The organism is Pseudomonas mandelii (assembly GCF_006438925.1).
GTDB classification, from domain to species: Bacteria; Pseudomonadota; Gammaproteobacteria; order Pseudomonadales; family Pseudomonadaceae; genus Aquipseudomonas; species Aquipseudomonas mandelii_C.
This window is the reverse complement of the sequence record NZ_RCZA01000003.1, coordinates 169,871-620,655: the sequence shown is the minus strand read 5'-3', so window position 1 is coordinate 620,655 and position 450,785 is coordinate 169,871. Positions and strand designations below refer to the sequence as shown.

The 450,785-nt window shown below is 59.2% G+C and carries 413 protein-coding genes, 5 tRNA genes, 2 rRNA genes, 1 other RNA gene, 4 pseudogenes and 1 riboswitch (1 of these 426 cut by a window edge); of the genes and pseudogenes, 240 read left to right on the top strand and 185 right to left on the bottom strand.

The window, feature by feature from the left end:
- The 5 genes from EAH74_RS10010 to EAH74_RS09990 all read left to right on the top strand — a co-directional run.
- Window positions 1-261 (top strand): 23S ribosomal RNA (locus tag EAH74_RS10010); the annotation flags it as partial.
- Between the two features lie 156 nt (window positions 262-417).
- A 5S ribosomal RNA gene (rrf, locus tag EAH74_RS10005) occupies window positions 418-533 on the top strand.
- Window positions 534-681: 148 nt separating this feature from the next.
- Window positions 682-1,341 (top strand): paraquat-inducible protein A, encoded by a 660-nt coding sequence (locus EAH74_RS10000; protein ID WP_140677944.1) that lies wholly within the window; start codon window positions 682-684, stop codon window positions 1,339-1,341.
- Window positions 1,328-1,951 carry a paraquat-inducible protein A gene (locus EAH74_RS09995; RefSeq protein ID WP_123365609.1) on the top strand — a complete coding sequence of 208 codons (624 nt, stop codon included), beginning with the start codon at window positions 1,328-1,330 and terminating at the stop codon, window positions 1,949-1,951. The genes EAH74_RS10000 and EAH74_RS09995 overlap by 14 nt, the downstream gene beginning before the upstream one ends.
- Entirely contained in the window at window positions 1,944-4,247 is a 2,304-nt protein-coding gene (locus EAH74_RS09990) for an intermembrane transport protein PqiB (protein ID WP_140677942.1), read from the top strand. The genes EAH74_RS09995 and EAH74_RS09990 overlap by 8 nt, the downstream gene beginning before the upstream one ends.
- A 213-nt stretch (window positions 4,248-4,460) precedes the next feature.
- Here the strand turns inward: EAH74_RS09990 and mksF are convergent, their stop codons facing one another.
- From mksF to mksB, 3 genes are read right to left on the bottom strand one after another with little or no spacing between them, the layout of a single operon-like run.
- Complete coding sequence (gene mksF, locus EAH74_RS09985; RefSeq protein WP_140677940.1) at window positions 4,461-7,301, bottom strand: Mks condensin complex protein MksF; 2,841 nt, start codon at window positions 7,299-7,301, stop codon at window positions 4,461-4,463.
- A complete protein-coding gene (gene mksE, locus EAH74_RS09980; protein ID WP_140677938.1) occupies window positions 7,298-7,999 on the bottom strand; it encodes an Mks condensin complex protein MksE in 702 nt (233 codons plus the stop codon). The genes mksF and mksE overlap by 4 nt, the downstream gene beginning before the upstream one ends.
- Window positions 7,989-9,278 carry an Mks condensin complex protein MksB gene (mksB, locus tag EAH74_RS09975; protein WP_161990823.1) on the bottom strand — a complete coding sequence of 430 codons (1,290 nt, stop codon included), beginning with the start codon at window positions 9,276-9,278 and terminating at the stop codon, window positions 7,989-7,991. Before mksB ends, mksE begins: the two co-directional genes overlap by 11 nt.
- A gap of 206 nt (window positions 9,279-9,484) precedes the next feature.
- On the opposite strand from mksB, the gene EAH74_RS09970 reads away from it, so the two are divergent.
- Both EAH74_RS09970 and rimI read left to right on the top strand, forming a co-directional pair.
- Window positions 9,485-10,234, top strand: a complete 750-nt coding sequence (locus EAH74_RS09970; RefSeq protein ID WP_140677964.1) for an energy transducer TonB — start codon at window positions 9,485-9,487, stop codon at window positions 10,232-10,234.
- The gene (rimI, locus tag EAH74_RS09965; protein ID WP_140677936.1) at window positions 10,227-10,679 is read left to right on the top strand and encodes a ribosomal protein S18-alanine N-acetyltransferase; all 453 of its coding nucleotides are present in this window, start codon (window positions 10,227-10,229) and stop codon (window positions 10,677-10,679) included. The genes EAH74_RS09970 and rimI overlap by 8 nt, the downstream gene beginning before the upstream one ends.
- A 123-nt stretch (window positions 10,680-10,802) precedes the next feature.
- On the opposite strand, the gene EAH74_RS09960 is transcribed toward rimI, so the two are convergent.
- Entirely contained in the window at window positions 10,803-11,207 is a 405-nt protein-coding gene (locus EAH74_RS09960) for a serine kinase/phosphatase (protein ID WP_140677935.1), read from the bottom strand.
- A gap of 152 nt (window positions 11,208-11,359) precedes the next feature.
- On the opposite strand from EAH74_RS09960, the gene can reads away from it, so the two are divergent.
- Entirely contained in the window at window positions 11,360-12,004 is a 645-nt protein-coding gene (can, locus tag EAH74_RS09955; RefSeq protein WP_008145531.1) for a carbonate dehydratase, read from the top strand.
- Window positions 12,005-12,010: 6 nt separating this feature from the next.
- On the opposite strand, the gene EAH74_RS09950 is transcribed toward can, so the two are convergent.
- The 4 genes from EAH74_RS09950 to EAH74_RS09935 all read right to left on the bottom strand — a co-directional run bounded on the left by EAH74_RS09950 (window position 12,011) and on the right by EAH74_RS09935 (window position 15,990).
- Window positions 12,011-12,535, bottom strand: a complete 525-nt coding sequence (locus tag EAH74_RS09950; RefSeq protein ID WP_140677934.1) for an SET domain-containing protein-lysine N-methyltransferase — start codon at window positions 12,533-12,535, stop codon at window positions 12,011-12,013.
- 144 nt (window positions 12,536-12,679) lie between these two features.
- Window positions 12,680-13,852 carry a hypothetical protein gene (locus tag EAH74_RS09945; RefSeq protein ID WP_140677932.1) on the bottom strand — a complete coding sequence of 391 codons (1,173 nt, stop codon included), beginning with the start codon at window positions 13,850-13,852 and terminating at the stop codon, window positions 12,680-12,682.
- A 184-nt stretch (window positions 13,853-14,036) separates the two neighbouring features.
- Complete coding sequence (locus EAH74_RS09940) at window positions 14,037-14,357, bottom strand: hypothetical protein (RefSeq protein ID WP_008153466.1); 321 nt, start codon at window positions 14,355-14,357, stop codon at window positions 14,037-14,039.
- A gap of 214 nt (window positions 14,358-14,571) precedes the next feature.
- On the bottom strand, window positions 14,572-15,990 hold the full coding sequence (locus EAH74_RS09935) for a short-chain fatty acid transporter (RefSeq protein WP_033061219.1): 1,419 nt from the start codon (window positions 15,988-15,990) through the stop codon (window positions 14,572-14,574).
- 201 nt (window positions 15,991-16,191) lie between these two features.
- Between EAH74_RS09935 and EAH74_RS09930 the strand changes: the two genes are divergently transcribed.
- The 5 genes and pseudogenes from EAH74_RS09930 (at window position 16,192) to EAH74_RS09915 (ending at window position 20,215) form a co-directional block, all read left to right on the top strand.
- Window positions 16,192-17,505: an MFS transporter gene (locus EAH74_RS09930; RefSeq protein ID WP_140677930.1), complete on the top strand. Its 1,314-nt coding sequence runs from the start codon at window positions 16,192-16,194 to the stop codon at window positions 17,503-17,505.
- 59 nt (window positions 17,506-17,564) lie between these two features.
- The gene (gene pseH, locus EAH74_RS09925; protein WP_140677928.1) at window positions 17,565-18,119 is read left to right on the top strand and encodes a UDP-4-amino-4,6-dideoxy-N-acetyl-beta-L-altrosamine N-acetyltransferase; all 555 of its coding nucleotides are present in this window, start codon (window positions 17,565-17,567) and stop codon (window positions 18,117-18,119) included.
- Window positions 18,120-18,241: 122 nt separating this feature from the next.
- Window positions 18,242-18,970 (top strand): annotated as a pseudogene (locus EAH74_RS33810) (PAS domain-containing protein); the annotation flags it as partial.
- The gene (locus EAH74_RS33805) at window positions 18,950-19,558 is read left to right on the top strand and encodes a methyl-accepting chemotaxis protein (RefSeq protein ID WP_240050489.1); all 609 of its coding nucleotides are present in this window, start codon (window positions 18,950-18,952) and stop codon (window positions 19,556-19,558) included. The pseudogene EAH74_RS33810 and the gene EAH74_RS33805, both read left to right, overlap by 21 nt.
- A 57-nt stretch (window positions 19,559-19,615) precedes the next feature.
- Window positions 19,616-20,215 (top strand): flavin reductase family protein, encoded by a 600-nt coding sequence (locus EAH74_RS09915; protein WP_140677925.1) that lies wholly within the window; start codon window positions 19,616-19,618, stop codon window positions 20,213-20,215.
- Window positions 20,216-20,227: 12 nt separating this feature from the next.
- Here the strand turns inward: EAH74_RS09915 and EAH74_RS09910 are convergent, their stop codons facing one another.
- Window positions 20,228-20,596, bottom strand: coding sequence for a cupin domain-containing protein (locus EAH74_RS09910; RefSeq protein WP_123365622.1), 369 nt, complete (start codon window positions 20,594-20,596; stop codon window positions 20,228-20,230).
- Between the two features lie 76 nt (window positions 20,597-20,672).
- On the bottom strand, window positions 20,673-21,482 hold the full coding sequence (locus tag EAH74_RS09905; protein WP_140677924.1) for an AraC family transcriptional regulator: 810 nt from the start codon (window positions 21,480-21,482) through the stop codon (window positions 20,673-20,675).
- 164 nt (window positions 21,483-21,646) lie between these two features.
- Here EAH74_RS09905 and EAH74_RS09900 point away from each other — a divergent pair, with 164 nt between their 5' ends.
- The 4 genes from EAH74_RS09900 to EAH74_RS09885 all read left to right on the top strand — a co-directional run bounded on the left by EAH74_RS09900 (window position 21,647) and on the right by EAH74_RS09885 (window position 24,114).
- Window positions 21,647-22,207: a DUF2975 domain-containing protein gene (locus EAH74_RS09900; RefSeq protein ID WP_140677923.1), complete on the top strand. Its 561-nt coding sequence runs from the start codon at window positions 21,647-21,649 to the stop codon at window positions 22,205-22,207.
- A 7-nt stretch (window positions 22,208-22,214) separates the two neighbouring features.
- Window positions 22,215-22,427, top strand: coding sequence for a helix-turn-helix domain-containing protein (locus tag EAH74_RS09895; protein ID WP_123365625.1), 213 nt, complete (start codon window positions 22,215-22,217; stop codon window positions 22,425-22,427).
- 127 nt (window positions 22,428-22,554) lie between these two features.
- Window positions 22,555-23,649: a D-alanine--D-alanine ligase gene (gene ddlA, locus EAH74_RS09890; protein ID WP_140677922.1), complete on the top strand. Its 1,095-nt coding sequence runs from the start codon at window positions 22,555-22,557 to the stop codon at window positions 23,647-23,649.
- A gap of 36 nt (window positions 23,650-23,685) precedes the next feature.
- Window positions 23,686-24,114, top strand: a complete 429-nt coding sequence (locus EAH74_RS09885) for a TOBE domain-containing protein (RefSeq protein ID WP_134102615.1) — start codon at window positions 23,686-23,688, stop codon at window positions 24,112-24,114.
- 2 nt (window positions 24,115-24,116) lie between these two features.
- Here the strand turns inward: EAH74_RS09885 and EAH74_RS09880 are convergent, their stop codons facing one another.
- The 3 genes from EAH74_RS09880 to ggt form a co-directional block, all read right to left on the bottom strand.
- Window positions 24,117-24,509 carry a helix-turn-helix domain-containing protein gene (locus tag EAH74_RS09880; RefSeq protein WP_140677921.1) on the bottom strand — a complete coding sequence of 131 codons (393 nt, stop codon included), beginning with the start codon at window positions 24,507-24,509 and terminating at the stop codon, window positions 24,117-24,119.
- A 3-nt stretch (window positions 24,510-24,512) separates the two neighbouring features.
- Window positions 24,513-24,815, bottom strand: a complete 303-nt coding sequence (locus EAH74_RS09875; protein ID WP_140677919.1) for a type II toxin-antitoxin system HigB family toxin — start codon at window positions 24,813-24,815, stop codon at window positions 24,513-24,515.
- Window positions 24,816-25,090: 275 nt separating this feature from the next.
- On the bottom strand, window positions 25,091-26,923 hold the full coding sequence (gene ggt / locus EAH74_RS09870) for a gamma-glutamyltransferase (RefSeq protein WP_140677918.1): 1,833 nt from the start codon (window positions 26,921-26,923) through the stop codon (window positions 25,091-25,093).
- 163 nt (window positions 26,924-27,086) lie between these two features.
- Here ggt and EAH74_RS09865 point away from each other — a divergent pair, with 163 nt between their 5' ends.
- Window positions 27,087-28,196: a DUF2817 domain-containing protein gene (locus tag EAH74_RS09865; protein ID WP_140677916.1), complete on the top strand. Its 1,110-nt coding sequence runs from the start codon at window positions 27,087-27,089 to the stop codon at window positions 28,194-28,196.
- 144 nt (window positions 28,197-28,340) lie between these two features.
- Here EAH74_RS09865 and EAH74_RS09860 read toward each other — a convergent pair.
- Both EAH74_RS09860 and EAH74_RS09855 read right to left on the bottom strand, forming a co-directional pair.
- Window positions 28,341-28,417: transfer RNA gene (locus EAH74_RS09860), tRNA-Met, on the bottom strand.
- A 116-nt stretch (window positions 28,418-28,533) separates the two neighbouring features.
- The gene (locus EAH74_RS09855) at window positions 28,534-30,591 is read right to left on the bottom strand and encodes a methyl-accepting chemotaxis protein (protein ID WP_140677914.1); all 2,058 of its coding nucleotides are present in this window, start codon (window positions 30,589-30,591) and stop codon (window positions 28,534-28,536) included.
- A gap of 331 nt (window positions 30,592-30,922) precedes the next feature.
- Here EAH74_RS09855 and EAH74_RS09850 point away from each other — a divergent pair, with 331 nt between their 5' ends.
- Window positions 30,923-32,140: an MFS transporter gene (locus tag EAH74_RS09850; RefSeq protein WP_140677912.1), complete on the top strand. Its 1,218-nt coding sequence runs from the start codon at window positions 30,923-30,925 to the stop codon at window positions 32,138-32,140.
- Between the two features lie 200 nt (window positions 32,141-32,340).
- Here EAH74_RS09850 and ychF read toward each other — a convergent pair whose 3' ends face one another.
- The 8 genes from ychF to EAH74_RS09810 all read right to left on the bottom strand — a co-directional run bounded on the left by ychF (window position 32,341) and on the right by EAH74_RS09810 (window position 39,264).
- The gene (gene ychF / locus EAH74_RS09845) at window positions 32,341-33,441 is read right to left on the bottom strand and encodes a redox-regulated ATPase YchF (protein WP_134419017.1); all 1,101 of its coding nucleotides are present in this window, start codon (window positions 33,439-33,441) and stop codon (window positions 32,341-32,343) included.
- 22 nt (window positions 33,442-33,463) lie between these two features.
- Window positions 33,464-34,048 (bottom strand): aminoacyl-tRNA hydrolase, encoded by a 585-nt coding sequence (gene pth, locus EAH74_RS09840; RefSeq protein ID WP_046030136.1) that lies wholly within the window; start codon window positions 34,046-34,048, stop codon window positions 33,464-33,466.
- A gap of 169 nt (window positions 34,049-34,217) precedes the next feature.
- Window positions 34,218-34,823, bottom strand: a complete 606-nt coding sequence (locus EAH74_RS09835) for a 50S ribosomal protein L25/general stress protein Ctc (protein WP_056740789.1) — start codon at window positions 34,821-34,823, stop codon at window positions 34,218-34,220.
- A 141-nt stretch (window positions 34,824-34,964) separates the two neighbouring features.
- Window positions 34,965-35,906, bottom strand: a complete 942-nt coding sequence (locus EAH74_RS09830) for a ribose-phosphate pyrophosphokinase (RefSeq protein ID WP_003208392.1) — start codon at window positions 35,904-35,906, stop codon at window positions 34,965-34,967.
- A 45-nt stretch (window positions 35,907-35,951) separates the two neighbouring features.
- A tRNA-Gln gene (locus tag EAH74_RS09825) sits at window positions 35,952-36,026 on the bottom strand.
- Window positions 36,027-36,063: 37 nt separating this feature from the next.
- On the bottom strand, window positions 36,064-36,915 hold the full coding sequence (gene ispE, locus EAH74_RS09820; protein ID WP_140677962.1) for a 4-(cytidine 5'-diphospho)-2-C-methyl-D-erythritol kinase: 852 nt from the start codon (window positions 36,913-36,915) through the stop codon (window positions 36,064-36,066).
- A gap of 2 nt (window positions 36,916-36,917) precedes the next feature.
- Window positions 36,918-37,535 (bottom strand): lipoprotein insertase outer membrane protein LolB, encoded by a 618-nt coding sequence (gene lolB, locus EAH74_RS09815; RefSeq protein ID WP_140677910.1) that lies wholly within the window; start codon window positions 37,533-37,535, stop codon window positions 36,918-36,920.
- A 4-nt stretch (window positions 37,536-37,539) separates the two neighbouring features.
- Window positions 37,540-39,264, bottom strand: a complete 1,725-nt coding sequence (locus EAH74_RS09810) for a tetratricopeptide repeat protein (RefSeq protein ID WP_140677908.1) — start codon at window positions 39,262-39,264, stop codon at window positions 37,540-37,542.
- Between the two features lie 282 nt (window positions 39,265-39,546).
- Between EAH74_RS09810 and hemA the strand changes: the two genes are divergently transcribed.
- The 6 genes from hemA (at window position 39,547) to EAH74_RS09780 (ending at window position 44,909) form a co-directional block, all read left to right on the top strand.
- Window positions 39,547-40,836, top strand: a complete 1,290-nt coding sequence (gene hemA, locus EAH74_RS09805) for a glutamyl-tRNA reductase (protein WP_123365637.1) — start codon at window positions 39,547-39,549, stop codon at window positions 40,834-40,836.
- The gene (gene prfA, locus EAH74_RS09800; RefSeq protein WP_046048306.1) at window positions 40,833-41,915 is read left to right on the top strand and encodes a peptide chain release factor 1; all 1,083 of its coding nucleotides are present in this window, start codon (window positions 40,833-40,835) and stop codon (window positions 41,913-41,915) included. Before hemA ends, prfA begins: the two co-directional genes overlap by 4 nt.
- Window positions 41,916-42,746: a peptide chain release factor N(5)-glutamine methyltransferase gene (gene prmC / locus EAH74_RS09795; RefSeq protein WP_140677906.1), complete on the top strand. Its 831-nt coding sequence runs from the start codon at window positions 41,916-41,918 to the stop codon at window positions 42,744-42,746. It abuts the gene before it with no gap.
- A complete protein-coding gene (locus EAH74_RS09790; protein WP_140677905.1) occupies window positions 42,740-43,495 on the top strand; it encodes a molybdopterin-synthase adenylyltransferase MoeB in 756 nt (251 codons plus the stop codon). The genes prmC and EAH74_RS09790 overlap by 7 nt, the downstream gene beginning before the upstream one ends.
- Window positions 43,488-44,279, top strand: coding sequence for a glutamate racemase (gene murI / locus EAH74_RS09785; RefSeq protein ID WP_140677904.1), 792 nt, complete (start codon window positions 43,488-43,490; stop codon window positions 44,277-44,279). The genes EAH74_RS09790 and murI overlap by 8 nt, the downstream gene beginning before the upstream one ends.
- Window positions 44,280-44,390: 111 nt before the next feature.
- Window positions 44,391-44,909, top strand: coding sequence for an acyloxyacyl hydrolase (locus EAH74_RS09780; protein ID WP_140677903.1), 519 nt, complete (start codon window positions 44,391-44,393; stop codon window positions 44,907-44,909).
- 118 nt (window positions 44,910-45,027) lie between these two features.
- Here the strand turns inward: EAH74_RS09780 and EAH74_RS09775 are convergent, their stop codons facing one another.
- The 6 genes from EAH74_RS09775 to EAH74_RS09750 all read right to left on the bottom strand — a co-directional run bounded on the left by EAH74_RS09775 (window position 45,028) and on the right by EAH74_RS09750 (window position 50,783).
- Window positions 45,028-45,333, bottom strand: a complete 306-nt coding sequence (locus EAH74_RS09775; RefSeq protein WP_123365642.1) for a YkgJ family cysteine cluster protein — start codon at window positions 45,331-45,333, stop codon at window positions 45,028-45,030.
- Between the two features lie 134 nt (window positions 45,334-45,467).
- On the bottom strand, window positions 45,468-46,247 hold the full coding sequence (locus tag EAH74_RS09770; protein ID WP_140677901.1) for an SDR family NAD(P)-dependent oxidoreductase: 780 nt from the start codon (window positions 46,245-46,247) through the stop codon (window positions 45,468-45,470).
- 13 nt (window positions 46,248-46,260) lie between these two features.
- Complete coding sequence (phrB, locus tag EAH74_RS09765; RefSeq protein ID WP_140677960.1) at window positions 46,261-47,706, bottom strand: deoxyribodipyrimidine photo-lyase; 1,446 nt, start codon at window positions 47,704-47,706, stop codon at window positions 46,261-46,263.
- 34 nt (window positions 47,707-47,740) lie between these two features.
- Window positions 47,741-48,682 (bottom strand): MerR family transcriptional regulator, encoded by a 942-nt coding sequence (locus EAH74_RS09760; protein ID WP_140677899.1) that lies wholly within the window; start codon window positions 48,680-48,682, stop codon window positions 47,741-47,743.
- A complete protein-coding gene (locus tag EAH74_RS09755; protein WP_140677897.1) occupies window positions 48,682-49,641 on the bottom strand; it encodes a YbgA family protein in 960 nt (319 codons plus the stop codon). The genes EAH74_RS09760 and EAH74_RS09755 overlap by 1 nt, the downstream gene beginning before the upstream one ends.
- A 155-nt stretch (window positions 49,642-49,796) precedes the next feature.
- Entirely contained in the window at window positions 49,797-50,783 is a 987-nt protein-coding gene (locus tag EAH74_RS09750) for an NAD(P)/FAD-dependent oxidoreductase (RefSeq protein ID WP_123365646.1), read from the bottom strand.
- A gap of 196 nt (window positions 50,784-50,979) precedes the next feature.
- On the opposite strand from EAH74_RS09750, the gene EAH74_RS09745 reads away from it, so the two are divergent.
- Together EAH74_RS09745 and hemH are read left to right on the top strand one after the other, a co-directional pair.
- On the top strand, window positions 50,980-51,882 hold the full coding sequence (locus EAH74_RS09745; protein ID WP_140677896.1) for a TIGR01777 family oxidoreductase: 903 nt from the start codon (window positions 50,980-50,982) through the stop codon (window positions 51,880-51,882).
- A gap of 13 nt (window positions 51,883-51,895) precedes the next feature.
- On the top strand, window positions 51,896-52,921 hold the full coding sequence (hemH, locus tag EAH74_RS09740) for a ferrochelatase (RefSeq protein ID WP_140677894.1): 1,026 nt from the start codon (window positions 51,896-51,898) through the stop codon (window positions 52,919-52,921).
- 126 nt (window positions 52,922-53,047) lie between these two features.
- On the opposite strand, the gene EAH74_RS09735 is transcribed toward hemH, so the two are convergent.
- Window positions 53,048-54,322 (bottom strand): uracil-xanthine permease family protein, encoded by a 1,275-nt coding sequence (locus EAH74_RS09735; RefSeq protein ID WP_140677893.1) that lies wholly within the window; start codon window positions 54,320-54,322, stop codon window positions 53,048-53,050.
- Window positions 54,323-54,324: 2 nt separating this feature from the next.
- The gene (gene upp, locus EAH74_RS09730) at window positions 54,325-54,963 is read right to left on the bottom strand and encodes a uracil phosphoribosyltransferase (protein WP_008025893.1); all 639 of its coding nucleotides are present in this window, start codon (window positions 54,961-54,963) and stop codon (window positions 54,325-54,327) included.
- Between the two features lie 164 nt (window positions 54,964-55,127).
- Between upp and EAH74_RS09725 the strand changes: the two genes are divergently transcribed.
- Both EAH74_RS09725 and EAH74_RS09720 read left to right on the top strand, forming a co-directional pair.
- Window positions 55,128-55,685: a hypoxanthine-guanine phosphoribosyltransferase gene (locus tag EAH74_RS09725; RefSeq protein ID WP_008153401.1), complete on the top strand. Its 558-nt coding sequence runs from the start codon at window positions 55,128-55,130 to the stop codon at window positions 55,683-55,685.
- Between the two features lie 4 nt (window positions 55,686-55,689).
- A complete protein-coding gene (locus EAH74_RS09720; RefSeq protein ID WP_140677891.1) occupies window positions 55,690-56,163 on the top strand; it encodes a WbuC family cupin fold metalloprotein in 474 nt (157 codons plus the stop codon).
- A gap of 9 nt (window positions 56,164-56,172) precedes the next feature.
- Here the strand turns inward: EAH74_RS09720 and dauA are convergent, their stop codons facing one another.
- Window positions 56,173-57,894, bottom strand: a complete 1,722-nt coding sequence (gene dauA, locus EAH74_RS09715) for a C4-dicarboxylic acid transporter DauA (RefSeq protein ID WP_140677889.1) — start codon at window positions 57,892-57,894, stop codon at window positions 56,173-56,175.
- A 151-nt stretch (window positions 57,895-58,045) separates the two neighbouring features.
- Between dauA and EAH74_RS09710 the strand changes: the two genes are divergently transcribed.
- Both EAH74_RS09710 and EAH74_RS09705 read left to right on the top strand, forming a co-directional pair.
- Window positions 58,046-58,531, top strand: a complete 486-nt coding sequence (locus tag EAH74_RS09710; protein WP_123365651.1) for a hypothetical protein — start codon at window positions 58,046-58,048, stop codon at window positions 58,529-58,531.
- A 62-nt stretch (window positions 58,532-58,593) separates the two neighbouring features.
- Window positions 58,594-58,881 carry a PA4642 family protein gene (locus EAH74_RS09705; RefSeq protein ID WP_140677887.1) on the top strand — a complete coding sequence of 96 codons (288 nt, stop codon included), beginning with the start codon at window positions 58,594-58,596 and terminating at the stop codon, window positions 58,879-58,881.
- 157 nt (window positions 58,882-59,038) lie between these two features.
- On the opposite strand, the gene mqo is transcribed toward EAH74_RS09705, so the two are convergent.
- Complete coding sequence (gene mqo, locus EAH74_RS09700; RefSeq protein ID WP_140677885.1) at window positions 59,039-60,547, bottom strand: malate dehydrogenase (quinone); 1,509 nt, start codon at window positions 60,545-60,547, stop codon at window positions 59,039-59,041.
- Window positions 60,548-61,283: 736 nt separating this feature from the next.
- Window positions 61,284-61,517, bottom strand: a complete 234-nt coding sequence (locus tag EAH74_RS09695; protein ID WP_123365653.1) for a hypothetical protein — start codon at window positions 61,515-61,517, stop codon at window positions 61,284-61,286.
- A 206-nt stretch (window positions 61,518-61,723) separates the two neighbouring features.
- Here EAH74_RS09695 and EAH74_RS09690 point away from each other — a divergent pair, with 206 nt between their 5' ends.
- Window positions 61,724-62,308, top strand: coding sequence for a YajG family lipoprotein (locus EAH74_RS09690; protein ID WP_033061281.1), 585 nt, complete (start codon window positions 61,724-61,726; stop codon window positions 62,306-62,308).
- 194 nt (window positions 62,309-62,502) lie between these two features.
- On the opposite strand, the gene EAH74_RS09680 is transcribed toward EAH74_RS09690, so the two are convergent.
- On the bottom strand, window positions 62,503-62,709 hold the full coding sequence (locus EAH74_RS09680) for a hypothetical protein (RefSeq protein ID WP_140677882.1): 207 nt from the start codon (window positions 62,707-62,709) through the stop codon (window positions 62,503-62,505).
- Window positions 62,710-62,899: 190 nt separating this feature from the next.
- Here EAH74_RS09680 and EAH74_RS09675 point away from each other — a divergent pair, with 190 nt between their 5' ends.
- Window positions 62,900-63,184, top strand: a complete 285-nt coding sequence (locus EAH74_RS09675; protein ID WP_140677880.1) for a hypothetical protein — start codon at window positions 62,900-62,902, stop codon at window positions 63,182-63,184.
- Window positions 63,185-63,310: 126 nt separating this feature from the next.
- On the opposite strand, the gene EAH74_RS09670 is transcribed toward EAH74_RS09675, so the two are convergent.
- Entirely contained in the window at window positions 63,311-64,474 is a 1,164-nt protein-coding gene (locus EAH74_RS09670) for a 1-acyl-sn-glycerol-3-phosphate acyltransferase (RefSeq protein WP_193560123.1), read from the bottom strand.
- 142 nt (window positions 64,475-64,616) lie between these two features.
- Between EAH74_RS09670 and EAH74_RS09665 the strand changes: the two genes are divergently transcribed.
- The 3 genes from EAH74_RS09665 to EAH74_RS09655 are packed head-to-tail and all read left to right on the top strand — an operon-like array spanning window position 64,617 to window position 65,728.
- Window positions 64,617-64,799 (top strand): CPXCG motif-containing cysteine-rich protein, encoded by a 183-nt coding sequence (locus tag EAH74_RS09665; RefSeq protein ID WP_123365657.1) that lies wholly within the window; start codon window positions 64,617-64,619, stop codon window positions 64,797-64,799.
- A gap of 9 nt (window positions 64,800-64,808) precedes the next feature.
- The gene (locus EAH74_RS09660; RefSeq protein WP_140677877.1) at window positions 64,809-65,069 is read left to right on the top strand and encodes a putative signal transducing protein; all 261 of its coding nucleotides are present in this window, start codon (window positions 64,809-64,811) and stop codon (window positions 65,067-65,069) included.
- 35 nt (window positions 65,070-65,104) lie between these two features.
- Complete coding sequence (locus EAH74_RS09655; protein WP_046048287.1) at window positions 65,105-65,728, top strand: SOS response-associated peptidase; 624 nt, start codon at window positions 65,105-65,107, stop codon at window positions 65,726-65,728.
- 188 nt (window positions 65,729-65,916) lie between these two features.
- Here EAH74_RS09655 and EAH74_RS33800 read toward each other — a convergent pair whose 3' ends face one another.
- Window positions 65,917-66,660 (bottom strand): methyl-accepting chemotaxis protein, encoded by a 744-nt coding sequence (locus tag EAH74_RS33800; protein ID WP_413696193.1) that lies wholly within the window; start codon window positions 66,658-66,660, stop codon window positions 65,917-65,919.
- 114 nt (window positions 66,661-66,774) lie between these two features.
- Window positions 66,775-66,969, bottom strand: a pseudogene (locus EAH74_RS33795) (HAMP domain-containing protein); the annotation flags it as partial.
- Between the two features lie 1,361 nt (window positions 66,970-68,330).
- Here EAH74_RS33795 and EAH74_RS09645 point away from each other — a divergent pair.
- Complete coding sequence (locus EAH74_RS09645) at window positions 68,331-69,149, top strand: M48 family metallopeptidase (protein ID WP_140677873.1); 819 nt, start codon at window positions 68,331-68,333, stop codon at window positions 69,147-69,149.
- Window positions 69,150-69,282: 133 nt separating this feature from the next.
- On the opposite strand, the gene EAH74_RS09640 is transcribed toward EAH74_RS09645, so the two are convergent.
- From EAH74_RS09640 to EAH74_RS09630, 3 genes are all read right to left on the bottom strand, one after another.
- On the bottom strand, window positions 69,283-69,867 hold the full coding sequence (locus tag EAH74_RS09640) for a TMEM165/GDT1 family protein (protein ID WP_008155932.1): 585 nt from the start codon (window positions 69,865-69,867) through the stop codon (window positions 69,283-69,285).
- An 88-nt stretch (window positions 69,868-69,955) separates the two neighbouring features.
- A riboswitch (yybP-ykoY riboswitch) is annotated at window positions 69,956-70,080 on the bottom strand.
- 40 nt (window positions 70,081-70,120) lie between these two features.
- Window positions 70,121-71,119, bottom strand: a complete 999-nt coding sequence (locus EAH74_RS09635) for a class I SAM-dependent methyltransferase (protein WP_140677871.1) — start codon at window positions 71,117-71,119, stop codon at window positions 70,121-70,123.
- 33 nt (window positions 71,120-71,152) lie between these two features.
- Entirely contained in the window at window positions 71,153-72,118 is a 966-nt protein-coding gene (locus EAH74_RS09630; protein WP_140677869.1) for a 2-hydroxyacid dehydrogenase, read from the bottom strand.
- A 91-nt stretch (window positions 72,119-72,209) separates the two neighbouring features.
- Between EAH74_RS09630 and EAH74_RS09625 the strand changes: the two genes are divergently transcribed.
- Window positions 72,210-72,839: a LysE family translocator gene (locus EAH74_RS09625; protein WP_123365664.1), complete on the top strand. Its 630-nt coding sequence runs from the start codon at window positions 72,210-72,212 to the stop codon at window positions 72,837-72,839.
- Between the two features lie 15 nt (window positions 72,840-72,854).
- On the opposite strand, the gene EAH74_RS09620 is transcribed toward EAH74_RS09625, so the two are convergent.
- Window positions 72,855-73,748: a glycosyltransferase family 2 protein gene (locus EAH74_RS09620; RefSeq protein ID WP_140677867.1), complete on the bottom strand. Its 894-nt coding sequence runs from the start codon at window positions 73,746-73,748 to the stop codon at window positions 72,855-72,857.
- Window positions 73,749-74,092: 344 nt separating this feature from the next.
- Between EAH74_RS09620 and EAH74_RS09615 the strand changes: the two genes are divergently transcribed.
- From EAH74_RS09615 to EAH74_RS09590, 6 genes are all read left to right on the top strand, one after another.
- Window positions 74,093-75,775: a fatty acid--CoA ligase gene (locus EAH74_RS09615; protein WP_140677866.1), complete on the top strand. Its 1,683-nt coding sequence runs from the start codon at window positions 74,093-74,095 to the stop codon at window positions 75,773-75,775.
- A 337-nt stretch (window positions 75,776-76,112) separates the two neighbouring features.
- A complete protein-coding gene (locus tag EAH74_RS09610) occupies window positions 76,113-78,050 on the top strand; it encodes a DUF1302 domain-containing protein (RefSeq protein WP_056740851.1) in 1,938 nt (645 codons plus the stop codon).
- Window positions 78,051-78,078: 28 nt separating this feature from the next.
- A complete protein-coding gene (locus tag EAH74_RS09605; RefSeq protein ID WP_140677864.1) occupies window positions 78,079-79,443 on the top strand; it encodes a DUF1329 domain-containing protein in 1,365 nt (454 codons plus the stop codon).
- A 352-nt stretch (window positions 79,444-79,795) separates the two neighbouring features.
- Window positions 79,796-82,534, top strand: a complete 2,739-nt coding sequence (locus tag EAH74_RS09600) for a LuxR C-terminal-related transcriptional regulator (RefSeq protein ID WP_140677862.1) — start codon at window positions 79,796-79,798, stop codon at window positions 82,532-82,534.
- 85 nt (window positions 82,535-82,619) lie between these two features.
- The gene (locus EAH74_RS09595; protein ID WP_123365669.1) at window positions 82,620-83,261 is read left to right on the top strand and encodes an MBL fold metallo-hydrolase; all 642 of its coding nucleotides are present in this window, start codon (window positions 82,620-82,622) and stop codon (window positions 83,259-83,261) included.
- A 101-nt stretch (window positions 83,262-83,362) separates the two neighbouring features.
- Entirely contained in the window at window positions 83,363-84,082 is a 720-nt protein-coding gene (locus EAH74_RS09590) for an OmpA family protein (RefSeq protein WP_140677860.1), read from the top strand.
- Window positions 84,083-84,343: 261 nt separating this feature from the next.
- Here EAH74_RS09590 and EAH74_RS09585 read toward each other — a convergent pair whose 3' ends face one another.
- The gene (locus EAH74_RS09585) at window positions 84,344-84,778 is read right to left on the bottom strand and encodes a YhcB family protein (RefSeq protein ID WP_123365671.1); all 435 of its coding nucleotides are present in this window, start codon (window positions 84,776-84,778) and stop codon (window positions 84,344-84,346) included.
- A gap of 144 nt (window positions 84,779-84,922) precedes the next feature.
- Here EAH74_RS09585 and EAH74_RS09580 point away from each other — a divergent pair, with 144 nt between their 5' ends.
- From EAH74_RS09580 to zapE, 3 genes are all read left to right on the top strand, one after another.
- Window positions 84,923-85,552 (top strand): alpha/beta hydrolase, encoded by a 630-nt coding sequence (locus EAH74_RS09580; RefSeq protein ID WP_140677858.1) that lies wholly within the window; start codon window positions 84,923-84,925, stop codon window positions 85,550-85,552.
- Window positions 85,553-85,576: 24 nt separating this feature from the next.
- The gene (locus EAH74_RS09575; protein ID WP_140677856.1) at window positions 85,577-86,932 is read left to right on the top strand and encodes a tryptophan--tRNA ligase; all 1,356 of its coding nucleotides are present in this window, start codon (window positions 85,577-85,579) and stop codon (window positions 86,930-86,932) included.
- 91 nt (window positions 86,933-87,023) lie between these two features.
- Entirely contained in the window at window positions 87,024-88,118 is a 1,095-nt protein-coding gene (gene zapE, locus EAH74_RS09570; RefSeq protein ID WP_123365674.1) for a cell division protein ZapE, read from the top strand.
- 182 nt (window positions 88,119-88,300) lie between these two features.
- On the opposite strand, the gene EAH74_RS09565 is transcribed toward zapE, so the two are convergent.
- Window positions 88,301-89,197 carry a GlxA family transcriptional regulator gene (locus tag EAH74_RS09565; protein WP_173860460.1) on the bottom strand — a complete coding sequence of 299 codons (897 nt, stop codon included), beginning with the start codon at window positions 89,195-89,197 and terminating at the stop codon, window positions 88,301-88,303.
- A 244-nt stretch (window positions 89,198-89,441) separates the two neighbouring features.
- On the opposite strand from EAH74_RS09565, the gene EAH74_RS09560 reads away from it, so the two are divergent.
- Window positions 89,442-90,578 (top strand): acyl-CoA dehydrogenase family protein, encoded by a 1,137-nt coding sequence (locus EAH74_RS09560; RefSeq protein ID WP_123365675.1) that lies wholly within the window; start codon window positions 89,442-89,444, stop codon window positions 90,576-90,578.
- Window positions 90,579-90,681: 103 nt separating this feature from the next.
- Here EAH74_RS09560 and EAH74_RS09555 read toward each other — a convergent pair whose 3' ends face one another.
- A complete protein-coding gene (locus EAH74_RS09555) occupies window positions 90,682-91,722 on the bottom strand; it encodes an NADP(H)-dependent aldo-keto reductase (protein ID WP_140677854.1) in 1,041 nt (346 codons plus the stop codon).
- A 245-nt stretch (window positions 91,723-91,967) separates the two neighbouring features.
- On the opposite strand from EAH74_RS09555, the gene rplM reads away from it, so the two are divergent.
- From rplM to EAH74_RS09520, 7 genes are all read left to right on the top strand, one after another.
- Window positions 91,968-92,396, top strand: a complete 429-nt coding sequence (gene rplM, locus EAH74_RS09550) for a 50S ribosomal protein L13 (RefSeq protein ID WP_007905295.1) — start codon at window positions 91,968-91,970, stop codon at window positions 92,394-92,396.
- 14 nt (window positions 92,397-92,410) lie between these two features.
- A complete protein-coding gene (gene rpsI / locus EAH74_RS09545; protein ID WP_003216038.1) occupies window positions 92,411-92,803 on the top strand; it encodes a 30S ribosomal protein S9 in 393 nt (130 codons plus the stop codon).
- Between the two features lie 267 nt (window positions 92,804-93,070).
- A complete protein-coding gene (gene petA, locus EAH74_RS09540) occupies window positions 93,071-93,664 on the top strand; it encodes a ubiquinol-cytochrome c reductase iron-sulfur subunit (protein ID WP_123365677.1) in 594 nt (197 codons plus the stop codon).
- Window positions 93,664-94,875 (top strand): cytochrome b, encoded by a 1,212-nt coding sequence (locus tag EAH74_RS09535; protein WP_140677852.1) that lies wholly within the window; start codon window positions 93,664-93,666, stop codon window positions 94,873-94,875. Before petA ends, EAH74_RS09535 begins: the two co-directional genes overlap by 1 nt.
- Window positions 94,875-95,657: a cytochrome c1 gene (locus tag EAH74_RS09530; protein ID WP_123365678.1), complete on the top strand. Its 783-nt coding sequence runs from the start codon at window positions 94,875-94,877 to the stop codon at window positions 95,655-95,657. Before EAH74_RS09535 ends, EAH74_RS09530 begins: the two co-directional genes overlap by 1 nt.
- Window positions 95,658-95,805: 148 nt before the next feature.
- On the top strand, window positions 95,806-96,423 hold the full coding sequence (locus tag EAH74_RS09525; RefSeq protein WP_008155978.1) for a glutathione S-transferase N-terminal domain-containing protein: 618 nt from the start codon (window positions 95,806-95,808) through the stop codon (window positions 96,421-96,423).
- A gap of 16 nt (window positions 96,424-96,439) precedes the next feature.
- Window positions 96,440-96,853, top strand: a complete 414-nt coding sequence (locus tag EAH74_RS09520; RefSeq protein ID WP_008155980.1) for a ClpXP protease specificity-enhancing factor — start codon at window positions 96,440-96,442, stop codon at window positions 96,851-96,853.
- A 163-nt stretch (window positions 96,854-97,016) separates the two neighbouring features.
- On the opposite strand, the gene EAH74_RS09515 is transcribed toward EAH74_RS09520, so the two are convergent.
- The 4 genes from EAH74_RS09515 to EAH74_RS09500 form a co-directional block, all read right to left on the bottom strand.
- Window positions 97,017-97,595, bottom strand: a complete 579-nt coding sequence (locus EAH74_RS09515; RefSeq protein WP_056740902.1) for a BON domain-containing protein — start codon at window positions 97,593-97,595, stop codon at window positions 97,017-97,019.
- Window positions 97,592-98,185, bottom strand: a complete 594-nt coding sequence (locus EAH74_RS09510) for a phosphoheptose isomerase (protein ID WP_123365680.1) — start codon at window positions 98,183-98,185, stop codon at window positions 97,592-97,594. Before EAH74_RS09510 ends, EAH74_RS09515 begins: the two co-directional genes overlap by 4 nt.
- Before the next feature lie 104 nt (window positions 98,186-98,289).
- Window positions 98,290-98,652, bottom strand: a complete 363-nt coding sequence (locus tag EAH74_RS09505) for a YraN family protein (RefSeq protein ID WP_140677850.1) — start codon at window positions 98,650-98,652, stop codon at window positions 98,290-98,292.
- Window positions 98,652-100,463 carry a penicillin-binding protein activator gene (locus EAH74_RS09500; RefSeq protein WP_140677848.1) on the bottom strand — a complete coding sequence of 604 codons (1,812 nt, stop codon included), beginning with the start codon at window positions 100,461-100,463 and terminating at the stop codon, window positions 98,652-98,654. Before EAH74_RS09500 ends, EAH74_RS09505 begins: the two co-directional genes overlap by 1 nt.
- 176 nt (window positions 100,464-100,639) lie before the next feature.
- On the opposite strand from EAH74_RS09500, the gene rsmI reads away from it, so the two are divergent.
- From rsmI to lpxC, 18 genes are all read left to right on the top strand, one after another.
- Entirely contained in the window at window positions 100,640-101,545 is a 906-nt protein-coding gene (gene rsmI / locus EAH74_RS09495) for a 16S rRNA (cytidine(1402)-2'-O)-methyltransferase (protein WP_161990822.1), read from the top strand.
- A gap of 75 nt (window positions 101,546-101,620) precedes the next feature.
- Window positions 101,621-101,974: RNase P RNA component class A (gene rnpB, locus EAH74_RS09490), an RNA gene on the top strand.
- Between the two features lie 356 nt (window positions 101,975-102,330).
- Window positions 102,331-102,786 (top strand): division/cell wall cluster transcriptional repressor MraZ, encoded by a 456-nt coding sequence (mraZ, locus tag EAH74_RS09485; protein ID WP_008147486.1) that lies wholly within the window; start codon window positions 102,331-102,333, stop codon window positions 102,784-102,786.
- Complete coding sequence (rsmH, locus tag EAH74_RS09480) at window positions 102,783-103,730, top strand: 16S rRNA (cytosine(1402)-N(4))-methyltransferase RsmH (RefSeq protein WP_170206617.1); 948 nt, start codon at window positions 102,783-102,785, stop codon at window positions 103,728-103,730. The genes mraZ and rsmH overlap by 4 nt, the downstream gene beginning before the upstream one ends.
- Window positions 103,727-104,020, top strand: a complete 294-nt coding sequence (gene ftsL / locus EAH74_RS09475; RefSeq protein WP_033053422.1) for a cell division protein FtsL — start codon at window positions 103,727-103,729, stop codon at window positions 104,018-104,020. The genes rsmH and ftsL overlap by 4 nt, the downstream gene beginning before the upstream one ends.
- Window positions 104,020-105,759: a peptidoglycan D,D-transpeptidase FtsI family protein gene (locus EAH74_RS09470; protein WP_185049251.1), complete on the top strand. Its 1,740-nt coding sequence runs from the start codon at window positions 104,020-104,022 to the stop codon at window positions 105,757-105,759. The genes ftsL and EAH74_RS09470 overlap by 1 nt, the downstream gene beginning before the upstream one ends.
- Window positions 105,759-107,222, top strand: a complete 1,464-nt coding sequence (locus EAH74_RS09465; RefSeq protein ID WP_140677846.1) for a UDP-N-acetylmuramoyl-L-alanyl-D-glutamate--2,6-diaminopimelate ligase — start codon at window positions 105,759-105,761, stop codon at window positions 107,220-107,222. Before EAH74_RS09470 ends, EAH74_RS09465 begins: the two co-directional genes overlap by 1 nt.
- The gene (locus EAH74_RS09460) at window positions 107,215-108,582 is read left to right on the top strand and encodes a UDP-N-acetylmuramoyl-tripeptide--D-alanyl-D-alanine ligase (RefSeq protein ID WP_140677844.1); all 1,368 of its coding nucleotides are present in this window, start codon (window positions 107,215-107,217) and stop codon (window positions 108,580-108,582) included. The genes EAH74_RS09465 and EAH74_RS09460 overlap by 8 nt, the downstream gene beginning before the upstream one ends.
- Window positions 108,582-109,664, top strand: coding sequence for a phospho-N-acetylmuramoyl-pentapeptide-transferase (gene mraY / locus EAH74_RS09455; protein ID WP_123365686.1), 1,083 nt, complete (start codon window positions 108,582-108,584; stop codon window positions 109,662-109,664). Before EAH74_RS09460 ends, mraY begins: the two co-directional genes overlap by 1 nt.
- Before the next feature lie 5 nt (window positions 109,665-109,669).
- Window positions 109,670-111,016 (top strand): UDP-N-acetylmuramoyl-L-alanine--D-glutamate ligase, encoded by a 1,347-nt coding sequence (murD, locus tag EAH74_RS09450; protein WP_140677842.1) that lies wholly within the window; start codon window positions 109,670-109,672, stop codon window positions 111,014-111,016.
- Complete coding sequence (gene ftsW / locus EAH74_RS09445; protein WP_111451317.1) at window positions 111,013-112,230, top strand: putative lipid II flippase FtsW; 1,218 nt, start codon at window positions 111,013-111,015, stop codon at window positions 112,228-112,230. Before murD ends, ftsW begins: the two co-directional genes overlap by 4 nt.
- Entirely contained in the window at window positions 112,220-113,290 is a 1,071-nt protein-coding gene (gene murG, locus EAH74_RS09440) for an undecaprenyldiphospho-muramoylpentapeptide beta-N-acetylglucosaminyltransferase (protein ID WP_046048250.1), read from the top strand. Before ftsW ends, murG begins: the two co-directional genes overlap by 11 nt.
- Entirely contained in the window at window positions 113,283-114,743 is a 1,461-nt protein-coding gene (murC, locus tag EAH74_RS09435) for a UDP-N-acetylmuramate--L-alanine ligase (RefSeq protein ID WP_123365690.1), read from the top strand. The genes murG and murC overlap by 8 nt, the downstream gene beginning before the upstream one ends.
- Entirely contained in the window at window positions 114,740-115,696 is a 957-nt protein-coding gene (locus EAH74_RS09430; protein WP_140677840.1) for a D-alanine--D-alanine ligase, read from the top strand. The genes murC and EAH74_RS09430 overlap by 4 nt, the downstream gene beginning before the upstream one ends.
- Window positions 115,697-115,700: 4 nt before the next feature.
- Window positions 115,701-116,570 carry a cell division protein FtsQ/DivIB gene (locus tag EAH74_RS09425; RefSeq protein WP_123365692.1) on the top strand — a complete coding sequence of 290 codons (870 nt, stop codon included), beginning with the start codon at window positions 115,701-115,703 and terminating at the stop codon, window positions 116,568-116,570.
- Between the two features lie 14 nt (window positions 116,571-116,584).
- Complete coding sequence (gene ftsA / locus EAH74_RS09420) at window positions 116,585-117,844, top strand: cell division protein FtsA (protein ID WP_008147519.1); 1,260 nt, start codon at window positions 116,585-116,587, stop codon at window positions 117,842-117,844.
- 75 nt (window positions 117,845-117,919) lie between these two features.
- Window positions 117,920-119,113 (top strand): cell division protein FtsZ, encoded by a 1,194-nt coding sequence (gene ftsZ, locus EAH74_RS09415; RefSeq protein WP_033061342.1) that lies wholly within the window; start codon window positions 117,920-117,922, stop codon window positions 119,111-119,113.
- 112 nt (window positions 119,114-119,225) lie between these two features.
- Window positions 119,226-120,137 carry a UDP-3-O-acyl-N-acetylglucosamine deacetylase gene (gene lpxC, locus EAH74_RS09410; protein WP_095130494.1) on the top strand — a complete coding sequence of 304 codons (912 nt, stop codon included), beginning with the start codon at window positions 119,226-119,228 and terminating at the stop codon, window positions 120,135-120,137.
- 68 nt (window positions 120,138-120,205) lie between these two features.
- On the opposite strand, the gene EAH74_RS09405 is transcribed toward lpxC, so the two are convergent.
- The 7 genes from EAH74_RS09405 to EAH74_RS09375 all read right to left on the bottom strand — a co-directional run bounded on the left by EAH74_RS09405 (window position 120,206) and on the right by EAH74_RS09375 (window position 130,187).
- Window positions 120,206-121,702, bottom strand: coding sequence for a sensor domain-containing diguanylate cyclase (locus EAH74_RS09405; protein ID WP_140677839.1), 1,497 nt, complete (start codon window positions 121,700-121,702; stop codon window positions 120,206-120,208).
- A gap of 147 nt (window positions 121,703-121,849) precedes the next feature.
- The gene (locus EAH74_RS09400; RefSeq protein WP_140677838.1) at window positions 121,850-123,169 is read right to left on the bottom strand and encodes an OprD family porin; all 1,320 of its coding nucleotides are present in this window, start codon (window positions 123,167-123,169) and stop codon (window positions 121,850-121,852) included.
- Between the two features lie 195 nt (window positions 123,170-123,364).
- Window positions 123,365-123,589 carry a hypothetical protein gene (locus EAH74_RS09395; protein WP_140677836.1) on the bottom strand — a complete coding sequence of 75 codons (225 nt, stop codon included), beginning with the start codon at window positions 123,587-123,589 and terminating at the stop codon, window positions 123,365-123,367.
- 298 nt (window positions 123,590-123,887) lie between these two features.
- On the bottom strand, window positions 123,888-125,252 hold the full coding sequence (locus tag EAH74_RS09390; RefSeq protein WP_140677835.1) for a heavy metal sensor histidine kinase: 1,365 nt from the start codon (window positions 125,250-125,252) through the stop codon (window positions 123,888-123,890).
- A complete protein-coding gene (locus EAH74_RS09385; RefSeq protein WP_123365697.1) occupies window positions 125,242-125,919 on the bottom strand; it encodes a heavy metal response regulator transcription factor in 678 nt (225 codons plus the stop codon). The genes EAH74_RS09390 and EAH74_RS09385 overlap by 11 nt, the downstream gene beginning before the upstream one ends.
- A gap of 9 nt (window positions 125,920-125,928) precedes the next feature.
- A complete protein-coding gene (locus EAH74_RS09380) occupies window positions 125,929-129,030 on the bottom strand; it encodes a multidrug efflux RND transporter permease subunit (protein ID WP_140677833.1) in 3,102 nt (1,033 codons plus the stop codon).
- Window positions 129,027-130,187, bottom strand: coding sequence for an efflux RND transporter periplasmic adaptor subunit (locus EAH74_RS09375; RefSeq protein WP_140677831.1), 1,161 nt, complete (start codon window positions 130,185-130,187; stop codon window positions 129,027-129,029). The genes EAH74_RS09380 and EAH74_RS09375 overlap by 4 nt, the downstream gene beginning before the upstream one ends.
- A gap of 730 nt (window positions 130,188-130,917) precedes the next feature.
- Between EAH74_RS09375 and EAH74_RS09365 the strand changes: the two genes are divergently transcribed.
- Both EAH74_RS09365 and EAH74_RS09360 read left to right on the top strand, forming a co-directional pair.
- Window positions 130,918-131,175 (top strand): hypothetical protein, encoded by a 258-nt coding sequence (locus EAH74_RS09365; RefSeq protein WP_140677829.1) that lies wholly within the window; start codon window positions 130,918-130,920, stop codon window positions 131,173-131,175.
- Between the two features lie 142 nt (window positions 131,176-131,317).
- Window positions 131,318-132,457, top strand: a complete 1,140-nt coding sequence (locus EAH74_RS09360; protein WP_140677827.1) for a transporter substrate-binding domain-containing protein — start codon at window positions 131,318-131,320, stop codon at window positions 132,455-132,457.
- Between the two features lie 60 nt (window positions 132,458-132,517).
- Here EAH74_RS09360 and EAH74_RS09355 read toward each other — a convergent pair whose 3' ends face one another.
- The 5 genes from EAH74_RS09355 to norR form a co-directional block, all read right to left on the bottom strand.
- Window positions 132,518-133,267 (bottom strand): YkgJ family cysteine cluster protein, encoded by a 750-nt coding sequence (locus EAH74_RS09355; protein WP_140677825.1) that lies wholly within the window; start codon window positions 133,265-133,267, stop codon window positions 132,518-132,520.
- A gap of 83 nt (window positions 133,268-133,350) precedes the next feature.
- Complete coding sequence (locus tag EAH74_RS09350) at window positions 133,351-133,677, bottom strand: hypothetical protein (RefSeq protein WP_140677823.1); 327 nt, start codon at window positions 133,675-133,677, stop codon at window positions 133,351-133,353.
- 179 nt (window positions 133,678-133,856) lie between these two features.
- A complete protein-coding gene (locus EAH74_RS09345; protein ID WP_140677821.1) occupies window positions 133,857-134,315 on the bottom strand; it encodes a GNAT family N-acetyltransferase in 459 nt (152 codons plus the stop codon).
- 27 nt (window positions 134,316-134,342) lie between these two features.
- Complete coding sequence (locus tag EAH74_RS09340; protein WP_008147551.1) at window positions 134,343-135,245, bottom strand: chemotaxis protein CheV; 903 nt, start codon at window positions 135,243-135,245, stop codon at window positions 134,343-134,345.
- A 317-nt stretch (window positions 135,246-135,562) separates the two neighbouring features.
- Complete coding sequence (norR, locus tag EAH74_RS09335; RefSeq protein ID WP_140677819.1) at window positions 135,563-137,116, bottom strand: nitric oxide reductase transcriptional regulator NorR; 1,554 nt, start codon at window positions 137,114-137,116, stop codon at window positions 135,563-135,565.
- 156 nt (window positions 137,117-137,272) lie between these two features.
- Here norR and hmpA point away from each other — a divergent pair, with 156 nt between their 5' ends.
- Window positions 137,273-138,454, top strand: coding sequence for an NO-inducible flavohemoprotein (hmpA, locus tag EAH74_RS09330; protein ID WP_140677817.1), 1,182 nt, complete (start codon window positions 137,273-137,275; stop codon window positions 138,452-138,454).
- Between the two features lie 52 nt (window positions 138,455-138,506).
- Here hmpA and EAH74_RS09325 read toward each other — a convergent pair whose 3' ends face one another.
- The 5 genes from EAH74_RS09325 to EAH74_RS09305 all read right to left on the bottom strand — a co-directional run bounded on the left by EAH74_RS09325 (window position 138,507) and on the right by EAH74_RS09305 (window position 143,871).
- Window positions 138,507-139,163 (bottom strand): helix-turn-helix transcriptional regulator, encoded by a 657-nt coding sequence (locus EAH74_RS09325; protein WP_095130521.1) that lies wholly within the window; start codon window positions 139,161-139,163, stop codon window positions 138,507-138,509.
- Window positions 139,164-139,256: 93 nt separating this feature from the next.
- Entirely contained in the window at window positions 139,257-140,384 is a 1,128-nt protein-coding gene (locus EAH74_RS09320; RefSeq protein WP_140677815.1) for an NAD(P)/FAD-dependent oxidoreductase, read from the bottom strand.
- A 157-nt stretch (window positions 140,385-140,541) separates the two neighbouring features.
- The gene (locus tag EAH74_RS09315) at window positions 140,542-141,489 is read right to left on the bottom strand and encodes an ornithine cyclodeaminase family protein (RefSeq protein ID WP_193560122.1); all 948 of its coding nucleotides are present in this window, start codon (window positions 141,487-141,489) and stop codon (window positions 140,542-140,544) included.
- A gap of 139 nt (window positions 141,490-141,628) precedes the next feature.
- Window positions 141,629-143,116: an ATP-dependent RNA helicase RhlB gene (rhlB, locus tag EAH74_RS09310; protein WP_140677811.1), complete on the bottom strand. Its 1,488-nt coding sequence runs from the start codon at window positions 143,114-143,116 to the stop codon at window positions 141,629-141,631.
- A gap of 98 nt (window positions 143,117-143,214) precedes the next feature.
- Window positions 143,215-143,871: an alpha/beta hydrolase gene (locus EAH74_RS09305; protein WP_008147566.1), complete on the bottom strand. Its 657-nt coding sequence runs from the start codon at window positions 143,869-143,871 to the stop codon at window positions 143,215-143,217.
- A 467-nt stretch (window positions 143,872-144,338) separates the two neighbouring features.
- On the opposite strand from EAH74_RS09305, the gene EAH74_RS09300 reads away from it, so the two are divergent.
- From EAH74_RS09300 to EAH74_RS09285, 4 genes are all read left to right on the top strand, one after another.
- Window positions 144,339-145,367: an amino acid ABC transporter substrate-binding protein gene (locus EAH74_RS09300; protein WP_123365710.1), complete on the top strand. Its 1,029-nt coding sequence runs from the start codon at window positions 144,339-144,341 to the stop codon at window positions 145,365-145,367.
- A 65-nt stretch (window positions 145,368-145,432) separates the two neighbouring features.
- Window positions 145,433-146,614 (top strand): amino acid ABC transporter permease, encoded by a 1,182-nt coding sequence (locus EAH74_RS09295; RefSeq protein WP_140677809.1) that lies wholly within the window; start codon window positions 145,433-145,435, stop codon window positions 146,612-146,614.
- A gap of 10 nt (window positions 146,615-146,624) precedes the next feature.
- Entirely contained in the window at window positions 146,625-147,722 is a 1,098-nt protein-coding gene (locus EAH74_RS09290; RefSeq protein ID WP_140677807.1) for an amino acid ABC transporter permease, read from the top strand.
- A 10-nt stretch (window positions 147,723-147,732) separates the two neighbouring features.
- Window positions 147,733-148,497, top strand: coding sequence for an amino acid ABC transporter ATP-binding protein (locus EAH74_RS09285; RefSeq protein ID WP_008147575.1), 765 nt, complete (start codon window positions 147,733-147,735; stop codon window positions 148,495-148,497).
- 64 nt (window positions 148,498-148,561) lie between these two features.
- Here EAH74_RS09285 and EAH74_RS09280 read toward each other — a convergent pair whose 3' ends face one another.
- Both EAH74_RS09280 and EAH74_RS09275 read right to left on the bottom strand, forming a co-directional pair.
- A complete protein-coding gene (locus EAH74_RS09280; RefSeq protein ID WP_140677805.1) occupies window positions 148,562-149,050 on the bottom strand; it encodes a type II toxin-antitoxin system MqsA family antitoxin in 489 nt (162 codons plus the stop codon).
- Window positions 149,047-149,358 carry a type II toxin-antitoxin system MqsR family toxin gene (locus EAH74_RS09275; RefSeq protein ID WP_140677803.1) on the bottom strand — a complete coding sequence of 104 codons (312 nt, stop codon included), beginning with the start codon at window positions 149,356-149,358 and terminating at the stop codon, window positions 149,047-149,049. The genes EAH74_RS09280 and EAH74_RS09275 overlap by 4 nt, the downstream gene beginning before the upstream one ends.
- Window positions 149,359-149,525: 167 nt before the next feature.
- Here EAH74_RS09275 and EAH74_RS09270 point away from each other — a divergent pair, with 167 nt between their 5' ends.
- The 5 genes from EAH74_RS09270 (at window position 149,526) to EAH74_RS09250 (ending at window position 153,474) form a co-directional block, all read left to right on the top strand.
- A complete protein-coding gene (locus EAH74_RS09270) occupies window positions 149,526-150,185 on the top strand; it encodes a FadR/GntR family transcriptional regulator (RefSeq protein WP_140677801.1) in 660 nt (219 codons plus the stop codon).
- Window positions 150,175-151,491 carry a CynX/NimT family MFS transporter gene (locus tag EAH74_RS09265; RefSeq protein ID WP_140677799.1) on the top strand — a complete coding sequence of 439 codons (1,317 nt, stop codon included), beginning with the start codon at window positions 150,175-150,177 and terminating at the stop codon, window positions 151,489-151,491. The genes EAH74_RS09270 and EAH74_RS09265 overlap by 11 nt, the downstream gene beginning before the upstream one ends.
- Window positions 151,492-151,618: 127 nt before the next feature.
- Window positions 151,619-152,089 carry a nuclear transport factor 2 family protein gene (locus EAH74_RS09260; protein WP_140677797.1) on the top strand — a complete coding sequence of 157 codons (471 nt, stop codon included), beginning with the start codon at window positions 151,619-151,621 and terminating at the stop codon, window positions 152,087-152,089.
- A 40-nt stretch (window positions 152,090-152,129) separates the two neighbouring features.
- Window positions 152,130-152,450, top strand: a complete 321-nt coding sequence (locus EAH74_RS09255) for a GIY-YIG nuclease family protein (RefSeq protein ID WP_140677796.1) — start codon at window positions 152,130-152,132, stop codon at window positions 152,448-152,450.
- Window positions 152,451-152,538: 88 nt separating this feature from the next.
- Complete coding sequence (locus EAH74_RS09250; RefSeq protein WP_140677795.1) at window positions 152,539-153,474, top strand: glutathione S-transferase family protein; 936 nt, start codon at window positions 152,539-152,541, stop codon at window positions 153,472-153,474.
- 48 nt (window positions 153,475-153,522) lie between these two features.
- On the opposite strand, the gene EAH74_RS09245 is transcribed toward EAH74_RS09250, so the two are convergent.
- The gene (locus EAH74_RS09245; RefSeq protein ID WP_140677793.1) at window positions 153,523-153,873 is read right to left on the bottom strand and encodes a glutaredoxin family protein; all 351 of its coding nucleotides are present in this window, start codon (window positions 153,871-153,873) and stop codon (window positions 153,523-153,525) included.
- Window positions 153,873-154,877: a nucleoid-associated protein YejK gene (yejK, locus tag EAH74_RS09240; protein WP_008147593.1), complete on the bottom strand. Its 1,005-nt coding sequence runs from the start codon at window positions 154,875-154,877 to the stop codon at window positions 153,873-153,875. Before yejK ends, EAH74_RS09245 begins: the two co-directional genes overlap by 1 nt.
- 395 nt (window positions 154,878-155,272) lie before the next feature.
- On the opposite strand from yejK, the gene EAH74_RS09235 reads away from it, so the two are divergent.
- Window positions 155,273-155,554, top strand: coding sequence for an HU family DNA-binding protein (locus tag EAH74_RS09235; RefSeq protein WP_007905514.1), 282 nt, complete (start codon window positions 155,273-155,275; stop codon window positions 155,552-155,554).
- 198 nt (window positions 155,555-155,752) lie between these two features.
- On the opposite strand, the gene rlmF is transcribed toward EAH74_RS09235, so the two are convergent.
- From rlmF to EAH74_RS09210, 5 genes are all read right to left on the bottom strand, one after another.
- Window positions 155,753-156,775, bottom strand: a complete 1,023-nt coding sequence (gene rlmF, locus EAH74_RS09230) for a 23S rRNA (adenine(1618)-N(6))-methyltransferase RlmF (protein WP_033056419.1) — start codon at window positions 156,773-156,775, stop codon at window positions 155,753-155,755.
- A 264-nt stretch (window positions 156,776-157,039) separates the two neighbouring features.
- Window positions 157,040-159,886 (bottom strand): valine--tRNA ligase, encoded by a 2,847-nt coding sequence (locus tag EAH74_RS09225; RefSeq protein WP_140677791.1) that lies wholly within the window; start codon window positions 159,884-159,886, stop codon window positions 157,040-157,042.
- 215 nt (window positions 159,887-160,101) lie between these two features.
- Window positions 160,102-160,497, bottom strand: a complete 396-nt coding sequence (locus tag EAH74_RS09220; protein ID WP_140677789.1) for a DNA polymerase III subunit chi — start codon at window positions 160,495-160,497, stop codon at window positions 160,102-160,104.
- 8 nt (window positions 160,498-160,505) lie between these two features.
- On the bottom strand, window positions 160,506-160,934 hold the full coding sequence (locus EAH74_RS09215; protein ID WP_140677787.1) for a DNA polymerase III subunit chi: 429 nt from the start codon (window positions 160,932-160,934) through the stop codon (window positions 160,506-160,508).
- Between the two features lie 60 nt (window positions 160,935-160,994).
- Window positions 160,995-162,485 (bottom strand): leucyl aminopeptidase, encoded by a 1,491-nt coding sequence (locus EAH74_RS09210; protein ID WP_140677786.1) that lies wholly within the window; start codon window positions 162,483-162,485, stop codon window positions 160,995-160,997.
- Between the two features lie 306 nt (window positions 162,486-162,791).
- Between EAH74_RS09210 and lptF the strand changes: the two genes are divergently transcribed.
- From lptF to pdxJ, 8 genes are all read left to right on the top strand, one after another.
- The gene (gene lptF, locus EAH74_RS09205; protein WP_140677784.1) at window positions 162,792-163,910 is read left to right on the top strand and encodes an LPS export ABC transporter permease LptF; all 1,119 of its coding nucleotides are present in this window, start codon (window positions 162,792-162,794) and stop codon (window positions 163,908-163,910) included.
- Complete coding sequence (gene lptG / locus EAH74_RS09200; protein ID WP_140677782.1) at window positions 163,903-164,964, top strand: LPS export ABC transporter permease LptG; 1,062 nt, start codon at window positions 163,903-163,905, stop codon at window positions 164,962-164,964. Before lptF ends, lptG begins: the two co-directional genes overlap by 8 nt.
- A 171-nt stretch (window positions 164,965-165,135) precedes the next feature.
- Window positions 165,136-166,935 carry a translation elongation factor 4 gene (gene lepA, locus EAH74_RS09195; RefSeq protein ID WP_008151572.1) on the top strand — a complete coding sequence of 600 codons (1,800 nt, stop codon included), beginning with the start codon at window positions 165,136-165,138 and terminating at the stop codon, window positions 166,933-166,935.
- A gap of 5 nt (window positions 166,936-166,940) precedes the next feature.
- Complete coding sequence (lepB, locus tag EAH74_RS09190) at window positions 166,941-167,795, top strand: signal peptidase I (protein WP_140677781.1); 855 nt, start codon at window positions 166,941-166,943, stop codon at window positions 167,793-167,795.
- Window positions 167,796-167,979: 184 nt separating this feature from the next.
- Window positions 167,980-168,669, top strand: coding sequence for a ribonuclease III (gene rnc, locus EAH74_RS09185; RefSeq protein WP_033053426.1), 690 nt, complete (start codon window positions 167,980-167,982; stop codon window positions 168,667-168,669).
- The gene (gene era, locus EAH74_RS09180; protein ID WP_008151577.1) at window positions 168,662-169,564 is read left to right on the top strand and encodes a GTPase Era; all 903 of its coding nucleotides are present in this window, start codon (window positions 168,662-168,664) and stop codon (window positions 169,562-169,564) included. Before rnc ends, era begins: the two co-directional genes overlap by 8 nt.
- A gap of 164 nt (window positions 169,565-169,728) precedes the next feature.
- Entirely contained in the window at window positions 169,729-170,412 is a 684-nt protein-coding gene (recO, locus tag EAH74_RS09170; RefSeq protein WP_140677777.1) for a DNA repair protein RecO, read from the top strand.
- Between the two features lie 209 nt (window positions 170,413-170,621).
- Entirely contained in the window at window positions 170,622-171,368 is a 747-nt protein-coding gene (pdxJ, locus tag EAH74_RS09165; protein WP_008004962.1) for a pyridoxine 5'-phosphate synthase, read from the top strand.
- Window positions 171,369-171,467: 99 nt separating this feature from the next.
- Here the strand turns inward: pdxJ and mltF are convergent, their stop codons facing one another.
- Entirely contained in the window at window positions 171,468-172,928 is a 1,461-nt protein-coding gene (mltF, locus tag EAH74_RS09160; protein WP_140677775.1) for a membrane-bound lytic murein transglycosylase MltF, read from the bottom strand.
- Between the two features lie 274 nt (window positions 172,929-173,202).
- Between mltF and purL the strand changes: the two genes are divergently transcribed.
- Both purL and EAH74_RS09150 read left to right on the top strand, forming a co-directional pair.
- Entirely contained in the window at window positions 173,203-177,099 is a 3,897-nt protein-coding gene (gene purL, locus EAH74_RS09155; RefSeq protein ID WP_140677773.1) for a phosphoribosylformylglycinamidine synthase, read from the top strand.
- A gap of 20 nt (window positions 177,100-177,119) precedes the next feature.
- Complete coding sequence (locus EAH74_RS09150; protein WP_140677771.1) at window positions 177,120-177,431, top strand: YqfO family protein; 312 nt, start codon at window positions 177,120-177,122, stop codon at window positions 177,429-177,431.
- 194 nt (window positions 177,432-177,625) lie between these two features.
- Here the strand turns inward: EAH74_RS09150 and nagE are convergent, their stop codons facing one another.
- The 7 genes from nagE to EAH74_RS09115 form a co-directional block, all read right to left on the bottom strand.
- Window positions 177,626-179,341, bottom strand: coding sequence for an N-acetylglucosamine-specific PTS transporter subunit IIBC (nagE, locus tag EAH74_RS09145; protein ID WP_140677769.1), 1,716 nt, complete (start codon window positions 179,339-179,341; stop codon window positions 177,626-177,628).
- Between the two features lie 28 nt (window positions 179,342-179,369).
- On the bottom strand, window positions 179,370-181,886 hold the full coding sequence (ptsP, locus tag EAH74_RS09140; protein ID WP_140677768.1) for a phosphoenolpyruvate--protein phosphotransferase: 2,517 nt from the start codon (window positions 181,884-181,886) through the stop codon (window positions 179,370-179,372).
- Between the two features lie 165 nt (window positions 181,887-182,051).
- A complete protein-coding gene (locus EAH74_RS09135) occupies window positions 182,052-183,074 on the bottom strand; it encodes an SIS domain-containing protein (RefSeq protein ID WP_140677766.1) in 1,023 nt (340 codons plus the stop codon).
- Entirely contained in the window at window positions 183,055-184,161 is a 1,107-nt protein-coding gene (gene nagA / locus EAH74_RS09130) for an N-acetylglucosamine-6-phosphate deacetylase (protein ID WP_140677764.1), read from the bottom strand. The genes EAH74_RS09135 and nagA overlap by 20 nt, the downstream gene beginning before the upstream one ends.
- A 50-nt stretch (window positions 184,162-184,211) precedes the next feature.
- Complete coding sequence (locus EAH74_RS09125) at window positions 184,212-184,943, bottom strand: GntR family transcriptional regulator (protein ID WP_140677762.1); 732 nt, start codon at window positions 184,941-184,943, stop codon at window positions 184,212-184,214.
- Between the two features lie 294 nt (window positions 184,944-185,237).
- The gene (locus EAH74_RS09120) at window positions 185,238-185,741 is read right to left on the bottom strand and encodes a L,D-transpeptidase family protein (protein ID WP_140677760.1); all 504 of its coding nucleotides are present in this window, start codon (window positions 185,739-185,741) and stop codon (window positions 185,238-185,240) included.
- Window positions 185,742-185,853: 112 nt separating this feature from the next.
- Window positions 185,854-186,405: an NUDIX hydrolase gene (locus tag EAH74_RS09115; protein WP_140677758.1), complete on the bottom strand. Its 552-nt coding sequence runs from the start codon at window positions 186,403-186,405 to the stop codon at window positions 185,854-185,856.
- Between the two features lie 146 nt (window positions 186,406-186,551).
- Between EAH74_RS09115 and EAH74_RS09110 the strand changes: the two genes are divergently transcribed.
- The 5 genes from EAH74_RS09110 to purT all read left to right on the top strand — a co-directional run bounded on the left by EAH74_RS09110 (window position 186,552) and on the right by purT (window position 189,838).
- Window positions 186,552-187,151 carry a CoA pyrophosphatase gene (locus EAH74_RS09110; protein ID WP_140677756.1) on the top strand — a complete coding sequence of 200 codons (600 nt, stop codon included), beginning with the start codon at window positions 186,552-186,554 and terminating at the stop codon, window positions 187,149-187,151.
- Between the two features lie 67 nt (window positions 187,152-187,218).
- Window positions 187,219-187,743, top strand: coding sequence for a gamma carbonic anhydrase family protein (locus EAH74_RS09105; protein ID WP_007954617.1), 525 nt, complete (start codon window positions 187,219-187,221; stop codon window positions 187,741-187,743).
- Window positions 187,740-187,955: a DUF1289 domain-containing protein gene (locus EAH74_RS09100; RefSeq protein ID WP_046048197.1), complete on the top strand. Its 216-nt coding sequence runs from the start codon at window positions 187,740-187,742 to the stop codon at window positions 187,953-187,955. Before EAH74_RS09105 ends, EAH74_RS09100 begins: the two co-directional genes overlap by 4 nt.
- A 134-nt stretch (window positions 187,956-188,089) precedes the next feature.
- Complete coding sequence (locus EAH74_RS09095; RefSeq protein ID WP_140677754.1) at window positions 188,090-188,557, top strand: preQ0 transporter; 468 nt, start codon at window positions 188,090-188,092, stop codon at window positions 188,555-188,557.
- Between the two features lie 99 nt (window positions 188,558-188,656).
- Complete coding sequence (gene purT / locus EAH74_RS09090) at window positions 188,657-189,838, top strand: formate-dependent phosphoribosylglycinamide formyltransferase (protein ID WP_140677752.1); 1,182 nt, start codon at window positions 188,657-188,659, stop codon at window positions 189,836-189,838.
- A 110-nt stretch (window positions 189,839-189,948) separates the two neighbouring features.
- Here the strand turns inward: purT and EAH74_RS09085 are convergent, their stop codons facing one another.
- From EAH74_RS09085 to EAH74_RS09075, 3 genes are all read right to left on the bottom strand, one after another.
- The gene (locus EAH74_RS09085) at window positions 189,949-191,265 is read right to left on the bottom strand and encodes an MFS transporter (RefSeq protein WP_033056397.1); all 1,317 of its coding nucleotides are present in this window, start codon (window positions 191,263-191,265) and stop codon (window positions 189,949-189,951) included.
- 342 nt (window positions 191,266-191,607) lie between these two features.
- Entirely contained in the window at window positions 191,608-192,852 is a 1,245-nt protein-coding gene (locus tag EAH74_RS09080) for a transporter associated domain-containing protein (RefSeq protein WP_140677751.1), read from the bottom strand.
- Window positions 192,853-192,864: 12 nt separating this feature from the next.
- Window positions 192,865-193,677 (bottom strand): cytochrome C assembly family protein, encoded by an 813-nt coding sequence (locus EAH74_RS09075; RefSeq protein ID WP_140677750.1) that lies wholly within the window; start codon window positions 193,675-193,677, stop codon window positions 192,865-192,867.
- A gap of 210 nt (window positions 193,678-193,887) precedes the next feature.
- On the opposite strand from EAH74_RS09075, the gene ffh reads away from it, so the two are divergent.
- The 5 genes from ffh to rplS all read left to right on the top strand — a co-directional run bounded on the left by ffh (window position 193,888) and on the right by rplS (window position 197,458).
- Complete coding sequence (gene ffh / locus EAH74_RS09070) at window positions 193,888-195,264, top strand: signal recognition particle protein (protein ID WP_074879887.1); 1,377 nt, start codon at window positions 193,888-193,890, stop codon at window positions 195,262-195,264.
- Between the two features lie 249 nt (window positions 195,265-195,513).
- Complete coding sequence (gene rpsP, locus EAH74_RS09065; protein ID WP_007944872.1) at window positions 195,514-195,765, top strand: 30S ribosomal protein S16; 252 nt, start codon at window positions 195,514-195,516, stop codon at window positions 195,763-195,765.
- 5 nt (window positions 195,766-195,770) lie between these two features.
- On the top strand, window positions 195,771-196,307 hold the full coding sequence (gene rimM, locus EAH74_RS09060; RefSeq protein WP_140677748.1) for a ribosome maturation factor RimM: 537 nt from the start codon (window positions 195,771-195,773) through the stop codon (window positions 196,305-196,307).
- Entirely contained in the window at window positions 196,289-197,062 is a 774-nt protein-coding gene (gene trmD / locus EAH74_RS09055) for a tRNA (guanosine(37)-N1)-methyltransferase TrmD (protein WP_154503229.1), read from the top strand. Before rimM ends, trmD begins: the two co-directional genes overlap by 19 nt.
- A gap of 45 nt (window positions 197,063-197,107) precedes the next feature.
- A complete protein-coding gene (rplS, locus tag EAH74_RS09050) occupies window positions 197,108-197,458 on the top strand; it encodes a 50S ribosomal protein L19 (protein ID WP_003175895.1) in 351 nt (116 codons plus the stop codon).
- A gap of 442 nt (window positions 197,459-197,900) precedes the next feature.
- Here the strand turns inward: rplS and EAH74_RS09045 are convergent, their stop codons facing one another.
- Window positions 197,901-198,857 carry a hypothetical protein gene (locus EAH74_RS09045; protein WP_140677747.1) on the bottom strand — a complete coding sequence of 319 codons (957 nt, stop codon included), beginning with the start codon at window positions 198,855-198,857 and terminating at the stop codon, window positions 197,901-197,903.
- A gap of 455 nt (window positions 198,858-199,312) precedes the next feature.
- Between EAH74_RS09045 and xerD the strand changes: the two genes are divergently transcribed.
- The 6 genes from xerD (at window position 199,313) to EAH74_RS09015 (ending at window position 205,981) form a co-directional block, all read left to right on the top strand.
- Entirely contained in the window at window positions 199,313-200,209 is an 897-nt protein-coding gene (gene xerD / locus EAH74_RS09040) for a site-specific tyrosine recombinase XerD (protein WP_140677745.1), read from the top strand.
- A gap of 194 nt (window positions 200,210-200,403) precedes the next feature.
- Window positions 200,404-201,135 (top strand): bifunctional protein-disulfide isomerase/oxidoreductase DsbC, encoded by a 732-nt coding sequence (gene dsbC / locus EAH74_RS09035; RefSeq protein ID WP_123365749.1) that lies wholly within the window; start codon window positions 200,404-200,406, stop codon window positions 201,133-201,135.
- Window positions 201,136-201,269: 134 nt separating this feature from the next.
- Window positions 201,270-202,574 carry a homoserine dehydrogenase gene (locus tag EAH74_RS09030; protein WP_046053481.1) on the top strand — a complete coding sequence of 435 codons (1,305 nt, stop codon included), beginning with the start codon at window positions 201,270-201,272 and terminating at the stop codon, window positions 202,572-202,574.
- 66 nt (window positions 202,575-202,640) lie between these two features.
- A complete protein-coding gene (gene thrC / locus EAH74_RS09025; protein ID WP_076029878.1) occupies window positions 202,641-204,050 on the top strand; it encodes a threonine synthase in 1,410 nt (469 codons plus the stop codon).
- A 122-nt stretch (window positions 204,051-204,172) separates the two neighbouring features.
- Window positions 204,173-205,531 (top strand): transporter substrate-binding domain-containing protein, encoded by a 1,359-nt coding sequence (locus EAH74_RS09020; protein ID WP_140677744.1) that lies wholly within the window; start codon window positions 204,173-204,175, stop codon window positions 205,529-205,531.
- Between the two features lie 162 nt (window positions 205,532-205,693).
- Window positions 205,694-205,981: a DUF3509 domain-containing protein gene (locus EAH74_RS09015; RefSeq protein ID WP_140677742.1), complete on the top strand. Its 288-nt coding sequence runs from the start codon at window positions 205,694-205,696 to the stop codon at window positions 205,979-205,981.
- Window positions 205,982-206,151: 170 nt separating this feature from the next.
- Here EAH74_RS09015 and EAH74_RS09010 read toward each other — a convergent pair whose 3' ends face one another.
- Window positions 206,152-207,078 carry a TIGR02285 family protein gene (locus tag EAH74_RS09010; RefSeq protein WP_140677740.1) on the bottom strand — a complete coding sequence of 309 codons (927 nt, stop codon included), beginning with the start codon at window positions 207,076-207,078 and terminating at the stop codon, window positions 206,152-206,154.
- The gene (locus tag EAH74_RS09005) at window positions 207,059-208,258 is read right to left on the bottom strand and encodes a CaiB/BaiF CoA transferase family protein (protein WP_140677738.1); all 1,200 of its coding nucleotides are present in this window, start codon (window positions 208,256-208,258) and stop codon (window positions 207,059-207,061) included. Before EAH74_RS09005 ends, EAH74_RS09010 begins: the two co-directional genes overlap by 20 nt.
- Before the next feature lie 147 nt (window positions 208,259-208,405).
- Here EAH74_RS09005 and EAH74_RS09000 point away from each other — a divergent pair, with 147 nt between their 5' ends.
- The 3 genes from EAH74_RS09000 to EAH74_RS08990 all read left to right on the top strand — a co-directional run bounded on the left by EAH74_RS09000 (window position 208,406) and on the right by EAH74_RS08990 (window position 212,099).
- Window positions 208,406-208,948, top strand: coding sequence for a YaeQ family protein (locus tag EAH74_RS09000; protein ID WP_007897614.1), 543 nt, complete (start codon window positions 208,406-208,408; stop codon window positions 208,946-208,948).
- Window positions 208,949-209,014: 66 nt separating this feature from the next.
- A complete protein-coding gene (gene recJ, locus EAH74_RS08995; RefSeq protein WP_134101866.1) occupies window positions 209,015-210,724 on the top strand; it encodes a single-stranded-DNA-specific exonuclease RecJ in 1,710 nt (569 codons plus the stop codon).
- Window positions 210,725-210,992: 268 nt separating this feature from the next.
- Complete coding sequence (locus EAH74_RS08990; protein WP_140677737.1) at window positions 210,993-212,099, top strand: NADH:flavin oxidoreductase/NADH oxidase; 1,107 nt, start codon at window positions 210,993-210,995, stop codon at window positions 212,097-212,099.
- Between the two features lie 208 nt (window positions 212,100-212,307).
- Here EAH74_RS08990 and EAH74_RS08985 read toward each other — a convergent pair whose 3' ends face one another.
- A complete protein-coding gene (locus tag EAH74_RS08985) occupies window positions 212,308-213,933 on the bottom strand; it encodes a glucan biosynthesis protein D (RefSeq protein WP_140677735.1) in 1,626 nt (541 codons plus the stop codon).
- Between the two features lie 391 nt (window positions 213,934-214,324).
- Here EAH74_RS08985 and EAH74_RS08980 point away from each other — a divergent pair, with 391 nt between their 5' ends.
- From EAH74_RS08980 to EAH74_RS08970, 3 genes are all read left to right on the top strand, one after another.
- Entirely contained in the window at window positions 214,325-214,510 is a 186-nt protein-coding gene (locus tag EAH74_RS08980; protein ID WP_008151642.1) for a hypothetical protein, read from the top strand.
- Window positions 214,511-214,652: 142 nt separating this feature from the next.
- Window positions 214,653-214,898: an AbrB/MazE/SpoVT family DNA-binding domain-containing protein gene (locus EAH74_RS08975; RefSeq protein ID WP_140677733.1), complete on the top strand. Its 246-nt coding sequence runs from the start codon at window positions 214,653-214,655 to the stop codon at window positions 214,896-214,898.
- Complete coding sequence (locus tag EAH74_RS08970; RefSeq protein ID WP_140677731.1) at window positions 214,898-215,299, top strand: type II toxin-antitoxin system VapC family toxin; 402 nt, start codon at window positions 214,898-214,900, stop codon at window positions 215,297-215,299. The genes EAH74_RS08975 and EAH74_RS08970 overlap by 1 nt, the downstream gene beginning before the upstream one ends.
- Window positions 215,300-215,419: 120 nt before the next feature.
- Here EAH74_RS08970 and EAH74_RS08965 read toward each other — a convergent pair whose 3' ends face one another.
- Window positions 215,420-215,932 (bottom strand): BRO-N domain-containing protein, encoded by a 513-nt coding sequence (locus tag EAH74_RS08965; RefSeq protein WP_140677729.1) that lies wholly within the window; start codon window positions 215,930-215,932, stop codon window positions 215,420-215,422.
- Between the two features lie 286 nt (window positions 215,933-216,218).
- Here EAH74_RS08965 and EAH74_RS08960 point away from each other — a divergent pair, with 286 nt between their 5' ends.
- Window positions 216,219-217,472 carry an AAA family ATPase gene (locus EAH74_RS08960; RefSeq protein WP_140677727.1) on the top strand — a complete coding sequence of 418 codons (1,254 nt, stop codon included), beginning with the start codon at window positions 216,219-216,221 and terminating at the stop codon, window positions 217,470-217,472.
- A 2-nt stretch (window positions 217,473-217,474) separates the two neighbouring features.
- A pseudogene (locus tag EAH74_RS08955) lies at window positions 217,475-218,100 on the top strand (RloB family protein).
- Between the two features lie 44 nt (window positions 218,101-218,144).
- Here EAH74_RS08955 and EAH74_RS08950 read toward each other — a convergent pair.
- From EAH74_RS08950 to EAH74_RS08915, 8 genes are all read right to left on the bottom strand, one after another.
- Window positions 218,145-219,629 carry an APC family permease gene (locus EAH74_RS08950; RefSeq protein WP_140677725.1) on the bottom strand — a complete coding sequence of 495 codons (1,485 nt, stop codon included), beginning with the start codon at window positions 219,627-219,629 and terminating at the stop codon, window positions 218,145-218,147.
- Window positions 219,630-219,883: 254 nt separating this feature from the next.
- On the bottom strand, window positions 219,884-221,308 hold the full coding sequence (locus tag EAH74_RS08945) for a gamma-aminobutyraldehyde dehydrogenase (protein ID WP_140677723.1): 1,425 nt from the start codon (window positions 221,306-221,308) through the stop codon (window positions 219,884-219,886).
- A gap of 169 nt (window positions 221,309-221,477) precedes the next feature.
- Entirely contained in the window at window positions 221,478-222,314 is an 837-nt protein-coding gene (locus EAH74_RS08940) for an ABC transporter permease (RefSeq protein ID WP_129441525.1), read from the bottom strand.
- On the bottom strand, window positions 222,304-223,251 hold the full coding sequence (locus EAH74_RS08935) for an ABC transporter permease (protein WP_140677721.1): 948 nt from the start codon (window positions 223,249-223,251) through the stop codon (window positions 222,304-222,306). Before EAH74_RS08935 ends, EAH74_RS08940 begins: the two co-directional genes overlap by 11 nt.
- Window position 223,252: 1 nt before the next feature.
- Complete coding sequence (locus EAH74_RS08930; protein WP_140677720.1) at window positions 223,253-224,290, bottom strand: ABC transporter ATP-binding protein; 1,038 nt, start codon at window positions 224,288-224,290, stop codon at window positions 223,253-223,255.
- Between the two features lie 259 nt (window positions 224,291-224,549).
- On the bottom strand, window positions 224,550-225,701 hold the full coding sequence (gene ydcS, locus EAH74_RS08925; protein WP_123365764.1) for a putative ABC transporter substrate-binding protein YdcS: 1,152 nt from the start codon (window positions 225,699-225,701) through the stop codon (window positions 224,550-224,552).
- An 82-nt stretch (window positions 225,702-225,783) separates the two neighbouring features.
- Entirely contained in the window at window positions 225,784-227,271 is a 1,488-nt protein-coding gene (locus EAH74_RS08920; protein WP_140677719.1) for a gamma-aminobutyraldehyde dehydrogenase, read from the bottom strand.
- 100 nt (window positions 227,272-227,371) lie between these two features.
- Window positions 227,372-228,286, bottom strand: coding sequence for a LysR family transcriptional regulator (locus EAH74_RS08915; protein WP_008072897.1), 915 nt, complete (start codon window positions 228,284-228,286; stop codon window positions 227,372-227,374).
- Between the two features lie 187 nt (window positions 228,287-228,473).
- Between EAH74_RS08915 and EAH74_RS08910 the strand changes: the two genes are divergently transcribed.
- The 15 genes from EAH74_RS08910 to EAH74_RS08835 all read left to right on the top strand — a co-directional run bounded on the left by EAH74_RS08910 (window position 228,474) and on the right by EAH74_RS08835 (window position 245,147).
- Window positions 228,474-229,196: a tellurite resistance TerB family protein gene (locus EAH74_RS08910; RefSeq protein ID WP_140677717.1), complete on the top strand. Its 723-nt coding sequence runs from the start codon at window positions 228,474-228,476 to the stop codon at window positions 229,194-229,196.
- A 310-nt stretch (window positions 229,197-229,506) separates the two neighbouring features.
- On the top strand, window positions 229,507-231,129 hold the full coding sequence (locus EAH74_RS08905) for a methyl-accepting chemotaxis protein (protein WP_140677716.1): 1,623 nt from the start codon (window positions 229,507-229,509) through the stop codon (window positions 231,127-231,129).
- Window positions 231,129-231,665 (top strand): chemotaxis protein CheW, encoded by a 537-nt coding sequence (locus tag EAH74_RS08900; RefSeq protein ID WP_140677714.1) that lies wholly within the window; start codon window positions 231,129-231,131, stop codon window positions 231,663-231,665. Before EAH74_RS08905 ends, EAH74_RS08900 begins: the two co-directional genes overlap by 1 nt.
- Window positions 231,662-232,933: a CheR family methyltransferase gene (locus tag EAH74_RS08895; protein ID WP_140677712.1), complete on the top strand. Its 1,272-nt coding sequence runs from the start codon at window positions 231,662-231,664 to the stop codon at window positions 232,931-232,933. The genes EAH74_RS08900 and EAH74_RS08895 overlap by 4 nt, the downstream gene beginning before the upstream one ends.
- Window positions 232,930-233,613 carry a chemotaxis protein CheW gene (locus EAH74_RS08890; protein ID WP_140677710.1) on the top strand — a complete coding sequence of 228 codons (684 nt, stop codon included), beginning with the start codon at window positions 232,930-232,932 and terminating at the stop codon, window positions 233,611-233,613. Before EAH74_RS08895 ends, EAH74_RS08890 begins: the two co-directional genes overlap by 4 nt.
- Window positions 233,610-235,898 (top strand): hybrid sensor histidine kinase/response regulator, encoded by a 2,289-nt coding sequence (locus EAH74_RS08885; RefSeq protein WP_140677708.1) that lies wholly within the window; start codon window positions 233,610-233,612, stop codon window positions 235,896-235,898. Before EAH74_RS08890 ends, EAH74_RS08885 begins: the two co-directional genes overlap by 4 nt.
- Window positions 235,895-236,905, top strand: a complete 1,011-nt coding sequence (locus EAH74_RS08880; protein ID WP_140677706.1) for a chemotaxis response regulator protein-glutamate methylesterase — start codon at window positions 235,895-235,897, stop codon at window positions 236,903-236,905. Before EAH74_RS08885 ends, EAH74_RS08880 begins: the two co-directional genes overlap by 4 nt.
- Before the next feature lie 48 nt (window positions 236,906-236,953).
- Entirely contained in the window at window positions 236,954-237,955 is a 1,002-nt protein-coding gene (locus tag EAH74_RS08875) for a response regulator (protein ID WP_140677705.1), read from the top strand.
- Between the two features lie 315 nt (window positions 237,956-238,270).
- A protein-coding gene (gene prfB, locus EAH74_RS08870) for a peptide chain release factor 2 (protein WP_140677704.1) occupies window positions 238,271-239,366 on the top strand; the annotation gives its coding sequence in 2 pieces (ribosomal slippage) (window positions 238,271-238,342 and window positions 238,344-239,366; 1,095 coding nt in all).
- A 71-nt stretch (window positions 239,367-239,437) separates the two neighbouring features.
- Complete coding sequence (lysS, locus tag EAH74_RS08865; protein WP_140677702.1) at window positions 239,438-240,940, top strand: lysine--tRNA ligase; 1,503 nt, start codon at window positions 239,438-239,440, stop codon at window positions 240,938-240,940.
- Between the two features lie 102 nt (window positions 240,941-241,042).
- On the top strand, window positions 241,043-241,759 hold the full coding sequence (locus tag EAH74_RS08860) for a TetR/AcrR family transcriptional regulator (protein ID WP_123365774.1): 717 nt from the start codon (window positions 241,043-241,045) through the stop codon (window positions 241,757-241,759).
- 129 nt (window positions 241,760-241,888) lie between these two features.
- Window positions 241,889-242,443 (top strand): hypothetical protein, encoded by a 555-nt coding sequence (locus EAH74_RS08855; protein ID WP_140677700.1) that lies wholly within the window; start codon window positions 241,889-241,891, stop codon window positions 242,441-242,443.
- A 37-nt stretch (window positions 242,444-242,480) separates the two neighbouring features.
- Window positions 242,481-243,758 (top strand): flavohemoglobin expression-modulating QEGLA motif protein, encoded by a 1,278-nt coding sequence (locus EAH74_RS08850; RefSeq protein WP_140677698.1) that lies wholly within the window; start codon window positions 242,481-242,483, stop codon window positions 243,756-243,758.
- Window positions 243,759-243,906: 148 nt separating this feature from the next.
- The gene (locus EAH74_RS08840; protein WP_140677696.1) at window positions 243,907-244,821 is read left to right on the top strand and encodes an alpha/beta hydrolase; all 915 of its coding nucleotides are present in this window, start codon (window positions 243,907-243,909) and stop codon (window positions 244,819-244,821) included.
- Window positions 244,818-245,147, top strand: coding sequence for a hypothetical protein (locus EAH74_RS08835; RefSeq protein WP_033056344.1), 330 nt, complete (start codon window positions 244,818-244,820; stop codon window positions 245,145-245,147). The genes EAH74_RS08840 and EAH74_RS08835 overlap by 4 nt, the downstream gene beginning before the upstream one ends.
- A gap of 166 nt (window positions 245,148-245,313) precedes the next feature.
- On the opposite strand, the gene EAH74_RS08830 is transcribed toward EAH74_RS08835, so the two are convergent.
- The 3 genes from EAH74_RS08830 to EAH74_RS08820 all read right to left on the bottom strand — a co-directional run bounded on the left by EAH74_RS08830 (window position 245,314) and on the right by EAH74_RS08820 (window position 247,185).
- A complete protein-coding gene (locus EAH74_RS08830) occupies window positions 245,314-246,102 on the bottom strand; it encodes an OmpA family protein (RefSeq protein WP_140677694.1) in 789 nt (262 codons plus the stop codon).
- A gap of 49 nt (window positions 246,103-246,151) precedes the next feature.
- Complete coding sequence (locus EAH74_RS08825; protein WP_140677693.1) at window positions 246,152-246,565, bottom strand: DUF4398 domain-containing protein; 414 nt, start codon at window positions 246,563-246,565, stop codon at window positions 246,152-246,154.
- Window positions 246,566-246,840: 275 nt separating this feature from the next.
- The gene (locus tag EAH74_RS08820; RefSeq protein ID WP_046048158.1) at window positions 246,841-247,185 is read right to left on the bottom strand and encodes a hypothetical protein; all 345 of its coding nucleotides are present in this window, start codon (window positions 247,183-247,185) and stop codon (window positions 246,841-246,843) included.
- 984 nt (window positions 247,186-248,169) lie between these two features.
- Between EAH74_RS08820 and ppc the strand changes: the two genes are divergently transcribed.
- The 7 genes from ppc (at window position 248,170) to EAH74_RS08780 (ending at window position 255,451) form a co-directional block, all read left to right on the top strand.
- Window positions 248,170-250,800: a phosphoenolpyruvate carboxylase gene (ppc, locus tag EAH74_RS08810; protein ID WP_140677689.1), complete on the top strand. Its 2,631-nt coding sequence runs from the start codon at window positions 248,170-248,172 to the stop codon at window positions 250,798-250,800.
- Window positions 250,801-251,089: 289 nt separating this feature from the next.
- Window positions 251,090-251,737, top strand: coding sequence for an adenylate kinase (gene adk / locus EAH74_RS08805; protein ID WP_027924949.1), 648 nt, complete (start codon window positions 251,090-251,092; stop codon window positions 251,735-251,737).
- A gap of 87 nt (window positions 251,738-251,824) precedes the next feature.
- Window positions 251,825-252,499 carry a tRNA (adenosine(37)-N6)-threonylcarbamoyltransferase complex dimerization subunit type 1 TsaB gene (gene tsaB, locus EAH74_RS08800; RefSeq protein WP_140677687.1) on the top strand — a complete coding sequence of 225 codons (675 nt, stop codon included), beginning with the start codon at window positions 251,825-251,827 and terminating at the stop codon, window positions 252,497-252,499.
- A 233-nt stretch (window positions 252,500-252,732) separates the two neighbouring features.
- A complete protein-coding gene (locus EAH74_RS08795) occupies window positions 252,733-253,038 on the top strand; it encodes a hypothetical protein (RefSeq protein WP_095128122.1) in 306 nt (101 codons plus the stop codon).
- Window positions 253,038-253,898: a DUF72 domain-containing protein gene (locus EAH74_RS08790; protein ID WP_140677685.1), complete on the top strand. Its 861-nt coding sequence runs from the start codon at window positions 253,038-253,040 to the stop codon at window positions 253,896-253,898. The genes EAH74_RS08795 and EAH74_RS08790 overlap by 1 nt, the downstream gene beginning before the upstream one ends.
- Window positions 253,899-253,931: 33 nt before the next feature.
- Entirely contained in the window at window positions 253,932-254,753 is an 822-nt protein-coding gene (locus EAH74_RS08785; protein ID WP_123365785.1) for an isocitrate lyase/PEP mutase family protein, read from the top strand.
- A 2-nt stretch (window positions 254,754-254,755) separates the two neighbouring features.
- The gene (locus EAH74_RS08780; RefSeq protein WP_140677683.1) at window positions 254,756-255,451 is read left to right on the top strand and encodes an extensin family protein; all 696 of its coding nucleotides are present in this window, start codon (window positions 254,756-254,758) and stop codon (window positions 255,449-255,451) included.
- 17 nt (window positions 255,452-255,468) lie between these two features.
- Here EAH74_RS08780 and EAH74_RS08775 read toward each other — a convergent pair whose 3' ends face one another.
- A complete protein-coding gene (locus tag EAH74_RS08775) occupies window positions 255,469-256,089 on the bottom strand; it encodes an energy transducer TonB (RefSeq protein ID WP_123365787.1) in 621 nt (206 codons plus the stop codon).
- Window positions 256,090-256,182: 93 nt separating this feature from the next.
- Between EAH74_RS08775 and EAH74_RS08770 the strand changes: the two genes are divergently transcribed.
- On the top strand, window positions 256,183-256,965 hold the full coding sequence (locus tag EAH74_RS08770; protein ID WP_140677681.1) for a class I SAM-dependent methyltransferase: 783 nt from the start codon (window positions 256,183-256,185) through the stop codon (window positions 256,963-256,965).
- A gap of 118 nt (window positions 256,966-257,083) precedes the next feature.
- On the opposite strand, the gene EAH74_RS08765 is transcribed toward EAH74_RS08770, so the two are convergent.
- On the bottom strand, window positions 257,084-257,728 hold the full coding sequence (locus EAH74_RS08765) for a TetR/AcrR family transcriptional regulator (protein ID WP_140677679.1): 645 nt from the start codon (window positions 257,726-257,728) through the stop codon (window positions 257,084-257,086).
- Window positions 257,729-257,821: 93 nt separating this feature from the next.
- Here EAH74_RS08765 and EAH74_RS08760 point away from each other — a divergent pair, with 93 nt between their 5' ends.
- Both EAH74_RS08760 and EAH74_RS08755 read left to right on the top strand, forming a co-directional pair.
- Window positions 257,822-258,922 carry an efflux RND transporter periplasmic adaptor subunit gene (locus EAH74_RS08760; RefSeq protein ID WP_140677677.1) on the top strand — a complete coding sequence of 367 codons (1,101 nt, stop codon included), beginning with the start codon at window positions 257,822-257,824 and terminating at the stop codon, window positions 258,920-258,922.
- A 6-nt stretch (window positions 258,923-258,928) separates the two neighbouring features.
- Complete coding sequence (locus tag EAH74_RS08755; protein WP_140677675.1) at window positions 258,929-262,000, top strand: efflux RND transporter permease subunit; 3,072 nt, start codon at window positions 258,929-258,931, stop codon at window positions 261,998-262,000.
- A gap of 1,803 nt (window positions 262,001-263,803) precedes the next feature.
- On the opposite strand, the gene EAH74_RS08745 is transcribed toward EAH74_RS08755, so the two are convergent.
- The 3 genes from EAH74_RS08745 to plsB all read right to left on the bottom strand — a co-directional run bounded on the left by EAH74_RS08745 (window position 263,804) and on the right by plsB (window position 267,540).
- Window positions 263,804-264,493, bottom strand: coding sequence for a DUF4197 domain-containing protein (locus tag EAH74_RS08745; protein WP_140677673.1), 690 nt, complete (start codon window positions 264,491-264,493; stop codon window positions 263,804-263,806).
- Between the two features lie 30 nt (window positions 264,494-264,523).
- On the bottom strand, window positions 264,524-264,922 hold the full coding sequence (locus EAH74_RS08740) for a YbaY family lipoprotein (RefSeq protein ID WP_140677671.1): 399 nt from the start codon (window positions 264,920-264,922) through the stop codon (window positions 264,524-264,526).
- Between the two features lie 116 nt (window positions 264,923-265,038).
- Window positions 265,039-267,540, bottom strand: a complete 2,502-nt coding sequence (gene plsB, locus EAH74_RS08735; RefSeq protein ID WP_140677669.1) for a glycerol-3-phosphate 1-O-acyltransferase PlsB — start codon at window positions 267,538-267,540, stop codon at window positions 265,039-265,041.
- Between the two features lie 163 nt (window positions 267,541-267,703).
- Here plsB and EAH74_RS08730 point away from each other — a divergent pair, with 163 nt between their 5' ends.
- Window positions 267,704-267,913 carry a cold-shock protein gene (locus tag EAH74_RS08730; RefSeq protein WP_008146705.1) on the top strand — a complete coding sequence of 70 codons (210 nt, stop codon included), beginning with the start codon at window positions 267,704-267,706 and terminating at the stop codon, window positions 267,911-267,913.
- A gap of 166 nt (window positions 267,914-268,079) precedes the next feature.
- Here the strand turns inward: EAH74_RS08730 and EAH74_RS08725 are convergent, their stop codons facing one another.
- From EAH74_RS08725 to EAH74_RS08710, 4 genes are all read right to left on the bottom strand, one after another.
- Entirely contained in the window at window positions 268,080-268,457 is a 378-nt protein-coding gene (locus tag EAH74_RS08725) for a hypothetical protein (RefSeq protein WP_074879738.1), read from the bottom strand.
- Window positions 268,458-268,540: 83 nt separating this feature from the next.
- A complete protein-coding gene (locus EAH74_RS08720) occupies window positions 268,541-269,350 on the bottom strand; it encodes a putative RNA methyltransferase (protein WP_140677667.1) in 810 nt (269 codons plus the stop codon).
- Window positions 269,350-270,501, bottom strand: coding sequence for a succinyl-diaminopimelate desuccinylase (gene dapE, locus EAH74_RS08715; protein WP_123365795.1), 1,152 nt, complete (start codon window positions 270,499-270,501; stop codon window positions 269,350-269,352). Before dapE ends, EAH74_RS08720 begins: the two co-directional genes overlap by 1 nt.
- A 234-nt stretch (window positions 270,502-270,735) precedes the next feature.
- Entirely contained in the window at window positions 270,736-273,327 is a 2,592-nt protein-coding gene (locus EAH74_RS08710) for a glycosyltransferase (protein ID WP_140677664.1), read from the bottom strand.
- Between the two features lie 282 nt (window positions 273,328-273,609).
- Here EAH74_RS08710 and tcdA point away from each other — a divergent pair, with 282 nt between their 5' ends.
- Entirely contained in the window at window positions 273,610-274,434 is an 825-nt protein-coding gene (gene tcdA / locus EAH74_RS08705) for a tRNA cyclic N6-threonylcarbamoyladenosine(37) synthase TcdA (RefSeq protein ID WP_140677662.1), read from the top strand.
- Window positions 274,435-274,526: 92 nt separating this feature from the next.
- Here the strand turns inward: tcdA and EAH74_RS08700 are convergent, their stop codons facing one another.
- The 8 genes from EAH74_RS08700 to map form a co-directional block, all read right to left on the bottom strand.
- A complete protein-coding gene (locus EAH74_RS08700) occupies window positions 274,527-274,934 on the bottom strand; it encodes a SufE family protein (RefSeq protein ID WP_140677661.1) in 408 nt (135 codons plus the stop codon).
- On the bottom strand, window positions 274,931-276,136 hold the full coding sequence (locus tag EAH74_RS08695) for an aminotransferase class V-fold PLP-dependent enzyme (RefSeq protein WP_140677659.1): 1,206 nt from the start codon (window positions 276,134-276,136) through the stop codon (window positions 274,931-274,933). Before EAH74_RS08695 ends, EAH74_RS08700 begins: the two co-directional genes overlap by 4 nt.
- Before the next feature lie 92 nt (window positions 276,137-276,228).
- Window positions 276,229-277,263, bottom strand: coding sequence for a 2,3,4,5-tetrahydropyridine-2,6-dicarboxylate N-succinyltransferase (gene dapD, locus EAH74_RS08690; RefSeq protein WP_123365799.1), 1,035 nt, complete (start codon window positions 277,261-277,263; stop codon window positions 276,229-276,231).
- A gap of 32 nt (window positions 277,264-277,295) precedes the next feature.
- Complete coding sequence (locus EAH74_RS08685) at window positions 277,296-277,658, bottom strand: ArsC family reductase (protein ID WP_207203057.1); 363 nt, start codon at window positions 277,656-277,658, stop codon at window positions 277,296-277,298.
- 272 nt (window positions 277,659-277,930) lie between these two features.
- Complete coding sequence (locus tag EAH74_RS08680; protein WP_140677655.1) at window positions 277,931-278,668, bottom strand: M12 family metallopeptidase; 738 nt, start codon at window positions 278,666-278,668, stop codon at window positions 277,931-277,933.
- Window positions 278,669-278,826: 158 nt separating this feature from the next.
- The gene (gene dapC, locus EAH74_RS08675; RefSeq protein WP_140677653.1) at window positions 278,827-280,026 is read right to left on the bottom strand and encodes a succinyldiaminopimelate transaminase; all 1,200 of its coding nucleotides are present in this window, start codon (window positions 280,024-280,026) and stop codon (window positions 278,827-278,829) included.
- Window positions 280,027-280,069: 43 nt separating this feature from the next.
- Complete coding sequence (locus EAH74_RS08670; protein ID WP_123365850.1) at window positions 280,070-282,772, bottom strand: [protein-PII] uridylyltransferase; 2,703 nt, start codon at window positions 282,770-282,772, stop codon at window positions 280,070-280,072.
- 45 nt (window positions 282,773-282,817) lie between these two features.
- Entirely contained in the window at window positions 282,818-283,600 is a 783-nt protein-coding gene (map, locus tag EAH74_RS08665; protein WP_123365851.1) for a type I methionyl aminopeptidase, read from the bottom strand.
- Between the two features lie 373 nt (window positions 283,601-283,973).
- Here map and rpsB point away from each other — a divergent pair, with 373 nt between their 5' ends.
- The 23 genes from rpsB (at window position 283,974) to ispD (ending at window position 310,276) form a co-directional block, all read left to right on the top strand.
- The gene (gene rpsB, locus EAH74_RS08660) at window positions 283,974-284,711 is read left to right on the top strand and encodes a 30S ribosomal protein S2 (protein WP_049709669.1); all 738 of its coding nucleotides are present in this window, start codon (window positions 283,974-283,976) and stop codon (window positions 284,709-284,711) included.
- A gap of 192 nt (window positions 284,712-284,903) precedes the next feature.
- Window positions 284,904-285,767: a translation elongation factor Ts gene (tsf, locus tag EAH74_RS08655; RefSeq protein ID WP_033056302.1), complete on the top strand. Its 864-nt coding sequence runs from the start codon at window positions 284,904-284,906 to the stop codon at window positions 285,765-285,767.
- Between the two features lie 209 nt (window positions 285,768-285,976).
- On the top strand, window positions 285,977-286,720 hold the full coding sequence (gene pyrH / locus EAH74_RS08650) for a UMP kinase (protein WP_003172271.1): 744 nt from the start codon (window positions 285,977-285,979) through the stop codon (window positions 286,718-286,720).
- Window positions 286,717-287,274, top strand: a complete 558-nt coding sequence (frr, locus tag EAH74_RS08645) for a ribosome recycling factor (RefSeq protein WP_008028968.1) — start codon at window positions 286,717-286,719, stop codon at window positions 287,272-287,274. Before pyrH ends, frr begins: the two co-directional genes overlap by 4 nt.
- Before the next feature lie 13 nt (window positions 287,275-287,287).
- The gene (gene uppS / locus EAH74_RS08640; protein WP_123365853.1) at window positions 287,288-288,043 is read left to right on the top strand and encodes a polyprenyl diphosphate synthase; all 756 of its coding nucleotides are present in this window, start codon (window positions 287,288-287,290) and stop codon (window positions 288,041-288,043) included.
- Complete coding sequence (locus tag EAH74_RS08635; RefSeq protein ID WP_140677650.1) at window positions 288,043-288,849, top strand: phosphatidate cytidylyltransferase; 807 nt, start codon at window positions 288,043-288,045, stop codon at window positions 288,847-288,849. Before uppS ends, EAH74_RS08635 begins: the two co-directional genes overlap by 1 nt.
- Complete coding sequence (gene ispC / locus EAH74_RS08630; protein ID WP_140677648.1) at window positions 288,846-290,036, top strand: 1-deoxy-D-xylulose-5-phosphate reductoisomerase; 1,191 nt, start codon at window positions 288,846-288,848, stop codon at window positions 290,034-290,036. Before EAH74_RS08635 ends, ispC begins: the two co-directional genes overlap by 4 nt.
- A gap of 53 nt (window positions 290,037-290,089) precedes the next feature.
- On the top strand, window positions 290,090-291,442 hold the full coding sequence (rseP, locus tag EAH74_RS08625) for a sigma E protease regulator RseP (RefSeq protein ID WP_140677646.1): 1,353 nt from the start codon (window positions 290,090-290,092) through the stop codon (window positions 291,440-291,442).
- Between the two features lie 74 nt (window positions 291,443-291,516).
- Complete coding sequence (gene bamA, locus EAH74_RS08620) at window positions 291,517-293,895, top strand: outer membrane protein assembly factor BamA (protein ID WP_123365856.1); 2,379 nt, start codon at window positions 291,517-291,519, stop codon at window positions 293,893-293,895.
- Window positions 293,896-293,940: 45 nt separating this feature from the next.
- A complete protein-coding gene (locus tag EAH74_RS08615) occupies window positions 293,941-294,444 on the top strand; it encodes an OmpH family outer membrane protein (RefSeq protein ID WP_123365857.1) in 504 nt (167 codons plus the stop codon).
- 2 nt (window positions 294,445-294,446) lie between these two features.
- Window positions 294,447-295,502 carry a UDP-3-O-(3-hydroxymyristoyl)glucosamine N-acyltransferase gene (gene lpxD, locus EAH74_RS08610; RefSeq protein WP_140677645.1) on the top strand — a complete coding sequence of 352 codons (1,056 nt, stop codon included), beginning with the start codon at window positions 294,447-294,449 and terminating at the stop codon, window positions 295,500-295,502.
- 107 nt (window positions 295,503-295,609) lie between these two features.
- The gene (fabZ, locus tag EAH74_RS08605) at window positions 295,610-296,050 is read left to right on the top strand and encodes a 3-hydroxyacyl-ACP dehydratase FabZ (protein WP_008154051.1); all 441 of its coding nucleotides are present in this window, start codon (window positions 295,610-295,612) and stop codon (window positions 296,048-296,050) included.
- A complete protein-coding gene (gene lpxA / locus EAH74_RS08600; protein ID WP_140677643.1) occupies window positions 296,047-296,823 on the top strand; it encodes an acyl-ACP--UDP-N-acetylglucosamine O-acyltransferase in 777 nt (258 codons plus the stop codon). Before fabZ ends, lpxA begins: the two co-directional genes overlap by 4 nt.
- 2 nt (window positions 296,824-296,825) lie before the next feature.
- Window positions 296,826-297,956, top strand: a complete 1,131-nt coding sequence (gene lpxB, locus EAH74_RS08595) for a lipid-A-disaccharide synthase (RefSeq protein WP_140677641.1) — start codon at window positions 296,826-296,828, stop codon at window positions 297,954-297,956.
- Window positions 297,957-297,967: 11 nt separating this feature from the next.
- Window positions 297,968-298,594 carry a ribonuclease HII gene (rnhB, locus tag EAH74_RS08590; RefSeq protein ID WP_161990825.1) on the top strand — a complete coding sequence of 209 codons (627 nt, stop codon included), beginning with the start codon at window positions 297,968-297,970 and terminating at the stop codon, window positions 298,592-298,594.
- Between the two features lie 83 nt (window positions 298,595-298,677).
- Complete coding sequence (dnaE, locus tag EAH74_RS08585; protein WP_140677639.1) at window positions 298,678-302,199, top strand: DNA polymerase III subunit alpha; 3,522 nt, start codon at window positions 298,678-298,680, stop codon at window positions 302,197-302,199.
- Window positions 302,200-302,348: 149 nt separating this feature from the next.
- Window positions 302,349-303,296 (top strand): acetyl-CoA carboxylase carboxyltransferase subunit alpha, encoded by a 948-nt coding sequence (locus EAH74_RS08580; RefSeq protein WP_140677637.1) that lies wholly within the window; start codon window positions 302,349-302,351, stop codon window positions 303,294-303,296.
- A 135-nt stretch (window positions 303,297-303,431) separates the two neighbouring features.
- The gene (gene tilS / locus EAH74_RS08570; protein WP_140677633.1) at window positions 303,432-304,760 is read left to right on the top strand and encodes a tRNA lysidine(34) synthetase TilS; all 1,329 of its coding nucleotides are present in this window, start codon (window positions 303,432-303,434) and stop codon (window positions 304,758-304,760) included.
- A gap of 274 nt (window positions 304,761-305,034) precedes the next feature.
- Window positions 305,035-306,666: a CTP synthase gene (locus EAH74_RS08565; RefSeq protein ID WP_140677631.1), complete on the top strand. Its 1,632-nt coding sequence runs from the start codon at window positions 305,035-305,037 to the stop codon at window positions 306,664-306,666.
- 5 nt (window positions 306,667-306,671) lie between these two features.
- Entirely contained in the window at window positions 306,672-307,517 is an 846-nt protein-coding gene (kdsA, locus tag EAH74_RS08560) for a 3-deoxy-8-phosphooctulonate synthase (protein ID WP_046054578.1), read from the top strand.
- Window positions 307,518-307,673: 156 nt separating this feature from the next.
- Window positions 307,674-308,963 carry a phosphopyruvate hydratase gene (gene eno, locus EAH74_RS08555; RefSeq protein ID WP_008154033.1) on the top strand — a complete coding sequence of 430 codons (1,290 nt, stop codon included), beginning with the start codon at window positions 307,674-307,676 and terminating at the stop codon, window positions 308,961-308,963.
- 330 nt (window positions 308,964-309,293) lie between these two features.
- Window positions 309,294-309,572 (top strand): cell division protein FtsB, encoded by a 279-nt coding sequence (gene ftsB / locus EAH74_RS08550; protein WP_008028992.1) that lies wholly within the window; start codon window positions 309,294-309,296, stop codon window positions 309,570-309,572.
- Complete coding sequence (gene ispD, locus EAH74_RS08545) at window positions 309,569-310,276, top strand: 2-C-methyl-D-erythritol 4-phosphate cytidylyltransferase (protein WP_140677629.1); 708 nt, start codon at window positions 309,569-309,571, stop codon at window positions 310,274-310,276. Before ftsB ends, ispD begins: the two co-directional genes overlap by 4 nt.
- 78 nt (window positions 310,277-310,354) lie before the next feature.
- Here ispD and EAH74_RS08540 read toward each other — a convergent pair whose 3' ends face one another.
- Window positions 310,355-311,251 carry a LysR substrate-binding domain-containing protein gene (locus tag EAH74_RS08540; RefSeq protein WP_140677627.1) on the bottom strand — a complete coding sequence of 299 codons (897 nt, stop codon included), beginning with the start codon at window positions 311,249-311,251 and terminating at the stop codon, window positions 310,355-310,357.
- 107 nt (window positions 311,252-311,358) lie between these two features.
- Here EAH74_RS08540 and EAH74_RS08535 point away from each other — a divergent pair, with 107 nt between their 5' ends.
- The 8 genes from EAH74_RS08535 (at window position 311,359) to rpoS (ending at window position 318,493) form a co-directional block, all read left to right on the top strand.
- On the top strand, window positions 311,359-312,471 hold the full coding sequence (locus tag EAH74_RS08535; protein ID WP_033059912.1) for an S-(hydroxymethyl)glutathione dehydrogenase/class III alcohol dehydrogenase: 1,113 nt from the start codon (window positions 311,359-311,361) through the stop codon (window positions 312,469-312,471).
- An 8-nt stretch (window positions 312,472-312,479) separates the two neighbouring features.
- Window positions 312,480-313,325 (top strand): S-formylglutathione hydrolase, encoded by an 846-nt coding sequence (fghA, locus tag EAH74_RS08530; RefSeq protein WP_074879658.1) that lies wholly within the window; start codon window positions 312,480-312,482, stop codon window positions 313,323-313,325.
- Window positions 313,326-313,368: 43 nt separating this feature from the next.
- The gene (gene ispF, locus EAH74_RS08525; RefSeq protein ID WP_140677625.1) at window positions 313,369-313,842 is read left to right on the top strand and encodes a 2-C-methyl-D-erythritol 2,4-cyclodiphosphate synthase; all 474 of its coding nucleotides are present in this window, start codon (window positions 313,369-313,371) and stop codon (window positions 313,840-313,842) included.
- Entirely contained in the window at window positions 313,839-314,897 is a 1,059-nt protein-coding gene (truD, locus tag EAH74_RS08520; RefSeq protein WP_140677623.1) for a tRNA pseudouridine(13) synthase TruD, read from the top strand. The genes ispF and truD overlap by 4 nt, the downstream gene beginning before the upstream one ends.
- Window positions 314,885-315,634, top strand: coding sequence for a 5'/3'-nucleotidase SurE (gene surE, locus EAH74_RS08515; protein WP_123365867.1), 750 nt, complete (start codon window positions 314,885-314,887; stop codon window positions 315,632-315,634). The genes truD and surE overlap by 13 nt, the downstream gene beginning before the upstream one ends.
- 41 nt (window positions 315,635-315,675) lie before the next feature.
- Window positions 315,676-316,311, top strand: a complete 636-nt coding sequence (locus tag EAH74_RS08510; protein ID WP_177327881.1) for a protein-L-isoaspartate(D-aspartate) O-methyltransferase — start codon at window positions 315,676-315,678, stop codon at window positions 316,309-316,311.
- A 211-nt stretch (window positions 316,312-316,522) separates the two neighbouring features.
- A complete protein-coding gene (locus EAH74_RS08505; protein ID WP_140677621.1) occupies window positions 316,523-317,380 on the top strand; it encodes a peptidoglycan DD-metalloendopeptidase family protein in 858 nt (285 codons plus the stop codon).
- A gap of 105 nt (window positions 317,381-317,485) precedes the next feature.
- Window positions 317,486-318,493, top strand: coding sequence for an RNA polymerase sigma factor RpoS (gene rpoS / locus EAH74_RS08500; RefSeq protein ID WP_008154012.1), 1,008 nt, complete (start codon window positions 317,486-317,488; stop codon window positions 318,491-318,493).
- A 482-nt stretch (window positions 318,494-318,975) separates the two neighbouring features.
- On the opposite strand, the gene fdxA is transcribed toward rpoS, so the two are convergent.
- Window positions 318,976-319,299 (bottom strand): ferredoxin FdxA, encoded by a 324-nt coding sequence (gene fdxA / locus EAH74_RS08495; RefSeq protein WP_008154011.1) that lies wholly within the window; start codon window positions 319,297-319,299, stop codon window positions 318,976-318,978.
- Between the two features lie 142 nt (window positions 319,300-319,441).
- Window positions 319,442-322,021, bottom strand: a complete 2,580-nt coding sequence (gene mutS / locus EAH74_RS08490; RefSeq protein WP_140677619.1) for a DNA mismatch repair protein MutS — start codon at window positions 322,019-322,021, stop codon at window positions 319,442-319,444.
- A 211-nt stretch (window positions 322,022-322,232) separates the two neighbouring features.
- Between mutS and EAH74_RS08485 the strand changes: the two genes are divergently transcribed.
- Together EAH74_RS08485 and EAH74_RS08480 are read left to right on the top strand one after the other, a co-directional pair.
- A complete protein-coding gene (locus EAH74_RS08485; RefSeq protein WP_033053549.1) occupies window positions 322,233-322,967 on the top strand; it encodes a LexA family transcriptional regulator in 735 nt (244 codons plus the stop codon).
- Between the two features lie 516 nt (window positions 322,968-323,483).
- Window positions 323,484-323,831, top strand: a complete 348-nt coding sequence (locus EAH74_RS08480; protein WP_140677617.1) for a phage holin family protein — start codon at window positions 323,484-323,486, stop codon at window positions 323,829-323,831.
- Window positions 323,832-323,972: 141 nt separating this feature from the next.
- Here the strand turns inward: EAH74_RS08480 and EAH74_RS32970 are convergent, their stop codons facing one another.
- The gene (locus EAH74_RS32970) at window positions 323,973-324,128 is read right to left on the bottom strand and encodes a hypothetical protein (RefSeq protein WP_161600322.1); all 156 of its coding nucleotides are present in this window, start codon (window positions 324,126-324,128) and stop codon (window positions 323,973-323,975) included.
- A gap of 216 nt (window positions 324,129-324,344) precedes the next feature.
- Here EAH74_RS32970 and EAH74_RS08470 point away from each other — a divergent pair, with 216 nt between their 5' ends.
- The 7 genes from EAH74_RS08470 (at window position 324,345) to recX (ending at window position 329,456) form a co-directional block, all read left to right on the top strand.
- The gene (locus EAH74_RS08470) at window positions 324,345-324,950 is read left to right on the top strand and encodes a tail fiber assembly protein (RefSeq protein ID WP_240050486.1); all 606 of its coding nucleotides are present in this window, start codon (window positions 324,345-324,347) and stop codon (window positions 324,948-324,950) included.
- 513 nt (window positions 324,951-325,463) lie between these two features.
- Complete coding sequence (locus EAH74_RS33790; RefSeq protein ID WP_430539760.1) at window positions 325,464-325,700, top strand: gp53-like domain-containing protein; 237 nt, start codon at window positions 325,464-325,466, stop codon at window positions 325,698-325,700.
- A gap of 481 nt (window positions 325,701-326,181) precedes the next feature.
- Window positions 326,182-326,745 (top strand): glycoside hydrolase family 19 protein, encoded by a 564-nt coding sequence (locus EAH74_RS08455; RefSeq protein ID WP_140677615.1) that lies wholly within the window; start codon window positions 326,182-326,184, stop codon window positions 326,743-326,745.
- Window positions 326,727-327,263: a lysis system i-spanin subunit Rz gene (locus EAH74_RS08450; RefSeq protein ID WP_140677613.1), complete on the top strand. Its 537-nt coding sequence runs from the start codon at window positions 326,727-326,729 to the stop codon at window positions 327,261-327,263. The genes EAH74_RS08455 and EAH74_RS08450 overlap by 19 nt, the downstream gene beginning before the upstream one ends.
- 80 nt (window positions 327,264-327,343) lie before the next feature.
- Complete coding sequence (locus EAH74_RS08445; RefSeq protein WP_140677611.1) at window positions 327,344-327,844, top strand: CinA family protein; 501 nt, start codon at window positions 327,344-327,346, stop codon at window positions 327,842-327,844.
- A gap of 83 nt (window positions 327,845-327,927) precedes the next feature.
- Window positions 327,928-328,980 carry a recombinase RecA gene (gene recA, locus EAH74_RS08440; RefSeq protein WP_007907270.1) on the top strand — a complete coding sequence of 351 codons (1,053 nt, stop codon included), beginning with the start codon at window positions 327,928-327,930 and terminating at the stop codon, window positions 328,978-328,980.
- Between the two features lie 8 nt (window positions 328,981-328,988).
- Window positions 328,989-329,456, top strand: coding sequence for a recombination regulator RecX (recX, locus tag EAH74_RS08435; protein WP_140677609.1), 468 nt, complete (start codon window positions 328,989-328,991; stop codon window positions 329,454-329,456).
- A gap of 41 nt (window positions 329,457-329,497) precedes the next feature.
- On the opposite strand, the gene EAH74_RS08430 is transcribed toward recX, so the two are convergent.
- Complete coding sequence (locus EAH74_RS08430) at window positions 329,498-330,616, bottom strand: TIGR00730 family Rossman fold protein (RefSeq protein ID WP_140677607.1); 1,119 nt, start codon at window positions 330,614-330,616, stop codon at window positions 329,498-329,500.
- 374 nt (window positions 330,617-330,990) lie between these two features.
- Here EAH74_RS08430 and EAH74_RS08425 point away from each other — a divergent pair, with 374 nt between their 5' ends.
- Entirely contained in the window at window positions 330,991-331,185 is a 195-nt protein-coding gene (locus EAH74_RS08425) for a hypothetical protein (protein WP_095128071.1), read from the top strand.
- Here EAH74_RS08425 and EAH74_RS08420 read toward each other — a convergent pair whose 3' ends face one another.
- Window positions 331,186-331,611 (bottom strand): PA3611 family quorum-sensing-regulated virulence factor, encoded by a 426-nt coding sequence (locus tag EAH74_RS08420; RefSeq protein ID WP_008153984.1) that lies wholly within the window; start codon window positions 331,609-331,611, stop codon window positions 331,186-331,188.
- A 189-nt stretch (window positions 331,612-331,800) separates the two neighbouring features.
- Here EAH74_RS08420 and EAH74_RS08415 point away from each other — a divergent pair, with 189 nt between their 5' ends.
- The 3 genes from EAH74_RS08415 to EAH74_RS08405 all read left to right on the top strand — a co-directional run bounded on the left by EAH74_RS08415 (window position 331,801) and on the right by EAH74_RS08405 (window position 333,860).
- Entirely contained in the window at window positions 331,801-332,559 is a 759-nt protein-coding gene (locus EAH74_RS08415; RefSeq protein WP_140677605.1) for a tRNA-uridine aminocarboxypropyltransferase, read from the top strand.
- A 210-nt stretch (window positions 332,560-332,769) separates the two neighbouring features.
- Complete coding sequence (erdR, locus tag EAH74_RS08410) at window positions 332,770-333,417, top strand: response regulator transcription factor ErdR (protein ID WP_046046272.1); 648 nt, start codon at window positions 332,770-332,772, stop codon at window positions 333,415-333,417.
- A gap of 80 nt (window positions 333,418-333,497) precedes the next feature.
- Window positions 333,498-333,860 (top strand): diacylglycerol kinase, encoded by a 363-nt coding sequence (locus EAH74_RS08405; RefSeq protein ID WP_008010143.1) that lies wholly within the window; start codon window positions 333,498-333,500, stop codon window positions 333,858-333,860.
- Here the strand turns inward: EAH74_RS08405 and EAH74_RS08400 are convergent.
- Window positions 333,857-334,783, bottom strand: a complete 927-nt coding sequence (locus tag EAH74_RS08400; protein ID WP_008153977.1) for a LysR family transcriptional regulator — start codon at window positions 334,781-334,783, stop codon at window positions 333,857-333,859. The two genes, EAH74_RS08405 and EAH74_RS08400, sit on opposite strands and share 4 nt — an antisense overlap.
- Before the next feature lie 150 nt (window positions 334,784-334,933).
- Here EAH74_RS08400 and fpr point away from each other — a divergent pair, with 150 nt between their 5' ends.
- Window positions 334,934-335,713: a ferredoxin-NADP reductase gene (gene fpr / locus EAH74_RS08395; RefSeq protein ID WP_003443014.1), complete on the top strand. Its 780-nt coding sequence runs from the start codon at window positions 334,934-334,936 to the stop codon at window positions 335,711-335,713.
- A 53-nt stretch (window positions 335,714-335,766) separates the two neighbouring features.
- On the opposite strand, the gene tsaA is transcribed toward fpr, so the two are convergent.
- The 6 genes from tsaA to rimO all read right to left on the bottom strand — a co-directional run bounded on the left by tsaA (window position 335,767) and on the right by rimO (window position 341,020).
- Window positions 335,767-336,477, bottom strand: coding sequence for a tRNA (N6-threonylcarbamoyladenosine(37)-N6)-methyltransferase TrmO (gene tsaA, locus EAH74_RS08390; RefSeq protein ID WP_140677955.1), 711 nt, complete (start codon window positions 336,475-336,477; stop codon window positions 335,767-335,769).
- A gap of 185 nt (window positions 336,478-336,662) precedes the next feature.
- Window positions 336,663-337,433, bottom strand: a complete 771-nt coding sequence (locus EAH74_RS08385) for an SDR family oxidoreductase (RefSeq protein ID WP_140677603.1) — start codon at window positions 337,431-337,433, stop codon at window positions 336,663-336,665.
- 216 nt (window positions 337,434-337,649) lie between these two features.
- Window positions 337,650-338,120 (bottom strand): DUF1456 family protein, encoded by a 471-nt coding sequence (locus tag EAH74_RS08380; RefSeq protein WP_056739223.1) that lies wholly within the window; start codon window positions 338,118-338,120, stop codon window positions 337,650-337,652.
- Between the two features lie 75 nt (window positions 338,121-338,195).
- Window positions 338,196-338,906, bottom strand: a complete 711-nt coding sequence (locus EAH74_RS08375) for an rRNA pseudouridine synthase (RefSeq protein ID WP_140677601.1) — start codon at window positions 338,904-338,906, stop codon at window positions 338,196-338,198.
- Window positions 338,907-339,096: 190 nt separating this feature from the next.
- Window positions 339,097-339,570: a GNAT family N-acetyltransferase gene (locus EAH74_RS08370; protein ID WP_140677599.1), complete on the bottom strand. Its 474-nt coding sequence runs from the start codon at window positions 339,568-339,570 to the stop codon at window positions 339,097-339,099.
- A 112-nt stretch (window positions 339,571-339,682) separates the two neighbouring features.
- A complete protein-coding gene (gene rimO, locus EAH74_RS08365; protein WP_010462684.1) occupies window positions 339,683-341,020 on the bottom strand; it encodes a 30S ribosomal protein S12 methylthiotransferase RimO in 1,338 nt (445 codons plus the stop codon).
- Between the two features lie 289 nt (window positions 341,021-341,309).
- On the opposite strand from rimO, the gene EAH74_RS08360 reads away from it, so the two are divergent.
- On the top strand, window positions 341,310-343,211 hold the full coding sequence (locus EAH74_RS08360) for a potassium transporter Kup (protein ID WP_140677597.1): 1,902 nt from the start codon (window positions 341,310-341,312) through the stop codon (window positions 343,209-343,211).
- 63 nt (window positions 343,212-343,274) lie between these two features.
- Here the strand turns inward: EAH74_RS08360 and EAH74_RS08355 are convergent, their stop codons facing one another.
- From EAH74_RS08355 to EAH74_RS08335, 5 genes are all read right to left on the bottom strand, one after another.
- Complete coding sequence (locus EAH74_RS08355) at window positions 343,275-344,570, bottom strand: virulence factor family protein (protein ID WP_140677595.1); 1,296 nt, start codon at window positions 344,568-344,570, stop codon at window positions 343,275-343,277.
- Window positions 344,570-347,212, bottom strand: coding sequence for a bifunctional lysylphosphatidylglycerol flippase/synthetase MprF (gene mprF / locus EAH74_RS08350; RefSeq protein ID WP_140677593.1), 2,643 nt, complete (start codon window positions 347,210-347,212; stop codon window positions 344,570-344,572). The genes EAH74_RS08355 and mprF overlap by 1 nt, the downstream gene beginning before the upstream one ends.
- Window positions 347,213-347,490: 278 nt before the next feature.
- Window positions 347,491-347,567, bottom strand: a tRNA-Met gene (locus EAH74_RS08345).
- A gap of 231 nt (window positions 347,568-347,798) precedes the next feature.
- Window positions 347,799-347,875 (bottom strand) — tRNA-Met (locus EAH74_RS08340).
- A gap of 231 nt (window positions 347,876-348,106) precedes the next feature.
- Window positions 348,107-348,183: transfer RNA gene (locus tag EAH74_RS08335), tRNA-Met, on the bottom strand.
- Between the two features lie 300 nt (window positions 348,184-348,483).
- Between EAH74_RS08335 and dinB the strand changes: the two genes are divergently transcribed.
- Window positions 348,484-349,545 carry a DNA polymerase IV gene (gene dinB / locus EAH74_RS08330; protein ID WP_140677591.1) on the top strand — a complete coding sequence of 354 codons (1,062 nt, stop codon included), beginning with the start codon at window positions 348,484-348,486 and terminating at the stop codon, window positions 349,543-349,545.
- 94 nt (window positions 349,546-349,639) lie between these two features.
- Here dinB and EAH74_RS08325 read toward each other — a convergent pair whose 3' ends face one another.
- From EAH74_RS08325 to EAH74_RS08310, 4 genes are all read right to left on the bottom strand, one after another.
- A complete protein-coding gene (locus EAH74_RS08325) occupies window positions 349,640-350,593 on the bottom strand; it encodes a hypothetical protein (RefSeq protein ID WP_123365892.1) in 954 nt (317 codons plus the stop codon).
- Window positions 350,594-350,610: 17 nt separating this feature from the next.
- Window positions 350,611-352,326 carry a proline--tRNA ligase gene (locus EAH74_RS08320; protein ID WP_123365893.1) on the bottom strand — a complete coding sequence of 572 codons (1,716 nt, stop codon included), beginning with the start codon at window positions 352,324-352,326 and terminating at the stop codon, window positions 350,611-350,613.
- Window positions 352,327-352,470: 144 nt separating this feature from the next.
- The gene (locus EAH74_RS08315) at window positions 352,471-354,042 is read right to left on the bottom strand and encodes an AmpG family muropeptide MFS transporter (protein ID WP_140677589.1); all 1,572 of its coding nucleotides are present in this window, start codon (window positions 354,040-354,042) and stop codon (window positions 352,471-352,473) included.
- 44 nt (window positions 354,043-354,086) lie between these two features.
- Window positions 354,087-354,440 carry an MGMT family protein gene (locus EAH74_RS08310; protein WP_123365895.1) on the bottom strand — a complete coding sequence of 118 codons (354 nt, stop codon included), beginning with the start codon at window positions 354,438-354,440 and terminating at the stop codon, window positions 354,087-354,089.
- Between the two features lie 163 nt (window positions 354,441-354,603).
- Here EAH74_RS08310 and EAH74_RS08305 point away from each other — a divergent pair, with 163 nt between their 5' ends.
- Entirely contained in the window at window positions 354,604-355,611 is a 1,008-nt protein-coding gene (locus EAH74_RS08305; RefSeq protein ID WP_140677587.1) for a DUF481 domain-containing protein, read from the top strand.
- 170 nt (window positions 355,612-355,781) lie between these two features.
- On the opposite strand, the gene EAH74_RS08300 is transcribed toward EAH74_RS08305, so the two are convergent.
- A complete protein-coding gene (locus tag EAH74_RS08300; protein WP_002554837.1) occupies window positions 355,782-355,991 on the bottom strand; it encodes a cold-shock protein in 210 nt (69 codons plus the stop codon).
- Between the two features lie 354 nt (window positions 355,992-356,345).
- Here EAH74_RS08300 and dcd point away from each other — a divergent pair, with 354 nt between their 5' ends.
- Both dcd and EAH74_RS08290 read left to right on the top strand, forming a co-directional pair.
- A complete protein-coding gene (dcd, locus tag EAH74_RS08295; protein WP_074874089.1) occupies window positions 356,346-356,912 on the top strand; it encodes a dCTP deaminase in 567 nt (188 codons plus the stop codon).
- Between the two features lie 106 nt (window positions 356,913-357,018).
- Entirely contained in the window at window positions 357,019-357,228 is a 210-nt protein-coding gene (locus tag EAH74_RS08290) for a hypothetical protein (RefSeq protein WP_017336784.1), read from the top strand.
- Between the two features lie 157 nt (window positions 357,229-357,385).
- On the opposite strand, the gene EAH74_RS08285 is transcribed toward EAH74_RS08290, so the two are convergent.
- The 9 genes from EAH74_RS08285 to EAH74_RS08240 all read right to left on the bottom strand — a co-directional run bounded on the left by EAH74_RS08285 (window position 357,386) and on the right by EAH74_RS08240 (window position 368,186).
- A complete protein-coding gene (locus EAH74_RS08285) occupies window positions 357,386-358,150 on the bottom strand; it encodes an ABC transporter ATP-binding protein (RefSeq protein WP_123365897.1) in 765 nt (254 codons plus the stop codon).
- A gap of 13 nt (window positions 358,151-358,163) precedes the next feature.
- Window positions 358,164-359,282 (bottom strand): succinylglutamate desuccinylase/aspartoacylase family protein, encoded by a 1,119-nt coding sequence (locus EAH74_RS08280; RefSeq protein ID WP_140677585.1) that lies wholly within the window; start codon window positions 359,280-359,282, stop codon window positions 358,164-358,166.
- Between the two features lie 24 nt (window positions 359,283-359,306).
- The gene (locus EAH74_RS08275; RefSeq protein ID WP_140677584.1) at window positions 359,307-360,017 is read right to left on the bottom strand and encodes an ABC transporter permease; all 711 of its coding nucleotides are present in this window, start codon (window positions 360,015-360,017) and stop codon (window positions 359,307-359,309) included.
- Entirely contained in the window at window positions 360,014-360,742 is a 729-nt protein-coding gene (locus tag EAH74_RS08270; RefSeq protein WP_140677583.1) for an ABC transporter permease, read from the bottom strand. The genes EAH74_RS08275 and EAH74_RS08270 overlap by 4 nt, the downstream gene beginning before the upstream one ends.
- Before the next feature lie 56 nt (window positions 360,743-360,798).
- Window positions 360,799-361,581: a transporter substrate-binding domain-containing protein gene (locus EAH74_RS08265; RefSeq protein WP_140677582.1), complete on the bottom strand. Its 783-nt coding sequence runs from the start codon at window positions 361,579-361,581 to the stop codon at window positions 360,799-360,801.
- A gap of 245 nt (window positions 361,582-361,826) precedes the next feature.
- Window positions 361,827-363,515: an ATP-dependent DNA ligase gene (locus tag EAH74_RS08260; RefSeq protein ID WP_140677580.1), complete on the bottom strand. Its 1,689-nt coding sequence runs from the start codon at window positions 363,513-363,515 to the stop codon at window positions 361,827-361,829.
- The gene (locus tag EAH74_RS08255; RefSeq protein WP_140677578.1) at window positions 363,512-364,546 is read right to left on the bottom strand and encodes a ligase-associated DNA damage response exonuclease; all 1,035 of its coding nucleotides are present in this window, start codon (window positions 364,544-364,546) and stop codon (window positions 363,512-363,514) included. Before EAH74_RS08255 ends, EAH74_RS08260 begins: the two co-directional genes overlap by 4 nt.
- A 178-nt stretch (window positions 364,547-364,724) precedes the next feature.
- A complete protein-coding gene (locus tag EAH74_RS08250) occupies window positions 364,725-367,175 on the bottom strand; it encodes a penicillin acylase family protein (RefSeq protein WP_140677576.1) in 2,451 nt (816 codons plus the stop codon).
- A gap of 366 nt (window positions 367,176-367,541) precedes the next feature.
- Window positions 367,542-368,186 (bottom strand): glutathione binding-like protein, encoded by a 645-nt coding sequence (locus EAH74_RS08240; protein WP_140677573.1) that lies wholly within the window; start codon window positions 368,184-368,186, stop codon window positions 367,542-367,544.
- 146 nt (window positions 368,187-368,332) lie between these two features.
- On the opposite strand from EAH74_RS08240, the gene EAH74_RS08235 reads away from it, so the two are divergent.
- Complete coding sequence (locus tag EAH74_RS08235; RefSeq protein WP_140677953.1) at window positions 368,333-368,890, top strand: cysteine hydrolase family protein; 558 nt, start codon at window positions 368,333-368,335, stop codon at window positions 368,888-368,890.
- Window positions 368,891-369,005: 115 nt separating this feature from the next.
- Here the strand turns inward: EAH74_RS08235 and EAH74_RS08230 are convergent, their stop codons facing one another.
- The 4 genes from EAH74_RS08230 to EAH74_RS08215 are packed head-to-tail and all read right to left on the bottom strand — an operon-like array spanning window position 369,006 to window position 370,738.
- The gene (locus EAH74_RS08230; RefSeq protein ID WP_140677571.1) at window positions 369,006-369,224 is read right to left on the bottom strand and encodes an SEC-C metal-binding domain-containing protein; all 219 of its coding nucleotides are present in this window, start codon (window positions 369,222-369,224) and stop codon (window positions 369,006-369,008) included.
- Complete coding sequence (locus tag EAH74_RS08225; RefSeq protein ID WP_140677569.1) at window positions 369,221-369,715, bottom strand: LEA type 2 family protein; 495 nt, start codon at window positions 369,713-369,715, stop codon at window positions 369,221-369,223. Before EAH74_RS08225 ends, EAH74_RS08230 begins: the two co-directional genes overlap by 4 nt.
- Before the next feature lie 44 nt (window positions 369,716-369,759).
- Window positions 369,760-370,236, bottom strand: a complete 477-nt coding sequence (locus EAH74_RS08220; protein WP_140677568.1) for a YchJ family protein — start codon at window positions 370,234-370,236, stop codon at window positions 369,760-369,762.
- A gap of 4 nt (window positions 370,237-370,240) precedes the next feature.
- Window positions 370,241-370,738 carry a DUF6231 family protein gene (locus EAH74_RS08215; protein ID WP_140677566.1) on the bottom strand — a complete coding sequence of 166 codons (498 nt, stop codon included), beginning with the start codon at window positions 370,736-370,738 and terminating at the stop codon, window positions 370,241-370,243.
- Between the two features lie 190 nt (window positions 370,739-370,928).
- On the opposite strand from EAH74_RS08215, the gene EAH74_RS08210 reads away from it, so the two are divergent.
- The 4 genes from EAH74_RS08210 (at window position 370,929) to EAH74_RS08195 (ending at window position 373,609) form a co-directional block, all read left to right on the top strand.
- Window positions 370,929-371,624: an OmpA family protein gene (locus EAH74_RS08210; protein WP_129441754.1), complete on the top strand. Its 696-nt coding sequence runs from the start codon at window positions 370,929-370,931 to the stop codon at window positions 371,622-371,624.
- A 90-nt stretch (window positions 371,625-371,714) separates the two neighbouring features.
- A complete protein-coding gene (locus tag EAH74_RS08205; RefSeq protein WP_140677564.1) occupies window positions 371,715-372,431 on the top strand; it encodes an OmpA family protein in 717 nt (238 codons plus the stop codon).
- A gap of 148 nt (window positions 372,432-372,579) precedes the next feature.
- Complete coding sequence (locus tag EAH74_RS08200; RefSeq protein ID WP_140677562.1) at window positions 372,580-372,858, top strand: DUF1145 domain-containing protein; 279 nt, start codon at window positions 372,580-372,582, stop codon at window positions 372,856-372,858.
- The gene (locus EAH74_RS08195) at window positions 372,851-373,609 is read left to right on the top strand and encodes a collagen-like protein (RefSeq protein ID WP_140677560.1); all 759 of its coding nucleotides are present in this window, start codon (window positions 372,851-372,853) and stop codon (window positions 373,607-373,609) included. Before EAH74_RS08200 ends, EAH74_RS08195 begins: the two co-directional genes overlap by 8 nt.
- Window positions 373,610-373,719: 110 nt before the next feature.
- On the opposite strand, the gene EAH74_RS08190 is transcribed toward EAH74_RS08195, so the two are convergent.
- Window positions 373,720-374,178 (bottom strand): CopD family protein, encoded by a 459-nt coding sequence (locus EAH74_RS08190; RefSeq protein WP_140677559.1) that lies wholly within the window; start codon window positions 374,176-374,178, stop codon window positions 373,720-373,722.
- Between the two features lie 98 nt (window positions 374,179-374,276).
- Between EAH74_RS08190 and dinG the strand changes: the two genes are divergently transcribed.
- The 5 genes from dinG (at window position 374,277) to pdxH (ending at window position 382,319) form a co-directional block, all read left to right on the top strand.
- Entirely contained in the window at window positions 374,277-376,421 is a 2,145-nt protein-coding gene (dinG, locus tag EAH74_RS08185) for an ATP-dependent DNA helicase DinG (protein ID WP_140677557.1), read from the top strand.
- Window positions 376,422-376,516: 95 nt separating this feature from the next.
- Window positions 376,517-379,033, top strand: coding sequence for a beta-galactosidase (locus tag EAH74_RS08180; RefSeq protein ID WP_140677555.1), 2,517 nt, complete (start codon window positions 376,517-376,519; stop codon window positions 379,031-379,033).
- 243 nt (window positions 379,034-379,276) lie between these two features.
- Window positions 379,277-380,422, top strand: a complete 1,146-nt coding sequence (locus tag EAH74_RS08175) for a serine hydrolase domain-containing protein (protein WP_140677553.1) — start codon at window positions 379,277-379,279, stop codon at window positions 380,420-380,422.
- A 112-nt stretch (window positions 380,423-380,534) separates the two neighbouring features.
- Window positions 380,535-381,647 (top strand): OmpA family protein, encoded by a 1,113-nt coding sequence (locus EAH74_RS08170; RefSeq protein WP_140677552.1) that lies wholly within the window; start codon window positions 380,535-380,537, stop codon window positions 381,645-381,647.
- 24 nt (window positions 381,648-381,671) lie between these two features.
- Window positions 381,672-382,319 (top strand): pyridoxamine 5'-phosphate oxidase, encoded by a 648-nt coding sequence (pdxH, locus tag EAH74_RS08165; RefSeq protein WP_140677550.1) that lies wholly within the window; start codon window positions 381,672-381,674, stop codon window positions 382,317-382,319.
- 5 nt (window positions 382,320-382,324) lie between these two features.
- Here pdxH and EAH74_RS08160 read toward each other — a convergent pair whose 3' ends face one another.
- Window positions 382,325-382,561 carry a hypothetical protein gene (locus tag EAH74_RS08160; protein ID WP_140677549.1) on the bottom strand — a complete coding sequence of 79 codons (237 nt, stop codon included), beginning with the start codon at window positions 382,559-382,561 and terminating at the stop codon, window positions 382,325-382,327.
- 168 nt (window positions 382,562-382,729) lie between these two features.
- Here EAH74_RS08160 and EAH74_RS08155 point away from each other — a divergent pair, with 168 nt between their 5' ends.
- Window positions 382,730-383,194 carry a glycine zipper 2TM domain-containing protein gene (locus EAH74_RS08155; protein WP_140677547.1) on the top strand — a complete coding sequence of 155 codons (465 nt, stop codon included), beginning with the start codon at window positions 382,730-382,732 and terminating at the stop codon, window positions 383,192-383,194.
- Window positions 383,195-383,261: 67 nt separating this feature from the next.
- On the opposite strand, the gene EAH74_RS08150 is transcribed toward EAH74_RS08155, so the two are convergent.
- From EAH74_RS08150 to nhaA, 3 genes are all read right to left on the bottom strand, one after another.
- On the bottom strand, window positions 383,262-383,513 hold the full coding sequence (locus tag EAH74_RS08150) for a pyocin S6 family toxin immunity protein (RefSeq protein ID WP_140677546.1): 252 nt from the start codon (window positions 383,511-383,513) through the stop codon (window positions 383,262-383,264).
- 11 nt (window positions 383,514-383,524) lie between these two features.
- Window positions 383,525-384,715 (bottom strand): S-type pyocin domain-containing protein, encoded by a 1,191-nt coding sequence (locus tag EAH74_RS08145; RefSeq protein WP_140677544.1) that lies wholly within the window; start codon window positions 384,713-384,715, stop codon window positions 383,525-383,527.
- 121 nt (window positions 384,716-384,836) lie between these two features.
- Window positions 384,837-386,024, bottom strand: a complete 1,188-nt coding sequence (gene nhaA, locus EAH74_RS08140) for a Na+/H+ antiporter NhaA (RefSeq protein WP_140677543.1) — start codon at window positions 386,022-386,024, stop codon at window positions 384,837-384,839.
- 239 nt (window positions 386,025-386,263) lie between these two features.
- Between nhaA and EAH74_RS08135 the strand changes: the two genes are divergently transcribed.
- The gene (locus EAH74_RS08135; RefSeq protein ID WP_140677541.1) at window positions 386,264-387,358 is read left to right on the top strand and encodes a PLP-dependent cysteine synthase family protein; all 1,095 of its coding nucleotides are present in this window, start codon (window positions 386,264-386,266) and stop codon (window positions 387,356-387,358) included.
- Between the two features lie 96 nt (window positions 387,359-387,454).
- Here the strand turns inward: EAH74_RS08135 and EAH74_RS08130 are convergent, their stop codons facing one another.
- The 3 genes from EAH74_RS08130 to EAH74_RS08120 all read right to left on the bottom strand — a co-directional run bounded on the left by EAH74_RS08130 (window position 387,455) and on the right by EAH74_RS08120 (window position 390,476).
- Window positions 387,455-389,068: an NAD(P)/FAD-dependent oxidoreductase gene (locus EAH74_RS08130; RefSeq protein WP_140677540.1), complete on the bottom strand. Its 1,614-nt coding sequence runs from the start codon at window positions 389,066-389,068 to the stop codon at window positions 387,455-387,457.
- A gap of 95 nt (window positions 389,069-389,163) precedes the next feature.
- Complete coding sequence (locus tag EAH74_RS08125; protein ID WP_123366885.1) at window positions 389,164-389,817, bottom strand: COG3650 family protein; 654 nt, start codon at window positions 389,815-389,817, stop codon at window positions 389,164-389,166.
- A gap of 59 nt (window positions 389,818-389,876) precedes the next feature.
- Entirely contained in the window at window positions 389,877-390,476 is a 600-nt protein-coding gene (locus EAH74_RS08120; protein ID WP_140677538.1) for a short chain dehydrogenase, read from the bottom strand.
- A gap of 105 nt (window positions 390,477-390,581) precedes the next feature.
- On the opposite strand from EAH74_RS08120, the gene EAH74_RS08115 reads away from it, so the two are divergent.
- Complete coding sequence (locus EAH74_RS08115) at window positions 390,582-391,586, top strand: LysR family transcriptional regulator (RefSeq protein ID WP_140677536.1); 1,005 nt, start codon at window positions 390,582-390,584, stop codon at window positions 391,584-391,586.
- A 110-nt stretch (window positions 391,587-391,696) separates the two neighbouring features.
- On the opposite strand, the gene EAH74_RS08110 is transcribed toward EAH74_RS08115, so the two are convergent.
- From EAH74_RS08110 to EAH74_RS08085, 6 genes are all read right to left on the bottom strand, one after another.
- The gene (locus EAH74_RS08110) at window positions 391,697-391,948 is read right to left on the bottom strand and encodes a DUF6124 family protein (RefSeq protein ID WP_140677534.1); all 252 of its coding nucleotides are present in this window, start codon (window positions 391,946-391,948) and stop codon (window positions 391,697-391,699) included.
- A gap of 535 nt (window positions 391,949-392,483) precedes the next feature.
- Window positions 392,484-393,185, bottom strand: a complete 702-nt coding sequence (locus EAH74_RS08105) for an ABC transporter ATP-binding protein (protein ID WP_046046223.1) — start codon at window positions 393,183-393,185, stop codon at window positions 392,484-392,486.
- On the bottom strand, window positions 393,186-393,953 hold the full coding sequence (livG, locus tag EAH74_RS08100) for a high-affinity branched-chain amino acid ABC transporter ATP-binding protein LivG (RefSeq protein ID WP_140677532.1): 768 nt from the start codon (window positions 393,951-393,953) through the stop codon (window positions 393,186-393,188).
- Window positions 393,950-395,206: a high-affinity branched-chain amino acid ABC transporter permease LivM gene (locus EAH74_RS08095; RefSeq protein ID WP_123366880.1), complete on the bottom strand. Its 1,257-nt coding sequence runs from the start codon at window positions 395,204-395,206 to the stop codon at window positions 393,950-393,952. The genes livG and EAH74_RS08095 overlap by 4 nt, the downstream gene beginning before the upstream one ends.
- Window positions 395,203-396,126, bottom strand: coding sequence for a high-affinity branched-chain amino acid ABC transporter permease LivH (livH, locus tag EAH74_RS08090; RefSeq protein WP_123366879.1), 924 nt, complete (start codon window positions 396,124-396,126; stop codon window positions 395,203-395,205). Before livH ends, EAH74_RS08095 begins: the two co-directional genes overlap by 4 nt.
- Window positions 396,127-396,358: 232 nt before the next feature.
- On the bottom strand, window positions 396,359-397,486 hold the full coding sequence (locus EAH74_RS08085; RefSeq protein WP_123366878.1) for a branched-chain amino acid ABC transporter substrate-binding protein: 1,128 nt from the start codon (window positions 397,484-397,486) through the stop codon (window positions 396,359-396,361).
- A gap of 338 nt (window positions 397,487-397,824) precedes the next feature.
- On the opposite strand from EAH74_RS08085, the gene EAH74_RS08080 reads away from it, so the two are divergent.
- On the top strand, window positions 397,825-398,130 hold the full coding sequence (locus tag EAH74_RS08080; RefSeq protein ID WP_046056389.1) for a DUF2288 domain-containing protein: 306 nt from the start codon (window positions 397,825-397,827) through the stop codon (window positions 398,128-398,130).
- A 290-nt stretch (window positions 398,131-398,420) separates the two neighbouring features.
- Here the strand turns inward: EAH74_RS08080 and EAH74_RS08075 are convergent, their stop codons facing one another.
- The gene (locus EAH74_RS08075) at window positions 398,421-400,616 is read right to left on the bottom strand and encodes a hypothetical protein (RefSeq protein ID WP_140677530.1); all 2,196 of its coding nucleotides are present in this window, start codon (window positions 400,614-400,616) and stop codon (window positions 398,421-398,423) included.
- 197 nt (window positions 400,617-400,813) lie between these two features.
- Between EAH74_RS08075 and EAH74_RS08070 the strand changes: the two are divergent.
- Window positions 400,814-401,709, top strand: a pseudogene (locus tag EAH74_RS08070) (NAD(P)-dependent oxidoreductase).
- Here the strand turns inward: EAH74_RS08070 and EAH74_RS08065 are convergent.
- Window positions 401,600-403,882 (bottom strand): putative bifunctional diguanylate cyclase/phosphodiesterase, encoded by a 2,283-nt coding sequence (locus tag EAH74_RS08065; protein ID WP_140677528.1) that lies wholly within the window; start codon window positions 403,880-403,882, stop codon window positions 401,600-401,602. The pseudogene EAH74_RS08070 and the gene EAH74_RS08065 overlap by 110 nt on opposite strands.
- A 291-nt stretch (window positions 403,883-404,173) precedes the next feature.
- On the opposite strand from EAH74_RS08065, the gene EAH74_RS08060 reads away from it, so the two are divergent.
- A complete protein-coding gene (locus EAH74_RS08060; RefSeq protein WP_140677527.1) occupies window positions 404,174-405,523 on the top strand; it encodes a spinster family MFS transporter in 1,350 nt (449 codons plus the stop codon).
- A gap of 172 nt (window positions 405,524-405,695) precedes the next feature.
- Here EAH74_RS08060 and rapA read toward each other — a convergent pair whose 3' ends face one another.
- Window positions 405,696-408,542 (bottom strand): RNA polymerase-associated protein RapA, encoded by a 2,847-nt coding sequence (rapA, locus tag EAH74_RS08055; RefSeq protein WP_140677525.1) that lies wholly within the window; start codon window positions 408,540-408,542, stop codon window positions 405,696-405,698.
- A gap of 252 nt (window positions 408,543-408,794) precedes the next feature.
- On the opposite strand from rapA, the gene EAH74_RS08050 reads away from it, so the two are divergent.
- The 3 genes from EAH74_RS08050 to ccoM all read left to right on the top strand — a co-directional run bounded on the left by EAH74_RS08050 (window position 408,795) and on the right by ccoM (window position 409,656).
- Entirely contained in the window at window positions 408,795-409,136 is a 342-nt protein-coding gene (locus EAH74_RS08050; RefSeq protein ID WP_095128015.1) for an aspartate-semialdehyde dehydrogenase, read from the top strand.
- Window positions 409,137-409,236: 100 nt separating this feature from the next.
- Window positions 409,237-409,398, top strand: coding sequence for a hypothetical protein (locus tag EAH74_RS33055; protein WP_170206616.1), 162 nt, complete (start codon window positions 409,237-409,239; stop codon window positions 409,396-409,398).
- Window positions 409,399-409,542: 144 nt separating this feature from the next.
- Complete coding sequence (gene ccoM / locus EAH74_RS33670) at window positions 409,543-409,656, top strand: cytochrome c oxidase subunit CcoM (RefSeq protein WP_010462558.1); 114 nt, start codon at window positions 409,543-409,545, stop codon at window positions 409,654-409,656.
- Between the two features lie 171 nt (window positions 409,657-409,827).
- On the opposite strand, the gene EAH74_RS08045 is transcribed toward ccoM, so the two are convergent.
- From EAH74_RS08045 to EAH74_RS33585, 3 genes are all read right to left on the bottom strand, one after another.
- Window positions 409,828-411,303 (bottom strand): inorganic phosphate transporter, encoded by a 1,476-nt coding sequence (locus EAH74_RS08045; RefSeq protein WP_123366871.1) that lies wholly within the window; start codon window positions 411,301-411,303, stop codon window positions 409,828-409,830.
- 376 nt (window positions 411,304-411,679) lie between these two features.
- Window positions 411,680-411,880 carry a hypothetical protein gene (locus EAH74_RS08040; protein WP_007935837.1) on the bottom strand — a complete coding sequence of 67 codons (201 nt, stop codon included), beginning with the start codon at window positions 411,878-411,880 and terminating at the stop codon, window positions 411,680-411,682.
- Window positions 411,881-411,927: 47 nt separating this feature from the next.
- Window positions 411,928-412,056, bottom strand: a complete 129-nt coding sequence (locus tag EAH74_RS33585) for a hypothetical protein (protein WP_259696353.1) — start codon at window positions 412,054-412,056, stop codon at window positions 411,928-411,930.
- A 493-nt stretch (window positions 412,057-412,549) separates the two neighbouring features.
- Between EAH74_RS33585 and pcaR the strand changes: the two genes are divergently transcribed.
- From pcaR to pcaC, 11 genes are all read left to right on the top strand, one after another.
- Complete coding sequence (gene pcaR, locus EAH74_RS08035; RefSeq protein WP_008147316.1) at window positions 412,550-413,392, top strand: pca regulon transcriptional regulator PcaR; 843 nt, start codon at window positions 412,550-412,552, stop codon at window positions 413,390-413,392.
- 289 nt (window positions 413,393-413,681) lie between these two features.
- Window positions 413,682-415,028, top strand: a complete 1,347-nt coding sequence (locus EAH74_RS08030; RefSeq protein ID WP_140677523.1) for an MFS transporter — start codon at window positions 413,682-413,684, stop codon at window positions 415,026-415,028.
- Window positions 415,029-415,297: 269 nt separating this feature from the next.
- Window positions 415,298-416,155: a CoA transferase subunit A gene (locus EAH74_RS08025; protein ID WP_007947285.1), complete on the top strand. Its 858-nt coding sequence runs from the start codon at window positions 415,298-415,300 to the stop codon at window positions 416,153-416,155.
- Window positions 416,155-416,934, top strand: a complete 780-nt coding sequence (locus tag EAH74_RS08020; RefSeq protein ID WP_140677521.1) for a CoA-transferase subunit beta — start codon at window positions 416,155-416,157, stop codon at window positions 416,932-416,934. The genes EAH74_RS08025 and EAH74_RS08020 overlap by 1 nt, the downstream gene beginning before the upstream one ends.
- Window positions 416,931-418,136, top strand: a complete 1,206-nt coding sequence (gene pcaF / locus EAH74_RS08015) for a 3-oxoadipyl-CoA thiolase (protein ID WP_193560124.1) — start codon at window positions 416,931-416,933, stop codon at window positions 418,134-418,136. Before EAH74_RS08020 ends, pcaF begins: the two co-directional genes overlap by 4 nt.
- A 37-nt stretch (window positions 418,137-418,173) precedes the next feature.
- Window positions 418,174-418,878, top strand: coding sequence for a protocatechuate 3,4-dioxygenase subunit beta (pcaH, locus tag EAH74_RS08010; RefSeq protein WP_140677517.1), 705 nt, complete (start codon window positions 418,174-418,176; stop codon window positions 418,876-418,878).
- A 1-nt stretch (window position 418,879) separates the two neighbouring features.
- Window positions 418,880-419,446: a protocatechuate 3,4-dioxygenase subunit alpha gene (gene pcaG, locus EAH74_RS08005; RefSeq protein ID WP_140677515.1), complete on the top strand. Its 567-nt coding sequence runs from the start codon at window positions 418,880-418,882 to the stop codon at window positions 419,444-419,446.
- A 198-nt stretch (window positions 419,447-419,644) separates the two neighbouring features.
- On the top strand, window positions 419,645-420,949 hold the full coding sequence (locus EAH74_RS07995; RefSeq protein ID WP_140677512.1) for an MFS family transporter: 1,305 nt from the start codon (window positions 419,645-419,647) through the stop codon (window positions 420,947-420,949).
- 45 nt (window positions 420,950-420,994) lie between these two features.
- A complete protein-coding gene (locus EAH74_RS07990) occupies window positions 420,995-422,359 on the top strand; it encodes a 3-carboxy-cis,cis-muconate cycloisomerase (protein WP_140677511.1) in 1,365 nt (454 codons plus the stop codon).
- Window positions 422,360-422,370: 11 nt separating this feature from the next.
- The gene (gene pcaD / locus EAH74_RS07985; RefSeq protein ID WP_140677509.1) at window positions 422,371-423,177 is read left to right on the top strand and encodes a 3-oxoadipate enol-lactonase; all 807 of its coding nucleotides are present in this window, start codon (window positions 422,371-422,373) and stop codon (window positions 423,175-423,177) included.
- Window positions 423,178-423,187: 10 nt separating this feature from the next.
- A complete protein-coding gene (pcaC, locus tag EAH74_RS07980) occupies window positions 423,188-423,580 on the top strand; it encodes a 4-carboxymuconolactone decarboxylase (RefSeq protein WP_033060940.1) in 393 nt (130 codons plus the stop codon).
- A gap of 151 nt (window positions 423,581-423,731) precedes the next feature.
- Here pcaC and EAH74_RS07975 read toward each other — a convergent pair whose 3' ends face one another.
- The 4 genes from EAH74_RS07975 to EAH74_RS07955 form a co-directional block, all read right to left on the bottom strand.
- On the bottom strand, window positions 423,732-424,991 hold the full coding sequence (locus EAH74_RS07975; protein ID WP_140677507.1) for an OprD family porin: 1,260 nt from the start codon (window positions 424,989-424,991) through the stop codon (window positions 423,732-423,734).
- A 440-nt stretch (window positions 424,992-425,431) separates the two neighbouring features.
- Entirely contained in the window at window positions 425,432-426,892 is a 1,461-nt protein-coding gene (gene emhC / locus EAH74_RS07965; protein ID WP_140677505.1) for an efflux RND transporter outer membrane subunit EmhC, read from the bottom strand.
- Window positions 426,889-430,053: an efflux RND transporter permease subunit EmhB gene (gene emhB / locus EAH74_RS07960; protein ID WP_140677503.1), complete on the bottom strand. Its 3,165-nt coding sequence runs from the start codon at window positions 430,051-430,053 to the stop codon at window positions 426,889-426,891. The genes emhC and emhB overlap by 4 nt, the downstream gene beginning before the upstream one ends.
- 3 nt (window positions 430,054-430,056) lie before the next feature.
- A complete protein-coding gene (locus EAH74_RS07955; RefSeq protein WP_140677501.1) occupies window positions 430,057-431,214 on the bottom strand; it encodes an efflux RND transporter periplasmic adaptor subunit in 1,158 nt (385 codons plus the stop codon).
- A gap of 265 nt (window positions 431,215-431,479) precedes the next feature.
- On the opposite strand from EAH74_RS07955, the gene emhR reads away from it, so the two are divergent.
- Window positions 431,480-432,112: an efflux system transcriptional repressor EmhR gene (gene emhR / locus EAH74_RS07950; protein WP_140677499.1), complete on the top strand. Its 633-nt coding sequence runs from the start codon at window positions 431,480-431,482 to the stop codon at window positions 432,110-432,112.
- A 218-nt stretch (window positions 432,113-432,330) separates the two neighbouring features.
- On the opposite strand, the gene EAH74_RS07945 is transcribed toward emhR, so the two are convergent.
- The 3 genes from EAH74_RS07945 to EAH74_RS07935 are packed head-to-tail and all read right to left on the bottom strand — an operon-like array spanning window position 432,331 to window position 434,904.
- Window positions 432,331-433,380, bottom strand: a complete 1,050-nt coding sequence (locus tag EAH74_RS07945) for an alkene reductase (protein ID WP_123366857.1) — start codon at window positions 433,378-433,380, stop codon at window positions 432,331-432,333.
- Between the two features lie 20 nt (window positions 433,381-433,400).
- Window positions 433,401-434,567 carry an MFS transporter gene (locus tag EAH74_RS07940; protein ID WP_123366856.1) on the bottom strand — a complete coding sequence of 389 codons (1,167 nt, stop codon included), beginning with the start codon at window positions 434,565-434,567 and terminating at the stop codon, window positions 433,401-433,403.
- 34 nt (window positions 434,568-434,601) lie between these two features.
- Window positions 434,602-434,904 carry an ArsR/SmtB family transcription factor gene (locus EAH74_RS07935; protein ID WP_007983055.1) on the bottom strand — a complete coding sequence of 101 codons (303 nt, stop codon included), beginning with the start codon at window positions 434,902-434,904 and terminating at the stop codon, window positions 434,602-434,604.
- A 171-nt stretch (window positions 434,905-435,075) separates the two neighbouring features.
- On the opposite strand from EAH74_RS07935, the gene EAH74_RS07930 reads away from it, so the two are divergent.
- Window positions 435,076-435,648 (top strand): ACP phosphodiesterase, encoded by a 573-nt coding sequence (locus EAH74_RS07930; protein ID WP_140677497.1) that lies wholly within the window; start codon window positions 435,076-435,078, stop codon window positions 435,646-435,648.
- An 80-nt stretch (window positions 435,649-435,728) separates the two neighbouring features.
- Here the strand turns inward: EAH74_RS07930 and EAH74_RS07925 are convergent, their stop codons facing one another.
- Both EAH74_RS07925 and olsB read right to left on the bottom strand, forming a co-directional pair.
- Window positions 435,729-436,523: a lysophospholipid acyltransferase family protein gene (locus EAH74_RS07925; RefSeq protein WP_140677495.1), complete on the bottom strand. Its 795-nt coding sequence runs from the start codon at window positions 436,521-436,523 to the stop codon at window positions 435,729-435,731.
- Complete coding sequence (gene olsB, locus EAH74_RS07920; RefSeq protein ID WP_140677493.1) at window positions 436,523-437,278, bottom strand: L-ornithine N(alpha)-acyltransferase; 756 nt, start codon at window positions 437,276-437,278, stop codon at window positions 436,523-436,525. Before olsB ends, EAH74_RS07925 begins: the two co-directional genes overlap by 1 nt.
- A gap of 154 nt (window positions 437,279-437,432) precedes the next feature.
- On the opposite strand from olsB, the gene EAH74_RS07915 reads away from it, so the two are divergent.
- The 9 genes from EAH74_RS07915 (at window position 437,433) to EAH74_RS07875 (ending at window position 447,005) form a co-directional block, all read left to right on the top strand.
- Window positions 437,433-438,320: an acyl-CoA dehydrogenase family protein gene (locus EAH74_RS07915; RefSeq protein WP_140677491.1), complete on the top strand. Its 888-nt coding sequence runs from the start codon at window positions 437,433-437,435 to the stop codon at window positions 438,318-438,320.
- Between the two features lie 155 nt (window positions 438,321-438,475).
- Window positions 438,476-439,570 (top strand): serine hydrolase domain-containing protein, encoded by a 1,095-nt coding sequence (locus tag EAH74_RS07910; RefSeq protein ID WP_140677489.1) that lies wholly within the window; start codon window positions 438,476-438,478, stop codon window positions 439,568-439,570.
- Window positions 439,567-439,896 (top strand): amidase, encoded by a 330-nt coding sequence (locus tag EAH74_RS07905; protein WP_140677487.1) that lies wholly within the window; start codon window positions 439,567-439,569, stop codon window positions 439,894-439,896. The genes EAH74_RS07910 and EAH74_RS07905 overlap by 4 nt, the downstream gene beginning before the upstream one ends.
- A gap of 306 nt (window positions 439,897-440,202) precedes the next feature.
- Window positions 440,203-441,378, top strand: a complete 1,176-nt coding sequence (locus tag EAH74_RS07900) for a M20 aminoacylase family protein (protein WP_140677486.1) — start codon at window positions 440,203-440,205, stop codon at window positions 441,376-441,378.
- 81 nt (window positions 441,379-441,459) lie between these two features.
- Window positions 441,460-442,770, top strand: coding sequence for a citrate-proton symporter (locus tag EAH74_RS07895; protein ID WP_056739368.1), 1,311 nt, complete (start codon window positions 441,460-441,462; stop codon window positions 442,768-442,770).
- Entirely contained in the window at window positions 442,767-444,215 is a 1,449-nt protein-coding gene (locus tag EAH74_RS07890; protein ID WP_275671791.1) for an amidase, read from the top strand. Before EAH74_RS07895 ends, EAH74_RS07890 begins: the two co-directional genes overlap by 4 nt.
- 83 nt (window positions 444,216-444,298) lie before the next feature.
- Window positions 444,299-445,069: an IclR family transcriptional regulator gene (locus EAH74_RS07885; protein ID WP_140677485.1), complete on the top strand. Its 771-nt coding sequence runs from the start codon at window positions 444,299-444,301 to the stop codon at window positions 445,067-445,069.
- A 186-nt stretch (window positions 445,070-445,255) separates the two neighbouring features.
- A complete protein-coding gene (locus EAH74_RS07880; protein ID WP_140677483.1) occupies window positions 445,256-445,846 on the top strand; it encodes a YceI family protein in 591 nt (196 codons plus the stop codon).
- Between the two features lies 1 nt (window position 445,847).
- Window positions 445,848-447,005, top strand: a complete 1,158-nt coding sequence (locus EAH74_RS07875; protein WP_140677482.1) for a phospholipase D-like domain-containing protein — start codon at window positions 445,848-445,850, stop codon at window positions 447,003-447,005.
- Between the two features lie 131 nt (window positions 447,006-447,136).
- Here EAH74_RS07875 and bglX read toward each other — a convergent pair whose 3' ends face one another.
- Complete coding sequence (gene bglX, locus EAH74_RS07870) at window positions 447,137-449,428, bottom strand: beta-glucosidase BglX (RefSeq protein ID WP_140677480.1); 2,292 nt, start codon at window positions 449,426-449,428, stop codon at window positions 447,137-447,139.
- Between the two features lie 238 nt (window positions 449,429-449,666).
- Here bglX and EAH74_RS07865 point away from each other — a divergent pair, with 238 nt between their 5' ends.
- A complete protein-coding gene (locus EAH74_RS07865; protein ID WP_140677479.1) occupies window positions 449,667-450,278 on the top strand; it encodes a LemA family protein in 612 nt (203 codons plus the stop codon).
- A gap of 43 nt (window positions 450,279-450,321) precedes the next feature.
- A protein-coding gene (locus EAH74_RS07860) for a TPM domain-containing protein (RefSeq protein ID WP_140677477.1) crosses the window boundary here: on the top strand, window positions 450,322-450,785 show its 5' portion. Its footprint extends 289 nt past the window's final position; 464 of the gene's 753 nt are visible here — the first part of the coding sequence; the start codon lies at window positions 450,322-450,324; the stop codon falls past the right edge of the window.

The following is a 450,785-nucleotide window of genomic DNA, read 5'->3' as shown; positions in this document are numbered from 1 at the left end:
GGCTGCTCCTAGTACGAGAGGACCGGAGTGGACGAACCTCTGGTGTTCCGGTTGTCACGCCAGTGGCATTGCCGGGTAGCTATGTTCGGAATAGATAACCGCTGAAAGCATCTAAGCGGGAAACTAGCCTCAAGATGAGATCTCACTGGGACCTTGAGTCCCCTGAAGGGCCGTCGAAGACTACGACGTTGATAGGTTGGGTGTGTAAGCGCTGTGAGGCGTTGAGCTAACCAATACTAATTGCCCGTGAGGCTTGACCATATAACACCCAAGCAATTTGCTGACCTGAAAAGGCACCGGATTGCGGTGTGTGAAGACGACATAAGTCGAAAATTCGAAACGAAACACACAAATCTATCGCATACCCATTCGCTGGAGCGTGAACCTGAAAAGGCCCACGACCTGGCTACCGAATTTCTTGACGACCATAGAGCATTGGAACCACCTGATCCCATCCCGAACTCAGCAGTGAAACGATGCATCGCCGATGGTAGTGTGGGGTTTCCCCATGTGAGAGTAGGTCATCGTCAAGATTAAATTCCGAAACCCCTATCTGCGTATGCAGGTAGGGGTTTTGTTTTGTCCGCAGGAAAGTGGCTTTCAGTTAAAGCACAAATTTGCACAGTTATTTTCGATCCATGACACTAGAATAGGTCCAACTTTTTCGGAGCCAGAGCCTTTATGCCAGATCCGGTTGACGCCCCAGGGCTGTCAGAATTACCGCTGGACGACTTGGTAGCGTGTCATGAGTGCGACTTGCTGATGCGCAAGCCCGAACTCGCCCATGGCGAGAAAGCCCTCTGTCCGCGTTGCGGCTACGAGCTCTACGCCCATCGCCATAACGTCGTACAGCGCAGTCTCGCGTTGGTTCTCGCCGCACTGTTGTTGTATATCCCGGCGAACTTTTTACCCATCATGCAGCTCCATCTACTCGGGCAGTCGTCGGATGACACTGTCTGGACTGGCGTTGTTGGCCTGTTCGATACCGGAATGCAGGGTGTAGCAGTCGTGGTGTTTCTCTGCAGCATGGGAATCCCGCTGCTCAAGTTGCTTTGCCAACTGGTTGTGCTGCTGAGTATTCGTTTTGATATCGGACGCAGTTACGGCTTGTTGCTCTACCGCATTTATCACCATTTACGCGATTGGGGGATGCTCGAGGTCTACCTCATGGGCGTACTGGTGGCGATCGTCAAACTGGCAGATATGGCAGCAATTAACGTCGGTCTTGGTTTGGCGTGCTTTATCGGTTTGTTGTTGGTCCAGGTCTGGTTGGAGGTTGTGATGTCGCCCCATCAGATCTGGCAGGCTTTATCAGGAGAAGATGCCCATGCGAGCGATTGATGCAGGCATTCTGATTTGCGCCGAATGCCATGAATTGAACAAGCAGGAAGCCGACACCGATGAGCAGGTCTGCACCCGTTGCGGTGCGCTGGTTCACGCCCGTCGTCCGAACAGTGTGATGCGTACCTGGGCGCTGCTGGTGACCGCCGCGGTTCTCTACATCCCGGCCAACGTGTTGCCGATCATGACCGTCAGTTCACTGGGGCAGGGCGATCCCAGCACGATCATGTCCGGTGTGATCCAACTGGTTCAACACGGCATGATTCCAATCGCCGCCGTGGTTTTTATCGCCAGTATTCTGGTACCAACGTTCAAATTGGTGGGCATCGGACTGCTGCTGTTTTCTGTGCAGCGCCGCCAGCCACTGTCGGCTCGCCAACGCATTTGGATGTACCGCTTTATTGAGTTCATTGGCCGCTGGTCAATGCTCGATATTTTTGTGATCGCCATCCTGGTGGCGGTTGTGAATTTTGGACGGCTTGCCAGCGTCGAAGCCAATCTTGGCGCCATCGCTTTCGCCAGTGTGGTGATTCTGACAATGCTTGCCGCAGTAACTTTCGATCCCCGACTGATTTGGGATAACACGGAGTCGGACGACGACCATGACTGATTTGCCTACAGCGAAAACCCGACCGGCCTCGAACTGGTCTGCTATCTGGGTACTGCCCCTGATCGCCCTGATCATCGGCGGCTGGCTTGGCTGGCGTGCCTACAACGAGACCGGCATCGAAATTCAGGTGCGTTTCGAAAGTGGTGAAGGCATTCAGGCCAACAAGACCGAAGTCGTCTACAAAGGCATGTCGGTGGGTAAGGTGAAGACCCTCAAGCTCGATGATGAAGGCAACTCTAAAGGCGTGATCGCCACCGTCGAGATGAATAAGGACGTGGAGCCATACCTGCGAACCAGCACCCGTTTCTGGCTGGTCAAGCCGAGCGTGACGCTGGCCGGCATCACGGGCCTGGAGACGCTGGTCTCGGGTAATTACGTGGCGATAAGCCCGGGCGAGGGTGAGCCGACTCGCAAGTTCAAAGCCTTGGCCGAAGAGCCGCCGCTGTCGGACGCCCAGCCCGGTCTACACCTGACCATCAAGGCAGATCGTCTCGGTTCACTCAATCGCGGTAGCCCGGTGTTCTATAAGCAGATCAAGGTCGGCCAGATCAAAAGTTATCTGCTGTCAGAAGACCAAAGCACCGTCGAACTGAAAGTTTTCATCGAGCCCACCTACGCCAAACTGGTGCGCAAACACACGCGTTTCTGGAACGCCAGCGGCATCAGCATCGACGCCAACCTGTCGGGTGTGAAAGTGCGCAGCGAGTCCCTGGCCAGCATCGTCGCTGGCGGTATCGCGTTCGCCACGCCGGAGAACCGCAAGGACAGCCCACCCACCGACCCGAGTCTGCCGTTTCGTCTCTACGAAGATTTCGATGCAGCCGCCGCCGGTATTCGGGTCAAGGTCAAGCTCAGCGACTTCGAAGGAATGCAGGCGGGTCGCACACCGGTTATGTACAAAGGCATCCAGGTCGGCAATCTGAAAGCGCTCAAGATCGATCCAGATCTATCCAGTGCCACCGCCGAATTGACCCTCGATCCTCTGGCTGAAGATTACCTGGTCGAAGGCACCCAGTTCTGGGTGGTCAAGCCGTCGATCTCGCTTGCCGGTATCACCGGGCTCGAAGCGTTGGTCAAAGGTAACTACATCGCCGTGCGTCCGGGAGACAAAGGCGCCGCACCGCAGCGCGAGTTTGTCGCACGGCCGAAGGCACCGCCGCTCGACTTGCGTGCGCCAGGATTGCACCTGGTGCTGTTCACTGAAAACCTCGGTTCACTGGAGGTCGGCAGCCCGATTCTCTACAAACAGGTCAAGGTTGGTTCGGTCCAGAGCTATCAGTTCTCACGCACCAAAAAGCAGTTGGTGATTGGTGTTCACATCGAGAAGGAATACGAAGGTCTGGTCAACGCCTCGACACGGTTCTGGAATGCCAGCGGCATTACGCTCACGGGTGGACTGACGGGAGGAATCCAGGTCAAAAGTGAGTCGCTACAAAGCCTGATGGCCGGCGGCATTGCCTTCGAAACCCCGGAAGCCAAGGCTCCGTTGCAGAAGCGGATTCCGCGTTTCCGTTTGTTCGCCAGTCATGATGACGCGACGCAAAAAGGTGCCGTGGTAACGATCAGGGTTGATCGCGCCGATGGCTTGCGCAGCGGCACGCCGATTCGATTCAAAGGCCTGGATGTCGGCAAGATTGAAGACGTCGACCTCAGCGATGACCTGCAATCGGTGCTGCTGACTGCACGAATCACAGAAGTGCCGGAGCGTATCGCTCGGGTCGGCAGTCAATTCTGGGTCGTCAAACCTGAACTGGGTCTGATCAAGACGTCCAACCTCGAAACGCTGGTCACTGGTCAATACATCGAAGTGCAACCGGCCGCGAAAAACCTCGGCCCGCAGAAAAACTTCGTGGCCCTGACCAATCCGCCGGAAACCGCTAAACAAGAAGCCGGTTTGAGTCTGGTGTTGAGCGCTGCCCGCCGTGGTTCGCTGAAAACAGGTGTGCCGGTCACCTATCGCGAAATCACCGTGGGCAAGGTGACAGGCTATGAACTCGGCCAGACGGCGGATCGTGTGTTGGTGCACATCCTGATCGAGCCGAAGTACGCACCGTTGGTGCGCAGCGGCACGCGTTTCTGGAACTCCAGTGGTTTTGGCTTTGATTACGGCTTGTTCAAAGGTGCGACGATGCGAACCGAATCGCTTGAGACGCTGATTCAGGGCGGCATCGCTTTCGCCACGCCGGAGGGCGAGCGCATGGGCAGTCCGGCGCGAGCTGAGCAAACGTTCCCGCTGTTCGATAAGTTTGAAGACGAATGGCTGACCTGGGCGCCGAAGATCTCAATCGGTAAATAGCGGGAAATTATTTGGGTGTCTGTGATGGCGCTTTCGCGAGCAGGCTCGCTCCCACAGGGATGTGCTGTGAACGCAGAATGTGTGTCTGGCACTTATCCAATGTGGGAGCGAGCCTGCTCGCGAAGAGGCCCTCAAATTCACTGAAAGGCACCCATGAAAAAGGCCGCGATCCATTGGGTCGCGGCCTTTTTTATGGCTGTCGATTAACGCAGATCAGACCGCATCCAGCTCCGGTTCATCTGCGGCAACGGTAACGGCAGCCTTCACTTCGTCGTGACGACGGATGTACTTCCAGTCCGCCTCGTCGATGTAGATCCCGTTCGGCCCGCTGCCACCTTCCAGGTCGATGGCGACACTGGCGCAGACCTGCGGCTTCACACTCGCCAGGATCGGTACGAAGCCCAGTTGCAGACTGGTTTCCAGCAACGCTGCCTGGTTCTTCTCGTCGATGTCCGCTGCCTCGTCGAGGTAGTACGGCAGGCGCACGCGACCGGCCTGGTCACGGTCCATCAAGTGCAGCAACAAGTACATGTTGGTCAGCGCCTTGATGGTCATGGTGGTGCCGTTGGACGCCGCGCCGTCGATGTCGGTGTGAATCACCGGCTGGCCGTTGACCTTGGTGATCTCGAACGCCAACTCGAACAAGTCCTTGAGGCCGAGCTGGTTGTGGTTCGCCGCCACCAGACGCGCCAGGTATTCCTTGGCTTCTTCGTTCTTGTTGTCCTGATCGGCGCTTTGGCTCAGGTCGAACACGGAGAGGGTTTCACCTTCTTCGTACTGACCGGCGCTGTGGATGATCTGGTCGATGTGCTTGAGCGCTTCCTTGTTCGGTGCCAGCACAATGCGGAAGCTTTGCAGGTTGGAGACCTGACGTTTGTTGATCTCGCGGTTGAACAGCGCCAGTTGATGCTCAAGGCTGTCGTAGTCGCTGCGGATGTTGCGCAGGGTCCGGGCGATGTCGGTAACGGCCGCACGACGCGCCTTGCCAAGGGTCAGGGCTTCGTCGGTGCGGTGTGCGTACGCGTTGATCAGCAGTTGCAGGCGACGCTCCATGTCGTCTTCGCTGTCGAACTTGGCCACACCCTTGAGGCGCACCTGCGCATACAGCGCCTCGATCTGACCGTCGCTGCGCTGCAAACCCTGCCAGCTGTCCTGATAGTCATTGAGCAGCGGCAGCAGGTTGTCCATGGAATCGTCGATCGGGTCCATGAACGGCGTACCGAACGGCAGGTCTGCGGGCAACAGCTGACGGCGACGCAGGGCGTCGTCGAGGGTGCGTTGCTTGGCTTCCATGTCGCCGATCTGCCGGCCGACCAGTTGCAGCTTGGCCGACAGTTGCTGGACGCGTTCAGTGAAAGCGTCGCTGGAGCGCTTCAACTCGTCCTGCGCCGCTTCCATCTGCGCCAGTTGTTCCAGCTTGTCGCCTTCCTCGGCGCTCAGGGTTTGCGCGCGGCGGAAATCTTCCAGCGCTTTCTGCGCATCCAGCACTTGCTGGTACAGCGCTTCGGTCTGGGTCTTGCTCGCGGCGCGGTCGGCGGCCACGGCTTGTTGGGTTTTCAGTTGCTTGAGTTCTTTGTCCAGACGCTCTTTCTGATCGCGCAATGCCGCGCGGTCAGCCAGGGCTTGCAGGGCCGGCGGCTCGATGTGCGAGATGTCGATGGACAGGCCCGGCACTTCGAAGCGCTCACCCTTGAAGCCGTCGAGAATCAGTTCCATGGATTTGACCCACTGACCGTCCTCGTCCAGCGTAATGCCGTGTTCACCCAGCGGCAGGCTGAACAATGCGCTGTTGAACAAACGCATCAGGCGCTCGACATCCTGTTGCGAGAATTCCTCGCGCAGACGGGCGTAGCTGTTGTTGTCGGCGTGATCGAGTTGCTGCTTCACCGACTTCAGGCGTTTTTCCAGATCCCGCAGACGCTCTTCCAGATCTTCGGCGCTGAACTGCCGCGACTGCGCCAGCGCACCGGCCAGTTCATCGTGCGCGTCCTTGGCTGCGAGCAGTTGTTGCTCAAGGACTTTGACGTCATTGACCAACGCGAAGCGATGCTTGAGCACCGACAATTCGCCGAGCCAGCGCTGGATGCCAGTGATTTCCCGCTCCAGACGCATCAGCTCTTGAGTGCCGCCACGCTGATCGTTTTGCAGCGCGTCCTGTTCGTTGCGGTAGTGCTCGGCCTGAATCGTCAGCTCTTCCTTGCGCGCACTGGCGTAGTCCGACCAGGTGCCGAGCAGGGAATCGAGCAGCGGCGAGATCCGGTGCAGTTTGCCGCGCAGGATATTGCGCTGAGTCACGCCTGCCGCAAGGGCTTCGACCAATGGGCCGGCAGTGACCAGCGAGTTGTAGTCCTGCTCCATGCGTCGTACATCGCGGAACGCTTCTTCGCACGCGGCGATGTAGTCGACGCTACCGGAGCGCAGGCTGTGTTCGAAGGCATCGAGGAACAATTGCTTGAGCTTGGCTGCGGTGATTTCGCGCATGTGCAGCAGGTTGATGAACAGTGCGCGGAAGGTCTTCAGGCTCTGCTCGCTGGTGGAACGCAGCGGGATCAGCGTCAGGTCCAGCGGAATCGACGTGTGACCGCCCACCAGCAAACGACGCAGTTCATCCGGCTTGAGTTCGTAGGCTTTCAGGCCTTCACGCTCAAGGTTGGTGAACAATTCTTTCTGCCGCAGGCAGGTGTCGTTTTTCTGGTAATGGGCCAGATCCAGTTTGCCGGCGTAGGCAAAGAACTGGTGACCGAAACCACCGCCCGGGCCGCGACCGACCACACCAATCACATGTGGACCGTGAGGCAGCGAGACTTCGACCAGGATGTAACTGGTGTCCGAGGCGAAGTAGAAACGACGGGATTGTTCCAGGCTGTACTTGCCGAAACTCATGTCCGACATGCGCGCCAGGATCGGGAACTGCAAGGCGTTAATCGAGGCGGATTTACCGAGGTTGTTCGCGCCGTAAACCGACAGCGGTTCTTCCAGCGGGAACAGGCCGAGGCTATACCCGGCGGTGTTCAAAAGGGCAAAGCGGCGAATGCCGTAGCGTTCCTTGCTCATGCGTCGGTCTCCTGTTCTTCGGCAATGGCGCGGGCCATGGCGTCTTCTTCGCTTTCTTCAGCGAAGTCGCTGAGATCGAGCGGGTCATCGGTTTCCAAAAGCTTTTCGTCGCTGTCGTCGTCGATCAGCACCGGAACCGGCAGCGGCAAGACGCTGTGCAGGCTGGCGGCCAGATCACGGTCTTGCTGGACCGACAGGCAGACATCGAGGAAGCGGTGCATCGGCGGCAGGAAACGGTAGATGCCGTTTTCTTCGCCGGCGAAACCGAGTTGGGTCATGCGGCGCATGATTTTTTCTTCGAGTTCTTCGACGGTCTGCACTTCGGCCTGGATAAACAGGTCGCGGTATTTCTCCAGCAGCGATGGCAACTCGTCGCGGCCGAGGCTGCCACCGTCGAGTACGGCGACCGGGTCACGGCCCTGATCGGCCAGATGCTCGACGAGGATGAAGGTGAACAGCGCCAGACGTTGCGCGGTCTTGTTCACCGCCGCAGCAGCGAGGTCCGGGACGAAGTAGTAGAAACCACGGGTGTCGCAGACCAGTTCAAAGCCCAACGCCTTGAACAGCGTGCGGTACTGGTCCTGGAAGTTCGACAGTTGCGCGTACAGCTCCGGGTCGCGGCGGCTGACGTGGTAGCCCTTGAACAGCTCGCGAAAGATCGGCGCCAGCTGGGACAGTTCGTTTAGATCAAGTTGCATGTGGAGTACTTGCATAGAGGGTGCTCGCAGAATCCTCGGCGGCGTCGCGGGCCGAGAGCAGGGCGAAGGAGCGCAGGCTGACCTGGTGCTCGTGAGTGTGGTAGTCGCGGCGTTCCAGACGCTCGCGTGTGAAACGCTTTTCCCGCGACAGGCGCGAGAACCAATAAAGCAATTCGTCGGTAGCGCCGTCCGGTTCCTGCTCCAGCAGCCAGGTCATCAGGTCCGGCATCGGCAGGGCGTCTTCGCAACGTTCGAGCATTTCCCGAACCGTGCGTGGCGCGCGCGGGGCTTCGCCTTTCTGCGTTTTGTGGGCTTTGGGGAAGCGCGCCGGTTTCGGCTCGAAACGGGCCAACGCGTAAACGTAGGCTTCGACCTGACTGGCACTGCCGAGGAAGGTGCTTTGCGGCCGGGTGAACATCGGCATCGCCGCTTGTGGCACCGCATCGATGCCTTTGCGACGAATGGCCGACAGGGCCAGCGCAGCGCCACGGGTCACGGCGTTGTGACGACGGGCTTCTTCACGCAGCGGCAACAGCAGTTCGCGGGCATGGCGCAGCGTCAGCTGGGCGCTGGTCTGCATTTCGAGGATGCGCGCGTGGGTGCGCAGCAGCATGTCGTCGTCGACCAGATGGCCGAGGCGCTGCTGCTCGGTAAGCATTTTCAGCAGCACGTTCTCGACCTTGCGCACGCCTTGTTCGAAGGCGCCGTCGGCGTTCACCAGCTGAATCATTGGCTCTACGTATTCGTCCCAGGTCGCCAGCACTTCAGCGTAACGCTGACGCAGTGGAATCTGCCGGTCGCTGGTTTTGGCGCGCTCGGCGACGGCCACCAAGGCCTGTTCGTCGTTGGCGAGTTTCTTCAATACGTCCCGTACGCGCATATCGAGCAGGCGCAACTGGCGCGCCAGGTCGTGGCCGTCGCGGATGTCGAAGGCGTCCTGGATATAACCGGCCAGGCGTTCGAGGTGGCGCAAATAGGCTTCGATCTCCAGGCACAGGCCCAGACGGTGCTCACGGCGCAGGTAGGCGAGGAAGTCGTGGATCTGCGCATTGAGCTCGAAACGGTTCGGGCTTTTCGCCACGGGAACCAGAATGTCGAGGCGGATCCACACGTCCAGCAGGCTGGTGATGTCCTGCGGCGTACTGTCGAGTTGCTGGGCGGCCAACTGTGAACGCAATTCGTTGAGGCTCAAGGTGCCTTGGTCGAAGTGCTCGCACAGTGGCTCCAGAAGTGCCCAGTGTTCAGCGAGGGCGCGCAAGACGCGCTTGGGTTCGATCATCGGAATGGCCGGCTGGTTGGCGATTAAAAGTCGCGATTGTACTGCATCACGCCCGTTGCGATTCACTCTCGGGACGGACAGTTGGCTTTCTATCGATCAAGCGTGGGCGATCTTGAGCGAAGGGCGGTAGAATCACCGCACTTTAGTTATCCACAAGTGGCCGACCTTTGCTTATCGAGTCCCGTCGTCGCGCTTATTTGACCGCCATGCAGGTGGTCAACTGGCTGCCGCGCACCGAATTGCCCTTTGCTGCGCCCTCGCGCCCTGAGTTGCTGGAGATGCCCGAGCCGTTGGTCGTCGCGCCGGTTGCTCCGGTTGCGCCCGCGCCTGAGGCTGATTCGCCCGTGGAACCACTGGTCAAACCGGCCGAACGGGTGAAAATCGAGGTGCCACGGCCATCGCTGGCCAGCACGCGCACGAATGCCAAGGTTGAGGAAGAGGCCGCGCCGGTCGTCGCCAAGGCTGTGCAAGTGCCGCCACCGCGTTTTTCCCTGCAATTGCTGCGCGCCGGTCGTTGCCTGCTGTTGGTGGAGTTACCCACAGGCGAATCGTTCCAGACCCGCGACCCTGCCTATCTATTGCTCAAAGACATGCTGCGCGCCGCCGGTCTGCCTGACGCTCCGCAGATCATTGGCGAGCCGGTGCGCTGGCCGCTGTTGTCTCGGGGCACCATGGATCAAGGCCCTGAAGCCGCTCGCGACTTTGTGCAAGGTTTTCTCTCGGCCCGTCTGGAAGACGCACCGTGCGTTTGCGTGTGGCTGATCGGCCTGCCGGCGGTGCGTTTCGCCGGTGAGGCGAACGCCGAATCCTTCAACCGTGAACTCCAGGTCGAAGGCCTGGGCTCGGTCTGGGCCCTGCCGGGTCTGGAATTATTAATGGAAGAGCCACAGCGTAAGGCTGATGTCTGGCAAGCCATGCGTCGGCTGATGGCGCGCTGGAAAGAATCGAATGAGTGACGCTGTATCGTTCCGCCTGATGACCGAGGCGGACCTGGACGCTGTACTGAAAATCGAATACGCGGCTTATAGCCATCCCTGGACTCGCGGGATTTTTCTCGATGGGCTGGGTAAATATCAGATATGGCTGATGTTTGAAGGCCAGCAGCAGGTCGGCCACGGGGTGGTGCAGATCATCCTTGATGAAGCGCATCTGCTGAACATTACCGTCAAACCGGAGAACCAGGGCCGTGGCCTGGGTTTGACGTTGCTGGAGCATTTGATGTCCCGGGCATATGACGCCAAGGCGCGCGAGTGTTTCCTTGAAGTGCGCGACAGCAACCGTGGCGCGTTCAAGTTGTATGAGCGTTATGGGTTTAACGAGATTGGTCGGCGGCGCGATTACTACCCAGCGGTGGGTGGGCGTGAAGATGCCGTTGTAATGGCCTGCACCCTGGTCGACTGAAATACCTGTAGGAGCTGCCGAAGGCTGCGATCTTTTGATCTTTTATAAGCAGCGCACCATCGCAGGATCAAAAGATCGCAGCCTTCGGCAGCTCCTACACTGGAATCAGGTCAGGCCTTTAGATCAACGATTACCGTCCATCGGATCCCGCCGCGCCAGTTCCTCTTCATCCAGCCCATTGCCCCCGCCGATGTCGTCTTCATCGACAATGCTCAAATCCCAATCGGCCTGGCCACCTTCGCCCGCTTCGTGGCCGTCCCGTGCGCCGTCTTCATGGATCAGGGTTTCCGGGCTCATGTCGTCGTCGGTGGACTCATGGTCATCGGTCGAGGCCCCGGTCATGCCGGCTTCACGTACGCGTTCCCGAGGCATCAGGCGTTCACGTTCCGTTTGCGGCAGCTCGTCGCCGATTTTACCGCTGGGTGTTTCCTCGTCAAAATCCAGCTCATGCATCGAGCCCATGCGGTCTTCGTTGTCATCGATGGGCTCGGGTTGAGTCGCATCGAACGGACGTCGTGAATCAGTCATGGCAATTCCTCATACTGTAGGCCTTACTAGGGTGGACCCCCTGGGCTGCTGAGAATTCCTCCGGCATGGAAAACCGGGTATCTGCATCTGGCGCGTGACCTCGACAGATGGTTGTCTGTCATAGAAGCGCATCATTCTCGAGGCTTCATTGCATGAACGAATTACAAGATCTGATTGATAACAACGAGCGCTGGGCTGACGCGATCACCAAAGAAGATCCTGATTTCTTCGCCAAGTTGGCCCGTCAGCAAACCCCGGAATACCTGTGGATCGGTTGCTCCGACGCCCGGGTGCCGGCGAACGAGATCGTCGGCATGCTGCCCGGCGATCTGTTTGTACACCGTAATGTGGCCAACGTAGTCCTGCACACCGACCTCAACTGCCTGTCGGTGATTCAGTACGCGGTCGACGTGCTGAAGGTCAAACACATCCTCGTTACCGGCCACTATGGCTGCGGCGGCGTCCGCGCCTCAATGCAGGACCGTCAGCTGGGCCTGATCGACGGCTGGCTGCGCTCGATTCGCGATCTCTATTATGAAAAACGCGAAGAGCTCGCCAAATTGCCCACTGAAGAAGAGCGGGTCGACCGCCTCTGCGAATACAACGTGATCCAGCAAGTGGCCAACGTCGGGCACACCAGCATTGTGCAAAACGCCTGGCACCGCGGGCAGAGCCTGTCTGTTCATGGCTGCATCTATGGCATCAAGGACGGTCGCTGGAAAAGCCTGAACGCCACCATCAGCGGTTTCGAGCAATTGCCGCCGCAATACCGTCTGCGTCCGGTCGAGGCGTTGTAACGCCCTTCAGCATAGACTTCGCCGACGCCAGTGCTGCAGAAACAACTGGCCGTCGGCGTTCGGCGATTCATCGTAGCCGGTGATCCAGCCACGGCAGTCGAACGAGCCACACTGGCAGGCGAACTGACGCATGAGTTTGTCTTCGGTGGTGGCGTAGTCCATCGTCAGTCGGTCGCCTTTATTGATGTCCTTCAGCGCCCACAACCACAGCTCGCTCATGTCGAGAAATACGTTTGGGTCGCAGGAGTGTCGCAGCAGCCCGCAGAAGCGCGGGTCGTAGACATGGATGCCACGGGCCAGTTGCCGGGTATGCCGACACCGATAAGGCAGCAGATGCCCCGAAGCCCGACAAATTCGGCTGATACGAGGGAAGTCCCGAAGTGCGGCGACGGCTGCCGCCGATCCGTTGGTGTTGTCGATAATCTCGAAGTCGGCCCTGGAGGGGAATCCAAGTCGAACGGGCAGCTCCGCAAATGGATAAATCCCATCGGGAGGTTGTGCAAGCGTCTCGTGCAGGGCGTGGGTTTTCATAACGATCCTTGTTGGCTGGGTGCTGCGACCTCCATCAGCTGACGATCCTGTCAGCTCTGCAGCACATGGGTACGGTTCAAGCCTCTCGCAAATGAAACGGCGGGTCTACTGTCATAATTGACAGTAGACCCGCCGTTCATCGTTTTACAGGGCCGGGGCAGGGATCGCGGTCGCGGGTACCGGGGCTTTCAGCTGTTTGAGCTGAGATTTGATCGGTGCCGTCGCGCACTTGGCCACGGCTTTTTCGGGCGTCAGGTTGCGAATTGAGGTGTAGAACAGCTCGCAGGTTTTTTCTGCCTGGGCCACTTGCCAGGTTTGGGTGCAGCTTCTCAGTTCAATGTCGGGATTACTGTCCGGTTGGCGGCCCATGGCGGCCTGCCAGCACGCGGCACTCAAATCCTGGCCCATGACTTTAAGGCCCGCCGCGTCGGCCTTGGCCTGGGCATCGTTGCCGGTATAGCTTTCCGGGTCGGCGGCGTACCAAATGTAGCTTGGGTGATTGGAACCCAGCACTGGCACTTTCACTCCGTCGCTCGGACTGATGCTGACCAGGCCCAGCACGTTCACGGTCGGCCCGTATTGCTGCTTGATCCAGTTACGCACTGGCGCGCCGAAGGCGACCATCGGCAACGCCGCACCACTGGCGTTCTGGCTGAGTTGCTTGACCATGGTGGTCTGGTAGTCCTTGAAGTAGTCGTAGACGCCTTCCAGATCCTTGCCAGCGTTGGACGGTGCGGCAATCGGTGCAATGTCGATGATGGTCTGGTAGCCCGGCGTCTGGTCGGCCGGAATTCCGTTGTCAGTCAGCAGTGTGGCCCAGCGATCGGTGGTGGCGGATCGCAGGTAATCCTGAGCCTGGGTCAACGAATAGTCGGGTGGGAAGTGCAACAGTTCAACGCTTTTGCGGTTCTCCAGGGCCATGCCCAGTGGCAGGAACAGATACCAGCTGTAAGCCCACTTGCCGTCGGCATTCAGCTTGCTGGCGCCGGTGTAGGCCAGATCACCGGCATCGAGCAATGCCGCCAACGGTTTCTCATAGCCACGGGGTACGCCGCTGATTTCGGCGTAGAGCTGATTGTTATCGGTTTTGACCCGTACCTTCGCCGCGCTGTAACCATCGCGTTGCACGCTCTGGGACAGGTAATGCTCGACCGTTTGCTCCAGCGTCCAGTTGCGAAAGCAGATCACGTTGCAGTTATTGGGGTAAGCGAACAGGCGGGTGACGCGTTCGGTACTGCCCAGCTTCAGGTCGGTATCGGCATGGGCGGCGGCACTCAGGGTGAGGGCCGCGAGGGTGAGTCCTGCGAATTTGAACATGCTCAGATCCTTTTCAGCGTGATCCCGTTGATTGGGTACGCGCCATACTGGATCAGCGGCGTTACACAGAATAGTGTTTGCGTGTAGTTTTTTTGCGTAGAGCCTGCGGTGTGTATGCCAGGAACTCTCGGTTATGGAGTCCGGCCCGGGCTTAATGTCTATGGGCCGGACGGAGGTTGAAGCGTTACAACAGCTTTAGTGCCAGATGAGTACCGGCGCGCAAGTACTCGACCTGTGCAAATACGGCATCCTTGACGATGGCCTCTCCTGTATCGGTCAGTTTGGCTTTTTTGGCATCAATGATGGACGTTTGCGTTAATTGCATGACTACATCCATCGCTTTTTGAAGGGCGGTCAAATTGTTGTGCTGGCCGAACTCGCGGACGACAGCGTCCATACGGCGATCCGCGTCATCACGCAGCTTTTTATATTCAACGACTGAAACCCTACCGTCCTGGTAAATCTCGTTAATCATCTCTTCCAGCGTTTTCGATATTAAAGACATGTGCTTGTTCATCCTTGGTCAGTGCTGTCTTGCTTTAAAAAGTTTGTGAGCTGTCGCAGTTTACTCAGCGATTTATAGGTTGGAGATAAGAACTCTCCGGGTTTCATGTCAGGCGCAATCGAGCCTGTTTGTAGGATAAATCTAGGCGTTTGTTTCATGCTCAAGCAGGGTGAACTGATTGCACCTGCCCGCAGCAGGTGCAATCACATACGTGTTACGGCATGACCGGTGCCGTATACGTCAGCGTCGTCCCCAGCGCCCACAGCAGAAACAGTACCAGCGGCGTGTGCACCAGCAGTTGCACGAACGAAAACCCGATCAAGTCCCGCGCCTTCAACCCGAGCACACCCAGCAGCGGCAGCATGTAGAACGGGTTGATCAGGTTCGGCAGGGCTTCGGCGGCGTTGTAGATCTGCACGGCCCAGCCCAGGTGGTAGTTCAGGTCGGTGGCCACTTGCATAACGTACGGCGCTTCGATGATCCATTTGCCGCCACCGGACGGGATGAAGAAACCGAGGATCGCCGAGTACACGCCCATCAGCAGCGCGTAGGTGTCGTGGGACGCGATTTGTACGAAAAAGGTCGAGATGTGGTGAGCCAGCGTCTGAGCGTCAGTCCCTTTGACGGTGGTCATCAGCGCGGCAATCGAGCCGTACAGTGGGAACTGAATCAGTACGCCCGTGGTGGTCGGTACCGCGCGGGACACCGCGTCAAGGAAGCTGCGCGGGCGCCAGTGCAGCAGGGCTCCGAGCATGATGAACAGGAAGTTGTAGGTGTTCAGCCCGGAAATCGCACTGATCGCCGGTTTGGTCGAGAACTCGTGGAACAGCCATCCGGCCGCCAGCAGCACCAGCAAAATCGTCAGCAGCGGGCTGTGCTCCAGCCATTCGCCGGGTCGGGTGCGCGGTTGCAACGGCGGCAGGTTAAAGCTCGGATCGATGCCGCAGGCTTTGGCATCACGGGCCGAGTTCGGGCCGGGTGCAGTGGCGTAGGCAATGATCAGCGAGATCACGATCAGCGCCAGCAACATCACGCCGGACTGCCAGAGAAAGATCGTTTGCGTGAAAGGAATCACCCCGGTGATCGACAGAATCGATGGCGGCAGGCTGGCCGGGTTGGCCTGTAATTGCGCGGCGGACGAGGACAGGCCCAAGGCCCACACCGCGCCGAGACCCAGATAGGCGGCAGCACCGGCGGCACGGTAGTCCATTTTCAGATCGGTACGGCGGGCGAGGGCGCGCACCAGCAAACCGCCAAACACCAGCGACAGCCCCCAGTTCAGCAGCGAAGCGACCATGGAGATCAACGCAACCCAGGCCACGGCCGAGCGGCCGTTTTTCGGAATCCGCGCCAGCCGGTCGATCAACTTCACTGCCGGTGGCGAGCTGGCGACGACATAACCGCCGATCACCACGAAAGCCATCTGCATGGTGAACGGGATCAGGCTCCAGAAGCCGTCACCGAAGGCCATGGCGGCGTCGGTGGGTTTGGCGCCCATGAACAGGGTGGCCACGGCGACGATAATCACTGCCAGCGCGGCAAACACCCAGGAGTCGGGGAACCAGCGTTCGGCAAAGCTTGAGCAGCGCAGGGCAAAGCGGGCAGAGCGGGTATCTTCGATATCAGCGGCCACGGGTGTACCTCGAATTTTTATGTTTGTTGTGGTCTTTGGGGCCGCAAAGGCCCGTCCAGACAGGTGCCAACAGTAAAACAATCGGTACTATTTTGTGACGAAGTTTTACGCGTCTAGGACTTTGGTCTAACGGGTTGTCCGCTGGCGCGTTTGCGTAGACCATGGGCGCCTTGGTTTTTTGCCTATGCCAGAGTGCTTTTCATGACCGCCAACACCCACTCGCGCCCGGCGCCGTTCACCCGCTCGGATTACAAGACCCTCGGCCTTGCGGCTCTTGGCGGCGCGCTGGAAATCTACGATTTCATCATTTTCGTATTTTTTGCCCTGACCCTCAGCCAGCTGTTCTTCCCGCCGGAAATGCCCGAGTGGCTGCGACTGCTGCAAAGCTTCGGGATCTTCGCCACTGGTTATCTGGCGCGGCCGTTGGGCGGGATTCTGATGGCGCATTTCGCCGACAAATTGGGGCGCAAGAAGGTCTTCAGCCTGAGCATCCTGATGATGGCGCTGCCGTGCCTGCTGATCGGCATCATGCCGACCTACGCCCAAATCGGTTATTTCGCCCCCCTGCTGCTGTTGGCCTTGCGAATCCTCCAGGGCGCGGCGGTGGGCGGTGAGGTGCCGAGCGCCTGGGTATTCGTCGCCGAGCATGCACCGGCCGGGCATCGCGGTTATGCCCTCGGTTTCCTGCAGGCCGGGTTGACATTTGGTTACCTGATCGGTGCACTGACGGCGACGTTTCTGGCACAGGCGTTCACCCCGGCAGAAATCCTTGATTACGCCTGGCGTTACCCGTTCCTGCTGGGCGGCGTGTTCGGCGTAATCGGCGTCTGGCTACGCCGCTGGCTCAGCGAAACCCCAGTGTTCATGGCCATGCAGGCTCAACGTGATGCGGCCGTCGAACTGCCGCTGCGCACGGTATTGCGTGAGCATCGCCTGGCCATGCTGCCGGCGATGATCCTCACCTGCGTACTGACCTCGGCAGTGGTGGTGTTCGTGGTGATCACCCCGACCATGATGCAGAAAACCTTCGGTATGACCGCTAGCCACACCTTCGCCCTGAGTGCCTTGGGCATTGTCTTTCTGAATATTGGCTGCGTACTCGCCGGGCTGCTGGTCGACCGCATTGGCGCCTGGCGTACGGTGATGCTCTATAGCCTGCTGCTGCCATTGGGCATCGGCGTGCTCTATACCTGCCTGATCATTGGTGGCAACTGGATCGGTCTGGCGTATGCGGTGGCCGGTCTTGGTTGCGGGGTGGTCGGCGCGGTGCCGTCGGTGATGGTCAGCCTGTTCCCGGCGCGGATTCGTGTCTCGGGGATTTCCTTCACCTACAACATTGCCTACGCCGTCTGGGCGAGTATCACACCGTTGTTGCTGATCGGTCTGATGCCGTGGAGCCCATGGATCTGCGTGATCTTCTGCGCGGTGATGGGGGCTGTAGGGGTCAGCAGCGCAGCATATTTCGGCGCGCGCTTGCCCAGCGTCGGGAGCCGCAGCGTGGCTCCCTGCGTTTAGTGACTGTCAGCGGGTTCCTGCGATGTACAGGAGCAACACAATGCAAAGGAGCAGCACAAGTGCAATTGGTACCCATCCTTGAAGTGTCCTGTCAGGTTCAGTCGCGTGTGCGGGATTTGCGCAATCAGCCTGATGTTCGCCAATACATGTACACCGATCATGAGATATCCGAGGCCGAGCACACGGCCTGGCTCGGCTCGTTAACGGACAATCCGCGTCAATCCGTGTTCGTACTCATGCTCGACAGCGCAGCCCGTGGCGTGGTGTCGCTGAACGCGATCAGCACGTTGCACAAAACGGCTGACTGGGCTTTTTATCTCGACAGTGATCTGCAAGGACAAGGGCTGGGCAGTCGGTTGGAGTTCTGGCTTCTGGACCACGCGTTTGGTGTGGCAGGTCTGGAAAAGCTCAACTGTGAGGTGTTGCAGAGCAACCCGGCGGTGATCAGGCTGCACCAGAAGTTCGGCTTTTCCGTTGAGGGCGTGCGACGGCAGAACATCATCAAGGACAACGTCAGAGTCGATGTGGTGATGCTGGGTATTACTCGACAGGAATGGGCCGCGCGGCGGCCGAAGATGGAAGACGTGATGGCACGGCTAAACCGTGTCAGCTGATCAGGTGGGCGCACCGCAACTATTTTTGTAGGACAACCCTGAAACACTCTTCAGAAAATATCCCCAAGGCCGATGGCTAGGCTGCATGCCGCTTTTTATCCCTGTCCATCGGTGTATCCCCCATGTTCAACAAACGCTTGAAGCAGGAGCTGTCGGCTCTTCGCGAAGAACTCTCCAGCCTTCAGCAAGTGAAGGAAAGTCTGGAAAGCGAGATGCTGGTCCTGACCCTCGATGCCGATGGGCGGATTCAATCGGTCAACCAGAACTTCATCGGTGAGATGCTCTACAAAAGCAGCGACCTGATAGGGCGACACATCGAAGACATCGTCCCGGCCCATGTGAAGTCGGACGAATTCCACCGCCGCTTCAAGACCGCGCTGACCCGTGGCGAGCACTTCGCAGGCACGGTCCGTTTATTGCGCGGCAATGGCCAGGAAGCCTGGCTGCGTTCGATCGTGCAGCCGGTTCGGTCCGCGGATGGCCAGATCAAACACTTCTCGATTTACTCCAGTGACCTGACCCGCACCATCGAGGCATCTCGTGAGCATGAGAACCTGATTGGCGCCCTCGTGCGCTCCACGGCGGTGATCGAGTTTGACCTCAATGGCAACGTGCTGGCGGCCAACGACCGGTTCCTCAGCGGCATGGGTTACAGCCTGGCGCAGATCAAGGGCAAACATCACCGCACTTTCTGCGAACCCGAGGAATACAACAGCGCCGGGTATCAGGACTTCTGGCGCCGCTTGAATGCAGGCGAGTTCGTCGCCGGGCGTTTCAAACGCATCGACAGCCACGGTCGCGTGGTCTGGCTGGAGGCTTCCTATAACCCGGTGGTCGACGCCAACAACAAGCTCTACAAAGTGGTGAAGTTCGCCACGGTGATTACCGATCAGGTCAATCAGGAGCAAGCCGTCGCCGAAGCGGCCAACATTGCCTACAGCACCTCGCAGCAAACCGACAGCAGCGCGCAGCGCGGTAACTCCGTGGTGACTCAGGCGGTCAACGTGATGCGTGACCTTGCCAAGCACATGCAGACCGCCGGCGAAGGCATCGAAGCGCTGAACGAGCAGTCGCTGGTGATCGGCACCATCGTCAAAACCATTAGCGGGATTGCCGAACAGACCAACCTGCTGGCGCTCAACGCCGCCATCGAAGCGGCTCGGGCCGGGGAACAGGGGCGGGGGTTTGCGGTAGTGGCGGATGAGGTCCGGCAATTGGCTTCGCGCACCAGCCAGGCAACCGATGAGATTGTCGGCGTAGTGCGTCAGAACCAGGACATGGCACGCAACGCCGTGGCGCTGATGACCGAGGGCAAACTCCAGGCTGAACAAGGGCTGGCGCTGGCGGCAGAGGCGGGGACGGTGATTGTCGAGATTCAGGACGGCGCACAGAAAGTGGTGAACGCGGTCGGCCAGTTTGCCAATCAGTTGGCGACTTGATGCCTGCCATCGCGGCGTAAATCGCTACAATCGGCGTTTTCCCCAGGAGTCGCCATCATGAGCGTTTCTCACCGCCGTCCGGTTCCCTTGGCCAAGGCTTATCGTCTGCTCAATCACGGCCCGACCGTGTTGGTCAGCGCGGCCCATGACGGCCAGCGCAACATCATGGCGGCGGCCTGGGCCATGCCGCTGGATTTCGAGCCGCCGAAAATTGCCGTGGTGCTGGACAAGTCCACCTGGACCCGGCAATTGCTGGAGGCTTCGGGCACGTTTGTGCTCAATGTTCCCTGCGCCGCCCAGGCCGATATCGTCCAGACCGTGGGTTCGACGTCCGGCCTGGAGTTGACCCGGGACCAGGGCCGGGACAAGTTCCAGGTCTATGGCTTGTCCACCTTCAGCGCTGAATTGATCGATGCACCGATGCTCGAAGGCTGCGTCGCCTGGCTGGAATGCCGACTGCTGCCGGAGCCCGGCAATCACCAGCAGTACGATCTGTTCCTGGCCGAAGTGATTGCCGCTCAGGCAGACGAGCGAGTGTTCAGTGAGGGACGCTGGCACTTCGAAGGGCACGACGCGTTGCGCACCTTGCACCATGTGGCGGGCGGGCATTTCCTGAAAATCGGCGATCCAGTGGACGGCAAAACCTTGCAGCCGTAAGCAGCCGGCCTTTCACACCCAGACGTCATTCTGCGCCGTGCGCTCGCCACCTTCGTTACCCGTGTTCAGCACACCCTTGGGTTCGATCAGCAGGAGTTTCACCTCCTGCTCGGCGAACGGTTTGTGCTCGACACCTTTTGACACCACATACATTTCACCGGCGTTCACCAGCACGTGGCCGTCGCGAAAATCGATGCGCAATTGCCCTTCGAGGACGATGAAGGTTTCGTCGGTATCCAGGTGATCGTGCCAGATGAAATCCCCCAGCAGTTTCACCACTTTGAACTGGTAGTCGTTCATTTCGGCGATGACCCGAGGCGTCCAGTACGAGCCGATCCTGGAGATTTTTTCAGCGAAGTTCAGGCTTTCGTAAGCTTTCATGAAGCAGCTCTCGTGGTTGATCGTAAATCCACGATAGCCCACGCATCAGTGTGCTTCTTGAACGATTGTGCGTGGCTCAGCGGCGGTGCATTTTCATCCAGCGGGCCGGCGACAAGCCGTAGGTTTTGCTGAACTGCCGGGTCATGTGGCTCTGATCGGTGAAGCCGGCGATCAGCGCGGCGCTGACCAGTGACTGGCCCTGGATCAGCAACGAGCGGACCAGGTCCAGGCGGCGCATGGTCAGGTATCGATAAGGGCTGGTGCCGAACAACAGGCGGAAATCCCGCGACAGACTCCAGCGATCGCGACCACTGTGTTGCGCCAGCTCTTCCAGCGTCACGGTGCGATCCAGGGCGCTGTGGATGAATTCCCGCGCGCGTTCGGCGGCCACGTAGTCGAAGCTCTGGCGGGTGTCAGGCACTCCGGAAACGCTGTTCAAGGCTTGGGCCAGGTCGAACAGCGCATCCTGCTCTTCCAGAGGATCGAGGGGACAATCGAGGCTTCGCAGCAGCACGGCGGTAGCGGCGAACAAACCTGGATCGGCTGACAGGCCGGTCTTGATAAACGGCAACGGCTGGCCGCCGAGCATCTGCTGGATCAGTGCCGGTTCGATGTACATCATTCGGTACTGGAACCCGATCTCGGTACCGGCTTCGCCATCGTGAACTTCGTCCGGGTGCAGCACCATGGTCCCGCCCGGCAGACTGTGGCGCCAGCCTCCGCGGTACTGAAAACTCTGCACACCGGCCAGAGTATGGCCGATGGCATAGGTGTCGTGGCGGTGAAGGTCGTAGCCGTGGCCTGCAAAAAACGCTTCGAAACGCTGAAGCCCGCCGACGTCGGGCGCGCGGTGGAACCAGTCGTGGTGAATGATTTTTTTGCCCATCCGAGGATGCTCGATCGCCTTGAAGCTGTGAGTGGAACATTACCCTAAGGGGGATTTAATGTGTACGGAAGCGTTTATATATATGTATTACAGTAATAAATTATTGTTTTGCGATAATTTGTAGTTTAGCGTTTGCTCACATTTATTCCCTGTGAGGTATTGCCGTGACTTCCAATCGTCTTGCTCAATTGAGCCAACGCATGGCCGCTGTGACTCTTTTTCTTATCATCGCAATGCTGGTGATCAATGTTGTGCTTTGGCTCTTTCCTTTCCTGGCTGCGAAGGATGGATGGGGGCTCGGTTTTGCGCTTACCGATCGCCAACTTTCGCATATCACCGATAAAGCAATGTTGTTCCCGTGGTGGCAAATACTGGGCGGTATTCTGTTGTCGAGCGTGCCTTTGCTGGCGCTGGCATACGGGTTGGGGAATTTGCGTCGACTGTTCCAGAACTATTCGCGCGGCGAGTATTTCTCCAGTGAGTCGGCTGTTCATTTAGGTCTGGTCGGAAGGGCCGTGGCGCTCTGGGTATTACTCGATTTCCTGTGTGAGCCAGTGCTCAGTTTCTGGGTGACGATGAATGCGCCGATCGGTGAACGGCTGATTACCCTCAGTATCACGGCTCCCACCTTTGTCGCGTTGTTCCTGGCTGCGTGTATATCGATCATTGCGCGTATTCTCAGGCAGGCCAGTGAAGTGGACTCTGAATACCGCACCTTTGTTTGAGATTTTTATGTCAATTGTCATTCAGCTGGACGTGATGCTCGCACTACGTAAAGTCAAATCCAAAGACCTCGCCGCCGCTATCGGCATTACCGAAGCGAACCTGTCGCTGTTGAAGCAGGGCAAGGTCAAGGGGCTGCGCCTGGCGACGCTGGACGCGATTTGCAAACATTTGAATTGTCAGCCGGGTGACCTGTTGATCCATGTGCCTGACGTCGAGTAAAAGTAAGCGCTCCATTGCGCCTGCTTGTTGTACTGCGTCCACATTTTAACGCCTCGGCGGTGTGTTGCTGGCAGCGGCTAACGACTGTTCGGCACGCATCTGGTGGCCAATCGTTGAGGAGTTCTGAATGAGCAAACTGCGGGTAGGCATTATTTTTGGCGGTCGTTCGGCTGAACACGAAGTGTCGCTGCAATCGGCGAAAAACATCGTCGATGCATTGGATCGGTCGCGCTTCGAACCGGTGCTGATCGGCATCGACAAGCAAGGCCACTGGCATCTGAACGACCCTTCGAATTTCCTGCTCAACCAGGAAAACCCGGCGCTGATTGCCCTTAACCAGTCCAACCGTGAACTGGCCGTCGTGCCGGGCAAGGCCAGTCAGCAATTGGTGGAAACCTCCAGTCGGGAAATGCTGGCGCACGTCGATGTGATCTTTCCGATCGTCCACGGCACCCTGGGCGAAGACGGTTGCCTGCAAGGCTTGCTGCGCATGGCCGATCTGCCGTTTGTCGGCTCCGATGTACTCGGTTCGGCCGTCTGCATGGACAAAGACATCAGCAAGCGCCTGCTGCGTGACGCCGGGTTGGCGGTTACGCCGTTCGTCACCCTGACCCGCGCCACCGCAGCGCGCACCGGATTCGCCGAGGTGCAAGGCAAGCTCGGTCTGCCGCTGTTCGTCAAACCGGCAAACCAGGGATCTTCCGTGGGCGTAAGCAAGGTGAATGATGAAGCCGAGTACGCGGCAGCAGTGGAACTGGCCCTGGGTTTCGATGAGAAAGTCCTGGTCGAGTCCGCCGTCAGCGGCCGCGAGATTGAATGCGCGGTGCTCGGCAACGAAGACGCCATTGCCAGCGGTTGTGGCGAGATCGTGGTGCGCAGCGGGTTCTATTCCTACGACAGCAAATACATCGACGCTCAAGCGGCTGAAGTGGTGGTGCCGGCAAACATCAGCCTCGAGGCCAGTGAACGCATCCGTGCCCTGGCCGTCGAGGCGTTTCAGGTGCTGGGCTGTTCCGGGCTGGCGCGGGTCGATGTGTTCCTGACCGAGAGTGGCGAAGTGCTGATCAATGAGATCAACTCGTTGCCCGGCTTCACCCGCATCAGCATGTACCCCAAGTTATGGCAGGCCACAGGTATGACGTACAGCGAGCTGGTCAGTCGTTTGATCGAGCTGGCGCTGGAGAAGCATCAGGCGCGACAGGCGCTGAAGATCTCTCGCTAGGCTGAATACAACAATAATTGTTCGAGGAGACACGTCATGAAAGTCAGCGCACGTAACGTCTTCAAAGGCACCATCAGTCAATTGCAACCCGGAGCGGTAAACGCCGAAGTCTCACTGAAACTGTCGGGCGGCAATGAACTGGTGGCTGTGGTGACCATGGAAAGTGTGAAGAACCTCGGCCTGGCGGTCGGCAAGGAAGCGATCGCGCTGGTGAAGGCGCCGTGGGTCATGTTGATGACCGAATCCAGCGACATTCGCCTCTCGGCGCGCAATTGCCTGGAAGGCAAGGTCACCAGTGTCATCGATGGCGCCGTGAACTCCGAAGTGGTCATCCAGCTCGACGGCGGCACCGAGGTCTATTCGATCGTGACACGCCAGGCTGTGGCAGAACTGGGCCTGGCGCCGGGCGTGAGTGCGACGGCGGTGATCAAGGCGTCGCATATCATTTTGGGTGTGCCGGCCTGATTTCAAGAGTCGGCTGGCACCTGATCAGCCTGCTTTACCGGCTTGATCAGGCTCTGCGCGGGTATCCCGAATAAATCGTGAAGTTTCCAGATCATCGGAAGTGTCAACGCACGTTTGCCATTGAGCACTTCATACACTCGGTTTGTGCGACCAATGGCGGGTGCGAGGTCGGCAGCAGACAGGCCGGACTGCTCCATACGAAACTTGATTGCATCGATCGGATTGGGCAAGTCCACCGGGAACTGCTTCGATTCATAGGCTTCGATCAGCGTGATCATAATGTCGAAGTAATCACCCTCAGGGGTGCCAGGCTCTGGTTCGTTGTCGAACAGCGCTGACACGTTCTTGAGGGCTGCACGGTAGTCCTCGTCGGTGTGAATGGGGCGAATGTTCATGGGTTACTCCATCTCGACGGTATTAGCGTCGACCGTGTCGTACTGCTTGTGAGTGCTGACAAATTTTATGTATACGGCGCCGAAGCGATAGGCCACAGCGACTACCAACCGAAAGTCATTGCCCTTGATGTTGAACACGACTCTGCGGCTTTTGAGAATACTGGCGGTAGCAAAGTGCGCCTTTATGTCCGTTGGCGCTTTCCATTCAGCATTTTTTGCCTCATCAATCCAGGCCAGAAAGGATTGTTCCGAGTCTGGGTATTTCTCCCAAAACCTTTTCAGTTGACTGATAGCGATGATTCTCATGGAATGATCCTAGTCCCGTGGTGGGACTGATGCAAGTCTGTGGAGGCGCATCCGATGTGCGGAGAGGCAAGTTCGACTTCTGTAATCAGCACTGCCGACAGCTGATTTGATGAGCTGAGGCAGACGCGGAATTGGGGAAAACTGATCTTCAAACTCTATCCAAGAAGCAGTCATTTGCGGGTAGGAAAAGGCTGCGCGAAATTACCGATCAGTATTCATTAGCTATAAAAAAGGGCCTACCTCCCGGTAAGCCCTTGCTCATTCCCGTGTACGACTCAATCCCCCAGCGCCGCCCCCTCTCGCCGCGGATCAGCCCCACCCGCCAACGACGTTTTCCCTTGCGCATCCTTCACCCGGACAATTGCCTGGGTCCCGCTGGTCATGTCGATCTCGTTCACACTGTGCCCTTTGTCCTTCAGCGCTTGAATCAGCGCCGGGCTGAACTGCCCCTGTTCCAGTTCCGTCGGGCCGTTGCGGCTGCCAAAGTTGGGCAGGCTGATGGCGGCTTGCGGGTCGAGGTTCCAGTCGAGCAGGCCGATGGTGGATTTGGCGACGTACTCGATGATCTGCGAGCCGCCGGGGGAGCCGATGGTGGCGAGGAATTCGCCGCTCTGACGGTCGAAAATCAGGGTCGGTGCCATGGACGAGCGTGGGCGTTTGCCGGGTTCGACCCGGTTGGCAACCTTCTGGCCATTCTCTTCGGGGATGAACGAGAAGTCGGTCATCTGGTTATTCAGCAGGAAACCCTGAACCATCAGGTGCGAGCCAAACGCGGACTCTACGGTGGTGGTCATGGACACGGCGCCGCCTTCGTCATCCACCGCCACCACTTGCGAGGTGGAGATGCGCAGCGGCGAACGGTCCGGTGCGTAGGCGACCTGAATGCCCGGCGGGGTGCCGGGTTTGGCCATGCCCATGCTGCGATCGCCGATCAGGGCCGCGCGGCCGGCCAGATACCCAGGGTCCACCAGACCTTTGACGGGCACGGGCACGAAGTCTGCGTCGGCCACGTACAGCGCGCGGTCGGCGTAGGCCAAGCGTTCGGCTTCGGAGATCAAGTGCACGGCTTCAGGTGTCGGTTCGATGCCCGCAGGTTTGTTTGTCTTGACCGGTTTGAGCGGCGCCAGGGCAAAACGCGGGTCACGGGTTTCCAGGGCCTGCAAGGTGCCGAGGATCTGTGCCACGGCGATCCCGCCTGACGACGGTGGCGGCATGCCGCAGACCTGCCAGCGTTTGTAGTCGGTGCACAGCGGCGCTCGCTCCTTGGCGCTGTAGCCGTTGAGGTCGTTCAGCGACAGGCTGCCGGGGTTGGCGTGGCCCTGAACTTTGGCGACGATCTCCTGTGCGACGGGGCCTTTGTACAGCGCATCCGGTCCTTCCTTGGCAATACGTTTGAACACGGCTGCCAGCGCCGGATTTTTCAAGGGCGTACCGACGGCTTTCGGGCTGCCATCGGCATTCAGGAAGTAAGCCACCATGTCCGGTGAGCTTTGTATGGATGAGTCCGAGGCGATCAACTGATGAAGGCGTGGCGAGATGGCGAAGCCTTGTTCCGCGAGTTTGATCGCCGGTTCGAACAGCTGCGCCCACGGCAGACGACCGTGTTTCTGATGGGCCAATTCAAGCGCTCGTAACACGCCCGGTGTCCCCACTGAACGGCCGCCGATCTGCGCCTGGGTGAACGGCATCGGTTTGCCGTCGGCTTGCAGGAACAGTTTCTCGGTGGCGCCGGCCGGAGCGGTTTCGCGACCGTCATAAGTACGTACAGCCTTGCCATCCCAGAGCACGATCAACGCGCCACCGCCAATGCCCGAGGATTGCGGCTCAACCAGGGTCAGCACGGCCTGCATCGCAATCGCGGCATCGATTGCGGAACCACCCCGACGCAACATCTCCCGCCCGGCCTCGGCCGCCAGCGGATTGGCCGCGGCCGCCATGTGTTTTGAGGCGTGTTGGGTTTGCAGGTCTGCGCGATAACCCGAGGCGACTTCCGGTGCAATCGGCAATGTCGACGAGGTCGGGGCGCTACAGGCTGCCAGGGTTAAAGCAGCGGCGATCAGCGAAAAGGCTGACAGGCGATAGTGGCTCAAGTGGAAGGTTGAGAACACGCGGGGGCACTCCGTCCGTGGGAAAGATCAGGGGACTTTATCGGCGGACAGGGAGTGACGCAAACCAAGGCTCATAGCAAGATGTTTTTGTCCTTCATGAGTCGACGGATTTTCTGTAGGGTCGAGGGCAACAGACTGGCCAGAAGATCAACAAGAGGCAGACATGCAGAACGAATTCCCGACCCAACCCAGTTACCGCACCCAGCGTGATCAATTCCTGGCCGCGGCGACTGTGGCCGGTGCGACGCTGACCGAGTACCCGCACCCACTCAAAGGGCCGTTCGGTGAGCCGTTGAGCACCGATGTGGCCGTGCTGGGTGACCCGGGCGCGAAGCGGCTGCTGATTGCACTCAGCGGTACCCATGGGGTCGAGGGCTTCTATGGTTCGGGATGTCAGATCAAGTGGTTGCAGGAGCTGGGCAAGCGTTCGCTGCCGGCCGATGTCGCGGTGGTGATGATCCACCTGATCAACCCGTGGGGCACTGCGTGGCTGCGTCGGGTCAACGAAGACAACATCGACTTGAACCGCAATCACCTTAACTTCGGGCGTCCACTGCCAGATAATCAGGCCTACGAAGCGCTGCATGAAATCTATGCCTGCACGCAGTTGCAGGGCCCGGAGCGTGATCGCGCCGATGCCTTGCTCGAGGCGCAGATCAGCGAGCACGGTTGGCCAGCGGTGATGTCGATTGTCGAGGGTGGTCAGCACCGTCATCCCGATGGTTTGTTCTACGGCGGACTGGCACCGAGCTGGTCGAACCGCACGTTGCATCAGATCATTCAAAAGCATGTTTCCCATGCCGAAGTGGCCATGTGTTTCGACTTGCACACCGGCGCGGGGGAATACGGTCATCCGATGTTGTTGACCATTACCGAATCGGCGTATCCAGCACTGGCGGATGCACAGGCCATCTATGGTCCCTGGCTCTATACCTTGCACACGGGCGCCGACACGCTGAGCGAAACCGGCGTTGCCGCCACCGCCACCGGCTACACCTCGCAGGCGTTGATCAATGCGTTGCCGCACGTACGGTTGATGCCGTTTGTGATCGAGTGTGGGACGTATCCCGGCGCCGAAGTTCATCGTCACCTGCGCGATGATCACTGGTTGCACCTGCACGGCAATCCGAGTGATGCCGTGGGGCGCGGGATCAAACTGAATCTGGTTGAGCAGTTCTATCCGGCCGACAGCGATTGGCAGGCGATGGTCTGGCTGCGCACCTGGCAGATTTGGGAACGGGCGCTGTCGGCGTTGCCAGCGATTCGTTTCTGACGCGACCTGGGGGAAGTGGGTTCTTGTTGCCCGAACGTATGCGGTTCAACTCGTCTTGCAACCGCAGCAGGCTTTCTTCGTCGTAGGCACTTTTCTCGAGGCATAAAAAAACGGCCTACCTTTCGGTAAGCCGTTTTTAGTACTTGGTGGCTACACAGGGACTTGAACCCCGGACCCCAGCATTATGAATGCTATGCTCTAACCAACTGAGCTATGTAGCCAAGTGGCGCGCATTATTGGCTCGTAACAGAGATGTGTCAAGCGTAAATCTAAAATATTTCTCTACGCTTTCAACCGCTTATCCGCCTGACCCGAAAAAACGGGCCAGGGGAGGGCGTCAACTGAGCTGAAATCTCCCGGTATTGGCACTCAAGGCCTTGCTGCCCTGGCTCAAGGTGTCCGCTGCCAGGTTCACCGCCCGCGCGCCTTCGAGCAAGCGTACCGCCGCCTGATCGACTTGCTGGATATTGCCGCTGACCTCGTCGGCGGTGGTCGCTTGCTCGTCGACCGCTGTGGCGATCTGCGCCAGGGTGTCGGAGACGCTCTGCACGGCACTGGCAATTTCCCCCAGGCGTTCGCCGAGGCCGGTGACGGCCTGGGCGTCGGACTGAGCCTGGCCGCAAGCGGCTTCCATCAGGCTCACCGCTTCGTTCACGGTACTGCGCAGGCTGTCGACAGTGCCGGCAATCTGCGCAGTGGAGGATTGGGTGCGTTGCGACAGGCTGCGCACTTCATCGGCCACTACCGCAAAGCCACGACCTTGCTCTCCCGCGCGAGCGGCCTCGATGGCGGCATTAAGTGCCAACAGATTCGTCTGCTCGGCAACCCCGCGAATGGTGTCCACCACCAACTGAATCTGCTGCCCTTGCTCACTGACCCGGCCCAGTGCCGCAGCGGTGTCGTTCAAGCGCTGATTGAGTTGCTGAATGCTCGCCGTCGTGCGCTGGCTGTCACGGCTACTGTCGGCGGCGATGCGCTGGGTGTGCTGAGCGCTGCCGGAGGCCTGTTCGCAACTCTGGGCGACCCCTTGCGAGGTCGCGGCCAATTGCGTGGCCGCCGCGGCGATCTGGCTGATCTGCAACTGCTGAGCTTCGACTTCCCCAAGAGCACCACTGGAGTGATGGTTGAGGGTGCGCACCGCGTTGCTCAGCTGCAAGGTTTCATGATCGACCCCCAGCAGGCTGTTGCGCAGTTGCACCACCGCGACGTTGAGGGCGGTGCTGATAGCGGCCAGTTCGTCGCGGCCTTCCACAGGTACTTGCAAGCTAAGATTGCCGTCGCGCAAGGCTTCGGCCAGCAAGGTGATGCCGCTGGCGCTACGACGGATCGAGGCCTGCAAGCAGATGAACAAATACAGCGCGGCCAAGAGCAGGCAACCAAAAATGGTCGCTACCAGGATGAACTGGCGGATTGCTGAACCGTGGTAATAGTCCAGACGTTGATCCAGCGACACCAACGACTGCTGGCGCAGCGAAGCGAGGTCGGAGAGCAGGGTGTCGAGGCTGCGTTCGAACTCTTCCGGCTTGAGCTTGATGCTGCCGCCGAACACGCCGTCATCAAGGACTTTCAACTCGGCGTCCAGGTGCTTGAGGCTGTCATGGTATTGCCCGGCCCAGGCTTGCAACGCGCTGGGCAGTCGCGCTTCCAGCAGGCTCGCTGTTTTGACCAACTGCTCCCGGGCATCGCCGATGCGGCTGCGCAAGTCGCGCAGTTGCAGACGGCTTTGCAGGGTGAACTGCCCGGACACTACCGATGCCTGGCCAACGCTGGCGAGACGGCCGACTCGTTCAATCAGGTCTGGCGCGTGCTGCGTGGAGATCTGCGTCAGCAGATAGGTTTCCAGCCACGGCGCCAGCGTCAGGCGATTGTCCATGGCGATCTGCTCGCGCAAGGCTTGCAGGGCACTCAAAGCATTGGTGAAACGGTCGTAACCGTCCGGCCACCAACCGACACTGCTCAGGCTTTTCGAGTCCAGGCCATTGAGGGCGGTTTGCAGGGCTTGATAACGGGCCAGGGTTTCGCCCTCGGCGCCTTCTATTTGCAGTGCGTTGCCGAGGTCCGAGGTGGCTTGGGCGACGGCTGGCTGAACCGTATCGAAAGCAGCCATCGCCGCGATCGTCGCGGGTGTCGGCTGGCGATTGGTTTCCGTGGCGCGCCAGCGAGCCGCGCGGTCACGCTGGGCGGCGAGCAGGTTATCGAGAGCATCCAGGGCGAGCAGTTGCCGAACCCCGGCACGTTCGCCGGAGATCAGGTTCAGTTTGTCGCGATAGTCCTGACTGATCATCCACAGACTGCCCGTCAGCGGCAGGATAAACAGCAGAAACAACAGCTGAAATTTGCGTGCGAAGCCAAAACGCCCCAGCAACCCGATCCCCGGTGATAAAAAAGCCTGCATGCCCCATGACTCCTCTGGACACCACGCGCCATTGGCGTGCGTCGCAACCGTTGCGGTCGCGACCTGTGCCCTTTTAAAAGGCCTCGAAAGTTCACCTTCGTCAGCTCTGTAGGCCGACTCTGTGGTGAAACTTCCCATTCTCGGTCCCCTTTGTAAGGGGCCGCGTTGAAGCGGATTACCAAGGCAAGATTCAGACCATGGCGTTGCGCTATCACCTTTTCAGCGATGAAATCGAGGTCGTTAGCAGGCTAAGGGGATGGCGCTGCTGCACCGAAAAATGGCACATTGACGCACCTGCCTGTGTGCACCCATCTGTTGTACGGAAACTCTTATGGCTATCAGCAATGTCCAGACCGGCGCGCAGCCGGCATCCGCGACTTCACAAAGCAGCCCTTTGGTCATGCGCATCATCGGCGCCGTGGCGCTGGCGCATTTGATCAACGACTTGATCCAGTCGGTGCTGCCGTCGATCTATCCGATGCTCAAGGCCAACTATGGCCTGACCTTTACCCAGGTGGGCTTGATCACTTTGACGTTCCAGCTGACGGCTTCGCTGTTGCAGCCGTGGGTCGGTTACTACACTGATCGGCACCCCAAACCCTGGCTGCTACCCGCCGGGACGGTTTGCACATTGATCGGTATTTTGATGATGTCGGTGGTCGGCAGTTTTCCGATGATTTTGCTGGCAGCAGGATTGATCGGTATCGGCTCCTCGACCTTTCACCCGGAAGCTTCTCGCGTGGCGCGACTGGCCTCGGGCGGGCGATTTGGCCTGGCGCAATCGACCTTTCAGGTGGGTGGTAATGCGGGCTCGGCCTTTGGGCCGTTACTGGCAGCGGCGATCATCATTCCATACGGTCAGGGCCATGTAGCCTGGTTCGGATTGTTCGCGGTGTTTGCGCTGTTCGTGCTCTATCGGATCAGCCGCTGGTACGCCAACCACTTGAGCCTGTTCAAACTCAAGCAAGGCCAGGCGGCGACGCATGGCTTGTCGAAGAACCGGGTGATCAGTGCACTGGTGGTACTCGGGCTGCTGGTGTTCTCCAAGTATTTCTACATGGCCAGCTTCACCAGTTACTTCACCTTTTACCTGATCGAGAAATTCGACCTGTCGGTGGCCAGTTCACAGTTGCATCTGTTCCTGTTTCTCGGGGCGGTAGCGGCGGGGACCTTCTTCGGTGGGCCGATCGGCGACAAGATCGGGCGTAAGGCGGTGATCTGGTTCTCAATCCTCGGCGTAGCGCCGTTCACCCTGATCCTGCCTCATGTCGACCTGTTCTGGACCAGCATCCTCAGCGTCGTGATCGGCTTCATCCTGGCGTCAGCTTTCTCGGCGATCGTGGTGTATGCCCAGGAACTCGTGCCGGGCAATGTCGGGATGATTGCCGGGGTGTTCTTCGGATTGATGTTTGGCTTTGGCGGGATTGGTGCGGCGTTGCTTGGGCATCTGGCGGATGTTCACGGTATCGAATACGTGTACTTGCTGTGTTCGTTCTTGCCGTTGTTCGGTGTGCTGGCGATCTTCCTGCCAAGAACCAAAAAGGCCTGACCCAACACATTCCCCCCTGTGGGAGCGAGCTGCTCGCGAAGGCGTCGGCACATCCAACATCAATGTGCCTGACACATCGCTTTCGCGAGCAGGCTCGCTCCCACATTGGTTTTGTGGTGTGTAGATGATTATTACAGGCACAAAAAAGCCGCGTATCAAACGCGGCTTTTTCTTGGGCGGGTGCTTCGTTCTGAATAAAGTTACACGTTGAAACGGAAGTGCATCACATCGCCGTCTTTAACAATGTAGTCCTTGCCTTCCAAACGCCATTTACCGGCTTCTTTAGTGCCGGCTTCGCCCTTGTACTGGATGAAGTCATCGTAGGCGATGACTTCGGCGCGGATGAAGCCTTTTTCGAAGTCGGTGTGGATCACACCAGCGGCTTGCGGTGCGGTAGCACCGACGCGGACGGTCCAGGCGCGGACTTCTTCGACACCGGCGGTGAAGTAGGTCTGCAGGTGCAGCATTTCGTAGCCGGCGCGGATTACGCGGTTCAGGCCAGGTTCTTCGAGGCCCAGGGCTTCGAGGAACATGTCTTTCTCTTCGCCGTCATCCAGCTCGGCGATTTCGGCTTCGATTTTGTTGCAGACCGGAACCACCATGGCGCCTTCTTCTTCGGCGATGGCTTTGACGATGTCCAGCAGCGGGTTGTTCTCGAAACCGTCTTCAGCGACGTTGGCGATGTACATGACCGGCTTGGTGGTCAGCAGGTGGAAGCCACGAATCACCGCTTTGTCGTCGGCGCCCATGGTCTTCATCAGCGTACGAGCAGGTTTGCCGAGGGTGAAGTGAGCGATCAATTGCTCCAGCAGGCCTTTCTGGACCACTGCGTCCTTGTCACCACCCTTGGCGTTGCGGGCAACTTTCTGCAGTTGCTTCTCGCAGCTGTCGAGGTCGGCGAAGATCAGTTCCAGGTCGATGATTTCGATGTCGCGTTTCGGGTCGACGCTGTTGGAGACGTGAATCACGTTCTCGTCTTCGAAGCAGCGGACTACGTGCGCGATGGCATCGGTCTCGCGGATGTTGGCGAGGAACTTGTTGCCCAGGCCTTCACCTTTCGAGGCGCCGGCTACCAGGCCTGCGATGTCGACGAATTCCATGGTGGTCGGCAAGATGCGCTTTGGATTGACGATGGCCGCCAGGGCTTCCAGACGCGAATCCGGCATCGGCACGATACCGGTGTTCGGTTCGATGGTGCAGAAGGGGAAGTTCTCGGCCGCGATCCCGGATTTGGTCAGGGCGTTGAATAGGGTGGACTTGCCGACGTTAGGCAGGCCGACGATGCCGCAATTGAATCCCATGGTGTTTTCCCCGAGGAGTGAGTCAGGCCTTCTGGCTGTGCAGGTTTTTCATCGCGCGGTTCCATTCCCCGGCGAGGATATCCGGCAGCACGCCGAGGGCAAAGTCGATGCTGGCATCGAGTTTTTCCTGTTCGGCGCGTGGCGCACGACCCAGGACGAAATTTGAAACCATACTGGCAACGCCCGGGTGGCCAATGCCAAGCCGCAAGCGGTGAAAGGTATTCTGATTGCCCAGTTGCGCGATGATGTCGCGCAACCCGTTGTGACCGCCATGGCCGCCGCCCTGTTTGAGCTTGGCAACGCCCGGTGGCAGGTCGAGCTCGTCATGCGCCACCAGGATTTCTTCAGGCTTGATGCGGAAGAAGCCGGCAAGTGCCGCGACGGCCTGGCCGCTGCGGTTCATGTAGGTGGTGGGAATCAGCAGGCGAACATCCTGACCCTGATGCGAATAGCGCCCGGTCAGGCCGAAATATTTGCGATCCGCCACAAGGTTTACGCCTTGTGCGTTCGCGATGCGCTCAACAAAAAGGGCCCCTGCGTTATGCCGGGTCTGTTCGTATTCAGCGCCTGGATTTCCCAGGCCAACGATCAGTTTGATGGCAGTCACGATAGGGGCCCTTCCTTGGAGTGGTGGATAACATCGCCGCCTTCAGGGAGTGCGGCGAAAGTGGACGACAAGTGCTCATTTACCATTATGTAAACTCCGCGTTCTCGCCCGCTTTCTCGCTACGCTCTAGTCCGCGATGTTTCCGGTCACTCCGGCGAACAGAGTGAAATTACTCTGCTGCGCCTTCTTCAGTAGTAGCTTCTGGAGCAACACGTGGAGCGTGGACGTTGGCAACAGCCTTGTCATCACCGTGTGCCAGAGCAACAAACTCAACGCCTTTAGGGGCTTTGAGGTCAGACAGGTGAATGATCGAACCGATTTCGGCGTTAGCCAGGTCGACTTCGATGAATTCAGGCAGGTCTTTCGGCAGGCACGAAACTTCGATTTCAGCGACAACGTGCGAAACTTCGCCGCCTTTCTTGATCGGCGCTTCTTCACCAACAAAGTGTACAGGCACGATAGCGGTCAGTTTCTGGCCAGCTACAACGCGTACGAAGTCAGCGTGCAACACGTGGCCTTTGGCCGGGTGACGCTGCAGAGCTTTGATGATTACGTTTTGCTTGGTGCCGCCAACGTTCAGCTCGATGATGTGGCTGTAAGCCGCTTCGTTTTCGAGCAGTTTGGCAACTTCTTTAGCCAGCATGCTGATGGATTCAGGGGCTTTTTCGCCACCGTAAACTACAGCAGGTACCAGGCTTGCGAGACGACGCAGGCGGCGGCTCGCACCTTTCCCCAGGTCGGAACGCACTTCAGCATTCAGAGTAAATTCGTTCATGTTGTATCTCCAAAATAACCACATTCGCCCCAGCGTTTGCGACCAGCGCTAAAGGCGATATGGGCAAAAAAGCCCCGCCCCGACAGGAATGCCGGGGCGGGGCGCTTTTCGTCAACGAGATATTCGAGAAGGGCAGGGCCCTTAACGGAACATCGCGCTGATCGATTCTTCGTTGCTGATGCGGCGAACCGCTTCGGCAACTACCGGCGCGATATCCAGTTGACGGATACGCGAGCAGGCTTGAGCAGCAGCGGACAACGGGATGGTGTTAGTCACCACCAGTTCGTCCAGCATGGAATTTTCGATGTTTTCGATCGCCCGACCGGACAGCACTGGGTGTGTGCAGTAGGCGAAAACCTTGGCAGCGCCATGCTCTTTCAGGGCCTTGGCCGCGTGGCACAGAGTGCCGGCGGTATCGACCATGTCATCGACCAGAATACAGGTACGCCCTTCGACATCACCGATGATATGCATCACTTCAGAGTGATTGGCTTTCTCACGGCGTTTGTCGATGATCCCGAGATCCACGCCCAGGGATTTGGCAACAGCACGTGCACGCACGACGCCGCCAATGTCCGGGGACACGATCATCAGGTTTTCGAAGCGCTGATCTTCAATGTCATCCACCAGTACCGGGGAGCCGTAGATGTTATCTACCGGAATATCGAAGAAACCCTGGATTTGGTCAGCATGCAGATCAACCGTGAGAACACGGTCGATGCCGACTACGGTAAGCATGTCAGCAACGACTTTCGCGCTGATAGCCACACGTGCGGAACGCGGACGGCGATCCTGACGGGCATAACCAAAGTAAGGAATAACAGCAGTGATACGAGTAGCCGAGGAGCGGCGGAAGGCATCAGCCATCACTACCAGTTCCATCAGGTTATCGTTGGTCGGAGCGCAAGTCGGCTGAATAATGAAGACATCTTTACCGCGGACGTTTTCATTGATCTCGGCAGTAATTTCGCCGTCGGAGAACTTACCGACAGAGATGTCACCGAGAGGGATATGCAGCTGACGTACAACACGCCGAGCCAGATCGGGGTTAGCGTTCCCCGTAAAGACCATCATCTTGGACACGCGCAGTACCTAGAGGCTGAGGGTAACCTGGATGAGTATAGAAAATGGCAGGGGCGGCTGGATTCGAACCAACGCATGGCAGGATCAAAACCTGCTGCCTTACCGCTTGGCGACGCCCCTGTATCTGTTGCAACGAGTACCCAGTACTCGGTTCCTTTTAGAGCAGACTTTGCAGCTTGCGATGCAACATCGAAATGTTGCTTCCCTTTGCTACAAACCCTGTAAGGGTCTCTGTAAGAAGGGCCGAGACTTTATCAGCTTCAGCTTTGCTTGGGAAGCCCCCAAACACACAACTTCCAGTTCCGGTGAGTTTTGCTTCGGTAAATTTACCTAACAAATTCAATGCGTTACGTACATCTGGGTAACGCCTTGCTACCACCGGTAAGCAGTCATTTCGACTGTTTCCCTTGGGAACGGGGCGCACTTTAATGGGAGAAGAGTTACGTGTCAACAACGGATCTGAAAAAATTTCTGCTGTACTTACAGAGACTTGCGGCACAAGCACGAGATACCACGGTTCTTCGGGGTCTACAGGGGTCAGTTTCTCCCCCACGCCTTCGGCAAAAGCCGCGTGCCCACGCACGAAAACCGGGACGTCCGCGCCAAGCGTCAGGCCCAGCACGGCCAGTCGATCCTCATCCCAACCCAGTTGCCAGAGATGATTGAGGCCCAACAAAGTGGTCGCGGCATTTGAGCTGCCACCACCGATGCCACCGCCCATGGGCAGAATTTTTTCGATCCAGATGTCGATACCGAGCGAACAACCGGATTGCTCCTGAAGTTTTTTTGCAGCTCGAACAATCAGATTGCTGTCGTGAGGAACGCCACCGAATTCGGTGTGCAATCGAATCACACCGTCATCACGAACAGCGAACGTGATTTCATCGCCGTAATCGAGAAACTGAAAAATAGTCTGCAACTCGTGATAACCGTCTTCACGGCGACCGAGGATGTGCAGCATCAGATTGAGTTTGGCCGGGGAGGGCAGCGTCAAGCGCGGAACGGTCATGTTCACTGCCCCAGTTTGCGTGGTTGCCATTCCTTGATCACCAGCGTGACGTCAAGGTCGGTGCCGTGCAGTTTGATCCGCTCGGGCAGCCAAAAGCCGTTTTGCTCGGCATAGCTGAGGTATTCGATCTGCCAGCCATCCTGCTCAAGATTGGAAAGGCGGCTGTCGGCATCCAGCGTCAGACGGCTTTTGCTGTCCGGGGCCGGGAGCCCGCGAACCCACCAGGCCAGATTCGACACCGGTAACTTCCAGCCCAGCTGTTCTTCAACCAGTACTTCAGGCGTCGGCGCTTCATAGCGGCCCTGGTTGGCGACTTCCAGCGAGACTTTGCCGGGGCGGCCGGTCAGGCGTGCTGCGCCGCGACCCAAGGGGCCGGAGAGGCGAATGTCGTAGTAATCCTGTCGCTGCAGCCAGAACAACGTGCCGCTGCCCGAGTCTTTCGGGGCGCGAATGCCGATCTTGCCGTTGATCTGCCAGCCGTCGAGGCTGGTCAGTTGCTGTTTGTAAACGCGCCATTGGGCCGGGTTGCCTTGACCCTGGACTGATTCGCGGGCACCGAAGCCCGCGCAACCGGCGAGCAGGGCGATGAAACTGAAAACAATGAGGTGGCGCAAAAACATAATCTTAAAGAGTCTCTGATCCGGTCACGCGCTTGATGGTGCTGCGCAGGAGGGGGCTGTCGGGCTGTTCCTTGAGGAATTTGCTCCAGATTTTTTTGGCTTCCCGTTGCTTGCCATTGGCCCACAGGACTTCGCCCAGGTGCGCGGCGACTTCCTGATCGGGGAAGCGCTCCAGCGCTTGGCGCAGCAGGCGTTCGGCTTCGTCGAGATTGCCCATGCGGAAGTTCACCCAGCCGAGACTGTCGAGTACCGCCGGGTCTTCCGGATTGATTCGGTGCGCCTGTTCGATCAAGGCCTTGGCTTCGGCGTAGCGCGTCGTACGGTCGGACAGGGTGTAGCCGAGGGCGTTCAACGCCATTGCGTTGTCCGGGTCGCGCTTGATGATCAGTCGCAGGTCTTTTTCCATCTGCGCCAGGTCATTGCGTTTTTCCGCCAGCATGGCACGGGTGTACAGCAGATTCAGATCGTCCGGGTATTGCTGCAAGGCTTGCTGCAATACCTTCCAGGCCTGGTCGGGCTTCTTATTGGCGGACAAGGTTTCGGCTTCGATCAAATACAACTGAATCGCGTAATCGGGCTGCTCGTCGCGCTCCGCCGCCAGACGGCTTTGGGCTTCGGCAGTCTTGCCGTTGTTCATCAGGATATCAGCCTGGCGCAATTGCGCCGGCAGGTAATCGTTGCCCGGACCGACCTGGGCGTACTCGATCAGCGCGCCTTGCGGGTCGTTGCGCTCTTCTGCGATACGACCGAGGTTCAAGTGCGCCGAATCGACGTGGCTTTCCCGGGCGATCAAGCCTTCCAGATAGCCCTTGGCCTCATTCCAGGCCTTGGCTTCCAGGCAGACCAGCGCGAGGGAGTAACGCAGCTCGTCGTCTTCCGGGTATTGCTGAACCAGGCTCGAAAACTCGACTTTGGCATCGTCCATGCGGTTCTGTTCAACCAGCATGCGCGCGTAAGTCAGGCGCAGGCGTTTGTCGTCCGGGTATTTCTTGATGCTTTTTTGCAGCAGCGGCAACGCTTCATCGCCACGACTGAGGGTTTGCAGCAGGCGCGCGCGCAGCAGGATGGGCGCTATTTCGCCTTCGTCCGGAGGATTGTCTTCCAGCAGGCCCAGCGCACCCTTGGCGTCACCGTCCTGTTGCAGCAGCAAGGCTTTGCCGAAAATCAGCTGACTGTTGTTCGGGTGGCGCTGCAATAAACGGTCAAAACTTTTCATCAAGCCGTTGCGCGTGTCCTGGTCGGTATCGGCCGCAGACAGGGCGAGGAAGTCGAAATGTGTGTCGCCCTTGCCTTGCAGGACTTTCTCCATATAGACCATGGAGTCGTCATAACGCCCGGCACGAGCCAGTTGCACGGCAGCGGCCCGTTGCGCCTCAAGGTCTTGAGGGGCGTTTTTCGCCCAGATCAAAGCGGTGTCCAGGGCCGCTTGATCGGCGCCCAGGTATTCGGCGATACGGAATGCCCGCTCGGAGATGCCCGGATCCTGAGTATTGATCGCCTGGGTCACGTAGTTGTCCAGGGCAATGTCGAAACGATTGCGCTGGCCAGCCAGTTCGGCGCTCAACAGACTGAAGATGGTTTCTTCACTGAATGAGCTGTAAACCTTGGGCTTTTCAGGGGCCGGAGTGCTGTCTTCGACCGGCGGCGTACCGTCCGACGGAACGGGTGCCAAGGCCTGGCAGCCGCTGAGGAAGACAAAAGCGAGGAGCAACGCGGAAGATCTATTCATATAGGAAGAGGACGACTAACCTGCGGTCGGATCATCATGACACAAGCCTTCGGCCAAACATAACCGAGTCTCAATTGGCACCTTTATAGAGGCAGGTCATTGGGACAATCGTAGGAGCTGCCGCAGGCTGCGATCTTTTGATCTTGCCTGTGCGGCACCTTTGAAACCTGAAAAGATCGCAGCCTTCGGCAGCTCCTACAGGGGCGATAGATATCGAATAGTTGTTCTGGCTCTGTCGAAGTAGGACAATTGCCGGCTTCACGTCACTATCAGCGACCTTGAATGGCCTTCCTTGCACTCGGTATTAACCACAAGACTGCGTCAGTAGACGTCCGCGAGCGCGTGGCCTTTACCCCTGAGCAGCTGGTGGAGGCCTTGCAGCAGCTCTGCCGACTCACCGACAGCCGCGAAGCTGCGATCCTCTCCACCTGCAATCGCAGTGAACTCTATATAGAACAGGATCACCTTTCGGCTGACGTTATCTTGCGCTGGCTGGCCGATTATCACCATTTGAGCCTCGAAGAGCTGCGCGCGAGTGCTTATGTGCACGAAGATGATGCGGCAGTTCGTCACATGATGCGGGTGGCCTCCGGGCTCGATTCGCTGGTGTTGGGCGAACCGCAGATTCTCGGTCAGATGAAATCGGCCTACGCCGTGGCCCGCGAGGCCGGCACCATCGGTCCGTTGCTCGGGCGGCTGTTCCAGGCCACCTTCAATGCGGCCAAACAGGTGCGCACCGACACCGCCATTGGCGAGAACCCGGTGTCCGTGGCGTTTGCCGCGGTCAGTCTGGCGAAACAGATTTTCAGCGACCTGCAACGTAGCCAGGCCTTGCTGATCGGTGCCGGCGAGACCATCACTCTGGTCGCCCGCCATCTGCACGAATTGGGTGTAAAGCGCATCGTCGTCGCCAACCGCACCCTGGAACGCGCGAGCATTCTGGCCGAGCAGTTCGGCGCCCATGCAGTGTTGCTTTCGGACATCCCGGCGGAACTGGTGCGCAGCGACATCGTTATCAGTTCCACCGCCAGCCAGTTGCCGATCCTGGGCAAGGGCGCGGTGGAAAGCGCCTTGAAACTGCGCAAGCACAAGCCGATCTTCATGGTAGACATCGCCGTCCCTCGGGATATCGAGCCGGAAGTCGGCGAACTGGACGACGTTTACCTGTATAGCGTCGATGATCTCCACGAAGTGGTCGCCGAGAACCTCAAGAGCCGCCAGGGCGCAGCCCAGGCGGCGGAAGAGATGGTCTCGGTCGGTGCCGAAGATTTCATGGTCCGCCTGCGTGAACTGGCGGCGGTGGATGTGCTCAAGGCCTATCGCCAACAAAGCGAGCGCATGCGCGACGAAGAATTGCAGAAGGCCCAGCGCATGCTGGCCAACGGCAGCAGCGCCGAAGACGTGCTGGTGCAACTGGCGCGGGGCCTGACCAACAAACTCTTGCACGCACCGAGCGTGCAGTTGAAAAAGCTCTCTGCCGAAGGCCGCCTCGATGCGCTGGCCATGGCCCAGGAACTCTTTGCCCTGAATGAGGGCTCATCGGATAGCTTTTCGGATAAAAAACCGCAATGAAAGCGTCACTGCTCAATAAGCTGGACATCCTCCAGGACCGTTTCGAGGAATTGACCGCCTTGCTTGGCGACGGCGAAGTCATTTCCGATCAGAACAAATTCCGCACCTATTCCAAGGAATACGCGGAAGTCGAACCGATTGTCGAAACCTATAAACAGTTGCTCAAGGTACAAAGCGATCTCGAGGGTGCTCAGGCGCTGCTCAAGGACAGCGACCCGGACATGCGCGAAATGGCCGTGGAAGAAGTCCGCGAAGCCAAAGAGCAATTGATCGACATCGAAGCCAGTCTGCAACGCATGCTGCTGCCCAAGGATCCGAACGATGGGCGTAACGTGTTCCTCGAAATCCGCGCCGGCACAGGCGGTGATGAGGCGGCGATTTTCTCCGGCGACCTGTTCCGCATGTATTCACGTTACGCCGAGCGTCGTGGCTGGCGGGTGGAAATCCTGTCCGAGAACATTGGTGAGCACGGCGGCTTTAAAGAAGTCATCGCCCGCGTCGAAGGCGACAACGTCTACGGCAAGCTGAAATTCGAATCCGGTGCCCACCGCGTACAACGGGTTCCCGCTACCGAATCCCAGGGTCGCATCCACACCTCGGCTTGCACCGTAGCCGTGTTGCCCGAGCCGGACGAGCAGGAAGCGATCGAGATCAACCCCTCGGATTTGCGCATCGATACCTACAAATCCTCCGGTGCCGGTGGTCAGCACGTTAACAAAACGGACTCGGCGATCCGCATCACGCACTTGCCGTCCGGTATTGTCGTTGAGTGCCAGGAAGAGCGTTCCCAGCACAAGAACCGCGCCCGGGCGATGTCCTGGCTGTCGGCCAAGCTCAACGATCAGCAGACCAGCGCCGCCGCGAACGCTATCGCTAGCGAGCGTAAATTGCTGGTCGGTTCGGGCGATCGCTCGGAGCGGATCCGCACGTATAACTTTGCCCAGGGGCGGGTCACCGACCACCGGGTCAACCTGACGCTGTATTCCCTCGACGAAATCCTCGCGGGTGGCGTCGATGCGGTGATCGAGCCGTTGCTGGCCGAATACCAGGCCGACCAATTGGCAGCGATAGGTGAGTAAATGACGATCATTGCCAGTTTGTTACGCGCCGCCGACCTGCCAGATTCGCCCACCGCGCGCCTGGATGCCGAATTGTTGCTGGCCGCGGCGTTGGGCAAGTCCCGCAGTTTTCTGCACACCTGGCCCGAGCGCATCGTTCCGAGCGAAGCGGCGCTTAAATTTGCCGAGTATTTGCAGCGCCGCCGTGGCGGTGAGCCAGTGGCTTACATCCTCGGTCAGCAAGGTTTCTGGAAGCTTGATCTGGAAGTGGCGCCGCATACGCTGATCCCGCGCCCGGACACCGAGCTATTGGTGGAAGCGGCGCTTGAACTCCTGCCAGCCACACCTGCCAAGGTCCTCGATCTCGGCACCGGCAGTGGCGCCATTGCGTTGGCCTTGGCCAGCGAGCGTCCGGCCTGGAAGGTTTCCGCGGTGGATCGCGTGCTCGAAGCCGTGGCCCTGGCCGAGCGCAATCGCCAGCGACTTCACCTGAATAACGCCACCGTGCTGAGCAGTCATTGGTTCAGTGCGCTGGAAGGTCAGCGTTTTCAGCTGATCATCAGCAACCCGCCTTACATCGCCTCCGCCGACCCGCATCTGGTAGAAGGTGATGTGCGCTTCGAACCGGCCAGTGCCTTGGTGGCCGGCGTCGACGGGCTCGACGATCTGCGTCTGATCGTCGCCCAGGCGCCGGATTATCTGGAGGCGGGCGGCTGGTTGATGCTTGAACACGGTTACGATCAAGCCACTGCGGTACGCGATTTGCTGCTGACCCGCGGCTTTGAAGAAGTCCACAGCCGCACCGATCTGGGCGGTCACGAACGTATCAGCCTGGGGCGCCTGCCGTGCTGAATGATCAGGAATTATTGCGCTACAGTCGGCAGATTCTGTTGCAACACGTCGACATCGACGGCCAGTTGCGACTGAAAGAAAGCCGCGTGTTGATCGTCGGTCTTGGCGGTCTCGGCTCGCCGGTTGCGCTGTATCTGGCCGCCGCCGGCGTCGGTGAGTTGCATCTGGCGGACTTCGACACTGTCGACCTGACCAACCTGCAACGCCAGATTGTCCACGACACCGACAGCGTCGGCCTGAGCAAGGTCGATTCGGCTATACGCCGACTAAGTGCGATCAATCCCGAGATTCAGTTAATCGCCCATCGCACCGCGCTGGACGAAGACTCCCTGGCTGCCGCCGTGGCTGCGGTGGATCTGGTGCTGGACTGTTCTGACAATTTCTCCACCCGCGAAGCGGTCAACGCTGCGTGTGTCGCCGCCTGCAAACCGCTGGTCAGTGGCGCTGCGATTCGGCTGGAAGGGCAGTTGTCGGTGTTCGACCCGCGTCGCCCGGAGAGTCCGTGCTATCACTGTTTATATGGTCACGGCAGCGAAGCCGAACTGACCTGCAGCGAAGCCGGCGTCGTGGGGCCTTTGGTTGGCCTGGTGGGCAGTCTTCAGGCGCTGGAAGCCATGAAGTTGCTGGTGGGCTTCGGCGAGCCGATGGTGGGGCGCCTGTTGTTGATCGATGCCTTGGGCTCGCGCTTTCGCGAATTGCGGGTCAAGCGTGATCCGGGCTGCAGCGTCTGTGGTTCGAAGCATGCGTGAAGCGCCGATTGGCGTGTTCGACTCCGGCGTCGGTGGGCTTTCGGTGCTGGCCGAGATCCAGCGTTTGCTGCCCAACGAGTCACTGTTGTACGTCGCCGATTGCGGGAATATTCCCTACGGCGAGAAAACCCCGGAATTCATTCGTCATCGCTGCAGCGTGATGGCCGGTTTTTTTCAACAGCAGGGCGCCAAGGCCTTGGTGCTGGCCTGCAACACGGCGACGGTCGCTGGCGTTGCCGACTTGCGACGCGATTATCCCGAGTGGCCCATCGTCGGCATGGAGCCTGCGGTCAAACCGGCCGCTGCCGCTACCCGCAGCGGTGTGGTCGGTGTGCTCGCCACCACCGGGACCTTGCAGAGTGCCAGGTTCGCCGCGTTACTCGACCGTTTCGCCACCGATGTGCAAGTCATCACCCAGCCGTGCCCCGGCCTGGTGGAGTTGATTGAAAACGGTGATCTGCACAGTCCGGCGCTGCGCCAGTTGCTGGCCAGGTATGTCGAACCGCTGCTCGGTGCCGGGTGCGACACGATAATTCTTGGCTGCACGCATTATCCCTTTCTAAAGCCGTTGCTTAAGCAGATGATCCCCGATGACATCAGCTTGATCGACACCGGCGCCGCTGTAGCGCGGCAACTTCAGCGTCTGTTGGCCGAGCGTGAATTGCTCGCCGAGGGGCCTGTTCGTTCTGCACAGTTCTGGACGAGTGCCGATCCGGAGCATTTCAGAAATATCTTGCCGATACTATGGAATACCGCTGGTGTTGTGCGAAGCTTCAAGGAGTAAACAAAACTCGGGGCAAGCGAATAATTGGGGTGAACTTCTGATTAATCGTCGACTTCTATAGCGTTAAGCAAAAAAAAACCATACGAAATCGTTCGGAAAAGGATGTTTCTAATGAAGCGACTATTCTGCTTGGCCGCGATTGCGGCCGCACTGATGGGGCACAGTTTTACCGCACAGGCGGCAGGCGTGGAGTTCGCGGTCGGCCAGACCAGCGAGTCGACCATGACCTATCGACTGGGTATGCAATTCGATTGGGACAAGAGCTGGTTGCAGAGTGATATCGGTCGTTTGACCGGTTACTGGAGCGGTGCCTACACCTACTGGGAAGGCGACAAGACCTCCAGCAACCACAGCCTGTCGTTCTCGCCAGTGTTTGTTTACGAGTTTGCCGGTCAGAACGTCAAACCGTACCTGGAGGCCGGGATTGGCGTGGCGTTGTTCTCTCATACCGAACTTGAAAACAACAACCTCGGTGGTGCTTTTCAGTTCGAAGACCGATTCGGCTTTGGTCTGCGCTTTGCGGGCGGACATGAAGTCGGGATTCGTGCGACGCACTACTCCAATGCCGGTCTTAACAGTTACAACGACGGTGTAGAAAGCTTTTCGCTGCATTACACGATGCCGTTGTAAGCGCTTTTAATGTGGGAGCGAGTCTGCTCGCGAATGCGGGCTGTCAGTCAACATCAGTGTTGAATGTTAAATCGCCTTCGCGAGCAGGCTCGCTCCCACATTAGATCCTCATTCAGATTCATCGATACGCCGTGGTAATCCCTTGGCGTTCGTCGATGCATTCCGGTGCGCCCATCTCGAACTCCCGGCAGATCAACGGGCGTTTTTCGTAGATGGTGCACATCATCGTGTTGCGATCCAGCGCGGCGCACCAGCCGTCATCCAGACGCAGCATGACTTCCCCGCCCCAGTCATCGGTATCGATAAAACGTTCGGGCACGCCCGTGTCCGTGATCAGCATGACTTCGAGCTGACAGCAGCAAGCTGCGCAGGTCGAGCATGTGACCGCAGGCTCGTCGATTTGCGTGTGGGGAATGGTTTTCATGGCGCCCAGTGTAAGGCAGTGGGCCGGTGCTGTGTGAAAGGCCTGACGGACGCTTGGTCGATGGGTTCGAACAGGGTGATCTCATGGCTGCGATCCAGCAGCCAGGTGCGATCAGCCCCGAGATGCGGGTGATTTTACAGCTGATCCTTGATCGGCGGATTGCTGCGTACCATGCGTTTGCCGATCGCGAGTTTCCCCCGGTTGGGTATTTTCGACAATGGCCAGAGTTCGGCCATGAACAACGCTGGAAAGGCCATCTCCAGCGGACGATTCTTGAGTTCGGCGAAGATGTAGCGTGCGGACTTGTCCACCGGCCAGCTGAGTGGCATGGGGGCGTTTTCCGTCGGCAGCGGCGTCTCGACAAACCCCGGGCTGACCACGGTGACTTCGATGCCTTCCGGTGCAAGATCAATGCGCAGCGATTCAAACAGGTAACGCAGCCCGGGCTTTGAGGCACCATGAGCCTCGGACCGCGGCAGCGGCAGGTAGGTGACCGAGCTGGCGACGCCCACCAGATGCGGCGCGGTGCCGACGCGCAAGAGTGGCAGGGCGGCTTCGATGCAATAGCTGCTGGCAAGCAGGTTGGTGCGCACTACGTGCTCGACGATCGACGAATCGAACTGCTGAACGTCGACGTATTCGCAAGTACCGGCGTTGAGGATGACCGTGTCCAGAGCTCCCCACTCCCCGGCAATCTGCTCGCCGATTTCTCGCACGGTCTGGCTGTTGGTCAGGTCACCGGCCACCACCAGCACTTGCCCCGGATAGCGCTGGGACAAGACTTTGAGTGGCGCCACCGAGCGAGCGCTCACCGCGAGGTGAGCTCCGGTTTTCAGTATTTCTTCGGCCAGCGAGGCACCAATGCCGTTGCTGGCACCTGTCAGCCAGTAGCGTCGTGGAGGTGTAAAACGCATCCCATTCTCCTTTTTAACCAGGCAATCGCCCGTCATTTTGTCGTGATGGCAGGTTCTTGAATGCGGCCAGCGCCCGTTGGCGAGAGCTGCTCAGATTGACGATCGGCGACGGATAATCCGCCACACCGAACAGGCCGCCGAGGTTCGCCGGGTTGTGCACATCTTTCTTGTTCAGTCTGGCCAGTTCCGGCAGCCAGTGCTTGATGAACAGCCCCTCGCTGTCGAATTTCTCCGACTGGCTCAGCGGGTTGAAAATCCGGAAGTAGGGCGCCGAATCGGTGCCAGTGGACGAGCTCCACTGCCAGCCACCGTTGTTCGCCGCCAAGTCGCCATCAATCAGATGCCGCATGAAAAAACGTTCGCCTTCACGCCAGTCGATCAGCAGGTTCTTGGTCAGGAACATCGCCACCACCATGCGCAGGCGGTTGTGCATCCAGCCGGTTTCAAGCAACTGGCGCATGGCCGCGTCGATGATCGGCAGGCCGGTACGGGCCTCTTGCCAGGCCAGGAGTTCATCGGGGGCATCGCGCCAGGCGAGGGCTTCGGTTTCCGGGCGGAAGGCGCGATGACGCGAGACCCGTGGGTAGCCCACCAGAATGTGCTTGTAGAATTCGCGCCACAGCAATTCGTTGATCCAGGTGACGGCGCCGACCTTGCCACTTTCGAACTCGCCCTGATTGCTTTGCAGCGCGGCGTGCAGGCACTGACGGGGGGAAACTACCCCGGCGGCGAGATAGGCCGACAGCTGACTGGTGCCCGGTTTGGCCGGGAAATCGCGTTCGTTTTTGTAGTCGTCGATCTGGGCATCGGCGAAGGTGTCGAGGCGGCGGTGGGCGCAGGCTTCACCGGCAGGCCAAAGACTGCGCAAGCTGTCGCTGGGCGTTGCAAAGCCTTCAACGGTTGATGGGATCTTGTCGCTGCTGATTGCCAGCGGCGCCTGTACGGCGGGTGCTGAGACCCGCTTCGGTAACGACCCGCGCAGGCGGTCGTAACACGCCTTGCGGAATTGGCTGAACACCTGAAAGTAAGTGCCTGTTTTGGTCAGTACGGTGCCCGGTTTTAACAACAGTTGATCAAGGTAACTATAAAAGCCGATGGCATTGGCTTTCAGTGTTTCGGCCACCGCTGCATCACGACGGCTTTCATGAATGCCGTACTCCTCGTTGACGTGCACCGCATCGATTTCCAACTGTTTGCAAAGATCGAGCAGGACCTTGGGCGCGTCCTCCCAGCGAGATGCCTTGCGGATCAACAAGGGAATGTTCAGCTCACCCAACGCGCTGCGTAACTCGCTCAGGTTGCGCAGCCAGAAATCCACTTTGCACGGCGCGTCATCGTGCTCCAGCCATTGCTCCGGGCTCAGCAGATACACCGCCACAGCCGGGCCTCGGGCTGCGGCGGCCGAGAGGGCGGTGTTGTCATGGAGGCGCAAGTCGCTGCGCAACCAGATCAATTGCAGAGAGGTGTCCGCACGATTCATTAAAAATTCGCCATTAAATGAGCCCACGTTGAGCCAGGCCCTGATGCGCTGCTAACGGATCTTCAGCCAGGAACAAATCAGTGATCTTGTACGTTCGTGCGGACAACTCGGCGTGGTGGATGCACACCGTGGGTCCGGCAATCATTTTTGGGCAACTGACACCATTCAAAAGTTTCGGTAGCTGCGAAAGGTTTATGGCTTTGCTGGAATACAGCAGTACGCCGCGGGCTTGCAGGTGATCGATCGCCAGTGCGAGTTCGCCGGCGGGGAGTGGCCAGTCGAACACTTCCACCGGGCAATCGGCGCTGCTGATCAACCAGGCGGTCAGCCACAGGTGAGGTTCCAGTGGCAGGTCCGAGTGATTGATCAACAACAGTGGCGCGGTGCGTAGCTGACGGTTGTTATGGTAGATGCGTGCGCCAAATTTGCTGCGTAACCAGGAGTAAAAAAACACTCGCTCCATCTGCGCGCCGAACTGGCCTTGCCAGTGTTGCTCCAGTTCAGCCAGCAACGGCATCAGCAGTTGTGCGCACAAGGTCCGTGGTGGATACAGCGCCATGGCCTGATTGACAGTGTCATCGACGGTGCGTTCGTTCAGTTGAGTGACCGCTTGCAGCAGCGTATGGCGCATCACTTGCCAATCGTTTTCGACGGATTGGGTAAAGGCCTGCGGGGTGTCGAGCAGTGGCTTGACCTGGCTGACGGCCACGCCGCGGTTGAGCCAGGTGAGGATCGTCAGGATGCGTTGAACGTGTTCGGCAGAGAAAAGCCGATGACCCTTGGGCGTGCGTTGCGGCACGATCAGGCCATAACGCCGCTCCCAGGCCCGCAGGGTGACGGCGTTGACGCCGGTCTGCCGCGCGACCTCGCGGATCGGCAGCCAGCCTTCGTCGAGGGCTTTCTTGAAGTCGGCGCCCAGGTCTTCGCTGGCGCTGGTGTCGAGTGGGCTTTTCATTAGATCGCGTTTCGCAGGCTGAGATTTTCCGGATGCGGTTGCAGGTAAACCTGTTGCGCAATGTATGGATCCGGGTGTTGACGGAAGTAGTGTTTGAGCAGCGTCAACGGCACCACCAACGGCACGATGCCGTGGCGGTACTGACCGATGACGTGCTGCACTTCCTGTTTGTCTTCAGCGCTGATGGCCTGTTTGAGATAGCCACTGATGTGTTGCAGGACGTTGGTGTGGGTGCGGCGTGTGGCGCATTTTTTCAAGGCCGCCATCAGCTCGCTGAAATAGCGTGGACCGAGTTCATTCGGATGGGTCTGGCCCATGCTACCCAGCAGGTTACCCAAGGTTTTGTATTGCACCGGATTGTGGGCCATCAGCAGGTATTTGTAGCGCGAGTGAAAGTCCGTGAGGCCACGGCGAGTGAGGCCTTCGCGCAGCAATTGCTGCCAGGCGCTATAGGCGAATACGCGGGTGAGGAAGTTTTCTCGCAGCACCGGGTCGTTGAGTCGGCCGTCTTCTTCCACCGGTAAATCCGGATGCCGCGCGCAGAACGCCTGGGCATAGATGCCACGACCGCCACCGTCCACCGGCGCACCGTTGGCGTGGTAGACCTTGACCCGATCCAGGCCGCATGACGGGGATTTCTGCATGAAGATGTAGCCGCAGATGTCGCCCAGTTCCGCGGCCATTTTCTGACCGTACTCGGCGAGCGGCCGGGTGACATTGAGTGTTGGGTTAACGGTACCGATGGCTTCTGGACGCTGTGGATCGCCCACCAGACGAATCGGTTCACGGGGAATGCCGAGACCGATGGCGACTTCGGGGCAAACCGGGACAAAATCGAAATAGTCAGTGAGAGTGCGACTGCACAGCTGCGACGCCTTGTGCCCGCCGTTAAAACGCACTTCTGCGCCCATCAGACAGGCGCTGATGGCGATCTTTGGTTTCATGGTGACGTGGGGCATCGGAGCACCTCGAATCTAAACCTGTACAGACTGTTCGATCTGTACAACATAACTTCATCATAGATTCAAAGGTGTACAAGTCAAATTGTTTGTATAGGTTTTACGATCGCTCCCTTAGGAGCAGCCTTCGGCAGCTCCTACCTGATTGAGGCGATTCACTGCAGATGCGCATGCAAGCGGCGGGCGGCTTCCTGGCCGCTTAGCCAAGCACCTTCGACACGACCGGACAAGCACCAGTCGCCACACACATACAGACCCAGATCGGCATCGGCCAGGGCGCCCCATTCATGGCTGCTGGCGGGTCGGGCGTAAAGCCAGCGGTGGGCGAGGCTGAAGGTCGGGGCGGGCATGGCGCTGTGCAGCAGCTCGGCAAATGCGCCGTGCAATTGCTCAATCACCGCTTCCTTGGACAGGTCGATATGTTGCCGGCTCCAGGCACTGGTCGCATGCAGCACCCACGTATCGAGGGTGTTATCGCGCCCGGGTTTGCTGCGGTTGCGAGCCAGCCAGTCGAGTGGACTGTCCTGTACGAAGCAGCCTTCCATGGGCGTATCCAGCGGTGTCTCGAACGCCAGCGCGACAGCCCAGGTCGGGTCCATTTTCACCCCCGCGGCGGCACCGGCGAGTTTCGGCGCGGAGGCCAGCAGTGCAGTCGCCTGAGGCGCCGGCGTGGCGATAATCACATGACTGAACGGGCCGTGGGTAAAGCCTTCGGCGTCCTGCAGATGCCAGTGCTCCTCGCCGCGATAGACCTCGGTAATGCGGCAGGCGAAATGCACTTCCAGGTCGCCGAGCAGGCCACGGGTGATGGCGCTCATGCGCGGCGTGCCGACCCAGCGCGTCTGTTCGTCCGGCGACAGGTTGAGCTGGCCGCCATGGTAGGTGTAGAGCTGCGGCATCCATTCAGCGACCCAGCCGTTGCCTTGCCAGCGCTGGACTTCAGTGACGAAGCGGCGATCGCGGGCGGTGAAATATTGCGCGCCCATGTCCAGAGCACCCGCATCGCTGCGCTTGCTTGACATGCGTCCGCCACTGCCGCGGCTTTTATCGAAAAGTTGAACGACATGCCCGACCTCTGTCAGGGCCTGAGCGGCGGAGAGCCCGGCGATGCCGGTGCCGATGATTGCGATAGGTACAGTCATAGGGGCCTCGTTTACCTTTCTGTACAGACTACGCCGTGGATGAAACCTGTACAATATTGTTTTTTGGTATAACTTTTAGCGTTCTCGTTCTGACAGCTTGGCCTATTGTTAAACACAGAGCCTGCCCGATACCAAAGATCCCTGCTTATAAAAATAGACTAGTGATCAAGGTAAAACGCCACGCGAGGAAGAAGTCATGCACATATTGCTGACCGGCGGTACTGGTTTGATAGGACGTCAGCTCTGCGCACGCTGGTTGAGTCAGGGACATCGCCTGACGGTCTGGAGTCGCAAGCCTGAAAAAGTCGCGAAAATATGCGGTGCCCAAGTGCACGGAGTGGCCCGTCTCGAGGACATCGGGCAGGAACCGGTGGATGCGATTATCAACCTCGCGGGTGCACCGATTGCCGATCGACCTTGGACAACTCGACGCAAAGCGCTGTTGTGGAGCAGCCGCATCACCCTGACCGAAACCCTGCTGGCCTGGCTCGAAACCTGTGAACAAAAACCGCAGGTGTTGATTTCAGGGTCTGCGGTCGGTTGGTATGGTGATGGGGGCGAACGGGAATTGACCGAGAAGTCTCCACCGGTCATCGATGATTTCGCCAGCCAATTGTGCATCGCCTGGGAAGAAACCGCCCAGCGTGCCGAAGGCTTGGGCATTCGTGTGATCTTCATTCGTACCGGATTGGTGTTGTCGGCCGAGGGCGGCTTTTTGTCGCGGCTGTTGCTGCCGTTCAAAGTGGGGTTGGGCGGGCCTATCGGCAGTGGTCGGCAGTGGATGCCGTGGATTCATATCAACGATCAAATCGCCCTGATTGATTTTCTTCTGCGCCAGGAAGACGCCAGTGGTCCTTATAATGCCTGCGCACCCAAGCCGGTGCGCAACCGCGAGTTTGCCAAGACGTTGGGCAGCGTGCTGCACCGCCCGACGTTCATGCCCATGCCGGCCTTGGCGTTGAAGGTGTGTCTGGGCGAATTGTCATTCCTGTTGCTGGGCGGCCAGAAGGCCGTACCGGCTCGCTTGCTGGAAGCGGGTTTCACTTTCCAGTTCACTGATTTGCGCGCGGCTCTGGACAACCTTTCCAGCCGCCTTTGAAATAGGACGTTGCATGACCGATCACGCATTGCTTCTGGTCAATCTGGGCTCACCGGCCTCCACTTCGGTGGCGGATGTGCGCAGTTACCTCAATCAATTTCTGATGGACCCGTATGTGATCGACCTGCCATGGCCGGTGCGACGTTTGCTGGTGTCGCTGATCCTGTTCAAGCGCCCGGAGCAGTCTGCCCACGCCTACGCCTCGATCTGGTGGGAGGAGGGCTCGCCGTTGGTGGTGCTCAGCCGTCGCCTGCAACAGGCCATGACGGCCCAGTGGACCCACGGTCCGGTGGAACTGGCGATGCGTTATGGCGAACCGTCAATTGAATCGATGTTGGTGCGCCTGGCGGCCCAGGGTCACAAGAGGGTCACGCTCGCGCCGCTCTATCCACAGTTCGCCGACAGCACCGTGACCACGGTGATCGAGGAGGCCAAGCGGGTGGTGCGGGAGAAGCAGCTGGATGTGCAGTTTTCGATTCTCCAGCCGTTCTACGATCAACCGGAATACCTCAATGCGTTGGTGGCCAGCGCCAAGCCGTATTTGCTGCAGGATTACGATCACCTGCTGCTGAGCTTCCACGGTTTGCCGGAGCGGCACCTGACGAAGATCGACCCTACCGGTCACCATTGCTTTAAAAGCGACAATTGCTGCCTGAACGCCTCGCCAGAAGTATTGGCGACCTGCTACCGCGCCCAATGCCTGCGTACCGCCTCCGAGTTTGCCAAGCGGCTGGGGCTGCCGGACGGCAAGTGGTCGGTGTCGTTCCAGTCGCGTTTGGGTCGAGCAAAATGGATCGAACCCTACACCGAAGCGCGCCTCGATGAATTGGCCGGAATGGGCGTGAAGAAGGTACTGGTGATGTGCCCGGCGTTTGTTGCCGATTGCATCGAGACCCTGGAAGAGATCGGTGATCGCGGCAAAGAACTGTTCCGCGAGGCGGGGGGAGAGGAGTTGGTGCTAGTGCCGTGTCTTAACGACGATCCGCAGTGGGCGCGGGCGTTGAGCACCTTGTGCGAAAGAGCGCCTCTGGCGCTTTAAAAGCTTCGTCGGATCGCCGCCCGGAGCCGGCTCGCTCCCACATTGGATAGGTGTCGTTCACAAATCACCTGTAGGAGCGGGCCTGCTCGCGAAAGCTATTTCACTGACAACCAAGACCTCAAGCCATTACAGCAGCGATTCATTCGCCTTCTTGTGCTTCCAGCTGTCATTGCCCGGCAGCAACAGGTTCAGCGCAATCGCCGTCACCGCGCACAGCGCAATGCCTTTGAGGCCGAAGTCGTCCGGCCCTGTGCCGGTGCCGACCAGTACGCCGCCGATCCCGAACACCAGGGTCACCGAGACAATCACCAGATTGCGCGCTTCGCTCAGGTCGATCTTGTGGCGAATCAACGTGTTCATGCCCACCGCCGCGATCGAACCGAACAACACGCACAGAATCCCGCCCATCACCGGCACTGGAATGCTTTGCAGCAGCGCGCCGAACTTGCCGACGAACGCCAGGCTGATGGCGAATATCGCTGCCCAGGTCATGATCTTCGGGTTGTAGTTCTTGGTCAGCATCACCGCGCCCGTCACTTCGGCATAGGTGGTGTTGGGTGGACCGCCAAACAGGCCGGCTGCGGTAGTGGCAATGCCATCGCCGAGCAGGGTGCGGTGCAGGCCGGGTTTCTTCAGGTAATCGCGACCGGTCACGCTACCGACAGCGATCACGCCGCCGATGTGCTCGATGGCCGGAGCCAGGGCCACCGGAACGATGAACAGAATCGCCTGCCAGTTGAATTCCGGCGCGGTGAAGTGCGGGATCGCAAACCACGGTGCAGCAGCAATTTTCGCGGTATCAACGACGCCGAAATAAAACGCCATCGCAAAACCCACCAGCACGCCAGAAATGATCGGTACCAGGCGGAAAATGCCTTTGCCGAACACCGCGACGATCAGGGTGGTCAGCAGCGCCGGCATCGAGATCAGCATTGCCGTCTGATAATGAATCAGCTCGGTGCCGTCGCCAGCCTTGCCCATCGCCATGTTGGCGGCGATCGGCGCCATGGCCAGGCCGATGGAGATGATCACCGGACCAATCACCACCGGTGGCAGCAAACGGTCAATGAAACCGGTGCCTTTGATCTTCACCGCGAGGCCGAGGAAGGTGTAGACGAAACCGGCCGCCATCACGCCGCCCATGGTCGCCGCGAGGCCGAACTGGCCCTTGGCGAGAATGATCGGGGTGATGAAGGCAAAGCTCGACGCCAGGAACACCGGCACCTGACGCCCGGTGACGATCTGGAACAGAATCGTCCCCAGGCCTGCGGTGAACAGCGCCACGTTCGGGTCGAGGCCGGTAATCAGCGGCATCAACACCAGAGCGCCGAAGGCCACGAACAGCATCTGCGCACCCGACAGCACTGTGCGCCAGAGCGGATCGTTGAACTCTTGCTGCATGCTCAAGCGTCCTTCTGCTTGGTGCCGAAGATCTTGTCACCGGCATCGCCCAGGCCTGGGATGATGTAACCGTGTTCGTTCAGCTTCTCGTCAATGGAAGCGGTGTAGATGGTCACGTCCGGGTGAGCTTTCTCTACGGCGGCAATACCTTCAGGGGCAGCCACCAGCACCATCGCGCGGATATCCCGGCAACCGGCCTTTTTCAGCAGGTCGATAGTCGCGACCATGGAGCTGCCGGTAGCGAGCATCGGGTCGATGATCATCGCCAGGCGTTCGTTGATTTCCGGAACCAGTTTTTCCAGGTAGGTGTGGGCCTGCAGGGTTTGTTCGTTGCGGGCCACGCCGACGGCGCTGACTTTAGCGCCAGGGATCAGGCTCAGCACGCCTTCGAGCATACCGATGCCAGCGCGCAGGATCGGTACTACAGTAATTTTCTTGCCGGCGATTTTCTCGACCGACACCGTGCCGCACCAGCCTTCGATGTCGTAGCTTTCCAGCGGCAGGTCTTTGGTGGCTTCATAGGTCAGCAGGGCACCGACTTCCTGAGCGAGCTCACGGAAATTCTTCGTGCTGATGTCGGCGCGGCGCATAAGGCCGAGTTTATGGCGGATCAGCGGATGGCGGATCTCGAGGATGGGCATGGGGAAAGGCTCCGGCGGCGGGCAAAAAAACCGGCCTAGATTAATCTATCCGAGGGTGTTGTCCTATAGACATACAGAACGTTAGTCCACAAACGCTTGATCTGGCCTCGCTTGATGCGTACCTTTGCCCGCTTTTCCTGAACCGCCACCCCCTGGAGAACGCCATGTCCGCTGATCTCGAGCATATCCGTCAAATCATGCGAGAGGCTGACTGCCTGTACACCGAAGCTGAAGTCGAGGCGGCCATCGCCCGCGTCGGTGCACAAATCAACGACCAGCTGGCTGAAAGCAATCCGGTGGTGTTCTGCGTGATGAATGGCGGGCTGATTTTCTCCGGCAAGCTGCTGACCCATCTGAACTTCCCGCTGGAAGCGTCCTACCTGCATGCCACTCGTTATCGCAACGAAACCAGCGGCGGCGATCTGTTCTGGAAAGCCAAGCCGGAAGTCTCGTTCCTCGACCGCGATGTGCTGATCATCGACGACATCCTCGATGAAGGTCACACCCTGGGCGCGATCATCGACTACTGCAAACATGCTGGCGCCCGCGCTGTGCACACCGCCGTGCTGATCGACAAGGACCACGACCGCAAGGCTCGCCCGGACCTGAAAGCCGATTTCGTCGGCCTGCCATGCATCGACCGTTACATCTTCGGTTACGGCATGGACTACAAAGGCTACTGGCGTAACGCCAACGGGATTTTTGCCGTTAAAGGCATGTAAGAAGATGACCGCGCCGAGCTTTCTCGATCAAACCCTGTTCGCTGAATTGGCCGAGAAAGCCGCAGCCAATCCTCGTGGGCGTCAGCACCACAACTTTCATCAGATGGAAGACGCCTGTCATCGCATGGTGGTTGGCTTGCAGCCCGACACCTATGTCCCGCCTCACCGGCACTTGGGGGAGAATAAGGCTGAAACCTTGTTGGTCCTCAAAGGGCGACTGGGTGTGTTGATCTTCGATGAATCTGGCGGGGTGCTGAGCAAACAAATCCTGCAGGCCGGTGGCGACTGTCTTGGTGTGGACCTGCCAGCCGGTGTGTTCCATAGCCTGGTGGTACTCGAAGCGGACAGCCTGATGTTCGAGTGCAAGGCCGGCCCCTATCGCCCGGTCGGTGACGGAGAGCTTGCTCACTGGGCGCCGCGTGAAGGTGAGGCGGGTGTGGCTGAGTATCAGGCGTGGATGCGTGCGCAGTTCACCTGAACGGCGCACTCAGTTCCCCCCGGCCAGCCAGCGTTCACTTTTGAGGCGAGCCTGTTCCAGGCTGTTCACGTAGGCCAATTGGCGCTGTTCCCGATGGATGCCCGCGCGCCTGAGCTTCAGGCGCACGCGTGGTGCGGTCGCCACCAGAATCAAGCCAATGCCGTCCTTGCGGTAATCCCTCAGGATATTGTCGAAGGCTGCCAGCGCGGTCATGTCCAGCATGGGCACGGCGCTCATCTCGACGATCACCACTTTGACCTCTGGACTGAATTTGCGTAGCACCCCCAGGGCTTTTTCGGCAGCCCCGAAGAACAACGGCCCGCGTATCGCATAGCAACGAACATGCTCCGGCATGTCCTTCAAGGCTTGATGGAAGCCGCGGGGCAGTTCGGCGGTGTCTGTCAGATCGCTCATGCGCTTGATAAACAACCCGGCGGCCAACAGCAGGCCGACGGCGACGGCCATCACCATGTCGAACAACACCGTCAGGCTCAGGCAGGTCAGCAAGACCAGCACATCGCTGCGGGGCGCGATGCGCAAGGTATGCAGCACGTGCCGGGCCTCGCTCATGTTCCACGCCACCATGACCAGCAACGCGGCCAGTGCCGCCATCGGCAAGTAGCTGAAAAGCGGTGCGAGAACGAGTATCGCCATCAGCACTACTGCGCTGTGAATAATCGCGGCCAATGGCGAAAAGGCTCCGCTGCGTACGTTGGTGGCACTACGGGCAATCGCCGCCGTGGCGGTAATGCCGCCGAACAACGGTGCGATCAGATTACCCAGGCCCTGGCCCAGCAGTTCTGCGTTGGGGTCGTGTTTGCTGCCGGTCATGCCATCCGCCACCACCGCACACAACAAGGATTCGATGGCGCCTAGCATGGCAATGGCGAACGCCGGCGCCATTAATTGACGGATCAAGTCGTAAGACAGGTGCAGCGGCTGGCCGTCGGGACCGGGTAGATTCCACGGCCAGTCGAAGCTTGGCAGGAACGGCGGAATGCCGGGATGGCTGACGCCCTCGACCATATAGCTGAAACGCTCACCCAATGTCGCCACCGACAGTCCGCCGTGCTCCAGCGCCAACCCCAGGAGCGCGCCGATGGTCAGCGCCACCAGATGCCCCGGAATCCTCGGCACCCACCGTGGCCAGACAATCAGAACAGCCAGGCATGTGATGCCGATGATCCCGTCCCCTAGCCGGGCGCTGGGCAGCGCCAGAATCAGTACGCCCAGCTGTTCGATGTAGTGTTCTGCCTGGCCGGCGGTGTTCAGGCCCAGCAAATCCTTCAATTGCAGGGTGGCAATGACAATGCCGATCCCGGCGGTAAAGCCCAGGGTGACCGGATACGGAATGTACTGAATCAACCGCCCGGCTCGAATCAGCCCCAGGGCAATGAGGATGACGCCGGCAAGCATGGTGCAGAGCAGCAGGCCGCCCAGGCCGTATTGTTGGGTGATGGGCAGCAGAATGACCACGAACGCAGCGGTCGGCCCACTGACATTGAAACGCGAGCCTCCTGTCAGGGCGATCAGGGGCGCGGCGATCAGTACCGTATACAACCCTTGCTGGGGCGGTACACCCACGGCAATCGCCAGGGCCATGGCCAGCGGGATGGCGATAATCCCTACGGTCACCCCGGCACTGATGTCGCCGCGTAAGCGTTTGAGGGTGTAGCCGGCGCGCCAGGTCTGACGCCAGGCGGCGAACAACGGGGGAACGGAGAACGACATGAGCACTCCACGGTAGACGGCGCACCGTTGAACGACGGCTGAAAGCTCTTCCAGTATGGCCAGCCTGGTACTGCGAAGTATTGACCCATATCGCTAATTCGCGCGGTTGATCCTCATGCTAGAGTGCTCGGCTTCGCCCTGGGAGCCCGTCATGAGCCTTTTGATCCGCAGCTGCGCCACCCTGTTGCTGACCGTCAGCCTGCCTCTGGCTGCCGCCCCGGCGCCGATGCACGCCCAGTTCCTGCCCCCGGATGACCTGACCCTGCGTGACGCGGAGCCCGAGCAGCAACAGCTGTTGCAGGTCACTGAGTATTCGGTGGTGATCGGCAGCCAGCGCCAGTCCAACCAGCAGCCAATTCCGGTGACCTCACCGTTGCTGATCCGTCTCAAGGGCAAATCCTTGAACAAGGGCGCGACCATCAACCAGGTGCTGGTCAACTTCGATGGCGAAAGCAAAAGCCTGAAAAAGCCGATCTACGACGACAAAAGCAAAACCCTGACGCTGTTTTACCCGATGGCCCAGTACCGGGTGGTGATCGACTTGTTGCGCAACGACACGGTGTATTGCCAGTTCCTCAGCTACGCCAACGGCCATATCTGGGCCGATCTGCACACAGGCAGCGTTCGTCCGCGTTGAGCCCTGTGCCCGGGGAGGGGTAAACTGCCCGCCCGTGAAATGTCTGCGAGCTGGAGTCGGCAATGCGTAAAGATAAGAAGCAAGTGATTGGTGACGAGATCGGCGATGAGCAGATCAAGCTGTTCCTCGATTTCGAACCGGTCGACGCCACGTCGCCGTCGCTGCACAAACTGATCAAGGCCTATCGCGGCCTGCGCATCGATGACTTCGGGCGCTTTCTGACTTTCTTCGTCGAAGCCGGTCTGGATCTGGACGGCAAGGATGAGCACGGCAATGACTTCGTCGCCCTGATCAAGGATCAGCGCAACGCGGCCGAGTACATTGAGTTGATCGCCAAGGCGCGCGTTTAAGATCAAAAGATCGCAGCCTCGCTACGCTCGACAGCTCCTACAAATGGTTCGCTCATACCTGTAGGAGCTGTCGAGCGTAGCGAGGCTGCGATCTTTTAAAGGCCATAAAAAAACGCCCCGCTCTCAATGAGAACGGGGCGTTTTTTATGCGGCCGAATCAAGCGTAGCTTTCGGTCTCGTTGCTGGCTTCAACCAGTTCCAGCGCGACGTTGTTCTGCACATTGATCTTGCGATACAGCGCAGCGTCGGTTTCCAGAACCTTTTCCCGAGCCGGGAAGATTTCCGCGAGCTTGGCAGCCCATTCACCAGAAGTTTTGTTCGGGAAGCATTTCTCGATCAGCTCAAGCATGATCGAAACGGTCACCGACGCGCCTGGCGAAGCGCCGAGCAGGGCAGCAAGCGTACCGTCCTTGGACGCGACCAGTTCGGTACCGAACTGCAGAACGCCGCCCTTTTTCGGGTCTTTCTTGATGATCTGCACCCGTTGGCCGGCCACTTCCAGGCGCCAGTCTTCGGCTTTCGCTTCTGGGTAGAAGCGACGCAGCGAGTCCAGGCGCTGCTCCATCGACTGCATCACTTCGCTGACCAGGTACTTGGTCAGGTCCATGTTGTTTTTGGCCACCGCCAGCATCGGGCCGATGTTGCCGGCGCGAACCGACATCGGCAGGTCCATGAAGGAGCCGTGCTTGAGGAACTTGGTGGTGAAACCGGCGTAAGGTCCGAACAGCAGGGACTTCTTGCCATCGACTACGCGGGTGTCCAGGTGCGGCACCGACATCGGCGGCGAACCCACGGCCGCCTGGCTGTAAACCTTGGCCTGGTGGTGTTTGACCACTTCCGGGTTGTCGCAACGCAGCCACTGGCCACTGATCGGGAAGCCGCCGAAGCCTTTGCTTTCTTCGATGCCCGACGCTTGCAGCAGCGGCAGTGCCGCGCCACCGGCGCCGAGGAACACGAATTTCGCGTCGACTTCACGGGAGTTGCCGCTGTTGACGTCCTTGATGCTGACGGTCCAGCCGCTGCCGTTACGCTTGAGGCCAGTCACGCGCTTGCAGTACTTGACCTGGGCATCGGGTGCACTGGTCAGGTGCTTGAGCAGTTGATTGGTCAGGGCGCCGAAGTTGACGTCGGTGCCGTTCATGACGCGGGTGGCGGCGACGACTTCGTCAGCCGGCCGGCCAGGCATCATCAACGGCATCCACTCGGCCATGGTGGCCTTGTCTTCGGTGTATTCCATGTCCGAGAAGGCGTGGTGCTTGCTCAGCGTCTTGAAGCGTTCCTTGAGGAAGGAAACGCCATCGTCGTTCTGGACGAAGCTCAGGTGCGGCACCGGGCTGATGAACGTCTTGCACGAGCCGAAGGTGCTTTTCTTGGTCAGGTAGGACCAGAACTGCTTCGACACCTCGAACTGGGTGTTGATGTGCACGGCTTTCTTGATGTCGACGGTGCCGTCGGCGGCCTGCGGCGTGTAGTTGAGCTCACACAGCCCGGCGTGACCGGTACCGGCGTTGTTCCACGGGTTCGAACTCTCCGCGGCACCGGAATCCATCAGCTCGACGACTTCCAGCTTGATCGCGGGGTCGAGTTCTTTGAGCAGTACAGCGAGGGTGGCACTCATGATGCCGGCCCCAACCAGTACTACGTCGACTGCTTCGTTATGCGCCATTTAACGCGTCTCCAAAATCTGCAGCACCAAATTGTCGGCATGGCTGCCAGGCGTTCAGGGGCGTGTCAGTGATGCCCCAGGTACCCATGGCAGTATCGCCATGTCCGAATCTTCGCAATTTTTCGCAACTTCGACGGACGCTAGCCGGGTCTAAAAGAGTTACATGAACTCACTTCAACGCGCGGCTGGCAATTCGACTTATGGTCGATACATCCGTTTGTGCAACCAAATCCGTAGAGGACAGGCTTCAGGCTCCGGTGTTCGAGGCGTACTCGGTCCTGTGTCGTTGGGCTGTTTCAGACGCTAATGGTGCATATTCAGACGCAAAACTATTCATTTGCTCGCCACACTCTTGTGAAGTTGTGAAAACCCGTTTTTTTCACGCTCTTTTGAAGACGTGAACCTCAAAAAAGGGCTGCCCCAGCCTGGCACCGTGCCCGGATGGATTGCCGCCATGGGATACATGACAGTCAAAACGGGCAAACAGCTCAGTGACCGAGCGTAATGACAGCTCTGCAGATTCGCGAAAAGTGGGGGTTTTGCTCAAGGAACAGCAAGCGCGCCAGCTTCACTCGATCTGTGTGGGCGGCTCTCTGTGGGCGGTGCGGGGTGTCAATACAAGCGCATTGACGATGCTGCGAGGCCCGATCAGGAGACGTCCTTATAATCGGGGGGAGATTGTAGCGAAGAAACGCAGGGAAATGGTCGTGTTTAATGACTTTTATTAGGTGTTCGGTCAGGTGGTCAACAGGTGTTGAGCCCGCGCACGTGGTTGGCGCTGGCTGACACGGGCGCTGGGGGGCAGGGGATGGTGTAACCAGTTGAGACGGATTTCTTCGATTTCGACCCAGCCATCACCCATCGGCTGGAGGCTGCACTGTTTGAATGCCTGGCAGTGGCCGTTGCGGTCGAGCAGGGCGAAGCAGCGATGCAGAGGGCGTGGGTTGAACAGCGAGATGAGATAGCGCATGGCGAAGTACCTTGTGGGGTGACTGCTGTGAAGGTTGCCAGTGAGCCGTGACGAGCAAGTGTATGGGCGGTGACATATCTGTGACAGGAACCGCAGTCTGGAGGGTTTGTCAGAGATTTCAGTATTCACTGTGAGGTGCTAGTTACCCACAGTGGCCCACCGCTATACTGCGGGCCTTGTTTGTGCCTGATTCTGGAGAGAAGAGCATGTTGCAACGCCTGTTGTTCGGTTTGATCACTGTGACCAGTTTGACCCTGGTTGGCTGCGCCCACAGCCCGCAACAACTGAATCCGGAACCCAAGCTGACGACTCAGCTGGCACCGGTCGGCCATGGTCAACCGGTGGTGGTGCGTGTGGTAGACGGTCGTCCGTCGCCAACGCTGGGCACCCGTGGTGGCCTGTACCCTGAGACCAGCGCGATCACCGTGCAGGGCGCGCAGATTCTGCCGAAATTGCAGGCTCAGGCCGAAGCGGCCGTGCGGTTGTTGGGCTTCACCCCAACCTCCAATGCGCTGAATGCTCCGCAGTTGACCGTGACGCTGGCCGAACTGAAGTATCAGTCGCCTAAAGAAGGCATGTATGTAACTGAGGCCACCATTGGCGCGACGTTCCGCTCCGATGTGCAGAATGCCAATCGTCGCTACAGCGGTCGTTATGGTGCGTCCCTGGATCAGCGTTTTGGTATGGCGCCGAATCAGGAAACCAACACCAAGCTGGTCAGCGATGTGTTGAGCGATGCGTTGACGCGTCTGTTCAAGGATCCGACGATTGGTCAGATTCTCGGCGAGTAAGCGTTCGCTGGATTCAAAAAAGCCCGGTGCCAGCAATGGTCCCGGGCTTTTTCATGCCTGTCGATTTCCCACTGACATGCACTCAACACCTGTGGGAGCGAGCCTGCTCGCGAAGGCATTCTGACATCCGGCATTAAAGGTGCCTGACACAGCGCTTTCGCGAGCAGGCTCGCTCCCACAAGGGATCTGCGGTGTCAGGCGGCCTGCGAATAAAAATCCAGCACACTCACGCCCGTCAGCAAATCCGTCTCTGGCAAATCCGCATGTTGATGCCCACTCAGCGCGCAATACACCAACCAGTGGCGGTCCTGGACGTTGAAGGCGAGGCTGCCGACAAGGTTTTGTTGTTCGTCGCATTGGGCGATGAGGTAGAGGCGATCCTGGTTTTCGGCGTGCAACATGACGGTTTCCGTGTCGGTTTTGAGGGGCGCCAGACTGGCGTATTCAGATGACGGCGCCGTGACACAGGACAGGAATCGGTCAAATGGTTCGTTATTTGTCGGAAAGCAAGGGCAGGTGGCGAGGCTTTCGGTAGAATTCGCGCCGCGGTCGTCGGTTCGGCGCCTGCCACCTGTTTTGCTGAGGTCCGTGATGTCGTTGCATTTGATTTCGCTGTTTACCAACCATCCCGCCAAGTTGATCAACCTGTTGGCCTTGTTGTTTGCCTTTCCGGGCGGCTGGTTGCTGCATGCCACTCGTCGCCGCGAACAGCGCGCGCAGGCCATTCTCGAAGCGCAAAGCCAGAGCCGTCGTATCAATGAGCCGACGTTGATGCTGGATGGGGCTACCTTGCGCATGAACCGGTTTTTCTATCGATTCGGTTTTGCCTGCCTGGGGTTGGCGCTGCTGGTGTCGTGGATCAGCACGCGCGTCTGAATTGATAAACAGCAAAAGATCGCAGCCTCGTTTCACTCGACAGCTCCTACAGAGGATAGCGTTCGCCCTGTAGGAGCTGTCGAGTGAAACGAGGCTGCGATCTTTTGATCTTGCTTTAAAAAAATCCTACAGCGGCAAACCTGCTTTCACACGGTACTGATTGCGCACCGGCGTCGCGTATTGCAGGACCATGAACGGACGATGCTCCTCAGGGCAAGCGTCCAGACGCTGTTGCCATTGCTCCTGAGCCTTGGCCAATTCGTCGGCCGCAAACACCTCAGCGGCTTTCGGCACCTGCAATTGCGTGTCGGCGTCTTTCCACTGGGCGTAGGCCAGGTAGTGCACCGGGAACAGGCGGTAGCCGCCGAGGATCTGCCGGTCTATCTCGACCGCCAATTGCTTGGTGTCGTCGAACAGCTCGGTGATCGGCGAGGCGAAGTTCACATGCACCCGGCCCTTGTAGCCGGTGATGCCCTTGGCGATGCTCACATCGTCCTCGCCCGGTACTTTGGTGTAGCTGCCGGTGGTGGCGCGGATGAACAGCTCGCGAGCCTTGGCTTGATCGCACGGGTCGTATTCATAGCTGATCGACACCGGCGTGAGGTTCAACGACTGAATGACTTCGCCGAACGGCTCGTCCTTGCGGCTCATGTGGAACATCTTGAGGATGGCTGACTCGGTACGGTCATCGCCGTCCTTGGCCCGGCCTTCGGCCTGGGCGATCCAGATCGAAGCGCAATCGTTGCGGATCGAGTGGTTGATGTAGGCCGACAGCAGCTGATACGCCGCCATCTTCTCGCGTCGACCGGTGATCGAACGGTGCACGATAAAGCTCTTGTTCAGGCGCATCAGATCGCTGACGAAGGGCTTTTGCAGCAGATTGTCGCCGATCGCGATGCGCGGTGTAGGCAGGCCGGCGTGGTACACGGCGTAATTGACGAAGGCCGGGTCCATCACGATGTCGCGGTGGTTGGCGATGAACAGGTAGGCGCTGCCGGACTTGAACTGCTCGACGCCGGTGTACGTCACACCGTCCGTGGCTCGCTCGATGGTGTGGTCGACGTACATCTCGACTTTATCCTGCAACGTGGCCACCGACGTAACATCAGCGAACTCACGGCGCAACCGATGAGCTATAAGAGGTTTGAGCATCCAGCCGAAGGCACCGGCAAAACGCGGGAAGCGGAAATGGATGAGGATATCTAGAAACGCCTTGTCGCCCAGCAGTCGGTCCAGCACCGCCGGGACTTCGCTGTCGTTGTAAGGTCGGATGGCATCGAATTCGCCCATCATGCTCTCTTGTTAGAAACGGCTAGGGTAAGTAAAGGTTTTGATCGAAAACCAACGGGGCACGGTCTGAAAAGTTAGCCAGACAAAAATAGCCCTGCAAATAGACCGGCGATTATACGCACAAGTCACCTGGGAGACCGCGATGCTGGAAACTGCGCTGTACGAATGTCCGTATTGTGGTGAAGAGGTTGAGACGTCTGTGGATCTGTCCGGGGGCGATCAGACCTATATCGAGGACTGTCAGGTGTGCTGTCGACCGATAACGTTTGTGTTGCAGGTTGATGGAGAGGAATGGCATCTCGAAGTGTTCAGCGAAAACGAGTAAGGGGCGTCTATGCAGCGAATCTACGAGCCGGAAAACCTGATGGAAGGTGAGTTGCTGCAAGGCATGCTGGCCAGCGAGGGCATCAAGGCGCATCTGGTGGGGCGCGATTTGCTCGGTGGCAGTGGCGAATTGCCGGTCTTTGGCCTGCTGGGCCTGTCGGTCGATAACGACGAGGCCGAGTACGCCCGGGAGTTGATCACCGCGTACAATGCCGCGCTGCCACTGCCCGGCGATGAACCGGACAGTTTTCCCGGCACGCTGGTCTGTTAGGCTGACGTTCGTTTTATCAAGAGTCGTGTTGCCCCATGTGTGGACGTTATGCCCTGTTTCGCTGGAACCCCGCCTTCGCGGCCCTGCCTGGCTTCCCCGCCGATCAGCAGGCCCAGTGGAATATTTCTCCCAACGATTCGGTGTTGATGCTGCGCGCGGGCGTTGACGGTCAGCGTGAGTTGGCCCGCGCGCGTTGGGGTTTGACGCCGCCATGGTTGACCGATCTGTCTCGCACTCCAGCCCATGCCCGGGCCGAAACCGTTGCCGAACAACCGATGTTTCGCCAGGCCCTGCGCGAACGCCGTTGCCTGCTGCCGGCCAATGGTTTTTACGAATGGCGCGGCACCACACGCAAGCGTCCGTATTGGCTGACTCCAGGGGAGGGCTCGACGCTGTTCTTTGCGGCGATTTGGGAAGCGTATCCGGTGCAGGAGCAGGTGTGGCTGAGCACGGCGGTGATCACGCAACCGGCGGCGAGTCAGCGTCGGCCGTTGATTCTCGATGCGGCGGGGCAGGAGGCGTGGCTCAATCCAGAGACTCCGTTGCATGCGTTGCAGGCGTTACTCGCCAGTGAACCCGCAGCGTTACGCGAGCGGGTGTTGGCGAATCTGGTGAATGATCCGAAGCTGAATGGGCCGGAGTGTCTTACTCCGGGTTGAGATCTTGGTGTTGTTTAAAAGCCACCCCTCACCCCAGCCCTCTCCCAAGAGGGGAGAGGGGGAAAGGGAGCCGATCTTTTTCGCTTTCAAAACTTGAATTCGACTCGATATTTCAGGTCGATGGATAGCGCGATACGCCTCGGTCAGTCCCCTCTCCCTCCGGGAGAGGGTTAGGGTGAGGGGGCTCTTCAGACCTTGAACTGATTGATCAACCGCCGCTGCTGCTCAGCCAACTTGGTCAGATCCGCACTCGCCGCACTCGATTCATCCGCCCCGCCCGCCACTTCATTGGCCACTTGTCCGATGTTGATCACGTTACGGTTGATGTCGTCAGCCACCGCACTCTGTTCCTCAGCCGCACTGGCAATCTGGGTGTTCATGTCGTTGATCACCGACACGGCCTGAGTAATCGTCTCCAGCGCCTCGGCCGCTTTCGCCGCATGCTGCACGCTTTCATCGGTGCGGCTCTGACTGTCCTCCATCACCCGCACCACATCGCGCGTGCCTTGTTGCAGTTGCTGAATCATGGTCTGAATTTCTTCAGTGGCTTTCTGAGTTTTCTGCGCCAGGTTGCGCACTTCATCGGCTACCACCGCAAAACCGCGTCCCTGTTCGCCAGCCCGTGCCGCTTCGATGGCGGCGTTCAAGGCCAGCAGGTTGGTTTGTTCGGCGATCCCGCGAATGGCCGTCAGGATCGCATTGATGTTCTCGCTGTCCTTGGCCAAGGTTTGCACCACGCCGACAGCCTTGCCGATTTCTATCGCCAGCACGCCAATCGAGTTCGACGTATCGCGCACGATTTGCATGCCCTGCGCCGCGGCCTGATCGGCATGGCTGGCGGCTTGCGCAGCCTGGGTCGCGTTGCGCGCCACGTCCTGAGCGGTCGCTGTCATTTCATGCACCGCCGTGGCCACCTGATCAATCTCGGCCATTTGCTTGTGCACGCCGATGTTGGTGCGGATGGCGATGTCGGCGGTGTGTTCCGACGAATCACTGACGCTCTGCACCGAAGTCACCACTTGGGTGATCATCACCTGCAACTTGGCCAGGAAGGTGTTGAAGCCTTTGGCGATCGAGCCTAGTTCGTCGGCGCGGTCGCTGGTCAGGCGGCGAGTCAGGTCACCTTCGCCCTGAGCGATGTCGTCGAGCATGGCAACCATCTGCTTCAGCGGCCGGGCAATGCCGTGGCCCACCAGCCAGATCACCAGCAAACCGATACCGGCAATCAACAAGCCGACCATGGCCATGCCGAAGGTGTCGGACTTGCGCTGGGCGTCCAGATCGCCCTGAAGTTTTTGCAGATCGGCCATCACCGCGTTCAGTGGCAGTTGCAGCATGAGGGTCCAGCGAGCGTCGGTCTGGCCGATGCCGAACGGCAAGTACAACTCGATCCGGCCCTGGGCCTTGTCGACGGTGTAGGTGACTTCGCCGCGCTTGAGATTGGCCATGTTGGCGATCTGCTGGCTGTCGAGGATGTCGCTGACCTTCTCGCCGAATTTGCTCGGGTCCTTGGTGTAGGCAACGATCCGGCTGTTGCCGCCAATCAGGGCCATTTCACCAGCGCCGCTGTACAACTTCTGATTCGCGCCGAGGAGCATTTCCTGGATGAAGTTCACCGAGAGGTCAGCGCCGACGATGCCCTGGAAGGCCCCGTTGAGCATGATCGGTTCTATAAAGGAGGCGAGCATGACGATCTTGTCGCCGACCTTGTAGGGTGCCGGATCGATCACGCAGGATTTTTTGGTTTCTTTCGAGCACAGGTAGTACTCGCTGGCGCGTACGCCGGTGGACAGGGTTTTCTGGTCGTCGACGTCCACCAGTTTGTCCAGGCCCAGACTGCCGTCTTCGTTGCGGAACCACCACGGCAGGAAACGCCCGTTGCTGGCGTCGATGCCAACCACTTTGGTGTCGACGTAGGCCGCATCGTTGTGATCGAGGGCGTTTTTTTCCCAACCGATGTAGGTACCGAGAATTTTCGGGTTCTTGGTGACGTTTTCCTTGATCAGGCTGATCAATTGCTCACGGCTCAGGTTCAACTGTGGCTGGCCATCGGCGCCCGGGGTGCCGATCAATGCGTTGACTCGCACCAGTCCGCCGGCAATCAGCAGTGGCGCTTCGAGCTCGCGCTGGATCTGGCTGACCTGGGTTTGCGCCAGTGACGTCAGGCGCTGTTCGATGACTTGCTCGAATTGTGCCTGGGTCCGCTGCTGGACCATGTCTTGTGTCCGTGCGCCGGAAAACAGGGCGTACAGCACCAGGGCGGCCACGACACTAAGAACGATGGCGCCGGCGAGGGCCGCCACGGAAAACTGGATCGACTTGAATTTCATGGGTGCTCCGCACGCAAGAGGACGTCTGCGGTGCTGTATCGGCAGGGGGCTGGATGACCATGAGCGGGCGGTGGCGAATTGGCTGTTTTGAAGCGGTTGGTGTCGCAAATGAATCATTACGGGACGGCACCGGCCGTGGCGGGTGAGGTTATGTGAGTTTTTTCCTGCGGCGACGGGAGCTTTGTCCGAAATGTGCGTCTGAATGTCTGATGTATCTGGCGTCGATACAACTCACCGCCTAGGATACGCCGCATGTTTCAGGGAGATTTTTGATGAGCAAGACATTGGTTGTGTGTGCACTGAGCGCAGGTTTGCTGCTCGCCGGTTGTCAGTCGGTCAATACCACCAGCGGTGGCGCGGTGGGCGTTGAGCGCAAGCAGTACATGTTCAGCATGTTGTCGACCGACGAGGTCAACCAGATGTACGCCCAGTCTTATCAAAAGACTGTCGGAGAGGCGAACACCAAAGGCGTGCTGGACAAGACCAGTAACGAGGCCAAACGTGTCCAGGCGATTGCCGACCGGCTGATTGCCCAGGCGCCGGTTTTCCGTCCGGATTCGGCCCAATGGAAATGGGAAGTCAACCTGATCAAGAGCGACGAGCTCAACGCCAACTGCGGGCCTGGCGGCAAGATCATTTTCTACACGGGGCTGATCGACAGCCTGCAACTGACCGACGATGAGATCGCCGCGATCATGGGCCACGAAATCGCCCACGCCCTGCGCGAGCATGGTCGTGAAGCGATGTCCAAGGCTTATGGCATTGAAATGGCCAAACAGGGCGCCGGTGCTTTGTTCGGTCTGGGCCAGGACAGCCTGGCGCTGGCGGATACTGTGGCCAACTACGGCATGACCTTGCCCAACAGTCGCGCCAATGAAAACGAGGCGGACCTGATCGGCCTGGAACTGGCCGCTCGCGCCGGTTACAACCCGAACGCCGCGATCACCCTGTGGAACAAGATGACCAAGGCCTCGGAAGGTTCGCCGCCGGAGTTCATGAGTACTCACCCGGCGTCGTCGAGTCGTATTGCTTCCTTGCAGGCGGCGATCCCGAAAGTCATGCCGCTGTACGAGAAAGCCAAGAAGTCCTGATAGGCACGTGGCGCGGCTGCTGACGCCTTCGCGAGCAAGCTCGCTCCCACATTGGTTTTGTGATCGACACTGACCCCTGTGGGAGCGAGCTTGCTCGCGAAGAACGATGACGCGGTGTGACTGACCTACCGAGTTACACCCAACCGCTGCTCTGCATCGCCTTGTACACCGCGACAATGGCGAGGATGAAGAATGCCGACGCCGCCAGGCGACGAATTAACGTCAACGGCAATTTATCCGCGGCAAAGTTACCCGCCAAAACCACCGGCACGTTGGCAATCAACATCCCGGCGGTGGTGCCGATGATCACCAGCCACAGTTCCGGGTATTGCGCAGCGAGCATCACCGTGGCGACTTGAGTCTTGTCACCCATCTCCGCAAGGAAAAACGCGATCAGCGTGGTCAGGAACGGTCCGAACTTGCGGGCGGTGCTGGCTTCGTCGTCATCCATCTTGTCCGGTACCAGCGTCCACAGCGCAGTCGCGGTGAAGCTCGCGGCGAGGATCCAGTGCAGCGTCGCATTCGAGAAGAAACTACCGACCCAGGCGCCTACCGCACCGGCTGCTGCGTGGTTGGCCAGGGTTGCAGCGACGATACCGGCGATGATCGGCCAGGGTTTACGAAAGCGAGCGGCGAGAATGAGCGCGAGCAGTTGCGTCTTGTCGCCGATTTCGGCCAAGGCAACGATTGCGGTGGGAACGAGAAGTGAATCCAGCATCAGGGTTTTCCTAAGGGGCGGGTCGACACGGCTATGACACGTACAGCCTTCCCGCCCCGGGTAAGGTGTTCGTGTCATAGGTCTTGTCAAACCCTGCGATCCGTCTGATGCGGACGCTTGGGTCGCATACGCCATGGTCTGTTGACCAAGTATGTTGACGTATGCCGGACGAGCATGGCGCTCGTGGGAGACTACTCCCCTAGGACGGAGCGGATTCTGCCTAGGCAGAATCTATTCGGCAAGCACTAATTTTTTACCCGCGTTTAGCCCGATAGATTCTGAAACCCTGTCCTTCAGCCTTGATCGCACAGATGCCCAGATGCTCTTCGATCAGTGGCTGGTACTTCAGGAAGCTGTTGGCTACCAAGCGCAGTTCGCCGCCGTTTTTCAGATGTTTGGCCGCTTTTCGCAGCAAGTTCTCGGTAGCGAAGTAGTCGGTGTGAACGCCGACATGGAACGGCGGGTTGCTCAAAATCGCACTCAAGCCCATCGGTGCTGCGTCGATACCGTCACCGGTAATCACGTCAGCTTCCAGACCGTTGGCAGCCAATGTCAGGCGACTACTGGCAGCCGCAAACGCATCCACATCAAGCAAGGTGACCTGGTTGTGTGGATAGCGACGTTTCACGGCTGCTCCCAACACACCGGCACCACAACCGAAGTCCAGCAAATGGCCGCTCGGCAATTTGTCCAGATGCTCCAGCAACAGCGCGCTGCCGCGATCCAGCCGACCGTGGCTGAACACGCCCGGCAGGCTAATGACTTTTAGCGGACCTTCGGCCAGCGGCAACTCATAAGTCTGGGCCAGGCTTTCCAGCGACTTGGCTTGCGGCGCAGTGGCCACGGTAACCTGCCACAGCTGGCAATGCCGCGCGCTGTCGAGCTTGCGCGGTTTGCCGAAGGGGTTCAGTTGCTTGGCCGCGCCTTCGATGCCGCTGCGTTTTTCACCCACCAGATACAGTTCACAACCGGCCAGTCTGGAGGCGAGGGCGTTGAGGATGTAGTCGGTCAGGTCCTTGGACTTGGGCAGAAACACCACGGCGGTGTCGAACGCACGCTCCGTTACAGTCACACCAAAATGGCTGCGCTCGGCGAAACGGGCGTCCAGCGCTGCTTGATCGCCGGCATGCCAGCACCAGCCATGAGCGTCGGGCAAACGGCCCAGCAGGTCATCGGCGGGCAAACCGGCCAGCAGCACCGAACCCTGGAATAACTCGGCCTGACGAAGCAGTACTTCACTGCGCGGATCCATACTCTGCTCCTGTGAAAAAAGTGCCGCAGTCTATCAACTGACGACCCGCAGCGCTTTACCACTGAAGTATCCCTGAGCGTTTTCGGTCAACTGGCCCACGATTCGCTGGCGTGCCTCGCGACTGCCCCAAGCATTGTGCGGGGTGACAATCAACCGTGGAATGTCAGGGGCCAGCAGCGGATTGCCGGCGGTCGGTGGCTCGACGCTCAACACGTCGGTAGCCGCGCCACCCAGGTGACCGTTGCGCAAGGCATCGGCCAGGGCCTGTTCGTCGATCAGGCCGCCGCGTGCGGTGTTGACCACGAACGCACCGGGTTTCATCGAGGCCAGCTCACGGGCTCCGATGAAGTGGCGGGTGTGTTCGTTGAGTGGACAGTGCAGGGTCAGCGCGTCGATCTGCGGCAGCAGCTCATCCAGTGGCAAACGATCCGGCCGGGCAGGGCGCCCGGGAATCTGACCGAGCAGTACACGCATGCCAAAGGCTTCGGCCAGTCGTGCAACCGCGCCGCCCAGTTCGCCGTGACCGAGCAGGCCGAGGGTTTTGCCTTCCAGTTCGACAATCGGGTAATCCAGCAGGCAGAACTGTTTCGCCTGCTGCCAGCGACCTTCGCCGACAGCCTTTTGATAATCGGCCAGGCGCGTTGCCAGATTGAGTAGCAACATGATCGTGTGCTGCGCCACCGACGGCGTGCCGTAACCCTGGCAGTTGCAGACGGTAATTCCGTGGGCGCGGGCGGCGGCGAGGTCAACGTTGTTGGTGCCGGTGGCGGTGATCAGAATCAGCTTCAGCTCGGGGCTGGCAGCGATGGCGGCGGCGTCGATCAGGATTTTGTTGGTGATGGCAACGGTGGCGCCCTTGAGGCGTTCGATCACTTGGTCCTGCGTGGTCTGGGCGAAAAGCTGTAAATCGCTGAAACACTCTTGCAGCGGGCTGAGGTCGAGGTCACCCAGGTCCAGGGACGGGTGGTCGAGGAAAACGGCGCGGTGAGTGTTCGTCATCAACTGTACCTTTTGTGCAATGAACTGAAGGCGTAATCTGCCGAGCCTACCAGATGAAACAAACAGTTACGCTTGGCGAAAAGGATCCCCCATGTACTGGACAGAGTTTTTGACCGTTGCCCTGATTCACTTGCTGGCCGTGGCCAGCCCCGGCCCGGACTTTGCCGTGGTGGTGCGTGAGAGCGTGACCCATGGTCGTCGCGCCGGCACCTGGACGGCGCTGGGCGTCGGCACGGCGATTTTCCTGCACGTCGGCTATTCGTTGCTCGGCATTGGCCTGATCGTGTCCCAATCGATCGTGTTGTTTAATGCCCTGAAATGGGCGGCCGCCGCGTACTTGCTGTACATCGGCTTCAAGGCCTTGCGCGCGCAGCCGGCCCAACCGGCGGCTGACGATCTGCACAAGGAAGCGGGCGAGCGCACCGCTCGTGGCGCCTTCACTTCGGGTTTCGTGACCAACGGTCTGAACCCGAAAGCGACGCTGTTTTTCCTCTCGCTGTTCACCGTGGTGATCAATCCGCAAACGCCGCTGGCGGTACAGGCGGGCTACGGCATCTACCTCGCGGTGGCCACCGCAGTGTGGTTCTGCCTGGTGGCGATGCTGTTCAGCCAGCAGCGCGTACGCGCAGGTTTTGCCCGGATGGGCCACTGGTTCGATCGGACGATGGGCGCCGTGCTGATTGCCATCGGTGTGAAACTCGCGTTTACCGAGATGCACTGAGGCCTTGTGAGGCGGCTAGCGATGTAATACCAGCCGCTTGAAGCGTTTGAAGCTGGTTCGATTGAGGTGTCGCCAGGGGATCGAGCGCAACAGCTGCCAGGCTTCTTGCTTGTCTTCAACCACCGCATATTTGAGGGCCTTGTTCACCAGTTTGGTGCGGGCGCTCTGGTAGCCGGGATGGTTCACGTACGGCGCGATCGCCTCAAGGTCCGCCTGGAGCAGCATCCGGTATTTTCTCGACAGGTTGTTGGCATGGCGGCGATAGCGGGTCATGCAGATCGGCAATTCATGGATCTCATAACCCAGCCGGGCAATCCGCAACGTCATCTGGAAGTCCTGAACCCGCAGCTTCGGCGCGTAGAAGTCGGCACTTCGCATCGCTTTCATGCGATAGAGCGCAACAGGGGCGCCGACCACGACGGCACCTCTGAGGACCTGATCGAAGTTGTAGGTGTGTATCCGGTCGCGTTGTTGCTGCTTGATGGTGTTGCCATCGCTGTCCATGTAGCTGATCAGCGCACCTACGCAGCCGACATTCGGGTGCTTGCCCAGGTATTCGGCGCGAATGCGCACGGACTCCGGCAACATGATGTCATCCAGGTCCGGCGTCGACACATAGACGCCTTTGGCGTATCGCAAGCCGTGGTTGAGTGCCGCGCTCACGCCCCGGTTCGGTTGCGAATACAGCTGGAAGTCATAGGTGTGTTGTAAGCGCTTGAGTATGGCGAGGCTGTCGTCGCTGGACCCATCGTCCACGATGATGACTTCGAAGTTCGGGTAGTCCTGGGCGAAGATGCTCTTGATGGCGACTTCCAGGTACTTTTTCGCGTTGAAACAGGGCGCCACGATGGAAACCAGAGGCGCTTGTGTCGATGGTGAGTTCTCGGGGGCGGTCAGTTCAATACTCATTGTTGTATGGGATACCGATGGCGTGTGACCAGACAGGTCTAGTGACAAGATCCTTCTCTTGAAGATGAGGTGGAGGGTTGGGCGACCTGGACAACTGTTTGGCTGCCAACCGATCCGCTCATCGTGTCCGTATCGTACGTAGTGTCACAGACAAGTATTGCGCGCATGCGTTTCAACGTTTTACAGCGCAGATCCCGAATTCCCGATGAAACACGCCAGGTAGTGGCGCAAAGCTAGCATTTGTCCGGTTCTGCAAATCATTCCTTTGGCTGATTTGGCTGGCGTCCAAGGGCACTAAAGTGCTTACTTTCAGCCACGACCGTGCAGTCAGAAAAGGGACTCTTATGTTGCAGACTCGCGTTATTCCTCCAGCCGAAGGCGCTTACCAGTATCCGCTGCTGATTAAACGGCTGCTGATGTCCGGCGCTCGTTATGAAAAAACCCGCGAGATCATTTACCGCGACCAGTTGCGCTACAGCTATCCGACCCTGATCGAACGGGTCGCCAGGCTGGCCAACGTGCTGACGGCGGCCGGCGTCAAGGCCGGGGATACCGTGGCGGTGATGGACTGGGACAGCCATCGTTATCTGGAATGCATGTTCGCCATCCCGATGATCGGCGCGGTGATCCACACCATTAACGTGCGCCTGTCACCGGAACAAATCCTCTACACCATGAACCACGCCGAGGACCGCTTTGTGCTGGTCAACAGCGAGTTCGTCGGGTTGTACCAGGCCATTGCCGGGCACCTGACCACCGTGGAGAAAACCCTGCTGCTGACCGATCTGCCGGAAAAAACCGCCGATTTGCCGAACCTCATCGGCGAGTACGAGCAGTTGCTGGCCGCGGCGAGCACGCAGTACGACTTCCAGGATTTCGACGAAAACTCGGTCGCAACCACGTTCTACACCACCGGCACCACCGGTAATCCCAAAGGCGTGTACTTCACCCATCGGCAACTGGTGCTGCACACCATGGGTGTGTCGACCATCATGGGCGCCATCGACAGCGTGCGGTTGCTGGGCACCAACGACGTGTACATGCCGATCACCCCGATGTTCCATGTGCACGCCTGGGGCCTGCCGTATGTGGCGACCATGCTTGGGCTCAAGCAGGTCTATCCCGGTCGCTATGACCCTGAGTACCTGGTGGAGCTGTGGCGCAAGGAGAAGGTCACCTTTTCCCATTGCGTGCCGACCATCCTGCAAATGGTCCTCAATTCCAAAGCGGCGCAAGGCACGGATTTCGGTGGCTGGAAAATCGTCATCGGCGGCAGTGCGCTGAACCGTGCGCTATACGACGCGGCCAAGGCCAAGGGCATTCAACTGACCGCCGCTTACGGCATGTCGGAAACCGGGCCGTTGGTGTCGTGTGCTCACCTCAACGATGAGTTGATGGCCGGCACCGAAGACGAACGCACCACGTACCGGATCAAGGCCGGTGTACCGGGGCCATTGGTGGAGGCGGCGATCGTCGACACCGACGGCAACTTCCTGCCCGCCGATGGCGAGACCCAAGGCGAACTGGTGCTGCGTGCGCCATGGCTCACCGAGGGCTATTTCAACGAACCGCAAAAGGGCGCCGAGCTCTGGGCCGGGGGCTGGCTGCACACCGGTGACGTAGCGACCCTGGACAGCATGGGTGTGATCGACATTCGCGACCGCATCAAGGATGTGATCAAGACCGGCGGCGAGTGGATCTCCTCCCTGGACCTTGAAGACTTGATCAGCCGCCACCCTGCGGTACGCGAAGTAGCAGTTGTGGGCATCGCCGATCCGCAGTGGGGCGAACGTCCGTTCGCACTGCTGGTGATCCGCGAAGGCCATGTGATCGGGGCTAAAGAACTGAAGGAACACCTCAAGCCATTCGTGGAGCAGGGGCATTTGAGCAAATGGGCCATCCCGAGTCAGATCGCCCTTGTTACTGAAATTCCCAAGACCAGTGTCGGCAAACTCGACAAGAAGCGTATTCGCGTCGACATCACCGAATGGCAAGCCAACAACAGCACCTTCCTCTCGACGCTTTAAGCGTCACCTGGCGTGCCCAAAAGGGCACGCCAGCCCCACCAAGCAAGCGCTTGGCTTGTCAAATCCGAATTTTCAGCCATCCTAGACGGGCCGACGGGCGTCGGCTTGGCAAAGGACTGTTCCAGAGTGGCTGGCGGCTGCAAATCACACTTTAGAGGGATCAAGCAGTACTACCTGCTGGCTATAGTCCGCTCAAGGATTTTTAAGAACGGAGCAAACGCACAAAACCGGGGCGATGCAACTTTGGAATGACTTAGGGACACCTTGGCTCCCAGTCATCCACAGCGTTTTTAGAAGTGCTCACTGCCATAACAATAATGCACATGGAGTAGCGTCGATGACATCAGTAAACCAGTTCTGGCGCCGGGCAAAACTGCCCCTGGCGGTCAGTCTTGCCTCTACGCTCGCCGGGCCAGCATTCGGCGTCAGTTTCAACGTTGGAGAAATCGAAGGTCAGTTCGACTCGTCCCTGTCGGTCGGTGCCAGTTGGTCTACTGAAAATGCCAACAAGAACCTCATCGGCGTCAACAACGGCGGCCGCGGCTTGTCCCAGACTTCCGACGACGGTCACCTGAACTTCAAGAGCGGCGAAACGTTCTCCAAAATCTTCAAGGGCATCCATGACCTTGAATTGAAATATGGCGATACCGGCGTTTTCGTCCGTGGCAAATACTGGTACGACTTTGAACTCAAGGACGAAAGCCGTCCGTTCAAGGACATCAGCGACAGCAACCGCAAGGAAGGCGCCAAGTCCTCCGGCGGCCAGATCCTCGACGCGTTCGTCTACCACAACTACTCCGTTGCCGATCAGCCGGGCTCCGTGCGTCTGGGCAAGCAAGTAGTGAGTTGGGGTGAAAGTACCTTCATCGGCGGCGGTATCAACTCGATCAACCCGATCGACGTGTCCGCGTTCCGTCGTCCCGGTGCCGAGATCAAGGAAGGCCTGATCCCGGTCAACATGTTCTACGTGTCCCAGAGCCTCACCGAGAACCTCTCGACTGAAGCCTTCTACCAGCTCGAATGGGACCAGACCGTTGTCGACAACTGCGGCACCTTCTTCTCGCAACCGGACGTGATTGCGGATGGCTGCGACAACAACCTGGCCGTACTGCGCACCCGTAACGGACTCAACAGCGCATTGACAGCTGCGGGGCTGCCGGCTTCGCTGCGTAATGCCAGCATCAACACCCTGGCTGCCAAAGGCGTGACCTGGGGCAACCCGGATGAAGGTGTAATCGTTCGTCGCGGTCCGGACCGCGATGCCCGTGACAGCGGTCAATTCGGCGTGTCCTTCAAATACATGTTCGATCCGCTGGACACCGAGTTCGGCGCCTACTTCATGAACTACCACAGCCGTGCGCCGATTTTCAGCGGCAAAGGTGCTCCGGCGAGCGCTTACAGCGCGGCGGGCCTGGTGGGTTCACTGAGGGCTGCGGGTGTTCCGGCCGGTGTCGCGGCAGGCCTGGCCCCGACCTTGCTGCCGTTGGTGGTGGCGGGTAACTCCAGCTACTACGTCGAGTACCCTGAAGATATTCGTCTGTATGGCTTGAGCTTCTCCACCACGTTACCTACAGGTACTGCGTGGAGTGGTGAAGTCAGCTACCGGCCGAATGCTCCGGTTCAGCTCAACACCACCGACATTCTATTTTCCGGTCTGACGCCTCTGAACCCTAACGTTTCCGTGCTCCAGGGGACGCCAGGGCAGGATCAGCAAGGTTATCGCCGCAAGGAAGTGACCCAGCTCCAGACGACCCTTACTCACTTCTTCGACCAGGTGATGGGCGCTGAGCGACTGACCCTGGTGGGCGAGGTCGGCTTTACTCACGTTGGCGGTCTGGAAAGCTCTTCCAAAGCGCGTTACGGCCGTGACCCGAGCTACGGCCCTGGTCCATTGCCAAGTGGTCAGTGCGTGGCATTGAACACCTCTACCCTGGCAGGCGGACCGCAAAACAACGTCAGTCGCTACTGTGAAAACGACGGGTTCACCACCGCAAACTCCTGGGGCTACCGTGGTCGTGCCATCTGGGAATACAACGACGTATTCGCCGGTGTGAACCTCAAGCCGAACGTGGCCTGGTCGCATGACGTGGAAGGCTACTCGCCTGGCCCTGGCGGCAACTTCGAGGAAGGGCGCAAAGCGGTGAGCCTGGGCGTCGATGCCGAGTACCAGAACACCTACACCGCGAGCCTGGCTTACACCAACTTCTTTGATGGCAAGTACACCACCGTCGATGACCGCGATTTCGTTGCGCTCAGCTTCGGCGTGAACTTCTAAGCACTGCATTATCAGGACGAACACACCTATGAAAATAACAAAGAGTCTGTTCCACGTCGGTGTTCTGGGGCTTTCGCTGCTGGCGACCGGCGTCATGGCAGCGGTCCCTGCGGCCGAAGCGGACAAACTGGGCAAGAGCCTGACCCCGATGGGCGCCGAGATGGCGGGCAACGCTGACGGATCGATCCCGGCCTGGAAACCGATGGCGAAAAACGCCGGCACCGCGGACAGCAAAGGTTTCCTGTCCGACCCGTACGCCAGTGAAAAACCGCTGTTCACCATCACGGCGCAGAACGTCGACCAGTACAAGGACAAACTCGCACCGGGCCAGTACGCGATGTTCAAGCGCTACCCGGAAACCTTCAAGATGCCGGTCTACCCGTCCCATCGCGGCGCGACCGTGCCGGATGCCGTGTTTGCCTCCATCAAGAAAAACGCCACCAGCACTAACCTGGTGTCCGGCGGCAACGGTCTGGAGAACTTCGAAGCCGCAGTTCCATTCCCGATTCCGAAGACCGGCGTCGAAGTCATCTGGAACCACATCACCCGCTATCGCGGTGGCAGCGTGACCCGTCTGGTGACCCAGGCCACGCCGCAGCCGAACGGCTCGTACAGCCTGGTGTACTTCCAGGACCAGTTCGTGTTCCGCGACAAGATGAAGGATTACGATCCGGCGAACCCGGGCAACATCCTGTTCTACTTCAAGCAGAAAGTGACCGCGCCGGCACGTCTGGCCGGTGGTGTGCTGCTGGTGCACGAAACCCTCGACCAAGTGAAAGAGCCACGTTCGGCTTGGGTCTACAACGCCGGTCAGCGTCGTGTGCGTCGCGCACCACAAGTGTCCTATGACGGGCCGGGTACCGCAGCCGACGGCCTGCGTACCTCCGACAACCTGGACATGTACAACGGTGCACCGGATCGTTACGACTGGAAGCTCGAAGGCAAGAAAGAGATGTACATCGCCTCCGACAGCTACAAACTCGACTCGCCGCAACTCAAGTACGACGACATCATCAAGGCCGGTCACATCAATCAGGACCTAGCTCGTTACGAGCTGCGCCGGGTCTGGCATGTGGTGGCTACCTTGAAGGAAGGTCAGCGCCACATCTATGCCAAGCGTGACTTCTACATCGACGAAGACACCTGGCAAGCGGCCGTGATCGACCACTACGACGGTCGTAATCAACTGTGGCGTGTGGCGGAAGCTCACTCCCAGAATTACTACAACGTTCAAGTGCCGTGGTACACCCTGGAAACCTTGTACGACCTGCAATCGGGTCGCTACCTGGCGCTGGGCATGAAGAACGAAGAGAAGTCGGCGTATGACTTCGGCTTCACCGCCACCACCAGCGACTTCACTCCGGCCGCTCTGCGCCAGGATGGTGTTCGCTAAGCTGTCCTGAACAGAGGCCGCATCCTCGAGAAACGCCCCGACTGGTTCGGGGCGTTTTTTTTGCCCGAAAAATCTTCGGCGCCTGTGATGACCTCTTCGCGAGCAGGCTCGCTCCCACACTGGATCTGCATTGCTGACAGATTTTATGTCCGCCGAAGATCAAATGTGGGAGCGGGCTCGCTCGCGAAGGGGGCGGCACGGTCTGTCAGGAAAACTTCATCTGCGGCCCGGCAACTTTGGGTTGTATTCTTTTTGTAGCCATTTGTAGCAATAACCTTCATTCCCTCTTCGTTTACCGCTAGGCTGCGGACATCTGCAACGCCGCCAACCGCCATTCAAACAAGAGCCGGCCATGACTGATCTGTCCCCACACCCGGGCCCTGCAAGCGTTGCCGTCGCGGCACTGGACGGGCGTTTTTTTCGGCCTCCGTTGCCCGACGGCCATGTGCTGCGGCCTCGTCTGTGCGAGCGCCTGAGTGCGGGTCTCGGTGGCAGGTTGCTGCTGGTCAGCGCACCGGCGGGGTTTGGCAAGAGTTCGTTGGCGGTGGAGTTCTGTCAGGGCTTGCCGGCTCACTGGCAAAGTCTGTGGCTGGGGTTGAGTCCGCGAGACAGCGATCCCGGACGTTTTCTTGAGCGGTTGCTCGAGGGCCTCCAGGACTTTTTTCCGCAACTGGGCAGCCAGTCCCTGGGCCTGCTGAAAATGCGGCAGCGGCATCAACCGTTTGCTTTTGAAGAATGGCTGGACGGTTTGCTCGATGAGTTGGCCGTGCACCTGTCTGCGAGTACGCCTCTGCTGTTGGTGCTTGATGACTACCATCTGGCGCAGGGCCCGGTTCTCGATCGCTGCCTGCAATTTTTCCTCAATCACCTGCCTGACGGTTTGCTGGTCATGGTCACCAGTCGGCAGCGGCCGGACTGGCATCTGGCGCGCCTGCGGCTGTCGCGGCAACTGCTCGAGTTGAATGAACAGGACTTGCGCCTGACTCACGATGAAGCCTTGACCCTGCTTGATCGGCACAGCAGCTCATTGCGCGGCGAAGCGCTGGAGAGCCTCATCCAGCGCAGCGAAGGTTGGGTTGCCGGGCTGCGTTTCTGGCTGCTGGCGGCGTCTGAAGCGGGCTCCCAGGGTGCTTTGCCGCAGGCCTTGCATGGCGGGGAAGGGCTTATCCGCGATTATCTGCTGGAAGAAGTCATCGATTGTCTGCCCGCCGAGGTGCAGTCATTCCTTTACGACACAGCCCCTCAGGAACGCTTTTGCAGCGAACTGTGCGACGCCGTTCGCGAAGCCCATGACAGTGCCGAGATCCTGCGTTTTCTGCTGGCCCACCAGGTGTTCCTGGTGCCACTGGATGAAAACGGACACTGGTATCGCTACCACCATTTGTTTTCCGACCTGTTGCGCACCCGGCCTACGGCTCAGGCGATGGTCCCGGCGGCCAGCCTGCACCTGCGCGCCTGTCGCTGGTTCAATGCCCAGGGGCTGCTCGATGAAGCGGTGGAGCAGGCATTGCGCGCCGGGCACCTGGACGTCGCGGCGAACCTGGTGCAGAACCTGTCCGAAGAACAACTGCTGGCCGAACAGAACGTCGGCATGTTGCTGCGCTGGAAAATGGACTTGCCCGACAGCCTGCTGATCAGCACACCACGGCTGATCGTGCTGTACAGCTGGGCGTTGGGGCTCGCCTGTCAGCTGGACGCCGCCGAGGAGCTGGCCAGTCATTTGAGCCGCTTCCTGCCGGCCCCGTCCGCCACTGCGCAGAAATCCATGCTGGCGCAATGGCTGGCCCTGAGCGGGATCATCGCCCGCGGGCGCGGCAATCGCGAGCTGACGCTGCTCTATTGCACCGAAGCGCAGGAGAGCCTGCCCGCCAAACGCTACGGGCAGCGCCTGATGTGCCTCTCGACCCTGTCCAACCTGGCCATTGCCGACGGCGACTTGTGGCGTGCCCGCGGGTTGAACCGTGAATCTCTGGAGTTGGCGCAACGGGTCGACAACCCGCTGTTCGAAGCGCTGGCCCACTACGACCGCGCTCGCGTGCTGCAAGCACGAGGGGAAATCCTGCGTTCGCTGGATGAAGTGCGCCAGGGGCTGCAACGCCTGCAACGGTTATCCCCGCAACGGCTCTATGCAGTGCGCGCCCGACTGATTTTGTACGAAGGTTTTTTGCTAGCCCTGCGCTTGCAGCCCCAAGCCGCACGGGCACGCTTGCAAGCCGGCTTGAATGAAGCACGCGCCTGTCGTGATATCAGCGTATTGATCGGTCACTGCGTGATCGCCCGGCTTGAGGGCAGCAGCGGCGAATTCGCCAAAGCCTTCGCCGAACTCGCCGAAGCCGAGCGCCTGATGCACATCTGGGACGTGCCACCGATCTACTACCTGGCAATGATCACCCTGGTCAAATGCGAACTTTGGCTGTCTCAGGGGCGTACCGACCTGGCCGAAGCCTGGCTCGCTCGCTTGGGCCAGACCTACAACGGCGAACACGCGGCAGCCCCTCCGGAGTTCCATCCGCAACTGCCGCTGCATATCGAGTTGCAGCAGGCCTTGCTGGAGGTCATTCAAGGGCAGCCGATGCGGGCCGAAGGACGATTGAATGCGTTGCTAGAGCATGGGCAGCAAACCGGCAGGCAGCTGCTCAGCGTGATGGCATTGACGCAGAAAGTGACGTTATTGCTGGGGTGCGGACGCGAACCCGAAGCCCGCAAGGCCCTTGGTCAGGCGCTGGAAGCGGCGGCCGGTGGAGTACTGCAACCGTTCGACAGGTTGTTGGTGGAACATCCGGACTGGCTGCGTAACCAACTTCAACTCGGTGCGCCGACGCCCGTTTCACAGAGCCTTTCAGAACAACTTCCGACAGTGGCGGCCCGTCCCGCCGCGGAGTCATCCGCCGCGGCGGAACAACTCAGTACGCGGGAAATGGCTGTCTTGCGGCTGATCGCCCAGGGCTGCTCGAATCAGGAAATCAGCGATCAGCTGTTTATTTCGCTGCACACGGTGAAAACCCATGCCAGCCATATCAACAGCAAGCTTGGGGTGGAGCGGCGCACGCAGGCGGTGGCGCGGGCGATGGAGCTGGGCGTATTGGCCTAGCGTATTTTTTGATGTGCATGACCGCAAATGACTCGATGCAAATGTGTGCGAAAATTGCCCGTCCCCGTTTCTCGAGCATGCCCCGATGTCCCAGCAGGTCAACCTCATCCGCGAAACCTTCCCCGTCGGCCCGTTGCAGTGCAACTGCACGATCATCGGCGATCCGATCACCAAAAAGGCCATCGTGGTCGATCCGGGCGGTAATCACGAACTGATCCTCGCGCGGCTCGACGCACTGGGCCTGAAAGTGGTCAGCATCATTCACACCCACGCGCACCTCGATCACTTTCTTGCTTCCGGTCAGTTGAAGGAAAAAACCGGCGCAACCCTGCACCTGCATAAAGAAGATCAATTTCTGTGGGACAACCTGGAGATGCAGTGCCAGATGTTCGGCGTCCCTTACACGCCGGTGCCGCCGCCGGATCGCTGGTTGGCCGATGATGAAGAGCTGGCCTGCGGCTGCGGCGTGGCGTTGCACACACCGGGTCATACGCCGGGTTCCATGAGCTTTTGGTTTTCAGAGGCTAAGCTGCTGATTGCCGGCGATACGCTGTTCCGTCGCGGAGTAGGGCGCACGGATTTGTGGGGTGGCGATCAGGCGACCATCGTGCGGTCGATCAAGCAGCGGCTGTACACCCTCGACGAAGAGGCGACGGTGGTGACCGGGCATGGTCCGGACACACGTCTGGGCGATGAAATGCGCGAGAACCCTTTTGTGCGGGCTTAATTGTTACAGACGGAATTTTTGTCCGCCGAAACGATCCAACACCCGCGAAGGCTGATGCCTTGTCCGTTGCACCACAGAATGCAAAAAAGTAGGAGCTCTTCATGTTCACCAAGCAGCGTTTGATTATTGTCGCTACGGCTGTGGCCTTGCTGTCTGGCTGCGCCTCGCCTAACCCTTACGACAACCAGGGCCAGGCCGACGGTGGTTCCACGGGCATGAGCAAAACCGCTAAATACGGTGGCCTCGGCGCTCTGGCCGGTGCTTTGGCCGGTGCCGCCATCAGTCACGATAACCGTGGCAAGGGCGCGCTGATTGGCGCAGCGGTGGTGGGTGCTTCCGCTGCCGGTTACGGTTATTACGCCGACCAGCAAGAGAAAAAACTGCGGGCCAGCATGGCCAACACCGGGGTGGAAGTGCAGCGCCAGGGTGATCAGATCAAACTGATCATGCCGGGTAACATCACCTTCGCTACCGATTCGGCGAACATCGCGTCGGGTTTCTATCAGCCGTTGAATAATCTGGCGGGCTCGCTCAAGGAGTTCAGCCAGAACCAGATCGAGATCGTCGGCTACACCGACAGCACCGGCAGCCGCCAGCACAACATGGACCTGTCCCAGCGTCGGGCCCAGAGCGTGGCGACTTACCTGACTTCACAAGGTGTGAGCGGCACCAACTTGAGCGCCCGTGGCGCTGGGCCGGATAACCCGATTGCCAGCAACGGTGACGTCAATGGTCGGGCGCAGAACCGTCGGGTCGAGGTCAACCTGAAGGCGATTCCGGGTCAGCAGTATGGTGGCCAGCAGCCAGGCGAGGTTCAGTAGTATCCATAATCGTCTGACTGAACCCCAGGCGTAAAAAAGCCCGCCAGATTCTGAACAGATCGGCGGGCTTTTTTTTGTGTCGCCAGTTGTGGCCCCTTCGCGAGCAGGCTCGCTCCCACAGGGGGGGGGGCGCATTTCAACTGTGGGAGCGGGCTTGCTCGCGAAGAGGTCAGGACAGACACCGAAGATATTGGGTCAGCAACAAAAAAGCCCTCGAACAATCACTTGTCCGAGGGCTTTTTCATGTTGCGCGAAACCTGATTACTTCTTCAGGCCGTAATGCTCATCAAGCATGCCCGGCGCGTTCGGGGCTTTTGGGGCGTAGTCGCGTGGCGGCTCCTGATTGCGCGGCGGCGTCAGGCGTTCCCGTGGGGCGGCTGCTGCATCGGCGTGCAGCGAGGCCAGCAAGCGTTGACGAGTCTGCTCGTCCAGGGCCAGGCGGTTGGCACCCTCGGCGAGATGATCCTGCACTTCCTGATAGCTCTGAGTCAGTTTCTTGACCAGTGTTGCAGTGCTGTTGAAGTGGGTGACCACCTCGTTCTGATAACTGTCGAAACGTTCCTGAACGTCATCCAGCTGACGTTGCGTGCTGCTCGGCGCAGCATTCGGCACCAGGCGAGCGATCAGGAAACCAATGGCGACACCCACAACCAGGGCAAGAGTCGGCAACAACCAAACTAAGAGCGAGTGTTCCACGAGTCCTTCCTCTATAAACGGCTTTGCTTTACGTTAACGGCTCGAACCTGCGCTGTATACCGCGATTCACTCGCAATAGATTGGCACAGACAATTTGCTAGACGAGTCGACCCGATTCGAGGTCACGGAGTTCCTTCCTTGCTTATGCGCGAAACCCCTGTAGTGATTGATGGTCCGGTCGGCCAACTGGAAGCCCTCTACCTGGACAATGAGCAGCCACGCGGCATTGCGCTGATCTGCCATCCGAACCCGGTGCAGGGCGGCACCATGCTCAACAAAGTCGTCTCGACGTTGCAGCGTACTGCTCGCGATGCCGGTTTGATTACCTTGCGTTTCAATTACCGTGGCGTCGGTGCCAGCGAAGGCACCCACGATATGGGCACGGGCGAAGTCGACGATGCTCAAGCGGTCGCCCAATGGCTGCGGGCCAAACACCCAGACCTGCTGCTGACCCTGTTCGGTTTCTCCTTTGGCGGTTTTGTTGCAGCCAGTCTCGGCGGACGCCTGGAAGCCAAGGGCGAACAACTGAAGCATTTGTTCATGGTCGCGCCTGCGGTCATGCGCCTCGGTGATCAGGACCAGCTGCCGCAACACGGCGAGCTGACCCTGATCCAGCCGGAAACCGACGAAGTCATCGATCCGCAACTTGTCTACGACTGGTCCGAACAACTCCAGCGTCCCCATGAGCTGCTGAAAGTGGCAGAATGCGGACACTTTTTTCATGGCAAGCTGACCGATCTCAAGGATCTGATCCTGCCGCGTCTTTCGAATTGATTGCAGTCTGACAAGCGATTACCCATGACGACTCGTACCCGTATTCTCACCGGCATCACCACCACCGGCACGCCGCACCTGGGCAACTACGCCGGCGCCATCCGCCCGGCGATCATCGCCAGCCGTGACAGCAATGCCGATTCGTTCTACTTCCTGGCCGACTACCACGCCCTGATCAAATGCGATGACCCGCTGCGCATCCAGCGCTCGCGTCTGGAAATCGCCGCGACCTGGCTGGCCGGTGGCCTGGATGTGGACCGCGTAACCTTCTATCGCCAGTCCGACATCCCGGAAATCCCAGAGCTGACCTGGCTGCTGACCTGCGTTGCTGCCAAGGGCCTGCTCAACCGCGCCCACGCCTACAAGGCATCGGTGGACAAGAATGTCGAAACCGGCGAAGACCCGGACGCCGGCATCACCATGGGCTTGTACAGCTACCCGGTGCTGATGGCCGCAGACATTCTGATGTTCAACGCCCACAAGGTGCCGGTCGGTCGTGACCAGATCCAGCACGTGGAAATGGCCCGTGACATCGGTCAGCGCTTCAACCATCTGTTCGGTCAGGGCAAAGAATTCTTCACCATGCCCGAGGCGCTGATCGAAGAAAGCGTCGCCACGCTGCCAGGCCTCGACGGTCGCAAGATGTCGAAGAGCTACGACAACACCATTCCGTTGTTCAGCAGCGCCAAGGAAATGAAGGATGCGATTTCGCGGATCGTCACCGACTCCCGCGCCCCGGGTGAAGCCAAGGATCCGGACAATTCGCACCTGTTCACTTTGTTCCAGGCCTTCGCCACCCCGGCGCAGTCCGACGAGTTCCGCAGCGAACTGTTGCAGGGCCTGGGTTGGGGCGAGGCGAAGAATCGTCTGTTCCAGCTGCTGGACAACGAGTTGGGCGAGTCCCGCGAGCGCTATCACCAGCTGATCGAACGCCCGGCGGACCTGGAAGACATGCTGCAGCTCGGCGCCAAAAAGGCCCGTTCGGTGGCGACACCGTTCCTTCATGAACTGCGTGAAGCGGTTGGCCTGCGTTCTTTCGTCGCTCAGACCCAGGTCGCGACCACCACCAAGAAGAAAGCCGCGAAAGCCGCGCGTTTTGTCAGTTTCCGCGAAGAAGACAGCAGCTTCCGTTTCCGTCTGCTGGCGGCCGATGGCGAGCAGCTACTGTTGTCGCGCAACTTCGCCGACGGCAAAACCGCAGGTCAAGTGACCAAACAGTTGCAATCGGGGCAGCCGTTGGATGTGCGTAGTGAAGACCGGAGTTTCAGTGTATGGCTGGAAGGCGAGTGCGTGGCCGATAGCCCGACTTTTGCTGACAACGCCGCTCGCGACGTCGCCATCGACACCTTGCGGGTTGCTCTGACGCCGGTTCAGGAATAAATCAGCGGCTCGGCCCGACCAAGGGCCGATTGCCATTCCCACGGGCCGTCGCTACAGTGACGGCCCGTTTTTGTTGCCTTGCTAACGAATTATGACGCCCCTAGAACGATATCAAGCTGATCTGAAACGCCCGGAATTCTTCCATGACGCCGCGCAGGAAACTGCAGTGCGCCACTTGCAGCGCCTGTACGACGATCTGGTCGCGGCCTCGCACAGTAAACCGGGTCTGTTCGGCAAACTGTTTGGCAAGAAAGACGCGGCACCGGTCAAGGGTCTGTACTTCTGGGGTGGCGTCGGTCGCGGCAAGACCTATCTGGTCGACACCTTCTTCGAAGCGCTGCCGTTCAAGGAAAAGGTCCGCACTCACTTCCACCGCTTCATGAAGCGCGTGCACGAAGAGATGAAGACCCTGGGCGGCGAGAAAAACCCGCTGACCATCATCGCCAAGCGCTTCTCCGACGAAGCCCGGGTGATTTGTTTCGATGAGTTCTTCGTGTCCGACATCACCGACGCGATGATCCTCGGCACGCTGATGGAAGAGCTGTTCAAGAACGGCGTGACTCTGGTCGCGACCTCGAACATCGTGCCGGACGGTCTGTACAAGGACGGCCTGCAACGTGCGCGCTTCCTGCCTGCGATTGCGCTGATCAAGCAGAACACCGAGATCGTCAACGTCGACAGCGGCGTCGATTATCGTCTGCGTCACCTCGAACAAGCTGAACTGTTCCACTTCCCGCTCGACGCAGAGTCCCACGAAAGCCTGCGCAAGAGCTTCCGCGCGCTGACGCCGGAATGCACGGCAGCCATCGAGAACGATGTGCTGATGATCGAGAACCGCGAAATCCGTGCCTTGCGCACCTGTGATGACGTGGCCTGGTTCGACTTCCGCGAACTCTGCGACGGCCCGCGCAGCCAGAACGACTACATCGAACTGGGCAAAATCTTCCACGCCGTGTTGCTCAGCGGTGTCGAGCAAATGAGCGTCACCACCGACGACATCGCTCGACGCTTTATCAACATGGTCGACGAGTTCTACGACCGCAACGTGAAGCTGATCATTTCTGCTGAAGTCGAGCTCAAAGACCTCTACACCGGCGGTCGCCTGAACTTCGAGTTCCAGCGCACCTTGAGTCGTCTGCTGGAAATGCAGTCTCACGAATTCCTGTCCCGGGCGCATAAGCCGTAGGACATTTCGGAAAATAAAAAAGGCCTGCATTGCAGGCCTTTTTTGTGCGCGCTGTTAGGCTCACCACAACTCCTGTGGGAGCGAGCCTGCTCGCGAAAGCGGTAGTTCAGTCAACTTCAATGTTGAATGTCAGTCCCCGTTCGCGAGCAGGCTCGCTCCCACATTGGATTCGTGTCTAGCCCTTAAGCTGCCTGCTGGAACTGCTGCCGATACTGGTTCGGCGACAGTTCAGTGTGCTGACGGAACAGCCGAGCGAAGAAACTCGCATCGTCGTAACCGACTTCATAGCTGATGGTCTTGATGCTCTTGCGGCTGCCGGACAGCAGGCCCTTGGCGGTTTCGATGCGCAGTCGTTGCAGGTAATGCAGCGGTTTGTCGCCGGTGGCGGTCTGGAAACGCCGCATGAAGTTGCGGATGCTCATGCCGTGTTCGCGAGCCACGTCTTCGAAGCGGAATTTGTCGGCGAAGTGTTCTTCGAGCCAGTGCTGGATCTGCAGGATGATCACATCCTGGTGCAGCTTCTGACCGCCGAAACCGATTCGTCCTGGCGAGTAGCTGCGCTGCACTTCATAAAGAATGTCCCGCGCCACGGCCTGGGACACGTTGGCGCCGCAGAAGCGTTCGATCAGGTAAATGTAAAGGTCGCAGGCCGAGGTGGTGCCGCCAGCGCAGTACAGATTGTCGGCGTCGGTCAGGTGCTTGTCCTGATTGAGCTGAACCCGTGGGAAGCGTTCGGCAAACGCATTAAAGAAACGCCAGTAAGTGGTCGCTTCCTTGCCGTCGAGCAGCCCGGCCTCGGCCAGCCAGAACACCCCGGTGGCTTCGCCGCAGAGCACTGCACCGCGAGCATGTTGCTGACGCAGCCAGGGCAGGACCTGTGGGTAACGTTGGCAAAGGGTGTCGAAATCGTCCCAGAAGGCTGGAAGGACAATGATGTCGGCGTTTTCCAGGCCGCCATCCACTGGCATGATCACATCGCTGAAGCTGTTCACCGGTTTGCCGTCGGGGCTGACCAGGCGGGTTTCGAACGCTGGCGTCAGGCCTTGGCCCAGTTGTTTGCCGTAACGCAGGCTGGCCAGGTGGAAGAAATCCTTGGCTTGCATGAGGGTGGAAGCGAAAACCCGGTCGATGGCCAGGATGCTGACGCGCCGCAAGGGCGTGGAGACTTGGTTAGACATAATTCAACTTTATTCTTATAGGGGAAAGTGGTCACCAGACGGCTGGATCGTCTTATTTTTTGTCTGATGTGTCCAGTGTCCTGTGTCGGATGCGAGGCATATTCTCTGAGGGTCAATTCCGGCTAACAATAACGACAGGTGCCGCATGATCCCCAGAACCTTGTTCAGTTCCGAGCACGAACTTTTTCGCGACAGCGTGCGAACGTTCCTCGAAAAAGAGGCCGTGCCGCTCCATGGGCAATGGGAAAAACAAGGCTATATCGACCGCAAACTCTGGAACAAGGCAGGGGAGGCGGGGATGCTGTGTTCGCATCTGCCGGAAGAGTACGGCGGCCTGGGGGCGGACTTTCTCTACAGCGCGGTGGTGATCGAAGAGATCGGTCGTCTCGGTCTGACCGGTATCGGTTTTTCCCTGCATTCGGACATCGTCGCGCCTTACATCCTGCATTACGGTAGTGAAGCGCTGAAACACAAATACCTGCCGAAACTGGTGTCTGGCGAGATGGTCACGGCGATTGCGATGACCGAGCCGGGTGCCGGTTCCGACCTGCAAGGGGTGAAAACCACCGCGGTGCTTGATGGCGACGAGTATGTGATCAACGGTTCGAAGACGTTCATTACCAACGGCTTTCTCGCTGACCTGGTGATTGTCGTGGCCAAGACCGATCCGAAGGCTGGCGCGAAAGGCACCAGCCTGTTTCTGGTGGAAGCCGACACCCCAGGCTTCGCCAAGGGCAAACGCCTGGAAAAAGTCGGCATGAAGGCTCAGGACACCTCGGAACTGTTCTTCCAGGACGTTCGGGTGCCCAAGGAAAACCTGTTGGGGCAGGCCGGGATGGGCTTCGCGTACCTGATGCAGGAATTGCCGCAGGAGCGTCTTACCGTTGCCATCGGCGGGCTTGCTTCGGCTGAAGCTGCGTTGCAATGGACGCTGGATTACACCCGCGAGCGCAAGGCATTCGGCAAGGCGATCGCCGACTTCCAGAACACCCGTTTCAAACTGGCGGAGATGGCGACCGAGATTCAGATCGGTCGGGTCTTCGTCGATCGCTGTCTGGAACTGCACCTGCAAGGCAAGCTCGACGTGCCGACCGCGGCGATGGCCAAGTACTGGGGTACTGACCTGCAATGCAAGGTGCTCGACGAGTGCGTGCAGTTGCATGGCGGTTACGGTTTCATGTGGGAATACCCGATCGCCCGGGCGTGGGCGGATGCGCGGGTGCAGCGGATTTATGCGGGGACCAATGAAATCATGAAGGAGATTATTGCGCGGTCGCTGTAATGCCGTGTGATTGCTAGACCGCCTTCGCGAGCAGGCTCGCTCCCACAGGTAACAGTGATCTCCTGTGGGAGCGAGCCTGCTCGCGAATAGATCTAAAGATTGATCAAGGTGCCGGGTTCGGATGATCCTTGTGGATCGCCTCAATCCCTTCCAGCACTTCATCCGACAACTTCAAATCGAAGCTCGCTAAATTGCTTTCAAGCTGCTCCATAGTGGTCGCGCCAATGATGTTGCTGGTCACAAATGGCTGCTGAGTGACAAATGCCAACGCCATTTGCGCCGGATCCAGGCCGTGTTCACGCGCCAGAGCCACATAACGACTGCACGCTGCTTCCGACTGCGGGTTGAAATAGCGGCTGAAGCGGCTGTAGAGGCTCAGGCGACCTTTAGGCGGACGCGCGCCACCTTCGTACTTGCCCGACAGGAAACCGAACGCCAGCGGCGAATAGGCGAGCAACCCGCACTGTTCGCGGATAGCGATTTCCGCCAGACCGACTTCGAAGCTGCGATTGAGCAGGTTGTACGGGTTCTGGATCGACACGGCACGAGGCCAGCCCCGGGCTTCGGCCAGGGCGAGGAAGCGCATGGTGCCCCATGGCGTTTCATTGGACAGGCCGATGTGGCGGATCTTGCCGGCCTTTACCTGCTCGTCCAGGGCTTCGAGGGTGTCCTCCAGTGGCGTGAGGTTGGCTTCGGTCTGGTGTTTGTAACCGAGCTGGCCGAAGAAATTGGTGCTGCGCTCCGGCCAATGCAGCTGGTAGAGGTCGATGTAGTCGGTCTGCAAGCGCTTGAGGCTGGCGTCCACGGCTTCGGTGATGTGCTGACGGTTGTGTCGCAGGTTTTTGTCGCGGATGTAGTCGATGGTGTTGCCGGGGCCGGCGATCTTGCTGGCCAGGATCCAGTCGGCGCGATCACCGCGGCTTTTGAAGTAATTGCCGATGTAACGCTCGGTGGTGGCGTAGGTTTCGGCCTTGGGCGGCACCGGGTACATCTCGGCAGTATCGATGAAATTGATCCCGGCGCTCTTGGCCCGTTCAATTTGGGCGAAGGCTTCAGCCTCGCTGTTTTGCTCGCCCCAGGTCATGGTGCCGAGGCAGATTGCACTCACGTTCAGATTGGTTCGGCCTAGCTGGCGATAGTCCATCGGGTGCTCCTTGGGCAAAACAATCATAAAAGCAGGTTGAATTATTTTTCGCAATCTGCATAATTGCGCACCTCTTTCTGCAGTGGAAGTGATGCGCCGCCGCCGAAGAATCTTGCCGTTGAACGGACGCGCCGACCCGAGCCCCCGAAAGCGTCTGTATCCGGCTGCCTTTGACTTGTCAAAGTACGCACTATTCAGTAAGATCCGCCGTCTAATTTACAGGGCGGCCCCTGAGGCTATAAAGAATGAAAACTTTTACTGCTAAACCGGAAACAGTACAGCGCGACTGGTTTGTCGTCGACGCTGCAGGTCAGACCCTGGGTCGTCTGGCCACCGAAATCGCGAGCCGTCTGCGTGGCAAGCATAAAGCTGAGTACACTCCTCACGTTGACACCGGCGATTACATCGTCGTTATCAATGCCGAGCAGATTCGTGTAACCGGTGCTAAAACCACCGACAAAATCTACTACTCCCACTCCGGTTTCCCGGGCGGCATCAAGTCGATCAACTTCGAAAAGCTGATCGCTAAAGCCCCTGAGCGCGTGATCGAGACCGCGGTCAAAGGCATGCTGCCTAAGAACCCGCTGGGTCGCGACATGTATCGTAAGCTGAAAGTCTATGCGGGCGCTGTACACCCTCATACTGCTCAGCAGCCCCAAGAACTGAAGTTTTAACGGAATAGTTCATTATGTCGGCGACTCAAAATTACGGCACTGGCCGTCGCAAGACCGCAACCGCACGCGTTTTCCTGCGTCCGGGTACTGGTAACATCTCCATCAACAACCGCACCCTGGAAAATTTCTTCGGCCGCGAAACTGCCCGCATGGTAGTTCGTCAGCCGCTGGAACTGACTGAGACTGTCGAGAAATTCGACATCTACGTCACCGTGATCGGTGGTGGTGTAAGTGGTCAAGCTGGCGCAATCCGCCACGGTATCACTCGCGCACTGATGCAGTACGACGAAACCCTGCGTGGCGCTCTGCGCAAAGCTGGCTTCGTTACTCGCGATGCACGTGAAGTTGAACGTAAGAAAGTTGGTCTGCGTAAAGCGCGTAAGCGTCCGCAGTACTCGAAGCGTTAATTCGCTTTTACGTTCAAAAAGAACGCCCAGTTTCCTCGCGAAGCTGGGCGTTTTTTTATGGGCGCGATTTATCAAAGAATTGCTCTGTGACAACTTGCCACAGCCGTAGAAGCCCTATACTGCAAGGCTTGGCAGTGGAGCCCCTCGGTAATTACCTTGTCAGAATTGGGGCTTTTCATTACCATTCGGCAAAATTTTTATAAGTTCAGATTTTTACTTAGTAGACGCCTGATTTAACAGGCCACAAAGCTGATGGGAGAGGACTGAATGAGCAATGACGGCGTGAATGCAGGCCGGCGTCGCTTCTTGGTAGCAGCCACATCCGTGGTGGGTGCTGCAGGAGCGGTGGGGGCTGCGGTCCCGTTCGTGGGGTCATGGTTTCCCAGTGCCAAGGCGAAAGCCGCAGGTGCACCGGTGAAGGTGAATGTCAGCAAAATCGAGCCAGGCCAGCAGATGATTGCTGAGTGGCGCGGCCAGCCAGTATTCATTGTTCGCCGAACCGCGGAAATCCTGGGGAATCTGAAAAAGATCGAGGGCCAGTTGTCTGACCCGACCTCCAAGAACTCGACACAACCGACCTACGTCGATCCAGAAACGCGTTCGATCAAGCCAGAGGTCCTGCTGCTGATCGGTATCTGCACGCACCTGGGTTGCTCGCCGACCTTCCGCCCCGAAGTGGCACCTGCTGATCTGGGCAAGGACTGGGTAGGTGGTTATTTCTGCCCTTGCCACGGTTCCCACTACGATCTGGCTGGCCGCGTCTACAAGTCGCAACCTGCGCCTTTGAACCTGCCAGTTCCCCCGCATTCCTATGAGACCGATGACATCATTGTCGTTGGCGTCGATACGGAGAAAGCGTGATGAGCAAGTTCATGGATTGGGTTGATGCGCGCTTTCCCGCGACCAAAATGTGGGAAGACCATCTCAGCAAGTACTACGCCCCGAAGAACTTCAACTTCTTCTATTTCTTTGGTTCCCTCGCACTGCTCGTTCTGGTCAACCAGATCGTTACCGGTGTCTGGCTGACCATGAGCTACACCCCGTCGGCGGAAGAGGCGTTTGCTTCCGTCGAATACATCATGCGCGACGTCGAGTACGGCTCGATCCTGCGTCTGCTGCACTCCACCGGCGCCTCGGCGTTCTTCATCGTGGTCTATCTGCACATGTTCCGTGGCTTGCTCTACGGTTCGTACCAGAAGCCGCGTGAGCTGGTGTGGGTCTTCGGCATGCTGATCTATCTGGCGCTGATGGCTGAAGCCTTCATGGGTTACCTGCTGCCGTGGGGCCAGATGTCCTACTGGGGTGCCCAGGTGATCATCTCGCTGTTCGGTGCGATCCCGGTCATCGGCAACGACCTGACTCAGTGGATCCGTGGTGACTACCTGATTTCCGGTATCACCCTGAACCGCTTCTTCGCCCTGCACGTTGTTGCCTTGCCGATCGTGATCCTCGGTCTGGTGGTGCTGCACGTTCTGGCGCTGCACGAAGTCGGTTCGAACAACCCGGACGGCGTGGACATCAAGAAATTCAAAGACGAAAACGGCGTACCGCTGGACGGCATTGCCTTCCACCCGTACTACACCGTGAAAGATATCGTCGGCGTGGTGGTGTTCCTGTTCATCTTCTGTTCGATCGTGTTCTTCTTCCCGGAAATGGGTGGTTATTTCCTCGAGAAGCCGAACTTTGAAGTGGCGAACGCCTTCAAGACGCCAGAGCACATTGCTCCAGTTTGGTACTTCACGCCGTTCTACGCGATTCTGCGGGCGATTCCAGACAAGCTCCTGGGCGTTATCGCCATGGGTGCGGCCATCGCTGTGCTATTCGTCCTGCCATGGCTCGATCGTAGTCCGGTCAAGTCGATGCGCTACAAAGGATGGATGAGCAAGATCTGGCTCTGGGTGTTCTGCATCTCGTTCGTGATCCTGGGCGTGCTGGGCGTACTGGCCCCAACCCCTGAGCGGACGTTGCTGTCGCAGATATGTACCTTCCTGTACTTCGCCTACTTCATTCTGATGCCGTTCTACACCAGGCTCGAGAAGACCAAACCGGTTCCGGAAAGGGTGACTGGCTGATGAAAAAGCTATTTGCTGTACTGATTCTTGCTGCTTTGCCTGTGCTGTCCTTCGCGGCCGAACATGGTGGTCCTGAGCTCGAAAAGGTCAACATCGACGTTTCCGACAAGGCTGCCATGCAGGATGGCGCGCGTACATTCGCCAACTACTGCATGGGCTGTCACAGCGCCAAGTTCCAGCGTTACGAGCGTGTTGCCGATGACTTGGGCATTCCGCACGACCTGATGCTCTCGAAGCTGATGTTCACCGGCGCCAAGATCGGCGACCACATGAGCATCGGCATGCAGCCGGCTGACGCCAAGACCTGGTTCGGTGCGGCGCCGCCCGACCTGACCCTGGTCGCCCGCGTTCGTGGCACTGACTGGCTCTACGGTTACCTGAAATCTTTCTACGAAGACCCGTCGCGTCCTTGGGGCGTGAACAACAAGGTATTCCCGAACGTCGGGATGCCTAACGTTCTGGTCGGCCTGCAGGGTCGTCAGGTGGTAGGCTGTAAACAAGTTCAAATCGTCGAAGACGGCAAGAAGCAATACGATCCGCTGACCGGCACGGCTTTGACGCATGAAGCCTGCGACCAGCTGACCATACTGCCGAAAACCGGCACGCTGAACGAAGAGCAGTTCGACGAGAAGGTCAAGAATCTGGTGACCTTCCTGGCCTACTCGGCCAACCCGGTGAAGCTGCAGCATCAGCGCATCGGTACCTATGTGTTGCTGTACCTGGCGTTCTTCTTCGTATTCGCATACTTGCTCAAACGTGAATACTGGAAAGACGTCCATTGATAATGCTGTAAAATTGCTGTCAATCGCGCGCGCCCAAGGGCGTCTCTGAAGGTGTAACGAGCCTGGTGATCCAGGCGTTACGGGAGGCGCCCTCTGGGCGCGTGCGTTTTTCCGTTTCCGATAATTTCAACAAGCGAGGAGGACCGCCATGGGCGTGACCAATCGGTTGGCCTGTTACTCCGACCCCGCCGACCACTATTCCCACCGAGTGCGTATCGTACTTGCAGAGAAGGGTGTCAGCGCCGAGATCATTTACGTGGAAGCTGGTCGCCAGCCGCCTAAACTGATTGAGGTGAACCCTTACGGAAGTCTGCCCACCCTGGTCGATCGTGACCTGGCGTTGTGGGAGTCGACCGTGGTGATGGAATATCTGGATGAGCGTTACCCGCACCCGCCTCTACTGCCGGTTTATCCAGTGGCGCGTGCCAACAGCCGTCTGCTGATTCATCGTATTCAGCGTGACTGGTGTGGCCTGGTGGATCTGATTCTGGATTCCCGGTCCAAGGAAGCAGCCCGTGTCGTGGCTCGTAAGGAGCTGCGCGAAAGCCTGACTGGCGTGTCGCCGTTGTTCGCCGACAAGCCGTTTTTCCTCAGTGAGGAACAAAGTCTGGTGGATTGCTGCCTATTGCCAATACTCTGGCGATTGCCGATTTTGGGTATTGAACTGCCGCGGCCTGCCAAGCCGCTGCTTGATTACATGGAGCGCTCGTTTGCGCGTGAGGCTTTCCAGGCGAGTCTGTCTGGTGTCGAACGCGATATGCGCTAAGGCTTAAGGAGCCGCTATGAACTCCAGTCGACCTTATCTGGTCCGCGCGCTCTACGAGTGGATTGTGGACAACGATTGCACCCCGCACATGCTGGTCAACTCCGAGTATCCGTCGGTGCAGGTGCCTCAGGGTTTTGCCAGTGACGGACAGATTGTCCTGAACGTATCGCCGGCAGCTGTGCGTCATCTGCACATGGACAACGAAGCGGTCAGCTTCGAAGGGCGCTTCGGTGGCGTGCCGCACACCCTGTACGTGCCTATCGCATCGATCCTGGGCATTTACGCCCGGGAGAACGGTCAGGGCATGGTGTTCGATCTGGAATCGCCTATGGAAGACGAGGAAGAGATCGAGCCGGATGACGATATTCCGCCACCCGACAGTGAGCCGCCGCGTCCCAGCGGTCGACCCAGTTTGAAAGTGGTGAAGTAATAAAAAAGGCGATCCGGATGGATCGCCTTTTTTATTACGTAGGAGCTGCCGAAGGCTGCGATCTTTTGATGTTGCTTTTAAAGATCAAAAGATCGCAGCCTCGTTTCACTCGGCAGCTCCTACAGGTCGATGGCGATCCAAGGATGCCACCAGTAAGCAAGTATCAGTCGATGTACTCAAACAGCTTCACGATTTTCTGCACGCCGGAAACGCCCTGCACCAAATTGGTGGCTTGGGTAGCTTCCTGCTTGGTCAGCAGGCCCAGCAGGTAGACGATACCGTTCTCGGTGACGACCTTGATGCGCGAGCCCGGAATGTTCGGGTCGGTGAGCATCTGGGTCTTGATCTTGGAGGTCAGCCAGGTGTCGTTCTGGCGGGCAAGGAAGCCGGAAGGTGGCAGGACTTGCAGTTCGTTGTGGACTGTCTTCACGCGCTGAACAGCCGCAGCAGCCTGTTCGGCCTTGGCCTTGAGGTCTGCGCGCGGGGTTTGCCCGGCAAGCAGCACGACGCCATTGAAGCTGGTGACGACGATGTGCGAGTCGTTATCCAGGGCTGGATCGGCCTTGGCAATGTTCACGCCGACCTTGGTGTCGATCAGAGAGTCGTCGATCTTACTGCCGAAGGTGCGGGTGCCGCGGTCATCTTCAATCGGTGCTTCACGGCTGGCGTTAACCACCGAGGTGCAGCCGCTGATGCCGAGGCACAGGGTCAAGGCCAGAAGGCCTAGGCGATTAGGGGTCATTCTTCACTCCCGAACAGTTGGCTGTCGATCAAATCGCAAAGGCAATGGATCGTCAGCAGGTGGACTTCCTGAATACGTGCGGTGACGTTGGCCGGTACGCGAATCTCGACGTCCTCGGGCAATAGCAACGACGCCATGCCGCCGCCATCGCGACCGGTCAATGCTACGACAATCATTTCGCGATCATGTGCGGCCTGGATCGCTTGAATAATGTTCGCCGAGTTGCCGCTGGTGGAAATCGCCAGCAATACGTCACCCGGCTGGCCGAGGGCGCGAATCTGTTTGGAGAAGATTTCGTTGTAGCTGTAGTCGTTGGCGATCGAGGTGATCGTCGAGCTGTCGGTGGTCAGCGCAATCGCTGGCAGGCTTGGACGTTCGCGCTCGAAACGGTTGAGCAGCTCGGACGAGAAGTGCTGGGCATCACCGGCAGAGCCGCCGTTGCCGCAGGACAGCATTTTGCCTTCGTTGAGCAGGGCGTTGACCATCACCTGGCTGGCTTGCTCGATGTGCGGTGCAAGTACGTCCATCGCCATTTGCTTGGTATCGATACTGGCCTGAAAAAGCTGGCGAATTCGGGATTGCATGTCCATCTGTGTGACCTTAATTAGCGCGGCTACTCGGCACATGAATGTGCAGCCCGCAAAGCAAAGAGCAAAAGTGTTGGGTGAAAGTGTCCGGTTCGGGGCGCACGCGATCAGCTGTCGAAGGCATTCTGCAACCAGTTCAACTGATCGAGGTTGCTGTCGATGGCAACCACGTCGAAACGGCAAGGGGAATTGGCCCAACGCGACTCGCGCTGAAGAAAATACTGCGCGGCAACTATCAGTTTCTGCCGTTTGCGCTCATCGATGCTACCGAGCGCGCCACCCCATTGAGTGTTTTTTCTGTAGCGGACTTCAACGAATACTACTGTATCGCCATCAAGCATGACCAGATCAAGCTCGCCGCGTTTACACAACCAGTTCTGCGCCAGCAGGCGCAGACCCTGTTGTTGAAGATGCTCGAGCGCATGGCGCTCGGCATCTTTACCGCTTTGCTGGCGTGATCTGTCGGGCATCAGCGCGGGGTGTCCGGCAGGCGTTGAACCTGACCGCTGACGAACTGTGCCCACGGCAACTGGCGGACCACACGTTGGTTCTGAGTCATGCCCAGGCTGCCCGATTGACCTTCGATGCGGCTGTCCGGCAGAGCCTTGAGTTGCCCCAGGCGTGGTGCCAGGCGATAGGCATCAACACCCATCGCGTACAGACGGCCCAGGCTGCCAGCAGCTTGCGGCCACTGAGCGGTCACTTGTTTGCGCAGTGGATCGTTGGCCTCCAGCAACCATGGGGTTTCGCAGAAGCGAATGCCGTTCATGTCGTTGTACTGGTTCACATCGCCGCTGGCGCTGAACACGTGGGAGGTGGCATAAACCGGCACGTCGCCGGCGTACTGGAAGTTCAGGGTCGGCTTGATCTGCTGGGCTTGCTGAGGCGTTGCAGCCAGGAAGATGAACTCGATGTCCTGACGACGCGAAGGCTGGGCGGCTACCTGTCCGCCAACGGTGCTTTGCAGGCTCTTGGCGCGACCTTCACTCTGACGCAGCTGGAACATGTCGGCAATCTGCTGGGCCAGTTGGACCGGTTGGTCGACGCGTTCGGTGGCGACGATGCTGCCACCGTTAGCCTGCCAATCCTGGCTGAATGCTCTCAAGACGCGATCGCCCCATTCGCCTTTCGGCACCATGATGGCTGCGCGATGCAGGCCATCGGCGCGAGCGCGGCGGGACACTTCGCGAGCTTCGTCTTCAGCGGCAAGGCCGAACTGGAACAGTTGGGCCGGACCTTGTTCGCCTTCGCTGTAATTCAGCGCCAGGGTAGTGATCGGCAGTTGCGGGCGAGCACTGAGCTGTTTGACCAGCGGTTTTTCCAGCGGACCGACGACCAGTTGCACGCCATCGGCCTGCGCCTTGCGGTAGAACTCGTCCATCGAGGTCAGTTTCGAGCTGTCATAGAACTCGATGGCTGGCGGCTTCTGCCCGGCTTGTTGGGCCTGGTAGTGAGCAGCCATGAAACCTTCGCGCAGTGCTTTTCCGACCGACGCCAGCGGGCCGTCTTGTGGCAGCAGCAGGGCGATTTTGCTCAGGGGCTGGCTGGCCAGTTCCTTGAGCTTGGTCAGTGGCAGCGGCAATTGAATGGCGGCCGGGTGCTTTGGATTCTGTGCGCGCCAGTTGTCGATCGCGGCTTGCTGCTGTTCCAGGGTGCCGGCAGTTTTCACCGCCTGTGCCAGGCCCATCCAGCCGCCGAGGTCATCGGAGGTATTTGGCTGCAACTGGTCGGTCGGCAGCGAGGCGATCAGGGTCCAAATCGCTTCGTGGTTTTTGCTCGCGGCTTCACCTTCAAGCATTGGCGCGATGAAGATACGCTCCCGTGCGGCGGCCAGCGTCTGGCCATCGGCTTCAAGGGCGCGGGCATGAACAGTGCCGGTGCGAACCTGTTGCTCAACCGGCAGTTCACTCAGGCGTTGCAGGCTCGGATGACTCAAGGCTGTCAGCGCCGCTTTGGGCTGATTGCGAACCATGGCCAGTTCAGCCGCCAGGGTACTGGCGAAAACCTGTTGGCCAGGCTTGAGTGTTTCGACTGGGACTTGTTGCAGTATTTGCGCGGACTGGCCGGCGTTCCCCTGACGATAGGCCAGATCCGCCGCGCTCAGGCGCAACAGGGAGGCTTTTTCCGGGTCTTTGCTTTGAGCGGCCTGTGCGAGCAACTGCTCGATACTGGCATCCGGGGTCCGTGGAAGTTCGCCAAGGCTGGAGGAGGGCGAGCTGGCGCAAGCCGCCAGCAAGGCAGCAAGGCAGAGGGCAGTGAACAGCCGCAGGCAAGCGATCATGTAGTGTTCCTGATACTCGATCAAATTAGCGTGGAATTGTACCCAAGCACTGGCCGGGGCGCGATGTTACTGGTGTGAATCGATCAATTTAGCTCGTGCAAATGTTGCGGCACTGCACAAAAGGCTGCAAAACCGAGGGTTGCTTGCGCGTATCGCGAACGTCACGACGCGCTACAATGGCGGCTTTTACCGATCATGAGGTGTGCGCTTTGACTGCTCCAGGTGCTTTGAATTCCGCTGCTGGCTCGCTTTATGTGGTGGCGACGCCCATCGGCAACCTGGACGACATCAGTGCGCGTGCGCTGAAGATCCTGCGCGAGGTCGCCCTGATCGCCGCCGAAGATACCCGTCACTCCCAGCGATTGATGCAGCATTTCGGCATTCCTACACCGCTGGCGGCCTGTCATGAACACAATGAGCGGGATGAAGGTAGCCGTTTTATCACCCGCTTGCTTGCTGGCGACGATGTGGCGCTGATTTCAGATGCCGGCACGCCGTTGATTTCCGATCCTGGTTATCACCTCGTGCGTCAGGCTCGTGCTGCGGGTATCAATGTGGTGCCGGTTCCGGGCGCCTGCGCGTTGATCGCAGCGTTGTCGGCGGCGGGGTTGCCGTCGGACCGTTTCATCTTCGAAGGCTTCCTGCCGGCTAAGGCTGTCGGTCGGCGCGCCCGTCTTGAGTTGGTAAAGGAAGAACCGCGCACGCTGATTTTTTATGAAGCCCCGCACCGGATCCTTGAGTGCCTTCAAGACATGGAGTTGGTGTTTGGTGGTGAACGCCCAGCGTTGCTGGCGCGCGAGCTGACCAAGACTTTCGAAACTCTTAAAGGCTTGCCACTGGCTGAGTTGCGCGAGTTCGTCGAGTCAGACAGTAATCAGCAGCGCGGCGAGTGCGTGGTGTTGGTGGCAGGTTGGTCTGCCCCCGAGACCGAGGACGCCGTCAGCAGTGAAGCGATGCGCATTCTGAATCTATTGCTTGAAGAAATGCCGCTCAAGCGAGCCGCAGCGTTGGCGGCGCAAATTACCGGCGAGCGCAAGAATGTGCTCTATCAGGTCGCGCTGGATAAACAGAAGGGCGAGTAAAAACCGACGTGCAGGCGTAGCCCAAGGCGTTTAGCGCTTGTCCTTCGGACGCTCTGCCGTTAATCTTCGCGGCGGAGAGTCGATCGGACAGTCGCTGCCCTCTATGAAAATTAGGGGGGGGAGGAAAGTCCGGGCTCCATAGGGCGAAGTGCCAGGTAATGCCTGGGAGGCGTGAGCCTACGGAAAGTGCCACAGAAAATAACCGCCTAAGCGCTTCGGCGCCGGTAAGGGTGAAAAGGTGCGGTAAGAGCGCACCGCACGTCTGGCAACAGTTCGTGGCTAGGTAAACCCCACTTGGAGCAAGACCAAATAGGGTCCCAAGGCGTGGCCCGCGCTGGGACCGGGTAGGTTGCTAAAGATGTCCAGTGATGGCCATCGTAGACGAATGACTGTTCAAGACAGAACCCGGCTTACAGATCGACTCTCCACCTTTTTCCCCTTCCCTGCTTTAATCATTGAGCAGGGCGCCTGTAGTAGCCATTTCCCTCCTTACAGAATCAACAGCAGAAGCCCTTTCCTAATACCGAAAAAATCTTACTCTTAACAAATTACTTTAACTTTCGAGCGCAGCCTTCAGTGCTGGTTCAAGTTATTGAGCAGGGCGGCACGTCAGATTCTCGCTACCCCTCCTTTTGCACTCCTAAATCTCAGTTCTGTAAGGCTTTTCCTTTAATCCGCGCCTTGACGGTGCGGTGGCCGCATTCCTATAGTGTGCGCAAGTGGCGGAAAGTGGCATGAAGTGGGTTTTTTGAGCTCAAAACGCTAATATTTGGAGAAACGCTGACGTGTTTCGCGGAGCTAACGCTATCAGTCTCGACGCAAAGGGCCGTCTCGCTATGCCGAGCCGGTACCGTGACGAGCTCGTTTCGCGTAGTTCCGGTCAGTTAATCGTCACAATTGATGCCGTTGATCCATGTTTGTGTGTTTACCCCCTCGATGAGTGGGAAATTATTGAAACCAAACTGCGCGCACTGCCTTCGCTTCGCGAAGAGAACCGCCGCCTGCAACGTTTACTGATTGGTAATGCCGTCGACCTCGAGCTCGATGGCAGTGGTCGTTTTCTGGTTCCGCCGCGTCTTCGTGAATATGCCAAGTTGGATAAGCGCGCGATGTTGGTAGGCCAACTGAACAAGTTCCAATTATGGGACGAGGATGCCTGGGATGCGGTTTCTGCCGCTGACCTGGCTGCTATTCAACAACCGGGCGCGATGCCTGATGAACTGCGTGATTTGATCCTGTGACTATTGATAGCGGCTTTAACCACATCACCGTACTGCTTGACGAAGCCGTAGAGGCTCTCGCCGTACGTCCTGATGGCTGCTATCTGGACGGTACGTTCGGGCGCGGCGGGCACAGTCGGTTGATCTTGAGCCAGCTAGGCCCGGATGGTCGGGTGCTCGGATTCGATAAAGATCCTCAAGCGATTGCCACCGGGCAAACGCTAGCGGCCGAAGACGGCCGCTTTGTCGTTGTACAGCGCAGCTTTGCCGAGCTCGGTTCGGAAGTCGCCGAACGTGGTCTGGCCGGCAAGGTCAGCGGCGTTTTGCTCGACTTGGGCGTGTCTTCGCCGCAGCTCGACGACCCTGAACGCGGCTTCAGTTTCCTCAATGATGGCCCGCTGGACATGCGCATGGACCCGTCTCGCGGGATCAGTGCTGCCGAATTCGTCAACACCGCCCCGGTGGAAGAAATCGCCCGGGTGTTCAAGCAATACGGCGAAGAACGTTTCTCCGGCCGGATGGCCCGTGCCGTGGCCGAGCGTCGCGAGATCAAACCGTTCGAACGCACTGCCGATCTGGCTGAAGTCCTGAAAGTCGCCAACCCTGCATGGGAAAAGGGCAAAAACCCGGCGACCCGTGCGTTCCAGGGCTTGCGAATTCACGTCAACAACGAACTGGGTGATCTGGAAGCCGGCCTCGAAGCCGCACTGGAATGCCTGGAAGTCGGTGGCCGCCTGGTGGTCATCAGTTTCCACTCGCTGGAAGACCGCATCGTCAAACTGTTCATGCGCAAACTGGTGAAAGGCGAAGCCGACAACTTGCCGCGCAACCTGCCGGTACGTCACGTCGCCTTCGAACCAATAATCAAAATCCATGGCAAAGCACAGTCCGCCTCCGAGGCCGAACTAAAAGCCAACCCACGTTCCCGTAGCGCCGTCATGCGCGTCGCGGAGAAGCTGCGGTGAGCAAGCTTTTCGCCAAGCCACTTCCCGGCGGAAGCTTTTTCATGTTTCTGCTGTTTATTGGCGTGCTCGTGTCGGCCATCGGCGTTTCCTACAGCGCCCATTGGAACCGTCAACTGCTGAACTCCCTGTACAACGAGTTGAGCGTGCGCGACAAGGCGCAAGCGGAGTGGGGCCGTTTGATTCTCGAACAGAGCACCTGGACCGCCCACAGCCGTATCGAAGTCCTGGCGACCGAGCAACTGAAGATGCGCATTCCTGGCGCAGCTGAAGTGCAGATGGTGGCGCCATGATGAAACTCGAGGGCGCACTCTTTCCATGGCGGTTCCGCCTGGTGCTGGGTTTGCTCGGCGTCATGGTCGTGGCTATTTGCTGGCGCATCATCGACCTGCAAGTCGTCGACCGTGCCTTTCTTAAAGGTCAGGGCGATGCGCGCAGCGTTCGTCATATCCCGATTCCGGCTCACCGTGGTCTGATCACCGACCGTAACGGCGAGCCTTTGGCCGTGAGTACCCCAGTCACCACCCTTTGGGCCAATGCCAAGGAAATGCAAACGGCGAAAGAGAAGTGGCCTGCACTGGCGGCTGCCTTGGGGCAGGACCCGAAAGCCCTGGCCGAACGTCTCGAGGCTCAAGCCAATAAAGAATTCATCTACCTGGTGCGTGGGCTGACCCCCGAGCAGGGCCAGTCCGTGCTCGATCTGAAAGTGCCGGGCGTTTATGGCATCGAAGAATTTCGGCGTTTCTACCCGGCCGGTGAAGTCACTGCCCATATGGTCGGTTTTACCGACATCGATGACCACGGTCGTGAAGGCGTCGAGCTGGCCTACGACGAATGGCTGGCCGGGGTCCCCGGCAAGCGACAGGTGATCAAGGATCGGCGTGGCCGACTTATCAAGGATGTTCAGGTCACCAAAAACGCCAAGGCCGGGAAGCCCTTGGCGTTGTCCATTGACCTGCGTCTGCAATACCTGGCCAACCGTGAACTGCGTAACGCGATCATCGAGAACGGCGCCAAGGCCGGCAGCCTGGTGATCATGGACGTGAAGAGCGGCGAGATCCTCGCCATGGTCAACCAGCCGACCTACAACCCGAACAACCGTCGCAACCTGCAACCGGCGATGATGCGTAACCGCGCGATGATCGACGTGTTCGAGCCTGGCTCGACGATGAAAGCGATCTCGATGAGCGCTGCGATTGAAACCGGGCGCTGGAAGCCGAGCGATACCGTCGAGGTGTACCCGGGCACCTTGCAGATTGGTAAATACACGATCAAGGACGTCTCCAAGTCTGAGGGGCCGGTGCTCGACCTGACCGGCATTCTGATCAACTCCAGTAACGTCGGCATGAGTAAGGTCGCTTTCGATATCGGCGGCGAAACGATTTTCCGTCTGGCACAGAAAGTCGGCCTCGGCCAGGACACCGGCCTGGGCTTCCCGGGCGAGCGCGTCGGCAACCTGCCGAACTACCGCGAATGGCGCAAGGCTGAAACCGCAACGCTGTCCTACGGCTACGGTATTTCCGTGACTGCGATCCAGTTGGTCCACGCCTTCTCGGCCCTGGCCAACAACGGTCGCCTCGCGCCGCTGACCTTGATCAAAACCGACAAGCCAGCGCAAACCACACAGGTATTGCCGGAAGCGGTCGCGAAAACCATGCAAGGCATGCTCACACAAGTGATCGAAGCCCCACGCGGTGTATTCCGCGCGCAGGTGCCGGCGTATCACGTGGCAGGCAAGTCGGGTACGGCGCGCAAGACGTCGGTGGGCGCCAAAGGCTACGCCGAGAATTCCTACCGCTCGCTGTTCGCCGGCTTCGGCCCGATGAACGATCCGCGCTACGCAATCGTGGTGGTGATCGATGAGCCGACCAAAGCCGGTTACTTCGGCGGTCTGGTTTCGGCCCCGGTGTTCAGCAAAGTGATGTCCGGGACCTTGCGCCTGATGAACATCACCCCGGACAACCTGCCACCTACTCAACAAGCGAACGCAGCACCGGTCGTTCCGCTGAAAGCCAATGGAGGGCGCGGCTGATGTCTCTGAGTCTGAACAAGATTTTCGCCCACGCCGGCCGCGATCTGTTGATCCGCGAACTGACCCTGGACAGCCGCAACGTGCGGGCTGGCGATCTGTTTCTCGCCGTCCCTGGCGGCAAGTTCGACGGCCGCGCGCACATTGCCGACGCCTTGCAGCGCGGTGCTGCCGCCGTGGCGTATGAAGTCGAAGGCGCCACCGTATTGCCGATTACCGATGTTCCGCTGATTCCAGTCAAAGGCCTGGCGGCGCAGCTGTCGGACATCGCCGGGCGTTTTTACGGTGACCCTAGTCGTCACCTGAACCTGATCGGCGTGACCGGCACCAACGGCAAAACCAGCGTGACGCAGTTGGTTGCGCAAGCCTTGGATTTGCTCGGCCAGCACTGCGGCATCGTCGGCACGTTGGGCACCGGTTTTTACGGCGCGCTCGAAAGCGGCTTGCACACCACGCCGAACCCGATCGCCGTGCAAGCAACCCTCGCCGACCTGAAAAAGGCGGGCGCCAAAGCCGTCGCCATGGAAGTTTCTTCCCACGGTCTGGATCAGGGCCGCGTGACCGCACTGGCGTTCGATGTGGCGGTGATGACCAACCTGTCCCGCGATCACCTGGATTACCACGGCACCATGCAAGCCTACGGTGAAGCCAAGGCCAAGCTGTTTGCCTGGAATGATTTGAAGTGCCGGGTGGTCAACCTCGACGATGATTTCGGCCGCCAACTGGCTGCGGACAAACGTGAATCGCGCCTGATTACCTACAGCCTCGAAGACGCCAGCGCCTACCTGTTTTGCCGTGAAGCGCAGTTCGATGACGAAGGCGTGCGCGCCACATTAGTCACGCCGCAGGGTGAGCATCACTTGCGCAGCACCTTGCTCGGTCGTTTCAACCTGAGCAACGTGCTGGCCGCAGTCGGCGCCTTGCTCGGTCTGGACTACGCGCTGGACGAAATTCTCAAGGTCTTGCCGAAACTCGAAGGTCCGGCCGGACGCATGCAGCGACTCGGCGGCGGTACTCAGCCGCTGGTGGTGGTCGATTACGCCCACACACCGGATGCGCTGGAAAAAGTCTTGATGGCCCTGCGTCCTCACGCCAAAGGCCGTTTGCTGTGCCTGTTCGGTTGCGGTGGTGATCGCGATCGCGGCAAGCGTCCGCTCATGGCTGAGGTGGTCGAGCGTCTGGCTGACGGCGTGCTGGTGACCGATGACAACCCGCGCACCGAAGACCCGGCAGTGATCTTCGACGACATCCGCGCCGGTTTTACCGCTGTGGATAAAGTCACCTTCGTCGCTGGCCGTGGCCAGGCGATTGCCCAATTGATCGCCAGCGCTTCGGCGGATGACGTGATTGTCCTGGCCGGTAAAGGTCACGAGGACTATCAGGAAATCAACGGCCAGCGTCACGCCTTCTCCGATCTGGTCGAGGCCGATCACGCCTTGACCGCGTGGGAGGTGGCCCATGCTTAAAGCCCTGAAACTGAGCGAACTGACCGGCGCGCTGAATGCCCGCTTGGTCACTGCCGATGCCAGCTTCGACGGCGTCAGCATCGACAGCCGCGCGATCAAACCAGGCCAACTCTTTATCGCCCTGACCGGCCCGCGTTTCGATGGTCACGACTATCTCAATGACGTAGCGGCAAAAGGCGCCGTAGCGGCGTTGGTCGAGCGCGAAGTCGCCGACAGCACACTGCCGCAGTTGCTGGTGAAAGATACTCGTCAGGCGCTGGGGCAACTCGGCGCGTTGAACCGTGCGGCTTACACCCATCCCGTTGCGGCCATCACCGGTTCCAGCGGCAAGACCACGGTCAAGGAAATGCTCGCCAGCATCCTGCGCACGCGCGGTCCGGTGTTGGCGACCCGTGGCAACCTGAACAATGACCTCGGCGTTCCGCTGACCCTGCTCGAGCTCGCACCGGAACATACCGCCGCGGTGATCGAACTGGGTGCTTCGCGTCTCGGCGAAATTGCCTACACCGTCGACATGACCAAGCCTCATGTGGCCGTGCTCAACAACGCCGGGACCGCCCACGTCGGCGAGTTCGGCGGGCCGGAAAAAATCGTTGAAGCCAAGGGCGAGATTATTGAAGGGCTGGATGCCGATGGCGTCGCCGTTCTCAATCTTGACGACAAGGCGTTCGACATCTGGAAGACCCGCGCTGCCGGTCGCAAAGTGCTGACCTTCGCCTTGAGCAATGTCAGTGCCGATTTCTACGCCAGCGATCTGGACCGTGACGCTCGCGGTTGCCCGGCGTTCAACCTGCACAGTCCTGAAGGTGTGGAGCGCGTTCAACTGAACCTGCTCGGCACCCATAACGTTGCCAATGCCATGGCCGCCGCCGCCGCCGCCCATGCGCTGGGCGTGTCGCTGTTCGGCATCGCCACCGGTCTGGGCGCGGTGCAACCGGTCAAGGGCCGCACCGTCGCACAACTGGCCAGCAATGGCATGCGCGTGATCGATGACACGTACAACGCGAACCCCACCTCCATGTGCGCCGCCGTTGATATACTCGCCGGCTTTTCCGGCCGCACCGTTCTGGTGCTCGGGGATATCGGCGAGTTGGGCGATTGGGCGGAGCAGGGGCACCGCGATGTGGGCGAGTACGCCCGCGGCAAGGTTTCCGCGCTTTACGCTGTCGGGCCAATGATGGCTCACGCCGTAAACGCTTTCGGTCCACAGGCCTTTCACTTCAGCACTCAGGCTGAACTGATCAAGGCCCTGGGCGCCGAGCAAGACACAAACACCACCATTTTGATCAAGGGCTCACGCAGCGCTGCGATGGAAAACATCGTCGCCGCTTTGTGCGGGACCAGCCTGGAGAAACATTAATGCTGCTGCTGCTAGCGGAGTATCTGCAACAGTTCTACAAAGGCTTCGCGGTCTTTCAGTACCTGACCCTGCGCGGGATTCTCGGTGTGCTGACCGCGTTGGTTTTGTCGCTGTGCTATGGCCCGTGGATGATCCGCACTTTACAGAACCGTCAGATCGGTCAATCCGTTCGCAACGACGGTCCACAATCGCACCTGTCCAAGTCCGGCACCCCGACCATGGGCGGCGCGCTGATTCTGTCGTCCATCGGCGTCAGCACTTTGCTTTGGGCTGACCTGACCAACCGTTACGTGTGGACCGTGCTGCTGGTGACTTTGCTGTTCGGCGCGATCGGCTGGGTCGACGATTACCGCAAAGTGATCGAGAAGAACTCTCGTGGCTTGCCGAGTCGCTGGAAATACTTCTGGCAATCGGTGTTCGGCCTCGGTGCAGCGATCTTCCTTTATAAGACCGCAGCGACGCCGGTGGAAACCACCCTGATCCTGCCGATGCTCAAGGACCACAGCATTGCGCTGGGTGCAGGTTTCATCGTCCTGACTTACTTCGTGATCGTCGGCTCGAGCAACGCGGTCAACCTGACTGACGGCCTCGACGGTCTGGCGATCATGCCCACCGTAATGGTCGGCGGCGGGTTGGGCATTTTCTGCTACCTGTCGGGTAACGTGAAATTCGCTGAATACCTGCTGATTCCGTATGTGCCGGGCGCAGGCGAGTTGATTGTGTTCTGCGGCGCCTTGATCGGCGCGGGCCTCGGGTTTCTCTGGTTCAACACGTATCCGGCTCAGGTGTTCATGGGCGACGTCGGCGCACTGGCGCTGGGCGCGGCACTGGGCACCATCGCGGTGATTGTCCGTCAGGAAATCGTCCTGTTCATCATGGGCGGCGTGTTCGTGATGGAGACCCTGTCAGTCGTCATTCAGGTTGCCTCCTTTAAGCTCACCGGTCGCCGTGTGTTCCGCATGGCACCGATTCACCACCACTTTGAACTCAAGGGCTGGCCCGAGCCACGCGTGATCGTCCGTTTCTGGATCATCACCGTGATTCTCGTGCTGGTTGGCCTTGCCACCCTGAAGCTGAGGTAGAACGAGTGTCTCTGATCGCTTCTGACCACTTCCGCATCGTTGTCGGCCTCGGCAAGAGCGGCATGTCCCTGGTTCGCTTCCTGGCGAACCGGGGCACGTCGTTTGCTGTTGCCGATACGCGGGAAAATCCACCGGAACTGGCCACGCTCAAGCGTGACTATCCGCACGTGGAAGTGCGTTGTGGCGAGCTGGACGTCGAATTCCTGTGCCGCGCCGACGAGCTCTACGTGAGCCCCGGCCTGGCGTTGGCGACCCCGGCCCTGCAGGCTGCCGCCGCCCGTGGCGTGAAATTGTCCGGTGACATCGAGCTGTTCGCGCGTAACGCGAAGGCGCCGATCGTTGCCATCAGCGGTTCCAATGCGAAAAGCACCGTCACCACGCTGGTGGGCGAGATGGCTGCAGCGGCCGGCAAGCGTGTCGCTGTCGGTGGCAACCTCGGTACGCCGGCGCTGGATTTGCTCAGCGACGACGTCGAGCTGTACGTGATGGAACTGTCGAGCTTCCAGCTCGAAACCACCGATCAACTCAACGCCGAAGTGGCGACCGTGCTCAACGTCAGCGAAGACCACATGGACCGCTACAGCGGTCTGCCGGCTTATCACCTGGCCAAGCACCGGATCTTCCGGGGTGCCAAGCAGTTTGTGGTCAACCGTCAGGATGCCCTCAGCCGTCCGCTGATTGGCGAGGGTCAGCCATGCTGGACCTTCGGTTTGAGCAAACCTGATTTCAAGGCATTCGGTATCCGTGAAGAAGACGGCGAGAAGTACCTGGCCTTCGAATTCCAGAACCTGATGCCGGTGCGCGAGTTGAAAATTCGCGGCGCCCACAACCAGTCCAATGCCTTGGCGGCATTGGCCCTGGGCCACGCTGTCGGCCTGCCATTTGATGCCATGCTGTCGAGCCTGCGCACCTTCGCCGGGCTTGAGCATCGCTGCCAGTGGGTCCGTGACCTGAATGGTGTGAGCTACTACAACGATTCCAAAGCCACCAACGTCGGCGCCGCACTGGCTGCCATCGAAGGCCTGGGCGCGGACATCGACGGCAAGCTCGTGCTGATCGCCGGTGGCGACGGCAAAGGTGCCGAGTTCAAGGACCTGCGTGATCCGGTGGCGGCCAACTGCCGCGCCGTGGTGCTGATGGGCCGCGACGCCGAGCTGATCGCTCAGGCCATTGGCGATGCCGTGCCGCTGATTCGCGTGAACTCGCTGATCGAAGCGGTCGAACAATGCCGCGCCATCGCAGAAAAGGGCGATGCCGTGCTGCTGTCCCCGGCCTGCGCCAGTTTCGACATGTTCAAGAATTACGAAGACCGTGGTCACCAGTTCGTCCGCGCTGTGGAGGATCTGGTATGAGCCTGAGAAACATCATCAAGCCGTACCCGTCGCCGATCATCACCGGGCGCGGCATCGACCTCGACTTCCCGATGCTCGCCGGCTGCCTGGCATTGATCGGTCTCGGGCTGGTCATGATTGCATCGGCCTCGACCGAAGTGGCGGCTGTGCAATCGGGCAGCGCCCTGTATTACATGATTCGCCACCTTATCTACATCGTGCTGGGCCTGGGTGCCTGCGTCGTCACCATGATGATTCCGATCGCCACCTGGCAACGCCTGGGCTGGCTGATGCTGATTGGTGCGTTCGGTTTGCTGGTGATGGTGATCATCCCGGGGATCGGCCGTGAAGTGAACGGTTCGATGCGCTGGATCGGCTTCAGTTTCTTCAACGTTCAGCCTTCCGAGATCGCCAAGGTGTTCGTGGTGATCTACCTCGCCGGTTACCTGGTGCGTCGTCAGAAAGAAGTGCGTGAAAGCTGGATGGGCTTCTTCAAGCCGTTCATCGTTCTGCTGCCAATGGCGGGTCTGTTGCTGATGGAGCCGGACTTCGGTGCCACCGTCGTGATGATGGGGGCTGCAGCTGCGATGCTGTTCCTCGGCGGGGTCGGGCTGTTCCGTTTTTCCCTGATGGTTGTCCTGGCGGTCGCGGCGGTGGTGTTGTTGATTCAAGTGCAGCCGTATCGAATGGCGCGCCTGACCAACTTTGCGGACCCGTGGGCCGACCAGTTCGGTGCCGGCTATCAGTTGTCTCAAGCGTTGATCGCTTTTGGTCGCGGCGAATGGCTGGGCGTTGGCCTGGGCAACAGCGTGCAGAAACAGTTCTACCTGCCCGAAGCCCACACCGACTTCGTGTTCTCGGTCCTGGCTGAAGAACTGGGTGCCGTGGGTTCTTTGTGCACGGTAGCGCTGTTCGTCTTTGTCTGTATTCGTGGCATGTACATCGGTTATTGGGCCGAGAAGGCCAAGCAGTTTTTCGCCGCCTACATCGCGTACGGCTTGTCGTTCCTGTGGATTGGTCAGTTCCTGATCAACATCGGGGTGAACGTCGGTTTGTTGCCAACCAAAGGTCTGACCCTGCCGTTCCTCAGTTATGGCGGCAGTTCGTTGGTGATCTGCTGTGCCTGTCTCGGTTTGTTGCTGCGCATTGAATGGGAAAGTCGAACCCACTTGGGCAGCGAAGAGATGGAGTTCCATGAGAGCGACTTCGCCGAGGAGCCGACCCATGGGCGCTAACGTATTGATCATGGCGGGCGGCACCGGTGGCCACGTGTTTCCGGCGCTGGCGTGTGCCCGCGAATTCCAGGCCCGTGGTTACACCGTGCATTGGCTCGGGACACCGCGTGGCATCGAGAACGATCTGGTCCCGGTGGCCGGCATCGAACTGCATCGGATCAATGCCAGCGGATTGCGTGGCAAGGGCAAATTGTCCCTGCTCAAGGCGCCGTTCATGTTGCTCAAGTCGATCTGGCAGGCACGGGCGATCATTCGCCAGCTGCGGCCGGTGTGTGTCGTCGGCTTCGGTGGTTATGTGACCGGTCCTGGTGGCGTTGCAGCCAAACTGGCCGGCGTGCCGGTGATCGTTCATGAACAGAACGCCGTCGCCGGTACCGCCAATCGGTTGCTGGTGCCGTTGGCCGCCCGAGTCTGTGAAGCGTTCCCCGACACCTTTACCCTGTCGGGCAGCCGTCGGACCACCGGTAACCCGGTGCGCACCGAGCTGTTCCTCGAAACACCGCGACAGGCTCTGGCCGGTCGCAAGGCGCGTTTGCTGATCCTGGGCGGAAGCCTGGGCGCAGAACCGTTGAACAAGTTGCTGCCTGAAGCCCTGTCGCAAGTCGCCCCCGACCTGCGCCCGGAAGTGTTTCATCAGGCTGGCAAAAACCACGATGAAGTGACTGCAGAGCGCTATCGCGCGGCTGGCGTCGAGGCGCAAGTGCAGCCTTTCATCAAAGACATGGCCCAAGCCTATGGCTGGGCCGACCTGGTGGTGTGCCGCGCAGGCGCGTTGACCATCAGTGAACTGGCCGCCGCCGGTCTGCCCTCGATGCTGGTGCCTTTGCCCCACGCGATCGACGATCACCAGACCCGCAACGCCGATTATTTGGCCCGTGAAGGCGCTGCCTTCCTGATGCCGCAAAGAACGACTGGCGCAGCGGATCTTGCCGCACGCCTGACAGAGGTCCTGATGCAACCACAACGACTCACCGACATGGCCACCGCGGCACGCCGCCTGGCCAAACCCGATGCAACCCGTAACGTGGTCGATACCTGCCTGGAGGTGGCCCATGGTTGAGAATCAGAAAGCCATGCCGCAACCGGAAATGCGCCGCATCCGTCGCATCCACTTCGTCGGCATCGGCGGCGTGGGCATGTGCGGCATTGCCGAAGTGTTGTTGAACCTGGGCTATGAAGTGTCCGGTTCCGACCTGAAAGCTTCGCCGGTGACCGAGCGTCTCGAGTCCTTCGGCGCCCACATTTACATCGGTCACCGTGCCGAGAACGCTGCGAACGCTGACGTATTGGTCACCTCCAGTGCCGTGAACACGTCCAACCCGGAAGTCGCCACTGCCCTGGAACGCCGCATTCCGGTGGTGCCTCGCGCTGAAATGCTGGCTGAGCTGATGCGTTACCGCCACGGCATCGCCGTCGCCGGTACCCATGGCAAAACCACCACCACCAGCCTGATCGCTTCGGTGTTTGCCGCCGGTGGCCTGGACCCGACATTCGTGATCGGTGGCCGTCTGAATGCCGCGGGCACCAATGCCCAGCTTGGCACCAGCCGTTACCTGATCGCTGAAGCTGACGAAAGCGACGCCAGCTTCCTGCACTTGCAGCCGCTGGTGGCTGTGGTCACCAACATCGACGCCGACCACATGGCGACCTACGACGGTGACTTCAACAAACTGAAGAAAACCTTCGTCGAGTTCCTCCACAACCTGCCGTTCTACGGTCTGGCGGTGGTGTGCCTGGACGATCCGGTGGTGCGTGAAATCCTGCCGCTAGTGAAACGTCCGACCGTCACTTATGGCTTCGGCGACGACTGCGACGTGCGCGCGATCAATGTGCGTCAACAGGGCATGCAGACCTTCTTCACCGTGCTGCGTCCTGATCGCGATCCGCTGGATGTCTCGGTGAACATGCCGGGCAACCACAACGTGTTGAACGCACTGGCAACCATCTGCATCGCCACCGATGAAGGCGTCAGCGATGAAGCCATCGTCCAGGGCCTGTCCGGGTTCCAGGGTGTCGGCCGACGCTTCCAGGTCTACGGCGAGCTGCCGGTAGAGGGTGGCAGCGTGATGCTGGTCGACGACTACGGTCACCACCCGACCGAAGTCGCCGCGGTCATCAAAGCCGTGCGCGGTGGCTGGCCGGAGCGCCGTCTGGTGATGGTCTACCAGCCGCACCGTTACAGCCGGACTCGCGACCTGTACGACGATTTCGTCAATGTATTGGCCGACGCCAACGTCCTGCTGCTGATGGAAGTCTACCCGGCCGGTGAAGAACCGATCCCGGGCGCCGACAGCCGCAAGTTGTGCAACAGCATTCGTCAGCGCGGTCAGCTCGACCCGATCTACATCGAGCGAGGTGTCGACCTCGCGCCGATCGTCAAGCCGCTGCTGCGTGCTGGCGACATCCTGCTGTGCCAGGGCGCCGGTGACATCGGTGGTCTTGCACCGAAACTGTTGAAAAGTCCGTTGTTCGCAGGCGCCGTTGCTGCGCCGAGTGTGGGGAAGTTGAAATGACTGCTGCTTACGCCAACCTCGTCTCCACTATTGCGCCGAAAGATTTCGGCCGCGTCGCCGTGCTCTTCGGCGGCAAGAGTGCCGAGCGTGAGGTTTCTCTCAAGTCGGGCAACGCGGTTCTCGACGCGCTGCTAAGCGCCGGTGTGGACGCGTTTGGTCTCGACGTGGGCGATGATCTTTTGCAGCGTCTGCTGAACGAAAAAATCGATCGCGCCTTCATCATTCTCCACGGTCGTGGCGGTGAAGACGGCAGCATGCAGGGCCTGCTGGAATGCCTGGGTATTCCGTACACCGGCAGCGGCATTCTGGCCTCGGCACTGGCCATGGACAAACTGCGGACCAAACAGATCTGGCACAGCCTCGGTATTCCGACGCCACGCCATGCCGTACTGAGTTCTGAGGCCGATTGTATTTCGGCGGCGACGGAACTGGGCTTCCCTTTGATCGTCAAACCGGCCCATGAAGGTTCAAGTATCGGGATGGCCAAAGTGACCTCCGCGTCGGAGTTGATCGACGCGTGGAAAGCGGCCAGTACCTACGATTCGCAAGTGTTGGTCGAGCAATGGATTCAAGGTCCGGAGTTCACCATCGCCACCCTGCGTGACCAGGTGTTGCCACCGATTGCCCTGGGCACGACGCACAGCTTCTACGACTACGACGCCAAGTACGTGGCTTCCGATACTCAGTACCGGATTCCGTGTGGCCTGGACAGCAGCAAAGAAAAAGAACTGATGGACCTCACGGCGAAAGCCTGTGAGGCGCTGGGTATCGCCGGTTGGGGCAGGGCTGACGTGATGCAGGATGCCGACGGGCAGTTCTGGTTCCTGGAAGTCAATACCGCACCGGGCATGACCGATCACAGTCTGGTGCCGATGGCGGCTCGTGCTGCCGGTCTGGATTTCCAGCAACTGGTTCTGGCGATTCTGGCCGCAAGTATCGAGCCGCGAGGTTAAGACCATGCAAGGCGCACAGCTGAGACATCAGCCCTCCGCACCACCCGGCCGCAAGCCGGTACCGCGGGGTGCCAGCCGAATGGTGGCCAAAGAGCCGATGTCTGCGCGCCTGCCGAAAGCCAATTTTGGTTTTCTGAAAAGCCTGTTCTGGCCCGTGCTGTTGGTCGCACTGGGTTTCGGTACTTACGAAGGCGCACAGCGATTGCTGCCGTACGCCGACCGGCCGATCACCAAGATCAACGTGCAGGGCGACTTGAGTTACATCAGCCAGCAAGCGGTGCAGCAGCGGATCGCCCCGTACGTGGCGTCGAGCTTCTTCACCATCGACCTGGAGAGCATGCGCACCGAGCTTGAAACGATGCCATGGATTGCCCACGCCGAAGTGCGTCGGGTGTGGCCGGATCAAGTGGTGATCCGACTGGAAGAACAACTGCCGGTAGCCCGTTGGGGCGATGAGTCGCTGTTGAACAACCAGGGTCAGGCGTTCACCCCGCGAGAGCTGGCGAACTACGAACACTTGCCACAGCTGTTCGGCCCACAACGGGCCCAACAGCAAGTGATGCAGCAATACCAGGTGCTGAGCCAGATGCTCAGGCCGTTGGGCTTCTCGATTGCGCGCCTGGAGTTGCGTGACCGAGGCAGCTGGTTCCTGACCACCGGCGCCGGCAGCGCAGGCCCGGGAATCGAACTGTTGCTGGGACGCGGCAACCTGCTGGAAAAGATGCGCCGCTTCATTGCCATCTATGACAAGACGCTTAAAGAACAGATTACGAACATTGCGCGCATCGATCTGCGCTACGCCAACGGCCTCGCTGTTGGCTGGCGGGAACCTGTAGCGCCCACGGCAGCCCAACCCGCTGTCGCGAAGAATTAAGAAGAGGCAGGACCATGGCAAACGTGCAAAGCGGCAAAATGATCGTCGGTCTCGATATCGGCACCTCCAAGGTGGTGGCGCTGGTCGGCGAGGTCTCGGACGACGGCACGCTGGAAATCGTCGGGATCGGTACCCATCCGTCCCGTGGCCTGAAGAAAGGCGTGGTGGTGAACATCGAGTCCACCGTGCAATCGATCCAGCGCGCGATCGAAGAGGCGCAGTTGATGGCTGGTTGCCGCATTCACTCGGCGTTCGTCGGCGTGGCTGGCAATCATATCCGCAGCCTGAACTCTCACGGCATCGTGGCGATTCGTGATCGCGAAGTCAGCTCCGCCGACCTCGAGCGAGTTCTCGACGCCGCCCAGGCCGTGGCAATCCCGGCTGACCAGCGCGTGCTGCACACCCTGCCGCAGGATTACGTGATCGATAACCAGGAAGGTGTTCGTGAGCCTCTGGGCATGTCGGGCGTACGTCTGGAAGCCAAGGTTCACGTGGTTACCTGCGCCGTCAACGCCGCACAGAACATTGAAAAATGCGTGCGTCGATGCGGCCTGGAAATCGACGACATCATTCTCGAGCAACTGGCTTCGGCCTACTCGGTCCTGACCGACGACGAGAAAGAGCTGGGCGTGTGCCTGGTGGACATCGGTGGCGGCACCACCGACATCGCAATCTTCACCGAAGGCGCGATCCGTCACACCGCGGTCATCCCGATTGCGGGCGATCAGGTGACCAACGACATCGCCATGGCGTTGCGCACCCCGACCCAGTACGCCGAAGAAATCAAGATTCGCTACGCCTGCGCCCTGGCCAAACTGGCCGGTGCCGGTGAAACCATCAAGGTCCCAAGCGTCGGCGACCGTCCGCCGCGCGAGCTGTCCCGTCAGGCTCTGGCCGAAGTGGTCGAGCCGCGTTACGACGAACTGTTCACCCTGATCCAGGCCGAACTGCGTCGCAGTGGCTACGAAGACCTGATCCCGGCCGGCATCGTGCTGACCGGTGGTACGTCGAAGATGGAAGGCGCAGTCGAATTGGCCGAAGAAATCTTTCACATGCCGGTCCGCCTGGGCGTGCCGCATGGCGTCAAGGGCCTGGACGATGTGGTCCGTAACCCGATTTATTCCACCGGCGTTGGCCTGCTGATGTACGGCCTGCAGAAGCAGTCCGACGGGATTTCGTTCTCGGGCATCAGCAGCCGCGACAGCTACAGCAATGAAGAACCGAAAGCCGCCTTGCTCGATCGCATCAAGAGCTGGGTACAAGGCAACTTCTAAAGATTTACCGCAGCACCGCAAGACCGCAGCAAAAAGCAGTAGGCGAAAAAACTAGAGAATGTAAGGAGAGGGAAAATGTTCGAACTCGTAGACAACATCCCCGCAAGCCCGGTTATTAAAGTTATCGGTGTTGGCGGAGGCGGCGGCAACGCTGTCAACCACATGGTCAAGAGCAACATTGAAGGCGTTGAATTCATCTGCGCCAACACTGATGCCCAAGCGCTGAAAAGCATCGGCGCGCGGACCATCCTGCAACTGGGCACCGGCGTGACCAAAGGTCTCGGCGCTGGCGCCAACCCTGAAGTAGGTCGTCAGGCCGCTCTCGAAGATCGTGAGCGCATTGCCGAAGTCCTGCAGGGCACCAATATGGTGTTCATCACCACTGGCATGGGCGGTGGTACCGGTACCGGTGCTGCGCCGATCATTGCTGAAGTGGCCAAGGAAATGGGGATTCTCACCGTTGCGGTGGTGACCCGTCCGTTCCCGTTCGAAGGCCGCAAGCGTATGCAGATCGCAGACGAAGGCATCCGTCTGCTGTCGGAAAGCGTCGACTCGTTGATCACCATTCCCAACGAGAAGCTGCTGACCATCCTTGGCAAGGACGCTAGCCTGCTGTCCGCATTCGCCAAGGCCGACGATGTACTGGCCGGTGCCGTTCGCGGTATCTCCGACATCATCAAGCGTCCGGGCATGATCAACGTCGACTTTGCCGACGTACGGACCGTGATGAGCGAAATGGGCATGGCAATGATGGGCACTGGCTGCGCCAGCGGTCCGAACCGTGCACGTGAGGCCACCGAAGCGGCCATTCGCAACCCACTGCTGGAAGACGTGAACCTGCAAGGTGCACGCGGCATTTTGGTGAATATCACCGCCGGTCCTGACCTGTCTCTGGGTGAGTACTCCGACGTGGGTAGCATCATCGAAGCTTTCGCTTCCGAGCACGCGATGGTCAAGGTCGGTACCGTTATCGATCCGGACATGCGCGATGAGCTGCACGTAACAGTAGTAGCCACTGGTTTGGGCGCGAAAATCGAGAAGCCTGTGAAGGTTATCGACAACACCATGCATACGTCCGTGGCATCGCAGCCGCAGCAACAAGCGCCTTCCCGTCAGGAAGCGCCTGCTGTGAACTACCGTGACCTGGACCGTCCGACCGTCATGCGCAACCAGGCTCAGGCCGGTGCTGCGACTGCCGCGAAGATGAATCCGCAAGATGATCTGGACTACCTGGACATCCCGGCATTCCTGCGTCGTCAGGCTGATTGATGGAATGTATCAGGGCGATGAAGGTGATTGGTGTTCAGCAAAGGTCTGGTCTGCTATCATCGCCAGCCTTTGTTGATACCAGTTCGCAATTTGCGCTGAAGCGGCCCAAGCCATGATTAAACAACGCACACTGAAAAATATTATCCGTGCTACAGGTGTAGGCCTGCACTCCGGGGAGAAGGTATACCTGACCCTCAAGCCCGCACCTATCGACACCGGCATTGTGTTTGTTCGTGCCGATCTCGACCCTGTGGTGCAGATTCCTGCCCGCGCGGAAAACGTTGGTGAAACCACGATGTCGACCACATTGGTCAGTGGTGACACCAAAGTGGATACGGTGGAGCACTTGCTCTCGGCCATGGCTGGCCTGGGCATCGATAACGCCTACGTCGAGCTCTCCGCGTCTGAAGTGCCGATCATGGATGGTAGCGCTGGACCTTTCGTATTCCTGATCCAATCGGCCGGCCTGGAAGAACAGGACGCCGCCAAGAAGTTCATCCGGATCCTGCGGGAAGTGACAGTGGAAGACGGCGACAAGCGCGCCACTTTCGTCCCTTTCGAAGGTTTCAAAGTGAGCTTCGAGATCGATTTCGATCACCCGGTTTTCCGTGACCGCACACAAAGTGCAAGCGTGGATTTTTCCAGCACTTCGTTTGTAAAAGAAGTCAGCCGCGCCCGTACCTTTGGTTTCATGAGTGATATCGAGTACCTGCGCAAGCACAACCTCGCACTCGGCGGCAGCGTTGAAAACGCTATTGTGGTCGACGCGGATGGTGTACTGAACGAAGACGGCCTTCGCTATGAAGACGAATTCGTGAAGCACAAGATCCTCGATGCAATTGGTGACCTCTACCTGCTGGGCAATAGCCTGATTGGTGAGTTCAAGGGCTTCAAGTCCGGACATGCATTGAACAACCAGCTGCTGCGCAAGTTGATTGAGCAGACAGATGCTTGGGAAGTCGTGACTTTCGAAGACGCCAGCACTGCACCGATCTCTTACATGCGTCCAGTTGCGGCCGTGTAAGTAAAAAACCTCTCTAGTTTTTAAAGGCTACCTTCGGGTGGCCTTTTTTTATGCCTGCGGGAAAGGTCTCAATCCGCAGCGACCACCCGGTTACGCCCACTTTCCTTGGCTTGATACAGCGCCTTGTCCGCTGCAAACAATAGTTGTTCCAGGCTGATATCGGCGGAGGTGGTCCAGGTACTGATACCGATACTGACAGTAATCGGCGACTCGGCACCTGGCACCAGCGGCAATTGCTCCACTGTCGCTCGGATGTGTTCGGCAATCTGTTGCGCACCCTGGCTGTCGGTTTCCGCGAGAATTACCGAAAACTCTTCGCCGCCGTAACGGGCGACCAGATCCGCTGGTCGCCTCACATTGGCGGAGATCACCTTGGCCAACGAGCGCAAGGCATCATCGCCACCCTGATGCCCATGGCGATCGTTGAAGGCCTTGAAGTGGTCGGCATCAATCATCAGCAGCGATAACGGCTGGCCGGAACGTTGAGCGCGGAACCACTCATGACGCAGGACCTGATCCAGCGTTCGGCGGTTGGCCAGGCCGGTCAAGGCATCGGTGGCCGCCAGTTGCGCCAGTTCCTGTTCTGCGTTGTGGCGCAGGCGCAGTTCCCGGCTGAGCAGCCAAGTCAGCCAGAGCAAGCTGATGCACAGCGCAATAGTCGCAACGCTAACCACTACCGTCGTGCGCTTCCACGACGCAAACACTTCATCGCTGGACAGTGCAACGATGACGATCAACGGCAAGTTGCCCACCTTGGAGAAGGTGTACAGGCGTTTGTCCGGGTAGCGGCTTGAAACACTGGTGAAGCTGCCGTTGCCTTCTTTAACGATGCGCTGGAAGTTGGGACGGTTGCTGAAGTCCTTGCCAATCAGCTCTTCGGCCAGGCGGGGCTCCTGGGCCAGAAGAATCCCGTCCGAGCTGATCAGGTTGACCGAGCTGTCACGACCGATGTTCAAGCTGTTGAACAACTGATCGAAATAACTCAAGCGCATGGCGGCTTCGGCCACGCCAAGAAATTCGCCCTGTGAGCCGCTGACCCGGCGGCTGAAGCTGATTCGCCATTCATGTTCAGGCTGTCTGGAACGGAAGGGACGGCTGATGAGCATGCTCGGGTCGCGATTGTTCACGTGCGACTGAAAGTACTCGCGGTCGGCAAAATTGCCCTTTCTGGGCTCTACCGAGGACGAGTCGGCGATCACGTCGCCCTTGTTGTCCAGCAACAAAATGTCGCCCTTGTACGGCGCGGCAGTGGCACGGTCAAACAAGGCCAGATGGCGGATGGCAGGGGAAACGCTCTTGAGGTCTTCACGCTGCGAGGCAGCGATCAAGCCGAGCAAAGACAGGTCATAGAGTTCGACATTGCGCAGCACGTCGGCGTCGATCAGTTGCACGATGTTGGCCACTGCGCGAGTGGCAGACTGTTCAGCATTGGCGCGTTCGCGAATGAGCAGGAACGCCACGATGCTCAGAATTGCAATCACCAGCAGCAAACTGCCGAGAACCAGAAGCCGCTCCGATCGCGTCGACCGGATCGGGTGGTGAGATGTTGCACTGCTCACACTCATGGTTCTGGCTTCTGCTAATGAGGCGTTATGAAAGTGTTTTGCAAGACTCAGGCAGAATCCCAGAAACCGTTTGCGTTCGGAGCGCCTGTATAAATCCCGGATAAAAAAAAGGCCAGCAAAACATGCTGGCCTTTTACTTATTGAAGCTTAGAAGACATTGAGCGGGTAGTCGACGATCACCCGGTATTCATCGGTGTCCTGATCCAGCGCGCCGTAGCCGTTGCCTCCACGGTTGGTCGCCCTTTGCAGACGCAGCGCCAGGTTTTTGGCCTTGCCGCCCTGAACCACGTACTTGAGATCAATGTCGCGTTCCCAGTGCTTGGCGTTTTTGCCGTCAGCGCTGTACCACGAGGCATAGCCGGGGCTGTCCGGATCGACCTTGGTCAGGTCCAGTTCACCTCGGGAGTAAGACACTGCGGAGGTCAGGCCAGGCAGACCAAACCCGACAAAGTCGTAGGCGTACTTGAGTTTCCATGAGCGTTCGTTCGGGCCGTTGAAGTCCGAATACTGCTGGGAATTGTCGAGATAGACGCTGTCGCCCTGGCTAATGTAGTCGAACGGCGTGTTGCCATTAACCCGCTGATAAGCGGCGGTAACGCTGTGATTGCCCACACCGACGGTGAAATGCAGGCTGTAGGTGTTGTTGTCGATGTGGCCCAGCAGCGCATCGCCGGTGTCTTGCGTGTGATAGGCATGCAGACCCGGGTTGAGGCTGATCAGATCATTCAGCGCGTAGGTGTAGTCCAGATCGTAGTAATACTGGTTCCAGATGTCCTTGAGTTCGGAGGCATAGAGGCTGCTGCTCAACCCCGGCAGGCCGCTCCAGGCCACGCCGGCCCAATTCAGGTGCTTACTTTCGTCACCGTCGGCCAGGCTGCCGTAGGACGTGCCGATTCGGGTGTGTCCGCTCTGGTTGTAAGGCTTGGTGAAACTTGCCTGGCCACCTTCAATCATCCAGCCGTCGAAACTGTGATTGGTCAGGCTGACGCCGCGAAAGGTCTGGGGCAGCATGCGGGTTTCGCCGCCGGCGATCACCGGGTTAGTGAGAAACAAGTCACCGGCCTTCAGTTCAGTATCGAAGGCACGCATTTTCAGCGTGCCACCCGCCGTCGAGAACGAGCCCGGCGCTTTGCCGTTGCCATCGCTGACCGGCAAGATACTCGACCCGTCGGTACCGCCACCGCCGTCGAGCTTGAGCCCGAGCATGGCGTGGGCATCAACACCGAAACCGACGGTGCCCTGAGTGTAACCGGATTCGAAGAGGCCGAGGAAACCCTGGCCCCATTCAATGTTGTCGTCTGCCTGCTGCAGGCGATTGCGGTTCATGTAGTAGTTACGGGCGTTGAGGTTGAGGCTCGATCCTTCAATGAAACCTTCGGCGTTTGAGTCGTCTGCGGCGTGAGCAACTGGCGCCACCGTTGCAGCGATTGCAATGAATAACGGGCTGAATCTAAGAGGGAAACGCACTAGCGGTAAAGCTCCTTGGGTCAACTAATAGCCTCATTGTTTTGAGGCTCAGGATGTTTCTTGTTAGGGAAAACGAACTAAAGCTGTTTAAAACCACCACGAAAAAAAGCCGCTGATAGCAGCGGCTTTGAAGACAACTTTTCAAAGGGAAGAGCCGATGAAAAGTGTCGAGGGAAACAGAGCGATACTTAATAATCAGCTGTCTTTCTCAACCAGTGGCTGGGCTTGAGTGCTCGACGCTTGAGGGGTTTGCGCAGCTTCCTGAGCCTTGGCCGTCGTTTCGCTCTGATACTGTTCGAACGCAGCAGCGCGTGCGGAATTTTGCGCGACGAACGTCTGCGACTCTTCAGCGATGGCGAACGGAGACAGAAACAAAGAGGACAAAACGAAAGCGCTGGCAATACCCATGGTGTTGGACATCTTTAAAACCTTCTTGCTTGGCAAGTGCTGTTTGGTGCGGCAAAGATAAGGGGGATTGGAGAGGGGAAAAAGAGCGGATTCATGAAAGGACTGTTGCGCTTAAGGCAACAGTAGGTAGGCCGGCGTCCGAACCTGTAGCAGCTGGCGAAGCCTGCGTCCGGCTGCGAAGCAGTCGCGAGATCAGGCGCTGCGGTCTGTCAGACAGACCGCGTGTGTAGGGTTTACGACTGCTTCGCAGCCGGACGCAGGCTTCGCCAGCTGCTACAGGACCGGGTGCGGTCCGGGCATCGCGTTGGGGTTAAACCGGGAGGTGAATGCCGAACGTATTCATCCCATGATCACTGCGCACAAACACATCCCCGCCGTGCATCAGTGCAATCGCCTTGACGATCGCCAACCCCAACCCATGGTTGTTGCCACTGTTGCTGCGAGACGCATCGACCCGATAAAAACGCTCAAACAACCGCGGCAAATGCTCGCTGGCAATCGGCGACCCTGGGTTCGCAACCCCGATGCTGACCTGATGCTCCTCAACCTCGATCCGTACCTCAATCACCTGCCCAGGCTCGGTGTGTTGCACCGCATTGCTCAGCAGGTTGATCAACGCCCGGCGCAGATGAGCAATCTCGATCCGCACTTGGGCATCACCACTGACCTGCACCTGAACCTGCGCGTCTTCAAGGATGAAATCCAGATACTCCAGGGTCGTGGCGACTTCATCGGCCAGCGAGGTGGCGGTCAGTTTGGTGGCTTTGCTGCCTTGGTCTGCGCTGGCGAGGAACAGCATGTCATTGATGATCGAGCGCAGCCGCTCAAGCTCTTCAAGGTTCGATTGCAGCACTTCAAAATAGTGTTCGGCGGATCGCCCGCGTGTCAGCGCAACTTGGGTCTGGCCGATCAGGTTGGTCAGGGGCGAGCGCAGTTCATGGGCCACGTCCGCGTTGAACGACTCAAGGCGCGAGTAAGCCTGTTCGACCCGCTCCAGTGTCGAGTTGAACGAATTGACGAACTGATTCAGTTCCGGCGGTAGCGGCGACAATTGCAGGCGACCGGACAACAACGGCGGTGCCAGTCGCTGGGCTTCCTGGGACAACTTGATCAGCGGCTTGAGGCCGATCCGCGCCACCCAATAGCCGAGGGCCGATGCCAGCAACACGCCGATGATCGCCAGGCTGATCAGGGCAATCAGCAAATGGTGCTGAGTCTGCAAAAACGTCTCGGTGTCGATGCCGATCATGAAGCGCAACGGTGGGCGTTGATCCTTGGCCGGGAACTGACTGACCAGCACTTTCAGCGGATAAGGCTGATCCGGAAGATTCAAGTCGCGCATGCCCAGCGGCCCTTCGGCAAAGGCGCGGATCTGCGGCGTCAGGTTGCCGTACTCGTAGTGCGGATCACCGCTGATGATCCAGAAGCTGATGCGTTTGTCTTCTTCGCCGAGCAGCTTGAGCTTGTTGTTGATCTTCACCCAATGCTCGGGTGTGCCGTAACGCCCGACCGTGGATTCAAGCACGCTGTAGCGCGCGTCCAGTTCAGCCTCGGGCAACAAACCCAGACCTTTATCGACCTGCTGATACAGTGCCCAGCCGATCAACAGAAACACCAAAAGCGCCACCAGCGTGAACATCCCACTGAGGCGCAGTGCTATGGAATTACTGGACACCACGGCTCTCCAGCACATAACCCATGCCGCGAATTGTGTGCAGCAGTTTCTCTTCGAACGGCCCGTCGAGCTTGGCGCGCAAGCGTTTGATCGCGACTTCGACGACGTTGGCATCGCTGTCGAAATTGATGTCCCAGACCATTTCGGCGATGGCGGTTTTCGACAGAATTTCACCCTGACGGCGGGCCAGTACGCTCAGCAGCGAGAACTCCTTGGCGGTCAGGTCCAGACGCGTGCCGGCGCGGGTAGCTTTGCGGCTGATCAAATCTATCCACAGGTCGGCGATGCTCACCTGCACCGGTTCATGGCCACCGCTGCGGCGGGTCAGCGCTTGCAGGCGCGCCACCAGTTCCAGAAAGGAAAACGGTTTGCCAAGGTAATCGTCGGCACCGTCGCGCAGGCCTTTGATCCGGTCTTCCACACGCTCGCGAGCGGTGAGCATGATCACCGGGGTTTGCTTGCGCGCACGCAACGCGCGCAGTACGCCGAAGCCGTCGAGGCCCGGCAGCATGACGTCGAGGACGATCACCGCGTAGTCGCTTTCCAGCGCCAGGTGCAGGCCTTCAATGCCATCGCGCGCCAGGTCCACGGTGTAACCCTGTTCCGTCAGGCCGCGGTGCAGATAATCCGCGGTTTTTTCTTCGTCTTCGATAATCAGAACGCGCATGACCCCGCCTCAGTCTATGGTCGCCAGCGCCGGCGTCGGAGCTGGTTTTGGCCGATGGAACAGCCGCTCAAGCCACAAGTATATGACCGGAGTGGTGAACAACGTCAGCGCCTGGCTCACCAGCAAGCCGCCAACGACCGCGATCCCCAAGGGCTGGCGCAGTTCGGCGCCGGTGCCGTAACCGAGCATCAATGGCAGCGCGCCGAGCAGGGCGGCGAGGGTGGTCATGATGATTGGCCGGAATCGAGTGATACAGGCCTGGTAGATCGCTTCTTCCGGCGGCAGGCCGCCCTTGCGTTGCGCTTCGAGGGCGAAGTCGATCATCAGGATGCCGTTCTTCTTCACGATCCCGATCAGCAACACCAGCCCGATCAGCGCCATGATCGAAAAGTCCTGCCCGCAAATCCACAACATGATCACCGCGCCGAGCCCCGCCGACGGCAGCGTCGAGATGATGGTCAGCGGATGCACGAAGCTCTCGTAAAGCACGCCGAGAATGATGTACACCGCCACCAGCGCCGCCAGGATCAGCCATGGCTGACTGGCCAGCGAACTCTGGAACGCCTGGGCCGCACCCTGGAAGTTGCCGCTCATGGCGGCCGGCATACCGATTTCGGTCTTGGCCTGGTTGAGCATGATCACCGCATCGCCCAGTGCCACACCGGGCGCCAGGTTGAACGACAGGTTGGCGGCCGGGAACATGCCGTCATGGGCGATGGACAGTGGACCGACCGTTGGCGCATCGAATTTCGCCAGGGCCGACAGCGGCACCATTTCCCCGCTGAGGGGCGAGCGCAGGTAGAAATAGTTGAGGCTTTCGGCCTTGCCGCGCTGTTTGGTGTCCAGCTCCAGAATCACGTTGTACTGGTTGATCTGAGTCTGGAATTCATTGATCTGCCGCTGACCGAAGGCGTCGTACAGCGCTTCATCGACATCACTGGCGGTCAGGCCGAAACGCGCGGCGGCGCTGCGGTCAATGCTGATGTGGGTGATGCTGCCACCCAGTTGCAGGTCGTTGGAAATGTCACGGAACGCCGGGTTACTGCGCAGTTTTTCCGTCAGGCGCTGGGTCCAGGTGCTGAGGACTGCACCGTCGTTGCTCTTGAGCACGTATTGGTACTGGGCGCGGCTCGGGCCGGAGCTGAGGTTGATGTCTTGGCCGGCTCGCAGGTACAGCACGATGCCCGGGACTTTCATCAGTTGCGGACGAATCCGGTCAATGAACTGGCTGGCGGAAACGTCGCGGTCGCCGCGTTTTTTCAGGGAGATCCAGAAGCGACCGTTGGCGATGGTCTGGTTGCTGCCCGAAACGCCGACCGAATGGGAAAACGCCGCGACCGCCGGATCCGCCGCGACGATTTCGGCCATCGCCAGGTGTTTTTTCACCATGTCGCCGTAGGAAATGTCGGCGGCCGCTTCGGTAGTGCCGAGGACGAAACCGGTGTCCTGCACCGGGAAGAAGCCCTTGGGGATAAAGATGTAACCGACAATCGCCAGGCCCAGAGACAGGCAGAACACCCCGATCATCAGCTTCTGGTGGGCGAGGGCGCGGCGCAAAAGTTTTTCATAGCCTGCCAGCAAGCGTTCGCCAAACGTAGGTTTGCTGTGGGCGTGATGCACCGGCGCACGCATGAACAGCGCGGCAAGCGTTGGCGCCAAGGTCAGGGACACCACCACCGAAACCATGATCGTCGAAGTGGCGGTCAGGGCGAATTCCTTGAACAGCCGCCCGACCACGCCGCCCATGAACAGCAACGGAATAAACGCCGCCACCAGCGAAAAGCTGATGGAGACCACGGTGAAACCAATCTCGCCGGCACCTTTGATCGCCGCCTCGCGCATGCCTTCGCCAGCCTCGAGGTGACGGTGAATGTTCTCCACCACCACGATGGCATCGTCGACCACAAACCCCACGGCCACCACGATCGCCACCAGCGTCAGGTTGTTCAGGCTGAAACCCATGATGTACATCAGGGCGAAACTGGCGGTCAGCGAAACCCCCAGCACTGCCGACACAATCATCGTCGCCGACCATTGGCGCAGGAACAGCGCCATCACCGCCACCACCAGCATGATCGCGATCAGCAGGGTGACTTCCACCTCATGCAGCGAAGCACGGATGGTCTGGGTGCGGTCGACCAGCACCTTGACCTGCACCGAAGCCGGCAGCATGGCTTCGAGGTCGGGCAGCGCGGCCTGAATGCGATCCACGGTTTCGACGATGTTGGCGCCCGGTTGCCGGGAAATCACCAGATTCACCCCAGGCTTATCACCGGCCCAGGCTTGCACGTAGGCATTTTCCGAGCCGTTGACGACTTTGGCCACATCCTTGAGATGAACCGGAGCACCGTCCTTGTAGGAAACGATGAGTTGGCTGTATTCCTCAGGGTGGAACAACTGGTCGTTGGCCGACAGCGTCGAGATGCTCGACTCGCCGTACAACGCGCCTTTAGCCAGGTTGAGGCTGGTGTTCTGGATCGCCAGACGAATGTCCGCCAGCGTCAGGCCGATGGCCGCGAGCTTGTCGGCCGAGGCCTGCACGCGGATCGCCGGACGTTGCTGGCCGGTGATGTTGATTTGTCCTACGCCGTCGATCTGACTGATCTGACGGGCGAGCAGGGTTTCCACCAAGTCGCTGAGTTCGGTGCCGGGCATTTGTGTCGAGTTGACACTGAGGATCAGCACCGGGCTGTCGGCCGGGTTGACCTTGCGCCACGTCGGCAAGGTCGGCATGTCTTTGGGCAGTTTGCCGGCAGCGGTGTTGATGGCTGCCTGAACTTCCTGAGCGGCGGTGTCGATACTTTTGTCGAGGGTGAATTGCAGGGTCAGGTTGGTCGAGCCCAGTGCGCTGCTCGAGGTCATTTGGGTCACACCCGGAATGGCGCTGAATTGCACTTCAAGTGGCGTGGCCACCGACGACGCCATGGTTTCCGGACTGGCACCGGGCAATTGCGCGGCGACCTGGATGGTGGGGAATTCGGCTTCCGGCAATGGCGCGATGGGCAGGCGCGGGAAAGCGATGACACCGAGCAGCACCAACGCAAAGGTCAGCAGGATCGTCGCCACCGGATGGTCGATGCACCAGGCAGAGATTGAGCCATGACCCTTCATGGTTTCGGCTCCGATTGGACCACTTGCGGCGGGTCAGTCACGACGTGCACCGTCGAGCCGGGCTTGAGCCGCGACTGGCCGTCGCTGACCAGCACGTCGCCCGGTTTCACGCCTTTGATGATGTCCTGACCGCTGCCTTGATAGACCATTTGTACGGTGACGGTTTCGACCTTGTCGCCGTTGACCCGATACACGAAATGTTGATCGAGGCCGCGTTGTACGACAGTGGGCGGCACCACCAGCGCATTTTTATCCAGCGCTGTCTGGATTTTTACCGTCACCAGCAGGCCCGGCCAGAGTTTCTGCCCGGGGTTGTTGAATTCAGCTTTGGCCCGAATGGTCCCGGTGTTGGCATTGATCTGGTTGTCGATCAGGGTCAAATGACCTTCGCCCAGCAGATTGCCGGTTTCGCCGTCAGTGTCGGCGCCGATGTAGGCCTTCACCTGAGCATGTTCCGGATCGTTGATCAGCCCCTGCAGGGTCGGCAGCATTTGCTGTGGCAGGGAGAACTCCACGGCGATCGGGTCGATCTGGGTCACCGTGAACAGGCCTTGTGCGTCGGTCATGCGCAGGAAGTTGCCTTCATCCACCGTGCGAATACCGACGCGACCGGTCACCGGGGAGCGAATCTGTGTGTAGGAGAGCTGCACTTGAGCGGCGTCGATCGAGGCCTGGTTACCTTGGGCGGTGGCTTTGAGTTGGTTGACCAACGCCTGTTGCTGGTCATAAGTCTGTTTGGATACGCCGTCGTCCACGCTCAGTAGCTTGTAGCGTTTGAGGTTGACCAGCGCGACTTGCAGCTGCGCCTGGCTTTCGCCGAGTTGGGCCCGTGCCTGATCGAGGCTGGCGCGGATCGAGCGGTCGTCGATGGTGGCGAGCAGGTCGCCTTTGTTCACCAGTTGGCCTTCCTTGACCAACAATTTGGTGAGGATGCCGTCAATTTGCGGGCGCACCACAACGCTATGCAGGGACAGCACCGAGCCGATGCCGCTGACGTAGCGGGGGACGTCTTTTTCGGTGACGTTCACGACCCGAACGGGGATCGCAGAGGGCGCGGTCAGTTTGGTGGTAGCGGGCTTGATGGCGTACCACAGGCCCAGCGCTGCCAGAACGATCAGAAGGGCTGCGAGCAAGGCGGGTTTTTTCTGAATTCGCATGCGAGTGGGGCGCCGAGGCTGGGTGGTCGGAATTTTTTCAGGTTTATACCTTCCTTTATAAACCTGTTCTCCCGTCAGGAAGGTGACTGCTAACTGACGGCGCTGTCAGTTTGGACCTCTGCGGATCGACGCCGGCCCCCCTGTAGGAGCTGCCGGAGGCTGCGATCTTTTGATCTTGGCGGCCAGGTAGCCGACCAAGCTCTTGTGGATCGAGTACATATCCATTCCTGCGGTAACGGCCACTTAGGGTTTCGCCCTTACGGCGACTCACTTTTTTTACAAGCGCCTAAAAAAAGTAAGCAAAAAAACGCTCGCCCCAAGCGTCCGGCCCTCGCCTAGGCTCGGCGTTCCTTCGTTCCGGTATCCATCCGGGGACACTGCCCTCCGGTCTGCTTCGCGACGACCTACATGCAGCGTGTTCGACTGCGTCGAACGGCGCTGCGCGCCACTCCCCGGATGCACACCTCCACTCAGCCTTCCGAAGGGGCGGGTGGATCAAGATCAAAAGCTTCAGGCGAGCTAACGCTCGGCCTGTTGAGTGGTGAGGTGCGAAAGGCGTGCGCCGATTCCCCGTGGGAGCTGGCCTGCTCGCGAAGGCGTCAGGTCAGTCAATGCAAAACCCGACGGACTCGCTTGCTGCTTGAAGCTTGCGGCTCCCGACACAGGTATACTGCCGCCTTTCGCGGCTCGCTGACCGGGCCCGACTCTATGTGCATCACCCGGAGCTTTCATGACTTCCCCGACACAACCGCCGGTTGCCGACGCTTTGAGCGACGACCAGGCAAACCTGCCAGACAGCGTCGACTCCAGCGCAGACAGCGAAACCAAGGCCGCGATCCCGGCGTTCAAGTTCCCTTTCAAACCGGGTGAGTTGGCTGGTGCGAAGAACGCCAGCCAGCCCTGGTACAAGAACGGCGCCAAGAATGGCCACACCAAGACGCCGGGGGCGGCGCCTCCTGGCACTCGTCGCTCCATGGGTAAACGGTGACTGTCAGGCGTTTTGTTGACCGGTAATTGTTCTTCCTGTCATTGAGACAGTTCCCACAAGGATGAGCGATTCGTCCTCTGGGAAAGTCGGCGGCCTCTCGTCGAAGATTCATGCCCGTGAATTTTTGATGTAGGCCGCCAAAATGTCTCTGGTAAAAACCCTCTCTCTACTGTCGCTGGTGGCCCTGACCACTGGCTGCATGTCGCCTGCGCCCGATCCGCAGATCCGTTTCGGTGTCGAAGCGCTGGTTCCGCCGTTCGAGAGCCGTAACGACAAGGGTGAGCTGGTCGGATTGAATATCGAGTTGGGCAATGCACTGTGTGCCGAACTCAAATCCCGCTGTGTCTGGGTTGATCAGGATTACGCGACCAACATTCATGCCCTTGAAGCCAACCGTTTCGACGTGATCATGCCGATGACGGCAACATCGGCGCGTCGAGAACGGGTCGATTTCACCGATAATCTTTACCCCCTGAGCAGCCGTCTGGTGGCGCGCAAAGGGGCGAATCTTCAACCGGATGTGCAATCGCTCAAGGGCAAGCGTGTCGGCGTCCTGGCAGGCACCAGCCGCGAAGCGTTCGCCAAGTCCCGTTGGGCCCCGGCCGGGGTGACGGTGCGCAGTTTCAATTTCAACAATCAATTGGTCGCCAGCCTGCTGGCGGGTGAGCTCGACGCGACTCTGCAAGACTCGATTGAAATCACTCAGGCGTTTTTAAGTCAGCCTCAGGGGCAAGGTTTCGATTTTGTCGGTCCGGCGCTCAAGGACCCCATGCTGGGCAGTGGCGTGGCCATGGCTGTACGAAAAACCGACACCCTGCTGCGCGATAACCTGAATGCGGCGCTTGAGCGTCTTAAGCAAAATGGCCAGTACCAGGCGATTACCCAGCGTTATTTGCCACCCGCAGCACCAGACTCACCACGCTACTTTCCGAATGAAGAAGGTCTGCCATTCTCCGATGCGGTACAGATAGGCGAGACCATTTACTTTTCCGGCATGCTCGGCCTCGGGGCTGATGGCGAACTGGTGAAGGGCGGCATCGGCCCGCAGACGACCCAGGCCATGGAGAACTTGCGTACCGCGCTGCAACGCAACGGTTCGTCCCTGGCTCAAGTGGCCAAATGCACGGTCATTCTTGCCGACATAAGGGATTTTTCCGCCATGAGTGCTGTGTATCGAAGTTTCTTTGCGGCGGATCGTTTGCCAGCACGTACGACGTTTGCCGGCAAGTTGGTCGAGAACGCGCGAGTAGAAGTGGAATGTCTGGCGGTGACGGCCAGCTAACCCTCTTGACGACGAATCACTGCGCAACGGGATTGCGCAGTGGTTCTGAAGACTGGCGACTCAGGCCGCCCGCAACGAAATAAACGCATAGTTCACTGGCGTATCTGTCGCCACTTGCGCACCCGCCGTCTGCACTTGCCCGGCAATGTCCTCGCCCGACACATGAAACAACCAGTCAGTGCCTGACTCAGCCAATGGCTGCGCCGCAACCTGATCGATGGCCCTCGCAAACGCCGTCATGTCCGGCAGATAAGCAGTAAAGCCATCGCCCTTCAGTGCTGTAGTCCGAATCCCCAGCAACGCGCAAATCGCATCTTTGGTCCGAATGTCATTGCGATCCGCCTGGCGGGAGCGCTGGATCAATCCGGCCAGTTCCTGATCGACCAATTCACCCCCCACAATCAGATCCGGTCCCTTTTCCCACGACTCGGGCGGACATTCCTTTACTGCAGTGTTCAGGAGAATGTGCGGATTAATCTCCATCGGGTAGATGCGGCACACCAGCGGCCGGCGTTCATAGATGCGGCAGAGGTTATCTTCGTCAAGATTCCGGCAAGGACCGACGTTGTAGGCGGCAAAGGTGATGGCTATGTACGCCTCGGATACTCCGCTTCGGACTTTCACTGAACGGCGTTCGGCGTGTTCGCGTTGCTGCACTGGCAGGCCCAGGCCATTGCCCAGGAAACCTTCCACCAGCACGATCACCTGACCGCCATCGGCCGCCCACATCCGGACTTCGGGCAGGGTCAGGGGCACGTGGTGGTCGTTGCAGCATTTGCCACAGCCTACGCAGGAAAACGTCGTATTCATTGAACAGCCAGTCGCATAAAAGGACATGAAACGGCGACAGAATGTCGCCGCAAAGGCCACTGTCGAAGCAAGTTATGCGCCAGTCACTGCGCCTTGGCGGTGGGGCGGATGGAGTCCCATTCGGTGACGTAAGCGGTTTTGCTTTTCTTGTTATAGAGACACAGTTCGGTGCCTTGCTGGCCTTTCATGTGTTTTTGCGGGTATTGGCCTTGCAACAGAAGGGCGGTGTAGCCAACCCGGTCATCGAACTGGGCGGCGTTGCCGACAGGTTTGGCATTCTTCAGGCCGCTGGCCTGGGTGCAACTGGCGAGCACGGCTTTGTCGTAAGTGGCCCAGGCGTCGGGGCTGGAAGCGTGAGCCTGGGAGGCGAGGGCGGTGAGGCAGAGGAAGGTCAGGCTTGCTGCTTTCATGAGGGCGGGCATCCTTGGGGGTGTTTTGGCCAAGGTTGGAGTATGCCTGATGGTTTCAGGTTGAATGTGTCGGCCCCTTCGCGAGCAGGCTCGCTCCCACATTTGCTCTGCATAGGACACAGATTTTGTGTACGACGAAGATCCATTGTGGGAGCGAGCCTGCTCGCGAAGGCGGTGTGTCAGGCCGGAACTGGTTCCCGGCGGATCACACGCATTCCGGCGTTTTCATACAAACGCTGCGCCCGAAGGTTGTCTTCCAGCACCTTCAAGTCCACAAAACCTTCGCGTCGTTGCTGAAATATGTTGAAAGCATGTAGCAGCAACGCGCGTCCTAATCCTTGGCCCTGAGCCCGTGGATGCACCACCAGGTTCTTGATATAGGCGCTGGTCCAGCACTGGCACACGCCGACGATACCTTCGGTGTCCAGAGCGATGAAGCACAGGCTCGGATCATATTCAGGATCGGTTTCAAAACGCTGTTGCCAAACGTCCAGTGCCGGCACGCGACCGCCACCTTCCTGATAGCCCAATTCCATCAAACGATGAACGGCTTCAGCCAGATCGGGGCGGTATTCGCTGAGGACGATTCCCTGAGGCCAAGTGATCGCAGGCACACCTTCAGCGAGGTTGCGCCGCATCAGAAAGCAAAAGTCCTTGGCCAAGACTCAATGACCTTGTTCAGCGACAGCCTTGGCTGCTTCGATCAGGCACTTGGTCAGTTCTGGCGAGGAGAACTTGGTCAATACCGCGTTCGCGCCGGCAAGACGGGCCTTTTCGCTGTTCATCGCGCTGTCCAAAGAAGTGTGGAGCAGCACATAGAGGTGCGAGAAGTCCGGGGTTTCACGCAAGGTACGGGTGAAGGCGTAGCCGTCCATTTCGGACATTTCGATGTCCGAGACGATCAGGTTGATCTGCTGGGCCGTGCCTTGCAGGTCCAGCAGGCAGTCGATGGCTTCCTTGGCACTGCGAGCGGTGTGGCATTGCAGGCCGAGGTTGCGCAAGGTGTGAACCGATTGCTGCAACGCCACCTGGCTGTCATCGACCACCAGAATCCGCGCGTTGCCGAGTACTTCGGCGTCTTCCATGCTCAGTTCGGTCGGGGCCGTTTCGATCTGCGCCGGGGCGATGCCATGGATCACTTTTTCGATGTCCAGCACCTGTACCAACGTGCCGTCGACCGAGGTCACGCCAGTGATGTACGAACGCACGCCGCCAGAGCCAAAGGGCGGCGGACGGATGTCGGTAGTCAGGCAGTGGACAATCTTGCTAACCGCTTGAACGTGCAAACCCTGCTTGGAGCGGCTGACATCGGTGACGATCAGGCAGCCACCGTTCGGGTCTTCCAGCGGTCGTTCGCCGATGGCACGACTGAGGTCGATCACCGACAACGATGCGCCGCGCAGGGTGGCGATGCCTTTGACGTGGGGATGCGACTCCGGCAGCTTGGTCAGCGGCGGGCAGGGAATGATTTCACTGACTTTCAGCAGGTTGATCGCCATCAGCTTGCCGCTGCGCAAGGTAAACAGCAGAAGCGAAAGTGAATCTGCGCGGGCTTTGTTTGAAGACATAAAAACCTTCTGTAGAAAAAGGTGATGGGCAATCGCGAGGATCGCCAACAGCTATCGATGCCGGGTTATCGACCTGAACGGGGTGGGCTTTAGGGGCGTTATGGGTTGGTGGTCGGATCCACCCCTCACCCCAGCCCTCTCCCCAGCGGGTAGAGGGGGCCGATCGGGGATGATGCGGGATTTGCTTCGACCTGAGAAACCACGGTGAATCCAATTCGGTTTCTCAGGTCGACGTCATTTCCCATTCAGCTCGGTCGGCTCCCTCTACCCTCTGGGGAGAGGGCTGGGGTGAGGGGTGGATTCAGAAACCGCCACACTTAATCCTTTATCCCCAACCGCTTCGCCATCCTTCCAAGATTCGCCCGATCCAAGCCTAGCTCACGCGCCGCACTCGCCCAATTGTTATGGTGCCGTTCCAGACAGGCGTTGATCAGTCGACGCTGATAATCCTCGGTTGCGGCCCGCAAGTCTCCCGAGACCAAAGCAGCAGGGCTGACAGGGGCTGGCTCGGTTGCAAGCTCAACGCTGCCAGTGGGCAAATCCAGATCCGCCGCACTCAAGCTGAGAATCTTCGGCCGCTCCTTGCAGTTACCCAGCGCCTTCAAGGCGCTGCGGCCAATCAAGTGCTCCAGTTCCCGCACATTGCCCGGCCATGCATACGCCAGCAATGCAGCCTGCGCATCGCTGTTCAGACGCAGGCTGTTGAGGCCCATGCGAGAGCGGTTTTGCTCCAGAAAATAGCCGCTGAGCAGCAACACATCCCGCCCACGATCACGCAGTGCTGGCACCAGCAACGGATAAACGCTCAGGCGGTGATAGAAGTCGGCACGGTAGCGGCCGCTGCGCACTTCCTCGGCCAGGTCGCGATTGGTCGCGGCGATCAGCCGTACGTCCACCTGATGTTCTTTATCCGACCCCAATCGCTGCAGCTGACCGCTTTGCAGGACTCGCAGCAATTTGGCCTGGACGGTCAGGGACAGCTCACCCACTTCATCGAGAAACAGCGTGCCGCCATTGGCCAGTTCGAACTTGCCGCGCCGATCGTTCATTGCGCCGGTGAAGGCGCCGCGGACATGGCCGAACAATTCACTCTCCACCAGCGTTTCCGGCAGCGCGGCGCAGTTGAGGCTGATGATTGGCTTATCGGCCCGGGGCGATGCGGCGTGGATGGCTTGGGCGACCAGTTCCTTACCAACCCCGGTTTCGCCGGTGATCAGCACGGTAAGATCGCTGCCGCCCACCAGATTGATTTCTTCCACCAGCCGTTTGTGGGCCTTGCTCTGGCCAATCATCTCGCGGTTCTGCTGGCCGCTGGCTTGTCGGTAAACCTCGGCACGCTGATGTTCGTCTTCGACACGATTGGCCAGGCGTTCGATGCGCTCGGCGGCGTTGACCGTGGCGGCGGCGAGGCTGGCGAAAGCTTCCAGAGCGTCCAGTTCGATCGGTTCGAAGCGCTCCGGATCGAGTGCGTCGAGGGTCAGCAACCCCCATGGACGCTCGTCGATAAACAGCGGGCAACCCATGCAGTCGTGGACTTCCAGATGCTCATCGAGGCCATCGACCAGTCCGTCGTAAGGGTCGGGCAAGTCGCTGTCGGCGGCGAAACGGGTCGGGCCGTGGCTGCTGAGCAGCGCTTCGAAACGCGGGTGTTCGCTGACTTTGAAGCGTCGGCCGAGAGTGTCGATGCTCAACCCGTCGACGGCCAGTGGCACCAGCCATTCGCCATCAAGTCGCAGCAGGGCGGCAGCATCGCACGGGAGCAAGGCGCGCATGGCTTCGAGCAAGCGCCGATAGCGCTCGCCTTCGGGAAGTTCGCGGGACAGGTCGGAGACCAGTGGCAGCAGGGCGGTCAGCAGGGATTTTGCAGTCATAGTGACTCCATGTAGTCGGTATGACTATAAGTCAGTGTGTGTCGATATGACTATGAAGAATTTAACATATTGATTTTTAAGGTTTTATTTTCTGGCACGAAAACTGATAAGTACAAGGCAGTCAGTTAGCAATCCAAGTAGATCAGGAGTCGCCTTATGCTTAGCGTTCAAGACCGTGCAATCGTCAAATCCACTGTGCCCTTGCTGGAAAGTGGTGGCGAAGCATTGATCACTCATTTCTACCGCATGATGCTGTCCGAGTACCCGGAAGTCCGCCCGCTGTTCAACCAGGCCCACCAGGCCAGCGGTGATCAGCCGCGTGCCCTGGCGAACGGTGTCTTGATGTATGCGCGGCACATCGACCAGCTCGACCAGTTGGGTGACCTGGTGGCCAAGATCATCAACAAGCACGTGGCCCTGCAAATCCTCCCGGAACACTACCCGATTGTCGGCGCCTGCCTGCTGCGAGCCATCTCTGAAGTGCTGGGCGACGAAATCGCCACTCCTGAAGTGATGGCCGCCTGGGGGGCTGCTTACGGTCAATTGGCCGACATCCTGATCGGCGCCGAAACCAGCATCTACGACCAAAAGGAACAGGCTCCAGGCGGCTGGCGCGGGGCGCGGGAATTCATCGTGGTGGCCAAGGTCGAGGAGAGCGCGGAAATTATCTCGTTCTACTTCGAACCAGCGGACAAAGGCCCGATTCTGGCGGCAGAGCCAGGTCAGTACATCGGCATGAAACTGATCCTCGATGGCGAAGAGATTCGTCGTAACTATTCGCTGTCGGCCTTGGCCAACAAGGGCCAGTACCGGATCAGCGTCAAACGTGAAACCGGTGGCCGCGCCTCCAACCACCTGCACGATCAACTGCATGTTGGCGCAAAAATTCAGTTGTTCCCGCCATCGGGCGAATTCACCCTGACCGACAGCGACAAACCGTTGGTGCTGATCAGCGGCGGCGTCGGCATCACTCCGACTCTGGCGATGCTCGAAGCGGCGCTGGCGACCGAACGGCCGGTGCACTTTATCCACTGTGCACGCAACGGTAGCGTTCACGCCTTCCGCGACTGGATTGATGGCTTGGCCGAGCGTCATCCGCAACTCAAACGCTTCTATTGCTACGACGAAGATGATGGCGTAAGCCCGGCGGCGGACAAGGTTGGGTTGTTGAGCCAGGAGCAACTGGGTGAGTGGTTGCCGCAGCAGCGCGATCTGGACGCGTACTTCCTCGGTCCTAAAGGCTTCATGGCGGCGGTCAAGCGTCACCTGAAAGCGCTGGGTGTACCGGAGAAGCAAAGCCGTTACGAGTTCTTCGGGCCGGCTTCGGCGCTGGAGTAACGCTTACGCCGGGTACTCTGTGGCGAGGGAGCGTGCTCCCTCGCCACAGGTTTCAGCCTTTCAGTTCTTTCAAATGTTTGTACACCGTTGCCCGCCCCATGTTCAGCACGTTCGCCACATAGTTGGAGGCGCTTTTACCTTTGAAGGCGCCTTCGGCGTGCAGTGCCAGCACCAGTTCGCGCTTATGGTCACGGGTCAGCAGGTTCAGGCTCAGCTGACGTTCGCGCAGCCAGGCGTGGAGGAAGGTGTTGATCCGCTCCTGCCAGTCATCGCGAAACAGTGAATCGGGCTGCGGAATCAACTTGCTCGGTGACAGGAACAGATCCAGAGCGGCTTTGGCATTTTCGAACAACGAAATATTCAGATTAATGCACAGCACCGCCAGCGGATGACCTTCGCTGTCGCGCAGCACGCTGCTCAGGCTGCGAATCTTCTGGCCATCCCAATTGAGCTTTTCGTACGGTCCGATGTTTCGTTCGCTGATCTCTTCGCTGAGCATGTCCTCCAGCGCCGAGTCGTCACCGATTTCCCGTTTGGACAGGTTGTTGGCGATGTAGTCGACCTTCTGGGTACGCAGATCGTGCAGCACCACCTCGGCGTGCGGAAAGAACAACGTGGCGATGGCGTCGGCGATCGCGCGGAAATTGTCCAGCGGTGAGCTCTTCAATGCAGAGTCATCACCGGCCGGTTCTTGTTCTTGGGCGTTCATAAAGTGGAGCTCCAGACAGCATCAGCGCCCCGTCAAAAAAGGGCGCTGGAAGTTTGCCGCAATCGTGTCGACACGTCACCTGACGTCTGAACGTCAGCCCAGTCGGGTGGGGGAGAGCATCCCGGGGTTCAGACCAAAGCGAGTCAGTTGCTCGGGCAACGCTTCACCGCGCACCAGTGCCGCGCTGGCCTGGCCCATGGCCGGCGAGGTCTGGATGCCATAACCGCCTTGTGCCGCCACCCAGAATAGCCCCGGCACCTGCGGATCGAAACCGGACAGCAAATCCCCGTCGCTCACGAAACTGCGCAAGCCGGCCCAGGTGCGGGTCGGACGGCGGATGGTCAGGGTGGTGGCTTCTTCGATCTGGTAGATGCCCATTGCGATGTCCAGCTCTTCGGGCTGCACGTCGTGCGGCTCCACCGGGTCGGCGTTGGCGGGCGAGCCGAGGAACATGCCGGCGTCGGGCTTCATGTAGAAGGATTCGTCGAGGCTGACAAGCATGGGCCAATGGTGGATGTCCACGCCCTCGGGGCCGGCGAAGATGAAAGCCGCACGGCGCTTGGGTTGCAGGCCCAGTGGCTTGGCACCGGCCAGCTCACCGATTTTGTCTGCCCAGGCGCCAGCCGCGTTGATGATGATCGGGGCGCTGAAGGTCTGGCCGTTGGTTTGCACGTGCCACACACCTTCGTCGTCCCGGGTCAGGCTCGTGACTTCACTGTCGGTATGAACTTCGCCCTTGTTGCGTCGGATACCGCGCAGGTAGCCCTGGTGCAAGGCATCGGTGTCGATGTCGCTGGCGGTCGGGTCGTAAATCGCACCATGGACTTTTTCCCGACGCAGGATCGGCAGGCGCGCGAAGGCTTCGTCGGCGCTGAGCAGCTGCATTTCCGGCACTGTGGCTTTGGCGCTCAGGTATTGATTGTTCAGCTCGTCCGGGTCACCGGTGAAGTCCACGGTCATCTCGCCACGCGGAGTCAGCAGCGGGTGTTCGCAGAAACCGGCCGGCGGCGCGTCGAAGAAGTCGCGGCTGGCCTGGGTCAGCGCCCTAACCTGCGGTGTGCCGTATGCGGCGGTGAACAGTGCAGCTGAACGTCCGGTGGAGTGGTAAGCCGGATGGGATTCGCGTTCGAGCACGATCACTCGGGCGTGCTGCGACAACCAGAAACCGGTGGAAGCGCCGGCAATCCCGCCGCCGATGATGATGAAATCTGCCTGGCTCATGAACGTCTCCTGATGGGCGCAAAGGCCAAATTTGTAGTGATCCTTTGTAGGAGCTGACGAGTGGAACGAGGCTGCGATCTTTTAACTTTGCTTTTAAAGGCAAGATCAAAAGATCGCAGCCTCGTTCCACTCGTCAGCTCCTACAGGGTCTGTGGTGTTAGTGCTGTAGGCGGTAGATGGCATTGGCCAGCGCGATGTCTTCCAGGCCCAGACCAATGGAGCGGAAGAACACATGACGGTCGTAGCCAGGGCGCTGCACTTTTTCGCTGAGCAGATCGGGCAGGTCGCCGATGATCGCGTTTTTGTCCCAGCCATGTTGTTCACCGGCAATCAGCATCTCGCCGGCCGAGCCCGGGGTGGTCAGACGATAGTCGCAGAACACTTGCATGTCGTTGAGGCTCTGCGGCGGTACTTCATGGGCACGCGGTGCGTTGGTGCTGATGGAGGTGATCAGCGCCGGTTTGCTCAAGCTTGACGGGTCGATCACCGGGCCTGCGGACGAGGTGCAGAGCATGATCACGTCGGCGTCTTGAACCGCTGCTTCACGACTGTCGACGATGGTCAGCCGTGGATCGAGGCTTTTGAGCTGTGCCAATACTTCGGGATTCTTGTCGCTCAGGCTCGGCGAGTAGAGGCTGATGCTCTGCCAGTCGCGCAAGCCTTTGACGTAGTGCAAGTGCGCCTGGGCGACCTTGCCGCTGCCGATGATTGCCAAGCGTCGGGCCTTCGGCGGGGCGAGGGCGTCGACCGCCACGGCAGTTGTTGCAGCGGTGCGCGCCGTGGTCAGTTCACCGGCATCACAGAGCAACAGCGGCTGGCCGGTCTGCATCGACATCAGCAGCGTCCAGGCGGTCACCAGCGGACCTTGTTCGCGCACGATGTACGGCGAGGTCTTGACCCCGTAAACGCCGTCTTCGGCCAGCACGCCCAGGTAGTTGATGAAGTCGCCAGCGCCCTGTGGAAACTCCACCAGCTGCTGCGCCGGTTGCACAGCTTGCCCGGCGGCCAGGTCGCGGAACAATTTGCGCAGGATCTGCGGCACGTCGACCTGCGCCAGTAGCTCACGGGCCTGAGGTTGGGTGATCACATAAGGCGTACTGGACATGGTCGGCTCCGGGAGCTGGAAGTAAACTAATTTGTCCATTATGGACTTTTAGTTATCGCGAGCAAGCTCCTGTTAAAAAAAACGGACGAAAAAAAAGCGCAGTCCGTTTCCGGCTGCGCCTCTTTTGGTGCGACCCGCGTTACGGGCGCTTGCGCTCAACCGCCCGCAGCAGATGCGTCGGTGGCGTTTCGCAGCTGATCTTGCGACCCAGCAGCGCCTCGATGGACGGTAGCTGGTAGGAATCGTCTTCACCGGCAAAACTGATGGACACACCATCGGCGCCGGCACGACCGGTACGGCCGATGCGGTGCACATAGTCGTCCGGGACTTCCGGCAGGGTGAAGTTGATCACGTGGCTGATACCGTCGATGTGAATGCCGCGACCGGCCACATCAGTGGCGACCAGGACGCGGATCTTGCCTTCGCGGAAACCTTCCAGAGTCTTGATGCGCTTGTGCTGCGGCACGTCGCCGGACAGCTGCGCGGCATTGACGCCATCGCGCACCAGGCGTTCTTCGATGCGCCGCACTTCATCCTTGCGGTTGGCAAACACCATCACCCGCTCCCAACCGTTGTCGTTGACCAGGTTGTAGAGCAGTTTGTATTTGTCGGCACCGGCGACGGCATAGATGTGTTGCTCGACATTTTCGCTGGCCACGTTCTGCGACTCGATCTCGACGATCGACGGGTCGGTGGTCCATTGCTTGGCCAGGTTCATCACGTCTTCGGTGAAGGTCGCGGAGAACAGCAGCGTCTGACGCTCGTTCTTCGGCGGAGTCTGGCGAATGATCTGACGCACTTGTGGGATGAAACCCATGTCGAGCATCCGGTCGGCTTCGTCCAGGACCATGACTTCGACCATGTCCAGGTGCACGTCGCCGCGCTGGTTGAAATCCAGCAGACGACCCGGGGTGGCCACGAGGATGTCGCAATGACGGGCTTCGAGGTGCTTGAGCTGCTTGTCGAAGTCCATGCCGCCGACGAACGTCATGACGTTGAGGCCGGTGTATTTGGTCAGGTCGGCCGCGTCCTTGGCGATCTGCACCACCAGTTCACGGGTCGGCGCAATGATCAGCGCCCGCGGCTCGCCCATGTAGCGCTCTTTCGGCGGTGGGGTTTCCAGCAACTGAGTGATGATCGAAATCAGGAACGCTGCGGTTTTGCCGGTGCCGGTCTGGGCGCGGCCAATTGCATCTTTGCCGGCCAGGGTGAAGCCGAGGACTTGTGCCTGGATCGGCGTGCAATACGGGAAGCCCAGGTCCTGGATGGCGTGCATCAGTTCGGGGGCGAGTTTGAAATCGTGGAAACGGGTTTTGCCTTCCAGGGGGGCGACGGCAAAGTCTTCGAGTTTCCAAGGGATAACCGGTGCTTTTGGCTTCGGTTCGCGACGCGGTCGGGCAGGTTTTGCAGCTTCGCTGCTTGGTTCTTCAGAGGCTTGAGCCTCAACGGGTTGGACGGCCGGTGTGGTCATCGGCTCGTGCTTCGGTACCGCTACGGTTGCGGTCCGACCAGACTGATTACCGTCGGTGCGGTGGCTGGGATGGTGAGACGGAGCGCTGGAGACTGGCGCGAGCTGCTCAGTCTCGCTTTTACCGAACATTTTCTTGAGTGCTTTGAGCACGGTCATCTCATCAATTGATTAAGGAATATACGCCGGCCAGTGTAATGCAAGAATCGGGCGCGGCGTAGGGGGATGGATCAATGGGCTGCTTTTCACATAAACCGTTAACGCAAGCGCTCGGCGAGCCAGACCCCAATGTCGCGAATCTCCTCGGGTAACACTTCGTGACCCATTGGGTATTCCTGCCATGTCACGGTGACACCATGCTGCTTTAAATACTCGTAAGCGGTGCGGCCCATGGAGTTTTGAACGACGTCATCGTACTGTCCGTGTAAAGACAGCACGGGAATGCGCTGCTGGCTGGCGGAAAGCTCCAGTTCATCGCTGAAGGTCGGTGCATAGGTCGAGAGGGCAAGTACGCCACCCAGCGGTCCCTGCCATTTCAGAAACGCGGTGTGTAATGCCACCGCGCCACCTTGGGAAAAACCTGCCAAAAATATCCGCGAGGCGTCTATTCCGATGGCTCGCTCCACTTCGATCAAATTGACGATCCTCTGCGCCGACTCTTCCAGCTGCTCGCGGTTGATCGCGCGCGCCGGGCTCATGGCCAATATGTCGTACCAGCTCGGCATCTCGTAACCACCGTTGATGGTCACGGCGCAGGTCGGTGCCTGAGGGAGAACGAAGCGGGTAGTCAGCAGGGTTTCCTGCAGCGCCTCGGCCACCGGCAGGAAGTCGTAGCGGTCGGCGCCCAGGCCGTGCAGCCAGATAACGCAGGCGTCTGCGGGCTTGACGGGTTGAAGAATCAAGGGCTCGGTCATGGTTGCTCCAATGTTGTGCAGGCGCTCTCATTGGGTGCGAGATCTGAGTGCGCGCCTGGTTGATCAGTTAAGAAGATGTCGCAAGGCTACAAGTTTTGCTATTGACCTGTCGCGCAATCGCTTCGGCGAGCGGTCTGGTACGGGCTTTGCTATGGGGAAACGGTGCAACCCATCTCGCGCCTTGCGGTAACACTATCAGTGTACTGCTGGCGGTGGGATAGCAAAGAATCCGGTGATGGATGTTCGCCAGTGGCCGCTACGGGCTTCGCGAACGTGAAAGGGCTACAGCCCGTTCGGCCGATTGGTGAGAAGTGAGTTGTCCATGATGTGGATTTTCTCCTACTAGACTCATAGCGCAGGTCCTACGTCGGTTGACCCTAAAAAAAGCCAACACGGGTCGACTACGCCTCATAAGGGTGCGACAGGACTCAAGCTCCGACACAACAAGAGCAAAACTGGAGGTTTGAATGAAGATGTTGAAATCCACCCTGGCTATCGTGACTGCAGCCGCAGTACTCGGTGTCAGTGGGTTCGCTCAGGCGGGTGCAACCCTGGATGCAGTGCAGAAGAAAGGTTTCGTACAGTGCGGCGTCAGTGACGGTCTGCCGGGCTTCTCGGTACCGGATTCGACTGGCAAGATCATCGGTATCGATGCCGACGTCTGCCGCGCTGTGGCCGCTGCCGTATTCGGCGACGCGACCAAGGTCAAATTCAGCCAGTTGAACGCCAAAGAGCGTTTCACCGCGCTGCAGTCCGGCGAAATCGACGTGCTGTCGCGTAACACCACCTGGACCAGCTCCCGCGATTCGGGCATGGGTCTGGTGTTTGCTGGCGTGACGTACTACGACGGCATCGGCTTCCTGGTGAACAACAAGCTGGGCGTGAAGAGCGCGAAAGAGCTCGACGGCGCCACCATCTGCATTCAAGCCGGTACCACGACCGAGCTGAACGTTTCCGACTACTTCCGTGGCAATGGTCTGAAATACACCCCGATCACCTTCGACACCTCCGATGAAAGCGCCAAGTCGCTGGAATCCGGTCGTTGCGACGTACTGACCTCCGACAAATCCCAGCTCTACGCACAACGCAGCAAGCTGGCGACCCCGACCGACTATGTCGTTCTGCCGGAAACCATCTCCAAGGAGCCTCTGGGCCCGGTCGTGCGTAAAGGCGACGAAGAGTGGTTCAGCATCGTCAAGTGGACCCTGTTCGCGATGCTCAACGCTGAAGAAATGGGTATCACCCAGAAAAACGTCGAAGCTGAAGCCAAAGCCACCAAGAACCCGGACGTTGCTCGTCTGCTGGGCGCTGACGGTGAATACGGCAAAGACCTGAAAGTGAAGAAAGACTGGGTCGTGCAGATCGTCAAGCAAGTGGGTAACTACGGTGAAGTGTTCGAGAAAAACCTCGGCAAAGGCACTCCACTGGCCATCGACCGCGGGCTGAACGCTCTGTGGAACAACGGCGGCATTCAATACGCACCACCAGTGCGCTGATGGTTCTATCACCCGGTGGGCCAACCACCGGGTGATGTTCTGTTCCATTATTTGCGGGGCACTTCATGCAAAATTCAATCGGCGCACCAAAGCAGAGGCTCAGCCTCAGCGATCCAAAAGTGCGTGCGTGGCTATTTCAGATCATCACCATTGTGGCGGTGGTCTCGATGGGCTGGTATCTGTTCGACAACACGCAGACCAACCTTCAACACCGGGGCATTACCTCCGGCTTCAGCTTTCTGGAGCGCAGTGCCGGTTTCGGCATCGCTCAACACCTGATCGACTACACCGAATCGGACAGCTATGCCCGGGTGTTTGTCATCGGCCTGCTCAACACGCTGCTGGTGACCTTCATCGGCGTGATCCTGGCGACGATCCTCGGGTTCATCGTTGGTGTGTCACGGCTGTCGAAGAACTGGATCATCAGCAAGCTGGCGACTGTTTATGTGGAAGTCTTCCGCAACATTCCGCCGCTGCTGCAAATCCTGTTCTGGTACTTCGCGGTGTTCCTGACCATGCCGGGGCCACGCAACAGCCATAACTTCGGCGATACCTTCTTTGTCAGCAGTCGCGGCCTGAACATGCCGGCCGCGTTGACGGCGGATGGTTTCTGGCCGTTTGTGGTCAGCGTCGTCGTGGCCATTGTCGCCATCGTGCTGATGAGCCGCTGGGCGACCAAACGCTTCGAAGCGACCGGCGTACCGTTCCACAAGTTCTGGGTGGGGCTGGCGCTGTTCCTGGTGATCCCTGCGCTGTGCGCATTGATCTTCGGCGCGCCGCTGCACTGGGAAATGCCGAAGCTGCAAGGCTTCAACTTCGTCGGTGGCTGGGTGCTGATCCCGGAGCTGCTGGCGCTGACCCTGGCCCTGACGGTGTACACCGCGGCGTTCATCGCCGAGATCGTACGTTCGGGCATCAAGTCGGTCAGCCACGGCCAGACGGAAGCGGCGCACTCGCTGGGATTGCGCAACGGTCCGACCCTGCGCAAGGTGATCATCCCGCAAGCCCTGCGCGTGATCATTCCACCGCTGACCAGCCAATACCTGAACCTGGCGAAGAACTCCTCGCTGGCGGCCGGTATCGGTTATCCGGAGATGGTGTCGTTGTTTGCCGGTACGGTGCTGAACCAGACCGGACAGGCGATCGAGGTGATTGCTATCACCATGAGCGTGTACCTGGCGATCAGTATCAGCATTTCCCTGCTGATGAACTGGTACAACAAGCGCATTGCGCTGATCGAGCGGTAAGGAAAAGCGCATGACGACTCATACTTTCAAACCTGACATGCCGCCCCCGAACCGCAGTATCGGTGTCGTGGCGTGGATGCGCGCCAACATGTTCTCCAGCTGGCTCAATACCCTGCTGACCCTGTTCGCGTTCTACCTGATCTACCTGGTGGTGCCGCCGATCCTGAGCTGGGCGATCCTCGATGCCAACTGGGTTGGCACCACGCGCGCCGACTGCACGAAGGAGGGCGCCTGCTGGGTGTTCATCCACCAGCGCTTCGGCCAGTTCATGTACGGCTACTACCCGACAGACCTGCGCTGGCGCGTGGACCTGACCGTGTGGCTGGCGGTCATCGGCGTGGCACCGTTGTTTATCTCGCGCTTTCACCGTAAAGCGGTATACGGGCTGAGCTTCCTGGTGCTGTACCCGATCATTGCCTACTTCCTGTTGCAGGGCGGCCTCTTCGGTCTGAGCACCGTGGCGACCAGCCAATGGGGCGGCTTGATGCTGACCCTGGTGATCGCCACCGTCGGTATTGCCGGTGCATTGCCGCTGGGTATTGTCCTGGCACTGGGCCGTCGTTCGAACATGCCGGCGATTCGGGTGGTCTGCGTGACCTTCATCGAATTCTGGCGCGGCGTACCGTTGATCACGGTGCTGTTCATGTCCTCGGTGATGCTGCCGCTGTTCCTGCCTGAAGGCATGAACTTCGACAAATTGCTGCGGGCACTGATCGGCGTGATCCTGTTCCAGTCGGCGTACGTCGCCGAAGTGGTGCGCGGTGGTCTGCAAGCGATTCCCAAAGGTCAGTACGAAGCGGCTGCAGCGATGGGCCTCGGCTACTGGCGCAGCATGGGCCTGGTGATTCTGCCGCAAGCCCTGAAGCTGGTGATCCCCGGCATCGTCAACACCTTCATTGCGCTGTTCAAGGACACGAGCCTGGTGATCATCATCGGTTTGTTCGATCTGCTCAACAGCGTCAAACAAGCCGCCGCCGACCCGAAATGGTTGGGCATGGCCACCGAAGGCTATGTGTTCGCGGCCCTGGTGTTCTGGATTTTCTGTTTTGGTATGTCGCGCTATTCCATGCATCTGGAACGCAAGCTCGACACTGGCCACAAGCGTTAGGAGTTCTGTAATGAGCGAAGCAATCAAAAAGCCTGTGAGCCCTGAAGGCATTATTCAGATGCAGGGCGTGAACAAGTGGTACGGCCAGTTCCACGTGTTGAAAGACATCAACCTGAACGTTAAGCAGGGCGAACGTATCGTCCTGTGCGGCCCGTCGGGTTCCGGCAAATCCACCACCATTCGTTGCCTCAACCGTCTGGAAGAACACCAGCAGGGTCGCATCGTGGTCGATGGCGTGGAGCTGACCAACGACCTCAAGCAGATCGAATCGGTACGCCGTGAAGTCGGCATGGTGTTCCAGCACTTCAACCTGTTCCCGCACCTGACCATCCTGCAGAACTGCACGCTGGCACCGATGTGGGTGCGCAAGATGCCCAAGCGCAAGGCCGAAGAAATCGCCATGCACTACCTGGAGCGCGTACGTATTCCGGAGCAGGCGCATAAATTCCCTGGGCAACTGTCCGGCGGGCAGCAGCAGCGTGTGGCGATTGCCCGGGCCTTGTGCATGAAACCGAAAATCATGCTGTTCGACGAACCGACCTCGGCACTCGACCCGGAGATGGTGAAAGAGGTTCTCGACACCATGATCGGCCTGGCTGAAGACGGCATGACCATGCTCTGCGTGACCCACGAAATGGGCTTCGCCCGCACCGTGGCCAACCGCGTGATCTTCATGGACAAGGGTGAAATCGTCGAACAGGCTGCGCCGAACGACTTCTTCGATAACCCGCAGAATGAGCGGACCAAGCTATTCTTGAGCCAGATTCTGCATTGATCCTGCGCAGGCGTTGAAATGAACCCGGACTTGATCCGGGTTTATTTTTGTCTGGGGTTTGAGGTCAGGAGGTTAGTGCCGCTTCCAGTTCCGGATGGCGGGCGGCCAATAGCTGTTTGAGGGCGCCACCTTCGTTCAACACCTGAATTTCCGCCAGCAAATAGGGATGACGATCCAATAGCTGCATAAGTGTTAATAACGGTTTGGGCGCAGGCAGCTCTCCACGCTCATACCGCGAAAAGGCATTGTTCCCACCGCCGGACAGCAACTGCACTGCGTTTTTTTGCGTGAGGTGGAGTTTGCGGCGGATACGCTTTATCTCGGAGCCAATCAGTTGCAGGCAGTCCTTGAGCAATTGATCGCCGGCATCCGAATAGCGGTCGGCGCTGTCGGTGTCATGATCGAATTCGATTTCACCGCAAACCCTGCACTCCCAACCTGCAAGATCGCAAACAAGTCGCGACATCTGTTTGTAATTGACGGAGAGGGTACGTCCTTCGAAGTGTCCCATTCCATCGTGAGTGCCGCAGTTGACGCATTGCTGCGTTTTCATAGGTTTTTCTCCTTGAAGGAGACTACCGGATGTCCACCGCCGGGGCGGTAAGACACTTTGATGTAAATCTCCATTCCATGAAATGTTGCGTGATAAACGTCTTGCCAGACCCGGTGGTCGACATAGGAGGTCATGGATTTGAAGAGCATTCGGCGCTCCAGTGCACTGATGGCCTGGATCATTTGCCAGAGGTTCAACCCCATGTCATTGCCCGATTCCAGAGCCCGTCGGGTGAACGCCTTTTTGCCTAACCTGACAACTTCTGACTTGACCACCGCCAAGTCGTAATGGGGTGTGCTCTTTTCCATAAGAAACCAAAAACCCTGTCCCTAAAATTACCCTTAAAGGGTAATTTTGACTAATCGAAAATCCCGCTCCATTTCCCTCTCCCTGACCGTAGGCGGTTGCCGTCCTGCATGTAGCTGACTAACATGTCAGAAAATTCATCCTATGATTGGATGAAAGGGCGAATTCCATGTCAGACATTTCTCCATTAGTTAAACGATCTTTGGTCGACCAAGCGTTGGACCAATTACGCCTGCGCATCACAGAAGGCATCTGGACGGTCGGCCAGCGTTTACCCACCGAACCCGAGCTGTCCGCCGAGTTGGGCATCAGCCGCAACACCGTGCGTGAAGCCATGCGCGTATTGGCGTTTTCCGGGTTGATCGAAATCCGTCAGGGCGACGGCAGCTATCTGCGGGCAGTGGTCGATCCTCTCGACACCATGAAAGCCTTATCCCGCTGCTCCCATGAGCAAGCCCGGGAAACACGGCACATTCTGGAAGTCGAGGCCATCGGTCTCGCCGCGTTGCGTCGTACCGACGAAGACCTGGTGGCATTGCGCGAGGCGTTAGGCGTCAGCGGCAGTCACTACCACGGCGATCTCGACACGTATATCGCCTGCGATCTGGTGTTCCACCGCCGCTTGGTTGATGCCGCACACAACCCGACCCTCAGCGAGCTGTATCGCTATTTTTCCAGCGTCATTGGTGCGCAGTTGCGCGAGACCCTGAACATTTCCCCCCGACGCCAAGAGGTGTTCGACCTCCATATCGAACTGCTTGATGCCGTCGAGCAACGCGACCCGGAACGGGCCAAAGCCCTGTCGAGGCAGTTGATCAATGAACCTTGAAACCGAGAACCCCATGTCCAGCCAGCAGGTCAACAAAAGCAGCATCCCCCAAGCCAAGCGCACGGCGGAGCTCGAAGAGCTGCTGATCGATGCCGAGGCGGATGACGAACAGGTCCAGCAAAGTCACCCGATCCTGCGGCGGCCGTGGCTGCTGTTGCTGGGCCTGATTCTGGTGGCGCTGAACCTGCGCCCGGCGCTATCGAGCATGGCGCCGATGCTCAGCGAGGTGTCGAAAACACTCGGTCTGTCGGCAGCCCAGGCCGGTTTGCTGACGACGTTGCCGGTGCTGTGCCTCGGCTTGTTTGCACCGCTGGCGCCCGTGCTGGCCCGACGTTTCGGCGCCGAGCGAGTGGTGCTGGGCATTCTCTTGATGTTGGCCGGCGGGATCATCCTGCGCAGTTCGTTCGGTGAGATCGGCCTGTTTGCCGGCAGTGTGCTGGCCGGCGCGAGCATCGGCGTGATCGGCGTGTTGCTGCCCGGCATCGTTAAACGCGACTTTGCGAAACACGCGGGCACCATGACCGGCGTCTACACCATGGCCTTGTGCCTGGGGGCGGCGATGGCGGCGGGCGCGACCGTGCCGTTGAGCGAGCATTTCGACAAGAGCTGGGCCTTGGGCCTCGGCTTCTGGGTGGTTCCGGCATTGGTCGCGGCGATTTTCTGGTTGCCACAAGTCGGGCAGAAACACGGCGCGCACAACGTCGCGTATCGGGTTCGCGGCCTGTTGCGTGATCCACTGGCCTGGCAAGTGACGCTCTACATGGGGCTGCAATCTTCTCTGGCCTACATTGTGTTCGGCTGGTTGCCGTCGATCCTGATCGGTCGCGGCCTGACGCCGACCCAGGCGGGTCTGGTGCTGTCAGGGTCGGTCATTGTTCAGTTGGCGAGTTCACTGGCGGCGCCATGGCTGGCGACGCGTGGCAAGGATCAGCGTCTGGCGATCGTCATCGTCATGCTGCTGACCCTTGGCGGCCTGTTTGGTTGTCTTTACGCACCGATCGAAGGCTTGTGGGGCTGGGCGATCCTGCTGGGTCTGGGGCAGGGCGGTGCGTTCAGTCTGGCGTTGACCCTGATCGTGCTGCGTTCGCGGGACGCTCATGTCGCGGCGAACCTGTCGAGCATGGCCCAAGGCTTCGGTTACACCCTGGCGTCCATGGGGCCGTTCGCGGTCGGCATCGTGCATGACTGGACCGGCGGCTGGAACGCCTTGGGCTGGATTTTCGGCATCATCGGCCTCGGGGCGATCATCGCCGGCCTGGGCGCTGGGCGTTCGCTGTACGTCCAGGTCGAAAGCGAAAAGGTCTGACACCCGCACACTGTCGATATTCGGCTCACGAATGCCGATAGTGTTTCGCGCCTTTGTTGACTATCGTGCAGGCAATCTTTCGACACCACTTTGCGCATCTATTTGCACATCCTGAGGGAGCCTGCCCATGAGTGATGCCCACAACGCATTGATCACCCAGTTCTACCAAGCCTTCCAGCGGCTGGATGCCGAGGCCATGAGTGCCTGCTATACCGACGACGTGGTGTTCAGTGATCCTGCGTTCGGCGAATTGCACGGCCGCGATGCAGGCGACATGTGGCGGATGCTCACCACTCGGGCCAAGGATTTTTCCCTGACGTTCGATAACGTGCGCAGCGATGAGCGCACGGGTGGCGCCCATTGGGTGGCGACGTACCTGTTCAGCCAGACCGGCAACACCGTGGTCAACGACATTCAGGCACGCTTCGTTTTTCGCGACGGCAAGATTTGCGAACATCACGACAGCTTCGATCTGTGGGCCTGGTCCCGACAGGCGCTGGGTTTCAAAGGGTTGTTGTTGGGCTGGACGCCGGCGGTGAGAAACGCCGTACGCGCTCAAGCCTTGAAGGGGCTGAAGGCATTCCAGGCCAGTCGCTGATAAGATCGCGGCTTGTTTCCTTTCAAGCCTTGATCGTCACGTGAACACCGCCAGCGAATCTTCCGTCATTGCCGCCGAACCATCGCTGCCTGTCAGCAAACCCTGGTTCGTCTACCTCGTTCGCGCGGCCAATGGTTCGCTCTACTGCGGGATCAGCGATGATCCCGTGCGCCGCTTCGCCACCCACCAGAGTGGCAAGGGTGCGCGCTTTTTTCTCTCCAGCCCTGCCGTGGCATTGGTCTACACCGAAGCCTGCCGCGATAAAAGCGAAGCGCTGCGTCAGGAACGGCTGATCAAAAAACTCAAAAAAAGTGCCAAGGAATGCTTGGTGGCGAGTGCCGCTGCGGGCTTATCAATCTGACTGATAAGTGCCCATCAGGCAGATCGGTGGGCTGCACATGGAATGCGCGCTAAGCTGCGGATTCCCTATCCGTGCGCCGGAGCCGAGCATGTCCGAATTGATTCTTCATCATTACCCGACGTCCCCTTTTTCTGAAAAGGCCCGCTTGCTGCTGGGCTTCAAGGGGCTGTCCTGGCGCTCGGTGAAGATCTCGCCGGTGATGCCAAAACCCGATCTGACCGCGCTGACCGGCGGCTACCGCAAGACACCGGTGTTGCAGATTGGCGCGGACATCTATTGCGACACGTCGCTGATCGCCCGCCGTCTGGAACAGGAAAAAGCCTTGCCGGCGTTCTTCCCGGAAGGTCAGGAAATGATCGCCGCGACCTTCGCCGCATGGGCGGATTCGGTGGTGTTCCAGCACGCGGTCAGCCTGGTGTTTCAACCGGAATCGATCGCCGTGCGCTTCGGCAATATGCCGCCGGAAGCGATCAAGGCATTCATTGCCGATCGCGCGGAGTTGTTCAGCGGTGGCAGCGCCACACGGTTGTCGGCTGAACAAGCCCGGCATCAATGGCCGACTATCATGACGCGACTGGAACAACAGCTTCAGCGCGAACAGGGCGATTTCCTGTTCGGCGAGCCGTCGATTGCCGACTTCGCCCTGGCCCATCCGCTGTGGTTCCTCAAGGCTACGCCCGTCACTTCACCGTTGGTCGATGCTTATCCAGCGGTTTCGGCATGGCTGGGGCGCGTGTTGGGCTTCGGGCATGGCGCGTTCAGCGAGATGACCTCCGAGGAGGCGCTGGAGGTTGCGCGCAATGCCACACCGACCGCATTGCCAGATGAGCAATTCGACGAGCCGAATGGTTTTGAGGCTGGCCAGCAGGTGGCCATTGCCGCCATCGATTACGGCGTTGACCCGGTGGCGGGTGAGTTGCTGTTTGCGGGCAGTGAAGAATTGATTTTGCGTCGTGAAGACGAGCGGGGCGGCGTGGTGCATGTGCACTTTCCGCGGTTCGGGTTTCGCATTGAAGCCCTATAAATGCTGAACAAAAAACGCCCGGCAAAGCCGGGCGTTTTCATGTCTGGGTTATTTCAACGCGGCGAGAATGGTGTCCGGGTCATACCCACGAATCAATGTCCCATTCACATCGATGATCGGAATCCCGCCGCCACCCAGCGCCTCGTAGGCCTTGCGCGCCTTGGCATCCTTCTCAATATCGAACTCCTTGTACGGAATGCCCTTCTGATCGAGAAAGCGCCGGGTCAGTTTGCAGTAACCGCACCATTCGGTGGCATAGAGCACGACGTTGGCCTTGGCCTGAGTCTGCTCGGACACCACTTGCGTCGGATGGAACACCCGCTCGATCTTGCCCCAGTTCTGGTAGACCACGACCACCAGCAGGATCAGCAGGAATTTTTTCAGTACGCCGCCGAGCATCAGTTACGTCGCTTGAGCTGATCGGTGAGCTGGGTCGGCAGACCTTTGATGATGAGCGTGCCGGCTTCTTCGTCATATTCGATCTTCGAGCCCAGCAGGTGCGCTTCGAAGCTGATGGACAGGCCTTCGGCGCGACCGGTGAAGCGGCGGAACTGGTTGAGGGTCCGTTTATCGGCCGGGATCTCCGGCGACAGGCCGTAGTCTTTGTTGCGGATGTGATCGTAAAAGGCTTTCGGGCGCTCTTCGTCGATCAACTCCGAGAGTTCTTCCAGGCCCATGGGTTCACCCAATTTTGCCTGGCTGCTGGCGTAATCCACCAGGGTCTTGGTCTTCTCGCGGGCGGACTCTTCCGGCAGGTCTTCGCTTTCGACGAAGTCACTGAAGGCCTTGAGCAGGGTGCGGGTTTCGCCGGGGCCGTCGACGCCTTCCTGGCAGCCGATGAAGTCGCGGAAATATTCCGAAACCTTTTTGCCGTTCTTGCCTTTGATGAACGAAATGTACTGCTTGGACTGCTTGTTGTTCTGCCACTCCGAAACGTTGATCCGTGCTGCCAGATGCAGTTGGCCCAGGTCCAGGTGCCGGGACGGGGTCACGTCCAGCTGATCGGTCACTGCAACGCCTTCACTGTGGTGTAGCAGGGCGATCGCCAGGTAGTCGGTCATGCCTTGCTGATAATGGGCAAACAGCACGTGGCCGCCCACAGAGAGGTTCGATTCCTCCATCAGCTTTTGCAAGTGTTCCACCGCCACTCGGCTGAACGCTGTGAAATCCTTGCCGCCATCGAGGTATTCCTTCAGCCAGCCGCTGAACGGATGCGCCCCGGACTCGGCATGGAAGAAACCCCAGGCCTTGCCTTGTTTGGCGTTGTAGCTCTCATTGAGGTCGGCAAGCATGTACTCGATGGCGCTCGACTCGGCCAGTTCGGAATCGCGAGCGTGGAGAACTGCAGGTGTGCCGTCGGGTTTTTTGTCGATCAGGTGGACGATGCAATGACGGATCGGCATGGGCTTCTCGGCTGATTGAAGAGAGGAGGGCGTGCTCCCCCAAAAAGTGCCAAGTGTACCGCAACCACTGGTTTTGGCGCTGCACGAAGGGCAATTCGCAGGTGTCCGATGGCGCTTATGCTGTTTTTTACAGTTTTAGAGCAATAAAGCTGACCAAATGGGTAGCTAGAGGCGGATATTTCCCCGTCTCTGTGCTAGTTTTGCCCGGTCTTACGCGAAGTCACTGCGTTAAGCGTGCATTCAGCATTTGTCAGGTCGAACCAAACCCTGATTTCGGTATCTATAACCCCGACTCGTCGCGGTTATGGCCGAGGGTGCCAGATCCAGAAGATCGGGCTCGATGGCTGACACTGCACTCTGCAATCCATATGAATTTGATAGGGAAGGAACACTACATGGCTCTTACTAAAGACCAACTGATCGCCGACATCGCTGAAGCTATCGACGCGCCAAAAACCACCGCGCGTAACGCTCTGGACCAACTGGGCCAAATCGTTGCCGATCAGCTGGAAAACGGCGGCGAAATCACTCTGCCAGGTATCGGCAAACTGAAAGTGACTGAGCGTCCTGCCCGTACCGGCCGCAACCCTTCGACTGGCGCTGCCATCGAAATCGCTGCCAAGAAAGTTATCAAGCTGGTTGTGGCCAAAGGCCTGACCGACGCTGTTAACAAGTAAGACGCAGTAAAAAAAAGCCGTGCTCCGGAGTAATCCGGGCACGGCTTTTTTGTGTCTGCGATTTACCACATACACCGCTAAACCAATGTGGGAGCGAGCCTGCTCGCGAAAGCTATCTAACAGTCAATATTGATGTGACTGATAAATCGCCTTCGCGAGCAGGCTCGCTCCCACAGTTGATCTGCGTCGGTCAGTTACTCAGCTTTTCTTTACCCAGCGCTCACGCCAGACCTGCTGCTCGGATTTGGTCTGGAAGGTCCAGGCGACGAAGCGGCTTTGCTTCTGCCCCTGAGACATTTCCACGACCTGGCTTTCCAGTACGCCAGCCTTTTTCAGCGCCGTCTGGATTGCCGGCAGGTTGGAGGCTTTCGAGACCAAGGTGCTGAACCAAAGCACTTTGTGTTGGAAATGCGCGCTCTCGGCGATCAGTTGCGTCACAAACCGTGCTTCGCCACCTTCACACCACAATTCTGCCGATTGACCGCCAAAGTTCAGTACTGGCAGTTTGCGTTTTGGATCGGCACGGCCCAGCGCGCGCCATTTACGCTCACTGCCCTTGGTCGCTTCGTCCATCGAGGCGTGGAACGGCGGGTTGCACATGGTCAGGTCAAAGCGTTCGCCGGGTTCGAGCAGGCCCAGCAGGATGTGCTTGGGGTTGCTTTGTTGGCGTAACTGGATGGCTTTGTTCAGTCCGTTGGACTGGACGATGGCTTTGGCGGCGGCCACGGCCGTCGGGTCGATTTCCGAGCCAAGGAAGTGCCAGCGGTAGTCGCTGTAGCCGATCAACGGATAAACGCAGTTGGCGCCCATGCCGATATCGAGCACCTTGACCGGCGCGCCGCGGGGGATCTCGCCGTCGTTGACGCTGGCCAGCAGGTCGGCCAGGAAGTGCACGTAATCGGCACGCCCCGGAACTGGAGGGCAGAGGTAATCGGCCGGGATGTCCCAATGGGCGACGCCGTAGAACGACTTGAGCAACGCACGGTTGAACACCCGCACTGCGTCCGGGCTGGCGAAGTCGATACTTTCCTTGCCGTACGGATTGATGATCACGAACTTCGCCAGTTCCGGCGTGGTTTTGATCAGCGCCGGGAAGTCGTAACGACCCTGATGGCGGTTGCGCGGATGCAGGCTGGCCTTCTCGCGGGGCTCCACGGCTTTGGCCGGGGTGGCGGAATCAGGCTTTTTGCGCGCAGGGCGGGGTGTGCGGGGGGCGTTCATGGGCGTGGTCGATTCGGGTATGGCTGAAAGTGGGGGGCATTGTCCCACATCCAGCCGTTGTGAACCCAATTGTGACAAACAGCACAATCCCTCTGTGGGAGCGAGCCTGCTCGCGATGGCGGCGAAACAGGCGACATCAATGTTGAATGTTATGGCCTCATCGCGAGCAGGCTCGCTCCCACAAGGGATTTGTGGTGTAGGGGGAAAGTGATGGGCACAAAAAAGGAGGCCGTTTCGGGCCCCCCTTTTCATTGCGATTTGCCGTTACAGGCTGGCAATCCGCGCATGTTGCTCGGCCAACTTGCCCAAAGCCTGCTCAGCTTCAGCCAGTTTGGCGCGTTCCTTCTCGATGACTTCGGCCGGGGCCTTGTCGACGAAACCGGCGTTAGACAGCTTGCCGCCCACGCGCTGAACTTCGCCCTGCAGACGCAGGATTTCCTTGTCCAGACGCGCCAGCTCAGCATCTTTGTCGATCAGGCCGGCCATCGGCACCAGCACTTCCATCTCGCCAACCAGTGCGGTGGCGGACAGCGGTGCTTCTTCGCCAGCAGACAATACGGTGATCGATTCGAGGCGAGCCAGCTTCTTCAGCAGGGCTTCGTTCTCTGTGAGACGACGCTGATCTTCGGCGCTGACGTTTTTCAGGAACAGGTTCAGCGGCTTGCCCGGACCAATGTTCATTTCGCCACGGATGTTACGCGTGCCGAGCATCAGGCCTTTAAGCCACTCGATGTCGTTCTCGGCAGCCGGATCGATGCGCTCTTCATTGGCCACTGGCCACGGTTGCAGCATGATCGTCTTGCCTTCGATACCAGCCAGCGGCGCGATGCGCTGCCAGATTTCTTCGGTGATGAACGGCATGAACGGATGCGCCAGACGCAGCGCGACTTCCAATACTCGAACCAGCGTGCGGCGGGTGCCGCGCTGACGTTCGACCGGTGCATTTTCGTCCCACAGCACAGGCTTGGAGAGTTCCAGGTACCAGTCGCAATACTGGTTCCAGATGAACTCGTACAAGGCTTGTGCAGCCAGGTCGAAGCGGAACTGATCGAGTTGACGGGTCACTTCGGCTTCGGTGCGTTGCAGCTGCGAAATGATCCAGCGATCCGCCAGCGACAGCTCGTAAGCTTCGCCGTTCTGACCGCAGTCTTCGCCCTTGTCCAGTACGTAGCGCGCGGCGTTCCAGATCTTGTTGCAGAAGTTGCGATAGCCCTCGACGCGGCCCATGTCGAACTTGATGTCGCGACCGGTGGACGCCAGCGAGCAGAAGGTGAAGCGCAGGGCGTCGGTGCCGTAGCTGGCGATGCCGTCGGCGAACTCGTCGCGGGTCTGCTTCTCGATCTTCTTCGCCAGTTTCGGCTGCATCATGCCGGAGGTGCGTTTCTGCACCAGGTCTTCGAGCTCGATGCCGTCGATGATGTCCAGCGGGTCCAGGACGTTGCCCTTGGACTTGGACATCTTCTGGCCCTGGCCATCACGCACCAGGCCGTGAACATAAACAGTCTTGAACGGAACCTGCGGTGTGCCGTCTTCGTTCTTCACCAGGTGCATGGTGAGCATGATCATCCGGGCAACCCAGAAGAAAATGATGTCGAAACCGGTCACCAGCACGTCGGTGGAGTGGAATTTCTTCAGGAACTCGGTCTGCTCAGGCCAGCCGAGCGTGGAGAAGGTCCACAGACCCGAACTGAACCAGGTGTCGAGAACGTCATTGTCCTGTTGCAGCGCAACGTCCGGGCCGAGGTTGTGCTTGGCACGTACTTCGGCTTCGTCGCGACCGACGTAGACTTTGCCTGACTCGTCGTACCAGGCCGGAATCCGGTGGCCCCACCACAGCTGACGGCTGATGCACCAGTCCTGGATGTCGCGCATCCACGAGAAGTACATGTTTTCGTACTGTTTCGGCACGAACGCGATGCGGCCGTCTTCAACGGCTGCGATGGCTGGCTCGGCCAATGGCTTGGTCGACACGTACCACTGGTCGGTCAGCCACGGCTCGATAATGGTGCCGGAACGGTCACCTTTCGGCACTTTCAGCGCGTGATCGTTGACGCTGACCAAGAGGCCGGCAGCATCAAACGCAGCAACGATTTGCTTACGTGCTTCGAAGCGGTCCAGACCGGCGTACTCGGCCGGAATCTTGCCATCGATGCTTTCGTTGAGCGTGCCATCGAGGTTGAACACCTGACAGGCCGACAATACAGCGGCGTTCTTGTCGAAGATGTTCAGCAGCGGCAGGTTGTGGCGCTTGCCGACTTCGTAGTCGTTGAAATCGTGAGCCGGGGTGATTTTCACGCAGCCGGTGCCGAATTCAGGGTCGCAATAATCGTCGGCGATGATCGGAATGCGGCGGCCGACCAGCGGCAGCTCGACGAATTTGCCGATCAGGGCTTGGTAGCGTTCATCGTTCGGGTTAACCGCTACGGCGGCGTCGCCAAGCATGGTTTCCGGGCGAGTGGTCGCGACGATCAGGTAATCGTTGCCTTCTGCGGTCTTGGCGCCATCGGCCAGTGGGTATTTCAGGTTCCACAGGAAACCTTTCTCGTCGTGGTTTTCCACTTCGAGGTCGGAAATCGCCGTGTGCAACTTGGTGTCCCAGTTGACCAGGCGCTTGCCGCGGTAGATCAGGCCGTCTTCGTGCAGGCGCACAAAGGCTTCTTTCACGGCTTCCGAGAGGCCGTCGTCCATGGTGAAGCGCTCGCGGCCCCAGTCCACGGACGAGCCGAGACGGCGGATCTGACGGCTGATGTTGCCGCCGGACTGATCCTTCCATTCCCAGACTTTCTCGAGGAATTTCTCACGGCCCAGATCGTGACGATTCTGGCCCTGGGCTTCGAGTTGACGCTCCACCAGCATTTGCGTGGCGATCCCGGCGTGGTCGGTACCCGGCTGCCACAGAGTGTTACGACCCTGCATGCGGCGGAAACGGATCAGGGCGTCCATGATCGCGTTGTTGAAGCCGTGACCCATGTGCAGGCTGCCGGTGACGTTCGGCGGCGGGATCATGATGGTGTAGGACTCGCCCGCGCCTTGCGGGGCGAAGTAATTCTCTGACTCCCAGGTGTTGTACCAGGAAGTTTCAATGGCGTGCGGCTGGTAGGTCTTATCCATGCGCGGCGGGACCCTATTGGCATTTATTCAGGAAAAGCCGGCAAGTATAGCGGGGCATGGGGCGTAGGGCGAGCGGGTGCAGACAGGGCGCAGACTCAATAACGGCGCGAATCAAATGTGGGAGCGAGCCTGCTCGCGATGCAGGCGCCGCGGTCTATCAGGAAACCGAGGTGATGCTATCGCGAGCAGGCTCGCTCCCACAGGGGATTGGTGTTTTATTCGTACTGACTTAGCAACCGTTCCATTCGCGCAGCCAGGCGGCGTTTGATTTCGGTTTCGATGTGCGGGGCGAAGTCGTCGATCACGTCTTGCATGATCAATTGCGCGGCGGCGCGCAGTTCGCCATCCAGGTGCAGCAGGTCGTCGGGGCCCTTGCTGGCGGCGGGTGCCGGTTGGGCAGCAGGGGCTGCAGGGGCGGGTGGCGCCGGTTCGAGAATTGGCGGGCTGGCGCCGACCGTATCGAACAGCATCGGAATCTGTTCCTGATCACCTTCCTCGACCGTGTCAGTGAGCAAGGGTGGTTGCAGGTTGTCATCGCCGAGCAATTGACGGATCGACTCAAGGTCATCCAGCAGGTGCGCGGACTTTTGCAGCGGTTTTGGAGTGTCCATCGGAATGCTCAGAGTCGCTGTAAACGGTGATCTTGCAGAGAATAGCCCTGTTCGCGGTAGAAACGGAAACTCTCCCGCGCAGCCGTACGAATGGTCGGATCTTCCACCACCACTTCCGCCACACGGGCGAACTTGTTGGCGAATGCCGGGACTTTCAGGGCGAGATTGACCAGCAGGTCCTGATGCGGACCGCAGTCATCGCCAAGGCCCAACACAATCAAACCGTCCGGCTCATTTTCAGCGGGGTCGTGGGGCACGAAGCTTTCGCCCTTGAAGGTCCACAAACGCGCATCGAGATCGTCACGCTGGGCAGCATCGCTGCAATGCAGATAGATGCGGTGGCCCATGCGCCAGGCTTTCTCGGTGAGCTTGCAGGCAAAATCCAGCCGCGCTGAAGGATCGGCGCTGGGCAGGATATAGAAGTCGACTTTGGTCATTGCGGTTCCTGAGCCTTGAACGGCGTCACCGGAAAGTGACGCCGCCCAGGTTCATCGGTTTCAGGCTTTGGCGCGGTCCAGCAGGTATTGGGTCAGCAATGGAACCGGACGGCCAGTGGCGCCCTTATCCTTGCCGCCGCTGGTCCAGGCCGTGCCGGCGATGTCCAGGTGCGCCCAGTTGAGGTTCTTGGTGAAGCGCGACAGGAAGCAGGCCGCGGTGATGGTGCCTGCTTTCGGACCACCGATGTTGGCGATGTCGGCGAACGGGCTGTCCAGCTGTTCCTGGTACTCATCGAACAACGGCAGTTGCCAGGCGCGGTCGTCAGCCGATTGGCCAGCGCTCAGCAGTTGGTCAATCAGTTCGTCGTTGTTGCCCAGCAGGCCCGACGTGTGGGAACCCAGCGCAACGACGCAAGCGCCGGTCAGGGTGGCGATGTCGATCACTGCTTGCGGCTTGAAGCGCTCGGAGTAGGTCAGGGCGTCGCACAGCACCAGACGGCCTTCGGCGTCGGTGTTGAGGATTTCCACGGTCTGGCCGCTCATGGTGGTGACGATGTCGCCAGGACGCGAAGCGTTGCCGCTCGGCATGTTCTCGGCGCAGGCCAGGATGCACACCAGGTTGATCGGCAGTTTCAGCTCGAGCACGGCGCGCAGGGTGCCGAATACACTGGCAGCGCCGCCCATGTCGTACTTCATTTCATCCATGCCGGCGCCCGGTTTCAGGCTGATGCCGCCCGTGTCAAAGGTGATGCCTTTGCCGACCAGTGCATACGGCTTCTCGGATTTCTTGCCGCCGTTGTATTGCATGACGATCAGGCGCGGTGGCTGGGCGCTGCCCTGGCCCACGGCGTAGAACGAGCCCATGCCCAGGTCCTTGATCTTCTTCTCATCAAGGACTTCGACTTTCAGGCTTTTGAATTCTTTGCCCAGGTTCTTCGCTTGCTCACCGAGGAACGTCGGGTGGCAGATGTTCGGCGGCAGGTTGCCCAGGTTGCGGGTAAACGCCATGCCGTTGGCGATAGCGGTGGCGTGGGCCACGGCGCGCTCGACTTCAGCCTGTGCAGCCTTGATGGTCACCAGGGTGACTTTCTTCAGGTTGCGAGGCTCGGCTTTCTGGCTTTTGAACTGGTCGAACGTGTATTCGCCGTCCACCAGGGTTTCGGCCAGCAGGCGGGTCTTGCCGTAGCTGTCACGGCCTTTGACCACGACTTCGTCCAGGGCCAGCACTGCGTCGCTGCCGCCCAGGCCTTTAAGGGTGTTGAGGATGCCGGCAATGATCTTGCGGAACGGGCGGTCGCCCAGCTCTTCGTCTTTGCCCACGCCCACCAGCAGCACGCGTTCGGCCTTGAGGTTCGGCAGGCTGTGCAGCAACAGACTCTGGCCGACTTTGCCAACCAGGTCGCCGCGCTTGAGCACAGCGCTGATGGCGCCACCGCTCAGTTCGTCGAGTTGTTTGGCGACGGCGCCGAGCTTGCGGCCTTCGCCGATGGCGACCACCAGAGTGGCGGTTTTCAACGTTTCTGGGCTAACGCTTTTTACAACCAGTTCCATGTCCGGGTCCCTGAATTAATGGTCAACACGCAAGAGCTCGACGGCATTCATTCGAGCTTGCTTATAAGTAGAAAGACGCAGGTCACGGCCCGCGACAAAGGCCGCAGTTTGAACCTCGTGCCCCGAGCCTGACAACCCTCGGTCGTACGATCTTCAGTGCTTTAACCGCTTGCTTGAGCATGCGCAGTGACAGGCGCACCCAATCACAGGATAATGCGCCATCTTTTTCGGCGGCTCTGCCCTGCGGGCTGTCTGATACGTTTGCTTGTTTGGCCGCCTTAGCCTGACAACCCTGGAGTGTCTGGTTTGATCGTCTTCCGTTATCTATCCCGCGAAGTCCTGTTGACCTTGAGCGCCGTCAGCGCTGTGCTGCTGGTCATCATCATGAGCGGTCGCTTCATCAAGTACCTCGCCCAGGCAGCCTCTGGCCTCCTGGATCCGGGTTCGCTGTTCCTGATCATGGGCTTTCGTCTACCGGGTTTCCTGCAGTTGATTTTGCCTCTGGGCCTGTTTCTCGGCATCCTGCTGGCCTACGGCCGCCTGTACCTCGAAAGCGAAATGACGGTGCTGTCTGCCACCGGCATGAGCCAGCAGCGTCTGTTTGCCATGACCCTTTTTCCAGCCACCCTGGTTGCACTGGTGGTGGCGTGGCTGAGCCTGAGCCTGGCGCCACAAGGCGCCAATCAGTTCCAGTTGCTGCTGAACAAGCAGGATGCCCTGACCGAGTTCGACACCCTCGAGCCAGGTCGCTTCCAGGCCCTGCGTGACGGGACACGGGTGACCTACACCGAAACGCTGTCGGACGACCGCATCAACCTCGGCGGTGTGTTCATTTCTCAGAAAAACGACAATTCCGATAACAAGGATCGCGGGATTTCCGTGCTGGTGGCCGAGAAGGGCCGTCAGGAAATTCGGCCCGACGGTAACCGTTACCTGATTCTCGACAACGGCTATCGCTATGACGGCAATCCAGGGCAGGCCGACTACCGGGCGATCAAGTACGAGGAGTACGGCGTATTGCTGCCCAAGCCGGACGTCAGTGACGAAGTGACCGACCGCGACGCAATGACCACCAGATTCTTGCTGGACAGTGACGACATCCGTTTGCGTACCGAGCTGCAATGGCGTCTGTCCTTGCCGTTGCTGGTCTTCATCGTGACCTTGATGGCGGTGCCGTTGTCGCGGGTCAATCCGCGTCAGGGCCGTTTCCTCAAGCTGTTGCCGGCGATTCTTCTATATATGGCTTACCTGTCCATCCTGATTGCCGCTCGCGGCGCCCTTGAAAAGGGCAAAATCCCGCCAACTCTGGGGTTGTGGTGGGTGCATGCAATCTTCCTGGTCATCGGCCTGGGCTTGCTCTATTGGGAACCCTTGCAGTTGAAGCGGGCGAGTCGTCGCAGCGCGCTGGAGGTGGCTCGTGGATAAGCTCGATCGCTACATTGGTAGCAGCGTGTTCGTGGCTATTCTGGCGGTACTGGGGATCATTCTCGGTCTGGCGACGCTGTTTGCGTTCATCGATGAAATGAGTGAGGTCAGCGATACCTACACCTTGGTCGACGTGTTGAGTTATGTCCTGCTGACCGCGCCACGTCGTCTTTACGACATGTTGCCGATGGCTGCGCTGATCGGTTGCCTGATCGGCCTCGGCAGTCTGGCCAGTCACAGCGAGCTGACCATCATGCGCGCTGCGGGCGTGTCGATCGGGCGCATCGTCTGGGCGGTCATGAAGCCAATGCTGATCCTGATGGTGGTAGGTGTGCTGATCGGCGAATACGTTGCGCCGGCCACCGAAGTCACCGCTCAGGCCAATCGCTCCCTGGCCCAGGGCAGCGGCGACGCGCAAAGCGCCAAGCATGGCCTGTGGCACCGTCAGGGGGACGAGTTCATTCACGTCAACTCCGTGCAGCCAAACGGTGTGCTGTATGGCGTGACCCGTTATCGCTTCGACGATCAGCGCCACATGCTGTCCTCGAGCTTCGCCAAGCGCGCCGAATTCGACAAGGATCACTGGCAGCTCAGCGATGTCACGACCACGTTATTCCATGACAAGAACACCGAAGTGGTGACCGCTCCGGTCGAGCGCTGGAACGTGGCGCTGAGCCCGCAACTGCTGGATACCGTGGTGATGTCGCCCGATTCGCTGTCGATCAGTGGTCTGTGGGGGTACATCCACTACCTGGCTGACCAGGGCTTGAGCAATGGTCGTTACTGGCTGGCGTTTTGGGTCAAGGTGTTGCAACCGCTGGTCACCGCCGCTCTGGTACTGATGGCGATTTCCTTCATCTTCGGTCCATTACGCTCGGTGACCCTCGGTCAGCGGGTGTTCACTGGCGTGCTGGTGGGCTTCACCTTCCGTATCGTTCAGGATTTGCTCGGTCCTTCGAGCCTGGTCTTCGGTTTCTCGCCACTGTTTGCGGTGCTTATTCCGGCGGGTTTTTGTGCCTTGTCCGGGGTCTGGTTGTTGCGCCGGGCCGGTTGATCCAGGGTTTCTCCTGACCTTGCAGGTCACTCAAAACGCCCCTGTCGCAAGACCGGGGCGTTTTTGTAGGCGCCGTCTGACCTGCGAACGTGACGCTTGCGCCGTGGATCAGGTACAATTCCCGGCTATTTTTCGGCGGGCTATGCCTGCAGCCTTTTTGAGTGTTGATCCGTGAGTGATTTGAGTCATATCCGCAATTTCTCCATCATCGCCCACATTGACCATGGCAAGTCGACGCTGGCCGATCGCTTCATCCAGATGTGTGGCGGCCTTGCCGAGCGCGAAATGGAAGCCCAGGTTCTGGACTCCATGGACCTGGAACGTGAACGCGGGATCACCATCAAGGCCCACAGTGTCACCCTGTATTACACCGCTCGCGATGGCATCAAGTACCAGCTGAACTTCATTGACACCCCGGGCCACGTTGACTTCACCTACGAAGTCAGCCGGTCGCTGGCGGCCTGTGAAGGCGCGTTGCTGGTGGTCGATGCCGGTCAGGGCGTTGAAGCGCAGTCGGTAGCCAACTGCTACACCGCGATTGAGCAGGGCCTGGAAGTGATGCCGGTCCTGAACAAGATCGACCTGCCTCAGGCCGATCCGGACCGCGTGAAAGAAGAAATCGAAAAAATCATCGGCATCGATGCCACCGATGCGGTCGAGTGCAGTGCCAAGACCGGTCTGGGCGTCGACGAAGTACTCGAGCGTCTGGTCAAGACCATTCCTGCGCCGACCGGCAACTATGAAGATCCGCTGCAAGCGCTGATCATCGACTCCTGGTTCGACAACTACCTGGGCGTTGTTTCCCTGGTTCGCGTGCGCCACGGTCGTGTGAAGAAGGGCGACAAGATCCTGGTCAAGTCCACCGGCAAGATCCACCTCGTGGACAGCGTCGGTGTCTTCAACCCGAAACACACCGCCACCGTTGACCTGAAGGCCGGCGAAGTGGGCTTCATCATCGCCGGCATCAAGGACATTCACGGTGCACCGGTCGGTGACACCCTGACCTTGAGCTCCACGCCGGACGTCGACGTGCTGCCAGGCTTCAAACGCATTCAGCCGCAGGTTTACGCCGGCCTGTTCCCGGTCAGCTCCGACGACTTCGAAGATTTCCGTGAAGCCCTGCAAAAGCTCACGCTTAACGACTCGTCCCTGCAATACACCCCGGAAAGCTCCGACGCCCTGGGCTTCGGCTTCCGTTGCGGGTTCCTCGGCATGCTGCACATGGAAATCATCCAGGAGCGCCTGGAGCGCGAGTACGACCTGGACCTGATCACCACGGCGCCGACGGTAATTTTCGAGCTGCTGCTGAAAACCGGTGAAACGATTTACGTCGACAACCCGTCGAAGCTGCCAGACCTGTCCTCGATCGAAGACATGCGCGAACCGATCGTGCGGGCCAATATTCTTGTGCCGCAAGAGCACCTGGGCAACGTCATTACCTTGTGCATCGAGAAGCGTGGCGTACAGCACGACATGCTGTTCCTCGGTACCCAGGTTCAAGTGACCTACGATTTGCCGATGAACGAAGTGGTCCTTGACTTCTTCGACCGTCTGAAATCCACCAGCCGTGGCTATGCTTCGCTGGATTACCATTTCGATCGTTATCAATCGGCTAATCTGGTGAAACTGGATGTGCTGATCAACGGTGACAAGGTCGACGCCCTGGCGTTGATCGTGCACAAGGATAACGCGCACTACAAAGGTCGCCAGCTGACCGAGAAGATGAAAGAACTGATTCCACGCCAGATGTTCGACGTCGCGATCCAGGCCGCCATTGGCGGGCAGATCATTGCGCGGACCTCTGTCAAGGCGCTCAGAAAGAACGTATTGGCCAAATGCTACGGCGGTGACGTTAGCCGTAAGAAAAAACTGCTGGAAAAGCAAAAGGCCGGTAAGAAACGCATGAAGCAAGTCGGTAACGTGGAAATTCCACAAGAAGCCTTCCTTGCAGTGCTCAGGTTGGATAGTTAGGTCCTATGTCACTAAATTTCCCGCTGTTGCTGGTCATCGCCGTGTTCGTCTGCGGCCTGTTGGCGTTGCTCGATCTGGTTTTCCTGGCGCCGCGTCGGCGTGCCGCCATTGCCTCCTATCAGGGCAGCGTCAGCCAGCCTGACGGGGTGGTGGTCGAGAAACTGAACAAAGAGCCGCTGCTGGTCGAATACGGCAAGTCGTTCTTCCCGGTGTTGTTCATCGTGCTGGTACTGCGTTCGTTCCTGGTGGAACCGTTCCAGATTCCTTCCGGCTCGATGAAACCGACGCTGGACGTTGGCGACTTCATTCTGGTGAACAAGTTTTCTTACGGGATCCGCTTGCCGGTGATCGACAAGAAAGTCATCGAAGTCGGTGATCCACAGCGCGGCGATGTGATGGTGTTCCGCTACCCGAGCGATCCGAACGTCAACTACATTAAACGTGTGGTGGGCCTGCCGGGTGACCAGATTCGTTACACCGCCGACAAGCGTCTGTTCGTCAACGGTGAGTCGATTGCCGAACAACTGGTCGGCTCCGAGCCGGGCACGTTGGGCAGCGCCGAGCTCTACAAGGAAAAACTCGGCGTCGCCGAGCACCTGATCCGCAAGGAAATGAGCCGTTACCGCGCAACGCCGGACCATTCGTGGACCGTGCCTGCCGGGCACTACTTCATGATGGGTGACAACCGCGACAACTCGAATGACAGTCGCTACTGGGATGATCCGAGCATTCCCAAGGATCTGCTGGGCATGGTTCCCGACAAGAATATCGTCGGCAAGGCCTTCGCAGTCTGGATGAGCTGGCCAGAACCTAAACTCAGTCACCTGCCGAATTTCTCGCGGGTTGGCCTGATCAAGTAATCACACACGGCGCTGTTGAACACAGCGCCGAATGCATTTCTGGAGTCGGCATAATCGGCGACAGAAGCATGAAAACAACGATATTCAGGACGTTATTTTTGAACACAGCGTTAATTGTCCCAAGCCTGCGCCGCATCACGGCGATGGCGGTGGAACCCAACCACGAACTCAGCGTGGGTAAACCGTGAGCGTCTCCTTAAGCCGTCTCGAGCGTCAGCTCGGCTACACCTTCAAGGATCAGGAACTGATGGTCCTGGCCCTGACTCACCGCAGCTTTGCCGGGCGTAACAACGAACGCCTGGAGTTCCTCGGTGATGCCATCCTTAACTTTGTCGCTGGCGAGGCGCTGTTCGATCGCTTCCCGCTGGCCCGCGAAGGTCAGTTGTCGCGCTTGCGCGCACGCCTGGTGAAAGGCGAGACCCTGGCCGTACTGGCTCGCGGTTTCGATCTGGGCGAATACCTGCGCCTGGGTTCCGGCGAATTGAAAAGCGGCGGGTTCCGTCGCGAGTCGATTCTGGCCGATGCCCTTGAAGCGCTGATTGGTGCGATCTACCTGGATGCCGGCATGGACATGGCACGCGAACGCGTGCTGGCCTGGCTGGCCGGAGAGTTCGAAGGCCTGACGCTGGTCGACACCAACAAAGATCCAAAAACCCGCCTGCAAGAGTTTCTGCAGTCGCGGGGTTGTGAACTGCCGCGTTACGAAGTGGTGGATATCCAGGGTGAGCCGCATTGCCGGACGTTCTTCGTCGAATGTGAAATCACCTTACTGAATGAAAAAAGCCGAGGTCAGGGTGTGAGCCGTCGTATTGCCGAACAGGTAGCGGCCGCTGCAGCACTGATTGCCCTGGGCGTGGAGAATGGCCATGACTGATTCAACTGCAACTCGCTGTGGCTATGTCGCCATCGTCGGCCGTCCCAACGTGGGCAAGTCCACGCTGCTGAACCACATCCTCGGTCAGAAGCTGGCGATCACCTCGCGCAAGCCTCAGACCACTCGCCACAACATGCTCGGCATCAAGACCGAAGGCGCCGTGCAGGCGATCTACGTCGACACCCCCGGCATGCACAAAGGTGGCGAGAAAGCCCTGAACCGCTACATGAACAAGACCGCTTCGGCAGCGTTGAAAGACGTCGACGTGGTGATCTTCGTGGTTGACCGCACCAAGTGGACCGACGAAGACCAGATGGTCCTCGAGCGCGTTCAATACGTGACCGGCCCGCTGATCGTGGCGCTGAACAAGACTGACCGCATCGAAGATAAAGCCGAGCTGATGCCGCACCTGACCTGGTTGCAGGAACAGTTGCCGAACGCGCAGATCATGCCGATCTCGGCCCAGCACGGGCATAACCTCGAAACGCTGGAGCGCGTGATTGCCGGTTACCTGCCGGAAAACGATCACTTCTTCCCGGAAGACCAGATCACCGACCGCAGCAGCCGCTTCCTCGCCGCTGAACTGGTACGCGAGAAAATCATGCGCCAGATGGGCGCCGAGCTGCCGTACCAGATCACCGTCGAAATCGAAGAGTTCAAGCAACAGGGCAAAACCCTGCACATCCATGCCTTGATCCTCGTTGAGCGCGACGGCCAGAAGAAAATCATCATTGGCGACAAGGGCGAGCGGATCAAGCGCATCGGCACCGAGGCACGCAAGGACATGGAGTTGCTGTTCGACTCCAAGATCATGCTCAACCTCTGGGTCAAGGTGAAAGGCGGTTGGTCCGACGATGAACGTGCCTTGCGTTCGCTGGGTTACGGCGACCTGTAACACCGTTCCTGATACACCGAAGAACCCTGTGGGAGCGAGCTTGCTCGCGATAGCGGTCTGCCAGTCAACATCAGTGTTGAATGTCAGGTCCTCATCGCGAGCAAGCTCGCTCCCACATTGGGTTTGGGTTGTTTGTAAAACTGCGTTCCGTCATTGAGAACTCCATGTCCCAACCCATCGGCCAACCCGCCTTCGTGCTCCACTCCCGCGCTTACCGCGAGAACAGCGCATTGGTGGACTTCCTCACGCCGCAAGGTCGGCTGCGGGCGGTGTTGCGCAGTGCACGAGGCAAGGCCGGGACGTTGGCACGGCCGTTCGTGCCGCTGGAAGTCGAGTTCCGTGGGCGTGGTGAATTGAAGAACGTCGGTCGCATGGAAAGCGCTGGCGTCTCCACCTGGCTCAATGGTGAGGCGCTGTTCAGCGGGCTCTACCTCAATGAGCTGTTGATTCGGCTGTTGCCGTCCGAAGACCCGCATCCCGCTGTGTTTGACCACTACGCCGCGACCCTGCTTGCGCTGGCCGAAGGTCGTCCGCTGGAACCGTTGTTGCGTTCCTTCGAGTGGCGGCTGCTCGATGATCTTGGTTACGGCTTCGCCTTGACCACCGACATCCATGGCGATCCCATCGCGCCGGACGGTCTCTACCGTCTGCAAGTGGATGCGGGGCTCGAACGGGTCTACCTGCTGCAACCCGGTCTGTTCAACGGCACCGAGCTGTTGGCCATGGCCGATGCAGATTGGTCTGCCCCTGGCGCGCTATCGGCAGCCAAGCGATTGATGCGCCAGGCACTGGCCGTTCATCTGGGCGGTCGTCCCTTGGTGAGTCGCGAGTTGTTTCGCAAGCCGTAGGGTCTGTTGATGCTTGGCAGCGGCCGCGACGGGCGCCCACTTGGCGCAGGGCTGCGTTGCTCGGAACTTATTTGGAACAACCAAACTGCGTTCCTCGCGCCTTGCCCTGCACCAAGTGGTCATCCGTCGCGGCCGCTGCCAAACATCAACAGACCCTATCTCCCCGTGTATGCTGTGCGCCGAACTTTTCCATTTTCAGGAGCGCTTCCGTGACCACCAGCAATCGCATTCTTCTTGGCGTGAACATCGACCATGTTGCCACCCTGCGTCAGGCCCGGGGCACGCGCTATCCGGATCCGGTCAAGGCAGCACTGGACGCGGAAGAGGCGGGCGCTGACGGCATTACCGTGCACCTGCGCGAAGACCGTCGGCACATTCAGGAACGCGACGTGTTGCTGCTCAAGGATGTGCTGCAAACCCGCATGAACTTCGAAATGGGCGTCACCGAAGAGATGATGGCGTTCGCCGAGCGCATTCGTCCGGCGCACATTTGCCTGGTGCCGGAAACCCGTCAGGAGCTGACGACCGAGGGTGGTCTGGACGTGGCGGGGCAGGAAGCGCGGATCAAGGCGGCGGTGGATCGCCTGGCGAAAATCGGCTGTGAAGTGTCGCTGTTCATTGATGCTGACGAGCGGCAGATCGAAGCGTCCCGTCGTGTCGGCGCGCCCGCCATCGAGCTGCATACCGGCCGTTATGCCGATGCCGAGACGCCAACCGAAGTGGCTGAAGAGCTCAAGCGTGTGGCGGATGGCGTGGCTTTTGGTCTGGCTCAAGGTTTGATCGTCAATGCCGGTCACGGCCTGCACTATCACAACGTTGAAGCTGTAGCGGCGATCAAAGGCATCAACGAACTGAACATCGGTCACGCGCTGGTGGCTCATGCGTTGTTCGTCGGGTTCAAGTCGGCTGTTTCGGAGATGAAGGCGCTGATTCTGGCTGCTGCGTTGAAAGGCTAAGATCAAAAGATCGCAGGCTTCGCCAGCTCCTACAGGTGTACACATAACCTCGTAGGAGCTGCCGAAGGCTGCGATCTTTTTTGCACAGGCCCCGCGGTATCAGAGCGGTGGGGTTTCCAGGTTCGGCTTGGTCTTGTCGACCCCCGGCACATGCAGGTTGCCCTCGGCGACCTGATTGCCTTCCAGCTGCGGCTGCGTCACCCACGTCAGGATGTCGTAGTAGCGGCGGATGTTCGCCACGAAGTGAACGGGTTCGCCGCCACGGGCGTAGCCGTAACGGGTTTTGCTGAACCACTTCTTCTCGGACAGCCGTGGCAGGATCTTTTTCACGTCCAGCCACTTGTCCGGGTTCAGTCCTTCCTTAGCCGCCAGTTTGCGCGCGTCATCCAGGTGACCGCTGCCAACGTTGTAGGCCGCCAGTGCAAACCATGTGCGATCCGGCTCCTGGATCGACTCATCCAGCTGATCCTTCATGTAGGCCAGGTACTTGGCGCCACCCATGATGCTTTGCTTGGGGTCCAGTCGGTTGGAGACTCCCATGGCCTGCGCAGTGTTCTGGGTCAGCATCATCAGGCCGCGCACACCAGTCTTCGACGTGACGGCCGGTTGCCACAGGGATTCCTGATAGCCGACTGCGGCCAACAGGCGCCAATCGACTTTCTCTTTCTTGGCGTACGCCTTGAAGTGCTGTTCGTATTTGGGCAGGCGTTGCTGCAAGTGTTGGGCGAAGGTGGTGGCGCCCATGTAACCCAGTACGTCGACGTGCCCGTAATAGCGGTCTTTTAGGCGTTGCAAGGTGCCGTTTTTCTTCACCTTGTCGAGGTAGTCGTTGATCTCGTTGAGCAAGCTGTTGTCGTCGCCAGCGGCCACCGCCCAGCTCTGGTTGCTGGCATCACCGAGGTCGAAGGCCACTTGTATGTTGGGGAAGTAGACCTGGTTCATCGCGACTTCGTTTGAATCGACCAGGGTCAGATCGATCTGGCCTTCATCGACCATCCGCAGCAAGTCGACGACTTCAACGGCGTCGGACTCTTCGTATTCAATGCCGGGGAATTTCTTTTTCAGCTCCGCCAATTGCTCGGCGTGGGTGCTGCCCTTGAGCACCATGATCTTCTTGCCCACCAGATCCTTCGCGTCGGTCGGCCGCGATTGGCCGTTGCGATAGATGATCTGCGGGGTGACTTCGAGGTAAGAGTGGGAAAACCGCACCTGCTGTTTGCGTTTGTCGCTGCTGACCAGGCCGGCAGCAGCGATCACCGGACCGTTGGGTTTGCCCACCTGATTAAACAGGTCGTCGAGGTTGTCGGCGGTTTCGATTTTGAGTTCCACCCCTAGATCGTCGGCGAAGCGCTTCACCAGCTCGTATTCGAAGCCGGTTTCACCGTTGCGATCCTGAAAGTAGGTGGCGGGGCTGTTTCGGGTAACCACCCGCAGCACGCCATCCTCCTTTACGCGCTCCAGCGTGTTGGGTTTATCAACACAGCCACTGAGCACCAGGAAGAGTCCGGTTGCGATTAGCCATTTGGCAAACCGCGGACGCAAAGCCGTTGGGGAAAACATCTGCGCAGTATACGCAAAGGACCACGAGCGCCATATCTCGACAGCGAAGGGCTTGTCTGCTAGGCAACTGAAAACCGCTCCGGAGCCCGCAGGAATGGGCCCGCGCAGCATTTTGTGACAGAAAAAATAACGCTCAGTGTGCGCCTGTTTAATGTCCGGACACCCGGCCCGACGCTCGGGTGCAGCCGCCCGTACCGTTTCGGGTGATGTCGCGGCCCGTTTAGGCTAGAATGCACGGCCTCAAAGCACACCCCTTCCCGAGGCTGTCCCGAAGATGTTGATCCTGCGCGGCGCTCCTGCCCTTTCTGCCTTTCGCCACAGCAAACTCCTTGAGCAACTGAGCCAGAAAGTTCCGGCTGTCAGTGGCTTGTATGCTGAATTCGCTCACTTCGCCGAAGTTACCGGCGTCCTGACCGGCGACGAACAGCAGGTGCTCGCGCGCCTTCTGAAGTACGGCCCAAGTGTTCCGGTACAAGAGCCGACCGGTCGTCTGTTCCTGGTGTTGCCGCGTTTCGGCACCATCTCGCCATGGTCCAGTAAAGCCAGCGACATCGCTCGCAACTGCGGCCTGAGCAAAATCCAGCGCCTGGAGCGCGGCATCGCGTTCTACGTCGCCGGCCAGTTCAGCGACGCCGAAGCGCAGCTGATCTCAGGCGCACTGCACGACCGCATGACCCAGATCGTCCTCGGCAACCTTGAACAAGCCGCCGGCCTGTTTAGCCACGCCGAACCGAAGCCGCTGACCGCGATCGACGTGTTGGGTGGCGGCCGCGCCGCGCTGGAAAAAGCCAACACCGAGCTGGGCCTGGCCCTGGCCGAAGACGAAATCGACTACCTGGTCGACGCCTTCGTCGGCTTGAAGCGCAACCCGCACGACATCGAACTGATGATGTTCGCCCAGGCGAACTCCGAGCACTGCCGTCACAAGATCTTCAACGCCAGTTGGGACATCGACGGTCAGAGCCAGGAAAAAAGCCTGTTCGGCATGATCAAGAACACCTACGTGATGCACAGCGAAGGCGTTTTGTCGGCTTATAAGGACAACGCTTCGGTGATCGTCGGTAACGTCGCCGGTCGTTTCTTCCCGGACCCTGAAACCCGCCAGTACGGCGCGGTGCAGGAACCGGTGCACATCCTGATGAAAGTCGAAACGCACAACCACCCGACCGCGATTGCCCCGTTCCCGGGCGCGTCCACCGGTTCCGGTGGCGAGATTCGCGACGAAGGTGCCACCGGTCGCGGTGCCAAGCCAAAGGCTGGCCTGACCGGTTTTACCGTGTCCAACCTGCAAATCCCGGGCTTCGAACAGCCGTGGGAAGTGCCGTACGGCAAGCCTGAGCGCATCGTTACCGCGCTGGACATCATGATCGAAGGCCCACTGGGTGGCGCCGCGTTCAACAACGAATTCGGTCGTCCGGCCCTGACCGGTTACTTCCGTACCTTCGAACAGTCGATCACCACCCCGCGTGGCGACGAAGTTCGCGGCTACCACAAGCCGATCATGCTGGCTGGCGGTATGGGTAATATCCGTGCCGAACACGTACAGAAAGGCGAGATCACCGTCGGCTCCAAGCTGATCGTCCTCGGCGGCCCGGCCATGCTCATCGGCCTGGGCGGCGGCGCGGCTTCCTCCATGGCCACCGGCACCAGCTCGGCAGACCTGGACTTCGCTTCCGTACAGCGCGAAAACCCGGAAATGGAACGTCGCTGCCAGGAAGTCATCGACCGTTGCTGGCAGTTGGGTGAGCACAACCCGATCAGCTTCATCCACGACGTCGGCGCGGGCGGTCTGTCCAACGCCTTCCCGGAACTGGTCAACGATGGCGACCGTGGCGGTCGCTTCGAACTGCGCAACATTCCAAACGACGAGCCGGGCATGGCCCCGCACGAAATCTGGAGTAACGAATCCCAGGAACGCTACGTTCTGGCGGTCGGTCCGGCTGACTTCGAACGCTTCCAGGCGATCTGCGAACGCGAGCGTTGCCCGTTTGCCGTCGTCGGCGAAGCCACTGCCGAGCCGCAACTGACGGTCACCGACAGTCACTTCGGCAACAGCCCGGTGGACATGCCACTCGAAGTGCTGCTGGGCAAAGCCCCGCGCATGCACCGTTCGGCCGTTCGCGAAAACGAAATGGGCGACGATTTCGATCCGTCGACCCTGGAGATCGCAGACTGCGTCGAACGCGTTCTGCATCACCCGGCCGTGGCCAGCAAAAGCTTCCTGATCACCATCGGCGACCGCACCATCACCGGCCTCGTGGCCCGTGATCAGATGGTCGGCCCATGGCAGGTTCCGGTAGCCGACGTTGCCGTCACCGCCACCAGCTTCGATGTGTACACCGGTGAAGCCATGGCCATGGGCGAGCGCACTCCGCTGGCTCTGCTGGACGCTCCGGCGTCGGGCCGCATGGCCATCGGCGAAACCCTGACCAACATCGCGGCTTCGCGCATCAACAAGATCTCCGACATCAAACTGTCGGCCAACTGGATGTCCGCTGCCGGTCACCCGGGCGAAGACGCGCGTCTGTACGACACCGTGAAAGCGGTCGGCATGGAACTGTGCCCGGACCTGGGCATTACCATTCCGGTGGGCAAGGACTCCATGTCCATGGCCACCCGCTGGAACGACGAAGGCGTCGACAAGACCGTGACCTCGCCGATGTCCCTGATCGTGACCGGTTTCGCGCCTGTGGCTGACATCCGTCAGACCCTGACGCCGGAACTGCGCATGAACAAAGGCACCACCGACCTGATCCTGATCGATCTGGGCCGTGGCCAGAACCGCATGGGCGCCTCGATCCTGGCCCAGGTTCACGGCAAGCTCGGCTCGCAAGCGCCGGACGTCGACGATGCCGAAGATCTCAAAGCCTTCTTCGCCGTGATCCAGGGCCTCAACGCCGACGGTCACCTGCTGGCTTACCACGACCGTTCCGACGGTGGTCTGTTGACCAGCGTTGTGGAAATGGCCTTCGCCGGTCACTGCGGACTGAGCCTGAACCTCGACGGTCTGGCAGAAACCTCCGCCGACATCCCCGCAATCCTGTTCAACGAAGAACTGGGCGCCGTGATCCAGGTTCGCCAGGACGCTACTCCAGACATCCTCGCGCAGTTCAGCGCTGCTGGCCTGGGCGAGTGCGTGTCGGTGATCGGTCAGCCGATGAACAACGGCCAGATCAACATCACCTTCAACGGCGAAACCGTGTTCGAAGGTCAGCGTCGTCTGCTGCAGCGTACATGGGCTGAAACCAGCTACCAGATCCAGCGTCTGCGTGATAACGCCGACTGCGCCGAACAAGAGTTCGACGTGCTGCTGCAAGAAGACAACCCGGGCCTGAGCGTCAAGCTGAGCTACGACGTCAACCAGGACGTCGCCGCGCCTTACATCAAGAAAGGCATCCGCCCACAGGTTGCCGTACTGCGTGAGCAGGGCGTCAACGGTCAGGTGGAAATGGCGGCCGCGTTCGACCGCGCCGGTTTCAACGCGATCGACGTGCACATGAGCGACATTCTGGCCGGCCGTGTCGACCTGAACGAGTTCAAAGGTCTGGTCGCTTGCGGTGGTTTCTCCTACGGCGACGTACTGGGTGCCGGCGAAGGCTGGGCCAAGTCTGCGCTGTTCAACAGCCGTGCACGCGATGCGTTCCAGGGCTTCTTCGAACGTAACGACAGCTTCACCCTCGGCGTGTGCAACGGTTGCCAGATGATGTCCAACCTGCACGAGCTGATTCCGGGCAGCGAGTTCTGGCCGCACTTTGTGCGTAACCGTTCCGAGCAGTTCGAAGCGCGCGTGGCGATGGTTCAGGTCCAGGAGTCGAACTCGATCTTCCTGCAAGGCATGGCCGGTTCGCGTATGCCGATCGCCATTGCTCACGGTGAAGGTCATGCCGAGTTCGCCAGCGAAGAAGCGTTGCTGGAAGCCGATCTGTCGGGTTGTGTGGCGATGCGTTTCGTCGACAACCACGGCAAGGTCACCGAAAACTACCCGGCCAACCCGAACGGCTCGCCGCGCGGGATCACCGGTTTGACCAGCCGCGACGGTCGCGTGACGATCATGATGCCTCACCCGGAGCGTGTGTTCCGCGCGGTGCAGAACTCGTGGCGTTCGGAAGACTGGAACGAAGACGCACCCTGGATGCGTATGTTCCGTAATGCTCGGGTCTGGGTAAACTAAAAGCGGGTTAACTAAGCGCTGTGTATAAGCTCAGTTTTTTTGTTCCGGCCAGTCATGTGGAACAGGTCAAAAGTGCCGTATTCGCCGCCGGTGGCGGACGGATCGGCGCGTACGACCATTGCGCCTGGCAAGTGCTCGGCCTCGGCCAGTTTCGCCCGTTGGACGGCAGTCAGCCGTTCATTGGGGAAGCGGGGCAGGTCGAGCAGGTTGAGGAATGGAAGGTTGAGCTTGTGGTCAGTAACGAGTTGATTCGTTCTGTGGTGATGGCTCTGAAGCAGAGTCATCCCTATGAGACGCCGGCTTACGAAGTGTGGCGGTTGGAAGATTTCTGATCTGCCTGCCGCTGAAATGAGAAACCCGCTGAAGTGAATCCAGCGGGTTTTTTATTGCCTGAACAATCAATGAATGCACACACCCCTTGTAGGAGCTGTCGAGTGAAACGAGGCTGCGATCTTTTGATTTTGATTTTTCAAGATCAAAAGATCGCAGCCTCGTTTCACTCGACAGCTCCTACAGAGGGCGTGGGTTAAACCTTGGCACTCACCTCACTGCGATTCACCAACGCCTCCAGTGCATCATTCAAACTCGATGCCTTGTCGCCAATCAGCAGATGCCAAACTCCACCCTCCAACTGACTGACACCCTGGCACCCCAGCGCCTTCAGATCACACTCCGACAACGCCTTGCCATCCGCCAGTTGCAATCGAATCCGGGTCATGGCGATGCAATCCATCTGCAATACGTTCTCGCTACCGCCCAACGCATTCAACCATTGCTGTGCTTCTGAATTCGCCACCGCCGCTGGTTGCGGCGCATCGATCACTGCAGCGGGGGAGGAAATGATCGCGCGCCCCAACGCAGGCATCGCCAAGCGAATCTCATCGGCAATGCTGTCGGCCATCGGCCCGACCACTACCTGCAAACTCCCACCCTTGCCCGGACGCACAACCGCCATCGCACCCAGCGCTTTCAACTCCGCATCGTTTGCCTTGTTGCGATCCACCATGTCCAGCCGCAACCGAGTGGTGCACGCACCCACGGTGATCAAATTCTGCGCACCACCCAGCGCCTTGATGTAAGCCCCGGCCCGTTCATTCTCGGCGACGACTACTTTGTCGCCATTCAGAACATCTTCTCGCCCCGGCGTTTTCAAGTTGAACCGACGAATGCAGAAATCAAACACCACGTAGTAGATCACCGCATAGGCCAGGCCGACCGGTACCATCAACCAGCCGTTGGTGGATTTTCCCCAGCCGAGAATCATGTCGATCAAACCACCGGAAAACGTAAACCCGAGATGGATATTCAACAGGTTGGTGATCGCCATCGACAGCCCGGTCAGCAACGCATGCACGAGATAAAGCAGTGGCGCGAGGAACATGAAGGCGAATTCGATCGGCTCAGTTACCCCCGTCAAAAATGACGTCAGGGCCATCGACAGAAAGATCCCGCCCATGACCTTGCGGCGTTCCGGCAACGCATTGCGGTACATCGCCAGGCACGCGGCGGGCAGGCCGAAGATCATCATCGGGAACATGCCGGTCATGAACTGGCCGCCTTTGGGGTCACCCGCGAAGTAGCGCGACAGGTCGCCGGTGACAATGGCGCCTGTGGTCTGGTCGGTAAAGTTACCGAAGACGAACCACGCCATGTTGTTGAGGATGTGGTGCAGCCCGGTGACGATCAGCAGGCGGTTGAAAACGCCAAAGACGAACGCGCCGAAGCTGCCGCTTTCCATCATCAACGTGCCGAAGCTGTTGATCCCGTGTTGGATGGGCGGCCAGATCAAGCCAAAGATGACACCCAGGCCGACGGCGGCGAACCCGGTGACAATTGGCACGAAGCGCCGGCCGCCAAAGAATGCCAGGTACTCCGGCAGTTTGATGTCCTTGAAACGGTTGTACAGCGCGCCCGCCATCAAGCCGCTGACGATCCCGGCGAGCATGCCCATGTTGATGCTCGCGTCGAGCACCTTGAGGGTGGAGATCATCACCAGGTAGCCAATCACCCCGGCCAACCCGGCGGTGCCGTTGTTGTCCTTGGCGAAACCGACTGCGATGCCGATGGCGAAGATCATCGCCAGGTTGGCGAAGATGACTTGGCCGGCGTCGTGGATGATCGCGATGTTCAGCAGGTCGGTGTCGCCCAGGCGCAGCAACAGGCCGGCGATCGGCAGGATCGCGATCGGCAGCATCAGCGCGCGGCCGAGGCGTTGCAGGCCTTCGATGAAGTAGTGGTACATGGCGGATCTCCGTGGATTCTTGTTGTTTTCAGCTCAGAGGCCATTGCTGGTGACAGGCGTGACGCACAGCCGCGGCGCTGCTCAAACTGAGCAGGCCCTGGCAGAGGCGTCGGCATTCGCTCGCGTCGAGGTGGCGGACGCGGTCCTTGATTTCACCGATCTGCACCGGGCTGACCGACAACTCGCTGACGCCCAGGCCGATCAGTACCGGCGTGGCCAGTGGATCGGAGGCAAGCGCGCCGCAGACACCGACCCAACGGTTATGCACCGCAGCACCGGCGCAGGTATGGGCGATCAATCGCAGCAATGCCGGGTGCATGGCGTCGACCCGCGAAGCGAGGCCAGCGTGGTCGCGGTCCATGGCCAGGGTGTATTGCGACAAGTCGTTGGTGCCGATCGACAGGAAGTCCGCGTGTTCGGCCAGTTGCTTGGCCAGCAGTGCGGCGGCGGGGACTTCGATCATCACGCCCAGCTCCGGACGCTCAAGCACACCGAGTTCAGAGCACAACGCGTCGAGGCGTTGGCGGATGTGCAGCAACTCATCGACTTCGGTCACCATCGGCAACAGGATCCGGCAACGCGAAAGCGGGCTGACATGCAGCAAGGCGCGCAGTTGCTGATCGAGGATTTCCGGACGGACCTGAGCCAGGCGAATGCCGCGCAGGCCAAGCACGGGATTGGCCTCAGCCGGCAGCGGCAAATAGTCGAGTTGTTTGTCGCCGCCAACGTCGATGGTGCGAATGATCACCGACTTGTCGCCCATGGCGTCGAGCACGGCTTGATAAGCAACGCGCTGTTCCTCTTCGTCCGGTGCGGTGTTGCGATCCACAAACAAAAACTCGGTACGCAGCAAACCGACGCCGTCGGCGCCATTGGCCAAGGCATCAGCCGCTTCAGCGCTGGAGGCCACATTGGCGGCGACTTCAATCTGCAAACCGTCGAGCGTCAGCGCCGGGGTGTGAGCCTGAGCCTGTTGCTCGGCGCGGCGCTGTTGATGATCGAGTTGCGCCTGATGCACGTCGGCCAATCGTTCGGCACTTGGCATCAGTTCGAGGCGACCGCCATCGGCATCCAGCACGACCGCTTGGCCTTGCTGCTGATCCAGCAGGGTCGGGCCCAGTGCAACCATGCATGGCAAGCCTTTGCCACGCGCGAGAATCGCCACGTGGGAAGTCGCGCCGCCCTCGGCCATGCACAACCCGGCGACGCCTTGCTGACTGAGTTGCAGCAGATCGGACGGCGTCAGTTCATGCGCGGCGACGATGGCGCCGGCCGGCACGTCGTAGTGCCAGGTTTCGCCGAGCAGGGCACGCAGCACGCGTTGTTTGAGGTCGCGCAGATCGTTGGCACGTTCGGCCAACAGCGGGCTGCCGAGTTGCTGGAGAACCTCGCACTGCACGTCGATCGATTGGCTCCAGGCGTGGGTTGCGGCCATGCCCTGGTCGATGGAAGTGTTCGCAGCGTTCAGCAGCGCCGGGTCTTCGAGCAAGGCGAGGTGCGCGGCGAAGATCGCTTCTTCGTCGGTGTTTTTATGTTTCCTGGCTTGGGCCAGCGTGTGGTCGATTTCGCTGCGCACAACGGTCAGCGCGGTGTCGAGGGTTTGCAGTTGTTGCTCGGGATCATGGTTGCCGGCGTCCACCGGCAGGCTGATTGCGGTCAAGCGGAACAACGGCCCGCCAACCAAACCCGGGGCTGCACAAACACCGTGCAGTACGCCCGCTTCGGCAGCTCGAGTGCGTCGGGCAATCGGTGTCGGCGTGGCGGCGTGGCTGTCTTCAGCCAGCGCTGTGGATAACGCGATCAGCAACGCTTGCAACGCGGCTTCGGCGTCCGGCCCCTGGCAGCTGACCTGAACCTCGTCCTGCTCGCCGACGGCCAAACCCATCAGCCCGATCAAGCTGTCACAGGTCGCCGATTTGCCGGCGAAATGCAGCTGCGATTTGCTCTTGAAACCTTGCGCTGTCTGACGGATCAGCGCTGCCGGACGAGCATGCAGCCCGCCGCGATGGGCGATGCGAACGTAGCCATGAATTGCTTCCCCGGAGAGCTCCGCTTCAGCCTGCGCACCCGACGCGTGCCGACGAATGATGTGCAGCAATGGCTCGCCAACTTTCACCGACTTCAGCGTGATCGGCCGCGCCTGAAAGTCTTGGCTATTGGTCAGGATCATCAAGCTGACCAGGCTTTTGCACTGTTGCGCGACCTTGTCCAGGTCGTAGCGCAACAGCGGCTGGCCGTTGCTGACCCGCGCACCTTCCTTGACCAGCATCGAGAAGCCTTCGCCCTGCAACTCGACCGTGTCGAGGCCCAGGTGCAGCAGCAATTCGGCGCCGTTGTCGGCGCGCAAGGTAACGGCGTGGCCGGTGCGCGCGACGTGCACCACGACGCCGGCGCACGGGGCGTGGAGGGTGTCGTTCAGCGGGTCGATGGCGATCCCGTCGCCCATGGCGCCGCTGGCGAACACCGGGTCCGGGACTTTGGCAAGCGTGAGCACCGGGCCGCTGAGCGGGGCGCTGAGGGTCAGCTCTTTATTATTGTTGTGCATGGCTCGGTCTCATTAAAAATTCGGATCAACTCGCCTGCCCTTTGTAGGAGCTGTCGAGTGAAACGAGGCTGCGATCTTTTGATCTTGCCTTTGAAAATCAACGTCAAAAGATCGCAGCCTCGTTTCACTCGACAGCTCCTACAGGGGATGCATTTGTCATTTGATTCAGTGGGTGCGCGTCACTTTGCTCAAGTGACGCGGCTGGTCCGGGTCCATGCCTCGGGCGACGGCCAAACCGGCGGCCATGACGTAGAAACTCTGGATGGCCAGAATCGGGTCGAGGGCCGGGTGCTCGGCGCGGGTCAGGGTGAGGTCGCGTTCGGCAACGTCATCCGGTGCGGCCAGCAATACGCGGGCACCGCGCTGGCGCATGTCGGCGGCGAGGCTCAGCAAACCGGCTTGCTCGGCGCCGCGAGGGGCGAAGATCAGCAGTGGATAATTTTCGTCGATCAACGCCATCGGGCCGTGACGGACCTCGGCGCTGCTGAAGGCTTCAGCCTGGATCGCCGAGGTTTCCTTGAATTTCAACGCGGCTTCCTGGGCGATGGCGAAACCGGGGCCACGGCCGATCACCATCAGGCGCTGGCAATCGCGCAAGGCATCGATGGCCAGGCTCCAGTCCTGTTTTGCCGCCTCGCGCAAACCTTCCGGCAGTGAGAGGCCGGCCTCCAGCAATGGCGTGTCCTCTTTCCAGTGGGCGATCAGACGGGCGCTGGCGCTGAGGGTGGCGATAAAACTCTTGGTTGCGGCGACGCTGCTTTCGGTGCCTGCGCACAGCGGCAGGCTGAACTCACACGCGGCCTCCAGCGGCGAACTCTCGGCGTTGACCATCGAGATGCTCAGGGCGCCGCGCTTGCGCAGCAGACGCATGCTGTTCACCAGATCGGGACTTTGCCCGGACTGCGAAAAGGCGAACGCCACTTGGCCGCTGACCTTCAGCGGCGCTTGCAGCATGGTCACCACCGACATCGGCAACGACGCCACCGGGAAGCCCAACTGCTGCATGGTCAGGTAGGCGAAGTAACTGGCGGCATGATCGGAGCTACCGCGAGCGACGGTCATTGCCACTTGTGGTGGCTGACGGCGCAGGCGCCGGGCGATCTCGATCATCTGCGGGTCGAGTTGCTGCAATTGGGCTTGCACGGCCTCGAACGAGGACAGCGCCTCTTCAAGCATTTTTGAAGTCAATGTCTTCTCCTTCGACCATGACGGCGGTCAGTGTGAGTGAGCGATCGAGCCGCACGCAGTCAGCCCAGCTGCCGGGTTGCAGGCGCCCGCGTTCGTTGAGGCCGAGGTAGTCGGCGGGGAATTGCGAAAGACGTTGCGAGGCCTCGGCGATCGGCAAACCGATCTTCACCAGATTGCGCAGGGCCTGATCCATGGTCAGCGTGCTGCCGGCCAGCGTGCCGTCGGGCAAGCGCACACCGCCCAGGCATTTGGTCACGGTGTGGCTGCCGAGCTTGTACTCACCGTCGGGCATGCCGGCGGCGGCGGTGGAATCGGTGACGCAATACAGACACGGGATTGAGCGCAGGGCCACACGGATCGCGCCGGGGTGCACGTGTAGCAAGTCCGGAATCAACTCAGCGTATTTGGCGTGAGCCAGTGCCGCGCCGACGATGCCTGGCTCGCGGTGATGCAGCGGGCTCATGGCGTTGTAGAGGTGAGTGAAGCTGCTGGCGCCGGCGTTCAGCGCGGCAACGCCTTCCTCGTAGCTGCCGAGGGTGTGGCCGATTTGCATCCGCACGCCGCGAGCGCTGAGGTCACGGATCAAGGCGTCGTGGCCGGCGATTTCCGGGGCGATGGTGATTACCCGGATCGGTGCCAGTGCCAGATATTCTTCGACTTCGGCCATCAACGCGGTGTGTGCGAAATTCGGTTGGGCGCCGAGTTTGCCGGGGTTGATGTACGGGCCTTCGAGGTGCACGCCGAGGACTCGGGCGCTGCCTTTCGGGCGGCGCTCGCAGTACTCACCAACGGCTTTGAGCACGCTGGAAATTTCTGCAGGCGGCGCGGTCATGGTGGTCGCCAGCAGTGAGGTCGTGCCGAAGCGGACGTGGGTTTTGGTGATGGTCTCGAAGGCTGGCGCACCTTCCATGATGTCTTTTCCGCCGCCGCCATGAACGTGCAGGTCGATGAAACCCGGCAGCAGGTAAGGCAGGTCGTTGTCGGCCGGATCGCACGGTTGGCCTTCGATCGACACGACCTTGCCATGTTCGTGAATCAGCCGGCCGCGAACCCAGCCGTGGGTGGTGAGGATGTTGTCTTCGGACATGATCGGTTCTCGTTTGCTCGTTTAACGCAGCTCTTTATCGACGGAGCTCTCTATCTACGAAGCTCTGCGACAAAGTCGTAGTAGTCGTTGCGGCAATAGGTGTCGGTGACTTCGATCGGCGTGTTGTCTTCCAGGTAACCGACCCGGGTCATCAGCAGCATGGCGGTGCCGGGGGCGATGCCCACCAGGGCGGCGAATTCATCCGAGGCGTTGATCGCCTGAATGTGCTGCAGGGCGCGGACGATCGGCTTGCCGATGCCGTCGAGGTATTCGTACAGGGAGTCGCCCACGGCTTGCGGCTTGGGAATGATCGAGGCGGGCAGGGTGCTCATCTCGATCGCCATCACCGTGTCGTCGGCTTTACGCAGACGCTTGAGCCGCGCGACCTTGTCGTTCGGTGAGAGGCCCAGGCGGATCAGTTCTTCGTGGGTCGGCGGAGTGATTTCACGCTCCAGCCATTGCGAGCCGGGGACAAAGCCCTTCAACCGCAGCATTTCGCTGAAACCCGAGAGGCGCGACAGCGGTTGTTCCAGGCGTGGGGTGATAAAGGTGCCGGAACCCTGGTTGCGGCGGATCAGACCTTGTTCGAACAGAACTTCCAGCGCTTTGCGTGCGGTGACCCGGGAGATGCCCAGCATTTCGCTGAGGTTGCGTTCCGACGGCATGGCCTGTTCGGCTTTCCACTGGCCGGCATGGATCGCCGCTTCCAGATTGCGCGCCAGTTGCAGGTACAACGGCGTGGGCTGGGTGTCGTCAGGGCGTAGGGACTGGAGGTCATTCATGTAGGTTTGGTCCGATGCGGATATAGGATTGTTGTCGCTCGGTGGTGGGGTGAAACCTAATACCACTTAAATACCATGTCAATGCCAGTACTTTGCTATGGGCGCGAGAAGGCCTGCCCGATTGGGTAGACTGAAGGGCGGGAGGTTTGAAGTGGTATTAGAGGTGGGGATTTCAACAGCAAAGATCGCAGCCTTCGGCAGCTCCTACGGGTGAAATTGGTATCTACCCGGTAGGCGCTGCCGAAGGCCGCGATCTTTTGAATTTATTTTTCGAGGAGCGACCGAAGGTAGCCTTTACGGGCGGATTTCGATCATCGTGCCGTCCGGCACCAAACCCCAAACCTCGCGCATATCCATGTTGCGCATGGCAATGCAGCCGTCGGTCCAGTCCAGCGTGTGGAACAGGTCTTCGGGGTTTTCTTCGGTGTCCGGGGTGCCGTGGATCATGATCATGCCACCGGGTTCGACGCCTTCACGCCGGGAGCGTGCGGAGTCACTGATGTTCGGGTAGGAGATGTGCATCGCCAGATTGAATTTATCGCTGACCTTGCGCCAGTCCAGCCAATAGAAACCTTCAGGCGTGCGTTTGTCGCCTTCCATGAGTTTCGGGCCGATGGGTCTTTTTCCCAATGAGATGCGATAGGTCTTGAGCGGCTTGCCGTCATTGATCAATTGCAATTGGTGGGCGGATTTGAGCACCAGGATTTTTTCGATGACTCTGCCGTCCAGGGTTTCAGCGACGGAAGCCTGGGAGACAGCGACGAACGACAAGCAAAACACGGCAAGCAACCAGCGCATTGAAACGATATCCCTAAGAGGTGTCGCGACGATATTAATAGTTATAGGTGTTTTTGCAGGAGCTGCCGCAGGCGGCGATCTTTTAGCGGCTTGCAGAGGTTCCGAATTTAAATCAAGTAATGGCAGGCTGTGCAAGCGGCGGGATCGACTCGGACCGCACGGGGTAGACCTCGGTCTGCCGGTCAGCGAAGAAGCATTCTAAGGTACGGCCCACCGTGCGGAAAGCCAGCTCGGACCAAGGGATGTCGGCTTCTTCGAAAAGCTGTACTTCCAGGCTCTCGGGACCCGCGGCAAAGTCCAGGTCCACCAGCTCGGCGCGGAAGAACACATGCACCTGGCTGATGTGCGGCACGTCGATCAGCGTATAGATGCTCAGGTTGCGCACCCGCGCGCAGGCTTCTTCGGCCGTCTCGCGAATGGCCGCCTGCTCGATGGTTTCACCGTTTTCCATGAAGCCGGCGGGCAGGGTCCAATAACCGAGCCGAGGCTCGATGGCGCGTCGGCACAACAAGACCTTCGAGCCCCAGGTCGCCACGCAACCGGCGACGATATTGGGGTTCTGATAGTGAATCGCCTGACAGCTGTCACAGACAAAACGCAGGCGCGAATCGCCCTCTGGAATGCGTTGGGTCACCGGGTTGCCGCACTGACTGCAAAATTTCATGCTTGGGTTCCTGAATGCTGCGCCTATCTTGGCGTGCGGCGGTGTCTGTCGGCAAGTTGTCGTTTAGCGACATGCAGCGGTTATGGGGTTGGGCGGTCGGTTCGATTGGTGCATGATGCGAGGTAGAGAACAAATCGAGAAGACTCATGCTGGACGAGCTACTGCATCGAGTAAGCAACCACACCCCACGCACAATGGAAACCGACAAACGTTTCCCTGAGGCCGCGGTACTGGTCCCCATCACCCGCAGTGACGAGCCGGAACTGGTTCTGACCCTGCGCGCCAGCGGGCTCTCGACCCATGGCGGCGAAGTCGCCTTTCCCGGCGGGCGACGCGACCCTGAAGACCCGGACCTTATATTCACTGCCCTGCGCGAAGCCGAAGAAGAAATCGGCCTGCCGCCGGGGTTGGTCGAAGTGATCGGCCCGCTGAGCCCGTTGATCTCCCTGCACGGCATCAAGGTCACACCCTATGTCGGTGTGATTCCGGACTTTGTCGAGTACCGGGCCAACGATGCCGAGATTGCCGCAGTCTTCAGCGTACCCCTGGAGTTCTTCCGCAAGGATCCGCGCGAACACACCCATCGCATCGATTACCAGGGTCGCAGTTGGTACGTGCCGAGCTATCGTTATGGCGAGTACAAGATCTGGGGCCTGACGGCGATTATGATCGTCGAGTTGATCAACCTGCTCTATGACGCCAAAATCAGCCTGCACCAGCCACCCAAGACGTTTATCAATACCTGAAGCCATCGCCCGTATGGCGTGAACCCCGCTTTTTGCAAGTGAGCCAGCCTGGCCTGAGGACAATAAGATGAAATATCGCCTGGGCGACGCCCGCGTCGAAACCCATCCGCAGAGCTGGGTCGCACCCAATGCCGTGCTGGTGGGTAAGGTCAAACTGGAAGAGGGCGCCAACGTCTGGTTCAACGCTGTGCTGCGTGGCGACAATGAACTGATCCTGATCGGCAAGAACAGCAACGTCCAGGACGGCACGGTGATGCACACCGACATGGGTTACCCGCTGACCATCGGCACCGGCGTGACCATCGGCCATAACGCCATGCTTCATGGCTGCACGGTGGGCGATTACAGCTTGATCGGGATTAACGCGGTGATCCTCAACGGCGCGAAAATCGGCAAGAACTGCATCATCGGCGCCAACTCCCTGATTGGTGAGGGCAAGGAGATTCCAGACGGTTCGCTGGTCATGGGCTCCCCCGGCAAAGTGGTGCGCGAGCTGACCGAGCCGCAGAAAAAAATGCTGGAGGCCAGCGCTGCTCACTATGTGCATAACTCGCAACGTTATGCCCGCGATCTGGTTGAGCAGGAAGAATGAGCGCCACTGAACGGCCGGTGCTATCGCCCTGCGTGAACATTTGCGCGTTGGACGACGATGACATTTGCACCGGGTGTCAGCGCACGGTGGAAGAGATCACCCGCTGGAGCCGGATGACCAACGACGAGCGCCGCACGGTGTTGGGGTTGTGTCATGAGCGGGCCAAATCGAGTGGCATTCTCTGGATGCTGGGCAAGACACCCGACTTGTAGGAGCTGCCGAGTGCAACGAGGCTGCGATCTTTTGATCTTGCCTCTAAAAACAACGTCAAAAGATCGCAGCCTCGTTGCACTCGTCAGCTCCTACGGTACCCTGTGCGCCAAATTGACAGGTATCCCGCCGCCCCATGTTCTTCCTGATCGCTTACATCAGCAGCGTCGTGCTGATCAACTTCGCCTTTTCCACCGCCCCGCACCTGGACATCATCTGGTCGGCCTGGGGTGGTTTGGTGTTCGTTTTGCGCGACATGGTGCAAACCCGTTTCGGCCATGGCGCGATCGCGGCGATGCTGGCAGCGCTGGTGTTGTCCTACGTGACGTCCGATCCCTCCATCGCGCTGGCCAGCGCCACGGCGTTCGCGGTGTCCGAATGCATCGATTGGCTGGTGTTCAGCATCACCAAACGTCCCTTGCACGACCGCCTGTGGATAAGTTCGGCCCTGAGCATTCCTCTCGATACCTTCATTTTCTTCGGCATGATCGATGCGTTCACTCCAGGTGTGATCCTCACCGCCATGGGCTCGAAGTTCGCCGGCGTGACCGCCGTGTGGTTGATCATGGCCTGGCGCTTGCGCAAGCAGGCCGTCGTCAGCTGAAGCCAAACCCCTCGGTTCATGTAAAATGCCGCGCTTTCTCCCCATGGGACGCGCGCCAGGCGCTGCGACCCTCGATGATCCGCTTCTTGAGGACCTGAGATGACCCGTATCGGAACTCCATTGTCGCCAACCGCGACCCGCGTATTGCTGTGTGGCTGTGGCGAGTTGGGCAAGGAAGTGGTGATCGAGCTGCAACGCCTGGGCGTTGAAGTGATTGCCGTGGATCGCTACGCCAATGCGCCGGCCATGCAAGTAGCCCATCGCAGCCATGTGATCAACATGCTCGACGGCGCCGCCCTGCGTGCGGTGATCGAAGCCGAAAAGCCGCATTTCATCGTGCCGGAAATCGAAGCCATTGCCACCGCGACCCTCGTGGAGCTGGAAGCCGAAGGCTTCACCGTGATCCCGACCGCGCGTGCCGCACAGCTGACCATGAACCGCGAAGGCATCCGTCGCCTGGCCGCCGAAGAGCTGGACCTGCCGACCTCGCCGTACCACTTCGCCGACACCTTTGAGGATTACAGCAAGGCTGTCGAAGACCTCGGCTTCCCATGTGTGGTTAAACCGGTGATGAGCTCGTCGGGCAAAGGCCAGAGCCTGCTGCGTAGCGTCGATGACGTGCAGAAAGCCTGGGATTACGCTCAAGAAGGCGGCCGTGCCGGTAAAGGCCGCGTGATCATCGAAGGCTTTATCGACTTCGACTACGAAATCACCCTGTTGAGCGTGCGTCACGTAGGCGGCACGACGTTCTGCGCGCCAGTGGGTCACCGTCAGGAAAAGGGCGACTATCAGGAATCCTGGCAGCCACAAGCCATGAGCCCGATTGCCCTGGCTGAATCCGAGCGCGTTGCCAAAGCCGTCACTGAAGCCTTGGGTGGCCGTGGTCTGTTTGGTGTTGAGCTGTTCATCAAAGGTGATCAAGTCTGGTTCAGCGAAGTCTCGCCGCGTCCTCATGACACTGGTCTGGTGACGTTGATTTCCCAGGACCTGTCGCAGTTTGCGCTGCACGCACGGGCGATTCTGGGCCTGCCGATTCCATTGATCCGTCAGTTCGGTCCATCGGCTTCGGCGGTGATTCTGGTGGAAGGGCAGTCGACTCAGACGGCTTTCGCCAATCTCGGTGCGGCGTTGAGTGAGCCGGATACGGCGTTGCGTCTGTTCGGCAAGCCTGAGGTGAATGGTCAGCGTCGGATGGGTGTGGCGTTGGCGCGTGATGAATCCATCGAAGCCGCTCGTGCCAAGGCGACCCGTGCTGCTCAGGCTGTCGTGGTCGAGCTGTAAACCGAGGCACGGCTATCGCGAGCAGGCTCACTCCCACAGGGGGACCGCGTTCTTTCTGACAGAACGCGGTCCCCCTGTGGGAGTGAGCCTGCTCGTGATGCTCTTGCTTTTTAAGCCACCCGATTCAGATCGTTATTGCGCGTTTCCTTCAGGCACAGCACAGCAATCAAACTCAGCACCGCCGCCCCTGACACATACCCGCCGACATAACTCAAACCACCCATCGCCACCAGCTTCTGTGCGAAGAACGGCGCTGCCGAGGCCCCGACAATGCCGCCCAGATTGTAGGCCGCCGACGCACCGGTATAGCGTACGTGAGTCGGAAACAGCTCCGGCAGCAGCGCGCCCATCGGCGCAAACGTCACGCCCATCAGAAACAGCTCGATGCACAGGAACAGCGCCACGCCCCAGGTCGAACCTTGGGTCAGCAGCGGCTCCATCAGGAAGCCGGACAGAATCGCCAGCACGCCGCCGATGATCAGCACCGGTTTGCGCCCGTATCGATCACTGGCCCAGGCCGACAGCGGCGTAGCGGCGGCCATGAACAGCACGGCGAAGCACAGCAGCGCGAGGAAGGTTTCGCGGGTGTAGCCGAGCGTCGACACGCCATAGCTCAGCGAAAACACTGTCGAGATATAGAACAGCGCGTAGCACACCACCATCGACCCAGCCCCCAGCAACATCGGCGCCCAATATTGGCTGAGCAACTCGACCAGCGGGATTTTCACCCGCTCCTGGCGAGCCATTGCGTTGGCAAATACCGGGGTTTCGTGAAGCTTGAGGCGCACGTACAGACCCACCATCACCAGCGCGGCACTGAGCAGGAACGGAATCCGCCAGCCCCACGAGCGGAACTGCTCGTCGTTCAGGGTCATGGCCAGCGTAAGAAACAGGCCGTTGGCCGCAAGGAAGCCGATCGAGGGGCCAAGCTGCGGGAACATGCCGAACCAGGCGCGTTTGCCCTTCGGTGCATTCTCCGTCGCCAGCAGCGCCGCGCCGCCCCATTCACCGCCGAGTCCCAGGCCCTGGCCGAAGCGCAGCACGCAAAGCAGGATCGGCGCCCAGGCCCCGATGCTGTCGTAACCTGGTAGCACGCCGATCAGTGTGGTGCACACGCCCATCAGCAGCAGCGAGGCAACCAGCGTCGATTTTCGCCCGATACGGTCGCCAAAGTGACCGAAAAGCGCCGAGCCCAGCGGTCGAGCCAGGAAGGCGATGCCGAAGGTGAGGAACGCCGACAGCATTTGGGCCGTGCCGGAAGTCTGCGGAAAGAATACCGGACCGATCACCAGTGCAGCGGCAGTGGCATAGACGTAGAAGTCGTAGAACTCGATGGCGGTGCCGATGAAACTCGCGGTCGCCACGCGGGTGGCGGAGTTCGTCGGTTGCGCAGGCGCGGTGTCGTTATAAGTCGTGCTGGTCGTCATGCGGTTATCCCTGACAGTCATGTGCCCCAGTGGAGCGAATTATTATGGTCGAACACCCAGGGATGTGGGAGTGAGGCGCGGCCGCTGTTCAAGGTAGGAACAGTCGTCGGTGTGGTGCGGATATTGCCGATGGTCTGGCCGGACCAGCTGCGTGCGGGGTAAGCACGTGGTGCGGTGGGGCTTGGGTAAGCGGCTCGATTATAGGAAGGAGGCTATCGATCGAACAAGGGCATAGATATTGAAAAAGATCGCAGCCTCGCTTTGCTCGACAGCTCCTACAGTTTGGAATGCGTTCCCTTGTAGGAGCTGTCGAGCGAAGCGAGGCTGCGATCTTTTAACTATCTAACGGATAGAGGCAATCGCAGGCGTCGAACTGGTATGCCAGATCAGTACGCGACTGACGCGATTGTCTTCCGTCTCCAGAATCTCCAGCCGATAGCGCCCGATCTTCAGGCATACCGCACTGTCCGGAATCGTCTCCAGCGCCTCCGTCACCAACCCGTTGAGGGTTTTCGGACCGTCGCTCGGCAAGTGCCAGCCCAGGCTCTTGTTCAATTCGCGAATCGACGCCGCCCCTTCGATCACCAGGCGGCCATCGGCCTGTGGATGGATGTGCGGGTTATCCAGGCTGTGCTGGCTTTCGAACTCGCCGACGATTTCTTCGAGAATGTCTTCCAGGGTCACGACACCGAGCACTTCGCCGTACTCGTCGACCACCATGCCCAGGCGTCGCTGTTGTTTGTGGAAGTTCAACAGCTGCAGTTGCAGCGGGGTGCTTTCCGGCACGAAGTAGGGGTCGTGACAGGCTGCCAGCAGTGCTTCTCGGGTCAGACTGGCGTCAGGCAGCAGATGGCGGATCTGCCGGGTATTGAGCACCGCCTCGACCTGGTTGATGTCGCTGTGGAAAACCGGCAAGCGTGTGCGTTTATTGGCGCGAAGCTGCTCAATGATTTCCTCGAGGGAGTCGTCCAGATTGACCCCGTCGACGTCACTGCGTGGCACCAGAATGTCGTTGACCGTGATGTTGTCCAGCGCATGGATGCCTGACAGCGGGTGTGGGCGGCAGGCGGCGTGTTCGTGATCATCGTGCCGATCGTTCGGATCCTCGTCTTCGCTCTGCTGCACCACGTTGACTTTGCGGGCGAACGGTCGCATCAGCAGCTGGCTTATGCCATTGAGCAGCCAGGCGATGGGATAGATGATTTTCAGTGGCGCGCCAAGCAAGGTGTTGCCCAGGGCCAGGACTGTATCCGGATAACGGACGGCGAGGGTGCGCGGCAGGTAGTCGGCAAACACAAGAAGCACGGCGCCAGCCCCCAGGCAGGCCACCCATGGACCGTTTTCCGCCCAGGTGAAAATCGCCAGCAAGGTGCTGATGACCACGACCAGTGCGCGGCACAGGGTGTTGCAGAAGATCAGGCTATTGAGCGCAAAGCTCAGCTTTGCCACTGGCTTGTCGCTCGAGCGCGAAGCGGTCCGCTGGGCGAGCAAGTGCTGTTGTGCAGCTTCGATGGCGGTAAACAGCCCCGACCATAAAATCAGCAGGGCCACTACCGCGAGCATCGGCCCTATGGGCAAGTCGTCCATTAATGCCGCCCGTCAGATATGCAGGATGTATTCACGAACCAGCTTACTGCCGAAATAGGCCAGCATCAGCAGGCAGAAACCGGCGAGGGTCCAGCGAATGGCCTTGTGTCCGCGCCAGCCGAGGCGATTACGGCCCCAGAGCAGCACGCTGAAGACGATCCAGGCGAGACAGGCCAGCAAGGTTTTGTGCACCAGGTGCTGGGCGAACAGGTTTTCGACGAACAGCCAGCCGGAGATCAGCGACAGCGACAGCAGGGTCCAACCGGCCCAGAGGAAACCGAACAGCAGGCTTTCCATGGTTTGCAGCGGCGGGAAGTTCTTGATCAGGCCCGACGGGTGCTTGTGCTTGAGCTGATGGTCTTGAACCAGCAGCAGCAACGCCTGGAATACCGCGATGGTGAACATGCCGTAGGCGAGGATCGACAGCAGGATGTGGGCGAGGATGCCCGGTTCTTCGTCGATGATCTGCACGGTGCCGGCCGGGGCGAACTGTGCGAGCAGCACGGTGGCGGCGCCGAGCGGGAACAGCAATATAAGCAGGTTTTCCACCGGGATCCGCGAGCAGGCCAACAGCGTCAGGGCAATCACCGCGGCGGCAATCAGGCTGGCGGCGCTGAAAAAATCCAGGCCCAGGCCAATCGGTGTCAGCAGGTGGGTGAACAGACTGGCGCTATGAGCCAGCACGGCGAGCACGCCGAGCGTGACCAGCAGGCGTTTGTTCGCCTTGGCACCGGTGGCCAGACGAGTGCCCTGATAGAGGGTCGCAGCGGCATATAAGCAGGCGGCGGCGAGGGTAGTTAGCAAGCTGGGTGACAAGGGGAGCATAAATCCTGTTAGGCAAGCCCGAAAGGCGCTGAGTTTGGCATAGAACCCCCGCAGCACGAAAGACCATGCAACCTGACGACGAGGTGTCCGCCAGACGCAGTCTTCGCTATAATCCGCGACCTGCCCACGCCGCAGGCTCGCCGAGCACATGTTTATTCCGGTCTGGGCCGCCATTATCCCGGTCTACACAGGGCCTGAAAGGATCGCGCAATGTTTGAAAACTTAACCGACCGTCTCTCGCAGACGCTGCGCCATGTCACCGGCAAGGCCAAGCTGACCGAAGACAACATCAAAGACACCCTGCGCGAAGTGCGCATGGCGTTGCTCGAAGCTGACGTCGCCTTGCCGGTCGTCAAGGACTTCGTCAATTCGGTCAAGGAACGCGCCGTCGGCACCGAGGTGTCGCGCAGCCTGACGCCGGGCCAGGCCTTCGTGAAGATCGTCCAGGCCGAACTCGAAAGCCTGATGGGCGCGGCCAACGAAGACTTGAACCTGAGCGCCGTTCCTCCGGCCGTCGTGCTGATGGCCGGTTTGCAAGGTGCGGGTAAAACCACCACCGCCGGCAAGCTCGCGCGCTTCCTCAAAGAGCGCAAGAAGAAGTCGGTCATGGTCGTGTCTGCGGACGTTTACCGTCCGGCAGCGATCAAGCAGCTGGAAATGCTCGCGGGTGAAGTCGGCGTAACCTTCTTCCCGTCCGACCTGAGCCAGAAGCCGGTCGACATCGCGCAAGCAGCCATTAAAGAAGCAAAACTGAAATTCATCGACGTCGTCATCGTCGATACCGCCGGTCGCCTGCACATCGATGAAGAGATGATGGGCGAGATCAAGGCGCTGCATGCCGCGATCAACCCGGTCGAAACGCTGTTCGTGGTCGATGCCATGACCGGTCAGGACGCCGCCAACACGGCCAAGGCCTTTGGCGACGCGCTGCCGCTGACCGGTGTGATCCTGACCAAGGTCGACGGCGACGCCCGTGGCGGTGCTGCACTGTCGGTGCGCGCCATCACCGGCAAGCCGATCAAGTTCATCGGTATGGGCGAGAAGAGCGACGCGCTCGAGCCGTTCCATCCTGAGCGTATTGCTTCACGCATCCTCGGTATGGGTGACGTGCTCAGTCTGATCGAGCAGGCCGAACAGACCCTCGACAAGGACAAGGCCGACAAACTGGCCAAGAAGCTGAAGAAGGGCAAGGGCTTCGACCTCGAAGACTTCCGCGATCAGCTGCAACAGATGAAAAACATGGGTGGCCTCGGCGGCCTCATGGACAAACTGCCAAACATGGGCGGTATGAACCTCGCGCAGATGGGCAACGCCCAGGGCGCGGCAGAGAAACAATTCAAGCAGATGGAAGCCATCATCAATTCCATGACCCCGGCCGAGCGCCGCGACCCTGAGATGATCAGTGGTTCGCGCAAACGCCGGATCGCCATGGGTTCCGGCACTCAGGTGCAGGACATCGGTCGCTTGATCAAGCAGCACAAGCAGATGCAGAAGATGATGAAGAAGTTCTCCGCAAAAGGCGGAATGGCCAAAATGATGCGCGGCATGGGCGGTATGTTGCCCGGCGGCGGCATGCCGAGAATGTAAATAATTTACGCAGGGGCTTGCCCTTGCACCTCCCACACGGAAGTGGGATCTCCAGCAAACCCGCACTTGGCGGGAGCTGACTGGCCGTTTTCAACGACGGCTCTATAGCAAATCTTGATGGCGGCCGATAGGCAGCCGGAAAAAGACATTTGCAAAAGTCCGGATATTCCTTAGAATATGCGGCCTTTCGGGCACCTATGCCCGCTGTGCCTTTAGATTTGCAGCACCGACTACAGGAACGATGTTCACATGCTAACAATCCGTCTTGCCCTTGGCGGCTCCAAAAAGCGCCCGTTTTACCACTTGACCGTAACCGACAGCCGCAACCCGCGCGACGGTTCGCACAAGGAACAGGTTGGTTTCTTCAACCCTGTTGCTCGTGGTCAAGAAGTCCGTCTGTCCGTGAACCAAGAGCGCGTAGCCTACTGGCTGAGCGTTGGTGCACAACCTTCTGAGCGTGTTGCTCAGTTGTTGAAGGACGCGGCTAAGGCTGCGGCCTGAGCAATATGAACGCGACGCCAGCTGTTGCTGATGATTTGATCGTTATCGGCAAAATTTATTCGGTTCATGGCGTTCGCGGCGAAGTGAAGGTGTATTCCTTTACTGATCCGACTGAAAACCTGTTGCAGTACAAAACCTGGACGCTCAAGCGCGAAGGTAATGTGAAACAGGTCGAGCTGGTCAGCGGACGCGGGAACGATAAGTTCCTGGTCGCGAAGCTCAAGGGTCTTGATGATCGTGAAGAAGCGCGTCTTCTGGCCGGTTATGAGATCTGCGTGCCGCGCAACCTGTTCCCTGAATTGACCGACGGCGAGTACTACTGGTACCAGCTGGAAGGTCTGAAGGTTTTTGATCAACTCGGGCAATTGCTCGGGAAAATCGATCATCTTCTGGAAACCGGCGCCAATGATGTAATGGTGGTCAAGCCTTGCGCTGGCAGCCTGGATGATCGCGAACGCCTGTTGCCCTATACGGAGCAATGCGTGTTGGCCGTCGACCTTGCCGCAGGCGAGATGAAGGTGGAATGGGATGCGGACTTCTAAGCGTGGCTAACTTGCGCGTAGAAGTGATCAGTTTGTTTCCCGAGATGTTCTCCGCCATCAGCGAGTACGGCATCACCAGTCGTGCGGTGAAACAGGGGCTCTTGCAGCTCACCTGTTGGAATCCGCGAGACTACACGACGGATCGACATCACACTGTGGACGATCGCCCATTTGGCGGTGGTCCGGGCATGGTGATGAAGATCAAGCCCCTGGAAGATGCGTTGGTTCAGGCCAAGGCAGCAGCCGGGGAGGCGGCGAAGGTAATTTACCTGTCCCCCCAAGGCCGTCAACTGACTCAGTCGGCGGTACGCGAGTTGGCGAATCTGGATGCATTGATCCTGATTGCCGGCCGCTATGAAGGCATTGACGAGCGTTTTATAGAGGCTCATGTCGATGAAGAGTGGTCGATTGGCGACTATGTACTGTCTGGCGGCGAGCTGCCGGCGATGGTCCTGATCGATGCGGTTACACGACTGCTGCCTGGAGCTTTAGGGCATGCGGACTCCGCCGAGGAAGATTCCTTTACGGATGGTTTGCTGGATTGCCCGCATTACACCCGACCGGAGGTGTATGCGGATCAGCGTGTTCCCGACGTGTTGCTAAGTGGCAATCACGCGCATATCCGGCGTTGGCGTTTACAGCAGTCCCTTGGTAGGACCTTTGAACGACGCGCCGATCTTCTGGAAAGCCGCTCGCTTTCTGGAGAAGAGAAGAAGCTGCTCGAGGAATACATCCGCGAGCGGGACGATAGTTAACAACGTATCGATGGTAGATCCGACGATTTACCTTAGGAGCACAGCATGACTAACAAAATCATCCTTGCACTCGAAGCAGAGCAGATGACCAAAGAGATCCCTACCTTTGCCCCGGGCGACACCATTGTCGTTCAGGTGAAAGTGAAGGAAGGCGACCGTTCGCGTCTGCAAGCGTTCGAAGGTGTTGTTATCGCCAAGCGTAACCGCGGCGTAAACAGTGCTTTCACCGTTCGTAAAATCTCCAACGGTGTTGGCGTAGAGCGTACTTTCCAGACCTACAGCCCGCAAATCGACAGCATGGCCGTTAAACGTCGCGGTGACGTACGTAAAGCCAAGCTGTACTACCTGCGTGACCTGTCCGGTAAAGCAGCTCGCATCAAGGAAAAACTGGCTTAAGTCCAGCTTCCGATGCAGAAAAAGCAGCCTGCGCAGACTGTGTGAAAACCTGTCAGTCTGTGCGGTGCTCAAAGAAAATGCTCCGTATCGAAAGATACGGAGCATTTTTCGTTTTGGCTTACATCCAAGGAAAATCCCGGAACCAGACCAGCCTGTTTTCGGTTTCGCTGGAAGAGAAGTCATGTGGTTGATCAATCGGCTCAAGCCAGACTTCGGGACCATCACTGACTTTCGCAAGAGCAGCAAAGCCGCCCGGGCAATGGTCAGCATCCCGTTCATCGGCTAAGTTGTCAGAGTTCGTCCTATAGGCTATTTAAAGGGGGGCATTTCTTGTCTGATCGCTGTTGGGTAACTGCTTTTTATGTTGGTGACCAAAAATATATGATCCTTTAAGGCTGTCGTGAGCAGGTTTAAAGGATCATATATGCAGGGTTGTGTCGGGTTACCCAGGAATTCGTCTGATATTTCCTGGTGTGCTGAGCGAGTGTGTACCGATGCAAGTAACTCCCTTTACGTCAGGAGAGGAAAAAATTAGAGGGTAGCAGCCTTCGGAAGACTTTTTTCCCGCTAAAACTTTCCAGGAAAGTTCGCTGACAAGTTTGCGGAGAACACCGGGTTCGGGATCCAGTTGTAGATAGTCATAGGGGTAGCGCACTTCAACTTCTTGGTCCTTCAGAGAGGAGCCGGTCAGCGCTATGATCTTAATAATGTACTCACTGCCAGGAAGGAGCCCCACATCACTCAGCGCTGCATACGAGATGCCGTTTACCTCAAAAGCCACTTTATGTATGGGGTCATCGGACGGAGGAACAAATGGCAGCGAAGTGGACGTTTCTTGTTCTGGTCCATCGCCCCCTACAATTTTGATGTCAACGTTCGCCATGTCGGTCAATGGCTGAGTGGTAGGTGTATAGGGGATATCTATATAATTGGATTTGAAGCCGATGGTGACGGGCGCCTCATTCTGGTAGCGCCAAGTTGTGCTGTAATCTCTGAAGTTGGGAAAGTAGCTGGGAACGTAAGCTGAAACCCAGGTTTTCTTGCCTACTTGGAAATAAGGCTTCTCATAACAAAAAGATCCAATGAATATTTTTGCTTCGGGTAACGATTCATAGCTGACGGATTTTATTGACTTGTTTTCTAAAGTTGCAGAGATTTCAAGAGTGCCGAGTATCGCAGGTTCAATGGAGACTCGGGTCCAACCGTCGAGTTTGGTGAGTGTTTCTTGAAGGGGAACAGTTGCGCCTTGTGCTCTCCAGAGAACTTTTATGTCTGGTAAGCCCTCTCCTGTGTTGGGGTCAGTAACTTTCAAATAGCTATGTACTTCCCTGGGTCGATGTACGTATTTTTGAGAGATTTGCATAAAATATATTTTTGCTTGATCGCTGATCGAGTTCATTTCTTTTACCCCTGTCATGAAATAGGGTGTTTATGGTTTTAATTTTGAATGTGCACTACCAGAAGTAGTTGGCGGTACCATTCGAGTATTAAATCGTGGTACGTGGGGCGTCTACTGTCAGAAGTGACAGTCCTGATGAGCGGTTGCTCGCATCATTGAACAGCAGGGGGATTTGACGAGCGGTTCCGTCGTTCAGGGGTGACTGACCATGGCCGGAAGGTCTCCCTGTTCCTTGAAATAGCGCGCTATGGAAGACTAGGGGTTATTGACGTTTGGTGACGAGCGCGACGGATGTCCGCTTGGCGTAGGGCAAGACCGGATATGCGTGGTTTGGTTGTTCCAAATAGGTCCCGAGCAACGCAGATCGTTGCCAAACGTCAACAGACCCTCGTGACCATCATCCCGATTCATTATTTATTTATGCGCGGCCTAGAGCCTGCGAAACCTGAGTGCCAATGCCCGCTATCGATCATCCACTGATAGACCAATTCCTCGACGCTCTGTGGCTGGAGAAAGGTCTTTCCGATAACACCCGCGATGCCTATCGCAGCGATCTGGCCCTGTTCCACGGCTGGCTGCAGGAAAAAGGGTTGGAGTTGATCAATGCCGGCCGAGAATTGATCCTCGATCACTTGGCCTGGCGTCTGGAGCAAAACTACAAACCCCGCTCGACAGCGCGATTTCTCTCCGGCGTGCGTGGCTTCTATCGCTATTTGCTGCGGGAAAAGCTGATTTCAGTCGATCCGACCTTGCGTGTCGATATGCCGCAGCTGGGTCGACCATTGCCTAAGTCCTTGTCGGAAGCGGATGTGGAGGCCTTGTTAAAAGCACCGGACCTGAGCGAAGCCATTGGCCAGCGCGACCGCGCCATGCTCGAAGTGCTTTATGCCTGCGGCTTGCGTGTGACGGAGCTGATCAGCCTGACGCTGGAGCAGGTCAATCTGCGCCAAGGTGTGCTGCGAGTGATGGGCAAGGGCAGCAAGGAGCGGCTGGTGCCGATGGGCGAGGAGGCGATTGTCTGGGTCGAGCGTTACATGCGCGATGGCCGCCAGGAGCTGCTGGGCGGGCGTCCCAGCGATGTCATGTTCCCCAGCCAGCGGGGTGAGCAGATGACGCGGCAGACCTTCTGGCATCGCATCAAGCACCAGGCCAAGGTTGCCGGTATCGGCAAGTCGCTGTCGCCGCACACCTTGCGCCATGCCTTCGCCACGCACCTGCTCAACCATGGCGCGGACTTGCGGGTGGTGCAAATGCTGCTCGGCCACAGCGATCTGTCGACCACGCAGATCTACACCCATGTCGCCCGTGCACGTTTGCAGGACCTGCATGCCAAGCATCACCCGCGCGGATGATCACGATTCCTGTGGGAGCGAGCAAGCCCGCTCCCACATAACAGCCAGCGCCACCACGATGTCTCGCGACAGGCGCATTCGGTCACGAGGGCCTTATGTGGTAGGCTTTGCCGGTTTGCACGATGGGCGTTTATGACCCGGTGTTTCGGCACGGGCGTTCTGATCGTCCCATTTGTCCGCCTTCAGGAGTTCTCATGCGTCTGACCCAGATTTTCGCCGCCGCAGCCATTGCGTTGGTCAGCACCTTTGCCGTCGCCGATGACGCGGCCGACAAAGCCATTCGTAAAAGCCTGGAAAACCTCCAGCTCGAGGTTCCGGTAGAAACCATCACCGCCAGCCCGCTGCCAGGTCTGTACGAAGTCAAGCTCAAGGGCAGCCGCGTGCTCTACGCCAGCGCCGATGGCCAGTACGTCGTTCAGGGTTACATGTTCCAGCTCAAGGACGGCAAGCCGGTCAACCTGACCGAGAAGACCGAGCGCCTGGGCGTTTCCAAACTGGTCAACGAAATTCCGGTGGCTGAAACCGTGGTATACCCGGCGATCGGCGAAACCAAATCGCACATCACCGTGTTCACCGATACCACCTGCCCGTACTGCCACAAGCTGCACGCTGAAGTGCCTGAGCTGAACAAGCGCGGCATTGAAGTGCGTTACGTCGCGTTCCCGCGCCAGGGTCTGGGCTCACCGGGTGATGAGCAGCTGCAAGCGGTCTGGTGCTCGAAAGACAAGAAAGCCGCGATGGACAAGATGGTCGACGGCAAGGAAATCAAGGCCGCCAAGTGCGATAACCCGGTTTCCAAGCAGTTCGCCCTCGGTCAGTCGATCGGCGTGAACGGTACACCGGCCATCGTTTTGGCCGACGGCCAGGTCATTCCGGGCTACCAGCCTGCGCCACAAGTCGCCAAACTGGCGCTGGACGCGAAATAAATTCGCATCGTCACGGTCAGCCATTGACGATCATGGTTCGGCGGCAGCGTTCGCCGAGCCATTAATAGAGAACCGCGAGTATGCGGTTGTTTTCACGGCCGGCCTTGAGTCGGCCGTTTTATGGGGAGTTCACAGTGAAACCGGTCAAAGTAGGCATCTGTGGGTTAGGGACCGTCGGTGGCGGTACCTTCAACGTACTTCAGCGTAACGCCGAGGAAATTGCTCGTCGTGCCGGGCGTGGAATCGAAGTGGCACAAATTGCCATGCGCACGCCAAAGCCTCAGTTCCAAACGACCGGTATTGCGATTACCAACGATGTCTTCGAAGTGGCCACGAACCCTGAGATCGACATCGTTATAGAGCTGGTGGGCGGCTACACCGTTGCCCGCGAGCTGGTACTCAAGGCCATCGAGAATGGCAAGCATGTGGTCACCGCGAACAAGGCACTGATTGCCGTTCACGGTAATGAAATTTTCGCCAAGGCGCGCGAGAAAGGCGTGATCGTGGCGTTCGAAGCGGCTGTGGCCGGTGGCATTCCGGTGATCAAGGCGATCCGTGAAGGTTTGTCGGCCAACCGTATCAACTGGGTCGCCGGCATCATCAACGGCACCGGTAACTTCATCCTCACCGAAATGCGTGAGAAGGGCCGCACCTTCGAAGACGTACTCGCCGAGGCGCAAGCCCTGGGTTACGCCGAAGCCGATCCGACCTTCGACGTTGAAGGCATCGACGCGGCCCACAAGCTGACGATCCTGGCGTCCATCGCGTTCGGTATTCCGCTGCAGTTCGACAAGGCCTACACCGAAGGCATCACCAAGCTGACCACCGCTGACGTGAACTACGCCGAAGCGCTGGGCTATCGCATCAAGCACCTGGGCGTGGCGCGCAGCACCGCAGCCGGCATCGAACTGCGCGTGCACCCGACGCTGATCCCGGCCGATCGCCTGATCGCCAACGTCAACGGCGTGATGAACGCGGTGATGGTCAACGGTGATGCCGCCGGTTCGACCCTGTTCTACGGCGCTGGCGCTGGCATGGAGCCGACCGCTTCGTCGGTGATCGCCGACCTGGTGGACGTGGTTCGCGCCATGACTTCCGACCCGGAAAACCGCGTACCGCACCTGGCCTTTCAGCCGGATTCGCTGTCGGCCCACCCGATCCTGCCGATCGAGGCCTGCGAAAGCTCCTATTACCTGCGCATCCAGGCCAAGGACCATCCGGGCGTGTTGGCGCAGGTGGCGAGCATCCTGTCGGAGCGCGGTATCAACATCGAATCGATCATGCAGAAGGAAGTCGAAGAACACGACGGCCTGGTGCCGATGATCCTGCTGACTCACCGCGTGCTGGAACAGCACATGAACGACGCGATCGCCGCCCTGGAAGCGTTGGCGGGCGTAGTCGGTCCGGTCGTACGGATCCGCGTCGAGCACCTGAACTAAGCCGTTATCGTTCACCGGGCTCGCCTGCGGGCCCGGGTTTGCGAACACTGTCTATTGGAGCCAGTCATGCGTTATATCAGTACCCGCGGCCAGGCACCGGCCCTGAATTTCGAAGATGTCCTGCTGGCCGGTCTGGCCACGGACGGTGGTCTGTACGTCCCGGAAAACCTGCCACGTTTCACCCAGGAAGAAATCGCTTCCTGGGCCGGCCTGCCGTATCACGAGTTGGCCTTCCGGGTAATGCGCCCGTTCGTCACCGGCAGCATCCCTGATGCCGATTTCAAAAAGATTCTTGAAGAAACCTACGGTGTGTTTTCCCACAACGCCGTGGCGCCATTGCGTCAGCTGAACGGCAACGAATGGGTACTGGAGCTGTTCCACGGCCCGACCCTGGCGTTCAAGGACTTCGCCTTGCAGCTGCTGGGTCGTCTGCTCGACTACGTGCTGGAAAAACGTGGTGAGCGCGTAGTGATTGTCGGCGCCACCTCCGGCGACACCGGTTCGGCCGCCATCGAAGGCTGCAAGCACTGCGAAAACGTCGACATCTTCATCCTGCACCCGCACAACCGCGTGTCCGAAGTGCAGCGTCGCCAGATGACCACCATCTTCGGCGAGAACATCCATAACATCGCCATCGAAGGCAACTTCGATGATTGCCAGGAAATGGTCAAGGCCAGCTTCGCCGACCAGAGCTTCCTCAAAGGCACGCGTCTGGTCGCCGTGAACTCGATCAACTGGGCGCGAATCATGGCCCAGATCGTTTACTACTTCCATGCAGCCCTGCAGTTGGGCGGCCCGGCACGTTCGGTATCGTTCTCGGTGCCGACCGGCAACTTTGGCGACATTTTCGCCGGTTACCTGGCGCGCAACATGGGCCTGCCGATCAACCAGTTGATCGTCGCCACCAACCGCAACGACATCCTGCACCGCTTCATGAGCGGCAATCAGTACGTCAAGGACACCCTGCACGCCACGCTGTCGCCGTCGATGGACATCATGGTGTCGTCGAACTTCGAACGCCTGCTGTTCGACCTGCACGGTCGCAACGGCGCAGCGATCGCCGGGCTGATGGACACCTTCAAACAAGGTGGCGGTTTCAGCGTCGAACAGGAACGCTGGACCGAAGCTCGCAAGCTATTCGATTCGCTGGCCGTGGATGACGCACAAACCTGCGAAACCATTGCCGAAGTTTTTGAGCAAACCGGCGAACTGCTGGATCCGCACACCGCTATCGGCGTGAAGGCGGCGCGCGAGTGCCGTCGCAGCCTGGATATCCCGATGGTGATCCTCGGTACGGCGCATCCGGTCAAATTCCCGGACGCTGTGGAAAAAGCTGGCGTAGGAAAAGCGCTCGAACTGCCTGCACATCTTTCTGATTTGTTTGAGCGAGATGAGCGCTGCACCGTGCTGCCAAATGACCTGAAAGCCGTGCAGGCCTTTGTCAGCAAGCATGGCAACCGCGGCAAGCCTCTGTAACCAATTAAAACTGTCACATTTTGAAGCCCGTCTCCTGACGGGCTTTCTCATTTCTGCATGTCACACTTGTTGGGTTTTCGCCCCATGAAGGACGGGCGAGTTGATCACGAAGGGAAGTGGTAATGCTGTTTTTCAGAGGGTTAAAACCAGCTGCGTGCTGGATGTTTTTTTTAGTCGGCACCCTGGGCTTTGCTCAATGGGGGAGCGCGTCGCAATTGGCGGCAACCGATTCCAAAGGATCGGTTGCTGGCCTAAGAATCGAGCTTGATGCTCAGGAGTTGAAATGGATTGCCGAGCATTCAAAAGTCATCGTCGCATCGGTGCAATACCCGCTGTACCTGTTCAAGGATAAGCACGGCCAATGGAGCGGCTTGAACAATGATCTGCTCAACCGCATCAGCGCGATGACGGGATTGCGGTTTGTTCACGAAGAATCATTTTCCACCGATCAGTTGCTCGGGCGACTGGAAAGTGGCGCAGCGGACATGAGCACGACGCTGGCGATGAATGACGAACGCAAGACGTTTCTGGATTTCAGTCATGCGTTCGGTGGCGCTGGCTGGGTGTTCGTCGGGCGGGCGGGGGCGCCAGAAGTGCAATCCCTGGAGCAGCTGTCGGGAAAGGTTCTGGTGTTACCGACCCGGCATGCGCTGGAGTCCACGATTCGCCGCGACAATCCGGACATCGAGCTGCGCTTGGTTAAAACCTATGCGGAAGCCCGGGCGTTGGTCGAGAGCGGTGAGGCTTATGCCACTATCGAGAACGAAACCGGAGCACAACTCTATCCGTCTGGGCAGCTCAAGGTCGGGTATACGGTGGAGGGCAAATGGGAGGCGGACCACCTGGCCGTACGCAAAGGTCAGCCTCAGCTGTCGAGCATCCTCAACAAGGCGCTTGAGGCGCTTGATCCTGCTGAATTGCGCGCCATTCGCCTGAAATGGCTCAATGGGATTGCCCCCGTCAAGGTGCCCGACGCCTGGCACCGACTCGCCGAGTGGGGCTGCTGGGGAATGTTTATCGTCAGTCTGTTCGGTCTGTTATCCCTGCTCTGGAACCGACGGCTCACGGCATTGATCCAGCAACGCCTGGATGCCGAGAAAAGTCTGAGTGATCAGCTCGCCTTCCAGCATGCGTTGATGGACGCCATGCCCGATCCGATGTTTGTTCGTGATCTGGAAGGGCGTTTGATCATGTGCAACAAAAGTTATGAGGAGGGCTTGTCGACCCGTTTCGACCAGGTTCAGGGACGACAGCTGATTGAACTGGACATCTTGCCCAAAGAGACCGCCGAACTGTTGCATGCAGAGTTCATGGCCCAGCTCGGTACGCGCAAGACCCGCTTCACCGAGCGTCAATTAATGTTCAACAACGGCGTCAGGCATGTCTATCAGTGGACGGTGCCGTTTTACAGTGCCGACGGACAATTGCGGGGTCTGTTGGGCGGATGGATCGATATCGGTAAGCGCAAGCAGCAGGTATGACGCGGCTGTTTTTTATCTGTCATCTTGGCCGTGCATGCTCTATTGACCCGCGGCGCAGGTTCCCCAGCAGTCGGTATCCAGAACTTTCTTCTCGAGCCAGTGGTCATTTACTGTAGGCACGCCCCAGGCACTTTGTTTTCGGACTATTGAGTGGTGATCGAGATGGAAAGTATCAGTCTATTGCTCGGTGAAGCTCTGAGCCCGTATCAGGTAACGTTGACCCCGTCGGGAACCCAGGGCGAATGCCTGGTGACACTGAAAAATGCGACCGGCGCTATTGTGGTCGAGCGGGTGTTCAATCAGGCCCAATTGACCAGCAAACGTCTGTTGACCGATGTCGTCGACGGATTGCACCGCGATGTGCTGATCGCCGAAGGCAGGCTGGAGCCCTGCGTCATCGCGGCGTTGCGTAATGCTGCTCAGGACAAAATCCTGGCCAACCGTAATTGAATTGTTTTTTGTGGGAACCTTCCTGCGTTTAGGTCAGTCAGACCTTGTAACAGCAGGATCAAGCATTGTGCTCCGGTGCTTGTAGCTTGCTGCCACTGGTCTTTATGTAGGCCACGTTTAACCCCGAGTCGTCTCCCCACTTCTCGGGGTTTCTTTTTGCCTGCGATTTGTCATTGCTCGGCCTGGTGCTCAAAAAACGCTTTGGTTTCTTTCAGGTAATCGCTGCGCCTTTCCGGATCCAGCCAGTCAGCGTATTGCTGATCCAGTCGATCATGCGGCATGGTGCGTAACAGCTGGTTGATCTCATTGATCGCCTTTCGGCCTTGAGGTGTATTGGAGCAGCCGATGTGCCCGGACAGGTATTTACCCGTGCCTCTGACCGGATAGAACGCCAGCTGGTCGTCGGCCATCTGTGCCTGATCGGCCTTATAGCGAATTTCCGGCCAATAACCCAAAACCACCTGCAAGCGACCCAGGCGCTGCATTTGTAACAGGCTGCCGAGGGCGTCGTTGCCGTAGTGACGTGTCAGCGCGTCGGGCAGTGCCTGTTTCAGCAGCGTGTCGAGGAATTGACCATAACTGCGCTCAGCCACTACACCGACTTTCTTTCTACCACTGGCCAGCATTGCCGCCAGATCGACTTCACCGTCGACAAGAAACGGTTCCAGCACCGCTCGATCTTCCTGCCGGACGACCAGGCCATTGCTGACGGCGCGGAAGGCCGGAATGGAGAACGTAATCCACTGTTCCCGCTCCTTGGTCCAGACCAGCGAGGGATCGCACGTCAACGACGCTTCGTGGAGCATTTGCATGCCACGGGCCCGGTTGACCCGCATCAGGGCGTGCTGGTATTGCGGCATGCCGGCGATCAACAGCGGCAGCATTTGATCGATGATTCCCTGTCCTTTTTTCGGACCTTCGAGAATCATCGTTGGCGGCAAATCGCGCAGCAGCCAGATCAGCGTCTCTTTGGGCTGCGCCGAGGCGGGAGAGCCAAGGCACGACAATAAGATGAGCGTCGCCAAAACCCGCCAGCCGTGGGCGTGATCGAGTGCTGATGAAAGCAGGCGTTCCAGCTTAGATGGCCCCGTCTTCACGCAGCTTTGCGATCTGTTCCTTGTCGTAACCAAGATCGTTGAGTACCTGCGCATTGTGTTCGCCCAACTGCGGCCCGACCCATTCCGAAGTGCCGGGTGTCTCTGATAGTTTCGGCACGATTCCCGGCATCTTGAAATCTTTGCCGTCCGGTAACTTGGCCTTCAGGAACATTTCCCGGGCCAGGTACTGCGGATCGCTGAACATATCTTGCGCACTGAAGATCCGGCTGGCCGGTACGTCGGCCTGATTCAACTGCTCGATGATGGTGTCCAGCGGCAGCGAGTTGACCCAGCGATCAATCACCCCATAAATCTCGTCGCGACGGTTATCGCGTCCGTCGTTGCTCGCCAACACAGGGTCATTGGCCAGGTCCTCGCGACCAATGATCAGCATGAAACGCTTGAAGATCGCATCGCCATTGGCGCCGATCTGCACATGTTTGCCGTCGGCACTGGTGTGGATCGACGAGGGCGTGATGCCCGGCATGATGTTGCCGGTGCGTTCGCGGATGAAACCGAACACGTCGAACTCCGGGACCATGCTTTCCATCATGGCGAAGATCGCTTCATACAGCGCCACATCCACCACTTGGCCAAGGCCACCGTTGACCTCGCGATGACGCAGGGCCATCAATGCGCCGATCACGCCCCAGAGCGCGGCAATAGAGTCGCCGATGGAAATCCCGGTGCGCACCGGTGGCCGGTCTTCGAACCCGGTGATGTAGCGCAAGCCACCCATGGATTCACCGACGGCGCCAAAGCCTGGCTGATCCTTCATCGGCCCGGTCTGACCGAAACCCGAGAGACGCACCATCACCAGTTTCGGGTTCAGTGCGTGCAAGACTTCCCAGCTCAGGCCGAGCTTTTCCAGCACGCCAGGGCGAAAGTTCTCGATCAGGATGTCCGCCTCGCTGAGCAGTTTTTTCAAGATCGCCAGGCCGTCGGGGTGTTTGAGGTTCAGGGTCAGGGATTTCTTGTTGCGCGCCTGGACGAACCACCACAGCGAGGTGCCTTCATACAGTTTTCGCCATTTTCGCAACGGATCGCCGCCATCGGGGGACTCGATTTTGATCACCTCGGCACCGAACTCTCCGCAAATGCGCGAGGCAAACGGCCCCGCGATCAGCGTACCCAATTCAATGACTTTCAGACCTGAGAGCGGTTTTCCGGTGAGCGGCATGCTGGATCCTGTAGGACAAAGGTTGAGCGAATACAGGGTTTTAACATAGCCGAACGTCAGACGACCAAGGTTGATCGCCTTCAATTCGTGGATTGCCTACCGCATCGGTTAGACTTGCCGCCTTTCCCCGTATCAAGAAGCCCGTTCATGGCCCAGCCGTCCACGACCTACAAGTTTGAACTGAACCTTACCGACCTCGACCGCAGCGTCTACGAGAGCGTGAAGCAGACCATCGCCCGTCACCCTTCGGAAACTGAAGAGCGCATGACCGTGCGGCTGCTGGCCTACGCCTTTTGGTACAACGAGCAGTTGTCGTTCGGTCGCGGTCTGTCAGACGTGGACGAACCTGCCCTGTGGGAAAAGAGCCTGGACGACCGTGTTCTGCACTGGATCGAGGTCGGCCAGCCAGACGCCGATCGCCTGACGTGGTGCTCTCGTCGCACCGAGCGCACCAGCCTGCTGGCTTACGGCAGCCTGCGCGTCTGGGAGACCAAAGTGATCCCGGCGATCAAGAACCTGAAAAACGTGCACATCGCTGCTGTTCCGCAGGAAGTGCTGGAAACCCTGGCCAAAGACATGCCCCGGGTTATCAAGTGGGACGTGATGATCAGCGAAGGAACGATTTTCGTCACCGACGACCGTGGTCAGCACGAAGTCCAGTTGCAGTGGCTGAGCGGCGAGCGCGGCTGATTATTCGCTGCTGGTCCGCGTTATCCGGTTTTATCCTACGTACCCAAGAGAAGCACCTGTCACCCCATGCGCATCGAACCCCGCCTGTTGCCCGACACCCTGCCATTCCTCGGTGATCTGCCGCCGCTGCTGACCCGTCTGTACGCGGCGCGGGGCGTGCTGTCCGAGGCTGAACTGGACAAGAGCCTGGCGCGGTTGATTCCATTCCAGCAGCTCAAAGGCATCGATGCGGCGGTGGATTTGCTGGTGACGGCGCTGGAGCAGCGTCAGCGGATTCTGATCGTCGGTGACTTCGACGCCGATGGCGCGACGGCCAGCACCGTGGGCATGTTGGGCTTGCGCCTGCTGGGCGCGGCGCACGTCGACTATTTGGTGCCGAACCGGTTCGAGTATGGTTACGGCCTGACGCCGGAAATCGTTGAAGTGGCGCTGACCCGTACACCCCAGTTGCTGATCACTGTGGACAACGGTATCTCCAGCGTTGAAGGCGTGGCAGCGGCGAAAAAGGCCGGGCTCCAGGTGCTGGTCACCGACCACCACTTGCCCGGTGACGAGTTGCCGCTGGCCGATGCCATCGTCAATCCGAACCAGCCGGGTTGCGAGTTTCCGAGCAAGGCACTGGCCGGCGTCGGGGTGATTTTCTACGTGTTGATGGCTCTGCGTGCGCGTTTGCGCAGCCTCGGTTGGTACGAGAGCAAGCCGCAGCCGAACATCGGCGAGCTGCTGGACCTTGTGGCCCTGGGCAGCGTCGCCGACGTGGTACCGCTGGATGCCAACAACCGGATTCTGGTGCACCAAGGCCTGGAGCGGATTCGCGCCGGGCGTGCTCGGCCGGGGATCAAGGCGATCCTCGAAGTCGCCAAGCGTGACCACACGCGCATCACTTCTACTGACCTGGGTTTCATTGTTGGCCCGCGTCTGAACGCGGCGGGGCGTCTGGATGACATGAGCCTGGGCATTGAATGCCTGCTTACCGAAGACGCTGGTCTGGCGCGTGAAATGGCCGCTCAACTCGACGGCATGAACCAGGACCGTAAATCCATTGAGCAGGGCATGCAGCGTGAAGCGCTGGCTCAACTGAAGGATCTGCCGGTCGAGTCGATGCCGTTCGGCTTGTGCCTGTTCGATCCCGAGTGGCACCAAGGTGTCATCGGAATCCTCGCTTCGCGTATGAAAGAACGCTATTTCCGCCCGACCATTGCCTTTGCCGATGCCGGCGATGGCTTGCTCAAGGGCTCGGGGCGTTCGGTTCAGGGTTTTCATATTCGCGACGCATTGAGCGTGGTGGCGGCGCAACACCCGAATCTGATCAGCAAATACGGCGGCCATGCGATGGCCGCCGGCCTGACGCTGCCGGAAGCGAATTTTCCGTTGTTCGCCGAAGCCTTTGACGCGGAAGTGCGTAGGCAATTACGCGAAGAAGACCTGACCGGGCGATTGCTGTCGGACGGCACGTTGGCGGTCGAGGAGTTCCACCTGGAACTGGCCCGTGCCCTGCGCCATGCCGGTCCTTGGGGGCAACATTTCCCGGAGCCGCTGTTCCACGGCGTGTTCCAGTTGGTCGAGCAGCGAGTGGTCGGCGAGCGGCACCTCAAAGTGGTGCTGAAGAGTGAATGCGGCTCGGTGAAGCTGGATGGCATTGCCTTCGGAATCGACCGCGACATCTGGCCGAATCCGACCATCAAATGGGTGGAATTGGCCTACAAACTCGACCTCAACGAGTTTCGTGGCAACGAGACGGTGCAGTTGATGATTGCCCACATCGAACCGCGTTGAACCCTTCGCGAGCAGGCTCGCTCCCACAGGATTTGCGCAAACCCTGTGGGAGCGAGCCTGCTCGCGAAAGCGATTTGCCTCACACCGAATCCCTCGGAACCCTCCCTGATCCCCCGATGTCGACTAGTCTCTAAGCACTGCTTGATTATCCTTGTGACGTCTTGTCGAATTTTTTACCCGCGGGGGCGGGTGCTGCACCTTTTTCCTGTCACTCGTCGACTTTTCAAACAGAACCCTGGAGCCTGCCCACTGATTCGAGAGGTGCCCCATGAGTCTGCTGCTTGAACCCTATACCCTTCGCCAATTGACCCTGCTCAACCGCATTGCGGTGTCGCCGATGTGCCAGTACTCCAGCGTTGATGGACTGGCCAATGACTGGCACCTGGTCCACCTCGGCAGCCGTGCTGTCGGCGGCGCCGGCCTGGTGTTTACCGAAGCCACGGCAGTCACGGCCGACGGGCGCATCACCGCCGAGGACCTCGGCCTGTGGAACGATGAACAGATAGAGCCGTTGCAACGCATCACTCGCTTCATTGCGGCTCAGGGCGCTGTGGCCGGCATTCAGTTGGCTCACGCCGGGCGTAAGGCCAGCACCCATCGGCCGTGGATCGGTAAACATGGCAGCGTCAAACCCGAAGACGGTGGCTGGATCCCGGTGGGCCCATCGCCGATTGCTTTCGACCCGCAACACACACATCCCAAGCAGCTCGATGATGGCGAGATCGCTGAAGTCATTCAGGCCTTTGTCGCTTCGGCCCAGCGAGCGCTGACCGCCGGTTTCAAAGTGGTGGAAATACACGCTGCCCACGGTTACCTGTTGCATCAGTTTCTTTCGCCCCTGAGCAATCAGCGGCGCGATCAATATGGTGGTTCGTTCGAGAATCGAATCCGGCTGGTGCTGCAAGTCACCGAAGCGGTGCGTGCGGTGTGGCCTGAAGAGCTACCGCTGTTCGTGCGGGTGTCGGCCACCGATTGGGTGGAAGACGGCTGGAATCCCGATGAAACCGTGGAGCTGGCGCGACGCCTCCACGCGTTGGGCGTAGACCTGATTGACGTCTCGTCGGGCGGTACGGCGGCCAATGCCGAGATTCCGACAGGTCCCGGGTATCAGACCCGCTTCGCTGAACGTGTGCGCAAAGAATCAGGTATTGCCACCGGCACGGTAGGAATGATCACCGAGCCGGCACAGGCCGAGCACATTCTGCGCACCTGCCAGGCTGACATCATCTTTCTCGCCCGTGAGCTGTTGCGTGATCCGTACTGGCCGCTGCATGCCGATGATGACCTGGGTGGACGCAAGGCCATCTGGCCGGCGCAGTATCAGCGGGCCACCCATCGTGAACAGCCGATTCATGAGTCGGATTTGCGCGACTGATTGACGCTGTAAAACCAAAAAGCCCCGGTCGAATTGACCGGGGCTTTTGCGTTTCTGGGCCGGGACTTTTATTGTCTGGCCTGGCGTCATCGCGAGCAGGCTCGCTCCCACATTGGATCTCCATGAGACACCAATTTTGTGTCCGACAAAGATCACCTGTGGGAGCGAGCCTGCTCGCGATGGGGCCAGCCAAGACACCCAATTACCCTCAGGTGTACTTACGCTTGTCCGGTGCTGGCGGGAAATACTGGTACAACCAGGTCTCACTCAACGTCCGATCATTGGTGCGAATGAACAACCGCAGCTCCACCGGCGCCACGCTGTCATTGGTTGGGTACCAGTCAAAGGTAATGCGGTAACCCTTGATGTCATCCAGCACCAGCACGTTGAAATCCTTGACCTGCCCATTCGAGCACGTGACCACCGGCTCGATCGCCGCACCTTCCGGCAAGCGGTCCAGGCCGCCACCGGTGAAGTCCACGGCAAACCGTCGAGCCCAAACCTCCGGGTAATGCTCGCCAGGCGCCCAGCCTTCGATGAAGCCGCCCATGCCCGAACGAGTGGCGTTGACCCGCGCCAACGGCGTGCTGACCGGCGGTAGTGCGCTCCAGTACAGCTTGTAGCCGTAGTTCAGTGAGTCGCCGGCCGCGACCGGTTTTTTCGGGGTCCAGAACGCGACGATGTTATCCAGGGTTTCGCCAGTCGTAGGAATTTCCATCAGATCGATAGAGCCTTCGCCCCACGCGGTCGTAGGTTCTACCCACAGGCTCGGACGCTTGCTGTACCAGTCGACGGTGTCTTGATAGCTGTCGAACTCATGATCGGTCTGCACCAGACCGAAACCTTTCGGGTCGGTGTCGGCGAAGGCATTGAATTGCAGGGTGGCCGGGTTGTTCAGCGGGCGGCAGATCCACTCGCCGTTGCCGCGCCACATGGCCAGGCGATCAGAGTCGTGGATTTGCGGGTGAATCGTGTCGCACATGCGCCGTTCATGGGTGCCGCAGCTGAACATGCTGGTCATCGGCGAGATGCCCAGTTGTTCGATGGCAGTGCGCGCATTGATGTGGGCATCGATGCCCATGACGACCTGGCTGGCCTGACAGTCGATGTCGAAACGGTAGGCACCGGTGGCGCTCGGCGAGTCCAACAGGGCGTAGACCACGAATCGGGTGCTGTCCTTGTCCGGGGTCTCGAACCAGAACTTGGTGAAGTCCGGGAATTCTTCACGCTTCTTGGCATAGGTATCGATCGCCAGGCCGCGTGCCGACAGACCGTACTGGCCTGAGGCATCGACCGCACGGAAATAGCTGGCGCCGAGGAAGGACAGCACGTCGTGCTGGTCCAGCTCCGGGGCCTTGAACAGCTTGAACCCGGAAAACCCCAGGTCGCCCGTGAGCTGTTTGGTATCGACCGTGGTTTTTTCATAGTTGAACAGGGACGGGCGGAAATGCACCTCTCGCGCCTGACGCGTCTTGGGGTCGACGCTGTACATGCGCACCGGTTGCTTGAAACCCATGCCGACGTGGAAAAACTGCACATCCAGCTGACCGTTGAGGTCATTCCACAGTGAGTGGTTGCCGTCATAGCGGATCGCGTTGAAGTTCTGCGGTGTCATGGTCGCCAGGGTCGGCGGCAGCACCTGCTTGGTGTCCTGATAGCGATTGCCGGCGAGCTGCTTGGCCTGGATCTTCAGTGCTTCGAAGTCGAACGCCTGAGCCTCGCCATCCGCCGCGCCGGTACCGGCCCAGGCCCGCGAAGCCAGCAGGCCGGTGGCTGATAATCCGGTGTAGGCAGCGATGGCCATGGACGCTTTGAGCAAATTCCTGCGGTGCATAAGTTCAACCTGTCGTGAACAATCCCGCGCCGTTCCTGGCACGTGCTGGATCAAAAATAAAGGTTCGGACATGCCTTCGGCCAAACGCAACGGACATTAAACAGATAACAAATAGCTTAAACCGTTCGGTCGCGGAGAAAAAATGATTGGTAGCACTTTGGCTTCGTGGCAATGAAACAAGAAATGTCGGTTAAGTTTTCCGACAGTACTTTCTGATTTATAGGGCATTTCTGCTTTTTTTGACTAATTACTCTAAAAATCGCTTTTCAGCGCCGCGATAGTTCCTATTCTGTGTTCATGACCGACCACTGCCCTTCAGGCCGGCGACTACAAAAAGGAGAGGGCGATGCGGTTTTTGAAGTTTTCTCGGGCTTATAGAAGGACATCGTCCATGACGAAAGTACAAGGCATCACCCAGTTGCTGGGAATCCTTCCTTGCCTGACCACTGTGCGCCGAAGGCGTCGGGTCAGTTCGGACGAGATGAAGTTGTTGGAGCGCTATCGGGAGCTGTCGGAAAGCGACCAGATTGCGATGCGGTATCTGGTGGATGCGATGAGGAGTGTTTCGCGGTTTTGAAAAGGAGAAGGCTTTGGCCGTGACACGGGTGTCGCGGTCAGATCCTACAGGGCGGTAGGAACCCGACTACGATGAGCGGCGGTTGCAGACTTGCACGCCAAGTATTACGTTTCTCGGGAGAGTAATACTCCAGGAGAGCATCATGACGACAACCATGACCAGCAAAGGGCAGGTCACTATTCCCAAGCCTATTCGCGACGCACTGCACCTGATACCAGGTTCGGCCATAGAGTTCAGTGTCAACGCGCAAGGCGAGGTGGTGCTGCACAGCCATAAGGCAAAAGCCGACAAGACAGCCACACTCGACCGATTTGAGGCGGCGCGTGGTAAAGCGGATATCAAATGGCGAACCGACGATTTGATGGCATTGCTGAGAGGTGAGGACTGATGATATTGGTCGACACGAATGTGTTGATTGATGTTCTGGAAGACGACCCCGTCTGGGCTGACTGGTCCATACAACAGCTACGTGCTCAATCCCAGATTCATGAATTGGCCATCAATCCGATTATCTACGCCGAACTGTCCCATACATTCACGACGTTTGAAGCGCTGGATGATGCGGTTACACAGCTCGGTTTGGCGATGCGGGAAGTCCCGCGTCCCGCCTTGTTTTTGGCCGGAAAGGCTTTTGTTCGTTACCGGAAAGTGGGCGGCGGAAAAAGTAACGTTTTGGCGGATTTTTTCATCGGTGCGCATGCCGCAGTGAAAAAGCTGCCGCTACTGACTCGGGATGCCAAGCGTTACCGCAGCTATTTTCCTTCGGTTGAGTTGATAGTGCCGGCCTGAGACCGTTGGGCATCAACGGATAAACCTGCTGAGATGCCTATTCGCGAAGGTTTTCAGGGGGAGGCTAACAAAAGGGGCGGACTGTGAAGTCTGCCCCTTTTTCATTTTTTCACTCTACCTTCAACTGCAAGTGCCCACGATCGTGAACGGCCGTTGTGCCTGCATCAGATCAGGCATGTCCCGCCATTTGATCCAGGCCTGATGCTGCCAATGCAGCAGCGGCACCGAGATCCCGGCCCACTGCAACGAACTCAGGCTTGGAATGTTATCCACAGATGTCGCTTTCGACTCACGCAGCGAAGGTATGACTTCGTTGCTCAGCCACTGGCGCAGGTTTCGGTTTTCCGGGACGAAATGGTGCACCAGAAGGGCGTACATCCCTGATTCGCTGACCATCAGTGATTCGACCGTTTTGCCGTTCTTCAGCAACCAGGCAAATCGACGTTGATCGGGGTCGAGTTTCAGGGTGAGGCGTTGGTCCATCGGGCGGCCCATCAAGCGACCGAGATCCTGGACGCAGAACCAGGCTTGATTGTCCTGCATGAAGGCGTGGAGGAAGCGGTTGTGGCGGGTGAAGATGGTTGGGGTGAAATGAGGATGGGTTTTAGACGGATTTAGCGTGTGTTCAAACATTTTTTCGACTCCAAGTTGAAAAGGGAGCCGCCACTCAGAGGAGCGCGGTTGCGCCATGTTGATAGTGTTCCGGCTTCGACCCCGGGTCGCTGATTTGGCAGCGACGAGGTAAAGCCTATCGTTCAGGCGCTCGCGGCGCCGCATGCTGTAGGAATCGGTGTCTATGCCGGAAGGTTCGATCTGTAGGAATTTCCTGTTTTTGCCTGAAGTGCAGTCAAGCAGCATCACAGCGGTGGTTTTTCCTATAGTTTTTCCCGCATTCAGGAACGAACTGCAGGTTTGCTACATGTTGATCGAATTTTCAGTTTCCAATTATCGCTCCTTCCGTGACAAACAAACCCTGTCCATGGCTGCGACGCCGCGCTTGAGCAAAAAGCGCAACGTGTTCACGCCAATTGTAAATGGAGAAAAACTGCCTGATTTATTAAAGGTGGCGGCGATTTACGGACCGAACGCTTCCGGTAAGTCTTCGCTTATCCGGGCGATGGGGATCATGGGGAGTTTGCTTGCTTCGACACCTACATCAAATGATGAACCGCTACCGGTCTCGCCGTTTCGTTTTGACCCGCAACTTCAAAATGCACCCAGTTCTTTTGAGTACAACTTCATTCAACACGGGGTCCGATACCGGTTTGTTCTGCGCATGACTGCGCAACGGATTATCGAGGAACAACTGGTTTCCTATCCCAAAGGTAAGGAAACGCTGTTGTATTCGCGTCGTTTTGTTGATGAGGGGGAGCATTATGTTTTTGGCTCAAGCCTTGAGGGGGGTAAAGAGGTGCACAACGCCTGGCGGCGTCTGACGAGCCCCAAGATGTTGTTTATTTCGCAGGCGGTTGCGAACAGTAGCGAAGAGTTGACTCAGTTGCGGGGGCCGTTTAGCTGGTTTCAAACCGGTCTACTCGTTATTGAGCAGAACAACATGATGGGGCTGTCAGCAGCGTCCATCAGATTTCTTCGGATGGCATCGGATTACACACATGATTTACGAGACTTTCTGAAGGAAGTGGATATCCCGGTGTCAGCGATCCGGCTCAACACCGAAGACGCAGAGTCTGTTCAATGCACCAAAAAACTCACACTGAAAGAGTTCTTCGCCGCAGCCCAAAAAGACAAAGTGACCCTGACGCATACGAGTCATTTAGGCCCCGCGGAGTTTGATTTTTCCGAGGAGTCAGGCGGTACGAAAAATCTGATTGGATTCTGGCTGCCCTGGTTCATGATCAATCACGCTGATGGTAGCGGGATACTTTCTGTCGATGAGTTGGACAGCAGCCTTCATCCCTCAATAGTCTCGGACTTGATTGAGAAACACCTGGACGGTGGGTTGGAGACTCAACTGATCTTTACCACTCACGACACTCATTTAATGAACACCAAAGCGCTTCGGCGCGATCAGTTCTGGATCACCGAAAGAGACGCTAACGGTGCAACCTGCCTTTTTTCTGTTTACGACTTTGAAGGACGGGAAGGGGAGGATGTTGAGAAACGCTACTTTGAGGGTCGTTATCGCGGGTTGCCACTGATAAGGCGGGGTTGATCATGGCGCGTTCGATACGGCTATTTGATCGAAAGGCACCGCGGTTCAAGCCTCAACCCAAAGTGTTGATCCTCTGTGAAGACAGCAAGTCAGGAAAACGATATCTGGAGGAGGCTGCATTTCATTTTCGCGCCAAAGCTCAAGTGGAAATTGCCCACTGTGGCCTCACGCACCCAAGCGGCATTGTAGAAACAGCAATAGCCGCCAGAAATGCTTCGACAAGGTGTTTTGTGCATTGGATCGCGATACACATCTGTGTTTTGAACGAGCAATAAATCTGGCGAGGCCTCATCCGAAAATCAAAGTCATCGCTTCGTACCCCTGTTTTGAGTTTTGGTTGCTTCTGCACTTCGGTTTCAATCGAAAGCCATTTCGAGCGGTTGGGAAGCGCTCTCCAGGCGACTTGGTGGCCAAGAGCCTCAGAGAGAAACCCAACATGGATAAGTACGAGAAAGGCGAAGACACCAACTATTTCGCACAACTTTTAGGTGAGCCATTCCAAAGGGCGAGAGATTTAGCACCAAAGATTATCGAGGACGTTGCTATCAGCGGCGAACCCAACCCCAGCACCGAAATCCATCTGCTGATGGACGAATTCGAAATTCTCTCCAACCCCCTACCGATCTAACACCTCAAACCCAGCCCGCATCACTGCGGGCTGGGTAAGTGCCCTTACCGACTAACCTTCCAAGCATCCCCCGCAGGCGCAGTCCCATGGTCATACGGCTTGGCCAGCCACATATAAACCAGCCCCAACCCAATCACGATCGCAGTACTCAACACCATCGCGTAGTTGATGTACCACGCCGCATCCGGCGTGCGCGGCCAGGCCATGTTGATGATTGCGCCGACGCCATAGACCAGCGCGCCGATGTTCACCGCCCAGCCCCAGGCGCCGAGGGTGAATTTGCCGCTCGGTTTCCAGCCCTTCATGCGCGCATAGAGTGCCGCGAGCACGATCATCTGGAATGCCAGGTAGATGCCGATCGCGGCGAAGCTGACGATGGTTGCGACGGCATCTTGCAGGAAGAAACCGAGGATGATGATCAGCGCCGGTAGGACGCCGGACACGAACAGTGCCGCAACCGGTACCTGAGTCGTAGGAGAGATCTTCTTCAGCAGTGAGCTGCCGATGACCATTTCATCCCGAGCGTAGGAATACAGCAGACGGCTCGCCGCCGCTTGCAGGCTGATGACGCAGGAGATGAAGGAAATCATCACCACGCCCATCACCACTTTCGAGCCGACCGGGCCGAAGGCATTGTTGAGGATGGTGGTGACCGGGTCCTTGTCAGTGCCGTTGATCACCGCTTGCATGTCTGGCACGGCGAGAATCAGCGCCAGGCAGGCGAACATCGCCGCGATGCCGCCGATGTAGATGGTCATGCGCATGGCCACCGGGATCTGCTTGCTCGGGTTCGGGGTTTCTTCGGCCACGTCGCCGCAGGCCTCGAAGCCGTAGTACAGGAACATCCCCGCCAGAGATGCGGTGAGAAATGCCGGCAAGTACGAGCCGTCGACGCTGATATCGAAGGTGTTGAACAACACACTGATCGATTGATGACGTTCGAAGATCAGCAGGTAAACGCCGACGATCACCGCACCGACCAGTTCGCAAACGAAGCCGAACATGGCGATCCGCGCCAGCACTTTGGTGCCGCTGAGGTTCACCAGGGTCGCGAACAACGTCAGGAACAGTGCGATGACGATGTTGGTGTTGTTGCTCGGTTCAAAGCCCATCATGGCGGCCAGGTACGGACCGGCGCCCACCGCAACGGCGGCGATGGTGACGCACAGGGCGATGGAGTAGATCCAGCCGACCATCCACGCCCAGCGCTTGCCCACCAAGCGACGAGCCCACGGGTACACGCCGCCGGAAATCGGGAACTGCGAGACCACTTCACCGAAGATCAGGCACACCAGCAACTGGCCACATCCGACCAGCAAATAAGCCCAGAACATCGGCGGCCCACCGGCGGCGAGGCACAGGCCGAACAGGGTATAAACCCCTACGACCGGAGAGAGATAAGTGAAGCCCAGGGCGAAGTTTTCCCACAGGCTCATGCTGCGATTGAAGTTCGAGGTGTAACCCAGCTTGCGCAGTTGCTCGGCATCGCTGTCGGCAACGGCTGCGGAGAGTTCGGGTGATGCACTCATGGTGTGTTAACTCCGGAAAATCGGCAGATTTCGGATGTCCGAAACCGTGACAGGGCCATGACGGCGCTGCCCGGATCGGTGGTTATTGTTTTTGAATTGCGGTGAATTCCTGGTGTAAATCGCTGACGCTTTCCGTGCGCCTGCTGAAAAGATCGCAGCCTGCGGCAGCTCCTACATTGATCGTATGCGCCGCGGACATCGTTGCCTGCCGCAACCCCTGTAGGAGCTGCCGCAGGCTGCGATCTTTTCGCTTTTTAATGCTTGAACATCACATGCCGAACGACGGTGTAGTCCTCCAGCCCGTACATGGACATGTCCTTGCCGTAACCAGACAGTTTCTGACCGCCGTGCGGCATTTCGCTGACCAGCATGAAGTGCGTATTCACCCAGGTGCAGCCGTACTGCAAGCGTGCGGACAAGCGATGCGCACGACCGACGTCCGAGGTCCAGACCGACGACGCCAGGCCGTAGTTCGAATCGTTGGCCCAGCCCAGAACCTGTGCTTCATCGGCGAATTTGGTCACCGACACCACCGGCCCGAACACTTCACGACGGACGATTTCATCGTCCTGTTGCGCGTCGGCCAACACCGTGGGTTCGAAGAAGAACCCATTGCCTTCCACAGCCTTGCCGCCGGTGATCAATCGGATATGCGGCTGCGCCACGGCACGTTCGACAAACCCGGCCACGCGGTCGCGGTGTTGCGCGGTAATCAACGGGCCCAGTTCGGTCGACGGATCATCCTGCAAACCGTACTTGATGCTGCTGACCGCTTCGCCGAGCTTCTCGACGAATTTGTCGTAGATGCCTTCCTGCGCGTAGATGCGGCAGGCGGCGGTGCAGTCCTGGCCGGCGTTGTAGAAGCCGAAGGTGCGAATGCCTTCCACGGCGGCGTCGATGTCGGCGTCGTCGAAGATGATCACCGGGGCTTTGCCGCCCAGTTCCATGTGCATGCGTTTGACGCTGTCGGCGGTGCTGGAAATGATGTTCGAACCGGTGGCGATCGAACCGGTCAACGAGACCATGCGCACTTTCGGGTGTGTGACCAATGGGCTGCCGACCGTAGGACCACGACCGAACACCAGGTTAAGCACGCCGGCCGGGAAGATTTTCGACGCCAGTTCCGCCAGACGCAGCGCGGTCAGCGGGGTTTGTTCCGACGGCTTGAGCACCACGGTATTACCCGCCGCAAGGGCCGGGGCGATTTTCCAGGCGACCATCATCAGCGGGTAGTTCCACGGTGCGATGGACGCGATCACGCCCACTGGGTCGCGGCGGATCATGGAGGTGTGGCCCGGCAAGTATTCACCGCCCGCCGAACCGCTCATGCAACGGCTGGCGCCGGCGAAGAAACGGAACACGTCGGCAATTGCCGGGATCTCGTCGTTCAGCGCGGCGTTGTAAGGCTTGCCGCAGTTGTCCGATTCCAGTTTGGCCAGCTCTTCGCCGTGGGCTTCGATGGCGTCGGCGAGTTTGAGCAGCAGCAGCGAACGTTCTTTCGGCGTGGTTTGCGACCAGCCTTCGAAGGCGCTGTCGGCAGCACGCACGGCGGCATCGACCTGGGCTTCACTGGCTTCGTTGATTTCCACCAACACACGACCGAGGGCCGGGTTGAACACCGGTTGGGCGGGGCCTTCGCCGTCGATCAGTTGGCCATTGATCAAGAGTTTGGTTTGCATGGCTTTGTCCTCTTCAAAACTATTGTTGTTCTTCTGTGGAAACCGAGCCCCCTGTGGGAGCGAGCTTGCTCGCGAAAGCGGTGTGTCAGTCACCATCAATGTTGAATGTGATGGCCTCTTCGCGAGCAAGCTCGCTCCCACATTTGATCCGGTTCCTACAGTGAGTCAGTTACTTACCGCCACTGCCCGCAACGCTCTCACCGCCACGGGTCAGGTAATAGGCGCCGAGGATCGGCAGCATGGTCACCATCATCACCAGCATCGCGACGACGTTGGTCACCGGCACGTCCCGTGGGCGACTGAGCTGGTTGAGCAGCCACAGCGGCAGGGTGCGTTCATGGCCGGCGGTGAAGGTGGTGACGATGATTTCGTCGAACGACAGGGCAAACGCCAACATGCCGCCGGCCAGCAACGCCGAGCCGAGGTTCGGCAGGACGATGTAGCGGAAGGTCTGCCAGCCATCGGCGCCGAGGTCCATCGAAGCCTCGATCAAACTGTGAGAAGTGCGACGCAGGCGGGCGATGACGTTGTTGTAGACGATCACCACACAGAAGGTCGCGTGGCCGACGATGATGGTGAACATCCCCGGTTCGATCCCCAGCGTCTTGAAGGTCGCCAGCAACGCGATACCGGTGATGATCCCCGGCAAGGCAATCGGCAGGATCAGCATCAGTGAGATGCCTTGCTTGCCGAAGAAATCCCGCCGGTACAACGCCGCCGATGCCAGCGTACCGAGGACCAGCGCAATCAACGTCGCGACGGAAGCGATTTGCAGCGACAGCTTGATCGCTTCCAGTACGTCGGGCCGCGAGAACGCCACGCCGATCCACTTCAGGGTGAAGCCCTTGGGCGGAAAACTGAACGCCGCATCTTCGGTGTTGAAGGCGTACAGGAAGATGATCAGGATCGGAAAGTGAAGAAACACCAACCCGCCCCACGCTGCGATGCGCAGGCCGAGCGAGGCTTTCTCCCCGTGCGTTTCTGGCCTTTGTTTTTTAGAGCGCATCGAAGGCCCCCAGTCGTTTCACGATAGTCAGGTAAATGGCGATCAACACAATCGGCACCAACGTGAAGGCCGCGGCCATCGGCATGTTGCCGATCGCGCCTTGCTGGGCGTACACCATGCTGCCGACGAAGTAGCCCGGCGGGCCCACCAGTTGCGGCACGATGAAGTCGCCCAGGGTTAGCGAAAAGGTGAAGATCGAACCGGCCGCGATGCCCGGAATCGACAGCGGCAGAGTCACTTGCATGAAGGTCTGGCGTGGCTTGGCGCCGAGGTCGGCCGAGGCTTGCAGCAATGAGGGTGGCAGACGTTCCAGCGAGGCCTGGATCGGCAGGATCATGAACGGTAGCCAGATGTAGACGAACACCATGAACCGGCCCAGGTGCGAGGTCGACAAGGTGCTGCCGCCGACACCCGGAATGCCCAGAATGAACTGCAAGACCGGCTCCAATCCAAGGTGCTGGACGAACCACTGCGCCACGCCGCCCTTGGCCAACAGCAAGGTCCAGGCATACGCCTTGACGATGTAACTGGCCCACATCGGCATCATCACCGCGATGTAGAAAAACGCCTTGGTCTTGCCGGTGGTGTAGCGCGCCATGTAGTAGGCGATCGGGAACGCGACGATGGCGCTGGCGATCGACACGACGACGGCCATGCTCAAGGTGCGCAGGATGATGTCGAAGTTCGACGGCTGGAACAGGGCAGCGAAGTTCGCCAGGGTCAGCTCAGGCGTGACCGCCATGGTGAAGTCGTCGAAGGTATAGAAGCCTTGCCACAGCAGCACCAGCAGCGAGCCGAGATAGATCGCGCCGAACCACAGCAGCGGCGGTACCAGCAGCAGCGACAGGTAAAAATTCGGCCGGCGATACAGCAGGTTGGAAAACCTGCGCAACGGCGAGCCGCCGGTCGGGGTTTGAGGGATAGCCACGCTGTTCATCTCACACCCCGCCGACAACGTTGTCGTGCAGCGGGATCATCGCTTCCCGTGCCCAGCGTGCGCTGATGCGTTGTCCGGTCTGATGTTGCGCGCTGACGTCCAGCCACTGGACGTTGGCCTGGCTGATGTTCAGGGTCTGGCCGTTTTCCAGTTTCAGTTCATAGCGCGTGGCGCTGCCTTGGTACTGAATGTCATGGAGCAAACCGCTGACTTCGATTTCATGGCTGGCCAGCGGCCCTTCGGCGAAACGCACATGTTCCGGGCGAATCGAAAACGGCTGTGGATTGCCGCTCAATTGTTTCGCCAGATCGCCGCGAATCACGTTGGAGGTGCCGACGAATTCGGCGACAAAGGTTGTCGCCGGTTTCATGTAGAGGTTGCGCGGGGTATCGACCTGCTCGATGCGCCCCTTGTTGAACACCGCCACACGATCCGACATCGACAGCGCTTCGGTCTGGTCGTGGGTGACGAAGATGAAGGTGATGCCGAGCTGGCGTTGCAGCTTCTTCAGTTCACCCTGCATTTGCTCGCGCAGCTTCAAATCGAGGGCGCCCAACGGTTCATCGAGCAGCAGCACTCGCGGCCGATTGACCAGGGCGCGGGCCAGGGCCACACGCTGCCGCTGACCGCCGGACAGCTGCACCGGTTTGCGCTCGCCATAACCGCCGAGGGCGACCATGTCGAGGGCTTCTTCGGCGCGTCTCTGGCGTTCGGTTTTGCCGACGCCTTTGACTTTCAAACCGTAGGCGACGTTGTCGAGTACGTTCATGTGCGGGAACAACGCGTAATCCTGGAACACGGTGTTCACGTCACGCTGATACGGCGGCAGCCCGGCGGCTTCTTCGCCATGAATACGGATAGAGCCTGCACTCGGTTGTTCGAAACCGGCGATCAGGCGCAGACAGGTGGTTTTGCCCGAACCGGAAGGGCCCAGCATGGAAAAGAACTCGCCGTCCTGGATATCGATGGAAACCCGGTCAACGGCCTTCACTTCGCCGAACTGACGGGAAACGTTGGTGAACTGGACTGCAAGCGTCATGGTGCGGTGCTCCAAAAAGGCGAGGGTCTCGCGGCGGCCTTGCCTGGACTTCTGAAAATCTGAATCGTTGCGGTGTACGCGACCTGCTTTTAGCGCCCTCTCCCTCCGGGAGAGGGCGGGGGGTGAGGGCCGCGGTGTCGGTCATTCCCAAGAGTCGAGGCGGAGTCAAAAACCACCCCTCACCCCAGCCCTCCCGAAACGTCGGACCGCCCCACAGGGGAGAGGGGGGAAGGGAGTTGACCGTGTCGTGCTTGAGGGCTTAACGGCCGCCCATGATCGCGATGTAGTCCTGGGTCCAGCGGCTGTACGGCACGAATTTGCCGCCTTCAGCCTGCGGGGTTTTCCAGAAGGCCAGGTTCTCGAATTGGTCGTAACCATTGGTTTTGCAACCCTCGGCGCCGAGCAATTCGCTCTCCTTGCACCCGGCCGGAACCGACGGCAGCGAACCGAACCAGGCCGCCAGGTCACCCTGGACTTTGGGTTGCAGCGACCAGTCCATCCACTTGTAGGCGCAGTTGGGGTGCTTGGCTTCGGCGTGGAGCATGGTGGTGTCGGCCCAACCCGTTGCACCTTCTTTTGGAATGACCGAGGCAACCGGCTGCTTGTCCGCCACCAGGCCGTTGACCATGTAGCCCCAGGTGCTGGACGCCGCGACGCCTTCGTTTTTGACGTCACTCATCTGGACCGTTGCGTCATGCCAGTAGCGGTGGATCAAGGGCTGTTGCTTGCGAAGCAGGTCCAGCGCCGCTTTGTATTGCGCTTCGTTGAGCTGGTACGGGTCTTTGATGCCCAGCTCCGGCTGTTTCGATTTGAGATAAAGCGCCGCATCGGCGATATAGATCGGGCCGTCGTAGGCCTGGACCCGACCCTTGTTGGACTTGCCGTCCGGCAGGGTTTGCTCTTCGAACACCACGCTCCAGCTGTCCGGCGCCGTTTTGAAGATATTGGTGTTGTACATCAACACGTTCGGGCCCCATTGGTACGGGGTGCCGTAGGTTTGCTTATTGACGACGTACCACGGGCCGTCCTTGAGGCGAGGGTCAATGTTCTTCCAGTTCGGGATCAACGCCGTGTTGATCGGCTGCACACGCTTGCCGGCGATCAACCGCAGGGAGGCGTCGCCGGATGCAGTCACCAGGTCATAACCACCCTTGGACATCAGGCTGACCATCTCATCGGAAGTGGCGGCTGTCTTGACGTTGACCTTGCAGCCGGTTTCCTTTTCGAAGCCGGTGACCCAGTCGTAGGCCTTGTCGCTTTCGCCACGTTCGATGTAGCCAGGCCAGGCCACAATATCCAGCTGACCTTCGCCGGCACCGACGGCTTTCAGCGGTTCGGCGGCCTGGATACTGGCACTGGCCAGCAGCGCCGTGGTGATTGCACTGAGCAGTGCGGTCTTGTGCACGAACATGGGGTTTCCCTCTTCTTTAATTATGGTCGGGGCAGTTTTGAACGTGGTGAAGCATGCCGTTAGCGGCTTGTTATAAGCGTAGTCAGAGATGCTGTCCGTGGCGGGCCATGATGTGCCGCACCACGCTGTAGTCCTGGAGCGAATCGCTGGATAAGTCTTTGCCGTAGCCCGAACGCTTCAGGCCGCCGTGGGGCATTTCGCTGACCAGCATGAAATGGCTGTTGATCCAGGTGCAGCCGTACTGCAAGCGCGCCGCGACCTGCATCGCCTTGTCCAGGTTCTGGGTCCAGACCGAGGAGGCGAGGCCGTATTCCGAGTCGTTGGCCCAGTCCACGGCTTGTTCGAGCTGATCGAAACGGGTCACGGTGACCACCGGCCCGAACACTTCGCGCTGGACGATCTCGTCGGTCTGCTTACAACCGGCCAGCAACGTCGGCTGGTAATAGAAGCCGGCACCGGAATGCACCGCCGCGCCGGTCACCCGTTCGATGTGCGGCTGGCCGAGGGCACGCTCGACGAAACTGGCCACGCGATCACGCTGGCGGGTGCTGATCAGCGGGCCGATCTCGTTGTCGGCGTCGCGCTTGCCGGCGAACCGCAGGCTGCTGACCGCTGCGCCGAGTTCGGCCACCAAGCGATCATGAATCCCGGCCTGTGCATAAATTCGGCAGGCCGCGGTGCAATCCTGGCCGGCGTTGTAATAGCCGTAAGTGCGCACGCCTTCGACCACGGCTTGAATGTCCGCATCGTTGCAAACGATCACCGGGGCCTTGCCGCCGAGTTCGAGGTGAGTGCGCTTCAGGGTTTTCGCCGCGGCTTGCAGGATTTTTTGCCCGGTGACGATATCGCCGGTCAGCGACACCATGCGCACTTTGGGATGACTGACCAAGTGACTGCCGACGCCTTCACCGCCACCGCAAATGATGTTGATCACACCGCGCGGCAGAATCTCGGCCAGCGCGGGCGCCAGGGCCAGAATCGACAGCGGCGTGTGTTCGGACGGCTTGAACACCAGTGTGTTGCCGGCCGCCAGGGCCGGGGCGATTTTCCACGCGGCCATCATGATCGGGTAATTCCACGGCGCAATCGAGGCGACCACGCCAATCGGATCGCGGCGAACCATGCTGGTGTAGCCCGGCAGGTATTCGCCGCTGAGCTGGCCCGTCTGACAGCGCACGGCGCCAGCAAAGAAACGGAACACATCGACTGTGGCACTCAAGTCATCCTGACGCGCCAAGTGCAACGGCTTGCCGCAGTTCAGCGATTCGAGACGGGCGAGGAGGTCGGCTTGTTTTTCGATCGCGTTGGCGATGTCCAGCAACAGGTTCGAGCGTTGTTGCGGTGTGGTCCGCGACCAATCGGCAAAGGCGCGGTGGGCGGCGAGGATCGCGGCTTCGACTTGTTCGGTGCTGGCTTCGGCGATGTGAGTCAGCACTTCCCCGGTGGCCGGGTTGAGGATCGGTTCGACAAACCCCTGGCCCGCGACCAATTCGCCATCGATCAACAACGCGGTGAACAACGGGGTCTGTGCACCAGCCATTTTTCGGGTTCTCTTTTCTTGTGTGGCCATGCTGCTCCCTGTGACTGGGGCCGGGCCGTCTTATAGATGTACCAAGACTAGGCGCCGCACCCGAGGTCGACAAATACTAAATACTGAAGGTGGCGTTCGATTAAATAGATGGCTTGCGCCCGCCGTGGGGCTGCTCGCGGGCGACGGTCAGGAACGGGTCCACCAATGCTGGGCGCGCGGTGCCGCGACGCCAGGCCAGGCCGACATCGAGGGTTTGACTAAGGTCGGCAATCGGGCGCGCTTCGATGATGTCGCCCTCCAGTGACCATGGGCGATAAGTCATGTCGGGCTGGATCGACACGCCCAATCCCGCTGCCACCAGGCTTCGCACCGCTTCCGTCGACGCCGTTCTCAAGGTGATGCGCGGCTGCAGCGAGGCCGCCGACCACATGCGTTGCGCATTGCGATCCATTTCATCGACGTTCAGTTGAATCAACGGTTCGCGGGCCACGTCGGCGAGGTTGATGCTGTCGTGTTCCAGCAGCGGATGCTGGGCTGGCAGCCATAACCGATGCGGCGAGTGGGTCAGCACTTCGGTCTGCAAGGCGTGGCGGTCTTCGAGGTTGGAGAGGATCAGCACGCCAACATCGATCTCGCCGCTGACCAGCAAATGCTCGATGTAAGGGCGCTCATCTTCCATCACCCGGATCTCGACGTTGGGGTAGGCGCGCTGGAAACGGGTGAGTAGATCCGCAAGGTAATAACCGGCCACCAGGCTGGTCACACCGATGATCAACTGCCCGGCGACCTGATCGGTGCTCTGTTGCAGGCTGCGTTTGGCGTTGTCCACCGTCGCCAGAATCAGGTGCGCCTGGCGTAGGAATTGGTGGCCCTGGTGGGTCAACGTCATGCCCTTGGCGTGACGGTTGAACAGGCCGACGCCGATTTCCTGCTCCAGTTGCTGGATGGCCAGGGTCAAGGTGGACTGAGAAATGAACGCGGTTTGCGCGGCGGCGGAGATTGAGCCGGTCTCGGCCACGGCGATGAAGTGACGGATCTGACGCAAGGTCATCATGGAGAAAGTACCCGGTGGGCGGTTTTTATAGATTTGCTTGAGTGTATATCTATTTTTCTGAAGGGTCGTGGTCAGATGAACGGTGCTGCGCAACATCTCGAAGCACTCTCGCCCCCGAATGCCGGGCACTTTCGATCTAGGCTGGTGGCCTTATTGATCCGGTTAACCCCTTTTTTGGAGGCGGAAAATGAACACGCGTGGATTGCTCGATCAGCTACTCAAGTCCGGTCAGGACATGTTGCAGAACAAGGCCGGCGGCTCACAAAACAAGACCTCCGGCGGTGGTTTAGGCGGATTGCTCGGCGGCAGCGGCGGTTCGGGCGGCCTCGGCAGCCTGCTTTCGGGCGCAGGCGGCGGTGCGTTGGCGGCAGGTGCCATGGGCCTGTTGCTCGGCAGCAAAAAGGCGCGCAACGTCGGCGGCAAAGTCGCCATCTACGGCGGCCTCGCGGCGCTCGGCGTCATTGCCTACAAGGCCTACGGTAATTGGCAGGCCCAGCAGGGCACTGCGCCGAAGACTGAGCCGCAAACACTCGACCGTCTGCCTCCAGCGCAAGTCGAATTACATAGCCAGGCAATACTCAAGGCGCTGGTTGCGGCGGCCAAAGCCGATGGCCACGTTGATGAACGCGAGCGTGCATTGATAGAAGGCGAATTCACCAAACTCGACAACGATCAGGAATTGCAACAGTGGCTGCATGCCGAACTCAGCAAGCCGCTCGACCCGACAGAAGTCGCCCGCGCTGCCAGCACGCCGGAAATGGCTGCCGAGATGTACATCGCCAGCGTGATGCTGGTGGATGAGGAGAGCTTCATGGAGAAGTCCTACCTGGATGAACTGGCGCGTCAGTTGAAGCTTGAGCCGGGGTTGAAGGCTGAGTTGGAGAAGCAAGTTCGCCAGGCTTCTATCTAAGCGTTGTTTAAAAAAGCGCGTTCCGAGAGGGCTCTGGGTAACCTCGATCCACTGGAGTCGGTGTGCAGTCAGTTAATCCGCGTCATCGTTCTTCGCGAGCAGGCTCGCTCCCACATAGATCGTGTCCGTTTGGATAACTCGGTCGAGTGTGGGAGCGAGCCTGCTCGCGATGGCATTTTCAGCAGCACCACAGATTTTATTGTCATTCCACGACCCGTTTCTTCCGATTTACCCCTGGCAACAGTCTTATAGATGAAACACAGCCCTCGGCTATACTCCGCAGCATTTGAACCGCACCCGAGGACTGACTGTGAAGAACTGGACGTTGCGCCAACGCATCTTGGCGAGCTTTGCGGTGATTATCGCCATCATGCTGCTGATGGTCGTCGTCTCGTATTCCCGGCTGTTGAAGATTGAAACCAGCGAAGCCAGCGTTCGTGAAGACGCGCTGCCTGGGGTGTATTACAGCGCCATGATTCGTGGTGCCTGGGTCGACAGTTTCATCCTGACCCAGGAAATGCTTGGTTTTAGGGAAGGGCAGGGCATCAGCACTGAAGATGCCGCAGACTTCAAATCCTTTGAGGTGCATCTGCACGAGCAGATGAATAACTATCGCGGCACCATCACCACGGATGAAGACAAGGTCGAGTACGCCGACTTTGAAAAGCGCTATGACAATTACAACAAGGCCCTGGCTGCCGTGCTCGATTTGCATAAACGCAATCAGGAAGCCGAAGCCATCAAGATGTTCAACGAGCAACTGACCCCGGCCTGGACCGCCGGTCGAATGAAGCTCAATGACATCATCCGCGAAAATAAAACGCTGGCCGACCAGGAAATCGCGAACATCGATGACGCCGTGGACACCGCGAAAGTCATCATGGGCATCTCCCTGCTGATCGCGGTGCTGGCCGCCGGCCTCTGCGGTCTGCTGTTGATGCGCGCAATCATGGCGCCGATGAACCGGATCGTCGAAATTCTCGAAGTCATGCGCGCCGGTGATCTCAGCAACCGCCTGAACCTGGAACGCAAGGACGAATTTGGCGCCGTCGAAACCGGCTTCAACGACATGATGACCGAGCTGACGTCCCTGGTGTCCCAGGCCCAGCGTTCCTCGGTGCAGGTCACCACCTCGGTGACCGAGATCGCTGCCACCTCCAAGCAACAGCAAGCGACCGCCACCGAAACCGCCGCCACCACCACCGAAATCGGCGCAACGTCCCGTGAGATTGCGGCCACTTCGCGGGATCTGGTGCGCACGATGACCGAAGTCTCCACCGCCGCCGATCAGGCCTCGGTGCTCGCCGGTTCCGGGCAGCAAGGCCTGGCGCGGATGGAAGAGACCATGCACTCAGTGATGGGCGCGGCTGATCTGGTCAACGCCAAACTGGCGATCCTCAATGAGAAGGCCGGCAACATCAATCAGGTGGTGGTGACCATCGTCAAGGTCGCCGACCAGACCAATCTGCTGTCGCTCAACGCGGCGATTGAGGCCGAAAAGGCCGGTGAGTACGGCCGCGGTTTTGCCGTGGTCGCCACCGAAGTGCGGCGTCTGGCGGACCAGACCGCCGTCGCCACGTACGACATCGAGCAGATGGTGCGCGAGATCCAGTCGGCGGTGTCGGCCGGGGTCATGGGCATGGACAAGTTCTCCGAAGAAGTGCGCCGCGGCATGTCCGAGGTGCAGCAAGTCGGCGAGCAGTTGTCGCAGATCATCCATCAGGTTCAGGCATTGGCGCCGCGGGTGTTGATGGTCAACGAAGGCATGCAGGCCCAGGCCACGGGCGCGGAGCAGATCAACCACGCGCTGGTGCAGTTGGGCGATGCCAGCAGCCAGACCGTCGAGTCCCTGCGCCAGGCCAGTTTCGCCATCGACGAACTGAGCCAGGTGGCCGTAGGGCTGCGCAGCGGCGTTTCGCGATTCAAAGTCTGATGAGCGAACCCACGGCCAAACGCATCGCCGTGAAGCCGGCGCTGCAATCATTGTTTCTGGTGTTCCGCATCGGCAATGAGCGCTATGCCCTGCAGGCCATTGAGGTGGCGGAAGTGCTGCCGCGTCTGCCGTTGAAACCGATTCCTCGCGCGCCGGACTGGGTGGCCGGGGTGTTCGCCTACCGCGGCGCGGTGGTGCCGGTGATCGACCTCAGTGCGCTGACGTTCGGCCAACCGGCCCAGGCCCGCACCAGCACCCGCTTGGTGCTGGTCCATTACCGTCCGGATGAAACCGTTGAAGCGCAATTGCTCGGGCTGATTCTGGAGCAGGCCACCGATACCTTGCGCTGCAACCCGGCGGATTTTCAGCCCTATGGCCTCGACAATCGTCAGGCGCCATACCTCGGGCCGGTGCGTGAAGATGCCCAGGGTTTGCTGCAATGGGTGCGGGTCGCCGACTTACTCGACGATCAGGTTCGCGCGCTGCTGTTTCCGTCGCAGCCTCTGAACCTGGCGCTGCTTGAGGAGCGGCCATGAGCAGTGATCAACGGTTTTTCGATTTCCTCAAAGAGCGCATCGGTCTCGACGTGACCTCGGTGGGGCCTGCGATCATCGAGCGTGCGGTGCGCCAGCGCAGCACGGCGTCCAAGGCGCTGACGGCCGATGAGTACTGGCACACCTTGCAGGGTTCGCAGGACGAGCAGCAGGCGCTGATCGAAGCAGTGATTGTTCCCGAGACCTGGTTTTTCCGTTACCCGGAATCCTTCGCCACGTTGGCGAAACTGGCCACCAAACGCCTGAGCGACATCAACAACATGCGCGCGCTGCGGATTCTCAGCCTGCCGTGTTCCACTGGTGAAGAGCCGTATTCCATCGCCATGGCGTTGCTCGATGCCGGGTTACAGCCGCACCAGTTCAAGGTCGAAGGCATGGACGTCAGCCCGTTGTCGGTGGAAAAAGCCCGGCGCGCGCTGTACGGCAAGAATTCGTTCCGGGGTCAGGACATCGCCTTTCGCGACCGGCATTTCAGCGCTGAAGGTGAGGGCTATCGCCTCAGCGGGCGAGTGCTTGAACAAGTGCGTTTGCAGGTCGGCAATCTGCTGGATCCGACGTTGCTGGCCAGCGAGCCGCCGTATGACTTTGTGTTTTGCCGCAATCTGCTGATCTATTTCGATCAGCCGACCCAGCAGCAAGTGTTCGAAGTGCTCAAGCGTTTGACCCATGTGGATGGCGTGCTGTTTATCGGCCCGGCCGAGGGCAGTTTGCTCGGCCGTTTTGGCATGCGTTCGATCGGCATCCCGCAGTCCTTTGCGTTCAGTCGTCAGAGCGCACCAGAGCCTGCGCCCATTGCGACGTTCGTGCCGACGCTTCTGCCCGTGCGCCAACCGGTGCGCAGCGTGGCGCCGCCGCCCGTTCTCAGTCGGCCCTTCGCAACGGTAGCGCCGCTACCTGTCGTGACGAAAGTCGCCAACCCGGACACCGCCGCGCTGCTGGCGAACATCGCCGCGCTGGCCAACGAAGGCAAAAGTGCCGAGGCCCGCGCCGCGTGCGAGAGCTATTTGCGCAGTCATGAACCCGTGGCCCAAGTCTTCTACTGGCTGGGCTTGCTCAGCGATGTCGCCGGCAGAGTCCTTGAGGCTCAGGGTTTTTATCGCAAGGCGTTGTACCTCGACCCGCAACATCCCGACGCGTTGATGCACCTGGCGGCGTTGCTGCAATCCTTGGGCGACACGGCGGGAGCCAGACGATTGCAGGACCGCGCCGCCCGCAGCGAGCGCGCCGCTGACAGTGAGCGTAACCGATGAACGCCGCCGACACCTTTAGCCTCACCCATGAAGATGCCCAGGCCATCGACGACTGCTGGAACCGCATCGGTATCCACGGCGACAAGTCCTGCCCGCTACTGAGCGATCACATTCACTGCCGCAATTGCGCGGTGTATTCGGCGGCGGCTACGCGCTTGCTCGACCGCTACGCGTTACAGCAGGAAGACCGAGGGCAAGTCTCCAGGACGGTCGAGAGCGAGGTGAAGACCCGTTCGCTGCTGATGTTCCGCCTGGGCGAAGAATGGCTGGCCCTGGCCACTCGCAGTCTGGTGGAGGTGGCGCCGCTGCAAGCGATTCATTCCCTGCCGCACCAACGCTCCCGGGCCTTGCTCGGTGTGGCGAATGTGCGCGGCGCGTTGGTGGCGTGCCTGTCGCTGGTGGAATTGCTCGGGCTCGACGGCGCCAGCCGCGTGGCGTCCGGCGCGCGGGTCATGCCGCGAATGCTGATCATTGCCGCTCACGGCGGACCGGTGGTGGTACCGGTGGATGAAGTGGACGGGATTCACGCCATCGACGAAAGCATCCTCGAGGCGGCGTCCCGCTCCGGCACCCAGGCCAGCGCCAAATACACCCGTGGCGTGTTGCAATTCAAAGGTCGCAGCCTGCGGTGGCTGGATGAAGAACAGCTGTTGTCCGCCGTGACCCGGAGCCTTACATGACCCCCGAGCAAATGCGTGACGCCTCTTTGCTGGAACTGTTCAGTCTGGAAGCCGAGGCCCAGACGCTGGTGCTGAGCGCAGGTCTTTTGGCGCTGGAGCGCGACCCGACCCAGGCCGATCACCTCGAATCGTGCATGCGCGCGGCGCACTCGCTCAAGGGCGCGGCGCGGATTGTCGGCGTCGATGCCGGGGTCAGCGTCGCGCATGTGATGGAAGATTGCCTGGTCAGTGCCCAGGAAGGGCGCCTGTACCTGCGGCCCGAGCACATCGATGCCTTGTTGCAAGGCACCGATTTGCTGATGCGCATTGCGACACCGGACAACAACCCTGAACGGGTGGAAATCGAGGCCTATGGGGTGTTGATGGCGCGGTTGCTTGATCCGATGGCGGCGCCCGCGCCGGTCACTGCGCCTGTCGCCTCAGTGATGGCGGAACTTCAGCTCGAACCACCGACGCCCAAGGTCGAGGTGCTAATCCCGGTCGCCGAACTGCAACCCGCAGAGCCGCCGCGCAAGGCTAAACGCACCACCGAAAACGGCGAGCGGGTACTGCGAGTCACGGCCGAACGCCTGAACAGCCTGCTTGACCTGTCGAGCAAATCCCTGGTGGAAACCCTGCGGCTAAAACCGCACCTGGCCACCATGCAACGCCTCAAGCGTATGCAGAACAAAGGCCTGCGGGCCCTGGAAAACCTCAACGTCCACCTCAAGGAACATGCCTTGAGTCTGGAAGCACAAGAAGCCCTCGATGACGCGCGTCGGCTACTGGCTGAGTCTCAGCAATTGCTGGTGGAAAAGAACGCCGAACTGGATGAGTTCGCCTGGCAGGCCAGTCAACGGGCGCAAGTGTTGTACGACACCGCGCTGGCCTGCCGCATGCGGCCGTTTGCCGATGTGTTGGCCGGGCAAGAGCGCATGGTCCGCGACCTCGGTCGCAGCCTCGGCAAGCAGGTGCGACTGGAGATCGAGGGCGAAAAAACCCAGGTCGACCGCGACGTGTTGGAGAAACTTGAAGCACCGCTGACTCACCTGCTGCGCAATGCCGTGGATCACGGCATCGAATCCCCGGAGCAACGGCTATTAGCGGGTAAACCCGCGGAAGGCCTGATCCGTTTGCGCGCTTCCCATCAGGCCGGTCTGTTGGTGCTGGAACTGAGCGATGACGGCAATGGCGTCGATCTGGAAAAGGTCCGCCGTAGCATCATCGAACGCCAATTGTCCCCGGCCGAAACCGCCGCGCAGTTGAGCGAAGAAGAGCTGCTGACCTTCCTGTTTCTACCGGGTTTCAGCCTGCGCGACACGGTCACCGAAGTCTCCGGGCGCGGCGTCGGACTGGATGCGGTCCAGCACATGGTCCGCCAGGTGCGCGGCGCTGTCGTGCTGGAGCAGACGGCGGGCGAGGGCAGTCGCTTCCATCTCGAAGTGCCGCTGACCCTGTCGGTGGTGCGCAGTCTGGTGGTGGAAGTGGGTGACGAGGCGTATGCCTTCCCGCTGGCCCACATCGAACGAATGTGCGATCTGGAGCCGGCGGACATTGTCCAGGTCGAAGGCCGTCAGCATTTCTGGCACGAAGGTCGGCATGTCGGGCTGGTCGCGGCCAGTCAGCTGTTGCAGCGTCCGGCGAGCCAGAACAGTCAGCAAACCCTCAAAGTGGTGGTGATTCGCGAGCGCGAGGCGATTTACGGCGTGGCGGTGGAGCGTTTTATCGGCGAGCGGACGTTGGTCGTTTTGCCTCTGGACGAGCGTCTGGGCAAGGTGCAGGACATTTCCGCCGGGGCCTTGCTCGACGACGGTTCGGTGGTGCTGATCGTCGACGTCGAAGACATGCTGCGTTCGGTGGACAAACTGCTCAATACCGGGCGTCTTGAGCGCATTGCCCGTCAAGGCAGCCAGGCGGTTGAAGCGGCTCGAAAACGGATTCTGGTGGTCGACGATTCGCTGACCGTGCGTGAGCTGCAACGTAAGTTGCTACTCAATCGAGGCTACGACGTGGCGGTGGCGGTGGACGGAATGGATGGCTGGAACGCCTTGCGATCGGAGGATTTCGATCTGCTGATCACCGACATCGATATGCCACGCATGGATGGCATCGAACTGGTGACTTTATTGCGTCGGGACAATCGCCTGCAATCCCTTCCGGTTATGGTGGTGTCTTACAAGGATCGTGAAGAGGACCGTCGCCGTGGACTGGACGCTGGAGCCGACTATTATCTAGCCAAAGCCAGTTTTCATGACGACGCCCTGCTTGACGCGGTGGTTGAGCTCATTGGAGGAGCGCGAGCATGAAAATAGCGATCGTCAACGACATGCCCATGGCGGTGGAGGCCTTGCGCCGCGCCTTGGCATTCGACCCGGCGCACGAGGTGGTCTGGGTTGCCAGTAATGGGGCCGAGGCGGTGCAGCGTTGCGCTGAAAATACGCCGGATCTGATTCTGATGGACCTGATCATGCCCGTGATGGATGGCGTGGAGGCGACCCGGCGGATCATGGCGGATACTCCGTGCGCAATTGTCATCGTTACGGTCGACCGCGAGCAGAACGTGCATCGGGTGTTTGAGGCCATGGGCCACGGCGCACTGGATGTGGTCGATACGCCGGCCATCGGTGCCGGCAATGCTCAAGAGGCAGCGGCCCCGTTACTGCGCAAGATCATAAACATCGGTTGGCTGATCGGTGACCGGGGCAATCGGGAGCGAGCCGCCCCGAGCCCGCTGCGCAGTTCGGCTTCGCGCCAGCACCTGATCGCCATTGGCTCATCGGCAGGTGGGCCGGCCGCGCTGGAAGTATTGCTCAAGGGGTTGCCGCGAGATTTTTCGGCCGCCATCGTGCTGGTGCAGCATGTTGACCAGGTGTTCGCTGCCGGTATGGCCGAATGGCTCAGCAGCGCCAGCGGACTGAATGTGCGCCTGGCCCAGGAGGGCGAGCCTCCGCAGGCCGGCGCGGTGCTGCTGGCGGGCACCAACCACCATATTCGCTTGTTGAAAAACGGCACGCTGGCCTACACCGCCGAACCGGTCAACGAGATCTACCGGCCCTCGATCGATGTGTTCTTCGAGAGCGTGGCCAATTACTGGAATGGCGATGCCGTGGGTGTTTTGCTCACCGGCATGGGACGCGATGGCGCACAGGGGCTTAAACTCATGCGCCAACAGGGCTACCTGACCATCGCTCAGGATCAGCACAGCAGTGCAGTGTATGGAATGCCGAAGGCGGCAGCGGCCATCGATGCGGCGATGGAAATCCGCCCACTGGACAAGATAGCGCCACGATTGCTGGAGATATTCCCCAAATGAAGAATTTTCACAGCAATCCTGGACCAAGTAGTACTCAGGTGACTGCTCATGAATGAATTACAGCTCGACGACTTCAAAACCGACGAAAACGCCGCCATGGTGTTGTTGGTGGACGATCAGGCAATGATCGGCGAGGCGGTGCGCCGCGGGTTGTCGAACGAAGATAACATCGACTTCCACTTCTGCTCCGACCCGCACCAGGCCATCGCCCAGGCGATCCGCATCAAGCCGACGGTGATCCTCCAGGATCTGGTGATGCCCGGTCTTGACGGCTTGAGCCTGGTGCGCGAGTACCGCAATCATCCGGCGACCAAGGACATCCCGATCATTGTCCTGTCGACCAAGGAAGACCCGCTGATCAAAAGCGCGGCGTTTGCAGCCGGGGCCAATGATTACCTGGTCAAGTTGCCGGACAACATCGAACTGGTGGCGCGCATTCGCTATCACTCGCGCTCCTACATGACGTTGCTGCAGCGTGACGCAGCGTATCGCGCGTTGCGGGTCAGCCAGCAGCAGTTGCTCGACACCAACCTGGTGCTGCAACGCTTGATGAACTCAGACGGCCTGACCGGGCTGTCGAACCGCCGGCATTTCGACGAATACCTGGAGCTGGAGTGGCGCCGTTCGCTGCGTGACCAGAGTCAATTGTCGTTGCTGATGATCGATGTGGATTACTTCAAGTCTTACAACGACAGCTTCGGCCACCTTGAAGGCGATGAAGCCTTGCGCAAAGTGGCTACGGCGATTCGTGATGCCAGTGCGCGACCTTCGGACCTGCCGGCCCGTTACGGCGGCGAAGAGTTCGTTCTGGTGCTACCCAATACGTCGCTGGGCGGTGCCCGGCTGGTGGCGGAAAAACTGCGCCAGACCGTAGCTTCGCTAAAGATTCCGCATGTTTTCCCGGTCGAAGGTTCGAGCCTGACCATCAGCATCGGCCTGTCGACCATGACCCCGCAACCGGGCGGCGATTGCCGTCAATTGATCTCGGCGGCGGATAAGGGGCTGTATCTGGCGAAGAACAATGGGCGTAATCAGGTGGGGATTGAGTGAAATTTAAATCGACCCCTCATCGGATCGCCGCCCGCCCATCCCTCTCCCCTCGGGGGAGAGGGGGAAAGGGAGCCGATCTCCATGGTTTTCGAGGTCCTGAGTTCAGCTCGGTAATTCAGGTCGATGTAGCTCGAAGAACGCCTCGGTCAGTCCCCTCTACCCTCTGGGGAGAGGGTTAGGGTGAGGGGAGCGATCTCAAGCCAGGCAAATAACCTCAATCCATTCGCCCCTAAAGCCGCCAGGCGGGCTGCCGTGACAGCCTGATTACGTTATACTCGCCGGCTTTCAAAAGTTCGCCAACGAGTGCTGCCCGCCATGGAAATCAACCCGATCCTTAACAGTATCAAGGACCTGTCCGAGCGCTCCGAAACTATTCGGGGGTATCTTTGACTACGATCAAAAGCATGAGCGTCTGACTGAAGTCAATCGCGAGCTTGAAGATCCGAATGTCTGGAACAACCCGACGTACGCTCAGGAGCTGGGCCGCGAGCGGTCCCTGCTGGCTCAGATCGTCGAAACCCTCGACGAAATGCACACAGGCCTGGCCGACGCCAAAGACCTGCTGCTGATGTCCGCCGAAGAAGAAGACCAGGCCGCCGTCGATGACGTCGCTGCTGAAGTCGAGCGTCTGCGCGAGTCCCTGGAAAAACTCGAATTCCGTCGCATGTTCAGCGGTGAGATGGACGCCAACAACGCCTACCTGGACATCCAGGCCGGCTCTGGCGGCACCGAGGCTCAGGACTGGGCCAACATCCTGCTGCGCATGTACCTGCGCTGGGCCGACAAACGCGGTTTCGACGCGACCATCATGGAACTGTCGGCCGGTGAAGTCGCCGGTATCAAAGGCGCCACGATCCATATCAAGGGCGAATACGCCTTTGGCTGGTTGCGTACCGAAATTGGCGTGCACCGTCTGGTGCGCAAGAGCCCGTACGACTCCGGTAACCGTCGCCACACCTCGTTCTCGGCCGTGTTCGTGTCGCCGGAAATCGATGACAACATCGAAATCGACATCAACCCGTCGGACCTGCGCATTGATACCTACCGCTCCTCCGGTGCCGGTGGTCAGCACGTAAACACCACCGACTCGGCCGTCCGTATTACGCACGTACCGACCAACACCGTGGTCAGTTGCCAGAACGAACGCTCCCAGCACGCGAACAAAGACACCGCGATGAAAATGTTGCGGGCGCGCTTGTACGAGCAGGAAGTGCAGAAACGCAACGCCGCCTCCCAGGCCCTGGAAGACACCAAGTCGGACATCGGCTGGGGTCACCAGATTCGCTCTTACGTGCTCGATCAGTCGCGAATCAAGGATTTGCGTACTAACGTCGAACGCAGTGACTGCGACAAGGTGCTCGACGGCGACATCGACGAATACCTGGTGGCCAGCCTGAAGCAAGGCCTGTAAACCGCCAGTCAAGACCTTAAGTCCCCTGCTACCCGCGGGGGCAACGAACCTGTGATGGAATCTTTAAAGACATGAGCGACCTAGAACTCGACCCGCAAGCCCTGCAACAGGAAGAAAACTCCCTGATCGCCCTGCGCAAGGAAAAGCTGGCTGCCGAGCGCGCCAAGGGCAATGCCTTCCCGAACGACTTCCGCCGCGACAACTACTGCGAAGACTTGCAGAAACAGTACGCGGACAAGACCAAGGAAGAGCTGGCAGAGGCTGCAATCCCGGTCAAGGTTGCCGGTCGCATCATGCTCAACCGTGGCTCGTTCATGGTGATCCAGGACATGACCGGTCGCATCCAGGTTTACGTCAACCGTAAAACCCTGTCCGAAGAAACCCTGGCCTCGGTGAAAACCTGGGACATGGGCGACATCATTGCAGCCGTTGGCACCCTGGCCCGTTCCGGCAAGGGTGACCTGTACGTTGAAATGACTGAAGTGCGCCTGCTGACCAAGTCCCTGCGTCCGCTGCCGGACAAACACCACGGTCTGACCGACACTGAACAGCGCTATCGTCAGCGCTACGTTGACCTGATCGTCAACGAAGACGTGCGCCAGACCTTCCGCGTACGGTCGCAAGTGATTGCGCACATTCGCAGCTTCCTGATGCAACGTGACTTCCTGGAAGTGGAAACGCCGATGCTGCAAACCATTCCGGGTGGCGCGGCGGCCAAGCCGTTCGAGACTCACCACAATGCGCTGGACATGGAAATGTTCCTGCGTATCGCGCCTGAGCTGTACCTCAAGCGCCTTGTTGTTGGCGGCTTCGAGAAAGTCTTCGAAATCAACCGCAACTTCCGTAACGAAGGCGTTTCGACTCGTCACAACCCTGAATTCACCATGTTGGAGTTCTACCAGGCTTACGCCGACTACGAAGACAACATGGACCTGACCGAAGAGCTGTTCCGCGAGCTGGCGCAGCTGGTTCTGGGCAGCACCGACGTGCCTTACGGCGACAAAGTGTTCCACTTCGGCGAACCGTTCGTGCGTCTGTCGGTGTTCGACTCGATCCTCAAGTACAACCCTGAGCTGACCGCTGACGACCTGACTGACATCGAAAAGGCCCGCGCCATCGCCAAGAAGGCCGGCGCCAAGGTGCTGGGCTTCGAAGGTCTGGGCAAATTGCAGGTGATGATTTTCGAAGAGCTGGTAGAGCATAAGCTGGAGCAGCCGCACTTCATCACTCAATACCCGTTCGAAGTGTCGCCGCTGGCCCGTCGTAACGACGACAACCCGAACGTCACCGACCGTTTCGAACTGTTCATCGGTGGCCGCGAAATCGCCAACGCCTACTCCGAGTTGAACGATGCGGAAGACCAGGCCGAGCGCTTCATGGCTCAGGTGGCTGACAAGGACGCCGGCGACGACGAGGCCATGCATTACGACGCCGACTTCGTTCGCGCGCTGGAGTACGGCATGCCGCCAACCGCCGGTGAAGGTATCGGCATCGACCGTCTGGTGATGCTGTTGACCAACTCCCCGTCGATCCGCGACGTGATCCTGTTCCCGCACATGCGGCCACAAGCGTAAGTGTTTCAATAAAAAAGCCGCCTAAAACAGGCGGCTTTTTATTGCCTGTCTGGTACAAACGTATCAATTGGTTACTTTTGAAGTAAGAGAGGAATACCTGTCGTGAACCGTGCAATTGCTCAAGAGGGTGCAGCGGACGTCGCCACTGCGGTCGCTGAAAGTGTTCAGTACCAGGGTCGCAAGGCTAGCCGACAGGGCAGTGAGCAGCGTCGACAGGACATTCTCGATGCGGCGATGCGCATTGTCGTGCGCGATGGCGTGCGGGCCGTGCGTCACCGTGCGGTGGCCGCCGAGGCCGGTGTGCCGCTGTCGGCCACCACTTACTATTTCAAGGATATCGATGACCTGCTCACCGATACCTTTGCCCAATACGTGGAACGCAGCGCGGCGTTCATGGCCAAGCTGTGGGCCAACAACGAAGGCCTGTTGCGCGAGATGGTGGCTTATGGCGATGGCAGCCCCGAGTCCCGTTCACAGCTGGCCGACGATATTGCACGTCTGACCGCCGATTATGTGCAGCGCCAATTGCTCAACCGTCGCGAGCACTTGATGGCCGAGCAGGCGTTCCGTCAGGAGGCCCTGTTGAACCCGCGCCTGGCGGAGTTGGTGCGCTCGCATCAGCAAATTCTTCTGCAAGGCACCTGCCATTTTTTCGAGGTATTGGGTTCCCGCGAGCCACAACAGGATGCCAAAGTGTTGACGGCGATTATCGGACGGATGGAATATCAGGGCCTGCTCAACGATGCCGAGCCTGTCGCCGAAGCCGAAATGCTCGGCATCCTCACGCGGTATATGCACCTGGTATTGGCGTCGGTGTAACCCTGTAGGAGCTGCCGAAGGCTGCGATCTTTTGATCTTGATCTTCTTGATGCCGCAGCGAAGCAAGATCAAAAGATCGCAGCCTTCGGCAGCTCCTACCGGTCCGTGTGTGTTCAAAGGGAGTGTTGAATGAAAGCCTGGCGTGTCGTTGTGATCGCCTTGTCGTTCCTGCTGCTCAGCGGCTGTCTGGTGACCTTCAAGGAGCCGCTGCCCTCGAGCGAGCCCGTGCCTAAAGGGTTGCTCGGCAAATGGACCAGCACCAATGCCTGGGGCGAACCGCTGAATCTGGAACTGACACGCCTGGGCGACAATCACTATCAGGCCGTCAGCTACTTCAAGGCTAAACCCAAGGAGCGCGAAGCCTATCCCTTCACGGTGACCCGCCATGGCAGTCGCTGGTACCTGTCGGCCAAGGTGCCGACGCAATTCGGTGGGCATTTCACGCTCTTGGGTTTTGAACTCACCGACAAGCATGAACTGGTGGTCTATAACCTCGACCTCGAGCAGATCAACCAGGCCCTGAGGCAAAAAGTCCTCAGCGGCGAAGGCTTCCAGACCGACGACGGCGACGGCGTGTTGATCAACAACAATCTGGACCAGGTCTTCGCCTACCTCGACGACCCGGCCAATTCCGATGTGTTCGTCGAGGCTGTGCGCTATCAGCGCCTGGCCAAAGCCAAATAAACCCAGCACGTAAACGGTTTTTCTACAGGAGTTTCGGGTGGACGATTACCAGCAGTCGATACGCATTTTGTCCGATCGCATTGTGCTGGCGCAGACGCCGATTCGCGTCCTCGATGCAGTCAAGTGGGACGACAGCATCCGCAAGGGTTTCCTCAAGGCCAAGGGCAAGGAAATGCCGGCGGTGGACCGCGATTACTACCTGAACCGGCCGCTGGCGTTCGACTCCAGCAAGGTGAAGCTGGAATTCCAGAACATCGAACGCGACATCACCCGTCAGCTCGGACAGTTCAACCCGGTTGGCCAGATCATGCGCCGCATGTGCAAGGAATACCGGATGGTGGTGCGCATGCTCGAAGCGCGCGGCACCGAGGATTTCGGGCTGATTTCACAGGAGCTTTACGGTGCCGCTTCCGACGCGTTCCACGCCGGCGATCCGACCCTTTCCGACCTGGGCCTGATGCTCTCGGATTACCTGAACAATATCGATGGCCGTGGCGACCTGAAGGATGAACCGAAAATCCTCACCGCCAAGGAAGCCGTCCACCAGCTGCAAACCCGCTTGAACAAGGTATTTGGCGAGGCCGAGGAAACCATTCGGGTATTCGAGTCCGACGGGATCGTCGCCGATGCCGCGGCTGGCGCCGACTACATCAAGATCCGTGCCGATGCGATGTTCAACGAGCGTGACGTGCGCGCCCTGGAAGTCCACGAAGGGCTGGTGCATGTGGGCACCACGCTCAATGGTCTGAACCAGCCGATCTGCACCTTCCTCTCCAAAGGTCCGCCGTCGTCGACGGTGACTCAGGAAGGCCTGGCGATCCTGATGGAAATCATCACCTTCGCCTCGTACCCGAGTCGCCTGCGCAAACTGACCAACCGCACCCGCGCCATTCACATGGTGGAGGAGGGCGCGGACTTCCTGCAGATCTTCGAGTTCTTCCGTGAGCAAGGTTTTGAAATGGCAGAAAGCTACGGCAACGCCAGTCGGGTTTTCCGTGGCTCGGTGCCGACAGGTCTGCCATTTACCAAAGACTTGTCCTACCTCAAGGGCTTTATCATGGTTTACAACTACATTCAGTTGGCCGTGCGTAAAGGCAAGCTTGAGCAGATACCGCTGCTGTTTTGCGGCAAGACCACACTGGAAGACATGCGGACCTTGCGCCAGTTGGTGGATGAAGGGCTGGTGGTGCCACCGAAGTATTTGCCGGATCAGTTCCGTGACCTGAACGCGCTGTCGGCGTGGATGTGCTTCTCCAACTTCCTCAATCACTTGAGCCTGGACCGGATCGAAGCGGATTATTCCAACATTCTCTAACGTGTACGCCGTCCAAATGTGGGAGCGGGCTTGCTCGCGAAAGCAGTGTGTCAGACAACAGAAATGTTGAATGTTAAACCGCATTCGCGAGCAAGCCCGCTCCCACATGTGGTCCGTATTCCAACCACACTTCGCGAGGTTTCATAGGATGAGAATCCTCGGTATTTTCTGCCTGCTGCTGACCCTCGGCGGCTGCAGCTCGCTGCTGTTCTACCCCGAGCCTGGCCAGCTGTTTACCCCGGAAAAAGCAAAACTCGAATACCGCGACGTCACCCTGACCACCGCCGACGGCCTCAAGCTGCACGGCTGGTGGTTGCCGGCCAAACAAGGTGTCGAGGTCAAAGGCACGGTGCTGCACTTGCACGGTAACGGCGGCAATCTGCCCATGCACCTTGGGGGGAGTTGGTGGTTGCCGAAAGAAGGGTATCAAGTGTTGCTGCTGGACTATCGCGGTTACGGTCTGTCCGAGGGTGAACCGACGCTGCCGGCGATCTACCAGGACATCGACGCCGCGTTCAAATGGCTCGATCAGGCGCCGGAGGTCAAGGGCAAGCCGCTGATCCTCTTGGGGCAAAGCCTCGGCGGTTCGATGGCCGTGCATTACCTGGTTCAGCACCCCGAGCGCCAGAAACAACTCAAGGCCTTCGTCCTCGATGGCGTGCCCGCCAGTTACCGCAGTGTCGGTCGCTATGCGTTGAGCAACTCTTGGGTGTTCTGGACGTTTCAGGTCCCGCTATCGTGGCTGGTGCCGGATGGAGACAGCGCGATCAACTCCATGGCGCAGCTCAATGGCGTACCGAAACTGATCTACCACAGCATTGACGATCCGATCGTGCCCCTTTCCAACGGCATCCGTCTGTATCAAGCTGCGCCGCCGCCGCGTGTGCTGCAACTGACCCGTGGCGGTCATGTGCAGACATTCGCCGACCCGGTCTGGCGCAAAGTCATGCTGCGTTTTCTCGACGACCCGCAGCATTTCAACGGTCTGCGCCGCCTGGGCGAAGTCCCGAATTACCCGGCGCCGAAAAATTCTGAAGATGAACCACCAGAGAGTCCGCAATGAGTGAAGAACGTAACGCCATCCCGCTGATCATCACCGGTATCTGCAGCATCCTCGGTACTGTCGGAGCCCTGTGGTTCTACGGCTACCTGCACTTCGCCAAACCCGAAGATGCGCTGCTGCTCAGTGACTTCACCATGCTCAAGACTGTGCCGGGCGAAGACTACAAAGTCTCCCTGGAACCGGCCCCGCAAGTCGCGCAGTGCATCGATGGCGTGCTGGTGATGTTCGACACCGAACAGAAAGGCCTGAGCGGCGTGTTGGTCAACAACAAGAAAAAAGCCGTGCGCTGCATGGGTGAGGAAACCCCGCAGAAGCTGCAACCGTAACGCTCCCGAAAAGATCGCAGCCTCGTTTCACTCGACAGCTCCTACATTAGACCGTGTGCTTCTGTAGGAGCTGTCGAGTGAAACGAGGCTGCGATCTTTTGATCTTAAAAACAAAAGCCCCGCCTGATCGACTCAGGCGGGGCTTTTGCGTTAAAGCAGGTTCAACTCAGTTCGAGCTAACCGCCGAACGCGGGATCACCGGCTGGTTGTCGTTGGAAATGGTCACTTCCACCCGACGGTTCATCGCACGGCCCGAGACGCTGCTGTTCTCGGCCACCGGGTATTCCTTGCCGTAACCCTGCGCCACGATGCGCGCTGGATCAACGCCCATTTTCACCAGCGCCATGCGCACGGAACCGGCACGACGCTCGGACAGCGACAGGTTGTGGTTCGAAGTGCCCGTACTGTCGGTGTAGCCCTCGACGATCACTTTGCGATCAGGGTTTTCCGAGAGGAACTGCGCCAGTTTGTTGATATTCACCAGACCGCTGGACTTCAGATCAGCCCTGTCAGTGGCAAACAACACATCACCGAACGTCACCAAGGTGCCGCGATCGGTCTGCTTGGCGTTCAGGCTGTCCTGCAATTGCTTGATCTGCGCGTCGCGGGCATCCAGACGAGCCTGGGCACGCTGCGCGGAAGCATTTTTCAGATTGGCTTCGGCGTTGCGCAGGGCGATGGTCTGCTTCGCCACTTCAACACGTTGATTGGTCAGGTAAGCCAGTTGGTCGACCGTGGCCTGGTTTTCTTTGTCCTGGTAAGCCTTGTCGGCCTTGTCCAGGTAATCGCTGGCTTCTTTGGTTTCCAGCGCCGCGACTTTGCTGGCTTGCGGGTTGGTTTGCAGGCCGGTGTAGTTGGTGCGGGCCTGTTCCAGGTTCGCGTTCGGCGGCGTGGAGCAGGCAGCCAGTGCAACGCTTGCGGCCAGCAGGGCAGGGATCATCAATTGTTTACGCATGGTGGTTTCGTCCTTTTAGTCGAGTAAGAAATACGTCGTGCCGCGCCGCTTACTGCACGGTGCGCTGGCTTTCCTGACGCAATTCTTGAACACCTTTCTGAGAGTCCTTCACAGCTTGTTCAGCTTTGATAGCCTGAGCTTTGCGCTCAGCCACGCGAGCGTCCCACTCGGCCTGTTCGGCCAGGACTTTGGCTTCGTCATACTTTTTGTCGTGCATGGCGATTTCGGCTTGTTTGAGCTTGTCCTGCGCGGACTTCATTTCCACTGCCGCGAATTCGGTACCGCCGGCACTGACGGCGCTGTTGACCGCCGATTCCGTCACGGCGAATTGCTCGCTTGGCGGGTTGCCGGCACAACCGGCCAGAATGAAGCTGCCGCCGATGGCCAGTGCTGCCAGTTTCAGGCCGCGCAGGTGGTTGAACGAGGATTGGGAAGTTCGGGTCTTCATGGTTTTCAACTCCATTGGAAAAACTCCTGAAAAACTTAAAAATCCATCCTGGGCAAGGAGCCGCAACCTTCAATTTCCGGGGGTGTTTTAAATCGGCCGTCCCAGGCGTGGTTAATGGGTGTGACCCGAGGCGTTTTTCGAAAGTTCAGAGAATATGGCCTATTGCCCGAAAAAACTTTGACCGGGAGGACAAGGCTCTAAACCGGGAATTCTTACCGCAAGCTGCAGTATTCCCGGCCCTGTAAGGGGTCAGGAATACGCATTTTGGGAGGGGGAAAGAAGTGCGGTAATCAGTGTTTCTGTTTGTCGTCGACGGCCGACAAATCGTGCAAATGACGACGGGACAATGCGAGAAAACGCGGAGTCGGACCGACGTCTTCGTACAGCGGATCACCTTCTTCGTCGGTGGCCACGACGGTCGAGCCCTTCACATACGGAAAGCTCTTTTCGAGCTCTTCCAGGGCGGCGCCGATCAGCTCTCCGAGCAGTTCTTCGGGCTGCCGTTTGGGGTACATCTCGATAATGGCCGCCAGCCGTGCGGCGGCCTCCACATCCAGATGAATCGAGTATCCGGTGTCGGTCAGGCGACCCTTGGCGTTTTCTTCCCAGTGATGGGCAAGCTCGCGGATTTTCATAGTGACCTCAATGCGCACCTGCTCGTGGCAGGCAGTGTCAGTGTCCGGCAATCGCCGGCTGCAGCCGTTGTACGGCTTACTCTTCAGACTAGCTTTAACGCCCAAGGTTTAAAGTCCCTTCGTCGTCTTATGGTGAACGTTGCCTTGGTGCTTCAGGCGTTCACGCTCATTTGTGGCGGCGGATTGGGTGTATATCCGTTTCTTCGGTGATGGCTGCTGGCGGTTTCGCTTTTACAGCGAGTCACTTGGAAAAGCCCCAAGTAACCAAGGGCTCTTGCCCCTGACGTTCGGTGCCTCGCCCAGGCTCGGCATGCCCTCGCTCCGGTCCTGCTCCGTGGGCCCGCCGCCATCGGCCATCCATGGCCGGGGGCGGCTAACCCGGCATCCATGCCGGGTTGCCCACTGCGCAGAACCTCCACTCGGCCTCTCGAGGCGGCGGTGCATCAAGATCAAAAGCTGCAGGCGAGCTAACGCTCGGCCTGTTGAGTGGTGAGGAGCGTGCGTACACCCCCCCCCGGTAGGAGCTGTCGAGTGAAACGAGGCTGCGATCTTTTGATCTTGCTGTGGCTGCGGCTGTGGCATTTGATTTTGATCTGTTGCCCCTTTCCCAGAGGCCGAACGCAGGTATTGCGCAGGGGGCACCGCGGCAAGGATGCCGCGGTAGCCGCCCCCGGCCATGGATGGCCGATGGCGGCGGGCCCCCGGAGCAATGCCGGAGTGAGGGCATGCCGAGCCTAGGCGAGGCACCGAATGGCGGGGCAAGAGCCCTTGGTTACTTGGGGCTTTTCCAAGTGACTCGCTGTAAAAGCGAAACCGCCAGCAGCCACCACCGCAGAAACGGATATGCCCCCAGCAATCCCAATCCCCAATCCCAAAACTTTCTCGGGCGAACAGCATTCCCATCGTCGTCCGCTTGTAAGAACCGCTTTACAGCGGCACTCTCTAACGACGAAGCACCCCCGGATTTTCGCTGGAGAACTGCTGATGACCGATATTGATGCACGCTTGCGCGAGGATGTTCACCTGTTGGGTGAGCTGTTGGGCAACACCATTCGTGAACAGTACGGGGACGGTTTTCTCGACAAGATCGAGCAGATCCGCAAGGGCGCCAAGGCCGACCGTCGCGGTTCAATGGACGCTGAACTGAGCGCCAGCCTCAACCAATTGAGCGAAGAAGAGTTGCTGCCGGTGGCGCGGGCGTTCAACCAGTTTCTCAACCTGGCCAATATCGCCGAGCAATATCAGCTGATTCACCGTCGCGAAGAGTCACAGCCTGCGCCGTTCGAAGCGCGGGTACTGCCGGAACTGCTCGCCCGCCTGAGTGCTGAAGGTCATGGCGCCGAATCACTGGCCCGGCAACTGGGGAGGCTGGAGATTGAACTGGTCCTCACCGCGCACCCGACCGAAGTCGCGCGCCGCACGCTGATCCAGAAGTACGACGCCATTGCCGCGCAACTGGCCGCCCAGGACCATCGCGACCTGACCACTGCCGAACGCGAGCAGATCCAGACCAAGTTGCAGCGCCTGATCGCCGAAGCCTGGCACACCGAAGAAATCCGTCGCACCCGCCCAACCCCCGTGGATGAAGCCAAATGGGGCTTCGCGGTGATCGAGCATTCGCTGTGGCAGGCGATTCCCAACTATTTGCGCAAGGCTGATAAAGCCCTGCATGACGCCACTGGTCTGCACCTCCCACTGGAGGCCGCGCCGATTCGCTTTGCCTCGTGGATGGGCGGCGACCGTGACGGCAACCCCAACGTGACCGCCGCCGTAACCCGTGAAGTCTTGCTTCTGGCGCGGTGGATGGCCGCGGACTTGTACCTGCGCGATGTCGATCACCTGGCGGCCGAGTTGTCGATGCAGCAGGCCAGCGATGACTTGAAGGCGAAGGCCGGGGACAGCGCCGAACCTTACCGCGCGGTGCTAAAACAGTTGCGTGAACGCCTGCGCGCGACGCGTAACTGGGCTCATGCCTCCTTGACGCAGACCACGCCGGCACCCGCCGATGTGTTGCAAAACAACCGCGAGCTGCTTGATCCGCTGGAGCTGTGCTTCCACTCGCTGCATGAGTGCGGCATGGGCGTGATCGCTGATGGGCCGCTGCTCGATTGCCTGCGCCGGGCGGTGACATTCGGGCTGTTCCTGGTGCGGCTCGATGTGCGTCAGGACTCGACGCGACACACCGCGGCCATGACCGAGATCACCGATTACCTGGGCCTGGGGCGCTATGAGGACTGGAGCGAGGAAGAGCGCATCGCCTTCCTGATGCGCGAACTGAACAACCGCCGGCCGTTACTGCCGGCGTACTTCAAGCCATCGGCCGACACCGCTGAAGTGTTGGCGACCTGCCGGGAAATCGCTGCCGCACCGGGCGCATCGCTCGGTTCTTATGTGATCTCCATGGCCGGCGCCGCTTCCGACGTGCTGGCCGTGCAACTGCTGCTCAAAGAGTCTGGCGTGTTGCGGCCGATGCGTGTGGTGCCGCTGTTCGAAACCCTTGCCGACCTCGACAACGCCGGCCCGGTGATCGAAAAACTGTTGCTGCTGCCCGGTTATCGCTCGCGCCTGCAAGGGCCGCAGGAAGTGATGATTGGCTACTCCGACTCGGCCAAGGACGCCGGCACGACGGCGGCGGCCTGGGCACAGTATCGGGCGCAGGAGCGCTTGGTCGACATCTGCCGCGAGCAACAAGTGGAACTGCTGTTGTTTCACGGTCGCGGTGGCACCGTGGGGCGCGGTGGCGGCCCGGCACACGCGGCGATTCTGTCGCAGCCGCCGGGTTCGGTGGCGGGGCGTTTCCGTACCACCGAGCAGGGGGAAATGATTCGTTTCAAATTCGGCCTGCCGGACATCGCCGAGCAAAACCTCAATCTGTACCTGGCAGCGGTGTTGGAAGCGACCTTGCTGCCGCCACCACCACCGGAGCCTGCCTGGCGCCATTTGATGGACGAATTGGCTGCGGATGGTGTTAGCGCTTATCGCGCCGTGGTGCGGGAAAATCCGCAATTCGTCGAGTATTTCCGCCAGTCCACTCCGGAGCAGGAACTGGGACGCTTGCCGCTGGGCAGTCGCCCGGCCAAGCGCCGCGCCGGCGGGATTGAAAGCCTGCGGGCGATCCCGTGGATCTTCGGCTGGACCCAGACGCGTCTGATGTTGCCGGCCTGGCTCGGCTGGGAAGCGGCGCTGAGCAAGGCACTGGAGCGCGGCGAAGGTGAGCTGCTGGGGCAGATGCGTGAGCAGTGGCCGTTCTTCCGCACGCGCATCGATATGCTGGAAATGGTGTTGGCCAAGGCCGATGCCGATATCGCCCGGTCTTACGATGAGCGTTTGGTCGAGCCGGATCTGCTCCCTTTAGGTGCGCATTTACGCGACCTATTGTCGCAGGCCTGCTCGGTGGTCCTGGGGCTGACCGGTCAGTCGCAGCTACTGGCACATAGCCCAGCCACGCTTGAATTCATCCGCTTGCGCAACACTTACCTCGACCCTCTTCATCTATTGCAGGCCGAGTTGTTGGCGCGTTCGCGACAACAGGAAGTGGCGCAGGGCAGCCCGGTAGAACAGGCGCTGCTGGTGTCTGTGGCGGGGATTGCCGCCGGTTTGCGTAATACCGGCTAAGGTTTTCGTCGTGGGGCAAGGCACTCGGCGCGAGCGTCGAGTTGCCTGTGGGCGAGGGGTTGAAAAGTGCTGCCAGGCGACAGTTAGTGATGGGGTTGCGACTAGGGGGACCCCGACGAAAGGCCACATCAGGCGCGGGTTTCTCCGACTTTCGGCGGCTTGTGTGGTCCGGGCCTGCTGTGTATCTTGATCAGCCTTTGACCGTTTGGGCGGTCACGACCCTTTTTTTGAGATTGGCCCCACGAGGCGAATCTGACGTTATCTATATAAAAAATTGAGGAGCACATCGATGCGCGTCATTCTGCTGGGAGCTCCCGGGGCCGGTAAAGGTACTCAGGCTAAGTTCATCACCGAAAAATTCGGTATCCCGCAAATCTCCACCGGCGACATGCTGCGTGCCGCGGTCAAGGCCGGCACCGAGCTGGGCCTGATCGCCAAGAGCGTCATGGACAGCGGTGGTCTGGTTTCCGATGACCTGATCATCAACCTGGTCAAGGAACGCATCAGCCAGGCCGATTGCGCCAACGGTTTCCTGTTCGACGGTTTCCCTCGCACCATTCCTCAGGCTGAAGCCCTGGTGAAGGCCGGCGTCGAACTGGACCACGTGTTGGAAATCGACGTTAAAGACGAAGACATCGTTCAGCGTATCGCTGGCCGTCGTGTTCATGAGGCCAGCGGCCGCGTGTACCACATCGTCTACAACCCGCCAAAAATTGCCGGTAAAGACGACATCACCGGCGACGAGCTGGTGCAGCGCAAAGACGACACTGAAGAAACCGTGCGTCATCGCCTGTCGGTCTACCACGCCCAGACCGAGCCTCTGGTGAAGTTTTACCAGGAGCTGTCCGCCGCTCAAGGCAAACCGAAGTACAGCCACGTCGAAGGTGTTGGCTCGGTTGAAGCGATCACCGGCAAAGTGCTTGAAGCACTGAGCTAAAAAAACGCTTCATCTTCTACGGCCCGCTTGCGGGCCGTAGTTGTTTATACTGGCGCACTTTTTCTGACCTCTCTTACGGAAACATCGATGAGCACCTTGCTGGCCCTGGACACCGCGACTGAAGCTTGCTCCGTTGCCTTGCTGCATGACGGAAAAGTCACGAGCCATTACGAGGTGATCCCGCGCCTGCATGCGCAAAAGCTGCTGCCGATGATTCAGCAGTTGCTGGCGGATGCCGGGACCACCCTGCAAGCGGTCGATGCCATCGCTTTCGGACGTGGTCCGGGTGCGTTCACCGGTGTGCGGATCGCCATCGGCGTGGTGCAGGGGCTGGCATTTGCGCTGGAGCGTCCGGTGTTGCCAGTATCGAACCTGGCCGTGCTGGCGCAGCGGGCCTATCGCGAACATGGCGTGAGCCAGGTTGCGGCCGCCATCGATGCGCGCATGGACGAAGTGTATTGGGGTTGCTACCGCGAAACGGCGGGGGAGATGCGGCTGGTCGGCAATGAAGCGGTGCTGCCGCCGGAAGTGGCCGCGTTGCCGGCTGACGCCAGCGGTGCGTGGTTTGGCGCCGGCACTGGCTGGGGATATGCCGAGCGAATCGCCGTCAGCCTGACCGGACAGGATGCGGGCATGCTGCCTCACGCTGAGGATCTGCTGACCCTGGCGCGTTTTGCCTGGGCGCGTGGTGAGGCGATCGTGGCTGATGAGGCTCAGCCGGTGTACTTGCGCGATAAAGTGGCCACTCCCAAAGCGCGTTAATTTCCGAGACCGAGTCGGTCCTATCGCGAGCAGGCTCGCTCCCACACGGGTTAGCGCAAAACCTGTGGGAGCGAGCCTGCTCGCGAAGGCGATCTAACGAATGTAGCCAATCGTCGTTTTATACCCTTCGCTTTTAAACCTTTTCCATTTTCTGTGTTCTAGTTATCACTCGGCGGTTTGCGAAGTGGGCTATGCGCCACTAAACTGCCATCATTGATACCGGACATGTACTCATGCGTATAGACGGCGTTCCTTCTCAGTCCTACCCCATCAAGCGCAAGCCTCGCAAAGGCCCTGTGGCGGATGACGACTACGTCGATATCGACGGCGAGCTGGAAATTCCATCCGAAGAGCAAATGGCCGCTCGCGCCGCCAAAGCCTCTGCGCAACGCTTGAGTAATCTCCCCGCCCGTCAACAAGACATGCTTTATCACCGTGCCATGAGCAACAGTGTCGCAAAGGCCCTGGCCAGCTACCTGAGCACCGCCGGTTTTGTCGATTGGGATTCGGATGTGCTGGGCCTCGACCTGTACATCTGATGCGGCTGCCTTACTACCTGGGCTGTCCGTCCTGGAGTGAAAACGCCTGGCGCGACTACCTGTATCCGCAAGACGCCAAACCCGCTGAATTTCTGAATCTCTATTCCCAAGTGTTTAACGCCGTGGAAGGCAATACGACCTTCTACGCGAGCCCGGCTGCGACCACCGTGCAGCGTTGGGCGGAAACCATGCCCGAACACTTTCGCTTCACCGCCAAGTTCCCTGGCGACATCAGCCACAGCGGTGACCTGCGCGAACAATTGACCGCTGCCGACACCTTCCTGCAATTGCTCAGCCCCCTCGGCGAACGGGTTTCACCGCTGTGGCTGCAACTGTCGAAAAGCTTCACGCCGCAACGATTGCCTGAACTGGCCGGTTTTATTGATGCGGTGGACCGGCCTCTGGCGGTTGAAGTGCGGCATGACGAGTTCTTCGCCAAGGGCGATGCCGAGAGAATGCTCAATCGCCTGCTACTGGATCGCGGTGTCGAGCGTATCTGCCTCGATCCTCGCGCGCTGTTCAGCTGCACATCGACCGATCCCTCGGTCCTTCACGCCCAATCGAAAAAGCCCAGGGTGCCGCCCCGTCCGGCCGCCTTCACACAATGTCCGCAGGTGCGCTTCATCGGCCATCCGCAGCTTGAGGCCAACGACCCGTTCCTGCTGCCGTGGGTCGAGAAAATCGCCGCGTGGATCGAAGAGGGTCGTACGCCTTATATCTTCCTGCACACCGCCGACAACCTGCTGGCCGCTAAACTGGCGCAACGTTTTCACGCAAAACTGATGCTGCGTTTGCCTGGCCTGCCGCCGCTGCCTGAGCTATACAGAGAGCCCGCTGCCGAGCAACTTGGCCTGCTCTGAAGCGGATTCCCTGCCCTTTTCAGGAGCCTGCCAATGGATGCGCAAACCCTTCGAGCCCAAGCGTTTAAAGCACTGCACGAACGCGCGGGGGCTTTTGTCATTCCCAACCCTTGGGACGCCGGCTCGGCGAAGATGCTCGCCAGCCTTGGTTTCGAGGCGCTGGCGACCACCAGTGCCGGATACGCCTTTTCCAACGCACGCCCCGATGGCGCGCTGACGCTGGACGACACCCTGGCAAACGTTCGGGCGATTGTTGCGGCAACAGATCTACCCGTCGCCGTCGATCTGGAAAATGGCTTCGCTGACGATCCCGCCGAATGCGCACAGAGTATTTTGCGTGCGGCAGAGGCCGGTGCGGTCGGCGGTTCTATCGAAGATGCCACCGGCCGTGAAGACGCGCCGATCTACTGCTTCGAGCATGCCGTCGCGCGCATCGAGGCTGCGGTGGCAGCCGCTCGCAGCTTGCCGTTTCCCTTTATGTTGACCGCGCGCGCGGAGAACTTTCTGCACGGCAATCCTGATCTCGCCGATACCATTCGCCGCTTGCAGGCGTTTGCCGAAGCGGGTGCCGACGTGCTTTATGCGCCAGGGCTGCGCAGTGCTGAAGATGTGTTGGCGGTGGTCCGTGCCGTGGCGCCGAAACCGGTGAATGTGTTGATGTCTGGCGGACTGAAACTGACGGTCGAGCAGTTGAGCGAAATGGGCGTCAAACGCATCAGCGTCGGTTCGGCTCTGGCCTTGGCAGCCTATGGCGAGTTTTTCCGCGCGGCCGAGGAGATCAAGACGTCGGGCACGTTCGGGTTCACGTCGCGGTCCATGCCGTACGCCCAGGCCAATCAATTGTTCAAAGGCTGACGATGCGGTTTCGGTGGTGGCTGCTGTTGATGCTGTTGATCATCGGCACGGCGGCCGTGAGCGTCTGGCGCGGCTGGATCTCACTGCCGGCGCAGTGGAATCCCTGGGCACCGCTGGACGTGAAGGCCGTGCCCAATTTTCTGACCCGCTACAAACTGATGCGCCTGAGCGATGATCCGCAGTTGTGCGATCAAGCCCTGAGCAGCTCTGGATTGAGCGTAACCCATCAGGCCGACAGCCCCGACGCGACGTGCCCGTTGATCAATACGTTGCGTGTGCAAGGCGGCGAGGTGGCGCTGAGCAGCAGTTTCCTCGCCAGTTGCCGCCTGGCGGTGTCGTTCGCCTTGTTCGAACGCCACGCCCTGCAACCCGCGGCGCAAGCGGTCTACGGCCAAGCGGTAACGCGGGTCGACCATCTCGGCAGCTTTGCCTGTCGCAACGTCTACAGTCGCGAAAATGGCAGACGCAGCCAGCATGCCAGCGCCGATGCGCTGGATATCGCCGGTTTTCGCTTGGCCGATGGCCGCTCCATCAACGTGCTCAAGGATTGGCCGAAGGATAATCAGGACGCACAGTTTTTACGTCAGGTCCGCGATGGCGCCTGCGACATGTTCAGTGTGGTCTTGAGTCCGGACTACAACGCCGCCCATCGCAATCACTTTCATGTGGATGTCGGGCCGTGGTGGGTGTGTCGCTGAAGGCCTGTTATTGAAGGTCAGGCGGCGATGCGCAGGTTCTGCAGGACGATCGGGCGAGCCCAGCCGTTATCGAAGTCGAGTTGTTTCTGTTGCTCCACCAGCTCTTCGGGCGAGAACGGCGGGAATGGCTTGTCCAGCAGATCGAGTTCGAATTCGGCGATCGGCAGGTGCAGCGGACGCGGTTGTGGTGCCGGACCTGCTTCCGGTACAGGCTGACCGGCGGTGAGCACGATCGGGCGGACCCAGCGGCTTTCGAAGTCCTGTTGCTTCTGTTGAGCGACGATTTCTTGTGCCGGGAACGGTGGGAAAGGTTTGTCGGCCAGGTCCATGTCGAACTCGGCAATCGGCAGGAACAGTGGCTCGGGCGGGCGGACCTCGGTTTCTTTCACATCGCATTCGCGCTGGGAAATGATGTGCGCCAGCAGTTCGCTGCCAACGGTGGGTTCGACCGGGCTGTCGAGATCGACCGGTGGAAAGTTGAGAGAGGCCGGTACGACATCGCCCGACTGATCGGCCAGGGCCTGGGCAAAAAAATCCTGCCACAGGTGACTGACGCCGCTCAGTGCTTGGGAGTTTCGTAGACCAAAATCGCCGTGTCGCGAAATGTAGCCTATCGATGTGCGTTGAATGTCTGACATTTCTCTCGGTCGACGCTCAGCTCTGGCAAAATGCTCGATAGTTTTGTTATCGGCCGTTTTTGCCGATCATTAATTTTTTGAGCGTATTTTCCAATGATTGAGCAACCTGCGGCCTGCCGCATCCATGTCGAGGCCCTGGCCGCGACTTTTCAGCCACAGGCCGAACAGTGGGCCGAGCGCCTGGGTTTGCCGATGCAGGTGGATGACGGTGAGTTCGCCTTGCAGGTCGGCGACCAGGGTTTGCAGCTTCAGCAATTGGGCCCGGACGCGCCGGGGCCGGTGCGGGTGGACTTTGTCGAGGGCGGTGCGGCCCATCGCCGCTTGTACGGCGGCGGTAGCGGTCAGATGATCGCCAAGGCTGTCGGGGTTGCCCAAGGCGTGCGTCCGCGCGTGCTGGATGCCACGGCGGGGTTGGGCAAAGATGCGTTCGTGCTGGCGAGCCTGGGCTGCGAGATGAGCCTGATCGAGCGTCAGCCGCTGATTGGCGCGTTGCTTGAAGATGGCTTGGCACGCGGCGCGGAAGACTTTGACGTGGCGCCGATCGTGGCGCGGATGCACTTGCTCAAGGGCAATTCGATCGAGGTGATGCGCAATTGGGAAGGCGAGCCGCCCCAGGTGATCTACCTCGACCCGATGTTTCCCCATCGTGAGAAAACGGCCTTGGTGAAGAAGGAAATGCGCCTGTTCCGGCCGCTGGTAGGCGATGACCCGGATGCGCCTGCACTGCTCGAAGCGGCGTTGGCGTTGGCCAGCCATCGAGTGGTGGTCAAGCGCCCGCGCAAGGCGCCGTGCATTGAAGGGCCGAAACCGAGTCATGCGCTGGATGGTAAATCCAGCCGGTATGACATTTATCCGAAGAAAGCGCTCAAGCCTTAAGACCGCGTCGCGCCCTTCGCGAGCAGGCTCGCTCCCACAGGGGATCTACGGTGTTGCATAGATCCAGTGTGGGAGCGAGCCTGCTCGCGAAGGGGCCAGACCGGACAACCGAAACCTATCAGGCTGACTCAGGCCGATACGCCCGCATAAACAATTCCACCACTTCCTGCACATGGCTCTCGGCCGCATCCCTGGTCAGCGGCTCGCCGCAGCCATAAAGCAGCCTGAAATTCCCCGCCCCCTTGAGCAGGCAGAAGAAATGCTCGGCCGCATTGCGCGGTTTGTCGATGCTTAACGCGCCGCTGTGATCAACCTTGGTCAGCAACCGTTCCATGCCCTGCAGCATGCGCTCAGGCCCGGCCTCGAAGAAGATCAGCGAGAGTTTCGGGTCCTGGCTACCTAACGTCATCATCAGCCGATGCAGGTTGACCGATTCGTCGCTGTTGATCAGTTGATGAAAGCCGCGTGCGATGTTCAACAGCACCGTTTCTACGGCAGTGCCGTCCAGCAATTCGAAAAACAACGTCGGCAATTGCTCTTCGCACTTGGCCATCACGGCGGCGGAGAACAGCGTCTCCTTATCGTTGAAATGGCTGTAGACCGTCAGCTTCGACACGCCGGCCTCGGCCGCGACGGCGTCCATGCTGGTATTCGCATAACCCTTGCTCAGAAACAGAATTTTCGCCGCATCGAGGATCGCCTGGCGTTTGGCCAGATCCTTGGGACGGCCCGGGCCGTTGGGTACTGAAAGATTGTTAGGCATATGCGCTTTTATTACTGGACTGGTGAGTTTGCTATTAATAACATACTGCGCAGTATAATTATTCAAAGCACCATTAGCGAAAGGTCCTTCACCATGTTCCGCTATGCCTTGCCCCTCGCGTTGCCAGTCAGCCTGGCGTTTTTATTGTCTGCGTGTGGTCACGAAGAGGCGCCTACAGTCACCATTCGCCCGGCCATGGTGGTTCAGCCAGAGCCTTCGGCCCAGGCGATGGAAAGTTTTCCCGGTGAAGTCCGCGCACGGTATGAGCCGGAACTGGCGTTTCGCATTGGCGGTAAAGTCAGTCGACGACTGGTCGAAGAGGGGCAGCGGGTCAAGGCCGACCAACCTTTGGCGGAACTCGATCCTCAGGACGTGCGCCTGCAACTGGAAGCCACCCGTGCGCAGGTCGCCGCTGCCGAGGCCAACCTGAACCTGGTGCGTGCCGAACGTGATCGCTACAAGACCCTGATGGACCGTCAGATGGTCAGCCGTTCGCAGTACGACAATTCCGAAAACCTTTACCGATCCGGTGAAGCACGCCTCAAGCAAATCAAAGCCGAATTCAACGTATCGACCAATCAGGCCAGTTACGCCGTGCTGCGTGCGCCGCAGGATGGCGTGGTGGCTAAACGCGCGGTTGAAGTCGGGCAAGTGGTGGCGGCGGGGCAAACTGTATTTACCCTCGCCACCGATGGCGAGCGCGAAGTGTTGATCAGCTTGCCGGAGCAGAGCTTTGGCCGCTTCAAGGTCGGTCAGCCAGTGTCAGTCGAACTCTGGACCCAACCCGACCAACGTTTCGCCGGGCGCATCCGTGAGCTGTCGCCCGCTGCCGATCCAAAATCGCGCACCTTTGCCGCCCGCATCGCCTTCACCGCCGGCAAGGTTCCTGCTGAACTCGGCCAGAGTGCCCGGGTGTTCGTTCAGACCTCCGATGTGGTGCCGCTGTCGGTGCCGCTTTCCGCGCTGACCGCGGAAAACGGCGCGACCTACGTCTGGGTCGTCAATGCCAACAACACTTTGAAGAAAACCCCGGTCCGGGTCGGTGCCTTCGGCGAGAAAACCGTACCGGTACTCGAAGGACTGAACGCCAGCGATTGGGTGGTGGCCGCTGGCGTCCATGTGCTGCTTGAAGGGCAGCAGGTGCGTCCGGTGGATCGCTCCAATCGCGTGGTCAATCTGGCGGACAAGGAGTAATCCCCGATGGGTTTCAATCTTTCCGAATGGGCGCTGCGTAATCGCCAGATCGTACTGTTCCTGATGCTTTTGCTGGCCATTGTCGGCGCACTGTCCTACACCAAGCTCGGCCAAAGTGAAGACCCTCCGTTCACCTTCAAGGCCATGGTGATTCGGACCAACTGGCCAGGGGCCACGGCGCAGGAAGTGTCGCGTCAGGTTACCGAGCGTATTGAAAAGAAACTGATGGAAACCGGCGAGTACGAACGCATCGTTTCGTTCTCCCGGCCGGGCGAATCCCAAGTGACGTTCGTCGCTCGCGATTCCATGCATTCGGTGGAAATCCCGGACCTCTGGTACCAGGTTCGCAAGAAGATCAGCGACATTCGTCAGACCCTGCCACCGGGCATCCAGGGGCCATTCTTCAATGATGAGTTCGGCACAACGTTTGGCAATATCTACGCCCTGACAGGCGAAGGTTTTGATTACGCGGTGCTCAAGGACTACGCCGACCGCGTGCAGATTCAGCTGCAACGGGTCAAGGATGTGGGCAAGGTCGATCTGCTCGGGTTACAGGACGAGAAGATCTGGATCGAACTCTCCAACGTCAAACTCGCCACCCTGGGTCTACCTTTGTCGGCAGTGCAGCAGGCCCTTGAAGAGCAGAATGCGGTGTCCACCGCCGGGTTCTTCGAGACCTCCAGCGAGCGATTGCAGCTACGCGTCTCGGGGAATTTTCAGACGGTCGAAGAGATCAAGAATTTCCCGATCCGCGTCGGTGATCGTACGTTTCGCATCGCCGATGTGGCGGATGTGCGCCGTGGTTTCAACGATCCGCCGGCGCCGAGCATGCGCTTCATGGCGGAAAACGCCATCGGTCTGGCCGTTGCCATGAAGGACGGTGGTGACATTCTGGTGCTGGGCAAGGCGCTGGAAATCGAGTTCGACCGGATTCAGAACAATCTCCCTGCCGGTATGCAGTTGCGCAAGGTCTCTGACCAGCCCGCCGCCGTGAAAAGCAGTGTCGGTGAATTTGTTCAGGTGCTGGTGGAAGCGCTGGCAATCGTCCTGCTGGTGAGTTTCTTCTCCCTCGGCGTGCGCACCGGCATGGTGGTAGCGCTGGCGATTCCTTTGGTATTGGCGATGACATTCGCCTGCATGTATTACCTGGGAATCGGCCTGCACAAGATTTCCCTCGGGGCATTGGTACTGGCGCTGGGTTTGTTGGTGGACGACGCGATCATCGCCGTGGAAATGATGGCGATCAAAATGGAGCAGGGCTTCGACCGGATCAAGGCCGCCAGTTACGCCTGGACCAGCACCGCATTCCCGATGCTCACCGGTACGCTGATCACCGCGGCCGGCTTCCTGCCGATTGCCACTGCGCAATCGGGCACGGGTGAATACACGCGCTCGATCTTCCAGGTGGTGACCATCGCGTTGCTGGCCTCATGGGTGGCTGCTGTTGTGTTTGTGCCTTATCTGGGGGAAAAACTCCTGCCGGATCTGGCGAAGATTCATGCCGCCAAACATGGCACCGGCGACGGCCAGCCCGACCCTTATGGCACTCCGTTCTATCAGCGCGTCAGACGCTTGGTGGAGTGGTGCGTAAGGCGGCGCAAGACGGTCATTGTCCTGACGGTCGTGTTGTTTATCGGTTCTGTCATCCTGTTTCGCTTCGTGCCGCAACAGTTCTTCCCGGCATCGGGTCGTCTGGAATTGATGGTCGATCTGAAACTGGCGGAAGGCGCTTCGTTGAGCAACACCCGCGATGAGGTCAAACGCCTCGAAGCACTGCTCAAGGATCACGCCGGTATCGATAACTATGTCGCTTATGTGGGTACCGGTTCGCCGCGTTTTTACCTGCCGCTGGATCAACAACTTCCTGCAGCGAGCTTCGCGCAGTTTGTAGTCCTGGCCAAAACCATTGAGGAGCGCGAAGTCCTGCGCACCTGGCTGATCGAGGCCCTCAAGGAACAATTCCCGGCCCTGCGTGCGCGGGTGACACGTCTGGAGAACGGGCCACCGGTTGGCTATCCGATGCAGTTCCGGGTCACCGGTGAGCACATCGAGGAAGTCCGCGCGCTGGCCCGTAAAGTCGCGGCCAAGGTTCGCGAGAACCCGCATGTGGTCAACGTTCATCTGGATTGGGAAGAACCGAGCAAAGTGGTTTATCTGAACGTCGATCAGGACCGCGCCCGGGCGCTTGGCGTGAGCACCGCAAACCTGTCGAAGTTCCTGCAAAGCTCTCTGACCGGTTCCAGCGTCAGCCAGTACCGTGAAGACAACGAGTTGATCGAGATTCTGTTGCGCGGCACATTGCACGAACGCACCGAACTGTCGCTGCTGCCAAGCTTGGCGGTGCCGACCGACAATGGCCGCAGTGTTGCACTGTCGCAGATTGCGACCCTGGAATACGGCTTCGAAGAAGGCATTATATGGCACCGCAACCGCTTGCCGAACGTGACGGTGCGTGCCGACATTTACGGCAAGGAGCAACCGGCAACGCTGGTGAAGCAGATCATGCCGACCCTCGATCCGATTCGCGCCGAACTACCCGACGGCTACTTGCTGGAAGTCGGCGGCACTGTGGAAGACTCGGCTCGCGGGCAGAACTCGGTGAAGGCAGGTGTACCGCTTTTCATCGTGGTGGTGCTGACGTTACTGATGCTGCAACTGCGCAGTTTCTCACGCACGGTAATGGTGTTTCTGACGGCGCCTTTGGGTTTGATCGGTGTGACCTTGTTCCTGATGGTGTTCCGTCAGCCGTTCGGTTTCGTCGCCATGCTCGGGACCATCGCGCTGTCGGGGATGATCATGCGTAACTCGGTGATTCTGGTGGACCAGATCGAGCAGGACATTGCTTCGGGGCTTAAGCCTTGGCAGGCAATTATTGAAGCCACGGTGCGGCGCTTCCGGCCGATTGTGTTGACTGCACTCGCGGCGGTGCTGGCGATGATTCCGCTGTCGCGCAGCGTGTTTTTCGGGCCGATGGCGGTGGCGATCATGGGCGGGTTGATTGTCGCGACGGCGTTGACGTTGCTGTTTTTGCCGGCGTTGTATGCGGCGTGGTTCAGGGTCAAGAAAGAGGCCGTTTGATCTTTTGATCTTGGCGGCCTTCGGGCCGACCAGGCTCTTGTTGCTGGTGTACATATCCGTTTGTGCGGTAACGGCCGCTATTGGTTTCGCCCTTACGGCGACTCCCTTTGGCAAACGCCCCAAAGGAAGCAAAGGTCTCGCCCCGAGCGTCCGGCCCCTCGCTTAGGCTCGGCGTGCCTTCGTTCCGGCATTCATCTGGGGGCATCGCCTCCGGTCGGCTTCGCTTCGACCTCCTCTCGATGTGTTCGACTTCGTCGAACGGCGCTGCGCGCCTCCCCCCAGATGAACGCCTCCACTCAGCCTCCCGAAGGGGCGGGTGGATCAAGATCAAGGGCTGCAGGCGAGCTAACGCTCGGCCTGATGAGTGGTGAGAAGCGGGGTTGTATGCCGATCCATTGTGGGAGCGGGCTTGCTCGCGATGGCGGCCTGACGGCCAACCTATCTTTTGCAGATGCACACCATCCCACTGTGGGAGCGAGCCTGCTCGCGATGGCGGCCTGACGGCCAACTTATCTTTTGCAGATGCACACCATCCCACTGTGGGAGCGAGCCTGCTCGCGATGGCGGCCTGGCGGCGGACCTATCTTTTGCAGATGCACACCATCCCACTGTGGGAGCGAGCCTGCTCGCGATGGCGGCCTGACAGCCGACCTATCTTTTGCAGATGCACACCATCCCACTGTGGGAGTGAGCCTGCTCGCGATGGCGGCCTGACGGCCAACCTATCTTTTGCAGATGCACACCATCCCCCTGTGGGAGCGAGCCTGCTCGCGATGGCGGCCTGGCGGCGGACCTATCTTTTGCAGATGCACACCATCCCACTGTGGGAGCGAGCCTGCTCGCGATGGCGGCCTGACAGCCGACCTATCTTTTGCAGATGCACACCATCCCACTGTGGGAGCGAGCCTGCTCGCGATGGCGGCCTGACGGCCGACCTATCTTTTGCAGATGCACACCATCCCACTGTGGGAGCGAGCCTGCTCGCGATGGCGGCCTGACGGCCAACCTATCTTTTGCAGATGCACACCATCCCCCTGTGGGAGCGAGCCTGCTCGCGATGGCGGCCTGACAGCCGACCTATCTTTTGCAGATGCACACCATCCCACTGTGGGAGCGAGCCTGCTCGCGATGGCGGCCTGACGGCCGACCTATCTTTTGCAGATGCACACCATCCCACTGTGGGAGCGAGCCTGCTCGCGATGGCGGCCTGACAGCCGACCTATCTTTTGCAGATGCACACCATCCCCCTATGGGAGCGAGCCTGCTCGCGATGGCGGCCTGACGGCCGACCTATCTTTTGCAGATGCACACCATCCCCCTGTGGGAGCGAGCCTGCTCGCGATGGCGGCCTGACGGCCGACCTATCTTTTGCAGATGCACACCATCCCACTGTGGGAGCGAGCCTGCTCGCGATGGCGGCCTGACGGCCGACCTATCTTTTGCAGATGCACACCATCCCCCTGTGGGAGCGAGCCTGCTCGCGATGGCGGCCTGGCGGCGGACCTATCTTTTGCAGATGCACACCATCCCACTGTGGGAGCGAGCCTGCTCGCGATGGCGGCCTGACGGCCAACCAATTTTTGCTGATGTGCACCGTTTCAATGTAGGAGCGGGCTTGCTCGCGAAGGCTGTTTAACATTCAGCATTGAAGTCACCTGATACCCCACTTTCGCGAGCAAGCTGATCTGGTCAAGTAATCCTGGACCACTATTTGGCTCAACCCTGCGAAAAACAGGCAAACGAAAAAGCCCGCTGAACCTGTAAAGGTCAGCGGGCTTTTTGTGGGTTTCAGTCACTCAAAAACTACAGCGTTCCAAACACCTTCTTCGCCAAACTCGTCGCTGCCGCCGCAGGATTCTGGCGAATGGTTTCTTCCTGTTTACCAATCATCTCGAACAGACCGTTCAACGCCTGCTCGGTCACGTAGCTTTCGATGTTGGCGCTCTTCGCATCCACCACACCCAGCGTCGCAGCTTGCCCGGCGAACGAGTTGTATTGCTGGGCCAGGCCGACCTGGTCGGTGGCTTGCTTGACGATTGGCAGGAACTTCACGCGGATCTGTTCGCGGCTGGTTTTGTTCAGGTATTGAGTGGCCGAGTCCTTGCCGCCGCTGAGAATGCCCTTGGCATCTTCCACGCTCATCTTCTTCACCGCGTCCACCAGGATCGGCTGGGCTTGGGTCACGGCGGTTTCAGCCGCTTTGTTCATGCTGGTTTCCAGCTGATCGACCTGGTCGCCCATGCCGAACTGTTTCATTTTGCTGGCGACTTTGCCCAGTTTGCCCGGCAGCTCGATTTTCACGTCCGGGTTGTTGCTGAAGCCGCCCGGCGTGCCCAGTTGTTTCACGGCCAGCTGCGCGCCTTGGGTCAGGGCATCTTTCAGGCCGCCGGTGGCGTCTTTTTGTGACAGGTCGTTGAGCGACAGCGCCAGGGCGCTGGCGGAGATCATCAAGCCTGCGCACAGGCCGGCGAAGCGAAGGGTAGGGCGGAGCATGGCAGCTTCCTTGTTCAAAAAAAGTAGAGATTAGCGGACGGCGTCGACGCGGATTTTCAGTGGCTGCGGATCGCTGCCATCCAGCTGCACGGCGTGATGTTCGGTGGTGATGAACATCAGTTCGCCATTCACTTCGATCCGTGCGCTGACCGAATAACGATGGCCCGGTTTGACCTGCGTTGGATCGTAACTCAGATGAAACGGCAACGGCACCTGGCCTTTGACCGGGCCTTTCTGTTCGCCAAGGACCACGGCGGGCGCATCGGCCAGGGACACGTCCTGCAAGCTGACGCTTAAGGTGGCACTCGGTGGCAGGGCAATGCGTTGCAGGTAGAACACTTCGCCATCGAGGGCGGTTTTAGCGGCGGGTTGCATCGACTGACAGGCGCCCAGCAGGGTGGTCATGGCCAATAAAGAGAGTTTTTTCATCGCAGATCTCCAATTAATGTGGGAATGAGCCTGCTCGCGAAAGCGGTGTGCCAGACAACTGAAATGTTGAATGTTAAACCGCATTCGCGAGCAGGCTCGCTCCCACAGGGATTTCATCAGGCCTCGGGCTGTGTGGCGACCTGATCCGCCGCATCTTCACTGCGATGCAACGCGACCTGACGGATCGACAAGCGAATCTCCGCTGGCAACACCCGCTTGGCCGCGCCTTCGGCCAGTTCGCCGAGCAGTTCGTGATAGCTCAGCTTGCCGGCCTCGTCTCGCTTGAGCACATCCAGATCCAGCATCGTCTGGATGAAGTGGCGAAACAGGCTCTTGTCGAAGAACTCCGGGGCGTTGAGGCCATGGAGGATCGACAGGCGCTGGGCCATGACCGTGCACAAGTCTTCCAGCTCTTCGGCGCTGATGCTGTTCTGACCGCTGTTGAGCAGCAGCGAGACCGTCATGTAAAAGCGCTGCAAGGTCTGGGCGATGCTTTTCGACAGCAGGGTCAGCAGGACGAAATGCCGCGAGCTCGGTGCCGGACGCAGGTAGACGTCGTTCTCGAAACGCAGCAGACCTTGCTCGACGAAGGCTTCGAGCCATTGATCAATCACCGCATCCAGCTCGTCCAGCGACCAGCGAATAAACAACTCCGATTGCAAGTACGGATAGAGCGCGCGGGTGTAGCGCAGGATCTGTTCGCGGCTCATGCGCGAGGCGCTCTGGAAGAAGCTCGCCAGCAACGCCGGCAAGGCGAAGATGTGCAAAACGTTGTTGCGGTAGTAGGTCATCAGGACGGCGTTCTGCTCGTCCAGATACAGAATCTTGCCCAGGGCATCGCTCTGCTCGGACAGCAGGTCCATGTCCTTCACATGCTCGATCAGCGCGCGGCCGTCACCTTCCGGCAACGTGGTGTGCGGCGAATACGGCACCTTGCGCAACAGCGCCAGGTACAGATCGAGCACCCGTGCCATCGCACGATCGTCCAGGGCCAGTCGGCTGGTGGACAGCAACGCCAGGGCCACAAGGTTGACCGGGTTGATCGCCGCCGCTTCGTTCAGATGCTGCGCGACTTTCTCGCCGAGGCGGTTTGTGGTTTCGTTGAGCCAGGCCGGTTTGAACTGCGGACCGAGTTCCTGCTGGCGCCAGTCCGGTTGTTCGCTGTCGAGGAATTCCGCCAATTTGATCGGTTCGCCGAAGTTCACCGCCACCTGACCGAAACGCTGCTTGAGCGCGCCGATGACTTTGAAGATGTCGAAGATCGATTCTTTCTTCTTGCTCGCGCCACGCAGTTCGCCGAGGTAGGTCCGGCCTTCCAGCACACGCTCGTAGCCGATGTAGACCGGGATGAACACGATCGGCATGCGCGATGAACGCAAGAAGCTGCGCAGGGTGATCGCCAGCATCCCGGTTTTTGGTTGCAGCATGCGCCCGGTGCGCGAACGGCCGCCCTCGACGAAGTACTCCACCGGGAAGCCTTTGGTAAACAGAGTGTGCAGGTATTCGTTGAACACTGAGGTGTAGAGCGGGTTGCCCTTGAAGGTGCGGCGCATGAAGAACGCACCGCCACGCCTCAGCAGGCTGCCGATCACCGGCATGTTGAGGTTGATCCCGGCGGCGATGTGCGGTGGGGTCAGGCCGTTGCGGAACAGCAAGTAGGACAGCAGCAGGTAGTCGATGTGGCTGCGATGGCACGGCACGTAGATCACTTCGTGACCTTGCGCGACTTTCTGCACGCCTTCGATGTGGTTGACCTTGATCCCGTCGTAGATCTTGTTCCAGAACCAGCTCAGCACTACTTCCAGAAAACGAATGGCGGTGTAGGTGTAGTCGGAGGCGATCTCGTTGCCATAGCGCAGGGCTTGGGCCTTGGCTTTCTCCGGGGAGATGTTTTCACGCTCGGCTTCGTCGAGGATCGCTTGCTTGACCAGTGGTTGATTCAGCAAGCCTTTGACCAGGTTGCGGCGGTGGGAAATGTCCGGGCCGATCACCGCCGCTTTCAGGTTGCGGAAGTGCACCCGCAGAATCCGCTGGGCCATGCGCACGGTGCGTTCGTGGCCCTTGTTGTGGTCGATCAGTTCGCGCAAATGGATCGGCGCGGAGAACTGCACCCGGGTTTTGCGCCCCAGCACAATAATGCTCAGCAACCGACGCAGACGCCCGGTGACCGCCCAGCTGTCGGCGAACAGCAACTTCCACGGGCTCGATTCGCTGTCTGGCGACTGACCCCAGAACACGCTGACCGGAATGATCTGCGCGTCTTCGACGGCGTTCTGGCTCAGGGCGCTGACCAGGCGAGTCAAGGTCGGCGGTGCACCACGCTTATCCTGACGGCCGAGCCAATCGGGCTCTGGCGTCAGGTAAAAGAACGCCGCGGGTTCCTCCAGCGTACCTACCGATACTGGCAACACCGGGCGCGGCAGGCCCGCCTTGCTGCACTCGGTATCGACCACGGCCAGGTCGGTCAGCGAAGGGTTTTGCAGGACGTAGAACACCGGACGGCTGCGGTCGAGGTTGAGGGTGAACGACGACTGATTGATCGTCTCCGAACGAACCCAGAGGTACAACAGTCGGCGCAGGGTGCCAAACACAAGACGGCGGAACGGGGAGCGGGTCATTCGGGATCTGCATGAGTGAATAAAACCGAGCGTTTGCTCGGGTGGCCGGTAGTGTGCCGTATTCGCCGAAAATCGGCAAAAAAGCGGCTAAGTAAAGTGAGTTGAGAGTTTTGGCGGCTGTCATATACTCGGCCGTTCAAAATAAAAACAAGGGGGTACTGACATGGCTACGCGCGAAACCGGCAATGTGAAGTGGTTCAACGACGCCAAGGGCTACGGCTTCATTCAGCGCGAGGACGGGGTGGACGTGTTCGTGCATTACCGCGCGATTCGCGGCGAAGGGCATCGCTCGTTGGCTGAAGGCCAGCAGGTTGAATACGGCGTGGTGACCGGCGAGAAGGGTTTGCAGGCTGAGGATGTGGTGGGTTTGTAAACAACACCCTTCAGATCACACGAAACTACTGTGGGAGCGAGCCTGCTCGCGAATGCGGTGTATCAGTCGACATCAACGTTGAATGACTCACCGCATTCGCGAGCAGGCTCGCTCCCACATTTGATCGGTGTCGCCCACCGGTTTTGTGAGCGACACAAAACAGGCTTTAAGCCGTTTTCCAGGTGATTTCTTCTTCGCCATCGGCGCTGATGCGCATCCAGCGATCCGCTGTCTCTTCACCTTCTTCCTCGACCCAGCTACCCGGTGCGCAACGCACTTCGACGTTCAATGCGGCAAAGGCTGCGCGGGCGCAGGCGATGTCGTCTTCCCACGGGGTCTGGTCGCTGTCCAGGAACAGGCTGTTCCATTTGCCCACGGCTTTTGGCAACCAGGTGACCGACACGTTGCCGGCCTTGCACTTATAGGTCTGGCCTTTCTGAACCCAGTCGGTGCATGGGCCCAAAGCAGTGCCGAGCCAGGCCGCGACGGCCTTGTAGTCGACGTCGGCGTCTTTCAGGTAAATCTCGATATCGGGTTGGCGCATGGATGTCCTCACTGCGGGTCTGAAAAATCCATTCGCGGATTTAGCCGGCCTCAAGCCGTTGCTCAAGACCAAAAATTTATAGTTTATTGAAGTACGAAGTAATCGTAGCGCATTGAAACAGTGACCTCGAACGGCTCGACCTGTTCGATGACTGCCGCTCGGCGTTCAGCACTGGCGCGCCAGCCGTGAGGGGTCATGGCCAACAGGTTCGCACGGTCCTGACCCTTTTCCAGCGTCAGTTTAAATTCCAGGGTTTCACTGTGTTGCAGCGTCATGCCTTCCGGCACCAGGGCCAGATGCTTGTCGTCGGTGTATTCACGCACTTCGTCGTAAAGCCGCTCACGCAATTCCATCAGATGGCCGCTGGTCGGCCCGACTTTCATCAAACCACCGCCGGGGCTGAGCAGGCGCTTGGCTTCCTCCCAGTCCAGCGGGCTGAAGACGCTGGCGAGAAACTGGCAGCTGCCGGAGGCCAACGGCACCCGCGCCATGCTGGCGATCAACCAGGTCAACTGCGGGTTACGTTTGCAGGCGCGTTTGACGGCTTCCCGGGAAATATCCAGCGCGTAACCGTCGGCGTTCGGCAAGGCCTCGGCGATTTGCGCGGTGTAGTAACCCTCGCCACAACCGATGTCCAGCCAGCGCTGTGGCGCGTATTGCGCCGCCAGTTCGGCCAGACGCTTGGCCACCGGCGCGTAATGGCCGGCGTTCAAAAAATCGCGCCGGGCTTCGACCATCGCCAGGTTATCCCCAGGCTCGCGGCTGTTCTTGTGCTGCACCGGCAACAGGTTCAGGTAACCCTGACGCGCACGGTCGAAACGATGCCCGGCGGGGCAGGCCACGCCGTTGTCCACCGCGTTCAGCGGTTCACTGCAGATCGGGCAGGCGAGCATCAGGCGAGCAACTTGATCAGGGTCTGGTAGTAAATTTCGGTCAGCACATCGAGGTCGGCAGCCAGCACGCGCTCGTTGACCTGGTGGATCGTCGCGTTGACCGGGCCCAGTTCAACCACCTGCGTACCCATGGTCGCAATGAAGCGCCCGTCGGAGGTGCCACCGCTGGTGGAGGCTTTGGTCTCGCGACCGGTCACGTCCTTGATGCTCGACGCGACGGCATCCAGCAACGCACCCGGCTCGGTGAGGAACGGCAGACCGGACAGCGCCCAGTCGATGTGCCAGTCCAGGCCATGCTTGTCGAGGATGTCAGCGACGCGCTTTTGCAGGCCTTCGACGGTGGACTCAGTGGAAAAGCGGAAGTTGAACACCGCCACCAGATCACCCGGGATCACGTTGGTCGCGCCAGTGCCGGAGTTCACGTTGGAGATCTGGAAGCTGGTCGGCGGGAAGAAATCGTTGCCGTGGTCCCAATGCTCGGCGGCCAGTTCGGCCAGTGCCGGGGCGGCGAGGTGGATCGGGTTTTTCGCCAGGTGCGGATAGGCCACATGGCCCTGTACACCGCGCACGGTCAGCTTGGCGCCGAGGGAACCGCGACGGCCGTTCTTGACCACATCGCCCACCAGAGTGGTGCTCGACGGTTCGCCGACGATGCACCAGTCCAGACGCTCCTTACGGGCGACAAGGCGTTCGATCACCGCTTTGGTGCCGTGGTGCGCCGGGCCTTCTTCGTCGCTGGTGATCAGGAAAGCGACCTTGCCCTTGTGATCCGGATAGTCGGTGACAAAACGCTCGGCCGCCACGGTCATGGAAGCGAGGCTGCCCTTCATATCCGCCGCGCCCCGGCCGCAGAGCATGCCGTGTTCGTCGATAACTGCGTTGAACGGGTCGATTTGCCAGGCGGTCACCGGGCCGGTCGGCACCACGTCGGTGTGACCGGCAAAGCACAGCACCGGGCCGTCGTGTTTGCCGTGGGTCGCCCAGAAGTTATCCACATCTTCGATGCGCATCGGTTCCAGCGCGAAACCGGCATCGCCCAGGCGCTGCATCATCTGCTTCTGGCAATCGGCGTCGACCGGCGTCACGGACGGACGGCGGATCAGGTCGATGGCGAGTTGAAGGGTCGGCGAAAGGTCGGCGTGGGCCGTCATGGGGAACTCCGGAAGCTTAAAGTTGGGCATGGGCTAATGTGGGAGCGAGCCTGCTCGCGAATGCGGTGTGTCAGTCAACATAAACGTTGATTGTTACACCGCATTCGCGAGCAGGCTCGCTCCCACAAGGTTGGGTTTGATCGGCAAACCGTATTCTGCCAAGCCCTGCAAAATGGCGGTTATCTTAAAGCAAAACGGCGGCCATTGGCCGCCGTTTAGTACATCTGGAACGATTTAGACCGCCGGAGCCGTCTCGCCCTCGACCACCGGTTTCGGCAGCGAAGACAAGAACGCCATGATCAGCGCCGCCAGGTAAGGCAATGATTGCACGAGCAACATCGTCACCCAGAAGCGCATGTCGTTGCTCGGCAGGCCGTTCACCAGGAAAATCCCCAGCGCCGCGCTCCATAACAGCAACATGATGAACATTTCTTCGCGAGCTTCCGAAATCGCCACCCAGAAGCCGTGGTTATCGGCGTTTTTCGGGGTGCGGAAGAACGGAATGCTACTGGTGAAGAAACCGTACAGCACCGCTTTGGCGATGGTGTGCGACAACGCCAACCCTGCCAGTGCCGCGCAGAACGCATCCTTCAGGTTGACCCCCACCGCACGGCGGTAGAGGAAGATGATCTTGCCCACCTTGAACACGAACAGCGCCAATGGCGGGATCGCGAAAATCAACAACGGTGGATCGACCCGCTGCGGCACGATGATCATCGCCGCCGACCACAACAGGGCGCCGACGGTGAAGAAGATGTTCATGCCATCCGCCACCCACGGCAACCAGCCCGCGAGGAAGTGGTAACGCTGGCCACGGGTCAGCTCGGTGTCCTTGCCGCGCAACAGGCTGGCGGTGTGACGCTTGATAATCTGAATCGCTCCGTAAGCCCAGCGGAAACGCTGTTTCTTGAAGTCGATAAAGGTATCGGGCATCAGGCCTTTGCCGTAGCTGGTGTGGTAATACGCCGCTGACAAGCCTTTCTCGAACACGCGCAAACCCAACTCGGCGTCTTCACAGATGCACCAGTCAGCCCAGCCCAGTTCCTCGAGCACCGAGCGCCGGGTCATGGTCATGGTGCCGTGCTGAATGATCGCGTCACGGTCGTTACGGGTGACCATGCCGATGTGGAAGAAACCTTTGTATTCGGCGTAGCAGAGCTTCTTGAAGGTGCTTTCGTTCTGGTCGCGGTAATCCTGTGGCGATTGCACCACGGCGATTTTCGGGTCGGCGAAGTGCGGCACCATGTGCTTGAGCCAGTTCGGGTCGACGCAGTAGTCCGAGTCGATCACCGCAATCACTTCGGCATCCTTGGCGGTGTGCGGAATCAGGTAATTCAGCGCGCCACCCTTGAAGCCGGCCAATGGCGCGACGTGGAAGAACTTGAAGCGCGGGCCGAGGGTTTCGCAATAATCGCGCACCGGCTCCCAGACCGCCGGGTCCTTGGTGTTGTTGTCGATGATCAGGACTTCGAAGTCCGGATAGTCGAGGTTGGCCAGGGCGTTGAGGGTCTGTTTGACCATCTCCGGTGGCTCGTTGTAGCAAGGCACGTGAATCGAGACTTTCGGTCGGTAGTCCGAATCGCCGACCACCGGCAGGAATTCACGCCGGCGTTTGTGGGTCCAGACCGCTTCGGCCAGTTCATGCGCCTCGGTCAGCAAAACAATAAAGACCCCAAGTGCGCCGAGCGCGAGCAGGAATCCTACTGTCAGGCTGAACCAGGTGCTGTATTGCTGGCTGTAGTCGTAACCGATCCACACCAACACCGAACCGCACAGGAACGCGATAAAGGTCAGGAAGGTGCGGCCACGTTGGCGCAGGGCCGAGCCGTCGATCATCAGCAAGGTCAGGGACAGCAACGCCAGCACCGCCGAGCCGATTGCCAGCACGCGCCATTGCGGGATCGCGACCACCGGGCCTTCGAAGTTGAATTTCTGCTGGCGCGCGGCGTTGAACACGCCCCAATACGCGCCCACCGAACCTTCGTCAGTGGCCTTCCACGGCTGGTCGAAGGCTTCGATCACGAAGTAGTTGAAGCCCTGGCGATTGAGCTTGTTGACCAAGGTCCGCAGATAAATCGCCTGGTCTGCCGGCGACGCGTCGGCACCACCGCGCATACGGCCGTTGCTCGGCCAGCCGACTTCCGACAGCAGCAGCGGTTTTTTCGGGAACATCTTTTTCAGGTCACGGGCGCGGTCGAGTACGAACTGCCCGGACTGCTCCATCGGAACATGTTCCCAGTAAGGCAGGACGTGGGCGGCGATCAGGTCGACGTGCTTGGCCAGGCTCGGGTTTTCTTCCCAGACGTGCCATTGCTCGGAGGTCGTCACCGGTACTTTCACTGCCGCGCGGACGCGATCAAGGATCACGCTCAGTTCCGCGGCAGTAATTTCCTTACGGAAGATCGCCTCGTTACCGACCACGACGCGAACCACGCTGCGGGAGGTATTGGCCAGGTCAATGGCGCGCAGGATTTCACGCTCGTTGCGCGCCAGATCCGGGCTGATCCAGATACCCAGCGTCACGCGCAAACCGAATTCTTCGGCGAGCTTGGGGATATCACCCAGGCTGCCATCGACCGAGTAAGTACGGATGTTGTCCGTCAGCTTGCTCATGATCTCCAGATCGCGACGCATTTCATCGTCGGTCGGATATTGCTCTTTTTGCGGGTACTGCCCTTGCTGGAACGGCGAGTACGAAAAGCCGGAGATCTGTTCAGGCCAGTTGGGGGCGGTGACCGGGCGATTGATCAGCGCCCAGAAGCCGGTAAACAAGGCGGCGATGGCGAGCACCACGACCAGGTTGAGTCCAAATTTACGCGATGACATAGCTTTTTCGGGTTCCGGAGGCTGTGGAACGAAGGAACGGTCGGCGGCCGATTGCCAAGAGGCTGGGGGCGCGCATCCTACACCGGGCGTTCACTGACCGTACAGCGGACAGGGAAATGCCGGACGTTGGGCAATCCAACTCGGTTTAAGTTCTTTCGTTGGACCTTGTAGGTTAAATCTTGGTTCTGTGTAGCCTGATTACAGCGGTCAAGACGCCCGTTCATAGCCCAAAGATGCTCTTGGCCGCTGACGGCCCTATAATGCGCGCCGGTTTTTGGGGTAATGGTCATGAGTACAGAAGATCCGCGGTTTGCAGGCATCGCCCGTTTGTATGGCATCGACGGCCTGGAGCGTTTGCGCGCGGCCCACGTGGCGATCGTCGGCGTGGGTGGCGTCGGTTCCTGGGCGGCGGAAGCCGTCGCCCGTTGTGGCGTGGGCGAGATTTCGCTGTTCGACCTGGATGACGTCTGCGTCAGCAACGCCAACCGTCAGTTGCACGCGCTGGACAGCACCGTCGGCAAACCCAAGGTTGACGTGATGGCCGAGCGCCTTCGCGGGATCAACCCGGACTGCACCGTGCACGCGGTGGCGGACTTCGTCACCCGCGAGACCATGGCCGAATACATCACGCCGAACATCGACTGCGTCATTGATTGCATCGACAGTGTGAATGCCAAGGCGGCGCTGATTGCCTGGTGCAAGCGCCGCAAGATTCAGATCATCACTACCGGCGGTGCGGGCGGGCAGATTGATCCGACGTTGATTCAGGTGTGCGATTTGAACCGGACCTTCAATGATCCGTTGGCTTCGAAAGTGCGCTCAACCTTGCGCCGGGATTACAACTTCTCACGTACCGTGACCCGCCATTACAGCGTGCCGTGCGTGTTTTCCACCGAACAACTGCGCTACCCGAAACCGGATGGCAGCATTTGCTTGCAGAAGAGTTTTGTCGGTGAGGGTGTGAAGCTCGACTGCGCCGGAGGGTTTGGTGCGGTGATGATGGTGACGGCGACGTTTGGCATGGTCGCGGCGACCAAGGCTGTGGATAAGATTGTTGCCGGTGTGCGGCGCCCCGCGGATCGCATCAAATCTCAAGCTGAAACGTAAACCCGTGTAGGAGCTGCCGAAGGCTGCGATCTTTTGATCTTTAGCGTGACCACTGGCGCCGAAGATCAAAAGATCGCAGCCTTCGGCAGCTCCTACACGTCGCTCAGGCTCCGCATTCGCTGAAGCACGGCATTCAAGCCATTGCTGCGCGATGGTGACAATTGCCGCGCCAAGCCCAACTGATTAAACCACTCCGGCAAATCCACCTGCTGCAACTCTACAGCCGACAACCCGTTAACCCGCGCCAGCAGCAACGCCACCAGCCCGCGAATCAACCGCGCATCGCTGCTCGCGGCAAACTGCCAGTGACCGTCGTCCAGCGCGCCCACTAGCCACACCTGACTTTCGCAACCATGCACGCGGTTGGCATCGACCTTATCCACATCGCTCAACCCAGGCAGGCGGTCGCCCCACTGCATCAACAGTCGCGCCCGTTGTTCCCAACCGGCAGCCCTCTGAAAAACCTCCAGCGCCGCAACCGCATCGGCAGGCAAGTTCATCGCAACAACTCCAGCGCCTGATCCAGCGCTTCAAAGAACCGCTCCAGGTCTTCGGAGTCGTTGTACAGCGCCAATGACACCCGAATCGCCCCGGCCAGCTCAAAATGCTTGAGCAACGGCATGGCACAGTGATGACCGGCGCGCACCGCGATCCCCTGTTCGGTCAGCAAATGCGCCAAATCAGAGTTATGCACACCCTCGACGACAAAACTGGCCAGCGCCAGTTGCGGCTTGCCCAGCAACCGAATGCCGTTGCGCGCTTCAAGGCCTTTGAGCAAATAGTCATGCAGCGCTGCTTCATGGGCGCAAACCGCGTCCTGATCAAGCCCCGCAAGATAATCCAGCGTCGCCCCCAAACCAATCACACCGGCAATCGGCGGCGTACCCGCCTCAAAACCCAGTGGCGCCGGGCGGAACCTTGCGCTGTGGTAATCCGCATCCAGCACCATTTCGCCGCCGAATTGCCAGTGGCGCAGTTGCTCAAGCGCTTCATTGCGACCGAACAGCACGCCCAGCCCATCGGGGCCGTAGAGCTTGTGGCTGGAAAACACATAGAAGTCGCAGCCCAGCGCTTGCACGTCATGCCGGCCGTGAACCACGCCTTGGGCGCCATCGACCACGGTCAGCGCGTTATGCGCCTTGGCCATCGTCAAGAGGGCGGGCAACGGCTGCCAGGCGCCGAGCACGTTGGACAGCTGACTGACCGCCAGCAAACGGGTTCGCGGACCGATCAACTGCGCGGCGGCATCTAGGTCGATCAAACCGTCGGCGTCCAGTGGCAGGATCACCAGCTTCAGGTCGCGACGGTGGGCCAGTTGCTGCCACGGCAACAGATTGGCGTGATGCTCCAGGGCGCTGATGACAACTTCATCGCCCGGATTGAAAAGATGTTCCAGGCCATAAGCCAGTAGGTTCAGCGCAGAGGTTGCGCCATGGGTAAAGATGATCTGCCCGCAATCGCCGGCATTGAGCCAATGGGCGACTTTGCTGCGGCTGGCCTCGAACGCTTGGGTGGCGTGGGCGCCGGGCAGGTGTTGCGCCCGATGCACGTTGGCCGCGCCGTTGGCGTAGTAATGCGCCAGGGCATCCAGCAGGGCTTGAGGTTTTTGCGTGGTGGCGGCGTTGTCCAGATAGGTCTGGTCTTGCCGTTGCAATGCGGCGATGGCCGGAAAATCGGCGCGCCAGGGAGAGGGAATCATCATGCTATTGGGCCCTGGTGACATGGGCGGGTGTACGCCTGACCTGTAGGAACGAGCGATGCGGCGTTCCTACAGGTGATCGTTTGACGCTCTGCTTAGTTGTGAGCGTGCAGCGCTTCGTTCAGTTCGATCGCCGATTTGTGGGTTTTGCATTCCACTGCACCGGTTTCCGAATTGCGACGGAACAACAGGTCAGGTTGACCGGCCAGTTCACGCGCCTTCACGACTTTGACCAGTTTGTTGTTTTCGTCCAGCAGCGCCACTTTGGTACCAGCGGTCACGTACAGGCCCGACTCAACGGTGTTGCGATCGCCCAACGGAATGCCGATACCGGCGTTCGCGCCGATCAGGCAGCCTTCGCCGACCTTGATCACGATGTTGCCGCCGCCCGACAGGGTGCCCATGGTCGAGCAACCGCCGCCCAGGTCCGAACCCTTGCCGACGAATACGCCAGCGGAAACGCGGCCTTCGATCATGCCCGGGCCTTCAGTGCCAGCGTTGAAGTTAACAAAACCTTCGTGCATCACGGTGGTGCCTTCGCCCACGTAGGCGCCCAGACGAATACGTGCCGCGTCAGCGATACGCACGCCGGCCGGAACCACGTAGTCGGTCATTTTCGGGAACTTGTCCACCGAGAACACTTCCAGCAGCTCGCCACGCAGACGGGCTTCCAGTTGATGCTCGGCCAGTTCGGCCAGGTCGATTGCGCCCTGGCTGGTCCATGCCACGTTCGGCAGCAGAGGGAACACGCCCGCCAGGTTCAGGCCATGCGGCTTGACCAGACGATGGGACAGCAGGTGCAGCTTGAGGTAGGCCTCAGGGGTGGAGGTCAACTGAGCGTCTTCAGCCAGAATGGTCGCGACCAGCGGCTTGTGGCTCTCGGCCAGACGGGTCAGCAAGGCAGCCTGGGCAGCGTCGACGCTTTTCAGGGCTTCAGCCAGTTGCGACGCCTGAGCGGTGGTGAAGGCGATGGCCTGATTGCCTTCGGTGTAGCCCAGAACTGGCGCGATGGCAGCGACCAGTTCGGCCGAAGGGTTGAGCAGTGGCTGCGCGTAAAACACTTCCAGCCATGCGCCTTGACGGTTTTGAGTGCCGACACCAAAGGCCAGGCTGAACAGGGTAGTAGACATGTTGATACCTCTAACAAAATGGAACGGGCTGCTTACTTGAGCGCTGCCGCGTAGATATCTGGCTTGAAGCCAATCAGGGTTCGGTCACCGAGATCAAGCACCGGGCGCTTGATCATCGAGGGTTGTGCGAGCATCAGTTCGATGGCTTTCGGCTGGTCGAGATCGGCTTTGCGTTCGTCGTCGAGCTTGCGAAAGGTCGTGCCTGCACGGTTCAACACCACTTGCCAGCCGTGCTCATCGCACCATTGGGTCAGGTGTTCACGATCGATTCCGACCGTCTTGTAATCATGAAAGTCATAGCTGACAGCGTGTTCATCGAGCCAGGTGCGCGCCTTTTTCATGGTGTCGCAGGCTTTGATGCCGAAAAGGTGCAACGTTTTGCTTGAAACGGTCAAGGAATTGCCCCCTTTGCAGGTGCTGGAAATAAAAGGTGACGGATTATGCCATGACCGGACGGTTTCGCGTCGGCCGTGGTCGGTAAGCCATCACAAAAACCTGTGGGAGGGCTAGCCCGCGAAAGCGGCTCAGACGACATCATGGGGTGAATGTCAGTCCGCCTTCGCGAGCAAGCCCACTCCACGCTATTTAAAATAGAGGGTTCCACGTTGCATTGCGCAATGCGGAACATTAAGAACTCTTTGGGTGGTGATCTGTTGTTAATGACGTATTAGCGCTTCGGGTACAGAAGTTTCATAAGGCGTTTGTCTTTTTTACTGATCTTTCGGTTGATAGGGATTTCCCAATCGCCCACTGTCAGCGTGTTAGCCACCGGGTGGTGCATGATGGACTTCCTGTCGTAAGGCGTATAAATCGCTTCGATTGTATTGAAGGGCTCGAAGAGATTCCTGTCGACTTGCTCTTTGGTAAGTGGATTCATCTCTCTATTCTGGTAGAACTCATGCACTTTCGGTTTGTCCCAGGGGATATTAGCCTTGGGGTGTTGATGTTCGTGCATCGCGCCTAATGCATGTCCGAACTCATGAGTCACGATCACTTCGAAATCTTCATGTTCAGGTTTGACCCCCAGGTTCATGGTGGGCCAGTCTGGATGAATCAATAGCGCGTCAGTGCCCAGCATTGAACTGTTGTCATTGTTTTTGGTTGCGATTCGGATATCACCTTCGAGCCCCTCAACGAAATCGAAGCTCAGATTGATATGGGGCAGCCATTGGCGCGCTGCTTTGATGGTCTTCTGTTTGTGTTCATCGTCGGGGTCGTCGATAAACGCGATCTTGAGTGTGCGTCCATTTGCCCACAACTTTGAATAATTGATCAGAGAGCGCTTGCGACGAGTGCCACCGCCGGTGCCGGTGCCGGCATTCTCAGGGTTCTCTTTGATGGCGGCTTCGTAGGATTGTTGATCGTCGGGCCATTGGATAAGGGTGCAGTCTTCAATACTGTTCATTGGCTACTTCTTCCTTGAAGTGAGTTGCGTGTATACGCACGCTAATGCGCTGCATGAGAGTAAGGGGGACTCTGCAGTTCGGTGAGCTTTAATTTCGGGGGAAGTGTTACCGGTTATAAAAGTGCGCCCGCACTGCGTTGCACAGTGCGGGCGGGAGACTACTTGTTGCGGGTAATGAACGCGCGAATTCGCTCTGCGGCTTCTATGCATTCGGCCAACGGCGCGACTAAAGCCATGCGTACACGACCAGCGCCCGGATTAGCACCGTCGACGTCACGGGACAGATAAGACCCCGGCACCACAGTCACATGCTCTTCGACAAACAGGTCGCGGCAAAACGCTTCGTCATCACCGTCAACGCTGGGCCACAAGTAAAAACCACCGTCCGGGCGCTGCACATCCATCACCGGGCTGAGGATTTCCAGTACCGCATCGTATTTCTCGCGATAAAGCGCCCGGTTGGCCCGCACATGCACTTCGTCATTCCAGGCGGCGACGCTGGCCAGTTGGGTCTGAACCGGCATCGCGCAGCCGTGGTAGGTGCGGTACAGCAGGAAGCCTTTGAGAATGTCCGCATCACCGGCCACGAAGCCTGAGCGCAGGCCCGGCAGGTTGGAACGCTTGGACAGGCTGTGGAACACCACGCAACGCTTGAAGTCCTTGCGGCCCAGTTCCACGCAGGCGCTGAGCAAGCCGGCCGGCGGGGTTTGTTCGTCGAAGTACAGTTCGCTGTAGCACTCATCGGCGGCGATCACGAAGTCGTATTCGTCGGCCAGGGCAATCAGCTTCTTCAGGGTTTCAACCGGGATCAGTGCGCCGGTCGGGTTGCCTGGCGAGCACAGGAACAGGATTTGGCAGCGTTTCCAGATGTCTGGCGAAACCGCATCGAAATTCGGGTTGAAACCGTTTTCGTCCAGGCACGGCAGGTAATGCGGCTTGGCCCCGGCGAGGAACGCGGCGCCTTCGTAGATTTGATAGAACGGGTTCGGGCTGACCACCAGTGCGTCGTCGCCACGGTTGACCACGGTCTGGGTGAAGGCGAACAGCGCTTCACGAGTGCCGTTGACCGGCAGCACATTGCGCGCCGGGTCGAGCCAGCCGTGCGGGACGTTGAAACGACGTTCGCACCACGCGGCGATGGCTTCACGCAGGGCCGGGATGCCGAGGGTGGTCGGGTACACGGCCATCTTATCCAGATTGCTTGCCAGGGCTTCGGCGACAAAGCTTGGCGAACGGTGTTTCGGCTCGCCAATGGACAGCGCAATGGCACGCTTGTCCGGGTTTGGCGTGACGCTGCCGAGCAGGGCGCGGAGCTTCTCGAACGGGTAGGGCTGCAATTGGGTCAGAGCGTTGTTCATCGGTACGGGGTCTCGTTCAAAGCGGCTGAATCCTGGCGCGCGGCTAGATGCTGATGTGCGACAGTTTGATATCGGGTTCGTTTCTGACGGTCAGCTGTTCGACGATTGCATCCTGCAAGCGGCTGCACAGCAATGGGTCCGACAACGGCTGGTTGTTCGCGTCGGTTATGAAGAACACGTCTTCCACGCGCTCGCCCAGGGTGGCGATCTTGGCGTTTTGCAGTGACAGGTCGAACTCTAGAAAGATTGTGCCGATCCGCGCCAGCAGGCCGGGGCGATCCGGGGCGCTGAGCTCCAGCACTGTTACCGGGCGTTGGGCGTCGTTGTGGATCGTCACCTGTGGCGCAAACGCGAAATGCTTGAGCTGGCGCGGCACCCGACGCTGAATGATGGTCGGGTAGTCGTCCGGGTTGCGCAGGGCTTCGGTCAGGCCTTCGCGAATCTGTTTGACCCGCGCCGGGTTGTCGCCGATCGAGTCGCCGTCGGTGTCGAGCACGATGTAGGTGTCGAGGGTGAACTGGCTGCTGGAGGTGATAACCCGGGCGTCGTGAATGTTCAGGTTGAGCTGGTCCATCGCCGCCACGGTCACGGCGAAGAAGTCGTGCTGATCCGGCGCATAGATGAAGATCTGCGTGCCGCCTTCGAACTCGCGCTGGGTGGTTTCCTTGATCAGCACCAGCGGACCGCCGTCGGCCGGCTGCTGGAGGATCGCGTCACTGTGCCAGGCCACGTCGCCGGCGGTGTGGCGCAGGAAGTAGTCATCGCCCAATTGCGCCCACAGCTGCTCGACGTCGTCCGGATCGGTGCCTCCGCGCACCAGGATGTCCAAAGCGGCGCTCTGGGTCTGGCGGATCTGCTCTTCGCGGTCCACCGGGTTTTCCAGGCCGCGGCGCAAGGCTCGCTTGGTCTCGGTGTAGAGCTGGCGCAACAGACTGGCGCGCCAGGAATTCCACAGCGTCGGGTTGGTGGCGTTGATGTCGGCGACGGTCAGCACGTACAGATAATCAAGATGGGTTTCATCGCCGACGATCTGCGCGAAATCGTGGATCACCTGCGGGTCGGACAAGTCCTTGCGCTGGGCGGTGGTCGACATCAGCAAATGGTTTTGCACCAGCCAGACGATCAGGCGGCTGTCCCACACCGGCAACTGGTGTCGCTGGCAAAAGGCTTCGGCATCCACCGCGCCAATTTCCGAGTGGTCGCCATGCCGGCCCTTGCCGATGTCGTGGTACAGACCGGCCAGGTAGATCAGCTCGGGTTTGGGCAATTTGCCCATGAGCTTGCTGGCCAGCGGGAATTTTTCCGACACCTGGGTGTACTGCAACTTACGCAGATGTTTGATCAGGTTCAGGGTGTGAGCGTCGACCGTATAGATGTGAAACAGGTCGTGCTGCATCTGTCCGACGATGAAGCCGAACTCCGGCAAGTAGCGCCCGAGGATGCCGTAACGATTCATCCTTCGCAGGTTGCGGTGGATGCCGATCTTGCACTTGAACAGCTCGATAAACAGGCTGGTATTGCGGATGTCGTTGCGGAAGTCGTCGTCGATCAGGTGACGATTTTCCCGCAGCAGACGAATGGTGTCGGCGCGCACGCCTTTGATTTCCGGCTGCTGGGCCATCAGTACGAAGATTTCCAGCATGGCGAACGGTGTACGACGGAATACGTTGTCGTTGCGGGCCTCGATGTAACCGTCGTGCAGCTGGAATCGCGAGTTGATCGGCTGCGGCGGCGCTTCGTCTTCCGGCGCGAGGATGACTTCCTCGAAGTGCTGGATGATCAGGTCGCTGAGCTGGGCGATGCTCATGACCACCCGGTAATACTGCTGCATGAAGTTTTCGATGGCTTGCTTGGCATCATCGCCTTTGAAACCCAGCAGTCCGGCAATGGTGCGCTGGTGATCAAACAGCAAGCGGTCTTCGGAGCGGCCGGCGAGCATGTGCAGGGCGTAACGCACCTTCCACAGAAATTCCTGGGACGAGGCCAGCAGGGCGTTTTCGCTCTCGACCAGGAAACCTTCGCCGGCCAGGGCCCGCAGGTTCAGGGTGCCGTATTCACGACGGGCCACCCACAGAATCGTCTGAATATCCCGTAGGCCGCCGGGCGAGCCTTTGACGTTGGGTTCCAGGTTGTATTCGGTGTCGTTGTACTTGTGGTGACGAGCCTTCTGCTCGGCCCGTTTGGCCAGGAAGAAGTCCTTGCTCGGCCACATGTGCGCGGTGCTGGTGACGTCCAGCATGCGCTGGCGCAAGCGCTCGGGGCCGCAAATGGTGCGGCTTTCCATCAGGTTGGTGACGACCGTCAAGTCGGCGCGGGCTTCCTGGACGCATTCGTCGACCGAGCGAACGCTCTGGCCAACTTCAAGGCCGATGTCCCACAACAGCGTCAGAAAACGCTCGATGGAATCTCGGAAAACTTCGTGATCGGCGCTGTCCAGCAGGATCAGTAAATCGATGTCGGAATAAGGGTGCAACTCGCCGCGACCGTAGCCGCCGACCGCGACCAGCGCGATGTCGGCGTCTTCGCTCCAATTGAACTGCTCCCAGGCCTTTTGCAGGATGTTATCGACGAACCAGGCGCGATCCTCGATCAACCGGCGAATGTCGCGGCCGCTGCGAAAACGCTCGTCGAGCACCTCGCGGGCCTGGCGAATCGCTTTCTTGAAGGCCGCGATCGGGCTTGCCTTCAGGGCCAGTTCAGCCTGGAACTGGCCACGGTCGAAGAGTTCGGGATCCACCTGCGGCATCGATTGGCTTTCCTGTCTATAAGGCTGAGGAGATGCGCGCCCGGATCAGGCCGAAACGCGCGGGATGGTGTCGTCGGCGCGCAAGGTGAAGATCTCATAACCCGTTTCGGTTACCAGCAGGGTGTGTTCCCACTGTGCCGACAGCTTGCGGTCCTTGGTGATCGCGGTCCAGCCGTCGCCCAATACCTTGGTGTCGGCTTTGCCCTGGTTGATCATCGGCTCGATGGTGAAGGTCATGCCGGCTTTGAGTTCCATGCCGGTGCCGGCGCGGCCGTAGTGCAGGATCTGCGGCTCTTCGTGGAACACCTTGCCGATGCCGTGACCGCAGAATTCGCGAACCACGGAAAAACCGTTCTTTTCAGCGTGCTTCTGGATCACTTCACCGATGTCGCCCAGACGGCAGCCGGGTTTGACGATTTCGATGGCCTTGTACATGCATTCCTGGGTGATTTGCGACAGGCGCTCGGCCCAGACCGGCACGGTGCCGACGTGGAACATGCGGCTGGTGTCGCCGTGGTAGCCGTCCTTGATGACAGTCACGTCGATGTTCAGCGTGTCGCCATCCTTCAATGGCTTCTCGTTGGGAATGCCGTGGCAGACCACGTGGTTGATCGAGGTGCAGATCGACTTCGGGAAGCCTTTGTAGTTGAGCGGGGCAGGGATGGCTTTCTGCTCGTTGACGATGTAGTCGTGGCAGATGCGGTCCAGTTCTTCAGTGGTAATGCCCGGCTTGACATGTTCGGCAATCATTTCCAGCACATCGGCGGCCAGTTTGCCGGCGATGCGCATTTTTGCGATGTCCTCTGGGGTTTTGAGGGTGACGGTCATACAGGCTCTCTCTGCGCTCGATGGCGCCTTCTAAAACGGAATGGGCGTTGCGCGGTCGATCTTCGCGGCCCTGAAAAACGCGATTCTAACAGACGAGCCGCGCAAATCTGAGCCTCTGTGCATCGCTTCTCCTTATAGAATGGCGCATTCTTGGAGGATTCCAAGGGCCGGAGCCAAAGCACGCGCCAGGATTTAACAATCCGGGTTCCGTTTTTTTCAGCCTTGTGATATAAAATGCGCCGCTTTCCGGGGATCCCCTGAAAAGCCTAAATCCACACACGTGTCGACACGATGACCTGGGTGCCTTCAGCTGATGCTGCTGGTTGGTCATTGGGATACGTGGAGGCCAAACCCGACTTATTAAGGAACTATCATGTCCCAAGTCAACATGCGCGATATGCTGAAGGCCGGTGTGCACTTCGGTCACCAGACCCGTTACTGGAACCCGAAAATGGGTAAATACATTTTCGGCGCGCGTAACAAGATCCACATCATCAACCTTGAAAAAACCCTGCCAATGTTCAACGAAGCTCTGACTTTCGTAGAGCGTCTGGCCCAGGGCAAAAACAAGATTCTGTTCGTCGGCACCAAGCGTTCCGCTGGCAAGATCGTTGCTGAAGAAGCAGCACGTTGCGGTTCGCCGTACGTCGATCACCGCTGGTTGGGCGGCATGCTGACCAACTTCAAAACCATCCGTGCTTCCATCAAGCGTCTGCGTGACCTTGAAGTGCAAGCCGAAGACGGTACTTTCGCCAAGCTGACCAAGAAAGAAGCGCTGATGCGCACTCGCGATCTTGAGAAGCTCGATCGTTCCCTGGGTGGTATCAAGGACATGGGCGGTCTGCCAGACGCACTGTTCGTTATCGACGTTGATCACGAGCGCATCGCGATCACCGAAGCCAACAAGCTGGGCATCCCGGTTATCGGCGTAGTCGATACCAACAGCAGCCCGGAAGGCGTTGACTACATCATCCCAGGCAACGATGACGCAATCCGCGCTATCCAGCTGTACATGGGTTCGATGGCTGACGCTGTTATCCGCGGTCGCAACCACGTTGCTGGCGGCGCCGAGCAGTTCGTTGAAGAAGCTCCGGTAGCAGCAGCTGAGTAATTGACGCCTAGGCGTTGACTCAGTAAGCAAAAAGGGGGCTTGGCCCCCTTTTTGCCACCTCGAAAACCGTTTGTCGGCAGCGCAGTTACAGCCTTTGTAACGTGCAGCAGCCAGCAAGGGTGGTTCGGGAAGAATTGATCGCCCGTTCGGTCGGGTGGAATGGTTGAAAACCTATCCAAGAGGAATTTTGAAATGGCAGAGATTACTGCAGCGTTGGTCAAAGAACTGCGCGAGCGTACTGGCGAAGGCATGATGGACTGCAAAAAGGCCTTGACCAAGGCTGGCGGCGACATCGAAAAAGCCATTGATGACATGCGTGCTTCGGGCGCTATCAAGGCTGCCAAGAAAGCTGGCAACGTGGCAGCTGAAGGCGCGATCGCTCTGAAGGAAGACGGTAAATCCGCCGTTCTGCTGGAAGTGAACTCGCAGACCGACTTCCTGGCTTTGCAGGATGACTTCAAGGCATTTGTAGCTTCCAGCGTTGAAAAAGCGTTCGCTGACAAACTGACTGACGTTGCTCCGCTGATCGCAGCTCAAGAAGCCGATCGCCTGGTTCTGGTCGGCAAGGTTGGCGAAAACGTCAACATCCGTCGCCTGGCTCGCGTTGAAGGTGACGTTGTTGGTGGTTACCTGCACGGCAACAAGATCGGTGTTGTGGTTGCCCTTAAAGGCGGCAGCGTTGAGCTGGCCAAGGACATCGCCATGCACGTAGCGGCGACCAACCCTGAATTCCTGCTGCCATCGGAAGTTTCCGCTGAAGCGGTCGAGCGTGAGAAAGGCGTGTTCCTGACCCTCAACGCTGACAAGATCGCCGGCAAGCCGGAAAACATCGTTGAAAACATGGTCAAAGGCCGTATCAGCAAGTTCCTGGCTGAAGCGAGCCTGGTTGAACAGGCGTTCGTCAAGAACCCTGAAATCAAGGTTGGCGAACTGGCCAAGAAAGCCGGTGCTGAAATCGTTTCCTTCACCTACTTCAAAGTAGGCGATGGCATTGAGAAGCCGGTCGACAACTTCGCTGAAGAAGTTGCTGCCCAGCTGGCTGCCGCCAAGCAATAAGACAGTTTTTAACTGTCGCCCTGAAGAGGCTGCCCGCTCACGCGCGCAGCCTCTTTTCAGATGGGGCACCAATTTTTAATTGGTTTCCTTTTGGAACTGGCTTACAAAGCCATGTTCCGATGGCGCTGAAGCAGCGCCAAGTTAGAGTGAACGCCAGCTGTAAACAGCTCGCAAAGAATTTTTAAAATACGCCGCAGGAGAGATTCGCAATGGCTCAGCAGGGCAGTGGTTATCAGGCTCGCTATAAACGCATTCTACTCAAGCTTAGCGGCGAGGCCCTGATGGGCTCGGAAGAGTTCGGGATCGATCCGAAAGTTCTGGATCGCATGGCGCTGGAAGTCGGCCAACTGGTCGGCATCGGTGTTCAGGTCGGTCTGGTGATCGGCGGCGGCAACCTGTTCCGCGGTGCAGCGCTGAGCGCGGCCGGCATGGATCGGGTCACTGGCGACCACATGGGCATGCTGGCCACTGTGATGAACGCCCTGGCCATGCGCGATGCGCTGGAACGTGCCAATATCTCGGCCATCGTGATGTCGGCCATTTCCATGGTTGGCGTAACCGATCACTATGATCGCCGCAAAGCCATGCGCCACTTGAATGCCAAGGAAGTCGTGATTTTCGCGGCCGGTACCGGCAATCCGTTCTTCACCACGGATTCGGCAGCGTGCTTGCGTGCAATCGAAATCGATGCCGATGTCGTGCTCAAGGCGACCAAGGTCGATGGCGTCTACACCGCTGACCCATTCAAAGACCCGCATGCCGAGAAGTTCGATCATCTGACTTACGATGAAGTGCTGGATCGCAAGCTGGGCGTGATGGATCTGACTGCCATTTGCCTGTGCCGCGACCACAAGATGCCGTTGCGCGTATTTAACATGAACAAGCCCGGCGCCCTGCTGAATATCGTGCATGGCGGCGCTGAAGGGACCCTGATCGAGGAAGGCCAACAATGATCAACGAAATCAAGAAAGACGCTAAAGAGCGTATGCAGAAATCCGTCGAGTCGCTGATGCACAACTTCGGCCGTATTCGTACTGGCCAGGCGCACCCAAGCATTCTTGAAGGCGTGATGGTGCCGTATTACGGTTCCGACACTCCGATCAAGCAAGTGGCGAACATCACCGTCAAAGACGCCCGTACCCTGCAAGTCGTTGCCTTTGAGCGCAACATGCTGGGCGCCGTCGACAAAGCCATCGGTAGCGCAGGTCTGAACCTCAATCCGACCAACCTGGGTGAATTGCTGCTGATCTCCATGCCGGCCCTGACCGAAGAAACCCGTAAGGGCTTCACCAAGCAGGCTCGCGATGTCGCTGAAGATGCCCGTGTTGCGGTGCGCAACATCCGTCGTGATGCGAACAGCCAGCTCAAGGATCTGGTCAAGGAAAAAGAAATCAGCGAAGACGAAGAGCGCCGCGCCACTGGCGAGATCGACGATTTGACCAAGAAGTACGTGGCTGAAATCGACGCGAATCTTGCGCAGAAAGAAAAAGACCTGATGGCCGTATAAGGGTCGCGTTTTCATGGAAAAGACCAAGCAGACTGCGCCGTCCGCGGTGCCGCGCCATGTCGCGATCATCATGGATGGTAATAATCGCTGGGCGAAAAAGCGCTTTATGCCGGGTGTCGCCGGTCATAAAGCGGGCGTGGATGCGGTTCGTGCGGTGATCGAGGTGTGCGCCGAGGCCGGGGTCGAAGTATTGACCCTGTTCGCCTTCTCCAGCGAGAACTGGCAGCGCCCGGCCGACGAGGTCAGCGCCTTGATGGATCTGTTCTTCAAGGCGTTGCGTCGCGAAGCCAGGCGCCTGAACGAAAACAACATCAGTTTGCGCATCATTGGCGACCGTTCGCGCTTTCATCCAGAGCTTCAGGCTGCCATGCGTGAAGCTGAGGCAATGACGGCGGGCACCAATCGCTTCGTTCTGCAGATCGCTGCCAACTATGGCGGACAGTGGGATATTGCGCAGGCCGCACAGCGTCTGGCTCGGGAAGTTCAGGCTGGGCACCTGCGTCCGGAAGACATTACCCCGGAGCTCTTGCAAACCTGTCTGGCTACCGGCGATTTGCCGTTGCCGGACTTGTGCATCCGTACCGGTGGCGAGCACCGCATCAGTAACTTCCTGCTGTGGCAACTGGCTTACGCCGAGTTGTACTTCTCCGACCTGTTCTGGCCGGACTTCAAACACGATGCCATGCGTACCGCGCTGGCCGATTTTGCTTCTCGGCAGCGCCGCTTCGGTAAAACGAGCGAGCAGGTCGAGGCTGGAGCCCGGTTTTAATGCTTAAACAACGAATCATCACCGCGCTGATCCTGCTGCCGATTGCCCTGTGCGGGTTTTTCCTGCTCGAAGGTACCGGTTTTTCGCTGTTCATCGGGCTGATCGTGACCCTCGGTGCATGGGAGTGGGCTCGCCTGGCGGGCTTCACTGAGCAGCCGATCCGCGTTGCCTATGCGGCTGTGGTCGCGTTGATGCTGTTTGTCATGCATATCGTGCCTGGGCTCGCGCCTTGGGTGTTGGGCGCTTCGGTGCTTTGGTGGGGCGTTGCAACCTATCTGGTGCTGACTTATCCGCGCTCCACCGAACTTTGGTCAAGCGCTGCCTGCAAGCTGGTGATCGGTCTGCTGATCCTGCTGCCCGCCTGGCAAGGTCTGATTCAGATCAAGCAGGAGTCTTTGGGCAACTGGCTGATCATGGCGGTGATGGTGCTGGTCTGGGGCGCTGATATCGGTGCTTACTTCTCCGGCCGGGCCTTTGGCAAGCGCAAGCTGGCGCCACAGGTCAGTCCCGGCAAAAGCTGGGAGGGCGTCTATGGCGGCCTCGCGGTGAGTCTGGTCATTACTGTCATTGTCGGTCTGGTTCGAGACTGGACGGTGGCGCAGCTGTTCAAAGGTCTGATGGGTGCAGCCATCATCGTGTTTATCTCGGTGGTAGGTGATCTCACCGAAAGCATGTTCAAGCGTCAGTCCGGGATCAAGGACAGCAGTAATCTGCTGCCGGGGCACGGCGGCGTGCTGGACCGTATCGACAGCCTGACTGCAGCGATTCCAGTGTTTGCAGTGCTGCTGTGGATGGCGGCACCGTGAGCCGCCCGCAGCAGATTACCGTCCTGGGGGCGACCGGTTCGATTGGTCTGAGCACGCTTGACGTCATCGCTCGTCATCCCGAGCGGTATCAGGTTTTCGCCTTGAGCGGTTTCACCCGTCTGAGCGAACTGTTGGCGCTGTGTGTTCGTCATACGCCGCGGTTCGCCGTGGTACCTGAGGCGGGTGCTGCCCGAGGCTTGCAGGACGACTTGCGCGCCGCAGGTCTGTCGACTCGCGTGCTGGTGGGAGAGGAAGGCCTGTGTCAGGTTGCTTCCGATCCTGAGGTCGATGCGGTCATGGCGGCCATCGTGGGCGCCGCGGGCTTGCGACCGACTCTGGCGGCGGTCGAAGCCGGCAAGAAAATCCTCCTGGCCAACAAAGAAGCACTAGTGATGTCGGGTGCGCTGTTCATGCAGGCGGTGCGCAAGAGTGGTTCGGTGTTGCTGCCGATCGACAGCGAGCACAACGCGATTTTCCAGTGCATGCCACAGGATTTCGCTCGCGGACTGGGTGCCGTCGGGGTGCGTCGGATTTTGCTCACGGCCTCTGGCGGTCCGTTCCGACAGACACCTGTGTCTGAACTGGTGCATGTTTCCCCTGAGCAAGCGTGTGCCCACCCGAACTGGTCCATGGGGCGCAAGATTTCGGTGGATTCGGCCAGCATGATGAACAAGGGGCTGGAGTTAATCGAAGCCTGTTGGCTGTTTGATGCCCAGCCGTCCCAGGTCGAAGTGGTGATTCATCCTCAAAGCGTGATTCATTCGCTGGTCGATTACATCGACGGTTCGGTATTGGCCCAGTTAGGTAACCCTGATATGCGCACGCCGATCGCTAACGCGCTGGCCTGGCCGGAGCGAATCGACTCGGGTGTTGCGCCGCTGGACCTGTTTGCAATTGCGCGGCTGGACTTCCAGGCGCCTGATGAAGAGCGATTCCCGTGTCTGCGCCTTGCGCGTCAGGCGGCTGAATCCGGCAATAGCGCGCCGGCCGTGCTGAATGCGGCGAATGAAGTGGCGGTCGCGGCCTTTCTCGACGGGCGGGTTCGCTACCCGGAAATCGCGAGTATCATCGAAGAAGTATTGAATCTCGAGCCCGTGGTTGCGGTTGACGATCTCGAGGCAGTGTTCACGGCCGACGCAAAAGCGCGAGTACTGGCCGAACAATGGTTGAGTCGTCACGGGCGGTAAGTGCTGCAATACGTTGACCCATGCAGCACTGGACAGGATTGCGGAGAAAGTAGATGAGCGCGCTCTATATGATTGTCGGCACCCTGGTGGCTTTGGGTGTGCTGGTCACCTTCCACGAATTCGGCCATTTTTGGGTCGCACGTCGCTGTGGGGTCAAAGTGCTGCGTTTCTCCGTGGGCTTCGGTATGCCGTTGCTGCGCTGGCACGACAAGAAAGGCACTGAGTTCGTCGTCGCCGCGATCCCGCTGGGCGGTTACGTGAAAATGCTCGACGAGCGCGAAGGCGAAGTGCCGGCTGATCAGCTTGATCAAACCTTCAATCGAAAATCCGTCCGCCAGCGTATTGCTATCGTATCGGCGGGTCCGATTGCCAACTTTTTACTGGCGATGATTTTTTTCTGGGTGCTCGCCATGCTCGGCAGCGAGCAAGTGCGCCCGGTCATTGGTGCAGTCGAGTCCGGCAGTATCGCCGCCAAGGCTGGTTTAAGCGCGGGCCAGGAAATCATTGCCATCGATGGCGAGCCAACTTCCGGCTGGGCCGCGGTGAACCTGCAGTTGGTCCGTCGTCTTGGGGAGAGCGGTTCCCTGCAGTTGCTGGTCCGTGATCAGGGTTCCACAGTGGATTCGTCCCGTGAGCTGATGCTGGATAAATGGCTCAAGGGTGCCGATGAGCCGGATCCGATTCGTTCGCTGGGTTTGCGCCCTTGGCGTCCGGCGCTGCCACCGGTTCTGGCCGAACTTGATCCGAAAGGCCCGGCACAGGCTGCTGGCTTGAAGACCGGTGACCGACTGTTGGCTCTGGACGGCAAGTCGCTTGATGACTGGCAGCAGGTGGTGGACACGGTCCGTATGCACCCTGATACCAAAATCATGCTGCGCGTCGAGCGTGATAGTGCTCAAATCGACGTCCCTGTGACGCTGGCCGCTCGCGGCGAGAAGAAGGCACCCAGTGGTTATCTGGGGGCTGGGGTGAAGGCGGTTGATTGGCCGCCAGAAATGATTCGCGAAGTGAGTTATGGTCCTGTGGCAGCGATTGGGGAGGGTGCTCGACGCACCTGGACCATGAGCGTACTGACCCTCGATTCGCTCAAGAAAATGTTGTTCGGTGAGCTCTCGGTAAAAAACTTGAGTGGACCGATAACCATTGCTAAAGTGGCGGGCGCTTCTGCCCAGTCGGGTGTCGCTGATTTCCTGAATTTCCTTGCTTATCTGAGTATTAGCTTGGGGGTTCTGAATTTGTTGCCCATTCCTGTACTGGATGGGGGGCATTTGTTGTTTTATCTGATCGAGTGGGCGCGTGGTCGCCCCTTGTCGGATCGGGTGCAGGGTTGGGGGATACAGATCGGTATCAGTTTGGTGATCGGGGTGATGTTGCTTGCTCTTGTCAATGATCTGAGTCGACTGTAACGCTTCGCTGAATTGCGAATCTGCCGCATTTTGCGGCAGTTTGTTTATTGCCAGTTGGAATAAGAAAGGACTTCATGAAACGTCTGCTGCTAACTGCGGTTCTCACCGTATTGATGATCGCCGAAGTTCACGCCGAGTCCTTCACTATCTCTGATATTCGCGTCAATGGCCTCCAGCGGGTCTCCGCGGGTAGCGTCTTTGGTGCTTTGCCGTTGAACGTCGGTGAACAGGCGGATGATCGTCGCCTGGTGGAATCCACTCGTGCGTTGTTCAAAACCGGTTTCTTTCAAGATATCCAGCTGGGCCGCGATGGCAACGTCCTGGTCATCACGGTAGTCGAGCGCCCGTCGGTCGCCAGTATCGAGATCGAGGGTAACAAGGCGATCTCCACTGAAGACCTGATGAAAGGCCTCAAACAATCCGGTCTGGCCGAAGGCGAGATCTTCCAGCGCGCTACCCTCGAAGGTGTGCGTAACGAGCTGCAGCGTCAATACGTCGCTCAGGGTCGCTACTCGGCTACCGTCGACACTGAAGTGGTGCCGCAGCCGCGTAACCGCGTTGCGTTGAAGGTCAATATCAACGAAGGCACCGTTGCTGCTATCCAGCACATCAACGTGGTGGGTAACACCGTCTTCCCTGATGAAGACCTGATCGACCTGTTTGAACTCAAGACCACCAACTGGCTGTCGTTCTTCAAGAACGATGACAAGTACGCTCGTGAAAAACTTTCCGGTGACCTGGAGCGTCTGCGCTCCTACTACCTGGACCGTGGCTATATCAACATGGATATCGCTTCGACCCAGGTGTCCATCACCCCGGACAAGAAGCACGTCTATATCACCGTCAACGTCAATGAAGGTGAGAAGTACACCGTCCGTGACGTCAAGCTGAGCGGCGACCTGAAAGTCCCTGAAGACCAGGTCAAGTCCCTGCTGCTGGTCCAGAAAGGCCAGGTGTTCTCGCGCAAGTTGATGACCACCACGTCCGAACTGATCACCCGCCGTCTGGGTAACGAGGGTTACACCTTCGCCAACGTCAATGGCGTGCCTCAGCCTCATGATGAAGACCACACGGTTGACATCACATTCGCCGTCGATCCGGGCAAGCGTGCCTACGTGAACCGCATCAACTTCCGTGGCAACACCAAGTCCGAAGACGAAGTGCTGCGCCGTGAAATGCGTCAAATGGAAGGCGGCTGGGCTTCGACTTACCTGATCGACCAATCCAAGACTCGTCTTGAGCGTCTGGGCTTCTTCAAGGAAGTCAACGTCGAAACGCCGGCCGTGCCGGGTGTCGACGACCAGGTGGACGTGAACTACAGCGTTGAAGAACAAGCCTCCGGTTCGATTACCGCTAGCGTCGGTTTCGCCCAGAGTGCCGGCCTGATCCTCGGTGGTTCGATCACCCAGAACAACTTCCTGGGTACGGGTAACAAAGTCAGCATCGGCTTGACCCGCAGTCAATACCAGAGCCGCTATAACTTCGGTTACGTCGACCCGTACTGGACTGCTGATGGCGTGAGCCTGGGTTACAACGCGTTTTATCGCACCACCGACTATAAAGACCTCGATGTCAACGTAGCCAGCTACGCCGTAGACAGCCTGGGTGCAGGCGTCAGCGTTGGTTACCCGATCAGCGAGACTTCGCGTCTGACCTTCGGTCTGTCTGCACAGGAGGACAAGATCAAGACTGGTCAGTACACCGTTGACGAGATTTTCGCCTTCGTTAACAAGGAAGGCGATCAGTACCTCAACTTCAAGGCATCGGCTGGTTGGTCAGAGTCCACCTTGAACAAAGGTGTACTGGCGACCCGTGGTCACTCCCAGAGCTTGACCGCGGAAGCCACGACGCCGGGCAGCGACTTGTCGTTCTTCAAGCTCGATTACCGCGGTCAATTGTTCCAGCCGCTGTCTGAAAATTACACCATGCGCCTCCACACCGAGCTGGGTTATGGCGATGGTTATGGTTCGACCGATGGCTTGCCGTTCTATGAAAACTACTATGCTGGTGGTTTCAACTCGGTACGTGGCTTCAAGGACAGCACTCTGGGGCCTCGTAGTACTCCGAGCCGTGGCGTGAACCCTGGGACCACAGCCGACCCGGATCAGGATCCACTACCGTTTGGTGGTAACGTCCTGATTCAGGGTGGTGTAGAAGTTCTGTTCCCTCTGCCGTTCGTGAAAGATCAGCGTTCCTTGCGCACTTCAGTATTCTGGGACGTGGGTAATGTGTTCGATTCGACTTGCAAGCAGAGCACTAACGCCGATGGTTCGAAGTCCAACACTCAGTGTAACGATGTCAGCCTGAGCAATATGGCCAGTTCGGTAGGTGTCGGTGTGACATGGGTTACCGCCCTTGGTCCGTTGAGCTTCGCCTTGGCGATGCCAGTCAAAAAACCGGACAGCAATGCCGAGACTCAAGTGTTCCAATTCTCCCTCGGCCAGACGTTCTAAGCGTCTGACCCAAGATAACGACAATGGATTTTGTAGGAGTGCATCGTGCGTAAGTTGACTCAATTGGTTCTCCTGGCGACCTTACTGGTAGCAGGTCCGGCTTTTGCCGACATGAAAATCGCCGTTCTGAACTATCAGATGGCTCTGCTGGAATCCGATGCGGCCAAGAAGTACGCCGTTGATGCCGAGAAGAAGTTCGGCCCACAGCTGAGCAAACTCAAGACTCTGGAAAGCAGTGCCAAAGGTATCCAGGACCGTCTGATGGCCGGCGGCGACAAGATGCAGCAAGGTGAGCGTGAACGCCTGGAACTCGAGTTCAAGCAAAAGGCTCGTGACTTCCAGTTCCAGTCCAAGGAACTGAACGAAGCCAAAGCTGTTGCCGACCGTGAAATGCTGAAACAGCTCAAGCCGAAACTGGACAGCGCTGTGGAAGAAGTCATCAAGAAAGGTGCTTTTGACCTGGTCTTCGAGCGTGGCGCAGTGATTGATGTCAAACCTCAGTACGACATCACTCGCCAGGTTATCGAGCGCATGAATCAGCTGAAGTAATCATGACAGCGACTATAAAGCTCGGCCAATTGGCCGAGTTCCTCGGCGCCACACTGCGTGGCGACCCGGAGAAAGAAATTACTGGGCTAGCCACTTTGCAAGAGGCTGGCCCAGTTCAGTTGAGCTTTCTCGCAAACCCCCAATACCGTAAATACCTGGCTGACAGCCGGGCCGCAGCCCTGTTGCTGAAGGCCGCTGATGCTGAAGGTTTTGCAGGTAATGCGCTGGTCGTGCCTGATCCGTATCTGGCCTACGCGCGGATTTCTCATCTGTTCGATCCCAAGCCAAAGGCCGCTGTCGGTGTTCATCCGACAGCCGTTGTGGCAGCGGATGCAGTAGTCGATCCAGCAGCGAGTATTGGTGCTTTTGCGGTGATCGAAAGCTGCGCACGTATTGCTGCGGGTGTGACCGTTGGCGCGCACTGCTTCATTGGTGCTCGCTGCGAGATTGGCGAGGGCGGCTGGCTGGCCCCGCGAGTCACGCTGTACCACGATGTTCGCATCGGTAAGCGGGTGGTGATTCAGTCCGGTGCCGTACTCGGCGGCGAAGGTTTCGGTTTTGCCAATGAGAAAGGTGTCTGGCAGAAGATCGCTCAGATCGGTGGTGTGCTGGTCGGTGACGACGTGGAGATTGGCGTGAATACCGCTATCGATCGCGGTGCACTGGCCGATACCGTTCTGGGTAACGGGGTGAAACTCGACAACCAGATTCAGATCGCCCACAACGTCCAGATCGGTGATCACACTGCCATGGCCGCGTGCGTGGGGATCTCCGGCAGCACCAAAATCGGCAAGCATTGCATGCTCGCCGGTGGCGTAGGGCTGGTGGGGCATATCGAAATTTGCGACAACGTTTTTATCACCGGGATGACCATGGTGACCCACTCGATTACCGAAAAGGGTTCTTATTCTTCCGGTACAGCCATGCAACCGGCAGCCGAATGGCGCAAAAGCGCGGCCCGTATCCGTCAGCTCGATGACATCGCGCGGCGTCTGCGACAGCTGGAAAAGCGTGTAGGGGAAGTGACCCCTGACGGTAATGCTTCATCAGATGGCTGATACCATTTCCATATCAAGTGTGCACAGCCGCTAGACTGCCTCCTTGATTTGCTAGAGGGGTGCGCGTCAGTCGCGCCTCCCAATCTTTACATAGGCTTCCCCCCGAAATGATGGACATCAACGAGATTCGCGAATACCTGCCTCACCGTTACCCGTTCCTGCTGGTGGACCGGGTCGTGGATCTGGATGTGGAAGGCAAGCGCATTCGCGCCTACAAGAATGTCAGCATCAACGAGCCGTTCTTCAATGGTCACTTCCCTGCGCATCCAATCATGCCGGGTGTGTTGATCATCGAAGCGATGGCACAGGCTGCCGGCATCCTTGGCTTCAAAATGCTCGACGTGAAGCCTGCCGACGGCACGCTCTACTACTTCGTCGGCTCCGACAAGCTGCGTTTTCGCCAGCCCGTCACCCCAGGCGATCAGTTGATCCTCGAAGCCCGCTTCATCAGCTGCAAGCGCCAGATCTGGAAGTTCGAATGCCAGGCTTCGGTCGATGGCAAGCCAGTCTGCTCTGCTGAAATCATCTGCGCGGAACGCAAACTATGAGTTTGATTGACCCTCGCGCAATCATCGATCCGACGGCTATCCTGGCCGACGGCGTCGAGGTCGGCCCTTGGTCGATCATCGGTGCAGGTGTGGAAATCGGCGAGGGGACAGTGATCGGGCCGCATGTGATTCTTAAAGGCTCGACCCGAATCGGAAAGCACAACCGTATCTACCAGTTTTCTTCGGTAGGCGAGGACACGCCCGATCTGAAATACAAGGGTGAAGAAACCCGTCTTGTCATTGGTGACCACAACGTCATCCGTGAAGGCGTGACGATTCACCGTGGGACCGTTCAGGACCGTTCTGAAACAACCCTGGGCGATCACAATCTGATCATGGCCTATGCCCACATCGGCCACGACAGCGTCATCGGCAACCACTGCATCCTGGTCAACAACACCGCGTTGGCGGGCCATGTGCACGTTGAAGACTGGGCGATCCTGTCCGGTTTTACCCTGGTTCATCAGTATTGCCATATCGGCGCCCACAGCTTTTCCGGTATGGGCACCGCCATCGGCAAGGACGTTCCTGCGTACGTCACGGTGTTCGGCAACCCGGCCGAAGCCCGCAGCATGAACTTCGAAGGCATGCGTCGTCGCGGTTTCAGCGAAGATGCGATCCACGCGCTGCGTCGTGCCTACAAGGTGGTTTACCGCCAGGGGCTGACGGTCGAACAGGCACTCGCCGAACTGGCCGAGCCTTCGGATCAGTTCCCGGAAGTCGCGGTATTCCGTGATTCCATCCAGTCTTCGACCCGCGGCATCACTCGTTAATCATGGCTAATCTGCGTATTGCGCTGGTAGCGGGTGAGGCTTCCGGCGACATTCTTGGCGCGGGTCTCATGCGCGCACTCAAGGCTCAGCACCCGGCAGTGGAGTTCATCGGTGTCGGCGGTCCGCTGATGCAGGCCGAAGGCCTGACCTCGTATTTCCCGATGGAGCGTCTTTCGGTCATGGGCTTGGTGGAAGTGCTGGGCCGCTTGCGCGAGTTGCTGGCACGCCGCAAGAAGCTGGTTGCCGACCTGATCGCCGAGAAGCCGGACGTGTTCATCGGTATCGATGCCCCGGACTTCAACCTCAATATCGAACTCAAGCTGCGTCAGGCCGGGATCAAGACCGTGCATTACGTGAGCCCGTCGGTTTGGGCGTGGCGGCAGAAACGGGTGCTGAAGATTCGCGAAGGCTGCGATTTGATGCTGACGCTTTTCCCGTTCGAAGCGAAATTCTATGAAGAGAAGGGCGTGCCGGTGCGGTTTGTCGGGCACTCACTGGCCGATGCGATCCCGCTTGAAGCCGATCGCGCTGCCGCGCGGGCTGAACTCGGTTTGCCCGACGGGCCGCTGGTTGCTCTGATGCCCGGCAGTCGCGGTGGCGAAGTTGGCCGGCTCGGCGCGTTGTTTCTCGATACGGCCCAGCGTCTGCGAGCCCTGCGCCCTGGTGTGCGGTTCGTCATGCCTTGCGCCGGCCCCGAGCGCCGCAAACAACTTGAAGAGCTGCTGGCAGGCCGAGATCTGCCGCTGACATTGCTCGATGGCAAATCTCATCTGGCTCTGGCGGCCTGCGACGCGGTACTGATTGCCTCCGGGACCGCTACGCTTGAAGCGTTGTTGTACAAACGGCCGATGGTGGTCGCGTATCGATTGGCACCGCTGACGTTCTGGATTCTCAAGCGCATGGTGAAAAGTCCCTACATTTCCTTGCCGAACCTGCTGGCCCAGCGCCTGTTGGTGCCCGAGTTGTTGCAGGACGATGCGACGGTTGAAGCCTTGGCCCAAACGCTGTCGCCACTGATCGAAGGCGGTGAAGAACAGACCCGCGGCTTCGATGAAATTCACCGTACCTTACGTCTGGACGCCTCCAATCAGGCGGCGGACGCGGTACTGAACCTGATCGGCAAAACACAATGAGCAAAGCAAGCATTCAGATGGGCCTGGACTTCACCCTGGTCGCCGAAGTTGAAGATCTGGTCGCCGGCGTTGATGAAGTCGGTCGCGGCCCGCTTTGTGGTGCAGTGGTGACAGCCGCGGTGATCCTCGATCCGAACCGTCCGATTCTGGGCCTGAATGATTCGAAGAAGCTCACGGAAGCACGCCGCGAAAAGCTCTACGACGAGATCTGCGAAAAAGCCCTGAGCTGGTGCATCGCTCGCGCCGAAGTCGAAGAAATCGACGAGCTGAACATCTTGCACGCCACCATGCTGGCCATGCAGCGCGCGGTCGAAGGCCTGCACATCACGCCGAAACTGGCGATGATCGATGGCAATCGTTGCCCGAAGCTGTCGATGCGCGCCGAAGCAGTGGTGCAGGGCGATGGTAAGGTACCAGCCATTGCGGCAGCGTCGATTCTGGCCAAGGTCAGCCGCGACCGCGAGATGGCAGCGTTCGAATTGATTTACCCGGGGTATGGCATCGGTGGCCACAAGGGCTATCCGACGCCCGTTCACCTGGAGGCGCTGGCCCGCTTGGGGCCAACGCCGATTCACCGCCGCTCGTTCGCCCCGGTACGCCTGGCTTACGAGGCGCGGGAAAACCTGATCGAGAGTTAGTCGCAAGGCTGATGTTTTTGCCAAGGCCCGGTACAATCCGGGCCTTGTTGTCTTCACGTTTCTAGTTTCTAGACAGGATCACTATGCCGGCTTCATTCGTTCATCTACGCCTGCACACTGAGTATTCCCTGGTCGACGGTCTGGTGCGGATCAAACCGCTGGTCAAGACCCTGGTCGGCATGAACATGCCTGCCGTAGCGGTCACCGACCAGAACAACATGTGTTCCCTGGTCAAATTCTATAAAGCCGCCATGGGCGCCGGGATCAAGCCGATTTGTGGCGCCGACCTGTGGCTGTCGAACAAGGATCCGGATAACGCTCTGAGCCGGATCAGCCTGCTGGCGATGAACGCCGTCGGTTATCGCAATCTCACCGAACTGATCTCTCGCGGCTTCATCGACGGTCAGCGCAATGGCTCGGTCATCATCGAGCGCGAGTGGGTGGCCGAAGCCAGCGAAGGCTTGATCATGCTGTCGGCGGCAAAAGAAGGCGAGATCGGTCTGGCGATGCTCAGTGGCAACCCGGCCGAAGCGGAAAACCTGGCACGTGAATGGATGGCTGTGTTCCCGGATCGCTTCTACCTGGAAATCCAGCGCACCAACCGTCCCAACGACGAAGAACAGTTGCACGGTGCCGTGGCCCTGGCTGAAAAAATCGGTGCGCCGCTGGTCGCGACCAACGACGTGCGCTTCATCAAGCAGGAAGACTTCGCCGCTCACGAAACGCGCGTTTGCATCGGTGAGGGCCGCGCCCTCGATGATCCGCGGCGTTCGAAAAATTACAGCGATCAGCAATACCTCAAAAGCGCCGAGGAAATGGCCGAGCTGTTCAGCGACATTCCCGAAGCGCTGGAAAACACCGTCGAGATTGCCAAGCGCTGCAACATCGAAGTGAAGCTGGGCACTCACTTCCTGCCCAACTTCCCGATCCCCGATGGCATGACCATCGACGAGTATTTCCGCAAGGTTTCCTTCGATGGTCTGGAAGATCGCCTCAGCGTTCTGTTGCCCAAGGACACCACCGAAGACTACGAAACCAAGCGTCAGGTCTACGTCGACCGGCTGAATTTCGAGCTGGATATCATCATCCAGATGGGTTTCCCCGGTTACTTCCTGATCGTTATGGACTTTATTCAGTGGGCCAAGAGCAACGGCGTGCCGGTTGGCCCAGGCCGTGGGTCGGGTGCCGGGTCGCTGGTGGCCTACGTGCAGAAGATCACTGACCTTGACCCGCTGGAATATGACCTGCTGTTCGAACGTTTCCTTAACCCGGAACGGGTATCCATGCCCGACTTCGACGTCGACTTCTGCATGGACGGTCGTGACCGCGTGATCGATTACGTGGCCGAAAAATACGGCCGCAACGCGGTTAGCCAGATCATCACCTTCGGTTCCATGGCGGCAAAGGCTGTGGTCCGTGACGTGGCGCGGGTACAGGGCAAGTCTTACGGCCTGGCGGATCGTCTGTCGAAGATGATCCCGTTCGAAGTCGGCATGACCCTGGAAAAGGCCTACGAACAGGAAGAAATCCTGCGTGACTTCATCAAGGTTGATGAAGAGGCCGCGGAAATCTGGGAAATGGCCCGCAAGCTTGAAGGCGTTGTGCGTAACGTCGGTAAGCACGCCGGTGGTGTTGTTATTGCCCCGACCAAGCTGACTGACTTCTCGCCAATTTATTGCGATGAGGCCGGTGATGGTCTGGTCACCCAGTTCGACAAGGATGACGTTGAGGCCGCCGGTCTGGTGAAGTTCGACTTCCTCGGTCTGCGGACCCTGACGGTCATCGACTGGGCGCTGAAAACCATCAATCGTGATCGCGCCAAGGTTGATGAGCCGCCGCTGGATATCGCGTTCATCCCGCTGGATGACAAGCCGACTTACCAGTTGCTGCAAAAAGCCGAAACCACCGCAGTGTTCCAGCTTGAGTCGCGCGGCATGAAAGAGCTGATCAAAAAGCTCAAGCCCGACTGCCTGGAAGACTTGATCGCACTGGTGGCCCTGTTCCGTCCCGGCCCGTTGCAATCGGGCATGGTGGACGACTTTATCAACCGTAAGCACGGTCGCGCCGAACTCGCGTACCCGCACTCGGACTACCAGTACGAAGGCCTCAAGCCGGTTCTGGCACCGACTTACGGCATCATCCTGTATCAGGAACAGGTGATGCAGATTGCCCAGGTCATGGCCGGTTACACCCTCGGCGGCGCGGACATGCTGCGTCGAGCCATGGGTAAGAAAAAACCCGAAGAAATGGCCAAGCAGCGCGGCGGTTTCATTGAAGGTTGCAAGACCAACAATATCGAAGCCGACCTGGCCGGGAACATTTTCGACCTGGTAGAAAAGTTCGCCGGTTACGGCTTCAACAAATCCCACTCCGCTGCTTATGGCCTGGTGTCATACCAGACCGCCTGGCTAAAAACGCACTACCCGGCGCCATTCATGGCCGCGGTACTGTCGGCGGATATGCACAACACCGACAAGGTCGTGACCTTGATCGAAGAAATTCGCACCATGAAGCTGCGTCTCGACGCGCCGGATGTGAATACTTCGGAGTTCAAGTTCACGGTGAATGACGAAGGCCGAATTATTTACGGCCTCGGCGCGATCAAAGGTGTGGGCGAAGGTCCGGTGGAAGCCATCACCGAGGCGCGTCAGGAAGGTCCGTTCAAGGATCTGTTCGATTTCTGCGCCCGTGTCGACCTCAAACGTATCAACAAGCGCACCCTGGACGGTTTGATTCGCAGCGGTGCGCTGGATCGTCTGGGGCCTTACTTCCATGACGAGCAGAAAGCCTATCAGGCCAACATCGACCGCAATCGCGCGGTCCTGCTGAACGCCATGGAAGGGGCGATCAAGGCGGCCGAACAAACCGCGCGTACTCATGACAGCGGTCATGTCGATCTGTTTGGCGGTCTGTTCGTCGAAGAAGACGCTGATGTCTACGCCAATCACCGCAAGGCCAAGGAGCTGACCCTCAAGGAACGCCTGAAAGGGGAGAAAGACACCCTGGGCCTGTACCTGACCGGTCACCCGATCGACGAATACGAAGGTGAGATCCGCCGTTTCGCCCGTCAGCGCATCATCGACCTGAAACCGGCGCGCGATACCCAGACCGTCGCCGGCATGATCATCGCCTTGCGGGTGATGAAGAACAAAAAGGGCGACAAGATGGGTTTCATCACCCTCGACGACCGCTCCGGGCGGATCGAAGCGTCGTTGTTTGCCGAAGCATTCCATTCGGCGCAATCGTTGTTGCAGACCGACGCGATGGTGGTGGTCGAAGGTGAAGTCAGCAACGACGATTTCTCCGGTGGCTTGCGGCTGCGGGTCAAGCGGGTGATGAGCATGGAAGATGCGCGTACCAACCTGGCCGAAAGCCTGCGCTTGAAGCTGCAGACCCAGGATTTGAAAGGCGATCAGCTACGCTGGCTCGGTGAGTTGTTCAAGCGTCACCGTGGCGCGTGCCCGATCACCATGGAATACACCAGTCCCGATGCGAAGGCCTTGCTGCAGTTCGGCGAGACCTGGCGGATCGACCCGGCGGATGCCTTGATTCAAGCCCTGCGTGACCAGTTCGGGCGAGACAACGTCTTCCTCCAATACCGTTGATGGTCAGGTGCCGCTCTTCCAAAAGGGAGCAGCTCTGATCTCGACCCAATTTTTAATCTCGACCTGAACGCGCCTCTCCCTTAAGGTAGGCGCGAATAGACAACCGGCCGGCCCAAGCTCTCTTGGATGTCGACCCAAGACGGACGCCTATGAACCCGAATTTTCTAGATTTCGAACAGCCGATCGCCGACCTGCAAGCCAAGATCGAAGAGTTGCGCTTGGTCGGTAATGACAATTCGCTGAATATCGGCGATGAGATCTCCCGCCTGCAGGACAAAAGCAGCACGCTGACCGAAGACATCTTCGGCAAGCTGACCAGCTGGCAGATCGCGCGTCTGGCGCGTCACCCGAAACGTCCGTACACCCTGGACTACATCGAACACATCTTCACCGAGTTCGACGAACTGCACGGCGACCGTCACTTCTCCGACGATGCTGCGATCGTGGGCGGCATTGCCCGTCTGGACGACCAGCCGGTAATGATCATCGGTCACCAGAAGGGCCGTGAAGTGCGCGAGAAAGTTCGCCGCAACTTCGGCATGCCGCGTCCGGAAGGCTACCGCAAGGCGTGCCGCCTGATGGAAATGGCCGAACGTTTCAATATGCCGATCCTGACCTTCATCGACACCCCGGGCGCTTACCCAGGTATCGACGCTGAAGAGCGCAACCAGAGCGAAGCGATTGCCTGGAACCTGCGCGTCATGGCGCGCCTGAAAACCCCAATCATCGCCACCGTGATCGGTGAGGGTGGTTCCGGTGGTGCTCTGGCGATCGGCGTTTGCGATCAACTGAATATGTTGCAGTACTCGACTTACGCGGTGATTTCGCCGGAAGGTTGCGCCTCGATTCTGTGGAAGACCGCCGAGAAAGCGCCGGACGCTGCAGAAGCCATGGGCATCACTGCCGAGCGCCTGAAAGGCTTGGGCATTGTGGATAAAGTGATCGGCGAGCCTTTGGGCGGCGCGCACCGTAATCCGGCCGCTGCGGCCGCATCGATCCGTGCCGAGCTGAGCTCGCAGCTGGCGATGTTGAAGAAGTTCGATAACGAAGCGCTGTTGGCTCGCCGTTACGAGCGTCTGATGAGCTACGGTCTCTGATCTGACCTCGCTTTACCCATGTGGGAGCGAGCCTGCTCGCGAAAGCGGTATAATAGCCAACAAATATGTTGAATGTTAAGCAGCCTTCGCGAGCAGGCTCGCTCCCACGTTGGGTCTAGGTGAGGCGACCGACCTATGAATTCTTCGAAGATTGATCTGCCTGCCAGGCTTCTACTGAATCTAGCTCCATGGCGCAACGCCACAACCTGGCACGTCGCCTTCTCCGGTGGTCTCGACTCCACCGTACTGCTGCACCTTCTCGTACACCTCGCAAAAACAGAATCCCTGCCGGCGCTAAGCGCCATCCATGTTCATCACGGCCTTCAGGCTGCGGCTGATGCGTGGCCGGACCATTGTCAGTCGGTCTGTGATGCGCTGGGTATGCCGCTGCAGGTTGTTCGTGTGCAGGTTCAACCCGGCGCCAGCCTTGAGCGTGCTGCCCGGGATGCGCGATATGCCGCGTTCATCGAGGCGACGCAGGCCAATGAAGTGTTGATGACCGCCCAGCATCGCGACGATCAGGCGGAAACGTTGTTATTTCGGCTGTTGCGTGGGGCCGGGGTGAGGGGATTGTCTGGGATGCCACGCCAGCGCCCTCTTGGTAAAGGGCAGCTGCTGCGGCCATTGCTCGATGTCACGCGGGCTGAACTTGAAACTTATGCAGCGGAGCATCGGCTGAGCTGGATCGAAGACCCATCGAACCAGGATCGGCAATTCTCGCGAAATTACCTGCGCCTTCAGGTATTCCCGGTATTGACCAAGCGCTGGCCACAAGCGGTAACGACCATGGCCCGCAGCGCTGCGCACCTGAGCGAAGCGCAGGGATTGCTCAATGAGCTTGCGCAAATCGACCTGGCCGGCGCCAGCACTGCCAATGATTTTGATTGGCTGGGATTGCCGTCCCTGGAACTGGGAGCATTGGAAACGCTGTCCGATGCTCGTCAGCGTAATGCCTTAAGTCATTGGCTCGAACCGCTGACGCGACTGCCGGACAGTGACCATTGGTCGGGTTGGGAGAATTTACGTGATGCCACCGGTGATGCCTGCCCGATCTGGCGGCTGGCGGAGGGCGAGCTGCATCGGGCGGGTGGGCGTATCTGGTGGTTGTCCGGCAGTTGGTTGCGCACGTCGCCCGCCGTTGGAAACTGGCTTGATCCCTCGCGATCACTGGTGTTGCCGGACAACGGTGTGCTCACACTCAGCGGCCAAATCCCCGATGGCCTGCTGCATATCCGCTATCGTGAGGGAGGTGAAGTGATGAATTTGCCCGGTCGCGGCCATCGCGATCTGAAGCGATTGCTCAATGAAAGCGGCGTGCCGGGTTTCGTCCGTGGCAGATTGCCGCTGCTCTACCGAGACGAGCAATTGCTGGCGGTGGCCAACCTGCGGGGCTTGGACGGCATTGCAAAGGACCGTTGGAATTTGCATTGGCAGCCGCCGCACGAAGATCAAGGTTTGAGCTGAAAGGGGCTTTCCGGTAGACTACGCTCCCTTCTTGATACAACTTCTGTGGATTCGCCTGAATTGCAGGAGTTGCCGATTACCAAGCAGTCTTTGCTGGGCGATTCCAAAAAATGTGTAGCGAGCAACGTACCGGTGTTTCATCTTCCGGTCTGTCCCAACGCGGCGGTTTTTTTGAAAGGTGCACTGTGATTAATGCAGGTGATCGGGGGCTTCGGCCTTCCTTCGCTTTCCCCGGCGGCTCGGACCGCTTTAACGCAGACTTCTAGGGTTTTTCATGACGCGCTACATATTCGTCACGGGCGGTGTTGTTTCTTCATTGGGGAAAGGCATCGCATCGGCTTCATTGGCGGCCATCCTGGAGGCGCGGGGACTTAAGGTCACCATGCTGAAGCTGGACCCGTACATCAACGTTGACCCGGGCACCATGAGCCCGTTCCAGCACGGTGAAGTGTTCGTCACCCACGACGGCGCCGAGACCGACCTGGACCTGGGCCACTACGAGCGGTTCATCCGCACGACCATGACCCAGAACAACAACTTCACCACCGGCCGTGTCTACGAACACGTCCTGCGCAAAGAGCGCCGTGGTGATTACCTGGGCGCCACCATTCAGGTGATCCCGCACATCACCGACGAAATCAAGCGCCGGATCATCAAGGGCGCCGGCGATGCCGACGTGGCCATGGTCGAGATCGGTGGCACCGTGGGTGACATCGAGTCCCAGCCGTTCCTCGAAGCCATTCGTCAATTGCGTTTCGAAGTCGGCGCCAAGCGCGCGATGCTGATGCACCTGACACTGGTGCCGTACATCGCCACTGCCGGCGAAACCAAAACCAAGCCTACTCAGCACTCGGTCAAGGAACTGCGTTCCATCGGCCTGCAGCCTGACGTGCTGGTCTGCCGTTCCGATCACCCGATCGACATCTCCTCGCGTCGCAAGATCGCTCAGTTCACCAACGTTGAAGAACGTGCGGTGATTGCGCTGGAAGACGCCGACACCATCTACAAGATCCCGGGCATCCTGCACTCCCAGGGCCTGGATGATTTCGTTGTCGAGCGTTTCGGCCTGCAATGTGGCGGCGCCGATCTGTCCGAGTGGGAAGCCGTGGTCGACGCCAAGCTCAACCCTGAGCATGAAGTCACCATCGCCATGGTCGGCAAGTACATGGAACTGCTGGACGCCTACAAGTCGCTGATCGAAGCGATGAGTCACGCCGGCATCAGCAACCGCACCAAGGTCAACCTGCGCTACATCGACTCCGAAGACATCGAAAACCAGGGCACTGCGCTGCTGGAAGGTGTCGACGCGATTCTGGTACCTGGCGGCTTCGGTCTGCGTGGCGTGGAAGGCAAGATCACTGCCGTTCAATACGCTCGCGAAAACAAGGTTCCGTACCTGGGCATTTGCCTGGGCATGCAAGTGGCCGTGATCGAGTTCGCTCGTAACGTGCTGGGCTGGAAAGACGCCAACTCCACCGAGTTCGATCGTGCCAGCGGTCATCCGGTCGTGGGTCTGATCACCGAGTGGGAAGATGCCACCGGCGCAGTCGAAACCCGTACCGAAGCGTCCGATCTGGGCGGCACCATGCGCCTTGGCGCTCAGGATTGCCTGCTGGAGCCGGGTTCCCTGGTGCACGATTGCTATGCCAAGGACGTGATCGTCGAGCGTCACCGTCACCGCTATGAAGTGAACAACAACCTGCTGCCGCAAATCATGGAGGCCGGTCTGAAAATCACCGGTCGTTCCGGTGATGGCGCCTTGGTAGAAGTGATTGAAGCCCCGGATCATCCATGGTTCGTCGCTTGCCAGTTCCACCCTGAGTTCACCTCGACACCACGCGACGGTCACCCGTTGTTCAGCGGTTTCGTTAAAGCAGCTTTGATTCAACACCAGAAGAAGGCGTAAATCTGATGGCGCAGAAGATCATCCGCGTAGGCGATATCGAGATTGCCAACGACAAGCCAATGGTGCTTTTCGGTGGCATGAACGTGCTGGAAAGCCGCGACATGGCGATGCAGGTCTGCGAAGAGTACGTAAAGGTCACCGAGAAACTCGGTATCCCTTACGTGTTCAAGGCCAGCTTCGACAAGGCCAACCGTTCCTCCGTGACCTCTTACCGTGGCCCCGGCCTGGAAGAGGGCATGCGGATTTTCCAGGACATCAAGCAAGCTTTCGGCGTACCGATCATCACTGACGTCCACGAGCCTGATCAGGCCGCGGTCGTCGCTGAAGTCTGCGATATCATCCAGCTGCCGGCCTTCTTGTCGCGCCAGACCGACCTGGTGGTCGCGATGGCCAAGACCGGTGCCGTGATCAACATCAAAAAAGCCCAGTTCCTCGCGCCTCAGGAAATGAAGCACATCCTGAGCAAATGCGTGGAAGCGGGTAACGATCAGTTGATCCTCTGCGAACGCGGTTCGAGCTTCGGTTACAACAACCTGGTCGTCGATATGCTCGGCTTCGGCATCATGAAGCAGTTCGAATACCCGGTGTTTTTCGACGTGACCCACGCGCTGCAAATGCCCGGCGGTCGCTCCGATTCCGCCGGCGGTCGCCGCGCTCAGGTCACCGACCTGGCAAAAGCCGGGATGAGCCAGTCGTTGGCCGGCCTGTTCCTCGAAGCACACCCGGACCCGGACAACGCCAAATGCGACGGCCCTTGCGCCTTGCGTCTGGACAAACTGGAGCCATTCCTGGCCCAGCTCAAAGCTTTGGACGAACTGGTGAAGAGTTTTCCGACGGTAGAAACCGCGTAATCCTCATTTCTCCGGTAAAGTACCGCACGAATTAATGCTCAGGCCCTCGGGTCTGGGCCTTATCGTCCGCAAGTCTGCCCGCTGCACATCACTTGCCGGCGATACAAGATTTCCTTCAGCTGCGTCGTTTTCGTCAACTTTGGAGTGTTTACAACAATGGCAAAAATCGTCGACATCAAAGGTCGTGAAGTTCTCGACTCCCGTGGCAACCCCACCGTGGAAGCGGACGTGCTTCTCGATAACGGCATCATCGGCAGTGCTTGCGCGCCGTCCGGTGCTTCCACTGGCTCGCGTGAAGCGCTCGAGCTGCGTGATGGCGACAAGAGCCGTTACCTGGGCAAGGGCGTACTCAAAGCCGTCGCCAACATCAACGGTCCGATCCGCGACCTGTTGAAAGGTGCAGACCCAAGCGACCAGAAAGCGCTGGATCACGCGATGATCAAGCTCGACGGTACTGAAAACAAAGGTTCCCTGGGCGCCAACGCGATCCTCGCCGTTTCCCTGGCAGCCGCCAAGGCAGCCGCACAGGACCAGGACCTGCCGCTGTACGCGCACATCGCCAACCTGAACGGCACCCCGGGTGTTTACTCGATGCCGGTTCCGATGATGAACATCATCAACGGTGGCGAGCACGCCGATAACAACGTCGACATCCAGGAGTTCATGGTTCAGCCAGTTGGCGCCAAGTCTTTCTCGGAAGGTCTGCGCATGGGCACCGAGATTTTCCATCACCTCAAAGCTGTTCTGAAGGCCCGTGGCCTGAGCACTGCAGTGGGTGACGAAGGTGGTTTCGCACCGAACCTGGCCTCCAACGAAGACGCTTTGAAAGTGATCTCCGAAGCCGTGGCCAATGCCGGTTACAAGCTGGGCACCGACGTGACCCTGGCTCTGGACTGCGCTGCCAGCGAATTCTACGAAGACGGTAAATACAACCTGTCCGGCGAAGGCCAGGTGTTCACCGCTGAAGGTTTCGCTGACTACCTGAAAGGCCTGACCGAGCGTTACCCGATCATCTCGATCGAAGACGGTCTGGACGAGTCCGACTGGGCTGGCTGGAAAATTCTCACCGACAAGATCGGCGAGAAAACTCAGCTGGTAGGCGACGACCTGTTCGTCACCAACACCAAGATCCTGAAAGAAGGCATCGATAAAAAGATCGCCAACTCGATCCTGATCAAGTTCAACCAGATCGGCACCCTGACCGAAACCCTGGAAGCCATCCAGATGGCCAAGGCCGCTGGTTACACTGCCGTCATCTCGCACCGCTCCGGCGAAACCGAAGATTCGACCATTGCCGACCTGGCTGTGGGCACCGCGGCTGGCCAGATCAAGACCGGTTCCCTGTGCCGTTCGGATCGTGTTTCCAAGTACAACCAACTGCTGCGTATCGAAGAGCAGTTGAATGGTAAAGCCAAGTACAACGGTCGCAGCGAATTCCGCGGTTAATAAAGTGCCGAGCCTCGCCAATACTGCTCCTTTTTGACGGTGTCTGTTGCCGTCATACTGCGTTGCCGCTCCTCGCCATAGCCAGCTATGACTCGTCGCGGCGCCTTGTCTGACGACAACAGTCACTCGTCAAAAAAGGAGCGTATTGGTGAGGCTCGGCACTAACGTGGTAAAAAGACACCGGATTGTGTCGGAAAAATCGCTACAGCGATGGATTTGCCACTAATCTGATGCCTTATAAGCACAAGCCTGGGTCTTCCAGGCTTCGTGCTATCAGAAGCTTCAAAGTTTTGGCATGGCTGTCTTTTTTCACTGGATACCTGATATTCGATGCGCAGTCCCAATTGGTTGTTCCTCGTCTTGCTCCTACTGCTGGCTGGCCTGCAATACCGCCTGTGGGTGGGTAATGGCAGTCTGGCGCAAGTGGCCGAACTGACTCAGCAGATCGCAGATCAACACGCTGAGAACGAGGGGCTGCTTGAGCGCAATCGGGTGATGGACGCTGAAGTCAGTGAATTGAAAAAGGGCATGGAGACCGTTGAAGAGCGGGCTCGTCATGAGTTGGGCATGGTCAAGGACGGTGAAACCCTTTACCAGTTGGCTCAATGAATCCCTCGTTACCGGCCTTCTGGGCTGTAATTCCTGCCGCGGGCGTCGGTGCCCGTATGGCCGCGGACCGTCCCAAGCAATACTTGCAACTGGGCGGGCGCACTATTCTCGAACACAGCCTCGGCTGTTTCCTTGATCATCCTTCCCTGAAAGGGTTGGTGGTCAGCCTTGCTGTTGATGATCCTTACTGGCCGAACCTGGCGTGTGCTTGCGATCCGCGAATTCAGCGGGTTGAAGGTGGTTCCGAGCGTTCCGGGTCGGTACTCAATGCATTGCTGCATTTGCATGCGCAAGGCGCTGACGATGAGGATTGGGTGTTGGTTCACGATGCCGCACGGCCGAATCTGAGCCGTGATGATCTGGACAAGTTGCTGGGTGAACTCGCAGAAGATCCGGTTGGCGGACTGCTGGCGGTTCCGGCACGCGATACCCTCAAACGGGTCGACAAGCACGGTCGCGTGGTGGAAACCGTGGATCGCAGTGTGATCTGGCAAGCCTATACGCCGCAGATGTTTCGCCTTGGCGCGTTGCATCGGGCGTTGGCCGACAGTCTGGTGGCCGACGCGGTCATCACTGACGAAGCTTCGGCGATGGAGTGGGCAGGCCTGGCGCCGCGCCTGATCGAAGGTCGGTCCGACAACCTCAAGGTTACGCGTCCCGAAGACCTGGAATGGTTGCGGCAGCGTTGGGCTAACCGCCGCTAAAAGATCGCAGCCTGCGGCAGCTCCTACATTGGAATGCGGTTTCCTGTAGGAGCTGCCGCAGGCTGCGATCTTTTGATCTTAAACCCGATACTCCGGCCGCTCAGCCAATCCTTTCTTCAAGTAATCCACCAACTTGCGCACTTTGGGCGAGAGATGCCGCTGCTGTGGATAAAGCGCCCACACGGCAGTGTTCGGCGGTTGGTGGGCTTCCAGCAGCGAAATCAACTCACCGTTTTTCAGATGCTCCAGCACGTAGTAGTCCGGTAACTGACACAGACCCACGCCCTGTAACGCCGCATCCAACACGGCTTGCCCACTGTTGCAGCGCCAGTTTCCCTGTACCCGCTGGGAAAATTCCCGCCCGTTCTGTTCCAGTTGCCAGATGTCCGAGCTACCGATGAGGCAGTTGTGGCGGCTGAGTTCCGACAAGCTATGCGGGCGGCCGTAGCGTTCCAGATAGGACGGCGATGCACACAGGTACATGCGCCGTGGTGCCAGGCGTGTCGCTACCAGCCGCGAGTCCTGCAGGCGACCGAGACGGATCGCCAGGTCCAGCCCTTCGTGCACGAGGTCGAGTTGACGATTGCTCAATTCGATGTCGATTCGCAGTTGTGGATAGAGCCCCATGAAACGGGTCACCAGCGGCACGATAAAGCGTTCGCCATAGGCCACAGCGCAGGTCATGCGCAGCATGCCTTTAGGTTCGCTAGTCAGGTCACCCACCGCTCGCAGTGCTTCTTCGCGACCATCCTGTAGGCGCTGGCAATGCTGCAGAAAGGTTTGCCCTGCTTCGGTCAGAGTGACCCGGCGGGTGCTGCGATAAAGCAGTCGAGTCTGAAGGCGCTCCTCGAGGCGTACTATTTGTCGACTGACGTGAGAGGACGAAACCCCAAGGCGTTCCGCGGCAGCCGTGAACTGGCTGCACTCGGCCACGGCGACGAACTCGTCGATACCTTCCCAGCGGTTTTCGGACATCAAGGATTATCCCTGTATGGCAATAATGTTTTTCTTTTGTCCGGATTATTCACCGTCAGGCGGTGTATTACACTCCTTGTCTCGTTTTTATTCACTGGAGAATCCACATGATCAAGTCGCGCGCTGCCGTTGCCTTCGAGGCAAAGAAACCCCTCGAGATCGTTGAAGTCGATGTCGCCATGCCCAAGGCCGGTGAAGTCCTGCTGCGTGTGGTTGCTTCCGGTGTCTGCCATACCGACGCCTACACGCTGTCAGGCGCGGATCCGGAAGGTATCTTCCCGTCGATCCTCGGTCACGAAGGTGGCGCGGTGGTTGAGGCGATTGGTGAGGGCGTGACCTCCGTCGCCGTCGGCGATCATGTGATCCCGCTGTACACCCCGGAATGCCGCCAGTGCAAATTCTGTCTGTCGGGTAAAACCAACCTGTGTCAGGCGATTCGCGCGACTCAGGGCAAAGGCCTGATGCCGGATGGCACTTCGCGCTTTTCCTACAAAGGCCAACCAATTTTCCACTACATGGGGACGTCGACGTTTTCGGAGTACACCGTGCTGCCGGAAATCTCCGTCGCCAAAATTCCAAAAGAAGCGCCGCTGGAAAAAGTCTGCCTGCTGGGCTGCGGTGTCACCACCGGCATCGGTGCAGTTCTTAATACCGCCAAGGTAAAACCAGGTGATACCGTCGCCATTTTCGGCCTCGGCGGCATCGGCCTGTCGGCGGTGATCGGCGCGGTCAAAGCCAAGGCTGCGCGGATCATCGCCATCGACATCAACCCGGCCAAATTCGAGATCGCCAAGCAGTTGGGTGCAACCGATTGTGTGAACCCGAAAGATTTCGATCGTCCGATTCAGGAAGTCATCGTCGACATGACCGATGGCGGCGTCGACTTTTCCTTCGAGTGCATCGGCAACGTCCAATTGATGCGTGCTGCTCTTGAGTGCTGCCACAAAGGTTGGGGCGAGTCGGTGATCATCGGTGTGGCCGGTGCCGGCCAGGAAATATCCACCCGTCCATTCCAGCTGGTGACCGGTCGCGTCTGGCGCGGTTCGGCGTTCGGCGGCGTGCGTGGCCGTACCGAGTTGCCAAGCTATGTCGAGATGGCTGAAACCGGCGAAATCCCGCTGGATACTTTCATCACCCACACCATGGGCCTGGAAGATATCAACAAGGCGTTCGACCTGATGCATGAAGGCAAGAGCATCCGTTCCGTCATCCATTTCTGAGGTCGGTCATGAGCCTGGAAAATATCTCCTGCCAGAAAAGCTTCGGCGGCTGGCACAAACGCTATCGGCACCGCTCCGATGTGCTCGGCTGCGACATGGTGTTTGCCGTGTACCTGCCGCCGCAAGCGGAGCAGGGCGGCAAGTTGCCGGTGCTGTACTGGTTGTCCGGCCTGACCTGCACCGACGAAAACTTCATGCAAAAGGCCGGCGCCATGCGCATGGCCGCCGAACTGGGGCTGATCATCGTTGCCCCGGACACCAGTCCTCGCGGCCCTGATGTGCCAGGTGATCCGGATGGCGCCTGGGACTTCGGTCTCGGCGCCGGGTTTTATCTGAATGCCACGCAGGAACCCTGGTCCCGGCATTATCGAATGCATGACTATGTCGTGCAGGAATTGCCCGCATTGGTCGAAGCCCATTTCCCGGCCTCGGACAAGCGCGGCATCAGCGGTCATTCCATGGGTGGCCACGGTGCTTTGGTCTGCGCGTTGCGTAATCCGGGGCGTTATCAGTCGGTGTCGGCGTTCTCGCCGATCAACAATCCGATGGACTGTCCTTGGGGGCAGAAAGCCTTTTCCCGCTACTTGGGGGAAGACCGATCGAAATGGCGCGAGTGGGATGCCTGCGTCCTGATTGCCGAAGCGAACGAGAAGTTGCCGTTATTGGTCGACCAAGGTGATCGCGACGATTTCCTGGCCACCCAGCTCAAGCCTGAAGCTTTGCAACAGGCCGCCAAACTGGCCGGTCATCCGCTGACGTTGCGCTTGCAACCCGGCTACGACCACAGCTATTTCTTCATCGCCAGCTTCATTGATGACCACTTGCAGCATCACGCACGCGCCCTAGGCGCCTAATGCAGGTAGAATCACGCCCTGACAAAAATCGGGGCGTTTTTTTATGCGTATTGGCCACGGCTATGATGTGCACCGTTTCGCTGAAGGCGATTTCATTACTCTGGGCGGCGTGCGCATTGCACACGGCTTCGGGCTGCTCGCTCACTCCGACGGTGACGTCCTGCTGCACGCCTTGAGCGATGCCTTGCTCGGCGCCGCTGCGCTGGGTGATATCGGCAAACATTTTCCGGACACCGACCCGACATTCAAGGGCGCCGACAGCCGAGTGCTGTTGCGTCACGTCGTCGCACTGATCCATGCCAAGGGCTGGAAAGTCGGCAACGTCGATAACACCATCGTCGCTCAGGCGCCGAAAATGGCCCCGCATATCGAATCGATGCGCGCGCTGATTGCCGCGGATCTTCAAGTTGAGTTGGATCAAGTGAACGTGAAAGCTACCACCACCGAAAAGCTCGGCTTTGTCGGTCGCGAAGAAGGCATTGCCGTGCACTCCGTTGCCTTGTTGCTGCGCACATGAACGAACTGCAATTGCTCGGCCCGCGGGCCTATGGCCAAGCCCTCGGCACCGCAGTACTGAAAGCCACGGCGGAAGATTTTCAGGTCGATGAAGTCCTCAATATCCCCCTCAGTGGCGACGGCGAACACTTGTGGATCTGGGTGGAAAAGCGCGGTCTGAATACCGAAGAAGCGGCACGGCGGATCGCCAAGGCGGCGGGCGTGCCATTGCGCACTGTCAGTTACGCGGGCCTCAAGGATCGTCAGGCGCTGACTCGCCAGTGGTTCAGCGTGCAACTGCCGGGCAAGGCTGATCCTGATCTGTCGGCGGCGGAAAACGATACGCTGAAGATCCTCAAGACCGGCCGGCACAAACGCAAGCTGCAACGCGGTGCTCACTCGGCCAATGGCTTCACGTTGCGACTGACGCAATTCGCTGGCGACAAAGCGGCGATCGACGAGCGTCTGCAACTGATCGCCAAGCAAGGTATTCCCAATTATTTCGGCGCCCAGCGTTTTGGGTTTGACGGCGGTAACGTGGTCGACGCCCGTGCCTGGGCGGCGCGTAAAGCGTTGCCGGAGCAGCGCAACGTGCGTTCGCGCCTGCTCTCTACCGCGCGCAGTTTTCTGTTTAATCAGGTGTTGGCGGCGCGTGTCGCCGATGGCACTTGGCAGCGCGCTCAGGTGGGCGATCTGCTGGCGTTCACCGACAGCCGCAGTTTTTTCCCTGCCGGTGAAGCCGAATGCAACGACCCGCGTCTGGCGATTCTCGATCTGCACCCGACCGGTCCGCAGTGGGGCGAAGGTGACTCGCCGGCCACTGGCGCTGTCCATGAACTGGAGCAGGCAATCGCCACTCGCGAAGCGGACTTGCGCGATTGGTTGATTAACGCCGGTATGAGCCACGAACGTCGCATCCTGCGGCTGCCCATTGGTGGGTTGACGTGGCATTATCCCGAGCCTGACATTCTGCAACTGGAATTCGTCCTCCCGGCCGGATGCTTCGCCACCGTATTGGTGCGCGAGCTCGTTGATCTGGTGCCGGTGGGGCAGACGGACAGCCCATGCGTATTCTGATTTCTAACGACGATGGGGTAACCGCACCCGGTCTCGCCGCGCTTTATGCTGCGCTGGCGGATTACACCGAGTGCGTGGTTATCGCCCCGGACCAAGACAAAAGCGGCGCCAGCAGCTCGCTGACGCTCGACCGTCCGTTACACCCGCAAACCCTGGCCAACGGCTTTATCAGCCTCAATGGCACACCGACCGATTGCGTGCACCTGGGCCTCAATGGCTTGCTGGAGCGCGAGCCGGACATGGTGGTTTCAGGCATCAACCTGGGCGCCAACCTGGGTGATGACGTGTTGTATTCCGGCACCGTGGCGGCGGCCCTTGAGGGACGTTTCCTGACGCGTCCTTCGTTTGCCTTTTCGTTGGTCTCACGGCAAGTGGAGAACCTTCCCACCGCCGCGTACTTTGCGCGCAAACTGGTAGAGGCTCACGCGGACCTTGAACTGCCACCGCGTACGGTACTGAACGTGAACATTCCCAATTTGCCGCTGGACCACATCCGCGGTATTCAGCTGACCCGCCTCGGACATCGCGCACGTGCTGCAGCGCCGATGAAAGTGGTCGATCCGCGCGGTAAATCCGGTTACTGGATTGCGGCGGCGGGGGATGCCGAAGACGGCGGCCCGGGCACCGATTTTCATGCGGTGATGCAAGGCTATGTTTCAATCACCCCACTGCAACTGGATCGCACCTTTAATGATGCCTTCAGAAGTCTCGATGGCTGGCTGGAGGGGCTGAACTAATGGCTCGTGAACAAGACGATATTCTGCGTCGTGGCATCGGGATGACCTCACAACGGACCCGTGAGCGCCTTATTCAGCGCCTGTATGAAGAGGGAATTTGCAACGCCAAGGTGCTGGAAGTCATTCGCCGTACACCGCGTCACCTGTTCGTCGACGAGGCGCTGGCTCACCGTGCCTACGAAGACACGGCGCTCCCGATCGGCAATAACCAGACCATCTCGCAGCCTTATATGGTGGCTCGCATGAGCGAGCTGCTGCTGGAGGCAGGTCCGCTCGACAAGGTGATGGAAATCGGCACCGGCTCGGGCTATCAGACGGCGGTGCTGTCGCAACTGGTCGAGCGGGTATTTTCCGTCGAGCGCATCAAGGTTCTGCAGGACCGGGCCAAGGAACGCCTGGTGGAACTGAACCTGCGCAACGTGGTGTTCCGCTGGGGCGATGGCTGGGAAGGCTGGCCGGCGCTGGCGCCGTACAACGGCATTATCGTGACTGCGGTGGCGACCGATGTACCTCAGGCGCTGCTTGATCAATTGGCACCGGGAGGGCGGCTGGTGATCCCGGTCGGGTCGGGTGAGGTTCAACAATTGATGCTGATCATCCGGGAAGAACAGGGCTTTTCCAGGCGTGTTCTGGGGGCTGTACGCTTCGTCCCGTTACTCAATGGGCCACTTGCCTGAGCATTTGTTTCAGGGCGCTGAATTCTCTTCGATTGCTTCTGTCTTACAGCGGCATCGATCAGTTAAACGGGATTCATCGTCTGGCAGCAAACGTGTGCGCGAAGCCATTTCGCTTCATCAAAGGTAAAGCCTGCACGGCCCGTTATACTTGCGACATTTCAATGCCGGAACACGGCAATCCACATTTCAGCCACCACAAAGGGAGCGGCGGGTGAGTCTCACAGTCATTGCGCAGCGAATGGGTAAAACGAGCTTTCAGCGCCTGGTGACTGGCCTTGTCTTGAGCACCTTGCTGGTAGGTTGCTCCAGCAACAAGTCGAGCGATGTACGCGTCGTCGATCGCAACAACGCCGTCGCCCAGCGTCCGGCAGTGACCACGGGTCAATACGTCGTCCGACCTAAAGACACCTTGTTCTCCATTGCCTTTCGCTACGGCTGGGACTACAAAGCCCTCGCGGCACGCAACAACATTCCTACGCCTTATACGATCCATCCGGGTCAGACGATTCGCTTTGACGGTCGCACCGGTTCAACGCCGACGCCGGTGGCCAGCTCCACCGATTCAACGCCTTCTTCGTCGCTGAAAACCACGGTTATCCGGCGCCAGCCGAATGGCGCAACTACAAGCACAGCAGTGGTTGCACCGTCCGTCGCCAGCAAGCCGACCCCTGCTCCGATGCCTCCTGCCGGCCCGGCCCCGACCGGCTGGGGATGGCCATCTAATGGCATTCTGATTGGTAAATTCTCTTCAAACGGCAGTTTGAATAAAGGAATTGATATCGCCGGGGATTTGGGACAGCCTGTTTTAGCTGCGTCTGATGGGACGGTGGTATACGCCGGGAGTGGCTTAAGGGGCTACGGCGAATTAGTCATCATCAAACACAGCGATACCTACGTCAGTGCCTACGGACATAACCGCAGGCTGTTGGTTCGGGAGGGGCAGCAGGTCAAGGTCGGACAGACAATTGCCGAAATGGGGTCAACGGGTACAGACCGGGTGAAGCTGCATTTTGAGATTCGCCGACAAGGTAAACCTGTAGATCCGCTGCAATTCCTGCCGCGTCGTTGATCGCTTTCCAGCCTGTTCCGTCGCGTAGAGGGAACAGGCTCCAGCGTTGCCAAGGATAAAGGCGCCGCTTGAGCCTGAGGTCGAACTCACCAAAGGACTATAACAATGGCTCTCAGTAAAGAAGTGCCGGAGTTTGACATCGACGATGAGGTTCTCCTGATGGAGACCGGCATCGGTACGGATTCGATGTCGAATGATGAAGGGGCTGCTCCACCTTCCGTTCGTGCCAAATCCAAACACTCCGCCTCGTTAAAGCAACACAAGTACATTGACTACACGCGTGCGCTCGATGCCACGCAGCTGTACCTCAATGAGATTGGTTTTTCCCCTCTGCTATCCCCCGAAGAAGAAGTTCATTTTGCGCGCTTGTCGCAAAGTGGAGATCCGGCCGGGCGCAAACGCATGATTGAAAGTAACCTGCGGCTGGTGGTGAAAATCGCCCGGCGTTACGTCAATCGTGGCCTGTCGCTGCTTGACCTGATCGAAGAGGGCAACCTCGGTCTCATCCGGGCGGTAGAGAAGTTCGACCCCGAACGCGGCTTCCGCTTTTCGACCTATGCGACCTGGTGGATTCGTCAGACCATCGAGCGCGCGATCATGAATCAGACCCGGACCATCCGGTTGCCGATTCATGTGGTCAAAGAGCTCAACGTGTACCTGCGGGCTGCACGGGAGCTGACGCAAAAACTCGATCACGAACCCTCACCCGAAGAAATTGCCAACCTGCTGGAAAAACCAGTGGGCGAGGTCAAGCGCATGCTCGGCCTGAATGAGCGGGTTTCTTCGGTCGACGTCTCACTGGGTCCGGATTCGGATAAAACCCTGCTGGACACCCTTACCGATGACCGTCCAACCGATCCATGTGAACTGTTGCAGGATGACGACCTGTCCCAGAGCATCGATCAATGGCTCTCGGAGCTGACCGACAAGCAACGTGAAGTGGTGATACGCCGCTTCGGCCTGCGCGGTCATGAGAGCAGCACGCTGGAAGATGTAGGCCTGGAAATTGGCCTGACCCGGGAACGGGTCAGACAGATTCAGGTTGAAGGCTTGAAGCGTCTTCGGGAAATTCTCGAGAAGAATGGCCTGTCGAGCGAGTCGCTGTTTCAATAAGTAATGTGCTTGCTGGCATAAAAAATCCCCGACTGGTTCGGGGTTTTTTATTGCCTGGGAAACAGGCTGGAAGTTCCCTCCGTAATCCCTCTGGTTTGTAGTCTCTCGCTGTAAGTTTTTGCTTACTCTTTCGTAAGTGTTCGCTAATTCAATGAGTAGCAGTCGTACATTTTCCTACGTGAGAGAAGATTAACTAATTGATTTATATGATTATTTTTTTAGATTAATGGCTTGTGACAGGCAATTTCAGCTATCGGGGGCGATTGCTCTTGGTAGGGAATTCTCTAGTATCTGAACTGTGTCGACGGACAGACACACCCTTCAAGGATGAGGGGGAAGGACATCGCAGGAAGCGATTCATCAGGACGATGAAAAGGAACACAGGGAATAGGGAAAAATGTGGGCGGGTCAAACCGCCCCTTTTTTTGCCTGCAGAAAAGCAAAAAGGCCCGCGAGGGGCCTTTTCGAGAACGCGGAAGTAATCAGCGTTCGAGGTCTTTGATCTTGCCTTTGACGCCATCCCACTCTTCGGCGTCGGGCAACGATTCTTTCTTCTCGGTGATGTTGGGCCAGATTTCCGCCAGCTCAACGTTCAGCTGAATGAATTGCTGCATGTCTTCCGGGACTTCATCTTCGGAGAAGATGGCCACGGCAGGGCACTCTGGTTCGCACAGTGCGCAGTCGATGCACTCATCCGGGTGAATCACCAGGAAGTTCGGGCCTTCGTAAAAGCAGTCCACCGGACAGACTTCTACGCAGTCGGTGTACTTGCACTTGATGCAGTTGTCGGTGACGACGAAGGTCATTTCTAATTTTCTCCTCAGGCGGCGGCAGCGGAGCCCCTTCACGTTGGGGTCGCCAGGTTTGGGAGCGATAGTCTGCTGGTCAGGCTATAAGCCAGCAGCATCCCAAACCGCGCGAGATTCTAACAGCTTGCAGGCAAGTGCGTTAGATCCGTGTCTTCAGTGTATAGAGCATTTCGAGCGCCCGACGCGGTGTCATGTCGTCCAGATCAAGTTTAGCCAGATCATCCAGCACCGGATGCGGCAGGCTGGCGAACATGTCGCTCTGCTGCGGCGCCGCCGGTTTGCCTTTGGCAGTCTTGGGAACTTCATGAGGGAGGGCGGTCGCTTCCAGCCGGCCCAGGTGTTCGCGAGCGCGAACGATCACTTCGCTCGGCACACCGGCCAACTGCGCAACCGCAAGGCCGTAGCTCTGGCTGGCAGGCCCTGGCAGCACGTGGTGCAGGAACACGATGCGTTCGTTGTGCTCGGTGGCGTTAAGGTGAACGTTGGCCACCAACGGCTGGGCTTCCGGCAACACGGTCAGCTCAAAGTAGTGGGTGGCGAACAGCGTATAAGCCCGCAGATGTGCCAGGCGTTCGGCCGCAGCCCACGCCAGGGACAGACCGTCAAAGGTGCTGGTGCCGCGACCGACTTCGTCCATCAGCACCAGGCTGCGCTCGGTGGCGTTGTGCAGAATGTTCGCGGTTTCGCTCATTTCGACCATGAAGGTCGAACGCCCGCCGGCCAGGTCATCGCTGGAGCCGATCCGGGTAAAGATCCGGTCCACCAGAGACAACTCGCAGCTGGCTGCCGGTACGAAGCTGCCGATGTGTGCCAGCAGCACGATCAGAGCGGTCTGGCGCATGTAGGTGGATTTACCGCCCATGTTCGGACCGGTGATCACCAGCATGCGGGTGTTGTCGTCGAGGCTCAGGTCGTTGGCCACGAACGGCGTGGTCAGCACTTGCTCGACCACCGGGTGACGACCCTGGCTGATGCGCATGCATGGCTCACTGACGAAGCGCGGGCAGTTCAGATCGAGGTTCAGCGCACGCTCGGCAAGGTTGCTCAGCACGTCCAGCTCGGCCAGTGCCGCGGCGGTGTCCTGCAACGGTGGCAACTGGGCGATCAAATCTTCGAGCAGTGCTTCGTAGAGCATCTTCTCGCGAGCCAGGGCGCGGCTCTTCGCCGACAGCGCCTTGTCCTCGAACGCCTTCAGTTCCGGCGTAATGAAGCGCTCGGCACCCTTCAACGTCTGGCGACGGATGTAATCGGCCGGCGCCGATTCGGCCTGCTTGCTTGGCAACTCGATGAAGTAGCCATGAATGCGGTTGTAACCGACTTTCAAATGAGACAGACCGGTGCGGGCCTTCTCGCGGGCTTCGAGGTCGATCAAAAACTGCCCGGCGTTTTCGCTGAGCGATTGCAAGTCGTCCAACTCGGCGTCGTAACCGGTTTTCAATACGCCACCGTCACGGATCACTGCTGGCGGGTTGTCGATGATGGCTTTTTCCAGCAGGGCCGCCAGTTCCGGGTAGGTGCTGGTGGTCTTCGCCAGTTGAATAATGTGCGGAGCTTCCAGTTCGTTCATCGCCACTTGCAGTTCTGGCAGTGCACCGAGCGCATCGCGCAGGCGAGCCAGGTCACGAGGGCGGGCATTGCGCAGGCCGATCCGTGCCAGGATTCGCTCGATGTCGCCGATTTCCTTGAGCTGCGGTTGCAGTTTCTCGAAGCGGTAACCGTCGAGCAGGCAGGTGATCGAGGTCTGGCGCGCCAGCAATACGGTCAGATCCCGCAGCGGACGGTTCAGCCAGCGGGTCAGCAGGCGGCTGCCCATGGCGGTCTGGCAGCGGTCGACCACCGATTGCAACGTGTTGTCGCGACCACCGGCCAGGTTGGTGTCCAGCTCCAGGTTGCGACGGCTCGCGCCGTCCAGCACCACGGTGTCATCCAGGCGTTCATGGCGCAGGCTGCGCAAGTGGGGCAGGGCGGTGCGCTGGGTTTCCTTGGCGTAACTGAGCAGGCAGCCGGCCGCGCCGATGGCCAGGGTCAGGTTCTCGCAACCGAAGCCTTTCAGGTCCTGGGTGGAAAACTGCTGGCAAAGACTTTTCAGCGCCGAATCACGTTCGAAATCCCACGGCGCGCGGCGACGAACCCCACGACGTTTCTCCGCCGGCAGATCCTTCGGCCAGTCGTCCGGGATCATCAGCTCCACCGGATTGACGCGCTCCAGTTCTGCCAACAGGTTTTCCCAGCCCTTGATTTCCAGCACGGTGAAGTTGCCGCTGGTGATATCCAGCACCGCCAGGCCGAACAGACGCTCGTCACCCAGCACCGCCGCGATCAGGTTATCCCGACGCTCATCCAGCAACGCTTCATCGCTGACAGTACCCGGCGTGATGATCCGCACCACCTGACGATCCACTGGGCCCTTGCTGGTCGCCGGGTCGCCGACCTGCTCACAGATCACCACCGACTCGCCGAGCTTGACCAGTTTCGCCAGGTAGCCTTCCGCGGCGTGGTAAGGAATCCCACACATCGGAATCGCCTGACCCGCCGACTGCCCGCGGGCGGTCAGGGTGATGTCCAGCAATTTGGCGGCCTTCTTCGCGTCTTCATAGAAGATCTCGTAGAAGTCGCCCATGCGGTAGAACATCAGCTGGTCAGGGTGCTGGTTTTTCAGGCGCCAGTACTGTTGCATCATTGGCGTGTGGGAGGACAGATCAGAGAGCGCTTTATTCATCGGATAATCAGGCAAATTCGTTGAAAGGTGTAGGGCAAAGGAGGGGCATCGGCCCGGCTTTTCCGCGATGGGCGCAAGGTTAACATGGGCGGTCCACCCGACGCAGGCATGAAAGCCCCGGGATACATTTCTTCTGTCTATGCACGACATATGCGAAATTTATGCAATTTGGCATTTGTTTTCCGCGAAAAGAACAAGCACTATGCGCTTTATGCAAAAACGCAATGTTTCTACCGTCTTAAGAGCGCTGCTCGATCAGCACGGGATCTCCCCCACGGAGCTTCACCGTCGCACCGGCGTGCCTCAATCCACTCTCTCGCGGATCCTCAGCGGGAAGATCGTCGATCCCTCGGATAAACACATCTCGAAGATTGCCGAGTACTTCGCCGTGAGCACCGACCAGTTGCGGGGCCGTGCGGATGTTGCGCCGGCAGCCAGCACCGGGCGCGATCAATTGCATTCGGAACTCAAGGACATAAGTCTGTGGGACGACGATACGCCCGTCGATGATGACGAGGTATCGGTCCCCTTTCTTCGCGAGGTTGAATTGGCTGCAGGATCAGGAAGGTTCGTCATCGAAGAGAGCGAGCGCTCTAGCCTGCGCTTCGGCAAGCGGAGTCTGCGCCACAACGGCGTGCAGTTCGACCAGGCCAAATGCGTGACGGTGCGCGGCAACAGTATGTTGCCGGTACTGCGCGACGGCGCCACCGTCGGCGTTAATGCCGGCAAGTGCGGGATCGGCGATATCGTGGATGGCGACCTTTATGCCATCAACCATAACGGCCAGCTGCGGGTGAAACAGCTTTATCGCCTGCCTACCGGCATACGCCTGCGCAGCTTCAATCGCGATGAACATCCGGACGAGGACTACACCTTCCAGGAAATCCAGGAAGAGCAGATTGTCATCCTCGGTCACGTCTTCTGGTGGGGCATGTACGCCCGTTAACCTCACCACTGTCAGATAAAACCCGCCACCGAGCGGGTTTTTTTTCGCCTGCCAAAAACCACCAGCGCCTTTGTCTGCGGGACTTTCATGCGTATGTGCATTTTTAACGCATAAATAAATGCATTAATGCATTGACTGTATATGCATCCATGCATATTCTTTGTCTCAAGCAGCTCAAAAGCAGCTCGAAACGAAGCTCTTTAGTTCCACCACAAAGGCAGCGATGAACCGGCTTCAACGGTTCAGAGGGTTGGCAACTGACCCGGGTGTGCAGCGTAAAGCACCAGAAGCAGTTATCCGGCGGGCAGGGACCGCGGTCGGAAAAACAATTTGAATGGACTCGTACCGCGCCAGTAGCGCCGAAAGGTCAACGCGAAGGACCGCATTCTGAAAAGCCCGGTTAGCACCGGGCTTTTTGGAATGCCTACCTACCCTCAGGCAACTCAAGAGACACCGTTTGAAAGACACACACACACACACACATACCACTCATCAATCACCCCCAGGAGGCGTGACATGACAAACGAGCAACAAGCGTTGCTGGACATGCCGATCTGGCTCGTCATCGTCCTCGCCCTGGTGGGCGGGGTGTCCGGCGAAATGTGGCGCGCCGACAAGGAGGGCGCCCGCGGCTGGTCATTGCTGCGGCGCCTGGCCTTGCGATCCGGGGCCTGCATGGTCTGTGGGGTCTCGGCCATCATGCTGCTGTATGCCGCCGGCGTGTCGATCTGGACGGCTTGCGCGTTCGGTTGCCTGACGGCGATGGCCGGGGCAGACGTTGCCATTGGCCTTTATGAACGCTGGGCTGCCAAGCGGATTGGCGTTTGCGAAGTGCCGCCGCGAGATCCCCACCAGGATCACTGAACACAAAGCCCAATGGAATGGCGAGCAGCGGTGCCGACCGGCATCCGACCCGCAAGGACGCGGGTTTCCCAAGGCCAGTACCTTTCACTCAAACCCGCCAACAAGCGGGTTTTTTATTGCCCGGTGAAAACACCATGAAACTCACCCCCCCTGATTGCCCAACTGCGCGATCACTGCCCAACCCTCGCCGGTCGCGTGGCTGCCGGCATCGACCTCGAAACGCTGCAAGTCAGTACCCCGAGGGTTGTTGACGAAGGTCGCAGTGTTGACCCAGGTCGAATGGCTGGTAGTTGGCACGTTGATATATTGAAGTCACACAGACATGAACTAAAAAGCGACATGTTGGGTGTTCCCTCAGGTGCCGGGTCAGTCGCTCCCGATGCTCTATTCAATCAAGGTCCGAGCAGTCTTGGTTTTACCGAAGTTACCGGCGGTATAGAAACGCGTCCACGAAATGTCGCCTACCCAGGCAGAATAAAACTCATCTGAAATTAACGTTGGTCTGCGTTTTTAATGGATGCTCAAGATTTTTCAATAGAGGTGTTTATGGTTTATTACTATGTTTATGAAACAACGCAGGAATTGGTCGGTCCGGTGGAGTTGCCTGAGTTCCCCGGTATGGGCGTTGTCCTGCCAGGCAATGCCATAGAGTTGCCGGAAGCATTGCCGGCCGCCGAAACGGGTTATGTATGGGTTTGGCGTAACGGTGCCGCTTCGCAACTGATCGATTTGCGCAACCGCCCGATGTATCGCAAAGACACAGGTGGCCTTCAATTCTGGTACGAGTTGGGCCCGTTGCCTGACTATCTGACCGTCAAGCCTCGCCCCGGCGAATATTATGTTTGGCTGAATGATGACTGGGCGCTGGACTTGGCTGCCGAACGAACAGGCAAAACCGCTCAAGCCGACGCCGAGCGAGACAATCGTCTGCGTGAGATTGTTATTCGCGTCGCGCCGCTGCAATACGCTTATGAACTAGGTGAGGCCACCAATGTTCAACTGGCCACTCTGCAAGAGTGGAAACGCTATACGCTCAAGTTGATGAACATTGAACAGCAGCCGGACTTCCCGCTGATCATTGACTGGCCGGCTTCACCTGTCAGTGTCGTAACCGTATAAACCCTGAAACTTATTGATCACTGGAAGTGCAGTCTTGTGTTGCCAGCACACGGCTGCCTGCAAAATACCAACGGAAGGATATACCGTGGACTATCCCAATAGTGTCCCCAGCGCCGGTCTGGTGGACGGCAAGTTTGTCGATGAAAACCCGATCACGGGGACTCCGGGTTCTTTGATCCCTGCCAGCTGGGGCAACGGTGTCACTCTGGAGTTGTTTAAAGTCATCGAGGCTGCCGGTATCAAACCGTCAGAGGCGAGTAACGATCAACTGTTGACGGCGTTGCGCAGTAACAAGCTGTTTGTGACCGCGCCACAGTTCGACAGCGATCAGTCGGTTGCCACCACTGAATTCGTGACCCGCAGCGGTCTACAGTTTTCAGGTTTTAACGTCTTTCCCGCGAGCGCTACGCTGACCGCGGCCAACGTGATGGGGGCTCGGTCAGCGACAAGTACGCTTCGTCCTTCTCCGGCGCCTATGGCAACGTCGGTTACCAGAAGTATCCCAGTGGCAACATTGAACAATGGGGCGTTGGCACCACGGATGCCAATGGCGATGTCTATATCACTTTCCCGATCTCGTTCCCGATGGCTTTTTCTTCGCTCGTTGCCACCCATGTGGGCGGCGACGGGGCGATGGTCATCCTGGTTGTGGGCACCGGGACCAAACAGGGCTGCCGCCTGAAAGCCCGGAATTTTTCCGGGCAGGTACAGGCGGGGTGGAGCGTGAACTACTTTGCAAAGGGTTATTGAATGAACGCGTTCAATGTTTTGTTTAGCGCAAGTACCTGTGGTGTTTATGTTCCTGGAATCAATGCGTCGGATATCCCTTCCGATGTCATAGAAATCCCCCAGGCTTAATGGATTTCGTTACTCCAACAGTTGGCTGTAACCCCGAAAATGATTTCTGTACGCGCCGATAATGGCTATCCCGTTCTTGTGGATACACCGCCTCTTGTGCCGGAGGAAGCAGCGAAGGCCGAGCGTTTTTGGCGTGATAGCCAGCTATCGGCCACGGACAGTATGGTCGCCGCGACAGGGACAAACTGGAGGACGGTGGCGGCACGACATTGACCACCGATCAATACGCCGAATTGCAGGCCTATCGCCGTGCACTTCGGGATTGGCCGCAAGGGTCATTCTTTCCTTTCAGCGAGCATCGACCCAGTGCGCCACTTCGGCTGGCTGGATATCTTTGACACGAACCAGACACTCGTCAGGGCCTGGGGGCTATATGACAGTTACGCAGCAACAACTACAGATCGTTATGCCCAGCGCTCGCTCCCAAGCGGGCGTTTTCATTTCCGCCCTGAACACAGCCATGTCTCACCGCAACATCAACACCCCAAAACGTATCGCCGCCTTCCTTGCGCAAGTCGGTCACGAATCGGGGCAGTTGCAATACGTGCGTGAGTTGGGGAGCGATCAATACTTGAGCCAGTACGACACTGGCGCACTGGCTGCGCGCTTGGGAAATACACCGGAGCCCGACGGCGACGGTCAAAAATATCGGGGGCGCGGCCTGATCCAAATCACCGGCCACAGCAACTATCGCCTATGCAGTCTCGATTTGTTTGGCGATGAACGCCTTCTGTCGCTGCCGGAACTGCTGGAACAACCCCAATGGGCCGCCGAATCAGCCGCGTGGTTCTGGGAGCAAAATGGCTTCAACGAACTGGCCGACCGCGACCAGTTCAACAGCATCACCCGCCGCATCAATGGCGGTCTGAACGGTTTGCAGAATCGACTTCAACTCTGGGCGCGGGCGAGGGCGGTGTTATGCCAGCCTTCGGTTTGATGCCGATGTCTTACCGCGTCATTGGCGTTGTTGTGTTTCTGGCTGTGTTGGGCGGTGGCTCGGCGGCGCTGGCCTGGCAGTTTCAGGATTGGCGGTATGGCCGGCAACTGGCGGAACAAGCCAAGCTGCACGCCGAGGCACTGAATCAGCTGACTCTGGCAGCCGCAACGCAGCAACAGACCGAGCAGGACAAGCGTCTGGCACTGGAGCAGCGTCTTTCGACCAGTGAACACACCCATTACCGAGCGCTTAGCGATGCCCAACGTGATCAAGGTCGCCTGCGCGATCGTCTTGCCACTGCTGATGTGCGCTTGTCAGTCCTCCTCGATGCCCGTGACGATGCCTCTGTCTGTGCAGTGCCATCCGCCTCCGGAGGCAGCCGCGTGGATCATGGAGCAGCGCGCGCCCGACTTGACCCGGCGCATGCTCAACGAATTGTCGCCATCACCGACGCCGGGGACCGCGGACTGATTGCGTTGCAGGCCTGTCAGGCTTATATCAGAGCCCTCGCTCGCTAACATTTTGATCGATCCTGCGCCTTGCAAGCGCGTTACGCTCGTGTACGGTAGTTCTCATTCCGCTTGCTCAGGAGATGACCGTGAAAGAAATCACCCAACTGGCCGCTGAACTTGGCAGGCGCATGCAGGTTCTCAATGCCCATGTCACCGCCGCCGAGTCCTGCACCGGCGGCGGGATCAGCGAGGCGATCACCCGGATTCCGGGGAGTTCGGCATGGTTCGAGGCTGGTTATGTCACCTATTCCAATCGCCAGAAAACCGAGCAATTGAATGTCCCGGTCGAGTTGTTTGCGTCGGTGGGGGCGGTCAGTCGCGAGGTGGTCGAGGCCATGGTCCGCGGCGCGCAGGAGAAAAGCCGGGCGCGATTTGCCGTGGCGGTCAGCGGTGTGGCGGGACCGGATGGCGGTTCGCCGAGCAAGCCGGTGGGCACCGTGTGGCTGGCCTGGGGCGTTGGCGAACAGGTGTTCAGCGAGGTGCAGCACTTTCCCGGCAACCGTGACGAGGTCCGCCGACAAACGGTGAAGGCCGCGCTAGAGGGGCTGCTGCACCATGCCACTGGAGAAATCTCAAATCAGGGGTAGGCGATCCTGAAACGCTGTGGAATAATACTGGCTACTTATACAGGTGTTGGCCGTCAGGCCTTATTGATTACGTGAGGACTTTAATGGACGACAACAAGAAGAAAGCCTTGGCTGCGGCCCTGGGTCAGATCGAACGTCAATTCGGCAAGGGTGCCGTAATGCGTATGGGCGATCAGGACCGTCAGGCGATCCCGGCTATCTCCACTGGCTCTCTGGGTCTGGACATCGCGCTCGGCATTGGCGGTCTGCCAAAAGGCCGTATCGTTGAAATCTACGGTCCTGAATCCTCCGGTAAAACCACGCTGACACTGTCGGTGATCGCCCAGGCTCAAAAAGCTGGCGCGACCTGTGCGTTCGTCGATGCTGAACACGCCCTCGACCCTGAATACGCCGGCAAGCTGGGCGTCAACGTCGACGACCTGCTGGTTTCGCAGCCGGACACCGGCGAGCAAGCCCTGGAAATCACCGACATGCTGGTGCGTTCCAACGCCGTTGACGTGATCATCGTCGACTCCGTGGCAGCTCTGGTTCCAAAGGCTGAAATCGAAGGTGAAATGGGTGACATGCACGTGGGCCTGCAAGCCCGTCTGATGTCCCAGGCCCTGCGTAAAATCACCGGTAACATCAAGAACGCCAACTGCCTGGTTATCTTCATCAACCAGATCCGTATGAAAATCGGCGTGATGTTCGGCAGCCCGGAAACCACCACCGGTGGTAACGCGCTGAAGTTCTACGCTTCGGTTCGTCTGGACATCCGCCGTACCGGCGCGGTGAAAGAAGGTGACGAGGTTGTCGGTAGCGAAACCCGCGTCAAGGTTGTGAAGAACAAGGTAGCTTCGCCGTTCCGTCAGGCCGAGTTCCAGATTCTTTACGGCAAGGGCATCTACCTCAACGGCGAGATGATCGACCTGGGTGTGTTGCACGGTTTCGTCGAGAAGTCCGGTGCCTGGTACGCCTATGAAGGCACCAAGATCGGTCAGGGCAAGGCCAACTCGGCCAAGTTCCTGGCGGACAACCCGGAAATCGCCGCGAAGCTCGAGAAGCAGCTGCGTGACAAACTGCTGACCCCAGCGCCGGACGTCAAAGCATCGCCAGTCAAAGAGACTGCTGATGACCTGGCTGACGCTGATATCTGATTGATCCGATGACCGCCGTACTCGATACACTCGTCGCGGTGCGGCGAACCGCAATGGACCTGCTCGCGCGACGCGAGCACGGTCGAGTCGAGTTGACGCGTAAACTGCGTCAACGCGGTGCCCTCCCTGAAATGATCGACACGGCACTCGACCGTTTGACGGAAGAAGGCCTGCTGTCCGAATCCCGTTATCTCGAAAGCTTTGTTTCCTACCGTTCCCGTTCCGGTTATGGCCCTTTGCGTATTCGTGAAGAGTTGAGCCAGCGCGGCCTGCAACGTACCGACATCGAACTCGCTTTACGCGAGAGCGGTATCAACTGGCAGGAACAACTGGAAGACACCTGGCAGCGAAAGTTTTCCGGGCATTTACCGATAGACGCCCGGGAACGTGCCAAACAAGGCAGGTTCCTGAGTTATCGGGGATATTCCATGGAAATGATCAGCCGCTTGTTCAGCGGCCGAGGGATGGACGATTGACTGAAACGGCTCGCTATTTCGATAGCGGGCCGTTTTTTTATCTACGTAACCTTGGATTGTTCCCGCGAGCGCTGTTGTGCCTGGGGTTGGGATTGCGCCCAGTTTTCCGGCAGGTTGATGTAGTCCACCAGTTCCCGCAGGCGTCCATGATCACGGGCGTTGAAAGTGAAGGCGAGTCGCGCCAGGTGGCTGAACTGCGGTTCGTCGTGTTCCTCTCCGCTGTAGGCATGTTGATGGAAATGATCGCTCAGACACAGGTCGGCAAATGCCTCCTGCATATGTTCGAGCGCCTGGTCGCTGAGCTTGTGATTCATGCGGATCACGAATTGATGCTTGAGCCAGCGGCTTGAGTGGAAGTTGCTGTAGAACTGGTTGATCTGCTCCACAGCCTCTTCCGCGCTGTAGACCAGACTCACGAGTTTCATATCGGTCGGCAGAATGTAGCGATTTTCCTCCAGTTGATGGTGAATGAAGTCCAATGCGCCTTGCCAGAACTTGCCGCCGGGAGCATCCAGTAATACCACGGGCACCAGTGGGCTTTTGCCAGTCTGGATGAGTGTCAGCACTTCCAGCGCTTCATCCAGGGTACCGAAACCGCCAGGGCACAGGACCAGCGCATCTGCTTCCTTGACGAAGAACAGCTTGCGGGTAAAGAAGAAGTGGAAGGGCAGCAGATTGGTGGTGCCATTCACGGTGGGATTCGCATGCTGCTCGAAGGGCAGGGTGATATTGAATCCCAGGCTGTGTGCCAGGCCAGCACCTTCGTGGGCCGCGGCCATGATGCCACCACCGGCACCGGTGATGACCATCAGGTCTGAGCGCGCCAGCGCGGCGCCAAGTTCCCGGGCCAGACCGTACAGAGGATGTTCTATAGGTGTTCGGGCCGAGCCGAAAACGGTGACTTTGCGTCGCCCCTTGAACTGTTCGAGCACACGAAAGGCATGTTCCAGTTCGCGTAGGGCTTGCAGGGTGATCTTGGCATTCCAGCGGTTGTGATCTTCCTGGGCCATGCGCAGCACGGTCAGGATCATGTCGCGGTAGATCGGGATGTTCGGGCTGTTGGGTGAAACCAGGTTGAGTTGCTCTTCGACCTTGCTGATGAGGTCGTGGCCGCTTTCTTCAAAATGACGGCTCAGGAGGTCATTCGGTTGGTAAGGCATCAACTTCTCCTTCCATACAGGCTCTGTTTTTCCCTTGGATGAAGGAAACATTCGCACAACAAGACGCGCAATGGGCAGCCCCTTTCCTGCCCTGAAAAGTAAACGTGAACACTATGAATCTAGACCCACATAGCGTTTTTCGCTGACTTGATCATTGCGCCGCAAAGTCTTTCCTGGCAACCGCTTATTGGCGATTTGCAAGGTGCTTTCACCGCTCGTCTGAACGCAAGGCGAGTGTCCTACAGTCTGATTTACTAAATTACAGGCACGACACGACAACTTTGCGTCAAAGGAGGACGTACGGCACAAGCGGTTCAAGGATTTTATCGCTCTCAAGCAAGGGCGAGGTGCAGGGAGGCGGGAGGCGGGAAGCTATGGCCAGAGTCATTCTGGAGATCGATACGCAACTGTATCGATTACTGAAATCGTCAGCCGAGACCAATCATTTGAGTCTCGAGGAAGAGTGCTGCCGGCGTCTGGAGGGGGCCGACCGACGTTCCCGTTATTTGCAGGCGTTGTTGGCAGAACTGCGCGCCGAGGATGAACAGCGGCGCGCCACTTCCCGATGATTACTTCTTCTTGGCCGGAGCCGCTTTCGGGCAGTCCGATTCCTGATAGCTGGCGGAGCCGACTGAGCGGTTGGTCTTCACCTCAGTGAAGTCGTAACGCATGACCGCGCCCTTGGCCATCAGTTTGCGGAACGATGGGTTGTTGCATACAGAGGCGCCAAGCTGGAAATACACGGCTTTCGGGTCGGCACGCATCTTGTTGGCGTGGCTGCTTTGTACGCTTAGATGGTTGATCAGCGTGTTGCCTTCGACGGTGTAGCCCTGATCAAGAATGTCTTCGTTGATCGCCCGTGGAGTACCAACACTGCTTTGTGTGGCGACGTTTCGCAGCTCTCTGTTGAGATTCTGCTCACTCAAGGAAGCAGCCTGAGCGCTGAAGGACGACGCCAGCAAAATGGCAGCGGTGGGAACGATAAGGCGCAGCATGAAACTCTCCTGGTTCAGTGACTGGTGGTTCGACCCGTCACATGACTGTGCGTTCAGTGGCGGCGAATTATAGGGGACGAGGCCTGGACGGTACAGGCTTGCGCCGGCTGCTCTGATAAACTGCCGCCACTTTCTGTCCTGCCGAGTGTTTTTCGTGTCGATTTTCTTCCCCTGCCGGCGTTGCCTGCGATGAACCCTGCAACCCCGCGCTTTGCTGCAAACGCAGTAGCCCGCTTGCGCGATGAGCGAGAGGAAGAGGGCATCAAGCCGATTCAGGCCCGAGGCTGGAGGGCGCCGCGTTGCCGAGCCTGCCGCGTGATCGAGAGCCATTGCCTGTGCGCCTGGCGCCCGCAGGTCGAGGCCCGTTCTGGCGTGTGCCTGATCATGACCAACAAGGAAGTGTTCAAACCGAGCAACACCGGTTGGCTGATCGCCGATGTGGTGCGCGACAACCATGCGTTCATCTGGTCGCGTACGGAGGTTGATGAGCAATTGCTGGCGCTGCTGGCCGATCCGCAATGGCAGCCCTATCTGGTGTTTCCGGGTGAGTACGTCGAACCCGAGCGTGTCACCAACAGCGTCGATGCCGATAGTTCGAAGCGTCCGCTGTTCATTCTGCTGGATGCCACCTGGACAGAAGCTAGGAAGATTTTCCGCAAAAGCCCCTACTTTGATCGGCTTCCGATCCTGAGCCTGTTGCCCGAGAAGTTGTCTCGGTACCGGTTGCGCCGGTCGACCCGCAGCGAGCATTTATGCACGGCTGAAGTGGCGGCGTTGTGTCTCGATCTGGCGGGTGATACCGAGGCAGCGTCGGCACTGGACGCTTATTTCGACGTGTTCAGCCAACATTACCTTGATGCCAAACATCAGCTTGAAATGAATGTTTCAACACCGGCACACGCCGAGCTGATGCCCTTCGTTGAGAACGTTGCGCCTGCCTTGAGCTGATTGTCGCCCATACTGCAAAGAACTGTACTGGCCATGCACCTTGACCACCCCGACTTCGCTGGGCATGCTTGGCGCCGATTAGGGCGCGGCCAAAGTTTGATACGCCGTATTCTTTACGTGGATAGTCACGTGATTGGCGTTGAACGTGCCCTGTTGGTACAGCTCCGTGGCTGTACCTCGAGTTGTTTGAAAAACAGGATCATTTGAAAAATGGCCACATACGAAATCCTGATTGCCGATGACCACCCTCTTTTTCGTAGCGCCCTGCATCAAGCGTTGACCCTGGGCCTGGGCCCGGAAGTCCGTCTGGTGGAAGTGGCAAGCATTGCCGAGCTGGAAACCCGTCTGGACGAGAAGTCCGACTGGGATCTGGTGCTGCTGGATCTGAACATGCCGGGGGCCTACGGTTTTTCAGGGCTGGTGCTGTTGCGCGGTCAGTATCCGCAGATTCCGGTGGTCATGGTGTCAGCCCAGGAAGAAGCCTCGATCATGGTCAAGTCCCGTGAATTCGGCGCCAGCGGCTTCATCCCCAAGTCCAGTGATCTGAGTGTCATCCAGAAAGCGGTACGCGCGGTGCTTGATGGTGATGTGTTCTGGCCGCCCCAGGCGTTCGAGGCGGTGAGCGTTTCCGCCGAAGCGAAGGCCGCCAGCGAAGGCCTTGCGAGTCTGACGCCTCAGCAGTTTCGTGTTCTGACCATGGTCTGTGAAGGCCTGTTGAATAAGCAGATTGCCTACGAGCTGAGCGTTTCCGAAGCGACGATCAAGGCCCACGTGACGGCGATTTTTCGCAAGCTGAATGTGCGGACCCGGACCCAGGCAGCGTTGCTTCTGCAACAACTTGAGTCAATTTCGAGCTAATCAGGCGCGGCGCGTTCACGCTTTTTTGACTGTGCTTAATCTAGCCTTCCTACTTCATTTTTTGGTCAGTTACCTACTTTATGTCACCTTTCAAAGGCCAAACCGGCCTCAAACGCATCCTCAACGCCTCCGGTTATTCGCTGGACGGTCTGCGCGCAGCCTTCACCGGCGAAGCGGCCTTTCGGCAACTGGTGTTGCTCAACGTCATATTGATTCCGCTGTCGTTCTTCCTGAACGTCAGTCGCGTCGAGCAGGCGTTGCTGATTGCAGTCTGCCTCCTGGCGTTGATTGTCGAATTGCTCAATTCGGCAGTGGAAGCGGCCATCGACCGCATTTCCCTTGAATTGCACCCGCTGTCCAAGAACGCCAAGGACATGGGCAGCGCCGCTCAGTTCGTAGCCTTGAGCATGATCGCGCTGGTCTGGGCGGTCATCCTGCTTTAAGCGATGGTAGGCAGGACGATCTCGTCGCTGCGCTGAACCCCTGCGGTGAAAGCGCGGCACAGGTCGAGGAATTCACGCATCGCCGACGTCTGATATTTCTGTTTGTGCCAGATGAAATAGAACTGCCGCGCCAGATCCAGATCCGGCGTCTCTACGGGCACCAGGCTGCCGCGGCGGAAGGCATCGCGCAGTGCCAGGCGAGAAATACAGCCAATCCCCAACCCGGACTCCACCGCACGCTTGATCGCTTCGGTGTGTTCCAGCTCCAGCCGGATATTCAGCGAGCTGCGATGGTGACGCATGGCCTGGTCAAAGGTCAGTCGCGTGCCAGAGCCCTGTTCCCGCAGAATCCAGGCCTCATGGGTCAGCTCTTCCATGGTCGCCGTGCCGCGCTTGGCCAGTGGATGCTGGGGCGCGCAGAACACCACCAGCTCATCCTCGACCCAGCTCTGCACTTCGATGTCCGGATGACTGCAGTCGCCTTCGATTAGACCCAGATCAATTTCATAGTGGGCGACCTGCTGCACAATGTTGGCAGTGTTCTGCACATGCAGCTTCACCTGGCTTTCCGGATGGCGCTGCATGAAGCTGCCGATCAGCAAGGTGGCCAGGTAATTGCCGATGGTCAGGGTCGCGCCGACCGCCAGAGAGCCGAATCCCGACTTGCCATTGAGCAAGTCTTCGATTTCTTTGGACTGGTCGAGCAGCGCCACCGCTTGCGGCAGCAGCTGTTTGCCGAGGGCGTTGAGGCTCAGCCGTTTGCCGGCGCGGTCGAACAGCTGACAGCTGGACTGACGCTCTAGCTCGGTGATCGAGGTGCTCGCCGCCGATTGCGAGAGGTTGAGCAGGCCCGCAGCACGGGATACGCTTTCCTGCTGGGCGACGGCGACGAATACTTGAAGTTGACGGAGAGTAAATCGCATATCGATATAACCGATAACCCTTATCTTAATAATCCAGTTAACAGATATTGTGGCTGCCATTAGAATGCGATGCAATTGCGCACAGCAGCTCATTTTTTGCAGAGCAGGCGCAGAGCATGCGCAGACAAAATCTCCAGGAGTCCCACGTACATGAGCAACATGAACCACGAGCGTGTCCTCAGTGTTCATCACTGGAACGACACTCTGTTCAGCTTCAAGTGCACCCGCGATCCGGGCCTGCGCTTCGAGAACGGTCAGTTCGTGATGATCGGCCTGCAACAGCCCAACGGCCGGCCGCTCATGCGCGCTTACTCGATTGCCAGCCCTAACTGGGAAGAGCATCTCGAGTTCTTCAGCATCAAGGTGCCTGATGGCCCGCTGACTTCCCAGCTGCAGCATTTGAAGGAAGGCGACGAGATCATCATCAGCAAGAAGCCTACCGGCACGCTGGTGCTGGATGACTTGAAGCCTGGCAAACATTTGTACCTGCTCAGCACCGGTACCGGTCTGGCGCCGTTCATGAGCGTCATCCAGGACCCGGAAACCTACGAGCGTTTCGAAAAAGTGATCCTGTGCCACGGCGTGCGTTACGTCAACGAAGTCGCTTACCGCGAGTTCATCACCGAGCACTTGCCGCAGAACGAGTTCTTCGGCGAGGCCCTGCGTGACAAGTTGATCTACTACCCGACCGTGACCCGCGAGCCGTTCGAGAACGAAGGTCGCCTGACCGACCTGATGCGCAGCGGCAAGCTGTTCAGCGACATCGGTCTGCCACCGATCAACCCGCAAGACGACCGCGCCATGCTGTGCGGCAGCCCGAGCATGCTCGACGAGACCAGCGAAGTGCTGAACAGCTTCGGCCTGAAAGTGTCGCCGCGGATGCGCGAGCCGGGTGATTACCTGATCGAGCGTGCGTTCGTCGAGAAGTAAGTACACGCAGCACCGAAAAGCCCCCATTGCCTGTGCAGGCAATGGGGGCTTTTTTATGTCCAATGCAGGTTGGAGGCGGGGATGACTTCCAGGACACGGATTACCCCGGCTTCGGGATAGTGCCAGCGCACGTCCAGGTCCCAGAACTGCGCGCCGTATTCCCGTTCGGGTGTAGGAATCTGGTACGCCGGACGTGGGTCTTGTGCAAGGCATTGCTCGATCAACTCCACCAGCGGTTCTTCGAGGCGCTGAGCATGGCCGTGAGCCTGTTGCAGCGCTGAGTCCGTCCACTGCACGGGAATCAACTGCGGCGCGGCGCTAGCGATGCTGTTGGCGGCCGTATCGATGATATCGGCGTAAGGCACGTAGGGTTTGATGTCGAGAATCGGCGTGCCGTCCAGTAGGTCGATGCCGGATATCCACAGGCGATTGGGTTCAACCTTGTCCAGCTTCACCACGGATTGGCCGATACCATTGGGCCGATGCGTCGCGCGGGTGGCGAACACACCCATGGATTTGTTACCGCCGAGACGAGGAGGGCGGACTTTCAGTCGTGGCTTTTCTTCCAGGGCCTGGTGAAACAGGAACAACAGCCACACGTGGCTGACCTGTTCCAGGCCTTGCACCGCATCGCCCTGATCGAACGGCGCCACCAGCTCCAGCACGCCGCGAGCGGCCGGAGCCAGTTGTGGCTGACGCGGGATGGCGAACTTCTCCTTGAAGCAGGAGCGCACGAAGCCGATGGGGGAAACGCTGTAGGTCATGGTCTGGGGTCGAGGCGGGGTGAGGGTGGGCATGATAACCCGAGCGACCGGAAGATCGGTGGTGCCTGTCAGTCCGCCATCGCGAGCAGGCTCGCTCCCACATTTGATCTGTGGCGGGCACAAATGTTGTGGTCGCAGCAGGCCCCTGTGGGAGCGAGCCTGCTCGCGATGGCCGCACCGCCAATCTAGAGACTGAATCCGCCATCCAGCGGAATGATATTCCCGGTCATGTAAGCGCCGGCCGTACTCGCCAGGCTGATCGCCAGTGCCGCCATCTCTTCCTCCCGGCCCCAGCGTTTCATCGGAATCAATGCCGTGTCGTCGGCCAACGCCTGCTCATCATTGCCGATGTGCTGAGTCATCTTGCTCGGAAAACGCCCCGGCGCGATGACGTTGACGTTGATGTGCTGGCTCACCAGCTCCCGCGCCAGAATCCGCGACAGTTGATGCAGGGCCGCCTTGCTAGGCCCGTAGGCATAAGCCTGCTCGCCGAAGGACGAAATGCCCGCCACTGAACCGATATTGATAATTCGTGCCGGATTCGCTGGCGAACCGGCCTTGCGCAGCAGCGGTAAAAACTGCTGAATGCAGTTGAACACCGAGGTCACGTTCAGCTGCATGACCTTTTCCCAGCCCTTGACCGGGTAGCTCTCCAGCGGCGCACCCCACGTAGTGCCGGCGTTGTTCACCAGAATATCCAGATGAGTGATCTGCTCGCCCAGTCGCGTAGCCAGTTCAAGTACGCCTTCTTCGGTGGCCAGGTTGGCCGTCACTGCGTGGCAACGACCGAATGCGCTCAATTCATCAGCCGTTTGCTGACAGGCTTCGGCATCCCGGGCGCAGACGTACACGGTGGCGCCAGCCTCGACATAAGCCTTGGCGATCATTTTGCCGATACCACGGGTGCCGCCGGTCACCAGAGCGGTGCGGCCTTGCAGGGAAAAGTACGGGTGCATGGCGAATCCTGAGAGCTGAGGGTCAATACACCCTAGTCGTCAGCCGCCGGAAGCGGAGCCACTATTTTTGCGAGGAATGAGCGGCCATATAGCCCTGTAGGAGCTGTCGAGTGCAACGAGGCTGCGATCTTTTGATCTTCGCTTTTAAAAGCAACATCAAAAGATCGCAGCCTCGTTGCACTCGACAGCTCCTACAGGTCAGATCCGCTTCACACGTTACTGCGGACGAACGCGTAGGGTCAGGCCCTTGAGGAAGTTGCGCAGCAACTGGTCGCCGCACGGACGGTAGTTGGTGTGGCCGAACTTGCGGAACAGCGCGCTCAGCTCAGGCTTGGACACCGGGAACTCGGAGGCCTTGAGGATGGCGTGCATGTCGTCTTCTTTCAGTTCGAAAGCCACACGCAGTTTCTTCAGGATGATGTTGTTGGTCACCGGCACTTCGATCGGCTGTGGCGGACGGCTTTCGTCCTTGCCGCGCTTGAAGGTCACCAGGCCGTCGAGGAAATGCGCCATGACTTCATCCGGGCAGCGTACGAAGCCTTCCTCGTCTTCCTCTTTCTTGTCGAGGTACGTCACCAGGTCTTCCAGGGTCACGTCCATGCCGCCGAGCTTGATGATCTCGATGACTTTCTTGTCGCTGATGTCGAGCATGTAGCGCACGCTGCGCAGTACGTCGTTATGAATCATGGTGTGCAATCCTGATATTCAGCAGTGGGCGCCGCATTAACAGCGGCGCCAAAATGTGTGGCGGCGTGAAAAGTCTTAGAACTTCTCTTTGCCGGACAGGTAGCGCCATCGCCCCAACGGCACTTTGCCGATGGACACGCCGCCAATGCGGATGCGGCGGATGGCGACAACCTTCAGGCCTACGGCCTGGCAGAACAGGGCGATGACACCCGGTTGTGGGTTCTTCATCGCAAAACGCAGGCGGTTTTCGTTCTGCCAGCTGGCTTTGACCGGCGGCAGTTCCTTGCCCTTGTAGGTCAGGCCGTGGTTCAGGCGGTTGAGGCCGTGAGCCACCATGTCGCCTTCAACTTCGACCACATACTCTTGCTCGATCTTGGCGGAGTCGGCAGTGAGTTTGCGCAGGATCTTCCAGTCCTGGGTGAACACCAAAAGACCGCTGGCGTTGGCCTGCAGGTCGGTGCTGGCGGTCAGGCGCAGGAAGTGGCCCTTGAGCGGACGTTTGCTGAAGCGGTGTTCTTCGCTCAAGGTCTCGGCGCTGATCGTTGCCATGGCCGTTTCCGCATCCATGCCCACGGGCACGTTCAGCAGGATGGTCACCGGTTCCGGCGCAGTGGCCTTGGCTTCAGGATCAAGCTCGACTTTCTGGTTTTCGACCTTGAACTGCGGCTCGTCGATGACTTCACCGTCCACGGTGACCCAGCCTCCCTCGATGAACAGCTCAGCCTCCCGACGGGAACAGCCGACGAGTTCGATGAGGCGTTTGGAGAGACGAATCGGGTCAGTCATGACAGGGCCGTAACAAAAAAGGGGTGTGCATTGTACCTGCCTGGCGCCGGTTAATCGCGGGTCCATTTGCGCCGTATAGCTTTTTGTGGGAGCGAGCCTGCTCGCGAAGGCGTCATCAGCTTCAACATCAATGTTGATTGATAGGCCGCTTTCGCGAGCAGGCTCGCTCCCACAAGGGTTTCATGGTGTGTCAACCATTGCGCGTCAACCTTTGGGTCTGGCGCAAACGCATATGCAGCAACGGATAAGGCTGGCCCATGCCGTCATGCTCGGAGCGACCGATCACCTCGAAGCCCTGTTTGAAGTAGAAGCCCAAGGCTTGCGGGTTCTGTTCGTTGACGTCCAGTTCATCGGCATTCAGGTGTTCCATCGCATAGCGCAGCAACTGCTTGCCCAGGCCTTGACCCCGGTGAGCCGGGTCGATGAAGAGCATTTCGACCTTGCCCGCGGCGACTCCGGCGAACCCGGTAATGCGCTGGCGCGGGTCTTTGGTGCAGATCAGCATCACCGCATCGAGGTAGCGCGTCAGCACCAGGTTCTTCAGCAGTTCGATGTAGCTGTCCGGCAGAAAGTCATGGGTGGCGCGCACCGAGGCTTCCCAGACCTGAGTGAGTTCTTCGTAGTCGCTCTGTTTCGGCGTGTGGATGACCGAATGTTGGCGCATGGCCGGCTGCCCCTTTTCCTGTGGATGTCGAGAATCCTTTCCTCACAAAACGATAGACGTAAAAAAGCCCCGCATCTCGTCAAGAGAGCGGGGCTTTTCGTATTTTTTTTGTTTAGATCTGTTCAGCCCACAGGTCGTATTCGTCGGCGTCGGTCACTTTGCACCAGACTTTATCGCCTGGTTTGAGGTTGCTGCCGTTGTCGATGAACACGTTGCCGTCGATTTCCGGGGCATCGAAGAAGCAGCGGCCGACCGCACCTTGCTCGTCGACTTCATCGACCAATACTTCGATTTCACGGCCAACGCGCATTTGCAGACGCGCCGAGCTGATGGCTTGCTGGTGCGCCATGAAGCGGTCCCAGCGGTCTTGCTTGACGTCGTCCGGCACGATGGCCGCGTCCAGCAGGTTGGCCGGTGCGCCTTCGACCGGCGAGTACTGGAAGCAGCCGACGCGGTCGAGTTGCGCTTCGGTCAGCCAGTTCAGCAGGTACTGGAAGTCTTCTTCGGTTTCGCCGGGGAAGCCGACGATGAAGGTCGAACGGATAATCAGGTCCGGGCAGATTTCGCGCCAGTTCTTGATACGGGCCAGGGTCTTGTCTTCGAAGGCCGGGCGTTTCATTGCTTTCAGGACTTTCGGGCTGGCGTGCTGGAACGGGATGTCCAGGTACGGCAGGATTTTCCCGGCGGCCATCAGCGGAATCAGCTCGTCGACGTGCGGGTACGGGTAAACATAGTGCAGACGAACCCAGACGCCGAGGGTGCTCAGGGCTTCGCAGAGTTCGGTCATGCGGGTTTTCACCGGCGCGCCGTTCCAGAAACCGGTGCGGTATTTCACGTCGACGCCGTAGGCGCTGGTGTCTTGCGAGATCACCAACAGCTCTTTGACGCCGGCTTTGACCAGGCGCTGAGCCTCGTCCAATACATCACCGACCGGGCGGCTGACCAGTTTGCCGCGCATCGACGGGATGATGCAGAAGCTGCAGCTGTGGTTGCAGCCTTCGGAAATCTTCAGGTAGGCGTAGTGGCGCGGGGTCAGCTTGATGCCTTGCGGCGGCACCAGGTCGATCAGCGGATTGTGATCCTGACGCGGCGGCACCGCGTCGTGCACGGCGTTGACCACTTGCTCGTATTGTTGCGGACCGGTCACGGCCAGGACGCTTGGGTGTACCTTGCGAATGTTGCCTTCTTCGACGCCCATGCAGCCGGTCACGATGACCTTGCCGTTTTCCTTGATGGCTTCGCCGATCACTTCAAGCGATTCAGCCTTGGCCGAGTCGATGAAGCCGCAGGTGTTGACCACCACGACATCGGCGTCCTCGTAAGTGGACACGACGTCATAGCCTTCCATGCGCAGCTGGGTAAGGATGCGCTCGGAGTCGACCAGTGCTTTGGGGCAACCCAGGGATACGAAGCCAACCTTTGGATTGGCTGGCGCAGGAGTGGTGGACATGTCTAACCTCGGTATTTGTGACGCCTCCAGCCGAAGACGGCAAGGCGACAGACGGGCGCTTTGCTGCGCCTCTGATCAAAAAGTGCGCAATTCTAGCGATGAGAGGCGCACTTGACCAGCTTTATGCAGGGAAATACGACGAGTGCTGCGCTATGCTTCGCGCCGTTACGCTTTACCGAATTTTTACAGTCAACAAAACGTCTGTAACGTTAAGTAAAACAGCGCATGCTGCACGGCAAAGCATAGTGCTTCTTATAAGAAGTCCGGGTTTGAGTAGTAGGAGTTTTGGATGGGGCAGGCAAGTAGTCAGACGGCGGGCTCTGAGCATTCGGCGGCAAAGCCGATCGGCATGCTGGTCGCGGCGGTCGGGGTGGTTTATGGCGATATCGGCACGAGCCCGCTGTACACCCTCAAAGAAGTGTTTTCCAGTGCCTATGGCGTGCCCGTCAATCATGACGGCGTGCTGGGGATTCTGGCGCTGATCTTCTGGTCGCTGATCTGGGTCGTGTCGATCAAGTACATGATGTTCGTACTGCGCGCCGACAACCAGGGCGAAGGCGGGATCATGGCCTTGACCGCTTTGGCTCGACGGGCCGCAGCGGGGCATCCGAAGTTGCGTAGTTTGCTGGTGGTCTGCGGGCTGATCGGCGCGGCGTTGTTCTACGGCGACAGCATGATCACCCCGGCGATTTCCGTGCTCTCGGCGATTGAAGGCCTGGGGCTGGCATTCGACGGCATCGACCATTGGGTGGTGCCGCTGTCGTTGGTCGTGCTGGTGGCGCTGTTCCTGATTCAGAGTCACGGTACCGCGCGGATCGGCATTCTGTTCGGGCCGATCATGGTCACCTGGTTTGTGGTGCTGGGGGCGCTGGGTGTCTATGGCATTCTGCAGCACCCGGAAGTGTTGCACGCGATGAACCCTATGTGGGGCGTGCGCTTCTTCATGGACCACCCGGGCATGGGCGTGACGATCCTCGGCGCGGTGGTGCTGGCGTTGACCGGTGCCGAAGCGCTGTACGCCGACATGGGCCACTTCGGTCGCAAGCCGATCGCCCGTGCATGGTTCATCCTTGTGCTGCCGGCACTGGTGCTGAACTACTTCGGCCAGGGGGCGCTGCTGCTCGGTGATCCGGAAGCCGCGCGCAACCCGTTCTACCTGCTGGCACCGAGCTGGGCGCTGATTCCATTGGTAGGATTGTCGACCATGGCCACGGTGATTGCCTCCCAAGCAGTGATTTCCGGTGCGTTCTCCCTGACCCGTCAGGCGATCCAGCTCGGTTACATTCCGCGCATGCACATTCGGCACACTTCCAGCGCCGAACAAGGCCAGATCTACATTGGCGCGGTGAACTGGGCGCTGATGGTCGGCGTGATTCTTCTGGTGTTGGGTTTCGAATCCTCCGGCGCGCTGGCCTCGGCCTATGGTGTGGCGGTGACTGGCACCATGCTGATGACCACCATTCTGGTGTCGGCGGTGATATTGCTGCTGTGGAAATGGCCTCCGGTCCTCGCGGTTCCGCTGTTGCTCGGTTTCCTCTTGGTGGACGGTCTGTATTTCGCTGCCAACGTGCCGAAAATCATTCAGGGCGGGGCGTTCCCGGTGATCGCCGGTATCGTGCTATTTGTGCTGATGACCACCTGGAAGCGCGGCAAGCAATTGCTGGTTGATCGTCTCGACGAGGGTGGCTTGCCGCTGCCGATCTTCATCAGCAGCATCGCCGTGCAACCGCCGCATCGCGTTCAGGGCACCGCCGTGTTTCTGACCGCGCGCCCGGACGCCGTACCCCACGCGCTGTTGCATAACCTGCTGCATAACCAGGTGCTGCACGAGCAAGTGGTGCTGCTGACGGTGGTGTACGAAGACATCCCGCGGGTGCCGGCATCACGGCGTTTCGAGGTGGATGCCTACGGCGAAGGTTTCTTCCGGGTGATCCTGCACTTCGGCTTCGTCGACGAGCCGGACGTGCCGCAAGCGCTGAAGCTGTGTCATCTCGAGGACCTGGACTTCAGTCCGATGCGCACCACCTACTTCCTCAGCCGCGAGACGGTCATCGCTTCCAAACTCGAAGGCATGGCCCGCTGGCGTGAGGCGTTGTTCGCCTTCATGTTGCAGAACGCCAACGGCAATTTGCGCTTCTTCAATCTGCCGCTGAACCGGGTCATTGAACTGGGGACGCAGGTAGAGATGTAAGCCACAAAAAAAGCCCCCGTTGCCATGAAGGCAGCGGGGGCTTTTTCGTGGGCTGGACTCAGATCACTCTTGAGCCGCCGTCTCCTTCGCTTGTCGCTTCTCGATGATATCCACCAACCGCTGCGCCAGTTTCGGGTAGTTCTCGTCGAAGTGATGACCGCCAGGCAATTTCATCGCCTCGCCCACTGCGGTCTTGTCGGTACAGCCGCTCTCGTCGACTTCCTCTTCACCGTAGATGCACACCACTTTCTCCGGCGGCAGCTTGGCCATTTCCGGGCCGGTGGCGGCTTCTTTGCCGGCGTTGCCGAGCCAGCCTTCTACTTCGATTTCGAAGCTGCCGGTGCGGGCGAAGGCCAGCAGGATAATTGCGTCGACGCGTTGCTGCTCCGATGGCTCCAGGCGGTTGTAGATCGCTGGCAGGACGTCGGCGCCGAACGAGTAACCGGTCAGGATGAAGCGCTTGGAGCCCCATTTCTGCCGGTAGTGCTGCATCAGCTCGGCGAGGTCCAGGGCGCTTTGCTCGGGGCTCTTGTGTTGCCAGTAGTAGCGCAGGGTGTCGATGCCGACGACCGGGTAGCCGATCTTCGCCATCTCGCCCGCTACGTCGCGGTCAAGGTCGCGCCAGCCGCCGTCACCGGACAGGAACAGGGTCACGGTGTCCTTGGCCTGGCCGGCGGGCACTTCGACTACCGGAATCTGCAGGCCGCCAGAAGCTTTGTCGCCACCCACGAGGATCTTGCGCAGCTCGTTGTTCAGCACTTGCGGCAGGTTGATGTCGTAGTCGCTGATGCTGGTTTCGGCGTTGGGTTGGTCTCGCACGAAGCCGGCGCTGGTGTCGTCCGGGTTGTCGTTCCAGGCCACCAGCCAGTGCCCGTGAGCGGCGCTTTTCGGTAGCAGGTGGGTGCAGCCTGGTTTTTCCAGGGCCAGGTCCACCGAGACGGCCTGGGCCTTGTCGCTCTTCTGCTCGGACAACCAGCGCCATGCCAGCACGGCGCCAGGGCCGATGCCGCTGACCAGGGTCGCCGGGCCTTTGAGTTCTCTCAGGGCTGATTGCAGGGCGCGACTTTGCAGCAGGCAGTCTTTGGGCAGGATCACCTGAACAATCTGCGCCGAACCGGTGCGGCTCAGGGTCATCAACTGTTTGTTGCTGAGCTTCTGGTCTTCATTGACCGCCACCAGTACCTGGGCGCGTGGCGTGTTGCCGGGGATGACACGGGTCATCGCGGCGCCATTGGCCGGCGTCAGCTGTTCGAGGGTCGGTTCGGGCGCCGGGCGTTTCAGGTACCAGTAACCGCCACCGAGAATCAGGGCCAGCACTACCAGTGTGGCCAGTACGTACCGCAAGGAGCGTTGAATCATCAGCGTTTCACCAATCCAGTCAAGCCGCCCGCAATCAGGGCAGCAGTGTCGGCCAGGGCAACCAGCGGATCGAGTCCGGCGGGCACGGCCATATAACGGGGTTCCCAGTCTGGCTGGAACTTGTCTTTGAAGCGGCGCAAGCCTTGGAAGTTGTAGAGCTGCTCACCACGGCGGAAAACCATCGAGCCCAGACGCTGGGTCAGTGGTGCGCCACGACGGGGTTGCAACCCCGACAACGGCACCATGCCCAGGCTGAAGCGCGCGTATCCATGATTTTTATAATGTTGAATCAGGCCGACCATCATGAACTCCATGGTCAGCTTGGGGGCATCCGGGTGTGCGCGCATCAGGTCGAGACTGGCCAGGTCATGGCCGTAGGTCTCGAGCAGGTTGGCGAACGCCACCGGACGCCCTTCGAAACGAATCACCGCGACGCGGAAATGCTTGATGTAGTCATCGCTGAAACGGCCGAGCGAGAAGCCTTTCTCGCGCACGTTCTTGCCGGTCAGCCAGGCATCGGAAATTACCTTGAGTTCTTCCATCGGTGCTTGCCCTGGATCAAAGATTTCCAGCGACAGGCCATCGCGAGTGCCGCGGTTCCAGGTGTAGCGCAGGTCTTTCATCTCTTTGCCTTTGGCCTCGAGATCAAAGCGAAGCAGATCGACCCGGGCTTCTTCGCCGAGCTTGATCGCGGTCAGGCCAATGTCCATGTAGTACGGCAGGTTCTCGGCGCGCACTTGGTAGAACACAGGACGGGCGTGGTGGATGTCGCAAAGGTCGCGGAACTGCCAAATCATTTCCGCCCGTTGCTGGGTCGGGCCGATCGGGTCATACAAAGCCACCAGGCTGCGACCACGGCGTGCGTACATCAGGAACGCCTGGTCGTTGGGGTGAAACAGCAGCGCCTTGTCACCGGTCAGGGCGAGGCCACCATCCGGTTGTGCGGAGGCCATCAGGATCTTTACCGCGCGGTCCAGTTCATCGGGCGTTGGCAGATGGATCACCGGGCGCGCGGTGCGCAGCAGCCAGGTCAGGGACACCACCACCAGCAGCACGGCGGCGCCGAGCAGCGAGCGCAAGCCACGCGGGGCATCGGCGTCGAGGGTGAACTGCCACCAGAGCTGATGGCTGTACGGGACGTCCTGATAGGCGAACAGCAACAGCCAGATCGACGCACCGAGTACGCACAGGCTCGCCACCAGATACAGCGGCGAGAACGGCACCTCGGTCAGACGACTGGGGCGATAGAACGAGCTGCGGAAAACCCCCAGTAAGCTCGCAGTCAGCGTCAGCAAGCAGGCTTCTTCCCAATCGAAGCCCTTGAGCAACGAGAGCAGGGCAGCGACCAGCAACAAGACGGTGGTCAACATCCAGGCGGCCGATAGTCGGCGGCGCAGCCCTTGAGCCAACAGCAAGCAAAGCACGCCGATCAGGCTGGCCCCGAAGTGCGAGGCGTCGACCAGTCGATGCGGGATCAGAAAGCCGATGTGTTCCAGGCGTGTGTCGATTTCCGGGGTGGCGCCGGAGAACAACAGCACCACGCCGGACAGAAATACCAGCACCGCCAGAATCGGCGCGGCCAGGCCGGACGCCACCCTTAAGGACTGACGCGATTGAAACAGGCGCTGACCTTCATTGATCAGCAGGAATACGCAGGCCACCAGCAACGGCAGCACCACGTAGATCAGGCGATAGAGCAGCAGGGCGGCAGCGAGTGGCGCGGCACCGAGTTTGTCGGAAAAGGCGGCCAGCAAAATCGCTTCGAACACCCCAACCCCGCCGGGAACGTGACTGAGCACCCCGGCGGCCAGTGCCAGCAGGTACACCAGCAGGAACGCGCCGAAGGGCGGCGCTTCAGGCAGCAACAGATAGAGCACGGTTGCCGCGGCGGCAACGTCCAAGGCCGTGATGATCAGTTGCAGGAACGTCAGGCGTCGGCCCGGCAGGCGCAAGGTGCGGCGTCCGACCTTGACCAGCAGGTTGTCCGGGTAAGGTTGCTCTGGCAGGCGGCGGCGGTAAATCCCGATGGCCAGTACGCTGAAGAGCAGCAAAACGGCCACGGCGATGGCGCCCAGCAACGTCTGGGACAGACCCAGGGCGGCAGAAGCGCCAGGCAGGTTGCTGAGGGTGGCGAGGGCGGCCAGTGGGGGCAGGGCGCAGCCGAGCGAGAGGCTGGCGAACAGCGTCATGTGAGCGACTTCAGAAGCGCCCAGACCATGACGTGCATATAAACGGTAGCGAACCGAGCCCCCCGAGAGCATCGAAAGGCCAATGGCATTGCCGATGGCGAATGCGGTGAACCCACCCAGAGCCAGGATTCGTGGCGCCAGTGTCACGCCTGCGTAGCGGCTGGCTGACCATTCATAGCCCAGCAGAATGATGAAGCCGACCACGGTCGCGCCCAGCGCGCCCAATAAGGCCGGTTTCGGAACGTCGAGAATCGAGTCGTGCAGAGCGTACAGATCGAGTTCGCTCAGCAGGTGGCGACAGGCAATCAGCGCGATAGCGAACAACAGCAAAGTGACTGCCAGGCCGATGGGCTGGCGATATTTGCTGATTCGATCAAGCAAGCGCAGACGCTCGGCCTTGATCGGTTGTGTCGCTGTGACGGTGTCTTGTGGATCAGACGAGTTGGCGCGCATCAATCACCTCTTGGATTGTGCGCGACAGGATGGGGGTATCCAGCCAAGTTACCAATCCCTGTAGAAAAAAATAATCACAAATATTAACGCCTCTCACCGGGTATCGGCGATGGTACGTCATCAGTCGTAGAAGGTTCTGTCTGTGGCTCAGCATAGTCTGGGCTCAGAACATCGGGGATCCCGAACGGCTCGGTACACAGTGGCAGATCATTGTTGCGAAAGGGCTTTTTCAGCAGATACAAAAAAGGCCACTCTTTCGAGTAGCCTTTTTTGATGTTTGGTTGCGGGAGCCGGATTTGAACCGACGACCTTCGGGTTATGAGCCCGACGAGCTACCAGACTGCTCCATCCCGCGTCTGTGTGGCGGCATTCTACAGGCGAACGCCGGAGTGTCAACCGTTAATCCTGAATAGGGTCAAATAAGCGTAAATGAACGGCGAACGGTCGTGAGAGAGACTTAAGTTTCGGAATCGGAACGATTTCTCGTTTCTGCATCGTCAGCCGTTACCCGCTCGTATCGATGCTTATATTTAAAAAAAGACGCGCACAAAAAAGGCCACTCTTTCGAGTAGCCTTTTTTGATGTTTGGTTGCGGGAGCCGGATTTGAACCGACGACCTTCGGGTTATGAGCCCGACGAGCTACCAGACTGCTCCATCCCGCGTCTGTGTGGCGGCATTCTACAGGCGAACGCCGGAGTGTCTACCGTTAATCCTGAATAGGGTCAAATAAACGTAAATGAGCGGCGAACGGCCGTGGGGGAGACTTAAGGCTCGGAATCAGAACGATTTCTCAATCCTGCACCGTCAGCCGTTACCCGCTCTTTTCTATCTTGTGTTTACAAAAGAGACGCGCACAAAAAAGGCCACTCTTTCGAGTAGCCTTTTTTGATGTTTGGTTGCGGGAGCCGGATTTGAACCGACGACCTTCGGGTTATGAGCCCGACGAGCTACCAGACTGCTCCATCCCGCGTCTGTGTGTCGGCATTCTACAGAGGATCGGCAGGCTGTCAACCTTCAACCCAGAGAAAACCTCTTCCCGTTCAATCGCTTAGCTTGAAAACAGGGCTGAGTGATGGGCTGTAAGGTCGGTGTGGCAAGGCTTTCAGCTCTATCGGGTGAAGCTTTTCGATTAAGAAAATAAATTCATAGGCACTTTTCCTACAAGTAGAAAAGAACATTCAGAGTACTGGTGCTATATACAGGTGTCAGTGAGATACTGCCGATCTGACTCGCCAGTACTCCATTTCTTCACCATGAACACTGCTTTTATATGACGCAGCGAAAAATCATCCACGTCGATTGTGACTGCTTCTACGCCGCCATCGAGATGCGTGACGACCCGCGCCTGGCCGGGAAGCCTCTGGCAGTGGGCGGTTCTGCGGATCGACGTGGAGTGATCGCCACCTGCAATTATGAGGCGCGGGCTTATGGGGTGCGCTCGGCCATGTCTTCCGGACATGCCATGAAGCTGTGCCCGGACCTGACCATCGTCAAGCCACGCATGGAGGCCTATAGAGAAGCCTCTAAAGAAATTCACACGATCTTTCGCGATTACACCGAGTTGATCGAGCCGCTTTCTCTGGATGAGGCCTACCTCGACGTATCGGACAGTGCGCATTTCGGTGGCAGCGCCACGCGGATCGCCCAGGACATTCGCCGTCGCGTCTCTAATCAACTACACATCACCGTTTCGGCGGGCGTTGCGCCGAACAAGTTTCTGGCCAAGATCGCCAGCGACTGGAAGAAGCCCAACGGCTTGTTCGTCATTACGCCGGATCAGGTCGAGGATTTTGTCAGTGGTTTGCCAGTGAGCAAGTTACACGGCGTTGGCAAAGTGACCGCAGATAAATTAGGCAGGCTTGGCATCGTCGATTGTTCGCATCTGCGCGAATGGGACAAGTTGGCGCTTGTGCGCGAATTCGGCAGCTTCGGCGAGCGACTCTGGAGCCTGGCTCGTGGGATCGATGACCGGTTGGTGCACAACGACAGTCGTCGGCAGTCGATCAGTGTCGAAAACACCTACGACGTGGACTTGCCGGATCTGGTGAGCTGCCTCGATAAATTACCCGAGCTACTGGAAACCCTGGCCGGCCGCATGGCGCGAATCGACAGCAGCTATCGACCGGGCAAGCCGTTCGTCAAAGTGAAATTCCATGACTTCACCCAGACCACTCTGGAGCAGGCCGGGGCAGGGCGGGATCTGGGGAGCTATCAGTTGTTGCTGACCCAGGCGTTCAATCGCGGCGGGAAACCGGTGCGGTTGCTGGGGATTGGGGTGCGGCTGGAGGATTTGCGGGGTGGGTTTGAGCAGATGGAGTTGTTTGAGCGTTGAAAGTCAAAAGCAAAAGATCGCAGCCTTCGGCAGCTCCTACATTGGAATGCGTCCTCTGTAGGAGTTGCCGAAGGCTGCGATCTTTTAAGGGGCTTTAATTCGGTCCCGGATCCGCTACCAGTCGCCCGGCATCCTTGGTCAATGACTTGAGGAATTCGGTCTGCAACTCAGGATCGTTGCGCGTCAGTTCGATCAGGCTCTGTTCCAGCTCGGTGGCTTCTTCTTCCAGGCCCAGTTCCGACAAACGTTTGACCCGGTGTACCCACTGGCTCACTTCGTCGTCTTCGAGGTCGTCGTAAATCAGCCCGTGAGCTTCAAGCAGCTTGCCACGCAAGGAGCTACTGACCGCCAGGGACGAGTTGGTATGCACGTCGTCCTGAGTATTCTGGACACTGATCAGCAGCCGGCTCAGATGATTGATGTCGTGTTCGGCGAACGGGCTGTCCAGCAGGTTCACGCGCAATACACCGTTTTTGTCGGTGCTCATCTCGAACGTTTCCTTGCCGGCCTTGACCTCAACCGGACGCTCGCTCCATGGCAGGCTTGAGTATTCGGTGCGCTTGTCGAGCTGGACCTCGTCGATTCCCGCCAGGTTCTGTTGCGCGCGACCATGAGACTGCACGTTCATGAACGGGTTGAGCCCGGCGAAACCGTAGCTCAACCAGTCTTTCGTCACGCTGTCCGGCAGGTTGCCGAGGGCGAACACGTTGACCACGTTCGCACCGACACCGGCCACCACGGCCACCGCACCCAGCGGGATCTCGTAAGCCTCCCGCCAGGGTTGGTAAGGCGTGTAGCGGTCGTAGTGGCGTGTGACTTCGAATTCGGTGACTTCGAAAGTCTTCTGCTCGTGGATCTTCACCCGACGTTGCGGCAGCTCAAGCACCTTGGGCTCGCCGACATCAATCTGCAGGCTGTGATCGAGCAATTTACGCTCGACACGTTCCTCGTGCTCGCTGCGTTGTGACATGTGATTGGCACAGCCGCTGACCAGCAGGGTGCCGCACAGGGCGGCACCACCGAGGCCTAAGGTGTTTCGCTTGAACATGACTTCTCTATCTGGTGTCAGCGGCGGATACGGGACTGAAGGAAGGACAGCACGTCTGCGACCGGCAGCGCTTGCGCGTCGGGTTCGGTGCGGCTCTTGTATTCAAGATTGCCTTCGGCGAGGCCGCGGTCACTGACCACGATCCGGTGAGGAATGCCGATCAGCTCCATGTCCGCGAACTTGATGCCCGGGCTGGTTTTCTTGTCGCGGTCGTCCAGCAGTACTTCGAAGCCGGCGGCAGTCAATTCTGCATACAGCTTGTCGGTGGCTTCGCGAACCTGTTCGGTTTCATAGCGCAGCGGTACCAGAGCGATCTGGAACGGGGCCAGCGTGTCACTCCAGATGATCCCGTTGGCGTCGTTGTTCTGCTCGATGGCCGCAGCCACCACGCGGGAAACACCGATGCCGTAGCAACCCATTTCCAGGGTGACTGGCTTGCCATTCTCGCCCAGCACTTCGCACTTCATCGCTTTGCTGTACTTGTTGCCCAGCTGGAAGATGTGCCCGACTTCGATGCCGCGCTTGATTTCCAGGGTGCCCTTGCCATCTGGGCTCGGATCGCCGGCGACCACGTTGCGCAGGTCGGCAACGGTCGGAACCGGCAGATCACGCTCCCAGTTCACGCCGAAGTAGTGTTTGTCGTCGATGTTGGCGCCGATGCCAAAGTCGCTCATCAATTCGACGGAACGGTCGATGATGATTGGCAGCGGCAGATTCAACGGGCCCAGGGAGCCGGCGCCGGCGCCAATGGCGTCGCGCAGTTCGGCTTCGGAGGCCATGACCAGCGGGCTGGCAACGCCAGGCTGGTTGCCGGCCTTGATTTCGTTCAGCTCGTGGTCGCCACGGATGATCAGGGCAATCAGCTTGCCTTTCTCTTCAGCGTGAACCACCAGGGTCTTGATGGTCTTTTCAATCGGCAGGTTGAAGCCTTCGACCAGTTGCGCAATGGTCTTGGCGTTCGGCGTGTCGACCAGGCGCAGCTCTTCGGCAGGTGCGGCGCGAGAAGTTTCCCGTGGCACGGCTTCGGCTTTCTCGATGTTCGCCGCGTAGTCGGAACCGTTGCTGAAGACGATATCGTCTTCGCCGGATTCGGCCAGCACGTGGAACTCGTGGGAGCCAGCACCACCGATCGAGCCGTTGTCGGCTTCAACCGGGCGGAATTTCAGGCCCAGACGGGTGAACACGTTGCAATACGCCTGGTGCATACGGTCGTAGGTGACCTGCAGCGATGGCTGGTCAGCGTGGAAGGAGTAGGCGTCCTTCATGATGAATTCGCGACCGCGCATCAAACCGAAGCGTGGACGGATTTCGTCACGGAATTTGGTCTGGATCTGGTACAGGTTGATCGGCAGCTGTTTGTAGCTGCTCAACTCGTTGCGCATCAGATCAGTGATGACTTCTTCGTGAGTCGGGCCGGCGCAGAAATCGCGACCGTGGCGATCCTTGAAACGCAACAATTCAGGGCCGTATTCTTCCCAGCGACCGGATTCCTGCCACAGCTCAGCCGGTTGGGTGCTCGGCATCAACACTTCGAGAGAGCCCGCGGCGTTCATTTCTTCACGAACGACGGCTTCGACCTTGCGCATCACTCGCAAGCCCATCGGCAGCCAGGTGTACAGGCCCGAGGCGAGTTTGCGGATCATGCCGGCGCGCAGCATCAGCTGATGGCTGATCACGACCGCGTCGGAAGGCGTTTCTTTCTGTGTGGCGAGCAAAAATTGACTGGTGCGCATGGTTGGCCGTTGTCGGTTGCTGATGACGAGAAATGACGGAGCATTGTACGGGCGAGATCTGCTGGCGTACAGGCGTGCGGTCGGCGGGGTGTGGCGGGAGGGCGGGAACCCCCGCGCCCTCTGCGCTGCTTCCTGCTTGAGAGCCTACGATTCTTCCGCGATCTGGGTCGGAACCGGTTCTGGTGCTGGCGTTGGCGTCGGCGTCGGGCCTTCGCGGCGGCTTTCCTGGAACCAGTGCAGCGCGATCAACAGCAGCGTCGGAACGCCCAGCAGGGCAGTGATCAGGAAGAAATTGTGATAACCGAATTTCTCCACCATGACCCCCGAGTAGCCGCCGATCAGGCGTGGCAGCAAGAGCATGATCGAGCTGAGCAGGGCGTACTGGGTCGCGGAGAACTTCAAGTTGGTCAGGCTCGACAGGTAGGCGACAAACGCCGAGGTCGCCAGGCCCGAACTGAAGTTATCCAGGGAAATGGTGAGGATCAGCATGTTCAGGTTGGCGCCCATGTCGGCGAGCATCAGGAACAGCAGGTTGGTGCCGGCTGATGCAATGCCGCCGATAAGCAGAATCGGCAAGATGCCGAAGCGCACAATCAGCAGGCCGCCCATGCCGGCGCCGACCAGGGTCATGATCAGGCCAAAGACTTTGCTGACGCTGGCAATCTGATCCTTGGTGAAGCCTTGGTCGATGTAGAACACGTTAGCCATCACGCCCATGACCGTATCGGACATCCGATAGGTGGCGATCAGCCCGAGCAGCAGGAACGCTTGCCAGCGGTAGCGCAGAATGAAGTCGTTGATCGGCGTCAGCACCGGTGCCAGGCCGCGGCGGCCAATGGCCGACAGGCACAGCGCGGTGAGCGTGGTGTAGAGGATCGCTCGCAGGAACGCGCGGTCTTCGAGCAGCAGGTTGAGCAGGCTCACGCCTTGGAACAGCACGCTGGCAAAATCGGTGTTGTACAACTGGGTGAACATGGCCGGCACGGAAACCAGCAGCACGATCAGCACAAACACCGATGCCAGTTGATGCACAAAGCTGTAGCGCCCGGCCTGAAGCTGCGTGCGCAGCGGCACCGGCGGTTCGCGCATGAAAAAGGAGGTCAGCAGCGCCGGAACCATCAAGACGCCGAACAGGATGTAGGTACCGGCCCATGCCGAATGCTTATAGTTGAAACCGGTGGAGCCGAAGCCTTCAGCGAAGAACAGGGCGCCGGCGGTGGCCAGCAGCGCGGCGATCCGATAACCAGACATGTAACTGGCGGCGAGGGCGGCCTGACGGGTATCGTCGGCGATTTCCAGACGATAGGCGTCGACCGCGATGTCTTGCGTCGCCGAAGCGAAGGCGACAACCACAGCAATAGCGATCAGCCAGGACAAATGCTTTTGCGGGTCGCAGAAACCCATCCCGACCAGGCCGAGGATGACCAGCGCCTGGGAAAGCACCAGCCAGGAACGTCGGCGACCGAGCTTGCCGAGAAATGGCAGGCGCCATTGGTCGAGCAGCGGTGACCAGACCCATTTAAAGGCGTAGGCCAGGCCGATCAGGCTTGCATAGCCAATGGTTTCGCGAGCCACACCGGCTTCGCGCAGCCAGACCGAAAGTGTCGAAAACACCAACATGTAGGGCATGCCGGCGGCGAAACCAAGCAGCAACAGTACAAGCGTCGAGGGGCTGGCATAGGCGGCGAGCGCGGCGCGCCAGGTTTTACGGGGCATGGGCTGGAGTCTGCCTCAAGAAATACGGAAACAAAGCGCGCACTCTAACCGCTGTGCTCTACCGGGCGCCAGCCATGGCGCTGAATATCAACACGATTGTTCAGGATACTGATGCCCTCCATGCGCAAGCGTGCGCGTTGTTCATCCCCCGACGGGCTGCCCGCAGGCAGGCTGATACGCCCGCCGGCGGCGAGCACGCGGTGCCAGGGTAATTTGCTGTCGCCCGGCAGTTGGCTCAGCGTCCGCCCGACGAAACGGGCGGCGCGACCCAGTCCCGCCAACTCGGCGAGCTGACCGTAACTCACGACTTTGCCCTCTGGGACTTGCGCCAGAGTCAGGTACAGCGCCGTGCGTCGGATTTGCGCCGGACTATCGGTTTCAGCGGTTGAGTCGGTCACGTCGGCAGTTCCTGAAAAAGTTCGCCTTACCGTCTGTAGAGTAAATCCTGGATCACCTATTGAGAAATGAACTCAATAGAAATAGTCGGGTCAGTCCTTGCTAGGGTCTTATTCGTATGGATAATGCCGACTTTTTTTCGCAAACTTGAGCCTGTATTTGCTTATGTTGTCCAGAACCCTGCTGTGCCTTGCTGTCGTCAGTGCCTCCACGCCTTTGCTCGCCGATACCGTCTGGTTGAAGAACGGTGACAAGCTGAGCGGCAAGATCACTGTTTTCGATGGCGGCAAGCTGTTGATCCAGACCGAGTACGCCGGTGCCGTCCCGATCGACTGGAAGCAGGTTAAAACCCTGGAAAGCGATCAGGAATTGCTGGTCAAGCAGGATGCCTACACCGGCGAAAAGGCCAAGGCGCTGCATGCGGCAGAAGACGGCAAGGTCACCCTGGCTAACGGCGAGACGCCCAAGACTGTGGAGCTGGCGAGCATTCAGCAGATTCTCAAGCCCAAGCCTGTCGTCGAAGATTTGGTGTGGAAGGGGAATGTCGATGCCGCGCTGGATTATCAGCGGGCCGAGAAAGACACCGACGATTACGATATCGACTTCAAGACCACTGCGCGTCATGGTAGATGGCGACACACCGCAGAAGGCGAGTACAACCGCGAGTTTCAGGATGGCGTGGTCACTACCGACAACTGGCGGGGCGAATACTCGCTCGACCGCTTCCTGACCGAGAAGTGGTTCTGGCAGGGTCGCGCAGTCTATAAGCGCGACAAGGTCGAAGAGCTCTCTCGTCAGCGCACCGTCGGTACCGGTCCGGGTTACCAGTTCTGGGATAACGAGCTGGGCGCATTCTCGCTGGGCTCGCTGGTCAACCGCACGGACTATGAGTTCGCTGACGGCAGCAAAGAAAACTTCTATTCCGTGGCGATGAAGTGGGATTACAACCGCTACCTGATCGGCAAGAAGGTGGAGTTCTTCACGAACGGCGAAGTGGGTAAGCCGTTGTCGGGCGTGGCGGATTACGCGCTCGATGCCGAAATGGGCTTGCGCTACAAAGTGACCGAATGGGCGTCGCTTAACCTGAAGGCCGAGAGAGATATCATTAGCGGCACCGACGATGCTGATTTGGACAAGACCCGGTACACCGCAGGGTTTGGCGTGGCCTGGTAAGCGCCGCTTAAAGAGCAAAAGATCGCAGCCTTCGGCAGCTCCTACATTGGATTGACATACATCCTGTAGGAGCTGCCGAAGGCTGCGATCTTTTTTTGCGTAGCAAAAACATACGCCCACAAAAAAGCCCCGCTTTTGAGGGCGGGGCTTTTTACTAAAGCAAGTACAAGTTAGATAACTTGAACTTCTTCAGCTTGCATGCCTTTCTGACCGCGGGTAGCGATGAAAGAAACCTGTTGGCCTTCTTTCAGGCTTTTGAAGCCGTCGGATTGGATAGCTTTGAAGTGAACGAACAGGTCGTCACCGGATTGTGGAGTGATGAAGCCGAAGCCTTTTTCATCGTTGAACCACTTAACGGTACCAGTTTGGCGATTAGACATGGTGTAACTCCTTGAACAAAGATAACTGCGACGCAGGAAGAACCCTGGCCGAGACTGAGTGCAAAGAGCAGGAAAAATTCTTGTAGATGGTTGGATCGAAATTCAACATATCGTGTAGAGATTCTCAGTGACACAAGCAGCACAGTGGCGCCACCTTAACCCTTTTTCCGGAACGTGCCAATGCTTCCTGCGAAGGTTTCTCTGTTTTCATGACTGACGGTCCGCCGGTTTACCCGCAAGGGCCGGAAATTACGGGGGATCGGCAAGATTTGTGACCCGGACTTTGAACCCGAAGCGCGCGCCCGGTAAGATGCCGGACAGATTTTTTCCACCTCGCTATTCAGGACACCCGCCATGAGCATCAAATCGGACAAGTGGATTCGCCGCATGGCGCAAGAGCACGGCATGATCGAGCCCTTCGTAGAGCGCCAGATGCGCGGCGAAGGCGCCGACCGAGTGATTTCCTACGGCGTGTCGAGCTATGGCTACGACGTACGCTGCGCCGATGAATTCAAAGTGTTCACCAACATCAATTCGGCGACCGTTGATCCGAAGAACTTCGACGAGAAGAGCTTTGTCGACGTCAAGAGCGATGTCTGCATCATCCCGCCGAACTCCTTTGCCTTGGCACGCACCGTGGAATTCTTCCGTATTCCGCGCAATGTACTGACGATCTGCCTGGGTAAAAGCACCTACGCGCGTTGCGGCATTATCGTCAACGTGACGCCGCTTGAGCCTGAGTGGGAAGGCCACGTGACCCTGGAGTTCTCCAACACCACCACGCTGCCGGCAAAAATCTACGCCAACGAAGGTGTGGCTCAGATGCTGTTTTTCGAATCCGACGAAGAGTGCGAAGTGTCCTACAAGGACCGTGGCGGCAAGTATCAGGGCCAGCGCGGCGTCACCCTGCCACGCACCTGATCCGTTCGTCTGGCAAGTCGTGGGAATTCTTGAGCGGGTAGACACTCTATTGGGTGTACTGCCCGGTTCGCGCAACGCGGACGGGGCCATCGCTCAGGAGTGCTTTATGAAGATCGATCCCCGAATAAGTGCCGAACTGGCAAGGCTTGAGCCCAATCAGGTTGGCGTTTTGGCCTGGTCCTTGTTGGCACATCCACCTATCAGCATGGCAGGGGGCATTCCCGGTCAGCCTGATCCCGATACCCCCAACGAACAACCTACCGAGCCCGGTGAGCCTACCTTGCCGGATGAGCCGCCTCCCGCGCCCGTTGCCTAAGGTCTGACTACATGAGTCCTGCAACCTGTAGGAGCTGCCGAAGGCTGCGATCTTTTGTGGATTGCGAGATTTTATAGCCGAAAAGCAAGATCAAAAGATCGCAGGCTTCGCCAGCTCCTACAGTGATCTGTAGCGGCGGGCGAAACCTGTGATTTTTTTACTTCAGGTTGCCGCTCAGGAACTGCTTCAACCGCTCACTCTTCGGATTGCCCAACACGTCTTCCGGTGTACCTTCTTCCTCCACCAATCCCTGGTGCAGGAACAACACCTGATTCGAGACCTTACGGGCGAAGCTCATTTCGTGGGTCACCATGATCATGGTTCGGCCTTCCTCGGCCAGGCCCTGGATCACCCTGAGCACCTCACCCACCAGTTCGGGATCGAGGGCCGAGGTGGGTTCGTCGAACAGCATCACTTCTGGTTCCATGGCGAGTGCCCGGGCAATCGCCACGCGTTGCTGTTGACCGCCGGAAAGAAACGCCGGGTATTGATCCGCGACGCGCGAGGCCAGGCCCACCTTGTCGAGATAGCGTCGGGCACGGTCTTCGGCTTCCTGCTTGCTGCACCCCAGCACCCGACGCGGGGCCATGGTGATGTTTTCCAGCACCGTCATGTGGCTCCACAGGTTGAAGTGCTGGAACACCATGGCCAGGCGGGTGCGGATCCGTTGCAGTTCGTCGGCGTCGGCCACGTGCATGCCGTGGCGGTCCTTGATCATGCGGATGTTCTGGCCGTCCAGGCTCATGGCGCCGTCGTTGGGCTGTTCGAGAAAGTTGATGCAACGCAGGAAGGTGCTTTTGCCCGAGCCGCTGGCGCCGATCAGGCTGATGACGTCGCCGGTATTGGCCTTAAGCGAAACGCCTTTGAGTACTTCATGTTCGCCATAGCTTTTATGCAGGCCTTCAATGGTCAGTTTGTACATGGGGCATGCATCCTCAAGGCGAAAGTAGGTAGCCGCTGCGATAGGCTTCGGTGCCCGCAATGTGGGCGATCACCATGCCGGCAGTGGCCATGCGCCGTAGCGAGCGGGCGTACATCAACCCGGCGACGGTGCAATGAACGGGGGTGACGCGGTCAAAGATCGGGTCGATGATTTCAGCAATCAGTTGCCCGGCTTCGAGGTATTCCCCTGGTAGCGCGGTGAACACCAGCAGCCCGCCGACCGGTGTCGCTACCGGTTCAACACCGGCAAGCGGCGTAGCCGGGTAGGGCAGTTCAGGCTGCGACGCGGGTTCGCCGGCAATGGCGCCGAAGTGAATCAGGTAATTGATCAGCGCCTGGCAATCGAGGCTGGCCAGCGGGTGATTGACGTCACCCTGACCGCGCAATTCGACGGTGACCGAAAAACTGCCCAGCGGAATATCAAAGTGTTCGCCGAAGCGTTCCTTCAACTGCCACCAGAGCAGGGTGAAGCATTCATCGAACGACTGACCGCCGGAGTCGGTAGCCAGCAGGCAGGCTTCGGCACCGATGTACCGCGCCAACGGCTCGACCTGCGGCCAGGCCTCGGGCGTGGTGTAAAGGTGGGCGACCGCTTCGAAATCGCAATGCAGGTCCAGCACCATGTCGGCATCGCAGGCCAGCCGTTGCAGAGCCAGGCGCTGGGATTGCAGTTGCGTGCTGGCCGTCTGTTGGGCGAGGGCATTGCGCAGGCTGCTGCGAATCAGTTCGAGGTTGTGCTGCGGATCGTCGCCGAGCAGGCCTTCGATCTCGTTGCCAACGGCTTCGCTCAGATCGACGAACCAGCGGTTGAAGTTCTGCCCGCTTTCGAGGTCGTAACGGCCCAGCGGCACATCCATCAGCACTTGTTCGAGGCCGACCGGGTTGGCCACCGGCACCAGCACGATTTCGCTGCGCAGGCGGCCGGCGGCTTCGAGTTCCGCCAGACGTTGCTTGAGGTGCCAGGCAACCAGCATGCCGGGCATTTCGTCGGCATGCAGGGATGACTGGATGTAAATCTTGCCTTTGGCCGATGAGGGGCCGAAGTGAAAACTGTGTATCTGTCGAGCGGTCCCCGGCAGCGGGGCCAGGAGGTCATGAATCTGGTGGCGCATGTCTCTTTATCCCTAAAGCGGGTCCTAGTGGGTCGGCCCGAGGAAGGCCAGCCATCGGCGTTCGGCGAGGCGGAACAGGCCGACCAGCGCAAAGGTAACGGTCAGGTAGATCAGCGCAGCAATGCCGAACGACTGGAAAGTCAGGAAGGTCGCCGAGTTGGCGTCCCGCGCGACTTTCAAGATGTCCGGGATGGTCGCGGTGAATGCCACGGTGGTCGAGTGCAGCATCAAAATCACTTCGTTGCTGTAATAAGGCAACGAACGACGCAGGGCCGAAGGCATGATCACGTAGGCATAAAGCTTCCAGCCCGTCAGACCGTAAGCCTTGGCCGCTTCGACTTCACCATGCGCCATGCTGCGAATCGCCCCGGCGAAAATCTCCGTGGTGTAGGCACAGGTGTTCAGGGCGAAGGCCAGGATCGTGCAGTTCATCGCATCGCGAAAGAATGCATCCAGTACGGGTTGGGCGCGCACGGCCGCCAGGCTGTAGATGCCGGTGTAGCAAATCAGCAGCTGAATATAGAGAGGCGTACCCCGGAACAGGTAGGTGTAGAACTGCACCGGCCAGCGGATGTAGAAGTGCGGTGAAACCCGGGCAATGGACAGCGGAATCGACACCAGGAAACCGATGAAGATCGACGCACTGAGCAGCCACATGGTCATGGCCAGGCCTGTGATGTTGTTGCCGTCGCTATAAAGGAAGGGTTTCCAGTATTCCTGCAGAAGTTCGATCATCGTACGGCCTCCCGGGAACCGGCGGCGTAACGGCGTTCAAGCCAGCGCAGGATGACGTTGGAAGCACTGGTGATCAGCAGGTAAATCACCGCCGCCAGCACCAGGAAGTAGAACAGCTGGTAAGTGCTTTTGCCGGCATCCTGCGCCGCCTTGACCAGGTCGGCGAGGCCGATGATCGAGACCAGTGCGGTGGCCTTGAGCATCACCATCCAGTTGTTACCGATACCCGGCAGGGCAAAACGCATCATTTGCGGGAACACCACGATCCAGAAACGCTGGCCACGCTTGAGGCCATACGCGGTAGCGGCTTCGACCTGGCCCCGTGGGACCGAGAGAATCGCGCCACGGAAGGTTTCGGTGAAGTACGCGCCATAAATAAAGCCCAGGGTGATGACCCCGGCGCTGAACGGGTTGATCTCGATGTATTCCCATTCCATGAAGTCGGTAAACGACGTCAGCCAGGTTTGCAGGCTGTAGAAGATCAACAGCATCAGCACCAGGTCCGGCACACCGCGAATCAGCGTGGTGTAGACCTGCGCCGGTACGCGCACCAGTTTGACTTTTGACAGTTTTGCACTGGCGCCGAGCAGGCCGAGCAACACGGCCACCAGCAGCGACAACGCCGATAATTTGATGGTCATCCAGGTGCCTTCCATCAGCAACGGACCGAAGCCCTTGAGGCTGAAGGCGGAGAGCCCCAGGTTTTGTAAGAGGTTTTCGAACATAAATCAGCAACCTGATCGGATAAAAAAAGCGCCCATCGCAAGATGGGCGCCGGGCATTATTTGCCGCTGTACAGATTCAGATCGCCAAAGTGTTTCTTCTGAATGGTGGCGTAGGTGCCATCGTCGTGTAACGCTTTGATACCTTTATCAAGAAGTGCCTTGAGGTCTTTGTTACCTTTCGAGATACCGACAGCTGTTTTGGCTGGCAGCAATTCGTTGTCGACCGGCTTGCTGACTTCGTAATTGGCACCTTGTGGCGACTTCAAAAAGCCCAGTTCGGCCTGCAGCATGTCCTGGATGCCGGCGTCGAGACGACCGGAAGTCAGGTCGGAATACACCTGATCCTGGTTGGCGTAGGCCTGGGTTTTCACGCCCGCCTTGTCCAGAACGGCTTTGGCATAGGCTTCCTGAATGGTGCCTTGTTCGTAGCCGACGGTTTTGCCCTTGAGCGAAGCGACGTCTGCGGTTACGCCAGAACCTTTCTTGGACACGTAAGCGGTTGGGCCGGAGAACAGCTCGCTGGAGAAATCGATGACTTTTTCGCGGGCCGGGGTGACGGTCATCGAAGAGATCACACCGTCGAATTTATTGGCCTTCAAGCCCGGAATCATGCCGTCGAAATCGCTTTCGACCCATTTGCACTTGACCTTCAGTTCGGCGCAGATCGCGTTACCCAGATCGATGTCGAAGCCTACCAGGCTACCGTCAGCCGCTTTTGACTCAAACGGAGCGTAGGAAGGATCAACGCCAAAACGCAATTCCTTGTATTCCTTGGCCAGCGCGGAACCGGCTGCCATGCACAACGCCAGTGCAGAAAGGGTCAGCAATGCTTTTTTCATTATTCAATCCCTAAAAACCAATATGAGCGCTTGTGGCGCAGAATTATTGTTACTGGAAAGCGTAAGACCCTATGAAAGTAGCAATTTCCGAACCAGAGTCCCGAACAAGTGTTTTAAAAGGTGATTCAAGAAATGGCAAGGAGGGATTTATGCACGAAAACGGGCGTTGAAAATTTGATGCACCAATATAGATCGGATCACCACAAATTCCTGTGGGAGCAGGCACGCTCCCACAGGGATTTGGTTTAGCTCAACAGGTCCTGCAACGTTCCCAGATTGTCCGCTTCCTCAACCGACTTATCCTGCCGCCAGCGCAACATCCTCGGAAACCGCACCGCAATCCCGCTCTTGTGTCGCCTGGACAGGGCGATGCCCTCAAATCCCAGTTCAAACACCAGGCTCGGCGTCACGCTGCTCACCGGCCCGAATTTCTCTACGGTGGTCTTGCGCACGATGCTGTCGACCTGGCGCATTTCTTCGTCTGTCAGCCCCGAATACGCCTTGGCGAACGACACCAGTGTGCGTTCGCTCGCGTCAGGCGGCCCGTCCCACACGGCGAAGGTGTAATCGCTGTAGAGACTGGCGCGGCGCCCATGGCCGCGTTGCGCATAAATCAGCACCGCGTCGACACTGAACGGGTCGACTTTCCATTTCCACCAGACGCCCATGTCCTTGGTCCGCCCGACGCCATACAACGCCTCCCGGGCCTTGAGCATCATGCCTTCGACACCGAGCTTGCGGGAGGCTTGCCGTTGTCGGGCGAGGTCGAGCCAGTCTTCGCCGGTGATCAGAGGTGATAGGAGTAACACCGGGTTGTTGCTCCTGGCGACGACGTGCTCCAGTTGAGTGCGACGCCGGGATTGAGGCTGGTTGCGCCAGTCTTCACCCTGCCACTCCAGCAGGTCGTAGGCGAGGACCACCACCGGCACTTCTTCGAGGATTTTTTTGTCCAGGGTTTTACGGCCGATTCGCTGTTGCAGCAGCGCGAAAGGCTTTACCGCAGGTGAAGCCGGGAAATGAGGGTTGAAGGCGTCCTCGGTGGTGGGTCGTTCGGTTTTCCAGGCGACGATTTCACCGTCGATCACCGTGCCATCGGGCAAGCAGTGAACCAGACTCTCGAGTTCGGGGAAGCGCTCAGTGACCAGCTCTTCACCTCGCGACCAGATCCACAGTCGCCCGTCGCGTTTGACCACCTGGGCGCGAATGCCATCCCACTTCCATTCCACTTGCCAATCGCTGGCCGAGCCGAGCAGGGCTTCGAATTGTTCAACGGGTTGTGATAGCGCGTGAGCGAGGAAAAACGGGTACGGCTGGCCGCCGCGTTGGGCATGTTCGGCAGACGATTCGGCGGCGATCAACTTCAAATAACCCGGCGCGCTCGGGCGGTTGGACAGGTCGGTGTAACCCACCAGTCGCTGGGCGACGCGTTTGCTATCGAGCCCGGCCATGACCGCCAAGGCGCGGGTGACCAGCAACTTGGAGACGCCAACACGGAAGCTGCCGGTGATCAATTTGATGCAGAGCATCAGGCTCTGGCGGTCCAGTTGCGACCACAGGGCAGGCAGTCGCTCGGCGAGGACTTGCGGGGTTTCACCGCGCAGCGGCAGCAGTTTGTCTTCAATCCAGACCGCCAATCCATCGTTGGAGCTGTGAAGCGTTTCGGGCAATACCAGCGAAATGGTTTCCGCCAAGTCGCCGACGGCCTGATAACTCTCTTCGAACAGCCACGGCGCGAGACCGGAGATCTCCACCGCCAACTCTCGCAGGATGCGCACCGGCACCAGTTGCCGAGGTCGCCCGCCGGACAAAAAGTAAACAGCCCATGCGGCATCTTCCGGCGCGGCCTCGGCGAAGTAGTGTTGCATTGCCGCCAGTTTGGCGTTGCTCGACGTCGTGGCATCGAGTTCGGCATACAGCTCGGCGAACGCCTTCATGGCAGCACCTCGGCGCTCTCGGGTTCGATCACTGCGTTTTCTTCCTCATCGTCGCCGTACTCGGTGCTGAAACTCATGGCATCGAGACCCTGTTCACGCAGATGGCGCACCAGTACCCCGACCGAACCGTGGGTGACCATCACTCGCTCAGCACCGGTCTGTTCGATGGCCCAAAGCAGGCCCGGCCAGTCGGCGTGGTCAGACAGTACAAAGCCACGGTCCACGCCACGTCGCCGCCGGGTGCCACGCAAACGCATCCAGCCGCTGGCGAATCCATCGCTGTAGTCACCGAAGCGACGCATCCAGCTGCTGCCGCCAGCCGAAGGCGGGGCCAGGACCAACGCCTTGCGCATCATGGGGTCGCTCTTTTTTACTGCGCCGGCATAGATCGTTGGCGGTAAATAAATACCGCCTTCGCGGTAAACCTGATTGAGCGGTTCCACGGCGCCATGCACCAGAATGGGGCCGAGGCTGGCATCGATACCGTGGAGAATTCGCTGCGCCTTGCCGAAGGCATAGCAGAACAACACGCTGGTTTTGTCGACGGCGGCGTTGGCTTGCCACCACTGATTGATCTCGGCAAAGACGTGCGCCTGGGGTTGCCAGCGATAAATCGGCAGACCGAAGGTCGATTCAGTGATGAAGGTATCGCAGCGCACGGGTTCAAAGGGCGCGCAGGTGCCGTCGGGTTCGATCTTGTAGTCACCCGACGCGACCCAGACTTCACCGCCATATTCCAGACGCACCTGTGCCGAGCCGAGGACGTGGCCGGCGGGGTGAAAACTCACGATGACGCCCTGGTGGGTCAGGGGTTGACCGTAGGGCAGGGTTTGCAGGTTGATGTCCTGGCCCAATCGCGCACGCAAAATCCCTTCGCCGGGAGCTGCCGCCAGATAACGCTGATTGCCGGTGCGGGCATGGTCGCCGTGAGCGTGGGTGATGACTGAACGTTCGACCGGCCGCCACGGGTCGATGTAGAAATCCCCGACCGGGCAATACAAACCTTCAGGACGCGCGATAACAAGATCCATGTTGTTACCAAAAATGGAGGGACTTGTTAGCTATGAGGTTTGCGCGAAGCCAGAAGTTCTATTGATTTTTTCAGAGATCAAAAACAAAGATCGCAGCCTTCGGCAGCTCCTACAGATGAACGCGAATCCACTGTAGGAGCTGCCGAAGGCTGCGATTTTTTGATCTTGTCTATTTGGGTTACTTGCCAGGTGTCAGCGTCAAACGCTTGTTGCCATACACCTTGTCAAAGTTCTGCGGCTGCATCGGCAGACTCATGTATTGCCCCTTCAGCCACGGATCAATGCTGTCGAGGTAGTTCGGACTCGCCGGATTACCGGATTGCCCCGTACCGTTCTGCCCCATCAGCGGTTCCGCCTGGCCGAAGTCGACGATAAAGCGCATGGCTGGCGCCAGGGTGGTGTTGAAATCCTGGCCCCAGGCGAATGCTGCAGTATTCAGCGTGGTGTGGTCGCCACCGGCCGCCAGTGGACCGCGCACCGTCTGGCCACTGGCGTTTTTCCACTCGTAGCGGTGCAGTTTGCCCCATTGCCAGGCTTTGTGATCGGCGCCCAACTGACTGTCGCCCGCGCTGATCGCTGCCGCCAGACTGCGGGCGAGGATCGCCGGTTTATCTTCTTTCTGCGGCGTGCGAGCGTCATCCCAGAACGGGCTGTCTTCACGACCCAGCAGGTGATCGGCCTGGGCCGCGTAGGACAACTTGCCGTTGGCGATAAAGGCTTTCCACGCCGGGCTGCTTTCCGGGCCCAGTTCGTCGAGGAAGATTTGCTGGGTGCTTTGCTGCAGGAACAACTCGTAAATCGCTGCATCAGCGGAGGTCGGGCTGAGTTTTCCGTCGAAGGCCATCAGGCGGGTATACGCCTCGCGAGCCTTGCCACGATCCGCCTCAGGCAACGCTTCAATGGCCTGCTTGAGTGGCTTGGCCATGCCCGGTGCTTCGAACATTTTCTTCAGCTTGGCAGCGAAAGTGGTGGTCTGGTCGTATTGCATGGCGATCAGACTGCGCGTGTCGTGTTTGCCCACACCCGCCAGTTCGGCCAGGCGTTCGCCACGCTCCGGCGCCGACCAGGAGTTGGACAACTGCATGCCGTAGCCATGGGGAATGACGCGCTGGTTGGCGGTGCCGAGCCAGCCTTGGGCCGGATCCTGGTCATAGGGATGGAGCATCGGGTCGGCGTAACCATCCCAGTCATAACGACCTTCCCAGCCCGGCGACGGTAGCAGGCCTTCGCCCTCGCGACGGTTCGGGAAGCGACCGGTGACTTGCCAGCCGATGTTGCTGGCGTCGGCAAATACCAGGTTCAGCGCGATGGCGCGGATTTCGCGGCTGGCGTCCGAGGCTTTCTCGACGGTCTGGGCGCGGGACAGGTCGAAAAACGCGTCCAGGGACTTGTCATCGGTGAAGTTCGGCGTCTGCAAGGCCAGGCCAAAACCATTAGCCAGCGTCGTGCCTTGGGCACTGTTGAGCAGCGGGCCATGGCGGGTTTCGTACACCACTTCGCGAATCGGCCGCTGGCCTTTGACGAAGTAGGTTTCGTTGCGCACGATCGCTGGCTGCCATTTGCCGCCGACCTCGTAGGAAAGACCATTGCCCTGGCGTTTGATTTTTTCCAGGAACAGGTCCTGGTTGTCGCCCATGACCGTGGTCATGCTCCAAGCCACTTTGCCGTTGAAACCGCCGAGCACCATTGGCAAACCGGCAATCGTCACACCAGAAGCCTGGTACTTCGGCGCGCGAATCTGCACGTAACTGAACAACGACGGCACGCCCAGTGGCCCATGGCTGTCGCTGGCCAGCAGGCTTTTGCCGCTGCGGCTGCGTTGCGGGCCGATTGCCCAGTTGTTCGACGAGGTGGCGCCCAGCAGATTCAGATCGGACAGTTGGCTCGTGGCTTTGCTGATCTCGGCCAGGCCCGGGATTTGCCCGTTGAGCTTGATGCCCTGAAGTTTTTCAGCTTCGGCCAGCGGCAGCTTTTCATCGGGGGCAGACGGCGTCAGCCACGGGAGTTTGTCGGTGCTGACGGTCTGGGCCAGCATCAGCGAGGAGATTTCTTCCGGCAGGTTGGCCGACTGGCTGAAGTTCAGCAGGCAGAAAATCAGCGCCGAGTCTTCCGGCTTCCAGTATTCAGGCTTGTAGCCGGTGGCCGCGAGGTCCGCTGGCAGTTTGTCGCGATAGCGGAACAGGTAGGCGTTGACGCCGCGGGCATAGACTTCGAAGAAGCGTTTGAGGCGCGGCGAAGACGCCTTGTACAGCTCGCCGGCGCTTTTCTTCAGATTGACGGCGCGCATGTAGCGGTCAGCGTCGAGCAGGTCCGAGCCAGACATCTCCGACAAACGGCCCTGAGCCAATAGGCGCAGGGTGACCATTTGCGTGATGCGGTCGGTGGCGTGGACGTAACCCAGGGTGAACAGCGCGTCGTGGAAGGTGTTGCTTTCGATCAACGGCATGCCCATGGCATTGCGGCGTACCGAAACGTTCTGCGCCAGGCCCTTGAGCGGCTGCACGCCGGTGGTCGGCGGGAGGGTGTCCTGGGTGTTCCAGGTCTGACAACCGGTCAGGCTCAAAACACCGGCCACTGCTGCGGCAACGCCGAACCGGGGAAGAAAATGTGTAAGGGCTGGCGAGGCCATGGCAAAGCTCCTGCGGGGGTAGTGGTGCCCGGCCTCGAAAGTCGCTGTTCACTTTTGACGGCGTCTAATGTCGCCAGACGGCGTTGCCGCTCCTCGCCATAGCGGGCTATGACTCGTCGCGGCGCCTTGTCTGACAACATTAGCCACTCGTCAAAAGATGAACGGACTTCCGAGGCCGGGCACATTAAAGGCGCTACGTTAGTGAGCAGGAGGTGGCCGCGCAAGCGGGGTATCAGGTTATTTCAGGATTTGTCTGTGGAACGCAAAAAGATCGCAGCCTCGTTTCACTCGACAGCTCCTACAGGGGAATGCAAAACCGTGTAGGAGCTGTCGAGTGAAACGAGGCTGCGATCTTTTGATCTTCCATCAGGATTTAGGGGGATTCACTTTTGCAGCGAGGGCATACGCCTTCACCGTCGCCGGACGGCTCTGGATGCGGTTGAACCAGCGCAACACGTTGGGGAAGTCCTCCAGGTTCTGGCTCTGCCACTTGTGGGAAACGATCCACGGGTAGATCGCCATGTCGGCAATGCTGTATTCGCTGCCGGCGACGAAGTCTTTATCGGCCAGCTGCTTGTCGAGCACGCCATAGAGGCGGGCGGTCTCGTCGATGTAGCGCTTGATTGCGTAGGGGATTTTCTCCGGCGCGAACTGGCTGAAGTGATGATTCTGCCCGGCCATCGGCCCCAGGCCGCCCATCTGCCAGAACAACCATTGCAGCGCTTGTTGGCGACCGCGCAGGTCTTTGGGCAGGAATTTGCCGGTTTTCTCTGCCAGGTACAACAGAATCGCCCCGGACTCGAACAGTGCCAATGGCTCACCGCCATCGGCCGGTTCGGGATCAACGATGGCCGGAATTTTATTGTTCGGGGAAATTTTCAGAAAATCGGGTTTGAACTGGTCGTTCTGGCTGATGTTGATCGGGTGCACGTTGTAGGGCAGGCCGGCTTCTTCCAGGAATATCGAGATTTTGTGGCCGTTGGGGGTGGTCCAGTAATACAGGTCGATCATGGAGTACTCCAAATCAAGAGATGTCGTTACTTGCGGACAGCAAACGCCGGCATCAGGTCGCCCTGTTTGCGTTCGATAGCTTGCCTGTAGGAAGAGGTGATGCTGAAGTGCAGGAAATTCAATGACCCCGCATGAGAAAAACCGGCATGGAGCTCAAAGCAAACGCGGCGCTGATCATCATCGATCAACAAAAAGGCATCCAGCATCCCAAACTGGGTCGCCGAAATAATCCTCAGGCCGAGCAGAGAATCCTCGATTTGCTAGGGAATTGGCGTCGAACGGGGCGACCGGTCATTCATGTGCAGCACTTGTCTCGTTCACCTGACTCGGTTTTCTGGCCGCAGCAATCGGGGGTGGAATTTCAGGAGCGGTTTCAGCCACAGACCGGTGAGCAGCTTATTCAAAAGCAGGTGCCGGATGCGTTTTGCTCGACCGGGTTGGAGGCGAGTTTGCGCGAGGCAGGGATTGATCAACTGGTGATTGTTGGCGTAGCGACTAACAACTCGGTGGAATCCACGGCACGAACGGCCGGTAATCTGGGGTTTGATACGTGGGTCGTGGAGGATGCGTGTTTTACCTTCGACAAGGCTGACTACTTTGGTAAAGCCCATTCAGCCGAGGAAGTGCACGCAATGTCGCTGGGGAATTTGCATGGCGAATACGCGACGGTCGTGAGCACCGTGCAGATCCTGAAGCGAGGGTGACTAACCGTCCGTCTTCGCGAGCAGGCTCGCTCCCACAGGGACTCAGCGGTCAATGTGGGAGCGAGCCTGCTCGCGAAGGCGATTCAACAGGCGAAAAAGAAATTCGCCCGAAGCATCAAGCGCCGTGGCACTTCTTGAATTTCTTGCCGTTGCCGCATGGGCAAGGGTCGTTGCGGCCGACGTCTTTCAGGGCGTTGCGCACCGGTTCCTGGTGGGCGTGGCCGCAGTTTGGGCCGTGGACATGGCCATGGTCGTGATCATGGTGGTCGTGATGGTCGTTATGGTCATGATCGTGGTTGCAGTCAGGGCCATGGACGTGGGGTTGCTGGGTCATCGGTTTTGCTCCGGAATTAAATCGGCGGGGATTATCACGCCATTGCGCGCCAGGTGCACGTAGTGCGCGATGAATAAACCGGTTTCCAGTTCACCTTCCAGACGATAAGGAATGGGCTGCTTGGGGTTTTTCAGCAGTTTCACCAGATCCCGCACCTTGGGCCACAGGTTGGTGCGGATCGGTACTTTAAAGTAGGCACTGCGTTTGGGACCGACAGTAAACCAATGTTCGTGCTCGCCTTCGGTCAGCAACATGTCGCCCAAGTGAATGCGGTACTCGATGCCCCGCACCGTCAGGTCACTGTCGTTGGGGTTGTCGACGCGAAAGTGCAGCAGGAATCGCTGCTGCATCAGTTTGGCCTGGACCACTTCGACCTTGACCAGATGCACCTGCGGTTCCGGTTCATCATCGCCGAACCAGGACACACAACCGCCGAGCCCCAGAAACAGGAACAGGGTGAGGGCGTGTAAGACGTGTCGCTGACTGAGCATGGACTGACTCCCTTTGATGCCCAGTCTAGCCTCTTGCGATTACCTCAACTGCTGAAATAACCCGCACAACACTTCTTGAACTTCTGCCCGCTGGCGCAAGGGCACGCATCGTTGCGTCCGGCCTTGAGTTGTACGGTGGGGTCGATGAAGTACCAGTGACCGGCGTTCTGCACGAACGACGAGCGTTCGCGGTGGCTGTGTTCTCCGCTGCCGTCGTGCCAGCGCGCGGTGAAAGTCACGAAGGCATGTTCCGGCTGGCCGCCCAAAACCTCGGAGCTTTCCACTTCAAGGCCCAGCCAGGTGCTTTGGGCGCTCCAGTCGCTGATGGACTGCCGATCCAGGCCTGCCTGTTGTGCGGGCAGGGTGGTCGCCACCAGATAATCGATCAGCCCCAGTACATAGGCGCTGTAGCGCGAACGCATCAAAGCTTCGGCACACGGCGCCGGATGACCGGCATGGTAATGACCGCAGCAGGCATCAAGCGGCGTGCCGCTACCACAGGGGCAAATGGATGTACTCATTGCGTTACCACCAATATTTCCCGAAGTTTTCCGGATTGGCCCAGAACCGTGAGTTGAGCCAGTCGGGGACTTGTTTGTAGTCAAGCAGATCATAGGTGAACAGGGTCAGCACTTGATCGTCGCGCTGGAAGCGTTCGCTGGCTTGCAGGGCCAGGGAGAAAAAATCGGTTTCCTGCCAGCCGCTGGCCGGCAAGTCCGCCAGCACCGCGATGCGACTGGCGTTGAGGTTACGGATCCCGCCCAGCAGGTTCAGGCCATCGCGTTTGGGCAGGTGTTCGAGGCAATCGACCACCAGCGCCAGGTCAAACCGGCGCGCCGCCAATTCGGCCGGCAACACCCCGGGGGCCGCGTGGGCTACACAAGTGTCCGGGTGCGCCAGCTTGAAGGCCTCAAGCGCGGGGAACTCGCTGGCGCCAATCAGCAACAGGCGCGCGGGGGCGTAACGATCAAGCAAAGCGGCCAACGCCTGCTGGGGCGTGCGCGAAGAAATACCTGCAATCATCGAAGATCCTCAATCAGAGCTGCCAAGACTAGCCTGCTCAAAGGGCCGGGCCTAGAGGTGGTTTGTCGCAAAAGCGTCGATCTACCGTGAACAAGGGACAAAACTGCAATGGCCTATTGCTGGCGGAGATTAAAACTCGGGTCTTTACTACCTGAATCGGTTCTAAGCCGATCCCTCAGGAGAAAACTAGATGAGCATAGTTCGCACAGCATTACCCTTGGTTCTGCTAACCAGTGTGTTGACTGGTTGCGCAGGTTTGCAGAAAACCGACTGGCCGACCTGTGCGGCGGTCGGTGGTGTCGTGGGTGCAGGTCTCGGCGCGACCGAGAGTTCGGCATGGGCGGGGTATGGCGCGCTGCTCGTCGGCGGCACGGCTGCGGCTTATTGCTGGGTTCACGGTGATGGCGACGAAGACGGTGATGGCGTGCCGGATAGCCGCGACAAGTGCCCGGGAACACCTAGAGGCGTGCGTGTCGATGCCGACGGTTGCCCTCCACCGGTACCTGCGCCAGTGGTCGAAGAAGCGGCCGTGGTTAAAGAAGAAGTCATCGTCATTCGCGATGTCCACTTCCAGTTCGACAAGGCCACACTTACCCCGGCCGACAAATTGGTACTCGATAAAATTGCCACTCGCCTGAAAGGGGAAGCGCCTAACGCCCAACTGACTGTAACCGGTCACACCGACAGCGTTGGCAGCGATACCTATAACCAGAAACTGTCGGATCGTCGTGCTCATTCGGTGGTTGAATACCTGATTTCCCAAGGTGTACCCCGCAGCGAATTCGTGTCTGTTACCGGTGCCGGTGAAAGCCAGCCGGTTGCCGATAACAAAACCGCTGACGGCCGGTCGATGAACCGTCGCACGGAAATCAAAATCAACCGCTAAACCCCTCGTACTCCGCGGCTTGTGCAGTCGCGGATGCGGGTCTTTACTCCTGTGTGACCGGCATTGGCCGGTAACACAGGAGCTTTCACCATGAGCGTTCTCACACGGACCGTCTTGCCGGTCGTGCTGCTTGGCAGCCTGTTGACCGGTTGCGCTACTCACAGCGATGGCACCGCCCCCCTCAATCAACGAACCTGGCCAATCTGCAGCGTGATCGGCGGCCTGGTCGGTGGAGGTCTGGGCGCTCTCGAAAGTGGCGGTTGGGCGGCCGGCGGAGCGGCGCTTGGTGTGTTGACCGGTGGCTTGATCTGTTACGCCCAGGATGGCGACGAAGACAACGATGGTGTCTTCGATCGACGTGATCGCTGCCCTGATACGCCGGCCAATACCCCCGTCGAACATCATGGTTGCCCATTGCCGCAGTACCCGGCGAGCGTGAAACCTGAACCTGCTCAATCGGAGGTCATCACCCTGAGCGACGCGGGCGACGTGCTGTTTGCCTTCAACCAATCCGAACTGACCCCTGCCGCGCAGAGCAAGCTGGATTCGCTGATGCCCAAACTGCAAAGCGCCGATGTGGTGAGCATCAAGGTGATCGGACATACCGACAGCGTCGGCTCGGACACCTATAACCAGGCACTCTCGGAACGTCGCGCCAGTAGCGTGGCGGCCTACCTGTTGAGTCAGGGCGTGGCGCCGAACAAGCTCACCAGCGAGGGCAAGGGCCAAAGCCAGCCGGTGGCCGATAACGAAACGGAAGAAGGACGGGCGAAAAACCGTCGGGTGGAGTTGCACATCAATCGCTGAGCCCCGTAATAGAGCTGTCGGGCCACAATTGAAGTCAGTCCGACGGCCATTCGGCGGCCTTCATGAAGAATTTTCCGTTGCCCTCTGGCTTATCCCGCGTGTAAGCCGGTACTGTGCGCGCAAAGAATAATTCTCAACGGGGGAGCGTATGAACGTGTTTTGGGGGCTGGGGAAGTTGTTGACCCTGCTGTTCTGGCTGGTGGTGCTGGTCAATCAGCTCATGCCGTTTGTCAATCCTCTGCATCTGCTGGTCGATCTGGCCGGCAGCCTGCTGGCCTGCCTTCATCTTCTTGAGGCGGTGTTCTGTTTCCGCAGCCTCAGAGGGCGCACCCACCCTTGGCTTGATCGCCTGAAGATCCTCTTTTTCGGCGTTTTCCACCTGCAAACCATCCCGGCTCCGACCGCGCCTAAGGCTTCCCATGCGTAAACTCTGTCTGCTCGCTGCACTCATCAGCCCGTTGGCCTGCGCCCAAGTGGTGAGCGTCGAAACCAACTCGCTGATGCGTTTGCCCAACACCGCCAGCACCTTGCAGCTGGAACGCCTGGAAGTAGCCGACTACGGCACGTTGTTGATTCCCTCGAATGTGACCGAGGTATCCGTCGGTGAATTGCGTCTGGGTCGTGAAGCGCGGATTGCCATCGTACCCGGCGAACAGCCGCTTGAGCTGAAGGTCAGTCGTGCGCAGTTGTCGGAAGGCAGCCAGATCACGGCTCGCGGCGCGCCGGGAACTTACCTCAAGGCAGCCCGCTCCGGGCGTAACCTGAACTTGCAGATCAAGGCACTGAGTGCGCCGCAATTGTTGGTGGACGCTCGCGGCGGTGCGGGCGCACCGGGTTTCGTCGGTCTCGATGGGGCCAACGGTCAGGCACCGGGTTGTACCTGGGGCCAGGCCGGCCGAGGTGCAGATGGCAGTGATGGTAGCGACGGTCAGGCGGGCGCGCCGGGTGCACTGGTTCGTCTGGAAGTGCCACGCGATTACCCGGCGCAACTGATCAAGGTTCAGGTGGCTGGCGGTGACGGTGGTGTGGCCGGGCCTGGCGGTAAACCGGGCGCGGGTGGCAAGGCCAAGGGCTGTTTGGTTTACAAGGCCGATGGCGGCAAGAGCGGCCGCCCTGGCGCTGACGGTCAGCCGGGGCCTGCCGGTGCGGCGGGTTCGGTGACTGTTCAGCGTCTGTAACCCTTTAATTGATTGTTCCCACGCTTTGCGTGGGAATACAGCCCGTGACGCTCTGCGTCACTGGACGCGGAGCGTCCCTTGAGGCATTCCCACGCAGAGCATGGGAACGATCACGGTCGTGCCGCAGCAATCGCCACCAGCACCAGCCCGACAATCAGATTAATCCCCACCAACTTGCGAATTTTCCCAAGCGTTGCAGCCCCGGTCGGCCAGTCCTGCGCCGCCACTGCCGTGCGCAACTCTGGCAACAACAACGCCTGAATCCGGATAAACAGCGCCGTCATCACCACGTACAACCCCATCATCACCTGCACATACCGCGGCGCCGCTTCAAAACCGCTGTACTGCAAATGAATCATGCCCACGCCGCTGACCGGCAACAGCACCACCGCGATCCAGACCCACCGGAAAAAACCTTGAAACACTTCTACCCACAGCTTCAAGCGGGCAGGGCCTTCCAAAGCCTTCATTGCCGCGGGGCGCAAGACCATCCACGCGAAAAACATGCCGCCGACCCAGACCAGGGCTGACAGGACATGCAGGGTGTAAAGGATGCCAAAAGGTGTCATTGGGGTACTCCGTTCTGCGCGGGATTAATTAGCGGGGTATGATAGCGGCCGATCCGAACCACTGAAAATTTATCCAGCGTTTTTTGCGCCCGACAATCATGATCAGCACTGAACTCAAAACCACGATCCAGGGCGCCTACACGCGTTTTCTCGAAGCCAAGAGCCTCAAACCGCGCTACGGGCAACGCCTGATGATCGCCGAAATTGCCAAGGTCCTCGGTGACATCGACACCGACGACGAAGGCCGACGCAGTGGCGACCCCGCGATTGTCGCGGTAGAAGCCGGCACCGGTACCGGCAAAACCGTGGCCTACAGCCTGGCGGCCATCCCCACGGCCAAGGCCGCCGGCAAACGCCTGGTGATTGCCACGGCGACCGTGGCCCTGCAAGAGCAGATCGTCTACAAGGATTTGCCCGACCTGATGCGCAACAGCGGGCTGAATTTCAGCTTTGCCCTGGCCAAGGGGCGCGGGCGCTACATGTGCCTGTCCAAGCTCGACATGTTGCTCCAGGAAGGTCACGCGCAAACCGCCACGGCGCAGCTGTTTGAAGAAGAAGGTTTCAAGATCGAGGTCGACGAGGCCAGTCAGAAGCTGTTCACCAGCATGATCGAGAAACTCGCCGGCAATAAGTGGGACGGCGACCGTGACAGTTGGTCCACCGCCCTGGAAGACGCCGACTGGGCGCGTCTGACCACCGATCACAGTCAGTGCACCAACCGCCATTGCCCGAACTTCGGCCAGTGCGCTTTCTACAAGGCCCGCGAAGGCATGGGCAAGGTCGATGTGATCGTCACCAACCACGACATGGTGCTGGCCGACTTGGCGCTGGGCGGCGGCGCCGTGTTGCCGGACCCGCGCGACACCATCTACGTGTTCGACGAAGGCCACCACCTGCCGGACAAGGCCATCGGCCATTTCGCCCATTACACGCGTCTGCGTTCCACCGCCGACTGGCTGGAAACCACCGCCAAGAACCTCACCAAATTGCTCGCCCAGCACCCGCTGCCGGGCGATCTGGGCAAGTTGATCGAGCAGGTGCCAGAACTGGCCCGTGAGATCAAAACCCAGCAGCAATTCATGTTCAGCGCCTGCGAGCAGGTCGCCGATTTCAAGCCCGGCGAAGACGTCGAAGGTCGCGAGCGGCCACGTCATCGTTTCGTTGGCGGGGTGATTCCCGAGCACATGCGCGAAATGGGCGTCGAGCTGAAGAAGGGCTTTGCCCGTCTGACCGATCTCTTTACCCGACTGACCGAACTGCTCAAGGAAGGCATGGACGGCGAGGTCAATATTGGCATCGCCAGTAACCAGGCCGAAGAGTGGTATCCGCTGTTCGGTAGCCTGTTGTCCCGTTCTTCGGGCAATTGGGAGTTGTGGGGCGCGTTCACCGCTGAAGACCCGGAAGACAACCCGCCGATGGCCCGCTGGCTGACCCTGGCCGAAAGCGGCTCGCTGTTCGACATCGAGGTCAACGCCAGCCCGATCCTCGCGGCGGAAATGCTCCGTCGCAATTTGTGGAACGTGGCTTACGGCGCTCTGGTGACCTCCGCGACCTTGACCGCGCTCGGCACCTTCGATCGTTTCCGTATGCGCGCCGGTCTGCCGAAAAAAGCCGTGACCGCAGTGGTCCCGAGCCCGTTCCATCATGCTGACGCTGGCGTGCTGCGGGTGCCGGACCTGAAGGCCGATCCGCGTGATGCGCCGGCCCACACCGCAGCGATCATCCGCGACTTGCCGGCATTGGTCGAAGGTTCGCGCGGCACGCTGGTGCTGTTCTCCTCGCGCAAACAGATGCAGGACGTGTTCGACGGCCTCGACCGCGACTGGCGCAAGCAAGTGTTCATTCAAGGCAACCTGTCGAAACAGGAAACCCTGAACAAGCACAAGGCGCGGGTCGATGGCGGCGATTCCAGTGTGTTGTTCGGCCTGGCAAGTTTTGCCGAAGGGGTCGACTTGCCTGGTGCGTACTGCGAGCACGTGGTGATCGCGAAGATTCCATTCTCGGTGCCCGATGATCCGGTCGAAGCGGCCCTGGCCGAGTGGATCGAGGCTCGGGGTGGCAATCCGTTCATGGAAATCTCCGTTCCGGATGCTTCGCTGAAGCTGGTCCAGGCCTGCGGTCGCTTGCTGCGCACCGAAGAAGACCGCGGCACCATCACCTTGCTCGATCGACGCCTGGTCACCCAGCGTTACGGCAAGGCAATCCTCAATGCGTTGCCACCCTTCCGACGTGAAATTTCCTGATACACCGGTGGGCAAATTTGCCCACCGCGTTGTCTATCTCTCTGTCATCGCTTTTCCACTGGCCATTGTTGGTCGTTAGGGAGAACTTCGTTCTTATGATCCGCCGTTCGTTGCCTGCTGTTTTCGCTCTGATGTTCGCAGCCCCTTTGCTGGCGGCCCCTGCCGGCCAACAGACGCTGTTCAACTTTGTGCGCCCCGCCGATGTAGTCCAGGTGGCGACTCAGGACGCCAGCCTGCCGCAATCCAACGCCGAGCAAACGGCCGAAGGCGAAGTGCTGCGTCGGGTGACGTTCAACCCTGTCGCCCAGCCGACCTTGCGCCTGACCCCGCAAACCGGCGCCTGGGACTGGTCGCAGTCGGGCTTCATGAGCTTGCGGATTCAGAGCGCAATGAACTGGGCTGTGACCCTGTACGTGAAAATCCAGAGCAACGACGGCAAGACGCTGGTCAGCCGCGTCGACTTGCCGGCCGGCCCTGCGCAAACCTTATTGGTGCCGCTGCAGCCATTTACGCCATTGAGCCTGGGCCTGAAAGCCGGCCCACCAATGCCGATGACGTTTGAGGGGCAGCGCGTATTGCTGGCCAGCAGCGCCGGTGAGCTGGAGCGCAGCCAGGTGGTGTCGGTGACCTTGTCGATGGATCAGCCGAAAGTCGCGCAAAGCATTCTGCTTGAGCGCTTTGGCGTGCAGGACGGCGATGCGGTTACCCAAGCGGCTTTTGGCGGCCTTGTAGACGCTTACGGCCAGTCGACCCGGGCCAAGTGGCCAGAGAAAGTCAGCAGCGACGAGCAACTGAAAAGCGCCGCCGCCAAGGAACATCAGCAACTGAAAACCTGGCTGGCCGAGCGCGAGAAATCGTCCCTGGACAAGTTCGGTGGCTGGAACAAAGGCCCGGCATTCAAGGCCAGCGGGTTTTTCCGCACTGAGAAGCGCGACGGTCGCTGGTACCTGGTGACCCCGGAAGGGCATCCGTTCTACTCGCTCGGGGTCAACACCGTCACCCCGGACGTCGACCAGACCTACGTCGCCGGCCGCGAGTGGATGTTTGAATCGCTGCCCAAACCCGACGAGCCGCTGGCCAGCCACTATGGCGAAGGCGACAACCGGGGCGGCAACGGTGTCGATCAGGGCCGTGGCTACAATGCCGGTCGCTGGTACGACTTCTATGGCGCCAACTTGCAGCGTCTGTATGGCGCGCCGTGTGTGGTGACCAGCGACACCAAGGCTGGTGTCGCCGAAGCGGCCAAGGCTGACGCGGTTGCGGCAACGGCAACGGTGGAGAAGGCTGCTGAGCAACCTATCGTTCCTTCGACGGCCGAATCCGGTGTCGCCGAAGCCGCCAAGACCGGCGCCGTTGAAGCGACCGCCGCGAAAGCAGCAGAGCAAACACCTGCCGAACCCTGCAAAGCGGTGGTTGATGAACAGCGCTGGGCCAGTCACACCCTTGATCGCCTGCAAGCCTGGGGCTTCAACACCATCGGCAACTGGAGCGCCCCGGCGCTGGCCAATGCCGACCGTGTGCCGTACACCTTGCCACTGTCGATCGTCGGCGATTACGCCAGCATCAGCACCGGCACCGACTGGTGGGGCGGCATGCCCGACCCGTTTGACCCACGATTCGCCATGGCCACCGAGCGTGCCGTGGCCATCGCCGCGCGCGATCATCGCGATGATCCATGGCTGATCGGCTACTTTGCCGACAACGAATTGGCCTGGGCCGGTCCCGGCGACGACCCGAAAGCCCGTTACGCCTTGGCCTACGGCACCTTGAAAATGACCACCGACGTGCCGGCCAAACGCGCGTTCCTCAAGCAATTGCGCGATAAGTACCGCAACCAGGCAGGCCTGTCGAAAGCCTGGGGCATTGACCTGCCAGCCTGGGAATTGATGGAAGATCCGGGCTTCGAAGCGCCGCTGCCAAGCGCCGAACACCCGGAAATCGAAGCCGACTTCAAATACTTCCAGAAGGTCTTCGCCGACACTTACTTCAAGACCATTTCCGATTCGCTCAAGTGGCACGCGCCGAACCAGTTGTTGCTGGGCGGCCGTTTTGCCATCAGCACCCCGGAAGCGGTTGAGTCCTGCGCCCAGTATTGCGACGTGCTGAGTTTCAACATGTACACCCTGCAACCGCAGGACGGTTACGACTTCACCAAACTGCGCAGCCTGGACAAACCGGTGCTGATCACTGAGTTCAACTTTGGCTCGGCGGATCGCGGCCCGTTCTGGGGTGGTGTGACGCAATTGGCCAAGGAAGAAGACCGTGGGCCCGCTTACGCCAATTTCCTCAAACAGGCGATGAGCGAACCGTCGATCGTCGGCGTGCACTGGTTCCAATACCTTGATCAACCGGTTACCGGTCGTCTGCTGGATGGCGAGAACGGGCACTTCGGGCTGGTGGGCATTACCGATCTGCCGTTCCAGGGGTTCGTCGACAGCGTACGCAAGAGCAATTTGCAGACCGTCGATCAGCTCGGTAAAGAGGCCGAGAAGGCCAGCGCCGAAGCTGAAAAAGCCAGCCATGCAGCTGAAGGCGGCCGAAAAGGCGACGCCGGTAAAGGCCCGGGGCAGGGCGCTGGCCATGCGGGCGGGCATTCCGGCAATGGCCACTGAGTCCTGTTAGACCGCGTTATCGTTCTTCGCGAGCAAGCCCGCTCCCACATTCAATCGCATTCTTTCTGAAAGAACTCGGTCGAATGTGGGAGCGGGCTTGCTCGCGAAGGCGTCCGCCAAGGCACCCTAAAGATCTGATCCAATCCATAGGTGGGCGACCGCCCAGCCCGCCATAGTTCCCAAAACCCTCTAGGGCTGGAACAATGCGGCCACTTTGTAGAACATTATCCAGAGGAGTTGCGGGTGCAGATTCAGGGTTTTTACGAGCTGAAGTTCGAAGCGGTGCGTGAGACTTTCGCGGCGCTGTTCAACGATCCACAGGAACGTGGCGCAGCGTTGTGCATCCAGATTGGCGGTGAAACCGTGGTCGACCTTTGGGCCGGTAGCGCTGACAAGGATGGCACCGAAGCCTGGCACAGCGACACCATCGCCAACCTGTTCTCCTGCACCAAAACCTTTACCGCGGTGACCGCCCTGCAACTGGTGGCCGAAGGCAAGCTGCAACTGGATGCCCCGGTTGCCCGCTACTGGCCAGAGTTCGCCGCCGCCGGCAAAGAGTCCGTGACCCTGCGTCAATTGCTCTGCCATCAGGCCGGTCTGCCGGCACTGCGTGAGCTGTTGGCCCCGGAAGCCCTTTACGACTGGCAAACTATGGTTGACGCCCTGGCCGCCGAAGAGCCGTGGTGGACGCCAGGGGTTGGCCACGGTTATGCGGCTATCACCTACGGCTGGCTGGTGGGTGAATTGTTGCGTCGTGCCGACGGACGTGGCCCGGGTGAGTCCATCGTGGCGCGGGTTGCGAAGCCTTTGGGCCTGGATTTCCACGTCGGCCTGGCGGACCAGGAGTTCCATCGCGTGGCGCACATCGCCCGTGGCAAGGGCAATGTCGGCGATGCCGCCGCCCAGCGCTTGCTGCAAGTGACCATGCGCGAGCCGAACGCCATGACTACGAGGGCGTTCACTAACCCGCCGTCGATCATGACCAGCACCAACAAACCCGAGTGGCGACGCATGCAGCAGCCGGCCGCCAATGGCCATGGAAATGCCCGTAGCCTGGCCGGGTTCTATGCGGGTCTGCTCGATGGCAGCTTGCTGGAAAGCGAAATGCTCGAGGAGCTGACGCGCGAGCACAGCCTCGGCGAGGACAAGACTTTACTGACCCGGACCCGTTTCGGCCTGGGTTGCATGCTCGATCAACCGGACGTCCCCAACGCCACCTACGGCCTCGGCCCTCGTGCGTTCGGTCATCCGGGTGCGGGCGGTTCCACCGGTTTTGCTGACCCGGAACACGATGTGGCCTTCGGCTTTGTGACAAATACCTTAGGGCCGTACGTCTTGATGGATCCGCGCGCGCAAAAGCTTGTGCGGGCACTGGCCACTTGTCTATAAAACGCGCTCAGGGGTTCCAGGGCCGGAACCCCAAGGCCTTTATGCTTTCCAAGCGTCTGTTTATCCGGGTCAGTCCGGCCTGATTTTTCATTACTTATGTTGTGGATATCCAATGTCATCCAATAAAACTCTCGCTTTGGCCCTGTGCTTCGCTATTACCGGTTGCGCACAAACTCCACAAAATGACTCGGATGGCAGCAGCTGGTGGCCGTTCGGTTCCTCCGACAAAGTTGCGGCTAAAAACCCGGCTCCGGCCCCGGCACCCCTCAAGCCTGCCGCGACCGCTCCGGTGGCCAAGACAGAAAGCTCCAGCCATTGGTACTGGCCGTTCGGTTCCGATGATGCCGCCGACAAGACCCCGGCCAAGCCAGAAATAAAACCAGAGGTAAAACCTGAAGCCAAACCTGCCGCTGTGGCCAAGGCTGAGGCCGACACAGGTGGCAAGTGGTGGTGGCCGTTCGGTGGTAAAGAGCAAAGCACCGCTAAAGCCGTGCCAATGCCTGATCCTAAAGTTACCCAGGCCTGGCTCGACGACTACGAACCGCGTCTGCGCGAAGCGATCAAGGGCAGCAACCTGCAACTCGAGCGCCGTGAAAACGTATTGGTGGTGACCGCGCCGGTAGACGGCTCGTTCAACCCTGACCGTCCGGCCATGCTGCTGCCGGTGACCCTCGGCCCGTTCACTCGCGTCGCGAAAATCCTTGAAGTCGATCCGAAAACTGCCGTACTGATTCTGGGCCACAGTGATACGTCGGGCGCCGCACCGGCCAACGTGAAACTGAGCCAGGAGCGTGCCCAGGCCGTGGCAGCGATTTTCCGCCTCAGCGGTCTGCAGCGTGATCGCCTGATGCTGCGCGGCATGGGTGGGGAAGCTCCGCGTGCTGCCAATGACAGCAATGAAGGCCGTGCCTTGAACCGTCGCGTCGAACTGCTGGTGACCCCGCAAAACACCATGGTCGCGTTGCTGAGCAAGTACAACATGCCGGCCCCGGCGCCAGTGAAGGTGGTCGTTGCTCAGGACGTCAAGCCAGTGGTCAAACCGGTCACCCCTGCGCCTGCTGCGAAGAAAGCCGCTGTGCCTGCCGCGAAAAAGGCCCCGACCAAGAAAGCCGCTGCAAAGAAAGCGCCGGCTAAAACTGCGACTCCGGCGAAGAAGACTGCTCCCGCCAAAGCCGCTACCGACACGAAAAAAGACGCTGCCGCCGCCGATACTGTAAAAAAGTAATTCGTTAACCAAAAGGAATGCGCCATGACCCAGGGCCTGGCTGATATGCGTCGCGACTACACCCGTGATGGCCTGACCGAGGCACAAGCCCCGGCCGAGCCGTTCGCGCTGTTCCATCAGTGGTTCACCGACGCGGTGAAAACCGAGCAGGCGCCGGTGGAAGCCAACGCCATGACCCTGGCCACCGTCGATCAGGACGGTCGGCCGCATTGCCGCATTCTGCTGCTCAAGGGGCTGGACGAGCAGGGTTTCACCTTCTTCACTAACTACGACAGCGCCAAGGGCCAGCATCTGGCCGCGAACCCGTTCGCGGCGATGACCTTTTTCTGGCCAGCCCTTGAGCGCCAGGTGCGAATCGAAGGGCGGGTGGTGAAAGTCACGCCTGAAGAGTCCGACGCCTACTTCCAGGTTCGTCCACTGGGCAGTCGTCTCGGTGCCTGGGCCTCGCCCCAGAGCCGGGTGATCGCCGATCGTGCCGAGCTGGAAGCGCTGCTCAAGAACACCGAGCAACGTTTCAGCGACACGCAACCTCATTGCCCTGAGCACTGGGGTGGTTACCGTTTGTTACCGGAGCGCATCGAGTTCTGGCAAGGCCGTCCGAGCCGCCTGCACGATCGCCTCAACTACCGCTTTCAGGGCGCCGACTGGATTCTTGAACGTCTGGCACCTTAAGCCGTCTACCGATCGGAATAGCCTGCCGCAGCGGCTTCAAGCCACTGCGGCAGGTCTCGGCGCTTGATCTTCTGTGCGTGAGCGTTCGCCAGTTGCTGGAGCATGAATGCCTTTTTCTGCTCGTCTTTACCCGCCAGTGCCAACGCCAGATCGCGGTCCATCCAGCGTTTGATCCGCACGTATAGCCACCAGTGGAAATACAATCCGGCAACGCTAGTGACGACAATGATGAAGTAATCCATGACAATCCTTGGGGCAGCGGCGCAGATACCGGAATTTGCCACTACTGTGTGGTGAGTTCGTGGAGGTGTCTGTACCGGGCCTGAATCAAACCAATTTTATCCGGGCGAGGCCGTGACAGGCGTCAAGCTGCGGAGTTTAATGAATACCTGTCCTTTGGAGTTGATGCTATGCGTAAGTCTGTTCTGCTGATTGCTTCTTTTTCCACGATGGCGATGTTGCTCACTGGTTGCCAGTCCAGCCTGACCGGTGACTCCTACTCCCGTGACGAAGCGCGTCGCGTGCAGACCGTTCGCATGGGTACTATCGAATCCCTGCGACCGGTGAAAATCGAAGGCACCAAAACCCCGATCGGCGGCCTTGCTGGTGCGGCGGTTGGCGGTGTTGGCGGCAGCGCTATCGGTGGCGGTCGTGGCAGCATCGTTGCTGCCGTTATCGGCGCAGTCGCCGGTGGCCTGGCAGGTTCTGCAGCCGAAGAAGGCCTGACCCGCACTCAGGGCGTGGAAATCACCGTGCGTGAAGACGACGGCAGCATGCGCGCCTACGTGCAACAGGTTCAGGAGAACGAAGTGTTCCGTGTTGGCGAGCGTGTGCGGATTGCCACTGTTGATGGGACTAGCCGCGTTTCGCACTAAGCGGGAATACAGGTAAAAGAAAACCCCGATCAGGTGACTGGTCGGGGTTTTTGTTTGTTAAGGATTGTCACGACGCGGCACGGGGGCCTATGAAATATTCCAACCCCTCGGGTAAGTCGATTTCTAATAGTTCGGCAACCCGTAGGATTTGAGCACCTGTCAGTTCCAGCTCTCCAGGCTCTATTTCTTCCAGTTTTTTTGACTCGGTCAATTGAGCCAATGCCTGGTTCATCTCATAGTCTTTGATGGTCAGTTGGAACTGCAATGAATTGTCTTGTTTTTCATCAGGGTAAAAACCGGTGATGGATAGATAGCGCATAATTTTTCTCTTCAGTTTCTTGAGGTTTTTCTACCAGGCTTTGCCTTTTTAGTTCGCTCGCCGGTTACGTGATTGAATTCGCCCAAATGCACTCCGAATTTATCGTAAAGCTCTACAGCACCGCTTTTGGAGTCCCACTCATATATACGGCCTCTGCGGTCTAGCCACCGGGCTCGTTTTTTACCTCCACCTCGAACTGAAACCTTCGGTTTTACGGGGAATGCATCAGGGAAGCCTGGGAGGGTTTCAGGATCATCGTAGTACTTATGATCCCCCGGCATGCTCATCACTACGTAAACCGGCTTCACCAACGACCCCACCGGAAACACAAGAATGAAATCCTTGTACTCAGGCGGATAAACCGGATTCACGATGATGCTATCCGCCGCTTTCGTCGGCGGATAAACCCAAATATGCGGTGCTTGCGGCGCAGCTTCCAGCGCTGGAATACCGAGGATGTCTGAACCATCCACGGCCGGTGTCCAGATCAGCTCAATACCATCCCCTAGATCCGCCACCTGCTGACTGCCGCGCAAGCTGAACTGCACGACATCAACCATTTCCCAATCGCGGTCCTTCCCGGTGTAGAAACCGTATCCCTTGAGACTGCCGTCAGCCTGTTGCTCGACTCTTAGCCGAACACGAGTTCGAGCCTGTTTCAGGGCGCGCAACTGATCTTCGGTATAGAGCGCGCTGTCGCCCAGGCTCGGCGTCCAGAAAAACGCGACGAGGCCGGCCAATATGGCGGTTCCTGCAGCACCGAGTGCTGCGGTGGGAACAGCGATAGTCGGGGCGCGAAGCGCCATTCGACCGATACCGAGCGAGACGGTACTGCCTCTGATGGTTTCGAGATTCAGTAGCCCGGTATCGTCTACTTCGCGAGCACCGAGCCAGGCGACTTCTCCGTAGTCCTTGAGGCTGTCGGTGGGCACCATTCCCGAAGGATTCGAGTAATCGATGATGGCGTCCGGCAGCTTGCAGGACTTGGCAAAGACGCAGCCCGCGCGAACGGCTTCGTGCTTTTTGGCGACGACCTCACGACTCCGTTCGAAGTTGTCTTGCCTCGCGAGCATGGCATCGTAAGCGTTTTGTCGGGCATCCCGCTCGGCCAGTTCGGTAGCCGTCATAAAGCGGTGAGTGACGTGATGACCGTCGCCTGACGGAGGGTTCTTAACCCGCGGAATGTCCTTATTACCAGCCACTGATCTTCCTTGCGTTCGTACGTCGACAGTCCCCAAAAATGAGGCTGTGCGACGTTAGCGAACGAGGCTGATCGTGGCTGTAGGACGAGTCTTCAATGACTCTAAGAGTTGTCTCTGTTTATCAGGATTGCAGAGCGGCGCTCTTGCGACTCGCCGCCGCCGTCACCGCATAACCAATCAATGCCGCCAGTATCGAACCGGTCAAAATCCCCATCCGATCCATCCCGGCGTATTCACTGACACCCGGCTCAAACGCCAGGGAACCGACAAACAGGCTCATGGTGAAGCCGATGCCGCAGAGGATTGCCACGCCCAACACCTGGCCCCAGTTGGCGCCTTGGGGCAGGGTGGCGATGCCGATTTTCACGGCCAGCCAGGTCAGGCCGAAGACGCCGAGGGTTTTGCCCAGCAGCAGACCGACCGCGATGCCCATCGGCACGTGGTGGGTGAAGCTTTCGACGGTCACGCCACTCAGGGACAGGCCGGCGTTGGCGAAGGCGAACAGCGGCAGGATGCCGTAGGCCACCCATGGATGCAGGGCGTGTTCGAGGGTCAGCAGCGGCGAAGGTTCGGCGTTTTTCGTGCGCAGGGGGATACAGAAGGCCAGGGTCACACCGGCCAGTGTCGCGTGGACGCCGCTCTTGAGCACACAAACCCAAAGGATCAGGCCGATGATCATGTAGGGCCCGAGCTTGACCACCCCGAGCCGGTTCATCGCGATCAGTGCCACGATGCACGTCGCGGCCAGAGACAGCGAAAGGGTCGAGAGCGTACCCGAGTAGAAGATCGCAATGACGATGATTGCGCCGAGGTCGTCAATAATCGCCAACGTCATCAGGAAAAGCTTCAGCGACACCGGTACCCGCTTACCCAGCAGGGCCAGTACGCCGAGGGCGAAGGCGATGTCGGTGGCCATCGGAATGGCCCAGCCACCCAGGGCTGCCGGGTCTTCGCGGTTCAGAAACCAGTAGATCAGTGCCGGAACCACCATGCCGCCAATCGCCGCCGCGCCGGGCAGGACGATTTGCGACGGTTTCGACAATTGACCGTCAAGAACTTCGCGCTTCACTTCCAGACCGATCAGCAGGAAGAACAAAGCCATCAGGCCGTCGTTGATCCACAGCAGCGCCGGTTTGGCGATTTGTAACGCGCCGACCTGCGCCACGACCGGAGTGTCCAGAAAACTGCTGTAAAGCCACGACAGCGGGGAATTGTTGATGATCAAAGCCAGGGCAGCAGCGGCGATCAATAACAGTCCGCTGGCAGCTTCCAACTGGAAGAAACGCGTGAAAGTGCTACGCAGAGGCAAGGTCGCTCTCCATCGATGAATTCAAAAGGTGGCACACCCTAACCCGTACCGTTAGTTGTTAAAACAAAAGTTATATTCTTTTTTGTTATATGCCGTTACAACGCGAAGGGCCGGCAAGGACCTGAGCCTAGCAGTTGTCGGGCGTATTGAACCTCAGCTGTATCTGTGCGTGATGTAGGTTTTTTCCTAAGCTTGTTAGCTGAGCCTTGCAACAAGGCCGACTCAACGAGAAAACCACCATGAGCGACAACCGACAGTGGGCCCGCGAAGCCATCCGGATCATCGAAGCCGACTTCCAGCGCAGCGCCGACACCCACCTGATTCCCTTGCCGCTGCCGGGTTTTCCGGGCATCGAGTTGTATTTCAAGGATGAGTCCAGTCATCCCACCGGTAGCCTGAAGCACCGTTTGGCGCGCTCGCTGTTTCTGTATGCGCTGTGTAATGGCTGGCTCAAGCCCGGGGCGCCAGTGATTGAAGCGTCCAGCGGTTCGACGGCGATTTCCGAGGCGTACTTCGCCAGTTTGCTGGGCTTGCCGTTCATTGCGGTGATGCCGGCGACCACCTCCAAAGAGAAGATCGCGCAGATTGCTTTCTACGGCGGCAAGAGTCATTTGGTCGACGATCCGACGCAGATCTACGCCGAATCCGAGCGGCTGGCCCGCGAACACGATGGGCATTTCATCGACCAGTTCACCTATGCCGAGCGCGCTACCGACTGGCGGGCGAACAACAACATCGCCGAGTCGATCTTCCAGCAAATGCGCTTCGAACTGCACCCCGAGCCGAGCTGGCTGATCTCCAGCCCCGGCACTGGCGGCACTACCGCGACGCTGGGCCGTTACGTGCGTTACCGCCAGCATTGCACCCGCGTGCTCTGCGCGGATGCCGAGCGTTCGGTGTTCTTCGATTACTACCAGACCGGCGACGCCAGTCTGCGTCTGGAATGCGGTTCGCGGATTGAAGGCATTGGTCGGCCTCGGGTAGAAGCGTCGTTCCTGCCCAAAGTGATCGATGCGATGGTCAAAGTGCCGGACGCGTTGTCTCTGGCGGCCATGCATTACCTGGCGCAGCGTTTGGGACGTCGGGTTGGCGGGTCGAGCGGGACCAACCTGATCGGCGCGTTGATGGCGGCCCAGCAGATGGCGGCGGCGGGGGAGTCGGGGTCAATCGTGGCGATTCTGTGTGATGGCGGCGAGCGTTATGCCACCACCTATTACGATCAGGCTTGGCTCAAGGCCCAAGGGTATGAGTTGAGTGGTTTGATGGATGCGGTGGCGGGGAGTGTCGAGCGCGGTGAGCCGCTGCCGGCCACCGTGTTGCGCGCAAACATCTGATAAAAGCAAAAAGATCGCAGCCTTCGGCAGCTCCTACATGGGACGGTGAACACCCTGTAGGAGCTGCCGAAGGCTGCGATCTTTTGATGTTAAGGCTTAAGCCTCGAGGCCAAGGATGTCGCGGGCCACGGCTTCTGCAATCCGAATCCCGTCGACACCCGCCGATAGAATCCCGCCCGCATAACCCGCGCCTTCACCCGCCGGGAACAAGCCCTTCACGTTCAGGCTCTGCATCGACTCGTCACGGGTAATCCGCAGCGGCGACGATGTACGTGTCTCGATCCCGGTCAACACCGCGTCGTGCAGCGAGTACCCGCGAATCTGCTTCTCGAACGCTGGCAAGGCTTCGCGAATGGCTTCGATGGCAAACGCCGGCAAGGCCAGCGCCAGGTCACCCAAGGCAACTCCCGGTTTGTAAGACGGCTCTACGCTGCCCAACTCGGTGGACGGCTTGCCGGCAATGAAGTCACCGACCAGTTGCGCTGGCGCTTCGTAGTTGCTGCCGCCCAGCACAAAGGCGTGGGATTCCAGGCGTTCCTGCAGCTCGATTCCCGCCAGCGGGCCGCCCGGATAATCGACTTCCGGGGTGATCCCGACGACGATCCCGGAGTTGGCGTTGCGCTCGTTACGCGAGTACTGGCTCATGCCGTTGGTGACCACGCGGCCCGGCTCGGACGTCGCCGCCACCACGGTGCCGCCGGGGCACATGCAGAAGCTGTAGACCGAACGTCCGTTGCTGGCGTGGTGCACCAGTTTGTAATCGGCGGCCCCGAGTTTCGGGTGCCCGGCGTACTTGCCCAAACGCGCGCGGTCGATCAGTGACTGCGGGTGTTCGATGCGGAAACCCACCGAGAACGGCTTGGCTTCCATGAACACGCCACGGCCATGCAGCATGCGGAAGGTGTCCCGGGCACTATGGCCGAGGGCCAGAATCACGTGTTTCGAATGGATCTGCTCGCCGCCATTGAGCTCGACGCCGACCAGTTGGCCGTCTTCGATCAACACATCGGTAACGCGCTGTTGAAAGCGCACTTCGCCACCCAACGCACGAATCTGCTCACGCATGTTTTCCACAACGCCAGTCAGACGGAACGTACCGATGTGCGGCTTGCTGACGTAGAGGATTTCTTCCGGCGCACCTGCTTTTACGAATTCGTGCAGGACTTTGCGACCGATGAATTTCGGGTCTTTGATCTGGCTGTAGAGCTTGCCATCGGAGAATGTCCCTGCGCCGCCTTCACCGAACTGCACGTTGGATTCGGGGTTAAGCACGTTTTTACGCCACAGCCCCCACGTGTCCTTGGTGCGCTGACGCACTTCGGTGCCACGCTCGAGGATGATCGGCTTGAAGCCCATTTGCGCCAGCAGAAGCCCGGCGAAAATCCCGCAGGGGCCGAAACCCACGACCACAGGACGTTGCTCAAGATCAGCCGGCGCCTGGCCGACTACTTTGTAGCTGACATCCGGCGCCACGTTGACGTTTCGGTCATCGGCGAACGTGTGCAGCACCGCCGCCTCATCGCGAACGTTGAGGTCGATGGTGTAGATGAAGCACAGTTCGGAGGACTTTTTGCGCGCATCGTAGCTGCGCTTGAACAAGGTGAAGTCGAGCAGGTCATCACTGGCGATGCCCAGGCGCTGCACGATGGCAGGGCGCAGGTCTTCTTCGGGATGGTCGATCGGCAGCTTGAGTTCGGTGATTCGTAACATGACAGGATCCGGTTCGCGGGGCGCACAACTGCGCCAAGGCGTTTGAAGCCCGCGATTATAAGCCTCAAAGAAAGATTCCCGTGAGGCTAAAACGATCAGTCGTTACGCGAACCGCCGAAATACCCGCAGCCACGCTGAACCTGGCCGTCGATGCGCAGTTCGGCGCTCATGTGCTGGACACTGCCGGTGGTGCTGTCGACGCAACGTTGCGGTGCAACCCACAATTCGATGTGCTGGTTGTTGGCTTCGGTGCTGAGGTTGAAGCGGCCATCGCCCAGTTGCTCTTCAACGTAGGGCACGGCCAATGGCGGCTGGCCGGCGCGCTCGATGACCATACCTTTACCGCTGACTTTCACGTTCCACTCAGGCCCATGGCCGGCGGCACGCAGGATAAGCAATTTGAAATTCGGATCGTTGCACGCGGTGCCCGAACGCTCGACGCGGTACAGCTGCGCAAGATCGAGGCGGCTATCGACGACCCGCCCGCGTACGTCAGCAAAAAGCTTGCCTTGGTCATCGGCCAGGGTCGCGGCCTCTTGCAGGACGCTGGTGCCACCGATGTCGTTGACCACATAACTGCGCTGTTCATTGCACGGCTGGAACAACAGCTTGCCGTCGGCCGCCGTCAACTGGCCCTGCATGCGGGTCTGGCCCACGTGGGAGGCACTTTCACGCGGGCCGTCGAGCAACTGGCAAGCGGCGAACAACGGAAGCAGGGCAACAAGGACTAAGGAACGGGCAACACGCATCTTTGAGTCTCCAGACAAGTGCCGTCACGTTACTCAGCCTGACCGTTCATCACAAGGGTTTAGCCCACGTGAAAGGTCTGGCCTGTTTGCAGGCCTTCCACACTTTTGGCGTAGGCCAATGCCACATCCGCTGCCGGAACCGGTTTGTAGCCGCGGAAATACGGCGCGTAGCTGCCCATGGCTTCGACCAGTACGTTCGGGCTCACCGAATTGACGCGCAGACCACGAGGCAGTTCGATCGCTGCGGCACGGACAAAGCTGTCCAGAGCGCCATTGACCAGCGCTGCCGAGGCGCCGCTGCGAATCGGGTCGTGGCTGAGCACGCCGGTGGTTAAGGTAAACGAGGCGCCGTCATTGGCGAACTCGCGGCCGATCAGCAGCAGATTGACCTGGCCCATCAACTTGTCTTTCAGGCCCAGCGCGAAGCTTTCTTCGGTCATTTCACCGAGGGGGGCGAAGGTCACGTTGCCGGCGGCGCAGACCAGTGCATCGAACTTGCCGATTTTCTCGAACAGCTTGCGAATCGATGCGCTGTCGCTGATATCCACATGGAAATCACCGCTGTTGCGACCGATGCGGATGATCTCGTGACGCTCGGACAGCTCCTTGTCGACCGCCGAACCGATGGTGCCGCCTGCGCCTATCAAAAGAATTTTCATGCTGCTGTTCCTTGAATGGGTTGAAAGAGGCTTCAGTCTAGAGTGGTTTTTTCCATTGATAAGCGCGCTAATAGGCAACCTTTGGTTTTCAAATGGAAACAATCCATGAGCGAAATGGATGATCTGGCGGCGTTCGCGATATTGATTGAAGCAGGAAGTTTCACACTGGCGGCGCAGCAGCTGGGGTGCAGCAAAGGACAGTTGTCCAAGCGCATCAGCCAACTGGAATCGCGGTTTTCAGTGGTGCTGCTGCAACGCACCACCCGCCGTTTGAGCCTGACGGCCGCAGGTGCGGCGCTGTTGCCGCAAGCCCAGGCGCTCGTAGTCCAAGTCGAGAGGGCGCGTCAGGCATTGGCGCGGCTGAAGGACGACATGGCCGGGCCGGTGCGTATGACGGTTCCCGTGTCGTTGGGGGAAACCTTCTTCGATGGCTTGTTGCTGGAGTTCTCTGGCAAATATCCCGAGGTGCAGATCGAGCTGGACCTGAGCAACAGCTACCGTGATTTGTCCCGCGACGGGTTTGATCTGGCGGTTCGCTCCGAGGTGGGCAATGACGAGCGACTGGTGGCCCGGCCGCTATTAGCCTGGCATGAAATGACCTGCGCCAGCCCGGCTTACCTTGAGCAATACGGCGAACCGTTGACGCCTCAAGCACTCGTTGAACACCGCTGTCTGCTCAACAGCCATTACAGCGGCCGTGAAGAATGGCTCTATCACCAGCAGCACGAATTGTTGCGGGTGCGGGTCTCGGGACCGTTCGCCAGCAACCATTACAGCGGCCGTGAAGAATGGCTCTATCACCAGCAGCACGAATTGTTGCGGGTGCGGGTCTCGGGACCGTTCGCCAGCAACCATTACAGCCTGCTGAAAAAAGCGGCACTGGCCGGCGCCGGTATTGCGCGGTTGCCGTCCTACTTGTTGCAAGCCGAATTGGCTGACGGACGTTTGCGCTGGCTCCTGCGTGACTATCAGACCCGCCGCATGCCGATGTACCTGGTTCACCCGTATCAGGGAGGGTTGCCGAAACGCACCCAAGTGCTGGCGGATTACCTGATCGGCTGGTTCAAGCGCAGCGGCGAAGCGCTGGATCGACTCCAGCACACCACATAGATCCCTGTGGGAGCGAGCCTGCTCGCGAAAACGGTAGGGCAGACAACATTTCTGTTGAATGTGAAATTGCATTCGCGAGCAGGCTCGCTCCCACAGGGTGATCTTCGTGGTCAGGATTCTTGTGGGTCGATTTGATCCAGCGCCCGATTCACCGCCAGTTCGCCCAGCATGATGCTTTGCTGGATGCCGAGCAGCATGTTGCGGTGCGTACCTTCCAGGAAAGCGGCGAAATTGCTGGCCATCACACTCGCCGACGCTAGTGATTCACAGGCATGGCCCAGCAGGGTTTGCATATCGATACCGGGCGCGACGACGAACATCGGGCTGGGATTGTGTGGGGGATTGGGTGAGTTCTTGAACATTTACGGGTTCTCTCTATATGAGGCTGCAACCCGCTCGCGACTAAACGAAAAGGTGGCGGCTGTGCACAGGTTAGTCGACCGATCGAGAACCCCGGATATCGGCGCGCCCGAGGGCGCCCTGCACACAGCCACCGTCAAGTGCAGGGATGGAATACCTGACTTTTTGGCACTTATGCGATCCGGGAGAACTACCGAGCGACTAAACCCGACCACTGATGGGCAGTGGCGGAGAAACGATAGAGGCCGGGCCCGAGGCGCACAAGCCGGCGGATTCTGGCGTAGCTGTAGGCAACGACGCAAGGCGATGTAGCTTGCAGGAAGTAACACTGACACTGATTAAACACGCTCTCCAGAACACCAAAAATCCCCTGTAGGAGCTGCCGAAGGCTGCGATCTTTTGATCTTGATTTTCACCAGGACCACCGAAGACCAAGATCAAAAGATCGCAGCCTGCGGCAGCTCCTACGGGGGAGATTTCCATTATGACAAGCATAAAAAAACGGCCCGAAGGCCGTTTTTTATTTACCGCAATCACTCAACCGCCCAGATACGCCTCGCGCACTTTCGGATCAGTCAGCAGTGCTTCCCCAGTGCCTGTCATCACCACCCGGCCGTTCTCCAGAACGTACGCGCGGTCAGCAATTTTCAGCGCCTGGTTGGCGTTCTGCTCCACCAAAAACACCGTTACACCGTCCTTGCGCAGCTGTTCGATGATGTCGAAGATCTGCTGGATGATGATCGGTGCCAAGCCCAACGAAGGTTCGTCGAGCAGCAGCAGCTTGGGCTTGCTCATCAGCGCACGGCCGATGGCGAGCATTTGCTGTTCGCCGCCGGACATGGTGCCGCCGCGTTGGGCGAAGCGCTCTTTCAGGCGTGGGAAAAGTCCGAGAACCTTGTCCATCTGTTCCTGATAATCACCCTTGTCGGTGAAGAACCCGCCCATGGCGAGGTTTTCTTCCACGGTCAGACGGGCAAACACCCGACGACCTTCCGGAACCACGGCGATGCTCTTGCGCATGATCTGCGCCGAGGTCTGCCCCACGAGCTCTTCACCCATGTACTTGATGCTGCCGCTGTGGGCTTGCGGCGAACCGCAAAGCGTCATCAGCAAGGTGGATTTGCCCGCGCCGTTGGCGCCGATCAGGGTGACGATTTCGCCCTGACGGATTTCCACGTTGACGCTGTGCAGGGCCTGGATCTTGCCGTAGAAGGTGGAAACGTTTTCGAATTGCAGCATTTACGCTTCCCCCAGGTAGGCTTTGATCACTTCGGGATTGTCGCGGATCTGTTCCGGCGTGCCGTCGGCCAGAGGCGTGCCCTGGTTGATCACGACGATGTGGTCGGAAATGCTCATGACCAGTTTCATGTCGTGTTCGATCAGCAGCACGGTGACATTGTGCTCTTCACGCAACATGCTGATCAGCGCCTTCAGGTCTTCGGTTTCCTTCGGGTTCAGGCCGGCAGCCGGTTCGTCGAGCATGAGGATCCGCGGACGGGTCATCATGCAGCGAGCGATTTCCAGACGACGTTGCTGACCGTAGGCCAGGGTGCCGGCCGGACGGTTGGCGAACGCCTTGAGGTTGACCTTGTCCAGCCAGAACTCGGCGAACTCCATGGCCTCGCGCTCGCTCTTGCGGAACCCCGGGGTCTTGAACAGACCGGCCAGGAAATTGGTGTTCAGATGACGGTGCTGGGCGATCAAGAGGTTCTCGACCGCCGTCATGTCCTTGAACAGCCGCACGTTCTGGAAGGTGCGCACCACGCCTTTGAGGGCGATCTTGTGGCCGGGCAGGCCTTCGATTGACTCGCCGTCCAGCAGGATGCTGCCGCCGCTCGGTTTATAGAAACCGGTCAGGCAGTTGAACACGGTGGTTTTGCCGGCGCCGTTGGGGCCGATCAGTGCCACGACCTGTTTTTCCTTCACGCTCAGGGCTACGCCGTTGACCGCCAGCAAGCCGCCGAAGCGCATGCTCAGATTTTCGACTTTAAGGATCTCGCGGCTCATTTGCGCAGCTCCATGTGAGGACGTTGCATGGGCAGCAGTCCTTGAGGACGCCAGATCATCATCAGCACCATCAAGGCGCCGAACATCAACATGCGGTATTCACTGAACTCACGCATCATTTCCGGCAACAGGATCATCACCGTGGCGGCGAGTACGACGCCCAGTTGCGAGCCCATGCCACCCAGCACCACGATGGCGAGGATGGTCGCCGACTCGATGAAGGTGAACGACTCCGGTGTCACCAGGCCCTGACGCGCGGCGAAGAAGCTGCCGGCGAAACCGGCGAAGCAGGCACCGAGGGTGAAGGCCGAGAGTTTGATGATGGTCGGGTTCAAGCCCAGCGCACGGCAGGCGATTTCGTCTTCACGCAGCGCTTCCCAGGCACGGCCCAGAGGCATGCGCAGCAAGCGGTTGATGACGAACAGGGCAAACAGCGCCAGCAACAGCGCAACGAGGTAAAGGAAGATCACCTTGTTGATCGAGTTGTATTCCAGACCGAAGTACTCGTGGAACGTCTGCAGGCCTTCGGCGGCTTTTCGTTCGAAGGTCAGGCCAAAGAACGTCGGTTTCTCGATGTTGCTGATGCCGTTCGGACCCCCCGTGAGGCCGGTCAGGTTACGCAGGAACAGACGGATGATTTCACCGAAGCCCAGCGTCACGATCGCCAGATAGTCACCGCGCAGACGCAGGACCGGGAAACCGAGCAGGAAGCCGAAGGTGGCCGCCATCAGGCCGGCGATCGGCAGGCAGATCCAGAAGCTCAGACCGTAGTAGTGCGACAGCAGCGCATAGCTGTAGGCGCCGACGGCATAGAAGCCGACATAACCGAGGTCGAGCAGACCGGCCAGACCAACCACGATGTTCAGGCCCAGGCCGAGCATCACGTAGATCAGCACCAGCGTGGCGATATCCACCGCACCGCGGGAGCCGAAGAACGGCCAGACCAGAGCACCGATGATCAACGCGATGATGATCCAGCGCTGGGTGGTCGGCAAAGTCAGGAACGTACTGGCCTTGGCCGGCATCACCGGCATGTTCGGCGAGGATTTCCAGGCCGAGCTGATCTGCTGATCGAACAACACCCGCAGGAACATCAGCACCGAGCACACGGCGATGGTGATCAGCGTTGCAGTGCTGGTGCCATGGACTTCGAGGTTGATGCCGACAATGGTCAGTTTCAGACCGAGTACCGGGTAGGCAACGGCCCACACCAGCAAGGCGCTGAACAACGCCTGTTTAAGATTCCTAGTCATACTTTTTCAACCTCCGGACGGCCCAACAGGCCGGTTGGCCGGAACAACAACACCAGAACCAATAAGCCGAACGCCACGACGTCCTTGTACTGGTCGCCGAAGATATCGGCACCAAAGGCTTCCGCCACCCCCAGCACGATCCCGCCGAGCATGGCGCCGGGGATGCTGCCGATACCGCCCAGTACAGCTGCGGTGAAGGCTTTGAGGCCGACCAGGAAACCGGCGTTCGGGTTGATCACGCCGTATTGCATGCTCAGCAACACAGCCGCGATGGCTGCCAGTGCGGCACCGATGACGAAGGTCAGGGCGATGATGTTGTTGGTGTTGATACCCAAGAGGTTGGCCATCTTGATGTCTTCGGCACAGGCGCGGCAGGCGCGACCCAGGCGAGAGCGGGAGATGAACAGCGTCAGGCCGAGCATGGCGACCAGGGTCACCACGAACACCACGATTTGCATGTAGGAAATCAGCACTTCTTGTGCGCCACCTGGCCCGATGGAGAAGTTACCGGGGATCAGGTTGGGGATGGATTTGTCCTTGGAGTCTTGCGCCAGCAGAACCGTGTTCTGCAGGAAGATCGACATGCCGATGGCGGAAATCAGCGGGATCAGACGGTTGCTGCCGCGCAGAGGGCGGTAGGCGATCCGTTCGATGCTGTAACCGTAGGCACTGGTCACGACAATGGTCGCGAGAAAAGCGGCGGTCATCAACAGCGGAACACTGTCGAGTCCCATCATGGACAGGCCCGCGATGGCGATGAACGCCACGTAGGAACCAATCATGTACACCTCGCCGTGGGCGAAGTTGATCATTCCAATGATGCCGTAAACCATCGTATAGCCGATGGCGATCAGGGCATACGTACTGCCAATGGTCAGACCATTAACCAGCTGTTGGAAGAAGTGATAGATGTCAGGCATTACAGCGCTCCTAAAAACCTGATACGCATTTCACTGGTGGAGTCATTTTCCCGCTCGAGCCCCGTGGATCTGCATCCACTTCGAACGCGAGGTTTGCCAGCGAACCGCTGATGACGGTTTTGAGATTTTCAGGTGGGGAGACTGGCGGATCACGCCAGCGCGGCCCAATACGTTCGTAAAACAAAGCCCACGGCACGCCGTGGGCTTTATTGGCAGTCAGTCAGGCAACGCCTTACTGAGGCTTGGCTTCAGTTTTAGGTTTGCCGAAGTGCCACTCGTAAACCACAAATTTGAAGTCTTTCAAGTCGCCCTTGGCGTCGAAGCTCAGGTCGCCAGTCGGGGTTTTGAAGGAACCTGCGTGGATGGCAGCAGCCACTTTGGCAGGGTCTTCGCTCTTGGCAGCAGTGATACCACCAGCGATGACTTCAACAGCCGAGTAGGCCGGGAACACGAACGGACCGCTTGGGTCTTCTTTCTTGGCTTTGAACGCATCAGCCAGGGCGATGTTGGCCGGATCCTGGTCGAAGGATTTCGGCAGGGTTACCAGCAGACCTTCGGAAGCGTCTTTGGCAATCTGCGAAATGGAGTCGTTACCCACGCCTTCCGGACCCATGAACTTGGCTTTCAGGCCTTTTTCCTGGGCTTGACGCAGGATCAGACCCAGCTCCGGGTGGTAGCCGCCGTAGTAGACGAAGTCGACGTTGGCTTGCTTGAGCTTGGAGATCATCGAAGAGAAGTCTTTGTCGCCGGCGTTGATGCCTTCGAACACGGCAACCTTGACGTTTTTGCCTTCCAGGGTTTTCTTCACGGCGGTGGCGATGCCTTCACCGTATTGCTGTTTGTCGTGCAGAACAGCAACGATCTTCGGTTTTACGAAGTCGGCAATGTAGTTACCGGCGGCTGGGCCCTGGGCGCTGTCCAGACCGATAGTACGGAAGATCATTTTGTAACCGCGATTGGTGATGTCCGGGCTGGTGGCAGCCGGGGTGATCATGATCACGCCTTCGTCTTCGTAAATGTCCGAAGCCGGTTGAGTGGAGCTGGAGCACAGGTGACCGACCACGAACTTGACGCCGTCGTTGACGACTTTGTTCGCAACCGCTACCGCTTGTTTTGGATCACAGGCGTCATCGTATTCAACGGCTTCGAGTTTCTTGCCGTCTACGCCGCCTTTGGCGTTGATCTGTTCGATGGCCATTTTGGCGCCACTGAACTGCATGTCGCCGTATTGGGCTACAGGGCCGGTTTTAGGGCCGGCGATGCCGATCTTGATGGTGTCAGCTGCGAACGAATGGCTGGCAACCCCGGCCAGAACCATAGCGGCAAACAGTTTGGAAATCTGCTTAGTAGCCTTAGTCATAGTGCTCCACTCTTACTGTTGTAGTTTTTATAGTCCTGGCGCCGTAGCAGCAGAACCGGGTCAGATATCTTCGATATCCTCCGGAAAATGCCCCCGGCAACTGTACCGGTACAGTGTAGAGCGCCAATTGTTAGCCTGGGAAGCTGGCGCCAGGGGGCAAAACCTGAGGGTGTCGCTTTATTGAAAGAAAAAGACAGAATGGCGGCGGGGGTTATAGCTGAAATATCAGCAATCCTTGGCTTTCCTGCTGTTTTCAATCGGTAACTCCATTGCCTCCGGGTTTTTCTGCCAGACCACCGACGTTATGATTGCGTCAATTTCTTTTCCGGACAGGACCCATGACTCAAGAACCTAGCACCCTCTATGCCAAGCTGCTTGGTGAAACCGCATCTATTACCTGGAAGGAGCTTGAGCCGTTCTTCGCCAAGGGTGCCCTATTGTGGGTCGACCCCGGTCTGGATTTGATTGCTGCAGCGGAGGCCGTCGCGACCGATGAAGGCGAGAAAGTGGCTGCCTGGCTGGCTGCCGACAAGGTCGCCAAGCTGTCTGAAACGCGGGCGCTGGATCTTTTCGAACGTGATCCGCAGCTGTGGGCAGTGGTCGTTTCGCCGTGGATTCTGATCCAGGAAAGGGCGACGAGCTGAAAGCTTGCACTTGATTGGTGCATGACTTTGTCGGGCAAAAGTGTGTAGCCGAGTAGCGTGATGGCATGTTGCCGTAGAGAAAGGCCACAGAAGGGTCTTGGCGAGGGTGACGTAAACGTAACGGGAACAGTTTAAGGAGCAGCCTGATGGCTGCTTAATTGTTTCTGAATGTTGGGATATTGCAGCAAAAGATGAAAATCAAAAGATCGCAGCCTTCGGCAGCTCCTACAGGGGAATGCGTATACCTGTAGGAGCTGCCGAAGGCTGCGATCTTTTGGGAACAACCCAAATTAAGCAGTTTTACCCGTATGGTTATTCAGCGAAATAACCTTGGTCTTGCCAATCCGGTGACGGTAGATCTCGCGCAAGTACTTGATCGCCTTCTTCACGCAGTCCCGGGACAGACGAATGTCATTGATCGAGACGAACTTGTCTTTGTCGTTGATTAGCTCGCGGTACTTCTTCTCGTACATCGGTTTGATCGCGTACCAGTTGGTGTCGAGGATCTTCGCCGGGTTCTCGAATTCATTCAGTAGTTCGTCGATCCGGTCCTCGTCAAACTCTTCATTGATGATGAAGTCCAGGATCGAGTTATCCAGAGTCTCGTCAAAGCGGTACGGGTTTTTCGCGAAGCAACGCTTGATGAAGGCCACGATCAGCGTCAGGAAGTCGTCTGACAGGCACGGGCTCTTGGCGATCAGGGTGGTCAGCGACAGGTTGGCCGAGGCGCCGATGACCAACGCATAGCGCTTGAGCGTGGTGTTCGGGAACAGGCTGTTGAGGTGGGTCTTCAACCGGTTCAAGTCCATGTAGGACAGCTTGTAGTCCTTTGGCAGCGAAACAATCGAGACCACCGACGAGCAGTTCTTGAAAAAGTGCAGGTCGTGCAAGGCGGCCGCGTCATACCCCGAGTTCTTGTACTGTTCCAGCGAGGCGCGATAGCGCTTGGATTCGATCGGCAACAAGCTGATGCCTTCGATCGCCTGGGTCACTTTGTTGAAGTGCGGCAAGTCGATGGAGCGGAAGAACAGATCGTCGATGTTCAGGCGCTGCGGTTCTTTCTCGAACACCTTGAACTTGTCGCTGCTCGGCGGCGGAGTTTCCGGCACCACGGACTCGGCGTAGGCAATCGCTACGGGGCCGGCCAGACTCATGAACAGGTCGTTGGCGTCGAGGCGAATGGTTTCGCCAATGTCGATGCCAGCCCGACGGAAATAGTTCTGGTCATAGTCGGTGGTGACCGCTTGCGCCGTCAGAATGTTGAAGATCTGCTGTGAGATGTACTGGTTGGCGTGCTTTTCCATCGCGTTGACGTCGATGTTCTGAATGTTGCCGTCATCGCTTTCTTCGGCGTAACGCATGATGTCGTTGGAGATCAGCATCATGGCGTTCCATGGGCGGATACGGCCCATGACACTGGCTTCGCTGCTGTCTTCGTTGGCGAAGTTGTAGGAGAAGTCCCACTCTTCCGACAGGTATTTGCACAGCAGGCGACCGGCGTTGATGTGCAGCGCCTCGGACATTTCGCTGCGGTGATCGGAAATATTCGGCAGCACGCAGATGCCACTGGTGAAGATCGGCTCGAAGACGAAGGAATGACCGCTCTTGCCGTCGTGCTCGTCCATCGGCTTGGTGTCGAACGTCTTGTTCATGTACGAGTGTTGCTGGGCCAGGCCGAATTCCGAGGCCATGCCCGAACCGGTACCGCCACCGGCGCTGAAAATCGAGAAGTACAGGCGCGACTGGTTGGCCTTGATCCCGCAGCTATCGATCAGGTACGAATGAATCATCTTCCAGTCAGGGCTGGAGAAACGCTGGGTGTCCTTGTTCAGGATGATCTTGGCCAGGTACTGACCGAGGATCGGCGCGTTACCGGCGCCACCGGCGTGGACTTCCGACAAGTCCATGATCTTCATTTTGCTGTAGTCGCGCAGGAAACCGCTTTTTTCGCCCTTGCGCGAGAAACGGATGCGGCCAGCGATGTCTTTGTCCAGGTCGCCGAGCATGACCAGCGGTTCTACCAGAAACACCGGTTTGGTGGCCTTGTTCGACCCCAGGCGCAGGTTATTGCGAATCCACTGTGCCGGGCTGTAGCCCTTTTCGGCGAAGCGTTTGTCCGGTGACAGACGATCTTCGTTATTGAATTCGTTGAGGTAGAACTTGCGGGCGTTGTACACCAGCTCCGCGACGTCCAGCGCGATGTTCGAACCGCAGCGGCCCAGGCCGATCAGGCACACCGACGGGAATTCCTGATCGCTGTGATGTTCACTGTCGCCTTCCAGATGCGGTGGGCGCGGGAACACCATGTCGCGCAGACCGTCGAGATTATCGAGGATGCGGTCGGTATTGGTTTCGGTGAAGTACAGGTATTGCTGAGTCGCCAACGGGCGCGATGGCGTCAATGGCTTCGACGGTGCGGGGCTGTTTGCCGCGGGGCTCAACGTCAGATCGGATATCGCAGTGGCCGGATTATTTTTAGAAGTCATTGTGCGCCATGTACCTGGGCTGGTTGGTTGAGCGACACGATGTCGTCGAACCATCACGGATGGGATCTCGCGTCTTTTTTCTGCGCGTATTTGGCCCAAGCGTCAGGGCCTTGGCCTGAGCATCGCTCGGGGGAATCCTTTCCTAAGTCATGATGAATCGGCCAATATTCGACGATCTTTAATCAAAAGGAGGCCAAATGATGGCAACGTTACCTTCGCTCGGGTTTGCCGGGATCGGCTTGATGGGTTTGCCGATGTGCCAGCGCCTGCTGGCAGCGGGTTATCCGCTGACAGTGTGGAACCGCAATCCAGCCAAGTGCGCGCCGCTGGTCGAGGCCGGTGCACGACAGGTCGCCACGCCGGCTGAGCTGTGTCAGCACGCCGACGTGGTGATGTTGTGCCTGGCGGACACGTCGGTAGTGCGTGAGGTGGTATTTGGCCCTGCCGGGGTTGCCGAGGGTGGGAAAAGCGGTCAATTGCTGGTGGATTTTCCAGCCTGGAACCTACCGCGACGCGGGAAATGGCGACAGCGTTGGTCAGCCAAACCGGCATGAGCTGGCTGGATGCACCCGTGTCCGGCGGAGTGGTTGGCGCCGAGGCGGGCAGCCTGGCGATCATGGTGGGCGGTGAAACGGCGGATCTTGAGCGCGTCAGGCCTGTGCTGTTGAGCCTCGGCCAGCGCGTGACCCACATGGGCGCCGTCGGAGCGGGGCAGGTGACCAAGGCCTGCAATCAGATGATCGTCGCCTGCAACGCGCTGGTGATCGCTGAAGTGGTGGCGTTGGCCGAGCGTTCCGGGGTGCAGGCCAGTCTGATCGCAGAGGCTCTGGCAGGCGGGTTTGCCGATTCAAAGCCCTTGCAGATCCTGGCTCCGCAAATGGCCGAAAGCCGTTTCGAACCGGTGAAATGGCATGTGCGCACGCTGCTCAAGGACCTCGACACCGCGGTGAAGTTTTCCCGTGAGCAAGGCTCGGCCACGCCGATCAGTGGACTGGCCGCACAACTGATGCGACTGCATGGGTGCCAGGGATTCCTGGAAAAAGATCCGTCGACGCTAGTGCAGTTGTACCGCGAGCCAGACTCAAAGGGCTGACACTGTGCAAGTGCTTGCGCTGGTTGATTTCGCTCAGCACCGGACGCAATTGCGCCAGCGGTACCGGACGACTGAGCAGGTAGCCCTGCACGAAGTCGCAGCCGTTACGCTCCAGAAACTCGTATTGCTCAATGGTTTCGACGCCTTCGGTCACCACCTGCAAATGCAGCGTGTGGGCCATGACGATGATCGCTTGAACGATTTCCATATCCTGGGTGGCCTTGGGAATGTCCTGGATGAACGAGCGGTCGATCTTCAGCGTGTTGAGTGGCAGCCGTTTGAGATAGGCCAGTGATGAGTAACCGGTGCCGAAGTCATCAATCGACAGCGACACGCCGAGGGCACGAATCTGGCGCAGTAACACCAGCGTATCGGCGATGTTGCCCATCAGCGCATTTTCGGTCACTTCCAGTTCCAGTCGCTGCGGCGCCACTCCGGAGACCCGCAGCGCGTGTTCGATTTCATCGGCCAATTCTTCGCGCGCCAGGTTCAGGGGCGAGCAGTTCACGGCGATGTGGAGTTCTTCGCAGCCCTGACGCGACAACTCGCCCAGATCCTCACAGGCTTTGCGCAGGACCCAGTTGTCCAGTTCTGCGATCAGGCCGTTGGCCTCGGCGATGGCAATGAACCGGTCCGGTGCCAGCAGTCCGTGAACCGGATGCTGCCAGCGGACCAGCGCTTCAAGTTTGCTGACCTGAGCGGTTTTCAGGTCATAGATCGGTTGGTAATAGAGCATCAGTCCGGTGTTTTCGCGCAGGGCGTGGCGCAGCTCTTCTTCCAGTTGCAGTTCCAGCGTCGCGCGGGTTTTCAGGTTTTCGCTGAAGAAATTCAGGCCATTGCGCCCGCTGTCCTTGGACTGATACAGCGCCAGGTCAGCGTTTTTCAGCAACTCTTCACAGGTCTTGCCATCTTCCGGAAACACGCTGATGCCGATACTGGTGGTCATGACCATGCGCCGCCCGGACAGCTCGATGGGCTCCTTCATTTTCGCCATGATGCGCTGGGCCATGTGCCGCGCTTCATCACGATCATGCAGGCCGATGAGGATGCAAAACTCGTCGCCCCCGAATCGCGCAACCACATCTTCGTGGCTGCGCACCGAACACTTTATGTGGCTTGCCAGGACTTTGAGTAATTCGTCGCCGGCATCATGGCCGAGGCTGTCGTTGATTCGCTTGAAATGGTCGATGTCCAGGAACAGCACCGCCAGCATGCCGCCTTCGTTGGTTTTCTCTATGAGTTTCTCGGCAAAAATCTGGTTGAAGCCACGGCGGTTGATCAGGTTGGTCAGGGGGTCGTAGTGCGCCACCTGTTGTAACGACATCCTCGCCTGGTCCAGTTGACTGAGCAGGGCATTGACCCGTTGCAGGTCGCGCTCCTTGTTTTGCAGCTTCTTGTCCGCCAGCGCCGCGCTGATGCTGCTGCCGATGATCAGCAGCGTCATGACAGCCACCGTCAGACCCAGTTGTAGATGATTGTTTTCGCCGGGCAGCGGTTGGAGGCTGTTGGCGGGCAGCACCAGATTGAGCGCCGCCATGCCGGTGAAGTGCATGCTGACGATACCGGCCCCGAGCACCAGGCTGGCGGTGTATTTGAGTAGTTGATGTAACACACCGCTGCCTTCGCGCAGGTGACTGGAAATCAACAATGCGGCCAGGCTTGCGCCAATCGCGATCACGATGGAGAGGGCAAACAGGGCGGGTTGGTAATAGGCCGTCGCAACCGAACGCATGGCGGCCATGCCCATGTAGTGCATGGTCGCGATGCCCAGGCCAATCCACACGGCGGCCCGCAAGTATTGCCAGAAACTCAGATGAGGATGGCTGAGGGTATGCATCGCCAGCCACGAGGCCGTCAGCGCGAACAACAGTGAGATCAGAGTGATGGGCAGCTGGTAATGGATTTCGATCGGCGCCTGGAACGCCAGCATGCTGATGAAGTGCATGGCCCAGATACCGCCCGCCAGACACCCGGCACCGATCCAGCACCAGAGACGTTGGGACGCTGATTTTTCTGCATGGCCAACCCGTTCGGTTATGTCCAGCGTGGCGAAGCCGGCCACACAGGCGACCACATAGGCCAGTAACACCAGAAAGGGGTTATGAGCGCAATTGAGTATGACCTGCCCGAACTCTGGTAGTTGGGTAGTGAAATATAAAGCAGGCCACTCCATCGTACGCCCCGCATCCATTATTCTGGCCAACACCATGAACCTGGTGAATGCGTTGGAGTATAGGTGTCATGCACAGAGTGCAAGCGGTAGTGGCATATTGGTTCTAATGATTTTGGAATGAGCCTCTGAATTTTTAGAAATAAAATGTTGCATGGGCGGCGCCTCATTACATGGGGCGCTATCACCTTTACAAATAATGACAGACAGCTCTGGCGGGCCTGACTAGATTGCAGATTCCGGGCTCGGATGCGCTGGCAGTGAAGCCCCAATAACAATAAAAGAGACGGACCCATGCAGAACTCGACCCAAGCGGCGAATGCCTGGCGCATTCTGTTCCTGCTGTTCCTGGCCAACCTGTTCAACTTCTTCGATCGCACCATTCCGGCCATCATCATCGAACCGATCCGCATGGAATGGCACCTCAGCGACTTTCAGCTGGGGATCATCGGTACCGCATTCACCCTTGTTTATGCCATTGCCGGCCTGCCTCTGGGACGGATGGCCGATACCGGTTCACGCAGCAAATTGATGGGCTGGGGCCTGGCGGCGTGGAGCGGGCTGACAGCGGTCAACGGACTGGTGGGGAGTTTCTGGGCTTTCCTGATCGTGCGCATGGGCATCGGCATCGGTGAAGCCAGTTACGCACCGGCCGCCAACTCGCTGATCGGCGACCTGTTCCCGGCCCACCGTCGGGCGCGGGCGATGGGCATTTTCATGCTCGGCTTGCCGCTGGGGTTGCTGTTGGCATTCTTCACCATCGGCGCCATGGTCAAGGCGTTCGACAGCTGGCGCGCGCCGTTCTTTATCGCGGCAGTGCCGGGGCTGATCCTGGCGATCTTCATGTTCTTCATCAAAGAACCGAAACGCGGCGCCGCAGAGAGTGTGCAGGTTTCTCAGGAGCGCGTAGACCGGCCAATCCGTCGGGTGTTGGCGGTGCCGACGTTCCTGTGGCTGGTGATGGCGGGGCTGTGCTTCAACTTCGCCACGTATGCCTGCAACTCGTTTCTGGTGCCGATGCTGCAGCGCTATTTCCTGATGCCGTTACAGGAAGCGGCGGTGGCGACCGGGGTGATCGTCGGCGTGACCGGGTTGTTCGGCCTGACACTGGGCGGTTGGGTCGCGGACAAGATTCATCAGCGGGTGGCCAATGGGCGACTGCTGTTTGCCGCGTTCAGCTTGATCATCTCGACGGTGTGCACGGCTTGGGCGCTGCATGCCGGGCGGATCGAGATCGGGGGATTTGTGGCGGTGTTCAGTGTGGGCTGGTTGTTTGCCTACAACTTCTACACCTGCGTTTACACCGCCATTCAGGACGTAGTCGAGCCGCGCTTGCGGGCTACGGCCATGGCGCTGTTCTTTGCCGGGTTGTATTTGCTGGGTGGTGGTTTGGGGCCAGTGGTAGTGGGCGCATTGTCCGACCACTTTGCACATACGGCGATGCTCTCGGCCGGTGCTGACCAGATGACGGAGGCGTTCAAGGCTGTCGGCTTGCATGACGCGATGTATTTGATCCCGGTGGCGCTGTTTTTCACCATGGTGTTTCTGTTCCTGGCTTCGCGGTGTTTTGTGCGCGATGCCAAGCGGATGAAGGAAGGGTTGGTGGCGGTGGTTGAGCCTGGGGTTTCTGTAGCGACTGCCTAATCGCCTTCGCGAGCAAGCCCGCTCCCACACTGGATTTGTGAACGCCACAGAACCAGTGTGGGAGCGAGCCTGCTCGCGAAGGGGTCATCAGCAACACCGAAACAATCAAGCAGACAAAAAAAGGCCCGCATCGCTGCGGGCCTTCTTTTTATAGCGGGGTGGAGCAGGGGATTTAGCCCGCCACCAACACCCGAATCGCTTCCAGTCGCAGCGCAGCCTTGTCGAGCATGGCCAGGCCTTGCTCGCGTTGTTTGCGCAGGGCAACCAGTTCGCTGTCGCGCACGGTCGGGTTGACCGCTTGCAACGCAGTCAGGCGCGCCAGTTCTTCGTCGGTGTCGGCGGCCAGACGACGCTGCGCCTCAGCCACGCGCTCGGCGTGACGCGGGAAGATCTTCTCTTCGCCGGCGTTGATCCGTGGCGTCAGCTGATCGCGCTGGGCCTGGATGAACTTGTTGGCGCTGGCACGCGGCACGCTTTCCAGCTGATCGTTAAGGGTTTCGAACGACACACGGGCCGACAGGTCGTTGCCATTGGCATCGAGCAGGCAGCGCAGGGCGGCCGGCGGCAAGTAACGGCCCAGTTGCAGCGAGCGCGGGGCAACCACTTCGCTGACGTAGAGCAGTTCCAGCAGCACGGTGCCGGGCTTCAGCGCCTTGTTCTTGATCAGCGCCACGGCGGTGTTGCCCATGGAACCGGACAAGACCAGGTCCATGCCGCCCTGAACCATCGGGTGTTCCCAGGTAATGAACTGCATGTCTTCGCGAGACAGCGCCTGGTTGCGGTCGTAAGTGATGGTCACGCCTTCGTCGTCGCCCAGCGGGAAGCTGGCGTCGAGCATTTTTTCGCTCGGCTTGAGGATCAGCGCGTTTTCCGAATGGTCTTCGCTGTCGATGCCGAAGGCGTCGAACAGGGTTTCCATGTAGATCGGCAGGGCGAACTGGTCGTCTTGCTCAAGGATGTCCTCGACCAGTGCATCACCTTCGCCAGCGCCGCCGGAATTGAGTTCCAGCAAGCGGTCACGGCCGGTGTGCAGCTCGGCTTCCAGGCGTTCGCGCTCGGCGCGGGCTTCGTCGATCAGCGCTTGCCACTCGCCGTCGTCGGCATTTTCCAGCAGCGGCAGCAGGCGCGGGCCGAACTGATGCTGCAGGGCGTTGCCGGTCGGGCAGGTGTTGAGGAACGCATTCAGCGCTTCGTGGTACCACTGGAACAGGCGCTCTTGCGGGCTGGTTTCCAGGTACGGCACGTGCAGTTCGATGATGTGCTTCTGGCCGATCCGGTCCAGACGACCAATACGCTGCTCCAGAAGGTCCGGGTGCGAGGGCAGATCGAACAGCACCAGGTGGTGCGAGAACTGGAAGTTACGACCTTCACTGCCGATTTCCGAGCAGATCAACACTTGCGCGCCAAATTCTTCGTCGGCGAAGTAGGCGGCGGCGCGGTCACGCTCGAGGATGTTCATGCCTTCGTGGAAGACGGTGGCCGGGATGCCGGAACGCACGCGCAGGGCGTCTTCCAGGTCCATGGCGGTTTCAGCATGGGCGCAGATCACCAGCACTTTGGTGCGCTTGAGCATCTTCAGCGTATCGATCAACCACTCGACACGCGGATCGAATTTCCACCAGCGTTCTTCTTCGTTGGCGTCTGGCTGAGCCTGGAAGCTGACTTCCGGGTACAGCTCGGCGTGATCACCCAATGGCAATTCGAGGTATTCGTCGGGGCATGGCAGCGGGTACGGATGCAGCTTGCGCTCCGGAAAACCCTGCACGGCGGCGCGGGTATTGCGGAACAGCACCCGGCCGGTGCCGTGGCGGTCGAGCAGTTCGCGGACCAGGCGGGCGCTGGCCTCGATGTCGCCATCGTTGACGGCGGCCAGCAGCGCTTCGCCTTCGTTGCCGAGGAAACCGTGAATGGTCTTGTGCGCTTCAGGCGACAGGCGCCCCTTGTCCAGCAGCTCCTGAACGGCTTCGGCCACCGGGCGATAGTTTTCGCTCTCGGCGCGGAAGGCGTGCAGGTCATGGAAACGGTTCGGGTCGAGCAGGCGCAGACGCGCAAAGTGGCTGTCCTGACCCAGTTGTTCCGGGGTCGCGGTCAGCAGCAGGACGCCGGGAATGACTTCGGCCAGTTGTTCAACCAGCGAGTATTCCGGGCTGGCCTTGTCTTCATGCCACACCAGGTGGTGCGCTTCGTCGACGACCATCAGGTCCCAACCGGCGGCGAACAGCGCGTCCTGGGCCTTCTCGTCGTCTACCAGCCACTCGAGTGCAACCAGCGCGAGCTGGGTGTCTTCGAACGGGTTGGCGGCATCGCTTTCGATGAAGCGTTCTTCGTCGAACAGCGCGACTTGCAGGTTGAAGCGGCGGCGCATCTCGACCAGCCACTGGTGCTGAAGGTTCTCCGGAACCAGGATCAGCACGCGGTTGGCGCGGCCCGAGAGCAGTTGGCGATGGATCACCAGACCGGCTTCGATGGTTTTGCCCAGGCCCACTTCGTCTGCCAGCAATACCCGCGGCGCAATGCGGTCGGCGACTTCACGGGCGATGTGCAGCTGGTGCGCGATCGGTTGCGCACGCACGCCACCCAGGCCCCAAAGCGCGGACTGCAATTGGCGGCTGGTGTGTTCCAGGGTGTTGTATCGCAGGGAGAACCAGGCCAGCGGGTCGATCTGCCCGGCGAACAAACGATCGCTGGCCAGGCGGAACTGAATGAAGTTCGACAGTTGGGTTTCCGGCAGGGTAACCACTTCGTTATGCCCGTTGAGGCCGTGGTAAACCAGCAAGCCGTCGACGTCGTCGACTTCTTGTACGGTCAGTTTCCAGCCTTCGAAGTGAGTGATCGAGTCACCCGGCGAAAACCGCACGCGGGTGAGGGGCGCATTCCGTAGCGCGTACTGGCGAGTCTCGCCAGTGGCCGGGTAGAGCACGGTCAACAAGCGGCCGTCCTGTGCCAGAACGGTGCCTAAACCCAGCTCGGCTTCGCTGTCACTGATCCAGCGTTGCCCCGGTTGATACTGCTGCGCCATGCTGCCTGACTCCCACCTTGAAAAAGCGGGCTATCTTAACGGAATCGGCCCTCCAGACCAAAAGGTTTACGGCGTAGGAGCTGCCGAAGGCTGCGATCTTTTGATCTTGGGGAACGCTTGAGTTCTATGTTGTCCGATAAAGATCGCAGCCTGCGGCAGCTCCTACAAGTGCAAAACGGGTCACAGTTTGCGACCGATGGCTCAAGTCGCCATCCCCGCAGCCGACAGCCTGCTGACAGGAGACTAATAATTATGCTGCCACCGATGCTCCCCTTGAGTGCCGTGCCAATCACCTCACAGCAGGATCCGATTCGCCAGCGGCCGGATATTCCGCCCGTGGTACCGGTGCAGGAAAGCTCCAACGAAAGCACCATCGACCTGCAACAGCGCGATCCGGAAGAGGCGGCGTTTCAGCTGCGCGAGGAACAGCGCCGCAAGCAGGAACAGCAAAGGCGCCGCCGGGAAGCCGATGAAGATCCTGAAGAGCACCTGGCGATTCCCGGTGACGAGCTCAACGCTGACAATACCGTGCCAGTGGCGCCATTGATGGAAGATCAGCCACGGCAGGGTTTGTGGGTCGATATCCAGATTTGAGGTCACGGCTGGTCAGCGCCGCGATCAGACCGCATTATTGGCACATCCTTGCCTGCAGATTCGGCAACTGAAATTCATTCCAAGCGATGCACTGAGCACCATGAGCCAAGACGACAAGCTGACCGACCTCAACGCCGAACGCGCCAAGCGGGTTCATGACCTTAATGAAAAGCGCCTGAACGAAGTGCGCCAGGCGTTCGAGCACGCCATGCCGTTGGGTAAAGCGAAGAAAAAGCCGAAGAACAAACCGAAAAAGCGTTGAAACACCCTGCATCTGTTGATGCAGGTCAGTTATTTCCCCTCCTTTACGCCCAGTCTCGGGCGACATTGATCCCGGTCAATTTTTTCCCCTGCCTGATTGGTTAACTTAGCCCCATCGCAACAAGGCAAGTGCAGGAGGCCAGTCATGTTTTTCGACAACGTGGTGATCGCCGGAGTGCTGACAGTCGGCCTCATGGTTCTGTTTTTTGCAGGGTTTGGATTTTTTATCTGGAAGGATTCGCATAAGCGCAAACCGTAGGTCCTTCTGGAAGCAATGAGCACGCAAGGCATTTTGGGCAACTTCGGTTGCCCTTTTTTTTGCCTGCGATTTCTTGAGGATGTATGGAGATCAAATGTGGTGTTTGGAAGATCGCAGGCATGAAAAAGGCGCGGCTCTTACGAGGCGCGCCTTTTTCGTTGCAGCGATGTATCAGCTGCCCAGTGCCTTCGACGCCAGCCAGAACAGGCCGGCCGACAGGCCCACTGTGGCTGGCAGGGTCAGGACCCAGGCCAGCAGGATGGTTTTGACCGTGCCACCTTGCAGGCCACTTTTATTGGCGACCATGGTGCCGGCCACGCCCGAGGACAGGACGTGGGTGGTGGAAACCGGCAGGCTGAAGATGTTGGCGAGGCCGATCATGCACGCGGTGGTGATCTGTGCAGACATGCCTTGAGCGTAGGTCATGCCTTGCTTGCCGATCTTCTCGCCGATGGTCAGAACCACGCGCTTCCAGCCGACCATGGTGCCCAGGCCGAGTGCCAGGGCGACCGCCAGAATCACCCAGAACGGGGCATATTCGGTGGTGGTGGTCAGGTCTTTGCGCAGCTTGTCCAGGTCAGCCTTTTCACGGGGGGCGAGGCCAGGCAGCTTGCCCACTTTCTTCGCCGTGTCGTCCAGGCAGAGCAGATAACGACGCACTTCGATGCGGCTTTCAGACGGCAGCGAGTGGTAGTCCGCTACACCTTTAAGGGTGCCGAGCAGGGCGGTGATGGTCGGTTCGGTCTGTTGCGGGTTGCAACGGAACTTCTCCGGCAGATCGCCTTCCACGCTTTTTCCCAAGGCCAGGTACTCACCCAGCGTTTCGGCATTGCGCTTATAGAACTGACTCAGGTGCAGGGTCGCATCGCGGGTCCGCTCGATCTGATAAGTCGTGCTGCTCAGGTCGAGTACGAACTGCGCCGGCACGATACCGATCAGTACCAGCATGATCAGGCCGATACCTTTCTGGCCATCGTTGGAACCGTGCACGAAGCTCACGGCCATGGCCGAGATCACCAGTACCAGACGGTTCCAGAACGGTGGGTGCTTCTTGTCATCGAGCTTGCGGCGCTGGTCCGGCGTCTTGTGCATCTTCGACAGTGGACGCCACCATTTCAGTCCGATCAGCACCAGAGCGGCAACGATGAAACCGGCCATTGGCGAGAACACCAGGGACGCACCGATATCAATTGCCTTCTGCCAGTTCACGCCATCAGCCAACGGAATATCGTTGATCAAGGCATTGGCAAGGCCGACACCGAGGATCGACCCGATCAGCGTATGGGAGCTGGAAGCCGGGATACCGAAGTACCAGGTGCCCAGGTTCCAGGTGATGGCTGCGGCGAGCAGCGAGAACACCATGGCCAGCCCGTGACCGGTGTTCACATTGATCAGCAGCTCTACCGGCAGCAGGTGGACGATGGCATACGCCACGCCGACACCGCCCAGCAGCACGCCGAGAAAGTTGAACACACCGGAAAAGAACACCGCCAGATGGGGCGGCATGGCTTTGGTGTAGATAACAGTGGCCACCGCGTTAGCGGTGTCATGAAAGCCGTTGATGAACTCGAAGGCGAGGACAAAGGCCAGGGCGAGCAAGAGGCTCACAAGCACCCAAGCATCTAGTCCGCTGAATAAATCGATCATGAAGGTTTTCTGACCCGGTCGTAAGGGGGCGCGATTATGCCAGAAAAGACTGCAAATCGATGCACTAGGTGCTCATCGGTAACATTCTTCAACGAATTAATTTGTGACAGCAGCCCAAGGCCCAGGTTTTTACTGGGTTTTGCAAGTCATTGAATTTCTTTGAAAAGGCCGCAGCCACAAGGCGTCCTCTCGTAGAAACAAGAGGTTTTAACGCTTGTGTGAAGTATCTGAAAAGAGGGCCAGACATGCGCCATTTGCCTCATCCGGTGGGTGAGGTGGCCGCTGCCCGCTGGTAGCGGGCGCGAAAGGCATCATCGATACATCCCGTTTTTAACGGGTGCAGACGCAGACCCTTGAAAGGATTCAGGCCGAGGGCTTATGGCTCTTCGGCTTTGAGTTCCTTTTCCATTTTCTGCAATTCTTGAGTGAAAGCCTGATCCTGAACGGTGGCGCGTTTACGCCAGGGTTTGCGTTCCGGTTCGGGCTGAGCGGCGTAGGTGGTGACTTCCCCGCCATAAACTTCCTTGTAACGTTGTTCCTGGCGCTCAAGTTCCGCGCGCAGTTCGTCTTTCGTCACAGTGCTACCTGATTGAGTTGAGATAAACTCTGGTGAAACGCGCTGCATCAAATGTATTTGACCACGCTCGCCGAAAGGACAAGACCCGCAAAGGCATCATTTTTTACGGCATTGCGATCAATTACTTCCATGTTGCAGGCGGCCACGGCACCAGAGATAAACAGCTGACGTAGCATCAGTTTCCTGTTTCAGCGAACGCCTTGGCTAAGCATATGAAATAAGTGTCAGGCGCTTGCTGCGGGTAACGGCGATGGAACATCGCGCTACCGGGTGGCGGAATCGGCAATTAAAAACCGGACACCACTGAATTGCATTATAGCGGTCGATTCGAAGAACACTATCACCAAAGAGTTAAAAGTGGGTCTTGATGTGTGATTGTTTTGTTACTCGCAACTTTATACGGCTAACTAGGTCGTTCGGCGGCACGACGTTACAGTGATGCCTTTCTGACGCCATTAAGTCGAACAAGTTAGGACAATTACATCGACCCTTTTAGTCTGCGTCAGAGCCAGTGTAAAAATAGGTGCAAGCCCGTTCAATAATCGGCTGGTCCGATTGCGATTATCGGTCGATGGTTCGATAATCGAACAGTCTTGGCTGTCCGGGGTTGTGTGAGGGACCGGCTGACGCTTGTAATAGCCGCTGAACCGTGTGGGAAAAGGACCTTATATGAACGATCAAATGCGCAATTCCTTCGCTTCAGTGGCGCCGCCGATCGTTGCCTCGCCCGCCAAGCGGATCCAGGCACTGACTGGCGACCCGGATTTCATGACATCCCTGGCCCGTGGCTTGGCCGTGGTGCAAGCGTTCCAGGAGCGCAAACGTCACCTCACCATCGCCCAGATCAGCCACCGCACGGAAATTCCCCGCGCCGCTGTGCGACGTTGCCTGCACACGCTGATCAAACTCGGCTACGCCACTACCGACGGCCGCACGTATTCGCTGCTGCCCAAAGTACTGACGCTTGGCCATGCCTATGTGTCCTCGACGCCGCTGGCGGTTTCCGCTCAGCCTTACCTGGACCGCATGAGCGAGCAACTTCATGAAGCCTGCAACATGGCCACTCTGGAAGGCGATGACATCTTGTACATCGCTCGTTCGGCCACCACCCAGCGACTGATTTCCGTTGACCTGTCGGTGGGTGGACGTCTGCCCGCCTATTGCACTTCAATGGGCCGGATTCTTCTCGCGGCGCTGGACGATACATCACTGCGAGAGTACCTCGACCATGCAGAGCTGCAAGCCAAGACCAGCCGAACCCTGCACACCCCCGAGGCGTTGCTCGAATGCCTGCAAGAGGTGCGGCAGCAAGGTTGGTGCATTGTCGATCAGGAACTGGAGCAGGGCCTGCGCTCGATTGCCGTTCCAGTGTACGACGCTTCCGGCCAAGTCGTAGCGGCGCTAAACGTCAGTACCCACGCCGGTCGAGTCAGCCGCAACGAGCTGGAACAACGTTTCCTGCCGGGCCTTCTGAGCGCGAGTCGCGACCTCAGCGCGCAACTCTTCGCCTAAGCTGTTCGATAAACGCACAGAGTCGCGTTTATCGAATTGACGCTCTTTCCCTTGGATCATTAATGTCGCGGCAGCGGCATCCGGCGCTGCTGTTCTCGCTCCATTGCCGGACGACGACCCCAATAATAATGAAAAGAGGCACTTCCCATGCGTATGTTTCCCGACTGTCGCTGTTCCCATCGGTTTCCCTGCCGGAACCGCATCGCCTGATTCCGACACCTCTTTCTTGTGACAGTGTCAGCCTCGGTTGGCACCTGTTCGACTGCGTTCTTTGCGTGGAATAAAAATAATGAACCAGCCTCAGTCTGCTGTAGGAAACTGCCTCGACGTGCAGTCCTTCATCAATGCTCAACCCATTTCGCGCTACCAATGGCGAGTGGTGATCCTGTGTTTCCTGATTGTTTTCCTCGACGGCCTCGACACGGCGGCCATGGGTTTCATCGCGCCCGCCCTGTCTCAGGATTGGGGCATCGACCGCGCCAGTCTCGGCCCGGTGATGAGCGCGGCGCTGATCGGCATGGTCTTCGGCGCGCTGGGTTCTGGCCCATTGGCTGACCGCTTCGGGCGAAAAATCGTACTGGTGGGCGCGGTGCTGTTGTTCGGCGCGTTCAGCCTGGCTTCGGCGTACAGCACCAACGTCGATCAGTTGCTGGTGCTGCGATTCCTCACCGGCCTGGGCCTTGGTGCCGGCATGCCGAACGCCACGACGCTACTGTCCGAATACACCCCGGAACGCAAGAAATCCCTGCTGGTGACCAGCATGTTCTGCGGCTTCAACCTCGGCATGGCGGGCGGCGGTTTCATTTCCGCCAAACTGATTCCGGCCTTTGGTTGGCACAGTCTGCTGATGATCGGCGGGATTTTGCCGCTGATCCTCGCCGTCGTTTTGCTGTTCTGGTTGCCGGAATCGGCACGCTACCTCGTCGTCCGCAATCGCGGTACTGACAAAGTGCGCAAGGCCCTGGCGCCCATTGATCCAATCGTCGTCGCCCAGGCTGCGAGCTTCAGCGTGCCGGAACAGAAAACCGTGAAGGCGCGCAACGTGTTCGCGGTGATCTTCTCCGGCACCTACAGCACCGGCACCTTGTTGCTGTGGCTGACCTACTTCATGGGGCTGGTGATTGTTTATCTGCTGACCAGTTGGCTGCCGACGCTGATGCGTGACAGTGGCGCGAGCATGGAGCAGGCGGCATTCATCGGCGCGTTGTTCCAGTTTGGCGGGGTGTTGAGCGCAGTGGGCGTGGGCTGGGCGATGGACCGGTTCAATCCGCACAAGGTTATCGGCATTTTCTATCTATTCGCCGGGGTATTTGCCTACGCGGTAGGGCAGAGCCTGGGCAACATCACGCTACTGGCGACGTTGGTGCTCGTAGCCGGGATGTGCGTCAACGGCGCGCAATCGGCGATGCCTTCACTGGCGGCGCGGTTTTATCCGACGCAGGGGCGGGCGACCGGGGTGTCGTGGATGCTCGGGATTGGCCGCTTTGGCGCGATTCTCGGTGCATGGATGGGCGCAACGCTGCTGGGGCTGGGTTGGAACTTCGAGCAGGTACTGACAGCGCTGGTGATTCCAGCGGCATTGGCAACCACGGCGGTGGTGATCAAGGGCATGGTCAGCCATGCGGATGCGACCTGATCCGGCTGAGACAGTGGTGTAGCAAAAGATCGCAGCGTTCGGCAGCTCCTACAGAGGAAAGTGAACACCCGTAGGAGCTGCCGCAGGCTGCGATCTTTTGCAGGCGACAGAGAACGATAGCCAGACAACAATGTGTTCGATAAACGAACGCTTAGTCGATTATCGGATTGTTTGGCGTTTTTCAGGGGCTTACTCTTCAGTCATTCCGGCGCTGCGCATCGCGCCTTTTTCTTCCACTGTCGGTTCATAACAAAACGGGAGCCTGCCCCATGGCTGAAATCCTTTCGCTGCACGACGCGGTGAAGCAATTCGTAAACGACGGCGATACGGTCGCGCTCGAAGGCTTCACTCATCTGATCCCTACGGCGGCGGGTCACGAAATCATTCGCCAGGGCAAGAAAGACCTGACCCTGGTGCGGATGACGCCTGACCTGATCTACGACCAGTTGATCGGCGCCGGTTGCGCTCGCAAGTTGATTTTCTCCTGGGGCGGCAACCCGGGCGTCGGTTCGCTGCACCGTCTGCGTGACGCCGTCGAGAAGCAGTGGCCCCATGCGCTGGAAATCGAAGAACACAGCCATGCCGACCTGGCCAATGCCTACGTCGCTGGCGCCTCCGGCCTACCGTTCGCGGTGCTGCGTGCCTACGCCGGTTCCGACCTGCCGAAGGTCAACCCGCTGATCAAAACCGTCACCTGCCCATTCACCGGTGAAGTATTGGCGGCCGTGCCTTCGGTGCGCCCGGACATCACCGTGATTCACGCGCAGAAGGCTGACCGCAAAGGCAACGTACTGCTGTGGGGCATTCTCGGTGTGCAGAAAGAAGCTGCACTGGCCGCCAAGCGCTGCATCGTCACCGTCGAAGAAATCGTCGACGACCTCAATGCACCGATGAACTCTTGTGTGCTGCCAACCTGGGCCTTGAGCGCGGTCTGCCACGTCCCTGGCGGCGCGCATCCGTCCTACGCTCACGGTTACAACGAGCGCGATAACCGTTTCTACCAAGCCTGGGACCCGATTGCCCGCGACCGTGAAACCTTCACCGCGTGGATCAACGAGTACATCCACGGCTGCGCTGACTTCAGCGAGTTCCAGGCCAAGCTGGCCGCTGCTTCGGAGGCCAAGTAATGACTTACACCACCAATGAAATGATGACCGTCGCCGCTGCCCGCCGTTTGAAAAACGGTTCGGTGTGCTTCGTCGGCATCGGCCTGCCGTCGAAAGCCGCCAACCTGGCGCGTCTGACTTCCTCGCCGGATGTAGTCCTTATCTACGAATCGGGTCCGATCGGTGCCAAGCCGAGCGTGCTGCCACTGTCGATCGGTGACGGTGAGCTGGCGGAAACCGCTGACACCGTCGTCCCGACCGGTGAGATTTTTCGCTATTGGTTGCAGGGCGGGCGCATCGACGTCGGTTTCCTCGGCGCCGCGCAAGTCGACCGCTTCGGCAATATCAACACCACCGTGGTCGGCGACTACCATCAGCCGAAAGTCCGCCTGCCGGGTGCCGGCGGTGCGCCGGAGATCGCTGGCTCGGCCAAAAGCGTGCTGATCATCCTCAAGCAATCGGCGCGTTCCTTTGTCGACAAACTCGACTTCATTACCTCGGTCGGCCATGGGGAGGGCGGTGATTCGCGCAAGCGTCTCGGCCTGCCGGGCGCCGGTCCGGTCGGCATTATTACCGACCTGTGCATCATGGAGCCGGAAGCGGATACCCATGAATTCGTGGTCACCGCGCTGCACCCAGGCGTGACGCGTGAACAAGTGGTCGCCGCCACCGGTTGGGCGATTCGCTTCGCCGACACGGTTGAAAACACCGCCGAGCCCACCGAGGTCGAACTGAAGGCGCTCAGGGATCTGGAAGCCCGCACCGCCGCGGCCCACGGCCAAGCACCCGGAGAAGCCTGATGCGCGACGTTTATATCTGCGATGCGATTCGCACCCCCATCGGCCGTTTCGGCGGTGGCCTGGCGGCGGTTCGCGCCGACGACCTGGCCGCCGTGCCGATCAAGGCATTGATGGAGCGCAACCCGTCGGTGGACTGGAACGCGGTGGACGATGTGTTCCTCGGCTGCGCCAACCAGGCCGGCGAAGACAACCGCAACGTGGCGCGCATGGCGCTGTTGTTGGCGGGCCTGCCGGAAACCATTCCGGGCGTGACCCTCAATCGCCTCTGCGCCTCGGGGATGGATGCCATTGGTACCGCCTTCCGCGCCATCGCCAGCGGTGAAATGGAGCTGGCGATTGCCGGCGGCGTCGAGTCGATGTCCCGCGCGCCGTTCGTGATGGGCAAGGCGGATGCGGCGTTTTCGCGCAACATGAAGCTGGAAGACACCACCATCGGCTGGCGTTTTATCAACCCGTTGATGAAAGCCCAATACGGCGTGGATGCGATGCCGCAGACCGCCGACAACGTGGCAGACGATTACGAAATTTCCCGCGCCGATCAGGACGCTTTCGCACTGCGCAGTCAGCAGCGGACAGCCGCCGCACAAGCCGCAGGATTTTTCGCCGAAGAAATCGTTGAAGTGCGAATTGCCCACAAAAAGGGTGAAAGTGTCGTCACCCAGGATGAGCATCCTCGCGCCGACACCACGCTGGAAACCCTGTCCAAACTCAAACCGGTCAATGGTCCCGACAAAACCGTCACTGCCGGCAATGCTTCCGGGGTGAACGACGGTGCTGCGGCGCTGATTCTGGCCTCCGGCGACGCCGTGAAAAAGCACGGTCTGACCGCCCGCGCCAAAGTACTGGGCATGTCCAGTGCCGGTGTCGCACCGCGTGTAATGGGCATCGGCCCGGTGCCGGCGGTGCGCAAATTGACCGAGCGCCTCGGCCTGGCCGTCAGCGATTTTGATGTGATCGAACTCAACGAAGCCTTCGCCAGCCAAGGCTTGGCGGTGCTGCGTGAACTGGGGCTGGCGGACGACGCGGCCCAGGTCAACCCGAACGGTGGCGCCATTGCCTTGGGCCATCCGTTAGGCATGAGCGGCGCCCGCCTGGTACTGACCGCGCTGCATCAGCTGGAAAAGACCGGTGGCAAGAAAGGTCTGGCGACCATGTGCGTCGGCGTGGGCCAGGGTCTGGCCTTGGCGATCGAACGGGTCTGACACGCGGCGTGACTAATAAGAACTGAGGAAATGCTCCATGACTGACAAGCCTGGTTACCGCCGCCCGCAGGAAGGCACTCAGCCGGAATATCTGCACCTGGCGTATCAATCCACTAACCGTCGCTCGCCGTCCAAGCCGTTGGTGTTTTTGCCCCATTCGCTGTCGGAAATTACCGGTCCGACCATCGGTGCCGAGCGCATCCAAGCGCAGGACAACGACCTGACCGCCCAGCACAAGGGTGAGCCACTGGGTGAGCGCATCATTATCCATGGCCGCGTGCTGGATGAAGATGGTTTGCCGGTGCCGGGGATTCTGGTGGAGATCTGGCAGGCCAACGCCGCCGGTCGCTACAACCATGACCGCGACCTGCACGATGCACCGCTGGACCCGAATTTCACCGGTACCGGCCGCACCGTGACCGACGCTGATGGCTGGTACCAATTCCAGACCATCAAACCCGGCGCCTATCCGTGGGGCAACCACCACAACGCGTGGCGCCCGGCGCACATCCATTTCTCACTGTTCGGGCCGAGCATTCTGACGCGCCTGGTCACGCAGATGTACTTCCCGGGCGATCCATTGCTGGCGTATGACCCGATCTACAACTGCGTACCGGACACCAGCGCCAAAGAGCGTTTGATCGCCAGTTTCGACCTGGAAAAAACCATACCTTCCTATGCCCTCGGTTATCGCTGGGACATCGTCTTGCGCGGCCGTGAAGCCACGCCGATGGAGAAATAAGATGACGCTGAACGCGACCACATCCCACACCGTCGGGCCGTATTACCACATTGGTTTGACCTGGTTGAACCGCGAAGACCTGACGGTCGAACAAACCCTGGGCGAGCGCGTGGCGATCACCGGGCAAGTCATCGATGGCAACGGCGACGTCGTCAACGATGCGATGCTGGAAGTCTGGCAAGCCAACGCCGCCGGCAAGTATGACCACCCCGAAGACGATCAGGACAAACCCCTGGACCCGAACTTCGAAGGGTTTGGCCGGGTGCCGGTGGATGCGCAAGGGCGCTTTCGTTTCACCACGATCAAGCCGGGCACGGTAGAAGGCTTGAAAGGCACGACTCAGGCGCCGCATCTGGTGGTGCTGGTGTTTGCTCGCGGGTTGGTGAAGCACTTGCTGACGCGGATTTACTTTGATGGCGAACCGGCCAACGTGGCGGATCCGCTGCTGGAATGTGTGCCGTCTGAACGCCGCCATACCTTGCTGGCCAAGACTGATACGTCGGGTGTTTACCAGTGGAATGTGATTTTGCAGGGCACTGATGCAGAGACGGTGTTCTTCGACTATTGAGTGAGCACCGCTAACCTTGTGGGAGCGAGCCTGCTCGCGAAGGCGTCGTATCAGCCACCATCAATGTTGCCTGTGCCGACGCTTTCGCGAGCAGGCTCGCTCCCACAGGGACTGTGTTGCGCTCAGGTAATGCATTTGTGGAACGGGGCTGTTGCAAAGTGTGTCTAGACTCTGACAGTCCCCATTGAGTAAAAAACAATGACAACTAACACCTCTACTACAGCGCACTACACCGGCGAAGAGCGCAGTAAACGGATCTTCGCGATTGTCGGCGCCTCGTCCGGCAACCTCGTCGAATGGTTCGACTTCTACGTCTACGCTTTTTCCGCGATCTATTTTGCCCCGGCCTTTTTTCCTTCAGATAACCCGACTGTACAGTTGGTCAACACGGCTGGCGTCTTCGCCGCCGGGTTCCTGATGCGGCCCATAGGTGGCTGGATCTTTGGCCGTGTCGCGGACAAGCACGGACGCAAGAATTCGATGATGATTTCGATTCTGATGATGTGCTTCGGTTCGTTGCTCATCGCCTGCCTGCCGACTTACAAGGACATCGGTGTCTGGGCGCCGATCATGCTGTTGTTCGCCCGCTTGATCCAGGGCCTGTCGGTGGGCGGTGAGTACGGCACCACCGCGACCTACATGAGTGAAGTTGCCCTCAAGGGCCAGCGCGGTTTCTTCGCCTCGTTCCAGTACGTGACGCTGATCGGTGGGCAATTGCTGGCGGTGTCGCTGGTGGTGATCCTGCAACAGTTCCTCACTGAGGATGATTTGCGCGCCTATGGCTGGCGGATCCCGTTTGTCGTCGGTGCGTTGGCGGCGTTGATTTCGCTGTTCCTGCGCCGTTCGCTCAAGGAAACCACCAGCAAGGAAATGCGCGAAAACAAGGACGCCGGCAGCATCCGTGCGCTGTTCCGCGACCACAAAGCTGCGTTCATTACCGTGCTCGGTTACACCGCCGGTGGCTCGCTGATTTTCTATACGTTCACCACGTACATGCAGAAGTACCTGGTAAACACCGCCGGCATGCAGGCCAAGACCGCTAGCTACATCATGACCGGCGCCCTGTTCCTTTATATGTGCATGCAGCCGCTGTTCGGCATGCTCGCGGACAAGATCGGCCGACGTAACTCGATGCTGTGGTTCGGCGCTCTGGGGACGTTGTTCACCGTGCCGATCCTGCTGAGCCTGAAAAGCGTCAGCAGTCCGTTTCTGGCGTTTGTGCTGATTACTGTAGCGCTGGCGATCGTCAGTTTTTACACCTCCATCAGTGGCCTGGTAAAAGCCGAAATGTTCCCGCCGGAAGTACGCGCCTTGGGCGTCGGCCTGGCGTATGCGGTGGCGAATGCAATCTTCGGCGGTTCGGCCGAGTACGTGGCCCTGAGCCTCAAAGCCGGGGGCATGGAAAACTCCTTCTACTGGTACGTGACGGTGATGATGGCGGTGGCGTTCCTGTTCAGCCTGCGCTTGCCGAAACAGGCGAAGTACTTGCACAACGACCTTTGATCTTTACCCGTGGGCCTGACCGGCCCACGCCTCCAGGGACTGTTTATGAACGAGCGACCGGGCAATCAATTGTTCGATGCCTATTTCACTGCCCGCGACATGCGTGAGGTGTTCTGCGATCAGGGTCGGGTTCAAGCGATGCTTGATTTTGAAGCGGCGCTGGCTCGGGCCGAGGCGCGAGTCGGGCTGATTCCGCAAACGGCTGTCGCGCCGATTGAAGCGTCCTGTCAGGCCGGGCATTACGACTTCGCCGCCCTCGGCGAGGCGATTGCCACGGCCGGCAATTCGGCAATTCCTTTGGTCAAGGCGCTGGGTAAACAGATCGCGGCCAACCATGCCGAAGCCGAGCGCTATGTGCATCTGGGCGCTACCAGCCAGGACGTGATGGACACCGGTCTGGTGTTGCAACTGCGTGGCGCGCTGGCGCTGATCGAAAGCGATCTGGCGCAACTGGGCGAAACGCTGGCGACCCAGGCGTTGCGCTACGTCGCCACACCGCTGGCCGGGCGCACCTGGTTGCAGCACGCGACACCCGTCACCCTCGGCATGAAAATCGCCGGTTGGCTGGGCGCTGTCACTCGCAGCCGTCAACGTCTGCAACAACTCAAACCGCGACTGCTGGTGCTGCAGTTCGGCGGCGCCTCCGGAACCCTCGCGGCCCTCGGCGAGCAGGCGATGCCGATTGCCCAGGCGCTGGCTGAAGAATTGAAACTGACACTGCCGGATCAACCTTGGCACACCCAGCGAGACCGCTTGGTGGAGTTCGGCTCGGTACTGGGATTGATCGCCGGCAGCCTCGGCAAACTGGGCCGTGACATCAGCCTGTTGATGCAGACCGAAGCCGCTGAAGTGTTCGAACCTTCCGCGCCGGGCAAGGGCGGTTCTTCGACCATGCCGCACAAACGCAACCCGGTGGGCGCGGCGGTGTTGATCGGCGCTGCGACTCGCGTACCCGGTTTGCTCTCGACGCTGTTCAGCGCCATGCCTCAAGAACACGAGCGCAGCCTGGGCCTGTGGCATGCCGAGTGGGAAACCCTGCCGGAGATTTGCTGCCTGGTGTCCGGCAGCCTGAAACAAGCGATGCTGGTGGCGGATGGGCTGGAAGTGGACGCCGAGCGCATGGCCCGCAACCTTGATCTGACCCAAGGGCTGGTGCTCGCCGAAGCGGTGAGCATCGTGCTCGCCCAACGGGTCGGCCGCGACACCGCGCACCATTTGCTGGAGCAATGCTGCAAGAGAGCAGTGGCAGAACAACGTCATCTACGAGCGATACTCGGCGACGAGCCGCAAGTGACCGCGGAGCTTTCTGCCGCTGAACTCGATCATCTGCTGGACCCCGCCCATTACCTCGGTCAGGCCCATACCTGGGTCGAGCGAGCGGTGGCTGAACATTCTGCGTTGACTGCCTGAAGGAGATTGCTGTGGCTTTCGTACAACTCGCCGAGGGCGAACTGCACTACCAAATTCAAGGGCCGCAACTCGATGGCCCGGCGGATGCACCGGTGCTGGTGCTGTCCAACTCGCTGGGCACCGACCTGCACATGTGGGACGCGCAGATTGCGGCGTTCACCGAGCATTTCCGGGTGCTGCGTTTCGACACCCGGGGTCATGGCAGATCTCTGGTCACGCCGGGGCCGTACAACATCGAGCAACTAGGTCATGACGTGCTGGCACTGCTGGATGCGTTGCACATCGAACGCGCGCATTTCTGCGGTTTGTCCATGGGTGGGCTGATTGGCCAGTGGCTGGGGATCAACGCGGGTGATCGCCTGAACAAACTGGTGGTGTGCAACACCGCGGCGAAAATCGGTGATCCGTCGGTATGGAACCCGCGCATTGAAACCGTGCTGCGTGACGGTCCGGCCGCCATGGTCGCGCTGCGTGATGCGTCGATTGCGCGCTGGTTCACCGCGGATTTTGCTGAAACCAATCCTGCCGCCGCGAAGAAGATTACTGACATGCTCGCCGCCACCTCGCCTGAAGGCTATGCCGCGAACTGTGCCGCCGTGCGCGATGCCGATTTCCGCGATCAGCTGTCCTCGATCAAGGTGCCGCTGCTGGTCATTGCCGGCACCGAAGACGCGGTCACACCGCCGTCCGGTGGGCACTTCATTCAGGAACATGTGCAGGGCGCCGAGTACGCCGAGTTCTACGCCGCGCACTTGTCCAACGTCCAGGCCGGTGCTGCGTTCAGTGACCGGGTAGTGACGTTTTTGTCAGCTCATTAAGGGGATTGTTGTGGACGAGAAACAACGTTACGACGAAGGCCTGAAAGTCCGCCGCGCAGTGCTCGGCGACGCCCACGTCGACCGCAGCCTGAACGCGCTGACCGAGTTCAACTCGGAGTTTCAGGAGATGATCACCCGTCACGCCTGGGGCGACATCTGGACCCGTCCGGGACTGCCGCGCCACACCCGCAGCCTGATCACCATGGCCATGCTGATCGGCATGAACCGCAATGAAGAGCTCAAACTGCACCTGCGCGCCGCCGCCAACAACGGCGTGACCCGCGGCGAGATCAAGGAAGTGATCATGCAGAGCGCGATCTATTGCGGCATTCCGGCGGCGAATGCGACGTTCCACCTGGCGGAGTCGGTGTGGGATGAGCTTGGCGTCGAATCGCGGGAGTGATTCTGGCGATTTGCGGTGTCTGAGCTGACGCCTTCGCGAGCAGGCTCGCTCCCACAGTTTTCGGCGTGAACGTCAATTTTGTGTTCACTGAAAATCCCTGTGGGAGCCGGGCTTGGTCTGGGCGGCATTCCGACGATGGCGGTGGTGAGGTTTACAACAAACTGATCGGATAGCTGACGATCAACCGGTTTTCATCGAACTCGTTGTTGCTGAAATCCCGGCGAATGGTCGAGTTGCGCCATTTGACGTTGAGGTCTTTGAGCGCGCCGCTCTGCACGGTGTAACCCAGTTCGCTTTCGCGGCCCCATTCCTTGCCGTCGGTGATGGTGCCGGTGTGGACGTTGTCGCCGCTGATGTAGCGGTTCATCAAGGTCAGGCCGGGAATGCCGAGGGCGACGAAGTTGTAGTCATGCCGTACCTGCCAGGATTTTTCTTTCGCATTGTCATAACTGGCGTTGTAACTGTCGTTGGCCAGGGTGCCGCCGCTGGTGCCATTGACCCGCATCCACGCGCTGTCGCCGGTGAGTTTTTGCAGGCCGACATAGAAGGTGTTGCCGCCGTATTTGGCCGAGAACAGGCCTGACCACGTCTTGTTGTCCAACTCGCCGGCCCGGGCGCTGCCGTCATCCTTGCCGTAGAAGAAACCGAGGTTGGCGCCCAGGGTCCAGTCGCCGATGGGCTGGCTGTGGATCAGATTCACGTACTGCTGGCTGTAGATGTCCTTGAGTTCGGCGTTCCACACACCGATCTGGGTGCGCTTCTCGTTAAAGGTGTATTCGCCGCCCTGGAAGTTGAAACGGTCGGAGGTAAATACCGGTTTTCCGGTCATCGACATGTCGCTCATGCTGCTGTCGTCGCGCGGGCTGTTGGCGCGGAACTGGCCGCCGTAGAGCGTCAGGCCGTTGATTTCCTTCGAGGTGATCTGGCCACCACGAAACGTTTGCGGCAGGGAACGACCGTCGTCCGAACGCAGGATCGGCAGCACCGGCATCCATTCGCCCACCTTCACTTCGGTCTGCGACAGCTTGGCCTTGAACGCCACGTTGGTGCGACCGAAGTTGTCCGCCGGGCGACCGTCGTGATCCAGCGGCAGCAACTGCGTACCGCCCGTGCCTTTACCACCGTCGAGTTTCACCGAGTACAGGTCCAGCACATCCATGCCGAACCCGACGGTGCCCTGGGTGAATCCGGACTTGGCGTCGAGGATGAAACTTTGTGTCCACTCCTCTGCCTTGCCCTGAGCTTTGGTCGGGTTGGTGAAGTTGCGGTTGATGTAGAAGTTGCGCAGGTTCAGGTTGACCTTGGCACCTTCGACAAAGCCTGACTCCTCGGCCATGGCGGGCAGAGCCGTACTGGCCAGTGCAACGGCGATGAGGCTGGGGAACAAGTATTGAGTATTGGAAGGTGTCATGTGCTCGGGTCTCTCTAATTTTTAGGTGTGAAACGGGGTGCTGCCGCCACCTGGGGGGTGCAGACAAAAATTTGAAATCAGGACAAAAACGAACGGGATCAGCCAGACAGGGCAGGGCGCGGGGGCATGGTGTCGAACCTGTTGTCATTGGTCTTGTGCGACGAATGGTGCGGGGAATGGACTGGATGGTTCAATCGGGAAAAGCGGGTTTTGGGCGATTATCGAACATAAGATTGGCTGGGAATTTGTGTTGTCTGTTCCAGCCTCATCGCGAGCAGGCTCGCTCCCACATTGGTCATTCTGTGCGCATGCGATCTGTGGCAGACACAAATCTCCTGTGGGAGCGAGCTTGCTCGCGATGAGGCCAGTCCTGGCGCCACAACTTTCCCGCAGACAACAAGAAGCCCACCAAAAGGTGGGCTTCTTGTCTTACAGCGCTATCAGAACAACTTCAGCTTCGGCGCTTCTTCTTTCAACGGTTCGTTCTTCGCCGTCTGCTCGTTCCAGCCACCGCCCAGTGCCTTGTACAGATTGACGGCACTGACCAGTTGCGCCAAACGGTCGGTGATCAGTACCTGTTGGGCACTGAACAGCTGACGTTGGGCATCGAGGAAGGTCAGGTTGCTGTCGACACCAATGCGATAGCGACGCTCGGCCAGACGGTAGTAGTCCTGGTTCGCGGTGACGAAATCACGCTGGGCCTGCAACTGATCGGTGTAGGTCTGGCGGGCGGCCAGGCCATCGGCGACTTCCTGGAAGGCCGTTTGAATGGACTTCTCGTAGTTCGCCACGCCGATGTCTTTCTGGATTTTTGAGTAATCCAGGCTGGCGCGCAGGCTGCCGGCGTTGAAGATCGGCAGGTTGATCTGCGGCTGGAACAACCAGGTGCCCGAACCGCCCTTGAACAGACCGGACAAGTCCGGGCTCAGGGTCCCGGCATTGGCGGTCAGGCTGATGCTCGGGAAGAACGCCGCCCGCGCCGCGCCGATGTTGGCGTTTGCCGCTTTCAGGTCGTATTCGGCCTGGAGGATGTCCGGACGACGATGCAGCAAGTCTGATGGCAGACCGGCCGGCACGTCGCTCAGCAGGTCGTCAGCCAATGGTTTGGCCGCTTGCAGGTTGGCCGGGACACCGGTGCCGAGCAGTAGCACCAGGATGTTTTCATCCTGGGCGACTTGACGGGTGTACTTGGCCTGTTGCGCGCGGGCGTTTTCCACCGAGGTACGCGACTGGGCGAGGTCCAGGGCCGAGGCGACACCCACTTCGTTGCTGCGGGCGGTGAGCTTGTAGCTCTCCTCGAACGCACCGAGGGTGTCCTTGGTCAGATTCAGCAGCTCCTTGTCGGCCTGCCAGGTCAGATAGGCATTGGCCACGCTGGCCACCAGGCTGATCTGGGTGCTGCGGCGCGCTTCTTCAGTGGCGAAGTACTTCTGCAGCGCTTCTTCGCTCAGGCTGCGAACCCGACCGAACAGGTCGAGTTCATAGGCGCTGATGCCGACTGTGGCCGAGTAGGAACTGGTGATGTCCGCTTCGCCGGTCTGCGAGGCCCGAGCCGGGACCCGCTGACGGCTGCCGGTGCCGTTGGCCGACACGGCCGGGAACAGATCGGCACGCTGGATGCGGTATTGGGCCGCGAAGGCGTCGATGTTCAGCGCCGCGACACGCAGATCACGGTTGTTTTCCAGGGCGACCTGGATCAGCTGTTGCAGCGCCGGGTCATGGAAAAACTGCTTCCAGCCCTGTTCGGCGGCAGCCTGGGCAGGCGCCTGGGCCGGCGAATACGCCGGGCCTTGCGGGTACTGGCCCGCTACCGGTGCTTCAGGCTGCTGATAATCGGGTATCAGCGAGCAGCCACCGAGCACGAAGGCGGCAACAGCCAGGGAAAGTAGCGACTTGCTCATAAGCCAGCCTCTTTAGAAGGTTCTAGAGCGTCGTCCTGGTCAGCGATTTTGCGCTGCCCCATGGCCGACACGGTGACGAAAAACAGCGGGACCCAGAATATCGCCAATACGGTGGCGGTGATCATACCGCCAATCACTACCGTACCGATGGCGTGCTGGCTACCCGAGCCGGCGCCGGTGGAAATGGCCAGGGGCACGACGCCGAGGACAAACGCCAGGGACGTCATGATGATCGGACGCAAACGCATGCGGCAAGCCTCGATGGCGGCCTCCTGCAAGCTCTTGCCCTGTTCATGCAGGTCTTTGGCGAACTCGACGATCAGAATGGCGTTTTTCGCCGCCAGACCAATGGTGGTCAACAGACCCACCAGGAAGTACACGTCGTTGGACAGACCGCGCAGGCTGGTCGCCATCAAGGCACCGATAATCCCCAGCGGCACCACGAGCACCACCGCAATCGGAATCGACCAGCTTTCATACAACGCGGCCAGACACAGGAACACCATCAGGATCGACAACGCAAACAGCGCCGGCGCCTGCGAACCCGCCAGTCGTTCCTCGTATGACAGGCCGGTCCAGGATATACCAACACCGGCCGGCAGTTTCTGGGCCAGGGCTTCGACTTCGGCCATGGCTTCACCGGTGGAATAGCCGGGTGCCGGGGCACCGAGGATTTCCATCGCCTCTACGCCGTTGTAACGCGACAGCTTCGGCGCACCGTAAATCCACTCACCCTTGGCGAACGCGGAGAATGGAACCATGGTGCCGGCGCTGTTGCGTACGTACCATTTCTTCACGTCTTCAGGACTCATGCGCGCGCCCGGCTGGCCTTGTACGTAAACCTTCTTCACCCGACCGCGGTCGATGAAGTCGTTGACGTAGCTACTGCCCAGGGCAATCGACAGGGTGCTGTTGATGTCGGCGATGGTAATACCCAGGGCACTGGCCTTCTCGTCATCGATTTCCAGTTGGTATTGCGGTTCGTCGTTCAGACCGTTCGGGCGGACCTGCGACAGCACCTTGCTCTGCGCCGCCATGCCGAGGAACTGGTTGCGTGCAGCCATCAGTGCGTCGTGACCGATACCGGCACGGTCTTGCAAGAACACGTCGAAACCGGTGGCGTTACCCAGCTCCAGCACCGCTGGAGGTGCGAACGCAAACACCATGGCGTCACGGAAGGTGAAGAAATGCTGTTGGGCACGGGCCGCGACTTTGAACACGCTGTTGTCGGCGTTACGTTCGTCCCACGGTCGGAGCATGATGAACGCCATACCCGAACTCTGACCACGGCCGGCGAAGTTGAAGCCGGTCACGGTGAACACCGAGGCCACCGCATCACCTTCACCGCCGTCCTTGCCCGGACGCAGCAGGAACTCACGCATCTCGTCCACGACCACTTGCGTGCGTTGGGAACTGGAACCGGCCGGGGTTTGCACCTGGGCAAACAGTACACCTTGGTCTTCTTCCGGCAGGAACGCGGATGGAATACGCAGGAACAACCAGATCATGCCGACGACGATGATCACGTACACCAGCAGATACGGCACCTTGTTGCGCAGAATGTTGCCAACGCCGCGTTCGTAGCTTTTCACGCTACGGTCGAAGTTGCGGTTGAACCAGCCGAAAAATCCGCGTTTCGGGACGCCGTGCTCACCCTTGGGAATCGCTTTGAGCATGGTGGCGCAGAGCGCCGGGGTAAAGATCAGTGCAACCAGTACCGACAGGGCCATGGCCGAGACGATGGTGATCGAGAACTGCTTGTAGATCACACCGGTGGAACCGCCGAAGAATGCCATCGGCAACAGTACCGCCGACAGCACCAGGGCAATACCGACCAGTGCACCCTGGATTTGCCCCATGGATTTCTTGGTGGCTTCCTTGGGTGGCAGGCCTTCTTCACTCATGACCCGTTCGACGTTCTCCACCACGACGATGGCGTCGTCCACCAGCAAACCGATGGCCAGCACCATACCGAACATGGTCAGGGTGTTGATGCTGAAGCCGAACGCCGCGAGGATCCCGAAGGTCCCCAGCAGTACCACGGGCACGGTCATCGTGGTGATGACGGTGGCGCGGAAGTTTTGCAGGAACAGGAACATCACCAGGAACACCAGCACGATCGCTTCGACCAGGGTTTCAACCACACCCTTGATCGACTCGGTCACCACCGGCGTGGTGTCGTAAGGGAATACCACTTCCATCCCTTGCGGGAAGAACGGCTTGAGGGATTCGATGGTCTTGCGCAGGGCTTTTGCAGTGTCGAGGGCGTTGGCACCGTTGGCCAGTTTCACCGCCAGACCGGAGGCTGGGCTGCCGTTGAACTGGGCGCTGATCGAGTAGTTTTCACCGCCCAGACCGACATCCGCCACGTCGCCGACACGCACTTGCGAACCATCCTTGTTGACCTTCAACAGGATCGCCTTGAACTGCTCAGCCGTTTGCAGACGGGTCTTGCCGATGATCGTCGCGTTCAACTGTTGGCCGGCCACGGCAGGCAAGCCACCGAGCTGACCGGACGACACCTGGACGTTCTGCGCGGCGATGGCGGTTTTCACGTCCCCCGGGGTCAGGTTGAAGTTGTTCAACTTGGCCGGATCGAGCCAGATCCGCATTGCGTACTGGGCACCGAAGACCTGGAAGTCACCAACACCGGCGGTCCGCGAGATCGGATCCTGCATGTTCGACACGATGTAGTTGGACAGGTCGTCCTTGGTCATGCTGCCGTCGCGCGACACCACGCCGATCACCATCAGGAAGTTTTTCACTGCCTTGGTCACGCGGATACCCTGTTGCTGCACTTCTTGCGGCAGCAGCGGGGTGGCCAGGTTCAGCTTGTTCTGGACCTGAACCTGCGCGGTATCGGAGTTGGTGCCCTGCTCGAAGGTCGCGGTAATGGTCATGCTGCCGTCGGAGTTACTTTCCGAGGAGACATAACGCAGGTTATCGATACCGTTGAGCTGTTGCTCGATCACTTGCACCACGGTGTCCTGCACGGTTTGTGCGGACGCGCCAGGGTAAGTCACCTGGATCGCAATGGCCGGAGGCGCAATGCTCGGGTATTGGTTGATCGGGAGTTTGAGGATCGATAGAGCCCCGACCAGCATGATCACCAAGGCAATTACCCAGGCGAAAATCGGACGGTCGATAAAAAATCTGGACATGGTTTACTCCCCTTTGCCGCTGGAAGCCTTGTCAGCTACTTTTGCGGGGGCCGGGTTCTTTGCGCCAACGTTTGTCGCCTCAGTGGCTTTGACTTCAATGCCAGGTTTGACGAATTGCAGTCCTTCGGTGATCAGACGATCGCCGGCCTTCAGACCGTCTTCGATCAGCCACTGGCTGCCGACAGTGCGGCTGGCCTTGAGCTGACGCAGTTCGACCTTGTTGTCCGGGCCGACGACCAGCGCGGTCGGGGAGCCTTTGAGGTCACGGGTCACGCCTTGTTGCGGGGCGAGGATCGCCGCGCTGTTCACACCGGCCTGCAATTGGGCGTGTACAAACATGCCTGGCAGCAGGGTGTGGTCAGGGTTCGGGAACACCGCACGCAAGGTCACGGAACCGGTGGTCTGATCCACCGAGACTTCGGAGAACTCGAGTTTGCCTTCCTGTTTGTACTGGCTGCCGTCTTCGAGGGTCAGCTTGACCGCGGCCGCGTTGTCGCCAGATTTTTGCAGACGGCCGCTTTCCAGTTCGCGGCGCAGTTCCAGCAGCTCTACGGAAGACTGGGTCACGTCGACGTAGATTGGGTCCAGTTGCTGAATCACCGCCATCGCTTCGACCTGGCCGCTGGTGACCAGCGCGCCTTCAGTCACGGTCGAGCGGCCGATGCGGCCGGAGAGTGGCGCGTAAACTTTGGTGTAGCGCACATTGATCTGGGCGCTTTGCAGGGCGGCTTCCGATTGCAACCGGTTGGCCAGGGCTGTGTCGTATTCCTGACGGCTTACAGCCTGTTCGCTGACCAGTTGCTTGTAGCGATCCGAAATCGATTTGGTCTGCTGCAGGTTGGCTTCGGCGCTTTTCAGGGTGGCGTCATAGACGGCCGGATCAATCTGATACAGCTGCTGGCCGGCCTTGACGTCGCCGCCTTCCTTGAACAGGCGCTTGAGAATGATGCCGTTGACCTGAGGGCGAACTTCGGCGATGCGGTACGCGCTGGTGCGGCCCGGAAGCTCGGAGGTCAGGGTGAAGGCTTGAGGTTGCAGGGTAACGACGCCGACCTGAGGGGGTGGTGCGGCAGGTGCCGCCTCTTCCTTTTTGCATCCGCTGAGCAGCGATGCCAAGGCGAGGGCGGTGACCAGAGCGGTAACAGCTGGCTTGAATTGCATGAAAATCCTCGGGTCAGGCGCGCAAATTGCGCACTCGAAATGTGGAAAGGTAAAAAATGTGCGCTGAGTGGATAAGTAGCTTGCTAAGGAATATACTTACGTTCATGGTTGTTTGTAAATACCTTGGCCGCGTATCCACACCGTTACAAAAGCCGTTCAAGGGTTCGAATTGTAGGCCGGGGACGACGCCTGAGAGCGATCGCCCCACTTTTATTCAGCTGATGTTCAGACATCGCTGAAGCATCCTGATTGAGGTTGTACTGCCATGGTCCGTCGTACCAAAGAGGAAGCTCAAGAAACCCGCAGCCAGATACTGGAAGCGGCAGAAAAAGCCTTTTACGAAAGGGGCGTGGCGCGCACGACACTGGCGGATATCGCTACCCTGGCCGGGGTCACGCGCGGGGCCATATACTGGCATTTCAGCAACAAGGCGGATTTGGTGCAGGCCATGCTTGATACCCTGCAAGAGCCGCTGGATGAAATGGCCAAGGCCAGTGAAAGCGAAGATGAGCTCGATCCCTTGGGCTGCATGCGCAAGCTGCTGATTCATTTGTTTCATCAAGTTTCTCTGGACCTGAAGACCCGACGCATCAATGAGATTCTGTTTCATAAGTGCGAATTTACCGATGAAATGTGCGACCTGCGCCAGCAGCGCCGAGCGGTCAGCCTTGATTGCAATGTGCGAATCGCCCTGGCCCTGAGTAATGCGATCAATCGGGGACAGTTACCGGAAAGCCTCGATACGGCCCGTGCGGCCATCAGCCTGCATGCGTATATCGATGGCATCCTGTATCAGTGGCTGTTGGCGCCCGACAGTTTTGAATTGCACACTGAAGCCGAGCGTCTGGTCGATACAGGGTTGGACATGCTGCGCTTGAGCCCCAGCCTGCGCAAATGAAACAAAATGCGTAATTGGATCCGGCCATGTCAACATTTGAGGGCGGATGAGGATCATCCCGACGCTCGCCTGATTGCAATGGGTTGCTTTTATATACGTAGGCTCGCCAGGTTGATAGGTAGTGAGCTACCTGATTTGTAGGGATTTTGTGAGTAACCCGGTTGCAAAAAAGCCCCGGCTCTTTCGAGTCGGGGCTTTTGCGTTTCAAGCGGGGACGCTTACAACACCGGGTAGTCGATGTAGCCAACCGCGCCCTTGGAATAAAACAGCTCAGGACGTGGCTCATTCAACGGTGCATCGGCCTTCAAACGTGCCGGCAGGTCCGGGTTGGCAATGAATGGCACGCCGAAGGCCACCGCATCAGCCTTGCCGCTGGCGAGCCAGGCGTTGGCGCTGTCTTTGGTGAAGCGTTCGTTGACGATGTACGGGCCGCCGAACGCTTCCTTCAATTGTGGACCCAGGCTGTCGCCATCTTCTTTCTCGCGGGAGCAGATGAAGGCGATGCCACGTTTGCCCAGTTCGCGAGCGACGTAAGTGAAGGTCTCTGACAAGTTGTCGTCACCCATGTCGTGGGAATCGGCGCGCGGTGCCAGGTGCACACCCACGCGGCCAGCGCCCCAGACTTCAATCGCTGCGTCGGTCACTTCCAGCAACAGGCGAGCACGGTTCTCCAGGGAGCCGCCGTAATTATCGGTGCGCTGGTTGGTGCTGCTTTGCAGGAACTGGTCGAGCAGGTAACCGTTGGCGCCGTGAATTTCCACGCCGTCAAAACCGGCCGCCTTGGCGTTCTCGGCACCGGTGCGGTAGGCGTCTACGATGTCGGCGATCTCAGCGGTTTCCAGAGCGCGCGGGGTTGGGTAGTCGGCCAAAGGACGGACCAGGCTGACATGACCTTTTGGCTGAACGGCGCTGGGTGCAACCGGCGCTTCACCGCCCAGGTACGACTCGTGGGAAACCCGGCCGACGTGCCACAGTTGCAGGAAAATCTTGCCGCCCGCGCCGTGGATCGCTTTGGTCACATTGGCCCAGCCACGCACCTGATCGTTGGACCAGATGCCCGGGGTGTCCGGGTAGCCGACGCCCATTGGCGTGACCGAAGTGGCCTCGCTGAGGATCAGGCCGGCCGAGGCACGTTGTACGTAGTACTCGGCCATCAGTGCGTTTGGCACGCGGCCTTCGTCGGCGCGGCAGCGGGTCAGCGGTGCCATGATGATGCGGTTGGCCAACTCGAGGTCGCCCAGTTTGATCGGATCGAAAATAGTCGTCATGAAGTAAAACCCTCGTGAGGTTAGTGGGTAGCAGGAGCCAGTTCGGGGTTGCCGCTCTGGCGGAAAGTAATCAGGGTCACCAGCAGGGCGAGAACCGCCAGTGCGGCTGCCGCGAGAGGAACGCTGGTCAAGCCGAAACCGTGGGCGATGACGCTGCCGCCGACCCAGGCACCCAGTGCGTTGCCGATATTGAAAGCGCCGATGTTCAGGGTCGACACCAGGTTCGGTGCGGCTTTGCCGTAGGTCACCACGTTCACTTGCAGGGCGGGCACGGCGGCAAAGCACGCGGTGGCCCAGAGGAACAGGGTGATTTCGGTCGGAATCAGCGCAACGCTGGTCCAGGTCAGTACGGTGGAGATCACGGCCATCGAGATAAAGACGCCGATCAACGTTGCGGCCATGCCTTTGTCAGCCAGTTTGCCGCCGATGATGTTGCCGACCGTCAGGCCCAGGCCGATGAGCATCAGGGTCCAGGTCACGCCTTTGGGCGAGACGCCAGTGACATCGCCGAGCAGCGGGGCGACGTAGGTGAACAGGGTGAATACGGAAGCCGCGAACAACGCGGTCATGCTCAACGACAGCCAGATCCCGGCGCCTTTGAGGGCGCGCAGTTCGGCGCGCATGTCGAGTTTCTCTTCATCGCGCTTGGCCGGCAGGAAGCGAATCAGGCCGATCAACGCGATCACACCAATCACGGTCACCGCCCAGAAGGTCGAACGCCAGCCGGCTTCCTGACCGAGCGCGGTGCCCAGCGGAACGCCAAGCACGTTGGCCAGGGTCAGGCCGGTGAACATCAATGCCACGGCTGAAGCCCGCTTGTTCGCCGGCACCAGACCCGCTGCCACCACTGAGCCAATGCCGAAGAACGCACCGTGGCAAAGCGCAGTGACCACACGGGCAAACATCAGCACGTTGTAGTCGGTAGCCATTGCACAGAGCAGGTTGCCGACGATGAAGATGCCCATCAACGCTACCAGTGCGGCTTTGCGTGGCAACCGAGAGGTTGCCAGTGCCATGAATGGCGCACCGATGGCCACGCCCAGGGCGTAACCGGTCACCAGCCAGCCAGCGCCGGGAATCGATACACCGAGGTCCGCCGCCACATCGGGCAACAAGCCCATGATGACGAACTCGGTGGTGCCGATGGCGAAGGCGCTCAAGGCCAGAATGAGTAGCGAGAGGGGCATTGTTGATTCCTTATCGGCGTACTGACGTAAAGGGTCAGAGCTCTTTGCTGAAGGTTTTGAGGAATTCCTGAATGGTTTCCTCATTGCGTTTGAAAAAATGCCACTGGCCGACTTTGCGGCTGCTGATCAGGCCGGCGCGTTGCAGGGTTGCCAGGTGTGCAGACACCGTGGACTGCGACAAACCGCAACGTTGATCAATCTGCCCGGCGCAGACGCCGTGCTCGTTGCTGTGGGACTGGTCGGGGAATTCGACGGTCGGGTCTTTGAGCCAGTGCAGGATTTCTCGCCGTACTGGGTGTGCCAGGGCTTTTATTATTTCGTCGAGATTGATGGTCATGGTGTTGGGCTCGTGATGAGTAAAACGCTATATCGCGATGAAGCGAACTTTAAATCGGTAATTCGCGATATACAAATATAATTTTGGTCTGAGGACCGCTTAATTCGGTATATCGAGTTATAACGATATGATGAGTGTAACGATACAAAGGCGCAGTGCTAAGCTGCGCCCATGAACTATCTCGCACATCTGCACCTTGGTGGCCAGCGCCCCGGTCAATTGCTCGGCAGTCTTTATGGCGATTTCGTCAAAGGGCGGTTGCAAGGGCAGTTCGATCCGGAGATCGAAGCGGCCATTCAGCTGCATCGCAGCATCGATGTCTTTACCGACCGCCATCCGTTGGTGGACGTTTCGTTGTCACGATTTTCCCTGACCCGCAGGCGTTACGCCGGGATCGTGCTCGACGTGTTTTTCGACCATTGCCTGGCCCGGGACTGGACACTCTATTCGGATCAGCCGCTGGAGCAATTCACTTCGGGCGTGTATCGGGTGCTGTCCACCGAGGCGCAATTGCCCGAGCGTCTGGCGCAGATCGCGCCGCACATGGTGGCTAATGACTGGTTGGGTTCATATCGGGAATTTGCGGTGCTTGAGCAAGTGCTGCGAGGGATTTCACGGAGACTGACGCGGCCGGAGGAACTGGCCGCAGCGATGCAGGAATTGCGGGTGTTGTATGAACCGTTGAGCAATGACTTTCGGTTGTTCTATCCGCAGCTTCAGGATTTCGTGGCGCAGCGTGTGTAGCCAGGATCAAAAGATCGCAGCCTTCGGCAGCTCCTACAGAGATCGGCGTAGGAGCTGCCGCAGGCTGCGATCTTTTTCTTTCAGGCAGCGATCAATTCGCCGACACGTCGCGGTTCGGCAGATTTGGCCACTTCACCAAACAACGCCTTCTGCACCGCCTGCTGCGCTTCAAACGCCAGTGCCGCACGCTCGCGACCTTCACACGCGATTGGCTTGAGCAAATGAATCTCCACCTCACCCCGATCATGGGCAAACAAGCGCATCAGGTGCGAGAGCAAATCATCGTCGCCAATGAACGGCGCCAGCGCATCGAGCTCTCCGTCGCGCAGATAACGAATTGCCACCGGCTGCAGCTTCACTTCTGAGTCGATCGCTGCAGACAGCAATCGACCGTGGAAAGTGCGCAACGAACGGCCATCGGTGGTGGTGCCCTCGGGGAACATCAGCAACGGATGTTCCTGCTCCAGATGACGGGTCATCTGTTTGCGAATCAACTGACTGTCGCCCGACCCCCGGCGAATGAACAAGCTGCCAGCCTTGGCCGCCAACCAGCCCGCCACCGGCCAGGTGCGCACTTCGGCCTTGGACAGGAACGACAGCGGCGTGAGCATGCCCAGCAGCGGAATGTCGGTCCAGGACACATGGTTGCTGACCCAGAGCATCGGCGCCTTCGGCAATTCACCGTGCATGGTCACGCGAAAGGGCAGGGCATTGCTCAGGCGTGCCATGAAAAATCGCGACCAGCGCTGGCGACGCACCATCGAATGAGCAATTCCCAAACGCTCGAATAGCCCAAACACTCCAGCCATGCTCAAACCCAGCGCCACCACCACCAACACTCGCGCAATCCGCGCGTACACCCGTAGCCGACTCATCACACGGCCGCCTTGAAGTGCTTGGCATAACGTGGGCAGAGTTCGTCGCGCTTGAGCAGGATGAACACGTCGGCGACCTGGAAGTCTTCGTCCCAGCACGGCTCGCCGCAGATCTTCGCGCCAAGCCGCATGTAGGCCTTGAGCAGCGGTGGCATTTCGGCGATGACATTGGACGGGATGTCTAGGCTCGGCAGCGGTTTTTTCGGTTCCGCCCGCAGGTGTTCCGTACACAGGTAGCGCTCGCGTAGGCGCTGCATGATCGCGTGGGCTTGAATGCCGCCGTCCTGCATCGGGATGCTCGCGCAACCCATTAAGTAGCTGTAGCCGCCCTGGTTCAGCACTTCGGCCAGTTCGCCCCAAAGTACGGCGATAGTGCCGCCGTTGCGGTAGGCCGGGTCGACGCAAGTGCGGCCGATTTCCAGGAGCGGGCCTTTGAGATGGACCAGGCCATGCAGGCTGAATTCTTCTTCGCTGTAGAACTTGCCCAGGCTGCTGGCGGCCGTGTGGTCGAGCAAACGGGTGGTCGCCACCAGACGCCCGGTGTTCAAGTCACGCACGCCGATGTGGGCGCAGTGAACATCATAGTCATCCATGTCCAGACCCAGCTCAGCGCCTTTGAGCTTGGCGTTGAATTCGCCGCTGAACACGTTGAAGCGCAAGGCCTGGGCTTCCTGCAAGGCCTCGGCGCCCACCAGGCGTTCGGCTTGCAGGCGGCGTTCATTGCCGGTGTCGCTGATGCGGGCGATCTGAGTCATTGCGAATCTCCATACGGGCCGGTCACCCGTCTTGGGTAGCAGCCGATCGACTTTCTTTATGCAGCCGTGTTGTGCAAAGTCAGGCTATGTAGCCCCGGTGTCATCGCCATGAAGCTTTGGTGATGCTTATATGACAGCCTTTGAGGAGCCTCTTATGCCCTGGCAAAACCTGCTGCGCCGCCGCGATCGCTTGCCCACCAACCCGGACCTGGCCGAGGGATTCGCGACCTTGTTGCACCAGTTGGGTAACGTCACGCCGTTCGAATTGGCGGTGGCCGGCGGGCGTTTGATGTCGACGCCAGGGCTGGCGTTTCTGGTGGGCTATCAGGCGGCGTTGCGCATGCTCTGGCCGAGCGCGCCGCTGAGCCTCGGCGCCTTGTGCGCGACCGAACAGCGCAGCCTGAAGGTGGCGGACATGCAGACCCGTCTAAGCGATTTGCGTCTGAGCGGGCGCAAGGATTTTGTCACCGCAGGCGATGCTGCCGATTGGCTGCTGATCGCTGCTCGCAGCGAAGCACCTGACGAAAAACCGCATCTGAGTCTGGCGGTGGTTTATCCCGATGAACCGGGCGTGCGTCTGGAGAAGCTTCCGGCGATCCCGTTGATGCCAGACATCAGCCATGGCCGGCTGTTTCTCGATAACGCTCAGTGCGAACTGTTGGCGGGGGATGGCTGGGATGCTTACATCAAACCGTTCCGCACCCTTGAAGACATCTATGTGCTGAGCGCCATGACCGCCTGGCTGTACGGCATCGGTCAGGACAGCGACTGGCCACAAGCCTTGCAACTGCGTTTGCTGGCGCTGCTGGCCGGGTGTGCGGAAGTCAGCCGGCAGGCGCCGAATAATCCGTCTGGGCATGTGTTGCTCGCAGGCTTGTTTGCGCAGTTCGATGGGCTCAAGGCCGAGGTGGCCCAGGCACTGGCCGATGGTCCGCAGCATTGGGCGGCGATGTGGCAACGCGATCAGTCCGTCATGGATTTGGCGGCGGGTGCGCGGGGGAAGCGGTTGGCCAAGGCACTCGCAGGATCGTCAGTGGGCTGACTGGCCCCTTCGCGAGCAGGCCGCTCCCACAAGGGAATGCATTTCAAAGGTGGGAGCGAGCCTGCTCGCGAAGGCGGCTGCATTAATGACACAAATCCCGGAACTGTCATCAAGCGCGACTAGGCTCAGCAGGTCCATACCGCCGAGCCCACACCATGTCCAAAGGCTTGTCCCTGGTTTTTATGCTCCTGCTCAGCCTCACGGTCCACGCCGAATACTGGCCTGCCGAGCAATGGTCAACCGGTCCGACAGTCAGCGGGCCGGCGCTTCAAGCGCTGGAGATTTACGCTTTTGCGCCTCGCGACGACAACGCCCGAAAAGGCATCCGCACCGACGCCTTGCTGGTGATCCGCGACGGTCAACTGATCTACGAACGCTACGCCGGTCCGACCACCGCCGACACCCCGCACCTGACCTGGTCCATCAGTAAAAGCCTGATGGCCACGGTCCTTGGCGTCGCCTATGGCGAAGGTCTGTTCAAGCTCCAGGACCCGGCGCTGAAGTTTTATCCACCGCTGGAAAAACACCCGACGATGACCATGGCCGACCTGCTGCACTGGGCCTCGGGCCTGGACTGGCAGGAAGACTATGAATACGCGCCGTTGAAATCCTCGGTGGTCGCGATGCTCTACACCCGTGGTCACCCGGACATGGCCGCGTTCACCGCCGATCACGGTGAATACGCCAAACCCGGTCAGGCATTCCGTTACTCCAGTGGCGACAGCAATCTATTGTCCGCCGCGCTGAAAAACATCGTCGGCCCGAACCGGTATCCGGACTATCCATGGACTGCTCTGTTCGAACCCTTGGGCATTCGCCACGCCTCCTGGGAAACCGACGCCACGGGGGCATTCGTCGCTTCATCCTATGCCTACCTCACCGCCAGGGATCTGGCTCGAGTCGGGCTGTTGATGGCCCGCGACGGTCGTTGGGGCGAGCGCCAGTTGCTGCCCAAGGACTGGGTTTCTTTCAACCGCGAACCGTTCGCCCGCTATCAAGCCCATCAGGACGACGCCGTACCCGGCGGCCATTGGTGGCTCAATCGAGCAGCGGATGGCGCGGCAAAACCATGGCCCGATGCACCCGCCGACACCTTCGCCGCGCTGGGTCATTGGGGTCAGGCGATGTACGTGATTCCCAGCGAAAACCTGGTGATCGTGCGCTACGGCGATGACCGCGACGGCAGCTACCGGCACAACGATTTGCTCAAACTCGCGCTCAAGGCATTTGCCGCGAAGGTGCAGCCATGAAGCGTCGCAGCTTTGTCCGTCGCCGACCGTTCAGTACGTTGTTGTTGATCCTGTTGATCGCCTTGCTCGGCTGGATCTGGCAGGAGCGCGTGGCGCTGTGGGCGTTCCCGGACATCATCAGCGCCTACACCGCCAAGGAATATTGTTCGTGCCGTTACGTGATGAACAACCCGGCCGAGTACTGCCACGGCTATGTGAAGCAGTGGCTGCCGACCCGTGGCTTTACCGATGACGCCGCCAGCAAGCGCGTCACCGTCAGCGGCATGGGCCGCAACAACAGCGCGCAATGGATCAGCGAGCGCCAAGGCTGCCGCCTGAATCCCTGAACACCACAGTCCTTGTAGCAGCTGGCGAAGCCTGCGTTCGGCGGCGCAGCCGTCGTAAAACCAGGCACCGCGGTATTTCAGCAAACCCGAGTTGGCAGGATTGGCGACTGCTTCGCAGCCGAACGCAGGCTTCGCCAGCTGCTACAAAGGTTGCTGCGTTCTCTGGTTCCACGTGGTGGAACCACATTCGATTGTCCTCGCGCCGAACTCGCGGTTATCTGGCGGTGAGCGCGACCTGCCTTGATGTGTCGCGAAATCACTGCGAACAAAAAGAACGGGAATACACCCGGCCCGAGGACAATCGTCATGACCCGACATCAGCATATTCTTGCCTGGCTCAACGACGTGGCCAGCGACCTGCACGCCACACGCCAGGATATCCACGCCCACCCTGAACTCGGCTTCGAGGAAAACCGCACCTCGGCGCTGGTGGCCAAATCCCTTGAAGATTGGGGTTATGAAGTTCACACCGGGATCGGCAAGACCGGCGTGGTCGGCGTCCTGCGCAACGGCAGCAGTTCACGCAAACTGGGGCTGCGTGCGGACATGGACGCCTTGCCGATCCTCGAGAATACCGGCGCGGCTTACAGCAGTCGGCATCAGGGCTGCATGCACGCCTGCGGTCATGACGGCCACACCACAATGCTGTTGGGCGCCGCGCGCTACCTGGCCGCGACCCGTCAGTTCGACGGCACCCTGACCCTGATTTTCCAGCCCGCCGAAGAAGGTCAGGGCGGCGCCGAAGCGATGCTCGCCGATGGCCTGCTGGAACGGTTTCCCTGCGACGCGCTGTTCGGCATGCACAACATGCCGGGCTTGCCGGCGGGGCATCTGGGCTTCCGTGAAGGGCCGATGATGGCGTCCCAGGATTTGCTCACGGTGGTCATCGAAGGCGTGGGCGGACACGGCTCAATGCCGCATCTGGCGGTGGATCCTCTGGTGGCGGCGGCCAGCGTGGTCATGGCCCTGCAAACCGTGGTTGCGCGCAACATCGACGCGCAGCAGGCCGCCGTGGTGACCGTCGGTGCGTTGCAGGCCGGGGAGGCCGCCAACGTGATTCCGCAACAAGCGATTCTGCGTCTGAGCCTGCGTGCATTGAACGCCGAAGTTCGCCAGAAAACCCTCGACCGCGTGCGCGCGATCATCGAATCCCAGGCCCGCAGCTTCGGTTGCAGTTCGAAAATCGAACATCGCCCGGCTTACCCGGTGCTGGTCAACCACGCCGCTGAAACCGAGTTCGCCCGGCAAGTCGGTGTCGAGTTGCTCGGTGCCGACGCGGTGGATGGCAACACACCCAAACTGATGGGCAGCGAAGACTTTGCCTGGATGCTGCAACGCTGCCCCGGCGCCTATCTGTTCATCGGCAATGGCGTTTCGCGGCCGATGGTCCACAACCCCGCTTACGACTTCAACGACGACATCCTGTTGACCGGCGCGGCGTATTGGGGCGCGCTGACCGAGCGCTGGCTAAAGCCCGCCTGACGATCTCACTTTCTACTGCCGCTGGATCGGGCGCGCATTGTCGCGTCCGTTATCGCCCAACAGGTTTCTGGAGAGTTCCCCATGCAGACTTCGAGCACAGGCGTTTCGCGCACCCGGCAGGTGGTCGCCGCCGTTATCGGCAACGCCCTGGAATGGTATGACTTCATCGTTTACGGCTTTCTGGCGAGCATCATCGCCCGGCAATTCTTCCCGTCCGAGGACGAATACGCGTCACTGCTGATGGCCTTGGCGACCTTTGGCGTCGGGTTTTTCATGCGCCCGGTGGGTGGCATTCTGTTGGGCATGTATTCCGACCGCAAAGGCCGCAAGGCCGCGATGCAGATGATCATCCGCCTGATGACGGTGTCCATCGCGTTGATCGCGTTCGCGCCCAATTACGCCGCCATCGGCATGGGCGCGCCGTTGTTGATCGTGGTCGCACGGATGCTCCAGGGTTTCGCCACGGGCGGCGAATACGCCAGCGCCACGGCGTTTCTGGTGGAAAGTGCCCCCGCGCACAAAAAGGGTTTGTACGGTTCCTGGCAATTGGTCGGGCAATGTCTGGCGGTATTTTCCGGGGCGGGGATGGTGGCGTTGTTCACTCATCTGCTTTCCCCCGAGGCGCTGGATAGCTGGGGCTGGCGGATTCCGTTCATGATCGGTTTGTTGATCGGCCCGGTCGGGCTGTGGATTCGCAAGCACATGGAGGAACCGGAAGAATTTCTGGAGGCGCGTAAACAGGCCAAAGGCGCGAGCCCGAGCTTGCTGCAAGTGATCCGCGAACATCGGCGCAGCATTCTGGTGTCGATGGGTCTGGCGTGCGGCGCAACGGTGTCGTTTTACGTGGTGCTGGTGAACATGCCGACCTTTGCCCACAAGAACCTCGGCCTGCCGCTGGACCAGGTACTGCTGGTGCAGATGCTCGCCGTCGCGGTGATGACCGTGATCATTCCGCTGTCCGGCGCGCTGTCGGACCGGCTCGGACGGCGCCCGGTTTTGATGGCGTTCACATTGGCGTTTTTCGTGATGGTGTATCCGCTGTACGTGTGGGTCGCGGCGGCGCCATCGGTGGAGCGTTTGCTGGTGATGCAACTGTTGCTGTGCAGCGCCATCGGCGGGTTCTTCGGCCCGGCCCCGACCGCGCTGGCCGAACAGTTTCCGATCGAAGTGCGGTCCACCGGGGTATCGGTGGCCTACAACGTTGCGGTCATGGTCTTCGGCGGTTTCGCGCCGTTGATTGTCACCTGGCTTAGCAAAGCGCTGGCGACACCCGTGGCGCCGGCCTTCTATGTCCTGTTCGCTTGCGTGCTGACGCTGATGGGCACTTACTGCATGCACGAAGCGCCACGCGCTAAAAAATCCGAAGCACTTAATCTTGAGGTGAAGCCTTGAGCATCAATCCGATTGTTGAAATGGACGCCGATGCGTTGTCCCGGGCGATTCACGCTCGCCGGGTTTCCTGCCGTGAAGTGATGCAGGCGTATCTGGCGCAGATCGAACGCTTCAATCCGCAGGTCAACGCGCTGGTCTCACTGCGCCCGGCCGATGAGTTGCTGGCCGAAGCCGACGCCTGCGACCGGCAGTTGGATCTGGGCCAGTCCCGCGGCTGGATGCACGGCATGCCGCAAGCCATCAAGGATCTGGCGGCGACAGCCGGTTTGCGCACGACCATGGGCTCGCCGCTGTTCGCCGAGCAGATCCCGCAACACGATGCGATCAGCGTGGCGCGGGTTCGCGACTGTGGGGCGATCATCATCGGCAAGTCCAATGTCCCGGAATTCGGCCTCGGCTCGCAGACTTACAACAGCGTGTTCGGCACCACCACCAACGCCTACGACTCGGCGTTGATCGCCGGTGGCAGCAGCGGCGGGGCGGCGGTGGCGCTGGCGTTGCGCATGCTGCCGGTGGCCGACGGCAGCGACATGATGGGTTCGCTGCGCAACCCGGCGGCGTTCAACAACGTGTTCGGCTTCCGACCGTCACAGGGCCGCGTGCCCCACGGCCCGGCGCCGGACGTGTTCGTCCAGCAACTGGCCACCGAAGGGCCGATGGGCCGCAGCGTGACCGATGTTGCCCGCCTGCTCGCCACCCAGGCCGGTTACGACCCGCGCGTGCCCTTGTCGCTGACGCAGAACCCGGAAATCTTCCACGACACGCTGGTGCGGGATTTCAGTGAGGTGCGGCTCGGCTGGCTGGGGGACTACAACGGTTACCTGCCGATGGACGACGGCGTGTTGAGCCTGTGCGAATCGGCACTCGAGGATTTCGAGGCGCTGGGTTGCCGGGTCCAGGCCTGCCAGCCGGACTTTTCCATGGAACGCCTGTGGCAAACCTGGCTGGTGCACCGACACTGGCTGGTGCAGGGCAGCCTCGGCGCGCTGTATGCCGACCCGCAAAAACGCGACCTGCTCAAACCCGAGGCTCAATGGGAAATCGAGGGTGGTCTGCGCCTGACGGCGGCGGATGTTTACCAGGCGTCGGTCAGTCGCAGTGATTGGTACCGAGCCTTGAGCGAGTTGTTCGAACGTTACGATTTTCTGCTATTGCCCACCGCGCAAGTGTTCCCTTTTGATGCACAAACCCCGTGGCCGCGCGTCGTCGGCGGGCAGAGCATGGACACCTATCACCGCTGGATGGAGGTGGTGATCGGGCCGACCCTGGCCGGCTTGCCGAGCATGAGTGTGCCGGTGGGATTCAACCCGGCCGGTTTGCCGATGGGTCTGCAAATCATCGGCCCGGCCCAGGCCGATCGGGCGGTGCTGCAACTGGCGTATGCCCATGAGCAACTGACGCAATGGGTCAAGCGCCGGCCGCCGGGTTGTCTGCAAGACGCCTGAGTTCGCCGAGCGGGCCCGCATCTTGCTGCATAAAGCGATCATCCATCCGGGCTATTCCATCAGGGCTTAGGGAGATCGAAACCATGGACAGCAAGGCAGAAACCGGCAGCGTGCGTTCCGTTGAACGGGCGCTGGCCATCGTCGAACTGCTGGGCGAGCATCAGGCGTTGGGTCTGGAGGAGTTGCACTACCTGACGACCCTGCCCAAGGCCACGGTGTCGCGGATGTTGCTGACCTTGCAGGAGCAAGGCTGGATTTATCGCGGTTTGAGCGACCGGCGTTATCGCCTGTGCGCCAAGCGTCTGTTCGGCGACAGTCAGCAGCGTTTCAAACGGCGACTGGTGGAAAGCGCCGCGCCGCTGTTGCTGGAATTGAGCGAGCGCACCGGGCTGGTGGCGGACCTGTCGAGCTTTGACGGCGAGCGGGTGGAAGTCATGGAAAGCGCAATCCCCACGGTGCTGCGCAAGCGCTATCCGAACAACTGCCAGATCGTCGGTCAGCACGCCAGCCTGTTTCATTCGGCCATGGGCCGGGCATGCCTGGGCGAACTGGACACCCAGGAAGTGGAGCGACTGGCCGGTCGTGAACGACTGACTGATGAGAGCCTCTTCAGCGCCAGCGAACAGGCGTTGCATCAGGGTTTCGGCCAGCGCACCGAAGGTTACTGGGAATACCCGGTGCGCCTGCCGTTTCTGATTCGGGCGGTAGCCTTGCCGCTCCATGCCGATGGCCGACTGGTCGGCAGCATGGCGCTGCACTGGCCGATGGATCAGGCACCGGTGGAACGGGTGTTGAGCCTGCACCTGAACAGTTTGGCCGCGACCATCGGCGATGTGCAGCACGCGTTGGCGTGACGCTTAAAGATCGCAGCCTGCGGCAGCTCCTACAGGATCGGGTTCCATTCGTGAGCGCGCGATTGCATGGGCGTATGCAATCTCCTGTAGGAGCTGCCGCAGGCTGCGATCTTTTGATCTTCGCGGTTTGCAATGCGCTCACGGGCGGTTAAGGTTCGTGCAGGTTTATCTGCCCCACGAGTCTCTATGTTCAACCGCTTCCTCTGCCAAACCCTCGCCTTCCTGCTACTGGCCGGAGCCGCCCTGTCGGCTCACGCCGATTGGTATCTGGATGGCGAGTCCTCGCGGCTGTCGTTCATCAGTACCAAAAACACCAACATGTCCGAAGTGCAGCGCTTTCTGGTGCTGCACGGCAAGGTCGATCCCAAAGGCCTGGCCGAGGTGGAAGTCGAGATGGACTCGGTCAACAGTGGCATCCCGTTGCGCGATGAACGCATGCGCAAGGACCTGTTTGAAATCCAGACTTTCCCCGAAGCACTGATCACCGCGCAGATTGATCTACGCCCGATCAACGATCTGGCGCCCGGCGCGCAACTTGAATTGCGCCTGCCGCTGACCGTCAATCTCCATGGAAAACAACACGAATACACCGCCGAACTGCTGGCAACCCGTCTCGATGACCGACGCTTCCAGGTGGTGACCCTCGAACCGCTGATCATCAATGCCGCGGATTTCGACCTGGCCCCCGGCCTGGAAAGTTTGCGCAAGACCGCCGGTTTGTCGGCTATCAGTCTGTCGGTGCCGGTGGGTGCGGTACTGATTTTCACGGCGCGCTGACATGGCCGGCGCGATATTCCCCTGGCGTGAAGGCAACCGTTTTGAACTGCTGATTGACGGTCCTCAGTTTTTTCCAAGGATGTTGGTCGCGATTGCCCGCGCCGAAGAGCAAGTCGAGCTGGAGTTGTACCTGGTGGAGGCGGGCGCCTGTGCCGAAGCGATGGTTCAGGCGTTGGTCCAGGCTGCCGAACGTGGTGTGCGCGTGCGCTGCCTGTTCGATGATTACGGCAGCCTCGCGTTCACCCTGACTTTGCGCCAGCGATTGATGGCGGCGGGCGTGGAGCTACGTTTCTACAATCGCCTGAGCTGGCGACGCTGGGTCGGCAACTTCTACCGCGATCACCGCAAGCTGTTGCTGGTCGACCAGAGCATGGCCGTGGTGGGCGGCACCGGGGTGACCGATGAATTCTGGACGCCGGGTGAAGACACCAGCGAATGGCACGAAGTGATGGTGGAAATCACCGGCCCCTTGGTCATCGACTGGCAGTTGCTATTCGACCGCCAATGGATCGCCAACCGGCATCGGCGCGCCTGGAAACCCGCTTCGCATTTCGGCTTGCCGCGTCTGCCACGCGTGCCATTGATGGGCGAGGGCATGGGCCGGGTCGCTTATGCCGACGCCCGCCAGCACCGGGACATTCTGCAATCGCTGGTTCGCGCACTGAACAGTGGCCAGCAACGGATCTGGCTGGCGACGCCGTATTTCCTGCCAACGTGGAAAGTCCGCCGCTCACTGCGCCGGGCCGCGGGGCGGGGTGTCGATGTGCGTCTGCTGCTGACCGGGCCACGCACCGATCACCCGTCGGTGCGCTACGCCGGGCATCGCTACTACCCGCGATTGCTCAAGGCCGGGGTGAAGATCTTCGAATACCAGCCGTGTTTCCTGCACTTGAAAATGGTCCTGGTCGACGACTGGGTGAGCATCGGCTCGTGCAATTTCGATCACTGGAATTTGCGCTTCAACCTGGAAGCCAACCTTGAGGCGCTGGACCCAGGGCTGACGCGGGCGGTGGCGGCGAGTTTCGAGAGGGACTTTGCGCAGAGCCAGGAAGTCAGCCTGGAGGCATGGCAACGCCGGCCGCTGTGGCGGCGGGTGAAGCAAAGGATTTGGGGATGGGTGGATCGATTGGTGGTGAATCTGCTGGATCGACGGGGGTAGGGCAAGAGCAAGATCAAAAGATCGCAGCCTGCGGCAGCTCCTACAGGGGCGGCGTACACCCGTGATTTCACGAACGTACGCAATCTCTGTAGGAGCTGCCGCAGGCTGCGATCTTTTGCTTTTCAGCGGTATTAAAGCAGTTCAAAGCTCTGCTGCGTCACGTCCTGTGAGTCCAGGCCGATCTCCACGTTGAACTTGCCCGGTTCTGCCGCGTACTTGAGCTGGGTGTTGAAGAACTTCAGATCATCCTCGGTGATGGTGAAGTGCACGACTTTCTGTTCGCCGGCCTTGAGCGTGATTTTCTGGAAATTCTTCAGTTCCTTGATCGGGCGGATCATCGAGCCCGTCACGTCCTGGATGTACAACTGCACCACGGTTTCGCCGTCACGCTTGCCGGTATTCTTCACCATGACGCTGGCGTCGAGTTTGCCGGTTTTGTTCAGCGTGGTCGACGACAGTGCCATGTCGCTCAGGCTGAAATCGGTATAGCTCAGGCCGAAACCGAACGGGAACAGGGGCCCGGTGGTGTCATCGAAATACTGGGAGGTGTAGTTGCCCGGTTTGCCCGGCGTGAACGGTCGGCCAATGCTCAGGTGGTTGTAGTAGGTCGGAATCTGACCCACCGAGCGCGGGAAGGTGATCGGCAATTTACCCGACGGGTTGTAGTCGCCGAACAGTACGTCGGCGATGGCGTTGCCGCCTTCGGTACCGGTGAACCAGGTTTCCAGGATCGCGTCGGCCTGTTCCTTCTCTTCGAGAATCGTCAGCGGACGGCCGTTCATCAACACCAGCACCAGCGGTTTGCCGGTGGCCTTCAGGGCCTTGATCAAATCGCGCTGGTTGGCCGGGATGTTCAGGTCGGTGCGGCTCGACGATTCGTGGGACATGCCACGGGATTCGCCCACCGCGGCCACCACGACATCAGCGTCCTTGGCGGCCTTCACCGCTTCGTCGATCAGCACTTGGGCCGAGCGCGGATCGTCCACCACTTCCGGTGCGTCGAAGTTGAGGAAGTTCAGGTAATCCAGCACCTTCTTGTCGCTGGTGATGTTGGCGCCGCGAGCGTAGATCAGCGTCGATTGCGCGCCCAGTGCAGTGGTCATGCCGTCGAACAGGGTCACCGATTGCGCGGGCTTACCCGCGGCGGCCCAGCTGCCCATCATGTCGATCGGTGCCTTGGCCAGCGGGCCGACCAGGGCGATTTTCGCAGTTTTCTTCAGCGGCAGGGTTTCGCCCTGGTTCTTCAGCAACACCATGCTGCGGCGCGCGACGTCACGAGCCTCGGTACGGTGCAGGCGATTTTCGGCATAAGTGTCGGCCGGATCATCCTCAGCCTTGCCGATGCGCAGGTACGGGTCCTTGAACAGGCCCATGTCGTACTTGGCGGCGAGCACTTCACGCACGGCGTTGTCGATGTCGCTTTGCTGGATCTCACCCGCCTTCAACAGCCCCGGCAGCTCTTTACCGTAGAGGGTGTCGTTCATGCTCATGTCGATGCCAGCCTTGATCGCCAGCTTCGCGGCTTCGCGACCGTCACGGGCAACGCCGTGTTTGATCAACTCGAAAATCGCCCCGTGGTCGCTGACGGCCAGGCCTTTGAAGCCCCATTGCTTGCGCAACAGGTCGTTCATCAGCCAGGTGTTCGCGGTGGCCGGCACGCCGTTGATCGAGTTCAGCGCGACCATCACCCCGCCAGCACCGGCGTCGATAGCCGCACGGTACGGTGGCAGGTAGTCCTGGAACATCTTGACCGGGCTCATGTCGACGACGTTGTAGTCGCGACCGCCCTCGACCGCGCCGTACAGGGCAAAGTGCTTGACGCTGGCCATGATGCTGTCGGCCGCGTTCGCGCCCGTGCCCTGGAAGGCTTTGACCATGACGCCGGCAATGCGCGACACCAGGTAAGTGTCTTCGCCGAAGCCTTCGGAAGTCCGGCCCCAGCGCGGGTCGCGGGAGATGTCGACCATCGGCGCGAAGGTGATGTCGAGGCTGTCCGCCGCGGCTTCCTTGGCGGCGATGCGCCCGGACAGGCCGATGGCGTCCATGTCCCAGCTTGAGGCCAGGGCTATCGGGATCGGGAAAATGGTGCGGTGACCGTGGATCACGTCATAGGCGAAGAACATCGGGATCTTCAACCGGCTGCGCATGGCCGCGTCCTGCATCGGACGGTTTTCCGGACGGGTGATCGAGTTGAACGTGCCACCGATGTTGCCGGCGGCGATTTCCTTGCGGATCAGCTCCCGTGGCATTTCCGGGCCGATGCTGATCAGGCGCAACTGGCCGATCTTTTCATCGAGGGTCATTTGCTTCATCAGGTTGCTGATGAACGCGTCCTTGTTTTCCAGAGGTGCGGGCGTCGTGGCGGCCAGTACGTTATGACTGGCCAGGCTGACGAACAGGCCCAGCAAACACAGCTTCTTCATGAATAGTTTTCTCAAAAGCCTAAACGGCAGTGAATACGCGCCGGTCAGCCAAAATTTAGGGAGCGACTATTGTTGTTCAGGTAAATGCAGGCACACTTGCGCAGTGTTTTAGCGCAGGGGCATCTTTTAGCCCATTGGCGCGATGCAATCCAGTGGTGGCGGCAGATTTTGCCCCAAGAGCCGGGTTCAAAGTTCGAAGGTTGTTTTTCAACGGAACGTGCAAGGGAGCATCAACCAGATGAATGTACGACACCACTATCGGTCGAGCCTGCAGGTTGCAGTCTTGATGTTGCTGACCACACTGCTGGCCGGCTGCGGTATCAACACGATCCCGACCCTCGACGAACAGGCCAAGGCCGCCTGGGGCCAGGTGCAGAACCAGTACCAGCGCCGCGCCGACCTGATTCCCAACCTGGTGGAAACCGTCAAGGGCTACGCCAAGCACGAAGAAGAAACCCTGACCGCCGTGGTTGAAGCCCGGGCCAAGGCCACTTCGATCCAGGTCGATGCCAAGACTCTGGATAACCCGGAAAAACTCAAACAGTTCCAGCAGGCCCAGGATCAGCTGACCGGTGCCTTGAGCCGTCTGATGGTGGTGTCCGAGCGTTACCCGGACCTCAAGGCCAACCAGAACTTCCTGGCGTTGCAATCGCAACTTGAAGGCACCGAGAACCGCATCGCCGTGGCGCGTCGGGACTTCATCCTCGCCGTGCAGAAATACAACACGGAAATCCGAACCTTCCCCGGTCGCCTGTGGCACAGCGTGATGTACAGCGATTTGCCGATCCGCGAAACCTTCGAGGCCACCAGCCCCGATGCGGAAAAAGCGCCAGAAGTGAAATTCAAGTAAGTACCGGGATGGGTTTGAAGCGTCACCACGGATGAGGTTGCCCATGCGCGTGTTGAAAGTTGGCCTGATGCTGTTGCTCTGGGTGTTTGCCCTGACAGCCCAGGCTGCGTTGAAATTTCCGGAACTGACCGGGCGGGTGGTCGATAACGCCCAGATGATCGAGCCTGCGGTGCGTGAGCAGCTGACGCAACAGCTTCAGGCCCATGAAAAAGCCACCGGCGAGCAGTTGGTGGTGGTCACGTTGCCGGATTTGCAGGGCACCGACATTGCGGACTTCGGTTATCAACTGGGGCGCTACTGGGGCATCGGCCAGAAGGACAAGAACACTGGCGCACTGCTGATCGTTGCGCGTGATGATCGCAAGCTGCGGATTGAAGTCGGTTATGGCCTGGAAGACCGGCTGACCGATGCGCAAAGCTCGGTGATCATCAATCAGGTGATCACCCCGGCGTTCAAGACCGGCAACTTCAGCAAGGGCATCAGCGACGGGGTCGCGGCGATGCTCGT

What these genes read in the sequence shown, in the direction of transcription:
- EAH74_RS10000 (WP_140677944.1), top strand. Translation starts at nt 682, where the DNA reads ATGCCAGATCCGGTTGACGCCCCAGGGCTGTCAGAATTACCGCTGGAC.
- EAH74_RS09995 (WP_123365609.1), top strand. Translation starts at nt 1,328, where the DNA reads ATGCGAGCGATTGATGCAGGCATTCTGATTTGCGCCGAATGCCATGAA.
- EAH74_RS09990 (WP_140677942.1), top strand. Translation starts at nt 1,944, where the DNA reads ATGACTGATTTGCCTACAGCGAAAACCCGACCGGCCTCGAACTGGTCT.
- mksF (WP_140677940.1), bottom strand. Translation starts at nt 7,301, where the DNA reads ATGAGCAAGGAACGCTACGGCATTCGCCGCTTTGCCCTTTTGAACACC.
- mksE (WP_140677938.1), bottom strand. Translation starts at nt 7,999, where the DNA reads ATGCAACTTGATCTAAACGAACTGTCCCAGCTGGCGCCGATCTTTCGC.
- mksB (WP_161990823.1), bottom strand. Translation starts at nt 9,278, where the DNA reads ATGATCGAACCCAAGCGCGTCTTGCGCGCCCTCGCTGAACACTGGGCA.
- EAH74_RS09970 (WP_140677964.1), top strand. Translation starts at nt 9,485, where the DNA reads ATGCAGGTGGTCAACTGGCTGCCGCGCACCGAATTGCCCTTTGCTGCG.
- rimI (WP_140677936.1), top strand. Translation starts at nt 10,227, where the DNA reads ATGAGTGACGCTGTATCGTTCCGCCTGATGACCGAGGCGGACCTGGAC.
- EAH74_RS09960 (WP_140677935.1), bottom strand. Translation starts at nt 11,207, where the DNA reads ATGACTGATTCACGACGTCCGTTCGATGCGACTCAACCCGAGCCCATC.
- can (WP_008145531.1), top strand. Translation starts at nt 11,360, where the DNA reads ATGAACGAATTACAAGATCTGATTGATAACAACGAGCGCTGGGCTGAC.
- EAH74_RS09950 (WP_140677934.1), bottom strand. Translation starts at nt 12,535, where the DNA reads ATGAAAACCCACGCCCTGCACGAGACGCTTGCACAACCTCCCGATGGG.
- EAH74_RS09945 (WP_140677932.1), bottom strand. Translation starts at nt 13,852, where the DNA reads ATGTTCAAATTCGCAGGACTCACCCTCGCGGCCCTCACCCTGAGTGCC.
- EAH74_RS09940 (WP_008153466.1), bottom strand. Translation starts at nt 14,357, where the DNA reads ATGTCTTTAATATCGAAAACGCTGGAAGAGATGATTAACGAGATTTAC.
- EAH74_RS09930 (WP_140677930.1), top strand. Translation starts at nt 16,192, where the DNA reads ATGACCGCCAACACCCACTCGCGCCCGGCGCCGTTCACCCGCTCGGAT.
- EAH74_RS09915 (WP_140677925.1), top strand. Translation starts at nt 19,616, where the DNA reads ATGAGCGTTTCTCACCGCCGTCCGGTTCCCTTGGCCAAGGCTTATCGT.
- EAH74_RS09910 (WP_123365622.1), bottom strand. Translation starts at nt 20,596, where the DNA reads ATGAAAGCTTACGAAAGCCTGAACTTCGCTGAAAAAATCTCCAGGATC.
- EAH74_RS09905 (WP_140677924.1), bottom strand. Translation starts at nt 21,482, where the DNA reads ATGGGCAAAAAAATCATTCACCACGACTGGTTCCACCGCGCGCCCGAC.
- EAH74_RS09895 (WP_123365625.1), top strand. Translation starts at nt 22,215, where the DNA reads ATGTCAATTGTCATTCAGCTGGACGTGATGCTCGCACTACGTAAAGTC.
- ddlA (WP_140677922.1), top strand. Translation starts at nt 22,555, where the DNA reads ATGAGCAAACTGCGGGTAGGCATTATTTTTGGCGGTCGTTCGGCTGAA.
- EAH74_RS09885 (WP_134102615.1), top strand. Translation starts at nt 23,686, where the DNA reads ATGAAAGTCAGCGCACGTAACGTCTTCAAAGGCACCATCAGTCAATTG.
- EAH74_RS09880 (WP_140677921.1), bottom strand. Translation starts at nt 24,509, where the DNA reads ATGAACATTCGCCCCATTCACACCGACGAGGACTACCGTGCAGCCCTC.
- EAH74_RS09875 (WP_140677919.1), bottom strand. Translation starts at nt 24,815, where the DNA reads ATGAGAATCATCGCTATCAGTCAACTGAAAAGGTTTTGGGAGAAATAC.
- EAH74_RS09865 (WP_140677916.1), top strand. Translation starts at nt 27,087, where the DNA reads ATGCAGAACGAATTCCCGACCCAACCCAGTTACCGCACCCAGCGTGAT.
- EAH74_RS09855 (WP_140677914.1), bottom strand. Translation starts at nt 30,591, where the DNA reads ATGCAGGCTTTTTTATCACCGGGGATCGGGTTGCTGGGGCGTTTTGGC.
- EAH74_RS09850 (WP_140677912.1), top strand. Translation starts at nt 30,923, where the DNA reads ATGGCTATCAGCAATGTCCAGACCGGCGCGCAGCCGGCATCCGCGACT.
- ychF (WP_134419017.1), bottom strand. Translation starts at nt 33,441, where the DNA reads ATGGGATTCAATTGCGGCATCGTCGGCCTGCCTAACGTCGGCAAGTCC.
- EAH74_RS09835 (WP_056740789.1), bottom strand. Translation starts at nt 34,823, where the DNA reads ATGAACGAATTTACTCTGAATGCTGAAGTGCGTTCCGACCTGGGGAAA.
- ispE (WP_140677962.1), bottom strand. Translation starts at nt 36,915, where the DNA reads ATGACCGTTCCGCGCTTGACGCTGCCCTCCCCGGCCAAACTCAATCTG.
- lolB (WP_140677910.1), bottom strand. Translation starts at nt 37,535, where the DNA reads ATGTTTTTGCGCCACCTCATTGTTTTCAGTTTCATCGCCCTGCTCGCC.
- EAH74_RS09810 (WP_140677908.1), bottom strand. Translation starts at nt 39,264, where the DNA reads ATGAATAGATCTTCCGCGTTGCTCCTCGCTTTTGTCTTCCTCAGCGGC.
- hemA (WP_123365637.1), top strand. Translation starts at nt 39,547, where the DNA reads ATGGCCTTCCTTGCACTCGGTATTAACCACAAGACTGCGTCAGTAGAC.
- prfA (WP_046048306.1), top strand. Translation starts at nt 40,833, where the DNA reads ATGAAAGCGTCACTGCTCAATAAGCTGGACATCCTCCAGGACCGTTTC.
- prmC (WP_140677906.1), top strand. Translation starts at nt 41,916, where the DNA reads ATGACGATCATTGCCAGTTTGTTACGCGCCGCCGACCTGCCAGATTCG.
- murI (WP_140677904.1), top strand. Translation starts at nt 43,488, where the DNA reads ATGCGTGAAGCGCCGATTGGCGTGTTCGACTCCGGCGTCGGTGGGCTT.
- EAH74_RS09780 (WP_140677903.1), top strand. Translation starts at nt 44,391, where the DNA reads ATGAAGCGACTATTCTGCTTGGCCGCGATTGCGGCCGCACTGATGGGG.
- EAH74_RS09775 (WP_123365642.1), bottom strand. Translation starts at nt 45,333, where the DNA reads ATGAAAACCATTCCCCACACGCAAATCGACGAGCCTGCGGTCACATGC.
- EAH74_RS09770 (WP_140677901.1), bottom strand. Translation starts at nt 46,247, where the DNA reads ATGCGTTTTACACCTCCACGACGCTACTGGCTGACAGGTGCCAGCAAC.
- EAH74_RS09760 (WP_140677899.1), bottom strand. Translation starts at nt 48,682, where the DNA reads ATGAAAAGCCCACTCGACACCAGCGCCAGCGAAGACCTGGGCGCCGAC.
- EAH74_RS09755 (WP_140677897.1), bottom strand. Translation starts at nt 49,641, where the DNA reads ATGCCCCACGTCACCATGAAACCAAAGATCGCCATCAGCGCCTGTCTG.
- EAH74_RS09750 (WP_123365646.1), bottom strand. Translation starts at nt 50,783, where the DNA reads ATGACTGTACCTATCGCAATCATCGGCACCGGCATCGCCGGGCTCTCC.
- EAH74_RS09745 (WP_140677896.1), top strand. Translation starts at nt 50,980, where the DNA reads ATGCACATATTGCTGACCGGCGGTACTGGTTTGATAGGACGTCAGCTC.
- hemH (WP_140677894.1), top strand. Translation starts at nt 51,896, where the DNA reads ATGACCGATCACGCATTGCTTCTGGTCAATCTGGGCTCACCGGCCTCC.
- EAH74_RS09735 (WP_140677893.1), bottom strand. Translation starts at nt 54,322, where the DNA reads ATGCAGCAAGAGTTCAACGATCCGCTCTGGCGCACAGTGCTGTCGGGT.
- upp (WP_008025893.1), bottom strand. Translation starts at nt 54,963, where the DNA reads ATGCCCATCCTCGAGATCCGCCATCCGCTGATCCGCCATAAACTCGGC.
- EAH74_RS09725 (WP_008153401.1), top strand. Translation starts at nt 55,128, where the DNA reads ATGTCCGCTGATCTCGAGCATATCCGTCAAATCATGCGAGAGGCTGAC.
- EAH74_RS09720 (WP_140677891.1), top strand. Translation starts at nt 55,690, where the DNA reads ATGACCGCGCCGAGCTTTCTCGATCAAACCCTGTTCGCTGAATTGGCC.
- dauA (WP_140677889.1), bottom strand. Translation starts at nt 57,894, where the DNA reads ATGTCGTTCTCCGTTCCCCCGTTGTTCGCCGCCTGGCGTCAGACCTGG.
- EAH74_RS09710 (WP_123365651.1), top strand. Translation starts at nt 58,046, where the DNA reads ATGAGCCTTTTGATCCGCAGCTGCGCCACCCTGTTGCTGACCGTCAGC.
- EAH74_RS09705 (WP_140677887.1), top strand. Translation starts at nt 58,594, where the DNA reads ATGCGTAAAGATAAGAAGCAAGTGATTGGTGACGAGATCGGCGATGAG.
- mqo (WP_140677885.1), bottom strand. Translation starts at nt 60,547, where the DNA reads ATGGCGCATAACGAAGCAGTCGACGTAGTACTGGTTGGGGCCGGCATC.
- EAH74_RS09695 (WP_123365653.1), bottom strand. Translation starts at nt 61,517, where the DNA reads ATGCGCTATCTCATCTCGCTGTTCAACCCACGCCCTCTGCATCGCTGC.
- EAH74_RS09690 (WP_033061281.1), top strand. Translation starts at nt 61,724, where the DNA reads ATGTTGCAACGCCTGTTGTTCGGTTTGATCACTGTGACCAGTTTGACC.
- EAH74_RS09680 (WP_140677882.1), bottom strand. Translation starts at nt 62,709, where the DNA reads ATGTTGCACGCCGAAAACCAGGATCGCCTCTACCTCATCGCCCAATGC.
- EAH74_RS09675 (WP_140677880.1), top strand. Translation starts at nt 62,900, where the DNA reads ATGTCGTTGCATTTGATTTCGCTGTTTACCAACCATCCCGCCAAGTTG.
- EAH74_RS09670 (WP_193560123.1), bottom strand. Translation starts at nt 64,474, where the DNA reads ATGGGCGAATTCGATGCCATCCGACCTTACAACGACAGCGAAGTCCCG.
- EAH74_RS09665 (WP_123365657.1), top strand. Translation starts at nt 64,617, where the DNA reads ATGCTGGAAACTGCGCTGTACGAATGTCCGTATTGTGGTGAAGAGGTT.
- EAH74_RS09660 (WP_140677877.1), top strand. Translation starts at nt 64,809, where the DNA reads ATGCAGCGAATCTACGAGCCGGAAAACCTGATGGAAGGTGAGTTGCTG.
- EAH74_RS09655 (WP_046048287.1), top strand. Translation starts at nt 65,105, where the DNA reads ATGTGTGGACGTTATGCCCTGTTTCGCTGGAACCCCGCCTTCGCGGCC.
- EAH74_RS33800 (WP_413696193.1), bottom strand. Translation starts at nt 66,660, where the DNA reads ATGGCCGAGATTGATCAGGTGGCCACGGCGGTGCATGAAATGACAGCG.
- EAH74_RS09645 (WP_140677873.1), top strand. Translation starts at nt 68,331, where the DNA reads ATGAGCAAGACATTGGTTGTGTGTGCACTGAGCGCAGGTTTGCTGCTC.
- EAH74_RS09640 (WP_008155932.1), bottom strand. Translation starts at nt 69,867, where the DNA reads ATGCTGGATTCACTTCTCGTTCCCACCGCAATCGTTGCCTTGGCCGAA.
- EAH74_RS09635 (WP_140677871.1), bottom strand. Translation starts at nt 71,119, where the DNA reads ATGGATCCGCGCAGTGAAGTACTGCTTCGTCAGGCCGAGTTATTCCAG.
- EAH74_RS09630 (WP_140677869.1), bottom strand. Translation starts at nt 72,118, where the DNA reads ATGACGAACACTCACCGCGCCGTTTTCCTCGACCACCCGTCCCTGGAC.
- EAH74_RS09625 (WP_123365664.1), top strand. Translation starts at nt 72,210, where the DNA reads ATGTACTGGACAGAGTTTTTGACCGTTGCCCTGATTCACTTGCTGGCC.
- EAH74_RS09620 (WP_140677867.1), bottom strand. Translation starts at nt 73,748, where the DNA reads ATGAGTATTGAACTGACCGCCCCCGAGAACTCACCATCGACACAAGCG.
- EAH74_RS09615 (WP_140677866.1), top strand. Translation starts at nt 74,093, where the DNA reads ATGTTGCAGACTCGCGTTATTCCTCCAGCCGAAGGCGCTTACCAGTAT.
- EAH74_RS09610 (WP_056740851.1), top strand. Translation starts at nt 76,113, where the DNA reads ATGACATCAGTAAACCAGTTCTGGCGCCGGGCAAAACTGCCCCTGGCG.
- EAH74_RS09605 (WP_140677864.1), top strand. Translation starts at nt 78,079, where the DNA reads ATGAAAATAACAAAGAGTCTGTTCCACGTCGGTGTTCTGGGGCTTTCG.
- EAH74_RS09600 (WP_140677862.1), top strand. Translation starts at nt 79,796, where the DNA reads ATGACTGATCTGTCCCCACACCCGGGCCCTGCAAGCGTTGCCGTCGCG.
- EAH74_RS09595 (WP_123365669.1), top strand. Translation starts at nt 82,620, where the DNA reads ATGTCCCAGCAGGTCAACCTCATCCGCGAAACCTTCCCCGTCGGCCCG.
- EAH74_RS09590 (WP_140677860.1), top strand. Translation starts at nt 83,363, where the DNA reads ATGTTCACCAAGCAGCGTTTGATTATTGTCGCTACGGCTGTGGCCTTG.
- EAH74_RS09580 (WP_140677858.1), top strand. Translation starts at nt 84,923, where the DNA reads ATGCGCGAAACCCCTGTAGTGATTGATGGTCCGGTCGGCCAACTGGAA.
- EAH74_RS09575 (WP_140677856.1), top strand. Translation starts at nt 85,577, where the DNA reads ATGACGACTCGTACCCGTATTCTCACCGGCATCACCACCACCGGCACG.
- zapE (WP_123365674.1), top strand. Translation starts at nt 87,024, where the DNA reads ATGACGCCCCTAGAACGATATCAAGCTGATCTGAAACGCCCGGAATTC.
- EAH74_RS09560 (WP_123365675.1), top strand. Translation starts at nt 89,442, where the DNA reads ATGATCCCCAGAACCTTGTTCAGTTCCGAGCACGAACTTTTTCGCGAC.
- EAH74_RS09555 (WP_140677854.1), bottom strand. Translation starts at nt 91,722, where the DNA reads ATGGACTATCGCCAGCTAGGCCGAACCAATCTGAACGTGAGTGCAATC.
- rplM (WP_007905295.1), top strand. Translation starts at nt 91,968, where the DNA reads ATGAAAACTTTTACTGCTAAACCGGAAACAGTACAGCGCGACTGGTTT.
- rpsI (WP_003216038.1), top strand. Translation starts at nt 92,411, where the DNA reads ATGTCGGCGACTCAAAATTACGGCACTGGCCGTCGCAAGACCGCAACC.
- petA (WP_123365677.1), top strand. Translation starts at nt 93,071, where the DNA reads ATGAGCAATGACGGCGTGAATGCAGGCCGGCGTCGCTTCTTGGTAGCA.
- EAH74_RS09535 (WP_140677852.1), top strand. Translation starts at nt 93,664, where the DNA reads ATGAGCAAGTTCATGGATTGGGTTGATGCGCGCTTTCCCGCGACCAAA.
- EAH74_RS09530 (WP_123365678.1), top strand. Translation starts at nt 94,875, where the DNA reads ATGAAAAAGCTATTTGCTGTACTGATTCTTGCTGCTTTGCCTGTGCTG.
- EAH74_RS09525 (WP_008155978.1), top strand. Translation starts at nt 95,806, where the DNA reads ATGGGCGTGACCAATCGGTTGGCCTGTTACTCCGACCCCGCCGACCAC.
- EAH74_RS09520 (WP_008155980.1), top strand. Translation starts at nt 96,440, where the DNA reads ATGAACTCCAGTCGACCTTATCTGGTCCGCGCGCTCTACGAGTGGATT.
- EAH74_RS09515 (WP_056740902.1), bottom strand. Translation starts at nt 97,595, where the DNA reads ATGACCCCTAATCGCCTAGGCCTTCTGGCCTTGACCCTGTGCCTCGGC.
- EAH74_RS09510 (WP_123365680.1), bottom strand. Translation starts at nt 98,185, where the DNA reads ATGGACATGCAATCCCGAATTCGCCAGCTTTTTCAGGCCAGTATCGAT.
- EAH74_RS09505 (WP_140677850.1), bottom strand. Translation starts at nt 98,652, where the DNA reads ATGCCCGACAGATCACGCCAGCAAAGCGGTAAAGATGCCGAGCGCCAT.
- EAH74_RS09500 (WP_140677848.1), bottom strand. Translation starts at nt 100,463, where the DNA reads ATGATCGCTTGCCTGCGGCTGTTCACTGCCCTCTGCCTTGCTGCCTTG.
- rsmI (WP_161990822.1), top strand. Translation starts at nt 100,640, where the DNA reads ATGGCGGCTTTTACCGATCATGAGGTGTGCGCTTTGACTGCTCCAGGT.
- EAH74_RS09470 (WP_185049251.1), top strand. Translation starts at nt 104,020, where the DNA reads ATGAAACTCGAGGGCGCACTCTTTCCATGGCGGTTCCGCCTGGTGCTG.
- EAH74_RS09465 (WP_140677846.1), top strand. Translation starts at nt 105,759, where the DNA reads ATGTCTCTGAGTCTGAACAAGATTTTCGCCCACGCCGGCCGCGATCTG.
- EAH74_RS09460 (WP_140677844.1), top strand. Translation starts at nt 107,215, where the DNA reads ATGCTTAAAGCCCTGAAACTGAGCGAACTGACCGGCGCGCTGAATGCC.
- mraY (WP_123365686.1), top strand. Translation starts at nt 108,582, where the DNA reads ATGCTGCTGCTGCTAGCGGAGTATCTGCAACAGTTCTACAAAGGCTTC.
- ftsW (WP_111451317.1), top strand. Translation starts at nt 111,013, where the DNA reads ATGAGCCTGAGAAACATCATCAAGCCGTACCCGTCGCCGATCATCACC.
- murG (WP_046048250.1), top strand. Translation starts at nt 112,220, where the DNA reads ATGGGCGCTAACGTATTGATCATGGCGGGCGGCACCGGTGGCCACGTG.
- murC (WP_123365690.1), top strand. Translation starts at nt 113,283, where the DNA reads ATGGTTGAGAATCAGAAAGCCATGCCGCAACCGGAAATGCGCCGCATC.
- EAH74_RS09430 (WP_140677840.1), top strand. Translation starts at nt 114,740, where the DNA reads ATGACTGCTGCTTACGCCAACCTCGTCTCCACTATTGCGCCGAAAGAT.
- EAH74_RS09425 (WP_123365692.1), top strand. Translation starts at nt 115,701, where the DNA reads ATGCAAGGCGCACAGCTGAGACATCAGCCCTCCGCACCACCCGGCCGC.
- ftsA (WP_008147519.1), top strand. Translation starts at nt 116,585, where the DNA reads ATGGCAAACGTGCAAAGCGGCAAAATGATCGTCGGTCTCGATATCGGC.
- ftsZ (WP_033061342.1), top strand. Translation starts at nt 117,920, where the DNA reads ATGTTCGAACTCGTAGACAACATCCCCGCAAGCCCGGTTATTAAAGTT.
- lpxC (WP_095130494.1), top strand. Translation starts at nt 119,226, where the DNA reads ATGATTAAACAACGCACACTGAAAAATATTATCCGTGCTACAGGTGTA.
- EAH74_RS09405 (WP_140677839.1), bottom strand. Translation starts at nt 121,702, where the DNA reads ATGAGTGTGAGCAGTGCAACATCTCACCACCCGATCCGGTCGACGCGA.
- EAH74_RS09395 (WP_140677836.1), bottom strand. Translation starts at nt 123,589, where the DNA reads ATGTCCAACACCATGGGTATTGCCAGCGCTTTCGTTTTGTCCTCTTTG.
- EAH74_RS09385 (WP_123365697.1), bottom strand. Translation starts at nt 125,919, where the DNA reads ATGCGCGTTCTGATTATCGAAGACGAAGAAAAAACCGCGGATTATCTG.
- EAH74_RS09380 (WP_140677833.1), bottom strand. Translation starts at nt 129,030, where the DNA reads ATGAAGGGTCATGGCTCAATCTCTGCCTGGTGCATCGACCATCCGGTG.
- EAH74_RS09375 (WP_140677831.1), bottom strand. Translation starts at nt 130,187, where the DNA reads ATGCGAATTCAGAAAAAACCCGCCTTGCTCGCAGCCCTTCTGATCGTT.
- EAH74_RS09365 (WP_140677829.1), top strand. Translation starts at nt 130,918, where the DNA reads ATGACTTCCCCGACACAACCGCCGGTTGCCGACGCTTTGAGCGACGAC.
- EAH74_RS09360 (WP_140677827.1), top strand. Translation starts at nt 131,318, where the DNA reads ATGTCTCTGGTAAAAACCCTCTCTCTACTGTCGCTGGTGGCCCTGACC.
- EAH74_RS09355 (WP_140677825.1), bottom strand. Translation starts at nt 133,267, where the DNA reads ATGAATACGACGTTTTCCTGCGTAGGCTGTGGCAAATGCTGCAACGAC.
- EAH74_RS09350 (WP_140677823.1), bottom strand. Translation starts at nt 133,677, where the DNA reads ATGAAAGCAGCAAGCCTGACCTTCCTCTGCCTCACCGCCCTCGCCTCC.
- EAH74_RS09345 (WP_140677821.1), bottom strand. Translation starts at nt 134,315, where the DNA reads ATGCGGCGCAACCTCGCTGAAGGTGTGCCTGCGATCACTTGGCCTCAG.
- EAH74_RS09340 (WP_008147551.1), bottom strand. Translation starts at nt 135,245, where the DNA reads ATGTCTTCAAACAAAGCCCGCGCAGATTCACTTTCGCTTCTGCTGTTT.
- norR (WP_140677819.1), bottom strand. Translation starts at nt 137,116, where the DNA reads ATGACTGCAAAATCCCTGCTGACCGCCCTGCTGCCACTGGTCTCCGAC.
- hmpA (WP_140677817.1), top strand. Translation starts at nt 137,273, where the DNA reads ATGCTTAGCGTTCAAGACCGTGCAATCGTCAAATCCACTGTGCCCTTG.
- EAH74_RS09325 (WP_095130521.1), bottom strand. Translation starts at nt 139,163, where the DNA reads ATGAACGCCCAAGAACAAGAACCGGCCGGTGATGACTCTGCATTGAAG.
- EAH74_RS09320 (WP_140677815.1), bottom strand. Translation starts at nt 140,384, where the DNA reads ATGAGCCAGGCAGATTTCATCATCATCGGCGGCGGGATTGCCGGCGCT.
- EAH74_RS09315 (WP_193560122.1), bottom strand. Translation starts at nt 141,489, where the DNA reads ATGTCCAGTACGCCTTATGTGATCACCCAACCTCAGGCCCGTGAGCTA.
- rhlB (WP_140677811.1), bottom strand. Translation starts at nt 143,116, where the DNA reads ATGACCGTGCTCAAAGCACTCAAGAAAATGTTCGGTAAAAGCGAGACT.
- EAH74_RS09305 (WP_008147566.1), bottom strand. Translation starts at nt 143,871, where the DNA reads ATGACCGAGCCCTTGATTCTTCAACCCGTCAAGCCCGCAGACGCCTGC.
- EAH74_RS09300 (WP_123365710.1), top strand. Translation starts at nt 144,339, where the DNA reads ATGAAGATGTTGAAATCCACCCTGGCTATCGTGACTGCAGCCGCAGTA.
- EAH74_RS09295 (WP_140677809.1), top strand. Translation starts at nt 145,433, where the DNA reads ATGCAAAATTCAATCGGCGCACCAAAGCAGAGGCTCAGCCTCAGCGAT.
- EAH74_RS09290 (WP_140677807.1), top strand. Translation starts at nt 146,625, where the DNA reads ATGACGACTCATACTTTCAAACCTGACATGCCGCCCCCGAACCGCAGT.
- EAH74_RS09285 (WP_008147575.1), top strand. Translation starts at nt 147,733, where the DNA reads ATGAGCGAAGCAATCAAAAAGCCTGTGAGCCCTGAAGGCATTATTCAG.
- EAH74_RS09280 (WP_140677805.1), bottom strand. Translation starts at nt 149,050, where the DNA reads ATGAAAACGCAGCAATGCGTCAACTGCGGCACTCACGATGGAATGGGA.
- EAH74_RS09275 (WP_140677803.1), bottom strand. Translation starts at nt 149,358, where the DNA reads ATGGAAAAGAGCACACCCCATTACGACTTGGCGGTGGTCAAGTCAGAA.
- EAH74_RS09270 (WP_140677801.1), top strand. Translation starts at nt 149,526, where the DNA reads ATGTCAGACATTTCTCCATTAGTTAAACGATCTTTGGTCGACCAAGCG.
- EAH74_RS09265 (WP_140677799.1), top strand. Translation starts at nt 150,175, where the DNA reads ATGAACCTTGAAACCGAGAACCCCATGTCCAGCCAGCAGGTCAACAAA.
- EAH74_RS09260 (WP_140677797.1), top strand. Translation starts at nt 151,619, where the DNA reads ATGAGTGATGCCCACAACGCATTGATCACCCAGTTCTACCAAGCCTTC.
- EAH74_RS09250 (WP_140677795.1), top strand. Translation starts at nt 152,539, where the DNA reads ATGTCCGAATTGATTCTTCATCATTACCCGACGTCCCCTTTTTCTGAA.
- EAH74_RS09245 (WP_140677793.1), bottom strand. Translation starts at nt 153,873, where the DNA reads ATGCTCGGCGGCGTACTGAAAAAATTCCTGCTGATCCTGCTGGTGGTC.
- yejK (WP_008147593.1), bottom strand. Translation starts at nt 154,877, where the DNA reads ATGCCGATCCGTCATTGCATCGTCCACCTGATCGACAAAAAACCCGAC.
- EAH74_RS09235 (WP_007905514.1), top strand. Translation starts at nt 155,273, where the DNA reads ATGGCTCTTACTAAAGACCAACTGATCGCCGACATCGCTGAAGCTATC.
- rlmF (WP_033056419.1), bottom strand. Translation starts at nt 156,775, where the DNA reads ATGAACGCCCCCCGCACACCCCGCCCTGCGCGCAAAAAGCCTGATTCC.
- EAH74_RS09225 (WP_140677791.1), bottom strand. Translation starts at nt 159,886, where the DNA reads ATGGATAAGACCTACCAGCCGCACGCCATTGAAACTTCCTGGTACAAC.
- EAH74_RS09220 (WP_140677789.1), bottom strand. Translation starts at nt 160,497, where the DNA reads ATGGACACTCCAAAACCGCTGCAAAAGTCCGCGCACCTGCTGGATGAC.
- EAH74_RS09215 (WP_140677787.1), bottom strand. Translation starts at nt 160,934, where the DNA reads ATGACCAAAGTCGACTTCTATATCCTGCCCAGCGCCGATCCTTCAGCG.
- EAH74_RS09210 (WP_140677786.1), bottom strand. Translation starts at nt 162,485, where the DNA reads ATGGAACTGGTTGTAAAAAGCGTTAGCCCAGAAACGTTGAAAACCGCC.
- lepB (WP_140677781.1), top strand. Translation starts at nt 166,941, where the DNA reads ATGTCACTAAATTTCCCGCTGTTGCTGGTCATCGCCGTGTTCGTCTGC.
- era (WP_008151577.1), top strand. Translation starts at nt 168,662, where the DNA reads ATGACTGATTCAACTGCAACTCGCTGTGGCTATGTCGCCATCGTCGGC.
- recO (WP_140677777.1), top strand. Translation starts at nt 169,729, where the DNA reads ATGTCCCAACCCATCGGCCAACCCGCCTTCGTGCTCCACTCCCGCGCT.
- mltF (WP_140677775.1), bottom strand. Translation starts at nt 172,928, where the DNA reads ATGTTTTCCCCAACGGCTTTGCGTCCGCGGTTTGCCAAATGGCTAATC.
- purL (WP_140677773.1), top strand. Translation starts at nt 173,203, where the DNA reads ATGTTGATCCTGCGCGGCGCTCCTGCCCTTTCTGCCTTTCGCCACAGC.
- nagE (WP_140677769.1), bottom strand. Translation starts at nt 179,341, where the DNA reads ATGTACCACTACTTCATCGAAGGCCTGCAACGCCTCGGCCGCGCGCTG.
- ptsP (WP_140677768.1), bottom strand. Translation starts at nt 181,886, where the DNA reads ATGCACAACAATAATAAAGAGCTGACCCTCAGCGCCCCGCTCAGCGGC.
- nagA (WP_140677764.1), bottom strand. Translation starts at nt 184,161, where the DNA reads ATGTCCGAAGACAACATCCTCACCACCCACGGCTGGGTTCGCGGCCGG.
- EAH74_RS09125 (WP_140677762.1), bottom strand. Translation starts at nt 184,943, where the DNA reads ATGAATGACCTCCAGTCCCTACGCCCTGACGACACCCAGCCCACGCCG.
- EAH74_RS09120 (WP_140677760.1), bottom strand. Translation starts at nt 185,741, where the DNA reads ATGCGCTGGTTGCTTGCCGTGTTTTGCTTGTCGTTCGTCGCTGTCTCC.
- EAH74_RS09115 (WP_140677758.1), bottom strand. Translation starts at nt 186,405, where the DNA reads ATGAAATTTTGCAGTCAGTGCGGCAACCCGGTGACCCAACGCATTCCA.
- EAH74_RS09110 (WP_140677756.1), top strand. Translation starts at nt 186,552, where the DNA reads ATGCTGGACGAGCTACTGCATCGAGTAAGCAACCACACCCCACGCACA.
- EAH74_RS09105 (WP_007954617.1), top strand. Translation starts at nt 187,219, where the DNA reads ATGAAATATCGCCTGGGCGACGCCCGCGTCGAAACCCATCCGCAGAGC.
- EAH74_RS09100 (WP_046048197.1), top strand. Translation starts at nt 187,740, where the DNA reads ATGAGCGCCACTGAACGGCCGGTGCTATCGCCCTGCGTGAACATTTGC.
- EAH74_RS09095 (WP_140677754.1), top strand. Translation starts at nt 188,090, where the DNA reads ATGTTCTTCCTGATCGCTTACATCAGCAGCGTCGTGCTGATCAACTTC.
- purT (WP_140677752.1), top strand. Translation starts at nt 188,657, where the DNA reads ATGACCCGTATCGGAACTCCATTGTCGCCAACCGCGACCCGCGTATTG.
- EAH74_RS09085 (WP_033056397.1), bottom strand. Translation starts at nt 191,265, where the DNA reads ATGACGACCAGCACGACTTATAACGACACCGCGCCTGCGCAACCGACG.
- EAH74_RS09080 (WP_140677751.1), bottom strand. Translation starts at nt 192,852, where the DNA reads ATGGACGACTTGCCCATAGGGCCGATGCTCGCGGTAGTGGCCCTGCTG.
- EAH74_RS09075 (WP_140677750.1), bottom strand. Translation starts at nt 193,677, where the DNA reads ATGCTCCCCTTGTCACCCAGCTTGCTAACTACCCTCGCCGCCGCCTGC.
- ffh (WP_074879887.1), top strand. Translation starts at nt 193,888, where the DNA reads ATGTTTGAAAACTTAACCGACCGTCTCTCGCAGACGCTGCGCCATGTC.
- rpsP (WP_007944872.1), top strand. Translation starts at nt 195,514, where the DNA reads ATGCTAACAATCCGTCTTGCCCTTGGCGGCTCCAAAAAGCGCCCGTTT.
- rimM (WP_140677748.1), top strand. Translation starts at nt 195,771, where the DNA reads ATGAACGCGACGCCAGCTGTTGCTGATGATTTGATCGTTATCGGCAAA.
- trmD (WP_154503229.1), top strand. Translation starts at nt 196,289, where the DNA reads ATGGGATGCGGACTTCTAAGCGTGGCTAACTTGCGCGTAGAAGTGATC.
- rplS (WP_003175895.1), top strand. Translation starts at nt 197,108, where the DNA reads ATGACTAACAAAATCATCCTTGCACTCGAAGCAGAGCAGATGACCAAA.
- EAH74_RS09045 (WP_140677747.1), bottom strand. Translation starts at nt 198,857, where the DNA reads ATGAACTCGATCAGCGATCAAGCAAAAATATATTTTATGCAAATCTCT.
- xerD (WP_140677745.1), top strand. Translation starts at nt 199,313, where the DNA reads ATGCCCGCTATCGATCATCCACTGATAGACCAATTCCTCGACGCTCTG.
- dsbC (WP_123365749.1), top strand. Translation starts at nt 200,404, where the DNA reads ATGCGTCTGACCCAGATTTTCGCCGCCGCAGCCATTGCGTTGGTCAGC.
- thrC (WP_076029878.1), top strand. Translation starts at nt 202,641, where the DNA reads ATGCGTTATATCAGTACCCGCGGCCAGGCACCGGCCCTGAATTTCGAA.
- EAH74_RS09020 (WP_140677744.1), top strand. Translation starts at nt 204,173, where the DNA reads ATGCTGTTTTTCAGAGGGTTAAAACCAGCTGCGTGCTGGATGTTTTTT.
- EAH74_RS09015 (WP_140677742.1), top strand. Translation starts at nt 205,694, where the DNA reads ATGGAAAGTATCAGTCTATTGCTCGGTGAAGCTCTGAGCCCGTATCAG.
- EAH74_RS09005 (WP_140677738.1), bottom strand. Translation starts at nt 208,258, where the DNA reads ATGCCGCTCACCGGAAAACCGCTCTCAGGTCTGAAAGTCATTGAATTG.
- EAH74_RS09000 (WP_007897614.1), top strand. Translation starts at nt 208,406, where the DNA reads ATGGCCCAGCCGTCCACGACCTACAAGTTTGAACTGAACCTTACCGAC.
- recJ (WP_134101866.1), top strand. Translation starts at nt 209,015, where the DNA reads ATGCGCATCGAACCCCGCCTGTTGCCCGACACCCTGCCATTCCTCGGT.
- EAH74_RS08990 (WP_140677737.1), top strand. Translation starts at nt 210,993, where the DNA reads ATGAGTCTGCTGCTTGAACCCTATACCCTTCGCCAATTGACCCTGCTC.
- EAH74_RS08985 (WP_140677735.1), bottom strand. Translation starts at nt 213,933, where the DNA reads ATGCACCGCAGGAATTTGCTCAAAGCGTCCATGGCCATCGCTGCCTAC.
- EAH74_RS08980 (WP_008151642.1), top strand. Translation starts at nt 214,325, where the DNA reads ATGACGAAAGTACAAGGCATCACCCAGTTGCTGGGAATCCTTCCTTGC.
- EAH74_RS08975 (WP_140677733.1), top strand. Translation starts at nt 214,653, where the DNA reads ATGACGACAACCATGACCAGCAAAGGGCAGGTCACTATTCCCAAGCCT.
- EAH74_RS08970 (WP_140677731.1), top strand. Translation starts at nt 214,898, where the DNA reads ATGATATTGGTCGACACGAATGTGTTGATTGATGTTCTGGAAGACGAC.
- EAH74_RS08965 (WP_140677729.1), bottom strand. Translation starts at nt 215,932, where the DNA reads ATGTTTGAACACACGCTAAATCCGTCTAAAACCCATCCTCATTTCACC.
- EAH74_RS08960 (WP_140677727.1), top strand. Translation starts at nt 216,219, where the DNA reads ATGTTGATCGAATTTTCAGTTTCCAATTATCGCTCCTTCCGTGACAAA.
- EAH74_RS08950 (WP_140677725.1), bottom strand. Translation starts at nt 219,629, where the DNA reads ATGAGTGCATCACCCGAACTCTCCGCAGCCGTTGCCGACAGCGATGCC.
- EAH74_RS08945 (WP_140677723.1), bottom strand. Translation starts at nt 221,308, where the DNA reads ATGCAAACCAAACTCTTGATCAATGGCCAACTGATCGACGGCGAAGGC.
- EAH74_RS08940 (WP_129441525.1), bottom strand. Translation starts at nt 222,314, where the DNA reads ATGCGCTCTAAAAAACAAAGGCCAGAAACGCACGGGGAGAAAGCCTCG.
- EAH74_RS08935 (WP_140677721.1), bottom strand. Translation starts at nt 223,251, where the DNA reads ATGAACAGCGTGGCTATCCCTCAAACCCCGACCGGCGGCTCGCCGTTG.
- EAH74_RS08930 (WP_140677720.1), bottom strand. Translation starts at nt 224,290, where the DNA reads ATGACGCTTGCAGTCCAGTTCACCAACGTTTCCCGTCAGTTCGGCGAA.
- ydcS (WP_123365764.1), bottom strand. Translation starts at nt 225,701, where the DNA reads ATGTTCGTGCACAAGACCGCACTGCTCAGTGCAATCACCACGGCGCTG.
- EAH74_RS08920 (WP_140677719.1), bottom strand. Translation starts at nt 227,271, where the DNA reads ATGGCCACACAAGAAAAGAGAACCCGAAAAATGGCTGGTGCACAGACC.
- EAH74_RS08915 (WP_008072897.1), bottom strand. Translation starts at nt 228,286, where the DNA reads ATGATGACCTTGCGTCAGATCCGTCACTTCATCGCCGTGGCCGAGACC.
- EAH74_RS08910 (WP_140677717.1), top strand. Translation starts at nt 228,474, where the DNA reads ATGAACACGCGTGGATTGCTCGATCAGCTACTCAAGTCCGGTCAGGAC.
- EAH74_RS08900 (WP_140677714.1), top strand. Translation starts at nt 231,129, where the DNA reads ATGAGCGAACCCACGGCCAAACGCATCGCCGTGAAGCCGGCGCTGCAA.
- EAH74_RS08895 (WP_140677712.1), top strand. Translation starts at nt 231,662, where the DNA reads ATGAGCAGTGATCAACGGTTTTTCGATTTCCTCAAAGAGCGCATCGGT.
- EAH74_RS08890 (WP_140677710.1), top strand. Translation starts at nt 232,930, where the DNA reads ATGAACGCCGCCGACACCTTTAGCCTCACCCATGAAGATGCCCAGGCC.
- EAH74_RS08885 (WP_140677708.1), top strand. Translation starts at nt 233,610, where the DNA reads ATGACCCCCGAGCAAATGCGTGACGCCTCTTTGCTGGAACTGTTCAGT.
- EAH74_RS08880 (WP_140677706.1), top strand. Translation starts at nt 235,895, where the DNA reads ATGAAAATAGCGATCGTCAACGACATGCCCATGGCGGTGGAGGCCTTG.
- EAH74_RS08875 (WP_140677705.1), top strand. Translation starts at nt 236,954, where the DNA reads ATGAATGAATTACAGCTCGACGACTTCAAAACCGACGAAAACGCCGCC.
- lysS (WP_140677702.1), top strand. Translation starts at nt 239,438, where the DNA reads ATGAGCGACCTAGAACTCGACCCGCAAGCCCTGCAACAGGAAGAAAAC.
- EAH74_RS08855 (WP_140677700.1), top strand. Translation starts at nt 241,889, where the DNA reads ATGAAAGCCTGGCGTGTCGTTGTGATCGCCTTGTCGTTCCTGCTGCTC.
- EAH74_RS08840 (WP_140677696.1), top strand. Translation starts at nt 243,907, where the DNA reads ATGAGAATCCTCGGTATTTTCTGCCTGCTGCTGACCCTCGGCGGCTGC.
- EAH74_RS08835 (WP_033056344.1), top strand. Translation starts at nt 244,818, where the DNA reads ATGAGTGAAGAACGTAACGCCATCCCGCTGATCATCACCGGTATCTGC.
- EAH74_RS08830 (WP_140677694.1), bottom strand. Translation starts at nt 246,102, where the DNA reads ATGCGTAAACAATTGATGATCCCTGCCCTGCTGGCCGCAAGCGTTGCA.
- EAH74_RS08825 (WP_140677693.1), bottom strand. Translation starts at nt 246,565, where the DNA reads ATGGAGTTGAAAACCATGAAGACCCGAACTTCCCAATCCTCGTTCAAC.
- EAH74_RS08820 (WP_046048158.1), bottom strand. Translation starts at nt 247,185, where the DNA reads ATGAAAATCCGCGAGCTTGCCCATCACTGGGAAGAAAACGCCAAGGGT.
- ppc (WP_140677689.1), top strand. Translation starts at nt 248,170, where the DNA reads ATGACCGATATTGATGCACGCTTGCGCGAGGATGTTCACCTGTTGGGT.
- adk (WP_027924949.1), top strand. Translation starts at nt 251,090, where the DNA reads ATGCGCGTCATTCTGCTGGGAGCTCCCGGGGCCGGTAAAGGTACTCAG.
- tsaB (WP_140677687.1), top strand. Translation starts at nt 251,825, where the DNA reads ATGAGCACCTTGCTGGCCCTGGACACCGCGACTGAAGCTTGCTCCGTT.
- EAH74_RS08795 (WP_095128122.1), top strand. Translation starts at nt 252,733, where the DNA reads ATGCGTATAGACGGCGTTCCTTCTCAGTCCTACCCCATCAAGCGCAAG.
- EAH74_RS08790 (WP_140677685.1), top strand. Translation starts at nt 253,038, where the DNA reads ATGCGGCTGCCTTACTACCTGGGCTGTCCGTCCTGGAGTGAAAACGCC.
- EAH74_RS08785 (WP_123365785.1), top strand. Translation starts at nt 253,932, where the DNA reads ATGGATGCGCAAACCCTTCGAGCCCAAGCGTTTAAAGCACTGCACGAA.
- EAH74_RS08780 (WP_140677683.1), top strand. Translation starts at nt 254,756, where the DNA reads ATGCGGTTTCGGTGGTGGCTGCTGTTGATGCTGTTGATCATCGGCACG.
- EAH74_RS08775 (WP_123365787.1), bottom strand. Translation starts at nt 256,089, where the DNA reads ATGTCAGACATTCAACGCACATCGATAGGCTACATTTCGCGACACGGC.
- EAH74_RS08770 (WP_140677681.1), top strand. Translation starts at nt 256,183, where the DNA reads ATGATTGAGCAACCTGCGGCCTGCCGCATCCATGTCGAGGCCCTGGCC.
- EAH74_RS08765 (WP_140677679.1), bottom strand. Translation starts at nt 257,728, where the DNA reads ATGCCTAACAATCTTTCAGTACCCAACGGCCCGGGCCGTCCCAAGGAT.
- EAH74_RS08760 (WP_140677677.1), top strand. Translation starts at nt 257,822, where the DNA reads ATGTTCCGCTATGCCTTGCCCCTCGCGTTGCCAGTCAGCCTGGCGTTT.
- EAH74_RS08755 (WP_140677675.1), top strand. Translation starts at nt 258,929, where the DNA reads ATGGGTTTCAATCTTTCCGAATGGGCGCTGCGTAATCGCCAGATCGTA.
- EAH74_RS08745 (WP_140677673.1), bottom strand. Translation starts at nt 264,493, where the DNA reads ATGCTCCGCCCTACCCTTCGCTTCGCCGGCCTGTGCGCAGGCTTGATG.
- EAH74_RS08740 (WP_140677671.1), bottom strand. Translation starts at nt 264,922, where the DNA reads ATGAAAAAACTCTCTTTATTGGCCATGACCACCCTGCTGGGCGCCTGT.
- plsB (WP_140677669.1), bottom strand. Translation starts at nt 267,540, where the DNA reads ATGACCCGCTCCCCGTTCCGCCGTCTTGTGTTTGGCACCCTGCGCCGA.
- EAH74_RS08730 (WP_008146705.1), top strand. Translation starts at nt 267,704, where the DNA reads ATGGCTACGCGCGAAACCGGCAATGTGAAGTGGTTCAACGACGCCAAG.
- EAH74_RS08725 (WP_074879738.1), bottom strand. Translation starts at nt 268,457, where the DNA reads ATGCGCCAACCCGATATCGAGATTTACCTGAAAGACGCCGACGTCGAC.
- EAH74_RS08720 (WP_140677667.1), bottom strand. Translation starts at nt 269,350, where the DNA reads ATGCTCGCCTGCCCGATCTGCAGTGAACCGCTGAACGCGGTGGACAAC.
- dapE (WP_123365795.1), bottom strand. Translation starts at nt 270,501, where the DNA reads ATGACGGCCCACGCCGACCTTTCGCCGACCCTTCAACTCGCCATCGAC.
- EAH74_RS08710 (WP_140677664.1), bottom strand. Translation starts at nt 273,327, where the DNA reads ATGTCATCGCGTAAATTTGGACTCAACCTGGTCGTGGTGCTCGCCATC.
- tcdA (WP_140677662.1), top strand. Translation starts at nt 273,610, where the DNA reads ATGGTCATGAGTACAGAAGATCCGCGGTTTGCAGGCATCGCCCGTTTG.
- EAH74_RS08700 (WP_140677661.1), bottom strand. Translation starts at nt 274,934, where the DNA reads ATGAACTTGCCTGCCGATGCGGTTGCGGCGCTGGAGGTTTTTCAGAGG.
- EAH74_RS08695 (WP_140677659.1), bottom strand. Translation starts at nt 276,136, where the DNA reads ATGATGATTCCCTCTCCCTGGCGCGCCGATTTTCCGGCCATCGCCGCA.
- dapD (WP_123365799.1), bottom strand. Translation starts at nt 277,263, where the DNA reads ATGTCTACTACCCTGTTCAGCCTGGCCTTTGGTGTCGGCACTCAAAAC.
- EAH74_RS08680 (WP_140677655.1), bottom strand. Translation starts at nt 278,668, where the DNA reads ATGAACAGTATTGAAGACTGCACCCTTATCCAATGGCCCGACGATCAA.
- dapC (WP_140677653.1), bottom strand. Translation starts at nt 280,026, where the DNA reads ATGAACAACGCTCTGACCCAATTGCAGCCCTACCCGTTCGAGAAGCTC.
- EAH74_RS08670 (WP_123365850.1), bottom strand. Translation starts at nt 282,772, where the DNA reads ATGCCGCAGGTGGATCCCGAACTCTTCGACCGTGGCCAGTTCCAGGCT.
- map (WP_123365851.1), bottom strand. Translation starts at nt 283,600, where the DNA reads ATGACCGTCACCCTCAAAACCCCAGAGGACATCGCAAAAATGCGCATC.
- rpsB (WP_049709669.1), top strand. Translation starts at nt 283,974, where the DNA reads ATGTCCCAAGTCAACATGCGCGATATGCTGAAGGCCGGTGTGCACTTC.
- tsf (WP_033056302.1), top strand. Translation starts at nt 284,904, where the DNA reads ATGGCAGAGATTACTGCAGCGTTGGTCAAAGAACTGCGCGAGCGTACT.
- pyrH (WP_003172271.1), top strand. Translation starts at nt 285,977, where the DNA reads ATGGCTCAGCAGGGCAGTGGTTATCAGGCTCGCTATAAACGCATTCTA.
- frr (WP_008028968.1), top strand. Translation starts at nt 286,717, where the DNA reads ATGATCAACGAAATCAAGAAAGACGCTAAAGAGCGTATGCAGAAATCC.
- uppS (WP_123365853.1), top strand. Translation starts at nt 287,288, where the DNA reads ATGGAAAAGACCAAGCAGACTGCGCCGTCCGCGGTGCCGCGCCATGTC.
- EAH74_RS08635 (WP_140677650.1), top strand. Translation starts at nt 288,043, where the DNA reads ATGCTTAAACAACGAATCATCACCGCGCTGATCCTGCTGCCGATTGCC.
- rseP (WP_140677646.1), top strand. Translation starts at nt 290,090, where the DNA reads ATGAGCGCGCTCTATATGATTGTCGGCACCCTGGTGGCTTTGGGTGTG.
- bamA (WP_123365856.1), top strand. Translation starts at nt 291,517, where the DNA reads ATGAAACGTCTGCTGCTAACTGCGGTTCTCACCGTATTGATGATCGCC.
- lpxD (WP_140677645.1), top strand. Translation starts at nt 294,447, where the DNA reads ATGACAGCGACTATAAAGCTCGGCCAATTGGCCGAGTTCCTCGGCGCC.
- fabZ (WP_008154051.1), top strand. Translation starts at nt 295,610, where the DNA reads ATGATGGACATCAACGAGATTCGCGAATACCTGCCTCACCGTTACCCG.
- lpxA (WP_140677643.1), top strand. Translation starts at nt 296,047, where the DNA reads ATGAGTTTGATTGACCCTCGCGCAATCATCGATCCGACGGCTATCCTG.
- lpxB (WP_140677641.1), top strand. Translation starts at nt 296,826, where the DNA reads ATGGCTAATCTGCGTATTGCGCTGGTAGCGGGTGAGGCTTCCGGCGAC.
- dnaE (WP_140677639.1), top strand. Translation starts at nt 298,678, where the DNA reads ATGCCGGCTTCATTCGTTCATCTACGCCTGCACACTGAGTATTCCCTG.
- EAH74_RS08580 (WP_140677637.1), top strand. Translation starts at nt 302,349, where the DNA reads ATGAACCCGAATTTTCTAGATTTCGAACAGCCGATCGCCGACCTGCAA.
- tilS (WP_140677633.1), top strand. Translation starts at nt 303,432, where the DNA reads ATGAATTCTTCGAAGATTGATCTGCCTGCCAGGCTTCTACTGAATCTA.
- EAH74_RS08565 (WP_140677631.1), top strand. Translation starts at nt 305,035, where the DNA reads ATGACGCGCTACATATTCGTCACGGGCGGTGTTGTTTCTTCATTGGGG.
- kdsA (WP_046054578.1), top strand. Translation starts at nt 306,672, where the DNA reads ATGGCGCAGAAGATCATCCGCGTAGGCGATATCGAGATTGCCAACGAC.
- eno (WP_008154033.1), top strand. Translation starts at nt 307,674, where the DNA reads ATGGCAAAAATCGTCGACATCAAAGGTCGTGAAGTTCTCGACTCCCGT.
- ftsB (WP_008028992.1), top strand. Translation starts at nt 309,294, where the DNA reads ATGCGCAGTCCCAATTGGTTGTTCCTCGTCTTGCTCCTACTGCTGGCT.
- ispD (WP_140677629.1), top strand. Translation starts at nt 309,569, where the DNA reads ATGAATCCCTCGTTACCGGCCTTCTGGGCTGTAATTCCTGCCGCGGGC.
- EAH74_RS08540 (WP_140677627.1), bottom strand. Translation starts at nt 311,251, where the DNA reads ATGTCCGAAAACCGCTGGGAAGGTATCGACGAGTTCGTCGCCGTGGCC.
- EAH74_RS08535 (WP_033059912.1), top strand. Translation starts at nt 311,359, where the DNA reads ATGATCAAGTCGCGCGCTGCCGTTGCCTTCGAGGCAAAGAAACCCCTC.
- fghA (WP_074879658.1), top strand. Translation starts at nt 312,480, where the DNA reads ATGAGCCTGGAAAATATCTCCTGCCAGAAAAGCTTCGGCGGCTGGCAC.
- ispF (WP_140677625.1), top strand. Translation starts at nt 313,369, where the DNA reads ATGCGTATTGGCCACGGCTATGATGTGCACCGTTTCGCTGAAGGCGAT.
- truD (WP_140677623.1), top strand. Translation starts at nt 313,839, where the DNA reads ATGAACGAACTGCAATTGCTCGGCCCGCGGGCCTATGGCCAAGCCCTC.
- surE (WP_123365867.1), top strand. Translation starts at nt 314,885, where the DNA reads ATGCGTATTCTGATTTCTAACGACGATGGGGTAACCGCACCCGGTCTC.
- EAH74_RS08510 (WP_177327881.1), top strand. Translation starts at nt 315,676, where the DNA reads ATGACCTCACAACGGACCCGTGAGCGCCTTATTCAGCGCCTGTATGAA.
- rpoS (WP_008154012.1), top strand. Translation starts at nt 317,486, where the DNA reads ATGGCTCTCAGTAAAGAAGTGCCGGAGTTTGACATCGACGATGAGGTT.
- fdxA (WP_008154011.1), bottom strand. Translation starts at nt 319,299, where the DNA reads ATGACCTTCGTCGTCACCGACAACTGCATCAAGTGCAAGTACACCGAC.
- mutS (WP_140677619.1), bottom strand. Translation starts at nt 322,021, where the DNA reads ATGAATAAAGCGCTCTCTGATCTGTCCTCCCACACGCCAATGATGCAA.
- EAH74_RS08485 (WP_033053549.1), top strand. Translation starts at nt 322,233, where the DNA reads ATGCAAAAACGCAATGTTTCTACCGTCTTAAGAGCGCTGCTCGATCAG.
- EAH74_RS08480 (WP_140677617.1), top strand. Translation starts at nt 323,484, where the DNA reads ATGACAAACGAGCAACAAGCGTTGCTGGACATGCCGATCTGGCTCGTC.
- EAH74_RS08470 (WP_240050486.1), top strand. Translation starts at nt 324,345, where the DNA reads ATGGATGCTCAAGATTTTTCAATAGAGGTGTTTATGGTTTATTACTAT.
- EAH74_RS08455 (WP_140677615.1), top strand. Translation starts at nt 326,182, where the DNA reads ATGACAGTTACGCAGCAACAACTACAGATCGTTATGCCCAGCGCTCGC.
- EAH74_RS08450 (WP_140677613.1), top strand. Translation starts at nt 326,727, where the DNA reads ATGCCAGCCTTCGGTTTGATGCCGATGTCTTACCGCGTCATTGGCGTT.
- recA (WP_007907270.1), top strand. Translation starts at nt 327,928, where the DNA reads ATGGACGACAACAAGAAGAAAGCCTTGGCTGCGGCCCTGGGTCAGATC.
- recX (WP_140677609.1), top strand. Translation starts at nt 328,989, where the DNA reads ATGACCGCCGTACTCGATACACTCGTCGCGGTGCGGCGAACCGCAATG.
- EAH74_RS08430 (WP_140677607.1), bottom strand. Translation starts at nt 330,616, where the DNA reads ATGCCTTACCAACCGAATGACCTCCTGAGCCGTCATTTTGAAGAAAGC.
- EAH74_RS08425 (WP_095128071.1), top strand. Translation starts at nt 330,991, where the DNA reads ATGGCCAGAGTCATTCTGGAGATCGATACGCAACTGTATCGATTACTG.
- EAH74_RS08420 (WP_008153984.1), bottom strand. Translation starts at nt 331,611, where the DNA reads ATGCTGCGCCTTATCGTTCCCACCGCTGCCATTTTGCTGGCGTCGTCC.
- EAH74_RS08415 (WP_140677605.1), top strand. Translation starts at nt 331,801, where the DNA reads ATGAACCCTGCAACCCCGCGCTTTGCTGCAAACGCAGTAGCCCGCTTG.
- erdR (WP_046046272.1), top strand. Translation starts at nt 332,770, where the DNA reads ATGGCCACATACGAAATCCTGATTGCCGATGACCACCCTCTTTTTCGT.
- EAH74_RS08405 (WP_008010143.1), top strand. Translation starts at nt 333,498, where the DNA reads ATGTCACCTTTCAAAGGCCAAACCGGCCTCAAACGCATCCTCAACGCC.
- EAH74_RS08400 (WP_008153977.1), bottom strand. Translation starts at nt 334,783, where the DNA reads ATGCGATTTACTCTCCGTCAACTTCAAGTATTCGTCGCCGTCGCCCAG.
- fpr (WP_003443014.1), top strand. Translation starts at nt 334,934, where the DNA reads ATGAGCAACATGAACCACGAGCGTGTCCTCAGTGTTCATCACTGGAAC.
- tsaA (WP_140677955.1), bottom strand. Translation starts at nt 336,477, where the DNA reads ATGACCTACAGCGTTTCCCCCATCGGCTTCGTGCGCTCCTGCTTCAAG.
- EAH74_RS08385 (WP_140677603.1), bottom strand. Translation starts at nt 337,433, where the DNA reads ATGCACCCGTACTTTTCCCTGCAAGGCCGCACCGCTCTGGTGACCGGC.
- EAH74_RS08380 (WP_056739223.1), bottom strand. Translation starts at nt 338,120, where the DNA reads ATGATTCATAACGACGTACTGCGCAGCGTGCGCTACATGCTCGACATC.
- EAH74_RS08375 (WP_140677601.1), bottom strand. Translation starts at nt 338,906, where the DNA reads ATGACTGACCCGATTCGTCTCTCCAAACGCCTCATCGAACTCGTCGGC.
- EAH74_RS08370 (WP_140677599.1), bottom strand. Translation starts at nt 339,570, where the DNA reads ATGCGCCAACATTCGGTCATCCACACGCCGAAACAGAGCGACTACGAA.
- rimO (WP_010462684.1), bottom strand. Translation starts at nt 341,020, where the DNA reads ATGTCCACCACTCCTGCGCCAGCCAATCCAAAGGTTGGCTTCGTATCC.
- EAH74_RS08360 (WP_140677597.1), top strand. Translation starts at nt 341,310, where the DNA reads ATGGGGCAGGCAAGTAGTCAGACGGCGGGCTCTGAGCATTCGGCGGCA.
- EAH74_RS08355 (WP_140677595.1), bottom strand. Translation starts at nt 344,570, where the DNA reads ATGATTCAACGCTCCTTGCGGTACGTACTGGCCACACTGGTAGTGCTG.
- mprF (WP_140677593.1), bottom strand. Translation starts at nt 347,212, where the DNA reads ATGCGCGCCAACTCGTCTGATCCACAAGACACCGTCACAGCGACACAA.
- dinB (WP_140677591.1), top strand. Translation starts at nt 348,484, where the DNA reads ATGACGCAGCGAAAAATCATCCACGTCGATTGTGACTGCTTCTACGCC.
- EAH74_RS08325 (WP_123365892.1), bottom strand. Translation starts at nt 350,593, where the DNA reads ATGTTCAAGCGAAACACCTTAGGCCTCGGTGGTGCCGCCCTGTGCGGC.
- EAH74_RS08320 (WP_123365893.1), bottom strand. Translation starts at nt 352,326, where the DNA reads ATGCGCACCAGTCAATTTTTGCTCGCCACACAGAAAGAAACGCCTTCC.
- EAH74_RS08315 (WP_140677589.1), bottom strand. Translation starts at nt 354,042, where the DNA reads ATGCCCCGTAAAACCTGGCGCGCCGCGCTCGCCGCCTATGCCAGCCCC.
- EAH74_RS08305 (WP_140677587.1), top strand. Translation starts at nt 354,604, where the DNA reads ATGTTGTCCAGAACCCTGCTGTGCCTTGCTGTCGTCAGTGCCTCCACG.
- EAH74_RS08300 (WP_002554837.1), bottom strand. Translation starts at nt 355,991, where the DNA reads ATGTCTAATCGCCAAACTGGTACCGTTAAGTGGTTCAACGATGAAAAA.
- dcd (WP_074874089.1), top strand. Translation starts at nt 356,346, where the DNA reads ATGAGCATCAAATCGGACAAGTGGATTCGCCGCATGGCGCAAGAGCAC.
- EAH74_RS08290 (WP_017336784.1), top strand. Translation starts at nt 357,019, where the DNA reads ATGAAGATCGATCCCCGAATAAGTGCCGAACTGGCAAGGCTTGAGCCC.
- EAH74_RS08285 (WP_123365897.1), bottom strand. Translation starts at nt 358,150, where the DNA reads ATGTACAAACTGACCATTGAAGGCCTGCATAAAAGCTATGGCGAACAT.
- EAH74_RS08280 (WP_140677585.1), bottom strand. Translation starts at nt 359,282, where the DNA reads ATGCGCCACCAGATTCATGACCTCCTGGCCCCGCTGCCGGGGACCGCT.
- EAH74_RS08275 (WP_140677584.1), bottom strand. Translation starts at nt 360,017, where the DNA reads ATGATCGAACTTCTGCAGGAATACTGGAAACCCTTCCTTTATAGCGAC.
- EAH74_RS08270 (WP_140677583.1), bottom strand. Translation starts at nt 360,742, where the DNA reads ATGTTCGAAAACCTCTTACAAAACCTGGGGCTCTCCGCCTTCAGCCTC.
- EAH74_RS08265 (WP_140677582.1), bottom strand. Translation starts at nt 361,581, where the DNA reads ATGAAAAAAGCATTGCTGACCCTTTCTGCACTGGCGTTGTGCATGGCA.
- EAH74_RS08260 (WP_140677580.1), bottom strand. Translation starts at nt 363,515, where the DNA reads ATGAAGGCGTTCGCCGAGCTGTATGCCGAACTCGATGCCACGACGTCG.
- EAH74_RS08255 (WP_140677578.1), bottom strand. Translation starts at nt 364,546, where the DNA reads ATGGATCTTGTTATCGCGCGTCCTGAAGGTTTGTATTGCCCGGTCGGG.
- EAH74_RS08250 (WP_140677576.1), bottom strand. Translation starts at nt 367,175, where the DNA reads ATGGCCTCGCCAGCCCTTACACATTTTCTTCCCCGGTTCGGCGTTGCC.
- EAH74_RS08240 (WP_140677573.1), bottom strand. Translation starts at nt 368,186, where the DNA reads ATGATCGACCTGTATTACTGGACCACCCCCAACGGCCACAAAATCTCG.
- EAH74_RS08235 (WP_140677953.1), top strand. Translation starts at nt 368,333, where the DNA reads ATGGAGCTCAAAGCAAACGCGGCGCTGATCATCATCGATCAACAAAAA.
- EAH74_RS08230 (WP_140677571.1), bottom strand. Translation starts at nt 369,224, where the DNA reads ATGACCCAGCAACCCCACGTCCATGGCCCTGACTGCAACCACGATCAT.
- EAH74_RS08225 (WP_140677569.1), bottom strand. Translation starts at nt 369,715, where the DNA reads ATGCTCAGTCAGCGACACGTCTTACACGCCCTCACCCTGTTCCTGTTT.
- EAH74_RS08220 (WP_140677568.1), bottom strand. Translation starts at nt 370,236, where the DNA reads ATGAGTACATCCATTTGCCCCTGTGGTAGCGGCACGCCGCTTGATGCC.
- EAH74_RS08215 (WP_140677566.1), bottom strand. Translation starts at nt 370,738, where the DNA reads ATGATTGCAGGTATTTCTTCGCGCACGCCCCAGCAGGCGTTGGCCGCT.
- EAH74_RS08210 (WP_129441754.1), top strand. Translation starts at nt 370,929, where the DNA reads ATGAGCATAGTTCGCACAGCATTACCCTTGGTTCTGCTAACCAGTGTG.
- EAH74_RS08205 (WP_140677564.1), top strand. Translation starts at nt 371,715, where the DNA reads ATGAGCGTTCTCACACGGACCGTCTTGCCGGTCGTGCTGCTTGGCAGC.
- EAH74_RS08200 (WP_140677562.1), top strand. Translation starts at nt 372,580, where the DNA reads ATGAACGTGTTTTGGGGGCTGGGGAAGTTGTTGACCCTGCTGTTCTGG.
- EAH74_RS08195 (WP_140677560.1), top strand. Translation starts at nt 372,851, where the DNA reads ATGCGTAAACTCTGTCTGCTCGCTGCACTCATCAGCCCGTTGGCCTGC.
- EAH74_RS08190 (WP_140677559.1), bottom strand. Translation starts at nt 374,178, where the DNA reads ATGACACCTTTTGGCATCCTTTACACCCTGCATGTCCTGTCAGCCCTG.
- dinG (WP_140677557.1), top strand. Translation starts at nt 374,277, where the DNA reads ATGATCAGCACTGAACTCAAAACCACGATCCAGGGCGCCTACACGCGT.
- EAH74_RS08180 (WP_140677555.1), top strand. Translation starts at nt 376,517, where the DNA reads ATGATCCGCCGTTCGTTGCCTGCTGTTTTCGCTCTGATGTTCGCAGCC.
- EAH74_RS08170 (WP_140677552.1), top strand. Translation starts at nt 380,535, where the DNA reads ATGTCATCCAATAAAACTCTCGCTTTGGCCCTGTGCTTCGCTATTACC.
- pdxH (WP_140677550.1), top strand. Translation starts at nt 381,672, where the DNA reads ATGACCCAGGGCCTGGCTGATATGCGTCGCGACTACACCCGTGATGGC.
- EAH74_RS08160 (WP_140677549.1), bottom strand. Translation starts at nt 382,561, where the DNA reads ATGGATTACTTCATCATTGTCGTCACTAGCGTTGCCGGATTGTATTTC.
- EAH74_RS08155 (WP_140677547.1), top strand. Translation starts at nt 382,730, where the DNA reads ATGCGTAAGTCTGTTCTGCTGATTGCTTCTTTTTCCACGATGGCGATG.
- EAH74_RS08150 (WP_140677546.1), bottom strand. Translation starts at nt 383,513, where the DNA reads ATGCGCTATCTATCCATCACCGGTTTTTACCCTGATGAAAAACAAGAC.
- EAH74_RS08135 (WP_140677541.1), top strand. Translation starts at nt 386,264, where the DNA reads ATGAGCGACAACCGACAGTGGGCCCGCGAAGCCATCCGGATCATCGAA.
- EAH74_RS08130 (WP_140677540.1), bottom strand. Translation starts at nt 389,068, where the DNA reads ATGTTACGAATCACCGAACTCAAGCTGCCGATCGACCATCCCGAAGAA.
- EAH74_RS08125 (WP_123366885.1), bottom strand. Translation starts at nt 389,817, where the DNA reads ATGCGTGTTGCCCGTTCCTTAGTCCTTGTTGCCCTGCTTCCGTTGTTC.
- EAH74_RS08120 (WP_140677538.1), bottom strand. Translation starts at nt 390,476, where the DNA reads ATGAAAATTCTTTTGATAGGCGCAGGCGGCACCATCGGTTCGGCGGTC.
- EAH74_RS08115 (WP_140677536.1), top strand. Translation starts at nt 390,582, where the DNA reads ATGAGCGAAATGGATGATCTGGCGGCGTTCGCGATATTGATTGAAGCA.
- EAH74_RS08110 (WP_140677534.1), bottom strand. Translation starts at nt 391,948, where the DNA reads ATGTTCAAGAACTCACCCAATCCCCCACACAATCCCAGCCCGATGTTC.
- EAH74_RS08105 (WP_046046223.1), bottom strand. Translation starts at nt 393,185, where the DNA reads ATGCTGCAATTCGAAAACGTTTCCACCTTCTACGGCAAGATCCAGGCC.
- livG (WP_140677532.1), bottom strand. Translation starts at nt 393,953, where the DNA reads ATGAGCCGCGAGATCCTTAAAGTCGAAAATCTGAGCATGCGCTTCGGC.
- EAH74_RS08095 (WP_123366880.1), bottom strand. Translation starts at nt 395,206, where the DNA reads ATGACTAGGAATCTTAAACAGGCGTTGTTCAGCGCCTTGCTGGTGTGG.
- livH (WP_123366879.1), bottom strand. Translation starts at nt 396,126, where the DNA reads ATGCCTGACATCTATCACTTCTTCCAACAGCTGGTTAATGGTCTGACC.
- EAH74_RS08085 (WP_123366878.1), bottom strand. Translation starts at nt 397,486, where the DNA reads ATGACTAAGGCTACTAAGCAGATTTCCAAACTGTTTGCCGCTATGGTT.
- EAH74_RS08080 (WP_046056389.1), top strand. Translation starts at nt 397,825, where the DNA reads ATGACTCAAGAACCTAGCACCCTCTATGCCAAGCTGCTTGGTGAAACC.
- EAH74_RS08075 (WP_140677530.1), bottom strand. Translation starts at nt 400,616, where the DNA reads ATGACTTCTAAAAATAATCCGGCCACTGCGATATCCGATCTGACGTTG.
- EAH74_RS08065 (WP_140677528.1), bottom strand. Translation starts at nt 403,882, where the DNA reads ATGGAGTGGCCTGCTTTATATTTCACTACCCAACTACCAGAGTTCGGG.
- EAH74_RS08060 (WP_140677527.1), top strand. Translation starts at nt 404,174, where the DNA reads ATGCAGAACTCGACCCAAGCGGCGAATGCCTGGCGCATTCTGTTCCTG.
- rapA (WP_140677525.1), bottom strand. Translation starts at nt 408,542, where the DNA reads ATGGCGCAGCAGTATCAACCGGGGCAACGCTGGATCAGTGACAGCGAA.
- EAH74_RS08050 (WP_095128015.1), top strand. Translation starts at nt 408,795, where the DNA reads ATGCTGCCACCGATGCTCCCCTTGAGTGCCGTGCCAATCACCTCACAG.
- EAH74_RS33055 (WP_170206616.1), top strand. Translation starts at nt 409,237, where the DNA reads ATGAGCCAAGACGACAAGCTGACCGACCTCAACGCCGAACGCGCCAAG.
- ccoM (WP_010462558.1), top strand. Translation starts at nt 409,543, where the DNA reads ATGTTTTTCGACAACGTGGTGATCGCCGGAGTGCTGACAGTCGGCCTC.
- EAH74_RS08045 (WP_123366871.1), bottom strand. Translation starts at nt 411,303, where the DNA reads ATGATCGATTTATTCAGCGGACTAGATGCTTGGGTGCTTGTGAGCCTC.
- EAH74_RS33585 (WP_259696353.1), bottom strand. Translation starts at nt 412,056, where the DNA reads ATGCTACGTCAGCTGTTTATCTCTGGTGCCGTGGCCGCCTGCAACATG.
- pcaR (WP_008147316.1), top strand. Translation starts at nt 412,550, where the DNA reads ATGAACGATCAAATGCGCAATTCCTTCGCTTCAGTGGCGCCGCCGATC.
- EAH74_RS08030 (WP_140677523.1), top strand. Translation starts at nt 413,682, where the DNA reads ATGAACCAGCCTCAGTCTGCTGTAGGAAACTGCCTCGACGTGCAGTCC.
- EAH74_RS08025 (WP_007947285.1), top strand. Translation starts at nt 415,298, where the DNA reads ATGGCTGAAATCCTTTCGCTGCACGACGCGGTGAAGCAATTCGTAAAC.
- EAH74_RS08020 (WP_140677521.1), top strand. Translation starts at nt 416,155, where the DNA reads ATGACTTACACCACCAATGAAATGATGACCGTCGCCGCTGCCCGCCGT.
- pcaH (WP_140677517.1), top strand. Translation starts at nt 418,174, where the DNA reads ATGACTGACAAGCCTGGTTACCGCCGCCCGCAGGAAGGCACTCAGCCG.
- pcaG (WP_140677515.1), top strand. Translation starts at nt 418,880, where the DNA reads ATGACGCTGAACGCGACCACATCCCACACCGTCGGGCCGTATTACCAC.
- EAH74_RS07995 (WP_140677512.1), top strand. Translation starts at nt 419,645, where the DNA reads ATGACAACTAACACCTCTACTACAGCGCACTACACCGGCGAAGAGCGC.
- EAH74_RS07990 (WP_140677511.1), top strand. Translation starts at nt 420,995, where the DNA reads ATGAACGAGCGACCGGGCAATCAATTGTTCGATGCCTATTTCACTGCC.
- EAH74_RS07975 (WP_140677507.1), bottom strand. Translation starts at nt 424,991, where the DNA reads ATGACACCTTCCAATACTCAATACTTGTTCCCCAGCCTCATCGCCGTT.
- emhC (WP_140677505.1), bottom strand. Translation starts at nt 426,892, where the DNA reads ATGAGCAAGTCGCTACTTTCCCTGGCTGTTGCCGCCTTCGTGCTCGGT.
- emhB (WP_140677503.1), bottom strand. Translation starts at nt 430,053, where the DNA reads ATGTCCAGATTTTTTATCGACCGTCCGATTTTCGCCTGGGTAATTGCC.
- EAH74_RS07955 (WP_140677501.1), bottom strand. Translation starts at nt 431,214, where the DNA reads ATGCAATTCAAGCCAGCTGTTACCGCTCTGGTCACCGCCCTCGCCTTG.
- emhR (WP_140677499.1), top strand. Translation starts at nt 431,480, where the DNA reads ATGGTCCGTCGTACCAAAGAGGAAGCTCAAGAAACCCGCAGCCAGATA.
- EAH74_RS07945 (WP_123366857.1), bottom strand. Translation starts at nt 433,380, where the DNA reads ATGACGACTATTTTCGATCCGATCAAACTGGGCGACCTCGAGTTGGCC.
- EAH74_RS07940 (WP_123366856.1), bottom strand. Translation starts at nt 434,567, where the DNA reads ATGCCCCTCTCGCTACTCATTCTGGCCTTGAGCGCCTTCGCCATCGGC.
- EAH74_RS07935 (WP_007983055.1), bottom strand. Translation starts at nt 434,904, where the DNA reads ATGACCATCAATCTCGACGAAATAATAAAAGCCCTGGCACACCCAGTA.
- EAH74_RS07930 (WP_140677497.1), top strand. Translation starts at nt 435,076, where the DNA reads ATGAACTATCTCGCACATCTGCACCTTGGTGGCCAGCGCCCCGGTCAA.
- EAH74_RS07925 (WP_140677495.1), bottom strand. Translation starts at nt 436,523, where the DNA reads ATGAGTCGGCTACGGGTGTACGCGCGGATTGCGCGAGTGTTGGTGGTG.
- olsB (WP_140677493.1), bottom strand. Translation starts at nt 437,278, where the DNA reads ATGACTCAGATCGCCCGCATCAGCGACACCGGCAATGAACGCCGCCTG.
- EAH74_RS07915 (WP_140677491.1), top strand. Translation starts at nt 437,433, where the DNA reads ATGCCCTGGCAAAACCTGCTGCGCCGCCGCGATCGCTTGCCCACCAAC.
- EAH74_RS07910 (WP_140677489.1), top strand. Translation starts at nt 438,476, where the DNA reads ATGTCCAAAGGCTTGTCCCTGGTTTTTATGCTCCTGCTCAGCCTCACG.
- EAH74_RS07905 (WP_140677487.1), top strand. Translation starts at nt 439,567, where the DNA reads ATGAAGCGTCGCAGCTTTGTCCGTCGCCGACCGTTCAGTACGTTGTTG.
- EAH74_RS07900 (WP_140677486.1), top strand. Translation starts at nt 440,203, where the DNA reads ATGACCCGACATCAGCATATTCTTGCCTGGCTCAACGACGTGGCCAGC.
- EAH74_RS07895 (WP_056739368.1), top strand. Translation starts at nt 441,460, where the DNA reads ATGCAGACTTCGAGCACAGGCGTTTCGCGCACCCGGCAGGTGGTCGCC.
- EAH74_RS07885 (WP_140677485.1), top strand. Translation starts at nt 444,299, where the DNA reads ATGGACAGCAAGGCAGAAACCGGCAGCGTGCGTTCCGTTGAACGGGCG.
- EAH74_RS07880 (WP_140677483.1), top strand. Translation starts at nt 445,256, where the DNA reads ATGTTCAACCGCTTCCTCTGCCAAACCCTCGCCTTCCTGCTACTGGCC.
- EAH74_RS07875 (WP_140677482.1), top strand. Translation starts at nt 445,848, where the DNA reads ATGGCCGGCGCGATATTCCCCTGGCGTGAAGGCAACCGTTTTGAACTG.
- bglX (WP_140677480.1), bottom strand. Translation starts at nt 449,428, where the DNA reads ATGAAGAAGCTGTGTTTGCTGGGCCTGTTCGTCAGCCTGGCCAGTCAT.
- EAH74_RS07865 (WP_140677479.1), top strand. Translation starts at nt 449,667, where the DNA reads ATGAATGTACGACACCACTATCGGTCGAGCCTGCAGGTTGCAGTCTTG.